The sequence below is a fragment of the Anaplasma ovis str. Haibei genome (assembly GCF_002214625.1).
Lineage (GTDB): Bacteria > Pseudomonadota > Alphaproteobacteria > Rickettsiales > Anaplasmataceae > Anaplasma > Anaplasma ovis.
Map to the genome: position 1 here is coordinate 173,015 of NZ_CP015994.1, position 461,373 is coordinate 634,387.

Sequence of the window (461,373 nt, forward strand, 5' to 3'; positions counted from 1 at the left end):
TTTTTCTCCAACTACCAGCCTCAGTTCTATGTCCGCACCACAGATGTTACTGGCAGCATAAAGCTGCCCAGTGGGGTTGAGATGGTGATGCCTGGTGATAATCTGAGTATTGAGGTAGCTCTGGACAAACCAGTTGCTCTCGATAAGGGATTGAGATTTGCGGTTAGAGAAGGTGGAAGAACCGTGGGCTCCGGTATCATAACTGAGATTTTGGAGTAGCGCGATGTATAGCTGGGAGTGTAGCTCAACGGTAGAGCATCAGTCTCCAAAACTGAGGATATGGGTTCGATTCCTGTCGCTCCTGCCATAGGTGATGAGTGTTTTTGGCTATGATAGGAAGCTTTGCTAGGTTTTTGTGTGATGTAAAGCAGGAAGTGTTGCAGGTCTCCTGGGCTTCCAGGAGGGAGGTGTTTGTGTTCCTGCTTATAGTCTTGCTTACTGTGATTGTTTCGTCCGTTCTGTTTAGTTGCGTGGATTTTGTATTCTTGAGGCTTGTTAAAATAGCGCTAGGGGTTGTTTATGCAGCATGATGATAGTGGGCACGAGTGGTACATAGTTCAGGTGTCTTCTGGCAGCGAGGAAAAGGTTGCCCAGATGATTCTTGAGAGATCTCAGCAGTTGGGTATGTCTGGTGTTTTTAGCGAGGTTTTTATCCCGTACGAGGAGGTTACAAAGGTAAAGTACAACAAGAAGGTTTCGATGCGTAGAAAGCTGTCCCCTGGGTATGTGTTTTTGTACATGAAGCTTAGCGATGACGCCATAAATTTCGTGCGTAGAGTTCCCAAGGTGTCCAATTTTCTCCTAGATGATGTGGGTATGCCCAAAGTTATACCATCATCCGAAATGGAGACGATGCGTAGCAGCATGTGTAAGGCCGTCCCTAACGAGGCTGCTTCTGAGGTTTGTAGTTTTGAAGTAGGTGATGAAGTGGTAATAAATGACGGGCTGTTCCAGGACTTTAACGGCAGAGTGGAGTACGTCAATGAGGATAAAAAGGTCGCAGGAATAAGCGTGATGATATTTGGTAGGCTCACCAAGATTGAATTCAAGTTGAGCAGCATACAAAAGGTGGAGGGGTAGTTTATGAGTAGCGCTGCGTTGCTTTCGCGGATAAATCTGGTAATTGAAGCAGGAAAGGCCGCGCCGGGTCCCAAGGTTGCTTCTGTGCTCGGTCCTCGCGGTATTCCTATGCCAAAGTTTTGCAAGGAGTTTAATGATGCCACAAGTGCACAGGGCGTCCCTTACGAGGTGGGGGACCTGGTTACTGCCAGAATAAGCGTCTATGCTGATGGTAGCTACAGCTTTTCTGTAAGTGATGCACCTGTATCGTTTTTATTGAAGAAAGCTGCTGGGGTTGCCAAGGGGTCCTCCAGCCCCGGTAAGGAGATCTGTACAAGCATCAAGATGTCCGAGATTGTTAAGATTGCTGAGCGGAAGATGGCTGATATGAACGTTGATAGCACGGAGTGTGCGGTTAAGATGGTGGTCGGAACCGCGAAGTCTATGGGCATCACTGTTGAAGAGTGATTTGGAGGTTGTGTCTATGTCTGATGATAGTAGTTGTTCCTACAGTGCCGAGGAGGGGATTCGTGAGCTTTTGCAATCGGCCAAGGCAAAGTTCCGTGAATCCGTAGACGTCGCTATCAAGTTGAGTGTTGCCGACTCTAAGTCTGGAGAGTCAATCCGTGGAGCGGTAGTTTTGCCGAAAGGCCTGGGTCGGGAAGTTAGAGTAGCGGTTTTTGCTAAGGGTGAGCATGCTAAACACGCCTCAAGCGCGGGGGCAGATATCGTGGGGGACGAAGAGCTGATTGAAGAGATAAAGAAGGGGCGCAGGTTGGATGTTGACTGGTGTATTGCCACTCCCGATTTCATGCCACAGATTTCTGCAATTGCGAAGATTCTTGGTCCGAGGGGCTTGATGCCTAATCCCAAGTTTGGTACTGTAACACTTGAGCTCGCGAAGATGGTCGGCGTCATAAAATCTGGTCAGGTGAAGTTCAGATCCGATCGGTACGGCATTGTTCACGTGAAGATTGGGGATGTAAGCTTTACTCCGGGGGATTTGCTTGAAAATTTTAACGCCGTAGTTGCTGCTGTGCAGGGTTTAAAACCAACCACGATTAAGGGGTCTTACGTTAGGGGGGTGTTTGTGAATTCTACTATGGGCAGATCTTTCAGAATAGCTGGTATCGGGTAGGCCGGTTTCGTATATGAGTTGGGTTGAGGTTTAGGGTGAAGCGCGTCAATAAGGAAAAACATCTGGGTAAAATAGAGGGCGTACTTACGCAGTTTGGGAGCCTTGTGCTCGCGAATTTCCGCTCCATGACTGCTGGAGATTTTGCTGCTCTCAGAAAGGAGCTCAAGGCTGGGGGGTGTGGAATTACTGTCGTGAAGAATAGCATTGCTCGGATTGCGTTGAAGCGGGTTGGAAAAATAGACGGGTTAGAGGATAAGTTTCGTGAAGCCGTGTTCATAGCCTACTCCGAGGACATAGTGGCTTTGTCTAAAATTGTGAACAAGTTTGTCAAAGCAGCTGCTGGCAAGGTCACTTTTGTGTGTGCATACGACGGTGGGCAGGTGCTGTCTGCTGATAGAGTGATATTTTTCGCTAGTCTGCCGTCATTACAAGAATTGCAGGTGAGAATAATGGGTCTCGTAGGCTATGGGGTTCCCATGAGGTTGGCTAATTGCCTCAGGGCTATCGGTGGGGGCGTAGCGTCGTGAGGGTTGTTTCGTGGTATTTGGCTCCGTCACGTTGTTAGGTGCGTGTCGTACCAGCTCCGTCGGGCGGGGAGAACGCTTCTCCCTTCCTAGGCTGTTTGGGGTGTAGTTTTGTAGGGGTTTTGTTATGAGTAACGTTGATTTGGATTCTTTAGCAGAGCAGATTTGCGGTCTTGATTTGTGTAGTGCCGCTGCTCTAGTGGAGAAGATAGAAGATAAGCTTGGGTTTCCCAAGGGTGGGTTGCTAACCGCCATGCCTGCTGCTGGGGGCGCGGCTCCAGGTGCAGAAGATTCTGGTGGGACCGAGCAGACAGAGTTCGTTGTGATGTTTGATGGGTATGCACCAGATAAGAAGATTGCTGTTATAAAAGCTGTAAGGGAGTGTACCACCCTGGGCCTGAAGGAAGCGAAGGACTTTGTCGAGCAAGAAGGTTCGAGAGAGCTGATTGAAGGCAAGAAGTACAAAAAGGCCGAAGCTGAAGAGGTGAAGAAGAAGCTTGAAGATGCTGGAGCGACAGTGAGCGTGAAGTAGTCTTGGGTTTTTGTTTGGTGGTTTTTTGAGGGAATTAATGTCTTCTGCGGGTGGTTCTTCTGGTCCCGGGTATGTGCTGAATGATTTTGACGCTGTTCCTAGGCTCTCTTACGCGAAATCCATAGACATTCGCGATTCTTTGACAGATCTCATAAGGATACAGAGGGATTCTTATGACGCGTTTATAGGTGTAGATAGGGGTGGCAGCAGCGGCATACAGAGCATTTTCCAGGCCATGTTTCCCATACGTGATCTTCTGGGCAGAGCGGTACTTGAATTTGTGGGCTACAACATAGGCGAGCCGCAGTACGATGAGTACGAGTGCATTAAGCGCGGGATTACTTTTTCCGTTCCAATACGAATTACCCTGCGTTTTGTTGTATGGAAAGTGCAGGAAGTATCCTTCAAAGAAGTCAAGTACGTGGTTGATGAGGATACCTCAGAGCGCAGCGTGAAATATATGAAAGAGCAGGAAGTTTCCATTGGTGATTTGCCGATGATGACTTCATACGGGACTTTCATAATTAACGGAATAGAGCGAGTAATAGTTTCCCAGATGCACCGTTCCCCCGGGGTCTTTTTCGACAGCGATAAGGGTAAGACTTATAGCTCGGGCAAGCTCATTTACTCCGCGCGCGTTATACCGTACAGGGGCTCCTGGCTCGATTTCGAATTTGATATCAAAGACATAATTTACTTTCGCATAGACAAAAAGAGAAAGCTCCCCGTATCCTACCTGTTAAAAGCTTTGGGGATGTCGAACAACGACATCCTTGACGCGTTTTACGACAAGGTACTTTACGTGAGGTGCGACAAAGGGTGGATAGTGCCCTTTATTGTTGATCGCTTCAAAGGTGTGCGCCTTCCCTATGATCTTATGGATGTTGATGGCAGCGTGCTTGTGAAGGCCAATACCAGAATTACTTTGAGGATTGCGAAAAAGTTGCACGCTGATGGGCTGAGGGAGTACCTGGTTCCTTTCTCTGGCATTACTGGGATGTTTGTTGCAACTGATCTTGTAGATCCAAGTAGTGGCGCAGTTATCATATCTGCTGGTGAGACCATAACACCTGAGCATATAGTGAAGCTAGAACTGTTTGATATCAGTGAAATTGCGTTTTTGAATATCGACTTTCTCACAGTTGGCCCATACGTGTTGAACACGCTGTTTTTGGACAAGAATACGACACAGGAGGATGCGCTGTTCGAGATTTACAGAGTGCTCCGCTCCGGCGAGTCTCCTAACCTTGATGCGGTGAAATCCTTTTTCAAGGGGCTGTTCTTCGAGTCAGAAAGGTATGATCTATCGGTTGTTGGTAGGATCAAGCTGAACAGTCATCTGGGCCTGGATATCGACGAGAACACGACCGTGCTTACCAAAGAGGATATAGTGCAGGTAGTGAAAAAGCTGGTATTGCTGCGTGATGGTGAGGGTGTTGTTGATGATATAGACCACCTAGGCAACAGAAGGGTCAGATCTGTTGGAGAGTTCATTGAAAATCAGTTCAGGATAGGGATTTTGCGGTTGGAGCGCATGATTATGGACTATATGTCCTCAGTGAACTTTGACAACGCAATGCCGTGTGATTTTGTCAATCCTAAAGTGCTGGCTACCGTACTTAAAGACTTTTTCAGCTCATCGCAGCTGTCTCAATTTATGGATCAGACAAATCCCCTGTCCGAAGTTACGCATAAACGCAGGCTATCTGCTCTGGGGCCGGGTGGTCTCACCAGGGAAAGGGCTGGGTTTGAGGTTCGTGACGTGCATCCCACGCACTATGGGAGAATATGCCCGATAGAAACCCCTGAGGGTCAGAATATTGGCCTTATAAGCAGCCTTGCCATATATGCCAAAATTAACAAGTACGGGTTTATCGAGAGCCCCTACCGCAAGGTTGAAAATAGGGTGGTGACGGACAAGGTAGAGTACCTGTTGGCGATGCAGGAGGGCGACTATTACATAGCTGATGCTGGGGCAGCCATAGACGAGAACAATCGTTTTGTGGATGATATGCTCTACTGTAGGCACGGCGGCAACTTTGTTATGGTGAAAAGCGAGGATGTTGACTACGTTGACGTTTCCCCGAAGCAGATAGTGTCTGTAGCGGCCTCTCTAATACCGTTTTTGGAGAACAATGACGCCAACCGTGCTCTGATGGGTTCCAACATGCAGCGTCAAGCTGTGCCGCTGTTAAAGTCGGAAGCTCCGCTGGTTGGAACCGGGATGGAATTCGTGGTTGCTGCTGGGTCTGGTGCAGTGGTGCTGGCGAAGCGCGATGGCATCGTTCACCGTGTCGATGGGTCCTACATAGTAATCCGTGCTCTTGACTCTAACAAAGACGAATGTTTGGGTGTTGATATCTATAGGCTTAGGAAGTTTCAACGCTCTAATCACAACACCTGTATCAATCAACGGCCTGTAGTCAAGCTTGGAGATTATGTGAAGGCCAATGACGTGATTGCGGATGGTTCGGCAATTGATAGGGGAGAGCTAGCGCTTGGGAAGAATGTGCTTGTGGCCTTTATGTCCTGGCAGGGTTACAACTTTGAAGATTCCATAGTGATTTCAAGCGACGTAGTTAGGCGAGATGTGTTTACTTCCATACACATAGAAGAGTTCGAATGCGTTGTGAGGGATACCCCTTTAGGTCCCGAGAAGATAATGCGATCTGTACCTGATGTAAATGAAGAGAGTCTGAGCCACTTAGACGACGTTGGGATTGTGAACATAGGTGCCGAGGTGTCTGCAAGTAGTATCCTGGTGGGCAAGGTTACGCCTAGGCCACCGGTGTCTCTTCCGCCCGAGACCAAGCTGCTCGTCACCATTTTTGGTGAAAAGGTCTTCGACTGTGTAGACTCTTCGCTCTATCTACCACCTGACGTTGAAGGAACGGTTATAGACGTTCATGTGTTCGTAAGGCGGGGGGTGGAAGAGAACGATAGATCGCTGCTAATTAAGCAGAGTGAAATAAATAGCTTTGTGAAGGAGCGGGACTATGAGATCGACGTCGTAAGCGAATACTTCCATGACGAGCTTAGGAAACTCCTCCGCAATGCGGGAGTGAAGGTCAAGGGGTACAGCGACCTTGATAGCTTTTTTGCTGAAGCGTCTGACGATACCCTTTGGAGCACTGGGCTTGCTGATACAAAAGTTGCTGCCAAAGTTAAGGATATGAGGGAGAAGTTTGACTCCATTGTTGGCGAGGCACACCGCAAATTTGAGCAGAAAGTGGACAAACTGAACTACGGCTATGATCTGCCTCAGGGCGTGTTGACAATAGTCAAGGTTTTTGTGGCGGTTAAGCACAATTTACAGCCCGGGGATAAGATGGCCGGTAGGCACGGGAACAAGGGGGTTATATCAAGAATCGTTCCCGCGGAGGACATGCCTCACTTGGAAGACGGAACTCCGGTGGATATCATCCTCAATTCTCTGGGTGTACCTTCCCGTATGAATATCGGGCAGATTCTGGAAACCCATCTAGGATGGGCCGCTGTGAATCTGGGCAAGAAGATAGGCAGAATACTAGATGGGGGCAGCCCGTCTATGATTGCTGACCTGAGAGATTTTCTGGACAAAGTCTATGATGGGCAGAAGCTCAAGAGCGACGTAGCGTCCATGTCAGATGAAGCGTTGCTGATATTTGCCAACAGACTGAGGAAGGGTGTGCCTATGGCTGCTCCAGTGTTCGAGGGCCCGAAAGATGCGCAGATTTCCAAGTTGTTGGAACTGGCTGAGGTTGATCCGTCTGGGCAAGTAGACCTTTATGATGGGCGCCTGGGCAAGAAGTTCGATCGGAAAATCACCGTGGGGTACATATACATGTTGAAGTTGCACCACCTGGTTGATGACAAAATACACGCCAGATCTGTAGGTCCATACGGTTTGGTGACCCAACAACCTCTAGGTGGTAAATCTCACTTTGGGGGGCAGAGGTTTGGTGAGATGGAGTGCTGGGCGCTACAGGCTTATGGTGCGGCGTACACACTGCAGGAAATGCTCACGGTGAAATCCGATGATATTGTGGGTCGGGTGAAGATTTACGAGTCCATAATAAAGGGTGATAGCAACTTTGAGTGTGGTATTCCAGAGTCATTCAATGTTATGGTCAAGGAGCTACGCTCCCTGTGTCTCAATGTTGTGCTGAAGCAGGACAAAGAGTTTACTAGTGGCGAAGTGGAGTAGGGATTGATATTATGAAGATGTTGGATTTGTACGGCTATACCAGCATAGCGCAGTCGTTTGATAAGATTTGCATATCCATTGCCAGCCCTGAGAGCATTAGGGCGATGTCCTACGGCGAGATCAAGGATATCTCCACAACTAACTACCGCACATTCAAGGTTGAAAAGGGCGGTCTTTTCTGTCCGAAAATCTTTGGTCCTGTAAATGATGACGAGTGTCTATGTGGGAAGTATAGGAAGAAACGGTACAGAGGTATAGTATGCGAGAAGTGTGGAGTTGAGGTCACTTCTTCCAAGGTACGGCGGGAGAGGATGGGGCACATAGAACTAGTTTCCCCCGTGGCACACGTGTGGTTTTTGAAGTCCTTGCCCTCCCGTATCGGGGCATTGCTTGATATGCCCATGAAGTCCATTGAAAGCATCCTGTACAGCGGCGACTTCGTAGTTATCGATCCTATGACCACTCCATTCTCTAAGGGGGAGGTTATAAGTGAAAGTGTATACAACCAAGCCCGCGACGCCTACGGAGACGAGGGCTTCGTCGCCTTAACTGGGGCTGAGGCCATACGGGAGTTACTAGTGAGGCTGGATCTTAGGGCCATCAGATCTGGGCTGAGGAGCGAGCTTGAGTCTACCTCATCTGAAATGAAAAGAAAAAAGGTGGTCAAAAGACTGCGAATCATCGAAAACTTCATTGCTTCTGGCAATAAACCAGAGTGGATGATACTAACCGTGATTCCTGTACTGCCGCCGGACCTAAGACCTTTGGTGTCCTTGGAAAATGGTAGACCTGCAGTTTCCGATCTGAACCATCACTATAGGACAATTATTAACCGTAATAACAGGTTGGAGAAGCTGCTTAAGCTCAATCCACCCGCTATTATGATCCGCAATGAAAAGAGGATGCTACAAGAGGCTGTGGATGGGCTTTTTGATAGCAGTAGGCGTAGCTATGTTTCAAGTAGGACTGGCAGCATGGGCTACAAAAAGTCCCTTAGTGACATGCTCAAAGGGAAGCAGGGGCGGTTCAGGCAGAATTTGCTGGGTAAAAGGGTAGACTATTCAGGTAGGTCTGTAATCGTTGTTGGGCCCGGGTTGAAGTTGCACCAGTGTGGCTTGCCCAAGAAGATGGCCCTGGAGCTTTTCAAACCGTTTATTTGTTCTAAGCTTAAGATGTACGGAGTGGCGCCTACGGTGAAGCTTGCAAACAAGATGATCCAGAGCGAAAAGCCTGAGGTCTGGGATGTTTTGGATGAGGTAATAAGGGAGCATCCAATATTGCTAAACAGGGCTCCCACCCTACACAGGCTTGGTCTTCAAGCGTTTGACCCCGTACTTATAGAAGGTAAGGCCATACAGCTGCATCCACTTGTGTGTAGCGCATTTAATGCAGACTTCGACGGGGACCAAATGGCGGTGCATGTTCCTCTGTCGCTCGAAGCGCAGCTTGAAGCTAGGGTGTTGATGATGTCCACAAACAACATTCTTAGCCCTTCAAATGGTAGGCCGATAATCGTCCCGTCCAAGGATATTGTCCTGGGAATATATTACCTCACGCTGCAAAAGGCGCACGCGCCCGACCAGGAGGTTATGTCTTTTGGGGAATTCAGCCATGTGGAATATGCCCTGCATGAAGGGATAGTGCACACATCTTCCAAGATAAAATACAAAATGCAGCGCTGCAATAGCGACGGCACTGTAGTGAGCGAGGTTGTTGAGACTACTCCGGGTAGGCTGATTCTTTGGCAGATTTTTCCCCAGCACAAGAATCTTACGTTCGATCTCGTGAACCAGGTGCTTACCGTGAAGGAGATTACATCCGTAGTTGACCTGGTGTATAGAAGTTGCGGGCAGAGGGAGACGGTAGAGTTTTCCGACAAACTCATGTGTCTGGGTTTTCAATATGCGTCGCAGTCTGGTATCTCTTTTGGCTGTAAAGACATGATAATTCCAGACACCAAAGCAGCGCATGTGGAAAATGCGAGCGAGAAGATCAAAGAGTTTTCTATACAATACCAAGACGGGTTAATTACAAGGAGTGAGCGCTACAACAAGGTTGTGGATGAATGGTCTAAGTGTACAGACTTAATCGCCCGGGACATGATGAAAGCAATATCTTTGTCCGATGAGGAAGGGAAGCTGAATTCCATTTACATGATGGCAAATTCCGGTGCCAGAGGTTCTGCATCTCAGATGAAACAGCTGGCCGGCATGCGTGGGCTTATGGCAAAGCCATCGGGCGAAATTATCGAGACCCCTATCATCTCGAACTTCCGTGAGGGGTTAAGCGTGTTTGAGTATTTTAATTCCACGCATGGGGCGCGCAAGGGGCTTGCTGACACCGCGTTGAAGACCGCAAACTCTGGATACCTGACCCGTAGGCTTGTAGACGTGGCGCAAGACTGCACAGTTGTTGAGTATGATTGTAAAACCAAGGATGGAGTCGTTGCTAGGGCGGTGATTGAGGGCGGTGCCGTAGTGGCGACGCTTGACAGCGTGGTGTTGGGTAGAGTTGCTGCAGTTGACACTTACAATCCCGTGACCGGGGAATTGCTGTTCAGTGCTGGTGAGCTGATAGATGAGGGGAAGGTCGAGAAAATAAGAGTTGCCGGGCTGGATGCGGTGAGGGTGCGGTCCCCACTGACATGTGAATCCAAGAAAGGGATTTGCTCGCTGTGCTACGGTAGAGACCTTGCTGTTGGGGATTTGGTATCGATAGGTGAGGCTGTTGGTGTAATAGCTGCCCAGTCTGTTGGTGAACCTGGTACACAGCTGACCATGCGTACATTCCACGTTGGTGGTACTGCGATGCGCGGTGTGGAGGTGTCTAACCTCATAGCTGTTCTAGATGCCAAGGTGAAATTGGTAAACAGCAACGTGGTAACCGACAAGTACGGCGATCAGATAGTGATGAGTCGGTCATGTGAGGTAGTGCTCCTCGATAGCGTTGGTAATGAAAAAATGCGGCACAGCGTGCCATACGGTGCGAAGCTTTACGTTTCAGATGGGCAGCCGGTCAAAATGATGGACAAAATGGCCGAGTGGGACCCTTACACCATACCTATTATCACTGAGAAGACGGGAACCATAAAGTATGTTGACCTTATCTACGGTGTGTCCATCAACGAGGTTTTGGATGAGTCCACAGGTATATCAAACAGGGTTGTTATAGACTGGAAATTGCATCTCCAGGGGGCCAATTTGAGGCCGAGGTTGGTACTTCTGGATGAGGATGGCAACATTGCGACTTTATCCAATGATCTGGAGGCGAATTACTTCGTGCCCATAGGTGCGGTATTGAACGTCCAAGATGGGCAGAAAGTGCATGCGGGAGACGTCATCACCAGAATACCCAGAGAATCCATCAAGACCAGAGACATTACCGGGGGGTTGCCCAGGGTTATTGAGCTTTTTGAGGCGCGCCGTCCTAAGGAACACGCCATTGTGAGCGACGTTGACGGCTACGTCGAGTTTGGCAAGGACTACTATCGCTCCAAACGCCGGATATTCATACGGCCTGTAGACAAGAGCCTTCCTGTGGTAGAATATTTGGTGCCCAAGGGTAAGCACACCATAGTGAATGAGGGTGACTTTGTGCATAAGGGTGATCTGCTCATGGATGGGGATCCGGACCAGCACGACATACTCAGAGTTTTGGGAGCGGAGGCTCTTGCCAGCTACATGATTTCTGAAATACAACAAGTGTACAGGTTGCAGGGTGTTAGGATAGATAACAAACACATTGAAGTTATCCTCAGGCAGATGTTACAAAAGGTGGAAATCACTGATCCGGGTGACACAATGTACCTGGTAGGTGAGCATGCTGGGCGCGAGGAAGTCATGCGACTCAACCGCAAACTGGAAGAAGCTGGGAAGAAGCCGGTTGCATATGTGCCGATTCTTCAGGGTATCACCAAGGCGAGCCTTGACACCAACTCTTTCATTTCTGCGGCATCATTCCAGGAAACTACTAAGGTTCTGACCGAAGCGGCCTTTTCGGGTAAGGAAGATCCTCTATACGGACTGAAAGAGAATGTAATAGTTGGTAGGCTAATACCTGCGGGTACAGGGTTCATTATGAACAAAGTGAAAAAACTGGCAATGCTTGATCAGAGCGATTATGCAACTTACTACAACAGTGAGCTGCGGGAGATCATGGGCGACCTGGGTAATGAGTTGATTGCGGAAGGCGAGGTCTCTCCAGGCCGTGGCGGCGACGGATATCTGGGGAACGGTGGAGGAGTTGTAGACTACTAGTCGCGCGCGGATACAGCATTCTGTCGGCTGTCTGCATGCACATTGGTACTAGTTGGGTAAGGCAGTTGCAGCTGCTCCGGTGGTGGCGCCTCTTTGTATTCAGGGGATAGTCGCTTCACTGGAGCGAACGTGCTTCTGTGTTGGGTAGTTTTGCCATGCAGCTTTATCGATAGCATGTGTGCTTTTGTGCCGTACCCGCAGTTTTGATTCCAGGCGTATTCCGGATGCTGCTCATGTAGTCTTTTCATAAATCTGTCTCGCGTTACCTTTGCTATTATCGATGCCGCGGCTATTGAGGTGCTGATGCTGTCACCCCTAACTATGGTCTTGACTGCCCAGGGCAGATCTGGAGTCCTGCTGCCATCAACCAACACAAGATCTGCTTTTACACTCAGGTTTTGCAGAGCCCTTCTCATGGATATATGCGATGCCACCAGTATGTTGTGTTGCTCTATTTCACAGACGCGTGCGAACCCCACGCCGTACTTTGCGTGCGATGTAATCTTATAAAACAACTCTTCTCGCTTCTTGGAAGACAGCGCTTTTGAATCTTTAATGTCTTTTATGTAGTCGTGTTCCCGCTCTGGTAAGTACACTGCCGCTGCAACCACTGGGCCTGCTATTGCCCCATATCCAACCTCATCAACTCCTACGATAACCGAGATTGTGTCAGACCTAAGCTGGTCTTCAATCAAAAAACTGGGCATACGACTCATAAACCTGCTCTCGGTGGGTATAGCGGACTAGCGCTGGGACCCGCTGCACTGACTTCAATCTTCGCGACAGAGGCGCTCACAATATAACACAACTAAGGTGTAATACAATACGTCGTGGGCCCGTGAAGGATAAATCCAAATATTATATATAGAGTATCCGGGGGACGGGTGTGTGCACCAGGAGTGGTAGCAGTGCGATAGGGAAAGTCAATTTGATGTTAAATAGATATGCGTATTATGCGCTGTGGTAGAGCAATAAATACTTGTGCAATAATGAATGTTTTTTCTTGATCTTCCATGCAAAGATTGCTACGCTCCGGGCTTATTATGTTAGATTGGGTATACTATGACGCGTGTTGACTAACGACATGCATATTGTGATGTACGATAGTTGGCGCTCTGTATACTAAATACAACGTTGCGGAAAAGCTTGCCCTTAAATGAGAGTTTTTATGGTATTCTGGAATATATACTGATATAACATGAATATGTGTCCTATATACCGAGACAAGTTGTGCCAGGAATTGTGAAAACTTTAGAATTAGATGTGGGTGCCACGAAAACCAAGGGGTTGAGTGCGATAGAGCTGGCCATACGCGATTTGAGAGCAATGTGTGAAGATGGAAGTACCGAGGATATCTGCTTTAGGGCAGTTATAAAATATCTGACTGAAGATACAAATTTCAACAGCAGCATTGCCGGGATTGATAGGGCTTTGAAAGATTATAAAAAATGCCATGGCGTGATTAGTGCGAAAATAAATGAAGCAATAAACGCTAGATTGGATGTATCAGAAAATATTGCCTGCGTTCCTGATAAGATAAATTTGTTCCTAGCCAGCCGGCGCGAAGTACGCAGAACATTGAAGTTTTTTCACGATGCGTATCACATGAAGTGCGCAGACGGTAACACACGTGAAGAAATTATTTCCGCGCTTATGGAGTCTTGCACGAAACTGCGTTACGACGGGTTGTGTTCAGCAAACTCGGGTGACCCCAAGAAAAGCATCACCGAAATTCTAAAAAGATTTTCTGGCATGAAGCACGAGGATATAAACCAGCTGTGCAGGGAAGTGCTCATATGCTTTTCTACAAAGAGGCTTGTTGTTATCGGTGACAACAACCGGGAACAAGTAGCCGATTTTGATAGGGTGTGCGTTTGTTATAACATTCCCCAAGGTACGGAGCTCGCCATTTTGGGCAAGGAATTGTTGGTTCTAGGCGATATTTCCGGTACCGTTACTGCCGAAAGTCACAATTTACTACCGAACCTGCCGCGCCTTTTTGTGCGTGGTATTTCTCGTGGAGGGAAAGCAGTGGGCTTTGGCAGCGTGATTGTTACCGGAGATAATAAGGGCTGCATTCGCGTACGCGAGCAAACGGGTGGTAGTGATGTCACGCTTGGGGGGAGCAACCTAGGAAAAATCTATATGGTGCACCAGGAAAACACTGTTGAGTTAGGTAATGCTGAGTCTAGTGGCGGGGCATCAACTGAAGCAGCGCGATCGGAGACCACTAGCAGTGCGCGAGCATGTGGGAAGTTTTCTCTGAATGTTATGGGAAGCAATGCTGGCATCATACGCGTAGCGGGAAATTCTGCACACAAGTCTGACGCCCTCATTCAGGGCATAAATGTGGGGAAAATATTTTGTGACAACACCAATCTGAAAGTGCGCGGATACTCGGCTATGTGGTTCAAGGGGCGTGGGTCTGGGGCCAAGAGTGCGACAAAGTCACGTGGGATATTTGGCAGTCTTTCTTCCTGGTTTGCCGGGCTTTTCAAGCGTCCTTATGCCAATTCTGCGCAGGGACGCCGCGCCAGTAGCGGTTTGTCAGGTGCACGTCCTTACATTCACGCAGTACGTTGCAATATTGAAATTGCAGTGAACCAACTGTCTGGCCTACTAATGTGTGGAGAGGAAAATACTGTTGAGCTGACGGGTACCGGGGTGCCCGGTATCGCCTACGACGTGAGAAATTGCAGGATGTTTTTGCGTGGTAGCAAGATATGCCAAAATGCGAGTGCGGAAATCGGGCGCATGTGTGAGAGTAGCATAAAACTTGAGGGGGGAGAAATATCCCTACCCAACTCAGAAATTGCACTTAGTATTGTAGACCTTAGTGGGACATCAAGCCTTACCACGCACAAAATGAGCTCCTGTAATGCGGTACTTAAAGATCGTAGTAACATTCGTGTTGACGGTGAAATGCACCTGTGCAGAGTTCTTATGCTAAGGGGCCGAAGTACACATGGTACCAAATGGCGTGCAAGAGGTAGCGGTGCACGCGGGCTTGATGTGCCCGTAATACGGAGAGGCATGGTCTACGTAGAGCAAGGTGAGGTATCCGCGCATTGCATGCATGATGTTCACTTGGTAATAGGGGAATGCGGCAGTGTCAACACTTCGTATTTCAAGAAGGGCAGCGTCCATATAGGAGGGCGTCTCCCTCTGCAACATGACAAAGGGTCCCCCAATAAGCAGGTAAGGTTCGCTGAAACAGTTAGTTGCATACAGGAAATACCAGTTGCTGGAGGTGCCCGCAAGTTTGTATACAATACTCCACTCAGGAAAGACAAAAGCGTTGAGGGCGACATGTGTATAACGCGCTTTGGATGCGTGGAGGACGCGGAGGTTTTTGCTGGAGATGTTCCGCATCGTGATGTATTTCTGCTCACAAAAGAGATGAAGAGGTGCGTTCTGTACATCAGGCAGAAGGGGAGAATAAGTTCTGGTGTTCTTGAAGAGTGTAGTGGCGAAATCATAGGTGACGGGGTGGAACTAGAGGCAGGTACGGTACTCAATAGCACGGTAAAACTGACTGGAAATTCCAAACTTGTAGTACCGGAGAGCATTAAGGGCAGCCTGGTTGGAGTTGGTTCGTCATCTGCGATACTCTGGCTGTGCGACGGGAATGTCACACATGGTTCAGTGATGGGCTCTGCCGGGAATGGACTTGCGTTAGGGGAATTCGCATCTCGCTGTACATCCGGCAAATGGGTGCCAAAAAGCAGCAGGGGCCTGGTAATTGGAAGGGATACCGTGTTAACTGCTGAGAGGGGGGATTTTGTTGGCAGGTCAGATACTGTACGCTTTTATAGTGTGCAACAGAAGCTCACAAGCTGTGGGTCTGCGCCGTCGGATTTTCTCAGAGAAAATGCGTGCATGGAGTCTAAAAAGACTGACCTTGGAGATAGTGCTGCTAACGTGGTGGATATTGTGCAATGCGCGCAGGAGGATATGTTATGCGACGCGAGTAAGCATTGTTGTGAATTGTCAGTGTCTGACCTCGGTATACTTTGTGCACCTCTAAACAATGAGGGTAGATTTTTAGATGTGGCGAGAGTTGCAGCACGCAATGAAGAGCGGAAAACCGCGCCTGACACTCCGCAAAAAGATGAAGGCACTGGTTTTGCTAATAAGGGTGAGGCAGGTACTTCCGGAGTTGCCAAGGGGCAGCGCGGTGAGCGCGCGGGCCGTGCAGCAGCTGAGGTTACTGAGCATCCTAAAGAATGTTATGAAACTGAGCCCACGCGGCAGCAGCCCAATGTGGCAAGCACTTCTGATGCTAACACTTCAAACTGCAGAAGCCCGTCTTTGCGTTGTTCGGGGTCTGATGAACGGGTGAAGGCATCCAGGGCTCACCTTACACTACCAATAGGTGACAGGGCAAATACCGCTGCAGGCATGGGTATGAACATTGGCCGTAAAAGGAGATTGCTGGCACAGTGCATTGCGGATGCGGGCAAAACGCCATCCGCGGGTGGAACCGCAGTCCTACCCGTCATTAGTGCTGACTCCATGGGTGGTATAAGGGAAGTTGGAAGCGTGGAGATACACCATGAGGGCGGTGAAGACAGTAATACGGGCATGTTGGATGCTGTGAATGTGTCTGAGGTAGATGGAAGCAAACTCATCGCATAAACGGATATGACGCGCTGCAGGAGTTTTTCATGGATGTAGGGATTAAACTTACTCTACACTCCAATAATAACTTTTGGACCCACACAAAAAGCATGCTTGCTGTGGCCGCTACCATGGGGAGGGATGAGGTGGAGCCCATGGTGTGAATGTGTGGCTGTTCTCTACCAGAGAGTCAAAAATTTGGTGATTATTGCGTGATATGTGTAATATGCAAAGTAGGATACAGATACGGCGAGACATGTGTAACCCAAGTTTGCTCGCAAATATCCGCAGGATACGTTAATCAGAGAACCCACAATATACGCCCAAGATAACAGCGCCAGTGGTGCCAAGAATGCCAGCTGCAAATAACCATGAAGTCGGACGTATTCAGATTTATGATACCTCATTCGCGCGAGAACTACTAACCTGCCCAGGCACCAATTCACGATGCCTCCCAATAAAGCCCCCAGAGTTGCAACTGATATTGATATTAGCGGATTGTAGCCCCCCAAAACAGCACATAATATCAAACACCGTTGGCCTGCGTATTGGCAGCACCATGGATCCAAGCATGCTGTCTGTGAACAACAAGAGGTACGCCTCCAACGCATGAGAGAGACCCATGGCCACCTTACAATACATACAGATGCAGAAAGTGGGACCGGTGCGATTCGAACGCACGACCCTCAGATTAGGAATCTAATGCTCTATCCTACTGAGCTACGGCCCCAAAACGCAACCCCACCACAACACTGACACTCTACACAATCTTCCGCTTCAGGACAACTAACATTTCTCTGGTATGCCTGCAAAATTACAATGCCATAATGTGCAAGAGTGCGGCGAAGGCGCATTGTGTGCCAAATTAATTATTAAAGCAATTACAATGTATAGTGGCTGTACGAGCGTTTTGGCAGACCCAACTATGGTGGGGTGAGCGGAGAGGCCAGAGCTGTAAGAATGCACTCTTGCCTTAATGCTTCACACAATCTGTGTACGTCTTGTAATGTATGTGCCGCGGTGAACGCGAGTCTGAGTCTGGGAGTGGGCACAGTAGGTGGACGTATGGCTGCCACCAAAAATCCCTTTTGTGCCAGAATTTGTGCTGCATGCACCGCACTGCGCGAGTCTCGCATAATAATAGGCACAATGTGGCTTTTGGGTTCTGGCAGTTCCATGGCCTTGCAAAACTCTCTTGCGAGCGTAATTGGGATTTCGCAACTCTCGCGGGCTATGTCTATAGCAGCGCTTGCCGCTGCAACTATTGCCGGGGGGAGGGCAGTTGTGTACACAAGGCTTCTCGCAGAGTTTTGAAGATACTCTATAACCGTTTTTGAAGAGCAGACGTACCCGCCTAGCGCCCCTGTAGCTTTGGATAAAGTGCCTATGTACATATCAGGCTGCAGTGTGCTTGTCATACCAAAACTGTGTGCTACGTCTACTGCAAGCCACGCACTGTACTCCCTAGCCACTTTTACCAGTTCATCCACAGGGGCCAAATCCCCATCCATGCCGTATATCCCTTCGACCAGTACAAGGCAATGTCTGTGCATTTTGCGATATTTTCTCAGCAGCTCTTCACAATGAGCCAGGTCGTTATGCATGAACCTATAGAGCCTGGCCCCAGATAGCTTAGCTCCATCCACTGCAGAGGCATGTATTAACCTGTCGGCTAGTATCATGTCATGCCGACCGACTATTGCGGATATGCTTCCCACATTTGCCAAGTATCCGCTACTGAACACCAAAGCGGCTTCTGTGTGGTAAATTCTAGCAATTTTTTCTTCTATCTCCTTATATAGCGGGTGGTTGCCTGTAACTAATCTTGACGCTTGTGCTCCCACACCATAAAGCTCTATAGCTTCAATAGCAGCTCTTTTTACCGCGCTGTGGTTGGCTAGGGACATGTAGTCATTACAAGAAAAGGAAATGAGTTGCATCCCCTCTGCGGTTGTTACCCGCCTACTGTCAGGCTGCCTAGTGATGGTGGCCACCTTCCTGAGTAGGCCCTTAGACGCGATAGACTCACACCTTGCCTTTAGTACCCCTTCCAGTGTTGTACTCACTCCGTATACTCAGAATTGTTTTCCTGGCTATTTTACGCCATAGGGCGAGTTAACGCAGCGATTATCGCTACGCTAACACAAACCCACCATACACCGCGATGCTGACGGTGTATTATGCCACCAGTCGGGATCCGTCCCGCAGTTTCCGCTAATGTTCCATATCCTCGCTAATGTCTTGACTTGCACTTTCGACCCGGGAATCACTTTTTTGGATGTCAACCACTGCAATCTTGCCACGGGAACCGAAGTTAGCTAGGTTTTTCATAAAAGCAGCACACGAAAACGCGGCGGCACTTGCCACCATTACGAACCAAATGTGTCTACGCATACACCTGTTAGCAGTAACCCGATTCAACACAATAGCTCATTACGTCATAAATGCTAGGATTATTAGAATTTAATGTTAGTATTTCGTGGCCATGGGTATTTCTGGTTCGTATGAGCATGCTTGGATTGTTTCTGATTCAAATGGTGCTTTGGGTGGTGTTTTCCGGATATTTTGATGCATTTTTCCTGTCCGCCGGTGCAGTAAGCTCGCTGCTGTCGGTCTTTATATGCTACAAGGTGGGTAATAGGAGTAAGTCTGGTTGTAGTGTATATACGTTGTCGCGTAGAGACATGGCAAAGTTTTGCAGGGTTGTTTTTCTGTATTTACCGTGGATATTTGGCCAGGCAATGCTGTCTGCATGGTTTGTGACCAAAAGGGTGTGTGGCGCTGTCGCATCTAGGAACGCACGCGATGGGATAGTGCCCGTGGTGACGCTTATAGACACCCAGCAAGATAGCGAGTTGGGCGCGTTTATGTTGGCCAATTCAATTACCCTTACTCCGGGCACGGTGGGCATGAACGTAACACGGGATTATAAAGTTGAGGTTTTGGCTTTGGAGGAAAGCCTTATTCCCGGAATTGCTGATATAGACGATCGTGTTAACGCTATGTTGAGAAATTGTGTAACTGGGGAATAATGGCCACGTAGCAACACTCAAACTGGAGAGTAGATAAAGTTATGGGCTAGAGCCCGCAAGCGGGCCGGGTGTGGCCTTCAGCCCTGTGTTTTTTCGTAAATTTGAACAATTCCCTTTATCGTAAGCAACTCGTCGATGTGGTTGATGTAATCGCAATTTCTGAAAAGGCTCACTCCTCCTCCAGTGGCCACAACATGTAGGGTCTGGACGCTCTCGCGCATTATTTGTCTTGTCATGCCTTCAACCATTGCTCTATATCCCCAGTAGAGCCCAGTTTCCAGCGATGCGGCTGTAGAATCACATACTATTTTTTCTGATTCTCGCACAGGAGTTTGTGGTAGCAGCGCTGTACACTCCCTCATACTATGTACCAAACAAGACATACCCGGAGCCACAACCTGCCCATACAAGCTGCCATTCCTGTCCAGCAAGTTAAATACGGTGGCCGTGCCCATGTCAATTACCAACAGGTCACTTGTAGGCCACAAAGTTTTTGCAGCGACCAAATCGGCCACCCTATCTGCGCCTATAGTGGGTTGTGCCAGACAAATTCTAAGTCCAAACAAGCCCGCGTGGGAGCTCGTAATGAACACCGGAGAAATGTTAAAAAAGCACTCAAACAGCTCTTCTATATGTTTATTTACGACCGGCGCAACGCTGGAAATTGCGGCCCCACGCACTCCTGCTAGAAGATTTGCAGACTTGCGCGATGCCAGCACGCTGATACACGAAAAGTACTCAGCAGCAGTTCTGTTCCCACAGGTAGATATCCTCCACTTGTCTACAACTGTGCCATTTTCACATAATGCAATCTTTGTGCTAGTATTGCCGACATCGACCGCAACTATCATGCCACTTTACTGCACATCTACGCCCACAGCCTGCTCTACTTTTGAAAACCCCTCTTGCGTAAGAAGCTCGGCCAGTTCTGTGTTGATTTTCTTCACAACCCCGAACCCCTCGTACACTATAGCCGTGTATAGCTGTACCAGCGATGCACCAGCCTTTATCTTTCGCAGAGCCTGTGCACCGTTGCTCACACCCCCACACCCTATTAGTACTGCCTTATCCCGAAGCAAAGAGTACATTTCGGAGAGAACCGTTGTGGACAGGTCAAACAACGGCCTGCCGCTCAACCCGCCCTGCGTGATTGACATGTCTCTCCCTTCCCCCAAAAGGCTGAGGTCAGTGGTGGTGTTGCTCACTATCAGTCCGCTGATTTTATTTTTCACGACCTCCTCAGCTATATCGTGCTTGAGCTCGTCGCTTATGTCCGGGGCTATCTTCAAAAATATTGGAACAGACTCCGCCTGGTCAACGGAGCGCCTAGCATCCCTCACAGAAGCAAGTATCTCACCCAAAGGACCTCTGTTCTGAAGGTCACGCAGCCCCGCCGTGTTGGGCGACGAAACGTTAATGGTGATATAGCTGGAAAGCCCGTACACGCTTCTGACCATCTCGGCATACTCAGCTGGGGGATCAGTGCAAGTTTTATTTATCCCCAGGTTAGCGCCAAACACCAAGTTGTTCAGTTCTTTGCTGTCAATCTTCTTAACAAAGCGCTGTACCCCCTTGTTGTTAAAACCCAGCCGGTTTACCACGGCTTTCTGGTTTACTATCCTGAAAATACGAGGTTTTTTGTTCCCTGCCTGAGGCTTTTTTGTCACAGTGCCGGCCTCTACGAACCCAAAGCCCATGCCTATGAGGGGCTTTATGACTTCGGCGTTCTTATCAAACCCGGCAGCCAGCCCTATAGGCGTTCTAAACCTCAAGTGACATACCTGGATGCTCAAACATTCGGGCATCTGCCCCCGTACTTCTGGGAACAACCCATGCTTTAGTCCAAAAATCACAAGCCCATGGGCGACTTCAGGAGGCACCCAAAAACGCGGGCTATGGCTAAACCTGAAGAACGACACTACTGCACCTAAACCACGTCCCGAAAATAATACCACGCACGGCAGCAAATGCCAAAGCTCCCGTGAGGTGTATTTACCACTATCTGCCATAACTGCAACAACTATCAATACATACTAAGTAACGACGTGGTATACTGACGGTTGTGTGCCCAGATAGGGATTCACGCGCAGCAATCGCAGCTGCGGTCAGAAAACGCACGTTGTCCGTGCGCACCATAGTGCCGTTCTGACATTTTACGGTCTCTGTATTAGAGGATAAGTGATGCGGGTTTTGTCTGTGGACAACACGCGGGAGTTGAAAGTCCTGCAAACTAAATCTTCCCCAATAGAAAAGGTAGATGATGGGGTGCTAGGGCTTGTTGACCAAATGACAAAAGTAATAAACACCAGCGGAACTGTGGGGTTTTCTGCGATCCAGCTGGGTGTTTCCAAGAGGGTTTTTGCGATCAACGTGGCTAGCGGGCTGTTTGATGTTGCACAAGATATCAAAGTGCTATCGGGTTATCACTCACTAAATGGGAACAATCTGATCTGTGTTAACCCCAGAATAGTGAGCTTTTCGGGAGAAACGGTGGTTCTGTTTGAAGGATGTCTCTCGGCCAGCTCCTATGGCTTGATCGGGATAAGCAGGCCCAAACATCTTGACCTGAAATACACAGATCTTATGGGTAATGAATGCGTGATAAGGGCATACAACTGGCTCTCAAGGTGCATACAACACGAGATGGACCACCTCAACGGGGTGTTGCTCGCCAATCTGGTTGATAACATAAGAAATCCAGAAGCAAATAGCGTTTCCGAAGAAGATCTCAATACTATTCACATACTTTTGGTGAATAGAAATCCTGAACCATGCACACGGCACGATAACCAGTAGCCTTTTTCTCGCTCACATACTTGGATTGCTATTATAGATGGCTATTCGCACATTTATAGCGCGTTAGCGTCGGGGGTGATATGCTCAAAGTGGTATACCACGCGGATGCGTGACACAAACAATAGTATGTACAATATTGGCTGGTGCGTGCTGGTATTGCTTGGTACAATGCTGGACCATTTTGTTTATGTGCGGAGGACTGCGTGGCTATATCAATGAACGGCCCTAGTTTCTTTTCTGGAGACTCAGTAAAAAGTTTGGTAGTAATGCTACACGGCAGGGGAGCGAGTGGTGATAACATGATCTCTCTCGCTCCACAGATGTCAAAAGAACTTCCTTCTACTCAATTTTTGGCTCCTCATGCGCACATGAGCTACGGCAGTGGCTACACTTGGTTTTCAGACAGCGTGCGAGACATGGAAGAAAGAACTGCGTTTGTCGAAATCACGCAGGCAGCTGAGGCTGTAAACAAGTTTATAGATGCGCAGCTAGCTAGGTTCTCAATAGGTGATGGTGAACTGTCCTTGGTAGGATTTTCCCAGGGGGCTATGCTTGCCATATACGTTGGGTTGTGTAGGGCAAAAAAGTGCGCCTCTATTATCTGCTACTCCGGGGCTATACCGTTCCCTCACGCTCTGGTGCCCAAAATCCGTTCGAAACCCAACGTTTGTGTTATCCACGGGACTGATGACTATGTAATTCCAATCCACTATTTCTACGAATGCGTGGGTTTTTTACGCGAGCAAGGCGTACCTACTGTTGAGTACAAGATGCAGGGCCTTGACCATACTATCAACAGTGAGGGTGCGAAGATTGGCATGAAATTCATCAAAGACAATTTTGCTGCGTCCTAAGCCATAGCTGATCCCGCCGCCACTCTGCGGCGTTATACAGACAGCTGTGAATAAACCCCTGTGTATTTTAGGTGCTGTGGCGCAGCCAGTTTGTGCTGGATTGCTATGTTGCAGTGGCAAGTATACTCGGGTCAATCACGGCCAAAAGCGCACTACAGCTTGTTTGGCCATGCAGTGAGGGGTTGTGGTTTGTGTGGGGCGGCTATACAAGCATTATATCTGGATTGTGCGGCCCCGTGTGGGATTAATGTGCTTCGTAACCCCGATGCTTTGGTCAATAATTTTTACCTCAAGCTTGCAATAATTGGGGTTGGTATGGCCAGGTACGTTCTTTCTGTTGATGGTGGCGGTATACGGGGAATTATCGCTGCCAAAGTGCTTTGTGAGGTGGAGAAAAGGCTTGGTAAACCCGCAGGCGAAATTTTTGATTTGTTTGTAGGAAGCTCAGTTGGGGCAATTATAGCCGTTGCTCTTGCTCTAAAAGATGGTCAGGGAAGAGTTGAGTATACGGCTTCTGACCTATTGGGATTTTTTCTAAAGTTTGGCCCGCAAATATTTGCCTTTTCGCTGGTGAGGCAAGTGCTGTCCGTAGTTGCAGGTACAAGGTTTTCCCCGACACATTTGGAAAATACGCTCAGCAGCTTTTTTTCTAACCTGAAAATGTGTAACGTCGCAGCTAATGTTATGGTACCAAGCTACGATCTGCACACAGGACACACCTTTATGATGCGCAATTGGGAACCTAAGTTTCAGGACTTGAAACTCGTTGACGTTCTGCTTGCAGCATCGGCAGCTCCCACAATTTTTCCTCCAAGAAATGTTGTTATCCAAAACACAAAATGCAGCATGATAGACAGTGGGCTTATTGCCAACAACCCGTCCATCTGTGGGTACGCTGCGTCCAGTGTATTGTATCCGGGTGAGGAAGTGTATTTCCTATCAGTGGGGTCGGGTGAGCGGTCCAAGCCAGTATCGTGCATACGCGATAGCCTAACATTTTGGGCGCTCAATGCGGCTAACGTATTTCTCGATGCGGGTATGGATGCTGTAGATTACCAGATGACCAGGATGATTGGCAACTATCGGTATACCAGGATAACCGGATTTCTTAATCGGGCTAGCCACAACTTTACCGATGCCTCGCACAAGAACATGCAGGCGCTGCAGAGTGATGCGGATGACATTATAGCGCAAAACTCAGAGCGCATAGACAGATTTGTTGATGCAGTTATTGGCGGGTGAGCGCAGATTGGTCACATAACCGGTTGTTTTTGCACAGGGGTCTTCATATGATACATGGTGCTGTGAAGCGGACTTGATAGATTTTTTTGAAGGTGTATCATGGCGGTAATACCTTTCAGCGGTGTTTACGTGAGGGAAGCCGATAGCCCCATGGATGTGTTTGGTCTATGGTATTCTGAAATGCTGCAGGCCACTGGAGCCTATATACGTGAGCCGTCTGCGATGGTACTTGCTACTTGCGATGCTCAAAACAGGCCGTCAGCCCGGGTGGTATTGCTCAAGAAGTATGGTGAAGCGGGGTTTGAGTTTGTCACCAATTTTAATAGTAGAAAGGGGAAAGAAATTGCCGGCAATCCGCAAGTTGCGCTAGTTTTTGACTGGCGACATGTAGGCAGGCAGGTGCGTGTTGAAGGGCTGGCGACGCTTATGGATGCGGGTGAATCCGATGCATATCACGCTTCCCGGTCCCGCGAGAGTAAAATAAGTGCGTGGTGCTCACAGCAATCAACGGTTTTGGAGAGTAGGGAGCTGTTGCTTGAGCAGTTTGAGCGTACACAGCGCGGGTTTGAAGGACAAGAGGTTCCCAGACCGGGGTACTGGGGGGGAATTAGAGTTGTCCCACATGTAGTGGAGTTTTGGGAGGACGGCGCACACAGGCTACATTTCAGAAAGCAGTACAGCCGCGGGGACGGTGGCTCATGGAGATATGTTGACCTATACCCCTAGTGGCCTATGCGTACTGCATTGCACTCAAGCACTGCCTTACTGTAGCTCCGTCGTTGAATTCTACAGATTTTCCCGCAATTTGTTGGGTGGTCTCGTGCCCCTTGCCCGCTATAAGTAGTACGTGGTCGTTACGGATTGCAAAATTTACTGCATAATGAATTGCGTTCCCCCTATCCGGGATCTCGATTGCTTTTTTACAATGCGACAGAATTTCTTTTCGTATAGTTTCTGGGTTTTCACTTCTCGGATTGTCATCTGTGACTATAACCACATCAGCGTACTTATTGGCCACTATACCCATGGTTTCGCGTTTTTCTCTATCACGGTCGCCCCCACACCCGAACACTAACACTGTTTTTTGAGGGAATCCATGCCACTTCAATGAAGTGAGGGCGTGCTCCAAAGCGTCATATGTGTGCGCATAATCGATAATTATACGATCACCTATCAGCTCCATGCGCCCTCTTGGGGGTACCAACTTGTCAATGGGAACATCTATGTATCCGGACCCTGAGGCTGCCACTATAGCCAATGCGCATAGCAAGTTTGATATTTGGAATTTCCCCAGAACCGGAAATGCCCCTTCGTAAATCACCTTACCGCATATTTCCACTGTTATGTTATGTCCTCGTGTGTTGCTCTCCAGACGAACCAACCTTACGTCACCCGTATCGGCACCGTAGGTGATTACGTTGCGGCCTGCCGCCAACTCCCTTAACTCGGCATACTGTTCCGAGTCCGCGTTTAGTACCGCACATCCCTCACGTGACAGCACTTCGGAGAATAATTTTTGCTTTGTGGCCCAGTATTTTTCCATACTGCCGTGGTAATCCAAGTGATCACTGGAGAGATTAGTGAAGGCCGCGGTGCTGGCTTTTACGCCATACAAGCGCTTTTGTGCCATACCGTGACTCGAGGCTTCCATGCACAGATATTTGACTTGCAAGTTGTGCAGTTCGCTCAACGTTTTATGCAGCTCCACCGCGTCAGGCGTTGTAAACGAGGTGCTGCTGGGCAAAGTTGTACTGCCTACTATAGCGCCCAAAGTGCCCATACTGGCCCCCGTGTGCCCGGTAAGGCACCAAATTTGCCTACAGAAATCTGCCACAGAAGTTTTGCCGTTTGTGCCTGTTACTACTGCAACGAACTCAGGCTGCCTGCTGTGGTAAAACTCGGAAGCGAGCTTGTAGTAAAAATCATACTGCCTGGGGCAAATTATTATCTGCGAACAATCTACTCGCGATAATCCCTCGGCATTATTAGCAACTATAAATTTTGCCCCAGCCTCGACCGCGTCCGGCACGAACCCTTTTGCGGCTTCCGACAGACACACAAAAACAAATCCAGGCTTCACGCTTCTGGAATCGGCCGTAACCCCGGAAGCCTGGCCAACCAGCTTCCTAACAATGTTGTCGATGTTCATAGGGCTTGTGACAGCAATTTTCGGGGGGAGTAAAGCATACAACGTGGTGTATCACAAGCACATTTTGACGTCTGTTACAACATGCTTATGGCCATCGAAGGTGCGGTTTTTGTTGGAAGGCGCATTACTATGCTATCCTACAGCAACAGTGCGGATCGACGGCGGCGAACCCCCAACCACGCGGTTTGCAGCCTCTACCATGATGTGTAATTCCAGTGCGAATTACGGAAGCCTGGACAAGACCATTTCCACCGATGATATTATTTCTTCAGGATCTTCCAAGCCACAGTAGATCCTTAGCCCGTCAATGCCGGCTTGTGGTGCGTTTATCAGCGATCCCTTAGAAACTACGGGAATTACTATGCTTCTACACCCTCCCCACGACAGCCCAATTTTGAAGGTATCGATGCCCTCCAGCGCGCAATCCACCTCTTCAACCGAGTAATTTCTGTCAAACATCAAATTAACGAGGCCTAGGCCATACTTCCCGCGGCAGTACTTTTCCCAAACTTCGCGGTGCGGATATGACGGCAGCCCTGGGTAAATTACCTGAGATATTTTTTTGTGTGCCTGCAGCTTAGAAGCCAGGGTGATCGCGGTACTTTGCACCTGCTGCATGCGCACTTTCATGGTTTTCATCCCACGTTGTACCAGGTAGCAATCGTCGGATGATACGTAAATGCCGTAGTTCCGATGGTCCACGTACAGCCTATCAAAAATCTCCTCGTCGTTCACTATCAGGGCGCCCATCATTACATCTGAATGCCCGCCAAAATACTTCGTTAGGGAGTACATCACGATATCAGCTCCACAGTCAAAGGGGTTGAAAACCGTGGGAATGCAGGAGTTGTCACATAGAACGACTATGCCACGCTTTTTCGCAAATTCGACTATGGGTGACACGTCCTCCATGACTAACCTGGAAGAGCTGAGGGTTTCAATAAGTATCAAGGACGTTTTCTCATTCGCCATCTTTGGCACATCCTCGGCTGACTCGTACACAGAGACACTTCTCCCGAGTCTAGGACAAGACTCCTGTACGAACCTGTGCAGTTTGAAGTATGCCTTTTTTGGAACCATTATGTGCGATCCTGCGTCACAAAATGTTACACAGGCCATGGTCAAACACAAAAGGCCTGACGGGAATAGCAGGGCATATTTTCCCCCATCTATGGCCCGCACATCATCGGCAAGAGACGTGCAAGACGGAGCGGCGATATTCCCATAACTTGCGTCCACACCGACTATTTTACCTGATGCACTGCAATACCCACCATATGCCTTTATGATTTCCCTAATACTGGAAAAAGGGACGGTAGAACGCCTGTAGACCGGGTACGTGGTGACTACCCCACAACTTTTTGCCTCCAACGGGTCCATAGCTGGCTGTTCTTCTGAGCACCTACTCGTCATGTTGGCTATCTTCCCCTCCCCCCGTCTGTTCGTCACTAGTTACCAGAAAAAAGGAAACAGAGTGCACCATTTTTATCTCGTCTGCTAGAACTTCATGCAGCAACCGCCACCTGTCCAGCCTGCTCATGCCCGCAAAGCGGTCTGAAACTACTAGGACCCTTATGTGAGACACAGCGTAACCCTGGCTTCCCATGTGTCCTACATGATGACGTGACTCGTCAGTCACCTCCACGTGTGCTCCAGCCACATGCGCGAGTATTTTTTCCCGCACCAACTCAATGATTTCTGCATGCCCGCAGCCAGATAGTGCACGCGGGACGCCAGAACCAACACCCAAGCCCCCGGCCGGCCCTGTATTTTGAGCTAAACCAAGCTTCACACCGAAGCACCGCATTACAAACCGGGGCAATTGTGGACAACGCGGTGTTAATTGTCAACACAAAACCACGCCCTATTGCCGCATTTAGCTACGCAGTTAGGGAAATGTATGCAATGCACACAAGCAAAATTTGCGTGATGAGTTAATCGCGTGTTAACGCATGGTACGATACAACATAATTGTTTTATGCCTTACAGGAAAATATGTAGGGGTTGTCACGACTCCCAAGTTGTTTTTGGAGATTATTATGAGAGCCAGTAACATAACGACGCTTATTTCTGTATTCTGTGCGTGCGCAGGGGCACACCCTTTTCTTGCCTTGAGTGGTGCTGCAGATAACCCCAGTAGTGGCGACAGGTACACGTTAGGGGAGGATATGCTCGAAAAAGGTAAAGAGGGCGGTAACGCTAATGTTTTGGCTACATTACATGTGAATGATTGCCGTCATGGCAACGCAGGGTTTAACCCCTTCTTCAAGACGGAAGCTGACGACATGTGCAAGTTGCCACACGCTCCACAGATGCGTAAATTCGACGAAGCAATTCTAGGTATGTGCGGAGATTGGGGATACATACCAAGCGAGCGTGATTTTTTGAATGTGCTTGATGGCTCCTACGCTACTGGGGCGGCACAGCGCATCTATGACGAGCTCAACCATGAAGTTTTCACTGCCGATGCCGATTTCGCGCTCTTTAAGGAGGAGCTGGCTGAGCTATGGTTTGGCGGAAATGGAGCTGCAAACGTGTTCTGTGGTGTGCCAAGCAGTGAGGAGCTGCGGGGTATGCACTTTTACGGGAGATATCTAGAGGCTCAGGATAAGCAATGGGCCGGGAGAAACTATGATGGTCTGGAAAATGCCGATGATTGGGATTTTGCCCCATCGATCAGGTTTGTAATTCCAGGTGGCGGTGTGAGCGTTAGCAACAAGGAGGAAGTGGAGGTCGATTTTTCTCATGCTGATGACATAATAATAAGGGCGACTAAGGCCTACAAGGGATTGGCTCCCAACTTACTGTACGATGAAGGAAAGCTCTGCTTTTATAAGAGTGATGATGGACATGTATACGCTTTGGTAGCGGCAAAAGATGCAATTATCACGTTTTATCCTACCATGGCGCCTGACCCAATATGTGCTTCAGGGGCGAACACCGTACAGTGTGATTGCATGAATTACCTGGAGGGTGGTAAACCAACGTTGCGCGGCCATTAATAATAGATCAGTGTGGCACTCATATTATTCGACTCGGTGAGATCCGTTTATGCTTCACTGCCGGTGAATGAACATCCTTCCGCGCGGCGGTTGCCTGACTGACACACGTACACGTGTGTAGTGCTCCGGACCGCAGTGGTCTTGGATGCTGGCGAAATTCTACCAACGTTGTAACACACTATAACATCATAGCGGAAGGTAATATTCCAAACAGCGTGTGACACGCCATGAGCTAAGCTTAAGCAACACATTCGATGTGTTGTGCGGTGCATGTACTGCGCAACTGTTGGTGATAATCGCAGGTTATGTCTTCGGGTCTTTTCACGGCAAGTCTTGCCTGTATAATGTTCCACTAAGTTGGGGTGTTCAGGGGCTTGGTGCATGATTGATGGACTTTTCGTTCATCTTAGAACGCACAGCGATTACTCTCTCCTGGAGGGAATGATCAAGATAGACTCACTGGTAGCGATGTGCGTAGACCAGAACATGCCGGCAGTTGCCCTGACCGATTCTGGTAATCTGTTTGGTTCGCTGGAATTTTCTGACTGTGCCGCAGGTTTGGGTGTGCAACCCATAGTTGGGTGCAACATAATGGTGCACGATGCGGGTGAGGATTTGGGAAGTATTCTAATGCTCACGAAAAACCGCGAAGGCTTCGCGAATTTGATTAGCCTAGTAAGCAACGGATTCAAAGAAAATCAATCAGGAAAGGCCAATAGGATTGATGTTGGTAACTTACTGCGGCAGGGTTCGGGGTTGCTTCTACTGACTGGGGGACACGACGATATACTAGCCCGTGCTCTGCTTGGGAAAAGTGCCGGGATGGGGGCAATAAATGCGGTTTTGGAAACATTTGGCAATGATGTCTACGTAGAGTTGCAACGCCATGGGCTAGAGTCCCAAAAGGAGGTAGAAGGACTGCTAGTTGGTTTTGCATACGAGCGCAACATCCCTCTGGTTGCCACAAACGATGTGTTCTTTGCGCGTAGGGGTGATTTCCAAGCGCACGATGTGCTATCCTGCATTTCGGATGGGACGTATATAGTGCAAGAAGGCCGGCGCAGACTCACAGAGGAGCACTATTTTAAAACTTCCAGGGAGATGTTCGAGCTGTTTTCTGACATTCCAGAAGCTGTGCGCAACACTCCGATAATTGCCCGCAGATGCTCGTTTATTGCGGAAATCAGAAAACCGTCATTGCCGCATTTTCCGTGCTCAGATGGTAGAACTGAGGCTGAAGAATTGACAGAATGCGCGAAAACAGGACTGGAAGCCCGATTGCGAGCTAAAAACATTGATGAAGATAAGAAGGCGCAATACCATGACCGGCTACAGTACGAACTTGGCGTAGTGATATCCATGGACTACTCTGGGTACTTTCTTATAGTGGCCGATTTTATTTGTTGGAGTAAGAAGAACGACATAATGGTAGGCCCAGGAAGAGGATCTGGTGCAGGGTCGTTGATAGCATGGTCCCTCGGAATTACTGACCTGGATCCTATAGAGTTCGGGCTGATTTTTGAGCGGTTTCTGAACCCAGAAAGGGTCTCCATGCCTGATTTTGACATAGACTTCTGTCAGGAAAAAAGAGACAAGGTAATAGAGTATGTCAGAGAAAAGTATGGGTATGTGGCCCATATTATAACATTCGGTAAACTACAGGCTAGGGCCGTGCTCCGCGACGTTGGTAGGGTTATGCAAATACCATATGCGCAGATCGACAAAATATGCAAGATGATTCCACATGATCCCGTAAGCCCGGTGACCCTTTCTGAGGCTATAGAGATGGACCAAAACCTACAGCGGGAGAAGGAGAGTGATAACACGGTCGCCAAACTTTTTGAGATATCACTTAAGCTAGAGGGGTTGTACAGACATGCTTCGGTGCATGCTGCGGGCATTGTGATATGCGACAAGCCGCTTGAAGACTCTGTACCCCTGTATTACGACCAGTCGTGTTCGCTGCCAATCACACAATACAACATGAAGTATGTAGAAAAAGCTGGGCTGGTGAAGTTTGATTTTTTGGGGTTGCGCACCCTTACGGTCCTAGACCAGGTACGTTCTCTAATACAGGATAGAGGGGGTAGCATAGAGCTTTCCGAGCTGCCACTTGATGATGGCAAAACGTATGAGATGCTATCAACAGGAAATTCCGTAGGTGTGTTTCAGCTTGAAAGTGCGGGGATGAGAGAGGCTATCAGCAAGCTTCGCCCCGATGGGATCCAGGACATAATTGCTCTGATATCACTATATCGTCCCGGTCCCATGAACAACATTGCCATATACATAGCCCGTAAACACGGGTTGGAGAGGCCCGACTATATACATCCGATGCTGGAAGGGGTCCTGAAGGAAACCTTCGGGGTGATTATATATCAGGAGCAGGTTATGGAGATAGCTAGGATCCTGGCGGGTTACAGCCTTGGTGGTGCTGACTTGCTCAGGCGTGCGATGGGTAAGAAGATTAAGGAAGAGATGGATAAGCAGCGCCAGGATTTTGTAAATGGTGCGATCAAAAATGGTATAGACCGCGGTAAGGCCAGCTACATATTTGATCTGGTTGCGAAGTTTGCTGGATATGGTTTCAACAAATCGCACGCCGCTGCCTATGCACTCATTAGCTTCCAGACCGCATATCTGAAGGCAAACTATACCAAGGAGTTCTTTACCGCATCAATGAACCTTGATATCGGCGACAAGGACAAGTTAGAGCTTCTATGCCAACAGGCCAAAGCGTGTGGTGTCCGTGTGTTGCCGCCCGATGTGAATTCTTCGGGTGTTTTGTTTACCATATCAGGTGATGCGATAAAATATGGGCTAGGTGCACTGAAAAATGTGGGGCAAACCGCCGCCCGGGAAGTTGTGCCAGAGGCGGGCAAGAAGTACAGCGACATATGGGATTTTGCCCGTAACATGCGGGCAAAATGGGCATGTAAGCGGGTTATGGAGAGCTTGATAAAATCTGGCTCGCTGGACAGCATACACCCCAATAGGAGGCAGCTTTTCGAGTCTTTGGGGACGATACTGGACGTTATTGACGATACCAGAAACAGTGCGGAATCCAGGCAATTTAGCCTATTTGGGATTACAGAAGGACACAAACTTTTGGATGTTGAGGATTGGTCTGAGGAGGAGAAAATTGAGCACGAGTTCTCTACTTTGGGTTTCTATCTGAGATACCACCCCTTGGCCAAGTATGAGGGAGTTTTACGGGGCCTGGGTGTGAAGTTTGTGAGTGAGTGCCAAAATGCTGCGGAGTCAGGCGTTAGAAAGTCTGTTGGTGTAGTCTCCAGCGTGAGGATCAGATCTGCGAACAAAGAGAGATTTGCGGTTCTGAGAATATCCGATCCTTACGGGGTTAATGATGTCGCATTTTACAACAGCAGGGTTATAGAAGCCGGTAGAGACCTATTTCACAGCGGAGTTTCAGTGATGATAGACATGGACTATAACTCTGTAAAATCGCGGCTGATCGGAAAAAATATATACAGCTTTGGTGACGGGCTTACCGCAATGACTCAAAAAATGAAGAATATAGTTATTCACTTTAGTCAGGGTCATTACGAACCCAACATGCTTGGGAAGATCTTACGCAGGGATCGGGGCAAAACAGAGGTGTTTGTCGAAATGCCTTCCAAGGGCAACTTGGTACTGATAAAACTGCCAGGTGTGTTTCAGATTACGGCCGAAGTTTACATGCAAATTTTGGGGCTGAGTTGGGTGCAGAATATCAGCGTCAATCACCGGGGGTTTTGCCAATAGGCGGAAAATGCGCAGTGCCAAATTTTCTCCACAGGCACGCAATTGTAATCAACCCCCTCAGCCATTGGGCTGTGCTTTTCTGTGCTGTATGCAACACTTGTAGCCATTGCTGTCGTGGGGAGAGAGTATAATAGGCGCTGTGCCGGAAGCTTTGCATCACTTGGGGGAATGGTGTAGAATTCGCCCTTTACTTGTTTAAGATATGTCCACATGGAAGGGCATGAGTACGGGCTGATACCTGATGGGTGCACGTGTGTTTACAACTCAGAACTCAAGTGTGCCGTGGTCAGGATTTCCGGGTGTACAGAGGCATCATGCGTCTCACTGCTTGTAGCCGCGCAGGCGGTAGGTATATCAAGAATTTGGGGTGTGCGCAAGTGCGAGGAGGTCCTCGATGTCATAGGAGTGCTGGATGCTTTAGGAGTGAGAGTGACGCACGAAAGGGGTTGCTACGCTGTTGAAGGGGTGGGCATTGGAGGGCTGGCCGAACCCCGCCATGAAGTTAGCGTGGGACGGTCCCCGCTTGTTGCATGTGTAACCATCGGCATGTTGGCTGTGCATCCATTTTCTGCGTTTCTGTTCAATGGGGGTGGCCGTCACGCTGCTTGCAATGCTGCCGAGCATGAATCTGATTATATTAACACAGTGATGGACATGCTTGCGCCTATGGGTGCAAGGTTTGCGCGCAATGGTGCTGCACTTCCTGCATTGGTGGTTGGCACAGACGAGTGTGTACCGGCCTTTCCCGGTGAGGTGATCTCTTCTAACTCAGTAAAGTCTGCAATGTTGCTGTCGTGCGTGGGCGTTAGTGGGAGAAGTGGTATTCGCGCTGCAAGCACCCTAAGCGGGTACACGGAGTTGCTGCTTGGACAGTTAGGTGCCAGAATTTCCGTGGAAAGAACTAGCTGCAACGCAGATACTATAGTTATAGACGGACAACAAGAGTTAACCGCGCGCGAGATTTGCGTCCCCGCTCCCGCGTCTGGGGCATTGTGTGCTGTAGCTGCCGCAGTGATGGTGCGCGGCCTACCCGTCCTAGTTCCCGGGATCTTGGTGGACGATACAGTAAGGGGCGTGCTCAACGTGTTCGTCAGAATGGGCGCTTACATAGCCTTGATTCCCAATAGGGGTTTATGCGATGCAAAGGTTAGGGTAGGGGTGCTACACGGTATAAAAATAGAATGTGCCGAGTTGCGCGTTATATCCAGAGAATTACCCACAATATGCGCTGTGTGCGCGTGTGCCGTCGGGTTGACAACAATTACTGGACTATCTGCACTTGAAGACAACGCGCGCGATAGATTAGACATGGCAGCTACGGAGTTGGCAAAGTGTGGTATAGAACTCAACGCGGGATGTGACTATATTGCAATTTGCGGGTGTGGCGACGAAATTGCTGCGGGTTGTGAGAATAATGACACGACGATTTCGGGCATAGCCGCCCGTATTGCCGCAGCTGTTGGCGAGCACACAGGTCATGGGCTGGTGAAATTTGTAGAGATGTTGAGCAATTTTAGGGAAGAAAACCAATCCCGTGATGCCTTTGTGTGGGATGCCAGCGACGAAAAAAGTTCTTAAAAGTTGTTGACAGGATCTGGGCTATGGTGGATACTCCTACCCGGGGTCGGGTGGCCCTGCTGTTTGATTAGTTGGAAGGGAAACTTTAGAGTAGAAATAGAGGCGGCGGTGCGCGCAGCTAAATATTTTATTTAGTGCACTTAAGCTTATTTTGTTTTTGGTTTTTGCATGAGTCCAGATCATAATTTGCTTTTGTGATTTTAATCAAACTTGAGAGTTTGATCCTGGCTCAGAACGAACGCTGGCGGCAAGCTTAACACATGCAAGTCGAACGGACCGTACGCGCAGCTTGCTGCGTGTATGGTTAGTGGCAGACGGGTGAGTAATGCATAGGAATCTGCCTAGTAGTATAGGATAGCCACTAGAAATGGTGGGTAATACTGTATAATCCCTGCGGGGGAAAGATTTATCGCTATTAGATGAGCCTATGTCAGATTAGCTAGTTGGTGGGGTAATGGCCCACCAAGGCTGTGATCTGTAGCTGGTCTGAGAGGATGATCAGCCACACTGGAACTGAGACACGGTCCAGACTCCTACGGGAGGCAGCAGTGGGGAATATTGGACAATGGGCGCAAGCCTGATCCAGCTATGCCGCGTGAGTGAGGAAGGCCTTAGGGTTGTAAAACTCTTTCAGTAGGGAAGATAATGACGGTACCTACAGAAGAAGTCCCGGCAAACTCCGTGCCAGCAGCCGCGGTAATACGGAGGGGGCAAGCGTTGTTCGGAATTATTGGGCGTAAAGGGCATGTAGGCGGTTTGGTAAGTTAAAGGTGAAATACCAGGGCTTAACCCTGGGGCTGCTTTTAATACTGCAGGACTAGAGTCCGGAAGAGGATAGCGGAATTCCTAGTGTAGAGGTGAAATTCGTAGATATTAGGAGGAACACCAGTGGCGAAGGCGGCTGTCTGGTCCGGTACTGACGCTGAGGTGCGAAAGCGTGGGGAGCAAACAGGATTAGATACCCTGGTAGTCCACGCTGTAAACGATGAGTGCTGAATGTGGGGGCTTTTGCCTCTGTGTTGTAGCTAACGCGTTAAGCACTCCGCCTGGGGACTACGGTCGCAAGACTAAAACTCAAAGGAATTGACGGGGACCCGCACAAGCGGTGGAGCATGTGGTTTAATTCGATGCAACGCGAAAAACCTTACCACTTCTTGACATGGAGGCTAGATCCTTCTTAACGGGAGGGCGCAGTTCGGCTGGGCCTCGCACAGGTGCTGCATGGCTGTCGTCAGCTCGTGTCGTGAGATGTTGGGTTAAGTCCCGCAACGAGCGTAACCCTCATCCTTAGTTACCAGCGGGTAATGCCGGGCACTTTAAGGAAACTGCCAGTGATAAACTGGAGGAAGGTGGGGATGATGTCAAGTCAGCACGGCCCTTATGGGGTGGGCTACACACGTGCTACAATGGCGACTACAATAGGTTGCAACGTCGCAAGGCTGAGCTAATCCGTAAAAGTCGTCTCAGTTCGGATTGTCCTCTGTAACTCGAGGGCATGAAGTCGGAATCGCTAGTAATCGTGGATCAGCATGCCACGGTGAATACGTTCTCGGGTCTTGTACACACTGCCCGTCACGCCATGGGAATTGGCTTAACTCGAAGCTGGTGCGCCAACCGTAAGGAGGCAGCCATTTAAGGTTGGGTCGGTGACTGGGGTGAAGTCGTAACAAGGTAGCTGTAGGTGAACCTGCGGCTGGATTACCTCCTTTAGGCTTTTTGTCTGCTGTTCCGTCTTATGGCAGAGCGTAGGCAAACGTGCCGCCGTCTCTATTTCTGTTTTTGGTTTCGGAGGCTTTGTGGTGTTGAGGTCTAGGCCCTTATCTCCACATTTGCAGGTCTACAAGCTGCCTGTTGCTGCCTTTCTCTCCATAACTCACAGGGCTTCGGGTCTTTTCCTCTTTTTTGGATTGTCGGTGCTGTCGTGGCTTTTCGTTCTGCTGCGCTGTGTGCCGGGTTGCGTTGTGCCCTTTCTGGCTCACCCGTGGGGTTTCTTTCTCGTGAAGTTGCTGCTGTTCTCCTGCTGCGTGACCCTTTGTTATCACTACTTCAACGGGGTGCGCCACTTGCTGTGGGATTGTGGCGTCGGTCTCAGCAAGGCGGTCGTCACGGTTAGCAACATTTTTGTTCTATTGCTCACGGCTGCGTTCTCGGTCGTCGCGTTCTTTCTTGTCTGGTTGTAGTGTTGACGCTTATGGGCGGAAGGTCCGTATATTTTTGGTGGATGCAAAGGATAGCGGGGGTAGTCATGCTGCCTGTGCCGTTTTTGTTTGTATTTCTCTACCGCTCTTCCGATTTCGATGTGCCTGCTTATGCCGCGGACTACGGCTTTTGCACAAGCTTGTTGTGCATTACGCTTCTTGTTGCTGCGTTTTACCACGGGGTTTTGGGTGTGCAGGTAGTTCTGGAGGATTACGTCCACTCTGAAGTTCTGCGCGCCCTCGTGATTACATTTTTTAAGCTTTTTTCCCTGGTAACTGTGTGTGCAGTGGCCTTGGCGATGTTTTTTGTACATGGATGATGGGCTGGTAGCGGCGCGTCTGTTGGCATATCACCCCTCCTCCCGGGTATGGGGTGGGGTTGTTGTGTTGGGGTGTATGTCCCTGTTGTGAAGTTTATTAATTTTTAGAGAATTTTCTCTAGAATGTTCCCCTTGCGTGTAGGGTTATTGAAGCGAGGAGTATGTCCGGAGAGCTTAGAGATTTATGGAAATCGGCGGCACGGGGTGCCGGTGATATTGGGACGAGTATTAGAGAGTCCAGTGTACCAAGGAACGTTTGGAATGCGCTGAAGGTCACTTTTGCTCTTAATGTTAAAAACATTGCCAGGTTGGATCCCCAAGGGGATGGCGAGCAGCAGAAGGTGCGCGTTCCCATGCTCATGTCGCAGCTTGTAGATCGCAGCCAGCCATGTGAATTCCTACCCGCTTCGTGCTTTAGCGGGAAAAGAAGCGGAATGAGAATCGAAAATGGGCAGCTCATAGTTAGGGGTAAGGCGTTCCCGCTAGAACCAATAAAATCAGAGGGTCTGGGGCTGGATAGAGCGGTCACTACAGACGGCAAACTTCTTTACGCGATCAACACCAATCATCAGAAAGAGGCATTGCTAGCCTTGGGTTTAGATTTGGAGCAGTACAAAAACAAAAGGCTGGTAGTAGCTTGTGATGGGGATACATTGGTTCCCACCACTGTGAGTGATGCGGAAGCAAGGGTCATGCGGGCTATTTACAACGCTGAGGTGACGGCTGAGACCAAGCGCATTGTGAACGAAAAAACTGGTGCGACCTCATGGCTTCTTACTATAGCAATGGCTGTACCTTTTAACACGTGCGCGGCTGTACTGAATTTTGCTTGTATGATTCCGCAGGGGGCTTTTGACGTTTGTGCGCGCCTCCTGGGCGCGGGTGCTGCTAGTATGGAGCGCGAGGCGCGGCACCGCGTTGTAGCCAAGCAGAAGGGCACTGTTACGGGCTTGGGTTCGCCCGCGGGGTTTATAATGTCGGGGTTCGCTTTGAGATGTATGCAGAGCATAGCACTACTGGGTGAGGGCATGATTGGGAGTGTAAGAAAGGTTTCTGTGAGTGCTGCGAAAGCCGTTCCGATCGTTGCTAACTCGGCATATAACCTTGACGCTTCCCAACTGCGGGTTAGTAAGCATCTTCTCATTGATTCCGGAGATGCGGCACTCAATTGCTTCATAAGTAGCGTTAAGGATATGGGGGAAGGATTGGGCTTTTACCTAGACGTTAAAGGGGAGAAGTCCCAAAGCGCATCGGCCCATGGTGGGGCTCCTGAGGCAAGTGCAAATATTGGTGATGGTGGTCGAGGTGATGTCCATCAACAGGATAATTTGCCCGGTATGAAGGGTAAAGGGCGGCAGGGTGTAGCTGCGCACGGAGCAAATGACGATGGCCATATTGTTCTGAATACAGAGGACATGCTGAAAGTTGTAGGTGCAGGCGCAGATCTCATGAGTAGTGGAACTACCGTTAGCTATGGCACAAGTACGGAGCTGCGAGACAACTTCATATCTGCTAGGAGCCGTGGTTCCGGTGCTGCTAGATAGTGTGTTTGCGGAGCATTTGCAACATAATTTGTGGTTAGATGGCAAGGTACAAGTTCGGCGCCTGCCAGGCACGCCCCAGCTGTGAAACTATCCGCTGCAGATCTCATGAGCTAGGTGTGTTAGCATCCGGGAACAGTTCGTAATTGTGAAACACGGGATTGTATCCACACCCGATTTTGGGTGCGGCACGCATCGTGTTTGTCAAATAGCCTATAGCTGATTCCACGCTCTCCTCTATCGACAGACCGCACGCAACGAAGCTCGCTATGGCGGACGACAGAGTGCATCCAGTGCCGTGAGCCCTCCCAGGAATTCTGGCGTTTTTAAAACAGAGAACGCCGCTTTCCGTGAGTAGGATATCCTCTACGTATTCTTCTGCGTCTGAGTGTCCGCCCTTCACCAAGACGCCGCTAACTCCCAAAGATTTGATAATCTCTCCAGCTCTGATTACATCCTGCTTCGTGCGTATCGTCACCCCGGACATGTGCTCGGCTTCCGGGATGTTGGGCGTTAGTAAAGATACCTTCTTCAAAAGCGCGCCGGAGCACTTCATAAACTCCGTGGCCCCGACTAACTCAAACCCAGATGTTGCGACCATAACCGGGTCAAGCACCACGGGTGTATCGCCTGGGATCACATTTGCCACAGTTTCCATAAGACGAGGAGGTAGCATGCCTATTTTGATCGAGTCTATTTTTATGTCTGATAATACAGCCATAACCTGCTTCTCAACGGCCTCCGGAGCCAGATTCCAGGTTCCGTAAACTCCCGTGGTATTTTGCGCGGTTACGGATGTTATGCAAGTGGCAGCGTAACACCCCAGCATAGTGATGGTCTTTATATCCGCCTGTATTCCTGCTCCTCCTCCAGAATCGGAACCAGCTATGCTCAGCACCTTCCCTCTATACAGGACCACCCCTCCTAATTACCGACCTAACAAACGGAATGGTAACACCCCTAGCATTGGTTGGCAATTCAGTATCTATTAGGTTTACCACGTCACTAAGTTTTTTGAATGACCGCTCAACATTATTTAGTATGTAATTCACAGTGCGAATATCTGTGTGCATCTGCCGATCAGTAAATAATTTTACCAGCATTATTCGCAGCAGCTCCTCATCTGGATCAGCGAGACTTGCACTCATAGCAGATACTATACGAGATTCTAGGTCCTTTAATTGGTAATTGAGCATGTGTGGTGGCAGTGAAGATGTCATCAAAAGGGGCTTTCCAGCTTCGCGTGCAAAGTTATAGCAGTGCAATATCCACGGTTCATCCCTTAGGTTGTCTATGTCTTCGATGATAACAGCACTGCTCTCTTTTATGGTGCCTATCGCTTCACCTATAACCTGGCCGTGGCATATAAAGCTTGCCTTTCTGAGTTTTTGCCACATATGTGCCAGGTGAGTTTTTCCCGAACCAGATTTTCCGTAGAGCACGAAACAACCCCAACTATCGGTGTTCATTAACAGGTTGTAAGTGTGCCTATTGTGGTCCAGAAGTACGTAGTCAGAACATTGGTACGAGTGCACTTCCTGTGTGTCGAACAGCTTTAGTTGCCTGTACATTCACTTACCAAGGTAGAAATTGCTGTGTTTGTACTTCTCCACAGCAAAATGCGTCAAGACGCTCACAATTGCGGTTACCGGAATGGACACTAACGCCCCCAACAGGCCGGCATGTGCACTGAAAACCACCATTCCAATTACCACCCATCCGGGGCTAAGGTCTAATCTTTTGCTAAGTAGGATTGGAGTGATTATGTTTGATTCCACCACATTTCCAACCACAAATATCAGTACTACAGCCGCAGCGCCGGTCCAACTGAACCCCTGAAGTAGAGCCAGACAAGTGCAGAGTGTGGTACACAGAATTGGTCCTATATACGGTATAAACGTCATAATGCCAGATATGACGCCGAGCACCAAGGAGTATTCCAGCTCCACTACTGCAAAGCATATGCAGTAGTAGATTAACATGATAAGGCACACAATGGTCTGGCCCCTTATGTATGCGGACACTATGCCGTCGATCTTTGACATACAATTTGAGAAACCTTCAAGGTAGTGCCTGGGAACCATAAGAAGGACGTTTTTTACCACGAGCGGCCAACTTCCAAGAATATAAAACAGCAGCAGTAGGGTTATAAAAATCTTTGCTGCTATAGACCCGATCCCGACGCCGGATTGTATCACTCTAACGGCTACCTTGATGAAATTTTTGTACAGGCCGTCAAACAGCTTGATAAACTCCGCATTGTTACCGCTGAAGAGGTTATTGGGGGACAATGCTTCGGAATTCATCGCGCCAATGACCCCATCGTAACGCAACATATCATAAGCCAGTAGAGCGTTTTTTATGCCCTCGATGCCCGCGAAGGGCAACTTGTCAACAAGTAGCTTGGCTAGTTCTAGAGTTTGGGAATATGCTATTGGCGCTAAAAATACCAAAAGAGCCGCAAACACACCGACAAAAGAGAATATTATCGCGAAAGATGAGACAGGCCTAGGGAGACCTATGGACTCCAGCCTATTTACAAGGGGGTTCAGCAAATACGCCAGCACAGCTGCAACGCAGCATAACGGTAGCACGGGTCGCATGACAAACACCAGGACAGCAGCGCAACCTGCCCCCAGCAGGCAGTTCAAGTACTTCACCCCTTCACCCTTAGCAACTTTGTGGGACAGTACGGGCAGCAACCCGCAGGCATTGTATAATATTAGTGCGCTCGGTTCAATAATTATGAGCACGTGATCCTAGCCGGGCTTTGGCGCAGGTATTCCCAACAACATATGTTGGCGGCGGACGTGTTCTTGGCTAACCGCAAAATAAAAGCATATACCGTACGGACTGTGCAGGGAACACGCAGCGGCCTACCAGTGGCCGATAAATTCCGCGCATGCACCAGACTAAATGTGTGGCACCACCGCTTGTTTGCCAGTTCTACCTAATGTAGCTAACCCCGATTTCAAGACTAGCCCAGCACAGCCACTGCAAATGTTCTTCACGGGGTTGAAGGTATGACCAGTACAGCGTGGCCTGTGTTGGAGCGGGATGAGGGGATTATAGGCGTCACTCATCCCTTTCCGCACTCCAAGCCATCTGTATTGCTTCTAAAATCTTTTCATTGCACCCGTTGGTGTCATCGTCAAACTCCGGCAGGCCAACTACCATAGATTTTAACTCGGTAAATCTGAGGGCAAAGATGTCCTGGTCTGGGTAGGCATTTTCCAACGAGCGAGCTATATCTTCCACATCAATCCACTTCACGGATTTCACCCTCACAAACGCATATTTGTAGGATATTATCGTAACCGGCGCCACAGTCCAAGACAAACTATCTATACTGTTGTGTTTAGGTTTCAGTGGTGTTGTTGGTAAAAACTCATCGACCAGGTGTGTTTTGGCCCATGGGCACGCGGGTAATTGTCATTCAATACGGGCGCTACGATGGCCATTTAGGCGGCTCATGGTTGGATACGAAATTGGTTGACACACTTGCTTAAAATGATCATACTTCCTCCCCGTATGGCGTTAATTCGCCTCGCGGAGCTGTGGGAGCATTCCTATTCTCCCTTCGGTTATTTTTGTGCAGGTTATATTGTGGCGGTTGTAGAGAGAAAATACAGGGCGAGTCGTAGGTTGGGGGTAAACCTCTGGGGGAGGTCTAAGGACCCCGTCGCTACCAGGAATTATCCTCCGGGCCAACATGGGAGCATGGGGTATAAGAAGCTCTCAAGTTTTGGTAGGCAGTTCGCGGCGCATCAGAAGTTTAAGTGCTACTACGCGATGTCTAGTAAGCAGCTAAGGAATACGTTCCTCAGGGCCTACAACAGGAAGGGTGATACCGGTGATAATCTGGTTGGCGCTTTGGAATCTCGCCTAGCGGTGGTTGTGTACAGCGCGGGTTTTGTGCCCACTATATTCTCTGCAAGGCAGTTGGTCTCCCACAAGCATGTGACTGTGAACGGCAAAGTGGTGAATATACCCAGTTTTTTAGTGAAGCCTGGTGATGTTGTGCAAATAAGAGAGCGAGCAACAGAGCTTCCTATGGTGCTTGCTGCTATACAGTCGCAGGAGAGACGTGTTCCTGATCACCTAGAGGTTGACACTGCGCAGCGCTCTGCACGCTATATCAGGGTGCCCAAGCATTGCGAGGTTCCTTATCCTTCCAACATGGAAGTGAATTTGGTCGTTGAGTTCTATTCCGGATAGTGGTTGCCCCTTTTGTCCATGTGGCGGAATGGTAGACGCTGCGGACTTAAAATCCGCTGACCTTGCGGTCGTGGGAGTTCAAGTCTCCCCATGGGCACCACCACACGTTGTACTCACTGGTGCTGTTGTGCTTGCGGATGGCGGCCGTGTTGGCTGCCAGAGAGGAGCTAGCCGGGTGAGCTGACCGGCCCGTGCGGGTAAGCGTATGTTCTTTGTTGTAAGGTGGTCTCCCCACTGTTTGGGATATGGCTCTCATAGTTGAGAAGTTGGTTCCATATCACACATTTCACATATAAATCCGGTGACCGTATACTTCTGCTCCGGCTTGTGGTCCCCGTACATCTGCGATTTTTTGTACTCGCTACCCAAAAAGCCCGATCCGCACGGCGCTCGTTATAGCTCCAACGTTGAACCGTGGCGCGGCTACTCGGGTAAGAGCTAATCTTGTGCGCGACTGTAGAGAAACAATAGCTCCTGTTTATGGTTGGGGACCACAGAGATTTCTAGCACGGTACCGTCTTGCAAGGTCAGAGCGTCATGATACGGCTCCGCTAACTTACCAAAGAGCTCATACTGTTGCTTTTTTAGTAGCTCAAAAGACCCGTCATCGACAAACTCCTTTTCGTGTATCTTGTGTATAATCTCTGAGTAGGTCACACCACCTCTCATCCATGATTGGTCCAGTTGCCAGAATTTACTAAAGTGGCTATTGAAGAACAGCAGTCTTCCGTCGCTACCATAGAGAGCCGCTGCACACGGCAAGCTGTCAAGAAGGCTCTTTTGTGCTTTTGAGTGGCCTTTTACTTCTTGTGTGAGCTGCCAGCTTTGTGTGATGTCCTGTCCGTATCCAACAGAGCCCCCATCCGAGGTTTTCACTTCTGTTAGTAAATAGAGTCTTCTCTCGTTGTCGACAATCATGAATGCCTTTTCCTGAAATTCGGTCTCGCTACCCACAACCTTGGAACTGAGCTGTTTAACCAGCGTATCACCCTGGTTGTTTTGTACCAACTTCAAATAAAAAGGATTGTGCATCTCCACTTCGGCGTTTTTGTTTCTCTTCCACACCGGGTAGGGTAGCGTGTCGATTACGCTGCTACAGTTGCTAAGTTCCCGCGCTAGCTTTGTGTTTTTGCGATTGAGGCTCGCAATTAGTGACCTTCCTCCAGTGACATTCTGAATCCACAGCAACACACCGACTATCTTATCCTGATCGTCAACTATGCTTTGGCCGTAGCACGAGCAATAGATTTCTGCATCCTTCCCCTTTAGGTCCATAGTGAAAGACTTGTTGATCTTGCGAGCTTCGGTAAAGTTTTTCCTCAGCTGGTCGGACTCTTCAAAGAAGTTTGCTAGTTCGTTGAAAGAACAGAACACGCTGTTCAGCAGCATCTGCAGGTTGGGGGAAAAGCGTTCTACGCGTTTTTTCTCGTCCCAAAGGTAAAATCCGTCTCCAAGAGACAGTAGCAGACTTGTTAGTAAGTTGTTATTATGCCGAAAGTCGCTTATGCTTAAACTAGCATAAAAACAAAAAACTGCCAGTATTGCTAGGACAAAGACCAATACATAGGCGGCAGCATACGTAAACATTAACTAACTTTCTCTTATACTCCTCCACCGAGCACTAGTCTACCTTTCCCAGCTATGCCTCATGCCATGAGCGAAGCATATAGCGACAAATTTCCAGTCATCCTGAACCCCAATCTGCGGTACAGATCTACGGATTGCCTGACACACTGGGCCACGGCGTACCTGCACCTGTATAACTCCCTGGCCATTTCTAATCTCTGTAGTACCATATCACTAGCTATGCCCATATTTCTATACTCCGGTAGCACCCCGTCGCTATATAGGCCCACTACCTGATTACGGACGTACATTCCACACAGCCCCACAGTAGCACCGTGTAACTTGGCAAGGAAGAACCTGAGGTTCGAGGGCTGATGCCTAACCATCCCCTTCAACAGTATTGCCAGATCGTTCATATTGCAATAGAAAATTTTCGATGCCATACAATCGAGTTCAGTTAGCGCAGAATCCGTGCTGACAGCTTCTAGCACAAGATTTGAACCGTGATTCCTGGTATGGGCATGCATCTGTATCTTCATAAATGCCTTCTTCACCACGGTTGGTGTGGTGAACCCTAATTTATCTACCGTCCTGCCGAACTCCTTAGTATGGGAGTCCACAACCCACGTTGTATCGATTTTTTCTTTTTCCAGATAATCCAGGACATTCCTGGCAGATTGCTCGCACTCCTCATATGTTCCATCTGTGGAGAATACGTAGTTGAAAGAAGAGTTTGGGTGACCATTTATTGTTAGTATCAAATTACCTACTTTGCGGACCATTCCCCCTGACATGCTAATCGCATACGACATATACTCCCTTAGGTTATCTGCGGCTAAAGAAGAAAAATGCATGTTTGGGTTCACCTCACCTTTACCTGAATAGCGACCCGGCTACATAAAGCTTGCGTTCACCATTGCGAGACACACAATAGATGCCGGTATGGCGGCGACTATGTCATCAAGCATAACGCCCAGCGCTCCTCCCACTCGGGCATCTACTATGCACACTGGCCACGGCTTTGCCACGTCGAAAATTCTGAAGCACACAAGCCCGGAACACAGGAAGATTGTCTGATGTAGCGCATCACTAGGCAAGTGTACGCCAAAAACGCCGCGCTGTGTGAGTATGCAGGGTATCGTGAGCACAAGCGTCTGCCCACAGACCTCATCAACAACAACCTCAGCTGGGTCATGCCTTTCCGGATTATCCTCAAGGTAGCGAGCTACGGCCCACAAGCCCAGGGCGAATGTTACAACCACTAGAAGGGCCCCGCAAGCTGCACTGGAAACTACCAAGGGAAAGAACACGAGGGCTGATGCGCTTCCCGCAGTGCCCGGAGCCACAGGCGACCTGCCACACACCCACCACGTGGAAACGCCCTGCGCGAATGCAGACAAGAAAGAACTACGCGGCACGCCAGCGTGGCAAACACACACAACAAGGGTGGAGACGAAACGCCAATGGCCACCGGCGGGGAGACGACATTACCCAAGCCACCACTGGTTCACCGAATGGCGTTCACATGTATGGCCACTGCCAGCCCTAACACAGGGGCTCTTAATCCTGCGCTCTCCCTTAGAAAACAGACCACCGCACCCCTGCAACCCGAATGCAGCGACAAGAAGAAGAAGCACCACCCTAGAAAATCTCATAAAAACCACCACAAAAACCCACCGAGAGGCGAGAGACCCCGCACACCGGGCCACGCGCCATACAAGCCAAAAACAAGCGGTCCGCATTATAAACCAATAAACCTTGCAGTCAAGTCTGCAGTGACGACGATCTTGCTATTGACATACAGTTAGTATGGTAGTATCAAGAACCGCTGAAGCGGTGTAGTGCGATGTCTGTGGTAGCTTGCGTTCCGCTGCTTTAGGGTTCCGTAGCTCAGCGGTAGAGCACCTGACTCTTAATCAGTGTGTCGCGTGTTCGAATCACGCCGGAACCACTCAGCGCTTTTTGCTGGAGCATCCTGTGTCAGAGTTTTTAGGGGGGTGGTGCTGGGACTTGGTAGTTGGGTTGCCGCTGCGGCTATGCCTTTAACGATAGCAGCTCAGTGCGGCAAACCCGGGCTGCTCGTGCGGATATGGCGGAATTGGTAGACGCGCTAGGTTTAGGTCCTAGTGGGCCCGGCCCGTGGGGGGTTCAAGTCCCTCTATCCGCACCCTGTGTGCTCCCTTAATTGTGGTGGAGTGTTTTATGCAGCGGTTCTACGTTGTAAAAGAAATCTTGAGTGATAAGCTGAAGCGTGTGTACGAGTTTACCATCGGTAACGAGTACCTGGAGCAGAAGGTGGATGGCAGGCTGCGCGAAGTTGCGGCAAATGTCAGAATGGATGGGTTCAGGAAGGGCAAAGTTTCGCTGGATCTCGTGCGGCGCAGTTGTGGTGAAGATGTCATAAGGGAGGTGCTGTCCGAGGTTGTTGACGACGCTTCGTCGCAGTTCATGAAGGAAAGCGGATTTGGAGACGTTGTAACCTCAGAGGTTAGGGTTACCTCTCACCCCAAGGTGTGCTCCACAGAGGGAAAAGGCGGGGATCTGGTGTACGAACTGCAGTTTGAGCTCATGCCAGAGATTCCCTCAATCAATCCCGAAGAGATTGCACTCAAAGAAATGGAAGCGGAAGTTGGGCAGGAAGACGTTGATAAGTTTATTGGCGAACTCAGAACCCGGTACCCTAGCTTTGTTGCGTCAGATAGTCCGAAACGACGTGCGTCCGCTGGAGACAAGGTTGTAATTGACTATCACAGTTCGTTCAAGGGCAAGGCACTAAGAGGCGGAAGCGCCAAGGGCTTTGTGGCGGTGCTCGGTGGGAGCCATCTACCCAAGGAGTTTGAAGACGAGATCACCGGGATGAAGGTTGGAGATACAAAGGAGTTTAAGCTTGGGTTTCCGAGCGATTACAGTATGAGGCTCTTCGCGGGCAAGGAGGTTGAGATGTCAGTGAAGCTTGTGGGTATCATGGTGCCGCAGGATATTGGTGATCGCGAGGAGTTGGCAAAAAGCTGCGGGTTTGGTTGTGCTGATGATATGGTCAACTTTGCCACAGAAAGCCTGAAAGGCCGTTTTGCTTTCATGAGTGACGCTCTAATGCGTAAGGAGTTGTTTGATCATATGGAGGCGATTTACCAAGGCCAGGTTCCGGAGTCCGTGGTGTCTCAAGAATCTACTAGGATTAGGCGTGAGTTGGATCCGAGCAAGCTTGAGGCTATGGGAGAAGATGGCGTCCTGAAGGAGGCGGAACGGCGAGTGAGGCTTGGTATGCTACTGATGAAGGTCTCTCAAGATAACAATATCGCTGTAGAAGCGCAAGATATCTCGGCGTTTGTTCGGTCTAACTATCTGAACTATGGGGCCAGCTTAGATGCTGTGCTAAAACTCTTAAGGTCGAATCAGGGGGTTAGAGATCACATAAGGGGGAGGGTGCTTGAGGACAAGGTGGTCAGATATATGGTTGCCAAGGCTAAGAAAGAAAGGCAGAATGTGCCCGCCGGAGATCTGAAGTCGCTTTTCGAGAGTATCTAGGTTTCGCAATTTGGGAGCTGTTGGTCCTGGTGCTGTGTAGGGGTTTGAGAGAGGAATAATTATGAACTTAGTACCGATGGTGGTTGAGCAGACCAGCAGGGGAGAGCGCGCGTATGATATATACTCCAGGTTGCTGAAGGAGCGGATAATATTCATAACCGGCACTGTGGAAGACAATATGGCCAGTCTCATCGTGGCGCAGCTCGTATTCCTTGAGGCCGAAAATCCCGAGAAGGACATATCTCTATACATAAACTCTCCCGGAGGAGTGGTCACCGCTGGTCTATCCATATACGACACTATGCAGTACATAAAGCCTAAGGTGTCTACACTGTGCTTGGGTCAGGCAGCATCTATGGGTGCGCTGCTGTTGGCAGGTGGGGAGCCTGGTATGCGATATGCGCTTCCGAATTCCAGGATAATGGTGCACCAGCCCTCGGGCGGCTTCCGTGGCCAAGCTACTGACATAGAAATACATGCCAGGGAGATATTGGAGATCAAGCGCAGGCTGAACGAAATATACGTAAAGCACACTGGGAAGTCTCTTGAGGAAATAGAGAGCAGCATGGAGCGAGATAACTTCATGGTTGCGGAGAAGGCTAAGGATTTTGGCATAGTTGACAAGGTGATAGACAAGCGAGGAGGGGAGCAGATATAGGAAAGATGGATGTCAGAGGCTAGAAAAGGCACCTATAGCTGCTCGTTTTGTGGAAAGCTTCACAGCGAGGTGAGGAAGCTCATAGCTGGGCCCAGGGTTTACATATGTAACGAGTGTGTGGAGCTCTGTAGTGGCATATTGCAGGAGGAAGGCAGGCCTGCGAAGCAAGGCGGTTTTGACCTCAAGCCTCCAGAAATAAAGCAGGTGTTGGATGAGTATGTCATAGGGCAGGAGCACTCCAAAAAGGTGCTATCGGTTGCCGTCTACAACCACTACAAGCGTTTGCGGAATTCTGGAGTTATCAGCGAGGTTGAGATATCAAAATCCAACGTATTGCTTATAGGCCCAACCGGTTCCGGAAAGACCCTACTCGCGCGTACCCTAGCAAGGGTGCTACAAGTGCCGTTTGCCATGGCAGATGCCACAACGTTGACTGAAGCCGGGTATGTTGGTGAGGATGTAGAAAATATTCTATTGAAGCTACTGCAGGCTGCTAACTTTAACGTGGAGGCCGCACAGCGGGGTATTATATACATTGACGAGGTCGATAAAATCTCAAGAAAGTCAGAGAATGCCTCAATAACCCGCGATGTCTCTGGAGAGGGGGTTCAGCAGGCTTTGTTAAAGGTGATCGAGGGCACTGTCTCTTCTGTCCCACCTCAGGGTGGTAGAAAGCATCCTCACCAGGAATTTATACAGATAAACACCGACAATATCCTATTCATTTTCGGCGGAGCGTTTGACGGCCTTGAGAAGATTATTGAAGCGAGAAATCGTGGCAGCTGCATGGGGTTTGAGGCGAATGTTCAAAAAATAGCTGACAAACGCAAGGACATTTTGTGCTATACTGAACCTGAGGACCTCGTAAAGTTTGGGCTGATACCGGAGTTTGTTGGAAGAATACCGGTTGTCACCTCCCTAGGCAGGCTGGACGAGGAGATGCTCTACCGCATATTAGTGGAACCAAAAAACTCTTTGGTCAAGCAGTATACCAAGCTGTTTGAGATGGATAACCTTGAGCTAAAGTTTGACAATGCGGCCCTTCTGGCTGTTGCAAAGAAGGCCGTTGCTCGGAACACTGGAGCCAGGGGGCTACGAGCCATTATGGAGTCCTTATTACTCGATTTTATGTTTAACCCCTTAGGCTGCGAAGACGGCAAAGTTGTCGTCGATGCCGCCATGGTTGAGGGCGTTATGATGAACAGAAACTGTTTTGAAAGTGGCTAGGTAAGGTGGGGGTTCTTTATGGAAGAAAGTAAGGTTTTGTCGCTGCCTGTTTTGATGCTGCGGGACACCGTGGTTTTCCCCAGAATCGTTATGCCCCTTTCTGTGGGTCGGGGTAAGTCTGTCAGCGCCTTAGAACACGCTGCTAAGAACGATAGCTGCTGTAAAATTCTACTCCTAACGCAGGTGGACGGTTCTGTCGACAATCCTAGTAATGATGATCTATACAAGGTTGGTACTGTTGCGGATGTGGTGCAGCTGCTTAGGCTTCCTGATGGGGTATTAAAGGTTCTGATTAAGGGCGAGAATAGAGCAAAGGTTCTGAATTTTATAGATGGCGATGATTTTCTAAGTGCGGAGGTGGAAGTCATTGAGGATAATGAGAGCGTAGCTGTAGACAGCAAAATAGAAGCACTGAGGCGGTCAGTGCTCAAAGAATTCGATATATGGCACAAACTCAGCAAAAAGACCCAGTCCGAGGTCGTTGCCTCCACATATGAAATCAAAAAATTGGGTCACCTGTCTGACGTTGTGGCGTCTCACCTCGCCATTAGTGTTGAAGATAAGCAGAAGGTAATAGAGGAGTTCTGCGTAGTAAAACGCCTCGACATGGTTTTCGGCCTCATAAAGCTGGAAATTAGTGTACTTAATGCACAAAAGAAGATTGATGATAGAGTCAGGTCACAGGTTGAGTCTACCCACAAAGTGTACTACCTAAACGAGCAGCTAAAAGCGATACAGCGCGAACTGGAAGAAAGCGATGGTGCCTGTTGTGATAGTGATTCTGCAAGTGAATTCGAGAGGAAGATAAACGCTACGCCGCTTTCTGAGGAGGCCAAAGAGCGCGCTCTGAGCGACCTGAAGCGCTACAAGAAGATGAACTTGATGTCACCTGAGGCTAACATCATTTCCAGCTATCTCAAGTGGCTGCTCGATCTCCCTTGGGGTAAGTTCAAGAACACCAGGATAGACATGGAGAATTCGCTGAAAATTCTCAATGGAAACCACTATGGTATGGACAAGGTGAAGGAGCGGGTTTTAGAGTTTCTGGCTGTCCTTAAAAGAGTAAAAAAGCCTAAGGGCCCGATAATATGCTTTGTTGGGCCTCCAGGTGTGGGAAAAACTTCACTCGCGAAGTCTATAGCAGAGGCTACTGGGCGCGAGTTTGTCCGCGTATCCCTTGGCGGTATACACGACGAATCCGAGATACGTGGGCACCGCAGGACGTATGTCGGAGCAATGCCTGGCAAGATCATCAAGCAGCTGAAGCAGGCAAAAACGTGCAATCCTTTGTTTTTGTTGGATGAGATTGACAAAGTAGGTTCCGATTATAGGGGGGATCCAACTGCAGCGCTGCTTGAGGTTTTGGATCCGGATCACAACAAACATTTCGTAGATAACTATCTGGAGGTTGAGTTCGACCTTTCTAATGTGATGTTTGTTGCAACTGCTAACAGCCTGAATATGCAGAAGCCATTGTTGGATCGCATGGAGGCGATCCAACTTTCTGGCTACACAGAGGAAGAGAAGCTGCACATAGCCAAGTCACACCTGATTCCTAACCTTCGCAAGGAGCACGGTTTGCGCGAAAAAGAATGGGAAATCTCTGACGGGGCGATCTACGATCTTATGAGGTTTTATACCAGAGAAAGTGGGGTCAGAAACCTAAAGCGGGAGCTGGCTTCCCTTATGAGAAAGGGGATGAGGGAGATTTTGACCGACAAAACCAAGACCGTGACAAGCCTGTCTATAACCTCAGACAATATTAGCAAGTACGCAGGGGTGCGTAAGTACGATTTTGGCATAATAGAGAAAAACAGCCTGGTTGGTGTAGTTACAGGTCTTGCGTACACCGATACCGGTGGGGACTTGCTTACTATAGAGTCTGTAACCATGCCTGGTAAGGGGGGCGTGAAATATACCGGCAAGCTGGGTGAAGTTATGCAGGAGTCTGTAAAAGCGGCTTATAGTTACGTCCGGTCTAGGTGTGTAGGATTTGGCATCAAGTCTAGGGATTTTCAAGTTAATGACATACACATACACGTTCCCGAAGGGGCTACACCCAAAGATGGGCCATCTGCTGGCATTGCGATGTGTACCTCTATAGTCTCGCTCATGACTGGTATTCCCGTGAAAAATACTGTGGCCATGACCGGCGAGGTTACGCTTAGGGGTAGGGTATTGCCAATAGGTGGTTTAAAAGAAAAGTTGCTTGCTGCGCTGCGCGGAGGGATTACAACTGCCATTATTCCTAGCCAGAACAAGAAGGACATTATCGAGCTTCCGGAGAGCGTCACTCAGTGTATGGAGATAGTGTTAGTGTCTAGCGTTGATGAGGTAATCCAGGGCGCTCTCCTGGGTAAGATTGTGCCCTTGAGCGAGGACGAAGTGTTCGTGGATAAAGTTTCTAGCGTTGGTGAAGGAGGGGATTGTACTCTATTCAACTAGGGAGTGGTGTGCGCCACAGGTAGGGCATATAGCCGGTATGGCGCGCGATGCTGTTGATGCTGACGCATGAGTGACATTTGGTGTCTTGGCCGTCGTGGGGCTGGGGCCCGCGCGCAGCTTGTGTCTGGGTGCAGTAAATATGGTGTTGGTTGTCCCGGGTTGATGCTTGCTGCAAATCGTAAGCCGTTGTGTTGGCTTTGGTTGGCGAGCGCCAGTGCACGGGCCTTTGTGCATTGGTTTAGTGGTTAGTGGCGTTCGTAGCGCAAGCCTAGATAGTGCCTTTGTGCGCGCGGTCCTAAGTTCGTTGACCGGTGTTTTGGTCCTACTGGAGCAGTGGAATACCCATTGTAATTTGTGTGCAGTGTCGTACAATGGGCTAGTGATGGGGCTGTAGCTCAGGGGTTAGAGCAGCTCGCTCATAACGAGTTGGCCGCAGGTTCAAATCCTGCCGGCCCCACGCCCTCACAAACATTGCTCGCTTTTGTTGTGGGTACATCTTCTTCTATTGGGCTGTGGTCCGGGGTTGCGTGTCTTGTCTTAGTTGCGGAGGTGTTGTGAAAGTAATTTTCATGGGATCTTCGGAGTTTTCTGTGCCGACTCTTGAATTTCTTATAAGTTCTCAACACGAAGTCTTAGCTGTTTATACTAAAGCTCCAAAACCCGCGGGTAGAGGGCATGTGTTGACGAAAACACCGGTGCACACCTGCGCAGATGAGCATAACATTCCTGTTAGGTCTCCCGCGTCGCTTGGCTCTGATAGCGAACGAGGCATAATTGAAAAGTACGTGCCTGATGCAATAGTTGTGGCCTCCTACGGGATGATCCTACCGCGGTGGATGCTTGAAGTTCCCCGCTTTGGGTGCATAAACGTCCATCCTTCCCTGCTGCCCAGGTGGAGAGGTGCAGCGCCAATGCAGCACGCAATATTGTCCGGAGACGCGGTGACTGGGGTTACCATAATGCAGTTAAATGAGCGATTGGATGCCGGAAATATCTTCTTGCAGGAAAGCACGCCCATAGGTGGCCGGGAGAATATCGTCACGCTGAGCGAAAGGCTATCAACCATGGGTGGTAGAATGCTCCTTGAAGTGTTAGATAATCTAGATACCATTCAGCCCATCAGCCAGGATGATGCCGAGGCTACCTACGCCGCGAAGCCCTCAGAATTCTGCGTGAATTTCAACGATGCTGCAGATTATATATGTCGGCAGGTTAGGGCATTTTACCCGAGGATGTTTTTCTTTTTAGATAGCAAGCGAATCAAACTCCTGGAAGCCGATAGCTACGAACTCGCTGGAGCGCAGATCGGTGATGTAGTAAACGATGAGTTGCATATACAATGTGGAAATAACACTGTTCTAGCGCCAAAGATTGTGCAACCGGAATCAAAAAAGCCATGTGACATACGCAGCTTCCTACGAGGGTTTCGTGGCTGTGTGTCCAACATGTTGCAGCGGTAACTCAGTGTATTGGCCTGTGCGGCACCTTTTTCGATGGCCATACTACACGGAGGGCGTAGTTCTTAACCATGCGTAAGTTAAGTGGGTATGAGTCATAAGGGGCTAGGAAATTGACAATTTTGCCTTTCTGAAATAGCATGGGCCATTAACGAGTGTTATATCCGTGGCTATGGGTTACGTTATTGCGGCATTTTACCGCTTTGTCCACCTGCACAATTACTATGACATGAAGCCTGTGATTTCAGAGTTTTGCTTGTCACACGGCATAAAGGGAACTGTAATCCTAGCCGAACAGGGCATCAATGCAACCATAGCAGGAAGCCGCCGATCTATAGAGGAATTTTTCTCTTTTTTAGACTCAGATGACCGGCTGCATGGCATGAAATATCATGAGAGCTGTTCCGATAGAGAGCCATTTGCCAAGATGAAAGTGCGGCTGAAGAGTGAGGTGGTGCGCCTGGGTATTGATGGGTTTGACTGTTCAGTTAGAGGGGAATACATCGACCCTTGTGATTGGGATGAGTTTGTGTCCTCGCCCGATGTACACATGATTGACACCAGAAACAACTACGAGGTCAGATTCGGTAGGTTCAAAGGTGCGATAGACCCGGATACTTCTTCGTTCAGAGAATTTCCCGAATGGGCAAGGAGCTGGGCACTAGATAAGAAAAAAGACATTAGCGTCGCCATGTACTGCACTGGGGGCATAAGATGCGAGAAGTCTACTGCCTTTATGCGGAGTTTGGGCTTCCAGAACGTTTATCACCTTAGAGGTGGTATATTGAATTACCTTAAAACTGTGCGCGGTGATAGCAACCTATGGGAGGGAGAGTGCTTTGTTTTCGATGATAGAATAGCCGTCGATCGCAACATAGTGCCCAGTGAGGATATAAAATGTGTCAAGTGTGCGGGTAAGGTAGATGCCGGCGACATCCGCTCTGTCTCAAAGGGGAACATCATGTGTGGGGGCTGCAAATGCGAGGTGGGTTGTGGTTGTGCCGCTCTGTAGTGTGTGGGCTAAGTAGCGAAGTTCCTGCCGGTCTTGCAGCGGTTGTTTGCACACCCTCCATCTGGCCATACGCCAGGGTTTTCTTGCTGTACGTGCAGATGCAGTATCTGCTCTTGCTGGCGTTTGGGGTTTGTGTTACCCTGGGTAAGTACTCTCTCACTCTGCTATGCGTAGTAAGGCTGCTTTAGATTTGCATCTTGTCTCTGATTCCACGTGTGAAACCGTGGTTGCCGTGGCGAGGTCTGCTGTGGAACACTTCAAGTCTTTGGAAGTCAACGAGTTTGTATGGTCACTAATTGGCAGCAAGCGCCAGGTGGATAGGGTTATGCTAAATATCAACCCCGAAAGGTATAACCTAATAATGTATACCATGGTTGATGATAATTTGAGAAAGTACTTAAAAGAAAAAGCGATAGCGCAGGGCGTTCGCTGTATACCGGTTCTTGCGCATGTTATAAGAGAGATTTCCTGCTACCTTCAGGTTACGAAGGACCCAAACGCGCATCCGCACAAGCTTGGTGATGAGTATTTTAACCGCATCGATGCAATAAACTACACAATTTCCCACGATGATGGCCAAAATTTATGGGATATAGACCAGGCTGATATAATCATAGTAGGCGTGTCTAGAACTTCCAAATCTCCCACTAGTATATACCTTGCATATCGTGGATATAGGGTTGTAAACATTCCTTTGGTATGTTCCGTTCAATTGCCAGTAGACCCGGCCATGATTGCGGACAAGCTCGTTGTTGGACTAACCATTGACGCTGACAGGTTAATACAAATTCGCCGGAATAGGCTGATCTCGATGAAGCACCAGGAAAATTGTAACTATGTGAGCTACGAGCAAGTTGTTGAGGAGATTAATGAGATGAAGAAAATATGTGCGAAGAACAGGTGGCCCACAATAGATGTGACCCAAAAATCTGTTGAAGAAATTGCGGCTACAATCATACAGTTTTTTAATAAGAAGAATAACCAAATTGGGGAAGCGATCTACTAGCCGTGCGCGTGATGACTATACGGTTGTTGTGAACAGGGAGAAAGCATAAATCCCCCGGCTAGCTTCGGGTGGTGCGCCTGTAATCTTATATAGCGACATCCACCGAGGGTAATGGACAAAATCTCAGGCAAACCTTTATCGGTGTAAAAATGCATCTGATGTGTGGAAACAGCATGGCTAGCTGCGCGGTTGCGGAAGCCGTGCGTGATACCCACTTGAGTAGTAAGGAGGACGTTTACGCGGTGAATGCGGAATATGCTGACGGCGTTTACGCAGATTATTACTTTAATGGGCATGAGGAAATAAAACTCATATACAAATGCTCCGGGCCCACTGACTGTGATACCTTGGCCCGCTCCCACAGGTACGTGGTAAATCATGCGCTAGGCACGACAAAGTGCAAGGATATGAAAGACGCACTGCTTGATTGTATTGTACTGGCCAGAATGCTAGCTAGCGCGATCATGTCTGGCAACTCACTTGCGGATTGGGACTTGTATGACATCAATGGTGAGTACTTTACTAGGATTGCAAGCGGGTTTGATCGGCAAGACATTGTGCATGGGTTTGATGGGATGGAGAACATAGGTTTGTATCTTATTGTACCTGACGATACCTGGTTTGAGCGTGCCATGCGCTGTGGCGTGAAAACCATACAACTGAGGGCAAAAGGATTACCAATGCGCGAGGTTGGTAGAATGATCCAGCGCTGTGTCCAGCTATCAAAAGACAACGGAGTGCAGCTGATTGTGAACGACCGTTGGGACCTTGCCATAGAATATGGGGCACACGGCGTACACCTAGGCCAGGAAGATATTCAAACTGCAGACCTAGAAAGTATTATAAAATCCGAGATGAAGTTAGGCTTAAGCACGCATTGTTATCATGAACTTGCACGCGCATGCTTTTTTCGCCCTTCCTACATAGCCCTTGGGCCAGTATTTCATACTACTTCAAAAGATATGAGGTTTAAACCTCAGGGGTTACAACTACTCAGGCAGTGGGTGCAATGTTCAGGGCTTCCTGTGGTAGGTATTGGTGGTATAGATGCGTCCAATATAGGTTCTGTTGTGGGTCTTGGCGTATCAGGTGTGGCTGTGATTTCAGCTGTTACCGGAGCTGAAGATCCGGAAGCTGCTGTGCTGGGCCTTCAGCGGGCCTTCGGGGACCAATAGGGCGTACACCTAGGCCAGGAAGATATTCAAACTGCAGACCTAGAAAGTATTATAAAATCCGAGATGAAGTTAGGCTTAAGCACGCATTGTTATCATGAACTTGCACGCGCATGCTTTTTTCGCCCTTCCTACATAGCCCTTGGGCCAGTATTTCATACTACTTCAAAAGATATGAGGTTTAAACCTCAGGGGTTACAACTACTCAGGCAGTGGGTGCAATGTTCAGGGCTTCCTGTGGTAGGTATTGGTGGTATAGATGCGTCCAATATAGGTTCTGTTGTGGGTCTTGGCGTATCAGGTGTGGCTGTGATTTCAGCTGTTACCGGAGCTGAAGATCCGGAAGCTGCTGTGCTGGGCCTTCAGCGGGCCTTCGGGGACCAATAGGGCGTACACCTAGGCCAGGAAGATATTCAAACTGCAGACCTAGAAAGTATTATAAAATCCGAGATGAAGTTAGGCTTAAGCACGCATTGTTATCATGAACTTGCACGCGCATGCTTTTTTCGCCCTTCCTACATAGCCCTTGGGCCAGTATTTCATACTACTTCAAAAGATATGAGGTTTAAACCTCAGGGGTTACAACTACTCAGGCAGTGGGTGCAATGTTCAGGGCTTCCTGTTAGGCCTCTTCCGAGCCATCCAACGGTATGCTTATGCCAATCAACGATATTATGTTCCCGCTCTTTTTTAGAATTTTGAATGAGAATCCGTGCAACTGAAAGTCCTCGTTCTCTTCCGGTATTCGCTCTACTTCATGTAAGATGAGACCGGCCAGTGTGGATGCCTCTTCGGGTAAATTCCAACCCAATTCTCTGTTGACGTCCCTAATCGGTGCCTCGCCGCTGATGTAGTACTCACTATTGCTAATGGCTGTTATGAAACTCTCAGGTACGACATCGTGCTCGTCAGAGATATCTCCCACTATCTCCTCCACAATATCCTCTAACGTTACAGCTCCCTGTAAGGTACCATACTCATCAACAACTAGGGCCAGGTGCCTGCGCTTCTTGCGGAAATTGTGCAGCTGAACACTAAGAGATGTTGTATCGGGTATAAACCAAGGCTTGGTCATTATTCTGCAAATGTCCTCCTTAGTGACGTTGTTGCTTTTCTCTCGCACCAAATCTGTTACATCCCTAACATGCACAACACCAACTATTGACTCTTCACTCTTCTGCCACATTGGGATCCTGCTATGGCTACTTTGTAGAATTTGCTTGACCAGAACGTCTACGTCTTCATCTATATTTAGTGCGAACAAATTCTTTCTGTGAGTCATCACCTGTGATATCTCAGTTTCCGCAAGGTCTAACACGCTGCTCAGCATGTCTAGGTCCTGCTTTAACATGGTGCCACTGCTTCCGTGCATTAATATCAAGCTTCGCATAGCCTCTGCCGCCGAAACTATTTCTCTTTGTCCTTGTACTCCAAGCACGCCCAGTGTGTAATTGACAATACGCGTGATGAGCGAACACAATGGCGAAAGGACGAACGAACAACAGGCTACGAGTCTGGCGGTACGTAGGGATATCTTCTCAGGGTTGTGAATAGCGTACGTTTTTGGGAGAACCTCTGCAAACAGCAGAATTAGTAGGGTGACAGTGACCGTGGATACCACAATTCCCTCTGGGCCCAGAAACCCCAGGAACATAGCGGTTGCGACCGAGGATGAGGATATGTTGACTATTGTATTACCCACAAGCATGGCGCTGATAACCATCTCCTTCTGCTTGCTAAGCGATTCCACGATTTTCGCTCTTTTGTCCCCACTGAGGACCAATCTATGTATGGCGGAGGCACTTACGGAAGTCAGCGCGGTTTCTGCAGCAGAGAAAAAGGCGGAAACCAAAAGCAAAAAAATAAAGACAAGAAACACTACAGGGAACAAAACCCATTCCGGGCCGACTATACACAATAACCGTACATCCTTCAAGATGAATTTTTCTCTGTGGTTTTCAAGTAGTCTTGGAAAACCCCGGATGAGAAGGCATATTTACGGTTTTTTATTGTTTATGATTCTTGTATAATGGCCAACTGTTGTTGGATTCATGGCGTAGTGGAGAGGTTCGTTAATGCACCCAGTAGCCTACCTTGTTGATACATTACTGAGTATATATAATGTGGCGCTCATTACTTGGGTGCTGCTGGGGTGGTTGATCGCTATGGGCATTGTTAACAGGTACAATGAGTTCGTATATAGGGTGTTTTCTGCACTTTCCAGAGTACTAAACCCCGCGGTCTCTGTACTCCGGAGGTATATACCTAGTATCTCCGGTTTTGACTTTTCTCCTCTGATTCTCCTGGTGGCCATAAGCTTTTTCAGGTACGCCCTGCGCTACTATTTTGGATAGGTAATACATGCTGAAGGATTGTATTGCGACTTGGTGCAGGTTTGCTGTTCATTCCCTAGCGGCCGTATTTATTACCCTGTCTGTGCTTACGTACGATCCATCTGATGCGTCACTGAACACGGTTGGTATGTTAAGTGATAGCGCCGTCCAAAATTTGATGGGTGTTCCAGGTGCATACGTAGGGGATATTGTGGTGCAGTTGTTTGGGCTCTCCGGAGCTTTGTGCGGGATGCTTGGCCTTTTTAGATCAAAACGTGCACCCTCCATGGTACGAAAAATACACATGCCGTGTGTCCTGAGTGTTGCCGCCGGGGTGGGTGGTATACTATCGAAGCTATCTCTCAGCGTGACGAGTAAATTCTACCATGGGGGTTTCATAGGGTCCAGGCTCACATCACTGCCCACTTCCGTGCTGGTTGGGTTGATTGTTGTGGGGATAGTTGGCTCTGTCGGTTGGGGGCCTATTGTTGCCCTGTATGATTTCTTTGCGAAGTTTAAATCTCGGATAAGTGGGCTCAACGTTGGTGATTGCAGCGATGACTTATTAGTGATGGAAGGGATGCCCCATTCGGTTGAGTATCCGGCGCTGTTGCCTACGTTGCCGTCATTCGTGCCTGAACTTACTACGTCTCCGCAGCGGGTTCCGCGCGCCGCCGTAGAACAGCAACCGCGGCCCTCACTGCAGACGCGCGCCGATACTGAGGATAACACCACGCGGGCTCGTACCACTATTCCGAAGCAGCCAAAAAAGAGGGCAGAGAAAAAAGAGCCTGTGGTGTTTGTTCTGCCGAAGGTGAAGTTACTGACGGAGCGTGTGCCGTCATCCGAGGTGAACTACAACAACACGCCTGATCTTCACGATGAGACTGACGCACTATATTCGGTGCTAAAAGATTTTGGTGTATACGGTAAAATAATTGATGTGCGCCATGGGCCGGTGGTAACCCTGTACGAGTTTGAACCTTCTGCTGGAACTAAATCCTCCAGGGTGATAGGGTTATCAGACGATATTGCACGTTCTATGAGCGCGCTATCTACCAGAATTTCAGTGATTCCTGGCAGGAATGTTTTGGGTATAGAAATTCCCAATCAGCGCAGAGAAATCGTGATGTTGCGCGGCCTCATAGAAAGCAAGGATTACGCTGATCCCGACTTAAAGCTTCCAATAATTCTCGGTAAAGGCATAGACGGGGAACCGGTGGTTGCCGACTTGACCAAAATGCCGCACCTACTGATTGCTGGGACTACTGGTTCCGGTAAATCTGTGGGCATCAATACCATGATTTTATCACTATTGTATCGGCTCACCCCCGAGCAGTGTAGGATGATCATGATTGATCCAAAAGTATTGGAGCTGTCTATATACGACAACATTCCTCATCTACTTACCCCTGTGGTTACTGAGCCCAAAAAGGCGGTGGCCGTATTAAAATGGGTGGTGTCAGAAATGGAAGAGCGCTATAGGCTCATGTCCGCGGTCGGCGTGCGGAATGTTACCGGCTACAATGCGAGAATCAAAGAGGCAATAAACAGCGGGGCCGTGCTTGAAAGGGTATTGCAGACGGGGTTCGACGCGGATACTGGGGAACCGGTGTTTGAGAGGACGCCTATAGAGAAAGTACAATTTCCTTACATAGTTGTCGTGGTGGATGAAATGGCCGATCTCATGATTGTGTCCGGTAAGGAGATTGAGTCATCCATACAGAGATTGTCTCAGATGGCCCGCGCTGCCGGAATACATATAATAATGGCTACGCAGAGACCTTCAGTTGATGTTATCACAGGTGTTATAAAGGCAAATTTCCCTACCAGAGTTAGCTTTTCGGTGACTTCCAAAATAGACAGCAGGACAATTCTCGGGGAGCAGGGTGCGGAGCAGCTACTTGGCATGGGTGACATGCTGTATATGGTCTCTGGGGGGAGAATAAGACGGGTTCATGGCGCATTTGTTAGCGACAATGAAGTGCAGGACGTCGTAAATCACTTAAAGATGCAGGGAAGGCCAGATTACATAGAGGGTATTGCTAAAGTTCTCGAGTGTGAAGAAAAAGATGGGGAAGATTTCCGATGTTATGATGACAGCCTATACGAAAAAGCTGTGAAAATAGTTCTCCGAGATAGAAAAACGTCTATAAGCTATGTACAGAGGCAGCTAAGAATAGGGTATAACAGGGCAGCAAATCTTGTTGAGCGCATGGAGAGAGAAGGGGTAATAACCTCGGGGCAGCTCGGCAAGCGGGAGATCGTGGAATGATCTGCAGCTAGCGATGCTATCTCCAGTAGGTGCAAGCCGTAGTGCAACAAGTCATGCCCCAACGTATCCACAAAGAATGGGGATATACCTCAGCGTGCAGGGTGTCCACACGGGGAATGTTGCCCAGACATATTCCGCACTCCTTCCGTTGGTGCTGTAATAGAGCTACGCATAAACCATATGCCAGCATCTCCGCAAGGAGGGAGGAGTAAAATTGAGTTCCAGCGCAAAAACAGGAAAAGCACTTGCACATCGTATCGCAGTAGCAAACAGAGCTCATGCGATATCTGGGGTACTGCTGAATATAGGCAAGCTACTATGTGCAGTAGCAGTAATATGTGCAATTGCAAATCCAGCAGGCATGGCTGTGGGGGCTGTAGCTGCTGTTGCTATATCAGCAGTTGCTGCAGTAGCATATTTAGCAGTAACTGGATTATCTATAAGGGATTTATATAGATCTTGTGAGCAAGTTATACAAGTAAAGGAAGAAGGATTAGTTACTGTACAATCATTACAACCTGTTCTTACTCCTATAACTCCTATAGCTGGAAAAATAAATTATGGGAAAATTGCTAGTGCTGCTGAGGGTACAGCTGGTGCTGGTAAGATTGCCGATGCTGGTGTCAAGGTTGCTAAGGATAGTGTCAGGGTCGCTAAGGATACTGCCAAGGCCGGTGTCAAGGTTGCTGGTGTTCTCAGTGGTCAGGGTGGTGAGATTCTGGGACTGGTAACAGGTGCTGCTGGTGGTCTGGTCCTGGGTTCTGTGGCTGGGAATGTTGCTCAGGCTGCTGCTCAGACTCTAGAGGCTCAGGCTGCTGCTGCTGAGGCTGCTAGGGCCGCTGCGCTAGAGGTTTTTAAGGAGGTTGCTAAGGCTGCGGCTGCTGCTAAGGGTGGTCAGGTTAGTGTCAGGGTTACTCATGAGGTTGCTCAGGGTAGTGTTGGTGGTGGTTGGTTGGCCGGGTTGATTGAGGCTCTGGGCGGTGCTGGTGAGGTGGCTAGTGTGACTGGGGCTCTAGGTCCTCAGGGTGCTGAGATTCTGGGACTGCTAACAGGTGCTGCTGGTGGGGCTATCGTTGGTACGGCTGTAAGCTTGCTGGTGGGGGCTGTAGTCGCTGCGGGAGCAGTAATTGCTGGTGGTGTTCTACTCTTTGCTGGGACCGTTGCTGTGATTACTTGTGCCTGTTGTTGCTGTAGGAGTACTGTTGAGATTGGGCCCAGTAAGGTCGTAGCTCAGGTTGCTACCAATTCTGGTGTTGCCAAGGTCATGGTTGAGGTAGATCCCAGTGCCATAAAGGATGCTGCTAAGAATGCTAAGATTCCTGTGATATCCATGAAGGAGATTGTTGTAGCAGGGAGTAAGAAGGATAATACAGAATATGATGTCATAGAAAACTATAAACCACAGCAGGTTAGTAAAATAAAGTGGCTTAATGCTCCACCTGTTGGTGGCCCAACTATGAAACTAGTCATGGCTGTGGTTTGTGTTGCTGTTGCTGTGACTAGTGTAAGTACTGGTGCTGCTGCTCCTGTAATTGCTATAGCTGTAGTCTCTTGTGCGTTCTATGCCAGTGCTGCAGCTGCTGCCTATGTGTGTAGACGTAAAGCTGGTGCAATCAAGGATGCTGTTAAGGCTGGTCAGCTCGCTTATGCACCTGCTGAGATTGGTGAGATTGCTCCAGATGTTGAACCTGAACAGAGTACTTCTAAGCCACCAAAACAGGAAAAGTGTCAGGGTACCACTGAACATAGGTAATGCAAGCTCCCCTTGTCTTTTTCTACTTAGCACTCTCCTCTTGTGTGTTCTATGCCAGTGCTGCAGCATTCAATATGCACTAATAGCATTCTCCATATAGTATCTGGGGTACTCCTGAACATAGGCAAGCTACTATGCACAGTAGCAGTAATATGTGCAGTTGCTCTGGCTGGTGGTGGTCTAGCTATTGCTGTGGCTGGTGCTATATCAGCAGTAGCTGCAGTAGCATATTTAGCAGTAACTGGAGTATCTATAAGGGATTTATATAGATCTTGTAAGCAAGTTATACAAGTAAAGGAAGAAGGATTAGTTACTGTACAATCATTACAACCTGTTCTTACTCCTATAACTCCTATAGCTGGAAAAATAAATTATGGGAAAATTGCTAAGGCTGCTGAGGGTGGTAAGGTTGCTGTTGAAGATGCTGGTACTTCTTGGGGTACTAAGGAGGGTGCTGCTGGTAAGATTGCCAAGGCTGGTGTCAAGGTCGCTAAGGATAGTGTCAGGGTTGGTGTGAAGATCGCTAAGGGTGCTAAGATCGCTAATGCTGTTGAGGTTGGTGGCTTGGCTGTTGGGGCTGGAGCTCTGGCTGCTGCTGGGACTGAAGCTGTGGCTGTGATTGCTGCTGGTACAGCTGCTGCTGCTGGTGTAGCGATTGCCGCTCCTGTAGCTGGAGCTCTGGCCGCTGTTGGTCTGGTTGGTGCTCTGGGTGCAGCAGGGGCTTATGTGTACAAACGTAAGACTGCTCAGAAAGCTGCTCAGAAGGCTGCTACGTTTGGTATAGAGCTTGCTAAGGGTGGTATGGTCACAGGTGCTGCAGCTGGTCAAGTTGCTCAAATTGCTCAAACTACTGCAGCTGCCCAGGCTGCTAGCACAGTTGCTCAAGCTGCTCAGGGTGTTGAGATCGTGGGACTGCTAACAGGTGCTGCTGTAGGTGGGGCTGCTATTGGTGCGGTTGGTCTGGCTGCTAGGGAGGCTGCCCAGATTACTCAGGCTGCTCTGAATGCTCAGGCTGCCACTGTAGCTGCTAAGGCTGGTCTTGCGGCCGCTCAGATTGGTGCTGCTGGTAAGATTGCTGCTGCCCAGCTTGCTACTCAGGCCGCTGGTGTTAAGGCTCAGACTGCTATGATGGCTGCTAAGGTTGGTACGGCTGGGGCTGCGCATGCCGCTAAGGCTGCTGAGGCTGCTGCTGTTACTAAGGCTCTAGGTGCTCTGGATGCTGCTCAGATTGGTGTGGGTGGTGCTGAGAAGGCCGCTGCTTATGCTGCAGCGGCTGCTGGTGTTCAGGCTTGGGGTGCTCAAGCTGGTGCTGGTGAGGTTGCTCAGGCTGTTAAGGCTCAGACTGCTATGATGGCTGCTAAGGTTGGTACGGCTGGGGCTGCGCATGCCGCTAAGGCTGCTGAGGCTGCTGCTGTTACTAAGGCTCTAGGTGCTCTGGATGCTGCTCAGATTGGTGTGGGTGGTGCTGAGAAGGCCGCTGCTTATGCTGCAGCGGCTGCCGGTCAGTTTGGTGGTGATTGGCTGCTGAGGCTGGATACTGGTGCTGCTGGTCAGACTGCTCAGAGTGTTATGATGGCTGCTAAGAAGGTTGGTGAGGTTGTTGGTGCTATAACTCAGGTTGGTCAGGGTGGTCTTTCTAGTGCTACTCAGGCTGAGATCGCTGGTAAGGCTGTTAAGGAGATTGCTGAGGCTTATGCTCAGGTTGCCAAGACTGAGATGGATGCTGTTAAGTTTGGTCTAGATGTTACTAAGGATGTTCTGGAGACTGAACTTGCTGCGGCTAAGGAGGCTTTAGCTGCTGCTCAGGTTGGTCAGATCGCTGCTGAGAAGGTTGGGGATGCTTGGGGTGCTGTTTATGGTCAGATTGCCAAGGGTGTTGTAGAGGTTACTCAGGCTACTCAGAGTGGTATAACTCAGGTTGCTGATGCTGTAGCTGCTGTGGAGACTACCGCTGCTCAGGGTGTTGTAGAAGTTGCTCAGGCTGAGATGGCTGGTTTGGCTAAGGTTGGGGATGCTGTTGTTGCTGTAGGGACCCAGGCTGCTCAGGGTGCTCTAGATGTTACTAAGGCTACTCAGGATGTTGTGACTCAGGCTGGTCAAGGTGCTGCTGAGGTCCTGACTCAGACTGGTAGGGCTGGTGTGGTGGCTGCTACTGCTAGTCTGGAGGCCGCCGAGGCTACTGCTAAGGCTCTAGGTGATGCTGCTGAGGGTTTCACTGTGGCTGCTCAGACTGCTGTGGGTGCTGCTCAGGGTATTGTAGATGCTAAGACTGCTGAGTTTGTTCATGCTACGGCTACTCAGGCTCTTATGGCTCAAACTAGCCCGGCTGGTGTGGTTGGTATAGTTGCTAAGGACGCTGCTAGGGTGGGTGTGATACTAGTGCAAAGCCCTGACCGGTGAGGCGCACACGTTAGATGCCGAGCAACTACGCACCAAAGTTGCCGTGCTGGTGTATTCTGGAGCTTCAGAATTATTATTACCCAAGCTTCTATCTTCTAAGTTGTCTGTAATTACGGGCTGGACCGATCCACTTGCGCTTTTTTCTGTGTGCACCCTAGCAATTTCAAGGAGGATAAATACGCAGGCCAGAAAAACCTGCGTCCCCAAAAGCACTCTGTCTTGTATGTTGTAGAGAAGGTGCGTATTGCCCTGGAGTAGGTACGCCTCGTATACATGGCACAAAAAGTGCGCAAACTCGAACAGTGCAATGGTCAAAAACAAGCCGGATTGGATGCGGTACCAGTTCTTTCTGTGTTTCGACATAGATGCAATGGAGCCAGAGGCAGAATCTCCCCTGAGGGCCATATCTAGCCTTTCCTTCTTGTATGATAAGGAGACCTCGTAGACCCTCAAGAATGCCGAGATGGCACCAATTGCGGGTGCCATTATGGCTAAGCACATAGCCACCAGCTGCATGTGTACGCTTGATGAGAGGGCCATAGTAATTGAGGCCAAGGATATTGTAATCCACATCAATCCCGATGTTATGGTCAGAACCTCTCCGGTGATTTGCACCGACTGCTGTTTAGCGGTTATTTCCTTTCTCTTATATGCCTGCCTTGCCCGCACAGCGGAAAGCACCGCGTTTACCAGGAGAATAAGGGAAAGCACAGTGTATAATGAATAATACGCTATGGCGACTTTAGCCTTAACATGAGCACCTGTACCATAGTCCAGGCAATACATGGTGAAAGAAGAAGAGAGCGCTTCTATTGCCATAAGGGAAAAGGAGGCGATCAGAAAAATATCTGTGCTGTTCGATTGGCGCTTGTCTTCAATTTTTTGAACAAACCGCGATACCTTGTCTATACGGCGCCCCGCAGGACGGGTTTGACTTTCTGGTTCGGGAAGGTCTGACAAAAGCGGTGCGGAGGAGTGCCGGCGCCTAACACGTTTTGAACTGGGAAGCAAAGCACACCTCAAGAAAAGACATACACAACGTTAAAATTGTAACCTTAGTTGATTAAAGAATCAACGAAAGTATTCACGTGATTTTCCATATTAACGCTACACCAAGCGCCATAGTGAGATGGGCACCACAACCTGCTCACGCAACACATATAAACCCAGGATTACCCGAACACCTGCCCGGCCTGCGGGATTGCTGTCAGCCACGTGGCGATACGGTCTGATTCTCTGCGGCAGTGGCCACACTTCTGACTTTGTTCCTGCGTAACTCTGCTCTATAACTCCTCGAGGCAGCGCTCAAATATGTGCAGGGCCTCTTCGATTTCACCTTTGGAAACTATAAGTGGTGGCAGCATCCGAAGCACGTTGCTGCTGTCGGCCGTGGAGAGAAGCAACCCTTGTTCCAAAACCTTGCCAGCAAAGGCCCTGACGTTCACCTTATTGCTCATCTGTAGCCCAACCATAAGGCCAAGCCCCCTAACTTCTTCAATGGTGCCACTAAATTTCCCTGACAACTTTGTGAGTTCACCGACCAGATATTTTCCATTGTTTAGGACATTTTCAAGGAAACCTTCGCGGAGAATTTCGCTCACAGCTGCATACGCCACGGTTGTCGCTAGTGGGTTACAACCAAAGGTGGACCCGTGCATACCCACGGCAACGAACTGTCCAGCATTTTTGGTAGTCAGGCAACTACCTATAGGAAACCCCCCGCCCATGCCTTTTGCAATTGAGCACACATCCGGGTGCACGTCAAAGTGCTCATACGCGAAGAACTTGCCGGTTCTTCCCGCTCCGCACTGCACGCAGTCAAAAAACAACAGCACGTCATGCTCATCACATATGCCGCGCAAGCCCTTAAGAAATTCCTCCCCAAGTACATGCACACCGCTCTGGCCCTGTACTGGCTCTACCAAAACCCCTCCTATGTTGCCCTTACTGACTTCACTGCGTACTGAGTCTATGTCAGGATTAACGCTGACGAACCAGTCTACATATGGGTGAAGCAACCGCATGAAGTGCTGTGGTTCGTTCGCCGAGCAGGCAGCATAGGTTCTGCCGTGAAAAGAGCGCCTCATGGTTAGTATCTTATATCTTTCCGGTCTTCCCTTGCCGTTCTGGTATGATCTGATGATTTTAAATCCGCACTCTACGGCTTCAGCACCGGAGTTGCAAAAAAATGCCAAATCTGCGAAGCTACAGCTTACCAATTTTTCTGCGAGCCGCTCAGCCTCGGCTATGCGATACATGTTTGATACGTGCCAGAGGGTTCTACCTTGGGTCTCTAGCGCGTTGACCAATGCAGGGTGACAATGTCCAAGAGACACGGTAGCAATCCCAGACACGAAGTCTATATACCGCTTACCCTGCGTGTCGTACAAATAAACTCCCTCACCACGCGCAAAGCTTACGTCAAAAGGTGCGTAAAACGGAATTATACAACTACTACCCACAACTGCCCCTCAAATCTCCCGACTACGACTGACGATAACGTGAAAGTCCTCTGTAGGTCAATAAGATTACTCTTACCTAAAGTTTATACAGACGTACAGTTTAGGAAGGTGCGCAATTTAAGTGTTGATGTGAGCGCGTTATACCATTAACCTCACCCATAGCTAGTGGTTGGGTGCGGATACGTGCTTATCAGACACTTAAAAAATCTATCTTTGGTAATACTCGTTGTGCTACTGGCGGGCGCGACTTGGTACGTGCACGCGAGAGTATTAGAACGCACTTTAGATATGTCTTCGGCAGAGGATATTGCCGACATAGGCCATATGTTATCACACACGATATTGGACAAATACACTGGCTTTCTCCGCACTATTCCAACACATGTGAGTGCTGACCCTTACCATGTTAACTTGATGATAAAACTGCGTGCAGAGTTTGTACAAGCACTGCAAGATCTTACAGGGGTGACGGTGGTGTTGCACGGTTCTAGCGGCGTAATATTCACCGTGGGGGAAGGCTCCGTCGAGGGCTCTGTTAGCGGCGAGTCTTTATCAGAGGCGCAACTTGCAACTCTCACAAATGGCGATGTCTTACGGGGAGCAGCTGCTGATGGTCGGATTTTTACCGTGTTTCCTGTTGTGTTACAAGATGACGGCCCTAAAGTTTTTTTGCAGGTGATAAAAGACTACGGAAAACTCGCCAAGGCCCTTAGGAGAACACACGGAATGTTTATCATACCCGTTGGAGTAGCTATACTAAGCTGCGCGTGTTTGGTTGTGCTGTTTTACAGGAAAAGCACGAGACTCCTTAGTAGCCAGTATGACGCGAACCTGGAGCTTCAGGAGCAGAAAGAGACTGCCGAGAGGGAAAGTGTGAGCAAGTCTCAGTTTTTGGCCAACGTCAGCCATGAGTTGCGCACCCCTCTCAATTCTATTATCGGCTTTTCTGAAATCATTCAATCAGAGTCACTGGGCCCAATTGGTAGCGAGGAATACAAGGAGTATATAAACGACATTCACCAGTCGGGTGTGCACCTTCTGAGCCTGATAAACGACATTCTTGATTTTTCAAAAGCGGAGGCTAACAAACTCACTGTAGAGTTCGTCAAATTTGACCTAGGTAAGATTGTAGATTCATCCTTCACAATGGTGCTACCCCGGGCGAAAGATGCCAAGGTGGAGCTCAAGAAGGAAATGCCGGAAGAAACCGTTGTTATGACTGCGGACCCGAAGAGGATGAAGCAGGTTATCATAAATGTGCTGTCAAACTCGGTGAAGTTCACCCCGGAAGGCGGGCTAGTTAAGTTGTGTGCTGAGATCAAGGACGAGCAACTCATAGTGGAAATTAGCGATACTGGCATTGGTATAGCTCAACAAGACTTGTACAAGGTGATGTCTGTCTTCGGGCAGGCGGACAGTACGCACTCTCGCAAGTATGAGGGCACGGGGCTGGGGTTGCCTTTGAGCAAAAAGCTCGTTGAGCTTATGCACGGAACTTTCAGTATAAAAAGCGAGCCAAACCTAGGTACCATAGTGACATTAACGTTCCCGCACAAGCAGGAATGCGCAAGGAAATCCTTTTAGGTCACCGTCCGGTCACAGCTCGGGTTTGGGGTTAAAAGTTAGAACTATCTCGTGCCACAGGTTGTAGTCGCTTCTGCTTAGCCCAGTGAGCGGGCTACACTTGTACACTGCCCTGAGTGCGCTATCCGCCACAGCGCGGAAGAAGGGGTTACTGTTGTACAAGTGAGTATCTGTTATACCGGCTCTAACTACCTTCCCACTGGGAGCCAGCACCACGCCGATTTTCACCACCATATTTTCTACGTCCTTCGCGCCTGCGGGGACAGTCCAGCACTCAACAAACCTACTCCTGATAGAATTTGCTATCCTCACTGCGAGCTCGTGCTTTTCATCGTATCTGGCTTCACCGGCGTCTACCGCATTTTCCGCGCCAGGCCGAATGTTAGCCTCGCTCTGTACTGCCTGCAATATTCCAGACAGCTCCTCCTCTGCGGTTTCTGGGAAATCTTGCGCATCAGCAGCGACGGGGAGCGGTTCCACCACTGGAGGGGAGGCCTTCTGCGCAACCAACCTCTCTTTTTCCATTGCCTTCCTACCAGGAGGCGGAGGTATCCTCTTTATCGGCTCCACAACAACCCGCTCAGCTTTTTCTGTGGGCCTATACCCGGCTTTTCTTTTTTGAAGGACTACGGGCTGCCTGCCCATCCGAACATTATCTGTTTCTGCCACAGGAACGGAGCCGAACACTATTACCGCGTTTCCCGTGTCATGCTGCACCTTGCCTTGTTCCATGACCCAGGTGCCTGCGAAGTAGGCGCCACCAGCGGCCACGTGCAGAAGCACTGACAAAGCAACGTGAATGTTGTTTAAAAGCACACTACGTGCGGCCTGCACTGCTCCCAACATCGGCAACCACGCTATTATCAGCAACCAGAGCCACCTTCCTGAGGCCGTAACCAGATAATAAGTTGACCACCCTCATGATCGTCCCATAGCTTACACCCTCGTCACCACGCAGGAACACCTGGGCCTCCTTGCCTTTGGTTACGGACATAAGGTCAGTCTCCAGATTTGCCTCTCTGGAAAGCTTATCGTTCACATATATAGTACCTTTCTTGGTAATGGTCAAGACAACTGATTGCTCGGAGTCCAAGCCCAGGGCCCTATTTGCGTTAGGAAGGTTTACAAGGAGTGATGGCAGGGCCTTTTCTGTGTGCGAAACCGCGAATATTACCAGGAGTATGAGTACTACATCCACGAAGGGTGTAATGTTTATCTCGGAACGGAACCTACGAACTTCTCTGCACTGCCCTGACAGTCTGCGCGACGCGGACCTATTCCTCATTATCTGCAAACGCCTCGAGCTCGTACACTAAATTGCTTAGACGATTGGACATTCTCGTGATAAGTGCCGTGAACCTGTTATAGAATATGTTGGCGGGTATTGCAACAAGCAGCCCCAAAGCCGTTGCAAACAGGGCCTCGGCCATGCTTGGGCCAACAGACGCAATACCCACGCTTGCTCCAGCCGGGATAGAACGTAAACTGCCTACAACTCCCCATACGGTTCCAAATAGCCCTATAAAAGGGGAAGAGGACCCAATGGTTGCCAGAAGCTCTACGTTGTCCTCAAGCTTGTCTAGGGTTCTACTCAATTCTGCGCTTACAAATTTGTGTAGCCCAAACTGCCTATTCGCGACTAGCTTGGAGTTTTGTATTCCGTAGTTCAATATCTGTGATACGATGCCGGTGTTTTTACCTATAATCTCGGTTAAGTTGGTGAAAGTTCTTCTGGAGCTGAAACGCTCCTCGAGCTCCCGGATCTCCCTAGCCTGTCTTCTGAGCACTAAATACTTCTTCAAAATTACTGACCAAGAAATTACAGAAGACGCAACCAATATGAGCATGGTGGCCTTCACCACAATATCTGCGTTAGAAAATGCACCAAGCATAGACAAGCTGCTCTGGATATCAATGGACGATTCGACTACATCCTTCATAAACAAAAACCACCGAACCACTGCCAATTTCTATACCTTTAATCTTCTGTGGTCAATGATAAAAAAAGAAAGCACTGCTGCTTTGAGTTGTTTGTGCGCGCAAGTGTGCGGCTATGAGGCCTGCTAGCGCCTTGTTTTCTTTCTCTAGTACGGGGTAGTAGTTTTCTTTTTGTGCGCTATAATGACCTGGTGTTGCGCTGGTTGTGTGTGGTAACGTCGTGCCTATAGTTGTGTTAGATGCTAAGACTGTTAATAAAATTGCTGCCGGGGAGGTGATAGATTGCCCCGCTAGTGTGGTAAAAGAACTTGTTGAGAACTCGATAGATGCGGGTGCTACGACCATAAATGTACTAATAGATAAGGGGGGACGTAATCTCATTTCCGTCATTGATGATGGATGCGGCATACCCCGAGATGAAATGGAGAGAGCGTTTATCTGTCATGCCACATCTAAGCTTCCGGATAATGACCTCAGCAACATTAGGTCGATGGGGTTTAGAGGAGAGGGGCTGACCTCCATCGCAGCTGTTGCCAGGACCAAAATGGTTTCAAAATATAGAGGATGTACCGAGGCATGGTCTATAGTACTTGAAGGTGGGGAAAAAACCCGAGATTTATCGCCCGAGGCATTGCCCTGCGGGACCTCTATCGAGGTTAGAGACTTGTTTTTTGCCACTCCAACCAGGCTTAAGTTCCTGCGTACGGAAAAGGCGGAGACCCAAAGCATTGTTGATCTGATGTACAGGTTTGCTACGGCCAAATTCGGTATCGCGTTTTCCCTTACCATAGCTGACAAGCAGATTTTTAAATACCCTGCCAGGGGAGACTTAATGTCGCGTCTGTGGGAGATGAAACCCTTTGGCGATGCGTTCCGGGAGCAATCTCTAGAGGTGCGTTTCAATTCAGATTCGATAAGCATTACCGGGTACATTAGTGTTCCCACGTTTAATCGATCAAGGCCTGACATGATTTACACATTTGTGAACGGTAGGCCGGTACACAGCACTCTTTTTATGGGCGCGATAAAGTCTGCATATAGTGAGTTTATCCCTAAGGATAGGCACCCAGTGGTTGTGATGTGCCTGGAGATCTTGCCGGGTGATGTTGATGTGAATGTGCATCCAAGCAAACTGGAGGTAAGGTTTCGTAACCGCAAGCATGTGTATAGCGTGATTGTTGATGCGCTGGCGACTGCTTTGTCTAGCAATGTGTACAGAGAACTACCTCCCCGCATTCCTGTTGGGGGAGGATTGGACCACTTTGCTGTGGATAGCGCCTCAACTATGCGTACACCCTACAGCAAAGTACACGATTATGGTGTGACAGAAAGCTCAAAGCTTTCCGTACAACAGGTGGGGGGGGGGGAGAACTTCTATCAAGACTCGAGCACGTCGTCGAAAACTCCGCGGACACTGCGGGGTTGTTTGCTTTCAGGGGAAGCAGCAACAGTAGGTGCACGACACGTCCAGTTCTAAATTATGACTCAGAGGCTCATAACGTGCCGCTAATAGAAGAATTACCGCTAGGCAACGCAGTGTGTCAACTTTTCGATAGGTACATAGTATCGAGGGCTGGGGACCATGTGATCATAATAGATCAACACGCAGCGCATGAGAGGCTTACTTATGAGTACATGAAAAAGGTGACAGCCAATGAGGGAATGAAACGCCAGGTGCTACTTATGCCTGAGTTGGTTGAGCTAGACAACGAATACGAATTAGAATTACTGGGTGAGTATAGGGAGAAACTGCTAAAGTTCGGGTTGGTGATAGAGCCTATGGGAAGCATGGTTGTGGCTGTGAGGGAGGTTCCTGCAATTCTTGGGGTGTTTGATGTGAAGGCTATGATTGCCAAAATAGTGGAGAGCATTGTCGAGGTGGGTGAGGCATTGTTCATGAGTGAAAGAATAAAGCACGTGTGCGGAACCATTGCCTGCTATAGCTCAATAAGAAGTGGCAGGATGTTAAAATTGGAAGAGATGAACAGCTTGCTAAGACAAATGGAAGATACCCCGCATTCTGGTCAGTGTAACCACGGCCGGCCGACGTACATCAAGCTTAGCCTATCCGAAATAGATAAGCTATTTGAACGCAGGTGACGGCATTGCTAGTTTTCCAAAGACAAGGCAAATCTGTTACCGGGAAATCTGTGCACCTTCCTCAGTAGCTCTAATTCAACGAGTTCAGCAAGTAATGTGCTCGTGCTAATCTTTGTGCAGGCTGCAAGATCTTCAATGTCTGTAGGAGAAACACTCAGTTGTTGGAGAATTGTGCACCGGATTGCTGCAGAGCCTACCCCATCTGTGGTGGCGCCTTTCTGGGTGTAACATTGCAGACTTTTCGCTGCTATTGGACGCGCACTGGGGTTCAATGCCTGTATAATATCTTCTACGGATTCTACCAACGTGGCACCTTGCTTGATAAGATAATTGCTGCCGGAATATCTGGGATCCAAAGCCGAGCCTGGCACCACAAAAACCTCTCGGCCCTGCAACAAGGCAAAATTTGCTGTGATGAGGGACCCAGATCTGCGAGATGCTTCCACCACAACCGTGCCCCAAGCCATGCCCGATATTATGCGATTGCGTTGAGGGAAAAAGCTCGCCTTCGGTAACGATGAAAAAGGCAGTTCAGTCACAACTGTGCCGCCGTTGTGCACTATCGTGCGGTATAAGTGCAGGTTATCTTTGGGGTACACAACATCAATCCCGCTTGCGGTGACCGCAACAGTAGGCATTTTTTCAAGTGCTACGCTATGCACCGTACTGTCGATTCCCCTCGCCAGACCAGATACCGTAACAAACCCGGCTTTAGATAGGTCAAGCGCTATTCCGTACGCAATGCGTTTCCCATTCGTTGATGCATTGCGACTTCCTACCATTGCAATTTTATTGTTTCTGTTGAGCAAAGCCGTATTACCGAGCACGGTTATGATTGGAGGAGGATCGTATATGTGCAGCAGCATCTGGGGATACTCCCGCTCAAACATACTTATCATCTTAGCGCCCAACTTTTGGCATAGCTCGACTTCCCTTTCCGCATCGTTTTCCGGGCATACGCGCCCCACATTGCCGAACTCTCCATTCACGAGTGCATCAAGCGCCAGTTCAGGAGTTTTATATAACTTTATGAGTTTCTGGAAAGCAATTGGGCCGATTTTTGTAGTGCGCATAATGCGGATACAAGCGACTAGACGGTCGTGAACGACTGCTGTGTTAGTGGTGTTGGTACTGAGGTCCAAAAAAGCCCGTAAAAGTTTCTTTCTTAACTAATATAATAACTGCAAAAAACAATCGTGCAACGGCTCAGGTAATGTATGCACAATTCTATGGTGTATTTTCCGAGTTTTTGCGAGGCATTGTGTGATAAGTTCAGGTGTGATGAAAATTTGCGTGATGGCGCATGCGCGCACGACAGATTTAGGGGCTGCCCTATTTCTGGAATCACACGTACTTCATACATAAGTGGGTGAAACATGCAGAAAGTTCCGGTGCCCCGTGCAATGGTGCATACTGCTGACTGTAGCTGCCAGGTGGTGGCTCAGCCATTGTGGTAAAGCTTTGGTAGAGGCCGGCCTGGCTTGAGGTGGTGTGCAGGGTAAATTCCGGTCAGAGCAAGCACCGGGATTGGTGCAGCATGAGAGTAGGGTGAATTGTTGGGGGATTATAAACCAATAGGCTTGGGACGGCCATGTGGAATTTCCTGATGTGTACAGCGCCGACGCCAAAGGCGTATGTGCACATTTCGGTCACGTGCAACAGCCTACAGGGCGCAATACCACTACCTGGGGCCCGCGGCGAGAGCCAGGTTTACTGCACCCCTTCGTGGCACAGCTTGTTGTATATCCATCCGCCCCCCAGCAGCCTTTCTTTGTCATACAGCACGCATGCCTGCCCAGGTGACACAACGCAGTCCTCTTCCAGTACCACCGTTCCGTAGCCTTCCCCGTCACTCGTTATGGTAGCGCGGGTTGTAGCCCCGGACGATCGCAACCGAGCGTCGACTACCAGTCCTTTTTCTGGAATGTCGTAATCAGGGAGCCAATTCAGATTCTTCACAAACAATGCTCTCTTCATTAGGGCAGACTGTGGCCCAACTACCACGATGTTCTGCTCCGCGTCTAATCTTACTACATATAGTGGATACGGTGCAGAAATGTTCAAACCCCTGCGCTGCCCAACGGTGAAATTTGATATGCCGTCATGCTCGCCAAGCAAGCGCCCATCGACGTGCACAATCTTGCCCTTCTTGACCGATGCGGGGTCCAAATTCCGCAGAACCTCCCTGTAGCTATTTTCAGGTACAAAACATATGTCCTGGCTGTCTGGCTTATCTGCAACTCCCAAGTTGAGTTTTTGTGCCAACTGCCTCACGTCGCTTTTTACCAAATTACCTAGGGGGAATCTCAAGAATTTTAATTGCTCAGAGGTTACGGAGAACAGGAAGTAGCTTTGATCCTTCTGCGGGTCCTTACCGCGCAATATTTGCTGTTCGCCAGCGATCTCAACCCTCCGAACGTAATGTCCGGTTGCGACCACGTCACCACCTATGGTCCTGGCTGCCTTGAGCATGTCTCTGAACTTGACTGTTTGGTTGCATTTTACGCACGGTATGGGAGTTTCCCCCCGCTTGTATGAACTTATGAAATCGTCTATAACTTCCTTCCTGAATACTTCTTCGTAGTCCAGAACATAGTGCGGAAACCCGAGTGCTGATGCAACGCGCTTTGCGTCATATATATCCACGCTGCCGCAACAAGACTTCGCCCCGGATGCCGGCAAGCTGCTGTGCAGTTGCATTGTTGCTCCTATAACCTTATAACCACGCTCGTGCAAAAGCGCGGCGACCACTGAGCTATCCACACCCCCCGACATCGCAACGACCACAGTGGTCTCCTCAGGTGATTTGCCGGGAACCAGTGGGTCCAAATTCAAGCTGCTATCAAACACCATAACGGGGGAAAGTATAAACTGTACCACAGGATTCTATGTGGGATTGTGCTACGTCTCAAGTTGAAAGTACAAGCACGAAAACTTTGCACGTCCACAACTGAGCGAAGTATCTATGCAGTTGCGGGCGTTTGTGCGCTGCAGCCTTTAGATTGTTGTTACCCCTACGGCACGTGGTTTGCTCTGGCCAGGGCGTTTCCGTTAAAATTCATCTTCCACGTTGCTTGCGTATTGCGAGCTTGTGCTGCTAACAAGATGAGCCAGAACGGGCTGAGCATCAGAATGTGTAAGTTTGTTCTCTTCAATTAACTTGCTGATTTTCTCCACGATATCCGAGTTCTCTATTAGTTCTATGTTCCCGCTTCTTATAGTTTCTCTGACCTTGTTATCAAACGTTATAAAGTCGTACACATAAACACATGGCTTCCTTGCAAGTAACACTTGTAGAGTTGCGCCCAATACGTGCGAAGCCAGGAAATTAATTCCTGATTCCATATTCGGAAACATGGATAGCACTCTTTCCAGCATGCATGCAGTCGAGACAGCGTCTATAGCCGCTATAACCAGCATACCTGTGGTAACACAACTATGTGCCACGCTTACCAGATTGCTGTTAAGCTCAGCAAACACCACAATATCCGCCGCTTGCTTTTTGATAAAGTCAAAATTTGCCTGAGATGCGTCATAGGCGCTTATTATGGCGCGATCTGATTTTGGCACAGATTCCGCTTCCATACCAAAAGTCAGTATATGCTTTTTCTGGGCCGTGCCAATTTTGTGCAGCAAGAACTCGATTGTATAATTTTTGTTGTGGTGTGCCGCTCCTCCCAGCAGTATCACTCCCCTAGATACATACGCGGCCGTGCGAACAAGCTCCTGCGGGACATCGTCCTCAGATGGAAGTGCCAACTCCCTAATGAAAATCGTAACCTTTGCTTCAGATTCAAGCCTACTGATGTCTCTTGCTACGTGTATGTTCAAAAAATGCGTCTCGTCAAACTCAAAATTCACGCTAACTTCCCCATCGCTGTCGAACTTGGCTTGAGCCTCTGCGGACAGCACAGCGGACAATATGCTTTTAATATCGCTTTGGTCGATCTTTCTCACTTGTAAAAATTCTATGTGGCCCAACCTCTTGATCGCAGGAGGCTGACCAATGACACAGTAAAGGTGAGATGCGTTGTGTTGTATAGAAGATGCAACTAACTGTTTTAAGTACTCCATTGCCACGTTCTTATATGCCCTGCTGGCGCAATGCTAAGGCATTTTTATTTCACAACTATTAAATGTGGTTCTTGCAGTATATGCTCACTGTCGGGGCCATTTCAAACTTGTGTCACCGTGCATTACCGAGCCCCTCACCGATGGCTGCGGTTGTTGTGAGTAGAATTGGCGCGCACCCGCAGTGGTGTCGCGATAATTGAAAATCACGTTGGCGCGTAATGGAGTGAAGCCCACATATGCTTTATGGGTATGTGCAGGAATTGGTGCAGCGTAAGAAAGCGCGACTAACGGACGGCCACAAATGAAACTCACCCGGCGTGTTACACGGCCTTGAACACCAGCGATGCATTAACCCCTCCAAACCCGAAGGAATTTGACATCGCACTAGGCACTTTGTGTTCCTGCGCGTTTAGAGGCACCAAGTTCAAATTACTGTCTTCCGAAGAATTTTGTAGGTTTAATGTTGGAGGCACAACTCCATTAAGGATAGACAGTATGGAAAAAATGGCTTCCACACCCCCGGCTGCCCCCAATAAATGACCGATAGAGGACTTTGTGGAAGATATAGGCACGCGGTATGCGTGGTCACCAAACACTGATTTTATTGCGGAAATCTCAACACTGTCTCCCACCGGCGTCGAGGTTCCGTGTGCGTTTATATACCCCACACCTTCTGGGGCAATTCCCGACATTTGCAGCGCACGCCTCATTGCGTCTGCTCCCCCACGACCTTCAGGATGCGGGGCCGTCACGTGATAGGCATCAGAAGTTATCCCGTAACCAACGAGCTCCGCGTATATATTTGCACCTCTCATCTTTGCGTGCTCATAACTTTCCAGCACCAGGATGCCGGCACCCTCTCCGATCACAAAGCCGTCCCTGTCTCTGTCCCAAGGACGGGAAGCAAGCACCGGCGTATCATTGAATTTTGTTGATAGAGCCTTTATGATACAGAATCCAGCCACTGCCGCCCTGCACAACGCGCCCTCTGCCCCACCAGCGAGCATAACGTCTGCTTCTCCGGATGCTATGACTCGCGCCGCGTCGGCAATGGCAGTAGCCCCTGTCGCGCAGGCACTTACTGAAGCATTGCAATATCCGGTGAGACCGTACTTCATGGAAATGTAACCCGGAAGCAGGTTAATCAAGCTTCCAGGTATGAAGAACGGGCTAACACGCCTTGGCCCGCGATCGTGCACAGCTATGACGTTTTTTTCTATGTACGGCAGACCACCTACGCCGGACCCTGCCAACACTCCAACCCGGTTTGGATCAAACTCTGTCTCCAGTAGGCCAGAATCGGCCAGCGCCATGTCGGATGCCGCTATTCCAAAAATAATGAAGCGATCTATTTTTTTTACTTCTTTTTCCTCAATCCATTGCGTGGGATCGAGTTCGTACTTTTCCGACTGGCCTTTTACATTTACCTGCCCTCCAACCCTGCAATCAAGGTCATGAGCATCAAACCCACTAATGGCACATATGCCCGACTCTCCATTGACTAGACGGCCCCACACGTCAGAGATCTGAAACCCCAGCGGCGTCACCAGGCCCATACCAGTTACGACAACCCTAGCCCTGTCAGCCATACAAAACCGAAACAACTCCCGAACATTGGAAGCAAACCCCTAGAGAACCAAAAGACCGCGCGACAACGACGTTTGATGAAACTGGGAAGCACAAACACCGCGCCGCAAACGGGTGGATACTACTTAGAATTAGATTTGCCATATATGTACTTGCATATGTCATCTACGGTTTCCAACCCCTGCGCCTCTTCGTCGGTAATCTCTATGGAGAACTTCTCCTCCAGGGACATAATCAGGTCCACAAAGTCTAGACTATCCAGGTTGAAATCTTTGGCCAGGTTAGTGGTCCCGGAAAGAACCTGCCTCTGCTCATCCTTCAATTTTAGACAGCCAATCACGGCCTCCATGACCTTAGATTTGATGTCCTCCAAAACAGCATCGTCAGACTTAAAGTTCCCTACCTCACCACCTTCCATGACGCACCCACAAAACTAAAAAAAGAAACCGCAGACCGTGCCAGAACCGCACAGCACTGGCAATATATACCTCTAAAAATCAAAAAATCAAATAGAATTGCCGAGTAAAATCGTAAAAACAGTTAGAATCCCCACCGGATTTTACTGTGCGTCTTCCAAACTGACACATCCGTAGGGTTGTGCATACATCAGTTAAATGCCACACCACTGCCTTCCTGAGGCCGCTACGGTAGCTTTCAGATCTGCGCGGTATGCTCTATTTGCTGACACGCTAGCACTTTGCGTCAACTGGAATTGCCCATGGTTGTGCTGATTAAGACGACCCCTATCTATAATTATGCTGGTGCCCGGGAACATTTTTATTGGTCCAAGCGCGAGGCAGGGTGCTGTTTTCACCAGAGCATAGTGTGATCCTTATGTGATGCGTTACTCCCGCGGCCGTCACGCTTCGTAACGGGATTTTGCAAAGCGACGGGACTATGAATGGCGCCATTCGAACAAACCGATAACACAGACACTTGCCATACCCGGCAACACCGAAAAAGGAACCGGTACTGGTCCCAAACCAGGATGACATGCCTGCAACAACGCACGTACAGCATTGGTGCATTACACCACATACGTGGGGACGAACGCCCCACTGTGCTATGTCATACAGAAGCAACCGCAGGCTGCGGCCATAACCTACCAGCTTGGCGCGCCAAGCTACACTACCTCAGCTTCTCTTCTTTGAACAGGACGTGCTTTCTAGCGACCGGGTCATACTTGCGGAAAGAGAGCTTCTGGACCAACTTCTTAGGGTCACGCTTCTTGACGTAAAAATAGCCAGTACCCTCGCTGCTGACCAGCTTTACCAATAGACCAGAACCTTTTTTAGCCACAGCGGACCCACAAAACGCAAAACTGCAGAATTCTACATGTCCGGATATTGTCGGTCAAGCTGTTTGGTAAAAACGGTTGACATACCTTGTGGAGTAGGTATGTAGGGGGCTAGCCCCCGCGTTGTTGGAGGTCTGCATTCGTGTTTGTGGCTTCGTGGTATGCTTAGGTCGTTATTCAAGGTTGTAATCAGGCTTGTAGGTTTTCTTATCCCAGTGAGGGTGGTGAGCACCTTCTTGGGCATAGGCCATCTGCCTGCTTGGCAGGAGCACTGGGCCGCCCTAGCCGCACTGTTGATCTCCCACGTGTCTTGTTACCTGGTGTATGGGTTTTTCCCTCCTCTGTATGACGCCGCGTTCGCTACCGGCCTCAAGCTTGCTCCGTTCTTCCTGCAAGTGGCGGTTTTCCTGCTTATTATTGGCATGTTGTCTATTTTTGTGCTACAAAGCAACGACAGAGGCGCGCCTATGGGGCACGACACCATAGTTATTCAGTCAGCATTCGGTCAGTTACTCACTGCAGCTTTGTCAATGCCGGCGTCAGTTACTCTGTACGGTGCTGCAAGTGGTGTCTATAACAAGATTTGTGCCGACATCTTCACATGCCCGCTGTGGGCAAACTATTCTATGCACCTCTTCATATTCTTCATAGTGCCGTTTGTGTTTTACAATCTTATGGTTGTTATCAGGCCTTGGCCTGCATCCCTGCTAAAGTTACGGTACAGCAACTGGTGTTCGGTTATGATGGAAGGAATGACGCTTTCGCTATATGCTATGCTGGTGATGTATCTATTGGCGTTCATTTGTGCGGGATTGCAGGTGTCTTACGCCCTGAAGTACAGTGCCGCGGTTCTGCGTATTGCGTTTGTGCGGTGGGCAGGGTAATGAGAGAGTGCGGCGTCATTTTCTTTGTCGGCAGCGTATTGGCGCTTGTGGCCGCCTATGTTGGAGAGATTGTGTATGACTTGGTTCCGTGCAGGTTGTGCCTATATGAGCGGGTCCCATACTTTGCCGCGCTTTTTTTCTCTGTGGTTGGCATGTTGAGAGGGGATAAGTACTCGCTCTGTTGCACTGCCGTGTGTTACGTAGGCAGTGTGGCTCTTTCAATGTATCATGCCGGCCTGGAGTACGGTTGGTTTACGGATTTCCTGCACTGTGCCGGTGATGTAAACCCTCGCGCAAGTGTTGATGACATAAAGCGCAATCTGCTAAGCAATGACGTTGCTCCGTCATGCGGTGTTCCGAGCTTTGTTTTTCTTGGGCTCTCAATTTCCGGATGGAACGTCGTATACGCAACCGGATGTCTGCTGTTGGCTTTTGCGGTGAAGAAATGCGGCTTCAAGGGAGTATACAGAGCCGTGTTGGATATTGTGATTACTAAGGGAAAATAGCCTGTGGTAGGAGTATTGGCTCTATTTACAATACACACTTTGTGAGCGACTCGCGCCAAGGCCTATCTACGCACTCAAAATATGTGGCTAGGCTTGTGTACCGCTGTTATCAAGGAATCTCGCGTTTGCAACATGGTCCAAGCTGGATTTGGTGGGGGGAGATTAGAGGGAACTTGAGCATGCCTTGTGGGGGCGCTTTTATCGGTGATGACGCGTGGGTACACTTGAGGTGTTGCAATTTGGGGATGTCAGAATGTCCAGCGACCTGTAGATGTTCTGTTGTGGCTAACGAATCTCGATGCATGTGGGAGTGCACATAGTGTGTTGGGGAAATTACCCGAATAAATTACTTGGTACAGTGCTAGGCTACATCTCTGAGTTTGGGGTGGTGTGGCCGTGGTGCGCATATTGTGTGAGTTGTTTTTTGTACGTGAGCTGCTGCGCCACGGCAACAACGTGTGGCGTGAACGCACTAAAACTTGTGTGCACCTTACCCCGCATTTAGATGTATTTCGCTTGTGGTGTGAACACCTTCCCGCATGAGTTGGGTGCACATTGGTGTGGAGTTCACCCACAACTGTCGGCTGTATGGCTTACTTTCGCGCTCATGTAGGGCGTCATGTTGCGGCGCTGCCTGCGTGTATAAGTGCAAAGTTGTCACAGTGCAAGATTTTGGGGGTGTGCGCAAGTTCTTCAATGTGTGGTATGGGGACTATGCCGTGATAAACTTGCAACTAAGGGCTGGTTATTACGTTTTTAATTTTTGCAGTATGTCTGAGGCTTGATCGGGCGAGCTGTACCGCCATATGCACAATAAGGGTTAACAGTTCGGGTTTGGGTTATGCTCCAAGCTGTACGTTCACGGCGCAATGATCGGCTATTGTACGTGTATTTAGGATGTTATACTCTCGAAAAACGGTTGCAATCATACATTATCCATTGACCACTTGCCTCAAAATGTGTATGGTAACCGGAGTTTGTGTGTGATGCCGTGTTTACCCTGCAGGGTAAACACCACGGCTCGCAGTTGGGTTGTGTTTATGGTGGGGTTTGCCTTATGTCTTGGGAGCAGTTTCTAAGTGGTGGTGATTCACCACGCCGTGCTGTTGTCCTGCAGGTGCCGGAGAGTGATTCCGGTCTTGGTGCAGGGGTCGAGTTAATTTTACGGTTGCCGCTATCGCTCGTGTTGCTCGCAACCACGGTGCTTCTTACCACTATCACCTATGTGGCGATGACCATCGCGATGATTGTTGTGCTGCCCGTCAGGTTTCTTGCTGGATTCTTTTCTAAGCGGGGTCGTCAGGCGTCTGCTGGTGGTGAGGAGGAGGGTAGGGAGCCCGTTAATGGGGTGCGTAACTTTTTTATGTCCCTCGTCAAGGTTGTTCCCGTCATAGTCCTGTGGCCCGTTATAGCTCTTTTCACGGCTGTTCCGGCACTGATAGTCTCTACCTTTATGTATGTAAGTTCAGTAGTCAAGAGCTGTGTGGAGTATCTGACGTGTGCGATCACTTTCGGCGATCCTACAAAGGTGGGGTACTTGGGTCGTGCGCTATACGACAACTATGTAAGTACTTCTGGCATCAGGGCTGCTACCGATCTGGCAGTCAGCTTCTTTGATGAAAGCGGTCCCCACGCTGGTGTGACTCATCACTGGAATGAGATGAAGTCTGCCGTCACAGGCCATCCTATGGATATTATGAAGAGCATGCTTGGTGGCGGCCTTGCGGGCAGCTTTGGCGGCATCGCGGGTGGTAGTATTTTCCCGACAAGCCGCCCTGCGACGAGCCTTGCGGATGCGGAGAACGCTGTTCCTGCGACGAGCCTTGCGGGTACGCAGGTGTCAGCAGCGCAGGGTCAGAGTGCTCCTGGGGGCGGACTGGGGGCTTCTTGAGGACGGGCGGCGTAACCCTTTAGCAGCGCGTCTCCAAGATTTGGATTGACTGGTTCGTGCGTTTTTGCCTGCCTGCCTGCCCGCGCGTCGGAGGGGCGGGTTGTCTCCTTCCGCCATGCCGTGGGGGCCTGGTTTTGTCCTGTGGTTGGTAGCTGCTGCTCCCCCGTCCTCGGCTACCTTCTGGCCTGCTGTTGCACGTCGTACTGTCGCCTTAGGCGCTCGTGGAGCTCCGCGAATGATGACCTGCGTGTCGTCGCGCCCTCACCTAGTTTGTGTGGGCTGTCCAACTTTGTGCTCGGAGGTGTAACTGTCGGGGTTCCTGCTTCCTGCTCGCGTCCCTCTCCTTGCGGGTGGGTGCTGCCGCGTTCATCGCTTCGGAGTAGTGTGGGCGTGGCCGTTCCAGGGTCCACTGCGCTGACACCCTGTTGTGCCGGTTGGTGGCTGGTGTGGTGCTGCCTTTCCCTCCCTTCCTGCACGCTTTCTGTGGTGTTGTGTGTGTCGGTTACAGCAATCTCCTCGCTCTCGTCGATGAGAGTGTCGTAGTTAGGATTGTGGCCGCACCTGAAGATGTTCACAATAGCGCGTGCCAGTTGGGCTATGAACGACCCTATAGCTCTGAATACCCCGCACAGGAGGTTCCATGGTGCCATGTACCACGGAGTGCGTCCGGTGTTTTGGCCTTCTTCATCAGCGCCTTGGTGGGTGGTCCGTGGTAACGGCCTGTTCTCCTCCATGAGGGTTGCCCCGCATTCCCTTAGCCTGCCGCGCCACGTTTCTTCCACTGTTGTGGCCCCCTCTGCGTGGTGTCCGGCTGTATCGGCGGTGAGCGCTGGTGTTGCTTCATGCTTCAGGAATGACACAACTTCTTCTTTCCTATCCTGTTTCAGCATTTCTCTCACGCTTATTTTCATGTCCTCCATTTTGTGGACAATCACTATGCCCTCTTCTGGTATGGTATCGGGTATGCTTGTGGTTTCTGGCTGTGCGTACGTGCCTGTTAGCATTTCAAGTGGAGGTAGCTTTGCTTTGCTTCCGGGTAGGGCTACACGTATATACACGTTTTTATAAGATATCGAGTTATCTTCGGGAGAAAAATGCAGGTCATAACTCATGCTTGCTCTTGCCAATCCCGATACCCAGGGTATCGTTGAGTGCATTATGAGAATGCTCACTTTGTTGCTGTCAGTGCAATTGATGGACGTGCTGTGAACTGGTGCTTGATTGTCAGCAGAGGATGCCCTATTTATATGCCCTTCCTCCCTAACCAACACTCCAAAGTCTTGTAGTCCCCAACGTGTTATGATAGCTAGCATGCTGGCTTTAGGCGAAGCGACTGCCCCCGCTTGGTTTAGAGAATTTACCATTTCCTCTATAAGCGCGGGATGTGGCACAGCATAACCGGATTCTGCTGAGTTGTGCACTGATTGCACGAACATATATTTGAGTGCGGCAAACGCCTTCAGTCTCTCACCACCCGGATCAAATCTATGTGCATACTCGCCTCTATATTCCATACCGTGCAATGCCGCCAACTGTTCCGCATCGGCAGTATCGCTATGGTCAGCTCTAAGGGTGCTAGCTAACTCTGTTGCTACGTCCTCGGTGTGTGCGTAAACATCATTTACTCTCAAATCCTCTCTGGGAAAATCTACAGCAGATGAGCGACCGACTTCAGATGGCCCATACGCTTCTAGCCCTGCCCTGATTGTATTACTCACACTAAGTCTGTGTAATGTGTACAATAAGATCTCAGCTGCTACTTGCCTCGCTATAGAGAGCTGGTGTTCGGATGGCTTGGGTTGTCGCGCGAAGCTCGACATGGCGCCCCATTCCGCGGTCCATTGGTCGATGATTCGTTCTACTTCCTCGCTTGACAGGTTCACGTAGTTATGTTCGCATACTTTGTGTAGAGAATACACGTCTGCGGGTGAGCTCTCCGCATCCTCCGCGGCTCCACCTACTGCTCCGATGCTTTCCAGGCTGACACCAGCTTGCGCGCTCAATGTACCCTCATGTGGGCGAGGGTCAGCGCTGTCACTGGCAGTAGCGTGCTGCATCGAAGGTGTATGCTGAGTACCAGCTTCCACAAACTGTTTGGGTTCCTCCTCTTCAGGTGTAAGAGTTGCCTCCTCTCCGCTATCGGCGCTCAAGAAACCGCTACTGCTGCCCGGGTCACTCAGATCTCCAGATGCTTGGATGCTGTCATGTCCGCTACTATTTTGTGTATCACTTAATAATGCTCCATCATCTGTGCTTGAGGAACGGCTAAGTACGGGGTTTCCAATGTTAGTAATGCTTGCATGCGTGATAAGGTCTTCCTCAGCGTTTTCAGCTGGTACAGTTGCGGTAAGCCCCGGATCAGCACCTTCGTTTGTTGTCATATTTTCGTGCTGGCCGCCTTCTTCTTGCGCCGCTACAGCTTCTCCCTCCCGGACAGGCTGCTCATGAGTGCCTGTCTCTGTTGGTTGTTTGCGGAACCAGTTTGTTATAAACGCTTCCTCATGCCTCCAATCAACTGCGTGCGGGAATGTATGGCTAACTATGCCATGCAGTGCATAATTTCCATTTTCCTGAATCAATGCACTATCCACTTCACCCTTTATATCCATTATTCTGAAGTTTGTTGTGGAATCAGACTGGTCCAAAATTGCGGCTTTGCATACGATCCTTTTACTTTTCAGGTTTTGTTGCTGCTCCGGTTTTGGTGTATTCCTTCCCAGGAGATTGCCCATTCTAGCCATTGCGCTTGCAAACAGCGTTTGAGAGGCATAATCAGGTGCTTGCACTCCTTTTTTCGCATGCTGCTGCGTGCCCTCCTCGATGCCATGTTTGTTACCCCTAGCTTTGGCCTCGTCCAGTTTTACTACAAGAGAGACCTCCTCATGCATTTGGTCAAACGGTACTTCGAAGTGTGGGTATCGCATTAATACAACAAGATCGCTATCTCTGGGTTGATAATTGCCTCCAGCGCTCCGCTTCTCGGCTATGTGGTTTAGTATCTCCTTGGCAATCTTAAAACGTATAGTAGTCTCATAACGTACTGCACCCTCTACTACAGAGGCTTCCGTCTCCATAAATGTATAAAATGTTCCTGTGCTTTCTGACTCTGTAGGAGCGGTGTGTTCTTGTAATAGCGATTGAGGGATTATCTTAACGGACAAGTTGTGTTCCAAGAGCACTTTGTTGTCTGAAACCCTGTGAATATGGCGGCTTTCTTCCACTCCGCCAGCTGTCATTTCGTGCTTACTTATGAAGTGGAAAACCGCTGTGCCACAGTTTCCTGATATACATTCGGAATTGAAAGCTTTTACAATTTCAAATATCAGTGCCTGATGCACGTGTGAAGCAGAAAGCGCGTACACGTTCCCGCGTATTCTGCTTATAGTTTCCTCTGGACCCATTACTGAGTACTGCCTATTAAGCAATAGATGGTGCATGACATGCACCCCGACCGCCAGGCCCGGCAGGTGCCTGTTGCACCACCTAGCGGGTGCGCGCATAAAATCTGGCTGAAGCACGAGGGCACCGTCCCCAACCTTGTGTCTTATGCGATCTAGATCTTCTACAGATATTTTAGGAACCTTGCCCCCGTCTACCGTTGTGAGTAGCCCCCTATGGATACAGCCACAGAACTCCTCTCCGGACAACGCCCTCAAATTTGCATGCTGCGTAACGGTCGCTCTGGCCATGTGCGGATCTGCCGCGCGCCCAAGTTCTGCAATATCTTCGCACCAAAACTCTACGCTATTGGCATCCGGTTCGACAGTGGGCATGTTACTACCTCAAGAAATACAATAAGAGTGCTTAAGGTAACAACACACTACGGCCGAGATGGTAGCACAGTTTCAGTGAAAAAGAAATGTTCAGGGTGTGACAGCATGCGCTACTCCCGTACAGCCGTGGAAAATTTGCAAGCACCAGCTTCGATCTGCTTACGTACTGGAAAAAATATTTATCCCCTCAGGTTCCTAAAACCACACAATGCACAAGTGTTGTAAGCCAGCATGGGGTATCACATATGTCGGAAAAATTAGCGTGGCGGATTCGCGCAGGAATGGTTTTCTGTGTGGGCAATATGTGCTATCATGCCCTGCGTTGGGTGTGGTTCTGTGATGCGAAGCAAATCTGTGGAAAGCATGATACGGGTTGACCATGCTGGCGAGTATGCAGCGGTGTGCATATACCACGGGCAGGGCGTTGTGTTTTCGCGCACACGGGATGCTGATAAAATTCAGGAGATGCAAGAGCACGAACGGGTGCATTTCAGATACTTTAATAACTTAATACTCCAGAGAAGGGTGCGCCCCACGCTGTTTTTGCCCGTGTGGCACGTTGCAGGGGTTGCACTTGGTTATGTAACTGCTATGATGGGTAAGAAGGCAGCAATGGCATGTACGGCTGCGGTCGAAGAGGTTATTTGTGATCACTATAGCAATCAAGTTGCGCAGTTAGATGACAGTGAGCGCGATCTAAGCGATAAGATACTACAGTTCTGTGCCGAGGAACGCGAACACATGGAAACTGCCATAAGTTGCGGTGCCGAGGAGGTTTTTGGATATAGGCTGCTGTCTTCCGCAATAAAAATGGCCTGTAGGGCTGGAATTGCAATTTCTAAGGCCCTATAAGATAGTACCAATGGTTGCTAGCTTAACTAAAATTACACGAGGATTGGTGGCTGCTAATTGTAAAATAAGCATAGTCGGGAGTGCCAGGGGAATGTTTGTTGCTGCGCTGATGTCGGCGCTGGTGTTGTGCGAGTTTCTACTTAGCGGAGTGATGCATAAGTTTACTCCCAGATTTGACATGCTTCTCATGGTTTTGGCGTACAGTAGGAACATGTTCCTAGCAAATCTTCCGCTGTTCATTGTTGGAGTATTTAGGGACATAATATACTTTTTTCCTGTTGGGGGTTCCTCAATATTTTACATAGTTGCTAATATTACCCTTTCTGGGGTGTGGAAAAGGCTTTCCGGTAATTTGGGCGTGCTTGTATCTCTGTGTTGCGTTAGTGGAATTCAGTGGATTGTTTGGTATATCACGCTTGGTAGGGCTTCTCAGGCATTTTACCTGGGACTACAGGTGTTTTTGGGTTGGATTGCGTATGCGTTAGTATCCAGAAATTGGAAGAGGAAATACGGCGGGCCACATGCTCGAAGGTTGAGTTAGGGGTTCTGTGGTGGACAAGATTTTTCTAATGAGCCCCGACACGTTATCAGTTCGGTAATCGCGCTCAATGCAGCGGGAGGAGTGGTATTTGTGGTACATCACATGGGGTATAGTACGCTGTGAACCTCAAAAAAGGCATTTTCGATTTTAGGCTCCTGCATGGTTGAGGAAACTTCGTCCTCATCACTCGGGTTTTCCTCCGTATTACTTTCTGTGTTGGTGGGCGCGGTATTGCTCGTTTGCTGGTCGCTCCGCACGTCTTTCCGCTCTGTTGGGCGTTTTGCCCCTTCCTTATCAGGGGCCTTGCCCGGTGTTGGGGTATTTGCAGCGTTCTTGTTGCGTTTCTCCGGCTTTTTCGGTTTAGGAGTATCTGCATCTGTCTCATTGGTTGCGGCAGATGAGTTTTTGGCACGTCGCCGAAGTTGCGCGAAGAAAGAAGTGCTCTCTTTTTGTTTTTCAGTAGCTGATTTTTTGGCAGATTTGTCACTTGCCTCTTCGGGCACATCGGTTGTAGTCGTCGGAGATTGAGCTGCATACTGGGTACACAGTTTGTATATGTAAACCAGGGGGGTTACTATCAGAAACTGAAAGATGAGCAGGATGCTTTTCCATATTGCTAATAAGAACCACAACAACTGCGATTGTAGCTTCTCTTCCGAATGCGGTAGCGGTTTTTTTGTCTTTGATCTGCTCCCGTGAGGTACACTTTTCTCTTGAGTAGGGTGTCGTCCAGATTCCGGTTCCGACTGCGGTTCGGGTTCTTCTATATCATTGACACCAAAAGATTCCTGCGGTGTATCGTAATAAAAGGCTTCTCCAGATCCGCTCGTGTGGCTATCGGCGTTTGGCTGTTTGTGTGCCTCTACGAACCTTGTGATGTGAGACTCAAACGAGTGCTCGTCCGTGTCTGCGTGGTGTGTGGAGGCGGCCTGTGTCACCATTTGGTCAATCCACTGGCGTTGTTTCTCATTTATCCGGTGCTCTGGCTTATCTGATTCCACGTGATCTGTTGTACCATGGACATTAGTGTGCTCACTTACAGCGTAATCTGTACTACGCTCCCCACTCTTGGTTTCTGATTGTGCACCAGGCATCTTTTCCGAAGCCCCTATTGCCCACGGTTTCTGACCTTCGCCTTGTCCCGGTTGTATCACAGGAACTGTGATGTGATGCTCTGCCGGTGCAATGCCTTCTTGTCTGGAGGCCATCTCAACAGCTTTCTTGGGGTATGGGCTTACAATTGCGCGATACTCTTTCGCCTGGTGCCAGCAGGTTGGTAGGGTGCTTGTCACACAGGTGTATGTCAGATCTGGTATGACGAATGTGATGAAGTCCGTTGAGCGATAGCGCACCCAAGCGCAATTGTGCAACTTGAACCCTCTTGGCACATGCCTCACTCCCAACTTTGCCTTGCTTATGACTACCTCAGGTTTGTGTTCACTGCCTGTCGTACGCTTTGTTGTCACTGTGTAGGAGAGCAGTGCGTGTATATTTTGCCCCGATAGGGGTATATGCACGGAACCATGTTCAATTACTTTATACCCCTCTTGCGCGTCTTCGGCATTGAGGGGGATCTTAAAGGATATTTTTTGAAAGTACTCCGGCTTTGTATTCCATCTGTCGGCGCAACTATCAGCTATAACCGTATGCACGAACGCACCCAGCATCTCTTCCGCTTCCTGAAATGTTGATACAAAAATACGTGTGCAGATGTCCTTATTATCTTTCAGGAACTCCGTATCTTTGAACAGAATTTGTTTCTGGGTGCTGCTATTGGTAGACTGAGGCGATATGCGTGCGTTTGTTTCTTTGGCTTGCTTTTGCATCTCCTGTACATCTAGCAACATCTGGAGACGTTGTCTATACGTTAGAGTGGAAGCTTGTTGGGGGCCATTGCCAGACATTACTGAGTTGTCTAATATGTCTACAGCTTCCAACTTGCTTGCGTCCTTAATAAGGTTGAGTTCGGTAGACAAAAACACGCGGGTACAACGTTGCCGCGCCTGCCACACGCACTTGTTGGCGCTGCTATTACCGTGCTGCTCAAATTCTGTAGCTGGAGTAACGCAGAACGATAGACCTCGCAACTCCACATCGTCAGTGCCAGATGATTTGTTGTGTACTGCAACAAGGTCATACTGTATGGTCATTACTACGTCTTCCACAGGTGCGCTGTTGACTACGTCCTTGACTTTGAATTTGATGGTCTCTTCGCAACGCATGCCTATGGGAGGGCGGCTTCTTTGTTCAGGTACAGCCGTTGCCGTGCTTTGCTCTTGCTTGCTACTAAAAAACGAGTGTATCCAAGATTTCTGCTGGGGTTGTTGCGACGCGGTAGGGGTAGGAGAGGGGAGAATGTTGCAAATTTTGATGTCGCTGATAGAGACATCTACCTGTGGATTTTGTGGATAAGCAATGCATGCTCGCAGTATCTCAACAAGGGTCGTTCGTTTTTCTGGAGGGGTGTAGAATGCAGCCCAAGCTGCAACAACATGTTCGGGTACTTTATGAGCGCTTCCGCCAGCTGACCGCAGCATCATATTTGTTAGGGTGCTGATATCGGATGTTGCAAGATTGTTATGGTCTGCAGACGGCCCAATTATGAGATTTTTCTCTTTAATCACATTGACCGCGCCTTCGACACCAGTTGGATCTCGCGTTGTGAACAGCCTTTCTCCCTCTCCATACAGGAAATGTGCCTCCACAGCGCTTTCTAACTCATTTTTGAGCTTTACCTTAGATGTTCCCCCGGTGCTATGTTGTAATTCCTGCTGTCGTTGGGCAACGGACGCCGCCCCCCTGTCTTTACGTTGCTGCCGACTCATTTCATATGTGCGACGAGGTGTGTGTAGACTCTACAGGAAGGCATATGACGTTTTAAGGGAAAAGCACCTCACACGCCTGCCAGGCAGCGGGTATGGTAAAACAACGTTAATGTGTGCAGGTTGACAACCGTGAGCTGTGGCAAGCACGGTTTCTTGTGCGGAGCCCAGCTCCGTGTAGCAGCTCACGCTATAAGTGTGGCGCCACATATGCACAAAGACGTGTTTTGGCGACACATGTTCTAACTACGTCTCAAGAGTTTTACTTGCGGTCACATTCTTGCACGCCTACGCATGTCGCCACCGCGCTGCAGCTGGTCAGCAGTTGCACTGTCTACAATTGTGGTTGGGTTGCTACTGTGATGACGGCCTGATGACCTTGTGCTGGCGGTGCGTGACGTATGCTCACTGCCGTTGGAGACCGATGCCGCCTTCTCGCTGCCGCCGGAATATGATATGTGTGTAGAACCGTATGTGTGTCCCCCTGATTGATGGCGTCCACTCCCAACAACCGAGCTCACGCTGCTGAAGCCAGCCTGTTGCCTTGTCGCAATTCTGGGGTGACCCCTGGCCCGGGAATTACCTCCGTGTGTGCGTAGCTCGTCATATCTGTGCAGCCCATCTGCGCTACCGTGGGTGGGTTGGAAAAGAGCCCACATCCAAGAAAGTACGCTTTTTATGCAGGCCCAAACCGAGAGCAGAATCCGGAAAATGAAACTCAAGATCCTCTCGCACCACGTAGTGTGACCTGCCGGTTCGAAAACTACTGATGGGAAATCATCATCCGGTCGCTGTTGCCTGCGACCAGGCATCCGTGGTTGGTCATCGCCCCTATTATCATAGCTATCATAGGACGTCATAGTGTCATACAACGACGCCCGTGTGGCGGATCCCTCCCTCCTTTTGGTTCTCGGCGCTTGCTTTTTGAGTGAGGTAGAGGAACCACTGCTGCGAGCCGTACCTGGCCTACTCCCCACTTCCTGATTGGCCGCACTCAGACATGCTGCTATGTCCTGTGACAAATCATGCACTGGCCCTGCTGCGCCACCAACGCCTTCCGTTTTGGATACAGCACTGTGCCTCGGGACTGCATGACTCCCCAACTCCGTTTCAGACGTTGCTGCCGGTTCTGCATCCACATCTTTTGATACGAGCACCTCATCTCGGTTTTCATCATCCACTGTCTGATCTTCAGACTCAGAGCCATCATCACGTGCCCCAGATAGCATTACCGCTGCACCAGGCGCTGTGGGTTCGGAGCCCACATCAGCATGGGCTCCATCCTGTTCTTTTTGTTGTGGGGTTGTGTCTTGCAGCTTCCGCACAAACTGCTCTTCTCGGCCGTGTCGGCCCCGAACATTTTGCTCCCTCATGCTTGTGACCGCAATTATCGCCTGCAGTGGCAAGGTGAGCGCATCACTCCGCAAAGACGCACTTCCCAGCTCTCTGCCATCGTTTGTAAACATACTTACTGTTACCGATGGGTCACCCATTGCGAAAAGATTCTTTCCATAATTAGCGCCACGGTATAGCAAGGTATATGATATAGTCACCCTGACATTCAGAGGAGGTGTGCCGGTAACAATACTTTTTGCACTGAACGCCAACTCATGCGTCATGGCAATCCCTCCGCCCGATTGTTGGGGGAGGTGATCTTTGAACACTGAGGTACCAACATCCTCCCATTCAGACTCTCTGTCGTCTATTCTGGTTACACCCAATGCCGTACAGAAGAACCTAACAAATTTATCATAGTTGGCGCGCGACAATACGTTGACGACTTCATCGTAGCATGCCGCTATGCTGCCTTTTGGCTGTTCAATACCCCTCCCACCTAATTTATAATCTTCTGCTAGCACGTCGTACGTGCGATCGGGAGTGGAAATGTATTCACTGCCCAGAAGTTTGTCGATGCCGTGAAGCCCAACAAACTCCATAATGCACGTACGCATTTTTTCAGAGACTGATTGCCTGGGACCATGCGACTCGCTGGCTCCCTGTATAAGATACTTATACCCGGCGAAATTATCTTGTACTGACTGCATTACTGTCAGTGCCTTTACGGGTTCAGGTACACGATTACTAGGTATCCTTACCACTCTGAATTCGCTATCACGCTCCAACTGAAGGGAAGTGTACGGTTTCGCCGTCTTCAGACTTGTATCGCTGCACGATTTCACTGCGGCGACCGGATGTGTAACCCGCAACTGCTTAAGCCCGTTATCTAGTTGTGTTACGCAAACATCGTAACAAACTACCAGGTGCAAATTTTCTGTCTGCCACCATGCCATTGGAGCCACGAGAGCGTGCTGCACAACGCGAATTTTATCTTGCGGCTTTCCGTCCTCAGAAGCAGATTGATCGAACTGCAAAAACAGCTTCTTGTCAACAACGGCAGCCTTGCTCGGGAATCGCGTGTAATCTTGGAATTGGCTGAGCAAAAACTGCGTGAAACCCTCATGTGAAAAGTTGCCACACAGGTTGATTGTGGCTTCAAAAAGCGAGGTATGGGTTTGGTGGCCAATTTCCTTTATCCATGTTTCCAACAGTTCCAGGAGCTCGAGCCTCTTCTGCGCGAGTTCGGACAGATTATTGCTGCGACAAGGCGCAAACCTTACTAAGCTCGCTGCCGATGTGCTTTGCGCCGCCCTGCCGCGGCGACCGCGCCCTACGACGTGTATCGCGTCCGTATCATATAAGCGCAAGAGTCTTCCAACTGCGCTTGAGGCCAATATGCGTGTCTCGGGTATGAGTGGCCCAGTAATGTTGTTTGTTGTAGGCCCCCCATCCTCCCCGCTAGCGGATGCTGCAGCTCCGTAGTATCGAGCCATCTGCTCAAAGACCACTTGCTCCTGGTCTACTACCTTGACTTCCTCCTTACGCTTTCCCCCTGCACCATCCCTGTTTTGGCTTGGGGAGAATAAAGCGCCATCTTTGGCAACGTCAATTTTTCCAATAGCGTCTCTGAACTTGTCACACCGTATATGTGTGTCCCCCTTTAGTGCGATGTCAAACACCTGAAAGCTGCCTGAATCAATGCTGCTGTCGCCTACCTGCAGACACTCATCTAGATTGAACTGCGGGTTTACAAACCGCATACCCAGTTGTGCTTTTGCTCCCAACGACGCCACCCTTCCTCCTTCCTTTGTGACCCAGTCGTATCCATGCACGATGTATGACACAAAAGCGTGTACCTTCAAGCTTGTATTGTTGGGCTTACTGCCCTTTGGATAAAAGATGAAGTGCTCTTCGACTCTGTGCTGGGATCCTGATTCCTTATGCTCCATGTTGATGCTGCTTCCGGATACAAGCCCTCTGTGGGAGACAAAGTGCTTTTCTATCTCCATGGATATAGGATCGACGCTCTGACTAGCCTCGTTGTATACGGCTTGGCTAACAAGGAAGTTCAAGGTGTCATGCTGCACTCCTTCACTCGTGATTATCGGTCTGTCTGGGTGTGCAACCCCGTAACGCTCATAACTATCCTCCAACAGGTCTTCTGTGACGAAGCACCATTGGTCCTGACTACTTGCGCTGTACTGCGCAGGTGTTTGCTTTGTTGCTAAGTTGGTGTAACCGCAACGTTGCGCCGTTGAAGCATCATCCCACGCGGCGTTTGTGGCGAGCTCTGTACTGCTCTTGATTCTTACTTGCTCGAACGTTGAGGTATCCACTTCATCCTTGGTGAGGAATAGCGGGTTTTTGCGTCCGTCCGCCACAATCTCAACATAGAACTTCAGATCTTCTATTCTAGTGGCGCTTTCGCAGGAACCTGGAATCTCGTATCTGTGCACAACGTTGTAGCGGAGCACGGCGTGCATATATTTTCCGTTTTCGGATCTGATGACTGCACGCTTCTCCACATTTGAGGACTGCTCCCTGTTGCCACTGGTGGGGAACGAGCGTTCATGTGCTATCTTGCTCTGTTTTAGAAATGTTGTGTGCTTGACTACGTCAATGTCACTCGGATTTACCTGCAGAGTCGGGCCAAGAAGACCCCGGAAAATACGTGGGGTATACTCCACACCAGCGGCACCGTCGAAAATCCTACAGATGTAATCATCGGCGCTCAAGAGCATTGTTGGGGTATCAGTAATGTTGCGCCGCACGCCTGGTTTGCCATCAGCCGCAGGTGGTGCCAAGTAGACCTTGTATTCTTTTGCTGGGGGTTTGTAGACGCACTTGCAACCCTGTTTCCTGGAGTCTCGACACAAATCATTGGTGATTTGGATTTCTGTTTTACCTACATCCATCACTACCGATGTGTCGCTCGATAGCTTCTTGTTTTGGCTTATGATGCACTTTGTGTGCATCGTAAATACACCTAGATTCTCTCCTCTGGTGTTAGCAACTTTAAACTGTACCCGCTCTTCTATAAGATAAGCAGGCGTAACTTTGCTTCCAAACTTAGAAAGAAGGCCAGAATCTTGGGGGATTGCCGAGATTGTGAAGTGTGAAAACGGACAAATTTCGAACTTTGCGAACCTGATGCACTCAGGCTCAAAGCATTCGGCCAAAAATTTGGGTAGGTGCGTGCGCGCATCGGGAGTTGCTTCGACGAGTGTGATCACAGCCCGCCACGCTTCTTTAGGGATACTAGAGTATGGCGATCCTACGACCTGTGCCAGCTCTATGAATCTATTCGCTAGTAGATCATCACTTGCTGCCTCTGGGCCGTCAAAGTCTATAGGGGTGAAAACCTGCTTGCTATTAAGCCTCTGCGCAAGTTCGTACATGTATTGAAGTAGTGCAAGAGCAGGCTCGTGTTTTTTGCCTTCGATTTCCCCTTTATATAAGCACCCCGGGTCCGCCATGAGCGACTTACCCAAGTCGCTGGGTGCTTTCAGCAGTTTTGGACCCATTGGAACCTCAGTTTACGGCAGCCACCGACCCACGATCGTGCACCAAAACGGCGCCAGAGCCCCGAAAGGGCGACGAGACCGTGCAACACGCACCGCCCGCGCCACTGGCAAGCCACTGACACTGGGGGTGCACAACCCCGCGCCTGCATTGTACCATTTATGTGCCAGTAGTGCAACACCATGCGCATTCTGCCGTATTGTCTGCCCCGATAGTCTTTGAGATCGTAACCATGGTGCATGTGTTATTTGTAAATTGATAACAACGCCTTACAGTTTACGTAATGTGTACTTCGGGAGCGATATATGCTGACGTAAGCATGATTTTTTGGACGTATTACACCTAATGTATGTCATTCCGCATAATTGTTGGCAGCCATACCGCTCAGTAGTAGGGCACAGCACTTGTGACAAAAACCTACAAGAGTACTCCAGATTCACCACCCACATCTAGAGCTATATGGTGCGTCCACGGCCTGAAACTTGCGTTAAGTGGCCACGCGTGCTCTAAGCCGCTACTAACTCTAGGCTCCCACGGCAGCGGAACTATAGTCATATGCCACTGCGTTAGTCACCTCACCTTCGTCCAACACGCTTCCAGGCGCACGGTTTTGTACTTCAGGTGTAACCACTGCTACTGGCGGGGGACCAATATCCTCCTGCATGCGCTCATCTTCCTGCGTTTCATCGGCGTTATCTATAGGACTCTGAAGCAAATGTGCATAGTTCCCAAACTTTTCCGCACCGCTGTCATACGTATTTGGCTTTTGTTTAGTGCGCTGCAGTGTGGTGAAATCGCGCAGGTTTACCGTACTAGCGTTATCCACCTTTTCGAGAGATCTGCAACAACAGCGTATTATAAGGTTGTAGCACCACAACGCCGCCACAACGATGTATGCCCACAGTTGCGCAAGCAGTCCCACAAACCACCAAAACAACAACACGACGAAGCACCGTTTCTTTTTCTTGGAGTCGTCTTGCGAACTTTCTACGACAAACAAAGTTTTCTCGACCCACTTACCTGCTTTTCTTTCGGCTGTAACCTCCTCTTCCCGTGTTCTGGAGGTCAATACGTCATCTTCCTGGTGCTGCTGTACCGGTTCTGCTTCTCTATGTTGCTGTACTGACTCTGCTTCTCGGCGTTTCTGTACCTGTTCTGCACACTCGATTTTTGCATTTTTATACGGGGTGGATACTGACCTAGACTTCGTATTGGGGATTCCAAATGTGGCGGATGTTCGGGCCACTCCGTCTGCGTCCAGCTGCTTGATAGTTAGTTTAGCATTGGTGATTGCGCAAACAGCAGTATAGCTGCTGCCACCCCGTCGTCTACCTTGGCGATGTGTTTTTTTGGATACCTTATACTCTACAGACACACCAAGCACGTCACTAGATCCTGCCACACTTACATCTGCAGTTTTGACCACCTTATACAATCTCTTCTGTGGGTCCTCAAGTTTTGCATTGCTGCTTACGTTCTTTATGATGAGTGATGATGCATTGCTGCAACCCAGGCATATCTCTGCCATACGCGATATGACATGAGAGGTATATTCTTCTGCACTAACCTTTTTCGGGAATAGCACCGCGCGCAGCAAATCACTGTTACTGAGAATGAGTGCAATGTCGTTTTCATTACGAAACTCGCCATTTTGCAGCCACAGGCCGGTACTTTTGGTATCAAGGAGGGTTCTACTAAGCTTGTCTTGCTCGCTGCGTGCTTGTGGGGCAGCGGAAATACTGCTGCCGTTCCTCTTCAGTGTGCCAGCTCCTGTACCATCAGTACCACTTGCATGTACCTCTGTACCATGTTCACTACCCGTACCAGCACCATCTATGCCACTTGTACCTGTGCCAGCTCCTGTACCATCAGTACCATGTTGGTCAGTACCACCAAGAGTTTGGTCTATGCCACTTGTACCTGTGCCACCTACCTCCGGCAAAGCCAGCGCGCCATCATTGAACTTGGGGATTTCTCTGGCCATTGCTGCGGCAACCTCTTGTGACACGGCGCGCTGCGCAGACAAGACTGTCATCATTGGGACCGGGAATTCCATCATGCTGAGACTACCGGCCTGTGATGCAACTGCGCATCCTACCTTCAGATTGCACACTACATAGTCTGTGTTTATGCCCTTCGTCAGTCCCTTTGTGTAGGTAAACTCGCTTTCGACGAGCAGTACATCATATACAACGCGCACAACTATATCTTTTGCATTGCCGTGCATCGACATCTTGTAGTCCTGCTCCACTCTGGCGCCCGCTATTACGCCTTCACCTTCTATCCCGAGGATTTTGTGGGTCTTGTCGTTAGTTTTTGTAACTTCGCACACGGCTACTGCAAGATGCTTAGAGATAGCCGATAAAAGCTTACTTATCTCTAGGGTGTTGTTGCGTGCATCTTTTCGAAATAGCTGTAACCCAAGATTGCGCAGCGCTTGATTGCTTATGGTTCCCAGCGTGGTAGTAGCTCCGGTACTGTTTGAGTAGAACTTCGAGATGCTCTCCTTGGCTGCATTTCTGGTGAGTGAAAACCCGCTGCCTGATCCTGGCAGCAGGAACACGCTTCCGAGTCCGTGCTGGCCTATGCAAGCACTGATTGCCAAAGAAGGCGTGCACCCAGTGGCAGAAAGCTGCGATAAGTCACTCACCACCTCATTTTTGCACCATGAATATGAGAGAGTTGTGGGCGCAACGGGACGAGGCGAGCTGCTCCCCGCCACGGGGGCCGCGGCAGCTTGGATGTTTGCGACCGCTAACTCTGTACGCCCGTCTTCGTGTGTATTCAAAGACAGTTCATATTGCACCTTCACAGACGTTTCAAAAGCGTCACCACCGATTTCATACTTTAGCCGCAGGTCTCTAACAATCTCAGCTTTACTTCCCGGAGTTGCTGAATTATCAGCCTTCAGGTCTAGTACCTGTTGTTTAATCACTGGCTGGATTCTATTTAGTGTTCCATCGCTGTAAACCACAGTGAATCCGTTATATGTCGTATCGCATGTGTTGATTACTGCGCGCAGCAGCAGGTCAGTTGCACCTGATTTCCAATTCAGCGCTCCTCTAAGCGCACTCAACGCACTGCTACCGCCTGCATTTGTAAGTGCACTTCCGTTTACCTTCACACTGTTGTCTTGCAACAATCTATCAAAGCCAGCGTCAGCACGCTTTGAGCCCTCACTGCCGGTAGGAGAAATTCTCACGAGGCTTTCGACGAGTGCTTCGTTCATTTCCTCACTTACCGCGTGCCCTTTTATCACGTTTTTTAGGTACTTTACAACATGTTCCGGAGTGCTGCTGTCAATTGGTTTTAAATCTTGCTCATAGTTGTTCACTACGATAATGGGAAGCGTGTAATCATAGCCTGGTGCGCCAGTTTTACCATCCTCAGTGCCACCTTGTTCGCCAGATTGTGCAGCACCTCCATTACCCTCAGTACCACCTGTGGAGGGCAATTGTGTGGTACTTCCATCATCTTGTTCTGATATGACTTGCAACACGGGTGCAGCGCCGCCATGCATGACGAACTGCTGCTTCTGCCTACTTCTGTGGGTTTTCGCGCTATGCGATGCAGCCAAGAAAAGACTCAGTCTGAATTTGGGGGCGTGTACAAGACGCACTGCGAACGCAAGTTGATCCCTGCGCGCAGCACCATCTTGTTGTGACGCAAGTTTGCCTGACACGAAGGCGTGTATGTTGCAGCATGGCGGCACTTTATTACTTCGATTTGCAATTCTGAACACGTAATGTTGCTCTATGGCAGTATTACCGTTTCCACTACCAGGTTCCATAATTCCGCAGTGCATGATGCTATACTCTGCTAAACGTGTCAGGATAGGCCGTATATCAGGGGTATCTGCATAGTATAAAGTCTCTGCCACAGCATTCATTACTTTATTGTACCGAGCGTCTACGACACTGGTTTGTGTATCTCTATGTAAGATAACCGTGTTCTGGTACACATACGCATCGGTCAGTAGCATGCCGTGTATATCTTCTGCAAGATCGACCTCGGTGAGTTTGCATTCAAGCATCGGATGCTTATTGAATGCATTAATGGGCGCCCTGATGGCGTCATGTGCATATATCTTACTGCTTGCATCTGTTGCGGGTGTGGATCCTGATGTGGTTACTGTTTTGTCTGGCTTCCATACCGTATCGAGCACAAGGCCTCCGCTGGGTGCATCAATACTTACACTGTTGAGGGCTTGTCTGACCTTGAGATGCACATCACGGACCTTGTGCTCCCGTATGCCGGGGCGGGGGAGTTTATATACGAGATGGACGTAAAAATCCTCGGTGGTTCCGTTACTATCAGATGTTACGCGTGCTACATAGCGCTTGTCGATATGCGGGCTACCATCTGACCCTGTGGTGCGGTTGGAGACATGTGCCAAAATTTGTACACGTTCATCATTGCTACTGAGTAACACCTTCACGACATCTTGCACCTTGCCGCTTGAAAAAGCGGTACGCAATTTCTCCTCCTGTGGATTAGCCGTACTTTTGCTGCTGCCAGATTCCGCAGGTACTGCTGTACCCTCTTTTTTTGTGTCATTTGGTGTAAATGTGGCACTGCTACCCGATTCTGCTGCCGCATCTTGGTTGCCCTGTTGTTCGGTACCTCCATCACCCTCAGTACCGGGGGATGGTGATGTAGCAGCTTCATTACCTTCGGTACTGGAGGGTAGCGCAGTACCCGCTGAACCCTGGTCTGCAGATGTGGAGGATAGTGCAGCGCTTGATGGTGCTTGTACTGTGGCGCCCGCTGCAGATGTTGCCCCATGTTCCGATGCAGCACTCTGTGCTGTTTCTGCGCTTGTGATTGTTGCAATTTTAGTAGTCATCTCACCAACGGTCCCCCCCCCCCCTTCTGCATTGCTGCCTGTATAGCTCTGCTGTTCCTGTCGCCCAACTGCTGTGGCACCATGTTGGTCTGTACCTGCACCATCAGTACCACTCGATCCCTGACTTAACCCTGCACCACCAGCTAGGGCTTGACCATTACCAGCATAACCAGCAGCCAGAGTTTGGTCTATGCCACTTGTACCTGTGCCAGCTCCTGTACCATCAGTACCACTTGATCTCTGACTTAACCCTGTACCAGCATAACCAGCAGCCAGAGTTTGGTCTATGCCACTTGTACCTGTGCCAGCTCCTGTACCACCAAGAGTTGAAAAAATACTTGGGCACAAAGTCAGCTCTGGGCCTGTTGGATCTGTGGATTTTATTTTAACGGTTGGGTCGATGACTTTGTACCCGTTGCCCTGCCCAATTGTAGGAGTAACTGTATACTGCACCTCTGCTTCTAGGGTACCAACCTCCTTATTATTAGTACCTCGTATAGTGAAATTATACTTCTCGATAAATGCTATTGATGCGACTTTGTTAGGATCACTGTGTGTAGATCTGGTACATGTGGATACTGTTACATTATTCCATGGGACTACTTTTAAATTGGGAAATAACGCCTTTAAGAGGTTAAGCAGGTCTCTGTAAGTTCCCCTACATAAGTCCGAGTAGCATTCTCGAATGTAACCAGTACGTGCATTTCTACTGTTGTCACGAGTCATCTTACCAACTGTGAACACATCCTGTCGCCCAACTGCTGTGGCACCAGCACTGGAAGCCTGTCCTCCTGGCGTGGAGTGTGCGGCTGCACCACTAAATGTACTCCAGGATGTGTTCACAGTTGGTGAACTAACTTGTCCCACCTGGGGAGCGTCCTCTCCATGTGCAGTGGCTTCCTTCTCATCTGACCCTGTTCCAGATGATGCCGTACCAGTGGTCTGCTGGTCGTGCTCTTCTTCAGCACCTGTAGTGGTATGGGAAACAAGGACGGAATCTTCACCCTGCAGTGTTGCAGAACGTCCTCCCTCATTGCCGGAAGAGCATCCGTCACTGCCTCCAGAATTTTGTTGTCCCTCCTTTGCCGTGATAGCTTCAGGCTTCGGCAAGGAAACTTCAGAGGTATTAGTACTTGTGTATGTCAGCTCTGGGTCTGTTGAATCTGTGGATTTTATTTTAACGGTCAGATCGCTGACTTTGTACTTGTCCTGTTCAATTGTAGTAGTAACCGTATACTGCACCTCTGCTTCTAGAGTACCCACATTCATATTGTTGGTATTTAGTACGACGAAGTCATGCGTCTCGGTAAGCACTACTGATGCGACTTGGCTAGGATCACTGCTTGTGGGTCCGACAACACGTGACGCCTTTATGAAATTAAGCAGGCCTTCACGCTTGTCAGTTCCCCGACATAGGTACTTCGAGCAGAATTCCCGAATGTCGCCAGACTTTGCATTTCTACTGTTGTTACTATGATGTTCTCCAGCATTAATCAGACTCCAAGGGCTTAGAACAGCATCACGCATCGCTTGGTCCGGTGCGCTCTTGAGTTTTAATGTGGCACTTGATCCTGTTGCATGCTGCACACTGCCAGATTGTATAACACTTCCATCACCCTCGGTACTGGGGGATGGTGATGTAGCAGTTTCATTACCCTGGTCTACAGCCGTGGGGGATGGTGCAGCGTTCTGTGGTTCTTGTATATTACCGCTCGCTGAGAGTGCGCGGGTAATATCCTGAGCCTCATCAGCAACGGCCTTGAACTCACTTTCGATACCACTCTGTGCAGTTTCTGTGCTAGCGGATTGTTTAGCACGTGTGGTTGTTACAACGTCAATAGTCATCTCACCAACGGTTCCCCCCCCCCTCTTTTTCTACCTAGGTCTGAATGAAGGGCACACATATGCGAGTGAGGAACGAACAACGGGTGCTTGCACTGCATCTGCACGGCTCTCCCATGCCCCCAGCACATCGATTGTACGTATCAAAGTGCCTCCTCCCGTTTAGCGCCGACGAAAAGCACGTGGCTACCGCCACCCACGAACCCCTTGTATATAGCCTGGAGACCATGCTTCTGCTCCCTATCCCTAAAACTGCTGCACGCACGCGCCAATATAACTTAACTTTTGGTTACTCGCTTACACCCGCAGCTTGTAGATCAAGTCACCTTTTTCTCGCCTGGCAATCAGAGATGCAGCCCGACAAGACCTGACAGTGCTAACTAGACAGAAACACGCCCACTCCCGTTGCCGCGCCCCACTCCACACGCAGGACCGCCGGCGACTTGTCTACACCCCTGGTGCAAGCAACGTTAACGGCTTTGAACGACAGAAACCTCCAACGGTAATCTAGCCACCTGCCACGCATCCCCGGCTCCCCACGAAAACCCGAAGGGTAGCCACAGCCACCAGACCCCGCGATAGACGCGACCGAAGCCGGCAACGCAAGCAGTCCAGCGTAACGCAACAGGGCAAACGAACCCGGAAATTGTACGCGGTACCGGTAGGTAAGTCAATAATTTTTTGCGCTCTAGGCACGAATAGATGAGCTGCCATTTCCCGTAATGCTGTATGACGTTGCTTGCATTGCTCACAGGGTACTATGCTATTTATAAGATGGGCGAACCAGAGGGAGTTCGATTATGTGCGAAGTTCCCGTGGCCGTGATGCCTTAATATAACATGCTTCTAGCGTATGAACGCAAAGGTCGCGGATGCTCAAACTTGGATGAAGAAATCGGAGACGTCTCCCCACAGGTTATGGAGATGGTTTACAAATCTGCACAATTGCAAGCACACCTTGTGTGCCCCTGGAGAACGGTTTGCGCGGCACCAGCGGCGCCGCTGCGCCACATAAAACTATCTCCGACCTTTTCTAGCAGCCGTTGTGCGCACACCTGCTGGATGGACAGTACTATCGCTGACCACTTCAGAAGGGGAGCTGTGTTCGGGGTCGTAGCGGGCAGGGTATTCGTCATCATATTCGTCACGATACGTAGTATCGACTTCTGCCTGTGCGTCATGGTGTACATCACCAATTGTGTGGGATAGACGCGCTGCACGCGAGTCACTGGGTTTGTCCTCAATGAACTCACCGGTGTCTATTTCGTATTTTACAAAGTTGTCACGTGCGGTACTTCGCACTCCAAGGAGATTCTTTAAGAATTTGAATATCTTTCCAAGGAATTTACACACAAAACCCAGTATTTTGCTGAGCCAGCCCCCTTTTTCCGTACTTGTTGGCACGGCGTGCAGCGCATTTTCCTCTGTGAATCCGGGCGTGAACCGTTGCTTCTGTTGAGTGTGCTTTTTCTCTTGCCTGACTTTGCTCTCTTGTGTGCCACCATGGGTCGCTGACGTACCGGTACTGAACATGCCTTTTTGTTTCGCACCATACTCTGCCAGAGCAGCGCGCCATGGCGTGTCAACTACAGAAACTATATCATCTATCGGCAGGACGGTCGTTCCTGAGCCTTCGGCGCGTCCTAGGTGGATGGCAGCGTTTTTTATTACATAGTTGGTTGAATATACAGAAACTTCTCTCGCGATTTGGTATCGTACGGAAATGTAAAATGTTCCATGGATCCCGGCATCTATTGTGGCACCCTTTACAACATCATACTCCTGCTGGGACTCTGAGAAGTCTATCTCGCTTTTTACGATACCTACGATTTGTAGATTTTCGGCCGCTTCATGTCCACCTAGAGGAGCAACACTTGCTTCTGCTATGCGCATGAGGAGGTTTGTTTCAAAGCTAGTATCGTCATCTGTGGGGTAGAAAATTTCTTGACATGATAGGTCATCCCTAAGCGCATTTCTCACTTCATCAACGAAGTTAAACCTTCCGTTATCAGCGAATAATTGTACTTTCTTAATGACAGTGTGCTCTGACCGTTGAGTTCGGTGCCACGCCTCGGATGTGCCGGATACGCGCTCAGCATATTGTGTTCCGCCACTTCGGATGTGGTGTTGTGCCAGCTTGGCAATACGCGCCACCCCACTTTTTTCTCTATTGTCCTCTTCATATTCTTCTAGCAGATCCTGTTCATCGGGGTGTTCTTCATAGTCGTCGTCAGTATCTGGTTCCTCCCCCTCTCCGTCAGTATCATGGGTACCAGACCCTCCTGCGTGCCGCTCTTCCACTTGTAGTGTGGTTGTTGCGCTCCGCTTTGCTTTTGTAGGTCGTCGCTTTGCCTGGGCTGAGCTTGGTTCCTCGCCTTCAGAGTCCGTATCACTGTCTATGGTATCGTCCCGTTTCGCCTGAAGAGTGCTGCTGTCTTCACGTGTAGGTGTTTCCTCATCATCTGGTGCTGTGTGTGTTGATAATAATTGCGCCTTACCGGTAGCTTTGCTCCGCTGGGCGCGTCCTTTCTTGCCTGCGGCGGTATCGACAGCAGGGTGGGCATCATCTTCATCATCCGATGCTTCAGAATATGATTCTCCTTCGGCAAGGTGCCGCTCTGTTTCGTCACTGTCCGCTTTGGACGCTGTGGTGGATGCATACAAGACGGTGCCACCGCCATGCCCTATACCCTCCCCGACATCTTCTGACTGTGTTCCTACTGAAGCACGTCCATGCAATTTCTCAACGACATCTTGCAGCAACTTGCCGGTAATGCGGAACTTGTCTTCCGCGTTTTTAAACTCGATTGTTTGCGCAGCATTTATATCTAGAACGGCTACTACCAGCTTTACATCCGAAATTACGACATAGACATCATTGTTGGTTGTGTTAGTGGACATGGTGTAAGACAAAATGGCGTTCACCTTGCCCAGATCTCGGGCAGTTACGGCTGACCGGAGTACATCACTACTTTTTAAGTTTGCGCTGCCTGACAAATGTTTTGCTATGGCTTCATGCTCTTCTTGAACCAAAATTGCAGAAGAGTCACCTTTGTTTGTATTCTTTACGGTCACTACAGGCACAACATCCTGTGAGGCAACCAATACAACTTCCTGTGTGCCTATGCTATTTTGCAGTGCGTCTAGCAGGCATCCGTTCGTAACATTCGGTGCCGTATCCAGCACTGCGGACAAGAGTAAGTGTTGCGCATCCCTGTCTGAGAAAATATTGCCCACTGTTGGTTTTGCATATTGTGGGTCTTCGCGTTCATCATGCTCAATGAACCACTCTTCACCCAGAACCAGCCTAGAAAGGTTACCCGGGTCATGTATGTCGCTACATTCTGGGTTGGAATGTAGGACGAGCTGGCTAGGTGGTGCACTCACACTACCAGTCTGAGTTGCTATGGATTTTGCGTTAGATGGAGCACTATCTTGCTGTGCCGCCAGTAGTAGCGCTTTAGTTGCCCGTGCGCGAAGCTTTTCCTGATTATCCTGATCATTTTGCTGCGCATTATTTGTGGCACTTAACGCAGGTACGACATACTGGTTGAATTTAGGCTGTTTTTGCCATGACACAGATTGGCTTTTGCTTATCTCATAACTTAACTCCGTGTCAGATGGGCTGTCTCCTTCACGCCCCAGTGATTTAACCACAACGCTCAAGTCGGATAATGAATACTTTCCCTGGGTGTCCGTGCCGCTTACATTGTAACTTACCTTCACTGCCAGAACATCTAGTACCGCTTCTCCTTGCGCATCCTTGACTTGGATGTTGTGTACTTCTTCCACGGTATTGGTGGTGGCATCATCCGAAATTTTTAACGTTATTTTTGGACCATTTGTGGCGTGTGTGCTAAGGCTACCACCGTCGTACATACACGCTTTGGCGAATTCTAACAGGCCTTTACGCCGTTTTGTGGGCTTTAGCAGGAATTTCTTCAGGAAGTCTTGTATATCACTGCTTGTACCTGCTTCAGGTGTTGTGGGCTCATGCTCGCCATAAATCAGACTCCAAGGAGTTGCTGCTGCAGAACGCATTACCTGATCTTCTTTCTTCTTTAGCTCACAAGCGGGTCGAGCGGGCATACTTGCCCCTTTTGTGGACGCTTTGAGCTGTGGAGAAGGTTGTTCATTGATGGTTGGTTGCGACGGCACAGTAGTGGAGTGTTGTGCACTGCCTTGTTTGCTGTCTCTTGCAGTTGTGGTACCTGAAGCCGCTTCTGTACCCGCGCTACTACTGGGTGTTGATATACTGTTTAGATAGTCAGATATATTCGCATCTTGTTGGGGATTAGTGCTAACGCGTGTAGAAGCCAGTGCACTAACCGTATCAGCGACCCGCTGTTCCAGGCTTTTTGTTCCCTCAGGTTTTGTTACCTGATCAAACGGCGTAAGCGGCTTCCTGCTTCTGCTCGTGATAGCTTCAGGCTTCGGCAAGGAAACTTCAGAGGTATTAGTACTTGTGTATGTCAGCTCTGGGTCTGTTGAATCTGTGGATTTTATTTTAACGGTCAGATCGCTGACTTTGTACTTGTCCAGTTCAATTGTAGGAGTAACTGTATACTGCACCTCTGCTTCTAGGGTACCAACCTCCTTATTATTAGTACCTCGTACGATGAAGTCATGCGTCTCGGTAAGCACTACTGATGCGACTTGGCTAGGATCACTGCTTGTGGGTCCGGTAACACGCATGCGTAATTTTGTGTCATTCCCTTTGACTACTCTTAAACCGGGATCGAGGTTATCAATTGACGCCTTTATGAAATTAAGCAGGCCTTCACGCTTGTCAGTTCCCCGACATAGGTACTTCGAGCAGAATTCCCGAATGTCGCCAGACTTTGCATTTCTACTGTTGTTACTATGATGCTTTCCAGCATTAATCAGACTCCAAGGATCTGGAACAGCATCACGCATCGCTTGGTCCGGTGCGCTCTTGAGTTTTAATGTGGCACTTGATCCTGTTGCATGCTGCACACTGCCAGATTGTATAGCACTTCCATCACCCTCGGTACTGGGGGATGGTGCAGCGTTCTGTGGTTCTTGTATATTACCGCTCGCTGAGAGTGCGCGGGTAATATCCCGAGCCTCATCAGCAACGGCCTTGAACTCACTTTCGATACCACTCTGTGCAGTTTCTGTGCTAGCGGATTGTTTAGCACGTGTGGCTGTTGCACTGCGTTGCGTCGCCTGTTTTGTGGCGCGACCACTGGCACGTTTTCCATCCACAGAGTCTATTTCCAGATCTTGTGAGTATCCCTTATCTGGGTCATTGCCTCTTAATTTATCAGCCACGTCTCGTAGCACTTTATTAGAAACCGTGACTGTTGCTGTGCCGTCAAAGCTTATGTCTTGCTCGATGTCTGTTTCCGCAACAGCTACATGCAGCTCCACATCCGACATGATAACATTCTGTGTGGGCTTGCCAGTGGAGATTGTGTAAGACAGCGTAGCATTTACATTGCCTAGATCTTTTGTCTGCTCACCCGCGGCTGAACGACATATTGCCTTGACATTATGTTTTTCTTCAACCCTAACCGCTGGGGCATCTTTACTGTTTACTATATTCCACTTTTTTGTCTTCACCGACCCGGCTTCTAGTGTTACACCTGATGTACTTATGCATTTTGCCAGTGCGCTCAGCAAAAGTGTGTGCGTACCACGTGATTTCGTGTCTAGCACTGTTGATAGGAGGATGAATTGCTCATCAGTACCCAGGTTCTCAAGGTTGGGGGTTGTACCCGAATCATTCATGTGTTTTGCGGTCCAGTCTTCACCCAGAACGAATTCGCACAACCCGCATTCATTGACTAGCTCTTGGCAATCATTAGGGTTAGCTAGGGATATACTATCAGGTTGCACCAATGGAATGCGCTGTTTTGCACCTTCCGCAAGCTCCCGACCGTGCCGTTGTACACCCTCTGAAAGTGCGTCAGTAATATTCCTAGCCCCGCCAGCAATAGTCTTGAACCCATCTTCAATTTTGTTGTGAAGGTTCTCCATGGTACGTTCTACAGGCTTGGTATTCTCTCCAGACTCGGTGTCTTTCTTGGACTTGGCACCCGTCTCGGGTTTGGCAGCTTGCAGCAACTTATCAGAAACTGTAACTATTTCTGTGCCGTCAAAGCTTATGTCTTGCCTGATGTTTGTTCCTTCAACGGCTACATTCAGCTTCACATCCGATATGATGATAACATCCCGTGCGGTTTTGTCAGCGGAGATCAAGTAAGACAGCGTAGCATTTACATTGCCTAGATCTTTTGTCTGCTCACCCGCGGCTGAACGACATATTGCCTTGACATTATGTTTTTCTTCAACCCTAACCGCTGGGGCATCTTCACTGTTTACTATATTCCGCCTTTTTGCCTCCACCGGCCCGGCTTCTAGTGTTACGCCTGATGTACTTATGCATTTTGCCAGTGCGCTCAGCAAAAGTGCGTGCGTATCACGTGGTTTCGTGTCTAGCACTGCCGATAGGAAAGCTAATTGCTCACTTGTATTAGGTGCAGATGCAGAGCTGGGTGTTGTCTGCACATCACCACCCACGTTATTGGCGACCCAGTCTTCACCCAGAACGAATTCGCACAACCCGCATTCATTGACTAGCTCTTGGCAATCATTAGGGTTAGCTAGGGATATACCAGCAGGTCTCCCCCCTGCCACCGCGGCATTTGCTGCTCTCTTTAGTGCCGCTTTGGATTTTTCCCGCAGTTCTGTCTTGGCATCTTCTTGCTCATCCTCATGTTCGGAATCAAGGTGCTTTGTTTTTGCAGCGCTCTTCCGGGGTGTTAATTTCAAGGGCCCAGCCCTTGATATAAGCTCGCTAGCCCCGATGTTGTACTTTAGCTCTTGTTGGGGTGATTCTCGACCATCACTGTCCAGCAACTTGACCCCGACTTTCATATCGGACAGCGTATACACCCCCTCGCTCGCGGTTTCGCTGACCCTGTACTCTACCTGTACCGCGAGGAAACCTAAAACTTCTGCGTTTCTGGAAATTCGGATTTGGTGCTCTTCTTTGACTGCCATGGGTCCGATTGGTGACCCATCTTCATCTTGCTCGACATCCACTTTTATTTTTGGAGTGCGAGTCTCCATATCCAGCTCGCCACCGTTCTGCACGCACGCCCTTACAAACTCTAGCAGGCCTTCACGGTGCTTCGTAGGCTTTAGCAGGTATTCTTTCGTGAACTTTGCGACATTGTCATTGCTAGGTGTAGCTGCGTCAGCATCTGCGTGCTCATCTCCGGCACAAATCAAATCCCAAGGGGTCTTAGCTAAATTGCGCATTTTCTGATCCGGCTGACTCTTGAGCATTACAGCGCGTGTTTCGCTAGCCACACCCGTTCTGCCTCTAGCGGATGATACGCTAACAGTCGGTTGTCCCCTTGCTGTCAGCTCTAGAGCCGCCCCTGCTTTTGCTCGCAGCTCTGCCTTTGCTTGTTCCATGCGATCTTTCTCAAGTGTTTCGTCGTGCTGGTATCTTGCATTAATGTTCACCACCAGTGGGTTTTTTTGCGGACTATTTCCATTTTGGCCCATAGATGTAATCTCGGTGCGCATGTTTTTAATAAGATAATGTGGGGTGTGGTGACTGATTTCGTAAGATAGCTTCACCTGCAACACATCCTGCACAGGTATTCCATCTGGTTTTCCAACAAAAAAATCACCCGCGCGTTGCGACCTACCGCTGATATCTTTCACGTCAACCAAGTGAATTTCTTCAACCTTCACCATGGGAAAAGTGACATCCTCTGTTACGTACGTTAACGTTGCTGTTAGTGACGGCTTGTTGGAAGAGTGGGCAAAAACCCTAAGAGAGGGGTTTGTGGTTTTAATGCATTTTTCCAAGAATTTCAGCAAGCCGGGGCGTATGCTTGTAGGCTGAACTATATTGCGTGCAAATTCCACCATCTGTTCGTCACGTGGAATCGGCCCAATGCTCCTCCCAATATTGTCAAGCAAACACAGCTTGCTGTGGACCCCAGGCTGATTACTAGGTGTACCGTAGGGAATTCCCGTTTTGATCAGATCCCACGGGGTCTTGGTTACGTTACGTATTGCTGTGTCTGCCTTATTCTTGAGTTTTACTCTATTGACAGGCAGTATCCCTGTACGGTTTTTTGGAAGGACAGCATCCTGCGTGTAAGGTACGTGAAACTTATCCTCGCCCAGTCTCGTATGCTCATACGATGCTTCGAGATCAATGGGCAAGGCGCACGTGTATGTGGAGTTGTGTGTGAGCTGCTCACTGGTTGGGCGCCCGGCCGAGTTTATGGGCTTAACCGATACTCTTAGGTCGCCAAGTTTGCACTTTTTAGGGTCGCTTGTAGTAAAAAGTGTGAATTGCACAATCGCTTCTAACGCACCGATGCAATGTGCTTTGCCTGTTATTCTGCTGACTTGCATGACCTTCACACAGTGCGTTTCTATCACTCGCACTGCGGAGACGGAGCGATCGTCCATGACGATAGGGCGTACTATCGTAGCGGGGTTTTTTGTGATTCCAATTGCAGATATTTTGATATAGGAACTGGTGTCTTGTATGACACTGCTTTGTATGCACGATTCGAGAAAATCCAGTAGGCGGCCGCGCTTCGCGGTAGGTTTGAGTACGTATCTAAGAACATTGACCAATTTTGGGTCACATTGCATCCCCCCCAGCAGCGCCACACAGTTCAACTGCATTTCGTCTTCGGGGGCTATCTGCGCGTCTATCACCTGAGCATCACCTTCTTCGACAAAGTCATATTCGACATCTGTACGGATTAGCTCCCACGGGGTTTGGCCACGGTCACGCATAACTGTGTCAGCCTCTTGCTTGAGCTTGCAACTGGGCCTTTTAGGTATGCCACGAATACTGGGAATATTATTTGTTCTTTCGCTCAACAGGTTGGCGCAGTACTTCTCTACGGCGTTGTCGTTTTCCACGACCTGTTTTTCACCTTGTTTTGGCGGCGTGAAAAACTCGTCCTTCTGCGTATGCAGTCTCCGTACTTTGTCGTCTACAGAACTACCGACCTCTAACTTCAGATCGCTGAGCAAATAATGGCCGGGGCTATTTCTTGGAGATGAAACTCTGTATGCTGCGGTGACCCACATTTTGCCTATAGATTGCAGGCTTACAGCTCCCTGTCCGCGTACATTGAAGACGCTCACAGCGTGCTTTTCCGTAACCTTGATAGCGGCATGTTCTTTGGGGAGTGCCTGCGCCGGTTGTATTGTAACCAGTGGTGCGGGAGAGTCTTCCTCTTGCGAGATTACCAGGGTCCGCGAATTTTTGTCGATTGATTCAAGCGCTAGGTCTAGCATCCCAGTACGCTGCGCTGTGGGCTTTGCAATGGTATGCAGCACGTCTACCAAGGTTTTGTCGCAACATAGCGCGCCGTCATTGTGGATTTTTTGGGAATACACGACCGGTATGCGCGATGCCCCCCTAGGGCCTCGTGGTGATGGCTCACCACACTTTAGTACCGCACTCCACAGGTCGCTATCACTACCGTCACTACCGTCTGTTCGCAAGCTGAACGGCTTTTTTTTTCTTTTGAAAATGTTGCTAAAGGCCATGATACAAACTACATGTGTAAGGGCTCTAGATACAATCTCTCATTCGTGCGCACCCTGGTGATCTGCAGGGTGTTGAATTTGAGCGCAAAGAAACACGACGTAACTGACGCGAGTGTGCCAGATTGTACTCTCGCGCAGTGAGAAATGTGTAAACAAAGGAGGAAACTCGCCTCAGACGCTGTTTTATATTATGCCAGTTTTTGGTTGAGCGGTTTAATCTCCGTACATGTCTATTGTGGCCTTGTTAGGAGAAATACCTGTGCTAAATAAACCTGAGCCATTTTCTTCATCACTGGAAGTTGAGTGTGTGATGCGCAAATTACAGATCACCGCGTACTAAGCGCCTCTAGTCTGGTACACCGAGGGAGTGTACCTTATACCACCCATTTCCGTTGGGGGAGTATCGTTGGTATTTTCCCCTTCTATCCGGGCGGCTTGCTCTAATGTGCCGTTCTTCCTTCCCACTCGGAACTTTGTGTTGATAGTTGTCACGTGAGTAACTATGTGTCGTGAACCTGATTTTTCTGTGGTTACCACTGTATTATTTTATGATTTGGCTACCATCCCGCTCGAAGCTAAGACTATAGGCAAGTAAGACAAACTGGTATGTGATGCGCTTCCAGATTGCGCACAAAATTGTTTTGAGAGCTGTGCAGATCCCACAAATTTGACCTTAGGATGCTTCCCCTTGGTAGGTGCTATTGTGCTGACATATCGCAATATTGTAACCCGCATATTACACCTTTGTGGTGTGGCGGTGACATTCATACTGGCGCTGCTACCCCTATTATCGATGCAGGCCTCTATGAACGCGGTCGGGCCGCGCTGGTCTTTAGCATTCTTACATAAATATCATCTGCAAAAATCCCTAACGTTTCCAGACCGTGCTCCTCCTATGTTGTTACAGTGGTGTTTCGGGGAATAGGGCTATAGGGAGTTGTAGCTGCGTGACGCATTTCCTGTACACTTTTGAAAGTGGGTGTGGTAGGCACTGCAGAATGTTAGGCGCTTGCCGCTTCGGGTGTCTCAGACAGTTCTTCAGGTGCACCACCCCCTGGGGGAGTTCGCGACTAGTGCGCCCCTCTCCACCAAGCGACGCACCATCGCTTTTCGTTTGTGTGTGTGTTCCGCCATGCCGTCTGGCACCGGACTTCCGACCCGTGCCAAGTGGCAACCAGGCGTTCCATATGTGCTGATGCGCGTAACGCCGCGGCTCCTGCTAGTGGTGATTTCACCCCGGATGGCACCGCACGCCCCCCGCAACCAGCAGCATACTAGGGTAGCGCCATTGTAGTCATACCCGGCGTGTATGCAAATTACACTTGCAAATTTGTGGTCGTTACGCACATTTTGCGAAAGTATTAGGTAAGTTTCTGGGAGTGCAAGCACCATATGGCCGATCCATGCGGCTTTAGGTCTGTGCCACCCTTATACTCTTTCAGTCAAAGTGCTGCCCAACAGGTCTGTAAGCCAGGGCTTGACTGTCAGTGTTGCTGCATGGAGCCATCCACATTTTTTAGAACCTGCACGTACTCTGCGGGGAGTTCCTTGATGAATCGCGATATCTTCATAGGCTGCCTCCAGTTGTTTACTTCCCTCACAGCAGCGCAGGATATGAACAGCTGCTCTCGTGCTCTGGTCATGCCCACGTACGCCAGGCGGCGTTCTTCTTCCAGGGCATTTCCAGTGGAGTCATGTATAGATTTTTCGTGGGGGAATACTCCTTCCTCCCAGCCGGGCAGGAACACCAGTGGGAATTCAAGGCCTTTAGCCGCGTGAAGAGTCATTAAATACACATGGTTGCTGGATTGCTCGAGCGAGTCTACCTCTGTAACCAGGCTTATATGCTCCAAAAACTTAGTTGCATTCTCAAAACTCCCTACGGCGGCAAACAACTCCCTAATGTTTTCAATTTTTGATATGCCCGCATCCCCCTCACCTTTGAGCATATCCATATAACCAGAACCCTCTGCTATAGACTGCATTGCAACCGTTAGAGAGCCGGTGTCTAAAGCCTCACGCCAGCACTCAAATTTGTTAAACAGCTTTTGTAGGGTGTCAGAGGTCTTTTCCGGCAATAATCCAAAGTTTATCATAGACTCTCCGGATTCGACCAGGGACAATCTGTTGTCTCTGGCGTATGCCCGTATTTTTGCGACTGTAGAGGCGCCAAGCTGCCGCTTTGGCTTATTCACTATCCTTTCAAACGCTATGTCATTTTTAGGATTGGTCACCACCTTTAGGTATGCCACAATGTCTTTTATCTCCTGCCTGTCATAAAACCTGGTGCTACCTATTATTTTGTAGGGAATTCCGCACCTTACTAGATACTCCTCGAACACTCTGGTTTGGAACCCAGCCCTGACGAGTATAGCGGTTTCGTCAAATCTGTACTCACTGGAGCCTTTTATGTATTCGCTGATAAACTGCGCTTCCATCCTGCCATCCCAGAATTTCATGAGGCCAACTTTTTGCCCTGCGTGGTTTGCGGTCCAGAGTTTTTTACCCAGCCTAGACTTGTTGTTGTTGATAATCGCTGAGGCTGCGCGCAATATGTTGGAGGTTGAGCGGTAATTGCACTCCAGCCTAACAACCTTCGCTTCGGGAAAATCGTCAGCGAACCTCAGTATGTTTCCAACTTCGGCTCCGCGCCAGCTATAGATAGATTGGTCATCATCCCCAACGCAGCAGATGTTTTTACGTTTTTGAACAATTAGTCTGAGCCATAGGTATTGTACTGTGTTAATGTCTTGATATTCATCTACCATCACATACTTAAACTGCTCCTGGTAGTAAGAAAGAACATCAGCATGGGTGCTGAACATCGATACATTGTACAACAGAAGATCGCCGAAGTCGGCACAGTTCAGAGCCTTTAGCCGCTCCTGATACTCATAATACACATCGCGCGCCAGATTTGGGTACTTTTGCAATTCCGTATCTGTAACACCTGCGGGTAGCAGCCCCCTTTCTTTCCACCTCTGTATCGCATACATCATTTTCTTGCATTCCTCCGCTGGGTGCCCAGGGTGCGTGTCGTTCACGATAGCTTTTATGAGCTGCAGCTGGTCATCCGGGCCTATGATTGTGAAATCTCTCCTTAAACCGACTCGCTCCGCATTACTGCGGAGTATTCTGGCTGCAATTGCGTGAAATGTTCCCAGCCATATGCCAGTAGTGTCAACAATCTCACTGACCCGGACAAGCATCTCCCGCGCAGCCTTGTTTGTGAATGTTACTGCAAGGATTTGGCTGGGAAACGCCAGCCCGCGCCTGATCATATAACCCATTCTTGAGGTTATAGTACGAGTTTTGCCCGTTCCGGCTCCCGCCAAGATCAGAACGGGCCCATCAACGCACAAAACAGCCTCCTTCTGCTCTTCGTTAAGGGACAGCAAGAAACTTTCTTCGGAGTCGTACTCTGACGCGTGCTGGGCATCATCTATGGGGCAGTTACAATGTTCCATACTGTGTTAAGGCTCCGAGAACACCGGTACAAGCACATGCCCCATTATGAACCCTAAGGGAATGTACAATCAATAAAAACTAAGTACGCGTCCAATACAACGGCGGCGCCGCGCTGGTTGTATATGGTGCCGTGTGCGGTTGACAACATCTACCATTCATGGTACGTGCATGTATTAATTCCTTAAATTGTTTCGGAGTGTGTTATGCCGAGTGGTGATAACCCCGCTGAGTTGGGGGGGGGGACCGTTGGTGAGATGACTACTAAAATTGCAACAGCCACAAGCGCAGACACTGCACTGGCACATGGGGCGACATCTGCAGCGGGCGCTGCAGTACAAGCACCATCGAGCGCTGCACCATCCCCCACAGCTGTAGACCAGGGTAATGAAACTGCTACATCACCATCCCCCAGTACCGAGGGTGATGGAAGTGCTATACAATCTGGCAGTGTGCAGCATGCAACAGGATCAAGTGCCACATTAAAACTCAAGAGCGCACCGGACCAAGCGATGCGTGATGCTGTTCCAGATCCTTGGAGTCTGATTAATGCTGGAAAGCATCATAGTAACAACAGTAGAAATGCACAGGCTGGCAACATTAGGGAATTCTGTTCGAAATACTTATGTAGGGGAACTGATAAGCGTGAAGGCCTGCTTAATTTCATAAAGGCATCAATTGACACCCCAACCAGTATAGAAGCAGTCGCAGGGAATGATGCAAAAGCATCCATGCGTGTTACCGGACCTAAAAGCAGTGATCCTAATCAAGTAACATCAATAGTAGTTACCGAGAACCATAATTTCATCGTACGAGGTACTCATAATAAGGAGGTTGGTACTCTAGAAGCAGAGGTGCAGTATACGGTTACTCCTACAATTGAACAGGACAAGTACACAGTCAGCGATCTGACCGTTAAAATAAAATCCACAGATTCAACAGACCCAGAGCTGACATACACAAGTACTAATACCTCTGAAGTTTCCTTGCCGAAGCCTGAAGCTATCACGGCAAAGGAGGGACAACAAAATTCTGGAGGTAGTGGACATGGTACAGGAGCTGGCACAGGTACAAGTGGCATAGACCTACAATACCCAATGAGCTCAAGGATGCGCTTAAGGCCATTACGGACTACGCTATTTCAGAGCATAACAAAGGCAAGAGTGGCTCAAAATTCACTATTGAGAATTCAGCACTTGAAAAACTACATCTCAATATACTTATTTTTGTCAAGAGTGGTAACGGGAGGTCCGCTGTATCAGGACAGCCCACTACAATACCCGCTAATGTTAAGGATGCGCTTAAGGCCATTACGGACCACAGTGATTCAGGGTGCGGAAGTATTGAGAGTGACGCACTTGAAAAGCTACATACTAATACACTCGTTTTTGTTGAGAATTATATTTGCATTGTTGAGGGGACTAGAAAGCGGTCAACTGGTTCGGGACAGTCCACTGCCGCTACCGGGAGTTCCTCACAGGTACAAGGTGCACCTACGGGAACCACTGGAGGAAGCACAACGGGTGAGGGGGGTACTGCACCTAGCACAGGTGGAGGCGCAGAAAGTACCGCCACCGCATCGACAACACCCGGAGGCGTACTCGATGGCACCTCGATTGGACAAACACAACAAGCGCGAGTTGCTGCGCGTTAGCCAAAAGGCTAGCTAAAGGTAGGGAAGGGGGATTTCGCCTCCTCTTACCAAAATTCTAAATCCAACTACAACAATTACATTCGCTGCAGTAGGGAATTTGGTGTATCGGACGTGCAGTTGCACTATGTAGTTGACAGCATCTACCATTCATGGTACGTGTATGTATTAATTCCTTAAATTGTTTCGGAGTGTGTGTTATGACAAGTGGTACTGATGGTGCAAGTACTTCAACTCTTGGTGGTACAGGAGCTGGCCAGGATCTAACACAGATTCGAGCGCTTAGGGACAGGATACGAACTCGCCTTGGCCAAAATGGTACTGGTTATGCTGGTACAGGGTTAAGTCAGAGATCAAGTGGTACTGATGGTACAGGAGCTGGCACAGGTACAAGTGGCATAGACCAAACTCTGGCTGCTGGTTATGCTGGTACAGGGTTAAGTCAGGGATCGAGTGGTACTGATGGTGCAGGTACAGACCAACATGGTACAGAGGTACATGCAAGTACTTCAACTCTTGATGGTACAGGAGCTGGCACAGGTACAAGTGGCATAGACCAAACTCTGGCTGCTGGTACAGGGTTAAGTCAGGGATCGAGTGGTACTGATGGTGCAAGTACTTCAACTCTTGGTGGTACAGGAGCTGGCACAGGTACAAGTGGCATAGACCAAACTCTGGCTGCTGGTTATGCTGGTACAGGAGCTGGCACAGGTACAAGTGGCATAGACCAAACTCTGGCTGCTGGTTATGCTGGTACAGGGTTAAGTCAGGGATCGAGTGGTACTGATGGTGCAGGTACAGACCAACATGGTACAGAGGTACATGCAAGTACTTCAACTCTTGATGGTACAGGAGCTGGCACAGGTACAAGTGGCATAGACCAAACTCTGGCTGCTGGTACAGGGTTAAGTCAGGGATCGAGTGGTACTGATGGTGCAGGTACAGACCAACATGGTACAGAGGTACATGCAAGTACTTCAACTCTTGGTGGTACAGGAGCTGGCACAGGTACAAGTGGCATAGACCAAACTCTGGCTGCTGGTTATGCTGGTACAGGAGCTGGCACAGGTACAAGTGGCATAGACCAAACTCTGGCTGCTGGTTATGCTGGTACAGGGTTAAGTCAGGGATCGAGTGGTACTGATGGTGCAGGTACAGACCAACATGGTACAGAGGTACATGCAAGTACTTCAACTCTTGATGGTACAGGAGCTGGCACAGGTACAAGTGGCATAGACCAAACTCTGGCTGCTGGTACAGGGTTAAGTCAGGGATCGAGTGGTACTGATGGTGCAGGTACAGACCAACATGGTACAGAGGTACATGCAAGTACTTCAACTCTTGGTGGTACAGGAGCTGGCACAGGTACAAGTGGCATAGACCAAACTCTGGCTGCTGGTTATGCTGGTACAGGAGCTGGCACAGGTACAAGTGGCATAGACCAAACTCTGGCTGCTGGTTATGCTGGTACAGGGTTAAGTCAGGGATCGAGTGGTACTGATGGTGCAGGTACAGACCAACATGGTACAGAGGTACATGCAAGTACTTCAACTCTTGATGGTACAGGAGCTGGCACAGGTACAAGTGGCATAGACCAAACTCTGGCTGCTGGTACAGGGTTAAGTCAGGGATCGAGTGGTACTGATGGTGCAGGTACAGACCAACATGGTACAGAGGTACATGCAAGTACTTCAACTCTTGGTGGTACAGGAGCTGGCACAGGTACAAGTGGCATAGACCAAACTCTGGCTGCTGGTTATGCTGGTACAGGAGCTGGCACAGGTACAAGTGGCATAGACCAAACTCTGGCTGCTGGTTATGCTGGTACAGGGTTAAGTCAGGGATCGAGTGGTACTGATGGTGCAGGTACAGACCAACATGGTACAGAGGTACATGCAAGTACTTCAACTCTTGATGGTACAGGAGCTGGCACAGGTACAAGTGGCATAGACCAAACTCTGGCTGCTGGTACAGGGTTAAGTCAGGGATCGAGTGGTACTGATGGTGCAGGTACAGACCAACATGGTACAGAGGTACATGCAAGTACTTCAACTCTTGGTGGTACAGGAGCTGGCACAGGTACAAGTGGCATAGACCAAACTCTGGCTGCTGGTTATGCTGGTACAGGAGCTGGCACAGGTACAAGTGGCATAGACCAAACTCTGGCTGCTGGTTATGCTGGTACAGGGTTAAGTCAGGGATCGAGTGGTACTGATGGTGCAGGTACAGACCAACATGGTACAGAGGTACATGCAAGTACTTCAACTCTTGATGGTACAGGAGCTGGCACAGGTACAAGTGGCATAGACCAAACTCTGGCTGCTGGTACAGGGTTAAGTCAGGGATCGAGTGGTACTGATGGTGCAGGTACAGACCAACATGGTACAGAGGTACATGCAAGTACTTCAACTCTTGGTGGTACAGGAGCTGGCACAGGTACAAGTGGCATAGACCAAACTCTGGCTGCTGGTTATGCTGGTACAGGAGCTGGCACAGGTACAAGTGGCATAGACCAAACTCTGGCTGCTGGTTATGCTGGTACAGGGTTAAGTCAGGGATCGAGTGGTACTGATGGTGCAGGTACAGACCAACATGGTACAGAGGTACATGCAAGTACTTCAACTCTTGATGGTACAGGAGCTGGCACAGGTACAAGTGGCATAGACCAAACTCTGGCTGCTGGTACAGGGTTAAGTCAGGGATCGAGTGGTACTGATGGTGCAGGTACAGACCAACATGGTACAGAGGTACATGCAAGTACTTCAACTCTTGGTGGTACAGGAGCTGGCACAGGTACAAGTGGCATAGACCAAACTCTGGCTGCTGGTTATGCTGGTACAGGAGCTGGCACAGGTACAAGTGGCATAGACCAAACTCTGGCTGCTGGTTATGCTGGTACAGGGTTAAGTCAGGGATCGAGTGGTACTGATGGTGCAGGTACAGACCAACATGGTACAGAGGTACATGCAAGTACTTCAACTCTTGATGGTACAGGAGCTGGCACAGGTACAAGTGGCATAGACCAAACTCTGGCTGCTGGTACAGGGTTAAGTCAGGGATCGAGTGGTACTGATGGTGCAGGTACAGACCAACATGGTACAGAGGTACATGCAAGTACTTCAACTCTTGGTGGTACAGGAGCTGGCACAGGTACAAGTGGCATAGACCAAACTCTGGCTGCTGGTTATGCTGGTACAGGAGCTGGCACAGGTACAAGTGGCATAGACCAAACTCTGGCTGCTGGTTATGCTGGTACAGGGTTAAGTCAGGGATCGAGTGGTACTGATGGTGCAAGTACTTCAACTCTTGGTGGTACAGGTAGTGGTAATACAGACCAAACTCTTGGTGGTACTGACCAACATGGTACTGATGGCATAGACCAAACTCTGGCTGCGAATAAAGCAGAGCGCGACAGTGCAAAGCAGGCCAGTGCGGAACTACAAGTCGAACTTCGCGAAATTAAAATCGAAGACCAGATTGCAGCGGTTTTTGAGCGTGAGGTACAAGAGGCCAATGTTGCTCTTGGCGCGTTGAGAGACACTGTTGCACGTATCAGTAGATATTACAGTCCGGATAGTGCGCAGACACAGGAGTTTACCCGTAAGGTGCTGAGTGACTTAGGAGGGTTATCCAAGACAGTCGGATGTTTGTTTTTGGATGCGAAGAGTGTTGCTGCCAACGCTAATACCTACCCCTGCAGAGATGTGCTGTCTCCTTCCGGTAATGCCGCAGTTTGGTGGCATGGCACTCCTCCTCGAGGTATGGATTCCTTAGCCAGCTTACCGTGTGTAGTTCCATCGTCTGTACTTGATGGGGTGTCGATTGGACAAACACAACAAGCTCTGGCTGGTACAGGTAGTGGACATGGTACAGAGGTACATGCAAGTGGTACTGATGGTGCAAGTACTCCCTATACGATAATGCCCAATAACGTTGCTGAAGCACTTGCCGTCATTAAAGGCTGGATTGAGTGTGAGTTTGCAGAGCTTGGTAATCTGAAGTCTGTTAATGGTGATAAAATACCTCCTTATGCGCAGCATCGGGATGATACTGAACTTGCTAGGACAGCACTTGGTTCATTGGTGCGGAAGCTGGCTAATATTGCTGCGAATAAAGCAGAGCGCGACAGTGCGGAACTACAAGTCGAACTTCGCGAAATTAAAATCGAAGACCAGATTGCAGTGGTTTTTGAGCGTGAGGTACAAGAGGCCAATGTTGCTCTTGGCGCGTTGAGAGACACTGTTGCACGTATCAGTAGATATTACAGTCCGGATAGTGCGCAGACACAGGAGTTTACCCGTAAGGTGCTGAGTGACTTAGGAGGGTTATCCAAGACAGTCGGATGTTTGTTTTTGGATGCGAAGAGTGTTGCTGGTACAGGGTTAAGTCAGAGATCAAGTGGTACTGATGGTACAGGAGCTGGCACAGGTACAAGTGGCATAGACCAAACTCTGGCTGCTGGTTATGCTGGTACAGGGTTAAGTCAGAGATCAAGTGGTACTGATGGTACAGGAGCTGGCACAGGTACAAGTGGCATAGACCAAACTCTGGCTGCTGGTACGGGTAGTGAACATGGTACAGAGGTACATGCAAGTACTTCAACTCTTGGTGGTACAGGAGCTGGCACAGGTACAAGTGGCATAGACCAAACTCTGGCTGCTGGTTATGCTGGTACAGGGTTAAGTCAGAGATCAAGTGGTACTGATGGTACAGGAGCTGGCACAGGTACAAGTGGCATAGACCAAACTCTGGCTGGTACAGGTAGTGGACATGGTACAGAGGTACATGCAAGTACTTCAACTCTAGCTGGTACAGGTAGTGACCAGGCTCTAACACCGCTTCAAAGGCGTGCTGTGTGTAATTTGGTCAAGCTGTGTAGTAGTAAAGCAGTTGCCGGCCGGCAGAGCACTCATGATGGCGATGACCGAGCTCTTGCTGGTGCAGGTGGTCCACGATCGTTGCTTGATGGTGGCGTCTCGATTGTGGGACAGGTACAGGGTTCCATTCTTCGGTTATAACGCCTAGCGAATGCTCATGGGTGAAAGGGGGAGGTGGATAAAGCCCTCCCCCTTGTTTGGATACCAAGGTTCTTTTGCCGCGTGGCTAGCTCCTATCCGCGACTTTAAACCATGTAGTTTGTTTGGGGGTGTGCTTAAGATGCGCGTTATGGTTGGTGGGTCACCGGGCATTGTTATCCGCACTGCCCCGTCACACCGGTAAGGTGTCGCGCAGCACGGCAACCAGGCCACAAGGTGCTACTCGCTAGGGCTGCCAGGCACATTTCAGACTTGAATTTGGTGCGTGTCTTGCAAACAATTGCCTTGACCTCGGTGATTCGGGGAACTAAGATGGGTGGTCTTGTAGATTGTGGTGTTCCTTGTCCAGATGAGCGGGGGCGTTTTACCGGTTTCCATAGAGAAAGAGCTGGAAAGCTCATACCTTTCTTACGCCATGAGCGTAATTGTAAGCAGGGCGATACCTGATATCCGCGATGGTTTAAAGCCGGTTCATAGAAGAATTTTGTACTCTATGTACAAGTCAGGGTATGACCACAACAAGCCCTACAAAAAAGCTGCCCGCGTTGTGGGTGATGTGATGGGTAGGTATCACCCGCATGCTGACACCGCCATTTATGACGCGCTGGTGAGGATGGCTCAGGATTTTTCTCTCCTGGTTCCGCTTATTGACAGCCAGGGAAACTTTGGTTCTATAGATGGGGATCCTCCCGCTTCCATGAGGTATACGGAAGCCAGGTTGTCTGAGGCCGCGCACTTTCTACTCAGCGATATTGATGAAGACACCGTGGATTTTCGCCCTAACTATGACGAGAATGAGGAAGAGCCAGTAATACTACCTGCTGAGTTCCCGAACTTGCTAGTTAATGGTGCGGGTGGGGTTGCTGTCGGTATGTCCACGAACATTCCATCACACAATCTGGGTGAGGTTGTTGACGCATGTGTGGCGTATATAGAGCGTCCTGACATAACCCTAGACGAATTAATGGCCATAATTCCCGGGCCAGACTTCCCAACCGGTGGGGTTATTATGGGAGATGCCGGGATCCGGTCTGCTTTTGCTTCTGGTAGGGGTACCATAGTCATTCGTGGTAGAACGCATACGGAGGAGCTGCCCTCTGGCAGGCAGGCCATTATTGTTGATGAGATCCCATATCAGGTTAACAAGGCAAAGCTTGTTGAGAGGATTCATGAGCTCATCAAGGAGAAGAAGATAGAGGGTGTTGCCGATCTTCGTGATGAGTCTAACAAATCTGGCGTGCGAGTCGCAATAGAGCTCAAGCGGCAGGTGGATTCCCAAGTTGTACTCAATCAGCTTTTGGGGCTCACGCCCCTTCGCACAAGTTTTAGTATTAATACGCTTGTGCTGGAGAATAACAAGCCCCGGGTTATGTCCTTACCCGAGATTATCGCCACGTTTGTTGACTTCAGAAAAGAAGTTATAGTCCGTAGGACGAGGTTCAGGCTAAGGAAAATTAGAGAAAAAGCACACCTGTACATAGGGATGTATATTGCGGTGTTGAATATTGATGAAGTTGTCTCGATTATCAAATCCTCAAAGGACGGTGCTGAGGCCTCTGCTGCGCTGCGGGAGCGTAGGTGGTCTCCCTCTACAGATATCAAAAACATGATAGAGTTGGTGTCTGACAGCACCGGTGTTGTTGAGGGAGGGATGTACCAGCTGACCGTTCCTCAGGTAAAAGCCATCCTGGAGATGAGGCTACAGCGCCTTACCGGGCTTGAGAAAGACAAGCTAGAGGCAGAACTGGAATCCATGGTTGCCCTGATCACCGAGTATACCAAAATTTTGAGTACGGATTCCTTGCTGATGGATGTAGTCAAGCAAGGGTTGCTGGATGCGAAGGCGAAGCTTGCCAAACCTAGAAGCACGGCCATAGAGCAATCTGTTGATGAGATTGACGCGGAAAGCCTAATCCCGAGGGAGGAAATGGTTGTCACGGTTACCATGAATGGGTTCGTGAAACGCGTGAAACTATCTAACTATAGGGCGCAAAAGCGCGGTGGTAAGGGGCGCGTGGCTCAGGGGGTAAAGGAAGAGGACGTTACCACCAAGCTGTTTGTGGTGGACACCCACACCAGCGTGCTGTTCTTTTCCAACGTGGGTAAGGTATACAAGTTAAAGGTGTACAGACTTCCGCTGGGTGAGCCCAGTTCTCGCGGTAGATCCCTGGTGAATATTTTTCCGCTTTCTGATGGGGAGACTGTTACCAGTGTAATGCCGCTTCCCAGCTGTGATGACGAAGTAGGCATAGCAAACCTTGATGTAGTGTTTGCAACCGCCTCTGGTAACATAAGGCGTAATGCGTTGTCGGACTTTCAGTATGTACCATCGAGTGGGAAAATCGCTATGGTTCTGACTCCTGGTGACCAGTTGATATCCGCACACGTATGCAGGCATGCAGATCATGTGCTGCTTTCCAGTAGGTTGGGTAAAAGCATCAGATTTGCCGTTAGTAATGTTAGGCAGTTCCGTGGTAGGACGTCAGATGGGGTTAGGGCCATCAGGCTTTCTACGGGTGATCAAGTGATTTCCATGTCTGTGTTGCATGGCATAGAGGCGAGCTCTGAGCTCAAGGAATCTTATCTGAGGATCCCGGTGGAAGCCAGAGTTGCCGCATCCCAGAGCGGTGAAGTCAGTGGTGAGGTCGCGCGAATGCTCGAGGAGCAGGCCATCGAGCGGGAGCAATTTTTGGAAATGGCGCGCAGCGAACAGTTTATATTAACAGTCACTGAGAATGGGTTTGGAAAGAGAACATCCGCGTACGAGTATCGTATCACCTCACGGGGCGGAGTAGGGGTTGTCAATATTTTGACGACAGTGCGGAACGGCAATGTGGTTGCCAGCTTTCCCGTTTCCCAGACCGATCAGGTTATGTTGATTACTGACAAAGGCAAGCTGATTCGTATAGCGGTGACTGATATCAGGGTTGTCGGGCGTAGCACTCAGGGTGTCACTCTGTTTAAGACTGAAAAAGGCGAAAGGGTTGTGTCCGTGGCTACCGTAGTTGATGGTAGCAAGGAAGAAGATGAAGAGCGGCCTGCGGGTGATGAAGAACAATGAAAGACGTTGATTTGCTCTTCAGTAGATTTTCAGAGGACAATCCGCACCCACGTATAGAGTTGCGGTACCGGAATGAATTCACCCTGCTGGTCGCCATAGTGCTGTCCGCACGTACCACTGATGTCAGTGTCAATAAAATCACAGATAAGCTGTTTGACGTGGCAGATTCGCCTCAGAAGATGCTGGCCTTGGGGGAGAGTGGGCTGAAGGGTTATATAAACAGTATAGGGCTGTACAACTCCAAGGCAAAGAACATAATACAGCTGAGTGAGATACTTGTGAAAGATCATGGCGGCACGGTACCAAGGGACTTTACCACTTTGACTGACCTCCCCGGGGTTGGCAGAAAAAGCGCAAGTGTGTTTTTGAATTCTGCGTTTGGCATTCCTGCTATTGCGGTTGATACCCACGTTTTTAGGGTTAGCAATAGAATAGGGTTGGTCAAGGAGAGTACTGTCCTAGGAGTGGAGAATTCGCTTAACAGGGTTGTACCAGAGAAGTGGAAGCTGTATGCCCATCACTGGTTAGTGTTACATGGAAGATATGTGTGCAAGGCGCGCGCTCCCCTGTGCAATAAGTGCGTTGTTAGTGACCTGTGCCATAGCCGCGATCAATGGTCGCAAAATTAGCGTTTGGCATTACGAGTCTTATTGCTGGCTGTGCCAGTTCCGGTGTGGTTGTGCGTGGTTAGATCTGCAACGGGGTGCTCCCAATTCTGCTGCACCTGTTCTCCGTACTGTAGCTGGCTATTCCCAAATTGTTGCGGTTTTATTTTCTAAGTTCGCGTAATACTGGCTAGACCCGCGCCTCTTGTAATTTGTTGCTGTGGCGCAAGTGTGGTGGCACGAAGTCCTATATCACCAGGCGGTGAATAGTGTGCCACGGATGCCACCAAAACCTTGACTACGAGAATAGGTGTCACTACAGTACTATCGGCGGGGCATGTGTTTGGTGTAGGTAATGGAAAGGGAAGCTGTCAGGGGGTTTTTCGTCAGGTTTAGGGGTTTAGTGATCGTCCTCGTGCTGCTTGTGCTGGGCGCCTCCGGGGCTGCATTCCTACTTGAGAATCGTCGTGAAGAAATGTTTGAACGAAGTGGTGACGCGGTGTACTTTGCGCTAAAGGGCACTGGTGAGGAGGGTATGAAAAGCCTAGAGGAGGCATCACGTGGTGGAAGTACAGGCGCCCATCTGGCAAAGTTTAGGTTAGCGCATTCCTATGTGAAGGATAAGAAGAACGTGGCTGCCGCGCGCGACGTGTACACGGAACTGGCTGCGGTTAAGGGGCTTACCCGTGAGCTGAGAGAGTTGGCTGAGTATTTGAGCGTTATTTTGTCTATGAGTCTAGGTGAGACTGGTCCTGAGCTTGAGAGCAAGCTTATGCAACTTGCCTCGAGTAAGGATGGGGTATACAAGTCCTCAGCGAAGGAGGCTCTGGTGGTGCTGCAACTTAGGCGCAATGACGTGAACTATGCCGTGAGTATTATGCGAGAGATATTGGGGGACACTGCTTCTAGCCCGGAGGTCAGGAGTAGCGTGGAGAGCCTATTGAGAGTTTATGGCGATTAGATTTTATGTGAGTTAGGGCTTGAAAAATTCGTACCTAGTGGTTAGGTAGAGTAGGATTGTTGGATTGGTTGGAGTAGAGCGGTACTATGGGGACATTGAGGAGTTGAAATTTGGCGCCGAGGTAGGCAAGGTTCTTAGTCTTGTGGTGCATTCCCTGTACACTAATAAGGACATCTTCCTGCGCGAGGTTATTTCGAACGCATCTGATGCCTGTGACAAGCTCAGGTATTTGTTTTTGTCTGACCAAAGCCTTATGGAGGCGGGAGAAGAGCTGAGGATTGTTATCAGTGTAGACAGAGATAGGCGAGAGCTTACTATTCGGGACAACGGCATAGGGATGAGCCGCAAGGAGCTGATAGATAATCTGGGGACGATTGCTAGTTCTGGAACCCAGAGATTCTTGGAGGAATTAAAAGGCGACAAGGCGCAGGGGTGTGACTTGATCGGGAAGTTTGGCGTTGGGTTCTACTCAGTGTTCATGGTTGCTACTAATGTTGTTGTGGAATCGTGCAAAGCTGGAGAGAAGGTAGGCTATAGGTGGCAGTCTTCGGGAGACGGCGTCTTTTCTGTATCGAAGATTGATGGAGATGTAAGCAGGGGCACCAAAGTTATCCTAACACTCAGGGAAAACGAACACGATTTTCTCGATAAGTTCCGCATTGAACACATAGTGACCACATACTCCGACCATGTCGGTTACCCTATATACCTAATAACAAGCGACGGCACTGAGGAAAAACTAAATAGTGGGGTTGCAATATGGACGAAGCCGAAAGATGCGGTTTCTGAAAGCGAACATATGGAGTTTTTTCGCTCCATTTCACACATAGGTAGCAATCCATGGATGGTAATACACAATAAGAATGAGGGAACTATAGAATACATAAATCTGCTGTATGTTCCTTCTGTGAAGCCATTCGATTTGTTTCACCCGGACAGGCGGTGTTCCGTAAAACTGTATGTAAATAGGGTGTTCATCACTGAAGATAACGTGCAGGTTATTCCACAGTATCTACGGTTTCTGAGGGGCGTGATTGATTCGTCCGACTTGCCGCTGAATATTAGCAGGGAGACTTTGCAGAACAGCACGGTAATCGAGAAGATCAAGGCCTCTGTGACCAGAAAGGTGCTTACCTCACTCCGAAAGAAGGCAGACAGTGATCCGGCAAGTTACAAAACATTCTGGGAGAATTTCGGCCCAGTACTCAAGGAGGGTCTGTGTGAGGCAATGGACACCGAATCTAGGGAGGCTATCCTCTCTGTGTGCAGGTTTTACAGCAGTAACAGCAAGGAAGGGGAGCTTATAAGTCTGGGGGATTACATATCCAGGATGAAGCCCGGGCAGGAGCACATTTTTTATCTGTCTGGAAATGACCTTGAATCTGCAATGCGTAGTCCGCAAATAGAGGGAATGGTCAGTAATGGGATTGAGGTGGTACTGCTTGTGGACCCGGTGGATGATTTTTGGACCAGTGTGGTGCTCGAATACAAGGGGGTGCCGTTTAAGTCTGTGACTCGTGTGGACGAGAGTGACCTAGAGAAGTTCACCGAAAGTGATGACCAAGGTAAGAAGAAGAAAAAGGAGAAGAAGGACGCTGACGACGCACAGCAGAAGGAAAATGTGGATGCCTTTATCACTTACATGAAAAAAGTGCTGGGGGATTCTGTTAGTGATATCAAAGTTTCGCGTAAGCTCACTACTAGCCTCGTGTGTCTTGCCGTGCCGGAGCACGCGCTGGACATAAGGATGGAGAGATTCTTGAGGGAGCAAAAGCAGCTTAGTTATAAGGGTAGTAGGATACTTGAGCTCAATATAAAGCATCCCGTTTTAAGTGGGCTGCTCAGGGAATACAAAGACAACGGGGAGAGCGAATTGCTGGAAAACATGGTGCACATCCTGTTCGATCAAGCCTGCATCATAGAGGGTGAAGAGGTCAACAGCGCGGTTGACTTTGCGAATCGCATGAATCAAGTACTGGCCGGGCTGTTCAAGAAGTAGGGACGTACGCTTGTGCGTGTTGGCACCGCGCGGTGTGTGGGCAAGTTTGGCCGCGCGGCTGGTGGCCTACCGAATCCGTTTTTAGTCAGAGTGTTGCGCTGCGCGTGTTGTGAGCATGATGCAGCGCGTTGTCTGCACCGGTGTTTGTGGCTGCGATCCATGCCGCATGCTAGGACAGCGAATGACCCCGTGTGCGTGCAGATCTTGCCACGAGAAAGATCAACCGGCTTACTAGTAGCATTTCGGTATTGCTTTACGCACGCTCGTTGCGGCTTTTTGCAGGAGTTGCCGTAGTGCATTGGAATTTAAAAATGCCTACAGCAGGGAAGTGTGACAGCCTTGATCTCTCCTTAAGTCTACTGTGATCCAGGCTTGTGACGTTATCGCTCTAGGACCCCGAATTGTTGCAGTATTCCAAACATGTTCTAAGACCAGCTTCAAATCGGTTATCACCATCACTTGTTTCGAGACACTCACTGCGTTTGTACTGCTCATCCAGGATTTGGTGCCAAAAGTTAGACAAGTTTCATGCTGCTGCGGAATACATGAACACATGGCTATTATCTGGGCTCGCAACGTCACTGCCCCAGGGCCCCGTGTGCGTGCAGATCTTGCCACGAGAAATGATCAACCGGCTTACTAGTAGCATTTCGATATTACTTACGTACACAGCGCTATTGCGTAACGCATGAACACATAAGTCTGTGCCACCCGTAGGAATGTAGGTGTAAAAACTCCGCTGGTGCAGGGTAGTTGTGAGTAATCTAAGTTTAAAATTTCCGGAGCTGACCCAGGTACGCCGCGCACATTTCTGGGTGAGGCTTTTATAACACAACACCAGCGTGTGAGTAGCCGAAAGGGCACACACCAACAAAAAACACTTGCGATTCCTTGGTGAAGTATGTAGAATTACCACCAAGCGGGGAGCTTAGGTGGCTTTGTTCTACTAAGATAAAGTGTGTGTGTGTTACCTAATGGTTATGCATTGACCGTAGAACAAAGCCCCAGTTGCCCAATTAATTTCTTAATCAGGTTACCCGCATTGTAGCCGGAGTGCTTCCCTTAGTCAATAGGGATGTTTGATTTTTGTGCGGGGGAGCCGGATTTTTTGTTCGTGTACATTTCTTTGTTGCGTGGAACTGCCACCGGTGTTCTGTGCGTGCGCGCTAGTCTTCCCGATGGTTGCGGTTTACGCACCAGAGACAGCCGGGAGCTGTGCGCATTTCCGCCCTATCGGCTTTTCTTGTTGTGTATGGGAGGAATTTTAGATCCGTTGTGTGGCCTAGCGAGCTGCTTCCAGAAAAATACACTAGTAATGCGCGGCGCTACGCTGTCCTAGCCTCCTAGTTATAGCGACAAACTCCGGTTTCCTTCTAACTTCCTGATGCTCACGTGTGGGATCTAACTAACACGTGCCAGTTGGGCGCCACGCACTGGACGAGCACATTCCTTTTTGCTTGTGTTTTAGAGTACATTTGGGAATGCCGTGCCGCTGTAGAGATTCACTGACTGGTAGCCATGCCCCCCATATATGTGGTGCGATCTGCTACTTATGCTTTTTGCCGAACGTTTTGTCGAATATGAAATCAACGTGTTGCGTGTAGTAATCAAGGTTGGAAAGTGAGTCTAAAACTCCTGGCGTGATCTTTTCAAGAAGCTTGTGGGTCCTCACATTATCTATGAAGTTGCTGCCATTGTTCAAGGTATCCATGGCGCTGTCTTGTACTACCTTATACGCACTTTCTCTGCTCATACCCGCATCTACTAACGCTAACAAAACACGCTGCGAAAGCAACACGCCTTTGGAAGAGTTCAGATTTGCCTTGATCCTCTCCTCATCAATTTTCATGTCACGTAAAACACCGGCTAGGCGCACAAGCGCGAAGTTCAGAGTTATGCAGGCATCTGGTGCTATGAACCGCTCAACCGAAGAATGGGAAATGTCGCGCTCATGCCATAATGCAACATTTTCCATAGCGGGAATAACATAGCTGCGCACCATCCTGGATAGGCCAGTCAAATTCTCACCCAGAATGGGATTTTTTTTGTGCGGCATAGCAGAACTGCCTTTTTGCCCGGACGTAAACGGTTCAGCCACCTCCAAAACTTCCGTTTGTTGTAAATGGCGGAGTTCCGTGGCGACTCTTTCTATCGAGGAGGCTATCACACCGAAGATTGCAAAAAGTACCGCATACCGATCCCGCGGTATCACCTGGGATGCTATAGTTTCAGGTACCAACCCCAGTTTCTGTGCTACATATTCTTCCACTGATGGATCAAGGTGGGCAAAATTGCCCATAGCGCCGGAGATCTTGCACACTGATATTTCTTGCTGCGCGCTCACCAAACGTTGGTAATTACGCGCGAATTCGGCATAGAACCTTGCGAGCTTGAGCCCGAATGTTATCGGCTCTGCGTGCACGCCGTGGCTCCTGCCGACGCACAATAGATATTTTGTTGCTTTTGATCTTGCCTCCAACGCGTGCATGACTTCTTCAATATTTTTCAGAAGAATGTCACAGGACCGTTTTAACCTCAGCGAAAGGCATGTATCTAGCACATCAGAACTGGTCATACCATAGTGCAGATATCTTATGTCTGTGTTTGAGGACTCTGCGACGTAGGATAAAAACGCTATAACGTCATGCTTTACTTCCGCCTCTATGGCTTGGATCCTGTGTATGTCGAAGTTGCCCTCAAGGTTGCGCAGACCATCTAGTATGTGGCTAGGGACGACCCCCAACTTAACTTGGGCCTCGCAGGCCAAAACCTCTATAGCCATCCAAATTTCATACTTTGTTTTCTCTTCCCAGATTTCAACCATTTCCGGAAGACTGTAACGCTCTATCACGCCAGGGCCCAAAAGATTAACAGGTTAATAATGCAACAGATCCGCAGCTTTTGCAATAACATACGATATGCCAACATATGCCATTTACACATTCTGCTAGACGTGCAAATAGCGCTATATTGCCCGCTGGTATGGTGTTCAAGCATAGCAGGCTTAGGTAAGATCATGGTATAAACTGCACTGTGTGGCCACACTCAGATTGGTATGGTGCCCCTGGTAAAGCCAAGATGTGGTATTGCACAAAGAGTGTGTAGTGTATATAGAGCCTATGTGCTGTGATACTGCTCGGCGCGGTCTCCCATTCAATGTTTCATCTCTGCCCATGAAGCGCTGAATTTAGTAATTTATTTTCTTGATTCATAATTTGCGCTCATTTATCATTGAGCGCTGCAGTTGCGGGAGTAGCTCAGTGGTAGAGTATAACCTTGCCAAGGTTAGGGCCGAGGGTTCGATCCCCTTCTCCCGCTCATTGCTTTTGTAGGTTTGTCTGCCAGGCTGCATGGTCGCGCATTGCGCAGTTTTTGCGGGAGTAGCTCAGTGGTAGAGTACGACCTTCCCAAGGTTGGGGCCGAGGGTTCGATCCCCTTCTCCCGCTCTTTTGTTGCAGTGCGACGCATCAGCTATAATACAGGGTTGTTCCCATTGCGTGGGTTTGCCATTTCCATAGTGCGGGCTACTGCGGTTTTTCTGTCTATTACATCTATTGCATTAATTGTCACACACGTTATACGTAGCCGATAGCTGTTGTCGCATTATGTTGGGTACAGTGGCGATGCTTTGCACGCATGTCAAGATGTTGCTACCAAACGTGGCATAGTGTCTTGATTTTTGGCGTCGTTAGCGCGAGACTTGACTTCGTGGCTTTGGTAAATTGTGTCTGTGCTGAAAAAAAATCTGGCCGGTAGGCTCCGTATTGCGCGTGATGCGGTAAAGAGAGCCGTCAGTTCAATTCCCTGTGATGTTGCTGGTGTCTACAAGATGCTAGGTGCTAACGGCCTAGTTCTGTATGTGGGCAAGGCTAAGGATTTGCAAAAGCGCCTACGTAGCTACTACAATTTTAATCAGATGTCAGACAGAATTCTGGCGATGGTGGGCCATATAACCGAGCTGGATGTTATAGTAACGCAAAGCGAAGCGGAAGCGCTGCTGCTAGAGGCGCAACTCATCAAAACTCTAAAGCCGAAGTATAATATAATAATGAGGGACGATAAGTTCTACCCGTACATTCTGCTTTCGAAGCACAAATACCCGCGCATTGTCAAGTATAGGGGGAGAAAGGAGGTCGGGCTAGGAAAATGCTACGGTCCTTTTATATCGTCACTAGTGGTAAAGCTGGTTATATCTGCGCTTAGAAGGGCATTCCAACTTCGGTCATGTTCAGACAACTTTTTCGCCTCGCGAGATAGGCCATGCATCGAATATGAAATGCGCAACTGCTCGGCGCCGTGTACCCGCAAGATCTCAGAAGAGGATTATGCGAAATCTGCGCATATGGCGCACAAGGTTTTGACGGGTAAGAGTAAGGAGTTGCAGAGAGAGCTGTTTGATTCTATGCGCAAGTTTAGTGATGATCTGGACTATGAAAGCGCCATGGTCTACCGTGATAGGCTGCAGGCTCTAAAATCCATTCAAGAGTGTGTGTCATTTCAGACGGAGATGTCGTGTGATGCTGATTTTGTATCGATCTACGGGCGCCATGGCACATACTGCTTGCAAGTTATCTCCTTCCGAGGAGGCATAAGCTACGGTAGCCAGCCGTATTTTGTTGATGACGGCAATTATGAAAGTGAATCAGACGTGTTGGGCATGTTCATGCTACAAGTGTACAGCGATCCTCCTGGTAAAGTATATGTGGACTGTGTAAGTGACTATTGTGAGATAATAAATACCGCGTTGGAGGAGCTATTAACGCGTAAAGTTGATGTTCTGACTGCAAAGTCGCATGAGGAATTGAAGTTTTTAAGGCTAGCACGTAATGGCGCGATGGAGGCCCTTAATCGCAGATTACGCGACAAGGCGCTTCCAGCAGAGTTGGAGGAGCTTGCCGAGTTTTTTGGGCTTCAAAATCCCCCGGAGAGGATAGAAGTGTACGACAACAGCCATATTTCTGGCACACACCCGTTTGGAGTTATGGTAGTTTGTGGCAAAGATGGGCTTCTTAGAAAGGAGTATCGCAAGTTTAAAATTCAGACGGTGCTCAACGGGGATGACTATTCAATGATGCACGAAGTGCTCTTCAGAAGGTTCAGAGAGGAGAGCTCATTAGCACTACCAGATTTTGTGCTCATTGATGGGGGTAGGGGGCATATTTCTTCGGCCATTCAGGTGCTGGGTGACTTGGGCATTCCCTTTGCGTGTATGGCTAAAGGTAGTAACCGTAATGCAGGGGAAGAAGTGTTTTACCTACCGGATGGCAGGAAGATATGTCTAGATCCTAATAGTAAACTGATGCTATACATGCGAAAAATACGTGATGAGGCACATAGGTTTGCGATTACCTCCCACAGAAGTAGCAGGGATAAAACCCTTTCATCCGCGATTCTGTGCGCCATACCGGGGGTTGGTGGTGCCAGGCGCGGGGCTCTGATCACATATTTTGGCTCAATAGACGGTGTGAAACGCGCTAGGGCCGACGAAATAAGTAAGGTGCCAGGAATTAGCATGAAGCTTGCACAGAGAATATGCACCTATCTCAAGCAAGGTACACAATCCTGACCGCATACGGGGCGACATTGTGTAACAAGATTGAACACCGTACGGCGAATAGGGTAAGACGAACCCTAGGGCTGGTGTTGGCGAAATGCGCGAATTTGTTGCGTATGTATAGGGGGCCAACCAGAAACTACTACTTTGCTCTACTGCTGCGATCACCAGGCTGCACGGCAGAGGAGCCAGTTATGACTCTACTTGGTCCTGCATCAAAGTCGTAGCTGTCACCCCAAAGCTGGCCGAGGGTCACTTTGCCAGCGGGACGCGCCGCTGTTTTCTGCAGCAATCTTTGAGCTGTCTGTGCAGCGGATGATGGTTGCCGCTCATAAGCTTCTGCTGCTGCAGTGCTGCGGATGGTCGAAGTTTTTGGTCTTGCTCCCGCCGTTGCGCGAGATTTTTGTGGCGCAGAGCTTGCTAAATATTGCGCGAAAACACTCTCACTGTAATCTCCGGTGCTACCTGCGACAAACAACTCTTCGTCCTCCCCGAAGAAAAGCTCGATGCTGTCTTCCCCGTCGCGTACTTTGCTATCTTGTTGTTTCAAGCCCCTTATGGTTGCATCAGCATTGTGCTTGGGGAGATTGTCTATTTCGATCTCAAATTCCTCCACGTGGCCAGCGCTAGACTGTGTTACCATTTGTGGCTTTTTCAGCCCAGTAGCGCCGCTTTTCTGTGAGGGTTTCTGTTGCCCCCCTGTAGGTTGTTGTGAGTTTGAGTATTCAAATACTGTCCCTGCTTGGCTGCTCGACATGCCACCGAGGAAGCTTAGAGCATGCTCCTCGCCCTCTAGCACTTCTATACCAGCACCCCTGCTGCGGTTTGTTGATTGGGCCCCCCGCGCTGCTTCCTGACCGCCACGCTCATTCTTGCCATGCTGATCTAATTGTTGCAGGAGGTACTGTCCAACCTCATCATCGCTCTTGCTCATAATTTCTTTGTGGGGCAAGGTGAGCAGTGTCTTAAACAGACCTTCTATGTCTTCGTCATCATCCGCAACGGTACTGCCTGCAGCAGCCTCACCACCGGGTACAGCACCCTTGCCTATTTTGCCGGATTGTGTGCCAAATAATGGCGCTTGCTGTGCCTGACCTCGGCTACCATGCCCGCTATTAAGACCAAGTAAAAAGCTGTTCAGGTACTGTTCAACCTCAGCATCGCTCTTATTCTTCATTTTTTTTGGCAAGGTGAGCAGTGTCTTAAACAGGCCTTCTATGTCTTCGCCATCATCTGCAACGGTACTGTCTGCAGCAGCCTCACCACCGGGTACAGCACCCTTACCTATTTCGCCGGGTTTCGCGCCAAAGAATAACGACGTCTCTTGCCGCGCCTGCCGGCTACCACGCTCTTTTGCTGCTTGTGGACTCTCACCCTGTGCGGATTGCTGAGGTAATTCTCCCCTCAGCATTGCCCCGATTGCTTCCTCCCTTTCGGCGTCATCGCTTTCCAATATCTTCATGACCAGGTCTCCCCAATCTCCTGGTTTTGCGCTCCCACCACCGCGTCCTGGCTGTTTAGTTGCAGGTGTAGCCTTGCCACTGCCGTCTCCTCTGACTATCTCTCCCGCAACCTCAACGTACTTCTTGCCTCCGGAGCCACATTTCTGGCTCTTGTCCGGCTGTGCCTTACCTACCGTCCTTGGCCCATGGGTTGCACGCTTTTGTGTGGAACCCTGGCCGCCCAGTAGCACATCACACGTTGATGACGAGGCTGCGCTAGTACCGGCAACAAATTGCCTGTCGAATGCTGAGGGGCCGAACGGGTCAAGTACATCTTCATTTGCGCCAAAGAAGTCCAGAAATTCCTGGTTATGCTCAGGTTGTTCCAAAATCTTGTTGAGGTCAGACACATCAAGGTTTGGTGATATGCCCTCCCAAGGGTTCTTGTTACCATCCCAAGCTTTAATGCGGTCCCTAAAACTCCTTACTGACTTCTCTAATTCTGCTTTCTTTTGTGCGTCCAGTGTGTCTGGCAGCTTGATCTCCTTCAACAACTGGTCTACCACTTGAGCCAACATCTCACGCTGACTGTCTGTCATGGTGGCTATGAGCCGGTCATGGTACTCCGCTTCAAAGTCGTCCAACGCTAACTGTATCTTCTTCCGTGTATTCGCGTCAAGCTTGCTTAGTCTATCAGCCGAATCCTTCATAGCCGCTTTCTGCTCCTCAGTGAGGGTCGAGCCCCTCAGTACTGCCAGGAATGGGTGCTGCGATTCTAGTGCGCGCAAAACTTTCTCATCATCTTCAGCTTCGGGATTTGCGCTGCCGGTGTCAGTCGTCTTATAGACGGTTGCAAGCTCTTTTATTAAGTCTTGTATATGTTCCGCACTCAGTTCTTCATCCTCCTCCTCACTGGATGATACCGCGTTTTCTATAACTGTCCTCCACTTGCGTTCTGCCTCTAGGCTCAGATTTCTGGTGCCGTCCTCATCCACTTTGATGTCCAGCCCCAGGTCTTGATATTTATCCTTGCCAAAATGTTTTTCCAGTAAGGTTTGCATGTGTTCCTGAGCCACTGAAGGCTCGTCTTGCATTGCCATAGCAATACTCAGCTCGAGTATCGACTTTTGGCTAAGGGCGGTTCTCATCAATGATTCCAGGGCCACGATTTTACCTGAGGTAACGTTCAGCGCCCCAAGTTTGTTACCGCAAATAATGTCCGGAATTAGTGATATGAGAATGTCCCCAGCTAACACTGCAGTGTTAAAGGCCGGGGATCCGCTCGCGAGTTCGAAAAGTAGCAAAATTGGGGGGGCAGTAAGCGCCTTGAAACCGTCGGTCCAAAAGATTTGCTCAAACTCCCTGGTGTAGACTGTTTTACCATGTTTTCGCGCGTGTATAACCGGCCCAATCCACGCTGCTACCCTCGCTGTTTTTACGAGGAAGTTTAGGGCCATTGATACTTCCGATGGAAGGTGAAAACCCGCAGCGTGAAGCGCAAGCTCGACCACAAGGCCTATTAAACAGCATGCAACGGTAGTTTTGGTGCTGTACGGAAAATTTGATTTTTCTCTCCTAGAAGTTGCAGATACAGCGACCTCATATGCATTACGAACCTTTGATGGTTGTTCAATTAATGAGAGTGGTAGATACAGCCGATACAGACTCCATCCTAACGCGGCAGTAAAGGGCGGATACTTTATGTGAGGGGTAAACCCAAGCAGCGTGTTCATGATTAGTTTTAGCCCCATGGACGCAATAAGGGGGGACCACATGCTTGGAGGTTTAAACTCCCTCTTGCCGCCGTCTGACTCCGTATATTTACGAATCCACTCACCCTCATATCCACTAAACATAACTCTAGGGAACGTTATGTACATTGTTAACGTCATTATGACGGTCGCAGGTAATGCCACTGGGCTTGTAAAAGTGGCTCCAGTAGCTGCCCCTGCTCCAGCTGCTGCCGCGGTTGTGGATTCCACTGCTGTTCCAGCTGCTGCCGTTGCCGCCGCCGCTTCTGCCGATAAAGCTGCAGCTCCCGTAGTGGTGACTCCCAGCGCATTACCCAAAGTTTTTACACCCTGCGCAGCCAGCAGCCCTAGCTGAGGAGCATTAGCCGCCAACATGCCCCCAGCTGCTGTATATCCGAGCACGGTACCTGCTATCGCCCCCGCACCTACGCCTCCGGATGCTGCAGTGGCAATAAGTGATGACAGCATTATTGCTGTATATGCAACCAGCATTTTTCCTGAGTGTTGGGACACCTTCCTACACAGTTTCAGGATTTTTGACACCTTTGGGTTAGCTTTCTCATACGCTGCAATTGCCGCTTGCCTGATTTCCTCCACGTATGTAGAGAGCAGCACGCACCCGTAAAGTAGTGCCGCGCATTTCCTTTCCTGGTGGAACATATCTTCCAGCTCTTCCTGATCGGGGCATCTCTCAGCTACAGGCAGCCCTAGTTCCTTTCTTTTGAGCAGATATGCTATAGCTAATGATCGCATCAGCAACCAGTCGGGGGAGAGAAGCCTATAATCGTTCCCAATTAAGATCTCAACTGCCGAATTTCCTATGTCTTCCCGGCCGCTGCCACCGTTACTACCAAGACGTAGACCCAATTCCTCGGTAGAGGACTTTGCCTTCTTCTGTGTCATTTTTTTGATTTTGCCGCTTACGGAATTGTCCGACACGGCTAGCGCCCTTTCCATAGGGGTTAGTGCTTCTTGTGGGTTTATGACGTCCGCTACGGTATCGACGAACATGCCCTTTTCGTACGTTATTTCGTGGTCAGTGCCCTTTGAGAGCTCAACTATCTTATCGATAAAGTCAGTGAACGTACTAAGATCTGAGAGAGAGCTTGTGATGTATCCATTTTTGAGTGCATTCCTGAACTCTATAAGCATCCGGGCGAACGTCGGCGAACGATTTGCCCGCAGATAGTGCTCCCTAACTTCCTCATCTGCCAGGGACAACACGTTCATGAATGCAGACCCAACGTGCTCACTCTCGTAGGTGTTTGAGATTTTTGAGAGGAAATCTTCAGTTACAAATATGGACAGATTGTGCGCGTCCCGCGGTTTGGGTATAGTGATATCGCGCAATATCCCCACGGCCTTCCCCTTGAGTCCTGTCCAGGGGTTGTGCTGCTTCATCGTTTCCTGGAGCAGCTTTATAAGAGACTGTTCTGTTGCGTCGACAAACCTTTTTGGCATGGTTTACGGTGGCTAGTTTGCTGGCTTGAACACCGGTTAGCTCCCCCCCCCGAAGCCTGGAGGGAGGACCGGAGGTGAGACTGGGTGACTCTACAGTAATACTCAAAACTGCACACGCAGCACCATCAGGCTAACTCGGAATTGTACCACACATGTGGTGTATTGTCAATGTGTAGTACCCCCACACACGTGTCTGCTACCACACGTAGTACCTTAACTAATTACGCGCCCAAACGCGGCACCGGAGGGAAAAATTGTGGGAAAAAGCCTAAGCAGCTGCACACACAACCACCAGCACAAACTAGCCGCAAACCACATCTCTCAGTGTACAGTAATGTAATGATACACGCAACCACGTTGTGCAAGCTTGTGCAGAAAATCGGCCTTCATGGCCAGTTCCTACTCACAAGAGTTGCGCACATTTTTCGGAAAAGTATGACTAAACCATTACCAGATGGTGATACTTACAGGATTTCTCCGTAATCTACTGTAGTAAGGGTTCCACTATCTGACTCTAGCACCATTGCTCCGTGGGTGTTTATGTTCACAAACTTCCCTTCTGTTACCGCGTTATTGTTGGTTATGATGCGGATTCTGTCTCCGGGGGCATGACCTCTGCGCATCCACAGGTTTCGTAGCTGTGGGAACCCCATGTTTTCGAGGACATCCAGGAGTTTGGCGAAATTTTGTAGCACTAGGTCAAGGAGCTCTAAGTTCGATAGCGTCAGTTCTGGGATATGGTCATGCAGCGAAGCCGCATACGGGGGAGGGGCGTACATATTTATTCCTATGCCGCACACGGCCCAATCAATTTCGCCACCGACCACCTTGGTTGTGACCAGTACCCCAGAGATTTTCTTACCACCCACTATTACGTCGTTTGGCCACTTATACCGGATCAAAGCTTTTTGTGCGCTGCAGTTGTGTGCCTCGAAAACCTGTTCTAAAGTTACTCCCACCGCTAGTGACGATAAGAAAGACAGGGCCGCCACCTGTGCACTCCTTCTGGTGATTATACTGCAGTACAGATTGCCTTTGGGGGAGTGCCACTTCCTTCCGCGCCTGCCGGCACCCGAGGTTTGCTCATCAGCTATGACCACCGTGCCGTCCGCAGCACCGCCCTGGGCGAGCTCTATGGCCTCCAAATTGGTGCTGCGTGATACGCTGGTGTGGTGTATAGCAAATTCATGCACGGCCGCACTCAGAAATCCAGCTGTGCGTAGTGCACAGGGGGCGCGAAACCTGGTATTCTGTCTCCCAGAATCTGTGAGAATGACGGCTTAGACTTTATCAAAGAGTACCACTCCTTAAGTGTAGGGCTCAAATCCCAAGGAAAAATGCCCATGTAGTCTAGCAACGAGATGTGTGCAGCCAGTGCAACGTCTGCAAGGGTGAACTCGCGGGATGCAAGCCACCCATTGGTGTCTATGAGGTGCTCCATATATCTGACGTGAGACTGCAGGTTCGACATGGAAGCCCGGATCAAACTAGGGTTCGGTGGGCTGCCGTGCTTGGTATACTGTTTAGCGATTTTTTCGTTGATTACATACCTTGTGACTTCGTGGTAAAACCTACAATCTATCCAGTAGACAAGCCTGCGTACCTTGGCGCGCTCGTAAGGAGACCTGCCCATGCGTGGCTCACCGCCACACACCTCTTCAATGTACTCACATATAGCCTGACTATCAACTATTACGCTCTTGTCATTGACCAACACCGGAACCTGGCACACCGGGTTGATCTCTACAAACTCCTTTCTACGCCTCCAGGGGTTTTCCTCTACCAGGGAAAAATCCAGCCCTTTTTCCCTCATGAACACCCTTACCTTTCTGGAGAAGGGGCAAGGCGGGAAGTAGTATAGAGTATTGGCCATCTGGCAACTGCATGAACAAACCGTGCATCAATACCACACTCAAGCCAGAAGCACAACGCCCTGGCTTGAGTGCATAACCGACTTACCTGTCTTTCCACTCATCAATGAGATCAAGAACGGCGCTATTTTCAAAGCCTTGCTCTGGCACGTTGATGGTGAGAACCCTGCTTTGGGGTACGCAAGATGGGCCACAGGCCGCGAAGCTTACGTTGAGCTTGACATGCCTTACATCTTCGGCAACCTCAAGCTTCATAGGGAATACTACGGTGCCTGAGTACACATTGCTTTTCAAAGTTTTATCTGCTGCCTTATCAACGATTTCAGAATGTTTCGGCCAGTGGACGGTATACTCTTTCACCTCTTCGCTCTCAAATGAGAACACAGTCGGCATACCGGTATCCCCCGGCTCCTTAGCACATATGTGCCACCCCGATTCGACGTCAAACGTCACCGCAGCATGTACGACGTTACCAGAGACTGAGCCAACATCAACCCTGGTGTTCACGTGGTTCAAATATTTGCCATCATCGACAGCATGTGCGGCTGACGCGCAGCACAATATGAAGAAAAATTGCAATGCTGCCAAACGCATAAAAGTACCCATAGGAAGCCTCATATCACACATTAATTAGAGTCGTAGATTATCCCCTTTTTTTATTTTTTGCAATGACCTGTACCTACCTAATTTTCTTGTGCCACACAGCGGGGATTTTTGGCTTTGGCAAGTCCAACACCCCTGTTTTGTAGTAAAAATTTTATAATTCTCGCGTTGTGTGGGAGCCCTTTGTGGTACATTAGGGTAGAGCTCATATGCTGAGAAAAACCATCGCTCCTGCGACATTTTATGCGCAGCTAACCGATTGGCTGGGTATATTTGGGTGACTGGCTGATACAATACTGCTCTCGAATTGCTTGTATTGTCTAAGGCCTGCGCGCACTTGTGAATAGGTGCAGTGAGTGGTACCATGGCTGTGGCAGCGTCAGCGGTAATACTGTTGTGGAAGGACTGAGACTCGATAATGTGTCGCATAAATACAGGAAAACAGATTTCCTGCTGAGCGTTGATCACTTTTCCGGAAACAGGGGGGAGGTTATATGCCTACTTGGCCCGTCTGGGTGCGGGAAATCCACAATCTTAAAATTAATCGCCGGTCTGGAGAGGCTGCGTACAGGCGTCATAATGGTCAATGGAAAGGCACTCAGCGATGCGCAGAATAACACGCACATTCCCACAGAAAAAAGAAACGTCGGGCTAGTATTCCAGCATCCGTCGCTGTTTCATCACCAAACTGTGGAGGAGAATGTCGCATTTGCGGTGAAAGAGCAAGGCAAGGAGAGAAAAATCCAGCGCGCGCTACACATGCTGCACCTGCTAGGTATGGATGGCCACAAGGGTGCATACCCTCACATGCTTTCTGGTGGGCAGCAACAGCTTGTAACAATTGCCAGAACCATGGCCCAGAATCCAGAAATAATCCTGTTGGATGAGCCATTTTCTAATCTGGATATCATTTTACGATCCAAAATCAGGGCCGACGTATTGTCCATAATAAGGCGTGAACGTATAACCACCCTTTTAGTAACGCATGATCCGGAAGAAGCGCTTGAGGTTGCGGACAAGGTCTATGTGATACGCGAGGGTAGGATAGTGCAGTGTGGCACTCCGGGTGAGATATACAATAACCCGAAAGATGCGCAACTAGCACAGTTTTTTGGGAAGTCAAATTACTTCGAATCTGTAGTATGTGATGGAAAAGTTGCAGTAGTGGGAGTTGGGGACATTGACGCAAGCGCGTTTGCGGATGGCAGTAGGGTGGCTGTATGTATGCGGCCTGAGGCGATTTTTTTACAGCAAAGTGGAGGGATCCCTGCTACGGTGAAACTTGTAAGATTTTTCAACAGTATGGTATACATAGAAGTGCAAGGTTGTGCGTATTGGATGAAGTTTGCGGGTTCTGTTTTGCCCGAAGTTGGTGATGTGGTATCTGTATCTTTTGATCTGAGCAAGGTTTTGTTGTTCAGGCTGTGATTGTTGAGGGTTGCGTATATGAGTTTGGGTCCGTGGCAGATTTTTCTTATATTCCTAATCATCCTGGTACTATTCGGTGCTGGTAAGTTGCCTCAGGTTATGAGTGATTTGGGAAAGGGTATTCGCAGTTTGCGGAAGGAGTTGAAGGATGGTAAGCTGGTGCATAACAACGATGAGTCCAACAATTAGCCCGAGTAGCCCCAGGTTTTTTCTAAGGGCAGGCTGCGTGTTGGTGCCAGGTGCCCTAGTAAGTGTCACCTCAGGCAGGTGTTTGCACTAATATGGACATAGCTAAGCTCATAAATCTCTTTGCTAAGCTTCCAAGTTTGGGGCCTGCCTCTTCGCGCCGTATAGTATTGCATTTGCTTAGGCACAGGCAGGACGTAATGATACCTCTTGCCGCTGGAATTAGAGAGTTAGAAATGCACACTAAGGAGTGCACAGTCTGCCATAATTTGGATACTACCTCCCCTTGCTCCATATGTTCCGATACAGGTCGGGATAGGAGCATAATGTGCGTTGTTGAGGAGTTGGGTGATTTGTGGGCTTTTGAACGCGGAAAAATATACTCTGGTGTATATCATGTGCTGGGGGGAGCACTATCTGCGCTTTCTGGCATCGGTCCTGAAGATTTAAATCTGGATGGAATTGTAGAGAGGATCAGCACACATGGGGTGAAGGAAGTAATTGTTGCGACGAGCAACGATATGGACGGACAAGTAACGTGCCATTACATAGCACAACTGGTAAAAGGAACCGACGCCAAAGTGACGAGGCTTGCATGTGGAATTCCACTTGGGGGGGAGATAGATTATCTAGATGAGGGCACACTGCGTGCGGCGCTCTCTTCCAGATACATCATTGCATAGCGTTGGTGCTTGCAGGCTAGTCATCACGTTGCTGCTGAAGGCAGCTTCGGAAACTGTTTGCAATTGTCTCCATCAGCTCAAAGTACCCGTCTGTGCCCTGGATATTGCGCCCAAGCGGATCTAGTGCGCATATTTTTATTTTCTTACTTACAAGTCTGTAACGAGATGCGCTATGCAATGGGTCAGTAAAAATACACCGCACCTCATGCTGCTTGGCAGCCCTTTTTGCGAACGACAGCCCCTTTGCGGTGACACTAACTGTGTGCCCACTACCAGATAGCGCGGCCACGAAGTTCAGCCCAAAGTACCTGTCAAAATATTGGTAAGCATCATGCTCTGCCATATACGGCGTATCCTTTATGGGTGCCAGAACTGCGCTGATTCTACCAACCATGTCTCTTATCTTTGCAAGCGCAGCTTCTGCGTTTTGCCTGTAGATATGGGCATTTTCTGGATCCTCTTCAGAGAGGACCGTGCAAATTTTTTGTACCATTTTGCTGGCGTTATCTGGATCTAGCCATATGTGCAGGTCCTTGTCATGCGTGGAACGGCCATCAACGGCTCTTTCTGTCAGCAACTTTACGTCGTCCGAAAGTTTCACGAGCCTCCTGCCTGCTTTATTATCCAGCCTTCTAACGAAGGACTCTAGCCTGTCGTCTATGTAGAAAACTATATCTGAGGAGTTTAGCTTTGCCATGTCAGAGGGTTTGAGCACACAATCGTGCACGCACGATGCGCCGGTTGTGGGCAACGAGGGCTCTACTACTCCATGCGCTACTGCGCTTATCAGGAAATATACGGGATTTATGGTTGCAGCTACTCTTGGAACGGTATATCCTGCTACCGGCAGCAGCATTGTGAGCGCTACCATGAATGAGATCACATGTCGTCTAATCACCAGCATTTCAGGCAGCCCGCAATAAAAGGAGGAGAATCGAGAGTCTCATCAAAGCGCGCGATACTCACGGCCGATAGTCTAACACTATTTTACGAAGATAAAAAGGTTATAGATAACGTCAGCTTTTCGGTAAAGTTTGGAGAAATCGTAACGATTTTGGGCCCAAATGGGGGCGGCAAGACTTCATTGGTGCGTATCCTTGTGGGGATAAACAAGGCATACAAGGGCACGGTGCGTTATTTTGGTAAATTGGGAATGGGCTATCTGCCTCAGAATATCAAGATCAATCGTCTTATGCCCATGACGGTCGAATATTTTCTTCTGCATACCTACCTGGGGAAACGTGCAGTCTCAGATTTGGAAGACTCAATGAAATACGTTAATGTTGCGCGGTTGTTGAAACGGCAAGTGGCCGAGCTATCCGCCGGCGAAACCCAGTTGGTACTTCTTGCTAGATGTCTGATGATGAAACCTGATCTTATCATTTTGGACGAGCCTGTAAGCTGTATGGACATTGAAGCGAAGCACAATTTCTACAAGTTGATTGCGCGGTTGATTGCGGAGTGCAACATGAGCATCCTAATGACATCGCACGATCTGCACTGCGTGATGTCATGTTCTGACAGGGTTATTTGTGTAAACCACTCAATACGCTGCGAAGGTACGCCTGAGGAAATCACAGAAAACGCAAAATCTCTGAGCGTGTTTCCGAATAATGTTTAGCGTAATAGAGAGCTGTGTAAGGATGCTGGGTATAGTGGCGGCTATTTTGCGCCATGGCGTCCTCCCATATACAGGTTTCTTGTCACTCAGATTGCGTTCAAAGACCCGCGCAGAGAGGATATACTTGCTGCTGCAAAGCCTGGGTCCGACGTTCATAAAATTTGGTCAGTTCCTTGCCTCCAGGGTTGATATAGTGGGGGAAGACGTCGCGAAGAACCTACTCCGTCTGTGTGATGCCCTGCCGCCGTTTTCATTCGATGATGTTGTAAGGACAATTGAGTGTGACTTACGCAGACAGATGGGCGACATATTCCAAGAATTTGATACAGTACCAGTTGCTGCGGCGAGTGTCGCCCAAGTTCATAAGGCAAGAACGCTAGACGGTGAGCTCAAGGCGGTAAAGGTGCTCAGGCCCGGGATAGAAAACGCTTTCCGCAGGGATATCAAACTTATGCGTCTGTTGGCGCGCATTTTTGGCAAATGTCATGGGCTGCAAAGGTTTCAGCTTAGGCAATTGGTTGAGATGTTTGCAAGTATATGCAGGTTGGAACTGGATCTTCGCTTCGAAGCAGCGAATGCTGAGGAGTTGAGAGAGAACACAAAGGCGGAGCGCGGGATGTTTTGTGTGCCAAAGGTAGATTGGAATTGCACCTCCAGACGCGTTCTCACGTTGCAGTGGATAGATGCCGTGCCAATTTATGAGATGGACAAATTGCAAGATCGCGAATCCCTGGCCCGCAATCTAATTTTGTGTTTCTGTAACCAAGTATACAGAGACAGATTTTTTCACGCCGACATGCATCCCGGGAACCTAATGATTGACAGTCAAAACCGGATTGTTGCGGTGGATTTCGGCATCATGGGCCGGCTCAATGAGGAAACCTGCGTGTACATCTCTGAAATATTTATAGGCTTTTTGAATAGGGACTATCGTAGGGTTGCTGAGGCTCATCTTGATGCTGGGTATATCCCTGGACGATGCGATGAGTTTATCACAGCCTGCCGCGCGATATGGGAGCCCATAGCCGATATGAACGCGCAAGGATTTTCCATGGCGGAGCTGCTTGCACAACTTTTCAGGGTTACCAGCGAATTCAACATGAAGGTACAGCCGCAGTTGCTTCTGTTGCAGAAAACCATGGTGTTAGTTGAAGGAATTTGTAGGCAGCTGGCACCGGATATGAACTTGTGGAAAATTGCTGAGCTGTGGGTACAGGAACATGGTGACGACAAGAGATGTGCCGAGAAGTTTAAGAAGTCGCGGGTCTATAGGTCTCTGAGGGGCATGCATATGTTGGCGTCTAAGATCGACCGTAGTCTTGATGCCATAATTTCCCACGATGAGCGTGCGCAACACCAGGGGCAAACCAGGCAACACGGCACCACTCCGTTTTTGATGCTTGTCATAGTTGGGTTGCTAGTCGTACTGGTGATGGTTAAATAAGCTGAGGCAGGTATACGGAATTTTATGATAGGCCAGGTCTGATTATGTCCTCTGGACGCGCAAAATCCTATGTTGGCTGGTTAACTACAGTTATGATGCTAATATCTCTGAGCTGCTCTGAGTGCATGTATTCTGCATTTGGAGGGGTTGTGCTGCATAGTGAGCTGAAAGTAGCCGCGCTCATGTTTGCACGCATGTGTTTCTTTGCCCTGTTTCAACTTTTTTCTGGGGCGCTAATAGACCACTATGGTGGTAAACTCATGCTGCCAATTGCAGCATTGTGTACATGTGTAGGTGTGCTCTTCCAGATGCTCACCTGTAAGTACAGCTTCCTATTTATGGTAATGCTTTCACAGCCGATCCTAACCTTCGGGGCCTCTTTTTGTTTTATCGGTGCCGGATACACAAGCATGCGCTTTTTTACGCCACCCACGTCTGGCATTATGTTTGGCCTTGCCCAGATGGCTCACGGTCTATCATATGCATTGTTTGGCATTCTTTCGTTTTACCATAATTCTTTCCTTGAGGAGCACTTCAGATTTTTGGTATCGTGCTTGATCGCGGTGCAATTTGCGATATTTCTGGTGGCGCTATGCACAGTAGAAAACCCCCAGGGCCATGTTTCTGTGCGTATGAAGTTCGCTGAAGTGGTGGGGAGTATGCGCGACATCCTCGCGACCAAAGATACGCTATACGCCTCTATAATTGGGGGTATGATGTTTGGTATGTTTTTTGCTACGGCGGGTTTTCTGGTATACAAGCTGGATTCCAGGGTTGCATATCTGGTGTCTATGTATGCATGGGTAGGCTTTTCCCTAGGGGCCCCGTTTGCGTGTTGGGTGCTTACTATGCTGCAGGACAAAAAACGCGTTCTTTTCGTGTTCTGCGTGCTGCAAATGTGCAGTCTGCCCATAGTTGCACTGCTTATACAGTGGCTGCTGTCCCCTGAAGATCTTTCATTGGTGGTGTATTTGTGCTATTTTGCGTCATTTTGTTTCGGATTTGCTGCAGGTGGGCACATGATAGCATTTACTTTGGGGCATGGTATGGCGTCCGAAAGGGTTACAACCTTCTGTGCGATCGTAAATGGTGTGATGTGTACCATCGCCGGCTCCGTAATTTTGGTGCTTACTTTTCTGTCGGGATACTATAGCCTGACGACTCTGCTGATATACTCCGGGATTGTGGCCTTTGTGCTGAGTTGTGTTGCACATTTCAGACTTTCTAAAATGCGTGAAGTTAGCTAAAACGGGCGTTGTTTTCCCGAAACCCGCATGCACCTGTACACATCACCCGGACAGCATACCATAAACAAGCCAGTGTGCCGAATAAAAGTGTGGCTCAGGTTTGTGCGTTAGGTGAAGCGTAGGGGGGGTCCACGCCGTTGTAGCCGTCAGCGGTGTTGAATATGACCCCCTCTAGAGAGTTACGCGCCCCTCTTCCCAACACCTTTACGTTGAGTATTTTATTGCAATACTCTGCCGGATCGGTATCCACAAGGATGTGCACTGGCTGCATGTACTCGCTCTTACCAAACGCCTCATTTGCGCCACGCGCGCTTTCTGCACCGTGCACAAGTACTGGTATAACCTTGCCGGTCATACTACTATTGAAAGAACGCTGCTGGTCAAGCAGCAGATGTTGTAGCCTGTGCAGGCGGCTGCTTTTTTCTTCCTCTGGCACCTGGTCTGGATACTCCGCGCTGGGGGTCCCGGGCCTAGGGCTGTACTTAAAACTGTATGATGTTGCGAACCCAACGTGCCTTACCAGGTTCATCGTACCTTCAAAGTCCTCTTCAGTCTCTCCAGGGAAGCCTACGATGAAGTCTGACGAAAATGCGATGTCATTCCTGGCATCTCTGAGGATATCTATTATATCTATATACTCTTTCACCGAGTGTTTGCGGTTCATCCTGCGTAGTACGGAATCTGAGCCGGATTGCACAGGTAAATGGACGCATGGCATCAACTTAGGTTCGTATTTGTGCGCTTCGTATAGCGAGCTATGCATATCCCTAGGGTGGGAAGTTGTGTATCGGATTCTTTTAATGCCATCGACTTCTGCCACTTTTTGTATCAAACGCCCCAAGTCCCACTCATCGCCCTTGTAGGTTCCGTGGTAAGCATTTACATTCTGCCCAAGCAGCACAACCTCCTTTGTGCCTCCGTCTGCGAGCTTTTCCACCTCCACCATGATGTCTTCAACTGACCTAGAATACTCTGGCCCGCGAGTGTAAGGTACTACACAGAAGGTACAGAATTTGTCACATCCCTCTTGGACTGACACAAACGCTGAAACGCCCCGGCCAACCCGCGCATCTGTGGGTATTGAATCAAATTTAGAGATAACCGGGAACTCAATATTCACCTGTTTTGCATCCCGAGTGACTTTCATTATGAGTTCGGGCAACGTATGTATACTCTGTGGCCCCACTACAACGTCAACAAACGGTGCCCGCTCAAGGACTGCTTCCCCCTCAGCCTGTGCAACGCACCCTGCCACCACTATTAGGGCGCCTTTCTTGCGGATCATACGTATTCGCCCGAGCGCAGAATACAACTTCTCAGATGCCTTTTCTCTTATATGGCATGTGTTAATTACTATTATGTCGGCATCTTCCGGATGCGGCACCGAGGAGAACCCCAGTGGTCTGAGGATATCCTCAACCATCAGAGAGTCATAAACATTCATTTGGCATCCGTAGGACTCTATATACAGCCCTTTTTTCATAAACTACATGTAAGGGTAACGTACAATCCTATAACATCTTGTCCACTGGTACAACAGCGAATCTTCGCATCGCGGCATTTCCGTTTACAGCTGCAAGTTTTCGGGGCAACTGTTATATGTAGTAGCGCCCAGTGTAATATTATTCATAGGTACGTGGAATGCAGGAAAGGCTCTCCTGCCTGAAGTGCATTGGAGTGTAAATGAAGCCCCCTAGATGCACCAGTAGGTTTGAAATCTTTACGCTCACAATCTTTATCATATGTTGCATATGTTCGAGCTCTATGCCAATCACATCCCCCACATTTAGGTGGGCATATTTTATGGGTAGAGATATTCTGTAAAAACAATTCTGGTTTGTGATGAGATATTGTAAGTTGTCTACTATGGCCTCTGCCTGTAGATCATCAAGCACTAGTGACGTTTGTAAAATACTCGATTTTGGCCAGTCTGCCTGGCGCGCCTGCGGGTTTCTGAGCCTTGATTGGTAGCCAAGGCTGATATACAGCAGTGCTTGCGCCCCACAGGTGGCCTTAGGTGTGTAGGTTGCCTGGTAGCTATCCGGAATTATGTCCTCTGCCGGTACATGCAGTACAGACTTTGGGTTGGTACCAGAGAAAATCAGTCCCCCTTCCTCTTCCCTCATGTCCAGGCAATATATTGTCGCCAGCTCCCTAACGGCGGCTTCTGCGGATATGTAGTTGCAGATCGAATATCCCAGCACTAGCTCGTCCACTTCCTTTGGGGTTGTGGAGCGCAAACCCATCTCACCGAGTATGCTTTGTAGTGTCGCCGATAATGCCACCGAATCTATTTTCCCATTTACCCAATGGCCGGTTTGCCAGTTTTGGTAGGAATATGATTCCGTTTTAACGTATGGCTCAAGATTCCACGCGTAAAGGAACATTCTCTCCACCATTTCGGAAGAGTGCCACGCATCTAAAGTACCTTCTATAGCAGTTTTTTGTGCGAAAAAATCTACATTGTCTGTTGCTACGCTTCCCGCCACGCTAGCATGCTGTTCGGGCGATAGTTGCCGGTATGTGCAGTCTGTAACACTTCGAAAGCCATATTCTATGAACCACACCTTTTTGCTTTTTGGTTGCCACGCAGTCTTCTTGCTGCTATGGCGGTTTATGTGGTCATGGCTCCACCACTGGTGTATGTTTTTCCATGCAGGGTCCGGATTCTCATGGTAAACCTCAGACTGCTTTGGTGGGAAATTCTCGTGGGGATGGTTATATCCTTCTCCATTGTGCCAAGATCGCGCAACGCTCTGTATACTGAATCTGTGCATAGGATTGGGGGTATCTGCGAGGGGGAAATACGCATTAATGCCGATGACGTCAACGTATTCAGATGCCCACAGCGCGTCCATATTATACGTACCATCGTATGAATGGTATTCATCCCAGTTTGCTGCATACGTCACAACCACTGAGCTCCCCAATGTCTTCTTTGCCAGTTCGGCCAAACGTATAAGCTCCTCTACTGCCGGGAATGATTCTGTGCCATCTTTGATTCTGGTAAGCGATGTAAAACCGCTTCCTATTACGAACGCATCTATAATTCCCCCGGTAAGTAGGCAGTAGTGTTCCATGAATGGACGGTATTGCCGATCAAAAAACTGGCCGATATCTTGAGGGTTTTCGCACACCAATTGTGTGCCTTCTTCAAAATTTACGATCAATTTTGGCAGCAAGAGCACCTTATAACCCCTGGATTTGAGTTCTCGTATATACCGCACCAAAGATACGTCATTGGCGGTTCCTTTGAGTGTGTGCCGGCCATTTTCCGGCCCGAGTTTATAGGCGTTTGTTGCGGTGAAATTACCAACTTTCCAGGTATCTGGTATTATCTTGGTGCCATGTCCGTACATAGTTGCGGGGCGGACCTTGCATTGCCTAATGTTTGGTCCATCAGTGAACCAATAAACCGTTACCGCTACCCATTGCACGTTAGTCAGGGTGCCCTGCATGGCGTCTAGGGCTAGTAATGCATTCGGTCGTGTGTAACCACTTTCCCCATTGATTTTTACGGCAGTGCCGTAGGCAACTTCTTGTGTGCCTATGGAGCCAGTCTGGGTTATTTTTTGGGTTTCAGTATCGTAGGAAAATTCTCTGCTGCCCACGGTATGTATGCCATATATTTTTTGTATAACATGGTCTCGCAAAAAACCTTCTGGGTATGCAGTGACCTCAAACGTAAAACCTGGTACTGTGCCGTTATAGTCTTGAAGGGGCAAGTCCTCTACCACAATGTACGCGATGCCGCGGTACGCCGGGGTAGATTTTTCTGTGGAGGACATGAGCGGGTCAGGCTCTTGGTCTTCGGTACCCTTGTATAGCCTATGCTTTACTGTGGCCAGATCCAGTGGCTTGCCATTTGCCCACATGCGAGAGAGTCTGTGTATCGGTCCCGAGCATATGGCGATTGCCAGCGTTGCGTGGTAACTTGTGGTATGTTTTACAGATTGTGAGTTATGTTTTACATGAACCGCCTTATGTTTTACACGCTTGATTGGTTGCGCCCATATTATGTTGCCTGATACTTTTGCTGTGCCGTAAACTTTGCACAACATTTTGCCGTATGTTGATGTTTGAATTGCGATTTCCTTCAAAGATGTGCGAACCCTTGTTCCGGCTCTGCCGCGCCAGTGGGGTGTTGGCGAACCTTCGGTGATTGTTTGGCTAAGCGCCTCTTCGATAGATTTTGTGACAGATTTCCACACCGTGTTGTTTACTATGCTGGTGATGGTTGACAATATTGATGTTGTTAGCATACTAGACCGAGATAACTGCAAATAGTGCCATGTGAACGCGCAACCACGGCTGTTTGCATAACTGTGCCGTGCTTGTTAGGAAAGAATATTTCAGCACACGAATATTAGCATATCACGCTTCCATGGCTGAGCACGAAGTACCCGTGTAAATTTCTCGCCGCTTACGGATTGCACATTGAGTGCGCCTGCGGGGTTTGTTCACTCTTCCAGAGGTTTGTATATGGAATCTAAATCTGGTACGTGAGGCTCCCCTCGGAAGTTGCTTGTATTATTGAATTTTCTGCTGCAAGTGAGAAAATTTTTGTCACATCCAGCAATTATTGAGTACTCATCTCCTGGTAGTATGGGGTAGGGTGTGCTTCTGGCCAAACGTATCATATAACACTTATGGTTGCGCACTTCCACAGACACTCCACGATTATTCCCGTTCAGAAACGTAACCACTCCGTGCTTATAATAACACTCTGCGTGGGGGAGTTTGGCGTCCTCTAGCGTTAGGTGGTCAACCACCTTGCCAACTGAACTTTGAAATGTAAATTCCTTTCTGTCGAGCTTGCAGTTACCGTCACAAAATTGTGCTCTGCAGTGGGGAGAAAATAATGTGCCGATTCTGCCGTATAGGGTATTCTGTACTCCCTCAATTGAGATTTTTAGTTTGTTATTCTCGGTTGCAATATCACTCACCATCCCAACGAATAGCATTATTTTTTTCTGCGAGACGTCCTCATAGTTAGTTAAAAATATTTCTACTGCAATACCGCCGCATTGCGCACTTACGAGAACTTGCTCTCTTATAATGCTGCTATCTACTATCTCAATTGAGGCCGTGCTGCGGCCACTACTGCGGTATATTGGACCGAAACTTATTCCATGGCCTGCACTGTAGGTGGTATTATCAATTTCAAGGTTTTCATCATGCTCTGTGAGCCTTATGTCGGTATTGTTGGTTGAGATTTTACAACAAAGTACGGTTGTTATTACTGCATGTGAGGCGTGGTATGGTGGTTTTTTTGTTGTGTTTTTCATTGATGTTTGCTATCGAGATTATTAATAAGTTGTTTTTGCGGGAATCATGTATATGCGCACAATTATCCCGTACTATAGGGTATAACCAGGCCTAATTATTGGTAAGCAAAAGTTACCTCTACCGAAATACTAATGTGCGCCGGTGTTGCTCTGGGCGAATGTTAGCTTTTAATGACCGGGAAAGTGTGTTAGAGTGGCTGCGCTTTCTCTACAGTACGTGAGAATTTTGTTGCTGCGCGAAGGTATATGTGGTGTCTTACAGAAACCAGAAGGACTGTCTATTTGGGGATAACGCACTTCTTGTAGAAGAGGTGTATCGCAGGTATGAGCAGGGTGATGCGGAGCTTCCAAACTGCTGGAGGGGCCTTTTTGCCCGTGCGCTGGAGGATAAATACTCTGTAGGATGTGCGCAGACCACTTCTGGTGATGATCTAGCCGTGAACTCTAAGGTGCTGTGCTTATTGAATTTTTTCAGGTCTTATGGGCATCTTGCAGCAGATCTTGATCCCCTGGGTATGGCTGGGAAAGTCACGCTCGATCATGAAAAATATCTTGCCTCCATGATGAAAAATAGTGGGGCTGCTTGGCGCGAGTCTGGAGCTTCGTTATCTTCAGTTTTGCAAACTCTCAAAGAGACCTATTGCGGCAAGATTGGTTATGAGTTCATGCATATACCCTCTAGTGAGGAGCGTGACTGGCTGAGGGACAAAATTGAAAATGCAAACAGAATCATCGCACCTGAGCGCAAGAAGGAGACCTTGCAGTGTTTGCTAGAGACTGAGTTGTTTGAGCAGTTTCTGCACGTAAGGTATCCGGGGTACAAAAGGTTTTCCGTCGAAGGTGGGGATGTTCTTGTCCCCTTGCTTGAGAGAATAATTGCCCTTACTCCAGAGTTTAACTGCAGGGAAGTCGTACTAGGTTTATCACACAGGGGGCGGTTGAGTGTACTTACTAGGGTAATGCGCAAACCGTATGCTGCAGTGCTGTATGAATTTTCTGGAGGTATGGCATACCCAGACGGGTTGTCAGTATCTGGAGATGTGAAGTACCATTTGGGGTACTCGACCGACAAAAAAATTGGAGGCGAAACGGTCCACCTGTCGCTCGCGTATAATTCCTCCAGCCTGGAGTCTGTATGTCCTGTTGTCATGGGTAGGGTGAAGGCTAAAAGTGACGAAAAGCACCAGCCCGTGCTTGGAATTTTAGTACATGGGAATGCCGCTTTTATAGGCCAAGGGGTGGTTGCAGAAGGGTTTACCTTAAGCGGAGTTACGGGCTACTCTCCGGGTGGAATTGTGCATGTGGTAGTGAACAACCAGGTTGGTTTTACTGCAGATCTCGAAAGCTCCATGACGTCGTTCTACTGTTCGGATGTGGCGAAGATGATAGATGCTCCAGTGTTTCATGTTAACGGTGATGATCCAGAGTCAGTGCTGTTAGCGGCGGATCTGGCCATGGAATACAGAAGCAAATTTGGGAAGGATGTGGTGGTTGACGTAGTCTGCTACAGGCGCTTTGGACACAACGAGGGCGACGAGCCTATGTTTACTCAGCCACTGATGTACAAGCGCATTGCCGCGCACAAGACCGTTGCCAGCTTGTATGCAGAACGGCTAATAGGTGAGGGAGTAGTCACCAAGGAGGAGGTTGATAAACTACGTGAAGAGTTCCGTGCGGTGCTGGAGAAGGCATTTGCCGAGTCTGCAAAGTACAAACCAGAAAAGGAGGATTGGTTTCAGGGTAGTTGGAATGGCTTCAGACGGCCGGATCCTGGCAGATTTCATGATTATCTCTCAGAGACTGGGGTTGAGAGAAGTAAATTACTTTCTTTGGCCAACTCCCTATGTACCATACCGGAGGGGTTTAATACGGAAACGAAAATCGCCAGAATGCTGGCTGGTAGGCTAAAAGGTGTGCAAAACGACTCCATAGATTGGGGTATGGGTGAGGCTTTGGCTATTGCCTCGCTATTGGTCGAGAAGTTTAGAGTCCGCCTGTCCGGTGAGGATTCTGCAAGGGGTACGTTCTCTCATAGGCACGCCAGACTGGTAGATCAAGTTACGGGGGAACACTACATACCTCTTAACAATCTCGGTGGAGAGCAAGCCAGGTTTGACGTCATGGATAGCCCACTTTCTGAGTACGCAGTTATGGGCTTTGAGTACGGATATAGCTTAGATTCCCCCAACGTACTAGTCATCTGGGAGGCGCAGTTTGGTGATTTTGCCAACGGTGCGCAGATCATTATTGACCAATATATCGCTGCTGCTGAAACTAAGTGGCTGCGTTCCAGCGGATTGGTGTTACTGCTACCGCATGGGTATGAAGGTCAGGGTCCTGAGCATAGCTCTGCGAGAGTTGAGAGGTATTTGCAACTTTGTGCTGAAGACAATATGCAAGTCGTCAACTGCACAACTCCTGCCAACTTTTTTCACGTGCTGCGTAGGCAACTACATAGAGATTTCAGGAAACCTCTTGTGGTGTTTACCCCTAAGTCTCTCTTGAGGCACAAAATGGCTGTGTCCAAGATCTCAGATTTTGAGGGTCGTTTTAGTCCGGTGATTGGCGAGGTTGCTGATATTAATCCCGATGCAGTACGTCGGGTGGTGGTTTGCAGCGGGAAGGTGTATTACGATCTGTTAGAGGCCAGAGCCAATAAGGCTGATGTCGCACTTTTAAGATTGGAGCAATACTATCCGTTTCCTACTGAGCTGTTGGCTAATGAGCTTGCAAAATATAAAAAGGCTTCGGTTGTATGGTGCCAGGAAGAGCACTTTAATATGGGTGGCTGGAGTTTTGTACGGGATCGGATTGAAGAATCAGTGAGGCACGCCGGCATTGCTGGGTCTGTGTCCTATATAGGCAGACCTGAATCTGCGTCTGCTGCAGCAGGGTACTCGAGCGCACATGCGGCACAGCAGCAGGCCATAATAGACTCTGTATTTACATAGTGGCCTTACTAACGCTTGTGGCAAGTATGTGAGGTTTGCCTAACCCATAACACCTTTACGCTGTAAGCGCAAGTCGGTGCTCACACCATTCGTGCACGAAAACAAGACACAGGTTAAACCTGTATTTGCACAGTGGCCTTACTAGTGTTTGTGATAGGTGTGTGAGGTTTGCCACTGATAGGTGAAGGCACACATAGGTGTGCTATGAACCCGTGCGTGTTAGTGTTCCGGATGCCCTGCAGGTGGTTGGAGTTTTGTGCGGGATCGGATTGAAGAATCAATGCGGCACGCCGGCATTACCTACCAGAGCATATTTTGACCACCCAAAATTGCATTGTGAGCCATGCAAAACTTTGGCATCACACGTTCTCACATGGGCCCGTAGTTGTTGATAATTATGGGTCTGTTATGTATGAAACCCTACATTTTCGGGCCGCTGTCTAGACCGCGCGGTAGGGCAGTTCGCCCCACCGTGCAGCCGCTGTTTATTGTCTAGACTGTAGGTGTGCTTTCTTCAATCTTCAGTAGCTTTATTGCACCGCCGTTTATTATACTTCCGCCTACGCGCTTTGTTGTGTAAAATGCGACGAACGCCTTGCTTGTGAACGGGTCACGCAGGATTTTCATGTCGCGATTTTCCACAATTTTGTACGCGTTTTTAAAATCCCCAAACGCTATTATTGGGAGCGTGGCGTTAGCGATGGCCGGCATATCTGAGGTTTGATACACTGGTGCTCCTAGTAGCGTTTCCTCCCCAGATGGGCCAGGCTGCAGCAAATACTGCCCCGAACTGGACTTTAATGATCGTATTGCCTGCAACACGCTTCTGTGCATTATAAACGCTCCCCTTCCGGCAAAATACTCGTCCAGGGAGTAGTAAAGTGAAATGATCGCGTCGCTGTTTAGCTGCTTTGCCGACACCCTTTCGATTTGTCCTTCGTCTTTGCCATCATCGGATGACAAGATTCCGGATGGTTTTTTATCCCCATCTCCTGAGATGAAAGCCTCATTTTCTTTTCTACTGAATGCGTCTACCAAGTTATCTATGAGCCAGCCTTCCAGGTCTACTAAGGAGTCATCCAAAAGTTTTTTTGCAATCTGCGGTTGTGCATACAGCTCGTACAAGTATATGGTCGTCTTACTCATTTTTGGGGCTGTTGTGTCACTTTGCACTTCTCCTCCCCACCCTACGAAAGTACTCTTGTTGTCGGTGGTGAAATATTCCAAACTGTCGCCCGATATCTTCTCTACTGAGCATAGTTTGCGCATTACAGAGCTTTGAGATAGGCGCTTATCTATGTGCACTGAGATCTCTCTCGGCATCAGGTACGCGAGCGCCGAACTACTATCCAGGCCTTTTTGTTCAAAGCCTGTAACTTGTCCGTTGCGTATGTATTCCGACAGCGATTTGCGCTGTAGTGTTTCTGGGTCCTCACGGAGATTTATGTGCTTTGCGGCGAGTTCCAGCCGGTCTAAGCGGTCACTTTGCTGGTCAAATTTGCGATTAATTTCTTCTATGTGTTTTGCCGTCAAGGAATATTGGCTTTCCTCGTGGGGGCTACTGTCATGTTCTTGGAGCTCGTTGTATGCGGGGACAAGGCTTGTGACGCTATCTTTTACTTCAAAATTGGATACTGTCATGTAATCTTCCGGATTGGTGATGAAAATGGGCAGCGAGAGGATTTCTTGCGAGCATGCTAGCAACGCTTCCTCAAGGATATTATGCGCCCCATCGGCTGCTATGCGTAAGCAGAAAAAGTTATGGGAAGTAACGATATTGGTGGACCATGCGCGCGATGGGTTGCGTGAAGAGTTTGGCGCCGTATTGGCACACGGTTAAGCCAATGCTGAGCACGCTACAACTGGTTGTGTACCGCTTGCAGCAAATCTAGTGTTTCCAACACATTCCGAACCGCAATTTTGCTGTTGCTGGTGAGCTCTATCATGGGTAGGCGTACTTTTGGTCGCATCCTGCCCATCAAACTGAGCGCATATTTGGTAGGTGATGGGCTAGGCTCAATAAACAACACTCTACTTAGCGCTGCCAAATTGCCGCTCACCCGTTTCGCTTTGTCGATCTTCCCTAGAACATGGAGGTTGTACAGTTCTAGAGCCATGCTTGGTGCAACATTAGATACTACAGAAATACACCCAGAACCCCCGTTCATGTAAGAAGCAAGCGCGGTTTCATCGTCTCCAGAAAGAATAGCAACTTTCTCGGGTAGCATTGCCTTTAACGCTACCACTCTCTCTGCTCCGGTGCAGTCTTTTATCCCAATCACTCTGGGCAATTCTGCAATTCTCTTGATTGTGTCATTGGATATGTCAATCGCTGTCCTTTTCGGGACGTTATAAAGCACTATAGGTATGTTAGTTGCGTCATGCACAGCCCGAAAGTGTTGGTACACTCCCTCATCATTCGGTCGGTTGTAGTATGGTACCACAACCAAAGCTGCATCCGCCCCGGTAGATTGAACAAACAGCGTCCTACCTATTGTTTCTGTGGTACAGTTGGACCCCGTACCAGCGATGACCGGCACACGACCTCCTGCAGTTTCTACGCACAGCCTCACTACTGTGCAATACTCCTCAAAGTTCAGGGTGGTAGACTCCCCAGTGGTGCCGCACGGCACGATCCCAGAGATTCCGGAGGAAATCTGCCGATCTACAAACGAAACCAATGCTCTTTCGTCCAAAGACAGATCATCTCGGAAGGGGGTTGCCAATGCGGTAAAGATTCCCTCAAGCTTCATGGCTGGCCTATTCAACACAACGTCGTGTTAGCGATAACACCTTTACGCCACAAGCGCAAGTCGGTGCTCACACCATTCGTGTACGAAAACAAGACACAGGCCAAACCTGCATCCGTGTTTATATAGTGACCTTACTAGCGCTTGCGGTAGGTATGTGAGGTTTGCCTAACCGGTAGGTGAAGGCACACATGGGTGCTCTGTAAAGCCTGTCTAGTGTTCCGGATGCCCACGAGGTGTGCCAAGTATTTATGTATGGTGCCAGGAAGGGCACTTTAACATGGGTGGTTGGAGTTTTGTACGGGATCGGATTGAAGCATCAATGCGGCACGCCGGCATTTCCACTGAGACATATTTGAACCACTTAAAATTGCAGTGTTTGTGAGCCATACAAAACTTTGGTACCACACGTTCTCACATGGACCCGTAGTTGTTGATAATCAGTACCCCACGGCAGACCAGCAATTACGTCAGGGTTTCTTTGCTCCGGGTTCAGGGTAGCCCAGTATGTGGACGTGGAAATGCGGTACCACCTGCCCAGCAGATTTTCCGTGGTTGGTAACCAACCTATACCCCCCACGATGGAGCCCAAGCTCCCTAGCTATTACACCCACCGTCTTGAAAAAACCTGCAATATCGCAGTTGGAACTTATAAAGTCATCGTACGATATGTACCTACCCTTGGGTATAACAAGAACATGTACGGGGGCTTCTGGACGAATATCGTGAAAAGCCAAAACCTGTTCATCCTCATACACCTTCTTACAAGGTGCTTCTCCCCTCAAGATGCGAGCGAACACATTGTCACTGTCATACTCCCCCGTTGCTGTGCCGTTGGTCATGCGTCCCTACCAGCTGAGGTAGTTCGCGCTGCTGCAGCCTGTCCAGAAGCGGGAGGAGTAAATGCTGCCGCTTCTGACTGCTGCATTCCGCTGTGTACCACCCCGTCAAGCCCTGCAGAAGCGCCATGGACCAATGTTTCATCTAGATTAATGCCCGCAACTTTGCTGGTTTCCCGAGAAGCGGCTGCTCCACTACACTTTTCGAGGAACTGAGATTGCAAATCTGCTGTCTCTCTTGCATCAGATTTTGCTCCAATCTGGGACCTGGCATATTGCCCGACTGATGCGGCTAAGGAAAAGCTTTCCGGTGTAATATCACCGGGGTTAGCTCCTGATTGCTGCGCTGCACTTAAACCAAGAACCATATCATCCCCCGCTTCAGATCTACTACTATCTACGCTGTGCTGAGCAGTGCTGTCAACACCTGACTCTATATTATGCCCACGTTGAGCCGTCTGAGAACTCGGGCCAGGTACATCACTGCCGGGACTACCGCTGCGTGCAGACTCGTTATTTTTTATATTGCTAACTTTCTTACCAGTTTGGGAATGCTCCATATCTCTCTTGAACACCATTTCGCGTGCGATACTGTTTGCCAGTGTGGAATTCTTCATCCCGATGCACTCAAAAACGGTTTCAACTTCCTTTTGTATCTGCTCTACGGTTTTGTTTTCAGTATCTAAGGTAACCTTCAGCACCCTCTCAAAGCCATCTCGGGTACGAACAACAGAAATTTCGCCTCCGGCTTGTGCAAGGTGTTCTCGCAGCGTCAACAACTTTTCATAGCCCTGCATGGCTTCTCTGTTCTTCATCAGCCCATTGACGTCAATGAGAGTGCCGCTGGAGAAATTCACTCGAAGTGCTGCACTGTTTGGATCGAGTTGCTTCTTGTTGCTGCTATCAACTGCATCCAATATTTTTAGCGCATCATCATTGAAAACGTAATTTGCGATTGTGAGAGTCAGCTTTCCGGATTGGCCGTAAGACGCGCTTACATCGTTACCTCGAGCCCTCTCGCTGGGTGTGTTCCGTATCTTACCAACCCTGCTTTTAAATGGGCTCCACTCGTCCGAACTTCTAACTTTACTGACTAGGTTTTTGATATTCTGCCAAGTATTGCTGGTGGTTGCGGCATACTTATTTGTTTTTGGTGGGGTAGTGACGAATTCAGCGGTAGCTGCGGCACCAACTCCGGCTTTCTTGAGAGCTTCGCTCGCTTTTTCTTGCAACTTTTTGTCGGTGCTCATACTGACCCCCTAAATCTCATACCTTCCACGCGGTGCCTAACTGGCCTAGACTCGCGGTTGACCGCCACCCAAACGCGCCAGAAACGGTGGCGGCACCCCATTCGGAACTCCTCTACATTGGCTCGGTGCAGGCCTACCAGGCCTTCTGCAACATGTCAAAAGCATCAAGAAAACCACAGGAACCACAGGATTATAGATACTCAGCATACAGCATGCAAAAGTTTAAAACATCAACCCACAAAACGAATGCAAAAATTTTGGTGTACGTACCCGGTATTGTGTATAAAATCGCAACCCAAGCACACGCAATGGTTAGCGCATACTTAAGCACGCAAAGGTTAACACATGGTTAAGGTAGGCGACAATACGGAATATACTCCCATAATCAGGCAGTATAAGTCACTCAAGGACCAGTATGAGGGGTGTTTGCTGTTTTACAGACTTGGAGACTTTTACGAGCTTTTCTTCGACGATGCCATTGTTGTGTCCCGGGCTTTGGATATCGTTTTGACCAAAAGAGGCCCGGGCACTCCGATGTGTGGTGTGCCCACGCATAGCGCGGATAGCTACCTTGGCAAGTTGATAAAACTTGGCCACAAGGTTGCTATATGTGAGCAGCTCGAAACTGTGGAGGAAGCTCGTAAGAGGGGGTACCGGGCTCTGGTTAAACGAGATGTAGTAAGGATAGTAACACCTGGCACTCTACTTGAAGATGGGTTGCTGGAGGCTAGTGAGAACAACTACCTTGCGTGCCTGTCGAATGTTGGAGATAACTACGGCGTGGCGTGGATGGACCTATCTGCTGGAATATTCAACGTGCGCTCAAGCAGGTTGGAGAACCTCGATAGTGAGATACAACGCATACGCCCGAGAGAGTTACTGATCTCCGATCGGCTAAAAGAGCAGGGGGAGATTGAGCTAATTTTGCGCAGACATCGGTGTGCAGTTACCAGCCACAGCGAAAGTTTTTTCGACGTTAAAAGGGCGGAAAAGGTTTTATGTGGGATATACGGTGTGAATACCCTGCGGGGATTGGGCAATTTTACAGATGTGGAGGTGTCTGCGTGTGGCTCCCTGGTTGAGTACGTGCGTACAACGCAGAAGAACAATCTTCCGAAATTGTGCTACCCAAAGGTGTGTGACAACAAGAGCTGTGTACTCATCGATGGTGGGGCACTGCGGAACCTTGAGTTGTTTTGTACCCAATCTGGGGAAAAGGAGGGATCTTTAATATCCGTTATAGATAAAACTGTGACTGCGCTGGGAAGTAGGCTCTTGAAGCGGCATCTATCATTTCCGTCTTCTTGCCCTCACGTAATAAGTAGCAGGCAGGATGCCGTGGAGTTTTTTGTGGAAAATCGGAATGTGTGCGAGAACATCAGGGATATTATGCGTGGGATTCCCGATGTGGAGCGAATTCTGACTAGAGTCAAGATGCTAAGATGTTCACCGAGAGATGTGTGCATGTTAGGAAAGGCTCTTGCGGGGATTCTTCGCCTGCGGCAGGCCATGCTGGTAGTGGACAATCCAATGTTGGTCAGGATTGTTGGTGAGTTTGGTGAGCATGAGAAGTTGCTGAAGTTAATCAGTGGCACCATACTCGAGAATAATGTGTCACATGCCAGAGATGGGGGGTTTATCAATCCTATGTGCAATGCGCGTCTAGCCACAGTTGTGCGTATTGAAAGTGAGAGCGATAAACTCATGCAGAACCTGCGTGATAAGTACCGTAAACTCACTGGTATAGGTAGCCTCAAGATTGCATTCAACAGCGTGCTTGGGTATTACATAGAAACCCCCGCTTCGTATAAACTTAAAGATGCAATCTTTATACACAGACAAAGCCTGGCACATACGATGCGCCATACCACCGCGGAGCTGAGGGAACTCGAAGAGACGATCACCGCTGCCAAAAGTGAGATTATAGAGCTTGAGGCTCAGATTTTTCGCGGGCTTTGCCTGCGAATTTTAGAGGAGGCGCAGAGTATTGAACTCGCGGCCAATGCGGTTGCGGAGTTGGATGTTTTAGTTTCACTTGCCAGGTTGGCAGTGGAAAACAAATATGTCAGACCCATTGTTGATGATAGCAGAGAATTTGCAGTAAAAGGGGGGCGTCATCCCGTAGTTGAGATGGGCGTGCGGTTCATTGCTAATGATGTCAATCTCTCGGAAAATAATAAAATGTGGCTCATTACAGGGCCGAACATGGCTGGTAAGAGCACTTTTCTCAGGCAAAATGCACTGATAGCGATTTTGGCACATATTGGGTCGTTCGTGCCGGCAGAGAGCGCGCATATAGGGGTTATAGATAAAATTTTCAGCAGGGTAGGCGCATCGGACAACATAGCATTGGGGTATTCCACATTTATGGTAGAAATGGCTGAAACTGCGGCGATTCTAAACCAAGCAACTGATAGGTCTTTGGTGATTCTGGACGAGGTTGGTAGAGGTACGGGAATTCACGATGGATTTTCCATTGCTCTTGCGGTCATAGAGCATATTCACGATGTCACTAGAAGCAGGGCTATCTGTGCTACGCATTACCATGAGTTACCAAAGTTTAGTTCCTATCTGAAGAATGTGCAGTGCTTTTACATGAAGATAGAAGAGTGGCAGGGCCAGGTTGTATTTCTGCATGAGCTGGTAACGGGGGTCTCCGGCAAGTCTTATGGGATATACGTTGCGGAGCTTGCTGGGTTTCCCAAAAACGTTCTGGAGAGGGCCAGATTTTTCATGGAAGAACTCGGTGAAAGCGGTGGTCCAAACTTGAATCCTGCGAGCCCTATGGAGCGCACCAACAGCTAAGATTTTGGAAGTAGGGGAACAACGCCGGTTGCGCGCAGTAGTTGGGCCGTTGGCTTGCAGGGGGTTGCAGGATTTTGCGCACCAAGCTGTGCGCCCCGCCCACCTTCTTACTGAGGGCAGGGCGTATGCAGCTATTTTTTGGATGTGTTTTCGCTATATGGACGGCTAATTGCTGGTCCACAGGGAACCTGCTGGAGTTTGAAAGATGACTTTTGCACTAGGTTAACGACTGACTCAACCAAATCTCTACTCAGCCCCGAGCGTATGGCTTCCTCTTGCGTCTGCCCGACATCGACAAGCGCGTGCAACACGCTATCCAGGTCGGAGTATTCGGGCAAAGTATCTTGATCCTTTTGATCTGGCCTCAACTCAGCTGAAGGGGCTTTGCGTATTATCTCTTCCGGTATTACATTCATTTTTTGACAAAGACTACCCCGAGGTATGTTGCTGTTCCTCCATTCTGTGAGTTCGTAAACTCTGGTTTTGTATACGTCTTTGATCGGGGCGAAACCCCCACATGTGTCCCCATATAACGTCATGTATCCCGCTAATGACTCAGACTTGTTTCCAGTAGCGAGGAGCAGCAATCCCATCTTGTTGCTGGCCGCCATCAGAGACATTCCACGTATTCTGGCCTGCATGTTTTCTTCTGCTACGCCTGATGCGCGGCTTCCAGGAAGGGCATGTAAGACTTCGAGCGCAGCACTGTATATTCCCTCTATGGACACTACCGCGTGGTTAGCACCAAGGTTCAGCGCGCACTTTTCGGCATCTTTCACACTTGAAGGAGTAGTATATCTTGTCGGTAGCATGAACGTATGCACATATTGCGGCCCCAATGCATCAGCGGCTATGGCGGCAACCAGTGCGGAATCTATTCCCCCGGACATACCCAAGGTTACGCCAGCAAACCCGTTCTTGTGCGTATAATCCCTAAGTGCAAGCATGAGGTTTTGGTAGTCCCGCTCCTCACTTATAGGAGGCTCTCCAATATCGTTACGTGCAACATGAGGATGCATTACATTCTGCTCCTCTGACCAAAGAGCACACAAGCACACCTTTGCATCATCACAAACCAAGGATCCTCCGGGGAACACTTGGCTTTCATATCCACCCAGCAAGTTAACATATGCCAATTGAGCTCCGAATTTACCAGACAACTTCATACAATATGACAAAACATCTGGCCACCCGTGTATGGATTGCCCCATAAGTATTAACAGATCTACCCCACTTGATATGGTTACGTCCTCTGAATTTCCCTCAATCAGTAGAGCGGCTTCTAAACCATTTACACGGAATGTTGTACAGCTTTGAGTGTCACACAAGTATTTGGGTATATGCATCAAGGTTTGCACTGTACCGTTAGATAGTAGATAAATCACCTCACAAGGTTGAGCATCTTTTTGCTCAACACTACCTATTATGATGCAGGTTTCTTTGTGCAGTGTATGCAGTGCTAAATCTTCTATATACTTACGACACAGTGCCACAAACTCCCCAAGGAGCACTGGGGCCCTGTCCAGATATCCAGACATGGCACATCTGCTGAGCAGCATAACACTGGCCCCGCTACTCGAAGCCTTTTCATACCCTGCTAGTATCTTTTCAAAGTTGCCATGCACGTTCTTCGTGTTGTAGTTAAGTTGTGCAATGAAGATATCAGCCATATATCTCATCTAGCATTTTTGCCATTTCTAGCGCGGCATAAGTGATGATGCACCTAGCTCCTGCTCGCCTCATACTGATTAGTGCTTCATACATGCATTGGCTGTAGTCCAGCCACCCATTTGCTGATGCAGCCTTAATCATCGCATACTCGCCACCAACCTGATAGGCAAAAACCGGCACCTCAAACGTAGCGCTCGCTGCTGCAATAACATCCAGATAGAACATACCCGGTTTTATCATTATGATATCGGCACCTTCGTCGACATCAAGACGTGCCTCCAACAGGGCCTCCCTGGAGTTAGCGACATCCATTTGGTACGTGCTTTTATCCACAGATTGGGACATTGTTCGGGAGCCCACCACTTCGCGAAACGGCTTGTACAGGCATGAACAGAACTTCGCGGCGTAAGAGAGTATACAAACATTACTAAAAGCGCAATTATCCAGAAACTCCCTAATGGCGCCGATTCTACCATCCATCATATCTGAAGGGGCGACAACATCACAACCTGCAGCTGCAAGTACTGCAGCCTGCTTGCAGAGCGCGGTTATTGTGGCATCGTTATCTACCTCATTACCCACTACTATGCCATCGTGTCCGGAGGTTGTATAAGGGTCAAGCGCAACGTCTGCTATGACCCCAATCTCCGGCACATGATCTTTTATTTGACGAATAGCGCTGCAGACTAGATTGTTTGGATTATACGCTTCTTCCGCATTGGTAGACTTCTTGCACCCCGATGGAAACAAGATAACAGCATTGATGCCCATTGTCAGGGCTTCGCGCGCCAGGTGTGCCGCACCCTTAACGGACATATGCCGCATACAGTCCAGACCCTCTACAGGGATACTCTCTACGTCATGCTCATGGACAAATATCGGCAATATCAGGTTGCCAGCACAAAGTGCAGTTTCCCGTACAATATTGCGCATCCAGGCGTGAGCGCGCCTGCGCCGCATTCTTGTGCTTGGAAACTGCATTTGAAACCCGTCCTGCTCTTGGGAGAGAGTTTACTTCCTTTGACTATGTGCATCAACCAATTTATACCCCAAAATGTGCCCCACGCAGTTTTGCGGTGACGGCCATGGAAGCAGCGCACAACGGCCATGGCAACAGTGAGGTAAAAAAGTGAACGACTATAAAGACTTACGCACATAGACTATTGTAATTCTAAAATTAGTTGATGCGGTCAAGCGTAGCGTCTAACCTTCGAAGGTTCTTAGTTGGGAAGTTCGACGTGGACCACGTGGAGCAAATTTTTGACCGCTTTGAGTTGCGGAATGAAACCCTTCGTAGAAGTAAACGGCGGCTTGTATGCGCCGCGATCCCTTTTGTGGCCTTTTTTATTATCATAACATTCAGGCTGATAACGCTCACAGCTGTGCCACACGAGGAGATTAAAACCGCGGTGAGCAATGATGCACAGCCTAAAGGCCGGTTCGCTATACTAGATCGCAATGGTGAAATACTTGCGACAGATATAGCCACAGTGTCGCTTTCTGCCGATACGACTGTGATGTCAAATCCTGAATTGGTGATAGAAAAAGTGTCAACCATCCTGCACGATGATGATAAACGCATACGCAGGCTATTATCACCAAAGAAGAAGTTTATTTGGATTAAGCGTGACATAACTCCTGCGGAAGCGGCAGAGATCAAAGAGGTGCGGCTGAAGGGGCTACACTTAACACAGGAAGTCAAGCGCGTGTATCCACACAACAACTTGCTTTCTCATATACTAGGCTACGTTGACCCCGATGGTAAGGGGATTTCAGGTGTAGAGAGATACGCAGATATTTTTGGTGTTCAAGGTGACGTCAAGCTGTCGGTGGACATTAGAGTGCAGAACATTGTAAGAGAAGAAATACTGCACCAAATGGAAAAATATGACGCTGCGGCTGGGGTTGGGATTGTAATGGATGTTAGGAACGGTGAAATCCTTGCCGCAGTGAGTTTGCCGGATTTTGACCTTAATAACCGCTCACAAGCTGCAAACTATCAGAAGTTTAACCGCGTGACTCTAGGCGTGTATGAAATGGGTTCTGTGTTTAAGTTGTTCACGGTAGCAAGCGCTATAGATTCTGGCAAAGTCTCAGTCGAGGATACGTACGATGTCTCGCAGCCTTTTGTTATTGGTAGGTACAAGGTTAACGACATGTACAAGTCGCGTAGCCCGGTACTGAGTGTGAGGGATATTTTTGCGCAGTCTTCCAATGTAGGTATGGCGAAAATCGCCATGGATCTGGGCAAAGATATTCAGCTGGAGTACTTTGAGAGGATGGATTTGCTCTCAGATTTGGGTCTGGAGATTCCGGAGAGGGGGTTTCCAATTTTTCCCAGAGAATGGGGTAACAGCACCGTTGCTACGGCCTCGTACGGGTACGGAGTTGCGGTTACCCCGGTGCATGTCGTGCAGGCTGCGGCCGGGCTCGTAAACGACGGCATCATGCATGACGCTACGCTTATTTTTGGCAAGGAGACGGAGGGTAGGAGAGTAGTGAGTAGCGAGACGTCGCGCAAAGTTAGGCAGCTACTGAGATTTGCGGTTGAGCGAGGAACTGGCAAGCGGGCAAACGTTAAGGGATATTCGGTTGGGGGTAAAACGGGATCTGCGGAGAAAGTCATAGATGGTAGGTATCGCAAGGATGCAAACTTGGCATCATTTTTGGGCATATTTCCCATTTCTGAGCCAAAATATGCAGTTATGGTGATGATTGACGAACCCAAGGGCTCGAAAATTACGGGTGGCGTCGTGTCCGCGCCAGTCGTAGGGAGAATAATAGGTAGGATAGCCCCCATACTAAGCATAGCTCCAGTGGCTGAGTAGACGGTGCTATTTTGCTGTGCGCAAACATTGTACCCCGGGGTGGTCTAGCGTAATATGTGTGCTACGGTGTGTTTGTGACACTCAAATTTATGAATGCCAAGGTATTTACGGTGCACTGCAGCGAATCGTTTGTAGAAACGGTTTCGCACTATGCAATCTCGCATAAGGCAGATTTAGTGATAGTGCCGAGTATAACAGACGCGCAATCGTTCAGCCACGAAGTGTCTAAACTTGCGATACATGGCGCTGGTCCCGAAGTTCTGGCATTTACGAGCATTAGTGGATGTGCTTCCACTGCCTATGATACCGCTATGGGTGCGGCAGGGCAGCTTTTATTGCTAGCTCAGTTTGTGGAGCAGTGGAACGTCATCCACCGTGCAGATTACCCGCTGCAGCTAGCCAATGAGCTGTCAGTCCTTTTAGATGAGCTGCACGTGAATTGTGTGGAGCCAAACGTGCCGCAAGGTCCCAACAGAGAGGAGTTCTTTGGGCATGGGCGCGTTATTGATCTTCTGTGCGATTTGGTGCCATGGTGGGAGCGAGAGTGCAAAAACCGCGCCATAGCTCCGCCAGGATATGGTATTAGCTCATTGGTAGAGAGTTTAGCGCGATCTGGTAAGAAAGTTATAGTAGCAGGAGTTTTGTTTGGCAAGGTGTTTACACGCTTTCTCCGGCTACTTATGCGCAGTGTTTCCGATGCCATAATTGTGCTGCCGTATGTTGATCTTGGGCTGTCTGTTGATGAATGGCGAGCTCTGAACAGTAGGCACTATCAGTATTATCTCATGCAATTGTTGCGGGATCTTGGTGTGGACAGAAATGAGGTAAAGAATCTGGGTCGCACCAAGGCGAATTACGTGGTTGAACGATTGTTCAATTTTGAACTAGCCAGCTACATGGCCGTGAATAATGGAACCGAGAGTACGGAGGGCATTGAGCTTGTTGTGTGTTCATCTGAAGCTGAGGAAGCTGTTAAAGTTGTGGAAATTCTGAAATTATGCGGAGCAGAGATAAATTGTGGCGTGCAGGCCAACTCTTCCTATATGGGTGAACGGGCTGCAAGTGTAAAGCCCACTCAAACAGTTATTAGCGTTGATAAAGACGCGATTAGATCTCTAGACGGGAAGCACATTACGTTTATCGGGAGTGACTCGCTTGCTGCTAGGGTGGATGCGCTGTCACGCGTTGGTATGAATTATTGCGATTATGATGAGATAATTTCCACGCTGATACTGTGTTCAATTGAGGTAGTGATTTCGTCTGGAAATGCAGTACAGCTGTTGTGTATGCTTAAGCATGCTCTGGTAAGATTTGGATACGACGCTGATGAATATCACAAGCTGCTGACCGAGTTTGAAACCGGAGTGATCAGAGAGCACTCAGCCACAGGTTTTGAGGCCATAGGTAGCGTTATAAAAGAAGACTTCCAGCAGTTAGAAGAGTTTTGGTGCAAAATTATTGGTGCAATATCACCGATGATTGCCGTGTGTGGAGGCTCTACCATTGCTGAAGTGGCCGCTGCGCATATTCAGTGCCTAAAGAGGCTGATGGGTAAACCCGCCACAAGCGAGTGCGCACACGCGCTCAATAGGATGACACAATTTTTCTCCTTGTTTGATAACTACTGCACGGGTGCAGGGGTATTTTCTCTTATGAGCTATAAAGAAGTGTGCACACTGCTAGTGCGTGCCTTTTTTGTGGCAGAGCGCAACAAATTGTTCGAGGTTAATCTCACGACTAGAGATACCGTCATACTTTCGGGGTTTAGCGAAGCCGAGTTCAAACCCCGCTTCAGCTATCTACTTAACGACTGGGTGCGTGAAAGGCTAAGGTTACCTCTTTTGGAAGAGTATTGTGGACGCATGATGTACGTGCTATACAGCTTTTTCTATGCCAAAAAGCTTTGGATTACAAAATCCATCAAGAGCTTTGGCGCGGCGGTGGCGGAACCGATTTGGATGCGATATCTTACGTTTCTACTGAGAGACTGCACCGCACGTTGTGCAACTACCCAAACCGTTAACGGTAGTGTTGCTGCCACCAGCCCATACTGTGCATCATTTCCCAATCCAGGGCTGGACATCAGAAGAAAGGCGATGTCCGTACTTACCGCGAAGGCCGTGGATACCTTAATCAACAATCCGTACGTGTTCTACATACGGTATATTTTAAAAATGTTCCCCATAAAAGCTGTGGATACACAACATCTGGCGCGAGATTTCAATGCAGTTGTGCACCGAATTTTGCGCGAATACCTAGTGAGTGTGAGAGCAGAGGAGGGTGACTACGATCTTCTCTTAGGGATAGCCAGGCGTCAGTTCGACGTTATTGCCGTCACACACCCATATGCAGATGTGTTATGGTGGCCCAAATTCAAAGAAATGGCGCATAGCTTTTTTGAAATAGACAGTGAGCGCAGATCCGTAGCCACTTGTATCGAAACGGGAAAAAATTTCGTATGGCATGTGAGCGAGGGAATGCAAGTAACCACCCGGTGTGATAGGGTAGAACACCTAAGAGACGGCAGTGTCATGGTTGTGTGCCATAAGATTGGCGCCGCCCCCTCTAAAACTGACATACGATGCGGATTTGCGTCAAGAGCCATAGTAGATGCTGTATGCGTTGCGGAGAGCACCGGAGCGGATATAGTCTCTTTTGCATATTGGAAAATAACCCCGGGTGCTGTTGAGGTGGTACAGTTAGAGGATTTTGCTGAGGTTGTAACCACTGCAAAGCGGGGTTTTAAGGAGCTCTTATTGCGATATGCAGAGCAAATGACGCCATTCTCGCCCCGCGATGAAGACTTCTCCGACTTTTCCGCGTATAAGCTGCTGTCGAGGATACGTGGGGGTGTGCTGCACCCAAACGCAGAGGTGTAAATATCCCCCTGCTGTAGGATATTTGATGTGCCACATCTGCGTGTCCTGCTTGCACACGCCTACCTTCTGTGCTAGCTTGAAGGGTCGCCGTGTGGTGTGTGGCTTGTGTATAAACTCTGGAAGAAAATCTCCGGCCTGAACGAGGTTGTGTTTGCTGTACTGCTGTGCACTGCCATAGAAAACTACGACTTTACAGTTTACGGAATACTCAGTTCCGTTATAGCGCAGGTGTTTTTCTCACAAGGTGGTCTACCGCCTGATCAAGGAGACCACGCCACGTATCTATCCACGCTTGTGGGATTTTTAGTTTTTGCGTCTGCTTTTGTTGCCAGGCCGCTGGGCGCAACAATGTTTGGTTATTTGGGTGATAAGAAAGGCAGGAGGCTAGCACTTAACATCTCTGCTGGTATGCTGGTGGGATCGATCTTTTTCATGTCTGTCCTCCCGACCCCTGCGGTATGGAGCTTTGCTCCCATTGCACTTGCCCTACTAAGGGTGGTTCAAGGTTGTGCTTATGGCGCCGAAATAGGTGGTGTTGTGCTAATGGCTGAAAGTGTTAGTAGAGACCAGGTAAAGGTGGTGTGGGTTGTCCGCATCATACTTAGCAACATTGGGATACTTGTAGGCACGTTAGTGTTGCGGGTATGCGAGTCTGCCCTTACGGAGGTTCAGATGTACGCGTGGGGGTGGAGGATTCCACTTTTGGTTGCGGTTGCAGTGAGTTGTTTTCTTCCTTATCTCCGTTCCAGGATTCACGAAAGCCCGGATTATCTGGAATATAAATCTACCGGGCGTAAGGAAAACATCCTCAAATCCTTATACAAAAATGCCGGTGGGGTGCTGCTGGTTTTTGTCATGGGTGCGCTTTCCTCCGGGTTTTTTTATCTATCCATAGTCTATATGGATTTAGGCCACAGGTCGGGCATCTTAGAGTATGCCATTTCACTGTCGCTCTTGATGCTTGCATCCTACGTAAGCCTGCTCATATCTGATGCCAAAAAGAGGAGGAGCTGCTTTCTGGCTATTTTGGCCGTCATAATAGTTGCGATGTATCCCGTCGTGCACTTCATCTACGAAGGGTCCATGGTTGCTCGTATGGCGTTTTTCGTAATGTTCGGCTCATATTGGGGGTGGTACGGGCCGTTTGTTGTGCTAATGTTCCCGGTGGGTGCGAGGCAGACGTGTTTCTCTGCGCCCTACAGCGCGGGGTACCTGTTAGGCGGGTTTTCCCCCGCAATTTGTCTGTGGCTGTCCCGTGCTACCGGGCTCGATACTATTCCAGCATTTTACTTGCTCTCCTTTGCCGTAATAGTCTTCGTGATGGTTGCGCTTTTCTTGCGAGTTGAAGATGGAGCATACAAGTTCATACTTTCCCCGAAGGGGGGGGGGGACCGCAACAGCCAGTAGCTAGACAGCTAAAAGCACATGAACTTTTTTAGGTACGGCTGAGTTCCAGTGCCTGTGTACTTTAGTGTGAACAACCCCAGAGCATGTACCGAAACAGACCTGCTTCCTGTAATAGTTTTGGATGGTTGCCATTCGTGGGACATGGATGTTGCTATCACGGTACGGCGCCCGACTTTGCTTTGTTAGTTCATTATGAAAATTTTCATTTATTTCTTGAACATATTTACCCCCCATGCTAGGTTGTGGAGTGTCTAGCGGTGCGGTGGTTCATGTACAAGCTCTGGAAGAAAATTACCGGTTTGAACGAAGTTGTGCTTGCCGTGTCACTATGTGCTGCCATAGAACACTACGACTTTATCGTTTACGCGGTTCTCAGTTCGACAATTAGCAAAATATTTTTCGCTCAGGGTGCTTTCCTATCCGGGCAGGGAGGTCACTCTACGTATATGTCCACGCTTATGGGGTTTTTAGTTTTTGCGTCTGCTTTTGTTGCTAGGCCGCTGGGCGCAACGATATTTGGTTATTTGGGTGACAAAAAAGGCAGAAGGCTAGCACTTAATGTCTCTGCTGGTATGCTGATAGGGTCAGTTTTCCTCATATCTGTTCTTCCGACTCCCAAAACCTGGAGCTTTGCTCCCATTGCGCTGGTTGTATTGAGAATCATTCAAGGGCTGGCTTATGGCGCCGAAGTTGGTAGCGTCGTGCTGATGGCTGAAAGCGTTACCAAAAGCCAGGTTAAGGCGATATGGGCGGTGAGATTGATATTTTTTAGTGCTGGGATGCTTGTAGGCACATTTGTGTTGCAGGTATGCGAGTCCACCCTTACGGAGGTCCAAATGCAAGAATGGGGGTGGAGGGTTCCATTTTTCGTTGCTACTGTAATTAGCTGTCTGCTTCCTTATCTTCGCTCTAGAATCCAAGAAAGCCCGGATTTTATGGAATACAAGGCAACTGGGCGCAAGGAAAATATCCTCAAATCCTTATATAAAAATGCCGGTGGGGTGCTATTGGTTTTTGTTATGGCCGCGCTTTCTTCCGGGTTTTTTTATTTATCCATGGTGTATATGGACATGGGCCACAGGGCAGGTGTCTGGGGGTATGCAGTCTCGTCATTACTGATGACTCTTGCACCTTGCAGCAGCTTTTTTGTGTCTGACGTGCACAAGAGAAAAAAGTGCTTCCTCGCCATTTTGGCTATTATCATAGTAGCGATGTATCCTGTTGTGCACTTCATCTACAAAGGCCACGCGGTGGCTTGTATGGTGTATATGTTACTGCTCGGAACGTATGGGGGGTGGTACGGGCCGTTTGTTGTGTTAATGTTTCCCGTGGGTGCTAGGCAAACATGTTTCTCAATGCCCTACAGTGCGGGGTACCTGCTAGGCGCGCTTTCCCCAGCCATTTGTCTGTGGTTTTCCCACGTTACAGGGCTAGATAATGTCCCAGCATTTTACCTGCTCTTCTTCGCCGTAATAGTCTTCGTGATGGTTGCGCTTTTCTTGCGAGTTGAAGGTGGAGCATACAAGTTCATACTTTCCGGAGAAGGAAGAGGCTGCGCAACAACCAATAAGTAGGCAGATGAAGGTGTACGGGCTTTAGGTGCGGCTCCAGTATTTGTGCGCAACACGTGCGGCACCTGGGTTATTTGCTTGACGTGCCCGCCTCCCATGTTAACTTGGAGAGTTACCGTGTGGTGTGTGGCTTGTGCATAAACTCTGGAGAAAAGTTACCGGCCTGAACGAGGTTGTGTTTGCAGTGTCACTGTGCACTGCCATAGAACATTACGACTTCACTGTTTATGCAGTGCTCAGCTCAACAATTAGCGAAGTGTTTTTCTCGCAGGGTGCCCTCCTGTCTGGTCAAGGAGACCGCGCCACGTACTTGTCTAAACTTATGGGGTTTTTAACTTTTGCATCTGCTTTTGTTGCAAGACCGCTGGGCGCAACGATATTTGGTTATTTGGGTGACAAAAAAGGCAGAAGACTGGCACTCAATATCTCTGCTGGCATGCTGATAGGGTCAGTTTTCCTGATATCCGTTCTTCCGACTCCTAGTACTTGGAGCTTCGCTCCCATTGTGCTGGTTGTGTTGAGAATCATTCAAGGATTGGCCTACGGAGCCGAAATTGGCGGCGTTGTGCTAATGGCTGAGAGCGTTGAAAAACACCAGGTGAGGACAATATGGGTAACTAGGCTGATATTTTTTAACATCGGAACGCTTTTAGCCGCGCTCGTGTTGCAGGTGTGCGAGGCCGTCCTTACGGAGGCTCAGATGTACGCGTGGGGGTGGAGGATTCCATTTGTGGTCTCCACTGCGGTCAGTTGTGTACTTCCCTACCTACGTTCCAGAATTCAAGAAAGCCCGGATTATGTGGAGTATAAATCTACTGGACGTAGGGAAAACATCCTCAAATCCTTATACAAAAATGCCGGGGGAGTACTGCTCGTTTTTGCTATGGGCGCGCTTTCTGCCGGGTTGTATTATCTGGGCATAGTTTACATGGACTTGGTGCATAGGTCAGGTACGTTAGAATATTCGATTTCTTCCATACTGGTCTCGCTCGGAACCTGTTGCAGTTTGTTTGTATCTGACGCTAACAAGAGGAGGAGCTATTTCCTGGCTGTCTTGGCCGTTATAATGGTTGCGATGTATCCGGTCGTGCACTTCATCTACGAAGGCCACATGATAGCCCGTATGATGTACCTCACAATGCTTGGCGTGTACGGGGGGTGGTACGGGCCGTTTGTTGTGCTAATGTTTCCGGTGGGTGCGAGGCAGACATGTTTTTCTATACCCTACAGTGCGGGGCACCTCCTAGGCGCGCTTGCCCCCGCAATTTGTCTGTGGTTTTCCCACGTTACTGGGTTAGATACTGCCCCCGCATTTTACCTACTCTTCTTCGCTGGCATAGTCTTCATGATGGTTGCGCTTTTCTTGCGAGTTGAAGATGGAGCATACAAGTTCATACTTTCCCCGAAGGGGGGGGGGACCGCAACAACCAATAAGTAGGCAGCTGAGGGTGTACGGGCTTTAGGTGCGGCTCCAGTATTTGTGCGCAACACGTGCGGCACCTGGGTTATTTGCTTGACGTGCCCGCCTCCCATGTTAACTTGGAGAGTTACCGTGTGGTGTGTGGCTTATGTATAAACTCTGGAAGAAAATCTCCGGCCTGAACGAGGGCGTGTTTGCTGTACTGCTGTGCACTGCCATAGAAAGCTACGATTTCATAGTTTACGGCATTCTTAATTCTGTTATAGTCCAGGTGTTTTTCTCACAGGGTGCCTTTCTGTCCGGTCAAGGAGACCGAGCAGCGTACTTGTCCAAACTCATGGGGTTTTTAACTTTTGCAGCCGCTTTTGTCGCGCGGCCGCTGGGCGCAACAATGTTTGGTTATTTGGGTGATAAAAAAGGCAGAAGGCTGGCACTTAACATCTCTGCTGGTATGCTAATGCTGTCAGTTTTCCTCATATCAATTCTTCCAACTCCCAAGACTTGGGGCCTTGCTCCTGTCGCGCTGGTTGTGTTGAGAATTATTCAAGGGTTAGCGTATGGCGCCGAAGTTGGTGGTGTTGTACTGATGGCCGAAAGCGTTAGTAGAAACCAGGTTAAGGTAGTGTGGGTCATTGGGATTGTGTTTGGTAATGTTGGGCTGTTTCTTGGTGCGTCTGTGTTGCGGGTGTGTGAGGCTGCCTTGACGGAGGCTCAAATGCACGAGTGGGGGTGGAGGATTCCATTCCTAGTTGCCACTGCGATTAGCTGTCTGCTTCCTTACCTTCGCTCTAGAATCCAAGAAAGCCCGGATTACGCGAAGTATAAATTAGCCGGGCGCGAGGAAAGCATTTTGAAATCTCTATTGCAGCACGCCGGTGGAGTGCTGCTGGTTTTTGTTATGGCCGCGCTTTCCTCTGGGTTTTTTTATCTATCTATGGTCTATATGGATTTGGGTCATAGAGCAGGTATGTGGGAGTATGCAGTTTTGCTATCGCTGATTACGCTGGCACCTTGCTGTAGTTTGTTTGTATCTGATGCTAACAGAAGCAAGAACTGCTTTCTGGCTGTTTTGGTTATTGCGATAGTTGCGATGTACCCGGTTGTGCACTTCATCTACAAAGGGTCTATGGTTGCACGCATAGTGTTTGTGTTAATATTCAGCGTGTACTGGGGGTTGTGGGGGCCGTTGGTTGTGCTCATTTTCCCAGTAGGTGCGAGGCAGACATGTTTTTCGGTACCATGCAGCACAGGATGCCTGCTAGGCGGGTTGTCACCCGCCATTTGTCTATGGTTCTCACATGCTACAGGGCTAGATAACGCACCAGCGTTTTACCTGGTCTCTTTTGCCGTTATAGTCTTCGTGATGGTTGCGCTTTTCCTGCGAGTTGAAGATGGAGCATACAAGTTCATACTTTCCCTGAAGGGGGGGGGGGACCGCAACAACCAATAAGTAGGCAGCTGAGGGTGTACGGGCTTTAGGTGCGGCTCCAGTATTTGTGCGCAACACGTGCGGCACCTGGGTTATTTGCTTGACAAGCACACCTTTGCATCATCACAAACCAAGGATCCTCCGGGGAACACTTGGCTTTCATATCCACCCAGCAAGTTAACATATGCCAATTGAGCTCCGAATTTACCAGACAACTTCATACAATATGACAAAACATCTGGCCACCCGTGTATGGATTGCCCCATAAGTATTAACAGATCTACCCCACTTGATATGGTTACGTCCTCTGAATTTCCCTCAATCAGTAGAGCGGCTTCTAAACCATTTACACGGAATGTTGTACAGCTTTGAGTGTCACACAAGTATTTGGGTATATGCATCAAGGTTTGCACTGTACCGTTAGATAGTAGATAAATCACCTCACAAGGTTGAGCATCTTTTTGCTCAACACTACCTATTATGATGCAGGTTTCTTTGTGCAGTGTATGCAGTGCTAAATCTTCTATATACTTACGACACAGTGCCACAAACTCCCCAAGGAGCACTGGGGCCCTGTCCAGATATCCAGACATGGCACATCTGCTGAGCAGCATAACACTGGCCCCGCTACTCGAAGCCTTTTCATACCCTGCTAGTATCTTTGTAGGCTTCCTCAGAACGGTATTTCGTCCATGTCCGCATCAGCAAAGCCGGCCTCCTCAACGACGGCTTCTTCAGGAATACCTGCACCCACAGCACACACCTCCTGCTCTTCATGGGGGCCTAGGCCTTGTAGTTCTGGTGCAACTGCTCCACCTTTAGGGTCAAGCAGGCAGAGTGCGGAATTGAACCCCTGCAGCACTACTTCCGTAGTGTATCTGTCGTTGCCATTTTGGTCTGACCACTTCCTTGTGCGTAGCGAGCCCTCTAAGTAGATCTTGCTGCCCTTGCGCGCACAGGTCTTCACTATGCGAACCAACCCCTCGCTGAACACAACTATGCTGTGCCACTCCGTCTTTTCAGTCCGCGCACCAGACGCCTTGTCTAGCCAGCTTTCAGAAGTTGCCAAGGAAAAACTTGCCATCTCCTTGCCATTTTGCATCACCCTAATATCTGGGTCCTTTCCCAGATGCCCAATCAGGATTACCTTATTAACACCAAGCGAGGACATAATAGACGAACCAAAGTACCACAGCGCACAATCTTAACCTTGTAAAGTGTCCAGTTCAAGTTTTTGTTGTGGGTTCCACCCATCTGTTGGAGTCATAAGCGCGGTTAGCACGGATTATGCGCCATAATGGGGTGAAGTATAGGTAGACGGGGTCTGCTAAATGTTATAAAACTGCATGGTTTGTATTAGCCGTTCTAGCTTGTGTGGAAAGCTCGTTACTTAAGATAAAGCACAGAACACTTAGCAGTGTAGCAAGGGTCGTCGGTGAGATGACCGATGTTATTATGTCCTGGGTTGGTAACATCAGTAGTGACCTAGCTAGGAGCCAGGACATGGACAAGCTTTTTGGGAGAATGCAGGAGTGCGTTAGCCCAAAGGGTGGGGAAGTCAAGGCTAGGCACAATACCATGTCACTTGGAAATCTCTACCTGCATTTGTCCGATGTAGGCAAGGCAAGGTTTCTACGCATGCTGAATGACCAGTTCAGCTCCAGTAGGGAGGATGTAAGCCGCAAGATTAGTGAATATGTAAATAACAGTAATGCGGAGCTTGAGGAAAAACTCAAGTCTGAGTTAATTTCCGTTCTACTCTCTCCCAGATTGGCCATTCTTAGGCAGTTCATGTCTCTGTCGGAGGGGGTGAAGTTTCTTGTAGATATGCGGGCTGATGTCGTTACACTCATCAGAAAAGGTGAAGATTTTTTCGCGCTTGAGAGAGATCTGAAAAGCGTACTTTCCTCGCTGTTTGATGTTGGCCTTTTAGATTTGCACCAGATAACCTGGGATTCTCCCGCGTCACTATTGGAAAAGCTAATATTCTACGAAGCGGTGCACGCCATATCTTCTTGGGATGATCTGCACTACAGATTAGATTCTGACCGCCGGTGCTTCGCATTTTTTCACTACAAAATGCCGGGGGAACCGCTAATATTCGTGGAAGTTGCTCTGGTTGATGCTGTGGCAGACAACGTGCAGGCGCTGCTGGATGGTAGCATTCCTAAGAAAGACCCCGCCGATGCCAAAGTTGCGGTTTTCTATTCGATCTCGAACACTCAAGTTGGCCTAAGCGGAATTAACCTGGGAAATTTTCTGATCAAGAGAGTGGTTGAGAGGCTTTCTGACGAGTTTCGCAATATCAAAACCTACGTGACACTCTCTCCCGTGCCCGGGTTTGTGCATTGGCTTAAGAGCCTGACTCGGGATGAGGCGGTTATATTACAAAAATTGGGCATTACTCAAACTCTTAGTGAAGTACAATCACTTGTGGGCAAGGTCAATAAGTATGAGAGCTTTGCTCCACCGGTACAGGAGACGTTCCTAAAGCTGTGTGCACATTACTTGGTCAATGAAAAAAAAGGGAACAGGGTATTGGACCCGGTAGCACACTTTCACCTCAGCAATGGTGCCTCAGTTAAGCGACTAAACTGGATGGCAGATAAGTCAGAAAAGGGATTGACGGGTTCCATGGGCATTATGGTTAATTATTATTACGAGATTGCCAAAATTGATGATAACCACGAATCGTATGTAGTGCATGGCAAAGTTATTGCCTCTAAGGAAGTAGCGGCCTTGCTGAAGAAGAGTTAATGGGGGCTAACATGGCAGCGGATACCGGAATAATTCAAGGCAATACTCATAAGTGGGAAATGGTTATAGGCCTTGAAGTGCATGCTCAAGTTGTTTCAAATAGCAAGCTATTCTCCGGAGCATCTGCAGATTTTTGTTCTGAGCCCAATACACAAGTAGCGTTGTTTGACGTGGCAATGCCAGGAACTTTACCCGTGTTAAACATGCGTTGCGTTGAGCAGGCAGTTAGAACATCACTAGCACTGTCTTGTGAAGTTCACGAGCACTCGGTTTTTGACCGAAAAAATTATTTTTATCCTGATCTTGCGTCTGGCTATCAGATAACGCAGTTTCATTTCCCAATCGCAACTGGTGGGCATATCACACTCGATGAGTGTAGCAATAAGGACGTCAGAATATCCAGGATCCACCTAGAACAGGACGCTGGTAAGAGTATACACGTTGGAGATAAAACCTACATAGACTTTAACAGGGCTGGGGTAGCACTGATGGAAATTGTATCTGAGCCTGACCTGCGATCTCCGGAGGAGGCTGCTGAGTATATCAAGAAGCTGCGTATGATACTGCGCGCTATAGGGACTTGCGATGGTGACATGGAAAGCGGTTCTCTGCGCTGTGACGCGAACGTTTCTGTAAGAAAAGTTGGTGAAAGCAAGTTGGGTGCGAGATCTGAGATCAAAAACCTCAACTCTATCAAGTATCTGACTCAGGCGATAAAATATGAGGCGCGCAGGCAAGTGGAGGTTCTTGAAAATGCCGGGGTAGTCAGCCAGAGCACCATGTTGTTTGATGCTGATACGGGTACCACAAGAACGACACGCGAGAAAGAAGATGCGTGCGATTATCGCTATTTTCCGGACCCGGATTTATTGCCTTTGGAGCTCACTAAAGCATTTATTGACAATATACGCGCGTCACTACCCGAGCTTCCATCAGAGAAGAGGGATAGATACATGCGGGACATTGGCCTATCGCGGTATGACGCCGATATTTTATCTTCAGATAAAGACGTATCCACGTATTTTGAGTGCGTAGTAGCAAAGCACACACCAGATTTGGCCGTACCATGGATAACTGGGGAGCTTTTCGGTGCGCTGAATAAGCGTGGGTTAAGTATTACGGATTCACCCGTAAGCGCGGAACGTCTTGTAGGGTTATTAGATTTGATTGCTGATGGTACAATATCTGGGAAAATAGCCAAGCAGGTTTTTGCGTTAATGTTTGAGACAGAAAAATCTGCTCCCGATATAGTGCGCGAACAAGGCTTGCGCCAAATAACTAGTGAAGAGGCTCTGGCTCCAATAGTAGATAGAATAATCGCAGAAAACCCGGCCGAAGTTGCGGAGTATAGGCAGGGCAAAGGGAAGCTTCTGGGGTATTTTGTTGGGAAGGTTATGAAAGAGACTGGTGGTCAGGCCAATCCAGGGCTTGTGAACGCGTTAATAAAACGCCGGCTTTCTGGGGACTGAGCCGCATACCACCCTTTTCTTTGTGGTTGCAGCGCTTACTGCGTGCCGTTTTGAAGGTTTTGGCGGGCTACCCCGAAGGGCTAGGCGTCCGTGCTCGTATATTTGGTGCCGTGCGAAATTGCCCTGCTGTAGCTCTATACTGATCTGCATGCAGCTGCATTGTAGCTTCACGTGTACACTATCCGCAGTATTTGGTGTGCTGTATGTATGACGTGCTGTCCGTATGCTTGCTAAACACCTGCTTATAACTGGCTACTATGGGCTGCTTGGTGCCGTATCATATTTGCAGTATTTATTACAAGAGGCGCGTGTTGAATAATGTTCCGCAATCCGTGTGCGCGGCAAAACTGTGATTGACAACAGATTTGTAAGACATTAGCATTCTGCTTGGCTTGTGGGGGTGTAGCTCAGTTGGTTAGAGCGCAAGCCTGTCACGTTTGAGGTCGCGAGTTCAAGTCTCGTCACTCCCGCGTCGATATGTTTTTGAGAGTTAGTGGGTTGTCTGTGCATACCGGTGGGCTGATGCGTGGCAAGAGGGGCGTGATTATTGGTGTTGCGAATGACCGATCCCTGGCTTGGGGTATAGCTAAAGTTGTTTGTGAGCATGGCGCTGAAGTGGCGTTCACCTATTTCTCTGATGCTTTAAAGAAAAGGGTAGATCCGCTTGCTGAGTCCGTTGGCTCTAAATTGGTCATACCGTGCGATGTTTCTGACCATGAATCCGTTGACAGCATGTTTTCCGTGCTTGAACGGGAGTGGGGCAGCATAGATTTCATAGTCCACGCAGTCGCTTTTTCTGACCGCAATGAGCTTCAGGGTAGGTATATAGATACCACGCTGGATAACTTTTTGCTATCCATGCATGTCTCCTGCTATTCTTTGACTGCCATTGCCCGCAGGGCTGAGTCCATGATGGGAGGTGGAGGAAGCATTCTAACTCTCTCTTATTATGGCGCTGAGAAGGTAGTTCCCAACTATAACGTGATGGGTGTTTGTAAAGCGGCTCTTGAAGCCAGTGTCAGGTACCTTGCGGTTGATTTGGGTAAGAAGCAGATTAGGGTAAATGCAATATCTGCCGGCCCCGTGCGTACTTTGGCTGCTTCGGGCTTAAGTGGGTTCCATTACATATTGGCTTGGAACAGATACAATGCTCCTCTCAGGCGCAATACCAGTATCGAAGAAGTTGGAGGTGCCGCCATGTACCTGTTGAGTGATTTGGGCAGGGGGACTACCGGGGAGGTCCTGCATGTGGATTCCGGATACCATGTTGTGGGAATCAAAGATGCTGACGCTCCAGACATAACTCGCGTTAAGGATGAAGTCTAGGGTTGGGTGTTGCCCTTTGCATGTCAAAGGGTTCTAGTTTTAGGTGTGTGTTGTTTTCCTGTGTGGTGCCGTGCTGTGCTCTACCGCTGTCAAACTCTTTGTGGGGGTATTGTGATGTTATAATGCTCTGTGCGTTTGCTAAGGCTTGTGTGACACAAGGTAGGTGGTTGTATGATTTGGGTTTGGCTTTATGGTTGATGGTTCCGAAACTACTGAGCGCTGCGTGGTTCACAAAAGGCAAGGGCAAGATGGAGGCGATGCAGCGTGGCGCGGTGTTCAGAAAAAGTTGCGGGATTTTTATGGCAGCGCCATATACGATAGTTGGCTAAGTGCGTTGGTGTATTCTGGCAATGAAAACGGCCGGGTCGTCTTGCTTGTGCCTACCAGGTTTATTAAGGAGTGGATTCTCGTACACTATCTGGAGCGCATCCTCAAATATTGGCAGGAAGAAAGTGATGCCGTCTATTCTGTAGACATATGCGTTAGCGATGGTGCTGGCATGCAGCCGCAAGTGGCCGGACACCCAGATGGGGCGGTGGATGGCTCACCTGTGGTAGTAGTGGGCGGTACTTATGACCACCTGAGTTCTCCTCTGGATCCGAGGTTCACTTTTGACAATTTTGTTGTTGGCAAACCGAATGAGTTGGCGTTTGCCGCTGCCAGGAGAGTTGCAGAGTCTTCTGCCCCCATTCCTGGGAGTAATCCGCTGTTTCTATATGGGGGAGTGGGGTTGGGTAAAACCCACCTGATGCATGCCATAGCGTGGTACATACTTAACTCCTCTGTGAAGCGAAAAATCGCGTATCTCTCTGCCGAGAAATTTATGTACCAATATGTTACCGCGCTGCGAAGCAAAGATATAATGCTGTTCAAGGAGCAGTTTCGCTCGGTCGATATACTTATGGTTGATGATGTGCAATTCATAAGTGGTAAGGATAGCACGCAGGAGGAGTTTTTTCATACTTTCAACGCCCTGATAGACCAGAATAAGCAATTGGTAATTTCTGCGGATAGGTCTCCCAGCGATTTGGACGGCGTTGAAGATAGGATAAAATCCCGTTTGGGGTGGGGGTTGGTTGCCGATATTAACGAGACCACTTTTGAGCTAAGGCTGGGTATACTACAGCTTAAGATTGAGAAAATGGGCGTACACGTGCCCAACGAAGTTCTAGAGTTTTTGGCCAAGAACATAAAGTCCAACATTAGAGAGCTGGAAGGTGCGCTGAACAAGGTTGTAGCCCATTCTTCCCTAGTGGGTAGTAGCGTCACAATTGAGTCTGCGAGCGGCATACTGTCTGATTTGCTAAGGGCCAATCACCGGCTGGTTACTGTTGGTATGATCCAAAAAAAGGTGGCCGAGTTTTTTGGTATTAAGCTTGAGGATATGTATTCTGCAAGGAGGTTGCGGGCCCTAGCTAGACCGAGACAGGTTGCTATGTACCTAGCTAAACGGCTCACTCAGAAAAGTCTGCCTGACATCGGTAAGAGTTTTGGGGGGAGGGATCACGCAACGGTCATCCATGCCGTAAAACAGATAGAAAAATTCATGGAAGATGACGCCAAGCTTGCTGATGATATAAATCTCTTAATTCGAATGCTCAGATAGCGCCGCACCTACACGCATCTTGTGTGTTCCTGGTGTGTATGTACGTGCAAAGTCCTGGTGCCGGCTTTGTCTGGTGTTGATTGAGGGCCCCCTCTTACTAGTTGCTGCGGTTTCTGAACTCTGTGTTAACATCAACCTCAGACTTTTTACGCTCCTCTCTGAGGGCGAACGTCTCTTCTTCTCGCTGCTGGCTCGCCCAGGTTTGTCTTGGCTCATCTTTAGAGAACATTCTCGGAGCGATACCCGCGCCTAATGGGTTGTGTATACCGGCAGTGGTTGCTCTGTCGTCAGCAGTGACAGTTCTCATTGCCCCAACCACGGCAAGAGCGGCTTGTATCGGGAATATCATGGCTGCCATTCCTCCACTGCCAATAATGCACAAGAGGCACACAAGCGCAACTGCGCTCGCTGTACTACCCAAAAGTTCGGTACAAACTACGTCTGAGCTTCTCGGAGGTTTCTTAGTTTTTATCATATTCTGTAAAAACTGCAGTGCACTTTTCGCCACATCCTTTATGTCACCATCACCTCCAGTAATCATCTTCATCTTGTCTGCTATAGACTCCATTGTAGAGGCTTTTTGCTTGGTGTATTGGGTTTCGCGTTTGCGCTGCTCTTCTTGCAACTCGCTTTCGGACAATGTGTTGGCGAGGTTAGACGCTACGTCAACAAAGGCAATAAGCTTTCGAAAATCCGCATCATTTAGAGAACATACGTAATCCGTGGGGGTTTTGAGCTTTGTAAGCTTGTACATCGCCAGCTCAAGATTAAACCTGGACTCGCCGTCATCGTGAGGTAACTCCGAGTCAATATATCTTCTAAGAGTGTCAGCTTTCGCGCTGCCAAATGCACTCTCGATTCCAGGCCTTGCTGTACCGCCTAGAAAGCCATCTTTTGCGCGTTGTATTGCTTCTTGTCCTTCTCTTGAATTTGCAAGATTATGCAAGGCTTCCATATCGCTGATGCTACTGGCTTGTTGTACAACCAGCTTTGCAAGCTCGGCAGATACAGCCCCTTCCACAGCCTTGTCTACCTCACTGGTTACGGCTGTGCACGCCGCAACAATTCCCTCTGCATCCATTAAGGCCCGCATTGGTACACCTCCATATGCTTAACGATTGTGACACCTAAACTTTGCAAGCGCGATACGCAAGCGACCGCTGCCGGAGAGGCCCTGTGACCGCAACCGAAGAGTTGTGCAAACGCCCAAGGCTCCCGCGCGGCACGCAACGAACGCGGCCAACGCAGTGAGTGTAGGGTTAGCACAAATGTATTGCAACCGAATTAATTATGATCTTGAATACCGGCATTCCACCGTTGTGAAAAAGGTGCTTTGTGGTAGTTGGAATACTTGGAGGATCGTTCGATCCCCCGCATGAGGGGCATTTGCATGTTGCAAGCGAGTTGATGAAACTGTTGCAGTTGGATGCTGTATGGTGGATTGTGGCAATTAACCCCCAAAAACTAGAGGGTGCCCACAGCTTGGAGGATAGAGTATCTATGGTCGAAAACGTAATCGCGCGCTATAGGAGCATGAAAGTGATGTGTGCGGATAGCCCGTACAGCTATAAAGTGGTCAGAAACTTACAAGCAAAATATCCACGAGCCAGATTTGTATGGATAGCAGGCTCAGATACCCTATCAACCATGCATAAGTGGTACAGGTGGGAGCAGTTTTGCAAGTTACTGCCAATAGTGCTGCTAGAGCGCCCGGGTTATGTGTATAACGTTTTAAGAATGCCATTTGCGGTTGCCATGGAATGTGAGCGCGTGCCGGATTTAAAATTCCTACTCAACAAGCGACGCAAAGGATGGAATATCGTCAGAGGGAAAATTTGTACCGCATCTTCGACGCAAATAAGAAATGCAATGCCTAAGCGGCGAGGAACTGCTGTTTATTGAGATCCTGATATTGTTGCAACGGACAGCATAACACAGCCAGACCTGTTACATTTGGGGAATGAGAAAGTCATGTCAAGTGCCACTATGGCGTGTAAAATGCGCATACTGTCTTGGCATGCGTTATAACATAATTGTTTAAAATTATGTGGTTTTGTTTTACCATTGCTGCGTGCGGTATTGGGGAGTGTTGTAGTGCAGCTTGGCGTTAATGTCGACCATGTAGCCACCTTGCGCAATCTTAGAGGCACTACCTATCCAGACGTTGTAAAGATTGCAAATGAAGCTGTAGAATGTGGTGCAGATTTTATTACTGTTCACCTCAGAGAAGATCGCAGACACATAAAAGACGGTGACGTCTTTGCGCTGAAGCAGCGTCTGGCAGTTCCTCTGAACCTTGAAATGGCCGCCACGCGCGAGATGTTGGAAATTGCGAAGAAGGTGGTGCCCCAATACGTTTGTCTGGTGCCGGAAAAAAGAGAAGAGGTTACCACGGAGTCTGGTGTTGATGCGAAGGCCATGTTTGACACACTTGCACCGATCATATCAGATCTGCGGCAGAGCGGCATCGGCATCACTCTGTTTATTGAGCCAGAAGAGGAGCAGGTTGATTATGCGAAAAAATTGTGCGCGGATAAAGTAGAGCTGCATGTGGGTGCTTATTGCCTGAGCAAGTCACAGATGGAGCTGGAAAGAATAGCCAAAGCGGCGGCCTATAGCCATGCGCAAGGGATAGAATGCCATGCTGGGCATGGAATAGACTATGGCACCGCAGCTACGATAGCTGCGATTCGGCATGTATCCGCCTTGAATGTTGGGCATTTTTTGATATGCGAGTCTTTGCTTCACGGGGTTGGGAGTGCAGTGCGGAATATGAAAAAAATAATTTCAGAGCGACGCCACAGCATCTAGCGCGCTATGGGTACCACCGCCTGTGTCTGTTATAATTGGTGGTAGGAGCCCAAAACTGCCCCGGAGCGACCGCATGCCGTGAATGCATTCCTACACATTACAAACCGAGGGTGCACCTACGGTAATAACACCCAACAAGCGGGCAGACCAGCCAGGACGTACCACAGCTAAACCGAAACCATGGGAAAGGGACACACACCCCAGCAGCGCAAACCAATTCAAAACCCAGAAAGAAGAAGACACGGCGCACGCAAGCACGACACGCTACACACCAACGCCGCCCACGCAACACCACTCCCCACTGCACCAGCTGCTCGCAATAGGACGCGGCAACCACACAAACACACTCGGCAAAGCACGCTAAGCATGCGAAAAAATTGCGCACACAACGCAGGCCCCGCAAAACGCACGAGCACCGGACAACAGAGAGGACACAAGCCCAACTAAGCGCACACACCAAACCGCCGCCAAGGCAGCCTGGAGGACCATAACAGAACAAACAAGTGACAGCCCTCCACGCACACCCACACACAAGCACCAAACCGGACCCGGACTACGCCGAAGTCCACAACCCAACAAGACGCCACGGGCAGCACAACTCAAAAACAAGCTCAACGAGAAACACACACACAGAGGGAACAGGCCCCCCAAAATTGTTGCCTATACAACAAGCCAAAAGCAAGTGCGGCAGTGTCCCTACACATTTACCGTGTCCAACAACTTTCTACTAGACCTGAACCTCACCCTCCTCTTCGGGGGTAGAGTTTCAAGACGTCCAGTCTTGGGATTGTGATACTTCTTCTCGGCGCACTGAATGACGTGCAACGTGCCAACGTTGTGAAGACGGATGGAATGGTTAGTTTCCAGCGCAGTCTTAACCGCTGACATAACCACATCGTAGGCACTGCTCGAATCCTTCTTCGTGAAGCCCAGATTTGACATCAATGCCCTGACTATGATCTCCTTACTCATAAGTAAAACCCCTAACTTGACATAAGTTAATTGGACCTAGGATATTAGGTTAGCTCGTATAGTCAACTAAATTTGTCGCTATTACCTAACGCATTGTTAAGTGTCGGTGCCTTTATGTAGTAAACGCAGGGCATATACACCGCACTGTCGGTTCTGGTACCGTGCACATACAAGCTTTGGTAGGGTGTTTGGGAATGTATTAATCCTTTTTATCCAATAGGCGCACTGTTTGCCGCTATTTCCAAGGCTCTTAGTATCGTAACGTCTCTTTGGAGATGCATGGTACGTGCCGCACGGAATATTTCCTGAGCCTTGTGATATCTGCTCAGCATGTCTGTTATGGTGCAATCGTCACGCCGCCCATCCTTCGTGCCCGCATCTAGAATATTGCAGACTATGTCTGATATAGCCTTCAGCACGATATATTCTACCTTGTGTAGTGGCAAATCTGTTTCTAATATGCCCCCTATTACTGCAGGGTTCATTTTATGTATTGCTGATATGAGGTTTTCATACAGCAGTATTTCCTTTTCTATATCCTCCGTAACCATGCCCGGAGTTCCAGGATATATGTGTGTTATTTTATCGCTTAGCTGCTGCATATCGGGAAAATTGCGATCAATTACCAATTTTGTTTCCTCATAACTTAGCGCCTGCAGCGGCAGTATCACGCACCTGGATTTTACAACTACCGGGACGCGATGTACGTTATGGCTAATAAGCAGTATCAACGAGTCTATGGGCGGTTCCTCTAGGGTTTTTAGCATTGCGTTGGTGGAGCTTACGCTTAAGTCGTCAATACTGTCTACTATCACCACTTTGCGCTGAGACCTTATGGCGGTCATATGAAGAAAGTGCCTCATCTCCCGGACCTTATCTACGCTTATCTGCTCAGTGATGTTATCAATGAGCATGACGTCTGGGTCTGACTCTAATTCTACAGAACCCGTTACATGCTTGGCGAAGGCACGAGATAGCCTGGACTTTCCTATACCCCGCCTTCCGCATAGCAGCCACGTAACGGCACTGCTATTCGCGAGTAGGGCGCGCTTTTGTGCTGTGTGTCCTATAACTGAATCCATTACGTCCTCTTGCAAGACCTAACCACACCAGCAATTTTGTGCTCGGAAAACATACCGATCCTCAATATCTTACGCGATTGTACATCGAAAACCGTTGAGCACATGCCACCGACTGCGGAATCATCTTCCACCAACTCTGACACACAGTCACGTATTTCCTGTGGGATTTCCGCTGCGCGTCTTGCGCCTGGTGTTCCAGACAGATTTGCGCTGGTAGCGGCCACCGGCCCCCCAAACTCCCTCAATATTGCACGGGCCATTGTATGGTCTGGTACACGCACGCCCACAGTGCTCCTGAAAAACTCGCCTGGCAAACTTCGGGTGCCCTGCAACGGCACCACAAACGTAACCGGCCCAGGCGTTAGGCGCTCGATTATGTTCCAGTCCTCGTCCCTAAGTAAGGCAAATTTCCTGATCATGGCTAAGCTGTTCAGTAGTATGGGTATGGGCTTGTGGTACTGACGTCTCTTGATTTCGTATAGCCGCCGCACCGCACTTGCGCTTAATGCGTTGCACGCCAGGGCGTATAGAGTATCGGTCGGGAAGCAGACTATCTGCTCTTTCCTCAGTGCTTCAACAACCCGCTGCATTTCACAACATTACAAACAAACCTGGCATTGGGGTGAGATGCCATAGCACCGCTTGTCCACGAAAGCCAGCCATAGGTACAGCACTTTAGTGGAAAAATGTGCGCTTTTCAATATGTGATCAAGCCACATCTGCACGCTGCACACATGACCATTGATGACTTTGCTTGTAAATTGTGCAAACGACCCCAAACCGTCTTAGCCGCGAGGGCTGACACCCGATTCGATATATCACGGGCATGCACCGTATTTGACTGTGTGCGATGCATGCCAACTTCATGGAGCCAAGAATTGCTGTGTGCTTTCACCAGGGCAACTAGCGCACGCACCATCGAACCTTGCGGTTATGACAAACTCAGCGCACCCTAAATGCTTGTATTTTCATTGAATTGTCCAAAGTAACATGCTCTATATTGCGTAAAATAGCTGCTTGCATTCCACGTAGTGCAGAGGTAGGAGTTTCTTTGTTTAAACTTGCTTGTCAGAGATTACAAATGCCTCCCAATCAGTGGAATCAGCCTCCCAATCAGTGGAATCAGCCTCCCAATCAGTGGAATCAGCCTCCCAATCCGCGAATTAGCCTCCCAATCAGTGGAATCAGCCTCCCAATCAGTGGAATCAGCCTCCCAATCAGTGGAATCAGCCTCCCAATCCGCGAATTAATTAGCCGTGCTATACACGTTCGGTTGCTGTAACACTCTGCTAACTTTTGTCTCAGGGGTACACCCCGTAATAGATCATTGGACAAAAGATACTTTTGGATTCGTGCGCTGCCACGGCCTGGTGGGGTGCGTTCTACTAGTGTGTTGTACGCCCGCTATGGTATCATTGCTGCTGCAATGCGGAGTGTGTATGATAGTTCTCGGGCTTAGTGGGGGTGCAGGTTCGGGTAAAAGCACGGTGGCTTCTGAGCATAATAGATCATTGGACAAAAGATACTTTTGGATTCGTGCGCTGCCACGGCCTGGTGGGGTGCGTTCTACTAGTGTGTTGTACGCCCGCTATGGTATCATTGCTGCTGCAATGCGGAGTGTGTATGATAGTTCTCGGGCTCAGTGGGGGTGCAGGTTCGGGTAAGAGCACGGTGGCTGCCATGTTTGTGCGATCTTGCTGTGCTGCTGTTTTTGATGCCGACAAAATTGTGCATAGCATGTATTCCGGTGATTCTATGATAATCGGCTTGGTGGCTGAGCATTTCCCAGATTGCATATGCAACGGAGTGGTTTCTCGGGAAAAGCTGTCCAGGCATTTTTTTTCTTATGGCCCGCTATGGCGGAAATTTCAGACCATTGTGCACTCTATTGTGTTGAAGAAACAATGTAAATTCATTCTGGAGCAGAGTAGAATAGGGCGCGATTATGCGGTGTTGGATGTTCCTCTGCTGCTGGAGGCAGGGTTCTGGCGATATTGTGACTTCGTCATAAATGTTGATGTTAGCAAGTCCCTACAATGGTATAGGCTGAGCCAACGCGGCCTTTCTGAGCAGGAGATAGAGTTTCTACTCTCTTTGCAAATGTCGCGCGAAAGCAGGCGTCACTTCGCAGATTTTTATGTAAATTGCGGTGAGCGCAAAGGAGAGGTACTGAAGAGCGTGCTGCGAATCGTGGGAAGCTTAAATGCTGGTCGGCACCGTTGCCAAATTGCTAGGAAGAAACTTGTTTCGGTTCGCAACACGCTGGACCGACGCACGCCTGTAGTGGCTTTAACCAATATTGACTTGTGCTAGTGATTTTCTGATTGTGGACACTGAGCTTCCTGCGTAACTGTAGCCTACCGGTCCACCAGTTCCTTGCTCAGCTTCATTGAGCAAAATTTTGGCCCACACATGGAGCAGAAATTTGCAGTTTTGCCCCCCTTGCCGGGCAAAGATTCATCGTGTAGCGACTTTGCGGTTAGTGGATCTAGCGAGAGATTGAACTGATCGTACCATCTGAAGTCAAACCTTGCCTGGCTCAGCGCGTAATCTCTAGCGTAGGCAGATGGATTGCCTTTTGCCAGATCGGCGGCATGTGCCGCAATTTTGTAAGATATCACCCCCGCTTTTACGTCGTCAATGTTTGGCAGCCCCAAATGTTCCTTTGGAGTGACGTAACACAGCATTGCAGTGCCGTACCACCCTATCATTGCTGCGCCTATGGCGCTGGTAATATGGTCATAACCCGGTGCTATGTCAGTCGTAAGTGGGCCTAGAGTGTAAAATGGTGCCTCGCTACAGAGGTGTAGCTGCTTTTCCATGTTTTCCTTTATGAGATGCATGGGTACATGTCCGGGGCCCTCAACCATTACCTGACAACTGTGGCTCCAAGCAATCTTGACCAACTCTCCAAGAGTTTTCAATTCCAGAAACTGCGCTTCATCGTTTGCGTCGTCTATGGAGCCGGGCCTCAGCCCATCTCCTAGGGAGAAGGCAACATCGTAACTGCCCATGATTTCGCAGATTTCGTCAAAGTGTGTGTACAAAAAGTTTTCCTTGTTGTGCGACAAACACCACTGAGCCATAATAGCGCCGCCTCGGGAAACTATCCCAGTTACCCTGTTGCGAGCGTACTTAATATAATCTTTCAGCACGCCGGCATGGATGGTAAAATAATCCACGCCTTGCTCCGCTTGCTCTATTATCGTCTCTTTAAAAACCTCGAAGCTCAGATTCTCGACAACCCCTTTTACTTTGTTGAGTGCTTGATATATAGGTACCGTCCCTATGGGCACTGGGCTGTTTCTTATTATCCACTCCCTGATGTTGTGTATGTCGCTCCCCGTGGACAAGTCCATAACTGTATCTGCCCCGTATGCGACGGCGAGCGCCATCTTTTTCACCTCTTCTTCAATACCAGAAAGCACGGCTGAGTTTCCGATATTAGCATTTATTTTGACCAGGAAATTTCTCCCAATTACCATGGGCTCAGACTCTGGGTGATTAACGTTTGACGGGATTATCGCCCTTCCCGCGGCTATCTCTTGCCTTACGAACTCCGGAGTTATTGCCTGGTGCGTAACACCCGTTCCCGAAGAATCGCCTTGCATACGCAGTGCGTTTTCGCGGATAGCCACGTATTCCATTTCTGGTGTTATAATGCCATTTTGGGCATAAAACAGCTGTGTGACTGGGCTACCTCCGGCAGTTTTCCGCAGGACATTATCCGCCGCTTTTTGATACCTAGTGCACGAACTTTCGCTAGGAACAAAACTCCTCCGGACGGAAGAAGTATCGCGCCTATTTGCGATCCAAGCCTTCCTTAACTTTTGTATGCCGGACCCAATATCCAACTTAGCCTCACGGTCAGTGTAAGGCCCGCCTGTATCGTATACGAGAAACTCAGATGTTCCATTTTTTATGGCGACCTTACGCATCCCAACACTGATGTCGGAATACAAACTTCCACGCACGTATAATTTAGACGATGATGGATATACTCCGGAATAATCCATAAAAAACCCAGAACTCGGGCGGAGTATATACCCTTTTACATCGATGCACAACACCCCCATGGCAGGGCGCTCATCTTTTTTGGGTTGTGCGAACAGCGATTGGCACTCGCGAATGTATTGCTAGGGTAACGTTGAGCATCTAGCCGGGTTTGAAATAGGGTGCTCTGAGTAGCTATTGATGCTGCACGAGTGTATTGCCAGGGTGTCATGTTTTGGAGATATAGCTGGTTTGGAATAAGGCGCTCTGAATAGCGATTGGTACTTCGCTAGTGTGTGTATCTCCGGGGGTGCCAGATGTTTGTGGCACCTAGCCGGGTTTGGATGAGCACAGCGTCGGGCCTTCTGGGTTGCTGTATGAACAGAAATTGGTGCTGCGCGAATGTATTGCTAGGGTAACGTTGAGCATCTAGCCGGGTTTGAAATAGGGTGCTCTGAGTAGCTATTGATGCTGCACGAGTGTATTGCCAGGGTGTCATGTTTTGGAGATATAGCTGGTTTGGAATAAGGCGCTCTGAATAGCGATTGGTACTTCGCTAGTGTGTGTATCTCCGGGGGTGCCAGATGTTTGTGGCACCTAGCCGGGTTTGGATGAGCACAGCGTCGGGCCTTCTGGGTTGCTGTATGAACAGAAATTGGTGCTGCGCGAATGTATTGCTAGGGTAACGTTGAGCATCTAGCCGGGTTTGAAATAGGGTGCTCTGAGTAGCTATTGATGCTGCACGAGTGTATTGCCAGGGTGTCATGTTTTGGAGATATAGCTGGTTTGGAATAAGGCGCTCTGAATAGCGATTGGTACTTCGCTAGTGTGTGTGTATCTCCGGGGTGCCAGATGTTTGTGGCACCTAGCCGGGTTTGGATGAGCACAGCGTCAAGCTCTGAATAGCGATTGGCACTCGCGTGTGTATTGCAGGCACTAGCTGTTTGGAGCATCTAGTCAGGTTTAGGATGGGACAGGCTTCAGGCATTCTTGTTCGTCCTCAGTAGGATATAAAACGCGCCTTTCCCCCCGTGTGCGGGGATTGCCTGCCTGTAGTAGAGCACCATGTCGACTATGGAGTCTGACTGCAACCATCTATGCAAATTGCTCTTTAGGCTGTTATTACCAGAATTTTTACTTCCCCATCCCGTTATAACACGTATGCATCTGTCTCCAGATTGAAAGCTGCTCTTTACACACTCTATCAGCTCTTCACATGCGGAGGCTTCGCTGTATCCGTGCAGATCTATTACCTTATCTATTGGGTATTTTCCCTTGTCAACTCTGGCCTTGGTTCTGGCGTCTATGCCGGACAGCAACCCCGATTCCTCTGTACAAGCGTACAGGCTCGGTGATGAGCGACGCCCCTGTACCTGAGTCTCAACTACGGCGCAAACACTCCCACGTAGAGTTGAGGCTGAGCTTTCCGTTCTTCGAGCGAACGTCCGCTTCCCATTGCCACCTACGCAGCCAAAAGGCCCGCTAGGCCCGTTCGTATCTGTTAGCTTCCTACCAGCAGCGACCCTTTTCTTACCCTCAGTGATAGGGCGAGCAAGCTTGGCAACGCTCCGCCACCATATATCATCACCTGGCCCGGAATCATCCGACTCACGCTCATCCATAACAGGCACCACACTCTCCGCAAACACCCTGCGCAATTGGCAAATAGGCAGCAACCCAACTGGCCGTACTGGCTGCCAAATATGGCGTTCCCCATTAAAGCCCTACTCACCCCCTCCTGAGAAAAATTTCTCCTGATCAAGAAATGCAGCGGCACTGGGATCTTTCTCCCTAAAGCCCTTGCCCACTTCCTGGCCAGGTGCGCTCCTAGGAGCGGCTTGGCTACTGCGTGCAGCCGCAATTTCCCGTGCGTTAGTAAACTCCTCAAGGTATTTTCTACACCTATTTACTGCCAGCCTAAAGACGGCAGCGAGATCTAACTGTTCGTCCACTATTTCGCGCAACGCAACCACCGTGTTCTTGTCTCCCTTACGTGCAACTGCAGTGCACGCTCCAGAGCTTAGCTCATGCGCCCTCTGGCTGGCCAAGATCACCAGCCTGAATCTGTTACTATCGTAGCAAGAGAAATACCCAGAATCACCTTCCCGCATTCTATACCATAAACTGTAAAAAACCCCGCCAAATTATACGGACCCATAGCATGCATTGCAACACAATACCTTGTCCTATAAGCGCTCGTAGACGGCATGAGAGTGGCAATCGCTGCCATGCGCTGCGTGCCAAGCGTGCCAGAGTAGTACAGCCTCAGGCCGCCCAGCTGTAACCAGTTTAAAACTAACTTGGGGTGTTGTATTTGAGAGTTTTGTGATAATGTGTCTCCGCAACATTAGGTGACATTCGGCATAACACAGCGCACCGCGGCGAGGTGTGGTCTATACGTGCATGGTGTGCAGCTGGGTTTTAGATTCAAAAGATGGTGCAACAACGCCGAGCAAGGGGTGCTCCGCGCGCATTCCCAGATTAGTAGTCGTCTTTTGACAGTACTATAAGATTTATTGCGTCCAAGTTGTCTGCAGCCTGTTCTTCCATGTTTGAGAGCCCGGTCTTTCTCATTGAGACTGAAAGTTCTATTTTGCAGTGTAATCTGAGCAGAAATACCAAAAGCCTTTCTAGTGAAAAACCCGCAGCTTTGCCGTTGATGATTTGAGAGACTTTTGGCTGATCCACACCGAGCACCTTAGCTGCCGCTATCTGGTTCCACTGACTTTTGTGTATTATTTCCTTTATTATGCCCAAGATTTGAGGCTTTATCTTTTGTCCACTGTGTGCATGCTTTTCTGTCATAGAGCTCTCCATCCGGTATATGGAATTTATATCTTTTTGCGACTACATTTTATGCAACGAAAGGCATACCAACAGCCGATCCGATGCTTATCTAATAACGCTGTGATTATAGCTTACGTAGAATGGTATCATATTTATATACAATTGATTAATTTTCTAATAAAGCATAGGTCAAACTTGTTGCGTCAGGCAAATCAGCCTCTGCTTAGGGTTGTGATTCTTATGACAGTTATATACTAACAGTGCACACACTTATGCATGGCAAATATGCATTCCGGTGTAGGGTTTGTATGCTATGGTTGCATATTTTTATGTGTTAGGTTGTGGTGTACTTAGTAGGCATAACGTTTATAATCTGAACGGCATGTTAATTTGTCAGCGGGTTGGAATTTATTTGGTATGAGTTATAACTTCAAGCTTGTAGAGCAAGAAATACAAGGACGGTGGGATTTTAAAATTGCGGGGAATAATGGAATAAACTGCTATGTTTTAGGGATGTTTCCTTACCCCTCTGGAAATATCCATATGGGGCACATACGCAACTACACAATTGGTGATGTAATAGCCAGGTACAAACGTGCGCACGGGTTTAAAGTTCTGCACCCCATAGGATGGGACGCTTTTGGGCTTCCCGCAGAGAATGCTGCGCTGTCATATGGAATTAACCCTGCTGTATGGACTGAGAGCAATATAGAGTCTATGCGCAAACAATTGAAGTCTATTGGAATCTCGTACAATTGGGATAGGGAGATTGCCACCTGCAAGGAAGACTATTACAAGCACGAACAGGCATTTTTTCTCGATTTCTTGCAGCACGGTCTCGCCTACAGGAAAGAATCTTGGGTAAATTGGGATCCTGTAGATAACACAGTGCTAGCTAACGAGCAGGTTGTAGACGGCAGAGGTTGGCGATCTGGTGCCAAAGTCGAGCGTAGGAAATTGTCTCAATGGTTTCTAAAAATTACCGATTTTGCTGACAGCCTGCTCAACGGACTAAAAACTCTTGATGGCTGGCCGGAGAAGGTCAAACTAATGCAAGAGCGGTGGATAGGCAAGACCGAAGGGGTTGTGCTTGAGTTCACAACCAGCTGTGGACAGAAGCTGGAAGTGTTTTCCACCATGCCACATATGCTGTTCGGGGCGTCATTCTGCGCAGTATCGGCCGAGCATCCTATATTGCAGCATATTACTGATAAGGCCTTTTCCGAACGTGTGCGCGGCATTATTGAGCGTTCAGGTGATGATGAAAAACAGAAAATCGGTGTGGATACCGGGCTTTTCGCAATGCACCCACTTTTGGACCGCAAACTGCCAATTTATGCTGCAAACTATGTGCTATCAGAATACGGTACCGGTGCGGTTTTTGGATGTCCTGCGCATGATCAGCGAGATTTTGAATTTGCGGTTGCGCACGGCCTTGGCATATATCAGGTAGTGTTTCCTGATGATGGTGTGCATTATGATTTGCAGAAAGAGGCTTATTCCGGTGATGGCACGTATAAGAACTCTGAATTTCTGAACGGCCTCAGAGTCGGCGAGGCTAGGAGTGCCATGGTACAGAAATTAGAGTCTATGGGTGGCTGTAGGCGGGTTACGAACTACCGTCTGCACGACTGGGGCATATCCAGGCAGCGCTATTGGGGGTGTCCTATTCCGGTGGTGCACTGCGAGCAGTGTGGTATAGTGCCGGTGGATAAGCGGGACCTACCTATATCTTTACCCAAGGAGATAGATTTCTCAAAGGGGGGGAACCCTCTTGATCATCACCCCACATGGAAGCATGTGCAATGTCCGAAATGCCAAGCGGGTGCCCAACGCGAGACGGATACTTTTGATACCTTTTTCGAGTCATCCTGGTACTTTGCAGCGTTTTGTAGCGAGGGGGGAGGGGTCAACGCAGCTGATTGCAACAAGTTGCTACCTGTGGACTATTACATAGGTGGAATAGAGCATGCTGTACTTCATCTTCTTTATGCGAGATTTTTCTGCAGGGCGCTTAAGAAGTGTGGATATCTGGAAGTTGAAGAGCCTTTTCGCAATTTGATTACGCAGGGCATGGTTTGCCACTCTGTGTATAGAGATGCTTCGGGGAATTATCTGTTTCCTGAGGATGCACAACGCATGATCCTCGATGGTGAGACCGTACAGCGCGGGAAAGTTGAAAAGATGAGCAAGTCAAAGAAAAATGTTGTGGATCCCAGCAACATCATAGAGAAGTACGGAGCCGATACTGTAAGACTGTTCATGCTGTCTGACACCCCGCCTGAGCGCGATATTGAGTGGTCAGATGTTGGAGTAGAGGGTGCATGGAGGTATTTAGAGCGGTTATGGAAACTGTTTGAGGACAACAATTCCATAAGTGCGGATTTCGATACTACCGGTGTAGAGGGCAAAGACCGTACCTATCTATCTGGCGTACACAAAATTCTTCGGGGCTTAAGTGCGGATATGGAGTACTGCAGGCTCAACTGTGCGGTTGCCAAATTCAGGGAGATGAGTAACACAATTTTTGAAATGGTAAAATGTGGTGTGAGCCAACCAGTTATTAACGAATCGGCATGCATTTTGCTCAGGGTGATGGAACCATTTATCCCACATATAGCCGAAAAGTTGTGGGAGCGCATAGGAGGTGCGGGCATGTTGTGTAATAGGCAGTGGCCGTCTGTGCGGGAGGATTTGTTGACGGAAGATCTCGTCACGATTGCGGTGCAGGTGAATGGCAAGCTGTGTAGCACACTCAGGGTAAGCACCCAGTGTGACGGTGAGGGGGTAAAAGCGGAGGCGTTGAAGGTTGCGCAGCGCAAGCTTGGTGATAAGGAGGTGCGCAACATTTACTTTGTGCCTGGTAGAGTTGTGAATATTGTAACAAAATAAACGCGCACTAGTTTATGCATGTCAACTCCTCAGCTATGTTTTTGTACAAGGTTTCAAATCATAAAGAGCGGCGTACCCGCACGTGCGGGTGTAACGTGGATGCAGCAAAGGTTGTGCAGCGCAAGCTCGGTGATAAGGAAGTGCGCAACATTTACTTTGTGCCTGGTAGGGTTGTGAATGTTGTAACAAAATAAAAACATACCAAATTTTCCGTATAGCCCATGCACGCCGATCCCAAGCCATATTTGCGGTATGCGGTGTCTACATATGTAAGATCTCCTGTCTCATGTGTTATTCGCGTGCTTGGTGGCTAGTTGCGACATGGCGGCGGTGTGCGGTATTGTGCCTCCAGGGATACGTGTTAGAATGTGACAACTTTTTGGTTGGGTTTTTATGTGATCGTAGATTCACACTGCCATCTCAATTACTTTGATGATTCCACAATACAAGACGTAGTAGACCGGGCGACAGATGCCGGTGTGGCGCTTATGCAGACTGTTTGCACTACGCTGAGTGAATTCCCAACACTGCTGAAGATTTCTAATAACCATAAGCAGGTGTATGCATCAGTGGGGGTGCATCCTTGTAACTCGGTTGAGGGGGAATTGGCTTCAGTTGAGGATTTAATTGAGTTGGCAAAGGGAGAGAAGGTTATTGGGTTGGGGGAAACCGGGCTTGACTTTTACAAGTACAAAGAGGACGGCGCGGACCGCCAGGAGAAAAATTTTGTGGCCCACATTTCCGCGGCGAGGGAGTCAGGTTTGCCGGTAATAATTCATTCTAGAAATGCCGATGCAAAAATGGCGGACATTTGTGCTTCTGAGATGAAGTTGGGGGCATTTAAAGGTGTTATGCATTGCTTTGCCTCGTCTATGGAGCTTGCAAAAAGCTCGTTGGATGTCGGACTATATATATCATTTTCTGGTATACTGACCTTCAAAAACGCTACTTCCCTCAGGGAGATTGCTAAGTTCGTGCCCAGGGACAGGGTCCTGGTGGAGACGGATTCCCCGTTTTTATGTCCCGAGCCCCATCGGGGCAAGACAAATTCTCCAGCGATGACGAAACTTGTTGTAGAATGTCTATCGCAGATTTGGGGGGAGACTGTAGAGGTTGTGAGCGAAATCACCACTAGAAACTTCTTCACACTGTTTGACAAGTGTTCATGTCACTACAATGCGCAGTAGTCCCATAATTTGCGCACTGGATATGATGGATATTGCCCGCGCACTTGAGGTGACCAGGGTAATATCAGGCAAGGTTGCCATGGTAAAACTGGGGCTAGAGTTCTTCACCGCGTACGGTATTGCCGGCGTGCAGAAGGTTATCGAGCTCGGTGTGCCCGTGTTTCTTGACCTGAAGCTTCATGATATTCCAAACACTGTGGTTAGGGCAATACATTCGGTGAGAGGCCTAAACATTGCCATGCTTACCATCCACGTGAGCGGGGGTAGGGACATGATGCGTGCGGCGGCCGATGCCTTGTCCGAGACCAATATACTTCTTGCCGGGGTCACGATTTTGACGAGTATTGGCGGTGATGACTTCACAGATTTTGGGGTACAGGGGTCTTTGGAATCTCACGTCATTAGGCTAGTAGACCTTGCTGTAAGTGCGGGATTACGAGCTGTGGTGTGTTCAGCACATGAAATTGGCGCGATACGCAGTCGGCATCCAGATGTTACACTTGTTGTTCCTGGAATCCGCTTTGATTCTGGAGTTGATGACCAAAAACGCACAAAAACACCCATTGATGCGCTGTCAGATGGGGCAAACTATCTAGTTGTAGGTCGCCCCATAACCCAGAGCCCGGATCCATTGGCTGCGATTGACGAAATTCTCCGCTCCATAAAAATGTACTGATCCCGCTTTGATTGGTACGAATTGCTGTCTCCCGACGTCGTGTACCACGGCTTGCTGCGTGCAAATGGGGAAAAATTTTCCCTTGTGGTTGTGGCCGAATGTTTACTACGGCCTGAAGAGGGCCTTTGGCGCGCCATCATACTTTTTTGGCATATACTTTTCGTCATGCTTTGCTAATACCTCATCTGCCACGAACTTTCCATGGAGCAGTCTTCCCCTTACCACGGCGCCTACGCCTTCTCCGAATAACGGGGGAAGCATTCCAGAGTAGACCACATTGAGCTCAGTGTTAAAATCCGTCAGATCAAACGATATGCCGTCGGTGTTTCTGGTTACGCTGCCCTTAACCACCATACCGCCCACCCTTACCGGTAGGTTAGACTTCCCGTGCGAACCCGACAATAGCTCGCTGGTGGTGTAGAAAAAAGATATACTCTCCCGCAGTTCAGACAGTATGAACAGCAGAGCGCATCCCACAACACAGAATGACGTAAGGACGAAAAGCAACCTTTTATGTTTCCTTTTCATTCTCTGTTGCCAAGACCTTTCTCAGCATCTTTCTAACCCCGCAGTAGTCATTCACCAAAAACGCCGCGAAGAGAAATAATGCGGCAAAGCCAAGCGAATATGCTAAGTATACTGGATGCATCGCTGTGACCCACAATATCTATCCAGGGTGGCATGATCAGTTACGTCGGAGCCGACTGGGGTTACCACGATGTATCCCTGCCCCAGAAGCTGTGTGTCGTACGACCGGCAATTACCATTCGATGACCTAACGTCATGAATTGTATATGACACTTGGTGCACATCGTCGCTTGTGCTCTCATGCCGCTCCACACATGGTTCCCACTTTATGTTACTGCTGTCATGCCCGGTAAATCTGACGCCCTGCACATCCGAGCACGGAATATTCACGCTCATGACGCATTTCCTGTCCCATCTTGTATCACACAGCAGTCGCTTTACCAAGGCCAATGCCGATTTTCTAGAATTCTTCCACAACGCTTCATCATTAACATTGTTCTCACAGCGCTTGCCGTTATACTCCTGGCTAATCGCGATTGCTGTGATGCCCATTCTGGAAGCAGCGCGGGCCGCGGCAATGGTGCCGGAATATGGTACTACAGGGCCCGTATTGGCTCCGTAGTTAATGCCTGATATTACCAAGTCTGGCTGTTTTCCTACCTTGATCATTTCGTGTATTCCAACCACCACACTGTCAACAGGGGTGCCATACACCGCGAATTCTTGAGCGCTCACCGTGCGTACCTTAATAGGAGTCCGTACGCTCAATGACTTGCTTGCTGCACTGCGATCATGCGTGGGTGCTGACACCCAAACCTCAGTGAATGATTCGGAAACAATACCCCTCAAAACACGCATACCCACGGAATCAAAACCGTCATCGTTCGTGAGTAAGACTCTCATCCATACCGCTACATCAAAAAACTCCCCAGTGTAGCACAGATCATTCTCGGGTGCAGTCCTCTTTTTTTTTTTTGCTAAGGCTCCTGGATTACTAAACATTGTGGCGTATCTCTCTGCTTTGTCAGTAAAGCAACAGGGCTTTGGGGTGTTGCGTGCAGGGCACGATGGATGAGGGAAACGCTGGCTCCCTATCACCACAGGGCAGCATGTACACTTTCCCATTGCTGAGACCGCCATAATTGACGTAAGCCAGGGGCGGATGCTATCCACCGCGCTGTGCCGTACTCTGGACTACCACTCCGAAAAGCCGATATGAGCGCGAGCAGGCCGAGGGGGCTGTATTACTTGTCCCCTTTCCACGGAGAAGTGGCGTCAAAATTGCGGAAGTCTTGCTGCAGATTTACCGGCTGATACACTACTTGCTTCTTTTGAATATCATACCTAACCTCATCATAACCGGTCAGGGGGAAGTCTTTTAACATGGGGTGACCAGAAAAACCGTAGTCAGTTAGAATTCTCCGCAGGTCTGGGTGTTTGTCGAACTTGATACCATACATGTCGAACACCTCACGTTCGAACCATCCAGCTGCCCCAAACACCGAAGTAACAGATGGGATGTCACGCCCCTCAACCAGAGGCACCTTACAACACATTCTAGCATTAAATACTACGCTCAGCAGCATGTATACTACATCGAACCTAGCCTCCCGGGCTTGATAGTCTACAGCGAATATGTCGGTCAAAATTTTGAACTTGCTCTTCTCGTTATCCCGCAACGCAGTAAGACGCTCAAGTAAATTTCTAGCTTCCAACTGGCACTCTAACACCCCGTCGCTTCTGACTTCAACCTCCTGTTTCAGAATCTTACTTGCGTTCTTTCTCACAAGTTCTACACTCTTCGTCATGGCCCCTACGCTTCCCCCGTCCCAGAGTGACTCCTAAGTATTTTTTGCTGTAAACACAAAATTCCGTAAAGCAGGGCTTCTGCAGTTGGCGGGCAACCCGGAACATAGATGTCCACAGGCACTATGCGGTCACACCCACGGACGACTGAGTATGAATAGTGATAATACCCACCACCGTTAGCGCAACTTCCCATTGAGATAACATACTTGGGTTCCGCCATTTGGTCGTACACCCTGCGCAGCGCTGGTGCCATCTTGTTTGTTAAAGTTCCGGCTACTATCATAACGTCCGCCTGCCTGGGGCTGGCCCTGAACATTACACCATATCTGTCAAGATCGTATCTGCTGGCCGCTGTGTGCATCATCTCAACCGCGCAGCAGGCGAGGCCGAACGTCATTGGCCATAATGAGCCGCTGCGGGACCATCGTACCACGCTGTCGGCCAAATCAGAGAATTTGGTAACGACAAAGCCCTTGTCCTTGTAGCCCTGCCACAGCTCCTGCTCCAATACCTGGTGTTGCTGGTTCTCCATGGTTTTACTCCCACTCCAGGGCGCCGACGCCCCACTCATAAACAAACCCCACGGTGAGCAGCCCCGTGAAAAACACCATGGACCAGAACCCAAACGCACCAATGGTGCCTAGGCACACAGCCCACGGGAATAAAAATGCAACCTCCACATCAAATACGACGAACAGAATTGCCACGACACAGAATTTTATGTCAAAAGAGGAGGAGTCAGGTGCTTCGCTCTGATCAAACCCGCACTCATACGGAGATAACTTGCCGACGCTGTCTCTCTTCCCAGCCAGAAAGGCGGGGAGCACGGCGAATGCTGAGGATACCATTGCAGCAAGCATGATAAACAACAGAACTGAAGAGTAATCACCGATGCTTGGCATGGGCAACCTACGCCACTTTAAGGACATCCCAGATTCTTGCAAATTTCTCTCTAGGTGTCAATTTCAATGGCTGCAGGTGGGATGTGATCGCTAGTGCCATTTACTGGCCCGTAGTTTGAGTATGTTGTGTGCTGCTACCCCGTTCCAATTCCCTCCCCTTTTGTTTTGCTTTAGAGGCTTGGTGAGGTATGGGGCAGGGGGTACTCGTTGTACCGAGAACTGTTATGCGTGTTGTCGTTTTTAGTTTCCGCTACTCTAACTTTATGTTAGTGATCTCGTTTAACCACGCCCGGTTTAGGGGGAAGCACTGTTTTTGTATGTGATGGGGGATAGTTTTTACCATCCCTGCCGTGGCGTTGTACGATTACGCCTTAGCATTTTGTAAGTATTGTAACAAATACTGCGCCGTTATGCTACTTGGGTATTGTTTAACTAGCTCTGCCGGAGGGCCAAGTGCTACTACACTTCCTCCTCTATCACCGCCTTCTGGGCCTATGTCTATTACGTAATCTGCGGTTTTTACCACGTGCAGGTTGTGCTCTATCACCACAACTGTATTTCCGAGTTTGGCCAGCATGTGCAAAATGCGCAGCAGGTTTTTCACGTCGGAAATGTGCAGGCCGGTTGTTGGCTCGTCAAGAATATACAGAGTCCTTCCGGTGGAGCGCTTAGACAGCTCCTTTGAAAGTTTGACTCTCTGTGATTCACCTCCGGAGAGTGTTGTGGATGGCTGCCCTATTCGCACATAGCCCATACCGACTTCCCGCAGGGAGTTTAGTTTTTCTTTGATTAATGGAATTGCATTGAAACATTCCAGCGCCTCATCCACGGTCATACAAAGCACATCCGCAATGGACTTGCCTTTGTATGTGACATCCAATGTTTCTCGGTTGTATCTGAGGCCGTGACACTCTTCGCACTTCACGTACATGTCTGGCAGGAAGTGCATTTCAATTCTAATGTATCCGTCCCCCCTACACGTTTCGCATCTCCCGCCTTTGGCGTTGAAAGAAAACCTACCCATGGTGTAACCGCGCGACTTTGCCAACGGAAGCCCGGCGAACCACGTTCGTATGTGTGCAAACAATCCAACATAAGTTGCCGGATTCGAAGCAGGAGTTCTACCTATGGGAGACTGGTCAATTTCTATCACCTTGTCTATATTCTCTAAACCCAGTATGGTGTCACACTCTATGTCTGGCCTTATGGGCCCTCCATCAACTCTGTGTAGCGCGTATCTGTAAAGAGTGTCCCAAACCAGGCTCGATTTTCCACTGCCAGAGACTCCTGTAACACAGGTAAAGCTACCAATAGGGATCTTCACATCCACGTTTTGTAGGTTATTCTTCCTAGCCCCCTTTATTTCTATCCAGCTTGTGAAAGACTTTTTCCCTTTGGGAGCGTCTATACGCATCTTACCACTTAAATACTTTCCGGTTACACTTTCGCTACTTGCCGCTATATCCTTGGTTGTACCCTGAGCAACTATCTCTCCACCGTTGGTACCCGCTCCAGGGCCAATGTCCACTATATGATCTGCGTTTAGCATCATCTCGTCATCGTGCTCAATGACTACCACAGTGTTGCCCATATCTCGCAGATTTTTCAGCGTATTGATAAGTAGCGCATTGTCGCGCTGATGCAGCCCTATTGACGGTTCGTCAAGTACGTATAAAACTCCGGTAAGGCCAGAGCCAATTTGCGATGCCAATTTTATTCTTTGGCTTTCTCCCCCCGAAAGAGTTCTAGATTCACGATCCAAAGTTAGGTGGCTGAGCCCGACATTACTGAGGAATTTTAACCGCTTTACCACTTCCTCCAGCAGCTTTGTGCAAACTGCGTTTTCATATTCAGAAAGCTTGCTTGGTAGGCCATAACACCACGTGATTGCCTCATCTACCGAGAATGCACACACTTCGCCAATGTGCTTACCATCTATTTTTACTGATAGAGACTCTGGAGATAGGCGGAAGCCCATACAGTGTGGGCATGTGCTAGAAACAGAGTACCTTTCGGCAATCTTTTCAGCTACTATATTACCACTTTCATTTAGTAGGCCTAATATACCCCTACTGCCTGCTGGTTTGAACTCCGTATTTAATATTCCTTCCTCATTACCGAATAGGATCATGTTGCGAAGCCCCTCATCCATCTTGCACCATGGGACGGATAGATCGATAACGTGCATTTTTGCAATGAGGGCTATCTCATGCGCGCATTGGTGGGCAAAACTGGCTCCGTGATAGGGATGGGCAGGCAGCCTCATCGGCCCCATAGGGTCAATTGCTCCCTCGAGTATTGATAGCTCTGTGTTGGGAACGACCAGATTGATATCTATTGCGTGATTTCTACCCATGCCCAAGCAATGTTTACATGCCCCGCAGACCGTGTTGAAGGAAAATAATCTGGGCTCCACTTCTCCCACGTGAAACCCGCTTTCCGGACAGATAAAATGTTCTGAGAACACCAAAATCTGCCCAGGCTGGTACTCTTGCGTGACACAATCCTGTGGGAGCGATACTATTTCAACATGTATTATTCCCTTGCCGATTAACAGCGCATTTTCCACACTATTTGGTATTCTGTTAGATTTTTCTTGGGTAATCACGATCCTATCAACCACCACGTAAATTTTATGTGCGCTATCTTGCTGTAGTGGCGGTATTTCGTTTATGTCATATACCGTGTCATCAATCTTTAAACGTGTGTAGCCGAGTTTCCGTATTTCAGCTATTGATTTTAAAAATTCCCCACCCCTTGTCTGGGTTATCGGAGCCAGCATATGCAGCTTAGTACCTGTCGGCAGCCCAACAACTTCTTGAGCAATTCTGGATGCGGACAACCTTGATATAGGTTTGCCGGTGGCCGGAGAATGAGGCACACCGATCCTGGCGTACATCAGTCTGAGGTAGTCATGAATTTCTGTTACTGTAGCAACAGTAGATCTCGGATTTTTATGACAGTGTTTTTGGCTTACGGATATTGCAGGTGACAACCCGTCAATATGGTCAACATCGGGTTTGGCGTGCAAATTCAAAAACTGTCTTGCATAGGGGGACAGGCTTTCCACATATCGCCGCTGCCCTTCCGCGTATAAGGTATCAAACGCCAGGCTAGACTTACCAGAACCACTGACTCCGGTGATGACTACCAACTTGCCTTTCGGGAGATCCAAATCCACGTTCTTAAGATTATGCTGCCTGGCCCCTCGGATGCTTATCACTCCACCAGACACTGGTTACACCTGCTTGCTATAGGGACTAAACTAACAACTTTTTGGCAGTAACGCAACCCCGTCGGAAACAAGGTTTTGCACTTCTGTGTCACGCCCAAAACGCACCGTTTTAGCTTTGTTGAGTATGGCGTTAACGAAATCCACCTCCGCGTCCTCCAGCGCGTAAGATGCAATATCTACATACTCGTTTATGACAACACTTTCACTGGTGCTAAAACACAGCAATTCGCATATACCAGCCCTCATTATAGACAGGCTCACCAGGTTTATTCTGTCCATGGACCAGTTCTTGTTAATGTGCTCAGAAATTGTAGCGTCAATTTCAGAACATCTAGCAAGCATAGACCGGAGAATCTTGGTCAACAACTTCTTGTCCACTCTCCCCAATCCAAAAACGCCACGCATCTCGCATAGATGCTCTAATAACCCGTCCAAATCCTCTGTCGCGTAGGAAGAGAACATCATGGAATATGCACCCTGTACGGCAAGAAATCTGGCAGAAGTCTTGCCGGAATACCAGGGAAGATCATCAGATGTGCTGCCTACTTCCATAAACTTACCCGAGAAACCTCTTGTACAATTCTATCATTCTCAATACAGCCGCAGCCGCGTTGCCGCCAACATCCTTGCCGTTTGGGTCTGCCCTTTCCATGGCGAGCTCCATGCTGTCGGAGGTTATAATACCAAACCCCAAAGGTACTGCATGTTGCACTGCAATATCTCCTAAAGAGGCTGACACAGAGGACGAGATAACATTATGGTGGTTGGTTGCTCCTTTGACAATACATCCGAGTGCTATATAGCCATCATAGCGCTCCCGATCACTCATGATTGCGAATGAGATTGCTGCAGGTACCTCGAAAGACCCAGGTACGGCTATGACCTCATGCCAAACGCTAGCCGCGCCGTAAGACTGCAGCCTCGCGACCGCACCAGCTATCATGAGCTTGGATATTTCAGGGTAAAAATCCCCAACGGCGATCAAAACGCTCAAGCTGTTCTGCATGCCCACCCCCATATGCACTTCATACTTCTTTACGCGGAATTGTTGACGAGATCTTTTCTATCGAAAATAAAGCGGCGTACAAACAACTGCTGCAGGATGGTTATCACGTTGCTGCATATCCAATAAAGCACCAACCCGGCTGGGAAGGAAGAAAATATGAATACAAAAACATACGGCAGAAACTTCATGACGCCGTAGGGATCCTGGGCAGCTTGGTCTTGTTGGTTAATCTTCTGCTGTAGCACCATGGTTATGCCAAGTATAACGGGCAATACTCCCACGCATATCGGAGGATCAAACTGCAATAGTCCGAAGAGATTAAAAAGATTTGCTGTATCATGGCTGGATAAGTCTTGTATCCAGGCGAAAAGCGGGGCGTGCCTCATTTCTATGGTAACAAACAAGACCTTATATAGGGCAAAAAACACCGGTATCTGAACCAATATCGGAAGGAAACCAGACATGGGGCTAACGCCGTGCTTCCTAAACAGCGAAGAAATTTCTTTGCTGATTCTGATATCATCAGTCTTATACAGCTCTCTAATTCTGGAAATCTCCGGCTGTAGCTTTTTTAGCTTGAACATAGAGACATACGATTTACTAGAGAGAGGAAAGACCACAAGTTTGATGGCAACAGTGAGCATAACAATCGCCAGGCCAAGGTTCCCGACCACCTTGTGAAAGTACTGTAACAGCCGGAACACCGGCTTTGTAATGAAGTATAACACCCCGAAATCCACGGCCTTATCGAACAACGGTATGCTAAGCTCACTACGGTAATTGTCCAGTGCCGCCAACTCCTTAGCTCCTATGAAAAGCTGTGTTGTAACCTCTGCTTTTCCTCCAACCGGAATTGTGCCATAAGACCTACTGAAATCCACCTGGAAGTGGTCGGCGTCATTTCTGGGAACGTGCTTAGCGCGGAAAGCCAGCTTGCCCTTGTCAGATGAGGGGATCAAGGCTGCAAACCAGTATTTATCTGCCAAACCAATCCAGTGGTTCCCAGTGCCCTCATGCGCCGCGCCAACTTTTACGCCACTACCTTTTTGCAGGTCTTTATAAGTCCATTCCTGCAAGCCGTGGCCAAAACTCCCTATAGCACCCTCATGAGATATCCAGTATGACTTGCCGTCCTGGGTGTGTGCCTTGTTTATCCTGCCATAGTATGACAAATGCAGAGCCTCCCCCGTGGAGTTTTCTACCTCCTGAGATACGCTGAACATGTACGCCCTGTCTAAAGCAAACCTCAGTCTGAAAACCAACCCTTGCCCATTGTCCCAGCGGAGAGTAGCTGAGCTTTCGTTAGTAGCTCCAGAGCCTTGCTCAACCTCCCACAGCGTATTTTTATCCGGCACCTTTGTTTTGTGCTTAGGGTCGATCCACCCGAACTCCACTATAGAGTCTTCCCGAGTACCCTCTGGTGACATAAGAACGACATTTTCGGAGTGTTTGTCTGTGCTTACCCGGTATTTTGTGAGAGAGACGTCATCCACCAGAGCGCCTCTCAGAGATATGGAAGCGCTGACACTGGTGTTGCCCAACCTGACACGTGGCACTGAATTTATCACATCGGCCCTGGGCCTGTATTCTGCAACATCCATTGCTTCTGGAATCAGTGATTCCGAGACCACCTCTTTTTGTTGCTGAGGATATTCCCTAGCCAATACTCTTTCATACACAAACCTCCACCCCACCATAACGGCGATAGAGGCTACTACAGCGAGCACCAAATTACGAGCTTCTGACATATACAAAACAATAACTGGTCGTACCGGTGATTTGCCCACATTCTGCTTAAAGCGCCACAACCGGAGGATTGAGGCTAACATATAAACCACTACAAGGCAATACGGATATATCGGGGTTTGTGCAACAGCGCAACTAAAGTCGCTTACAGGGCGTGCTAATGAGAGAACATCTTACCAGCAACACGCGCCCATGCTGTATAACTAGACCTGATGTGCTGGTATGGCGCACATAAAAACCACAGACCTGCGGATTGTGCCGTACAGACGCCGCGCGTCACCGCAACCCGATCTGCGCGTTATGCCGGGTAAACTACAGATACTATTTTTTACTTGTCTCCACACCACTAACGGCCTTGCGGGTTTTGGACATTTTTGCCGCGGTGCTGCGCGCACTTATGTACGCATAGTAAATACTGCCTATTGGTATGGAGACGAAGTACAATACGCCCATCAGGGGGAGTATGACCCACGGGTTTGTGATCGCAAGCACCATCAGCACGGCAAGAAGTGTGACTAACATATAAAACCACCGCCGGGGAATATTGTGATGCTTGGCTGAGATGGTTGGAATATTACTCACAGACAAAAACGCAACAAATGCCAAGTATGCGGAGACTGTGTTTTTGTTTAAAATTTTGTCTGACACCCACCGCATGTCCCCATCATAGAATGTCAGCATGACTGGAATCAGTGACAACAATGCGCCTATTGGGGCTGGCACTCCGACGAAGAAACATTTCCTCCAATCTTCCTTCTCGTCTTCGTCGTACAGAGAAACATTAAACCGCGCGAGCCTTATAGACATACATACCACGAATATCATAACCAGGACCCACCCCACTACACGCATGCTGTAAAGTAGCCAGAAATACAGCAAAAACGCTGGGGCGACCCCAAAACTAAGAAAGTCAGCAAAGGAATCAAGCTGTGCGCCAAAATTTGTAGCAGAATTTAGCATCCTCGCCACTCTGCCATCTAGGCCATCTATGAGTGCGGCCACGACTATGAAGATCACAGCTGGCTCCCACTGCCCAGCAAACGTATATCTTATGGAAGTGAGCCCGGAACAAAGCCCCAGCATGGTCACCATGCTGGGGAGCAATCTTGTTATCGATGGGGAGCCGTGGCCAGCCCTTTTCTCCCTCGTTTCGTCACTATTCATGAGGTGGTGACCGCAAACTGCAGGTAGCGAGACTAGCACAAATGTGCTCTACGGGCAATCTATACCTTGTCGAAAGTCAGATCCTTATGAACAGCAGCTATATCAGCGTCAAGAGAAGCGACTATGGTCTCTCCACCCACTACTGTGTGACCTTCTGCCACATATATTGGAACCCCCGCGGGGAGGTAAATGTTCATCCTACTCCCGAACCTGATAATCCCCATCCTGGAACCAAGTTTTGCAACTTTTCCGGTTTCTAAGTCACACACTATTCTGCGTGCCAGCACCCCGGCGATCTGCTCTACTACTACGCTGTGGCCACCTACAGATGATTCAATCACCGCTCTTACGCGCTCATTCTCATTTACTGCTCCACCTGAACCTGCAGAGGAAAAACTACCGGGGCGGTGTTCAATACACTTAACCGTTCCAGATACAGGTACGCGATTAACGTGCACGTCAAACAAACTGAGAAAGATGCTTATCCTAGTGACCGTCTTACCGTCGTCCAAAGGGGACTCCACTTCCACAATGGAGGTAACAACCCCGTCTGCCGGACTCACTACCAGTGCATCGTTCATCGGCACGACGCGCATGGGGTCACGAAAGAAATAAGCGCATAGCGCTGTTATCATCGCGAAAATTACGCCCAAACTTGAAGAGAGCGCGAAACCAATGCACGAACAAAGAAACGCCAGGCATATGAACGGATACCCATGCCTGTGAATACTAGGAAAACTCATGTACACTACTACATACCGAAAACAACTCAGATATTAAGGGGTTATTACAAGGATTGCAATTTCTCTGTGCCCAACCATACGTAATTTAAATCTCTAGCTACTAAAACACCGTGTATATAAATCGTGAATATATATTATGCAACTACTTCTAGATGCAATAGCTACCATAGGCAACTATAGCGCATTGTAATAAAGCCTGCAGGCATGTGACTCAATGCTATGCTGCGTGCTTCTTACTCAGGGTGGGGCTGTAGCGGACTAAATTTAACTCCTATGAGCGGTGGTCAACCCACAAAGATGTGCATTTTTCCAGAACACTATTCTGTTTTAGCCTATTGTGTAAGAACTCAAAGTTCACCGTATTGGCGCATTGGTCTTGATTTACGCAGCTGTATACAAAGCTCTCTTTGCCGGTTGATGGATCAACATGATGCTGAATACACTGCCCACATATTCCTCCCATCATGCATTGCATGGGAGAGTTAATCGAGGCCAAAATCTTTATTTGTTCTTTGAAATATGAACGTAGCCTTCCAGCCAACGCACTAGAAATTGCAGACATCATGCCGCTGGATCCCACCATTATTACTCTGTCTATTGATTGTAATTTTATTGTAGAGTTTTTTGAGCTACTGTAGGCCTGGATTGCATCAATAATGTTCCCGTGGTGCGATATGTCCTCCGGCCTTTCGTGCTTGATGATGCCGTCCTCACAACACCATACGGTTATGTGCGATGCGACTTCTATAGAGCGCATTCCAAAAACGCCTTCTAGGCTTCTGTACCCAGCAAAATACAAAACCTCGCATCCACTTGATATCAATGCTTTACCTATTGAAAATAACACCGCGTTTCCTACACCTCCGCCTATAAGCATGACGGTCTCATTACTCGGTATTTCGGTAGGAGTGCCTGCGGGCCCCATCAAGCTCACTAACTGCCCCTCACGCAGTTGGCTACATAACCTTGAAGATCCTCCCACATCAAGTACCACAACGGTTATTGTACCATTTTCCTTATCCATAGAGGCTCCAGTGACCGCCACCCCCTCCATCAGAAGCTGTGTATGTCTGGCGTGCGGATGTGCGCTGCCGAAGTTTTGCAATCTGTAAAACTGCCCAGGTTTGAATTTTCGGGCCGCGATAGGAGAGTGTATTGTCAGCTCTATTATGTTTCGTGCTAAATGGGTGATAGAGGTTATGCGTGATAAAAAATGCCCGCGGACTGACTCCAAAAACGTCTCGCTGCTTTGGTGTGTGGAGTGCCTTTCCAATGCCTCCGTCACAAGTTTATATCCATTTTTTGCACTTGCCAGTGCCTTGACCACACTACCTTTATAATGTGGGTGCAGATCTCCGAAGGCGCTTATTGTTCCATCATGAGAAACAAAAAAGCTCTGTTCATCTGATAGTGCGGTTTCTAAGTGGTTGTGACCTGCTACATCTTTTTTGGGGCTGAAGAAGATGTTACGCTCTTCTAGCATGCGACGTCCCTCGTGCGTGCCCACTGCGATTATGACGCTCTTTGCTGCAATGCACCTTTCTTTACCTGCTGCGTCCTTTACCGCGACGCCGGAGGCGTGGCCGTACTTATCTAGCATTATTTCACTTGGCTCCATGCTTTCGGCAAAATACACCCCTTCGGACATGGCGTGTTCCAGTTCTGCGCTGTTTAATTTGTATGCGATTGAGGCATTCAGGCTCTTGCGGTAGATGATTGTTACTCCCCCCCAAGACTGCAGAAGTGATAGGAGGTCGGGTTTTCTTTTTTCTTGTCGTGCTTTTGTTCTTTCCTCCCTAATTTCGCGTGCGTGGCTTATGAATTCGTGAGCAATCGCCCGTTCTTCCTCGCCCCATGCGTCCTCTACTCCATCCTTGCCCAGCTTTTCTACGAGAGCCTCATACCTTGATAAAAACTGTTCGACATGCACTGGGTAGTATGCAAGCAACTCAGTTGCGGCATCTACTGCAGTTAATCCACCACCAATTACTACCGAAGGAAGCCTGATTTGCAAATTGGTGAGGGAGCTGCAATATGCTGCGTTGCCTAGGTGTAACGACATAAGAAAAGAAGACGCCGTCATTACTCCTTTCGCAAGCATGTTTTTCATTTGTGGAATTTTCGGTGAACCGGCTCCCGTGGCAAGAGCGATATGATGAAAACCCATTGTGAAAGCATCTTCAATGCTTATTGTGCCGCCCAAGCGCACTCCGCCATACATGGCGAAATTTTCTCTCCTTTCAAGAAGCAGCCTTGCAACTTTGAGATAATTCTTATTCCATCGGGCTGTAATTCCATATTCAGATACTCCGCCAAAGCCGTATGATAGCCTATCATCCAGGTTTTCGAATAGCTCGCTTTTGGCATCTTTGACCAGCTCAAAGTCACATTTTTGGTTTGTTGCAGTTGTGCCGGATAAATGCTCTGGCAATGCCTCAATTTTTAGTCCATCAATTGCGACGACGTTATGCCCTTCATTCAGTAAGTAATGGGATACACCGATGCCAGCGGGGCCGAGGCCTACAACCAAGACATTCTTCCCAGTGGACTGTTTAGGCAGTACACTTGTGAAAGAAAGCGGATTCCACCTGGTGAACAGAGAATATATTTCGAATCCGTAGCTGAGGTTCAGTACATTATCTAGTATATGAGTTTCTACGTAGGGAACGTCTACGGGTTGCTGCTTTTGGTATATACATGAGCGCATGCAGTCATTACAAATGCGGTGGCCGGTCAATGCGCACATCGGGTTGTCTACTGCAATAACCGCAAGTGGTGCCACAATGAGCCCTTGTGCCCTTAAAAGTATTGCTTCAGAGACTTTTACCCTAACTGGGCACCCGCCCATAGGGATGCCAAGCTCAGAAGTCTTAACATTTCCCAGCTTGTCCACAATGCCCTTGGAGCAGCTGTCGCGCTTTTGTTTATGACACGTGATGCAATAGTGTACTTCGCTCAGTGCCCGTTCTGATGATGGCGGCTTCGCTATGTTAAAGCCTTCTCTTACCGTGAAAGTCTTCGCCGTAATTAAATTTAGCCCGAATTTCTGTACCGTATCTGTGGGAATTAGGTTGTTAAAATCCGTCTTATTTGGTACGTGAAACAGCGTGGACTCGCTACCCAAGTGTACCATGTATGACGCATATTTTGCTGCGACGTCTAGCTGAAACTCGTATGTTTCTGGCTCTTCCAGCCAAAGATTTACTTGCTGTGCAAAACTGTACTCTTCAATTGGGATGCTGAAAAATTCCGACAGTGTGTCTGCTATTGTGGTTAAGCTCAACCCTTCCGGGCTACTGTATTTTTTGAGAGCGTAGCGGTGCACGAACGTTCTTTTACACTTATGCAGCGCGAGAGATTTTTTGTGCATATCCCAATCACGCTCCATCTCTGCCTCGATGCCGAACAACTTTGCCACAAATTGCTCCAGTACATACGCCAGCTCGATGATTATTTCAGAGTCTCCAACGCCTTTGCTGCGCGCGTCTATTAGCTGCTCAAATAACGTGGTACTATGCCTCTTTACAGCATCGAGGAACAGCCCGTCTAGCCTCTCCAAGCCTGCATGGGAATACAGGCTTTCCCGGCTTACCGCGTCCGTGCACCTGCGGCTGTCTGTCGCCGTATCTGCAGGCCCAGCTACTACATGCATGTGTTTGCTCGTGAAATCATACCCGTACGTTCTGCCACCGCGAAATGTACCTGCGTACTACGAGATTGTACACATCCACAGTGCACTGCATGCCGGCTACTTAGCCAGCAACCGCGCTGGGGTGGACCCACGCACATTAGTAATACACCCGCGGGCAGGTCGCCCAGTATATGCTATTACGTCTAATATTCCAAGTGGTTGCCATTAATGCGGCCGTATCCCGCTAGCTGGCGTTTGTGGCATTCGGGTTTATTTAGATAGGTAATGGGTCTTGCCTCTTACCTTAATTATAAGGGTGGTTATACGTTCACGCCTCATTATGGACAATACGTCAGCTTTGAATGAAATGCAGCGAGCTCAATCTTTGGGATTTTGTCGTGCTAGAGAATGAGCTGTGTGCCGCACAACCAGCACCGTTGCCGGGTGGCTGTGCAGCACCATGTGCCTAGATTAATGTGTAGTGCACACAAGAAGCTCTGCGGTTAACGCGCAGCTCCCTTTACAGGGGTAGTGCTTGAAGACTCAAATCCGCGTATCAAAGAGGAGACATGCTTGCCTTTCTTGGCCTGTGCCTCTCCATCTTTTTGTAAAGAAGCTGATGCGGCTCTGCCTTCCTTTTCCGCTGATGCAGGGGATTTTTTTCCCGCTGCCTCTGGATTGCCCATGCTAGGAGCGCTTTGCCTTTCCGTAGAGATCATATCCGAGTAGGAAATCCCACCGCCAAGAGTTCTCTGTGTGCCGGGATGGCTGCCGACAGTCCGCTCAGCTTGCTGCACCGCTTGTCGCTCTGCCAGCATCCTTTCCAGGGTCGGTATGGCCCCTGCAAAGGCAGGGTTTGCACTGATTTTAGAAACCTTGTGTGCGTTGGCACCGGTTGTTCTAGACTCAGTGGCATCACCATGCTTCTGAATAGGGGCCTGTTTCACCGAGGTTTTTGATGCAGTTGCAGGTTTCTCGATCTGTGATGAGCCAATCTTGCTTGAAAGTACTTTTTGTAACTCATCTACAAATGCGGGATTTTTGCTATTGACGCTCTCGTGCACGGAAACCGATTTCTTTGCCGCTGTACCTGGTGGTGTAACGCTGCTCACGGTTGGTGCTTTCTGCTCGGCTGCCTCGGCGCGTGCCTTTGCTTCCAGTGCGGCGCTAAACTTAGCTGCCTTGTTTTTGAGTTCACTGAAATCTATTTGTGCAGGAGCAGAAGCAGGAGTAGATGGTTTAGATGCGCTAGATCTAACCTTTGGTTTTTCTGCTTTGGAAGCTTCCTGCATAAACGCGTTTCTGTTTGCAAGTAAAGTGTTCAGCCGGCTGGCAAATTCCGCTCTGGACTCACGTGTTTGAGCGGAGCTTGTCCGTATGCCCTGAATTTCACGCGCAGCACTTTCCGACTGGGTAGAGCGTTGAGGGCTCTGCGAGCCAGCTTCAGTCACTTGGCCTGTCTTCTCAGAAAGCATTGCTTTTCTTTGCTGAACACCAGGTATAGCGCTGCCAGTGTTCAATGCAGGGGCAGCTGCTGGTTTTGGTGCAATAGCCGGCTTCGGTGCGACAGCTGGTTTTGCTGCAGGTGTTGTTGTTCTAGTCTCACGCGCAGCACTTTCCGACTGGGTAGAGCGTTGAGGGCTCTGCGAGCCAGCTTCGGTTACTGAGCCAACCTTCTCAGAAAGCATTGCCTTTCTTTGTCGAACGCTAGGCACCACATTTTTGCTGTACTCAGGAACACTGCCCATGTTTTGTAACGCGGTAGGGGAGGATTTTTGCTCTCCCGCGTCAAGGACCCTTCTTGGAGCCGCTACCGGCGGAGTTACTGACTTCAATGTTGCTGCTGCACCTCTAAAGGGTTGTGCAGCCATGAGATTGGCAGAAGTTGCGGCAGCAGTTCTTGGAGTGGGGCTTACCGCTTGGGCAGCTGGTGCAATTGCTGGCTTCGCTGCAGGTGTTGTTGTTCTAGTCTCACGCGCAGCACTTTCCGACTGGGTAGAGCGTTGAGGGCTCTGCGAGCCAGCTTCAGTCACTTGGCCGGTCTTTTCAGCAAGCATAGCTTTCCTTTGTTGAACGCTAGGCATAGCGCTGCCAGTGTTCAATGCAGGAGCAGCTACCGGTTTTGGTGCAATTGCTGGCTTCGGTGCGACAGCTGGCTTCGCTGCAGGTGTTGTTGTTCTAGTCTCACGCGCAGCACTTTCCGACTGGGTAGAGCGTTGAGGGCTCTGCGAGCCAGCTTCAGTCACTTGGCCGGTCTTTTCAGCAAGCATAGCTTTCCTTTGTTGAACGCTAGGCATAGCGCTGCCAGTGTTCAATGCAGGAGCAGCTACCGGTTTTGGTGCAATTGCTGGCTTCGGTGCGACAGCTGGTTTTGCTGCAGGTGTTGTTGTTCTAGTCTCGCGCGCAGCACTTTCCGACTGGGTAGGGCGTTGAGGGCTCTGCGAGCCAGCTTCAGTCACTTGGCCGGTCTTTTCAGTAAGCATAGCTTTCCTTTGTTGAACGCTAGGCATAGCGCTGCCAGTGTTCAATGCAGGAGCAGCTACCGGTTTTGGTGCAATTGCTGGCTTCGGTGCGACAGCTGGCTTCGCTGCAGATGTTGTTGTTCTAGTCTCACGCGCAGCACTTTCCGACTGGGTAGAGCGTTGAGGGCTCTGCGAGCCAGCTTCAGTCACTTGGCCGGTCTTTTCAGTAAGCATAGCTTTCCTTTGTTGAACGCTAGGCATAGCGCTGCCAGTGTTCAATGCAGGAGCAGCTACCGGTTTTGGTGCAATTGCTGGCTTCGGTGCGACAGCTGGCTTCGCTGCAGATGTTGTTGCTCTGGTCTCGCGCGCAGCAGTTCTTGGAGTAGGGCTTACCGCTTGGGCAGCTGGTGCTGGCTGCTGCGCGATAGGTGCACTGCTCACGTTTTGTGGTGCAGGGGAGGATTTTTGTTCTCCCGCATCAAGGACCTTTCTTGGAGCTGCTACCGGCGAAGTTACTGCCCGAGTGTCCCCAGCTGGCTGTTTGCTGGCTGTGGGTCGCTGCTGTGCCAGAATCTGTGAATTTCGTGGGGTATCATATACAGGTTCTGCCTTAGCCGCAGCATTTTGCCCTACTAGCTGTGAATTTCGTGGGGTATCATATACAGGTTCTGCCTTGGTCACATTAGCGTATTCTTGCCACTGTGGGTCCACGGCGTCATATATTAGCTCTACTTTATCTGACTGCCCTACTAGCTGCGAATTTCGCGGAGTATCATATGCCGGTTCCGCTGTAGCCGCAGCATTTTGCCCTACTAGCTGTGAATTTCGTGGGGTATCATATACAGGTTCCGCCTTGGTTGCGGCATTTTGGCTTATTATCTGCGAATTTCGTGGAGTATCATACGCAGGTTCTGGTGCAACATTAGCGCGTTCTCGCCAATGTGGGTCTATGGTCTCATATATTGGTTCTACGACACTGTCTGACTCTCTATCTATAGCGCCGTAGTATTGCTCTCCAGTTCTGAATTCAAAGTCGCTACTTGCTGATGTTGACGATAAACGTGACCTTGCGAAGGCATCGAACTCATCATAGTCCAAAAGGTCTTCAACTGGGGCCCAATGCTTTATCTGACCAGGTTCGCTGTCAGAGTCAGAGACATCCAATGGGTTAACATACCACGTTGCGGATGATGCATCTGACGCTGAGGAAGACTGCTCTGAAGAAGATGCCCGTTCCCTTTTGACGTTCTTGTCAAAGGCGGCGATTGTCTTTTTAATTGCGGACTTAATTCCTTTGCGAACGGAGATTTTGCTCGAGGAGGCGCTAGCACCTACGCCTGAGTCGCTACTCAGGCTGCTGCCTGAAGAAGATCCGACGGCCTTCTTAGCGGGTGCATCATCTTCATTTTTTAGCTTTTCATATGAAATACTGCTCTTAGGAATATTAGGAATCACAGGACTTTTTGTTGCTACTTTAGGACTGGAAGTCTTAAATTCTTGAAAATCGCCTTCATATTCGGAAAGTAAGGGAATAGTGTCCTCAGTAGGCGCACTGCTCTTACTTCTTATTCTCGTATGTAAAAAACCCTTGCTAGGAGTTGTAGGACTTTTCGCCGCCTTTTTAGGATTAAAAGTTTTTGATTCTTCTAAATCACTCTCATGTTCGGAAAGTAACGGAATAGTATCTTCAGGTATACTGGATGTCGATTGTTTAGTTTTCTTTTTCATAAAGATTACCTTTTGTAAAGGATCCGGAAGTTTATTAAGAAATTAATTAAAGTCAATAAATTAATAATTAATATTAATTTCTTTAATAATTTGACGTGAAGTCATATCCCGGTATGGGCGCCAATATCGGTACACGCAGTTTCGTAGTGCATTTGGCGCAAATCATGTAAAATGGTGTGGTTGCCGGTAAGCAAGAGCAGTGGCTGCAGGCATGTAAGGCACGCATATATGAAAAAAATAGTGTTGGTGGCTGGAGGTACAGGTGGGCATATCGTTCCCGCAGCGCTTATTTGTCAAGTTCTTACCAGTAGAGGCTACAAGTGTGTTTTATATACAGACCAGTATTTTTTGCAGTACAGAGCGAGATTTCCTAACATAAAGAGGTATGTACTTCTACCTCTTTGTAAGAGGTCAGGCGGAACTGTGCGGCTTTTAAAGTTTTGCGTTCTTCTCGTATACAGTTGTCTGCTATCGTACGTAAAACTGCGCTCATTAAAGCCGGATTTAGTAATTGGGTTTGGCGCATACGCGTCTTTTCCCGTTTTGCTGTCAGCTTGGTTGATGTCAATAGATGTAGTGTTGCACGAACAAAATTCCATCATGGGGAGGGTGAATCGTGTGTTTGCTAGGTATGCGAGGATTATTGCCTGTGGATTGCCGCTGCGCAACGTAGATAATAAACTCGCACGTAAGGTGGCCTACGTTGGAGTACCTACTGACATTAAAAAGGTGGCAAAGCAGCCCTTGGTGAGCGATTCTGTTAATCTTGTGATATTGGGGGGGAGCCAGGGTCTTTGTACATTTGGAAAGACTTTCGCATTAGCTATTACAGAATTGCCCGCCCATATTAGGAGTAGGGTGTTCGTAACGCAGCAGTGCGGGAAAGGCCAGTTGGAGACGGTAACAGAGCTGTATGCTAGATATAGCATCAAGCATCAGCTGAGCGGGTTTTTTACCGACATGAAAAACATAATAGGCGAGGCTGACCTGATTATTAGCAGGGCTGGTGCAACCACGATAGCAGAAGTTATGGCAGCGGGTAAGCCAGCTATATATGTTCCGTACGAGCGATCTTCCTGTAACCATCAGTTATATAATGCCCAGTTGGTGGAGGGTTTGGGCGCTGGCCTGTGCGTTGAGGAGCAAGCTCTTGATGTTTCAATAGCCAGGAACGTGCTTACAACCTTGCTTGGTAACCCGAGCAAATTGCAAGAGATGTCTCGCAACGCAACCAAGCACGCTACACTCAATGCCGACGCACAATTTTGCGCGGTGGTAGACGGACTGTTGAAGTGTTAAGTTGTTCACATGTGCAATGCGTATAGTCACGGGAAAGTGATAGGTACCTGGGTTGTTCGTCCATTTTGTGGGAAGGTATACAACCTCTTTTTACTTGAGTTGCCGGCTTCTTAAGCCTAGAATGAAGCCTGTTTTTTGGGGTCAGCATGGCTGAGAGGGGTAGTGATATAAGGCCTGGTCAAATTCTTGATCATAACGGTTCTCTTTACCTAGTGGTGAAGACCATGCACACCCAGCCCGGTAAAGGAGGGGCGTATATACAGGCTGAGCTGAAAAACCTTAAGACTGGTGCTAAATATCAGGAAAGGTTCCGCTCTGATGGATATGTAAAACGCGCTATAGTTGAGGAGGTGGAATATCAGTATATCTTTGGTGATGGCGCCTCACTCACGCTCATGAACACTACAACCTATGAGCAGGTCTCTATAAGTGCGGATATGCTCGGAGAGAAGGGTGTTTATCTGAAGGAGGGTGTTATTTTAACCTTATCCTTCTACCAGGGGCAGGTTGTGGCTGCCAGAGTTCCGGATTATGTGGTTCTGGAGGTTGTGGAGACAGAGTCTGTGATCAAAGGCCAAACCGCATCCTCTTCCTATAAATCTGCCGTGTTGGAAAATGGCGAGCGGATAAGTGTTCCTCCTTTTATAAAGGTTGGTGAGCGGGTAGTAGTTTACACCGTGGACGATACATACTACGAAAGGGCGAAGGACTGATATGTCTGCGCTTTTTTCTCCCGTGGTTGGTGTTATGCTCAGGGCTGTGCGCAAGTCCTCCAGGGGGTTGGTGCGGGACTTTAACGAGATAAGATGTTTGCAGCCCTCTCACGTCGCTGCGGGGGAATTTGCTAAGGCTGCTTATATCAGATCCAGCAGGATTATCAGTGAGGAGCTTCATGCCTACAAGCAGGAATGCGGCATACTTTTCGATGATGCTTACATTGGGCAGAATCCGGGCGAGCTGTTTTGGTTTGTTAGCCCTATAGATAGCAGAACTAATTTTACCAACGGGTTGCCATATTTTGCCACTGTGGTTGCTCTCGTGAAAAATGGGGAGGTTACTGCAGCAGTAGTTGATGCTCCTGTACTGAGGGAGACGTTCTACGTTGACAAAGGTCTGGGTGCTTTTGTGGAGAATTATCAATCCAGATATGTCAGGATGCACGTTGCGAAGAGGGAGAGCGTTAAAGCCGCATTGGTTGATGTTTCTGCTGGGTGTCCGGATGTTCTGTCGCTGTCTCAGAACCTGGCGTCACAGCACGCTGTGCTGCGCTCTATGGGGTCTGTTATGCTTGGGTTTGCGTACGCGGCCTCTGCCTGCTATGATATGGTGGTCTATTCCAGAGTTAATGAATACAAAGCCCGTATAGGTAGGCTCTTCATTGAGGGAAGTAAGGGTAGCATGATAAGCAAAGACGGGGTGCTCATCGCGGGTAGCTTCTTTTTGTGTGATTTTGTTGAGCGAAATTTCTTACAGTGAAAAGGGAATATCTCGTAGAAGGAACGTGCTTTGAGGTGCGTGTAGACAGATATTTGCGTGGCCTTCTGCCGGGTGTCACTCAGTCTTTTATAGAGCGGCTGCTACGCAAGGGAGAGATACTACTAAACAACACAAAAGCCAAGTCATCCACGCGGGTTAGCAATGGCGATGTCTTGAGCATAAAGCATGTTGACTGCATTGTGCTGCGCGAGAAGGAAATACGTGCACTCCGGCATGTGCCGCTTTTGGATTTGGTAAATAGCAGCATACTGTACGAAGATCAAAACATTATAGCGATAAATAAACCTGCTGGTGTCAGCGTCCAGGGCGGTAGCAAGGTTAAGGTTAGTATTAGTGATGTACTTGATAAAATAAAGCCGGGCGAATGCTGCCGGATAGTTCACAGGCTGGACAAAGACACGAGCGGTGTGCTCGTGCTGGCACGTAACCTAGACGTGGCAAGGTACCTTGCGTGTGAATTCCGGGAGAGAAGGGTCAAAAAGGAATATACTGCGGTTACCAGAGGTGTTCCGCAGCCGGCATCTGGGGAGGTGAGTACGCCAATATTTTACAAGGTACAGTCCGCCGCTGGGGAGAGAATGATTGAAAAAGAGGCCAAAACTTTCTTCTCGGTGATGCGGATTTTGGGAGATTTTGCAGTGGTATTGCTGCGTCCTGTTACGGGAAGGAAGCACCAATTGCGGATTCATATGTCGCAGATCGGGTGCCCAATAGTTGGGGACGATAAATACTACAAACATGATCTTGCTGAGAAGGGAATGCTGCACCTACACGCCTCATCGCTAACCTTTGAATTGATGGGCCGTACGCTCAGCATTGCTGCTAATATGCCCGGCTATATGGAGGAGAAGATTAACTCACTTGCGTGTTCGTGAAAGGCCGCGCCCATTTTGAATTCGCTGTGCTTTAACGCCCTGCAATAGCCAACCGGAGCAGTTGTTACGTCTGTCGTATGGGTCCGTGCTCGCATTACCAGGGGAGTGTGGTACGGTTCTAGGTTTTCAGCATTGTGGTGAGTTGTGGTGTGGTGCACAGATGCAGTTACCCGGTAGCAAAGTACGGCAGAATTGCTTTGGGAAGAACGGGTCGGAGAAACACGCATATGCTGTTACCTAGTGGTAAGGCGCGGCAGATGTATAAGCGCAGTGCTCACATTACCCAAGGGGTGTGCGACTGCGGTACGGTTCTAGGTTTTCAGCATTGTGGTGAGTTGTGGTGTGGTGCACAGATGCAGTTACCCGGTAGCAAAGTACGGCAGATGACATTGGGGAGAGCGAGCCAGAAACCGCGCACAGTGTTGTCTACAACTGGTCGTGCGATACAGCGTTTCTTGTCTCCTTGGCAGAATATAGGCACTTATCCGCCCTATTTAGGAAGTCCTTGGCCTCCTCAGAGGGACGAAACTCTGCTACCCCGATACTGATAGTCTTGTCGAGCGCGCCTGCGCTTGTGTTGAAGGGTTCTCCAGCAACTTTTTTTCGAAGTCGCTCAGCCGCTATCACGGCTTGATCTATGCCTGTCTCTGGCAAGATAATGACAAATTCCTCGCCTCCAAATCTTGCAAGTAGGTCAGATATTCTAATGTTGTCGAAAATTCTTTTTCTAAGCTGTTGCAGGAGCTCATCCCCGACGGTATGACCAAGAGTGTCATTTACTTGCTTGAAATGATCTACGTCTATTATCATGACAGACAGATCTTTACCCTTGTCACGTGCTTCGTTCACGATATTTTGAAAGTGCATATCGAAGTATCTTCTATTGTAACACCCTGTTAGGGGATCTGTGATCGACATTTCCGCATTATCTTCCAGGTGCATGCGCAGTGCATCCTGATATCTTTTCCTTTTGACTTGTACGTTCGCTCTTGCGAGAAGCTCGTTGCTGTCTATAGGAGCCATGATATAGTCGCTAATGCCGATCTCAAAAGCCCTGCTCAGGATTCCAATATCGTCGCTCTCATCTAGCAGTACCAGTATGGGGGTGTAGCGCGTATTGTTGTTGCTCCTGAAGTTCGAGCAAAGCCTGAGCCCATCGCCACCAAAATTGAGGTCTATTATGAAGAGATCATAGCTTTCCGCATTCTGGAGATTTACATCTTGTGACGGGTTGTCCAACACTGCGGTTTCCTGAAAATACTCCTGTAGCACACTGTTCATGTGTTCTGAGCGTACTTTATCGCTATCTAGGATCATGATTTTGGCGTTGGAAATCTGGTTCGCGTAGTGCATAATGTTCCCATCCACCGAGCTCATTTCCGTGTTGGTTTTGCCTCTGAGTCTCAGCTCGTCTACGAGAATTTTGAACCTGGTGAGCGATCTGATTCTCGAAAAAAGCGCCACGTCGTTTATTGGTTTAGTCAAAAAATCGTCTGCTCCGGAGCTAATCCCATTTACGCGGTTGTCGGTGGTGTTATCCAGTGCTGTTACCATTACGACCGGTATGTAGGTTGTGGCAGGGTCGGCTCTCAGCCTCCTACAAGTCTCGTATCCGTCCATGTCTGGCATCATAACATCAAGTAATATTAAATCTGGATGCTTCTCTCTTGCCAGCTGTATTGCCTCTTCACCACTCATTGCGGTGAGCACATTGTAGTATTCTTTGGTGAGTTTTGCCTGCAACAGCTTGACGTTAGCTATAAGGTCATCTACCACCAGTATTTTCGCTGTCATTACCTTTTTCTCTATATGTTAAATGGTCGTATAACTCGGGTGATGAGAGTGCTATCAGCTGTGGTTGTTGATCAGTTGGGTATTATGCCATATCCACACGTGCGCGCCAACTCCACAGCATGCTGGCATACCGTACACATCCGCCTTCTTTGCGGTGGTAGCACGATTAATGGCTACCAGGTGTTGACTAGTTATCTTTTTTTGTTGTGGCTTGCGCAGAATCATCATCCGCGCTGCCGTGTCCTGTCCCCAAAACATCCAGTGCTTGTTTATCGCGACTATCACACCTTATTACATCGCTGACTTCGTAAGCCTCGTATAGAACCCCATCATCGCCCATTATGCGCTTTTTTGGAACTGCGTAGCCAGTTCCTGTGCTATTATCACACGCTGCGCGCATGGCGTCCCACACCTCTTCCTTAATTTCTATAAACCTTCTGTAGTATGCCCCGGCGGTTTTTAGTAGTCCGGGAAGCTTTTTTGGATCTGTAACAAGGCACCCAACTACCAGAACCAACACCATTTCTGACAGGCCCACATTAAACATGGTAATCCTTCCCTACAGTAAAGACACTTAACACCCTGATTATCAATACTAATTTACTGAGATCCAACTGTGTAGAGTTTATATCTTCCAAAAATCTGTAGTACCCGTCCAGTTGGTTCTTGTATTGAGTGCACCAGGAATCTACATGCTCCTGCGCTACTGTATCCACGCACTTTTTCATATCCACTTTATTGAGTACCATGTGCTTTACTATGTTGCCGGTAATTATGGACTGGTAGTCGCTCAGATCATCGAGTAAATTCCTTATAGCTACACGCTGCCAGTACGGCGAAGCCGCGTCCATCTGCATTGCGAGCTCCCTTATGCGACTGAAGCTTAAAACAGACCTTAGCCTGAAGTACACCTTACCTACTGCAACTATATCTGCTCCTGTGCTCTCTGCCAGATGTATTATATCCATAGCAAAAATAGAGAACTGCAATCCGCCGATCCTCTGTGCTATTTTGGGATCCAAATTTTGTTGCGGAAGGTTGCGCCGTGCGGTGTTGTAGGATTCCAAAAACTCCCCGCACAAGATGTTTTCCATATTTTCTTCGATAAGCAGAGTTTGCGATGACAGGCCCTCTAGCCTTTGTTCCACATCTGGAAACTTGTGCATATGTCGGAGCATCCAGAAAGTTGCCTGCCCAACGAACTTTTGCACCTCCCTGATTATTGTGACATAGTCATTAACGTCTATGGTGCCGTCGGCCCTATCAAGCTCGCTCCAAATATCTTGTAGGTTATATATTCTGGAGACTATCACATACACCCTGGCAATCGTGTCTATGGTAATACCCATGCTTTCTATGTGGCTTACGAAGACACAACCCATCCTGTTTACTATGTCGTTGGATATGCATGTGGCCAGTATTTCATGTTTCAATTTATGCTGCTTTATATACTTCTCAAACCTATTTCTTATAGATTCAGGGAAGTATGAGAGCAGATATTGAGATTCATAGACACTCGCCAGGCCGTGCTGCAGCAAGTTGGACTTCATAATTCCCCCTTTTATGAACGTCCGGGTGTATGCTATGAGCACAGCTATCTGAGGGGCGTCAAGCCCCCTGGATTCAGAAATCATTTTCAGGACTTCATCATCGCCGGGTAGGAATTCCATGCCGCGGTCCAAGGCCTTGATCCTTTCAAGGTACTGCATTATCCTATGGTGCTGCTCTATACGCTTCTTTGCCTGAATGCACTCCAGCATCAACGTTCTGGTCTCGAGTTTGTTATGGCGCTCCATGAGAATGCCAGGTATATCAAGAAGCATATCGTAGAGGATTTTGTTGCGCTCTTCCAAAGAGATAAATTTATCTCTGACGGCCATTTCCAGGCAGATCTTTAGATTGACTTCAAAGTCTGAGCAGATAACACCACCTGCGTTGTCTATAAAGTCAGTATTAATCCTACCGCCCTTACCGGCATATTCTACCCTACCTAGCTGCGTACAGCCAAGGTTGCCCCCTTCTATGACCATAGAAGCGCGTAGGTCCGCCCCATTGACTCTGAGCCGATCGTTGGCCTTATCACCAATAGTAGTGTGAGCTTCCCTGGATGATTTTACGTACGTACCTATACCGCCGTTCCAAATCATGTCTACTGGCGCTTTTAGCATCGCCCTAATCAGGGCAGTGGGGGAGATGCTGCTGTCTTTGGTATCCAGCTGGAAGCACTTCTTCATCTCCGGAGTAAGAGCAATGGATTTTGAACTGCGAAGAAAAACACCCCCGCCTTTCGATATGAGACTCGGTTTGTAATCTTGCCAAGATGACCCTGGAGTTTCAAACAACCGCTTACGTTCCGCGAAACTTTTCGCAGGGTCAGGAGAGGGATCGACGAATATGTGTATATGATTAAAAGCCCCGAGTAGGCACATCTTGTCTGACAACAACATCCCATTACCGAACACGTCACCCGACATATCCCCTATACCAACAGCAGTGAACGTGTCTTTTTGTATATTTTTACCCATGGTCCAGAAGTGCCGCTGAGCAGCAACCCATGCTCCCCTGGCAGTAATGCCTATTTTTTTATGGTCAAACCCAACGGATCCTCCGGATGCAAACGCATCTCCAAGCCAGAAGTTATACTCTGCAGAAATCTGATTTGCGTGGTCAGAAAAAGACGCGGTACCCTTGTCAGCTGCAACTACCAGGTATGGATCGTCGTCATCATACCTTACTACGCGACTGGGAGTGACACACTTGTTGTCTATTACATTGTCAGTAATGTCCAATATACCACGCAAAAAGCTCTTGTAGCACTCAATCGCGCACTCAACCGATCCTAGCTTTCTTGAGTTACCCTTCAGAACAAATCCACCTTTAGACCCAACTGGGACGATCACAGAGTTCTTCGTCATCTGTGCCTTCATCAGCCCTAGGACCTCAGTGCGGAAATCTTCAGTTCTGTCGGACCATCTTATGCCGCCTCGTGCCACCTTTCCACCGCGTAGGTGTATACCCTCGAACGTATTTGAGTAAACATATATTTCCCTGAAGGGAAGGGGGCGAGGAATATCTGGTACTGCACCAGAGTCTAGCTTTAGCGAGAGATAATTTCTGCCATCCTGGTAGTAGTTTGTGCGCAAGACCGCTAATATTAGGTTATATATGCACTTCAGTATGTAGTCGTGAACTATGTCTGATACTTGCGTAAACAATGCGTCAATTGATTTGCGTACGCCCGCCACCTTTGCATCTCTGTCACCAGATATATCTGGGTCAAATCTAGCCTCGAATAACCGAACGAACAAATTGACCATGTCAGAATGCTTCCTGACAACCTTTTGAATGTATGCCTGGCTGTAGTTGAATGAGATTTGCTTTAAGTACCTGCTCAGTGTCCTTACGAGTAAAACTTCTTTCCACCCCAAGTTTGCTAGGATCACCAAGCTGTTGAAGTAGTCATTCTCAGTTTCTCCGGAAAACACCTTTTTCAGCGTTGTTTCAAATTGGCTCTTTACGTTATGATGGTCAAAAGACTTGCTCGTGTTTGCGAGTACAAAGTGGTGTAAACGCACACACTTCTCCCGCACCGTGATATCGTAACTGTGGTGCTGTAGCATCCTTGCACCCATCTTCTTTACGACATCCAAAACCTTCAATAAACGCAGATCTCCATCCAGCAGTACGTATATTTTCAGCTGATAGTAGTTGCAGTTTTCTAATAGGTAGAGATCTACCTCGCCCTCACCCGTGGGGTTTTCCAATACTTTATGAATTTTCAAGATGTCATGGCGCGCATTTTCTGGGGAAAAATGCTCCTGATAGCTAGTTGGGAAAGCGCTGACGTACTCGGAAAAATCACCATCGAGTCTCTGAGACACCACCTGCTGCAGCCTGTCTTCCCACCGCTTTGTGGATTCCACTACCATCTTCTCAACTTCCTGTGCCGATATAGCGCAGGAAGCCGCATCGTTGGTTTTGATTGTAAATTGTAGTCTTACCAAATCAGACTCGTCATACATGTTATAGTGCTGGCCAACAACTTTACCGCCCAGGGCACTTTCCAGCACGGCAGCTATGCGGTCTGCTAACTCTGTACTAGCTAGGTTCTTTGGTATGAAGATAATGCACCAAATGAAGCCGTTTATCGCGTCTTTCAGCATGAACAGCCGGACTTTTGGGCTGCTGGAGAGGAAAAGTATCCCCATTGAGATCTGGAACAGGTCTTCCTCAGAAAAGCGGAAAAGCTCCTCTCTAGAGAACTTCTGCATAATGGCCATCAACGCTTTTCCATTGTGCCCAGTCTTCAAAAAGCCGGATCTTTCTTTTACAAGCTCGACCTTTTTTCTTATCACCGGTATGTGGCATGCGCTCTGAAATTCAACTGAAGAGGTGAAAAACCCGTAGAAACACTTTTCCTGTTCTATATTTCCCGCCTTATCGAATGTGCGCAGGCCTATGCAGATCATATATCCGTACCTGTGCACGTGGGAAACGCAATTTGATTGCACGACGTACAGTGGCTCTTTACTTTGCGCCTGGCAACTTAAAGATTTCTGGGCTTGCGTTCCTATCCTTTGTAATCCCAAGCTGCGCTTCGGATCCAGGACTAGCTCCCCCGACTTTGACTTTGTATACTCACTGTACCCAAGGAACACAAAACTGTCCCCGCGTAACCATTCCAGGAAACGGCAAATCTCCTCACGCGATGGGTCCCCTCTCATACTCGACAGCAGTTCGTCCACTCGGCTAAGCATCGGTTGCCAATCGCCAACGCAGCACACAACCGAGTGCAGGGCTTGTTCAACTTCCATCTTAAGCTTGCTTTGCAGTGCCTCACTTGCAGGCCCCACTACAAAATATGCTACAGACTCGCAAGCGCGATCATCGGTGCAGGATGTAGATAGAGCGTCAACGCCTACAATCCTGCCGCCTTCCCTTTTCAGAAGCAAAACCGCGTTTGTGTAGTGATATATCGGTAGATTATGCTTCTTTAGCGCTATGATTACGGAGTCTATTATAAACGGCAAATTATCATTGGCCGTTTCCACTATTGTGAAGGATTTTTCCGGGCACCCCGGGCGCTCTACCGTGAATACACGCACCATGCTCTCTTTGGGCTTCCTGTTGCCGATGAAATTGTACAGATCCTCCGCAATGTTTAGCAGAAACTGGCTCGTCAATTCTACATCTGTACTGTAAGAGAAGTTGTAAAACTTCTCTATAAAGCTCTTGAGCAGGCCATACTCATTAGTTTGTGATGGGAACTTTTCCCGTAGGGCGTTCAACACAGAGGCGACCACGTGCCCTCCGAAACCACAAGCACTATCTTCTGGGATGCGCATTACTTCACAACGTATCTTAGGAACAAAAATGTATACACAACCTACTGGGGGCTAGAGTAGCATATCCTATACCGATTAAAACACAATTAATTCACCAAACTTAAGCACATGTGCTCTTTGAATACATGGTAACCATATAACCAGCTATCGTACACAGTAATGTTGTATTACGAGTTTGTCATTTTCAAAATGCTGGGCTTTGTTGTAACTCAGAGAATGTTTTAGTACGCATGTACCGAATATTTTCACGTACTGCTCCTGGAGTTGTGCTACACGTGGCAATAATTATGCGGGTTGTGCCAGTATATATGGTAACTGAGGTATATTTCGGAAAAAGTGTTGTAAACAATCCGTTATGATATGTCACACATGTGTTCTGCTTGCCTGGGTTTTTATGTGCAGCACAGCACCCCCCGGTATACACTGAAACTCCTAGGTGCAAGTGCGTACAATGCGCTTGCCGTGTTTGCTGACGTGCATTTTTCCTGTACACGGTTTTGTTATTGTGGTATCGAACACCGCAGGCTCGTGATTTTGTTGTGGATGTGGTTATGGCCGCGCGCAGGGGTGGGAAAGCCGTTTCTGATTTACTGGAAGAGGTGAGCGTACAAGGAGACGCTGATAGAGTTACCCTGTATGAGCTAAAAATGACCCTCCGTGACAGGGGCTTTGGTGTACTCATGCTCTTGTTTGCCCTACCGCTTTCTATACCGATTCCCGTGCCTCCTGGCTACACTACCGTATTGTCTATCCCGCTGCTGCTATTCTCGGCCCAAATGCTTATGGGTTTTTCCACTCCGTGGCTACCTGCTTTTTTGGAGAAAAGGTCGTTCAAGCGGGAGTTTTTAGCAACCGTAATTGAGAGAACATCTCCAATACTAAAGGGAATGGAACGGTGGAGTAAGCCCAGAATGTTTGTGATGTTCAATGATGTAGGAGAGAAGGCCGTGGCTCTGATTTGCCTTTTGTGTGCCATTTCCATTGCAATTCCCCTACCTCTGACGAACTTCATTCCTGCTGGGGGAGTGTCCGCTATGGCGCTCGGCATGCTGAATCGAGACGGTGTGCTGGTCATTTTAGGCGTATTGGTAGGGTTTTTTGGGCTTCTTGTTACTACAGTTGTGCTCATAGCGGGGCCCAAGCTTGTAATTGAAATGTTTTCTTTTCTGTTCAAGTCTTGAGTATGAAACTTCATGACACTCTGTGTGCTGCGAAGAGGGTTTTTTCGCCAAAAAATAGCGAGCGCGTAGGTGTGTATGTTTGCGGTCCTACCGTCTATGATTTAGCACATATAGGCAACGCGCGATCCGTAGTTGTTTATGACGTTTTATTCAGGCTGCTAAAGGCGTTATACCCCGAGGTTGTGTACGTTAGGAATATCACAGACGTGGATGACAAAATCATAAATGCGGCGGAATCTGAAAACAAAAGTGTTACAGCATTAACTACACACTACACCAAGCTGTTTCATGAAGATGTTGAGGCGCTTAACTGCCTGCCTCCAACCTTTGAACCGAGGGCGACCGAAGAAATTGAGACTATGCTGCATATAATCGACAGATTAATCAAGGCAGGGCACGCCTATGTTCTGGGTGGCACGGTATATTTTAGTATAGAGTCCTATAAACATTATGGGGCGCTGTCTGGCAGAAAATTGGGTGATATGATATCCGGCAGCAGAGTGGAAGTTGTTGCTGAGAAACTGCACCCTGGGGATTTTGTCCTTTGGAAACCGGCAACTGATCTGGATATGAAGCTTGGGGCGTGCTGGCCTAGTCCTTGGGGCGTTGGACGACCGGGATGGCATGTGGAGTGCTCTGCTATGAGCTATCGCTATCTAGGTGAGAGCTTCGATATTCACGGAGGTGGTGCAGATTTGATGTTTCCGCATCATGAAAACGAAATATCCCAAAGCTGTTGCGCCTTTCCCGGCAGTGAGTATGCGAGGTACTGGGTGCACAATGGGTTTTTGACGGTCAACGGTGGCGAGAAAATGAGTAAATCTCTGGGCAATGTTATTACTGTTAGGGGTTTGCTTGGCAACGGAGTTGATGGAGAGGTGATTCGGTATGTGTTTCTGAGTACCCACTACCGCAAGCCACTTGATTGGGGGGACAAGGCCGTACTTGATGCTAAAGAGGCGCTGAACAAAATATATCGTTCTTGCGAGGAGTTTTCCGCGCAATTGTTGAACACAGGTCTAGAAGATGTGAATGTGCACAACCCCGTTATGTCGTCATTGCAAGACGATATGAATACACCGGCAGCAATTGCTGCATTACATGAGTTGGTGAAGGAGATAAATAAGACCAGTAACGCTGGGGAGAAGCTGCGGTTGGCAAGGGTGCTGAACAAGAGTGCCATGCTGATGGGTATGTTCCGCAATTTTCCGGAAAGAAAGCTCTCTAACATCCGAAGTTTGGTTGATGAGGATGAAATCAATAGGCTAATCGAAAAAAGAGCAGAGGCCAAAGGGCGTGGGGATTTCGAGCTGGCGGATGAGATCAGAAAGAGTTTATCAGATATGGGTATAGGCATCTCCGACGGGAAAGATGGCGCAACGCGTTGGCATAGAAAAAACTAGCTCGTCACCTATGCGACCAGTGTTTTGTGCAGGTACTCCGTGCAGAAATTTGTGTTGCTATTGCAGTGCTTTCGTCAATTTGTGTAACCTTCTGACAATGCGGTAATATATCCGACCATAGCACTTCTGCAAGTGGTATTAATTTGGTGCGTAGATGCGTGTTGCCACGAAAAAAGAGGTGGTTAGTGATTGACAATTTTTGAGTTATTTGTAAGTTTGAGCCGTGGGTATTTTCGGGGGGAGGACATGTCTTTGTTGGATGCCAGGCCGGTATATAAACCCTTCTACTACCCGTGGGCGTATGACGCTTGGTTATGCCAGCAGAGGATCCATTGGATACCTGAGGAGGTGCCTCTTGCGGACGATGTTCAGGATTGGAAAACTAAGCTATCTGCGCAAGAGAAGAATCTCCTAGTGCAGATTTTCCGCTTCTTTACCCAGGCGGATATAGAGGTGAATAACTGCTATATGAAGCACTATTCGAACATCTTCAAGCCTACGGAAATTTGCATGATGCTCTCGGCTTTTTCCAACATGGAGACTGTGCATATAGCAGCGTACTCATATTTGTTGGACACCATAGGGATGCCCGAGGTCGAATACCAGGCATTCTTGAAGTTTGAGGTGATGAAGAAAAAGTACGACTACATGCAGAGGTTTGAGGAATCCAGGAAGGGTGATAAAAGGCATGTAGCGAAGACATTGGCCGTATTTGGCGCTTTCACCGAGGGCCTACAGCTTTTTGCCTCGTTTGCGATTTTGCTGAATTTCCAGCGTTTTGGTAAGATGAAGGGAATGGGGCAGATTATAGCCTGGTCCGCCAGGGATGAGACGCTGCATACTGAGTCCATCATTAGGTTGTTTAACACCTTCATCCACGAAAACCAGGAGATATGGGATGAGAGTTTACAGGAGGAGCTCTATGGTGCCTGCCGGGTTATTGTTTCGCTCGAAGATGAATTCATCGACCTTGCATTCGCTTTGGGAGATGTTGAAGGGCTTTCTGCGGCTGAGGTTAAGCGGTACATACGCTACATAGCGAACAGAAGGCTAAAGCAGCTTAATCTGGAGCCCATATATGGCGATAATGTCAACCCTCTGCCGTGGCTTGATGAGATTCTTAATGGGGTTGAGCACACAAACTTTTTCGAGAATCGGGTTACGGAATATTCACGTGCTGCAACGGAAGGCACCTGGGATGAGGCGTTTGAGGATGGGTAGAAACTTTATAGCAATGGCCTGCCGGCCTCTCGTTTTTGTGGCTACTTTGGCGTTTGTGCAGGCCATCTGTGTTCCTGCTCTCGCCAACAGTGGTGAGGATGAGGATCTGACCAAGCTTCCTAAGGCATTCATTGCGGGGGAACTTAAGGAAGTTGTTAAAATGCCCGATAGGCCGTTTTTCGATTTAAGTGGAAAGGAGTTTTCCGCGAAGAGCTTTGAAGGGCAGGTGTTGATTGTGGCGTTTTGGGCTCCGTGGAGCCTAGAATCTGTCGCATTGCTCAAGGAGCTGCAGGCAATTTGGGATCATTTGAATCAGAAAGAAGCCAAGGATAAGATAGTCTTTTTGCCGGTTTCTTACGGGGATGCGCATTCTGTGCAGTCCTTCTGTAAGGAGTATGGAATTGCACTTACCGTTTATCTTGACACAAATAGAGCGCTTTTTGACTATTTTGACGTGAGGGCTATACCACTAACCCTGATCGTTGACCGGGGCGGTGTTGTGCTTTACCGCATAGACGGCAACGTAAAATGGGATAGTGTTGACGTGATAGGAAAGCTGCTGTCTATAGCCTCATAGCGGTTGGGGAATGCACTACGGTGCCGTGTGGTGACCGGTAATGTACAAACTGGCAAATCATTTTGCCTCGAAAAGGCTGAGCCACTAACTTTTCCGTTGGCCGCAGGGTAGTAGGTGCAGAGTTGGGATGCCGGGCTAATGCCGGTGGAGCGTTCGTCTCGATAACTGGGACAATATGTATAACCAACTATATAACCAACGCCCCACAAATGTACGGTGTGTGGCTTTGGGTGTCCGCGTGTTCTAAATGTGTACGGCTTTGGCACTAGGCCAGACGGCAATTTCCGGGGTGTCTACAGTGCTGTGTACAAAGCTACTGGCAAATCATTTTGCTTCCGGTATGTGCAACCTGGTGTGCGCATGGATTCATGCTCGAATCGAGCAGGTTGTACGTTAACACCGTGGCATAGCTCAAGTGGCGCACAGAAGCGCGTGCGCGTCCACACTACGCCTACTCGAGATATGAGACTATGCAGCGCCGCTATCGCTGTTGGGTTTATTACGCGAAGCTACGCTCAAGGCGTATACGCACAGGTCAGCAAAGCAAATACCATTTTTTTTGGCTAGTTCATGCAGCTTTTCCAGGCTGTTTCTAACTTTTTCTGGTACTGATCCACCACGCTCTTTTGACAGCCAGGTGTTTTGGTGCTGTACAGGGTGTGAGTCTGGCCTTGGCTCCCCAATATATATGGCAAATGGGGCAATTTTACCGCCAAACTCGCATGGGATAATAAACTTCTTGATTCCAGTCATGATGCTACTCTAGTAATTACAAATTGCGCTTCTGAAGACATTCTACATATCTTGCGGTCTTGTGTGTATCACAAATTTATGGTGGATCATAAAAGAACCAAGATTGGAATGACGGGGTGCGCAGTTGTTTTGGGCGGCAAAACCACTTAAACTTGGGCTGTACCGCGTAGGTTCTCCATAGTATCCGACTCAGGTAATATATACGTTAACACATGGGTTTTTGTTTTAAAAAATTCATTTTTGAAGGTTCTACCTACGTGACGATGGATAGGTTTATGAACCTTGCTCTATATCACGAAGAGCACGGGTATTATATGACCAAGATGCCCTTCGGTCGAACTGGGGATTTCATAACATCGGCGGAAATCAGCCAACTTTTTGGAGAAGTTGTTGCACTATGGGTTCTATCATACCTAGAAAGTACTGGAATTTCGGAAAAATTTTCTCTTCTAGAACTTGGTCCGGGTAGAGGGACGCTGATGCATGACATTCTAAGGGTGTTTGAACAATTCCCCCGATATAATGCCCTGCTTGAGGTCCATTTACTTGAAATCAGCCCATTATTGCGCAACGCTCAGCGCGCTACACTGGAACGCTTCTCGGCGCGCAAAGAAATCTCTTGGCATTGTAAATTAGAAGAATTGCCGGAAAGGCCCACAGTTGTGGTGGCGAATGAGTTTTTTGATGCGCTGCCAGTAAGGCAGTTTGTACGTGCTAGCAATGGGGCATGGAAGGAGCGTTGTGTATGCAATGATGGGGGAAATTTGAGCGTTGTAGCTGTAGACACAGAATATAACCTTGATGAATATGATGATGTACCCGAAGGAGGAATAATAGAGCGCTGTGAGGCCGCAAGTGACGTTTTGGCGTGTTTGGAAAAAATTATTGTGCGCAATGGAGGGGCAGGTGCCATATTTGATTATGGGTATCTACAACCGCCGTACCACAGCACTATACAATCGGTTAAGAACCACCATTATTGTGATTTTCTCGATAACATAGGGGAGTGTGACATCACCGCACACGTTGATTTTAGCTTGTTGCAGAAGCATGCTCAGCGTCTAAATGGTAAGGTTATGACCCAGAGGGAATTTTTGTATCAGTTTGGAATCCGGGAGAGGCTAGCGTGCCTTGAACGCAATGCTACCGAGGCGCAGAGGCTTGAACTTAAAAGCGGGTTTCTGCGCCTTACAGAAAATATGGGCACGATGTTTAAGGTGTTATTGCTGCACTACGAACACCGTTGAACATTGGTAATGCAGATTCTCCTAAACGAGCCTCAGGTCGGCAAGTTTCTCACACAGTTTTGGATTGGGTATATATCGGTGTGACAACAAATTGTTCTGGCGATATAATCTCGCTCTGCAGGTAGCTTGGAGGCGCGGTGCATCATGGGTGGCAGCCATTCGGAGAGTGATCACGTAACCCTGGTCAGGGAAAAAGTTAGGCTCCTTGATGTTGTGTCCAAGAAGATCAAACTCATAAAAAGAGGCAGCAACCATTACGTGGGCCTATGCCCATTTCACTCGGAGAAGACTCCGTCATTTCACGTAAACTGCAGCAATGACATGTTCTATTGCTTCGGGTGCGGCGTTCATGGGGACGTAGTACAATTCGTCTCTGACATTGACGGGTTAAGTTTTAGAGAGGCCATTGAACATTTGGCGCAAGTATACGGCGTTAGTCTACCTGCTAAAACGGGTAGGGGAGAGGCGGATTTCCTGTATGAGTTAATGGACTACGCGGCCCGCTGGTTTGTTGAGCAACTATCAAGGTCACCCACAGCACTTTTGTATCTGAGGAGTAGGGGTATCGATGAGAAGACCGTAAGAAAGTTCAGATTGGGGTACGTTCCCGTGTCCGGGATCAAGACGTGTTTTGCGTCGTCCCAGATTAGTTTCGAGAAGGTGCGGGATGCGGGCCTGTTGACCAAGAACTTTCAGGACTGTTTATACAACAGATTAGTGTTCCCTATATGCAGCGCCACGGGCAGGGTGATTGCGTTTGGTGGTAGGTCTGTCAGTGATAAGCACTCCCCGAAATACTTAAACTCAGCGGAAAATGCGCTATTTAAAAAGCGGGAAAGCCTATACGGCCTGCACCTCGCGCTAGCCCCCGCAAAGAAACTAGGCAGGATCGTTGCGGTTGAGGGGTATATGGATGTACTTATTCTAAGCCAACTCGGGATAAGCAATGTCGTGGGGTTACTAGGCACCGCTATGACTGAGGCACATCTTAGACACATGTGGGACATTGTGCCTGAGGTGGTGGTTTGGATGGATGGTGATGGTGCGGGGATAAACGCATCTATGAAGATAGCCCACCTTGCCCTTTCTATAATAAAATCTGGCCAGAGCATACGGTTTGTCACCTCTCCACAGGGGAAAGACCCGTACGATGTCTGTGTCAATTTGGGTCCTGATACCGCAAAGGATCTTATTGAGCGCGCAAAACTGCTGTCGGAGTTTGTGTGGGATTATGAACTGGCCCGTGCAAACATTGCATCTTCAAGCAAAGTAGTGCCCGAGCAGTGCATGGCACTCGAGCAGAGGATTCGAGAATACACATCAGAGATTCGGGATGTGCACATAGCAAAGTATTACAAGAGTTTTTTTTACCAGCAAATCAAGGCGTTGCAGCGCGAGCAATACAATGGGAGGGGTACGTCATCACATGGAAGTGCGCGTGCCATAGAGCAGGGGCTCAGGTCCAGCAGACTCGGAGGTGTTTCCCTGCAGGAATGTGCAGGAGCAAATTACCAAATGCGGGTCATATACACCATTGTTGAGTGTCCTAAACTTCTCTACGATGGGGCGGTTTTTGAGCAGTTTGCCAGCCTTGACTTTGCTGATGATATGCGGCCGCTCCAACAGCACATAGTAGACATTAGAGAAGCACACGGTGAGGAGCTCTCTAAAGCAGATTTGATCGGGGAGTTGTATTCTAGAAGGGCGGATTTTGAGCCAACATTGCGTTCGATACAAGAAAAAATGTCGGCCACAGGATGTGCCTTCGGAACAAAGGGCTGCTCCGATGCGGACGTGGAGAAACGCGCTAGAAGAGAGTGGGAGAAGCTTATGCTCTCAAAACAACTTAGCGAAATCCAGGAGCAGATAGTAAAACTGAGGCTAGAAGGCCGATATGACATTGCGCTGAACCTTTCTGAACATGCCAAGGAGGTGGACGATAGGCTCAGAAGCTTGTGGCGGTGCTAGATTTTAATCTTCCGTGTAGCAGTGCATGGTTGCCGCACTAACAACATACACTAGAAAAAGCCGCGTAACTTCCTGGCACGACTGGGATGCCGCAGTTTGCGCAGCGCTTTCGCCTCAATCTGTCTGATGCGCTCCCTGGTAACGTTGAAAAGCTTTCCCACTTCCTCCAGTGTGTGATCCTTCCCCCCTTTGCCGATACCAAACCGCATACGGAGAATTCTCTCTTCCTTGGGAGTTAAGGTTGATAGCACCTTTGTGGTTATCTCGCGCAGATCTGCAAGTACCGCGGCATTTTCCGGCTTCACAGCCCGTTTATCTTCTATGCAATCACCGAATGTGCTACTGTCGTCGTCACCTATGGGGCTTTCAAGGCTTACCGGATCCTTTACAATCTTCATCACTTTGCGGATTTTCTCCACGTTCATGCCGAGCCTAGCAGACAACTCTTCTAGTGTTGGCTCTCGGCCGATCTCGTGCAACATCTGCCTTAATGTGCGATTGATCTTATTTACGGTTTCGATCATGTGTACTGGTATCCTGATGGTGCGGGCCTGGTCAGCTATTGCTCTTGTTATGGCCTGCCTGACCCACCAGGTAGCGTATGTGGAGAACTTATACCCACGCTTGTAGTCAAATTTATCCACGGCCTTCATCAACCCTATGTTGCCCTCTTGTACGAGGTCCAAGAACTGCAGGCCGCGGTTGGAGTATTTTTTAGCAATCGATACGACAAGCCTAAGGTTTGCCTTGATCATCTCCTGTTTCGCCTTGTTGGCAGTTCTCTCATGTTTTTGGATTTTCGCGACTAGGGCCTTAAAGCTACCTGGGCTATCCTCGCCCGACAACAAGCGCACCTTGTTTTGTATTTCCGTGAGGGTTTTCTTCTCTTTTTCCAGCAGGTTTTTCCACTCAGGAGAAGTATCGGCCTGCTCAAAGACTGTATTATTGTTATATGCCTCCAAGAAACTTTTGCGGTCCACCCCATAACTCTCTACAAGCGACATGAGCGCCGCTTCCTCTGCTGCTATGGCCTTACTGAGATTATAGATCTGCTGGGTTACAGACAAAACTGCTGGGTCACTGAGCTTCATCTGAGAGATAAGCTCCCAGATATTTTCATGTAGCGCATTATAGGCCTTCTCATCGCATCTTCCTGAATCCCTTTTCCGCTTTTTCATCTCCAGGATTTTCTCTGCGGATTCTATAGTTGCATCCAAAATGGAAATCACCTTTGGCAAGAGCGCGCTTTCCATCTCTAAAATTGAAGCGTTGCCAGCTGAGGAGTCTTCCCCTTCTCCTTCATCTTCATCATCTACTCCTTCACTGCTCACATCACCATCTCCGGGTTCCGCCATCTCTCGTTCCCCGTATTCTTCTCCTTCCTCAAATTCCTGTTGAGGGGCACCCCCCCTATAATTTGCATCCAGATCTATTAGGTCCCTGAGCATTACCTGCTGATTTACCAGGTCATCCCTCCATGACATAAAAGTGCGCAGTACTAGCGGAGCCTCGATCAGAGACCGCAGCATGTTGATTTTTTCTGACTTAATTCTCTTTGCGATTTCTATTTCTCCCTCTCTGGAGAGCAACTCTACCGAGCTCATTTCGCACAGATACATGCGTATGGGATCATCCGTTTGGCCAAAATCTAAAGACCGCATTCCGGACTCATCCTCTTCGTCCTTTGCTGCATTCTCCTCAGAAACCGCAGCGTCGGCTTCTTCTTCATCACTCTGTTCTAGCACGCCTATTCCAGAATCCTGCAGCAGGGATATGGTTTCTTCGATATTTTCAGAAGAAACGACGTCATCATCTGACAGTGCATCGCTTATGTCGTCAAAGGTAATTACTCCACCTTGCTTAATGCCTTTAGTTATGAGATTTTTGACAAGTTCTTTATCCATTACGAATCCCACAAAGGAAAACCAAATAATCAGCGGGCAATCCGAACGCAAGGGACACCCAAAAGAACCGCTAATCAGCGAAATACGGGCCGCGCCCTACACGCAGGGCACCGGTTGAAACACCAGGCCAAGCACAGCACCATTTCACCTCCGGCGAGAGCACAAAGCACGCAATACTCTTGTAACAACGACACCAGCGGAGGTCCCTCCTACCATATATTTAGCACAGTGTCCAACAATTTGCGACCCCACATCACGCATTTCCACTAGCTCCAAAGAACTCCAACAATTTTTCTCTTATCGCCACCGGGTCACTCATTGTATTAATCTGCGCCCTGAAATATGCAGAGCCTGTGTTGGAAGCGCTGTACCATCCAAGATGTTTCCTGAGAATCTTCACGCCTATGTCCTTCCCGTAGTAATCTACCGCACTGTCGTAATGCTTCAGCACTATTCTAAGTTTTTCACTCGCCGAAGGCTCGGGCAACTCCTCCCTTGTTTTCATAAAGTGTAGTGCTTGTTTTATGAGCCAAGGCTTACCGTATGCCCCTCTCCCAATCATAACCCCGTCTGCACCAGAAAGACTTAACGCATTGGTTATGTCTTGAAGAGTGCGTATATCTCCATTTGCTATCACTGGTATCTTAACACAATCTTTCACGCACTTGATAAACTTCCAGTCTGAAGCTCCGCTGAACATTTGGGTCCTGGTTCTCCCGTGCACTGTAACCATCTTTATACCAACATCTTCAGCTATTTTTGCCAACCTAGGTGCATTCAGATCTGTTGCGCTCCAGCCCATGCGCATTTTGACGGTCACAGGAATGGTCACCGCTTTTACCACGCTCTCCATTATTTTTGCAGCTGTCACCTCGTCCTTCATGAGCGCAGAGCCGGCATGGCCGTCTACTATCTTTTTCACCGGGCAGCCAAAATTGATATCTATTGACCTTGCGCCCATATCTTGATTAATTTTTGCTGCTTCTGCCATAATCTCAGGCACACATCCAGCCAACTGTACGGCAGTATTTGCCCCGACGTCTGATTTTTGCAGACTTTGCCGCGTTTTTATTATCATAGCTCGGCTGGCGATCATTTCAGAGACCAAAAGCCCCGCACCGAGCTCCTTGACGATAGACCGAAAAGGCATATCAGTGATGCCTGACATTGGTGCCAAAATTACTGGGCACTCGGATATGAGTTGTCTCATTGGCAGCTTTATGAATTGTGCGAGCCAGATGGTACCACCATAACTATATGTGTAGCAACACTGAATAAAACATCGTACGATGGGTGCTTAAGATTTTAATATTGACTTGCAGTTGTGGCCGTGCTAGAGGTGGGCACCTCCAGGAGTGCAGGGAGTAATGTCTAAGTACCTAATAAACGCTCCGGCGAAGATAAACCTGTTTCTCCATGTGGTGGGCAAGTCTACATCCGGATATCATGTTTTGGAGTCCGTTTTCGCCTTCATTAAGCTGTACGATACGCTCGAGGTTGAAATTGGGTCAAAGAACAGGGGTGTGGAGTTTGTGCAGTTTTCAGGAATAAGCAAGCACGATAACACCGTGCAAAGGGCTATAGGGCACCTAGTAAGAAGATGTGCTCCAGGTGTTGCCAAGAATGTATACGTTAAAGTTACCAAGAACATCCCCGTGTCTGCCGGGCTGGCTGGTGGCTCCGCCGATGCGGCGGCTATTATACGTCTACTTGGCAAGAGTTGGGGTATTAGTGAAGCCGGTATGCACGGCGTTGCAGCATCTGTGGGGAGTGATGTCCCCGTATGCCTACAATCCAAAACGGCATTTGTTTGCGGGGTGGGAGAGAATGTAAAGCTCTTACCATATGCTAGGTTGCCAAACTACGTTGTGTTGGTGAGGCCGAGTGGTGTATGTCTGAGTACTAGAAACGTGTTCGATGCCTATGCCTGCAAGGAATTTTCGAAGAGTGTAGGTAGCCCACCAGAGACCTCCGATGGCTTGCTGAGCCTGGTTATGCGGTCTCGAAACGATCTGGCTGAAACTGCAATATCACTGGTGCCTGAGGTGAAAAAAATCCTGGCAGAATTGCAGTCTTTAGAAGGGTGTATTCTTTCCAGGATGAGCGGCAGCGGGGCCACATGCTTTGCGCTGTTTGAGGACAGCGAGGCTGCAAACAATGGGGTTGAATACCTGAAAGGCCGGTACCCGGAATGGTGGGTACACGGAACAGAGATTTCCCAATAAGGCTGGTACAGCTGCTGCAAAAAGGCCACTGCTGCATGCCTTACATGGTGCCCTACAGACAACCACGCACCCACCGGCCCCGCGCAACGCTCCGGCTTTGCCACATGCCCGGCCTCCTAACCAAGCTCACGGGCAAAACACTTACTCAATTTTAGACTGCTCACCCATCCATTGGGCGAGAGACGATGCCCAATCTACAAACTTGCGGCTGTGGCCTTCAACGTGCTCAACAACATCTGACGGCGAGAGCTCATGCGCCTGGTGCGCAAGGGATGCTACCCAATCTGCAAACTGCTGACTGCGGGTTTCCGCATGCACAAGAGACTTGGATGACAGGGGCTCATACTCTTGCATAGTGTCAAGCGTTGCTTCTTCTCCCAAAGTTTCCTTATCACCAAAAAGTGCGTCGATAACGGCGTTATAATAATCTTCCAATACGGAAAGGGCACACGCGCCTACTTCATAAATGGCATTTAGTATATAATAACAAGAAGAGTCCTGTGGTGGGGCTTCTTGGGCGTGGACACTACCAGTGTCTTGCAAGCCACCTTCCACATCGATTGGGTTACCTTCCATACCGACTCCAAACTAGAATAGCCTTCAGGATTGTACATCCCGTTTCTTTTGCATGCAAGTATTAGCATCAAGGCTCCTGCGGCTGCAACTTAAGGTAGCTATTAAGTATGCGCGAGTTACATCCGCGTGACGGAGCATTTCACATCACGCACTTCAAAACTCAACTGCTCCCGAGCGTTTTGTGCTACGGCAAGGTGTCCCCGGAAGCTGTGCGGCTTGTTTAATGATGCAGAGTTGCCTAGTGCTTTACACATCGGGAATAAACAGCCATCCGGACCCGATGAGCATGCGCACCGTGTGAGTCTAAGGCTTATCAATAGGTATTTCCGGGGGCATAGCCGTACCAGTGCGCAATGCTACCCACTCCAAAAATGCGAGGCTACATCTTTCGGCGTCTATAGAAAATAATGCAGGTACATCGTAAGGGTGTTGCTCCAAGATCCTATTGATCACTTCTTCTCCGAGGCTCTTTACCGTCTTCATAACCGCTACGCACTCTTCGCTGGTATTCATTTCTTCATCCCACATATACATTGCGGTAACATTGGAGAATATGTTCACACACGCCACCACGCCGTCCTGCAGGAGAGATGAGCCGATTTTGTAAGCTGTGTCATAATCAGGGAATGTGGCATAAACGATAGACAATCCGTCTTCCATGCTGAGCCGATAAAACTAACCAGCAGGATTGTGCACCCTTGGCTCATCTATTGCAAGCAAGAGCTTCATTCACCTTTTGTAGCAGCTGTTTCAGTGTGAACGGCTTTGATAAGAAAAACATTTCATCCAGATTGATGTTTTTGTGCTGATGAAATATTTCCTCTGCGTACCCAGATACGAACATCACCTTGACGTTTGGTTGTATTTTTAATATCTCAGCAACGGTCTCTGGCCCACTGGTGCCTGGCATTACAACATCACTTATTACTATATCTATGTGTGTGCTTTTTGCTGTCTCGATAGCTTCCTTACCTGAATTTGTATCTATAACTCGGAATCCTCTCTTTGACAACGCCTTGGACGTGAACGCCCGCACCGGGTCTTCGTCTTCTATCAAGAGGACAGAGGCTGAGTTGCCACACTCTTGGCCCTCTTCAAGCATAAAGTGGCCCGCCTCTGGAAGCTCGCTAGATAGTAAGTGCTCTTCAACTCTCTGACCTTCAGCCAAATACACACGGGGCAGGAGTATCATGAATTTGGTGCCCTCTCCTACCTTGCTGTGGACATAAACATACCCGCCTGTTTGTTTTACTATTCCATATACTGTAGATAATCCCAACCCGGTCCCGTAGGATTCGCTTTTTGTTGAAAAGAACGGGTCAAAAATCTTTTTGATAATTTGCTTATCCATACCATGGCCCGTATCGATAACCTCGAGCACTACGTACTCTCCATGTTCTACCTGGTCTTTGTCTGGAACGAACATGCCTCTGGGTATTGTGGATGCATCAACTTGCAGATTATAAGTGCGCAAAGTCAACACCCCTCCAGAGTTCATTGCTGACTTTGCATTAACTACCATATTCACTATAACCTGCTCCAGCTGGCACATATCCACCTTCACCAGGCCGATGTTGTTATCATAATATATCTTGAGCTCTATATCCTCGCTGATCAGGCGTTTTATCATTTGTGATAGATCAGCAACTATGTTGTTAATATCGAGTATCTTGGGTTGCAACGTTTGCTTCCTAGAGAAGGCCATAAGCTGCTTAATCAGGTTGGTTGCGCGGTTTGCATTTTGCTTGATTTGCATTATATCCCTAAAAGAAGGGTCGGTTGCAGGATGCTGTATAAGCAATAAGTCGCAAAATCCTATGATAGCCGTTAAAATGTTATTGAAATCGTGTGCAATGCCTCCCGCCAATTGGCCAATCGCTTGCAATTTCTGCGATTGTTCCAGCTGTGTTTCCAAACTCTTTCTATCTGCACTATCAGTGATGTAACACACGACCGATATTTCGTTGTTGTGCACCAGTTTGTTCATATATATTTTTACGTAGGTCTTGTTGCACAACTGCCCCTCGATAGACATATTATTAATTGCACTACCCTGCAGGTATTTTTTTATCTTTTTGCTATGTACGGGTGTAACATGCTCAAATATGTACCCTTGGTTCTGCCCATCTGTTAGCGCTTCGAAGGCTTTGTTGTATTTTATAATCTTACCGTCCAAATCACACTGGGCCATAGCAATTGGGGCGTGAATGAAACACGGATTTAACTGATAGTCCGTAAGGCTAAACTTTTTCGGAGTAAGCAACCCACACGTGTAACTATTATTACTTTTGTCGTAGAATACTTCCTGGGTTACATGAGCCCTGAACATGGTGCCGGTAGATGTGATAAACACCGCTTCATCTTCCGCAGCATCAGACTGATTTTTGCTGAGAAAATCAGAGAACAGCGTATTGCGTTTTATAGCTTCTAACTCGAAAATCCTCAAAAAATTCTCGTTTGCGGAGATGATCACTCCATCCTGATTGAGTAGGTACGACCCCACTTTGTGTCTGTGCAATAGCCTCTCGTGCACCTCCTCTTTGGTGATCTTCATTGCCTTTAGGACAAAATAATCCTGCGGCCTCGAGAGCGGGTTCAAGAGCAACCTGAACGTTGCCTCTTGCTCAACATCCACCTGCGGATTGTCTGCGATTGGATCAAGAATTAGAGAAAAATTAGAGACAGAATTTTTCTTGCCGACAGAAAAATAAGTGCGTACTGGCGATTTGTCCTTTAACGCACCGAGAAATCTCGCTATTTCATCCTCGCTCAGGTTACCTAATTTCAATATGCTAAAGAGGTTGAGTGGGCGCCGCCCCAGATTTTTGAATCTTGCATTGAATCTTGCATCTGAGTAAACCACATTTCCGTTGCTTTTTAGTATGAGACAAAACTCGGTGTCATGGTTTAGTGCGTTTGCAAAAATCATGTTTTGATATTCTATAGTGGCGATTATCTTTGGGTATCGATTAAGCTTCTGCAAGATAACCAGCACAGTTGCGCTTGTGAACAAGCAGTTGAATACCATGCTCACGTACCCATTCTCGATGCCGAATAGGTATATGCTAAAAACACACAGCAGAGGCAAGATTACAACCGTTGCGGCCTTGATCTTCGAGATTCCATAATCTCGTTCTACGAAATCAACTTTGTTATTTTGCTCGTTGTCGGTGTATCTCTTTTTCACCTAGAACCCCTACCATGCGCTACGCCGAGGTGAAGATGGTAACGTGTGCGTACATACCGCAATTCAAACCTCCCGGGCCCATACAATAATACGTACCCGCAACAAAGGCAAACTGGATTTCACACCAACTAGAGATTGTTTCACGCACATGGCATTAATAGACCAGATTTATGATCTTGCTACCCAAGCCAATGTACTGCAACTTTTTAGCAGAAATTGTAGTGTGGTACCAAAGCTGTATATACATGCCATATGGCCTTCCCTGGCGTGCATTGCTTACATTCGCTGCGCCTGTGCTGGGCCGTTCAAGACTGACTTGCCAGCGCAAAACCAAGGTGAAGCGCGGGTTTAGTGCCTATACGCGCAATTATACGAGACACTGTTCATCTCAGTTTTAGTGCAACTAACATTCCCTCCTCAGTCGGAATTACGGAGGCGAGATAGTCCCGCTTATTAGATAATCGCTCGTTGAAGTGCCGCATGCTGATATGCGCGCTTGAAGAAACTCCTCCTGACGGCGCGTCATCAAACACTGTGCCGAAGAGAAATACGTTATCGGCAACCAAAAGCCCACCCTTTTTTATGTTTGTCTCGGCCCAATCAAGATAGTCACAGTAGCCAGACTTGTTTGCATCTATGAACATCATGTCAAACGGGGCTGCACTTTCCAAGTCAGTGAGTGTATGTAGCGCGTCTCCGCAAATTACAGTTATCTTGTCTGCCATTCCGCATTTCTCAATGTTTTGCTTCGCGGTGAGTGCAAGCTGGCTATCCTTCTCTATGGTGTATACACGCCCCTCTGGAGGCAGGGCCCTAGCCATACAGAGGGCCGAAAAACCCACACATGTTCCAACCTCCACTACAGATTTAGTACCGGTGGCTTGGATTAGGAATTGCAATAGCTGGCCCTCGGCGACACCCAGCTGTGCCAAACACAACCCATCGGGTGCCGATGCATGGACCGACAGCGCGTCACTATCATCAACCCCAAAAAGCCTACCCATATAGTCTAGCTGTTTGCTAAGCGAAACGCTGCGCATTCGTGCCTCATTACGAAAACTGAGGTCGAGCCTACTGGGTTTTTCGAAAAAATACAACGTTGGAGTGCCAGGTTCATGGAGCAATATGGTGATAAAATTGTCACTACTACAAAAAAATGTGGTATGTGTCCATATTCATATGTTTGTCAAAGCCTATTTTGTGTTACCATGGCGCGTGTGGTTTATGCTGGCGATGAGTTTTAGAATAGGGGTGTTGTCGTAATGAGTGTTTGTGCGCATTGTACAGCTGTAAGATGTCTGAGGGTGTGTGATGTCTAGGGCCGATGCTGGTAGCGATGGGATGTCAGCCTTTGACGATCCTGCGTATAGGGAAAGGTACAGGGAAAAGTTTATCGAGGCCCAGAAGAGGGGCATGGATATGGTTGTGTATCCGGACGGGGCTATAGTGCTCATAGAGAACAAGATGGTGATGTACACCTACGGCTGGCACAAGAGGCGTAGGGATTTTGAGCGTGTCAAGGCCGGGTCTATGTCTGCCGCGGTGTCTAGGAGGAGGAGTAGTGTCGCCGGGGACGTTCCTAATGAGGCCAGCAGCACAGTGCAGTCTGACGAAGACGAGTACGCTTAGCCTTCCCAGTATGGGCCTTGGTTGTGGGCTCTCTGGGTGCCTGCCGTCGGGGGTTCCGTTGCCCCGGCGCCTAGGGGCTGTGTAGGGTGTTGCGGGTTGTCAACACTGTGTTGCTGGGGGGTGTTGGCGTGCTAGCCCTGTTCAGTTCCGGCTCTTCTGTAATTTGAGTAGGGGTTGTGTACGCGCGCGTTCTGCTGTATAGCTCTCCTGCTCCTTCATGAGTTGTGTGATGTCTTTGATACTTTCGGTGGCGCAATTCAGGGTTTTTGAGCAAGGTTCTGATGTGCCCGTTGAGGAGCTGATTCTCAGGGCCGGGGCTGCCGTGGTTGAGGAGATGGTTAGGTATTTTTCCAAAAGACCGGTTCTAGTTTTGTGTGGGCCGGGCAATAACGGCAAAGATGGAGCGGTGGTTGCGGAATTGCTTGAAAAAAGTGGATGGCCCGTTAGAGTACTCAGCTACCGTGGGGGCGTTAAAGGCAAGAATGTGCCTGCCCTGGCTCCAGAGAGCTTCTCCATACACGAAGATGTAGTTGTGGATGCTATTTTTGGTATAGGGCTTTCTCGCCCTATGGATGAGGGTTTGCAAAAAATTGCGTCAAAAATAAATTCAAGTGGTAAATACGTCGTGGCTGTGGATATGCCGAGCGGTATCAATAGCGATACGGGGGAAGTCATGGGGGCCGCGATTAGATCTGATCTTACAGTTACGTTTTCTTGCCTGAAGTTTGGGCATGTGATTTCCCCGGGCCGATACCACTCGGGTGAGGTACGCATTAAGGACATAGGGTTGGCGGTGAATGGGACTCAGGCCTTTCGCAATACTCCAGATTTGTGGAGGGCGCTAATTCCCAAGCCAGATTATAGATCGCACAAGTACAATAGAGGATATGCAGCTGTATGCTCTGTAGGAGTGCGGTCTGTTGGGGCGGTAAAGCTGGCAGCTCTGGCGGCTTTGAGGATAGGATCCGGCGCGGTTGCTGTTGCCTGTGCAGATGAGGAGATTTGTCTATACGCGCATGCTCTGACCGCAGTGATGTATAAGCCATATGAGGAGGTGCTTAGTGACTCTAGAGTCACAACGTTATTGATCGGGCCGGGTGGTGACCTTCTCGACGATGCGCTCAAGTATAAGGTACTTGTTGCGCTTAACTCTGGCAAAAAGTGCGTACTAGATGCTGGGGGCATATCTGTCTTTCAAAGTGACCCTGACATGCTACTATCGCGCGTTGCTGGGGGGAATATTGTGATGACCCCTCACGAAGGGGAGTTTAAGCGAGTATTTCCGGATTTGAAAGGAAATGTTGTTGAGAGGGCTAGGGCCGCTGCGCGAATATCTGGGGCAATAATCGTACTCAAGGGGCATGATACCGTGATTGCTCAGCCAGACGGAAGCGTGGTTGTGAACAACAACGCACCCAGCTCTTTGGCTACCATTGGGAGTGGTGACGTGCTTGCGGGGATTATTACTGGACTTATTGCTGCGGGGATGCCAGAATTTGCTGCCGCGTGTTGTGGTGTGTGGATACACGGTGAATGCGGGAAGCGGTACGGAATTGGGCTTATCGCTGATGACATAATACAGCAGATTCCCAGGGAACTTACTCTTCTGGTTGGTGGAGCGGCTTAGGTTTTCGTACGGGCTGGTGGTTGATACCCCACCTGTAGTCTACGTGTCAAAAATCCTTTCCAAGGACTTTATTTTATAATATTAGGTTGCTAGCTTCTGCGAGGGGCGGTTTTCTCATGTAGGTTTAGTGATGGGCGTGGTTATTGTAGAATCTCCTTCTAAGGCGAAAACTATTTCCAAGTATTTAGGGGGAAAGTACAAGGTAGTAGCTTCTTTTGGCCACGTGAGGGACTTCCCAGCGAAGAGTGGTTCTGTGGATCCCGATGATGACTTTCGTATGATTTACGAAATTATTCCCAAGTCGGAGAAGTATGTTGATAAAATTGTCAAAACCGTAAGTTCGGAAAAGAGCGGCATATATTTGGCGACGGACCCTGATCGTGAAGGTGAGGCTATAGCTTGGCACATAGTTGAGGTATTACGCGAACGCAGCGCGATTGGAGAAGACGTTGCGGTTAATAGAATGGTCTTTAATGAAGTGACCAAAAGGGCAGTTAATGCGGCAATAAATGATTGCCGAAGCATCAACATGGATTTAGTTCACGCGCAACAGGCTCGTAGAGTTTTGGACTATCTGGTGGGCTTTACTCTTTCCCCTTTGCTGTGGAGGAAACTTCCCGGTAGTAAATCGGCCGGGAGGGTTCAGTCGGTGGCGCTGAGGCTGGTTTGCGAACGGGAGCACGAGATAGAGCAGTTTGATTCAAGAGAGTATTGGGATATTGCAGTGCTGCTGAAGAATAAGAGCGGCGAGGAACTTACTGCAACTTTGAAGCACTACAATGGGGAAAAGCTGGGTAAGTTTGCCATCCCTGACGCTGACAGCGCTAATGCTATAGCTGAGCATGTGCGGAAGGGGTCGTATCATGTTGCCTCTGTGGAGGCAAAACAGACCAAGCGCAATCCTTATCCTCCGTTTATTACATCTAGCTTGCAGCAGGAAGCTTCCACTAAGCTCGGCTTCTCGGCAAAAAACACCATGATGGTTGCCCAGAAGCTGTATGAGGGTGTGGATATTGGCGGAGAAACTGTCGGGCTAATAACATACATGCGTACCGATGGATTTTATATTTCCACTGAAGCGATATCTTACATTCGTGACACAATTAAGATGCAGTTTGGCGATAAGTATCTGACCAAATCCCCGCGAAAGTATGTGAAGAAGGTAAAAAATGCCCAGGAAGCCCACGAAGCCATACGCCCCACTGACATCACGATGACTCCTGACAGTCTAGCGAAATACCTTAGTGATGACCAACTGAAGCTGTATGACCTGATATGGAGAAGGACCATGGCTAGCCAGATGGAGTCTGCGGTGATTGACCAGGTTGTTGTAGATATCCAGTCAAGGGATGGCACTGTGGTTCTGCATGCTGTCGGTTCCAGCCTAGGTTTTGATGGGTACCAGAAGGTATATGGCACCGACGATGATGACAAACGTAATATGTTGCCGCAACTTGAGGTAGGGGAGGATTGTAATCTTGTAGAAGTTTCTCCGAACCAACATTTTACCCAGCCTCCTCCCAGGTATAGTGAGGCAAGTTTGGTAAAGAAGATGGAGGAAATTGGGATAGGCAGGCCGTCTACGTATGCAGCGATCATTTCTGTCTTGCAGGAGAGGGGGTATACGCAGTTAGAACAAAAGAAATTTGTTCCTAGCGAGAGGGGGAGAATAGTCAACGCGTTTCTGACCAATTTTTTCAGTCGCTATGTAGAGTATGACTTTACCGCCAATCTTGAGGAAGAACTGGACCTCATCTCAAACGGTAACATGGCCTGGAAGGAGGTGTTGCGGCGATTCTGGCACAAGTTTATTTCTGATGTCAGTACGGTGAAAGGTATTGAGGTCAGCGAGATATTGAAGTCTATTACCAAAGATCTGGAAGGGTACGCATTTTCATCCAGTTCTGGTGAGGTAGTGGATAGATCTTGCCCGGGTTGTGGGAAGGGTGAGCTCATGTTAAACATCGGTAAGTATAAGGCGTTTTTAGGCTGTAATAGATATCCTGAATGCAAATATACCAGGGGGATAGGCGATGAATCTGGTGTCTGCAGAGATGAATTTCCTAAAGTTTTAGGTCTGGATGATGCAACCCAGGAGGAAATTGTTCTCAAGAATGGCCCATATGGCGAATATTTGCAACTTGGGAATAATGCAAAAGGAAAGCGTGTTGCCATTCCACGGGGTATCAAAGAAATTACTTTAGATGTGGCAAAAAAACTCCTGTCTTTACCCATAATTTTGGGTAATTATCCCGATACTGTGCAGGACATAAAGCTTGGAACCGGGAGGTTTGGTCCGTACGTCCTATATGGGGGAACGTATTTTTCCGTAAAGGGCAGAGAGGACTTTTGGAATTTGACTCTTGAAGAGGCGGTGAGTGTTATAGACAGCCAGGCGCAGAAGAAATCTAGGCTTCTGGGGCTGCACGACAACGGTAAGGAAATATACGTATGCAAAGGGAGGTACGGTTTCTACCTGAAATGTGGCGACAGAAACGTTGCTATCAAGGGGAAAGGTGGTGACATCACACTGGAAGATGCCGTGTCTCTGCTGAATCAGAAAGCATAACAGCGTTGTCTCTGTGTGAGAGATGCGGCGGGGGTGGTGTGGCTGGCCCCGCGCGGTTGCCCTGCGGGCCCAAGTTTTTCCTTGGGCTGGGCAGCTTGGAAGATGGGGAAGGCGGCTTCAAGAAGTCCTCTGCTTGATGAACCATGTGCGGCGTTCAGCCACCTATCCGCCCTGGGGTGTTGGCCAGAAGCCAACACGGGCTTAGTGTTTGAGGAATTTGTCTATAAAGATTATGTTATCTCGTACCGTGTGCGCCGTATCTGTTGGTGAACACTCGGCAATGTCGTCATTATCAGAATCAGCATCCATTCCGAACTCTAGGTCGCCATACTGCTCTAAGTCTAGGGAGAAATTGGCTAACATGTCGACATATTTTACCACAGCCTTAAAAGGCACCGTTATGCACTCTTCCTTGCCCTTGAAACTCAAGATGACTCTGAAATAACTATCGCTTACGTATAACTCACGGAATTGATATTGAAGAACGACCGTCATATTTTCTGGATACTGTGCTCTCAGATAGTCGGGTAGCACAACCCCGCTGTACCCAGTGAGGAATGAAATGGTGATGTGCACCTCTCCAGTAGAAGGTAGTTTGGACACAAAGTCCAGTGCCTCCCTTACTACGCTGCACATCGCAGCGTAAACCAGTCTCCGATAATCTACTAGATCACTCATTGAAACCTCGCACCAGAAAGCACCCGCACAGCCAGCTGAACAAAGCGCTGCCTGCCGAGCAGCAGGATACCACAATCGTGCCAGAAAACAAGACGGAGATTAGCTAGGGTGTAGCATGCAAACACATCTCCGCTTAAGAGTTGTTGCACATGCGCATTGCGGGGACTTTTCTGTTGCCCGGTAAGCCCCCAAAACCGCGCTAAAGACAAAACTAGGCAGCAGCTACGAAAGCTGTTTCCACGTTATCATTAGCGGCAACGAAATCATCGTTTGCACTTATAAAAATGACCCACTTATACGGCTGGAATTCCCACCGAGCAAAAGCTGTCTCCTTTATTGCGTCTGTCTATCCTGTTTCATCCCCATACAAAGCAACAGTGGAGATGCCGAGCACTGCCCTCGGGTCCAAAACGCCTATTCCAAGAAGCCTTTATTGCCATAGTGAAACCACGGGCAGATTGTATTACCAATAGGCGTGGAAGTCAAGCACATGCTGCGAAATGCAAGAGGGGATGCTACCAGAAATCGCACGTAAACGTTGTGCCCAAGCTCCCCGGGTTGGATTCGAACCAACGGCACACTGGTTAACAGCCAGCTGCTCTGCCACTGAGCTACCAGGGAACAACATGAAGCGGGACCATAATACATTTTGTCCCCTCTGGTGTGCAACAAAAACTTGTGCCATATAGCCCGCGCATCCTCTATTACTCAAAATTTGTGAGCAATTACCAGGGGTCACCGCGCGCTGCTGTCTGTGACTACTGTGAAGTGCGGAGCAGCACTCTGCCCAGTAGTAGGTACTAAATAGCAAAGCTTACTGCTGTGAGCTGAACTTGAGACCATCACATTAGTAAACCCGGTACTCACTTGGCAACGCTGAACGCCTTTATCCACAAGATTGTGACCATTATAGAGTGGATGGGCAGGCATTGGCTCTGCAATATGTTGGAAATTTGCAGTGATACGAGATTGTAGGCCTCCAGAGCCGGTCTGCGTTCCTAAACTGCCGACCGATGCCCATTACCGCTTCTGTGGGCTAGATAGTGTTGCAGCATCCTCTCTCGGGGTTGGTCACGTTTCCGGATTGCGCCGCTCAGCCAATCTTTTGATCTTTACACATGCAAGACAACAAAAGCTATGGCATACTCGCCGTCATCGCTCAGTGAAAGCTCTATGTTGTGTCCGACATCGCCGCTTACGGCAATTCTTGGCTTTCCTAAAGCATCATTGAATACGGATACGCCTCGCATTTCTATTCCACGTCCGAATCCAAGCCCAACTGCCTTGACATATGCCTCCTTCGCCGCAAATCTTTTGGCAAAGTGCCTTGCCACCGCATGTGCATTTTTGTATTGCAGGGAATCACGTATCTCAATTTCGGAGAATGCCCTGGTAGTGAATCTGTTGCCAAATCTCTCCAGTAATTGCTGCATCCTTCTTACGGATACCAGATCTACCCCTATGCCTACTATCACGCCTGCATCCTTGCAATCAGGGCATCGACGGCACACTTTTCCGTTGTTCCGTTGGCGCGGTTTTTTAATTCCACCACTTTGTCCTTTACAAAAGAATTGCCAATAATAACCTGCCAAGGCATCCCCAATAGGTCCATCCTTGCGAGCTTCACTCCGGGGCTGTCTGTGCTATCATCGTACAACGAGCTATCAGCAAGGGCGGCATATATGGTCTCCGCGGTTGTTTTGCAATCCTCATTTGTGGTCAGCAAGTTCACTATTCCCACTTTGAAAGGGGCTATAGATTCTGGCCATCTTATGCCTACATCATCATGGAATACTTCAATAATCGCTGCCACGAGCCTGGAGATTCCTATTCCATAGCATCCCATCAGAGCGTGAGCGCTATTTCCGTTTTTGTCGTGAAATTTCACGTTCATAGGGGCAGAATACCTATCTCCAAGGTAAAAAACGTGGGCGACCTCTATGCCTTTAGAAACTTGCAGATCGTTCGGGTCCACCCCACAATTTTGCGGATCGTGCGCATCTTCTGTTGCGGCATACACGCTTGCAATCTCCTCGGTAGTGCAGTAATCATTTTTGGAGAGGTCCAAGGCTCTTTTATCATGATACACAGTACTCTCGCCGGTAGGTACGAGCACGTGAAATTCGTGGCTAATGCTGCCCCCAATGGCCCCGCTATCAGCCTTTGCTGCGATGGGTACTAGTCCAAGGCGCCTGAAAATCCTAAAATATGCCGAGAACACGTTTTCGTATGACCTCATTACACCTTCAAAATCAACGTCAAAGCTGTAGGCGTCTTTCATTAGGAATTCCCTTCCGCGCATAATGCCATGTCGGGGACGCAACTCGTCACGAAATTTCCACTGTATTTGGTATAGATTAATTGGCAGATCGCGATAACTTTTCAGCGATGAACGCACTACGTCGGAGATGGCTTCCTCGTGCGTGGGGCCAAACACCATCTCTCTACCGCTGCGATCTTGCATGCGAAGCATCTCTGGCCCGTAAGAATCGTAACGCAGCGACTCACGCCACAGATCTGCGGGCTGCACAGACGGCATGAGGATTTCCAAAAAGCCGCTTGAATCCATTTCCTCCCGTACAATGCGCTCTATCGTCCTTAAGACCTTGAGCCCAAGAGGCAGCCACGTATATAGGCCTGAGGCGTTCTGCCTAACTAAACCGGCTCGTAGTGAGTATTTGTGGGAGGCAACTACGACATCGGAAGACACGTCCTTCATAGTAGGCACGTAGCACTCAGAGAGGCGCATATAATTAATACCAGCTAACTTACCCCCAGTACAATATACAAATGCTACAGTCAAGAAAATTGAGGCTGGTAGTCAGCTGCTAACACCCTCCATGAGCGTTATTTATGGTAGCAACATACAGTTTGTGGTTAACGCTCCGCGATTTGTAGCGGGCTTGTCACGCACGCAAACTGCGCTAGTTACCTTCAATGCGCGTACACAAGCCCCGCAACGGCTTACGCACACCCATGCATGCCGTGCCGCAGCGCGGGTGCTTCGTCATCTCCTAGTTGTGCAAAAAGTCTTCCATTATCAGCAATGCAGCCATAGCAGACCTGTATCTTTCGTAGTCATAAGTGCGGACTTCGGAGCCCTCCTCTATACCGTTGCCATGGGGGGCCGGTGAAGCTAAATTGTTGTCGAGAGCATATATCGCAAGCGCCTCGGGATGATCTTGAAATAGTATGTTGCCATGCATATCCTCCAAGGCTTCTATAATACCATCGTCAGAATACCCAACTATCCTATAGCCCAGGGATTCTAGCTTCTGAATGTTTTTCTGGTCATTACTTACTACCCCACCATGCAAGTCTGGGAAAAACAGATAGGGCCAGCCGTCTCCGTCCAGGGGTGCGTACTTGGAGACTATGCTCGCCAACTTGCTACCGGGTGCCACCCGCAACTTATGTAGGACAGCGCCGCTACTATGTGGGCCATCCCCAGATATGGCATGAGACGCTGCCTGGTTTTTGTGTATCAGGTGCCACACCCTTACAACCTTGATACCCATCGCATGTACGATGCCCTGCAAGCCCCCGCACACAGCCATGAGCCTAATGTTTGAATTTTCACGCACTATCTCAGCAATTGCGGCGGTGACTAGCTGCCGATTAGGGGTAGGGGGGTAAGGTTCCGCGTCCAGGTTGTAGAAGTTGCCAGGTATAAACACTCGCGAAATCCCCTCCTTTTTCAGAAAATCTGCGACCTCACGCTTTATCTTGCCTGCCTCTAGCTCACGAACCTTCGACATATCTCCTGCGGCTTCCTTGAGGGATGCTTCTCTGATGCGTGCAAAGTCCACGATCGTGTTATAATCCACGCGCACAACGCGTGCCCCCATTTTTGTGAACATTTCAGCGATGTTGTGAGAGAAAGTGAGTTCTTCTGGGTAAGTTTCCTTTTCGGTTTGCAAGAACCCTACTGCTACTTTGCCTTCACTTCCCGATGTGGCGGCAGGAAGCGGTGAAATTGGCAGCGTTGCGGCGCAGCACAGCAACGCACAGAACACAATCCTAACAAGCATCGAAACAGTATAACAACGGCTGGGCATTCTCTCTCCCAATAGTACTCCAATGCAACAAAAGCACTAAGGCAGAGAACGGAGAACAGGCGGAGTGTGGCCTGGGCTGGAATTGAACCAGCGCGCAAGGATTTTCAGTCCTCCGCTCTACCACTGAGCTACCAAGCCAGACAATGCTGCAAGCAACGCATTGTGGACAGTACGTAGCCCGCTCCTAACCATGCCATTATATGTGTTAATAATTGACGTTCAAGGAAAATAAACTTTAAAAATGTAGTGGATAATTCCTGTATGAGTCAGATATAATCCCCTCGATCGCCTCTGTTTTGTGGAAGTTGTGGCAATAAGGCTAGGTATATATCCCGGGACTTTCGATCCCATAACATTTGGGCACATAGATATAATCAAGAGGGCCAGCAACCTGGTGGATGAGCTTGTTATTGCTGTTGCGAAAAGCGTGGTAAAGGAGACTATATTCTCTGCAGACATGCGTGCGGCCATGATAGGGCGTGAGATGCAGGATCTTGGAATTAGTGCAAAGGTTGAAGTCTTCGATGGATTGCTGACCTACTTTGCTCAAAGTAGGGGTGCCCAGGTCATCATCCGCGGGTTAAGAGCAGTGTCTGACTTTGATTACGAGTTTCAAATGAGTTGGATAAATTACAAACTTGTTCCTGGAGTGGAGACTGTATTTTTGCCAGCTGCGAAAGATACTCAGTTTATTTCCTCAAGTTTTGTTAAGGAGGTTGCTCGCCTTAACGGGGATGTAAGCACGTTTGTGTCGGAAAACGTGAAAAAATATCTTGTAGAGTTTTACTCCAAAGCTCCATGTGCCACCTGAGGCTATATTCACCGCGGGCAGGCGTAGGCTTCGGCCTTGTTCCGGTTAGGAAGTGATTCCACGCTCGGATAGGAACTTTTCCGCATCTAGCGCCGCCATGCACCCCGTACCTGCGGCTACTACAGCCTGGCGATATACTTTGTCGCGCACGTCTCCGGCTGCAAATATTCCCGGGCAACTCGTTGCTGTGTTGTCAGGGGAGGTGACCACATAACCATCTGGATCTAGCTCTACGTGGCGCCCTGGCATATCGGCCAATACCTGGGTGTTCGGCTTGTGACCTATTGCTATGAACACGCCCGAGGTTTCCAGGATTCTTGTGCTTCCGTCTTGTGTGGATTCCAATAACAGCGCGGCTACTTTCTTGTTTTCCTTGTCACCAAGTATTTCCTTTACTACGCTGTTCCACACGACTTCAATTTTGCTATTCTCAAACAATCTGTTCTGCATGACGGCCTCTGCACGCAGCTTGTCTCTCCTGTGGATTAAAAACACTTTACTTGCGCTCCGTGTTAAATAAATTGCCTCCTCGACCGCTGTGTTCCCACCGCCTATTACCGCCACTACCTCTCCCTTAAAAAACGAGCCATCACAGGTGGCGCAGGCGGATACGCCCTTTCCCATAAAAAATTGCTCGCTATCCATCCCAAGCCACTTAGCCTGTGCCCCGGTCGCGACGATTATGCTATACGCGTAGTATTCCTCCCCAAACATGCTAGTGCACTTGAAAGGGTACACATTGGCATCTATTTGTGTTATCTCATCCATCACCTCGGTAGCACCGCAATGCAGCGCCTGTTGTTTCATATGCTCCATTAGCTCTGGGCCCTGCACCAGCGAGAACCCCGGATAATTTTCAACATCGGTTGTTATCGTCAGTTGGCCCCCAGGTTGCATTCCAGTTACCAGTAGAGGCTCCAAATTTGCTCTTCCAGCATAGATTGCGGCAGTACACCCCGCCGCACCGGAGCCCATTACTAATACCTTTACAGGGGCCTTAGCTTGCGGATGTCGTCCCGTCATTCCTGAGGGCCCAGGCTATCCGCGTGGGACTGTAAATAGTGCTCAACGCCGTGCTGAGTTGCTTCCATGGCTGCCTTTCCCTCGGTCCACCCCGCTGGGCACACTTCACCATGCTTTTTGTGGTGAGCTATTGCATCTACGATTCTGAGCACTTCGTCGATGTTTCTTCCTATCGGTAGGTCATTCACCGAGTGGTGGCGAACTATAAAATTCTCATCAATTATTACAGTTGCCCTTAGAGCAACTTTTCCACCGTATAATACCCCGTAACTCTCCGATATAGTATGTGAATCATCGGCTACCAAGGGGAAGCTTACCATATCTATTCCACCTTTCTCTACGGGGGTGTTGCGCCAGTGGCAATGTGCGAATTCAGAATCTGTACTTATTCCTATAACCTCGGTGTTACGCGCAGTGAACTTGGGTACTCTGCCGTGTAGAGATAATATCTCAGTAGGGCACACAAAAGTAAAATCCCGCGGGTAAAAAAAGAGCACCGCGCACTTACCAGCGATATACTTACTCAGATTTAAATCGCACACCTTACCGTTGGACATAACCGCCCTGGCAGTGAAGTCTATAGCCTCTTTTGTTACTAAACTCATAAAAATTCTCTGCAAAAACAACCTTGTGGGATCATACTACAAATGCCGTGTGCCCAACAACGAGTTTTTAGCAATTGTGTGTGCCTCAAAACAACAGCTTGCAGAGCCGTGTTTGCGTGGTGGATGGGTGTGCGCTCACACACAACTTTCCTATGCCATGATGTGTGGTTCTTGTCAGTTAGGACTGCGGGGCAAGGTGCGTTCGTGCTAAAATCTTGCAGCGTATACGTATTGCTGTAATAATGGCAGGCTTTTTGCCGCTATGGGTCTGCTTTTGGGCTTTAGTGCGTGGTTCCATTTGCGTCAAGGCGGTCTTGCAGTATGTATTGAGGGGCGTATGTTTCTAATTAGTGAGAGGCTCAGATGTGTAAAACCTTCTCCTACCTTGGAGGTCAGTAGGCTTGCTGCGGAGCTTAGGTCTCAGGGGGTAGATATAATATCTCTAGGTGCTGGGGAGCCGGATTTTGATACTCCAGATCACGTAAAAGAGGCGGCAATTGCTGCAATACATGCTGGCAAGACCAAATACGCGCCGGTAGATGGTATACCTGCGCTGAAAGAGGCGGTTGTACAGAGTATTAAGTCGGACTATGGCCTCACTTACTCTACGGATCAGGTTTTAATAGGTTCCGGAGCCAAGCAGTGCATATATAATTTGTTCATGGCTACGTTAGACCCAGGTGATGAAGTTATCATACCCGCGCCATACTGGGTTTCGTATACTGACGTGGTTAGTATATCGGGTGGGAAACCCGTAGTGGTGGATTGTGGGGAGGCTTTTAAGCTCACTGCTGACCTGCTCGAGGGTGCTATAACGCCAAGAACCAAGTGGCTGATAATTAACTCGCCATCTAATCCTACAGGTGTTGTTTACTCCAGGGATGATCTACGCGCCATAGCAGATGTGCTACTGAAGCATCCCACGGTGCATGTAATGGCGGATGATATATACGCAAAGCTGGTCTATGACGTCGAGTTTGTGAATATTTTGCAGGTCGAGAACGCCTTGTATGACCGAGTGTTTATCGTGAACGGGGTTTCAAAATCACACGCGATGACTGGATGGCGGATAGGGTATATAGCGGGCGATGCACGAGTGATCAAGGCAATGTCTACAATACAATCTCAAAGCACGACCACCGCGAATTCAATTGCCCAGGTTGCCGCGGTCACCGCTCTATCAGGCGATAGCGACTTTTTGGACTATCGACGCAAAATATTTTCCAAAAGGCGTGACATGGTAATGCAAGCTGTAGAAGATTCTAAGGTACTGAAAGCGCAGCTCCCCCACGGAGCATTTTACGTTTTTGTGTCATGCAAGAGGGCAGTTGGTAAGAGAGCGGGGGACTTTGTTATCGCTAATGATACGGATTTTGCAAAGTATTTGCTTCAGCATAAGGTTGCTGTCGTGCCAGGCGTAGCGTTTGGTGCACCAAACTTTTTTAGAATTTCATACGCACTGGCGGATGATGAACTGTCCCGAGCTTGTAGCAGAATAGTATCTGCCTGTGCTGCGTTGCTGTAGTGCGTGCTCGTGAGATATGCAGCGCGACTGTCGCAGATTTGCGCACGCGTCCCAGTAGACAGTGTTGGCGTAATTGCCCACCAGCATGCGCACGTAGCGGTTAGGTGGGGGTTTCTATTTACACAAAGATTAGCCACAAGCGCTGCTATACAAACAACATGGCGACGACTCTGCCTGGGGGGCTGCCACGCGGATGCCAAACGCTTGGCTATCCACCCATGGTGAGAAATAATCCCCCTATACTTCTTATATAGCCCGCGCCGCTAAACTCTCTCAAGCAGCTTTTTATTAATCTTGACGCTGTACCTGTTTATGAGGTGACCAAGCAGCTGCCTCCTGATGGATGATATTGCACTGCTGACGAAGTGTGCTTGAAACTCTTTTAGCTCCTTTTCGTTGACCTGGCTTGGGGTCTTGATTTCCTTAAGTGTTGCTATAAAAATCTTGTTTGCGCTTCGATCTACCACCCCCTCGCTCACATCACCAATGCGCATTTCAAACACTTGGTCTACAAGATCCTCAGGATAATTGCTGCCACCGCCCTTTTTCCTGTTTACTCTACTGATATTCTCACCTTTTTTTGTAACGATGCCCACAGCCTTGCTCGGACTTTCGCCCACTTTTAGTTTTGCTATCAAATCGCTAGAAATTTTGAGCATCTCACCAGCAACAAAAGCATCTTTCCACCTGTCTAGCAGCAAAGGTTTGCTCTCATCGAAAGTTCTGGCCCGTGAGGGTATTACACCTGTTACTATGACGCTAAAATACGCATTGCCAATGCTGACGAAATGTGAAGGTTTACCTACCTGAGAGGAAAACGCAAGGGCTGGTAGAGCCCCAACTATGCCCGGAAAGGATGACTCCTCCGCATATGTGTGGCTTTTACCCGCGGGGTCCTGCCCGTTACTGTCAAAGTTCCTCAAAATACCCATAGTGGGCTTTTTGAACACGTCTGCGACTTCGGAGAATGATGTAGCACCATGGCTTATTATCTCATTAGCCTTCCTGACGCCGGCGGAAAACAACTCTCGAGCTTTCTGCTTTTTTATGCTCATTGCAACCTTTTCCTTGAGCTTTTTCAGATCTCCTGCGGAGATAGGATGCTTGTTCAAAATCTTCATGATATGCCATCCCACAACGCTGCGGAAGACCTCGCTTACCCCCCCTTTGTCGAGATTAAACACCGTGTCTCGGACCCCGACCGGCAAAAGCTCCTTGGTGACGTTCCGCAGGGTAACTTCCTCCACTGTTGTGCCTAGGTCTTTAACCACCGCTTCGAAAGTTTTTCCCGCCTTGATAGCTTTATAGGCAGCTCTTGCTTCGTTCTCACTAGGAAACACGAGATTTAAAACATCTCTCTGATCATGAAGTTCGCTGTTTTTGATTTCACTTTCCACCTCGTCATCAGAAGCTGTAACCTCCCTCAGTGCGTCATCCTCACTGATAATCATGTATTCTGCGCTTCTATACTCGGGCATAACCAGCTCGCCATTTTTGGTGCCCTCGCTGTACATTGCCTCTAAATCACTGTCGGTAGGTGTCGGAGTGTTTCCCACGGCGCTTGGTGAGATTTCTACCACGTCTGCCACGCGGGACTGCATAATGCCGCGCAGAACATCTTGCGCAAACCCGTCGTAATACTGTGAGTACACCTCACCGGACCTTGGGAAAATACATTCGGATAATACAAATGCCGGAAGAGAGCCGCGCACCTTTCCTATGTATGAAGCCTCAGTCATTCCTGCATCGGCCAAAAGGTCCCTAAACCTTTGTTCGTCCAACTTTCCGTTTTTGTCTTGGAACATGGGCATGTCCCCTATCAAGTCTCTGATGCTTTTATTACTTACTCGCAGGTTTAGCTCCCTCGCGAACTTTTCCAGCACCATGTCGTCAACCATCCTGCTAAGCGTCATCTCCTTAACGCCGAACCGCTGTATGTCGTCTTCAGAAAGTTTTTGACGCACCAAACTCTCTATGTACGCAAGCTCTCCTTGGTAAGCCGTGCTGTATTCCCTGAGCGATAGGCAGCTCGAACCCACTTTCGCCACACATCTGTCACTTGCGGCATTGCCAAAAGGCAGGACACTACCGAACGTTACGAACACGAAAGCGGACAACACCGCGGCGAGAACCGCGCCCACGAAAACGTTTCTGAGCCTCATAGCAAGCCACCAGCAGACCGACCTGTCTCGAGGAATATAGCAAGCAGCGACAATCTGCAAGTTTTTTCTCGCGGCACGACTGTGAGTTATGGGGCCGTAACAGCGGCGCGCCCGCTTGCAGTTACTATATTGTAGTGGGTGTGGGCTCCCTTTTCAGTACGAGCTGTGTCTAGACCCTAGGTATAAGAACGAGAATAAATCGGAGTAAGCGGAGTTTCCGGCAATTTGTGCGATAGTTTGTACACAAGAAACTCAGCGGCGATTCTGGCATTTGTGCTATCAGGAATGTTGCAACAGCGAAGTGTGGTATAACCGTCTTCAGATATTAAACTGCGTTCAGTTATGGTAGCGTCGGTAATAGGAAGCAATTTGCTGTTAAACACCTGGCTGTACGCGCGGCTGTCGTTGGGCAAATCTACGATGGATAGTATGTTTCCATCTATGGAACCGTGTTTTGATATAAGATATGCCTGGAGCTCAAGCAAGGTCACCGCATGTATGGGAATGTTTGAAACTAGCCTGAACCCCTGTAAGGCGGCGAGAGAAGCCCTCAAGCCGGTAAAGCTGCCCGGTCCAACAGTGGCCACAGTATGGGTAAGGTCAAGGTAAGTAAATCCGGAATCTGCAAGCGCAGAATCAATTAGAGACAGCAAAAACTCGGCATGCCTATTGTGCATAGGGCTAACTGCCTCAGAGAATTTTTGCCTATTTACATCAAACACCGCAACAGCGCACTGAGCGCCGGAGGCGTCCAACGCCATCACCTTCACCTTCGTACTTCCACAGACAACGGCTTTTTAGCGAGCAACAGCCTATGGGCTTTTGTAAATAGTATTGCAAATGCTCCATTTCCAAAAATGTTTACAAGCGTGATTCCCGGGTCACAAAGAACGTACAACGTGGTTATGAGGGATAACATGGTAGGGGAAAAGTGTAGATACTTTTCTATTATGGGCAGCATTACTATCACCCCACCTCCGGGTACTCCCACTATTGCGAACATGGATATCAGGAAACAGAGCATGAACAAAATGGCGTCAGACGCGGTAACGTACTCCATGCTGCCGAAAGTACCTGATATTACTAGTGACATTATTATGGTGAAAAAGCAGTCTCCCAACATATGTATGTTAATCACGGCAGGTACTGCTATGTCTACGATGTCTGGGTTTGCAGAGTCTTTCTTCACCGATTTTATAATCAAAGGTAGGGAGATGAGGCTAGACATGGTAGTGAAGCCAACTAGCGCGGCAGGTACCATATTTTTGAGCATCGACACGGCTTTGCGTATAATGAAGCGCTCACCTACACAGTAAAATAGAACGATGTATGTAGACACAGCAAGTAGCATATAGAACCCCACCTCCGCATTGTCGCGGAGCACTTGTGACAGCTGGTCGCTCTGCATTTTAAACACGAGCCCAACAATAAAAAGAGGAATAATGGGCGTGAAAATTTTCTCCAAGACAAACGCACTAATGCACGACAAAGTAGTGGCGACCTTTTCTGATTTCTGTGGGAAAAACTTTGGTAAAATAACCCCGCACAAGAACCCTGCGATCACGGTCTTGATCGTGCTAACCAAAGGAGGGAGGTGAAACACATATGAAGGCTCTAGCCCGCCGCCTGTTGCCGCACTTTGAAGTATTACGGTTTTGCTGGTAGATGCGATGTACTTACCAACACAATACGCCGAAGATATTGATGCTGCATTCGAGAGCATAACCATGGCAATTAGCAGCACTACTATTTTGACTGCATTGCCGCTTTGTAGCCGGCTTACTGATCGAAAAACGATACCGAACACTATAAATGGCAGTAAGAATACCAATACCTCTTTTATGGACAAACTTACCGCGTACGAAAAAGACCGAACGCCATGCGGCACAAAATCTGCGAACGTGAATGCCAGTAATGATAGTACCAGCAAAAACCCAAACCTCAGGGAGTGTTTATTGAACATATGTATCCAATCGCGCAAAAAGGTCCCGCGTCTGCGTGCAAGCCGATGCCAGCACATACGCTATTGTATGGGACTGAAGTCGCTATGGTATATCTTAAGTTTGTTCATGTAAATAAATTTTTTTAGCCATGAATCTCAATTTAGTAATATGAAAAAAACATTTGTTAGCGTGTGCGACGAGATGCATCATTCCGTTTGGGTTTTGTCTCCTGATGAAAAAGCAGGTTATGCACTCTTGCAAACAGTACTGAGAATGCCCCATTGCCGAACACGTTTACCGCAGTGATGAGAGGATCAAGCAGAATAAAAAGTGTGGTAGCAAGAGAAAGCATGGTAGGCGAAAAATGCAAATACTGCTCGATAATTGGAAACATAAGCACTAATCCCGTCCCAGCGACTGCGGCCTCGGCAAACTTCATCAATACCACATACACCAAGAAGTGTGCGTAGTCAGAGGTTGTAACGACCTCTGTGCCAAGCGTTGCTACCAGCAGCGGCAACAACATTACAGAGACAAAACAGTCTCCAAGTAGGTGTATGTTTACGGAGCCTGGAACGGATATGTCTGCAATATGTGGGTGCTTGATGCTCTTTTTCACGGCGGCGAGCGTTACTGGCATGGTAAGCAGACTGGACATTGTGCCCAGCCCAGTAACAATCGCTGGAAGCATGTTCTTCATCGTTCCAAGGGCTTTCCGTAACGAAAAACCGCTCCCTGCAAAATACAGGAATGCGGAGTACAAAAACGCAGAAGCAAAGATGTATACCACAACTCCCGCATTGTCCTGCAAACTGGTCAGCGCCCCTTCGCTCTCCATCCTAAAGGCAGACCCTAGTATGAATATTGGAAGTACAGGTGCAAATATCCGGTCAAGAATAAAAACGCTCAAGTTGGACAACTTTTCAGATAAGATTATGGACTTTTTGCCCAATACCGCAGGGAGTATTATCCCGCATGTGAAACCGAGCGCCAGTGCCTTTGCGCTGCTGATCAGAGATGGCAAATGGAAAGTGGTATATAGCGGCTCTAGCGCGTGTATGTTCTGTTGTATGCCTGAGATTATTGAGCGGGTTGCTGAAGCTGATAGGTAACTTCCGAGGAAATGTGCCACGGCCACCGATGCGGAATTTGACAGCGCGACCATTGCAATTAGGAGTAGTAATGTCTTTACGGCGCTATCCCCCCGCAACTTACTTGTGGAGTGAAAAACAATGCTGAAAACTACCAGTGGAAGCATGAACACCAAAACCTCTTTGATAGAGAGGCTAGCTGCGTAGCACAGGGACTTTATCGTGTAAGGAACGTAGTCCGCAAAGCAAAATGCAGCCACCAACACCAGCAGGAGGAACACAAGCTTGAGCGACTGAGTAATAGCCATATGCAAAAACAGGAACAATAAACTGGGAGGTGTACCCTAAGCACGCGCCCTGGACGACTCGAACGCCCGACCTTTTGATCCGTAGTCAAATGCTCTATCCATCTGAGCTAAGGGCGCATCTAAGCAACCGGTAGGTTATAGATTAAACGCGCTTGTGTAAACAAAATTCTTTTAGAAACTTACGTTTTTACCGGGCCTTGAATCAGCAAAAAACCAGAGATTATTGTGTAGTTGACAAACGTAGTTACTGCTTGTGGCGCTTCAGCTGCGGTGCCATGGCATGTTGTGTGTGAAGCAAGAACTCCAGAATCGATTTGTCAACAAGTTTAAATGTTTGTGTGATGCACAAAATTGTTGTTAACATTCGACAAGAGTTGCGTCCTGCACTTCACTTTGTAGTGCGTAGAGATAGAATGTGGTGCCGAATTGTTTAAGAATTTGAGGATAAAGGCCATTAAACCCGCAAGGTTTAGGTCAGTACTCTTAATTTTCTGCGGTGTTGTGTTGTACTGCACGTACCCGCTATATGAGATGAAAATTGCGCAACTACGTGCCGAAACGGCAGATTTGTGTGTTTCCGTTGCGCAGAAGGTGCAAGATGTGCTGAAGTGGCATCGCTCTAATACCGTTGTGTGTGACGGTAGCATAGCTCAAGATGAGGCCGTGGATTCCGGTGGAGTGTTGGTTAAGATCCTCGCCAAGGAAAATGACCACTTGAAGCAGATGCTAAACTTCCTTTCCTACCACGCAGATGTCAGTTACATCACAACGCGTGCAGTTGTTGTTTATGATGGTACCCAGGAACATGTCTTTTTACCCATAGGGCGCAGAGAGGGAATTCAGGATCAGCAGGCCGTTGTTACCAGCCAGGGGCTTATAGGCAAAACCACTGATGTAGGAGAACATAGCGCCAGAGTACTACTTATCGAGAGCAAGGATTTTCGCGTTCCGGTGATGGTTGTGGAAAGTGGTGTAAATGCCATACTGGCCGGTTCAGCCGAGGGTCTTGTACTAACCCATTTGTCTTCTAGTAATACTGAGCTTCATGACGGTGATTTGGTAATTACTACCGGGAATGATGAAGGATTTCCTCACGGAATATACGTGGGGCATATACTGGCTCAAAAGAAGGTGGTGACGCCGGTAAACCTGAGGGAAATAGGCGTGGTAAGTGTGGTAAGTGCGAAGCACGTGCACGGCGAGGATATTGACTAGTCCAACGTACGTGGCACGGCTGCGGGCGTCATAAATGTTCAAGAGTGCTCTGCTTGTTACCGTAATTTAGAGAGAAGGCGCTGCATTCCCTTGCATATGGCACAAACCATCAGATAGTCGGGTGTGGAAGCCTCAATCCTGCTTGAACAGTACGTGTGACAGGGCATCCATCTCTTCCAGCACCTTGCCCGTGCCCAATGCTACGCAGCACAGCGGGTTAGACGCAACGGCAACCGGAAGCCCAGTAGTTTCAGCTAGCAATTTATCTAGGTTCTTGAGCATACCACCCCCGCCGGAGACCATAATGCCCTTATCCATGATATCGGAGGACAACTCGGGGGGTGTGCACTCTAGCGCAACCCGAACCGCGGATACTATCTGCCCCACTGGTTCTATCAGGCTCTCCGCAACCTGCCTTTCCGATAGGTGTACCTCCTTTGGTACGCCATCAGTAAGGTCTCTTCCTTTTACAATAACAGTGTCGCCGTCTCCTGATTCTGGTGGGCAGGCAGACCCAATGCTCTTCTTGATTCTCTCCGCGGTCGTCTCACCTACCAAGAGGTTATAATGCTTTCTTATGTAAGACGCTATAGCCTCATCCATTAGGTCTCCACCACTCCGTACCGAGCGAGAATATACTATCCCTCCCAAGGATATGACAGCCACCTCGGTCGTCCCACCACCCACATCAACGATCATCGATGCTTCAGGTTGGGTGACTGGCATTCCAGCGCCAATTGCGGCAGCCATAGGCTCTTCTATCAGAAAAACCTCTCCCGCTCCTGCGCCTTCGGCCGCGTCTTGTATAGCGCGCCTCTCAACGGGGGTGGAGCCAGAGGGGACGCATATCACTACCGTGGGGCTGTTTATGGTTCTGCGCTTGCTGGCGTTTCTAATGAAGAATTTTATCATTTCCTCTGCGCCTTTGAAATCAGCAATGACTCCATCCTTCAACGGACGTATGGCTTCGATGCCACCGGGAGTCTTCCCCAGCATCATTTTCGCCTTGGCCCCGAACGCATACGGGACGTAATTGCCTCTTTCCTTCAGGATAGCCACCACGGACGGCTCATTAAGCACTATACCCCTACCTTTAACGTATACTAGGGTGTTTGCTGTTCCCAGGTCAATTGCCATGTCACTAGCGAAAAGCCCGCTGCAGGACAAAGCATGCACGCACCGATCGAAAAAACTTACCGCCCGCAAGTTCAGGGCATCGGGCAATAGATCTAGACTCACCATAATAATATACCACAGTAGGAAACCAGCACCTACCGCCGTGCAGCCACAACCCAACAGCACACACGCCCGGCGGCGCACACATGCATACACACTTATATAACACATATAGAATCAAAAGCACGTCCTGAGTCCAAATTTTTTATGCCAATAAAGGATATTGTGTTTTTTTGCTGCGGTAAGTTGCAAAGGCTGCTAACGTATAGATCATGAGAGCTTAGCCAGGTGCGGAATAATTGCAGGGTGCGAGGATAAAATATGGGTGGCTGAACGTAGATAAGCCTCTTCATATGAGTTCTGGTGGCGTGGTTGGCAGAATAAGGAGGATTCTTAATTGCAAAGTTGGCCATGCGGGTACGTTAGATCCTCTAGCAACTGGGGTATTGCCCATTGCTGTGGGTGAGGCAACGAAAACCATACCATATGCGGTTGATGGGTTAAAGTCGTACGCAGTTACGGTACAATGGGGGTCCCAACGCTCTACTGATGATGCTGAGGGTAAGGTCATCAAGACAAGTAGCCTGAGGCCGAGTGTAGACAGCATAAAAGAGGCTCTAGGCCAGTTTGTGGGGAATATACAGCAAGTGCCTCCCGCATTTTCCGCGGTTAGGGTGCGGGGAGTGAGGGCGTATCATCTTGCAAGAAGGGGGGAGGCTGTTTCGCTGCCGCCCAAGGAGGTATGCATAATAAGCATAGACTTGCTATCAGTGGATGAAGAAAGAAACACCGCGAATTTCCTGATTATATGCGAAAAGGGAGTGTACATTCGCTCATTCGCGCGCGATCTAGGCATATCCCTCGGGTGTTTGGGATATGTTTCCTCTTTGCGGAGGAAGAGTGTGGGGTTTTTCTCAGAAGAAAATTCCGTAACGTTAGACAGATTAGAGGCATTGGTGAATGCTGATTCTTTGGACGAAGTGCTACTTCCGATATCGTGCGTTATGGGAGATGCCCTTCTAAAGCTATGCGTAGATGCGGAAGTAGCGGAGATTGTGAAAAAGGGACAAAGCGTGAGTCTACGGCGTACAAGCTTAAATGGCTTGTATGCCGCTGAGAATTATGATATGTGTTACCTAAGCCGGGTGGGTGGCGTTCCTGTCGCTGTCTGCAAGGTTGTAAATGGCACCGCTAGGCCGGTGCGTGTTTTTGATGTCTAAAGTTCTTTATGTAGCCGAGAGGAGGACCTTGCGTTTTTATGTCTATTACACCTACTAGAAAATCTGAATTGATCTCCGAGTACAAGGTTAAAGATGGGGATACGGGTTCCGCGTATGTACAATGCGCCATTCTCTCGGAAAGGATACGCAATCTGACTGAGCACTTGAAGGTGCACAAGAAGGATTTTCACTGCAGGCGCGGCCTCATGGTGCTTGTTTGTAAGAGGCGCAAGGGGCTTCAATATATCAGGAACAAATATGGGAATGATGCGTATCTGGACTTAGTCAAGAAGCTTGGCATAAGAGATGTATTTCATTGATGTTGTTGTTTGTGCGCTGTAAGCGCTTTTTAGAGGGTAGGAATTGTTGGTATGTTTGATATAACGAGGAAGTGTGTAGAGTGGGGAGATAGGCCGTTAGTTATTGAGAGTGGTAAGATAGCTCGTCAAGCGGATGGTGCGGTTGTTGTTGATTATGGGGGGACTTCTGTACTGTCGACCGTTGTCTCGCAGAAATCCAAGGAGCCGGTTGATTTTTTGCCGTTGACAGTTCAGTTTCTTGCGAAGAGTTATGCTGTAGGTAGGATTCCAGGTGGGTTCTTCAAACGGGAGGGTAAGCCCTCTGATAGAGAAACTCTGATTTCAAGGTTGGTTGATAGGAGTATCAGGCCGCTGTTTCCCACAGGGTTTTGCGACGAGATTGTTATTGTATGCAATTTGCTGTCTTACGATCAGGCGAGCCCACCGGAAACCGTGGCGCTCATAGGTGCTGCGGCGGCTTTGGCTATATCGGGGATACCGTTTCCTGTGCCCATAGCTGGTGCGAAGATTGGCTATATTAGAGAGGAAGAGCGCTACATATTGAACCCATCGGCTGAGGAGTTGACCAGGAGCGAGCTCGACATGTTTTATTCGGGCACCAGGAGCTCTGTGGTAATGGTGGAGTCGGAGGCATCTGAGCTCTCTGAAGAAGAAATGCTGGGTGCTTTGACATTCGGGCACGGAAATTGCGCTCAGGTATTGGATTTGATAGAGGAATTTGCTGAAGCTGCGGGTCCGAAAAGTGCTGTTGAGTTTGTTCCGCACGACATAGGCAAGGTGGTATCGGATATAAATAGTGATTATTCTGAGAAGTTTTCGGTTGCGTATGGTGACCATAACAAGAAAACCAGAGTGCTCCAGCTTGATGCTGCCAGGGAGGGTTTGTACTCAGATTTGTGCAAGAAACACGTTGACGGGAGCGGTGAGTATACTGAGCAAGAGGTCCTTTTAGCGATAAAAACATTCGAGCGGTCTTTGGTGCGTTCTAGGGTTTTGGACACACTTAAGCGCGTTGATGGCAGAGGCTTCGATCAGATACGCAACATTGAAATAGAAGTCGATTTAATCCCTAGGTCTCACGGCTCCGCGCTGTTTACCAGGGGTGACACTCAGGCGTTGGTGATAACCGCGCTTGGCACTCCGCAGGATGAGCAGGTGGTTGATGGTTTCGATGGAGACCGGAGAGAGAGGTTTTTGTTGCATTATAACTTTCCATCTTATGCGGTTGGTGAGGCTGCAGCGCTTCGTCCTCCAGGTAGGAGGGAGATAGGGCATGGAAAACTCGCTTGGCGGGCTATTCACCCGGTTTTGCCGACAAAGGCGGATTTCCCCTACACCATTAGAGTTGTGTCCGAGATTACTGAGTCTGACGGGTCCTCCTCCATGGCCACAGTGTGCGGTGCATCTCTTGCGCTTATGGATACTGGTGTGCCGCTCAAGTCCTCAGTGGCCGGCATCGCTATGGGCCTTATTAAAGAGGGTGATAGGTACGCAGTACTCTCTGACATTATCGGAGATGAGGATTATCTTGGGGACATGGACTTCAAGGTTGCCGGGACCAAAGAGGGTATTACCGCCCTTCAGATGGATATGAAAATAAGGGGGATAGGTTTTGACATCATTGAAAAATCTCTTCAACAAGCCAGGGACGGCAGGCTGTTCATCATAGGTAAGATGGATAAGGTGATCAAAGAGTCCAGGGATAGGGTGCGAGACCATGTGCCCAGGATGGAGTCTATGGTTATTGATAAGAGCAAGATCAAGAACGTTATAGGTACCGGTGGGAAGAACGTCAGGGAGATTTGTGAAAAGACGGGCGTTAAGATTGAAATATCCCAGGATGGTACCGTGATGATATACGCCGTGAGTAGGGATGCCGTTGAAGAAGCAAAGAACATGATAATGTGCATAGTCTCCGAGCCTGAGGTCGGTAAGGTTTTTAGCGGTGTGATCAGCGAAATCGCCAAGTATGGCGCGTTTGTTAGCTTCTTAGGTGGTAGAAGGGGGCTTGTGCATATTAGCGAGATAAAAAACGAACATATAGGTTCGGTGTCTGATGTACTCGCAGTTGATGATAAGGTAAAAGTCCTTGTCATCGGTATTGATAAGGACCATGTGCAGCTTTCAATGCGTAGGGTTGATCAAGACAGCGGGGATCTTCTGGATCATGAGCCGTATTCTTCTCATAAGAAGAATGGCTCACAGTCTGTAGACACTTGCGGCGCTTCTTCCGGATTTCGGGACTACTCTTCAGGCCTTGCTAGGGAGAGGAGACGGAGCGGCGGCAGTGGTGGTGGCGGTAGACCTGTACGTCGTCGTAGTGCTGGAAGCTCAGGTGGCGGCGGCAGTGGGGGGTATTACAGTGTTCCCCCGCATGTTGGCACTCCCGATCCAGTAAATGGTAACGATAGACGTAGGGGCAGTGGGCCCCAGCATGCTTCTGGTGGCAACAAAAAGCCTAGGTTCTTTTAAGCTTAGGTGTTTGATAGGGGGCTCGTAAGGCGCCGCAGGACCCGTGTAGGCTCTGCCTCGGCGCCGCTTTTTTTCGAGGTAGCCACTCTTATTTGTTATAGGGTGGCTATTCTCTTGCAGAATTGTCCCGTCAGCGTGCTAGTCTTGGGGTGCAGAAACGGCCTCGTGGCAAGTGAGTTGTCGCGCATTTTGCCTGATGGTTCAAGCGTGGTGCAGTGTGATGTTTCGCTCGAGGTGCTTACCGGCGTAAGCGGGGAACTCCTAGTTGTTGCTGACGAAGAAGCGCTACCCTTCAGGGAAGGCAGCTTTGACTTTGTCATCAGCAATCTTTCCCTACACAATATAAATGATGTACCTGGGGTATTCGCCCGGATCTGCTCCATTCTTGCGAAGAACGGGGTTTTCATTGCAGCAACTTTTGGCAGTAGGACTCTATACGGCGTTAAAATAGCCTTGGCTTCTGCCGAGGGAGTGCGTGTTGCGCCTAGAATCCAACCCTTTCACTCCACCCCCTATATGCTTGAATGTCTACAACTTTGTGGCTTTTCCGGGCTTGTCGCAGAAGTTCATGTTATTGAAATGGCTTATAATAGCCTGTATGACCTATTTCATGCCCTCAGAAACATGGGGGAGGGCAACACTCTACACCGAAGTTACGAGCCGCTAGGTAGGGGTGTTATGGAAAAGGCGTGGTGCATATATAAGCAGTCAATGGGTAGGGATGGCGCCGTTCGTGTTCCCGTGCAGTTTGAAATTGTGACGCTAAGGGCCGTAAGCAGAAACTAACTGCCACATATCCTCAGAGGTTGCATGACCAACTACCTGTGGAGCAACAGGGAGGGTCACAGGATCAAGTTAGTTCATCAGGACAAGTTAGCTCATCAGAGCAGGGTAGTTCATCATATGTGATGGATACATCCTGGAGTACATTCAGTGGTGCAGCTACACCAGGAGGACAAGCTTCTAATCAGGAAGCTAGTCAGTCACCTGTGGAGCAACAGGAAGGGTCACAGGGTCAAGTTAGTTCATCAGGACAAGTTAGCTCATCAGAGCAGGGTAGTTCATCATATGTGATGGATACATCCTGGAGTACATTCAGTGGTGCAGCTACACCAGGAGGACAAGCTTCTAATCAGGAAGCTAGTCAGTCACCTGTGGAGCAACAGGAAGGGTCACAGGGTCAAGTTAGTTCATCAGGACAAGTTAGCTCATCAGAGCAGGGTAGTTCATCATATGTGATGGATACGTCCTGGAGTACATTCAGTGGTGCAGCTACACCAGGAGGACAAGCTTCTGGTGGCACAGTTGATTGGCAAAAAGCAATATCTGACAAGATCGGAAGCCAGGAGTACATGGATGCTGCTCGTTCCATCATAGCTGTAGGGATTTATGCTGCACAGACTGCGATAGCGAACAGCTTGGGTAGGCAGTCCCCAGGTGATTGTGAAGATGTTGAAAGGATAGTATTTGATAACCTTACACATAGCCACCTTCATGACAGTGGTCTTTCGCTGGGTTCCATAAGACTCATTTTCAGGAAGATTGAGGATGCACTTGAGTTACGTGATCAGAAAATTTGCGATGACTACGCCGGCCATCTTGCGCAGGCGGTTGTTGACGGCGCGCGGCTTGCGGCTGCCATTGAAAGTGGTTCTGCTGAAGGTAGAAGTCTCGTTGAGTTCATAAAAACAGTTGAGGATTCATATTCCGAGTACGGTGCTCTGGTAAGTAAAGAGTTTGATCGTAATGCCAAGATAAAAGAAGAGGACCTACGCGCTTTTGTTGACTTTGTATTGGGTAGTGTGCCGTACAATACAGGTGATGCAGCTGCGGCTAAAAGCATATTTGATACACTTTCCAGGTATGTTGAACAATACGGTGTATCGTACAGTTGGATAAGTGGTCCTAATGTCAGGTATTTGCGTGTGGCCGTATATGTCGCTGAGTGTGGTAATCTCCAAATAAGCGAGGCAGCGGTTACCGATGCAGTAGCTAGGTTCAGGACACTGCTGTCTGATACTCCCGTTACCAGTGTGCAGCAAGAGGAGACCATAGAGCTTGATCGCGGGACTGGGGCTCCGTCAGTTGATAGCTTTACTTCTGTAGTACGTGACAAGGTTGTTGGTCCCGCAAAGGAAATGGCGACAAAGGCCCATAGAGAAATACGCGAGAGGTATATGGTGACATCTTTCTCTGGCACTGAACGGCTTGTCATGACTATCTCAGCCCTTCTTGCCACAATATTTGCTATCTGCGCGTGTTTGGAGCCAGGGATAATAGGGGCGTCTGGCCCACTGGTTTGGGGTTGTCTTGCACTAGTTGCAGTGTTGCCGCTTCTTGGTATGGCTGTGCACACGGCAATTGATGCCAGGGATAAGAAAAAGACGTCTGGTTATGGGCAACGGGAACGTACTATATGGGAATTATTACGTTGAAAGGGGCGAGATAGTGACTTAAACTCTCTTAGGCGTTATTTTTGGGCTCATGGTGGGCAACGGCACTATACGGAATTTTGCTATTATAGCTCATATAGATCACGGAAAATCTACCCTGGCAGACAGGCTAATAGAGGCTTGTAACGCGTTGTCGGACCGCGATATGAAAGACCAGGTGCTCGATTCTATGGATATCGAACGGGAACGTGGCATAACTATCAAGGCCCAGACTGTGAGATTAACGTATGCTGCTAAAGATGGTGTTGTATACCATCTTAATCTTGTCGACACACCCGGGCATGTTGACTTTTCATATGAGGTCAGCAGAAGCCTAGCGGCATGTGAGGGATCATTACTCGTGATAGATAGCAGCCAGGGGGTTGAGGCTCAAACACTGGCTAACGTATACAAAGCAATAGAGAATGACCATGAAATTGTTACCGTGCTCAACAAGGCTGATCTCGCATCTTCCGATCCTGAAAAGGTAAAATTGCAAGTTGAGGAAATTATCGGCCTTGACGCCAGCGATGCCCTACTGATTTCCGCGAAAACCGGTATGGGTATTAGTGACGTATTAGAGGCGATAGTAAACAGGTTGCCAGCCCCTGTGGGGGATGCAAACGCTCCGCTGAAAGCCATCTTGGTTGATAGTTGGTACGATCCGTATCTTGGCATTGTCATTTTGCTGCGTGTAAAGGATGGGGTTCTAAAGAAGGGTATGAAGGTCACCATGCTGTCTACAGGAGGAGTGTACCAGGTAGACAATGTTGGAGTGTTTACCCCAAACAAACAGATGGTAGACTCTCTTTCTGTAGGTGAAATAGGATTCATCACTGCGGGGATTAAAGAAATAGCAGATTGTAAGGTCGGCGATACCCTGACTGAAGATTCTAGGCGGTGCGACAACCCTTTTCCGGGATTTAGGGCAACATGTCCAGTGGTTTTTTGTAGCCTATTTCCAGTGGATGCAAGCAGTTTTGAACATTTACGTGAAGCACTAGGAAAGTTGCAGTTAAATGATTCAAGCTTCACGTTCGATATGGAAAGCTCTACTGCGCTCGGCTATGGCTTTCGTTGTGGATTTTTGGGCATGCTGCATCTGGAAGTGGTGCAGGAAAGGTTGGAGCGCGAGTTTGATCTCGATCTTACTGCAACCGCACCCAGCGTTGTATATAGGGTTACCGACAAGCACCGCGTTACTAAAGAGGTGCATAATCCGAACGATCTGCCTGAATCTCACGAAATACTTGGGGTAGAGGAACCCTGGATTGCGGCGACAATTATGGTGCCTGATCAGTACCTTGGTTCAATACTCGCGCTTTGTAATGGCAAACGTGGTGAGAAAGTGGATTTGTCTTATACTGGCAACATGGCGCTGCTAAAATACCGTCTTCCTCTGGCAGAGGTGGTGTTTGACTTTTATGACTCGCTGAAATCCATCTCCAAGGGATACGCGAGTTTAGACTGGCACATAGATGGCTATATGCCAACAGAGATATCTAAACTTACTATTTTAATTAACTCCGAGCCTGTTGATGCGCTATCGTGCATAATCCATAAATCCAAAGTTGAGTCTCGAGGACGGGAGATATGTGAGAGGTTGAAAGATTTGATTCCCAGGCAGCAGTACAAAGTTGCGATCCAAGCTGCTGTAGGGGCGAAAATCGTAGCTCGGGAAACTATATCTCCCTACAGAAAGGATGTAACGGCTAAGGTGTATGGGCGCGATGTGACAAGAAAGATGAAACTCTTGGAAAAGCAGAAGAAGGGGAAAAAGAGGTTGCGATCTATTGGTAATGTCAATGTTCCCCAGAGCGCGTTCATCCAGGCTTTGAAGATGAAGGACTAAAATCCCAAGCTGGTGGCTGTATGGGTTTCTACGGTACGACGGCTTGTATGTTTTATTGTGCGTTACAGATCATGCTGGCGCAGACAGCTTTGCGACGCGTTTATCAGTAGCTGACCCGTCTTTTCTGTGAATGAGAGGTGTGGTCACTTAAAACGTATATATACGCTGGCGTACTTATTACTTTTGTCCCAACGCTTGATATCTATGGAGCGCGTGCTGGGTGTACAGCAGCAGAATTGGCACTGGTTGCTCGTTATTGGTATATGGTTAGGTATGCAACACTCAAGCTCCTCTACTTAAGGACTTCTGCCACTCTGTGCCCACTGCATAAATTCTAAGATCGCGTCTATTTTTGTGTCTAAAAAACAGCAAGCCGGGCCTTGCGAGTGTTATACCAACTATGTGCAGTGCTGCAAGTATTACCAAAAGTGCAAATGGCCGCAATAAAGCCGCGCCCAGCTCTCTCGAGATATTTATCCTATTAACAAAGAGCATGTAGCATATAGTGTGCATCAGTAGCGTGTCCAGCAAAGCAACGGCCACACAAGAGGTTAGCATCCTGCTGCCTAGGTACTCTCTGATTATTGACTCTATACCACCGTACTGGTCGTTGCTTTTGTAATTGTTCATGATGCCCCTGAAGCGTCTGTCCAAGACGCGGTATGACCTTTCCCGCAGTGGCGGATGTTACACCTAGCAGTCTACTATTATAGGATTACACATTGGTTAACCTGCCATCGTTTAGTGCCGTGCATCAATCTGTGCTTGGTTACCTACCAACGATGCGACACTTGGGTGATGTTTGTAGCCTATAATAGGCATGTCTACAACATGTGGTGCGGCTGTATCTCACAATTGCTAAAATTTAGTATATTTGTCTTGCAATCACACGTTTCCATGTGCTACAATACCGCCGCGAGTGCCGTAGCGCACGGGGTGTGCGGTTATCTGTTTTCCCGATAGTGGGTTGTTTCTCAATCTCTCGAAAACTTTGCGTCGTGCCCTATGGTAGCCTGAGGTTTATTTTTGTGTGTGTGTTATGTCGGACAATAATCAAGGACAAGTTAGCTCATCAGAGCAGGGTAGTTCATCATATGTGATGGATACATCCTGGAGTACATTCAGTGGTGCAGCTACACCAGGAGGACAAGCTTCTAATCAGGAAGCTAGTCAGTCACCCGTGGAGCAACAGGAAGGGTCACAGGGTCAAGTTAGTTCATCAGGACAAGTTAGCTCATCAGAGCAGGGTAGTTCATCATATGTGATGGATACATCCTGGAGTACATTCAGTGGTGCAGCTACACCAGGAGGACAAGCTTCTAATCAGGAAGCTAGTCAGTCACCTGTGGAGCAACAGGAAGGGTCACAGGGTCAAGTTAGTTCATCAGGACAAGTTAGCTCATCAGAGCAGGGTAGTTCATCATATGTGATGGATACATCCTGGAGTACATTCAGTGGTGCAGCTACACCAGGAGGACAAGCTTCTAATCAGGAAGCTAGTCAGTCACCTGTGGAGCAACAGGAAGGGTCACAGGGTCAAGTTAGTTCATCAGGACAAGTTAGCTCATCAGAGCAGGGTAGTTCATCATATGTGATGGATACGTCCTGGAGTACATTCAGTGGTGCAGCTACACCAGGAGGACAAGCTTCTGGTGGCACAGTTGATTGGCAAAAAGCAATATCTGACAAGATCGGAAGCCAGGAGTACATGGATGCTGCTCGTTCCATCATAGCTGTAGGGATTTATGCTGCACAGACTGCGATAGCGAACAGCTTGGGTAGGCAGTCCCCAGGTGATTGTGAAGATGTTGAAAGGATAGTATTTGATAACCTTACACATAGCCACCTTCATGACAGTGGTCTTTCGCTGGGTTCCATAAGACTCATTTTCAGGAAGATTGAGGATGCACTTGAGTTACGTGATCAGAAAATTTGCGATGACTACGCCGGCCATCTTGCGCAGGCGGTTGTTGACGGCGCGCGGCTTGCGGCTGCCATTGAAAGTGGTTCTGCTGAAGGTAGAAGTCTCGTTGAGTTCATAAAAACAGTTGAGGATTCATATTCCGAGTACGGTGCTCTGGTAAGTAAAGAGTTTGATCGTAATGCCAAGATAAAAGAAGAGGACCTACGCGCTTTTGTTGACTTTGTATTGGGTAGTGTGCCGTACAATACAGGTGATGCAGCTGCGGCTAAAAGCATATTTGATACACTTTCCAGGTATGTTGAACAATACGGTGTATCGTACAGTTGGATAAGTGGTCCTAATGTCAGGTATTTGCGTGTGGCCGTATATGTCGCTGAGTGTGGTAATCTCCAAATAAGCGAGGCAGCGGTTACCGATGCAGTAGCTAGGTTCAGGACACTGCTGTCTGATACTCCCGTTACCAGTGTGCAGCAAGAGGAGACCATAGAGCTTGATCGCGGGACTGGGGCTCCGTCAGTTGATAGCTTTACTTCTGTAGTACGTGACAAGGTTGTTGGTCCCGCAAAGGAAATGGCGACAAAGGCCCATAGAGAAATACGCGAGAGGTATATGGTGACATCTTTCTCTGGCACTGAACGGCTTGTCATGACTATCTCAGCCCTTCTTGCCACAATATTTGCTATCTGCGCGTGTTTGGAGCCAGGGATAATAGGGGCGTCTGGCCCACTGGTTTGGGGTTGTCTTGCACTAGTTGCAGTGTTGCCGCTTCTTGGTATGGCTGTGCACACGGCAATTGATGCCAGGGATAAGAAAAAGACGTCTGGTTATGGGCAACGGGTTGCTGCGCGAGAGGAGAAGAACGGGGGGTCGTTCCGTTCGATGCTGGAGGAGGGTCGGCGCATTCCCAAGGTGGTTACCGGGCTGTGCACGCTTGCGTTTTTTGGCGCCGTCATTGCTTGTATGTGTGTTGATGCGAAACGCGGGACATGGCACGGTACTGCGCTGCTCTTGGCTGCTCTGGTGTTGTTTGCGATTGGTGCTGCCGTTGTAATGAAAACAGCGCGTAGCTACTCGTTGGTGGAAGAGGAGTATGACACTGGGCTTGTTACGAATAGTGCAGATAGAATATTGTCTGCACGTGGTGACCAGCGTGTTGTCGGAAGCATTTTTGGTGAGGACAGAGAAGAAGTCGGTAGGGCTGGTGTTCCTAGCACTTTCGTGTCATCGATTGGGGGGGCTTCTCCTATAACTCCTACTGATGCTGCTGTGCAGGGAGCTAGCGTGCGGTGATAGCGTAGCTTCTCACCCTTGCTGCTGCGGATTCTGGCTTCATAAGCGGTGGTATTAGCGGCTGTGGCAGGGTGGACGGATGTCGTTAGTGGGGGCAGGTGATGAGTCGCCGCAACGTTCTAGGTGGCTAGGGCCTGCAGGGAAGTGCGCGGCAGGTCCATGTCGTCCTTTTCCGGCCTTGTGTAGTTCGTTGTAGCACTAGCGGCCTTGGCGGCCGCGGTGTTTGTGCGCGTACAGAGCCGGCATACGTTTCCGTCGTGCTGAGTCGGGGGTCTTGTAGCACTAGTTTTATTGGTGCCTTTGGTTGTTTGGGCTGTGCGCTCGGCAATTAGGGTGTGTAACGAGGATAGGGGCGCTGTACAAGACTGCGATGTGCGGGAGAAGTGGGTTCTCAAGGCACGCTCGGCGGGCACCGTGGTCTTCATGAGCGCTGTGGTAGCGATGTTCGTGTGCCTGTGCGTGGAGATCAGTGTTTTTGCCATGCACTCTGGTGTGTGGAGTGAGCTATGGACGGCCTTGCTGTTTGTCGTGGCGATGGCGTTCGCACTAGCTGGAGTGTCGGCACTGGCGCTATGGTCTACGGAGAGAATGATTACAGAGGAACTTAACTGCCCGCTGACGAAGCAGTGTGATGCTGAGACCTTGCATACAACGGTTGATGCTGAGTCCACCTCTGATGGTCAAAACTGGGTGCAGCTTTCCGCGACGAGAGCTTTTGGACCAAGTAGAAGTTGGATGGCGCCCTTTCCGGCGCTTATGCGTGCCGGTCAAGTTGAATTTTTAGTCACCTGCGGGAGGTGTGAGGAGATTTCAGGCGGCGGCCTGCGCGATCTTCTGGTGTCTGGAGGGTGGCAGACGTGTTTGATGTATGAGGTGTGTGATGGATGAATTACTGCGACGCTCTGGAGAAGGGTTGGGATCATTTAGAGTTGATCCTGCGAAGGCGACAGTGGCTAGGGCCTGCAAAGAAATGCGCGACAGATCTATGTCGTCTTTTTCTGGTTCTGGGCAGTTCATCGTGACATTGGCGGCCCTTATTGCCGCTGTGATTACTATTTGCGGTGTGTGTATGCAGCCCACGTTCACTGGCAGTGTACTGGGTTGGAGTTGTTTAGCATTTGTGCTGCTACTGTTGCTTGCGGTGGCCATTGGAGTGGTAGCGGCCAACAGCAGAGAAGGTGTTATTGCAGAGGAGGATATAAAAATAGTTCGGTCTTCAGGGAGGGGTTATCGAGGGCCACTTGATGATGGTTGTTCTGAGGCTATGGGCGTGTTGACGTGCATATCCGCACTTGCATTCATTGGCGTCATGATTGCCTGCATGTGTATTGATTATAAGACACGAGGATGGGGTAGTGTCGTGTTTGTGGCTATGTTGGCGCTATTCGCTATGGTTGTTGTTACCGCAGAGCCATTACGTGGCCCCACGATAGTGCAATGCGTTCCTGACGAAGTTTACCACGTAACAGTTGACCCCATGCCCGCTCCTAATACCCAGCAACCGGTTGTAGCTTGCCACGAAGGCACGGGTCAGATGAAAGCCGAAGCTGATGCTTCACCGGGCACCTTTGTAGTGAATATTGGGTTGGACTCTCCCGGTTCCGATTCTGGGACCGTCTTGAGAAGTTTTGTTGTGTCGGGGCTCCTCTCGCCGCAGTCACAGTGTAAAGTTTGAGCAGAGACACCGCGCGTCTTATGATGCTCTGTGTGATCGCGCACTTGTAGCGGCAATTTCTACCCCGTTTAAGGCTTTTCGGGTGGTTTCCCCCACGAGTTTTGCGGAGAGTGGGGTTGTGTTTACGGTTGTACCCACTGTAGGGGTGCATGGGTCTTAAATACGTTTATGAAAGTGTTAGTATGTGCTTGATTCCCCGCGCAAAAGCGGCGGGGTGTGTTATTGGGTAAGTGTAATGAGTGAGAGTAGAGTGCCGTGGCTTATAGAGCAAGCATTTTCGGCCTTTAGGACCAGTTATGAGTTTTCAAAATCGGCAATTGGGAACCATGATGCGAAGAATAATGTGGGTGGTTTAGCACCTTTGATGGCTTTTTTGATCTTCTTCTTGCTGATTTGTTGTTATGCGATTGATGCGGAGCTAGGCTTTTTGTGCAAGTCAGTGTTCTTCTAAGGAAAATATGCGTTATGCAACGTGACTATACACATCGTCAAGACCAGGAGGAGCCAAGGCTGTGCACAGTAGCTGGAGCCATTGGAGGGTTGTTGCCTTTTAGCGGGATTGCAGCGTCCAATATACCTAGAAGCACAAAAGCCCGCAAGATGCGGACTCCAAGTTACATCGATACGACGAAGACCAAAACAAAGCGGCCTAGATTTCATTGCCCCAAAGTGGCTGTTGACGGTAGGGGTGCGGCAGTGCCCGCAGCGCTTGTAGTGATTACCTGCTGTTTTCTGGTAGAGCTCATATGTGCTACTGTTGCGTATTGTGGTGCAGTACCGGCTGCCATTACGCCTTCGGCATGGTTGATTGTGTATCCAACTTTCGGTCTGGCGTTTATTTGTGTTGTGTGTGTTGCGTGGATGCGGCGTAGACGCAACACTTTCGTAAGATTTGCAGATGCGGCATTATCGAAAAAACCATCTGACAATATTCTTACGCTGAAAGCAGTGCTGGTCATATTGTTTGTAACGTGGAGTCTTTGCCTGGTGGCCAGCCTTCCAAATTGGGAAAAATGGGCGGGAATAGCAGATACCACCATATGCTGCCTGCCGGTCGCTGCCCTACTATTGCTACTTTTCGGGTTCTTTTTTGAGGAAGCGTATCCGCAGTGCGAAATGTGGACCATGCCTGCAGATTCTGTGCTAGCGAAAGGCTCGGCGACTTCACCGCAAACAGACAATACAGATTGTAAGATGTTACCACCTAAAGTTGATACGGAGTTGGCGACACCAACTGCGCACTCTGTGGAAGAAGAAAAAGAGCGTGAATCGAGCGAGATCCACACTCTGCGAATGTTATATCCTCTTGAAGGGCATTTATTGAACTCAAATCTGCGGATTTGGCCGTAAGCTCCCTTTTATCTACTTGCTGGCTTAAGGTTCCAGCGTTCCACGATGCATTTGTTGTGGTTATGGGCCTGGTGGACGCGATACATAGGTCTTGTTTAAATTATGAGATTTGTTTCAGTGTAGTTCACAACGACCGGACAAGTGTGGCGCGTCATTAAGTTGCGCGTAGGTGCGGCGGCTCTGGCGCCTTAAAGCCAGAATTTAGGTGAGGGTACTAACTCCCTGCTTTTATGGGATGTGCGTACAGTAGCCACATTTTTCAAATATTTTAAAATTAATGTATTTTATTGCAAGTACACGTGTTCATATGCTAAAATCCCCCGCGAGTGTCGTGGTGCACAAGTTGTACACGTGTTGTGTGGTTGCCTGTTTTCCTGGTCAGAGGGCGTCTGTTCTGTGTTTCGTGGGTGCTGTGCGGTGCTCTAGCGTTCATTTTACGGTGTGTGTGTTGTGTTAAAGAAAAATAATCGGCCTGGCAGTAGCTCGGAAACGTACGAGAAGCAGGGAGGAACTGTCAGGCTTAGCGGTAAGGTTCCGTCAGCCGTCGGTACTTCAGCTGCGCGTACCAGGGTTGGTAATTCTGCTAAGAGAGTAGTGGCCATGACCCGGAGAGAAATACGCAAAAGGTCCATGGAGTCTTTTTTTGGTGTTGGGCAGTTTGTAATAACAGTTTCGGCTCTAATTGCCGCGATATTTGCCGTTTGTGTGTGCCTAAAGACTACACTTGCCGGGCCGTCCGGCGCGCTAATTTTGGGTTGCTTAGCATTGGTCGTATTGCTGCCGTTGCTCGGCACGGCTATGTACGCGGCAATACAGGATGAAAGAGAAGGTGGCGCTGTAGCCAATTATGTGCGGGTTGCGGATGGATCTTTGTGGGAAAGCCGGTCAGCGTTGGATAATCAGCATCCGTCCATGGGCGTGCGCGCACTAGCATGCATGTCTTGTCTTGTGTTTGTTTGTGCGATCATTGCCTGTGTGTGCCTTGATGTCAAGAACGGGACGTGGTATGGCAGTGCGCTGCTTTTAGCTGCAATGGCGCTGTTCACGGTTGCTGCGGTTGCAATTGGAACGCAGCGCTACTCGTCTGTGGTGCCGAATGATGCTGAAGTTTATCGGGTTGATGTAGATGTATTGGCTGCGCCTAGCGGTGATCGACAGCCAGGTGCCGCTGGAGCTACTTTAGATAGTCGCCAGGGAGACGCTACTCCTGGTACCTTTGTGTCATCAGTTGGGTTAGGTTCTGCTGTAGCTTCGGGCGCTGGGGTTTCGGAGCAGCAGGTTGCGTCACATCGTGCCAGGGAACACGGCGCTTCCATTGCCATCTACTAGGTATAGTGGGCAGGAGTAGGGGTTGTTATGGCCTCTGAGCGTACGTTTTCAGTATTCGGGATTGATAGTAGGCCTGCGAGGTCGTCCGTTGGCAGCTATGACATAGGGGAGACGCGCGGTGGCGCAGAGTGCTGCGTGCTTCTAGTGTCCTCTATAATTTTCTTCCTGCTGGTTTACGGCTTGGTTGCTGCACGTGTTGGTTCCTCGGGAAAGCTTGCAGTGGGCATCATGGGATGTGCACTTGTTGCATTTCTCGCTGCCGCGCTCATTCTTCTGCCCATTATGGCATTAAGGGATTTGGGCCGCGGCAGCGACAATCGGTCTTACGATTATCTCGCCTTATGTTACGAAGCCGATGATCAGTATGGTGCGCGCTCTAACGGTAATACCGATCTTTGCGGTAAACGTGTAACATACAGGGTTGTCGTGCTGTGTGCGCTTGTTGCTGCGTTGATCATTGGCGCAATACTTTATGCTCTCTCTAATGCTACTGCTGCGCATTTTGCGGTTGTAGTCATGATTTTTATCATGGCCAGCTTACCTGCTGTTACGATGCTTATGTGTGACGATGTTGTGGAGCATGAAGGCGGGCGACTGCACGCGATATGTACATTAGTGGAGGGTGTTCCCCCAGATATGAGCGCATTCTTTTCACATGATTGTGACCCCGTGCCTACCACTTTAGCGTCAGAATCTGAAGTTGCTGTAAAAGGGGTTGTTGCGTCCAAGTCTGCAGAAAGTCAATCAAAAAGCATTCGGTGACTTTTGTTTAAGTGACAAAAAGTGACTACTACTGACCGAGTCATTTTAGCTATGGCGCAGGTCTGCTCAGCGCGTGCGATATTATGCTGTATGCGTCGCACAACACACGCTAATGTCAGGAAGCCAGAGTTGTTGAAGGCGTTCGACTTCCTTAGAATGGACTGTAAGATAAGCTAATACCAAACATCAGGTATATTCGCAAATATCCTGATTATCTACCAGTAAAGCTGTAGCCATTTAACAAAATCTCTTGCTTTGTGTTGCTGTGTAATACACATGCCAGCCATGTTTGAGGGCGGCAAGGTTGGTCCGGACCATGTTTACTGCAAATGTAAACGCTGCTTGCGTTCGATACTTCTATATACGTAGCTGTTGGTGCTTTGTGTGCAGCATTGTGTTGTGATCTCAATGTTACAGAAGGTGAAGGCCGCGTATCCGTTGGCAGTTTTTCTCTTTATCTCAGATTTCATAATAGCAGAGAAGAGCTGAAGTAGGTGCGGGGAATAAGGCGTTTTCAAGGTAGCCTATTTGTGACATATGCCATTTAAGTATGTAATATTTGTGCAAGAATCCAAGACTGGTAAGATGACATTGGCACATGCAGCACGCCCAGACTCCAATTCACCATTCTCCTTTGGCCAAACATACACACCGCATACACATAGTTGTTGGTTGCATAGCGCGGTGGAACGTCGTTTAAACTTGTACGTGTTCGGTGGAATTCCCTCCTATCTATACGGGTATTACTTCTCATAATACTCCCCGTTTTCCTGCAAATTTGCTGTGAAAGTTTGTTTGTGTAAATGATGATTATGATATTTCCCTAAAATGCCCGTCCTTTCTAGAGTTTACAGATATAAATGATGTTATACACTTGTAATTTTGGATATTTCATGATAAATAGTAAAAATATTCGATATTAAGCGGCATTCTCGTTACCAATACGGAAGATCTTAGGGCTTTTCCCACATGGTGAGACGGATTTATAGCACATTTTACATGAGCTTCACCATGTATCTGGCTGTTCTTCTTCTCTAGTTGTGTTGGCAGCGATAAGTCTGCGCTTCCGAGGATAATTTATTTGTAATTGGTGAAATATATGCCGGATCAAGCTTCTCTGGGCCTGTTGGGTGACGACACAAGCAGTATAGGTTATACGTTGTTGGACTCCGAAACTGATACTCCACGAAGGGGAGTGCGAGAAGCAATTATTCTGGCGCTGTTGCTTATCATTGCGGTTATGAGTACAGTGCTGGCGGTCGTATACTCCGCTAATTCAGAAGCGTTAGCAGTCTTCGTATCCGTTGCAGTTGTTTTTGCTTTAGCATTTGTGGGTGTTGCTATTCGGTATGCTGCTTCACTCAGAGCTAATGCGGTACCTGCTGAGGAGCAACAGCAGGGTGCATCACCAGAAAGATCACACCAACCTGCACAGGAGGTTGCGCAGCAGCCGGGCAGTACACCAGATGAAGCACCACATCGCGGTGAAGCGGCCTCTGATGACGATATTGCACCTCCTCGTTCTGGGAGTGTTTCCCAACCTACAACTACTGCACCATCAGGTATTGAAACTTCACCCAGTGCTGCGGACCTAGATCGCTATAGAAGTACTTCTCAACCTACGGCTCCTTCACCGAGAGATGATATTGCACCTCCTCGTTCTGGGAGTGTTTCCCAACCTACAACTACTGCACCATCAGGTATTGAAACTTCACCCAGTGCTGGTGCGGAACTCACTCGTTCCAGGAGTACTTCCCAGTCTGTAGCCCCTTCATCAAGGGTTGCGAACCCGAATCGCTATAGGAGTACTTCCCAACCCACAGCTCCTTCACCGAGGGATGATATTGCACCTCCTCGTTCTGGGAGTGTTTCCCAACCTACAACTACTGCACCATCAGGTATTGAAACTTCACCCAGTGCTGCGGACCTAGATCGTTATAGAAGTACTTCTCAACCTACGGCTCCTTCACCGAGAGATGATATTGCACCTCCTCGTTCTGGGAGTGTTTCCCAACCTACAACTACTGCACCATCAGGTATTGAAACTTCACCCAGTGCTGGTGCGGAACTCACTCGTTCCAGGAGTACTTCCCAGTCTGTAGCCCCTTCATCAAGGGTTGCGAACCCGAATCGTTATAGAAGTACTTCTCAACCTACGGCTCCTTCACCGAGAGATGATATTGCACCTCCTCGTTCTGGGAGTGTTTCCCAACCTACAACTACTGCACCATCAGGTATTGAAACTTCACCCAGTGCTGGTGCGGAACTCACTCGTTCCAGGAGTACTTCCCAGTCTGTAGCCCCTTCATCAAGGGTTGCGAACCCGAATCGCTATAGGAGTACTTCCCAACCCACAGCTCCTTCACCGAGGGATGATACGGAATTTGTTCGCTATAGGAGTACTTCTTACCCCATGGTTCCTTCACCTGGAGCTAGTGCGGCATCTGCTGAGGGCCTACAACAGGATGCATTACATCGACTTACACAAGAAATTGCGCGACAGCTGCGCAGCACACCGGGGACAGCGTCACGTCGCGATGACATATACGCCCAGGAAGAGGATGTGGCACTTGCTGCGGGTTCTTCAACCGATGCTGACTGCGTGTTTATACGACTCTCCCCGGTCGAGTGGTCTTTGTTGCGAGATAATAGAGAAGTTGCGCATATTCGGGAAATACTTGATGGTGGGCAGGCAATCGAGGCCCCTCGACTTTTTCATTGTGATAACAAGCTTCACGTACTTGCCCGTGATGGCGCAATTTTTAGGATTGATAGCGCAAGTATAGTGCCCGCTGAATACCTGGATTCTGCTGCAACACTTGGGGATGCATGGATGCTGTTACGGCCACAGTTGCCAGAGGGACAACGTATGGTCGGGCTAGCGCGTGAAGTTGATGCTAAATGTGGTGAAGTGCATTTTCCACGCGGTATGCACTATGTCGTAGCCCACTGTGGGACGCTGGCTGGCACTATTAAGAAAGTGATGTTGGACCGCGATTCCACAGCGCTACCTGAGTCTCCAGAAAGTAGGATGCGGCTATTTCACCAGTATGTTGCTCTGCACTATGGCCTCGCAAGTGAATTAACTAAAGCGCAGAAAAGTGGTGGGGTGCCATTAGAAACCGTGCGTCGTTTTATGAGCAGTCCTGCAGGGGCCGAGTTTGCACGCGACCTTCTTGACTATCGGGCAGAGTTTCAGGTTTCTGTAGAGCAAGATGAGCACATACTTCCAGAGCATAGTCTGTTCTTAAGCGATGCGCTGTCTGTTCTTGACTCCCTTGACCAGGAAGAAGTTCTCCAGTCCGATGGGGTATCTCAGGAAGTCATGTGCATGCTTTATTCTCTTTCCGGTGCCACATACCTTGTAAAGAGCGATTATGACGTTGCGCCTGCGGTCATGAATGAACTTACGGAAAGACTGACTGCAAAGTTCCTGGCCGACGCAAATTTCAGAGGTGCACTTATAGACCTTGCTGTACGTGAGGTGGTAGACGTTATACTCAAAGAGCAATTACCGAACCAGACGGCGGAAAGTGATCAACCGAGTGTGCTCGGGCTGGATGGGGTACTAGCTCAGATTTCCAGCAGGCGGGGAATGCCATGGATGTGTCGTGCAATTCCTGGACTTGCCCAGAGTGTTGCTACTGCTGTGCTAGGACTTTGTGGGGCACGTGATACCAATAATCGCAACGTGGTGAGTCCTGGTATAGTGAGCCAACTACACATCATTCCTGGTTTTGATAGAGTAGCTACAGGGGCCCGTTTTGCCGAGGAAGGCACGAAAGTTTCCGCATGTTATGAGCAGCTCTGTTTTGATACTGCATATAATATGGCGCTGCGACCTTTAATTGTGGCCGCTGCCGCGGCAGAGGCTGTGCAGAGGTCCGAAGCTGGGCGGGGAAAAACAGCTACAAGAGAGAAAGAGGATTTTTTTGCATTGGCTGCTGAGAAATACCGCAATGCTTCGGGTGTGGCCAATGCTGCTGAGCGTGCAACGACTATCATGGGTTTAATGCCTGTGCTGACGCGCGATGATGTGGAAGAGATTGTGGCCCATACCACAGCTGCCTGGATTGGGTACGAGTTTGGTGACCTGGCACGGCATTACCTCAGCGCAATAGTGCGGCGCGATGTTGGTGCGAGTGAGTATGTTGCCAGATGGTTGCGGAATGACGCTCTATGCCAAGAATCTCTCTTTTCCTCGGCCTTTAGCACCGAAATTAGAGATTCCCTATTCTACACACGGGGAGTTGATATTATTGCCATGTCGGAAGGGCTGCAACCGGCGTTCGGCGATTTACTAACCCCGCAGCTTTCTGCAGAGGATGCTCAGACAGTTGCTAGAAGAGCTTCATCGAGTAGTGCGGAAACAGAGCGCAGTTTGCCTGGTCGTAGTGAAGGAGCTGTAGGCCGAAAAGCGCTTCTGAGGCGAGCAGGTTCCGTGCTGGCTCTGAATGAGGGCGAGGGCACTTCTGATTTCCCTGCGGTGGGTGGAATAGGTGATGAGAGAAATGTAGTAGATGACACATCATCAGACCGTGTCATATTTTTTCTCCGTCCGGTTGGTAATGAGAGAATAAGGGGGGATGATGCCATTGCCAAATATGTTAATGAAGTGCGGAATAGTGGCGGCGCAAACGTTGCGCCACAAGTTTTTGGTGTGGACAGATCGTTCTATATAGTTGGGTGTGATGGTAGTCTTTTTGAACTTGTGACTGCCGATATTCTGTATGCTGGGCGCAGAGCCAATTCCGTAGCCATTCCTGATGGAGCTTCATGGGTTCTGGCACGTACAGACTGCACTCAGACTGGGAGTGATCTACACATTACGGCCCGCCCACGTTTTACTCTAAGAGTTCAGGACGAATACGACTTTCCTCGTAGTCTACGTTACTCCGTTGCTCACGCTGATAAGCTTGAAGTAGTTCTAAAGAAGCTCATGTTTCAGCTAAACGCCCCAAACATTGAGCCTCTGCATCTGAGGCGAGTATGCCTACTACACTATATTGGGCTTCAACGCGCACTTGTTGCTAGCCTTCCCGGAATAGGAGGGGGAGAAGCAGAAGAACGAGCAGGAGTGCCAACGGAAGAAGCGCTGCGTTGTTTTATGCTTCTTAATGATATAGGAAACGGTTTTGCTCGCGACCTTTTAGACTACCAGGAAGAGCTTGAAGCTATTTCGAACGATGAGTTGAACCTTCCAAAGGCGGAACGTGACTTTTTGGCCTCAGCCCTGACTGTTGCTCGAAGTCACAGCACAGAAATTCTCTCAGATAGCCCCGGTAGTGTTCCATTGGAGACCATGTGTGGGCTATATGCACTTACCGGTGGCAATCTGCTGTTAAAAGATAATGTAGTGCAAGATATACAGGCGAATAGAGGATACTCAGAATTATTCTGCAATTTTCTGGGTGATCCGGGCTTTAGAGACACGCTCATTGCCCTCACTATACGGGGTGTAATGGCAACAATGGAGAGGGTAAAGCGCGAGAGACCAGACCTGGAGGATCCTAGAGCGTTTTCAGATGAAGTACTCCGTATTGCCTATAGTGACACAAAAGGTAGCACGCTTCCAGCGATTTGCAGGTCCATTCCCGGACTTGTCGAAAGTGCAACAGCTGTATTGGCCGGGTTTTATAATCCACAGAGCGCAGAGATTAAAGTAGCTGACCACGGGCTGCTTGCGCACATGCACGCGATTCCCGGCTTTGGCACGGCGGATTTGGGAGGGACAGAGACTGGTAGGGGAAGACAGACTGCGCACCAGTGCGAGGTTCTTCGAGAGCATGGCGCCGGTGCGGAGTATGCGCTGCCCGTAATAGTGGCACGTGCAGTGATGCGCGGTGAGTCTATGGAGAGCCACTTCAGCGAGGTATATGCTGAATATGAACGTGGAGAAGAAAAGATTTCCAGCGTTACTGAGTGTATTACACAACTCAGGCAATACGTGCCCACACTTGAACATTCGACTTTGCGAGAGTTGGTTTATAACGCTTTTGCTACCGGGGTTGGGTCTATGTTTGGTTACAACCCGCAGAGCTATTCTCAGCAGGCGTTCTTGGAGATTGCGCGTAGTGCAGCGGGGCGGGTTAGCGCACTGCTTGCACGCAGAGCGTTAGAGCTTCCCGAAAACCTGTGTTTCTCCCAACTAATGGGGCAGAGGCTCTCAGCGTGCATTGAGGCCGGTTCTGAAGTTTTAGGTGTATCGAGTGACCTATATCCCGCGTTTCGTGGTGTGCTTAGGACCCCATTACCTGGTTATAACGATAGCGAAAGGCAACGAGCTGCCAGCATGACTCCTGAGACGATGCATGAGATTGCAGAACGCGAGTCGGCGCGCGTTACTCGAGCTTTGCAAAATGCTTCTGGTGTAGGTGCACGCCTCAAAGCTGGGGCAAAAGTTCGCGCTCATTATATGCAAAATGCGTACAGCGCTGAAAACTTTGTTGCGGATGAGAGTATCAGTGCCGGTTTACTGTCAACTAGTTTACCGGATTCACTGCCTAGTTTGTCACAAGCTGCACCAATAGTGCAAGATTCACGCAGTGCATCCCCGGTGCGTGGCGATAACACTCCTGTAGCGGAGGCTGGGAGTGACGAAACGGGTATGTTCTTCTCAGCTAATTTTGGACAACCAACTGTTGAGCCAGCTAGTGCTGCACCGGTCCAAGAGGGTTTGGCAGAGCAAGATTCACGCAGTGCATCCCCGGTGCGTGGCGATAACACTCCTGTAGCGGAGGCTGGGAGTGACGAAACGGGTATGTTCTTCTCAGCTAATTTTGGACAACCAACTATTGAGCCAGCTAGTGCTGCACCGGTCCAAGAGGGTTTGGCAGAGCAAGATTCACGCAGTGCATCTCCAGTGGGTGGTGATAGAACTTCACTGTCAGATACTGACAATGCTGGAGCAGAATCGCCTCAACCCGTTGTTGAGGCTGTTGAGCCAATTAATACTGCACAAGTGCGGGAAAGTCTCACAGAAAGAGGTTTTGACGCAGTTGATGCGGTAGGTGGTCCTGCTACTGAGTTACAGCAAGCCACGGCTATTAGAGTTGGCGGCCGTTTACGACGCTCGTCTCTTTTAGGGGAGAGCGATGTGTTGAGGGTGAGTGAGAACGTAGCGTACGTTGGCGAAGAGGCCCTAAGAAGGCATGACAGCGTCGCGGATCCCCGCGTAGTGCTTATTTTGGAGGAATTCGACGTTAATACACTGCCGAACACACATCTGGTAAAGGCGAGGATGTTGGCTGCCATGAGACAGAGCGCTGGTGATGCCGCTATAACGTTCTATCAACAGCATATCGAATTGCCGGAGAATGGCTGCGATGCGCACACTTTTTGTGTGATGAACGGCAAGAGCTTCAAGGTTGCTCCCGATGTACGTGTGGCGCCTCCCGGTAGGAGCATCGATGCTTTGCTGTCCGAAATACCTTCATCACCCACGTCTACCAAGCTTGTAATTAAAATTCCGAATATGACTAGGGGCCTATCACTCAGTGACGGTAAGCTGAATTTTCAACGAGCGGAATTTGATATTAGTGGTTTTGCGTTTCCAGCCGTACGCGAGGTAAATTGTGATGGTTTAATGTCGCTAATGCTCAACAACTACATCGCTCATGCGCGAGGTGGAAATTTACTGGGACACAGGACCCTTGACGTATATGTGGATCTTCAGCGGCAGCTTTTTGATAACTTTGTCGCGTATGGGGGAGGCCGTGACTATGAGCTTGCTGCTCCAGACCAGCGATGGCCGCAGTTTGTTCGTAGTTCTGTAGGCTCTAAATTTGTTGGTGATGTTAAGAGATACATGCGGAGCTTCCGCAATGTGCATGATGTAATGCCCGATGTGGACCATAAGACGCGTTTACACAGCATTATGACGGCAATATCCCACAACATAGTGGATGTAGGTGATGCCGGCACTTCCCTGGAAGCTTTAAAGGCGCTACATGCTCTTTCATCCGCAAGTTATGGTGTTGATTGTACGAATGCGCGGGCGGAAGAGCAAACCAGGGCGATTACTAGGAAATTCCTTGCTGATGAAGAATTTGGTATGGTCCTGATAATGGCGGCTATGGAGTCATGTTTAACTGCTCTTGCAGTGCATTTTGGTAGATCCAGTGGCTCGGGTACTCCAACTGATAACGAGACAATTCATGCCACACTAAACAGCACCGTGCCGGATATATGCCGTCGTATTCCTGGATTAACAACGGGCATTATCGGTTTGTTGCAGAGGGTTTTAGGTGTTAACCGTGGCAGCACTATAGGACAAAGTGGGCAACAATCGGCTATTGTGACGAGCGTCGAGAAATGGGTGGATGGTAGGCAAGAAGCCGCAGAGGAGATATTTTCTGGCTTTTCCCTGAATCAGTATCTCGAGAGTGCAAATGCATCGCATATGCGTAATGCGATTGTTGCATGTGCACAAGCTAAAGCCGCGCAACGCGGAGACGGGTCAAACAGGCATCGCTACTATGGTGAGGCAGTGCAAGAGTTTCTTGGTGACATGGATAACATCCCGAGTGTCGCAGAGTGCGAGGAACGCATTGGAACGGCAATAGCAAGACTTAACGATGATATGCTTGCGGAACTTGTCGTAGATTCCGTCGCGTATAAAGTTTACAAGAATCTAGTCAACTCGCACAACCCTGCATTAGGTTGTGAGGAGAATTTGGTCGATGCCTTTTATGGATACTTCGGAAACCACAGGCATCCCCGGGATGGGGCCGTGCAATTTGCGCGCGATTTAAGTACTCATAGCAAACAGGTTATCAGCAAGTTTCTCGCGGCAGAAGGGGAGATTGTACGCGAATTTTTGCCCAGCGTCATGAGTAGCCACAGTAATGTTTTATTCGTTTCTGCAGCTGCTCCGTGTGAGGTGTCTATTTGTGCGCCCGCGCAAACGCGGAATGCACCACCGCATACGCACGATCACGAGTTGACGGAAGGGGAACGTGGATTAGGTACTGCGCAACACGCGCGGTAGCCACCTTAAAAACACCCAATTTTTTAGTTTCTAATAATTTGAAGGGAGGGCTTTGCCATGAATGACGCAATGAAGCCATCTACTGGAAATGTTACTGCGCCACGGCCCACGCGGCGGCCACCAAGTGTCTTTGAGCTTTTTGGGCTTGCGGAGGTTACTAGCGAGGATGCATCAAATGCACGCATCGTACTTGTATTACAACCGATTAATGTTACCGAAATTCATGGAATTATGGACGTGGCTATTAGAAATGAAATTTTGTATGATATTGCAACGCGTGCTAATTCGCACCAGACGCCCAAGTTCTACCTTTCCACAGATAACGCTGCTGGTGGCGCAATATATTGCAACCTTTCCAGAAACATGTTTCAGGTTATTGGATATAGAGTTTTAAATCGGGGTATTAGCCTCCCTCCCGTACCTCCAGGGTTTATGCACATGATCCTCACACCGTCAATTCTCGATTATATGGTGATATCGAATAGAGGTACGCAACTTAGGGAAATTCTTGGTGCATTTCCAGCAGAGTTTCGCTGTCCAGTTGAGGTAAAACTTGCATCTATTAACCTGTTCAGATTGATGTTTATGCCTTCGCACGATGCGTATAGTGATGACAGCCCCTTTGATCTTTACTTTAGATTACAATGGAGATTGCTGAACGATTATCTGCAGTCGTTTTACAGCACAGAAATTGAGCAGCCAAGCGCACAACATTATGAGGGGGTGTATTCATACATGAGATTTGGGGCAGGGTATAAGGTTTTTAACGATATTATGCGCTGCAGGGAGGTACAACTTATGTATGATCACCCCCGTGCACTGATGCAAGCAAATACCGTAATGGTCGGTATAGCTTTTGTACAATATTGTTTAAATGTGGTCGATACTGTAGGGAATCCAGAGGAAATTGAGTTATGGGGTGGTACGGAACTTCCTGTTATGTCCGCACTGTATGCACTTTCCCGCTCGAATGTGCAGTGCATGAAAGATCTGACCGGGTTAGACAAGCAGAGGGAGATAGTTGCCAGATTATTATGCGATGCGGACCTAAGAACCGCAGTAGTAGCTGGCGCCCTCAAGGCAATTGCAACCGTGCGTGCGTCGGATACCTATAGCGGCCGTATGAGTTACGATACTCTTGTTACGCAGTTTCTTCCTTGTTTAGCGCGGAGAATTACAGGGCTACCGGAGAGTATATACGGACTTGTCCGAGTGTATTTAGATTGCGAGCCTGCGCCCAACGTTGGTATAACCAGAGGTATTGTTACCCAACTATGCTCCATTCCTGGATTTCAAAGAACAGCCGCAATATCGGAGAGCAGCGGTATCGATGCTCGTTCGATATTGTTGAATGGTATCACTCGCAGTGTTATAGCCCGTGATTCCGTGACAGGTTACACAATGATGGCCGAAGCACTTGTTCAGTCTAGAATAGGTGGTCAGGATATCGAGACTCTGTGTAGAGCGTTGGAAGAGGAGTGGGGTACGCAACATTCAAGTACTGTGCCTCCAGAGGATGCACTGAGCTTTTTAAGGCGCTCTGTTTCCCGGCTTGACGAATCTGGCCTGCAAGAACTTGTTGCAGCTATGGTCGCCGATCAAGTAGCTGCATTACTCCCAGTAGGTGCACAGTGCTCGGCTGAGCTGCTAACTAGTCCTCGTATGGGGGAAGTACGTGATGAGGCGATGACAAAGACGTGCGTGAAGGCGGGGGAATATGGTTTACTATCAGACTTTTTCCTCTCACTTATGCAAAACAGGCCAAGCACTGTTTACTCGGCGCCGCAGTTAGGGTGTAAACTGCGTTTGCCTGATAATCCTTTCCCAAGTGCTTCTGTATCTGGTATAGATGCTGCCGAACGTGATTCCGGAGTTGGAAGATAGTCACCACAGCAGGTTCAACATGGTTCACTCCGAGCACTGTATACCTAGAATGGTTTCTGGATTTAAAACTGTAAATGTGTCGATAAATACTGGTATATCCGTAAAAGATTACGTTTTAAAGTAAATTTTTTAGAGAATTTCCTAAATTCGGGTATTTTCATGGTATACTAACAACTGACCTGTTGTTAGTATCGGGCCAAGTGCCGGTGTGAGGTTTTCATACACAACACAACTCTCAGGCCACGTCAAACAATGCGGTACTCGCTCTGTTGCAAGCCAGCGGAGCGCGTATTTAAAAGTTTGCTTGGATAACACCGTGTGTGTTGTATGTGCTTTACGGCTAGGTAATAGGCCAACAGTCCGCCATTTGATACAATCGGAGTACACGCATGAAAAACATAGTTAAAGCTATTCTGTCGATATTAACAGCGGCATTTTTAATTATCTTGAGCATTATTGCGAGTGCTGCGACTATCGCTGTAGCACCTATTTATTTTCTGTGTGTACTAGTTTTCTATTGTGCTGAGTTATGCGCAGAATTGGCCGACGCTGTCGTGGCTTGGACGAAAGATAGTATCGGCGTTGCGCACAGCAAGGAGGTTGTGTTTAGGATTGAGCCAGATAGCCCTGACGGTATCAAGTTAAGTGACATAGCCAACGGTAAAAGTGTTGAATACAATGGTGTTGATCTGCGGGGTGTTTTGCAGTATGCGCGCAGCATTACGGACGAGCATGACTCTTCCTCATGTTATGCTACCCCTGTGCTTTTGGTGTCCAGTTCTGGTCAGCGCTTTTTATGCCATGAACGCACTGTTTACCCAGTGCAACCTCCAATTGAGCGGCCAGCGCACCTGTTCCCGCCACGTAAAAAAACATCGCCCTTGTATTATACATGTATGCAAGATAGGGATGCTCCCGCAAATGATAAGGGTGCCGTTCGGGAGATTGTTTTGAAAACAGGTCTTGTCGTAACCGGGCCGCGAACCAATGATGTTCGCTTGCAATTTACGGAGAACGAGAGATCCGATCTTGCAAGGGTGAGGCTCATCGTTCCTTCAATAGCGGTCAGAAAAACCCCTGGTATGACCCCGATACATTTGGCGCTTTTATCTCCCTGCGTGGTGTCAGACAACTCAGAGTCTGTGTTCTTTAGGCGCTATGTAGCGCTGGCTAGGGCTTGTATGGGTGATGATGGCGAACTGCCTTTGGGGCTAAAATTGGATATACACATGAACATGCAACAATTTGTACATGTTCTTACATACAACAAGGGTACCATATCTCGTATGAATGCGGAATTCCTAATCAACAGCGTGCGGCTAGTAGGTAGAGAGTATAAAGCCGTATCCCCTAAATATAATGTGGACGAACGCGTGCAACATTTACGGAGAGTGTTGCTCTTATTGGGTTTGTCACAGAGCGAAGAAACTATGTTCAGGCCTTTTTCGGCACAAAGCAAACTTTGGGTGGTATCAGAGTTTATACACTCAAAGCAGTTTCAAAATGCTGTGATCTCAGCCGCTATGGCTAGTATGACAAGCAGCATTGATAGGGGTATAACTTCCAAGGAAGCCATTTTAAAGGGTATGCCATACCTGTGTAAGCAAATTCCCGGTCTGTGTGAGGCTGTCTACACTATAGTTAGGGCCGCGAAATATAATAACAGCGCGTGCGATGAGGGTGAGTTGAGCAACTTGGCGCTTTATAACATTGCAAATGTATTACGTACCCAACAAGATAGCAGCGATGCTCTTGACCTGCCTAGCGTAGATGAGAGCAATGCGTTTGAGGGCATGAGCGAAAGAGCAGTAGAGCGTTTTGATGCACTGAAAGACAATGCCTTTCGCGCGTCTCATTCTTCGTATGATGTCAGTAATGTAGACGAAATATATAAAATTGGGCGCAGTGTATTGCGGAACAAGCACTGCTCCGAAATAATCGCATATCTGGTGGCGCATAACATACGGTCAAATGGTATGCGCGCGGGTGGAGTGTTCCATCTACATTCACACGATATGTCAGACAACCTGATTGTGGAGTATGTAAAAACCGACTTGGCGTTCCTTGGGCACGCATTCGCCACACTTGGTGCGAAGTTAGCGTTTGCTGATAGACAGGAGTGCGAGATGTCTTTACGAGTTCGTCAAGCAGATGTACACACATTTCCGGAGCTTAAATACCCTACACCTGCATCAGAGACGTCGCTTGATAGCTCTAAAGTTACTGCAGTTGGAGCAGAATCCGGAGCCGCCGGGCGACCAGCAACTAGGGCGGCAAATGCATGACGCCTAATGTTAGAGTTGCAGGTATTAGGAAGCCGCGGTTGTGTGCGGCTTCTACGTGATGTGAGAACGGAAAATAAACCCACCCGGTGGCTCTCAGTTAATTTGTGGCCGTGTTTGCTTGATCGCGCTGCTTGTAAGATTCTGCTGAACGTAATTTTAGAATGAGAAAGACAATCAACGCAGCGAATCGCACATAGTGCACTAATAGGTGCCACAGCTACCTAAGACGATTTCCAAATCTAAAATTATAAATATATTTACATACGTCTATGTATCCACGAATTTCGTGTTATAAAGGTAGAAGCTTCAGAAAATTCCTAAATCAGGTATTTTTGTGGTATGATGCAACTCGCTTGTTGTTGGTATCAGACCAGGTGCTGGTGTGAGGTTTTTGCATACATAGCACGCTACCCAAGTTGACTGTGAACACACCCACTTGGTGGCAAAGCTTACGTTGATAATAGGGCACAGAAGCGGTCTATGTTACAACTTGTTACCGATGCACTGAAATAGCCAATCAGCTCGACGGACGATAAATGAAATTGGAGTGACACGCATGAAAAAGGTAGCTAAAGTTATTTTGTCGGTATTAACCGTTGCACTTTTGCTTGCCCTGTGCCTTGTTATAGGCGCTATGTCTGCAGCTACGGTACATATCCACCTTCTGTGTTCGCTGATTTTATACAGCTTTGGGTGGTGTGTAACGCTGACCAAAAATGCTATAGCTTGGGCGAAAGATAATATCGGCTTTGCACACAACAAGGAGGTTGTGTTCAGGATTGAGCCAGATAGCCCTAACGGCATCAAATTAAGTGATATAGCCGATGGTCAGTGCAGTGAATACAACGGAGTCAATCTGCAGGGTGTATTACAATACGCGATCTGTAATAATGGGACAGGGGCACGTGCCTTTCCAAACAACACCCCCATGTGCTTTGTTTCCTCTGGTCGGCACTTTTTGGGTTGTGGAAACATTATTTACCCAGTACAACCCCCAATAAAGCGACCGGCGCGCCTATCTCTGTACTGGAAGAAATTCAAGCTTGCTGATTACACTTGGCCGCAAGATGGGGATAATCCTGCAGATGATGGGGATGCCATTCGGGAGATCGTTTTGAAAACAAATTTTGCAGTAACTGGGCCGCGCACCAACGATGTGCGTCTTCAATACAAGGATAATAGGGGATCCAATATTTCAAGAGTGAGACTCATTGCTCCCTCGGTGGTGTTAAGTAAAACTGGGGATATGACTCCAATCCGCGTGGCACTCCTGTCTCCCTATGTAGTGCGAGATGACTCGAAGTCTGTGTTCCTGAGGCGCTACATTGCACTTGCCAGAGTTTATGGGGGCGAAGATGGGAGAAGAGTTGCTCATGGATTTCAAAAAGATATACGCGCGAATATGCAACAATTTACGCATATTTGTGCGTATGAGAGGGGCGCCTTGTCTCAGGTGGATGCGACATTTATGCGCGTAAGTATGGATACGCTTCGGGCTGCTGCGAATAGGTTTTCTAAATGTAGTGTGGCTGAACTTGAACGGCACTCAAGGCATGTGTTGCTCTTATTGGGTTTGTCGCAGAGCGAAGATGAGATGTTCAAGCCTCTTACAGAAGCAAGTAAAGTGTGGCTAATGTCAGAGTTTATACACTTACAGTCATTTCAGGATGCCGTGATCTCAGCTGCTATGGCTAGTATGGCAAGTAGCGTAGACGGAGGTGTAGTTTCTAGAGAAGATATTTTGAAAGGCATGCCATACCTGTGCAAGCAGATTCCTGGTTTGTGTGAGGCTGTCTACGCTATAGTCAGGGCTGCGAAATATGGTAACAGTGTGTGCGAGGAAGGTAATCTAAGCAATATAGCACTTTATAGTATGGCGAATATGCTCTATAGATACGGTGTGCAACTGCCCAGTATGGATGAGGATAGTGCGTTTGAGGGTATGAATGACAGGGCGAGAAGGGATTTTGACACGTTCGTAGAGCAAATTTTGCGTGCATGCCGTCTCTTACCACACTCCGGCGATACGAGCAGCATGTGTGGCACCGCATGGCAAGTATTACGGGATGGGCGCTGTTCTAATGTAATTGCATGTTTGGTAGCTTATAGGGTGTCGTCTTTGTTGGGTTTCAGTGGAAAATCAGTGAACGATTTATGCATTCCCGCGGCATCGGACGAGTTTATAATAGATCACATAAAAGCCAACTCGGCACCACGGAGCTGCGCACCTGAACGTTGGATCGAATTGGAACTTGCTGATAAGCAAGAGTTGGAGATATCTTCTGACACTAGCACAAAGGTGTACGAATTTCCAGGGTTTGTATATCCTCCCGCGTCAGATACATCGCTTGATAGCTCTGAAGTTGCTGCAGTTAGAGCAGAGTCTAGAACCACTAGGCTGGCAACTGGGGCAGTAAGTATGTAACACCTAGTGTTAGAGTGGTATGTATTCGAAGCTGTGGTCATGCGCAGTTTCGGCAAGCATGGGAATTATAAATCCGCCAGTAGCTTTCAGTTGATGTGCGGGCTGCGGTTGCCTGATTGCGGCCCCTTTCTAGGTATATTGAGTTTATAAAGATGATTACCACAGCGTACTGAACATTGCTTGCTCCAGATACTGTAAATTTAAAGCGGCCGCTAAATCCAAAATAAATACACCCACACGCGTTGATATATCTGCAAATTATATGTTATAAAAGTAAAAGCTTTAGAAAAATCCTAAATTCAGGTATTTTATTACTATGGCACAGCTACCTCCCATGGTGTGCTGTTCATTGCATTGTGAGTTAGTGTGAGCACGCCTACTTGGTAAAGAAGCTTACATGGCACAAGGCATAAGGAACGGTCCGTCGTAGCTTTTTGACTGTGAAATAATAGGTTGATGGGCCCGGCGACATATAAACAAAATTTGGAGTCACACGCATGAAAAACACAATTAGTGCCGTCTTTCTACTAATACTAGCCTCTATGTTTTTACTCGTGCTGTGCTGTATCGTAGGTATTATGTCCGCAATCGTGATGCCTATCTATTTCCTATCCAAACTGGCTTGCTATTTGTTTACGTCGTTTGTCACACCGATAGCTAAGCAGGGCATAACTGTGGTTAAGATGTTAACCGGTCTTCCTTATCCCAAGGAAGTTGTGTTTGAAATCGATCAAGACCTTCCTGACGGCATCAAATTAAGTGATATAGCTAATGAGCAGTGCAGTGAGTACAAGGGTGTCGATCTGCGAGATGTACTCCAGTACACGATTTATAATCGGGAGACAAAGATGCGCACCTTCCCAGAAAACACCCCCACGTGCCTGGTATCCAGTTCTGGTCAGTACTTTTTCGGCCACGGAGACACCCTTTATTCGGTGCGATATCATCCAATTGTGCTACCGTCTGCTTCTCTCTTTTATAGAGTGCTTTTACCTTGTAACAGGGAAGGTAATAACGTGATTGTTTTGAAAACACGTTTCGCAGTAACTGGGCTGCGTACTAACGATATAGCTTTTGGATATGCTATACCGCAAAATGGCATTACCAAGATGAAGCTTATTGCTCCCTCAGTAGTGCTAAACAAAACCAGAGGTATGACTCCAACTCGTTTAGCGCTCCTATCCCCTTACGTAGTGTCGAATAGTTACGAGTCTGTGTTCTTGAGGCGATACATTGCACTTGCTAGGGCCCGTGTGGGTGGGTCTGGTGGAGAGTTTCCAGCCGCGGTGGCGTGGGACATACGCGCAAATATGCAACAATTCATGCATATTCTTACATACGCGAGGGGTGCTTTGTCCTTGCAGGATGCAGGGTTTCTACGTGATGGTGTTAAGTTCATCCAATCCGCTAGGAATGAGGTTATAAAGTGTAGTGCAGCCGCACGTGCTAAGCATGAAAGTGATGTATTGCTATTACTAGGGCTATCGCAAAGTGATGAGGCAATATTCAAGCCTCTTACGGAAAGAGGGAAACTTTGGTTGGTATCGGAATTTATATGCTTACAGCAATTTCAAAATGCCGTAATCTCGGCTGCTATGGTTAGTGTGAAGGATAGTATAAGCAGAGGCATAGTTGCCAGAGATGATATTTGGGAAGGTATGCCATACCTATGCAAGCAAATTCCCGGTTTATGTGAAATTGTTTATGTGCTGGTAAAGGCTGCAGTATACAGCACGTACGAAGAGGGGCTTTTGAACAATCTGGTTCTCCGCAACATTAGGGGCACAATGCGCTTCATGGATAGAGTAATGCCAGAAGTAGGCGAGGGGCCTGAATTCGGGGGTGTAGACGGAGGAATAATTGGGAGATTCAACGCACTCAAAGAAGATATCTTGCGGGCATCTAGCCTCTCACATGGGGACAATGTTCGCAACATGCATACTATTGGGCGCCGCGTGCTGCAGAGTGAGCGCTGTTCCGATGTAATTGCATGTTTGGTAGCTCACAGAGTATCATCTTTATGGGATTCTAACGGGCAGTCGGTGCACGACCTATGTACGTGTGAGACATCAGATGAACTGATTACAAATTATGTGCAAATCGACTCAGCGCTGCGGAACCGCGCATTTAAACACCGCGGTGCCAGCTTAGAACTTGCTAATAGGCAAGAGTGCGAGATATCCTCCGATGTTGAGATAAAGGTGTGTAAACTTCCTATGCCTGAACACCCCGCTCCTGCGTCAGATACATCACTTGATAATCCCGAAGTTGCTGCCGCAATTAGACCAGAACCTGTGGCGACTACACCGCCGATTGGGGCAGTGGGCGCATTGTGCGCCAGTATTTAGGGATATAGCTTAGTGCATAATCGGGCCGCTGAGAAGGCTAGTAATTCCCAGAGTTCAAAGTTATACACAACCCAGCTTCTGCGAGTGTGGGAAGTGTTTTGCTGCCGTTGATGCTGAGTGGGAGCATTTGCCGAAACACGCGATAATCGGCCTGCGGCTAAAACCATGTGCAATTTAGTAGGATATTCTAGTAAGAATTTGAAGTTGCTAAGCAAGTGCGTGTACTGCAAACATGTGAAGCTGCGCTGAGAAGATTAAACATTGTTCATAATTCATATTAGCATTTACAAAGTTAGGGATCGTGGACGATAAATTCCCAGGCTTTGTCACGGTATGCAGTTATACTCAAAATGCCCAGATACTCCGATTAGATATTGCCTGCGCAGCTGGCACAGTCGTAGTACGCTGGCAGTGATTGCCTGTATCTGCTGTACGCACACATTACCTAAATCAGCCGTGGATAGGACATTGTAAGCACACTTATGGCTGATGTATATACAACTGTTAGGTTATAAAGTAAAAATTTTGGAAAATTCCTAAAATTCAGGTTCTATCGTGCTATAATATAACCAACTTGTCGTGAATACTGTGCTTAGTGTTAGTTCGGTGTTTTCTGTGCATAATGCACACCACTAGCGTTTAGCCGGAATAGTCCGGTATTCACCTTATCACAGGCCAATTATTAAACTCGCCCGGCAGTAGCAAAAGTTTACTAAAATAATCTTATTTGAAAGTGCGTACAAACGACGCTTCTTATGAGATGGCAGGTCGGATGAGCCGATAAATGAAAGAATTGGAGTATATGCATGAAAAACAATTAGAGCTGTTGCGTACGCATTTGTTTTGGTGCCTTTATGCATACTATACTGCATTGTAGGTGTAGTAACGTTGGTCTCATTAGTAATTTTTGCCATCCACTATATGGCCAATAGTTTCATATATTCACTTCTCACTCCTACAATCCAGAGTACTGCTGCCAGGGTTAAAGAGAATTTTTGCATTCCTCGTCGTAAGTTGGTAGCGTTTAAAATTGACAAGGATAGCCCCAATGGTATCAAATTACGTGATATATCCAGCGGTGCATGTAGTACGTATGAGGGTACAGATCTGCGAGGTATACTCCAGCATGCGACCTATGATGAAGGGGCGGGAGAGCATTTTTTTCCAGGGGACGCGCTGGCGTGTTTCGAGTCTTCTCACTCCGAGAGACTTTTTTACGGCCATAACGATACTCTTTACCCCGTGCAACACCTGAAGCTGTCCGGATACGCCGCCTTGTTCCTACATAGAGCACTTTCGGTTTTACACAGGGAATATAGTCGCGTGATTGTCCTGAAGACAGATTTTATAGTGGGTGGATCACATGCTGATGAAGTAATTTTTGAAGGTAGTGCGCCAAGTAGGGGCATGCGTAGATTAAGGCTGTTTGTTCCTGACGTGGAGACACGCGATACTAAGGACATGAACCCGATTCGTGTAGCACTTCTCTCTCCACGCGTTGTGCCATATGACTCCAAGTCCCTGTTTTTGAGGCGCTATGTTGCGTTGATTGTGGCTAGCATCTCTAAGTACGAGAGAATAATTCCCGCGCTGTTGTGGGATATATATAAAAATGCGGAACAGTTAACGTATATTACTGCGCACAAAAGAGGTATTTTGTCCGATCCGGATGCGGAGTTCTTATCACGTATAGTGGGTTTTGCTCAGAATACTGTATGTGACTCGCAATTCCAGTGCGATCGGACTGCACGCTCGGCATGTGATGGGTACATATCATTGCTGCTTGGTTTGTCGCAAAGTGAGGAGGCAATGTTTAGGCCTATGACAGAACGGGGTAGGCTTTGGCTAATATCGGAGTTTATACGTTCAGATAGATTTCAAAGCGCTGTAACGGCGTTAGCGCTCGCTAGTGTGGGACACAGCCTAAATACAGGTGTTACTTTTAAGGATAGAATTATGGCAAATATGCCATATTTATGTAGGCAGATTCCCGGTTTATGCGAAGCCGTATATGCAATGGTAAAGATTGCAACTAATGGTGCGTACGAGCAAGGATCCTTGAGCAATTTAGTGTTATATAGGGCCCGCCGAGCAAATAGGGAGTTGAGTGTACTGCCCAATGTTGATGCGGAACTTGCATTTGAGGGTATGAGCGGTGAAGCAGAAATTCAGCGCTTCGAATCACTCGTCAACAGCGCTATGTCTGCACTACTTACCGATATGCGGGGTAATACTACTGATACCGAACATGCTTTCATACGTGGTCTAGCACGTAATGTGTTACGCAGCAGTCGCAGTGCTGACATAATTGCTACGCTGACAATCTGTAATATACAAAGGCTACGCACAGATACCACACTGCTGTTGGATGCCGTATCGACCGACATAGTGGCGGGTGACATGATAGCAGAATATGTGCTAGAAGAAGCGCAGCACGACCCCGAAATTGCTAGCGGTGCCGTGTTGAAGCTTGCTAACAGGCAAAAGTGCGAGATATTTTGTGATGCTGAGACGTGCATATATCCGGGAGGTATACGTTGTGAGCGTGCCAGATCGGCATCAGGAACTTTGCTGCAAAGTCCTGTAATCGCCGCAGTGGTGGAATCAACGGCTACTGGGCTAGTGCGCGAGGCCTATTAGGCCCTCAAACCTGAGTCAAGGTCTTAGCGTGGATCGCAGATCTGTATATTGCTGATGGCGCGAGCTGCACAGCGATGGGTGCACTGCATAGGAGATGGTAAACTCTGAGTATCATCCTCCTTGTGACAGAGCTTTATATTTGAGTTATACGTAAATAAGTTATGATAGGGGATTATTGCAACAATACATCACGCACTGTGGCTGATAATGTATCAGCGTCCAAGATAGGGGATGCTGGTTTTAGCGGGTCTAATCGCTCTCGTTTCGGAACTTATAGGGTGAGGCCTGCCTATAGAAGCCGTTATGCTGACAATAACGCAGCGTGCCCAAGAATTGCCATAGTGCGCTATGCATTGGTTATAATATTGGCCACTATACAGCTAATTTCCGTAATACTGGTAACTTATGATCTGATAACAAAAGGTCATCTGTCAGTCCGGAGTATGGCCCTTACGGCTGTATGTGGCATCATGTTGGGGGCTTTACTATGCTTTATTGGCTTTAGATTAGTACATTCATTTTTACGGCAAAGAACTAACGTTACAAGGGTGCCTGATGCTCAGCTCTCAACGACTCCTCCCGTCAGTGTGCCCTTATCTACTGCAACTGCAGGGCGTGCGATTGAAAGCCCAACTGACTACTTATCTGAAGTGCAAAATAATCTGCATGATTTCGGAGCGCAGTGGGTTCCCGATACGCCTTTATCTACTACAACTGCAGGACGTGTAGTCGAAAGCTCTGCTGACCGCTTATCTGCGGTGCGGAATAATCTATGTGGAGTACGGATGGTTTCTGATATTCAGCCTGCTGGTCACGTAATTTTGACCGCACGCTACTTAGGAAAGTCTGAAGATCATCTCTCGCCCTCGGTTGTGCCTGGAGTGAGCGCATCCCGTGTTGCGTTTTACTCATGCAGACGAGGGGAAATCTTATGCGCTATAGGGCGTGAAGTTTTTAGAGTTCGCTCGTGGACTATCGGGTGTGTAGACCCAATAGTACCCGGGTATGTCCAAATTATTTTACGCCCTATGTTTCCCAAAGACATGAGCATTGCAAAATGCAGAATGTATTTTAAACGTGACGGAGCGGCAGAGGCCACACCGATGCATTTGTTGAAGGTAAAGGTTACAACGGAAAGTTTGCTGTCGCTTATGTTTGAATCCGGCATTTACACTGATTGTGTAGGAAGCTCAGAATCCCTAAGACACTACATGGAATTTTACTCGCGCCTGTCGCTATGTTGCTCGCCTGGAAGCTCTAGAGATGGAGCGATATGCAGGAGTAGGGAAGAGGCTTTGAGGCGCGCTGGGCAAGACTTATTGTATATGGCTGGTAACCATGCCGAGATTCAGCAGTTCACGCACGATATTATTACTTATAGAAGGGTATTTGAACGGCTTTTAAGTTTCGGGTCTATTACAAGGCTAGAAAAGGCATTTATAGATTCCTGTCTAAACTCTACTTCAGAATGCAATGCGGAAGCTTTAGGTGGCGATGGAATGGGTACTTCTCGCGAATTCATATCTGCGCTTTATGCAATAACGTGCACATACGAGCAATTCTTCAAAAATTTAGATGACACTCACCGTACACTATTGATAATCTCAAAGTTTCTTACTGACAGAGATTTTAGGGTAGTGATGGTAGCGAAAGCTATGAACGCAGTACACAATGCAATTCACATCATCAAGGGGAGAAAAGCTCAGATAACACTTGATGCGATAATTAGCCATGGACGCATAGAAGAGTCTCTATCATACCTATGCAGATGGATGCTGGCATTATTTGAAAGTGTTAGTGCAGTTTTGCTTATAAGCTCGTGTGGACTTACGCACATGCAAGACCTTGATACATCAATTGTCAGGTGGTTAGCTGTCATTCCTGGGTTTGAAGTAATAGGCGCGAGTGGTGTGGCAGAGGCATTAGCCACGTCCGCACAGTGGGGTAGGGGGATTACTCCAAATTCAGAAGTGGATGCACGCTTTTTAGCGGCAATTGATATCATGGGTAAGACAGCCGAATTTTGTGCTTCTGTCCCGGGGGCCACCCAGGCATTATGTACTGATACCGAAGATATCGGCGTGACTGGACCCATGAAAACACTGCAGACCCCACTTGCAAGGCTAAATCGAGAAGGCCTGAGAGCAATAATAGCCTTTGCAGTTGCCTGTGAAATCGCAGATTTACTTCCTGATGGACAAAGATGTTCACTTGATGCATTACGCGAGATCATTGGGCCAGAAATAGGCTCCGGAGCGATGTTGAGGATACTAGAAAATGCCGGGCGAGAACAATACGGATTTTTTGCATCGCTAATATCAGACATTGTGTACGTACGCTACCCATCTTTGGATAGAGAGCTAGTTGGTGTGCGATTTCCTGCAGTTGAGGAGACTTCTTTCGTTAATGTGACAACAGAAACCGGTGTTCAAACTCCATGCAGGCTGGCACTTCAGAACCTATGACGATATCCGTGGTGGGTTAAGCGTATAATACTACCCTTGCTGTCATATACTCTAACGCCGGGTTGTGCGACTATTGTGCCCACCTTGGTAACTTTTACTCCAAGATCTGCTGCTATGAGCATTATTTGTGTATGGTTTTCTGCTGCAGAGGTGAAAGCAAGCTCGTAATCATCTCCTCCGCTACAAATGCGCTCTATAAGTTCTGGATTATGCCTAAGTACGTCTCGTGCTTCATCGGAAATTGGGATCTGGTCTAGGTGAACTCTCGCGCCCACATTTGATAGCCTACATATGTGCCCTATATCCTGAACTAACCCGTCTGAGATGTCTATGCAGGCCGAAGCTATGCTGCATATTTTACTCCCAAGTGTAATCCTGGGTTCTGGCAGATCATACCTATACTTTAAAGTGAGGTACTCTCCCTCGATAAGGCCCTGATACACCATTAGTCCCAAAGTAGCGTCTCCTATATTACCGCTTACATACAGTAAATCTCCAATTTTTGCTTGTGACCTTGTCATACTTTGTATACCGGGAACCCCCATGGCTGTGATGCTTATGGTAATGGTACCCGTGTTGTTAGATGTCGTGTCCCCGCCCATCAAGTTAACATTGTAGTGTGTGTTATCTTCCCTCAGACCATTGCTGAATTCCTTCCACCAATCTTCGGTCACTCCCTGCGGTAATGACATACCAAGTACGTACCCGTGAGGTTGAGCCCCCATCGCTGCGAGATCGGAGAGATTCACTCTCAGCGCCTTTTTTGCCAGTAACGCCGGATTGCTGTTGGGGAGAAAGTGAATTCCTTCTACCAGAATATCTTGTGTAACGATAAAAGACCCGTTGGGGGAAGAAATTTTTCCCGCATCGTCATTCTCAGTGCCAAATCCGCTGCGCATAAGGGGGCGTATGTACCTCTCTATACATGCAAATTCATCCATATTTGACGTCTCGGTAGTGATTGGGTAGGTGTGCACGCTGGTGGATGAGTGTTGCATATCGTTTGGAACTTTAAGTTTTTCCACCTCTACCTCCCGCATGCTTCGTGTTAGTAGCGCACTTCCCAGCGCTTTACCTCATTATGCAAAATCTCGCTGTTTGCCGTCTACGCTGGTTAAAATTGTTATAGCTTTTATTTCTTAGTCAAGAAACAAGGTTGTTTTCTTGGAAAATACGCTAAATAATGTATTAGGTTCTGTTTTGTCGACTGTGGTGTCTTTGTGTGTGTATGGGTTCTGTGCAACAATTCTTGAAAGGGCAGGTGCATTTTTAAGGTGTGCGGGTCTTGCAGTTGCGGATTTCCGCAGGCATGACGGGCTCGTATACTCCGGGTATTTGTCATTCATTTTCCTCCTAGCCACCTTTCCCTTTTTGGTATTTTTTACCGCTATGACTTCCACAGCACTAAACGTGCTGGACAAGCACGAAGACTTTCTTCACGGGCTTGTTACCTCGTTGCTCAGCGAACTACCGCATGAGACTATTGCTGCGCTTTTACCTAGAATCAACGAGATATTATCCGGACCTCCGCAGAGCTTGTTGACTGTGGCCATAGTGGGTATTGTTTGGACTGCATCTTCAGCCATAGAAGGTATGCGTACAGTACTAAATAAGGCGTTTAGAGTTTCAGCGCCACCTCCATATATTCTCGGTAGGATGCTGAGTATCTTGCAGTTTTTGGCAATAGTTTTAGTGATGATGTTCAGTGTATTGTTCATAGTCCTGGTACCCATAATCCTCGATGTACTTGATCAGAAATGGGGCTACTTGGGCTATGTAAAATACACCTTGAGCGAAGTAATATTGTGCCTTTCCGTTGCACTTCTGTATTTTATGGTGCCAAATACGAGGCAACGTATGGGGGTTGTGCTGCCTGGTGCGGTTGTGGTGACAGTATTATGGACTGTATCTTCGTTTACCTTCTCCTGGTACTTGTCAAATTTTCGGGTACTGCACACAATGTACGGTAACCTTTCAGGTATTGTTGCGTCCATGCTCTTTTTCTACATCCTTAGCATATTTTTTATATACGGAGCGGAGTTGAGTTATAGGCTGTCTAAACAGTTCTGATATATTGGCGGGCCCGTATGCCTTGTAGAGCGGAAAGTGGTTAAGGTTTTGGAGTGGGGAAGCTTGAGTTTTGATTAAAAGTTTTCCAAAAGGCCTTTCCAGATGTTGTATATGTTATTAGAATACCAGCCTGCACTGGTGTTCAGTTGTAGAATTGTTTGGAGTAGGGAAGATCTTCAGCTGCGTGGCAAGTTGCATGTTCGATTCTGAAAATCTTTGGTTGCCGTACAATAGTGCTAGGTCGCCAGCCAATGCCATGAAGGTTGTGTCTGGTAGTGGATGTTACCTTCAGTTAGAAGATGGCAGAAGGCTTTTAGACGGCATATCCAGCTGGTGGAGTGTCTGCCATGGATACTCCCATCCGTATATAGTGACAAAAATGCGTGAGCAGGTGGAGAGGCTTTCCCATGTAATGCTCTGTTCCGGGATGATTCACGAAGGGGCATGCGAACTGGCTTCAAGGCTTATATCTTTGGCGCCACAAGGATTGCACAAGGTCTTCTTTTCCGACTCCGGATCTATGGCTGTGGAAGTTGCAATGAAAATTGCAGTGCAGTACTGGCACGCTGTTGGTAGGCCGCAGAAAACGAATTTTATCGCATTCAAAAACGCATATCATGGCGACAGCATGGGGTGTATGTCGGTTTCTGATCCGACGGCCATACATGGTACGCGGTTTTGCAATTACTACCCGGCACAACACCTATTTGAATTACCAACGGATGAGCAAAGTTTTGCGCTGCTGAGGAGTGCAGTAGAACGGATTGTGCATAGAACCGCTGCGATCATAATAGAGCCAATTCTCCAGGCTGCTGGGGGGATGCACATTTACTCTCCAGATATACTTGCATTGCTACTTAAGTTGGCCAGAGAAGCCGATATTCTTCTTATTGTTGATGAAGTGGCAACCGGCTTTGGTAGAATTGGTACCATGTTTGCGTGCGAGCAGGCCAACATTTCTCCCGACATCATGGTCCTAGGTAAAGCTATAACTGGCGGAATGTGCCCGTTGTCAGCAACGTTGGTATCTTCAAAAGTTTGTGAGCCGTTTGAGTTGCGCAGTGGAAAGCTAATGCATGGTAACACCTTTGCGGCAAATCCCCTGGCATGCGCCGCCGCGAACGCTTCGCTTGATTTATTTGAGGATGGGACGTTGATAGGTAGAGTGCAAGCCATTGAAGAGCGTCTGAAACGTGGGTTAGAACCGCTTAAAGGCCTAAAATACGTTTACAACACCAGAGTGAAGGGGGCCGTTGCCGCCATGGAGATAGCAACGGATCACTTCGATTATCTTCGGGAGAGCTTCTTGCGCAAGCTCTTGGATTTTGAAATCTGGATAAGGCCGATCGGGAATACTGTGTACCTTATGCCCCCTCTCATAATCTCTGATGTAGAGCTCGAGCATCTGCTCACCTCAGTATGTGCTCTTGTACACTCTTGCAAAGATCGCCTAGAGGCTGTGATCTAGCACCGCGAGTTGCTTGTCATGCCACGAGGTGCGGCTATAGGCTCTGCATTTTGGTGCGCGTACGTTGGTGCGTTGCATGCGTACACAACACAAATTGCTAGGGTTAGGGGTGGCTGTATGCGTGCACTATGCCCCTGGTGGCTTAGATGCCGCTTTTTACAGGCACTGTATGAACGCGGGTGCTTACGGATAATTACTGTTGATATTTTGTGGGAAATGGAGAATAATCCTCCGATTCCCGGTTGGAGAGGTGGCCGAGAGGCTGAAGGCGGCGGTTTGCTAAACCGTTATACAAGTAACATTGTATCGAGGGTTCGAATCCCTCTCTCTCCGCTCAGGGGTGCTGCTTGATTTTAGTCCTCTGCTGCTGAGCAGTAGGGGGCAGGTTGGTGTCTACTTATGGGTTACAGTTGGGGGTATGTACCTTCTTGCGAAAAGGCGTGGGTGTAGGAATATAAGATCTGTAGTCGAGAGTTTTGTGCTGCAAAAGTGCGAGGCATGGCGGCTGAGCAGGACGGAAATTCGAATCATGCTCAACTGGAGAGATATAGTTGGGGTGCGGATTGCAGAGCTTGCGCGGCCTGATAGAGTGGTTTTTTCTAAAGATAACTCTGGGACACTGCATCTACGCGTTGCTAACGGTGGGCACGCGATGTTTATTCAATACGCAATACCCGGCATCATTGAGAAAATTTCCGTGTATTTCGGGTTTAAGGCTATATCATCGGTTAAAATTCAGCAATAAAAGACACTGTTTGTTGGTTGGCGGTTATAGCATTCCGGTGTTGTCGGTGTTCTGAGAACCTGAAATTGCGCGTCTTGCTGTGGTGTGTTACGCTTTCAGTCCGAGATTTAACTCACTGCAAAAGCTTGCGGCTAAGGTTGACCCGTAGAGAATTGATATTGCCGTGACTGCAGGAAGTTTGACACCATGCAGAGTTGCTCCACGGAAAGATTCTCGGCCCTGGTAGATGGCGGTATTTCGCACGCTGCGAGCAATGCATCAAATTCTTGGCGAGAGAGCCCCAAAGCATTCCGCATGGTCTTTCTCTTGCAGCCGAATGCTTTTTTTAGCATCTTGAGCATGTATTGATAATCCACTGGGAATCTTAGAGCGCCCAAGGGTGTGATGTTGACTATTGATGAACAAACCTTTGGAGGGGGAGAAAAGACGCAAGGTTGCAGGTCTTTCACTTTTTCTACGTCGCACAACAGTTGTACCAGAACAGAAAGCGTAGAGTAGCTTTTGGTGCCCGGTTTGGCCACTAATCTTTCTGCCACTTCTTTTTGGAACATTAGGGTTAGTTTCTCAAAATTGTGTATATAACTTAACATTTTGAGTAGTAAGATTACTGATATGTTATACGGCAAGTTAGCGATCATTTTGCTTGGCGTTGAGACCATCGCCTCCAAATTTATCTCTAAAACGTCATGCTCTATGTACCTATAGTTTGGGTGTTTCTTCATCAAACTCTGATGTATAGGTGATAGTCTGCGATCTTTCTCAACTGCCAGTAGACTTGCAACTTTACCCCTTAGAATTACTTCGGTCATGGTTCCAAACCCGGGACCAACCTCTATTACGTGATATCCCTCTATTCTTCCAGCGTAGGAGACTATCTCTTCCGCTATCAAGGGATCTAAAATGAAGTTCTGTCCAAGCGATTTGTACGCTTTATGTCTCATGGTGTGCACTGTGCAACTATCTAGGAATTGTCAATAGCATAGCTGAAAATTAACCTTTTGACTTTTATCCTAACATGTATATCATTCTGTCACTAGCTTTTGCGGCTTGGTTTCTCGCGTCGCTGGCCGGCTTAGCTTTAATTGGTAGAGCACCTGACTTGTAATCAGGGGGTTGTCGGTTCGAGTCCGGCAGCCGGCTCTCTTATACCTCTTGTGGAGCCTATGTCCTTTTTTGTTGTGGCCAATTGGAAGATGAATGGGGATGTCGCTTTAGTGAGGGATTTTCTTACTGCGATTGACACCAACTTCGCGCCGAAGCTTCTTAACAATAGCCCCATTGAGTTGGTGATATGCCCTCCGTTCACTTTGATGTCGGCGTTTAACTCTAGGTGTCCGTCGGTAAAGCTTGGGGCACAGAACTGCTTCTCTGGGATAAATAAGGGCTGCACTGGTGAGATAAGCGCTGCAATGTTAAGAGAGTGTGGTTGTGACTACGTCATTCTTGGGCACTCTGACAGGCGCAGTGCATTCGCTGAAGAAAATGCGGATATCAGATTGAAGGCTGAATCCGCCATGGAAGAGGGGATTACACCTATAATATGCGTTGGTGAAACACTTCAGGAGAGAAATGGTGGTATATCCAGTGATATACTAATAGAGCAATGCAATAAATGTTGCCCGAAATGTGGGGAATTTATAGTTGCGTATGAACCGGTTTGGGCCATAGGAGGTTCAACTATTCCTGATTTAGAGATAATAAAAGAGTCTCTTGATACAATCAGGTCTCATAGTTCTGTGCGCACCATACTTTACGGCGGGTCCGTAAATCAGGATAACATATGCGCTCTAAAGTCACGGATTGATGGCTTATCTGGGGTGCTGGTTGGAAGTGCAGGGACGAAAGTCAATGAGTTTTGCGGAATGATAAGCAGTGTGTTGGAATTATAGGTTTTTTATGCTCCGAGCAATAGTTGCCGGATTCATCACGATTTGTAGTTGCTCATTTTTGTTATTTGGTAGGCCGGCGCTTTCTGAGTCCCAAAAAAGCTTTGTGCTTATTGGGTCAGGGTCCATGACCAATGTGTATTATTCCATAGGTGGTGGACTGTGCAAGTTTGTTGTACTTAGTTACGGTGAGGGAGGTAGGCCAGGACAGCTAATTTGTTCTACTTCCACGACTGCCGGCAGTGTTTATAATTTAAATTCCATGCGTAGGGGTACCATGGATATTGGTGTGGCTCAATCCGACATAGGATACCACGCGTATACGGGTGATGACATATATTCAGGAATCCCTCCTATGGATAATTTGAGGCTGCTTGCCTCTATGCATAAAGAGTATCTAACCATAGTTGTCAGAAAGGACTCCGGTATTAAGTCCATCGATGACATAAAAGGCAAGAGGATAAATGTGGGTGCTCCCGGTACTGGGGTCAGGACGGCTATTCTCAGTCTGTTAAAAACCAAAGGTTGGACTGTAAAGGACTTTCTTGTGGCTTCTGACCTCAAATCTTCAGAGCAGGTTCAAGCGTTGTGTGACGGGAAAATAGATGTGATAACAGATTTTGTAGGGCACCCTAATGCTGGAATGCAGGAGGCCTCGGCTACTTGTGACGCTGTTGCACTTTCTCTGGGTGATGCTTTAGTAGCAGAGCTTGTGGAGAAATACCCGTACTATACCGCAGGTTTGATACCCGGAAATACGTATAACAACAATCCTCAAGATATTAAGACAATATCGGTGCGGGCGTCCGTATACGCTACAACTGCGCTATCAGACGAGATGGCGTATGCGATAGTAAAATCCATTGCATCTAATATTAGCAGGTTTCATGAGCTTAGTGGTGCTCTGCGGAAGCTCACACTCAGGGATCTGGTGACTAGTGGAAGTGCAGTTCCGCTGCATGATGGTGCAGAACGCTTTTACAGAGAAACTGGCATGTTGAAATAGCTCCGTAGAATGGTTGCAATTTTGGGGATAGAAACCAGTTGTGACGAGACCGCGGTTGCAGTCTTAGATGGACGTAGTGTACTATCGCATGAAGTATTATCTCAGAAGGAGCACTCGTCTTTTGGTGGTGTAGTACCAGAAATTGCAGCAAGAGCCCATTCTGATTTTCTACATGTTCTGGTCTCCAAGGCTATGGGCAGTGCAGGTCTAGAGTTTAGTGACTTAAGTGCAATTGCAGTAACATCTGGTCCCGGATTAGTGGGTTCACTTATAGTTGGTGTGATGCTTGCCAAAGCAATTGCATATGTGACACGTAAACCCATTATTGCTGTGAATCACCTTGAGGCGCATGCACTGGTGGCACGTATGATCTATACCGACCTTGAATTTCCATTCTTGATACTAATAATATCCGGAGGACACTGCCAATTCTTAATTGCACATGATGTCGGTAGGTATACAAAACTTGGTGAATCAGTTGACGACTCACTGGGAGAGACCTTTGATAAGGTGGCCAGAATGCTTGGCCTGGGATATCCAGGGGGGCCTGAGGTAGAAAATTGTGCACTGAAGGGAGATGCGCACAGATTTCCGTTTCCTAGAGCCCTAAAAAGTAAACCCGGGTGCAATTTTTCGTTTTCTGGCCTCAAAACTGCGGTGCGCTATGCCATTGCTAGGGAGGGAAGGTTAGATAATCAGGCTGTATATGATGTTTGTGCGTCATTTCAGCAATGCGTTAGTGAAATCTTGGTTAGCAGAATTGCAAACGCGATGGCAGCAGCAAAGGCTTCAGATAGTAGCATCAGTAAAATAGTTGTAAGTGGGGGCGTGGCTGCCAACAATTTTCTGCGCGGCAGCATACATAAGTGTGCCAACACACTGGGATTTGATGCAGTGTTTCCCCCCCAAGAGTTGTGCACGGATAACGGCATCATGGTGGGATGGGCCGGGCTCGAAAACCTGCGCAGTGGCAATTTCTCGTCTCTAGGGCTCATTCCCAGAGCTCGATGGCCCCTGGGTTGCTTGTAACTCCTTGCAGCGTTTAAGGCTTTTGTTGGTCACAACTACGGTCTTCGCGATCATATCGTGCCATGCCCTCTTACGCGAATCAAAGTTTGACCACACAATTCCAAGCCCTAATGGTATGCCAGATAGTGCAGTGCTGAAGAACCTTTTTGTTGCTTGGCCCAGGCTCATAGCTTCTAATGTGTTCTCATCTATTACTCTAAGTCCTACTAATAACTTGCCCACAGTACCTTTAAAATTTATCCACATATACACGTGATAGACAAACACGATAACCAATTGTACGACTTGTAGCGCAACCGCCTTATATATCTGTTTGTTTCTCAGAATCCTCTCATCCTTAGTCAGGGAAGCGCCCATCCTGTGCTTTTCAATCGCTTTGAAGGTGGTCTCACTTTTTGGAAAGGTGAGAAAGAAAACTGCGTGTACCAACTGCAGCATAAACACTATAATGGCAAGGTCTATCATGGTGCTTATGCACCTTCTTGCACCCGAAACGTAGCATAGCTCCCCGTCTTTGGGTGCTTTGGTCCGCCCAAAAGGGAAAAGGAGCTTATCTGAAACCCAAGAAAACACTTTCTGTAAACGCTGCATTGCAAACTCCCTGGACAAGTCGGTTAGTCTATTATAGAACCGTGAATACTTTTTTCATCGGGAATTTTTGTGGTCTTTCGGTTGAGCATAGCTGGATTATCGGTTTATACGCGAATAGGGGTGTATGACTGGGAGAAGGCACTGAAGCAGAAAGTTTTAGTGGATGTAAGCCTCTCTTACTCCGCAAAGTCCGATATAATATGCTACTCACGCTTGAAAAAGCTGGTGGCAGGAGCATTTGAAGCACATGGGCGTGAGCTGTTAGAGGATGCAGCCAAGGATCTTATTGGCTGTATAGTACGGGAGTACCCAGTTGTTAGCGAATGTATAGTAGAGTTATCTAAACCAGCAACTTCGTCAATGCAAGACAGAGGAACCTCTGTCGCGGTTATTTGGAGAGCGGGAGATCTGCTTGGAACTTGACAAATCCTAGCAATTTGTTAGGGTGTGGTAGGTTCAGGTTTGCTTTTTCTTATGCGTAATTCCCGGTCTGCAAGAGTGTCGCTCATTGGTGCTGGTAACATTGGAGGGGCGCTAGCACATATGCTTGGTACATCACAGGTGGTGAAGGAGTTAGTGCTTGTTGATGTTGCAGGCGGTATGACGGAGGGTAAAGTTCTTGATGTAGGGCAAGCATTGGCCTTACTGGGTTCTGATGTTGCTATTACAGGTGGCTCAGATTATGCCGCGATAGGACACTCTGACGCTGTGATAGTTACTGCTGGGGTTCCCAGGAAAGAGGGGATGAGCCGCGAGGATTTGCTGAACACGAATGCTGCAATTGTGAAGAATATTGCCGAGAATATCGCCAGGTATTCTCCCGAGGCTTTAGTGATCGTCGTCACCAATCCGCTCGATGCTATGGTATGGTGCATGTACAAATACTCCGGTCTGCCGCCAAGCAGGGTAGTAGGCATGGCTGGGGTCTTGGATTCTGCCCGCTTTTCCTTCTTCTTAGCCCGGCACATGAACGTTTCGGTAAGCAGTGTTTCTTCGATGGTTTTGGGTGGCCATGGAGACCTTATGCTGCCGTTGCTTAGGTATTCCACCGTGGGTGGGGTACCGATCGATAGCTTAATAGAAAGCGGTCGCTTGAATCGGGATGACATCACTGCAATTGTGGAGAGGACTCGCAAAGGTGGAGAGGAGATCGTTAAACTTATGAAAACCGGCTCTGCATACTGCGCGCCTGCGGCTTCGTGTGCGCATATGCTCGAGTCTTACATTCGCGATAAGCGCTCAATTATGCCGTGTTCTGCGTATCTAGATGGCCAATATGGGGTACGCGATTTGTTTGTTGGTGTTCCAGTGGTTATAGGCGAAAAAGGGGTGGAAGAGGTAATAGAGTTTCCCTTAACCGCGGGGGAACAGGCCGTATTCGACCAGTCTGTAGAGCTTATACGCAGTTCTGTTGCTGCAATATCTTGTTGACTGCTACCACCATGGATACACCTGCAGCCTTAACGTGATTTATGGATTCCACAGTTTGGGGCGTAACTCCATCATCAGCAGCTACCACTAATATAACTATGTCGGTGACGTTAGTACCCCGGGCACGCATATCAGAAAACGCCTCGTGCCCAGGTGTATCAAGGAAGGTTATCTTTTTACCATCAACATCTATCTGATAAGCACCTATGTGCTGCGTAATACCCCTGAACTCCTTTTCTGCAACGTTAGACTTGCGCAAAATGTCGAGTAGCGAGGTCTTACCATGATCCACGTGACCCATTACAGTGACAACCGGCGGCCTCGGCTCTAGTGTAAGACCACTGTCACCAATGTCAGATAACTCCCTCTCCATCTGGATCTTACTCACAACCTTGGGTCGATGATTGAATGCGGTGTGGGTGCGTTACAATAAGGGTTATGGCCGCGGGAGGGCACACACCGTGACGTGAGTGATCTGGATCGCTGTGAACTCCAACATCTGACCGGGGCTGGCTTTATCTATACCTACATCGTACATGGTAAGCTTGTTATACACTCAAGAGGCCTCTGGGTTGTGGTGGGGCTCCTCATAACCTCCGGTACTACGTACGCCACTGGCCAGCCCTTTTCTCCTCATTGCCACTACATTCCTGCCAAGCTATGCACGTGAACTGATGCGTACCTATCGCTGGTGACAAACGTGCAGTCAGCTACATAGTTACGTGCATCAAATGTAGCAGTCAACAAGATAGACAGGAGCGATGCCAATGTTGATAAGATTACTAATGATCTGCTGCAGCACGGTGTGGTACCAGAGAAGCTTGGGGGAGACGTCATAATTGTACCGGTCTCTGCGAAGACTGGAGAGAATTTAGATAAGCTGAAATCAAGTGTCTTGCTTTTGGCCGAGATGTTAGAGTTACGGGCCCCAGTTGAGGGTAGGGCGCAAGGTGTGGTAATAGAGTCGAAGATAGAGAGGAATTGTGGCGTAGTTGCGACTGTAATAGTACAGAGGGGTACGCTAAGGAAGGGGAACGTAATAGTAGCTGGGGATGGTTCGTACGGGAAAGTGCGCAACATGTTTGATGACGGCGATAATAGTGTTGAGGAAGCATTTCCATCCATGCCCGTTAGGGTTTTAGGGCTTGATAAAGTACCTAAAGCGGGTGACATCTTTTTGGTGATGCCTTCCGAGAAACATGCCAGGGATTTGCTTGAGCACAGGGCAGGGATTAACTTCTCCCGTGAGCGTGAGTCCAGTAAGAATGGCGGCGTTTTCGCGGGGCCGGTGTTCTCCATGAGTAGGCCCGAGGAAGGAGTCAACATGATACTCAAGGCTGATGTAGCCGGCTCTCTCGAGGCTATTTCCCGCTCCGTAGCGCAGATTGAGCACGAAGAGGTCACAGAACCGAAAACAAAGAGAAATTGTGGCATCGTTTTTGGTGATGGCGACAACAGCACCAGGCAGCACAAAAACCAAGCTCGCAACCAACGCTGCACGCACCCAGCCACCACGGCGAGAGAGACAACCCGCTTGCAACAGCCGGGGCACAGGAAGCGCGCACCGGGCGAACAGGTGGGAGACAATAGGAGGCTTCTGCTACTTTACCGCCGCGGAATAAGCGTCCCTGATGCTGACGAATATGCTCTCGTACAGGTCTATCTGGTTCAAGAACTTCTCGACCCGCTCCTTCATATACCGAAACTGCACCTCAGGAATCGCGCTAGACTTAAAGGCACTTACTATGTCGCCCCTAAAAGCCTCCGCATACTCCCTGGTAGCACTCAAATGGTTCAGCGTGGACTCTATTATCGCACCGGGATCTTCGCTTATCTCAGGCATTTATATATACTATAGGTATAACATCACAGGCGGTAATACACTTTAAAAGTTTAGTTGTAAAGAAAAATATAGCGAAAAATAGGGGGTAGGGAGAGACATTCTCATAATTATTTTGACTTTATTGGATATATGAGTGAGACTACCAACCGGGAGTCGCCCTCATGTGTATTGGTTCTCAGCCTGAGTGCGTGCTGTGTTAGTGGTGGATAGGGTTTTTGTTTCTTCAGATCATGCAGGTGTGCAGCTCCGACTTCTTCTCGGTACGTACCTGGAGGGTCTTGGGTGTAAGGTTGCTGACTGCGGCTGTGATGTTAGCGATGATGCCGTGGATTATCCTGATTATGTGCCGGGCGTGGTTGATTGCGTGTCTGACACAAGCTTTGGGGTGTTGATTTGTGGCACGGGAATAGGGATGAGTATAGCAGCCAACAGGAGTAGGTGGATCAGGGCCGCGCTGTGCCATGATTCAGTGTTCGCTAGGCTAGCTAGGGAGCATAATGACGCAAATGTTTTGTGCTTTGGCTCCAGATACATAGAGCCTGATGTGGCTAAGTCTGTGCTGTACACCTTTCTCACTACCAGGTTCCTGGGCGGTAGGCACGCGGCCAGAGTGAAAAAATTGGGGGAGGTTGGAAGTTGCAGTGGGTAGCTGCTGTAATACCGTTGTCCATGAGTTAATATGCCTGTTTCTGTGCCGCAATGGAAACTCAGGCTGTTTTCGGTCTTAGCGCATGTGCTGTAGTGTTGACAATGCGGAAGTCCGCAAGTTTTCCGGCTTGGCCTCTGAGTGGTGGGATGGGAATAGCTTTTCCGTTTTGCATAAAGTGAATCCTGCAAGGGTAAAATACGTACTTTCACAGTTGGATAGCAGCTTCTCCAAAAGTTCTGTATTAGATATAGGATGCGGCGGGGGCATATTTGCGGAATCTATGGCACGGCTAGGTTTTTCCGTTACCGGAGTAGATCCCAGTCAAGAAAGCATAGAGGTTGCTGCTGCGCACGCGCGTGCGGTGGGGCTGGATATTCGGTACCATTGCGCACATCTAGACCAATTCTGTGCGAATCATCCGGAAGTTTACGATATAGTCACGCTGATGGAAGTTGTTGAACATGTTATGGATCTAGAATCTTGCCTGGAAAATGCCTGTAGGTTGCTCAAAAAGGGGGGTACGCTGTTTCTTTCTACGCTGAATAGAACATTAAAGTCTATGATGTTGGCAATAGTGGCTGCGGAGCATATTTTGCGGTGGGTGCCTAGGGGAACGCACAGCTGGAACAAATTTGTCAAACCAAGTGAGGTGTGTTCCATACTGCGGGCTAAAGGGGTTATGGTGCAGAATATTAGCGGTATGAAGTATAGGGTGTTACAGAACGATTGGTGTGTAACGAGTGATAATGTGGATGTGAACTATTTTCTCACTTCAAAGAAGCTCTGAGCTCATACCCGATACATTTTCCTGTTCCGCATGTGGGTGGCGGTATTATGTAGTAGGGGAGAGCCACCTTATCAAAGGTCTCTCCCAGTGAGTCGTCAACTGATTCACCAAGTTTTGTATACCTACCGACATCATGTGCAATTAAGAATTGGCAGTGTCCTCCGGATATTATTAGTATCAAGAATGGAAATTCAAGGTCGGTATAGATCATACGTGCCACCAGTGCATGCGCCTCAAGGTGATTCACAGCAATAATGGGTTTACGTGTCACATATGCAATTGCTTTGGCAAGCATCACACCAACTATAAGTGAACCCACTAATCCGGGACCAGATGTTACTGCAATTGCACTTAAGTCACTAAACTCTAGACCTGCACTGCCCATAGCCTTGGAGACCAGAACATGTAGAAAATCAGAATGGGCTCTTGCTGCAATTTCTGGTACTACACCACCAAAAGACGAGTGCTCCTTCTGAGATAATACTTCATGCGATAGTACACTACGTCCATCTAAGACTGCAACCGCGGTCTCGTCACAACTGGTTTCTATCCCCAAAATTGCAACCATTCTACGGAGCTATTTCAACATGCCAGTTTCTCTGTAAAAGCGTTCTGCACCATCATGCAGCGGAACTGCACTTCCACTAGTCACCAGATCCCTGAGTGTGAGCTTCCGCAGAGCACCACTAAGCTCATGAAACCTGCTAATATTAGATGCAATGGATTTTACTATCGCATACGCCATCTCGTCTGATAGCGCAGTTGTAGCGTATACGGATTCTAATTTCAGAGTTAATGCACGGGCTCATACAAACAAGTTTGCGACCGCTGGCCAACTGTAGTAATGACGTGTTGTTTTGTTGTTGCGGAATTTATTATTACAACATATATGCTTAGCTTCTATCCGCGATTTTAATTTATTTTCCATAATATATATTATGTATTCAAGCTAATTAGGCAAATTTCCACCAATTTCTGCCCCGAAGCCCTGAAAAAGTCCTGAAAGTTCTACATACTTCTTCAAGCTCCATGCTGCAACAGGAGCAGGTGTACACCCCTTCCCTATCGCTAAATTACTCTAATTTGCGGGCACCCCTCCTCTGCTGGCATTGTGTCACGAACCCATAATAAGAACTGTGTCATGCTGTCAACTTGGTCATCGTGTTTATAGTACGGGAATGAACATACCTCCTGCTCGAAATCACCTAACCATGAAGCTTCGTGTGGGAGAAATACATGGCCTGACTCTATCATTGGGATAATCTTGAAAACTCTAATGTCTTTCGCACCCATGGGAACAACCGATATGATTGGTAGGTGGCTCAATTCTTGAGTAAGCTGAATACCACTTGACTTGCCCTCAATAAGCACGGCATTTGGCTTCCAAAGGCTTTCTAAGTGCAAAACTAATCTCTTGAGCGCGACGTATTTGAGTTTAACTCTGTATACTTCCAGTAGGAAGTGGTCTCTACCCTTGTGTGCCCAGATGGTGCATACGCTGAAATTACTACTGCGGGCCTCGGTGCCTGCGGTGTCCCAACTTTGCACTATAACACACTCTTCGTGCGGTATCTGATCAACATAACGCTTGAACCATTGGCGCTTTATGATTCCTTTGCCCAGATTGTCTATAGGATCTTGTTGGTATTGCGAGGAAAACGCATATGTTCCAACGTCCTGCTTCAAGCGCGCTATGTATTGAGCGCTCATGCTTCTGCGTAAAGGCTCGTTATCTTGCCTAACATGCAGTACCCTCCTCGATTTTCGGCCGCTGCTCTGTAGTATGCTTGGCAAGGCAAAGGAGTACACCTTGGTTTTTCTAGTAGACACCAACGGCAGAGATAAATGGTGCCACCTGTTACCGTAACCCTTTTTTGCTAGTAAATGCCCGGTCAGATCTTCTGTGTGTAGCCTATGCATGACTACAACCACAACCCCGTTTCTCCTATCGTTCAATCTTGTCAACAGGCTTTGATTGAACCAATTGCATACTTTTTGTCTATATGTTCTACTTTCAGATTGTAAAGGATTCATTGGATCATCGACTATCAGGAAATTGCCACCCTCCCCGGTGATTGTTCCCCCAACTGAGGTGGCAAATCTATACCCGAGCTGCGTAGTTTGGAACCTATGCTTTGTGTTTTGATCCTTGATGATTTTTACTTCTGGAAACAGCTCCTGATACCAATTAGCCTGCAATATATACCTGGTGTCTAATGATAACCTTTCGCTTAAAATTTGTGAGTAACTTGCAGCTATAATCCTAGCTTTTGGGTTCAAACCTAAAATCCATGCAGGCCATGCAATGCTCACGCATATAGACTTCATAGATCTTGGTGGTACGTTTATTATGAGGCGCTTAATTTTTCCGGCCAAAACGGCCTCTAATCTGTCTGATATCGCTCTTATGTGCCAATTGTCAACATATCGACTATCAGTAGCTATAGTTCCAAAGACAAGCTTCAGAAATTTAATGAATTTCATACCATAACTGCCGGTTTATTTCATATTTTTTGTATATGCCTGTGGTTTACAGTTTACCGTGCAATACACGCATAACCATGTCGGCGACCCGAATCTTTTTCCTTTTCCTTCTGTTGGTACTCAAGTCCCTTGAGAATGTATTGCACCATGGTATCTCCCTTGAACATTAGTGGAAAAATTAGTGCGAATAGCAGATTTATTAAAAGCTTAAAGATAAATGATATACCTCTCTTATTCTGCGGTTTTTTCAATGCTCGGCCGTACATTGCAGCTTCACGTATGTTGGATTCTGTGGTTTGTCCTGCCCTCTGTATTGGATCCATACCGTGTGCAACTTTTACTTTTAGCATAGTCTTGAACACAGATTTGGCTGAATATGCTGCTCTGTGTTGCCACTGTTTGTGTATACATGTGGCTGCCTTTTCCGCTTTAAGTGCGCGTATAATATCCTCTATGCTTTGGGAAGATTGTTTACAATGCAACGGCTTTCTCGACGCGATATGAGCCCTCGCTACCCACCTATCGCATGTGCGTACTTTATATCTCTCAAGAAGGTGCAAATGCGCCTTTTGAGGCCCCCTTATATCCATTACTTTTGTGGGACATGAGCGCGCATGGGAGTGGGTTTTTAGTATCCCACGCATTATCATGGCTTGTCCGGGTGTGCCATGCCTTAATACAAGCCCTATATAGCGCTTTGCTTCCGGAGAGTACTTGCGTGCTATTCGGCTGTGGGATACTACCTTTTCCATGTATGAAAATGTGCGATGTATGCGCAATCTTATATGTTTGAGATAAACTTATAGTTAATTTATTCACATATTGAGAATTAGTCGTCTTTCGCGTTCTGATTGTAGTGAACCAGTCCGCTGCTAATCAGCACCACATTGAAACTCCCCAAATTTCCAACCTCGTAATACCACTCATACAGCTCAACAAAGCACTTCATGGTTACTTTTGTCCTACTACCAAGCAGTAATGTGCAATTCAGAGCGCGGTTTTCGAATGAGCCCTCCAGCAATACGCTTTCTGCCGCCGAGTGTTCGGCAATTCCTGTGATGCGCACCGCAACATTCTTATCTCCTGTGCCGTTGAGAGAGTTTTTCCACCCTCCTGAGAGGACACCTTTAACTTCAGAATTTTTGTTACGTAACGTTAATCGAATGTTCTGAATGCCACTTAAAGTGACGCAGTCGCCGCTGTCATTTCTGAATTTTAATACTATCATCTATTAACACCTCAAAGCCTAGGGTGGATTGAAAGATCTCTCCTCTCCGCACTACCTTATATCCCCTACCGATAAATGTGAGTTCCAGCTCCTGAAACAGCTGCTGTAATGCATTTTTTGCGTGTTTCGCAATTTTTATGGTTTCTAGAATGCTGTAACTGAAGATGTAGCATGCCATGTGCGCTTTGAGAGCTACTTTGTCAAATGTTGCTATATCTTCAATATGACGTACGTGCAGGTGAGCGTACGGTATGCTTGCCACGGTGGGGGCTTGCTCATATATGCAGCTCACTAAATTTCTTATGATATGGTCCGATCGCAGGCGCTCTAATACCAATGCATATAGGTCCACAACGTTCATTACAGCACCAGCCTTACTTCCCTGAAAGGCGCGTATATCTCCTTGATAAATGCCAGATGTTCGACGGTCATGGAATCTCGCTTTTTATAGGCAACTGCTACATGATGCAATATTCCATGCTTGATTTGCGTGGGAATATCGCGCGTGTCCGCATAACCAGCCTCGTATACTATCTCTATTTTTGTGGCGCCGATTGCCGCGTATACCACTACGCTAGACTGCAGACTATCGACGGAATATTCTTTTTTTGTAACGGTACGTAGGGCAGCATTTTGTGTTGCCACTCTCACAGATACCACAGAAACAATAGGTCCAAACGGTAAAAATATTTTTTTGGGAATATTACCTCCGCTGCGGGATAGTACCCAGGTTTGCCTGCTTAGTGACTGTTCTATATACCATTGGGCGTACTCTGAAGACATCGATATGATATTTGTCAGTAAGCCATCCTCGCTGTTGTTGTTGATTCCTAAAAAGGACTTTACCTCTGTCAGTGTGACGGGAAAACTCGTTGGTGGCGCTTTACGCACTACGTGAAAGGCAGGATTTGCTAGCATGTAAGCCCCTAAACCGCAGTAAAATTTTTGAGAGTTTCTTGTATAATTTCTAGCATTATCTTGCTCATAATCTCTAAGTTTTTTTGGTACAAATGTGAGATAGTTACTGTTTGACTGATATTATCGGAGGTGGTTTCTGCAAATAGCTTTGTGTACTCCTTCTGTGATAGTTGTACTAGCTCTTCCTCCAGCATATCTCTAAATTGCTCCAAAAATGCATGAAGAGCACTATCTAACATACTTTGTAGCTGCTTTTCTTTCTTTTCAAAGAGCTCGTCAATTTCTCCTAGGACTGTATTCAAAAGGCTATGTTTGCTGTCTGTCGCACAGCTGCTTTTATGATTCATATGGGGAAAATTGCGCGGAACATAGTGGGATTTTAGAGTGAGATGCCTTTGACCGGGAAGCAATTTTCCAGGAATTGGCTCATACGTACCGCATTGTAAAAGTCAGTGCAAGGCCTCGCGTATGTGCCTTTCCCCGCAGATCGACCCCATATCAGTGTACATAATTACTGCGTTTTCGGTGATCTTTGCTCAGCCTTCTTAATGCAAAGCTTCAAGCAAGAAGCCCTACCAAATGCGTTGCAATGCTGCACTGTAGAAGTCTGGATATGCCGCCCACATTATACTAAGAACCCCCGGCTGTACTACATAGCCGCCAAGGTGGGGATGCCTGTGATATGGATTAACGATTCCGGTGGTGCCCCGTATACAGGAGGGAGTGGATTCTCTGGCTAGCTACGGCAAGATCTTTCTGCAGGAATACAGTTGATGCGATGGTATTGACCATATACACGTTTTTTCAGCCCCTTCTAGTGGGTCACATTGACCCATACTTTAGTGCCTATTCTATTTTCTGTCTTTTTGGCGTGCCTCGCTCTAGGATTTTTGTAAGGGTACACAACTTCTACCACTAAGCCTTGCCACAATACTCTCACTATAATGTTGAAATGTCTGGGGTGGTCCCGCAAATATCTCTAATCATGGGTTCATGTGCAGGTGGTGCGGTGTATTCCCCCGCATTGACTGACTTTGTATTCATGGTGCGTGGCAGCTCATGCATGTTTGTTACCGGACCGGATGTTATTCGGAAGGTTACCTTTGAAGAAGTTACCCAGGAAGATTTGGGCGGCTCTGCCATACACACGAAGAAGACCGGAGTTGCCGATCGCGCTTTTAGCGATGAAATTGATGCGCTGCGTCAGGTAAGGAAGTTTTTCTCGTTTATGCCTGCAAATAATAAGAGCACTGCCAGATTCAGAGAGACAAGAGATACTGTGGACAGAGAAAGCGAGTCCTTAAACACTCTGGTCCCCCATAGTAGCAGCATTCCGTATGATATGTACGAGCTTATACACAAAGTGTGTGACGAGGGGGTGTTTTTCGAGTTAAAACCGGATTTTGCGAAAAACATTATAACAGGCTTTGGCAGGATAGGCGGCCACACTGTGGGGTTTGTAGCGAACCAGCCGCTGCATCTGGCTGGGTGTTTGGATATTGATGCATCAAGAAAGGCTGCCAGGTTCGTAAGGTTTTGTGATGCCTTTAACATACCAATTGTCACGCTTATTGACGTTCCTGGGTTCATGCCGGGTGTGTCTCAAGAATATTCTGTAACCAGAAATCTTCATGACGTCAATGATACAGGAGTGCTTGCGTACGATTTCCATCACGTTTGCTTAACGCTAAGCCAAACCCGCCTACGCACGTACACTACCACCAAAAGGGTGTTGGTACAAGCCAGCCCTATCATTTGCCGGTTTATGTGTGCTGGTACATATCACGTACCATTCATCTTCCGAGCAAGCCAAGGACACGCCCCCGGTGTAGCGGCATTAACTGCGACGGCTTCTTCCTTTAAAAATCCCGGGGGAGGCGGGCAAACTACGCCCACTCATCTTCTAAACATACTAAGGACACGCTGCCCCCGAGCGCAGCGGCATTAACTGTAACGGTTTTCTCTGTCAAAAATCTATGCAAATAGTGCGGACCTCCAGCCTTGGGACCAGTTCCTGATAGCCCTCGACCCCCAAAAGGCTGTACTCCCACCACAGCGCCGACTTGATTCCTGTTTACGTACACATTACCCGCTCCTATCCTGTCAGTTATATCGTCGATGCTGCTCTGTATCCTGCTCTGTATAGCAAAAGTAAGCCCATATCCGGTACTATTTATATCGTCAAGCATGCCTAGTAGGTCAGGCTTTTTATATCTTATGACGTGGAGTACAGGTCCAAATACTTCTCGGCTGAGCTGGGATACCGACTCCAGCTCAAAGATATGTGGAGGGAAGAAATACCCCTCCTCTTCACCGGATAGATAGCTGATATCTGCCCTGCACAGCAGCTTGATCTTCTTTTTCCGCATCTCCTCTGCATAAGAAGTTAGCATATCAAAGCTCTGCTGGTCGATGACTGGGCCTATGTCAGTGCTAAGCGCCATGGGATTACCCAACCTCAGCTCTGCCACGGCACCTAAAAGCATCTCTATTGTCTTGTCCGCAACCTCTTCCTGTAGGAACAGCACCCTTAAGGAAGAGCAGCGCTGCCCAGCGCTCTTAAACGCAGAGGTGATAACGTCTTCAACAACCTGCTCTGGCAATGCTGAGCTGTCAACTATCATGGCATTAATGCCTCCAGTTTCGGCAATCAGCGGGATTATATCCCGGCCCCGCCCAGCTACCACTTGGTTGATTATATTTGCAGTTTCGGTGGAACCAGTAAATACGACCCCTGCAATGCTTGCGCTGCTAAGCAAGGCATTACCCAACACCTCTCCTCGTCCCGGCACAAAACACAGCACATCCGTCGGGACACCAGCCTCGTATAGTAGCTTCACTGCCTCATAAGCTACCAAAGAGGTTTGTTCAGCGGGCTTGGCTATAACCGTGTTACCAGTGACAAGAGCTGCCGCAATAGGACCCAAGAAAATAGCTAGGGGAAAGTTCCAAGGTGATATACAAACGAAAACCCCCCTACTTTCAAAGTAGAGATAATTCTCCTCTCCAGCTGGTCCAGGGAGTTTTATCGGATTGGTCAGCTGATCTCTAGCAAGCATCGCGTAGTACCGCAGGAAATCCACTGCTTCTCGGATTTCTGCGACAGCGTCAGAGATTACCTTACCACCCTCTCTTATTAGTAAGGAAAAGAACTTACCACGCCCTTTCTCAAGTAAATCCGCGGCACGCTCTAGGATGGCGGCACGCTCCTCCACAGGGGTGTTGCTCCACCTGTAGAACGAGCTGCGCGCAACCTCTATACTCTGCAAAGCATGTTCAGGAGTGGCAGCCAAAACCTCTCCCACTTTGGTGCTGAGGCTTGCAGGGAAAAATACCTCGTAAAGCTCTCCCTCTTCAATATCCTGGCCACCGATTATTGGACAGGCTTTCCAACAAGTGTCGTCGAATGCGCTAACTTCTTCACTTAACGCAAGCATAGAAAGCGAGTCAGAGGTGTTTACCCCGGCAGAGTTTATCCTACCATCCGGGAACATCTCCGAAGGCAATGGGATGCAAGGGTGCGGAGCATACTCGAAGGATGTTGCCCTTTCTAATGGATCAGCGCACAAGCATTCCGCGGGAATGTCAGCATCGTTGATCATGTTAACGAAAGAAACGTTGGCCCCGTTTTCGATCAACCGCCTAATCAAATAAGGTAACAATTCCTGATGTTGCCCTATGGGGGCATACACTCGGCAGCGAACATTTGGCGCAACCTCTTTGGTGACATAGTCGTACAAGCCTTGTCCCATGCCATATAAGCGTTGGAACTCAAACCCTGGATGGTCCTTATCAGCCATTTCCAAAACAAAAGACAAGGTGTAAGCGTTATGGGTTGCAAAGCATGGATAGAAGGTCCCAGGCTTGCTTAAGAGCTTCTGCACACATGCAAGATAGGAAACATCCGTGTATGCCCTCCTAGTAAACACTGGATACCCATCCAATCCCATCTCTTGGGCATTTCTGATCTCATAATCCCAATAAGCACCCTTCACTAGCCTGACGATCATCTTGCGATTCGCCCTTATAGCTATATCTTCTACAAAATCAAGAGCGGCCAGCGCCCTTTTTTGATAAGCCTGTATGACGCAACCAAGCCCCTCCCAACCGTTGAGAGAGCTGTCAGAAAACACTGTGTCTAACACCATAAGGTACAGCTCCAACCTGCGCGCCTCTTCGGCGTCTATTGTCAGCCCAACGTTGTACTTCTTTGCAACCTGACACAGCTCTAATAACTTAGATGATATGTCCTTTAGTATGTAATCTGCCTGACTGAATTCATATCTTGGATGCAGGGATGAAAGCTTAACCGATATTCCATGCCTTGATTCCAGATCGTCCCCCGCTTTTGAATCCGACCCCAACGCTTCTAGGATATTCATGTAGGAGGTAAAATATCTGTCAGCATCTGCGCGAGTTTTTGCAGCCTCTCCTAAAGCATCAAAGGAGCATAAACGCCCGGCCTCATGGCTTCTTGCAATTGCCTCCTCTATTGTGTGCCCACACACGTAGTGCTTGCCCAATACCTGCATAGCCTGCAGGGCAGCTTTTCTTATAACAGGCTCACCCATATCTTTGAGTAGATTGCCCAATATGCCGTACCATCGGGAGTCATCAACCTCCCTGAGCATATGTGCACCGATACTGAGCGCCAAAGTGGAAACATTAACGAATATCGATGCAGAACGCCCTATATGCTTGTTCCAAGTTGTACGGGTAATTTTGTCTCTTATAATGTCGTCTATGGTGCAGTCGTCAGGGATTCTGAGCAGAGACTCTGCCAGACACATAAGCGCAACACCCTCCTCGGTCGACAGCCCATATTGCTGCATGAATGCGTCTATCATTGTGGTGTTTTTGTTTGCGCGTACCTTCTCTATTACCTGCTTCGCCAAGCTATATATCCGCACCTTTGATTCTTGAGACACTTCAGTGCGCTCGGTTAAATATCTTATGTAGCTTTTCTCATCAGCACCATACAACCCCTGCATGCGCTTGCGCAGCTCATCAGGCGATTGTAAAGGACTTATCATCATGTATCGTTACCTGCATAAAAACCAACAAAGGGCCAAACACGAGCCCAGGAAGACCTACAACTTGATAGGCTGTACTCGAAGTGTCTGCAAAATACGGTAGCAAAACACAAACGCGCCGCAATTGTACAGAATGGCATTGTAACTGTCCAGCAAATTCGTTACCCTGAGCGGGTACTGGCTTGGGACTGTGTGAGGGATAGGATGTTTGATGTATCTGGAAAAAGATTTTTGGTTGTGGGAGCATCTGGGGGTATAGGTTCTGCCATATCCATTGCTCTATCTAGAGCAAATGCCGAGCTATGTATATCGGGAACCCGCGTTGATGCATTGCAGAGTGTTGCATCGCAGTGCGTGGCCGGCGTACATGTTATGCAGTGTGACCTTTTGAATAGTGCGGAGGTGGACACCTTAGTGGATAGAGCTGCAGAGCTTATGTCAGGAATTGACGGAGTGGTCTGTAGTGCGGGCATAGTGCTTGATAAGCTATCGCTCCGCATTACTGATGAAGATTGGGATAAAGTCATAGCAATTAATCTGAGTGCCGTATTCAGAATCAACAAAAGTGCATGCCGTGCCATGCTGAAAAATGCAGGTGGTAGAATAATAAACATCTCATCGATCGTAGGCGTTACCGGTAATGTCGGCCAGGCGAATTATTCAGCATCTAAGGCTGGCATAATAGGGATGAGTAAGTCTTTGGCCCTAGAGTTCGCATCTCGTGGGATCACAGTAAATTGTGTCGCTCCAGGATTCATAGATACACCTATGACGGCCCAACTATCGGAAAAACAAAAGGAGCATATCTTGAATAACATACCAATGGGTCACATGGGTACTCCCGAAGACATATCCTCGGTAGTTCTATTTTTGGCTAGTGATGCCAGCAGCTATATAACTGGGCAGACCATACATGTGAATGGCGGCATGTTGATGTGCTGAACGGGTAATAGGTGCTTGAACGCAATTTACGCACAGAAGCCTGCTTACACACGATACCAAGAGTGGCATTACTAGTACTTCTCGGTTGACTTGCAGACAAACCCTAACATAGCGGATGATCAGTGCAGGTGCGCTGATGACACTTTCAGCTTAGATAGCATTTAAGACATGTTTCCAGACAAGACACCTTAAGCAGTTGTTGGGTCATGAAAATCAGTCAATGTAATGGCTTTTCTGTCTTGTTGTAGGTAAACGCGCTCCTCCTTCACAGACGTTTCTTATAATTTATTAAACTAAAAGATGAGATTGGAAAGGTAACTACCTAATTTTCACTCAATACTCATCGCGCTTTTTCGTGTTCTGGATATTACGCAACAAGGCGTCATGATAGTTACACCGGTATCAAGCTGGCAGGCTACCGGGATGAGCGCGTTTACTAATTAATACGCCCAACACAATTACGCGGACAGATCTGTAAGGACTCGGGCCGCCAGTGCGGGCCATACGCAACAAGGATGCCCACCCGGCAATTGTTGTGGCTAAGGAGGGATTCGAACCCCCGACCCGGAGATTATGATGCTCCTGCTCTACCCCTGAGCTACCTAGCCCGACGACAACGGGATATCACATCTTGTGCCATGTTGCAACCTGCATATTCATACACGGCTGCCCGTGGGGAAGGAGGATGATTTTGATATGCAAATTGTTAATGGTTTTCATTTACCATGTTGGGGTGTTTTTATCTCTATAAACCTGGCCCTACTCCGGAAGAATACGCGTTATTGTGAGGTTTAACTTCGGGCAGGGATGCATGCGCCGTTGCGTCATGCTTGTCAGAGCCGTATCCGATCTAGAAGCACGATGAGTCACAGAAATTGAAGTACACTTTGAACTATGCCACATATTCACGGTAAGGATACGACATTTACTATGCTCATTCAGAAGGAAGAGTGTACATCCCCTTCCAACCAGTTAGCGGTTGTTCCACAAAAAAGAAGAATTATATTATTTCGGCAAGGCACGCTGCGTACCACCGCGCGTATGGTATTTATAATCTATTGGATATGTTTGTGTCTAGCTTACTCTTTTGCGTTGGCCGCAAGTGCTGTGCCCAAGGAGGCCGCAATTGCACTTTTTGCCACAGCTTCCGCATTGGCAATGTGTGGATACGCTATGGCTTTATACCTCAAAACACGCAGCTACCGCAAGAATGAGCATATACAGGAACTTTCCCGTCTTGAGAAGATTGATACATTTGCGACATGCGCAGAGGCAATAATCGTCATTGGTCTCTCAGCCGCATCTATAGGGTTCTTGATTTCCGGAACCGCTACCCCGCGCTACTTCTCTGTTATCGGATGCTTTGCATCAATGTGCGCAATTTTATCCAGGATTGCCTCTATGACGGCTGATCACAAACAGCTGCAATTGACTGGTCAATACATGGATAAAGAGGAGTACGATTCAAGGGTCAAAACTATAAGGAGTCAAAAAGCGCTTGGTTACTTAGCCATAGCATTGGGGGTTGTGAGCATTTCCATGAACATTGCATCACTTAGCAGTAATAACGTCCATGTTGGCGGATTGGCTTGGAACATAGCAAAGGCTATAGCAAGTTGTGGGTGGTTAACCACTTGTGTTGGGTCCTTCGTCCTGGTACGTATGTCCCAGCGCAATCGTTGCTATCACAGACTTCTTTCAGAATGTGAAGTTTCAGCTGTTGCTGAAACACTTGCGCAAGATCGGCGGAAGTCTGTGAAAAATGCGCTGATAGCCCTAGGCAATAGTGCCAGATAGTTCCCTCAGGTCTTATTATGTTCACCTAGAACATTTTTATGGAGGTTGCGCACAAGCCTATTGCACGTACGTCGGTCTTGAGTAGTATCGCAGAGTCTCTCAGTCGGTTAAGACTCGCAGATAATCTTCAATGTACATAATCAGTGCATATGCACTTGGTACTCCCCAGCCTTAAATAGTACTCTTACTCCTTGAATGCCCTGTCTTCTCAATTCAGATGCAACCCTCTTTGCGTGCGCTGCTTCAGTAACTTTCAAAACATAACCAACACTGGTTTTGGCTGCAATTAGGTCTTTCCTGTGACGCTCTTCCAGTTTTGCATACCTAGCTTTATTAGAGAGTTGTTCATGCAGCATTTTTCTGGACATTTTTCCCAGATAGAGCACTTTGACTTTTGCAGTACCTTTGTCACGGAAACCAAGCAACGTAGCGGCTTTTTCTGAGAGGTCTATTATCCTATTCTCAACAAATGGGCCACGATCATTTACTTTTACCGTAACCTTTCTACCATTTTCCAGATTTGTAATTTCAACAAAGCTGGGCATAGGCAGAGTCTTGTGTGCAGCTGTGAGTAAAAACTTGCTGAAAATATCACCATTAGCGGTAGGTTTATTGTGAAAATCGCCGCCGTACCAGGAGGCAATACCGATTTCCTCGTAGTAATCGTAGTACTGTGGCTTATAGGCTATACCATTTATAGCATAGCTCGTGCCAATTTTATAATGAGCACCATTACGGCCGGGCTTGGTGGCAGAAGTTGCACACCCTTGTAAAAGTCCCAGAGCGAGACACGTCAAAGATAGAAAGATAGAATATGGCACTAAAACATGGGTCAATATAACTCACTAGAAGGTTGCAAAAAACGCGTACATGGTCAATACCATCGCATCAGCTTTTAAAATACAATCAAAATCGTTTTAAGCAATTCTGCAGTTTTCGCGCAAGCGTTGCAGAGGCACTCCTCGTACCGTTATGTGCTGGTGCTAAACATTGTGTCTTAATGAATTCCCCAGCCAACAAAATGTACAGTGAACTACACAAGTTTGCGCAATACACACATCACGGGGGCATGATCCGATGGTGACTCTAGCCCTCTAACACTAGAGAGAATACTGCACTCAACAAGCTTATCTACCGCGTGCGGAGAAAGCAGTAAGTGATCTATCCGCATGCCTCTGTTCCTCTGCCACGCCCCTTCCCTATAATTCCACCAGCTGAACTCCTGCTTGCCCTCATGCAAAACTCGAAAAGCATCTGTGAAGCCCAAGTGCAGCATTTCACGCAACCCCGCGCGCTCTTTCGGATGGAAGCACAACTTCCCATCAAGCGCTTGCGCATCGTATACATCTATGTCGTCAGGAGCCACATTATAGTCCCCACCTATAACTAACCAATCCTCCCTTGCGAGTAGTTTTAGCATCTTTGCTTTTAGGCACTGCAGAAAATTGAGCTTATAAGCAAAGGTTTCTGTATCAACTTCCTGCCCATTCGGTACATAAACACTCGCAACCCTTACCTTAACATCTTGACAATCTACTAAACATTCCAAATACCTAGCCTCCGCCATAGAGTAACTACCCGTATCCTGAACTGCACCAATACCTTCTTCTGCATCAAATATGGTATCACACACCTTACCTACCACCGGGTACTTGCTCAATATAGCTACTCCATTTCTTGATTTCTGCCCATGTATGTAGCACCTATACCCTAGATCCTCCAGCTCCGCCAGGGGAAATTGGTCATCAGTGCACTTGGTCTCCTGCAGTAACGCGATATCCACACGGTGTTCAGTCAATACACTGCATAAGTGAGCTACCCTTTTTCTTATGGAGTTTACGTTCCACGTCAATATTCTGATCATGCTCCCTAAGATATCTGAAACCGTTAGGGGAATTAACACTTCAATAAGTTGGTGTGTCAAGTTACAAATATGCGGAGAGGTATATACATAAGCGGAGCTAGGGACAACAAAGTTCACCCACGCCGCCTAAGTGGTAGTTTTATTGTGGTGTACTACCGAGAACTTTAGCCCTAACTCTATTCCATGCGAATTGAATGCAAAGTCTTGAAAATCATAAAGTACGCTGTTGCCGTCTTCGTCATATATTGTGTCGGTTTTATACTTCCAATGGTGTTTGCGGTAATTATACCCTACATATGCCTCTAAACCTGGAACGATTGGGTAAGAGAGGCCGATTTTGGATTGTGTAACCATCCCGTATAGATCTTCAGAGTACTGCCGCAGCCCTTGATACCGCAATACCTTAGCCATACCCACACTGGAACCGGCATATAAGCTGATTTCTCCGCCCAATGGGTAGTAGCCATATAGTCCGTAGGATACAGACAACCTTCTGACTGAAAGAACACCCTCAGCCTCACGCGCTGTAACGGTTTCATCATAAAGCACTCGCCTAATCAAATGGAGAGCGCTACCCCTACCCTCTTCTAATACTGGAGCGGCCATAGAGGTGCGAAATTCGAATTCATGATATAGCCTATCAGTGGCAGATGGCCAAATAGAAGACGCATAAAGGTCCCAGCTGCTGCCAATACGTGTAGAGTATTGTAAGTTCAGTGAGTTATCGTAGACTACATTGTGCACGTAACCAATTCTGCATTGCGGCGCTTTTAAGAACAACCTGCTCAACTGTGTAGTGATAAATCCCGTCTCCATAGATGAGGCTCCCAAGACCAAGCCTAACACTGATAGAGCTGTCATACGTGCTTTGATAGAGGTGTAAATCGTATTTCAACTTGTATATTAATATTTTAATATTATCAATACAAATCTTCCCAAAGCGGCAAAATAGTTTAAGTATAGAATCAGAGGCCGTGCTGCCATATTTAAACATGTTTCTACCTATCTGCCGCCTTTATTAAACAGCGGACTGTGCAGCGGGCGATGCGCCTCATCATATGTATGCACTAGGTGCCTTACACCATGCGTACCACATACGGAAGTAGGAAGGTTTTACTTGACTGAATACGGTAAATATAGAAATATCTCCATATATGTGGCACTGGTAGGGAAGAAGGCCGTGAAGGTTATGGGGTCTTTAAAGTCAGCGAAAAGTCGCGACAGGGACTGTAAGATAGTACGCAGGAAGGGGCGTATATACGTTATAAATAAGAAAAAGCCCAGATTTAAAGCAAGGCAAGGATATTAGTTGAGCTGGTCGCTTTGTTGTGGTTGGCATGCATCGCTTTGGCCGCCGTTTAGGTATGGTTGGTGCTCCTCCGCGTGTGGGGCTTGCAGTCAGCACCTCCAAGGTTAGGCTGTGTGTTATACTGGTTACGTGTATAGTAACGTGCTACCTAGGTGCGAGCGCGATGTTTGGGGAGCGGGGCCTGCTCGCCATGCTAAGGCTGCGTCAAGAGTTGCGCAGGTGCGAAAGTGACTTGAGCAGAATGGTGCGATTGAAAGAAGAGATGCAGCGTAGGAACGCGTTGTTGTATGAGGACTCGCTGAGTCTGGATCTACTCGACGAACGTAGCAGGAGTGTGCTTGGTCATGTGGAGCCGGATGAGCTCGTTGTAATACTAAAACCACAATGAAAAGAGGGAGACGCGTTACTCACGTGCTCGCATCTTAACTCCCGTTGTATCATCACCTAGTTCTGCGCTTCCTATGTTGGTAGGTGGCAGTTCTTCATTGCTACCTGCCGCTGCTTCGTGGTCCATGCCTTGCAACGCTACTTGGTCACTTTGTGCTAGCCCCCTGCGGCGCATTCGTGCTAGAGCGACAGAGTTCCAGATCAGGGCCGCAATGGCTATAATTCCGATAAACCCCCCGATGTTCATTATGAAAAAAAGCGTCGAGCCTTCCTGGATGCTTGTTACCGCGCCGTGCATCAATAAGGAACCCAGGACTATACCAAGAAAAACCATGCACCCTACTACCACCCGCTCCTTGTGTGACATATGGAAGTGGATGCGTGCCGCTGGTACACCAGGCTCCTCCCTACTCTCACGTTCTTGGTTGCCAACATCGACGCCTTGTTCATCTTCAGCGACGCCCAATTCAGGATGCAAAATCTTTTCCACAGAGAAGAAAAAAGCAGCCGCAAGAACGTGCAAGCCGCCACTCCCAATTCTACGAGAAGCGGTACCGCCATCAATGAAAAACGACGCACTGCCCTACAGCGGCTGAGAAACGCCGTGCTGTGCAGCCAAACGGTGGGCCTGGGAAGAATCGAACTTCCGTCCTCACGCTTATCAGGCGTGCGCTCCAACCGCTGAGCTACAGACCCTGTAATCTATACTGATAAGCAAGACTGAGGAACAACATCCACAAAAACCTTGTCGCCTACCCTCTTACGAAAACAGACAACTCCAGCAATCTTAGAAAATATGGTATGGTCCTTACCTATGCCCACATTTCTCCCCGGATGATACCTCGTGCCACGCTGGCGAATTATTATGTTGCCGGGAACGACAAGCTCACTCCCAAACTTCTTAACCCCGAGTCTTCTACCTCTCGAGTCTCTACCATTAGAAGAACTACCACCGGACTTTTTAGTAGCCACAACCTACCCCACCTTAAGTACACGTAAAACGACCAAATCCTGCCTATGGCCGACTTTTCTCCTGTAATTCTTGCGGCGCCTTTTCTTGAATACAACGATTTTATCATTCCTGCAGCGCGCAACAACCTCCGCAGTAACCGCAGAGCTCTTTCTCTGGAGGACGACACCCTTCTTCTTTCCCCCGAAGGTAGCGAGACTGTCAAGCTTGACCTTCTCACCCACGCCGACATCCATCAATTCTACTTTGATTACGTCACTCTCCTTAACTTTGTACTGCTTTCCGCCAGCCTCAACCACAGCGAACATACTCAAAGCCTCTAACCGATATACCGCAAGCGTCCGGATTTTGGTCCATACGAGCCCCCATGTCAATAAAATCTGACACTGTGTGCCTGTTTCACAACGAACGCACCGGAATTATACTGGAAAAATTACCCAAGTCCATACCCAAGTTAGCGTCCAAACCCCCAGTACGTCACAATTAATGTAAAGGACCTTAAAATATCGGGATAGCCCGCACACTGCGAGAAAGTATAGGAGCAACGCGAAAGACCTTAAGTCGTGGTAACAGCGCACACCGAGAGAAAGTATTAGAGGCACTGATCGCTAGAGCATTTTGAGACCAGCACGTAGGCTGCATGTCAGTACTAAGCGCTATAGTATTACCCAACCTCAGCTCTGCCACATCACCCGTAAGCATCTCCATTGCCCCATCCGCAACTTCTTCCTGTGGGAACAGCACTCTGAAAGTGTTTGACATTGCCCATAGTTGGCCAAATGCTTTACTTTTCGGGATTTTTGCTTTGTTTACTTTTTCGTAAAGATTGTTTATCCTGTCCACCATTGGGTGTGAGGGCCATTGTGCTAAGTATTAGATCAGTTGCCAGAATTAATAGAGTTTTTGCGCGACAAATCCTAGATAGTAGGGGCCGTCCTACGGTCGAGGTCGAAGTTTTGCTGTCAGATGGTGCTGTAGGTAGAGTTTCAGTGCCGTCTGGGGCTTCAGTTGGGAAGTTTGAGGCTTTGGAGCTTAGGGATGGTGACCAGGCCAAGTATGCCGGGCATGGGGTGCTCAGGCCTGTTCAGAACATCAATACAACAGTTGCCGATGCATTAGCTGGAGTTTCCCCCTTCGATCAGAAAGCGGTTGATGAAATTCTGCTCTCACTGGATGGGACGAAAAACAAGTCTAAATTGGGTGCAAACGCCACTATAGGGGTTTCATTGGCTGCGGCAAAAGCCGCTGCGGACAGCGTTGGCATGCCGCTATACAAGTACCTAGGGGGAGCAGTTGCAAGGGAGATGCCGCTGCCCTTGGTAAACGTGATCAACGGGGGCCTGCATGCGGATAACTCCCTTGATTTTCAGGAATTTATGATAATACCCGTGGGGGCCAAAACGTTCGCTGATGCGGCACAGATGTGTGCGGAAGTGTTCTATAAGCTAAAGGAGGTACTCAAGCAAATGGGGCACTCCACTAATACCGGCGATGAAGGAGGTTTTGCTCCAAGTTTGGAGAATAATATAGACGTACTTAACATCTTGATAGAGGCAATTGAAAAGTCTGGATATCGCGCCCCTTCTGACATCGCCTTAGCTATGGATGTCGCTGCTTCAACATTTTACGACGGCACCTCATACAAATTTTCCGGCAAATACCTAACTAGCGATGAGTTAATTGCATACTATGAAGACATAGTTTCTCGGTACCCTATAGTCTCCATAGAAGATGCCATGGCAGAAAATGACATAGAAGGGTGGAAGGCGATCACCAAACGTCTGGGAGACAAAGTCCAGTTGGTGGGGGATGACCTATTTGTGACCAATCCCGCCCTCATTAATGACGGAGTGAAAAACAAGTTGGCTAATGCGGTTCTAATCAAACCCAACCAAATTGGCACTCTAACAGAAACTATAGATGCAATAAGGTCTGCTCAGCGGAATCACTATAACGTTATAATTTCACACAGGTCTGGTGAGACGGAGGATGTTACAATCGCTCATATAGCTGTCGCAGTAAATTGCGGGCAGATTAAGTCGGGCTCGTTTTCAAGGTCAGAGCGTTTGGCAAAGTATAACGAGCTCCTGCGTATAGAAGAAGACCTGGGCAAAAGTGCGCTTCTTTGCAACGTAATCTAACATGAGTTTTGTGGACGAAGCAAAAATCTATGTGAGAGGTGGAAAAGGGGGCGATGGATGCGTGAGTTTCAGGCGGGAAAAATTCGTAGAGTTTGGTGGCCCCGATGGTGGAAACGGAGGAAACGGCGGCTCGGTAATATTCGTCGCCAGTAGTGCTGTAAACACTCTATTATATTTCAGATATAACCAACACATAAGGGCAGAGAATGGCAAAGCAGGATCTGGCAAAGGAAAATTCGGGGCTGCTGGCCGCAATCGTGTTGTAGAGGTGCCAGTAGGAACCCAGTTGTACGATGAAAACGGAAACACCCTAATAGCGGATTTACACGACATAGGGCAGCAATGCATAGTAGCTACAGGAGGGAGGGGTGGGGTTGGCAACGCCCAGTACAAGAGTTCGACTAATCGTGCGCCCACATATTTCACCTATGGGACATTAGGGGAAGAGCACTGTGTTCTGTTAAAGCTCAAGATAATTTCAGATATTGGGATAATAGGCATGCCCAATGCTGGGAAGTCTAGTCTATTATCACGTTGTACAGCATCGAAGACTAAGGTTTCTGACTATCCCTTTACAACCCTAGAACCACACCTTGGGGTTGCATATGCAAATGGGTGTGGGCTGGTATTGGCAGATATTCCTGGTCTTATAGAAAATGCCAGTTCTGGTGCAGGGTTAGGGCACAAGTTTCTCAAGCATATTGAGAGGTGCGTCATACTCCTACACCTTGTAGATTGCTCACTTCCAGATATAGTAGGTGCCTATGAGCTAGTCAGGCAGGAACTTAAGTTGCATAGTGAGGAGCTTGCTTGTAAGCAAGAGGTGGTCATACTAAACAAGTGTGATCTACTCTCAGAAGGGGAAGTTAGGGAGAAGCAGCAACTTCTGGCGAGTTCTATCAAGAAAGAAGTGATTACCCTATCAATTGGTGATGAACTAAACTCCTTGATTGTCTTTTTACATTCACAGGTAAAGAAGGTAGTTGTAGAGCCATCAGATGCATCATTTGACCCATTCCTGTACGTACACTACAACAAGAAGTAGTCAGGGATTCATTGATACGATGTGGTTTCTTTCCGGTCCTGTAGACACCAAGCTTACTGGTACTCCAACCAACTCCTCCAGTCTACTGATATATGACATTGCATTTTCTGGAAGGTCACTACGAGAGACAGCTCCCAATGTGCTAGTGCGCCATCCCGGTAAAGTCTCGTATACAGGCTCTAACTTGTTTTGTATATGGGATGCACACGGCTCCTGGGAACTGCAGACCTGATTATTGTTGCTAAATCTCCAGTATTTCTAATCTTGCACTTCCTACGCGCATCCACTATCGCTCTGGCAACTCTCCTAGAGTACCTCTCCCCTCCATATTGGTAAATTATATCTGCCATTTCCTTTTCAGGTACTGTGTTTACAAACATTGCCGCATCTCTTGAAGAAGAAGAGCACATTCGCATATCCAAGAGGCCACTGTTCAATATTTAACGTGCAGGTCAGGACGCTTCTCCTTGTCCTCATAGGAGGGTATACCCTTTTTGATCTGCTTTGAAAGAACTATGTAGTTGTTACGTCGTAGATACTTTGCGGCAAGCATTGTCAGCCTTTCTGGGTTATTTAGAGCAGTCCACTCAGCCCTCAATGCACTTATTTCATCATTCACTTTGACTATCTCCTTCTGCACCTGCACCAGTGACTTCTGCATGTCTCTAACATAGAATTTTACCCTAAACACTCCTATAGTAAACGCACAGACTGCACAGAAGCACGGTATGTATGCGCCTTTCATAGCCTATTCCACCCTAACAATGGCTCTTAACTTACCCGATCTGGACCTGGGATTATTTTTTATTTCTTCATCTGTTGGTGTTATTACCTTTTTATTCACCAAGCTAAAACCCATATCGCATAGAGATCTAAACTTATGTTTGACAACCCGGTCTTCCAGAGAATGAAAAGATGTCACTAAAACTTTACCACCTATCTTTAAAATCTCAGCTGCTGCTTCAAGACCAGCTTGCAGTTCTTCCAGTTCGTTATTTACCCATATTCTAATTGCTTGAAACGTTCGTGTTGCCGGATCTATAGGATGCACACGGCTCCTGGGAACTGCAGACCTGATTATTGTTGCTAAATCTCCAGTATTTCTAATCTTGCACTTCCTACGCGCATCCACTATCGCTCTGGCAACTCTCCTAGAGTACCTCTCCCCTCCATATTGGTAAATTATATCTGCCATTTCCTTTTCGGGTACTGTGTTTACAAACATTGCCGCATCTCTTGAAGAAGAAGAGCACATTCGCATATCCAAGAGGCCACTGTTCATAAATGAAAACCCCCTGCTAGAATCAGCAAGCTGCATAGCTGATGTGCCTAAATCAAAGACTACACCATCTACTTCATCAATACCGAAAGAAATCATTACCTCCCTCAGTTTGCTGAATCTGCTAATCGAGAGATTAAGCCTACCCGGAAAGCTCTGCAATAACTCGTCGAAGTACTGCTTGACGACTGCATCCTGGTCAATAGCATATACAGCACAACGTGCTGTTTCTAATATCCTTCTACTGTATCCGCCACCACCAAAAGTTGCGTCAACATATGTTCTTCCATCTTCTGGAGATAAGGCTTCTACAACTTCGTTCAACAGTACAGGTTTGTGTACCATGCCACCTAACAGTTCGTTCTCGCGATACAATAATCGTCGTTTGCCCACCACTATTCAAATCTTTTTTGGGATACTGCCTACCGGGGCCTTTTAAGTTATATTCATAAGGTGATACCCCCAGTAACTTGAACCGCGGCTTAGCAGCGAGAAAGCATGTTAGTATTGGGTCTCACCACATATAATCTGTTTCGCCGTTTCCGTATACGTTGCTTTCCGTGATTATGAGATCTAGCTTCTGATCATGCTCGGCAACGGGAATTTTGTGGTGAAGCTGCGCATCATACGCAACTCCTATGCATAAGCATCGAAAACTACGCCTAAAGAATGCTATTGTATAGTCATAATATCCCCCACCAAAGCCTAGCCTGTTCAAGTTTTGGTCAAACGCCACAAGTGGCACAAACAATACCTCGGGAATTATAGTTTCTTCGTCTGAGGCATTACAATCCCAGCGCTTGAAAGCCAAAAGCTTACTTCCCTGTTGCACGACTGGTACGAGCACGCTATTACCCTCCCCTTTTGCGAACTGCATGAGCGGTAACACATCTATCTCCCCATCACGGGGTATATATCCCGCTACTGTTCCACCATTACGTAGTTTCACATTGCGTATACAATTCTCTTTTAGCATTTCTGCCGCCCTGTGTGCATCGGGAATACTCTTGCGTAAGTCGCGATAATGGCTCCTCAGGAGCGATTTTTCTTCCATAAACGTGAGGTCCTTTCACACAACCAAAAACCGTAAGTTATGGTAACCATGTTTGTCGGTTGTACAAAAACTTATTACCAAAGCATCGGCTAATTGTAATTAAAAATCGTAATAGTACCGCGGCAATTCCCGTTAGTGTTGTAATAATAGCACTTTTTTTAAAAAAAATCTTTATTACTTAAATATGTGTTATATTTTCCTCAGCGAGATACGTAAACACAGGTTTTAGTGCTGCAAATTGCAAGTTAAATTTCCCATTTAATCAACAAAAGACAGGTCAAATGTGTCTGTTATGCAACAGCACATACGATTCAAGCTTGGGCTACGTATTTCTCAAAACATATATTTAGAAATGGCAGCAACAAATGATTGGAGAAGACATCGCATCCGTAACCAACCCAGCTCAATATGAAGGTTTCAGCGAAGAGCAAGAAGATATATCGCAATCACGGGGTAGTACGCAGCTCCGTACAACTACGCACTCAAAAAAGACAAAGATTGTGCTGGCAGTTGTCTCCGCTGTGTTGGTTATCTACCTAAGTGCATCATTCTACGTGGCGGCAACTCAACTCGCCGCAGAAGGACTTGCCGTAGTTGGAGCAGTAAACATTCTAGTGGCAGTATGCACCGCCATTTGCATGTGCATTTATGTAGAAAGAAGAAAGGGCATGGGCCCGATGCACACTACTCAAGATCCGAATCTGATTTTGTCTACTGAAGAAGTATCATTGGGTGGCACAGAGCATGACGGCCCTACAGTAGCGGAAAACGTGCCACATCAAGACTTACATGATGGAAACACCAGGCCATTTCCGGCAGCAAGTGCGTCTGATACGGCACCTACACTGGCGCTGCAGCTCGGCCCGTTTGCCCCAACTGGAGATACTGGCAAGAGAACGCCCATTATACGTCCTGTAATTATAACTACCAAGGCCGAGATTGCACCCCCACCGTCACCACAGTCCGGTTCAACCATTCTGGATGCCAACAAGCAAACGCCCACCACACAGCCTGTAACCATAACTAGTGCTGACTCACCCTCTAGCACTACACCTTCACTGGTGCCGCGATCTGGTCCGCTGGCATCTACTAGCAAGCAAATGCCTACCACAAAGCCTGTAACTGCAACTAATGCACTTGATACAGTATCTCCATTGGTACCAAAACGCTCAGAATCCACTAGAAGTGCGGGCTTAGATTCATTACTAAAGCCCCTATTGGCGCCGCAACGCTCAAAACCCATTAGGAACGCGAGCTTGGATCCATTGCCAAAGCCTCCGCTACCACCGAAACACCTAGGCGGTTCTCAACAGAAATCCGCCATATCAACTACTCCAGTTGAGGGTGTCAGCAGACAGGTAACTGCTACGAAGTCTGCATCTACGGCTGGTGCTAGCTCACCCTCTAGCACTAAATCTTCACTGGTGCCGCGATCTGGTCCGCTGGCATCTACTAGCAAGCAAATGCCTACCACAAAGCCTGTAACTGCAACTAATGCACTTGATACAGTATCTCCATTGGTACCAAAACGCTCAGAATCCACTAGAAGTGCGGGCTTAGATTCATTACTAAAGCCCCTATTGGCGCCGCAACGCTCAAAACCCATTAGGAACGCGAGCTTGGATCCATTGCCAAAGCCTCCGCTACCACCGAAACACCTAGGCGGTTCTCAACAGAAATCCGCCATATCAACTACTCCAGTTGAGGGTGTCAGCAGACAGGTAACTGCTACGAAGTCTGCATCTACGGCTGGTGCTAGCCCACCCTCTAGCACTAAATCTTCACTGGTGCCGCGATCTGGTCCGCTGGCATCTACCAAGAAGCAGACGCCTGCCACAAAGCCTGTAACCACAACTAATGCGCTTGATACAGCGCCTCCATTGGCACCGCAACGTTCAAAATCTGCTAGGAGTGCGGGCTTAGATTCATCACCAAAGCCTCCATTGGCACCGCAACGTTCAAAATCTGCTAGGAGTGCGGGCTTAGATTCATCACCAAAGCCTCCATTGGCACCAAAACACATGGGTGTAGGTTCATTATCAAAACACCTGGGCGATTCTCAACAGAAATCCGCCATATCAACTACTCCAGTTGAGGGTGCCAGCAGACAGGTAACTGCTACGAAGTCTGCATCTACGGCTGGTGCTAGCTCACCCTCTAGCACTAAACCTCCACTGGTGCTGCGATCTAGTCCGCTAACATCTACCAGCAAGCAGACGCCTGCCACACAGCCTGTAACCACAACTAATGCGCTTGATACAGCGCCTCCATTGGCACCGCAACGTTCAAAATCTGCTAGGAGTGCGGGCTTAGATTCATCACCAAAGCCTCCATTGGCACCACAACGCTCAAAACCCATTATGAATGCGGGCCTAGGTTCGTCACCAAAACCTCCACTAGCGCCAAAACACATGGGTGTAGGTTCATTATCAAAACACCTGGGCGATTCTCAACAGAAATCCGCCATACCGACTGTTCCAAGCAAACCAAAAATAGACGATCTATTGGGAATTGACGACCCGTTCGCCAACGCTCTACAACAACCGTCACCACAGTTCGGTTCAACCATTCTGGATGCCAACAAGCAAACGCCCACCACACAGCCTGTAACCATAATTAGTGCTGACTCACCTTCCAGTACTAAGCCTCCATTGGCGCCGCGGCGTTTCGGATCTCCTAAATACATGGGTGTAGGTTCATTACCAAAACACCTAGGCGATTCTCAACAGAAATCCGCCATACCGACTGTTCCAAGCAACCCAAAAATAGACGATCTATTGGGAATTGACGACCCGTTCACCAACGCTCTACAACAACCGTCACCACAACAAATCGGTACTGGGCTGTCTCTTGACGCTACACCTCCACTGGTGCTGCGATCTAGTCCGCTAACATCTACCAGCAAGCAGACACCTGCCACACAGCCCGTAACCATGATTAGTGCTGACTTACCTTCTGGCACTAAACCTCCACTGGTGCTGCGATCTAGTCCGCTAACATCTACCAGCAAGCAGACGCCTGCCACACAGCCCGTAACCATGATTAGTGCTGACTTACCTTCTGGCACTAAACCTCCACTGGTGCTGCGATCTAGTCCGCTAACATCTACCAGCAAGCAGACGCCTGCCACACAGCCCGTAACCATGATTAGTGCTGACTTACCTTCTGGCACTAAACCTCCATTGGTACCAAGGTGTTTCGGATCTCCTAAATACATGGGTGTAGGTTCATCAGCACAACTGCACTTACCACCCTTGCCAGAAGGAGTGCAACTCTTGTCAAGTAGTGCGCAGCAGCATGGTGCTTCGCAGACACACAATGAACCAAAAATAGACGATCTGTTAGGTATTGATGAACTGTTCGCTGCCGCTCTACAACAAACGAGCGATATGAAATCCAGTGCAAAGGAACCTGAGCATGAATCGGCACTGGTTGATCAGTCACAATCATTACCCACAACCACGGGTTACACCGTGCAGCCCGGCATCAGTGCATCAAAACCCCATATATCAAATACTCACGCGCACCAGCCGGCGCTGTCATTTAGAGCTGTGGCCAGTGCTGTAAAACACGGAACGACAGGTAATTTAAAGACGAAGTTGCAATCTGGCGTACGTAAAGTGCAGCACGGTTTGTTGAAGAAGGTCGCACACGCGACAGGCACTCCTGCTAAACGGGCTTTCACTGGGGTTTCTTGTTATGGCCGTTCATCTGTAATTGAACAACCATATTTTCCTACACATGCTGATGTTACAACCTTAGACGCTGATCCCGATACTGGAGTTATTACTCATTACAAGAGCAATCAACCCCACACTGCAGAAAGGAATAGTACCCTAGTGTATGACCTATGTCCTGCAAATTGGGAAGCATGTAGCACAGTTACCGGAGTAGATGAGGGAAAGAAAGAAGTTGACGCTCAATACCAAAAAGCTCGGGTAGCTGAGGCTTCTTATGGCTTAGAGACACCATCGGCGGCGAAGCCCACCACCACTTTAAAGAGAATCAAGAAAAAGGCAGCAAGTCTGAGTAAGGCCGTGACGCGCGCCGCACATGTTGCCTACATAGGTGCAGAACTAGCGTTCGGAATATACGATGCTGTGCCTTCCAAGGCTTATGGCTTCCAGTTGGCACCGGAAATTGCCCCAGGCGGACCCCAGGACGTCTATTTGCTAATCCGCGGTAAAAATACACATCTTTGCGCCCTGGCCGCAATCTCAGATGTTAAGACCCGCACCCTGTGGTTATGTACGGGTGATCTTCACACCAAGCGCGGGCATATTCCTATATCAAATTTGGAATTTCGCATAATGTCCGCGGGTGATGAGCGCAGCTTTGAGTATAAGTCACAGTATCAAATAGCGCTAAAACTTATAATGCCTGCTTTCGGCGCTGTACCTCGCCTACTAACCAGTGCGCAACACGAGTTTTCAATTTCTCATAGTGGCAAAAGCAGAGATCTTTTCTTGACTACACGGGTTAGCACAAACAGCAGGACAAACATAATAAAGTTGGTTGCTACAAGTGCCACCTTTAAAAGTTACAGAAAGGCCTTCTTCTACATATACACCGAATCTGTAATCCACGCCATGGTCAAGCACATGAATGTCATAATGCGTAGGGAGTTCGCACATCTAGATCAGCAATCACTCACGGTTTGTGCAGCGCTTGATATGTACGCTAACCAAAATTACATGAGCATGATGCGCGCAATTACCGATTTCTTTCTTCGCGATCCGCTGGGTATCGCAGTGTATTCTGACACAGCATTGTGCATCAAGTATATAGGAGAACTCATTAGGTTTTACACCAGTTCGGGCGATTATCCTGCATACCACGCACTGTTTTGGAAACTTGTGGTACAAGAGGTATGGGGTTGTGGCAGATGTGGGCCCACCGGAACCCCAAGGTATGACTGGCATGCGTCTGAGTACGACAGAGAATTTGTCATAGATTTGCATGTTATCTGCGCGCTGATATGTAAAAAACAGGCAATGACCGACAGAGAAGAAGTATACTCTTTCATAGAAAAAATTATGCAAATATATGAGTCTACATCAGACTCGCCCGGAACACGATTGGCGCACTACCTCGCACTCGCAACTGTTGCAAGCCCTAGATTGCACAAAGGGATCAAAGCTTTGGATATACAGCATGAAAGGTGGAAAAAGCTATTGCGTACTGCGGAACATACGTTAAAACTGTACCAGCTCGACGCAGAAGCTTCTGCTATAAAGGCACTAAGTAAGACAAGCGGAGCAAAACACCCATGCCGTATTAATACCCTGCTATTAAGTGATTTTACCGAAACGACAGCATACAAAATTGCTCTGCAGAACGACCAAAAACTACAGCAACTACGCAATATACTGGGCCCAGACTACGCGCCGCATCAGTTGGCACTTGCATCAGACAGTGTCGTTCACATAGTGGACAAACACACCCATACAAAAGGAGGCGAAGCTATTCCTTACGCAGTGTTTGTCTCGCACTTGCAGGATGTGTACTTACGAGTTGAGGGTAAGTACTACTCACAAAATATCATTCCGAAACTACTACATCACTGGGCAGATATACGTACACGAAATCCTAACATGGTAAATAGGCCCGCGTGCGAAGATGCTCAGGCAGTGATAAGATTGCTCGAAGCCAAGGTATCTACCACCAGATTGCACACACTTGATGACGCGCCGTCATCCTCATTACCTGGTACCAGATTAGCCTCCTGCACCACAAGCTATCCTTTTTCGGGTAGAACGCTTGAACGGATTGGGGATGCAGCCCTTACCGGATTTTTATCCGTAGTTAGTGTCTCCCCAGCAATGCGGGAACTGAGCCTATTGCAGCCGGAGTGTAGCATCCACCTCGACGTAGCCCGCGCAATTACTTGAGATGCGTCTCCAGCTGCATAGCTGGGCATGGTGATAACAAAGGCACTTCCTGGTATTGTGTAGTGGGGGTCAGAGCTAAATTCTATTATGATAAATCATAGATTAATTATGATTTCATGTAATCTTCTTATGAAATTACATAAAATCAGATATGTCATTTAACACATAATTCAGAATTAGCCATTAGTGTACTCAGCTAAATGGCTTATAGGCAACAAATATGAATTTGCTCGATAAAAGAGGAGCTCCTCAAAGCGCGTCACCGGTCCGCGAATTACTGCTCGCAGCAGTTGCAGCAGCGGCCACCATAAGCATGATGAAAGTACATAGCGATGAGAAACGCGCTTTATGTGTTTGTATCTCTTTTATGGCCGCAGCATGCCTCATACAACAAAAGAGAAAATTTTTCCGTGATAACATACAAATCTTTTTTACTGAAAATGCAAAAAGAGGAGTTGTCACATTCGCAGAAGCATCAATCACAAAAATCTCTATAACTCCCAAAAGTGAGCGAGGCGAAGACGGACAATATTCAATGGTCGCCGAATTAAGCAAGCCTACAATTAGCATTCAAGGTGAGAAGAGCCGCGCCATAAGGGAAATAGATATACAAAGCTACGGGCATAGCTGGGAACATGCCACCAACTCTGGCACTCCTCAAATGACAGTGTGCATATCTGGAAATAATAAAAAAAGCTCTGTGGAAGCCGACTTTACCTGTTTGAGGGGTAAAAACAGCCTACTCTTGGATATCAAGTCTAAAAGATACGAGGAGTATATACCGCTCTGCCGAGTTCGCAACACCCATGACTATATCAGAAGAGCTCTTGAGATGAAGCTTAGGAAGCAATCTTTTCTCCAGATACTATTGACAAGATACCTATCTGAGGAGAATTTTCTCGCAAATAAGGAAAAGGTCCTGTATTTGATGCATAACTTTGGCAGCGTGTTACAAAAGAGCTCGGCCATGGCTATTAATAGATCCCTAGAAAGGTTAGCACGCATTAATTTTGAAATAACAAAATCTAAAACGGAACTTTCGGGTGAATCATCAAGTACAACAAAGTACCCATCTATCAGGCTTGACTACCTAGGGGAAGAGCAATTTAAATCGCTGGAGTCGGATATTCTCGCGCTTGTGAAAGCAAGAACATGCGAGTATGAAAATTTGCATGAGGCCCTAAGCCATAGCGCGTATAAATCTGCCATAAGCCTAGGCATAGAAGATATAATCGCGTGCTATCCGGACAGGGTAAATCAAGCAACAAATACTTTTCTTAAAACACATATTGCATCCTATAGGACCCTGGCACCAAGGATGAAAGCAATACACAGGTACATAGAAACTTGCAGAAAATATCACAATAAACAGCTGAAACGCACTGCAGATTGTGATAATCCCAAAACCACAGATAGTTACGCCTACCAAGCTATCTACAACTTTACCAAGCAAGAGGGTATCTCCCCAGATGATTTGCATGCCATAATCGAGCATGCGCGAGACAAGCTATGTAGGAAGTACAGGGGGCTGTTTGTGGACGACATAACCGGTATAACGCAGAAAGTTACCGCACGACTCTGCAAAATCAGGATAAAACTCGGGAAATTTGAGTCTCACGATGCTGACGCAGAAGATTATGAGTTATACTATGAGATTGATGAACCGGATGAAGCATGCGATCGAACAATAGAGGCCCCACTATCGGATTACACAAAATACCCACTACGGGGCTTCAGATAATGCAACAATTAGAACGTCCCGAGTTATTGGCTTTTGTCGCTACTATCGCTCACCGCTCCGCTTCACGGACACACTCTACCCTTAGGGCCCTGTTGCCAGAGCGATAGTGGATGCGCGTAGGAAGTGCAAGATTAGAAATACTGGAGATTTAGCAACAATAATCAGGTCTGCAGTTCCCAGGAGCCGTGTGCATCCCATATACAAAACAAGTTAGAGCCTGTATACGAGACTTTACCGGGATGGCGCACTAGCACATTGGGAGCTGTCTCTCGTAGTGACCTTCCAGAAAATGCAATGTCATATATCAGTAGACTGGAGGAGTTGGTTGGAGTACCAGTAAGCTTGGTGTCTACAGGACCGGAAAGAAACCACATCGTATCAATGAATCCCTGACTACTTCTTGTTGTAGTGTACGACTGTCTCCCGTAGTGACCTTCCAGAAAATGCAATGTCAATCACTCTATCCACAGAGACGTCGTAGGCGGGGTAAATCTTTTCCGTCCAATTCATGGGTAGGTGATTTCCAGATTATCATCCCCCTTTGCCACTTGATTCACTACTGGAATAGCGCTCTTGACTCACCGCAGGTGTGGTACTGATCACTGTAACTTTTCGCTCACTCTCCTTCTTTGCTTGACATGTCTTGGTCGTGGCGGTTGGGAAATTGTCCGCAACAAGTGGGCTTTGCTCATTCACGGTGCGAGTACGTGCCTGCTCTAAGGAAGAATCCTGAGAAGAAGGGCATCGTAAAAAAGAAGAAGAGTCTGAAGCAGATTTAAAAATGCTTTCCATGCTGCTACAAGAAGAATCACTATTTTCGTGCCAGCAGTACTTATCGCAGGCTCTAGAAACAATGGTAGTGAGCGTGGTGAGGCATGCAACTAATGCACATAACCCTGCAGCGGCGGCAAAAGCTATAATGCATAACTTGGTAACGTCATGAGAAACCTCACTGTAAAACAGCGCAGCAGATATTGTCATACCGATAAAAAATACACAACCTAGTGCAAGTGAGACTTCGCGTACTATTGGAAGCATCTCTGGCATAGGAATGCAACAATCCGCCTCATACATGTCCTCATAGTATCGCCCACGCATATATCCTCCACAACTCCCATATCGATGTATACCGCAGCGTTTATATAGCTGCATTATTACAACATATCAGATATATAAATTATGTATACATAATATAGTGTCATAATTACAATTTTATCTGGACATGCACACTACCTACTAGCGCTGCCGTCCGGAGTTTTGGCCGTAGAGAGTGCTTGCTCTTGAATCTGAAACTTGTGTGATGACGAAGTGAGCCCTGCAAGAACTTCGTACTGATGCCCAGCTATCATGCTTGCATGGTGCCGGTTATACAATGCCGGAACCTCTGCTTGGCAATTATATTCACGCAAAACTTCCCCCATACGGGCGTTTTCCAGTGTGTCTCCGTAAAGGCGTAGCACCGATGTTGCAATCACTGCTGATAATGCATCGTGAGTTAAAAACCGAAACCCCAACGCATTACACATGTGGTATAGCATAGAAGCGGCTCTTCTTGCCACTCCGCCATCGCGCTCATGGTCTAGCCTGAGAGTATTGTGTGCGCGTACAGCGTCTTGCAAATCCACTCCCGTCTCTCCCGTAAACCGCCGCGCCATAAATGAGTATGCAGCACAATGCATGAGCATCGGAAAGTCATAAAACGCCGCCATACATATTTCTAGATCATCTTCATATAGTTTTGCCATCTGCTGGGTTGTAGTAGAAGAGTGAAACAGCAACCCAAAAATTCGAAAACACCTGCTATGGGTGTATCCAGCATCTTGAAACCTCTCGCATAACATGCCACCAATAGTATAATCCATACATGCTGCAACATATTTTATCTCTGGACGCTTTTTCAAAAAATCACCGAGTCGCCCCCTTAGGATGGCCCCATCTACCGCTCCATCGACAAAGCATCTGCTTCTTTCGGGTAACAATGCATATATTAAGGCAAGCAGGTTCAAATTATCCTTCAAGTGGTTATTTTCCCCAATCGAACCTAATTTGTTGTGTAGCCTCGTGCTCGCTGTCAGCTTTAGTAAATCTTTAAGCGTCTTTACTTCATCAGAGCCACAGTGGCTGGAGTTTTTATCCCAAAATTTTGATACAGTGAGAAACAACCCCTTGTTGTATGCAACATCCGTGAGCACATTAACAATCTCCCTATGAGAAAGTGATCGCATGTCCTGAGATACTGTCAATATTTTACAGCAACGGCTATCTGCCTGCTCTGCAGAAGAAGCAAGAAGTAGATGTTTATATATGCACACGTAATTGGCAAAAAACGTACTCCCAAAACCGCTTGATAACGCGCTACAGCCAGACATAACCCTGAGTACGTCTGCCCTGGTGCCGATATGAAATCTGAACATCAGAACTGGAGGCGCAAATTTGTGCTTTGGAAAGACAATCGCCACACTTTCGGCTCTTTTCACGACATCTTTGAATTGCTGGTGGCTACCAAACCTATTCGTTATATAGCCTCCAGAAAGCCTAATTGCCGCAGTTGTATCATCGTTGGGTACCATACACACCGCGTGCGGGAACACTCCTTTTTTAATAACGTACCATGAATAGTTCTGAGACATAAAAGTCAGCTTGGTACCACTTCTGAGCATACCTTGCCAACGTTTCGGGGAAAAAATATCTCGAAAGCGTGATATTGACCTATCACCAACTGAAGAATCTATCTTCAAGAGCAAGACCGGATCGCAGCAGCCAATCATGCGGTATACCATAAATACCATCATGGAAATTCCGAGCGCCATACCGCACACAAGCGCGGCTGTGCCTCGAATGACCGCGGGAGCACGCCATTGAGCAATACCCACACACGCTGCACTTATCACCGCACAAACCGCAAATAGCGTGAGTAAAGCATTAGTGGCGCATAATATCTTCTCTCTCCACGAAGAGGATAGGCTGCCACGTCTTACCTCTTCAGAGTTTACCAACGAATTTGAATTTGCTATTTGTCCTTCCATATTAATCCCTCGCATACACCAGCCGAGATAGCGCTTCTCCTTACAGATTGTGCGGGCACTATCGTGCTACTCGCTAGGGTATGGAAAATCCGTCGGGCGTCTATATACTTAAAAAAGAAAACATATGCTAACTTTGGTCTTAAGTAATAATTATTTAATTATTTCAAAGGTGTGCCACATCTCCTCCGGCAATTACTACTCGTTTGCCATGAAATCTTGATACGTCGCTCACATGATAAAAAATAGACTTATCTTCATATTCCGTAATGCCGTCTAAAGGGGGGCGATTAGGGCCAAACCCCCCGGAACCGGCAGCAATTATAATCGCTCCGCAGCGTACCCCCACTTCTTTGTCTGTTACAACAACAAAATATTCCCCTTCCTCTAGCAACTACTACTCGTTTGCCGTGGCAGCAGTGGTAGTGCTAACAAGGCATTTTCTTTGAAGTTGAGTATTGGAAGTTCAGTGGAGTATCGGGGAACAGTACCTTGTATATATCGTGGCACGCAAGTGCAGATTCAGAAAACCCTACCAATATCAGCTTCAACTTGCCTTGGTAGTGTGCCACGTCCCCCACAGCGTATATCCTTGCGCGTGCAGTTCTGCATGTAGACTGGTCTATCGGTATGTAAAAACTCTCAACTCCAAGGCCCCAGTTGGCAATTGGCCCGAGTTTTGCTGAAATTCCAAAGAATGGTAACAGAAAATCCGCATCTATGCGGATTTCTTCTTTAGAAACTATATTCCTAATGATAACCCCATTCAGTATTCCATCATTACCCTCAAGCCCCGCAAGTTGGTATGGTACCAATAACTTGATCTGGCCGCGCTCAGCAAGACCTTCTAAGTTACGTAGAGTGTTCGGAGCACAGCGAAATGAATGTCTACGGTGTATGACATGTACTGAATCCGCAACTTCAGATAGGCTCACTGCCCAATCTGCTGCAGAGTCCCCTCCTCCGGCAATTACTACTCGTTTGCCATGAAATCTTGATACGTCGCTCACATGATAAAAAATAGACTTATCTTCATATTCCGTAATGCCGTCTAAAGGGGGGGCGGTTAGGGCCACCCCCCCCGGAACCGGCAGCAATTATAATCGCTCCGCAGCGTACCCCCACTTCTTTGTCTGTTACAACAACAAAATATTCCCCTTCCTCTAGCAACTACTACTCGTTTGCCGTGGCAGCAGTGGTAGTGCTAACAAGGCATTTTCTTTGAAGTTGAGTATTGGAAGTTCAGTGGAGTATCGGGGAACAGCACCTTGTATATATCGTGGCACGCAAGTGCAGATTCAGAAAACCCTACCAATATCAGCTTCAACTTGCCTTGGTAGTGTGCCACGTCCCCCACAGCGTATATCCTTGCGCGTGCAGTTCTGCATGTAGACTGGTCTATCGGTATGTAAAAACTCTCAACTCCAAGGCCCCAGTTGGCAATTGGCCCGAGTTTTGCTGAAATTCCAAAGAATGGTAACAGAAAATCCGCATCTATGCGGATTTCTTCTTTAGAAACTATATTCCTAATGATAACCCCATTCAGTATTCCATCATTACCCTCAAGCCCCGCAAGTTGGTATGGTACCAATAACTTGATCTGGCCGCGCTCAGCAAGACCTTCTAAGTTACGTAGAGTGTTCGGAGCACAGCGAAATGAATGTCTACGGTGTATGACATGTACTGAATCCGCAACTTCAGATAGGCTCACTGCCCAATCTGCTGCAGAGTCCCCTCCTCCGGCAATTACTACTCGTTTGCCATGAAATCTTGATACGTCGCTCACATGATAAAAAATAGACTTATCTTCATATTCCGTAATGCCGTCTAAAGGGGGGCGGTTAGGGCCACCCCCCCCGGAACCGGCAGCAATTATAATCGCTCCGCAGCGTACCCCCACTTCTTTGTCTGTTACAACAACAAAATATTCCCCTTCCTCTAGCACTTGTTCAGCGGTATGCCTCAACAAATAGGTAGGTTTAAATGGGTCAGCCTGCCGCTTCAGATTGCTCACCAAATCCCTAGCTAAGGTTACGGGATACGCCGGTATGTCATAAATCGGCTTTTCTGGGTACAACACCGCACACTGCCCCCCTACTTCACCTAAGGCATCGATGACGCAAGTACTCATCCCAAGCATTCCCGCCTGAAAAACGGTGAAAAGCCCAACCGGACCGGCCCCAACAACGGCTATGTCACTGGTAGCGTGTATTTTCACGCCAATCACCTCCTCAAACCTACCTGCCAAACGTACTATTGCTGAAGTACTGGGTAATACGCTTCCGAAGATGGGTAAGGTGCGGCATTAACTCACCCCGGAAACTACCATATCATCAAACCTCAAAGTTGGGGAATTGACAGATCGCAAAAACGACAAGTCATTCGCTGCGTGCATGCCAGCAAACATATCTCGCAAATTTCCGGCCACTGTTATGCCATGCACCGGGTGCGTCACTTTGCCATTTTCAATCATAAAGCCAAAAGCGCCTTGGCTGTAATCTCCCGTTGTTAAATTGACCCCAGAACCAAAAAGGTCGGTTATGTACACGCCCTCTTTGATGTCAGACATCAGCAACTCAGGAGAGGTGCCACTACTCTTTATATAGAAGTTACTAACCCCCGGGCTAATCGAGGCGTTACTGCATCTTACTGCACTACCTGTAGTATGCAACCCCAGTTGTTTTGCAGTACGCATGTCCAGCAGCCAACTTTTTAGGACTCCACCCTCAACTACGTTATTCCTACGACTGCAAATACCTTCCCCATCAAACGGCCTTGTGGAGATCCCCCCAGGCATTAGAGGATCATCAACAATGTGAATATCACCGCGAAAAATACTGCTGCCAATGCTATCGACAAGGAATGATGTTTTATCGGCTATTGCACCGCCATTGATTGCCGCGGCAAAGCTTCTTAAAAAGGCAGATGCCACTCGATTTTCGAACAATACGGGAACCTTACAGGTTTGCATCTCACGTGCGTTAAGCCTCCTGAACGCTCTAGCGGCTGCGTCTTTACCCAAAACTTCCGGCTTCTCCAGATCAGCAAAGCGATTTTTCACAGAAAAGCTATAGTCCACTTCCATCTTTCCGCCATCAGAGGATACGACAGACACGGAAGTGGAAAAGCAAGACCGCTTGTACGAGCCCATAAACCCGTTGGAAGTAGCAAGCACCATCTCACTGTTCGAATGAGAAAAAGATGCACCTTCGGAATTTACTATCTTGCCGTCATAAGAAAGCGCCACATCCTCCATAATATTAAGTATTTCGCAAATTCTTGAGACTTCAACTACTGAGTCATCGAACAGCAGCATATCGCTTATGTCTTCGCTATACTCACCGCTTACATCACTAATAGAAATGTACGGATCTTCAGGCATGGACGATGCTATTGCAATTGCAGCATCCACCAAGTCAGAAATTTTATTTGGGTCATTAAAGGAGATGCAGGAACACCGTTTACCGTCAATTATGACTCGCAAACCTATCTGGCAGTTTTTAGAGTACACTGTTTCTTCGTGTTTGAGCAAACGCTGAGAAACAGCTGTGGACTCACCCGCACAGACGACTATCTCCCACGCTACACCCCTAGACCGGACAGCTCTAATGACCTTATCGGTAATCTCCCGGGTATTCAAAGCACGCTCCTAAGAAAACTTACACCCTATTCTACAGAAAAACTCGCTGCGCATATCCTGATTGTTCTGAAATTCACCTAACATGCAACTAGTCTGCAATTTAAGACCATTTGCAGCCTCTCCTCCTGAGTATTTTGCACACCAGTGCTCTGCCTCAATTAGCACCGCAACACCCGCAGGTTTTAGGAGAGCACCTAAAAATTGTGCAATTTGGACAGTCATACGCTCTTGTACCTGCAAACGCTTAGCAAATATGTCTACCACCCTGACTATGGCACCAACTCCAATCACAGTGGCCTTCGGAATGTATGAAACATTCACCACCCCGGTCATCGGAGACATATGATGCTCGCAAGTAGAAGAAAAATTCACCCCCCGCAGCAGTATCATATCGGAATAACCCTCATTAGCAAATACAGAATTGCGGAAGTCATGCGATGATTCAAGCGCATATCCCTGAAAAGACTCCTTATAGGCGCTTAAAACCCTGCCAGCCGTTAAAGATAGACCTTCTCTGCCGGGAGAATCATCAGCCCATCTAATAAGGACTTCAATCGCCTCTTCGGCGTCTTTATCAGAAGGCTTACGACCCAAATCCTTATACATGGCAGGCTAGCCCAAAGCTTCACACCCACTGACGATCTCTATCAAGTCAGTGGTAATCGCGGCTTGCCTTGAACGGTTGTAGTCTAACAAGAGACGATTCAACATGCTCTTCGTGTTAGAGTTAGCAGATTCCATAGCAATCATACGAGAGCAATGCTCGCACACCAAGCTTTCGCACATTGCAAGGTATAGCTTACCCATGAAGCTGTTTATATACAACTTCTTGCGTACGGACAAAAGGTCGGGATCGTAATTGCATATAACCTCTTCCGTGCTTACGCCACGGCCCTCAGTGCCTTCTTCCGGGTTATCAACTATTAAAACATCTTCAGCTGCCGGCTCCTGCCGCGTAGAACTGTAAAATTTGCTATAAAGCGCAACTACCCGGCTGTAAGCAGAAAAATCCACACCCAGACCATACAGCACATTCTTAAAATCCAGAAAGCCTATGCCCCTCGGCTGAGGTATAACCCCCACAACTTCACCAAAAGCCTGCACGTGCGCGCAGCCAACCAGCTCGTGCGCCTTTTTCCCTATAAACAGGAAACTCACCTTCTCTCCAACGTTGGAAGATATCGATGAAACGTATTCGCGCAGAAACTTCGCAGCCGAGTGGTTGAACCCTCCGCAGAGCCCCTTATCAGACGAAAACACCAGCAGCAGAACTCCTGATGCCCCACCAGCTTCCGCAAGGTATCGATGCTCGCCATCCTCCTTGGCTATGGTGCTGCAGTAGTCGCGAGCGTGAATAAGGCGCTCCCTAGCCACGCGGAACTTAGAGGCAGAAATCATCTGCATAACCTTGGTTGTCTTTTGTATAGACCTCACGCTCCTTATCCTCAGCGCAAGAGCTTTGAGATTGGCCATAGACACACCAAACTGTTACGCCACAAGTATATTGTTTTTTGGCTGCCGTACAAGCTCTAAAAGCGATTCCAAAACAAAACGGTGCAATGCCTGAAAACTCCGGCCAAATCCCTTTCATACAAGTTTAAGTATCTGAGCCAGTAGCAGCCTTGTTACAGACAGTAATTACCCATGTTGTATTACGCATGGCGAGATGCACGCTATAAAAGCCAAGCACTCCGGTTTATGGGTCGCTTAACATGAAGAATTTGGGCTTGACATCCGCATGGATTGATAGATACTTGCCCTTGTTCTTTGCTTGCTCTCGATGTCTGATACCCGCAGCAGCCAAATCAAGCCGATGACCTTAAACTTTGGGCCGCAGCATCCGGCTGCCCATGGAGTTATGCGTCTGGTCTTAGAAATGAGCGGCGAAGTGATCGAGAGGATTGATCCGCACATAGGCTTGCTCCATAGGGGCACTGAGAAGCTCATAGAGTATAAAACATATCTGCAGGCACTTCCGTATTTTGATCGCCTAGATTATGTCTCCCCAATGTCACAAGAGCACGCCTATTCTTTGTGCGTAGAGAAGTTGCTACAGTGCACCGTTCCGCCAAGGGCAAAATACATTAGGGTTATTTTTTGCGAACTCACAAGAATTCTCAACCACCTGCTAAACGTCTCCAGCCAAGCACTCGATACGGGCGCCACCACTCCACTCTTGTGGATGTTTGAGGAACGGGAGAAAATGCTCTCCTTCTATGAGAGAGCCTCTGGAGCCAGGTTTCATGCTGCATACATAAGGCCAGGGGGAATTGCGGCAGACGTGCCTGATGGCCTACTAGATGACATACACGCGTTTACGGAGAGTTTTCCCAAGCTTCTTGACGACGTAGATGGTTTATTGACCGAAAATAGCATATGGAAGCAGCGCAATGTTGACATAGGCACAGTTTCAAAAGCACAAGCATTAGATTGGGGGTTTTCGGGCCCTATGTTAAGGGCATGTGGGATACCTTGGGATCTGAGAAAGAGCCAGCCATACGAGATATACGAGACTTTAGATTTCAAAATACCCGTGGGCAGTAATGGTGACTGTTACGATAGGTACCTGGTGCGAATGGCCGAAATGCGTGAGTCTATATCAATTATCAGGCAGTGTCTTAACAGTGTGCCCGAAGGGCCCGTGAAGACCGACGATCGCAAAATCGCGCCACCTAGGAGGGAGGAGCTAAAATACTCTATGGAAGCGCTTATTCACCACTTTAAGCTGTTTTCTGAGGGGTACAAAGTCCCCAAAGGCGAAGCATATGTGGCGGTGGAGGCGCCTAAGGGCGAGTTTGGGGTCTATATAGTATCAGATGGCACCAATAAGCCTTACAGATGTAGAATAAGGGCACCGGGTTTTGCCCATTTACAAGCAATAGATGCAATGGCTAGGGGGCATATGTTGGCGGATCTTACCGCAATCATAGGCTCACTAGACATCGTATTTGGAGAGATAGACAGGTAGGGTTATGGATCAAAATCCGGAGAAATTTGAATTTACACCCAGTAACTTGGAAGAGGCCCGTAAGCATATTAGCCATTATCCTGATGATCGTAAGTCTAGCGCAGTTATGCCGCTTTTGCATCTAGTGCAGAACCAAGCTGGGGGGTTTATACCACAGTCAGCCATAGGCTATATAGCCGATCTTCTTGATATGCGTCCGGTTCATGTGCGGGAAGTCGTTGAGTTTTACTCTATGTACAACACTGCTCCGGTGGGGAAATACTTAGTGCAAGTCTGTCGCACAACCCCTTGCTGGCTGCGCGGGGGGAATGATGTACTAAACACCTGCAAGAAGGTGCTTAAAATTGATGTTGGTGAGACCACCAAGGACAACCTCTTCACTCTCAGGGAGGTTGAGTGTTTAGGGGCTTGCGTAAATGCCCCTGTTGTGCAAATAAATGACGACTATTACGAGGAATTAGATTCCGAAAAGATGGGGGAGATTCTACACAAACTTAGGCAAAGTGGCAACTAGAGAGATAGTCTTAGATACTGAAACCACGGGTTTGGACGCAGCCACAGGCGACAGAATAATAGAGATTGGTTGCGTGGAGCTGGTTGACTTTGTAATGACGGGCCAGGTTTTTCACAAGTACATAAACCCGGAGCGTGATATCCCTATCGCAGCGACAAAAATTCATGGCATCACCACCGATATGGTAAGAGATATGCCAAGGTTTGCCGAGATAGCGGACCAGTTTCTGAGTTTTGTGCAAGATAGTGTGCTAGTGATACACAACGCCGGGTTCGATCTCAAGTTTATTGAGATGGAAATGGAGCGCGTAGGCAAGACGAGGCCAGATAATCCTATTGTAGACACGCTCGAGGTGGCCCGCAGAAAATTCCCTGGTATGCCAGCCAGCTTGGATGCCTTATGTAAGAGATTCGACATTTCGACCAGCAGTCGTAAATTTCACGGAGCGCTAAAAGACGCGATTCTGCTAGCGCGAGTTTATGTTGAGTTGTGTGGTGGGATACAACGGTCTCTGGGCTTCGCAATTGGAGAACCAGACCGGGCAGCAAAGGAGAACAGCGTCTCAAAGCCGACGTTGCAAGCCCCGCGCGAGTTTGCCATAAGCGACCTAGAGCACGAGCTACACATGAAGTCCATTAGTAAGATGAAAGATCCAATATGGAATATGTACCTAAAGAATGAGTGACTGACCACCCGTGCTACATATCGGCCAATTACAACTCGGGAACGCTCACTCTCTGTGGCGATAATCAGAAAAGCTTGCAGCCTCCGCCACATGATCTTCCGCAACCTCACCGTGCCCTGCTAGATCCGCAATCGTTCTAGCAACCTTCAGGATCTTTGAGGCATCTCTGTTTGACAGACACCCAACGTCGAGAACCTTAGTCAAAAGCTTACTGGCTGAGTTGGTCATCCCGCGCATTATAAATTTCTCAACTTCACCCGCGGCCAGCGTTGCATTATTCTTTCGCATGTTACCATATCTAGCTGTCTGCATAAGCCTAGCCTCAACCACTCGCACCTTTATTGATGCAGAACTTATAGAGTTGTCATAAGCTTTATTAGCAAACATACTAACATTTTCTACTTCCACTTTTATGTCTATCCTACTCATAATCGGCCCAGAAATTCTTCCTTGATATTCTGCGCCACACCTAGGTGCCCTCGCACATTTTCTGCCCAAATCATTAATATACCCACATCGGCATGGATTCATCGCAGCTACAAGTTGAAAGTTTGCTGGATAAGTTATGTGGGCATTGGCCCTTGAGATCACCACTTGCTTATCCTCCATAGGCTGCCTCAAGGATTCTAAAACGGATTTAGAGAATTCAGGAAGCTCATCTAGAAATAACACGCCATTGTGGGCCAAAGTTATTTCCCCAGGTAAGGCCTGCCTACCCCCACCAACCATCGAGGCAAGCGACGCAGAACTGTGTGGTTCACGAAATGGTCTGGAAGTTACAAGGTGGCGCATACCCTTTTGCACTATGCTATAAATAACATTAATTTCCAGTATCTCTTGTGCATCTAAATCTGGAAGTATACCTATTAACCTCTTGGCCATCATTGATTTACCAGAGCCCGGCGGACCAATCATTAAAATGTTATGGCCCCCAGCGGCTGCAATCTCCATTGCACGTTTTGCCACACTGTGTCCTTTTACATCTTGCATGTCAGGCATAACTTGGGTGGGTTGGCTATCATCACGCTGGCGCTCTTGGCTAGGCAAACCAGAGTGCGTCAATAACTCCGCCGTATCTTCAACCTCATTGAGATAATCAACCAGCGACAGGAGGTGTCTTGGACCCAATATTGGAATATCATGAATAAATTTGGCCTCCGTCATGTTCCCACATGGGCATATAACCCCTTTGTGCAAGCTCTTCGCATGCACTACAGCCGCTAAAACTCCAGACACAGGCGTGATTCTACCATCCAATGCAAGCTCGCCAAGCACAATGTGTGAAGCAAGTTTTTCAGGCTGCCTCAGCACTCCTGTGGCACTTAATATACCCAGGGCTATTGGTAAATCATAGTGGCTCCCTTCCTTAGAAAATCCTGCTGGTGATAAATTAACAGTAATCCTCTTGGGCGGCATTGGGGCTTTCACCGAAGACAATGCTGCACGTATTCTATCTCGCGACTCCGCAACAACTTTATCAGGCATGCCCACAATGTTAAATGCCGGAAGGCCTTGCGCCACATGTACTTGTACCACAACATCTACTGTGCATACCCCGATAAACGCCACTGTGTGTACATCAGCAAACATCGCGATAAAGGCCCAATAAACTCACCATTGTAGCAAAGATGCTTGAAGTTACTAGCAAAAATCTTAATATCTTAAGACTTTTTACATGCTATACACCCAACAACGTAATTTCTGACCTCAATTGTGTAATGCACGAGGTAACCACTACCTTCCCCACTAGTCAAATCAGCACATTGAATTATGACATATTATGTATAATGGCTATCATCGCAGGTATGGTTATAATAATACGGGCATTTTTTGGCATACAAGGCTGCATTCTCCGCGTAAAAATATGAAAATATTTTTACTACTCTGGTTAAATAATTACACTTTGCAAAATTGTTAGTAGTACTTTGTATGAATAAGCATTTAAAATCACCGCTTACGTTTTACAGCGTACCCTTTTTCGAGAGTATATCTATGACATCTTACATAACAAGGCGAGCGCGGCTCTTCTGCTGTGCTGCGCTCACGACGATAGCACTAACGAGCATGCCCGCATTTGCTATAGAGGGCGGTGAAGGACCTGCAACCGCGGATTTAGGCATACGCTTAGGCATGTATCATGAGGGAGATAGACTTCCCTTACAACCCCAGAAAGACGGCGGTGTCGCTACACAAGGCACCAAAAACTACAGCGCACTGGCTGGAGTAAGGTATGTCGTTACTACAAAGAAGCTTGGTAATTTCTCAGTAGAGGTCGGATATGCATACCGCTCCGAACAGCTTGTGCATAATTACAACTTTGCGGAGATGAAGAAGCGCATAGGTGACTACTCATCTTTGTATACAGAGGCGCGATGGGGAACCAATGGCCTGCTTTTGGTACAAAACCTGGGGTTTAGCCTGGGCGCCAGTATCGGCGGCGAAAAGGTTGACCAAGGCACCATGCCGGTACGTTTTATGGGTGGGTTTACATACAAAGTCGGTGGAATCACTAGCATATATGCCGGACTGCAGTATGTTACACACTTACAGTCAATATCACCTGTAAGTCTTTCCCTAGAAGACTACAAGGGAGTTCCAAAGTACGTGGTGGGAGTAGAATTTGCCGTATAGGAAATATACACCTTCTACACCAATAACCCAAAACTGCCATATGAGGATATACGGCGCACTGGCTAGCAGAAATGCTGGCTGCATCACACCCGCTGTGAAGTGTAAAGTGCGCCTATTCTACATTTTAAGGAGATTAAACTAATCTCTAGACATCTATGACTCACTGGGAATTTTCAAAACAATATTTGTAGTTAGCACAGCTAAATATCTAAAACAGGCATATACTTTATTTGCCCTATGAAAGGAAGTACTTTTGCTATTTAAACTGATAGTCTTATAGCATGTAAACACCATATATAGTATCTATGCTTTGACTAGTAGGCAGTTTTATGCTAGAATGTAGCGTGTGTGTGCTCTACCCGTAGCTTGTCGTAGAGTCAAATTACGTCAGCCATAGGCACATACCCGTAGTATGCGGGTGACCTGTCCTACTAACTACCCTACTAACTATGAAAAGTATTATCAAAAGCATCGCAGAGGAGGCAATAGGCCCTGAGGCAGATTGTCGTATTGTAAACGAAGCCGTAGTGAGATCCATATTGTTCGCGCTACTTCGGGGACGAGCTCATAGGTACCGACTAAAGACACAAAGGAGAGCCAGGGGCTTCCGGTACCTGTATTCCGTAAGTACGACAGGTAAAACCGTCAGCTATGAAAAATTGCGGGACACGTGCGCCCGTAACACAGTAACAAAAAACGTGCAGAGCGAAGAAGGGCTCGAGTCATTATGCAGGTACACCTTCTCGATTGTTGCGTTTATGCCTGAACACGTTAACGACCTGCTTTTCTCATTAGGTGCAGGCTCTGGCAACTGTTCGGCAGTTGTTGAGGCTGTAGAGAAGCTGCACTGTGCAGTTGCAAACCTTAAGAAAAAGAAAAAGAGTGCGGGCGATGGATGCGCCGTACGGTGGGATAAGATATATGCGATATTTCGCAACTCCTTCCTGTCTGCGGTTCAGGCATCGACACCTGCTGAGCTGGAATGCTTTGCGTATAAGGTGTTTTCAAGTAAAGCATGCGATGTGGTCTCTGAAAAGTTGAGTAACCTAACTCACATACTCGACCAAGAATCCATAATAGACAACGCGGCCGAGATTGCCCAATTGCTGGGTTTCTTATCCAACTTTGACTCAAGGCTTTCGTCACATCATAAGTTTAGTAACACTGGAGAATCTAGTAGGGAGTTTACTCTTGCAATTGATGTGGATGCAGTGCGCGATTCCGTTTCAGATTGCAACTTGTGGCACCACCTTGTAAACCTGGTGACCGGTGCGCGAATACACAAGCGTGCCGCAGTCAACCAAAATACGCTCGCCGCTATATCAATGCTGTTCAACATGCACTTGAAGATATCTTCGTGTAATATGGAAGCGATTCTCTTTGAAGATGGAAGCATTGCCTACACATTTGCGCGCAGCTTTTCATTCCCTCTCATGAAGGCGGTAAGCTGTGGAAATGTAGGCGAGGGAATTCTTGCAAGCCCTGCAGGAAGAAGCTTAGTGGACTTGATGATTAAGAATCACAACGCACGTGAATCCTGCAAGTTCCCACTGTCCTATAGTGAAATCGCTGTAGTCATCAAGCGCCTGAACACGATAATGCAGGATATCAGGACGCGCGAGAGCATAGCGTACTACATAAACGATGCGGTGTGTAGGAACCCTGATGGCAACGCAAATGTTTATAGCATGGCTATGGGAATAGCTGCAGATATAGATACACGCCTTAAGTTCCTACAAAAGTTTGTTGAGAGTCCTGATTATAAGTACTTGGCTGACTTCCTGATGCAGTCAAAGTTTTCAGACACTCACGAACGTTTCCGCAAATTCTTAATTGCAAAGCGGGGGTATGATGTAGCCCATTCTGTGGCTGAAGAGAGAGTGAAGAGCGCATCTAGGACAGTTGGTACCGCGCTAATATACGCGGGCTATATGGCTTCCTTGTTGGCAGTCGCGGGCGGCATTGGTGCGATATGTTACCATTCGCTGTACGTCACCACCGGGCCTACAGCAAACTACAGCTTCCTCATTGGGGGCATTGGGCTGCTTGTAATAAGCATAGTGATAGGGTGCACAGCAAGGTTTACCCATTGCAAGAGGAAACGCGTTGCGGGAGGGCACGCAGCAGCAGAGGAAGAGTCTGGGTTCGTATGCCATCCTAAAGATGCAGAAGGTGAGGCAGCGGATGTGGACAATCTGGATGAGCACGAAAACAGCACAAAAGGGATTGCAGGAAAAAACGACTATATAATACCAGTCACCATAGAGTGCGGCACCAGCGTAGGCAACAACTCAATTGGCGCGTAGAGACAGCACGTAGCAGCTCAGTTAGCACCGGGAAATAAAGAGTTTCCCCTCCTCCTCATCCCAGCAGTAACCGAGCTTTATACAAACCCGGGAGGAGAGGCTTTCACCACAGCGGCACGCCCTAGCAGAGGGAAGACTGCAGGCTAGTTTCCACCGCCGCAGACCTTCTTCATCCTCTCATAGGATTTACTGAACCCCCTCAGGGAGTACACACTCTCGATTTTCCTGCCATCTTCGGCGTATCCTACAGCTGACATGCTCAGGCCACGTTTAAACGCGTCTATCAACGCAGAGTCAATATCGGCGTTTTCAGCCCACGCGACCTGATCATCAATTATAGACACCGAATAAGATTTTTTCTGATCGACAGTGAGTACCACAGGCTTGTTACCATATTTGATGCCAAACGTGACGCTGACCTCATCAAAAACGTCGCTCACCCTCGTAACCATTATTGCAGCATCACCACGGGGTTCACCATCACCATGCTTTACAGGAAACGACAACAAATAGCAGAACCTCTGGCCCTCCTGAACTGCGGTGTATATGCTCCAATCTCTGTTTTTCTCAACCAGATACACGTTGCCTATACCCGCAAGTAGAGCATTGGAAGACCATCCGTAAAAAGGTAGACAGCAGAGGATACCACAATATGCCAAAAATCTCATAATTAACATCCCACGTTCACCCTGTTAGCTTCAATAAATGATTTGATTTTGCAAAGTGCCTGCAATTCTATTTGCCTCACCCTCTCCTTCGATACTCCATACTCTTCACTCAGTTTTTCTAGAGTATCCGGACGTTCCTGTAACCTACGCCTGGTGAAAATGTCGCGGTGTCTATCATCCAGAGTGGAGAGGGCCGAATCAAACATAGACTTCTTAATAGCACTTTCCTCGTCTGCAAGATACATAACCTCCTGGCTGGGCAACAAGGAGGGTACAAGATCTTGCAGCTCGACAGAACCCTCCCCCTGCACCTGTTCATTAAGCGAAACATCCCGATTAGCAAAAAACCGGTCCATCCGCTCGACCTCTTCCTCTGAAGTAGCACACTCCTCCGCAATGGCTTTTATCTCCTGCTTGGTCATAGAAGTACCGCAGCCCAGCAGCCGCTTTTTAATCTTTCTAAGGCTGAAAAACAGCTTCTTCTGTGCCTGCGTCGTGCCTACACGTATGCAAGACCACGAGCGCAAGATATAGTCCTTAATAGACGCCTTTATCCACCATACAGCGTATGTCGCAAGCCTGAAGCCAAGGTCCGGGTTGAACCTTTTCACCGCCTGCATTAAGCCTATATTCCCCTCCATTATCAGCTCCATAATGGGGAGCCCATAGCTCTTGAACCCCATGGCTATTTTCACTACCAACCTTAAGTGGCTAGTAACCAACCTATGGGCATCAGCAACCGACCCTCTCCGGTACCAATTTTCCGCCAGGCGCCTTTCCTCTTCTTCAGAAAGAATGGGAAATGTGCGCACCTGGGCAACGTACGAAACTAGGTCGTCAGACCCCATGTAAGAAAACACCGACGCCGTGAGCATACCAGAAGCACCCTCCATCACAACCACCTGCTAGCAATACAGGTGCCATATAGGTAGAGTATAGTGAATTTTCAAGACTTTGCTAGTATAATGGTCACTGGTGTACGAGAGATGTTGTAATGAACGTAATTATCGCATGCAGAGGGTACAAGGCAACAGCAAGTATAAAATCTTATGTTGAAAATAGCATTGTCTCCCACTTAGGCAAGTACTTGCAGGATAGTCCGGAAATTAATGCAAGAGTTGTTATGGCAAAAGATGCACATATGTTTACCGCGTGTGTTTCAATATGTGAAGATCATCACGAATTTGTAAAGGCGTCGAAAAGTGCTGACACAGTATACAGAGCCGTAGATGATGCAGTCGCGCACATGGCCAGTAAGCTGCGTAAATACAAAAAAGAAAAAATAGATCGACACCGCAAATTGAGAGTCACAAAGGACGGGGCGAAGTGTAAAGGATATTCATTCAGCAGCGAGGAAGCTGGCAGTCCTGACATTGAAAACTCGCGCCTCATAATAGAGGAGGAGATATCGCTTAAGAAGATGTCTGTAGGAGAGGCAGCTATGGAAATGGAGTTATTGTCAATACCTGCGCTACTGTTTATAAACGCACAAACCGGTAAGGTGAATATGGTATATACCAAAGGAGATGCCATAGTTTGGGTTGACCCTGCAAATACGGTAATGGAAGAACTGAAATAGCGGCGCATGATGGCGGTGGGCGTGCTTGGGTGCTGTGGCACCCCCTTCGCACTGCGTGCGCTGGCAGGTGCGTCCGCATTGGTGCACACTTTTAGGTAGAGCTAGGTAGTATATAGTCCTTCTTAATATTGCTATCGCATGATATTAGTACTCGATGTTAGAACGTCTGTGGTATGCGGTAGTATGTCGATCGAAACCAATACATACAGCATCACTCCCGTTTCGCGGCTTCGAGAGGGGGTCAGTCTTTAGTTATTCTGTTTTTTGTACATATAATCGCTAATGTCCAAGCTTCCGCGTTATCACAGTAATTCTAGAACACAGTTAATATTGTAGTAATCCGTTAGCATGTAATGTCTGCATAAATCAAAATGATCGGAGAAAAATAACAAATGCAAGGGGGGATCTGGCGACATCCGCAGTGAGTTGTTGGATGCAATACGCACCAACAATGCTGAGGGTGTCCGGAAGGTGTTAAAAGCGCTCCCGGCGGAGGAGAAAGCCGTCGCGATGTGTCGTCCAATTTTTGACGACAAACCATTGTTGCAATACGCGCTCGCGGAGGGCAAAACCACTCCGAGTCCGGATGCATTCAAGGCAATTCTGGAATTTTGTACTCCAGATATCCTCAATACGGCCGATCCTAGCGGCAACCAGCCAGTATTTATGGTACTCGAAGCCCCTATAGAGTACCTGCGTGCCATGTTAGATACAAAAGGTGTCAACTGGGGCATTAGCAATGCCAGGGGTGACACTCCCCTTGCTCACGCGTTGAAAACTAGACCAGACCAGGAATTCGACATGCAGTCTCTCACCAAGCTGGCGAGGCTGCATCCGCATGCTTTGTACCGAGTAAATAAATCTGGCAATAACATTTTGCATTCTGCCTGTGAATCCGGCGAGTGGAACAATATCGCATTCGCCATGAATCTGCACGACACGGTGTCAGATACCCCACTTGGGCGCAATGCGGGCGGGAGCGCTGCAGATTTGCTAAACCACAAGAACGGCTTGGGTGAAACTCCGCTACACATAGCTTATAGGAAGCTTTCTGCGGAAGACTCCAAGTTATTTGATCTATATTTTCAGGACGGCATAAAGGCAGACCTCCTAGCTAAGGACAGAGAAGGCAAATCGGTAATCTACAGGGCAGTAGAAGCCAATAATGAGCACATATATGATTTGTGCGATGGCAATGTTAGCTACACCCGAGAGCTGGCCATGTGTGCGCTGGAGAGCGATAATCAATCTATAATCAACAGGCTTATTGGTCCTCAACCCACAACGGATGGCCCGCCAGCCTTACTTAAAGAGTGTGTTCGTGAGTTGCTCAAAGACCCAGAGAGGCTGGTTAGGTGTTTAAACTCTGGAGATTCAAAAACCGATCTGTGGGAGGCCCTATATAACACACTGGATACACCTGAGGACAAAGCAACCTTCATGTGTTGTGCTGCTGCATCAGCGCACTACCAACTTAATTGGAGACTGAACAACTTAGTATCACAACCAGAAAATCTACGCGCCCTTAATGATGAGACGAGCCTAGCCCTAGAGGATAGCCATAGTCTTGAAAACCCAGATCTACTAGGCAGTGTGGTATCTAGGTTTCCCGATTCTAGTTGCGTTAGCGTAGATAAAATAGCTGAACTTGCTCTCAAAAACCCAACTGCAGACGCCTTATTGAGTATGCTCCAGCGCGCTACAGAAAATAACACGACTGGCGTGATACTAAAAGCAATATCACAGCGCAACTGTTCCGGTGTCTCAGCAGTGAGCAAGATGATAGGCTCATCTGACGGGGAGAAAATATTCGAATTCCTTGATGGTGTGTCACGGCGCTCCGCCTTGTTGAACCAAGTTTTAGCAAATGATGGCCCTCTCGTGGCGGGTATGCAGTCATTGCGGGAAGAAGTACTAAAGGCCACACTAAGCCTCGCCAGTACGGGAGACATAGACAAAATGCGCGCCATATTCAGGGCAATACCGGACGCGGTGTATGCGGAAGATCCCATATCAGGCAAAAGCGTATTGGAAATAGCTTCTGACGCTGGTCAACTACAGACTACACACTTCCTGATTGAATTCCATAAGAAGATCGCCAGAAATGCTGAGATAAGCACCGACGCCGAGGACCTGCAGCGTGCTATAGAGAGCATAGTCCAGGTCGCCAGGGTTGCTCCGGATACCGCTAGCAGTATGGTTGACGGTATACTGCAGAGCGGCAAAAACATTCCGTCACCCGATGCTAATAGAATACTGCAAAACGCAGCTCCAGAAAATGCGCACAGACTGGCAGCTGTTCTTGAGAGAAAATATCCAGGGCTTACGGAGCAAGTGTCGCAGCAACGTGCTGCGCCGCCACAGCGGCGAAAAGGTCTGGCTGAGCTATATGTACCTAGACAGAGTGACCTGGGCCCAGCAAGAGCTGCTGATAGCCCAAGTGCACGCGTTGACAATGACAATGAAGAGTTGCAAAACTACGGGTTGCTGCGCAAGTACGTCGCCATACTTCAAACGTCAGCGGATGATCCGCACAAATTTAAAACGACCCTCAAAGAGGATTTTGAAACTTTTGAATCCATAAAGCAGGCGGCTCACGCGGACAACACTGGACATAGCATCTTCACGCTAGTGGCAATGCGTGGTACGCCAACACAAATGGACCTGCTTGTGTCCAAGTTTGGTGAAATACGGAACAGCAATCTGGCTTTCAGGGCCAACTATGAAAGCTTCTCTTCCCTGGGCTCCCCCCTACAATGCGCGATCAGGGGTGGTAATCTTACCATGGCACATCACTTATTGGGGAAGATGGATCATGGTAAAATATGCGTGCAATACGGCACAAGCAAAGACAACCTACTGCACACCCTGATAAAAACTGGAAGGTTGGATATCCTTTTCTCTTTACCACACGCCACACAACCTCCTAACAGTAATACATCGTCATTTGTGACACAAGCAATCTTACAAATGAACGCCGATGGGAAAACCCCCATGGATATAGCACTATCCATGGGTGAGGAGCCACGCAGCGCATTATGTGCATTCATCACGGGTGCAGTACAAGACAAAGATATGGAACGCCTTCTGGGCAGCGGCGCGATGACTCAGCTGGCGTTAAACCACAACAGCCCTTCTATGATGAGGTGGGTGTTTGATCTAGCTGCAAAATTTAACACTAGACAGGAAGCAAACGGAGCCCGCACGCGTATTGACGTGTTGGGCAATATGGACAATACCAAAACCCTGATGGCTCGGGCCTCCCGGAGTAGCAACCCTGAAGTACACCAGGTCCTCCTAGAGAAGATACGGGAAAAATATTCCAACGAGTTTCCGGAAGTGTCTAAACAGCTTCTGATGCACCTGGCTGAAAATAATCTATACAATCCCGCTCTATTTAGCGACTTGGAAGAGTCAGCGCGCAGCTCTCAAGACGCAGTAACACGCGATTATTTAATAAAACAGGCGATAAAACACGATAATCCAGATCTGATCAGGCACATACGCACGGCAGATGCATGTGGGCGCCTGTCGGAAATGTTGCAGGAGCTGCACTCCGCGAACGCAACACCACCATATGCCGTGCTGAAAGATAATATGTTGGCATTCTTCATGGCGAACCTAGATCAGGAAAGCTTTAACAGATTTGCGAACGAGAATTTATCACACATCGTAGAACAGAACATGCCAAAAGCATGTGAAGTATTCATACAACGCTCTCCCGACAATACACCACTATTAGAAGCTGCTATCCACTCAGGCAACATACAAATAGTAGAGGCAGTACTCAACAGAAATCCCAACACCCTGCTGCGCACTTATGACGCGCAAGACTATACTGTGCACAACTCTCTGTATGACTTTGCCACTTCAGTATGCCCTAAAAACGAGGCCGGAAGGGCTATGTTGCGGTACTTGGCACATCGAACTGTAAATGCTGTTCTGGAAAAAGACAGGGTAGCAAGTACAACTACGCGGCCCGACGAGGCGTCCACACAGCACGGACCGGAATCTGAGCCGTTTTCCCAAAGCAGTGAATTTGCTAACACTTTGAAGAGCATACTGCTACGACATAACTTGGGTTTAAACACCGAAAATCGCCGAACCATTGACAGATACGCGTCAACCGCAAACGCTGATGCATTTCAGCAAGCAGGAAGCGAAAATCTGCTGCGGATAGCGCTGGAATCCCGAGACTGCCAGGCGGCAGAAAAATTACTCGAAGACTATATAAATCGCAATGGGAGGGAACCCAACGCTAACACTACAGAGATCATTAATCAGAGTATAGATGGTCGCTCCATATTACACCTAGCAGCTTCGAATGGTAATTACAAGATTCTCGCAAATCTCATAGCGCTCGGTGGTGACCCAGCTCTTGCCACAGATAGCGGAGAAAACGTGGCGCATTTGTGCGCACAAAGTGGCATGAAGAAGGAAGACGGTACGTATGCCTTCGCCTCCCTCATTCGTGGTGCTAGTGCAAACAATGTTTCCCTGAACACGGCTGACAGGAATGGTAAGGGGGTCCTTGAGCATGCTGCCAACTGCAACGACAAAGCAAGCACAGTAGAAATGCTGGAGCTGATACGCAATAATCCGGAACTCGACTCTCGGTTGAGCAGCCGCAAAGAGGGTAAGAAGAGAGACGACTTCTTTCGTGACACTATCGCAGGGGCATGCTTACAACGGCAAGATGACGCCATCGATACTTTCCTGGATAACAATCCTCAATTAAAAACTGACGCAAAGCGAGATCTATCGCTTGAACTTCTAGCGAAGAGCAAGAATCCGGATGATGATACTTTGGCAAATCTGCTTACAAGTACGTCCTTGCACTCATTTAATGAGATATATCCTCTAGAGCGTGCAAGCCCGATTGTGGGACAGCCCAGAAACACATTTATTGGGCATCAGATGGATCTACTTTCTATAGTCAACTCAAGAACGGTCAAACCGCATGACCTAGAACGTATGAGTCGCATGCCCATGGAAGCGTTTTCGGCTAGAGATTATAGAACTGGAGTCTCCCCCATAGAACACGCAATTGCCGTGAAGAATCTCGACTTCATCAAGTATGTGCTGGAACACAGAATCAGCGAGCTCAGGCCCAACATATGCGATGCCGCAGGGGATAACTTACCAGTGCAGCTGTCAAGGTTTATTGCCGAAAATCCTGAAACGCTGCAGCAGGACCAGCACTTTGCCAAATTGTACACAAACTTACTTGAACGGTGCCACTGCACTGCACAATCTCCGAGCCGGACCTCTGTAAGGGGAATATTAGAGAACAATGCGCGGCTCATATCTTTACGCGACAAAGCCGCAGACTCCGCCAGGAGGGAGTCACTCCTTAAGGATCAACTATCCTTAATTGAGCACAGGCTACGGGAGAACTACGAACCACAGGCAGTGAGCCAGCTTACAGCGTTTGTAAAGGACAATCCTGAGTTCAGTAGAAATTCGGCCAATACGTTCCGCACCCTATTTTTGCATGCTATATCAGACGCTGTGTCTTCGCATCAGGGTCTGAGCGACCACCACAAACGGTATATCAAAGAGCTCATTAAAAATGGCGATACCAGGAAGTTGCTGACCAATGTAGACCATGAGGGAAATAACGCCATACAGAGCGTATTAAATGAGCTATCAAAGAGCAAAATTGGCATAGGTATAGCCAAGGCTGACGCGTTGCAGGAAGTATTCTCAGAGCTTTTGGAAAATCTGAGTAACGAAGACCCCGAGCTGCTCAAGGAAGTACTCTTGAAACACAGAAATGCACGCGGAGAAAACTGCCTCGAGACACTTGCTTCTGTTAAGCCCGCGTATGGCGTATTCAGAGCAATCGAAACTAAGCTTGGAGCCAAGACTATAGCCGAATTTTGCGATCTTAACACAATATTGGTAAGGGCATCCAACCAGGCGGCCCTTCAGCGTCATATTTACGAAAACTACGCCGTGTTCCCAGTCGGTGGATGTGATGCTGAGCAAAATGTTCGCGTGCACATAGCAGCCACTTCTGGAGATCACAGTGCTTTCATCGCCGCAATGCAGACCGGGAGTAATATAAATCAGCTAGATAAAGACGGTAACACCCCATTGCAGAGCCTGCTCATCTACTTGGTGCAGAACCGGGGGAACATTACAGATGGGCACATAAAAATCTTAGAAACTTTGGTTTCCCATGGAGCAGCCCTACACCACAAAAACAACAATGGGCTATCCGCGTGCGACATGGCAAAAGAGCTCAAGGGGTCACTATTCGGCCAAGAAAGCAGCTGTCTACAATTCCTCGCTCGGCATAGGCTACAGTACGACAAACTCAAGCAAGAGGCGCAAGATGAGACAGACAAACGCTTTGTCAAGAGCAAGGAGCAAGGTCAGTCCACACACTGCGACATATCTGGCGCAACCATAGCGATAAAACTGGACGGTGGTACACTATTGACCAGTAAGCTGCTCTATAGTGATTTGTGCAGCAGAAATAACTTGAGTAGGGCTACATTCGACTTTAACCAAGGCCAAGACAAAGGTTACGTAGAAAAAGTAGGCAACAAGCGCAACTATGTGGCTACTGAAGGCGTCGTGAAGCTGACTTTATCTTGGAAGCCAGCACAAGGCCCAGAACAAAAAGTAGTCGTAATGGTTCATGCGGATGGAAAGATAAGCGTAGCGCCTGATTCCATAAGCAAATGTGGCAGCAAAGGGGAAAAGCTAAACTTCAACAACTGTAGGGTATACGTAGGAGGATTCTCTCTGGAAGACGCGCTAAGAAACGGTGTCTGGAAAACTCGACTAGCACAAGTTGCAACGGATCGTGAACGAAGCCCAGATGTTACGCAAGAAACGGGGCAATCACCCGATATGGGCGAACAGCGCTCAGGAGAACGAGGGCCTGAACGTGATGGAGATGCGGCAACACTCGCTATGCAAGACGCAAGGAGTGAGCCAAGCATCGACGCACAAGAGCGGAGTGATACAGAGCATCGTAGGCAGCGGAGTGCGTCTTACCCTGATTTGAGACTGGGAGAATCAAACTCTGAACTACCCCAACTACAGAACTACATCACCGGTGTCTCCGACTCTGAACCGCACCCTGCACCGCGCAGCAGTATCGCTAATCGAGGGAATGACCCCAGCGGCGGTGCGTCTCTCCAAGCAGAGACTGGTCAGCCACATACAGAAGGGTTACAGTCACCCGGTGGGGAGGTTCAGAGCCCAGGGGGCCACGGACACGACGGAGATATGCCATCACACACCACACGGAACGCTGACACTGGGCAAAAAGAGCCAGGTGATGCAACGCATGGTAGGCAACGGCGCGCGTCTTATCCTGATTTGAGGCCTGAAGCAGCGGATTCTCAGCCACCACGCCCTGCGCCGCGCAGCAGTATCGCTAATCGAGGGAATGACCCCAGCGGCGGTGCGTCTCTTCAGGCAGGAACTGACCTACCGCACACGGAAACAACGCAAATGTATGATGGGGTTGAACGTGGAGATGGAATGGAGTCATCCCCTATTACACCTCACCCAGTTACACAAGCACACGGTGGGGAGGTGGCAAATGACGCGGGAGGGTCCCCGTCCGACTCCGAGCTACACAGTGCAACTGATGGGCGGTATCCTAGCGCCGCTGAAGCGCATGGCAGCACTCCTGATATAGCAAGCATGGGTGGTGACAGCACCAGCAATTCAGAGCAACGCTCCGGCCAGAGCAGTGAAGTTATACCACAACCAACGGCTAGCGCGCTGCAGTACCATGAACTCGTCAACAATACAGCTGCTGCAACCGAGCAGGGCGCATCGACTGTTAGCGTACCCGAAAATATGCAACTTGCGCAGCAGGGGGTTCAGGAATGGGCTCGCATAACGGGTGTATGCAACGATATTGATAACTATTACGCTTTTAATACCAACGAAAATAGCGATGTGGCCTCGGCTTCTGCAGCTATTAAAGCGCTTCGTGATAAACATATGACAAATGGGCACACTGATGATGCTGTACAAGCACTGAGGAAGGAAATTCCCGAGGAGCTAAAAAAGTATGATATTGATTCTAAGGATTTGGGCACAGACCCAACGGTCATCATGCTCAACGGTGTAGTGCAACACCCAGGAATTAGTATACCAGACAACTGGACCTCTCCTTATGGGTTTGGAAACAATCTTGACGCCGAAATAAAATCGGAGCTACAGTTCATAACAAGCGTTTGCGATCGGTCCTCAATGGACTGCACGATCAAAATGCCTCTGCGACATCTTCCCATGTTGGCGATAGCCGCGCAGAAAATCAGTAATAATCCTCCTATAGGAGTTGATCTGAATGCCCCTAATATTAGCCAGGCAGATGGAGAAAGGATATTGAAGGACATTGCGAACACCTGCATGTTGTGTGAGGAAATTACCGTGGGATCAAGACAGGCCAGCGTTGCGTATGCGATGCCAAGCGCGCGGCAATCCGACGATACACTCCATGCTATGCGCGGCAACGACAGCTCGAATCAAGAAGCCAGCAGGGCAGCAAGCCCCGTGTCATATTCAAGCGATGACGAGGGCGTTGCGAGCGAAGGGGATGACGATTACCATGCGCTAGATGCACCAGAAGACCCCTCTTCACTTTCATGGGATCACAGTTATGACATTGGACCGCACACAGGTGAGCAGGCGGGCAGCGAATCTGAGGTATTGGATAGCATGGAGCTAGACGGTATTGAGAGTGCGCAACTACCTCCCTCATCACAGCTCTCACAGGAAACTGCCGATATCTTACGCGACCTGGGAGTGCAAGACAGCAGCAATAAATTGGCTCCAGATCAAAGCCATGAAGGCCAGGATGCTGCACAAGGCGAGGACGTCGCATCCCCAATGACTGCTTGGCAAAGTATAATGCGTGTGTGTAAGCAGACCGGCTCTTACTATGCATTTGACATACCAGATACCTGCAATATTGAGAATGTTGCATCACAGCTATCATTACGATACAAAGCCATAGCGGACGATTCTACGCTAGGCAAAAGTGAGCGCACACAAGCAACAGTACAGGCAATAAACGAAGTTATGGGTGAACACGGCGTGAGATGCGCTGTGCTTGGTACCCCGATGCTACAGGTAACTCATGATAATATACAAATAGTGGATAGTGGCGAAACACTTTCTGAGGAGTACAGCTCACCCTATGGATTTGGAGCGGAAGTTGATGGCAAAATAAAGTCCGCACTGTCGTCGGTCCGGGAAATTGCACACAGATCTTCTAACGACCTCACAATGAAAATCCCTCTGGAATATCTGCCAAGGATCATAGAAGCAGTGGAACGAGAAAAGGCTAGGCCGCCATCAGGTATAGCGTGGCCGCAATTGGGAGTTGGGGAGAGTTCGGCTATTGACAAGGCTGATGGAGAGAGGCTCCTTAAAGACATAACCAATATCTGTTTGCATGCTACAGCGGAGCTCAGCAGTCCACAGGAGATTTTCTCTGGCTCAGTGCGAGAAATTGCGGAACAGTGGGAACAAATGGAAGAGAGACAGCGCAGTGGCAGTATGTCTAGCGCTTTCTCGACCCGCAGTAGGTCTTCTACAGCTTCTTCCATGAGTTCAGAGCCAGCGCAGGTATTATCACGGTTATCCGCTAGCAGCCAACAACAGCTGGAAAGTGCGATAGAAGGGCTGACTCAAGGTTTGTACAACACTCAACCTAATCCTAACAACGGGGAGGCGGAGAGGCCTGAACAGGAAACAGCACAACAACACTCTGAAGAGGATACATCCTCCAGCGTAGGCGCACAAATACTTCGTGCTGAAAATTGGGCAGGCTTAAGCCAATCCTCCTCTCCAGAGAGCGCAATAACACTTGAAGAATGTGCAGAGCATGATGGTGCGCATTTGCCTGAAGCACCTACCCCCACCCCAGATGTGAAACAGAAAGAAGGGGGAATGGAGCGACAGTAGAGCTACATGTTGTGTAACCCACCCATGCTGAGCATTGCTAAGAGGCCGTCACGGGAGCAGGTCTGCACCACTTGACGCACAAAGGAGATTTTAGGCCGTATTCTACTTCGGTAGCTTGTCTAGGTATAGAAGCACTCCGGAAACTACCATCACCCACGCAAAAGAAAACGGTAGAAATATCTTCCATCCCAGCCTCATTAGCTGATCATACCTATAGCGGGGTATTGTTGCCCTGACCCATATAAAGCAAAACAACAATAGCAATATTTTCAAGCAGAACCACACAAAACCGGGCACTAAGTACAAAATCTGGATATTCAACGGGGGATACCACCCACCGAGGAAGAATATCACCATCATAGCACTAACGAGGATCATGTTTGCGTACTCGCCCAGAAAAAACATGGCAAACGGCATGGAAGAATATTCAACATTATACCCGGATACCAACTCTGACTCGGCTTCAGGTAGATCAAAAGGATGACGATTTGTCTCGGCAAGTATTGAAATAAAAAACACAAGCGCCATAGGCAAAAGCAGCAAGTCCACCCAGTATGGCATAGTGTGACGCATCACAACAATGTCAACTAACCTTAAAGATCCTGTTGCTACAGACACCGACAGGACAACCAGCCCCATGGACACCTCGTACGAAATCATCTGGGAGGCAGATCTGATTGCGCCTAGGAATGCATACTTTGAACCACTGGACCACCCCGCCATTATGATTCCGTAAACTTCTAGAGAAGACACGGCAAAGATGTACAAAACCCCCAGATTGATATTCGCAATAGCTGCGGGAATAGAGGTTTCGACGCCATTGATCACATACGTACTGACTCCAAAGGGTATGACCGCCCACCCAGATAATGCAAGGGTAAACGTGATGACGGGAGCGATGAAGAAAGCAAAATTCCTTGATCGTAGCGGAATAATACTCTCCTTGGTTACCAGCTTTAGCGCGTCGGCAAACGGTTGAAGTAGGCCAAGTGGCCCAACAACGCTTGGGCCGTGCCTGAGCTGCATAAAGGCTATGACTTTGCGCTCCATATATACAAGATACGCAACAGACACCATGACCCCTACCATGGCGGACAGCATGACAAAAATCAACGGTCCGACCGAAGATAGATAAGTGAGTAAGCTCTGAAGAACACCCATATCAACAAGCTTTATCCGCAAAAAATTTGGTACACTTTGCCATGGTCACAGATGCCCTGCTTATGGGATCAGTCATGTAAAAATTTCTTCGCTCAGCGGTAAACTCCCCCTTCAATGCGGATGGCTGCAACTTCATGCTTTTGTCAGGCAAGGACCATTCCGAAGCAACAAGGCCCCCTATATTTTCTGCTTTAAACTGAGCACCAATATTTGCAAGCCCATCCCAAACGTCAAACACTGAATCATAACGGAACTTGCACCCAATCCGCCCCGCCAGCATATTTAGTATCACCCAATCCTCTATAGAGTCCCCAGGTGGGCGAACCGCAATTTCCGTCCTCTGCACCCTCCCCTCAGTGTTAACGTAAGTAGCCCTTTTTTCTGTATACGCAGCACCAGGTAGCACAACATCCGCAATATGTGCACCACGGTCCGCATGATGGCCTTGATACACTACAAATAGGGAAGGATTGGCAGACTTAACGGGACCAAGGTCTATTTCATCCGCACCCAAAAGATATAACACCTGGAAATCACCATTGGAAGCCCCGTGCAAAATCTCACGCACTCCAACTTTGCTCGGATCTTTGGGCAGAAAACCTATATCCAACCCTCCAACCCTCGCTGCCGCCCTGTGAAGTACGTTGAATCCGTTCCAATCACCCTGCACCATGTTAAACTTCTCTGCAATACAAGCGGCCAGTTTTAGGACCTTATCGCCTACATCCGAAGCAAGGGCATCCTGTCCAAGCACAATCATCGGCCTTTTTGAGGCTTTCAGAGCTTTGCAAAATTCATGGCACCCATCACAAATATCCCGCAATACACTCAGCTCTCGCCCTAAGTTTTTCACCGAGTAGGTGTAGTCAAAATCACACCCCACAGCAGCAATAACCATGCCGCCGCTCAGGTACCGCTTGCGTAGTCTGGCATTTATTACGGGCGCATCAAACCTCAGGTTCGCATTCACCAACAAACACAAGTCCGCTTCTTCTATGCCCGCGATTGACGTATTAAACAGGTACATACTTCTGGGATTCGGAAGTAGCTTAGCTCCATCTTGCCTACACTCCATAGTCTCGCTGCCATGGTGGCACATTAGTTCTTTCAACAAAAACATGGATTCGCAATCTGCCAGGTCACCAGAAATCGCAGCCATCCCACCAGGCGGTGTATTACTAAAACGCTCAGCAACCAGACTAAGTGCTTCATCCCAACTCGCGGCCACAAGCTTGTTACGCTTCCTAATGTAGGTCCTATCTAGACGTTGAATGCTCAGGCCATCGTATGAGAACCTTGTTTTGTCTGAAATCCATTCCTCATTTATATCTTCATTCAGCCTTGGTAGAACGCGCATGACCTCCAAACCGCGAGAGTCAACCCTTATGTTGCTGCATACAGCATCTAAAACGTCTATTGTATCACAATGAGAGAGCTCCCACGGCCTGGCTTTGAATGAATACGGCTTTGAGGTAAGAGCACCCACAGGGCATAGATCTATTATGTTGCCAGACAGCTCTGACAGCACACCTTGCTTTATGCAAGAATCTATTTCAATGTTTTCTCCCCTACCAAAGGTGCCAAATTCGTACGTACCCGCAACGTCAGACAGAAATCTTACACACCTAGTGCAGTGGATGCACCGGTTCATCGAGTTCTCTATAAGGGGACCAAACGCCTTTTTTGATACGGCCCTCTTATATTCGTCATACCTACCAATACCGCGCCCGTAGCCCATAACCTGATCTTGCAAGTCACACTCTCCCCCCTGATCACAGATTGGGCAATCTAAAGGATGATTTATCAGCAGTAGCTCAAGCACGCCCTCCCTGGCCTTTCGCACCCTTTCACTGCTAGTGCTTATCTCCATACCCTCAGACACAGGCATGGCACAAGAAGCAACAAGCTTGGGTTGCCCAGTGACTTCCACCAGACACATCCTGCAATTCCCAGCTATAGCCAGACGCTCGTGATAGCAAAACCTCGGGACTTCTACCCCAGCGCTCTCACACGCCTGAAGGATAGTAACCCCCTCTTCGACTTCTATCTCCGCAGAGTTTACTACCACCTTGACCACGGCACTCCTATATGCTTGACCACTGCACCGGAACCCCGTCAGAACCTTCGACGAGATTACCATCGTCAAACTGGGCTGCCATGAATACGTGCCCTTTATCTCTATCAACGTACTTTACAGGCCTGACTGCCTTCCCTGCATACACCTTAGCAGAGGTGCCTTTTTTGCGTTGGTTAGGATTATTCTTGCTAGCGGTTTTAGCAACCTTACCACCTTTTGCCATCGTAACCTCCTAAAAACAGGGCTAATTCTATCAGGTGACACTACCCCGTCAACAACAATAACCAAGATAGCTCCAGAACGGCGCAGAAGTAAAACTCAAAAAACACCTAACTAACGCGACCGGAAATAGCCCAGCGGAACCCAGGCCATAGACGCGGCAACCACACCTGAGAAGAAAACCCTATGAGTCAATATTTTCAACCCTGAGCGCATTGTCGTTAATGAAGTCTCTCCTAGGTTCGACAAGATCCCCCATTAGCACCGAGAAGATAGAATCAGCTGCGGCATAGTCGGATATTTTAACCTTAAGCAATGTCCTAGTCTCAGGGTTAAGCGTGGTATCCCATAATTGGTCTGCATTCATCTCACCAAGGCCTTTAAACCTCTGAAGAGCCATGTCCTTGCGACCAAACTCCACAACACTGCTGGCCAGCGCACACGGAGAACGCACCTTCACTTGATAGTCCTTTGCAGACAACATAGTGCCCTCCCCAAATATGTCTTCTATCCCGTCCAAAGCGCCAATAATACTCTGAACATCTCTGGAATTCACAAAATCGGTACCTATGGAGTATTTGTCAACCATACCCTGAGATAACCTGAAAATCGTGAGCACTCCATCGTCAGATACCTCAACATTCCACTGATACTCCGAGAATACGCGATTCAGATGGGCCGTCATATCTGCAGGCGATCCCCAGCCACACTTTTTGTATTGCACAATGAGAGATTCGAAAACTTCTTGCGGGATCGTCCTGGCATACGCTTTAGTAACGTTAGCGATGCGCATACACTTGCGCAGTATGGACTGCAATTCCGCACCGGAGTGCTCCGCCCCTCCACTGAGCACCAGGCTCCGAGTTGCATTGCCCACGATATAATCACTCAACGCCTCGTCATTCTTGATGTACGTGTCTTTCCTATGCCTAGTAAGCTTGTATAAAGGGGGCTGGGCTATGTACAAATACCCCTCGCTTATTATGTCTTTCATGTATCTGAAAAAGAAAGTAAGTAGCAAGGTGCGTATGTGTGAACCGTCAACATCAGCGTCAGTCATTATGATGATCTTGTGGTACCTCACCTTAGACACGTCAAAACTACCTATACCTATGCTGCTTCCTATCGCCGTGATGAGCGAGGCAATTTCGCTCGAAGAAAGCATCCTATCCAGACCAACGCGCTCCACATTGAGGATTTTACCCCTGAGCGAAAGAACCGCCTGGTATCTACGGTCCCTACCCTGTTTAGCAGAACCACCAGCAGAATTACCCTCAACTATAAAAAGCTCGGATAACTCCGGGGATTTCTCCTGACAGTCAGCCAATTTCCCCGGCAACGCTGTAAAGTCAAGCCCACCTTTGTTTTTGATGACCTCACGCGCCTTCCTCGCTGCTTCTCTACCCTTTGCCGACCTGATAACCCTTTCCACAACGCTCATGGCAAGCTTAGGATTGGTTTCGAAAATAGAAGAAAGCTTTTCGAAAACTATACTCTCAACAACCAGCCTGGCCTCTGAGCTCACCAGCTTATCTTTAGTTTGCGATGAAAATCTGGGGTCAGGCATCTTGATTGATAGAACGCAGGTCAACCCCTCTCGCACATCTTCCCCTATGATAGCAATCTTGGCTTTCTTCAGGCAGCCCTCGCTAGTAGCGTAATTGTTGACACATCTGGTAAGCGCCGAGCGGAACCCGGCAAGATGCGTACCCCCATCTTTTTGGCGAATGTTATTGGTGAAGCACAGCATATTCTCGTAGTAAGAGTCATTCCAGCACATGGAGAGCTCTACAGAAATCTCGTAACCACTCATCATACCCTTAAGGGAAATAACCTTAGTTACAGGAGTTTTATTTCTATCAAGATATTCGACAAACGCCGCAGTGCCGCTACTGCCCTCCTCCAAGGTGTTGCCAAAGTTTGACTCCACAGCCGGAGATTCCCGCATATCCCTCAGTGTGATAACCACGTTAGAATTCAGCAAAGAAAGCTCGCGCACTCTGTTCTCTAGGGTAGAGTAGCTGAAATCTGTATGAGAAAATACATTACTGGAGGGCATGAAACTCACCCTAGTGCCTTTTTTGCTTCCACACTCCCCCACCATCTTCAACGGAGAAATAGCAGCTCCGTCTTCAAACCGCATGAAGTATTCCCGACCCTCTTTCCAAATTGTGAGTTCCAGCCAACTAGACAGTGCATTCACCACAGACACCCCAACACCGTGTAGCCCACCAGAAACCTTATAACTGTTATGGTCAAATTTACCGCCCGCATGCAGCTGGGTCATAATCACTTCCGCAGCTGAGACCCCCTCCTCTTCGTGAATGTCTATAGGGATGCCACGACCGTTGTCTGTAACGGCAACAGAACCATCGCTTGCGATAACAATATCTATCTTATTACAAAACCCCGCCAGGGCTTCATCAATGGCGTTATCAATAACCTCATATGCCATATGATGGAGTCCAGAGCCGTCATCCGTATCCCCAATATACATACCAGGACGCTTCTTAACCGCATCCAGGCCCCTTAAAACGGTAATCGCGCTCGCGTTATAGCTACCCATTCTGACACATTTGTAAAGAACCACCGCCCCATAATACAAAAAATCCAATAAATGTAAAACTGCAATCGACTGTAGAGAACATTGTAGTGCATATTTATGCTTAAAACATCCACCTGACTATGACAATGCAGGTTGCAGAAATGAACACATTAGACACCAAATAAGCGAGCGGCAGCCAGATACACAACCATGCGCCAGTGCCCCTGAACGCAATCAGGATTTTACTCCAGTAAATTGGAAGGCATTTACGACGCGTGCCCTATGGCAGGCAAATTTTCTACACCCCGAAATCCATACGTTAGAAAAACGCGTTGTGCTCCCAGATGTGAGGCCCTAGAATGGACCATATCACACCACACAAACTTGATCATGGCAAAGAGAATAATTGTGGGAATTAGTGGCGCGTCTGGCGCGTTATATGCCATACGGATGCTGCAAAAGCTGCGCAAATCCAAATACGAAGTCCACCTTGTGGTAAGCGATGCAGCAAAGATAACCATATCACACGAGTGCGGTCATTTACTCACAATGGAGCAGTTATACACAGATTATTGCACACACTACCATGATGTGCGCAGCGTAGGCGCTTCAATAGCAAGCGGGTCTTTCAAAACTATAGGTATGGTCGTAGTTCCATGCTCGGTGCGCACTATGTCTGAAATCGCCGCCGGTGTAACCTCTAATTTACTAACTAGGGCCGCGGATGTGGTACTGAAAGAGAGGGGAAAATTGGTGCTAATGCTCAGAGAAACCCCACTACATCTGGGGTACTTGCGCACCATGGTATCATTGGCAGAAATGGGAGCAATCATCGCCCCACCCATACCATCGTTTTATCACCACCCCAAGTCACTAGATGACGTGGTGAGTAATTCAGTGGACAGAGTGCTAGGCATGTTTGATATACAGCAAGAGTTACGTGAGTGGCAAGGAATCTAGTCCACATCACCCAACAACCAAACCAGTGCGAAAGCTGCATACCTGCGTGCGCGCAGCGCGGCTACACCTGCCTTGACCCAACGTGCACGAGTTTCACGAACATCAGCGCACCAAGCACCACAGGAGCTAGAAGCGGTAAAACCCATAGGAGCCGAGTGTACCCCTCGTAGGGTGTAACACTTAGTATTTGCTGCCCGTACCTATCTCTAAGACCAGCTAATATCTCGTCATCCGTACGACCATTGAGAATTTCACCCCTTATTAGCTCTCGCATATTAACCGCAAACTGGGCCTGCGAATCACGCAGCGATTCTCCAGAGCACACTAGGCACTTAGTCAGCCTGAAAATCCTATCAGCGCGGGACTCCATGCCCTTAGACAGCAGCCTATCATCGACCGCAAAGGAGGCAGCATAGCAAGGAAGGGGCATACACAGAAAAAAGAACAGAAACAGCCGGGCCACAGACAAACCATATACACGCACGATAGTGTCTACAACAAAACCACAAGGCATGCAAGCAGCACACCACAAAAAACATCGCAGAAGGGACCATCATCGTGCACTGTACAGCGTGAAAACTGCGGTGGTGCGTAGAGCCACGGTTGCATACGAACTACCAATGGCCTGATTTATATTCCATTTTAGGGTCGTTATCGATTTTGCCTAAGTTACTAAATCGATAACAACCCTTATATACAAAGCACGGCGTAACATCCGGCAAATTTTATAATTTACTACCCAGATTCTTGCCGCTACACTGAGCAGTCGTCACACTGATGCGTCTGCTGCACGTTGCTTAGAACTTAATATATAAGTCATAACATGCCTTGTATCATTCTGAAAATTTCTAACTTTTGCCTCACAAATCCCGCCATATTAGCAGTCAAGCCAACATATAGACAAGGTGGGCACTGGTAACCTTGGCATCATTCCTACACACATATCGGGACTACCCGCCAAGTATAAGCTTTGTGCGATTAGAGCCCAGGAATCTTGGCCTCCCTCACCTTATTCATGACCAACTCTGAAAACTCCAGAAATGACATGGTGCCTATGGTGAGTTTGTTGCCATTAGATTTAATGGTAAAAGTTATGGTATCGGCGTCATCTTTAGCGACAATGGAAGCACTCTTTATCGCGTCGATGATGACCTCAAAAAGTGCCATATAGTTGACTTCGCTCACCACCTCGCTTATTGCCTCATGCTCCTTTCCAAGACGCGTTTGTTGAACGATATCAGCCACAAACTTCGAAAATTCAGCAAAGCCTCTAAGTTCGAAATGTAGGTCTGACTTACACCTTGCAGGCGAGATTAACATACAACTCTCCGACAAGGATGTATTGCCGTGCACCAGCAGGCTAAATCCATCGCTACGAAGCTCAATATGTTGAATATCCGCATACAAAGCCCTTTCGGCCTCTGCAGACCCACGTGACTGTGATAGAGAAAGACCTTTTGCTTGGAGGAATAGGCCTCCAGACCCGTCGGCACCCTCGTTCCTTACAACCTCCGAATTAAGAGTAACGGCAAACTCCTGCTCACCACCCTTGGAAGCTAGCTCATCGTCTTCTACAGACAAATGCGCCCTATCATACACAGAAACATACCCGCCGGAGGCCGCGTCAAAGCAGGCAACTCCACCCTCATCAGAATACGTAAACTTCACCACTTCATTCTTCTTGGCCGCATTTCCGAGCACAAGTTTCCTAAGCACGTGCATTAGCAGGCTATCTTCAAACACTGCGCTGTAGCTGGCGCTGGTCTTGCATTCTACTGCGCCTGATTCATCTTCTGCATCTTGTGGTAACCCAAATATCTGTACGCTCCCACCTGGTAATGCGATATTGAACATGTTATCCGAAACACTATAAGACAGTGATAGGGACTCCGCTACAATAGACACACCGGCGCCGACGTCCACTTTAAAATTCCGCAGTAGGACTTCGCGTGGAATGACCCCCTGTATTTCGATATCTTCATAGTCGATTGACTGCACCGGGAAAATGCCACGTCCAGCACCACGCATGGCATCTATAACAGACAGAGAAGCCTGCTTGGCAAGCCACCTGGAAGCCGGATAAGCCCCCGCAAGGAGGCCGAAAGCCAGAACCAACAAGACCGCACCAACCGACTTTAATTTAGTCATAGCACCACCGCCAATAGAACACGTACAAACCGCTTACTCATCCTTTCCGGAAAAGGATACATTCCTGGTCTCGCTAGGTAAAATGACACGCAACCCATCGAGTTCTTTGGTCACAATAATTTGGCACCCCAATCTTGATGTCTCAGTCAACCCAAATGCTAGATCAAGCATATCATTTTCCTCATCCGACAGCTCATTGTGCGATTCTACCTTGTCGTACCACTCGGGATCAATTATTAAATGGCATGTGGAGCAGGCCAACGAACCCTCGCATGCACCCTCCAAATCAACCTTATTCCTGTGCGCCAACGTAAGGAGAGTTTCCCCTTCGTGGGCCTCATACGTTTTCTCAACTCCATTATGAGATACAAAAGTTACCGACGGCATTTATAAACTCCGAAAATCCTAGCCACTATTCCTCATGCAATTTTCCACAATCAACAAGCCTCTCCCGAAGCTTTTTTGCTGCGTCACGCATTTTCTCTACATCTGACCCAGCCATAGCGATCTTAGCTCCAGAAAGCGCATCGTTGGCCTCCTGCAATGCAACCCCAGACAACCGCCCACTAGCTAGCTCCCCCTCTAGCAACTCAGCAATGCGCGCGCATTCTACCCTACCTGCGCTAAGTTCTCTAGAGGCCATGTCCTCATCAAAATTCTCCACCGCACCGAGTACATGCCGTTTTACATCTTCTGAAGTAATACCTTCAAGCTGATGCACCTCTACACATTTCTCCAAACCAGTAGACTTTTCGCGGACAGAAACAACCAACAGGCCGTCCATGTCGACTCTGAATTCCACTTTCACCCTAGCCTCACCCGCAGGTAAGGGGGGCACTTTAATATCGAACCTTGCCAAAGACCTGTTCGCGTCGGCCATCTCTCGTTCCCCCTGACACACGTGTATGTGTATAGCAGTCTGGCCGTCAGTATACGTGGTAAATTCCTGTGTCACAAGAGCCGGCACCGGGGTATTGCGAGATATTATGGTTTCGACTGCTCCTCCCATCACCTCAAGGGATAGAGAAAGGGGTACAACATCCACTAGCACTTTCTTACCCGTAGCAGCGGGATTTGAGAGGTAATACGCCTGGAGTGCGGCTCCAACAGCCACAGCTTTCTCGGGATCAACGCTATCGAACACCCGCCCACAAAACATAGAGTCCAGCGCGGCTTTTACACGAGGGATTTTAGAGGATCCTCCAACCAAAATGACTCTAGAAACATCGCGTGGCTCGATCCCAGCATCAGAGATTGTCTGTTTCAAAATCTTCATGGTTCTGGAAACCACTTTATCTACAACTTCGGTAAACTCAGCATCGGTTATGCTACATTGAAAAACATCACCACATATCCTGAACTCAAAGGCGCCACCGTTGCCTCCACTCAGGGCCTTCTTAGCATTACAGGCGTCAAGCACCAAGCCGTCAGCGTACGGATCGCCACAAACCTGCTCGCGTTTCCAACTTTCGTACTTTGCCACAACCAGTTCTGCAAGCAACTGGTCTATGTCATCCCCTCCTAGGTGGGTATCCCCACCTGTAGCCAATACTTGAAACACCCCATCGTAGAGCCTTAGAACGGAAACATCGAAGGTGCCACCCCCAAAATCATAAACAGCACATATTTCCACGCCACCGGCCTGCTCAACTTTGTATGATAGCGCAGAAGCGGTTGGTTCGCTCAGCAACCGCAACACCCCAATACCGGCCATCATAGCGGCATCTCTGGTTGCCTTTCGCGCAACCTCGTCAAAATATGCAGGGACTGTGATAACGGCATGCGTAACGTCCTGGCCGGTGCTATTCTTGACCAACTTGACAAGGCACTTGAGCACCTCAGCAGCAGCCTCGACCGGTGTTATCGCCTTATCTTGATCAACACTAAGCGCTGCACTGCCATTTTTATCTACAACCTTTGTACCGCAAAATGAGCCGCTGTGCACATCTTTGGCAAGCTTGCCCATTAGGCGCTTTGTGGAGCGCAAAGCGCACAAGGGATTTGCATCATGTCCCACATTTACCGTCCCATTGCGGGTATATTCAACAATTGAAGGGATTAGAGATCGCCCAGCTGGGTCCTCAAAAACCTTAACGCTGCCATCATGCTCTACAACGGCGATCAGGGAGTTGGTTGTACCTAAATCTATTCCAAATGCAACGTCCCATTCCGTCGTTGCAGGCTCGGTTATATCTAACAGCTGCATGCGGCCCCGCTTTTGTTCAGCTTTTTCAGGTATTTCAGCTTCTCAACCTGTAGCGCAGCCTGGTATATATCACCTATTTCGAAGAACTTCCCCATAAGTTCTTGACACTTTGACATTTCTGACGTGATCGCGGATTCTGCGTCATGGGCATCGCACACGTCAAATACCTCAGATACCAGGTTGTTCCGGTCTTCATTTTGCAGCTTTATACCATTAAGTTCTAGAATATACTCCGCCCGTGTCAATGGGGATTTAAGCACGGAATACGCCTCATTCACCTTTGCAATATTCGCAACAGCGGATTCTTTTTTCGTGAGATCAGAAAAGCAATCCGGATGCATGCTACTTTGCATGGCTACATAGTTCCTCTCCATGGTTTCAAGATCTATGAAAAAACTGACCTCTAAACCAAGCAGGGTAAAGTAGTTCTCAGACATAAAAACTATCCCCACAGCCGCATCTTCCCTTTTCGTTGGGGTTTTTAAAAACGAAACCAGACGACAACCTATCGCTATAATAGTCAACCGTGGTGCCACGGATGAACATCATGGCCTTTGGCTCTATCAGTATCACAACCTTAAACCCATCGAACACCTTTTCAACTTTCACTTCAAGCGGCCTGATATCGTACGCGTATTCTATGTGATACTTAAATCCATAGCACCCTTTCTGCTTCACAAGGATCCTAATCGCAACACCAGGATTCCCCTTGTTCACCAGTAGCTCCTTCATTCTGCGCCACGCTGCATCCGTCACGATGATGGGGGAATCACCACACCAATTGCCTTTCTCAACACTCAGCCCCATAGGTACCTCAATGTTCACCACCCCCTTTGGCATTCTGCTGCTTGCTCTTATAATCGTGCACCGCGGCCTTCACAGCGTCTTCAGCTAACAAAGAGCAGTGTATCTTTACTGGAGGTAGGGACAGCTCCTTAGCAAGAACGGTATTCTTTAGCATGCACGCCTCCTCTATCGTTTTGCCCTTTATGCGTTCCGTAGCGAGCGAGCTCGCAGCAATCGCGGCCCCGCACCCAAACGTCTTAAACTTGGCATCAACTATTGTGCCATGTTCATCCACTTTTATTTGTAGTTTCATTACGTCTCCGCAACTCGGAGCCCCAACTAACCCAGTCCCAACACTTAGATCATCTTTAGGCAGAGAACCAACATTTTGCGGATTCTTGCAGCGATCCAACACAGCGTCACTATAACTCATATATCCTCCTATGCATCCCACTTAATAGTCTTCAAATCGGTACCTTCCTGTACCATTTCCCATAGAGGGCTCATCTCACGAAGTTTGCGCACACTCCGTATCACCAAGTCCGCTGCGTATTCAACTTCCTCCAAGGTAGTAAATCTTCCTATTCCGAACCTTATGGATGAGTGCTCAAGATCCTGCTCTACATTGAGGGCACGCAACACATAAGACGGCTCCAAAGAGGCAGAAGTACATGCAGAACCCGAACTCACTGCCAAGTCATTAATTGCCATGATGACAGACTCCCCTTCCACATAAGAGAAGCTCAAATTCAGGTTTCCCGGTATCCTTTGGGAGTAGCTCCCATTTAGAACCACATGGGAAAGCTCCCCTCTGATCTTATTATACAGCACATCACGCAACATGCGGATTCTTTCATTCTCGGTTTCCATCTCCTCAACGGCTATCTTGGCCGCCTCACCGAGGCCAACTACCAGAGGTGTCGGCACAGTGCCAGACCTCATACCACGTTCTTGCCCTCCCCCACTGAGCAGCGGTACCAGACGCACTCTTGGGTTGCGGCGGCGCACGTATAACGCACCAACCCCCATTGGGCCATATATTTTGTGCCCAGAAATACTCAGCAGATCCACGTTCATGTCGTTAACACTTATAGCCACCTTGCCAAGCGCCTGGGCTGCGTCAGTATGGAAAAACACACCCCTACTTCTGCATATCTTGCCTATATCGCTGATGGGTTGAATGACCCCTATCTCGTTGTTGACTGCCATGACGGACACAAGTATTGTGTCATCCCTTATTGCACTTTCGAGTTTATCCACCTCTAATATGCCATCCCCCCGAACATCGAGGTAAGTTACTTCAAAGCCTTCGGTTTCAAGATGTCGGCACGAATCTAGCACACATTTGTGCTCGGTCTTGAGGGTTATTATGTGGTTCCCTTTGTTCTTATAAAAGCGCGCTAGCCCCTTGATAGCCAAATTATTAGATTCCGTGGCACCAGAGGTGAATATAACCTCCTTAGGATCTGCACCTATCGCCCCAGCAATTTGCTCTCTAGCAACCTCCACTGCAGACTCAGCCTTCCACCCAAAAGAATGGCTGCGTGAATGTGGGTTGGAAAACTGTCGAAAATACGGGATCATGGCCTCAAGCACCCTATCATCTACCCTAGTGGTAGCCTGATAGTCAAAAAACATAGGAGGTTGCACTCCCTTGCTTCCCGTCATACTTATAACCCCCCATCAATCACTTCAAAGCCTTAGTTAACCGCCGCGTGAAAGTTGCTATAAATCCCATACCAACAATCAGCAATCTTACAAATCTGGTCATCTGTCACTCCAGGCCCCAGACTTATCCTGATAGCACTCTGAGCACACTCATCACTGGCCCCAAGCGCAGACAACACGTGTGATGCGCCGGGTTTGCCCGAAGAGCAGGCGGATCCCACGCCTATCGCCACCTTATGGCTATCAAAGCCCATAACCTGTAGTTCTTTACTCACACCAGGCATGGAAACACATGTGGTGTTGGGCAGCCTGTCTACATCGCGTCCAAAAATCACACATTCGGGCACAAATTCGCTTATTTTCCTTTCCAATAGATCGCGCATCTGCCTAACAGCCGCCATTTCACCTACGCAAGTTTGTATACCATCCAAAGCTATAGACAAAGAACAAATCGCCGCTACGTTTTCTGTACCAGCACGTAACCCTTTTTCCTGTAGCCCACCGAATATCATGGGTTCTACTCCAACATTTTTGCTGTTAAAGAGCAGTGCACCGGCACCCGGTATTCCGCCGATCTTGTGCGAAGAGATAGTAACAAAATCTGCACCAAGCTCGAGCACGCTCACCGGAATCTTCCCACAGGCCTGCACAACATCAGTGTGCACGGTAGCCCCGTATTTACGCGCAAGTCTCACAACTTCCTGAACCGGTTGTATTGTTCCCACTTCGTTGTTAGCTAACATGACAGAAACTAAAGCCTTTTCCCCGTTAAGCGAGCTCAATATGCCATCTAGAGCATCGAGAGATATCACGCCAGAACCGCTTACTGGAATTATTGTGGGATTTACCGCAGCATTCATTACAGAAGGATGCTCGATGGCAGAGATAATATGCTTACAATCGGCACTACTCCTGAAAACCAAATTGTTTGCTTCGGTGCCGGAAGAAGTAAATACTACATCATATCCTGCAGCGTCGAGCCTGTTTATAACCGTTCCTCGTGCATCTTCAATGACTCCCCTAGCCTTCTGGCCCAACTTGTGAACGGAAGACGGATTATAAAAACCCCCGAACAGAAGCTCATTACCTAACTTGTGCCTTACCGGCGCACTCACAGCAGCGGTCGCGTTGTAATCTGCATATATATAGCCGTCATCGCCGTTTACAACCCTGAGGTTGTTGTTGAATACATCCAAAATGGAAGTATTCTTCAGATAGTGCATGACATATTTCTCAATGCCATCCCATAAATTATGGCTATTACACTTGACGCCGGGAAACGGCAGACAGCCCACGTGCCCACTCTCACACCTAACCATCCTAATCTTATCTCCAACAGAGTCCAGTAGCAAATCCAGCGTTATGTGCTCAGGAGGCATTCCAAGAGAATACCCTCCGCCCGGTCCCCTAGTTGATTTCACCAGCCCCTTGCTCTTCAAAGACGTTATAACCCTCTCTAAATAACCCTCAGAGAGAGATTGTTTGTCCGCTATGGAGGAGGCCCTCTTTGGTTTGAATGCACCACCCGGCTGCCCCTGGTTGAGCAACCCTACCATGAACATCACGGCGTAACGTAACCTCGTGGTCATCAACATGGCGTCCTCACTCTAAACGCGTACAGTGGCAGAAGCAACAACCGGGGCTAGGTAAAAGATAAAAAAAACCCTTGGTAAGAAGGAACTTTTTAGTTAGCATCTTCACGGTGTATAGTGATAGTGGATAATATACCCCGTGTCAAGTGGGTTTTTTCCTGCAAGATGGCTGTGGCGGTATGGCAGATGTCTGGTAAGTGTTAATGCGAGAGGTTTTTTTTAATGGGCCTGCGGGCAAAATAGAGGGAAGATACACGGGTAGTAGGGATGCTGACGCCCCTCTGGTGCTAATACTTCACCCTCACCCCCAGTATGGTGGGAGTATGGACAACAAAATAGTATACAACCTCTACCGGGTATTTGCCGTTAATGGCTTTTCCGTCCTTCGGATAAACTTTCGGGGTATTGGCAAGTCTGCGGGTGTTTTCGACAAGGGTGTAGGGGAGCTGAGTGACGCAGCAACTGCCGCGGATTGGCTCCAAAACAATAGCCCTTCGGTTTCGTCGTTCTGGGTTGCAGGTTTTTCCTTTGGGGCATGGGTAGCGATGCAACTTATGATGCGCAGGCCAGAGGTTGACGGGTTTGTCGCGGTATCTCCACCGGCAAATAGGTACGATTTCTCGTTCTTATCGCCCTGCCCTGTACCTGGCCTGATAATTCAGGGAGACAACGACAGCATCGCCGAGGAGGCTGCAGTTTCCCAGCTTGCCTCAAGGCTGAGCGCCTCAATCAAGAGTGAACACATGCAATATTACGTCGTAGAAAGGGCAGACCACTTTTTCCGTGATCATATCAGCCAACTTAACGAGGTGGTTGATGCGTATATAAAGTCCAGGATGTCGGCTGGGAGCGAGCAGGCGTTTTCTGCTAAGAGGCTCAAGGGCAAGCACCCAGTGTATGCTGGGTAGTGCGCAGGGTTTGGCTGCCACGCACGGGAGTTGTGATGAATGTGGGTGGCCGTTCCGTTGGTCGTCGCGTTGCTTTAGCCGGGTTTAGCAGTTCTCCAGTTGTCTATGCACATAGAGCGCCCGTCTGGTGGTGTGTAGTCTCAGAGTCTTTAGGGGTAAAAGTAGGTCCACAAGGGCCTCTTGTGATGTCCGGGAGGGGCAAAGTCCATATGTGACAAATAATCGCGCGTATCCCAGCGCATAGGTTTTTCTCAGCTTGGTCCCAAGGCGGTGGTTGAAGGCGGTGGTTTTGTATTGTACAATCCCGATATTATTTCACGAGAAACAGCGGTGCACAGTTCCTGGCCCTTCAAAGAAGCAGAAAGAATCCTACAAGCGTTTGGTGAAGAACGAGAAGTGGTCTTGTCTGTCGGGTACGGGCCCTCCGGGTTGCCGCACATTGGAACTCTGGGCGAGGCTGTGCGAACAACATTTGTGGCCAACGCATTGCGTGAGATTTCGCCAAACACTTCAACTAAGATCCTAGCGTTTTCGGACGACATGGATGGATTGCGCAAGGTCCCAGAAAACATTCCGCAACACGAAATGGTCGCTGAATGTTTGGGTAGACCCTTAACATCTATTCCTGATCCATTCGGCACCCATCAGAGCTATGGGCACCATATGAACCACATATTTTGTGAGTTCCTCGACAGGTTTGGAGTTGAATACGAATTTAAAAGCGCTACCGAGTGTTATAAGTCTGGAGTGTATGATTCCGTATTACTCAAGCTATTGCAAAATTATGATAGGGCAGCCAAGGTGCTGCTTGCCACTGTTGGGGAAGAGCGCCAAAAAACCTACAGTCCATTCTTGCCTATCTGTCCTGAAACGCTGAAGGTTTTGCAGGTTCCTGTAGTAAAAACAGATGTCGCCAGCGGAACGATTTTTTATGAAGATAGTAATGGGAATCTTGTCGAAACACCTGTAACTGGCGGGCGCTGCAAGCTGCAATGGAAGGCAGACTGGGGCATGAGATGGGCGGCGTTTGATGTACGTTATGAGGCACATGGGAAAGATCTAACTCCCTCAGTGAAGCCATCCTCTGAAGTGTGTAAAATTTTAGGTAAAACCCCTCCAGTTTTGTTCCCGTATGAGCTGTTCCTCGATAGAGACGGCAAGAAGATTTCCAAATCCAAGGGGAACGGGCTTTCCGTCGAGGAATGGCTAGCCTGCGCCCCTTACGAGAGCCTGGCGCTATATGTGTTCCAAAACCCAAAAAGGGCGAAGCGCTTGTGCTTTGATGTAGTCCCAAAGTTTGTTGACGATTACTTATCCCTGGTTCAGGAATATAACCGCGCTCCCACCGCGGATAATCCCGTCTGGCACATACACAACGGCAAGGTTCCGAACATCGAGCTATGTGAATTGACGTTCTGTCTACTAATAAACATAGCCTCTGCGTGTAACGCAGAAGATGAGCAAATGTTGTGGAAGTTAATAAGACGCTATAGAGGCGATATTGATTCTAGAGCCGATACTGTTACTCTCAGTAAGTTGGTGAGTTGTGCCGTGGTTTACTACCGCACGTTTGTAATGCCAAATAGATCATACAGGGTCCCTAATGAAAATGAGCGGGGCATGCTTTTGGACTTAGCAAAAACTCTAGCAACGGTGGGGGATGCTGACACTTCTGCTGACATACAAAACCATGTGTTCGCCGTTGGTAAAAAATATTTGCCAGATAACCTGAGAGAGTGGTTCAAAATGCTATACGAGGTGTTGCTTGGGCAAAGTGACGGTCCAAGATTTGGGTCATTCGTGAAGCTTTACGGAGTTGGCAACACAATAGAGCTCATCGAAAGGGCCACTTCTGCGGATAGTAGCAATTGACACGGCAAAATGTGGGTGCTATTCTGGCGGTCTGTTCTCCGGAGTTTGTTGTGATGTTGAGGTTTTTCACTATATGCTGCGCTGCGCTTTCCCTGAGCGGATGTTTTTTTTCGTCTGTACAATATCATGGATACCCAAATGCGGGCGTGCAGTTCTGGGATGAAGTCAAAGTAGGTGAACAGAAGCAAGGGGTCGTAAGGCTGCTCGGGTCGCCTGTAATAATCGATGGAGGCGCGTGGCTATACCCTTCCTGCGAGGTTCGCGGGGTTGCTGCATCTGTTGTCAGAAAGTACAGCTGCACTGTTTTGAAGATATCTTTCGACGGAGACAACGGAACAGTTTCTGACATTGAGCGGCTTAACACGCCTATGGAGCATTTACCACAGATTGAGAGTGCAGGCACACCAATCACCGGAGTGAATGACGGGGCTTGGCGTAGGATCGAGGGTGTGTTTAGCAAGTTTCCGTTTAACAGCAAGAAGAAATAGCCCATAAGCGAGTTTCGCACTTTTGGTGCAGGCTATCGGTTGGGGGTACGTTTTAGTATTCCACCAATACCAGATATAGTCCGTGTGGGGGCGCGGTCGCCCCAGCTGCTGCCCTGCTCTTGCGCTCTAGTATCTCCAAAACGTAAGATGGGGGAAATGCCCCGCTCCCACATTGAACCAGCGTGCCCACGATAATTCTGACTTGCTTATGTAGAAAAGACTTTGCAGATACATGCACGAGTATGTTGCTCCCGTCCTTAACGCACTCGATTCTATCTACCGTGCGCACAGAAGATTTGGATTGGCATTCCTTCGCGCGAAAACTCGCAAAGTCCTTTTTTTCGCCAACCATGTAGCTTGCAGCCTCTTGCATACAGGATACGTCTAACCGCTTGGGTATGTGCCATACTCGAAGACGATCCAGGCACGGAGGCGCATCTCTATTCACAATCTTGTACATATAGTGCCGCTTTTTGGCCGAAAACCTGGCATGAAAACTCTCTTCAGCCGCTTCCAGCGAGAGAATAGAGACCATATCAGATCGCAAATAGTGATTAAGTGCATTTTTTATTACATAATCTTGCAGCGAGGTGTTCAGGTCAAAATGTATAACTTGGCCAAGAGCGTGCACACCGGCATCCGTCCTTCCTGCGGCAAAAACCGTCACATATTGCTGGGAGAGACGATATATAGCACCCTCAACCGATTCCTGTACTGACTTTCCTACCGCACTCTTTTGGCGCTGCCACCCTATAAAAGCGGTGCCGTCATACTCAACAACAGCTCGGTACCTCATCCCAACATGTAGTGCAGAATAGCCTTGCGTACGGCCGCCCCCATTTTAACCTGAAGCAGCACAGACGAGTGGTTATCAGCCACCTCGTCAGAAATCTCAACACCCCTGTTCATCGGACCCGGGTGCATGACGATCACGTCATCCTTTGCCAGAGACAATCGTTTCTTGTCCAACATGTAAAGACGAGAGTATTCTTTATCGAGCATAAAATCCCCACTAGTCATGCGCTCTCTCTGTATTCTCAGAAGCATTATGACATCCGCCCCTTCAATGCCCTCTTCCAAGCTGTGCGTCACCAATGACACCCCATCCGGCACATGAGCCACAAACGTTGGGGTCACTACCCTGATGTTCGCACCATACCTGGACAGCAACCTTATGTTTGACCGCGCAACTCTACTGTGAAACACATCTCCGCATATAGCAATCTCCAACCCGCGAACCTTACCACCTTTCAGGGAGCATATCGTGGCATAGTCAGTAACGGCTTGAGTGGGGTGCTCGTGATGGCCGTCACCAGCGTTAATGACGCAACAGTCACCCGCCCTTTTGGCAATTTCATCAACTAGGCAACTCTGATCACAGCGCACAACTACCAAGTCAGTCCCCATAGCGACCATGGTGGATATGGTGTCTGATATGCTTTCACCCTTGCACATTGAGGACATGGCAACGTTTAGCGTTACAGATATGGCACCCAAAGCCTTTTCCGCAATCTCAAATGCAAGTAGGGTGCGAGTGGAACCCTCAAAGAAAAGATTCACTATAACCTTTCCCCGCAATACCTCATCACTGGCCTCCTGCGCCATATATTTGTTCGCTAAGAGGAGCAGATTTTCCACATCCTTATCACTCAAGTCCGAAACCCGTAGCAGCTTCTTCAAGCTTCCCATAAAACAACACGTATTCAGTCGTGACGGGTGAATTTAACATCATTTGAAAGCGAAAATAAAGAAATTATCGAGGGCCCGGCCGGCCCTTTTTAGCGCTCACAGCCAGAACCGGGCAACATCAACAATTCTCAGACCGAAATACAGACACACGGTTGGCCGCTGTTAAGCGAGATAACTCTTGCCGGAATCACCCCACGCTTTCAAAAAGTCTTCCAAACCCGATCAGTGAGCGGATGCAAAAAAAGCTGCTTGAATACTGCCACGGGGACGGTAACTATATCTGCTCCGGCCTTGGCAGCTTCAACCACATGCATTGGGCTCCTCACAGACGCGGCCAAAATCTGAGTGGCAAAGCCATACTGTGAATACACACAGCTTATATCCTCAATCAAAGAGGCTCCGCTGCCGCCTAGATCGTCAATCCTACCCATAAAGGGAGAAACAAAGTACGCACCGGCCTTGGCCGCCAATATTGCTTGGGTGACTGAAAAGCATAGGGTAACGTTCACCTTCACCTTATGAACGCTGGATAAAGTTTTGCAGGCGCATATGCCGTCAAAAGTCATGGGTAATTTCACCACAACATTTTCCGCAATCTTAGCCAACTGCAGACCTTCATTGACCATACCATCGGCGTCAGTAGCAATTACTTCGACACTCACAGGCCCGGTTACCAGCCGGCATATCTCCGTCAACAACTCTCTACTAGGCTTCTCAACCCGAGACAGCAACAAAGGGTTGGTGGTTACGCCATCAACAATACCAGTCTTGCATAGAACAGACATGGACCCCGTATCCACAGTGTCCAAAAATATCTTCACCCTTCCAATACCTTATTAATAAACTCCAAGTCAACCCGGGCAAGCTCGCCAAGAAGCCCGCCATCGAGCGCTGCCTTTTCTATAGCATCCTTCACGCTCCGAAGCTTTTCCTCAGCACAATCTTTAGACAGCACGATCATATCGGCCATTATATTGCAGACATTGTCTCTAATGCTCATTACAGCATTGGATACCACTATAATATCAACAACGCTACTTACGTCTCTTAGTACAACCCCGCCCGGCAGCAAATCCATAACGGCCCGCTCGTGATGCGCCATTACCATCAGCGCCCCGGTGGGAGTGCGCGCAGACAAGGAGCACACATCCACAAAAGTGAGCTTGCGCTCCGGAGAAACAAACTCAACACCAAAACATTCCATGGCAACTCAACAACTAGCGCACAACACTTACGAAACCATACCACAAAGCTCGCACACCGCAAGCCCAGCCGGCCGTCATTTCAGAGATGCAGCTTTCTTCACCGCATCGTCTATACCACCAACCATGTAAAAGGCCGCCTCCGGCAGATCATCGTACTTTCCTTCCACCAACCCCTTGAAGCTACGCACTGTATCCTCAAGTGATACAAAGCTCCCTGGATGCCCAGTAAACACCTCCGCCACGTGAAATGGCTGGGACAAAAACCGCTGAATCTTCCTTGCTCTTGCAACCAGCAGTTTATCCTCCTGAGACAACTCGTCCATACCAAGAATGGCAATAATATCCTGCAGAGACTTGTACGTTTGTAATATACGCTTGACCTCCTGAGCAACTTCATAATGCTCATTACCAACGACCTCCGGCGCCAAGGCCTGAGAGGTAGACTCAAGCGGGTCCACTGCGGGGTATATACCCAACTCTGAAATCTGCCTAGACAATACCGTGGTTGAATCCAGGTGCGCAAAGGATGTGGCAGGCGCGGGGTCTGTCAGATCATCCGCAGGGACATATATAGCCTGAACCGAGGTAATAGACCCGATATTGGTAGAGGTAATCCGCTCCTGCATAGCACCCATTTCAGCAGCAAGAGTGGGCTGGTAGCCAACCGCAGAGGGAATACGGCCCAAAAGCGCAGACACTTCCGAACCGGATTGCGTAAACCTAAACACGTTATCTACGAAGAACAGAACATCCTGCCCTTCAGCATCACGGAAATATTCCGCCATCGTCAAAGCGGTAAGGGCTACTCTCATTCTGGCCCCAGGAGGTTCATTCATCTGTCCATAAACCAAAACAGCCTGAGATTTTCCTGGCTCGTCCCTGCTAATAACTCCAGATTCTACCATTTCACGGTATAAGTCGTTACCCTCACGGGTACGTTCACCAACACCCGCAAAAACTGAAAATCCCTTGTGGGCCCTTGCAACATTGCTGATCAGTTCCATAATCAGCACAGTCTTCCCAACGCCGGCCCCCCCAAACAGCCCAACTTTACCACCCTTCAGGTAGGGGGCCAGCAAGTCTACAACCTTAATACCCGTAACGAGCACTTCTGCAGCGACTCGCTGTTCAGACAGGCTGGGAGCCTTCGCGTGAATAGGGCGGAACTCTACATCGGAACTAACACTCCCCAAACCATCTATTGGCCTGCCCAAAACATCAAAAACCCTGCCCAGAGTACCTCTGCCAACCGGAGCCATCATCTGGTTCCCAGTGCTGATAAACTTGTCTCCCCTTGACAGGCCATCGGTGCTTCCCATGGCCACACATCTGACCACACTATCACCTAAGTGCTGAGCAACTTCTAGCACCAGTTTTTCACCAGTATATTCTAGCTCACTCTCCAGGGCACCTAAGACCTCCGGCACACCACCATGAGGGAACTCAACATCAACTACAGCGGGCATCACCCTGACAACTTCGCCAACACCAGACATACCGGCAGCCGCACGTTTCTGAGCAACCTTTCCTTTCATTAGTACCCCAACAACCCATCCAGAAGCAGCACCCCAGCCAGGCCAGCACGCCGCGGATCACCAAGGAGCCTTACGTGCCCTTAGCCGGACTCGAACCAGCACACCCTCACGGGCAGTAGATTTTGAGTCTACCGCGTCTACCATTCCGCCATAAGGGCCGCATCACCGAACTAGATACTACAATCTATTTTACGCAAGTCAATCCTTAATAGAGAGTCATCTACAAACCAATCTGCAGGTACTATCTGGCACTTTATTCTCCCACCGTGACCAAGATTATACTTTACATGCAGCTTGTAGATGTGCAATATCCGCATTGTGCGCGGCTCAAAGTGCCTAAATGCAATCAACTTGTCTAATCTGTGGCCCTTCTACAAAATGAATTGCAAAAACAATTTCAAGATATACAAGACGGTAAAAATATGCTAGGAGTACGCCTGCGTTGTTTCTTGTCAGTCAGTTGAAGTTGTCGCGCGCGTTATGTCTTACCATCTGCTGGATAAACAAACTAGCGACTTTCTTATCAGCGCGGTAGAGGAAGGTAGGTCCTCGGACATCAAGGAAGTCATAGACCGGGTAGATGGAGTACAGCTTGCCTATTTCCTGTTGACGTCAACCCCAAATCACCGCAGAGAGTTACTAGGATACGTTAGAGACGGCCTTATACCAGAGATCTTGCTACATCTCGTGCCGGGGTTGCGCAAGGAAGTGATCAAAACTCTGGGAACGGAAAAGACCGCACTCCTGGTGAGTGGACTAGAGAGTGGGGATATTGTCGAAATTATCGAAGACTTAGACGAAGAATACCAGAACGCGATTATAGATCTACTACCAGAATCCCAAGGTACGCTGATAAGAGAGCTGCTTTCATACCCAGAAAAGAGTGCTGGTAGGCTTATCTATAAAGACATAACTGTTGTACCCGAATATTGGAATGTGGAACAATTGGTCGATTTTTTGTGCAACCATGCCAGACCTAACAAGAAGTTTCACGAGATTTTCGTGATAAACCCTCAGCTGCAGCCTGTAGGAATATTGGCTCTAGACGACATAATACGTGCCAAAAGGAATAGCATGGTAAGGCAGCTGATGAACACTGATATTAAAATCATCAGGCCGGGAGCGAAGCAAGAGGAGGTATCTGAAATATTTCGCCAGTATTCGCTGCTGTCCGCACCCGTAGTCAACAAAGACGGGCGCATCATTGGCTCGATCTTGGTGTATGACATAATTAATGTAGTGCATCAAGAAGCGGAAGAGGACGTCCTACACATGGGTATGGTATCAAGATGGTGATGTTACCTCTTCCACTATAAGCACAGTGGTGAAAAGATTGCCGTGGTTGCTAGTCAATTTATTGACTTCATCTGCCAGTTCCATAGTTATAGGCTGGTTCAGCGAGACGATAAGGAGTTTTATCGCGCTATCTATTATAATGCCGATGATAGCGTCTATGAGTGGAAACTCGGGGTTACAAGCCTTGACCGTAACCATACGCGCTTTGGCGACAAAGCAGTTGACATATAGAAACTCACGCAGGCTGCTCTTCAAGGAACTGTGTGTGGGCTTTGTCAATGGAGCAATACTGGCTGCCATAGCCTCTGTTGCCATTATAATAAGGTTTCACAATACATCGATAGAGGTATTATTTGTCGCCTCAATGATTATAACCTTCTCCATTGCCACCTTTTCCGGGGCGGCGGTTCCTATGCTGTTGCACTTCTTTGGTGCAGATCCAGCAGTGTCATCATCAATAATAGTATGTGCAGCGAGCGACATAATAGCGTTTCTCATATTCCTGGGCCTCGCTACAGTCTTCCTAATGTAGCTATACAGAAGCACGCACGTGCCAGCCTGTTTGCCAACCGCAACTGTCCACTAAAAGCGCCGGTCACCTGCACTGAACTAGAGTATAGGAATCTTGAAGCGCCATGCAGCGTCGGGGTGGAGAGATTCGAACTCCCGACCCCTTGGCCCCAAACCAAGTGCGCTACCAGGCTGCGCCACACCCGAGAGATCCGGCTAGGGTACAGTATATTGCAGTTAGTGTCAATATGCCCGATAACGGGGATATAGATAGCCCAAAGCTCGTGTTGGTTAGGACATATCCGTCAGGATAAACACTTCACCAGCGTGAAGTCTAAGATATTTCTTCACCACTGTATGTAAATTTCTTATTATCTCAAGTACACAGTGTTTGTTAGCCCAAGGTTATTGATATAGTTAACGTTAAAACTGCAAAGGGTCGGAAGATTTCTTCTACAAGCTGGATACGTAGGCAAATTAACGACCCGTACGTTATGTTGGCAAAAAGGCACGGTTATAGGTCTCGTTCGGCATATAAGCTTATAGACATCGATGGCAAGTTTAAACTCTTGCGGCGCGGCAGACGTGTGTTAGACCTCGGTGCATACCCTGGAGGTTGGTCTCAGGTTGCAGCGGAACGGGTTGCGGAAGGTGGCAAGGCGCATGTAGTAGCCGTAGACATGGCTCCCATGGAGCGCATTCCTAATGTTGACTTTGTGCAGTGTGATATAGAACACTCACCAGAGTTACTGCGCGAGGCGCTACAGGATAGGAGGTTTGATGTTGTGCTATCAGACATGTCTCCAAAATCCTGCGGACATCGGCAAGTTGACCATGCCAACATCATAAATCTGTGCGAAACGGCTCTGGATCTGGCAGTGGAGTTCTTGCGCCCGGGCGGGAGTTTTGTGACTAAAATCCTGCAAGGGGAATACGAACAGGAATTTCGCAGGTCGCTGCAGTATTATTTTGAGTCAGTAACATATTTCAAACCAAAATCCAGCAGAAGCGAATCTTCTGAAATATACTTAGTGGGAACGAAGTTCAAAAACCCGGGGTACCCTTACGGTGACCTCGAAGATGCGCCATCCGAACGTTAGATGACGAACTACCGAATCAAAACCGCAGTACAATAGCACGCCGCACAGATGCCAACACCGTACATGTGCACAGTGGGGCTGGCTTTCAGCATTTTTCATCGCCTTTACCTCTCGTAGATGAACACGTATAAGCAGGTTATGCGCACCTATATGTATAGCATCACTCAAGCTGACCTAGCCCCCATCGCAACTCCAGTACCGATAACGTATAAAGGGGACAACTGCACACCTCACCTGTAGATAGCATCTCCCCTCCCTAACCCCAAACAACCATGATGCCTACACTTCCAGTCACGTCGCACTTTACAAAGCACAGTTTATAATCGCACTGACACTATATTGTTGTGTACGGAATCGGCTTTGCACCGGAAAATTTGCCTCACTTTTCAACCCAGCGTTTGCGTGAACGTTGTGTTTATGATACAACGTATGCGACGCGTACGTGCGTGTAGTGGGTCTGGTGTGCTTTCCATTGAATTGTAGTACTTTGTGCGTGCCTTGTTGGCGTGGCACACATCCCCCCCCCCCCACGCAGCGCTGTTATCAAGAAAGTGTATGGGGAAATTGGGAGGTGATGGATATGTTGGTGGGTCTATTATACTTTATAGCCGCTAGCGTGAGTATTGGAATTGGAGTGCTGTTAGAGTCGGCGTTTTCTGCCGCTTGGGAGGATAAGCAAGAGGCTGAGCGCGGTACTGAAAGTAAAGAAAAGGATCGCGAAGAGGAAAGCGCCGAAGTAGAAAGGGAACAGGGAAAGCTCTCATCACCCGAGCAACCAGCCAGTGCCCCAGCACTACTAAGCGGCGTAAAAGGAATTATTGATACCAGTAGCATCGCCGATGCAGTAAAAAAAAGGCTGAAAGACGTGGGTGTTTGTCTGCCGAACAACGCAAGTACCAACGAACTTGTAAGAAAAGCCGTGGATGCCATGGTTGAAGAGATGGTGCAACGACTGCAGCAATCGGCTGAAGCCTTGTCACAGGTTAGCACCGGTGAAATGGACGCGGCAACGTTGCAGCAGCAGCACCCTAAGACGTCAGCTGTTCTAGAAAGTGTGAAACAAGGTTTGACCGCACGAGGTCTAACTGCAAGCAGTAGCGTGCTAGATGTTGTCAATAGTATAACGCAGGGTACATCCGCCATAGGACAGCAACGTCAGCAGGCCACTATTTGTGGCGGCACGGGGGCTGATGTAATTTCTAAAGCAGCCAGCACTGCGGAGGGAGCTACTGGGGCCGCTGAAGGTGCCACCGCCGGCGTTGTTAACGAAGCTGTGGGTTTGACTACTAATGAAACCGGTACCACTACTGCAGAGACTGGTACTAGTGTGACTAATGGCACAACCACTACACTTACTGCCTCTAGCGAAGCGGCAACTTGCCACACGTTTGACGATGAAGACCAGCAACACACTGGGACATGCCCTGCTAATGTGGTGGATAACTCCTCACCAGGAAGCGGAGGACCCTCTACATATGTAGAAGAAGCTCAACCCCTCGGGGGGGGGAGGACATGGCACCTATCGCCTAGCTAGTCATTATTAGAACACACGCTGGGGCTCGCGAACAGCGGTGTAGCCCGTAGTGCCATGCTGTACTGAGTATAGAGTGAGAACCCGTTCTGAGCACGCAACAAAGTTCGAAATAAGGTGCTAATGGTCAGACTGCTGGTACGGTGATGGTAGTGGTTACCCAGCCCAGCAATCCAAGAACTGAGATTGGTGCGATCAAGGATGCTCTGGCTGGTAGTGCTGGTGTCGCGCTCAAGGATGCGGCTACCCCGCCTCACTTTTCGTGATACTTTGATACAAACCTATTGAGCAGCATCACACCAAACCCAGTTGCCCCTTTAGCGCACACAGCAGACCCATCGTCATCCCAAGCAACACCGGCAATGTCCAAATGTGCCCAAGGTACCTCATTTACAAAGCGCTGCAAGAACTGCGCGGCAGTTATGCTGTCAGCCCCACGTCCCTTGGTGGAAATATTTTGCACATCCGCTGCTGGGGAATCTATCATCTTGTCGTAAGCATCTCCCATGGGCATGCGCCAAAGCTTCTCATTAACTTCCTCACCAGCTTTTGTAAGCTGCTCAGCCAGGGAATCATTGTTGGAAAAGAGTCCTGCATACTGGTTCTCCCCCAACGCAACGGTTATTGCTCCAGTCAAAGTCGCTAGGTCAACAATGAACTTCGGAGAGAACACCTTCTGCGTGTACCACAGAGCATCGGCCAAGACTAGCCTGCCCTCCGCGTCTGTATTTAAAACCTCTATGGTCTGTCCAGACATGGAAGTGACAATGTCACCAGGACGCTGGGCATTTCCACCAACAGCATTCTCAACCAGCCCTACCACACCAACTGCGTTTACCTTCGCTTTTCTTGCGGCTAAAGTCCTCATCAACCCGACAACAACAGCAGAGCCGCCCATGTCATACTTCATGCTCCACATACCCTTTGCAGGCTTGAGCGATACGCCCCCAGTGTCAAAAGTCACGCCCTTGCCCACAAACGCCAGCGGAGCCCCACCACCAGGTGCCCCAGTGTATTTCATCACGACCAATCTTGACTCTTTAGTGCTGCCCTGCCCAACTCCGAGAAGGGCCATCATGCCCTCGTCTTCCATGCGCTTCTCGTCAAGCACTTCTACCTCAACCCCGAGCGGAGTTAGCTCCTTCTGAATTCGTGCCGCATATTCTTCTGGGTACAAAATATTTGCAGGCTCTGACACAAGCGAGCGCACGAAAAATACTGACTCTCCTTCCGCTTTCCTAAGCGCATCAAAAGATTTCTTTGCAGACTCCGCGTCCCCGGAAACCAACACGTTGATCTCCTGAACCGTGGACACATGGTCAGACCTCTTGCTGTGAAAATATTGGTCAAACTTGAAACTGCGTAAGAAAGCCCCGTAAGCCACTCCGAGCTCTGAGCCGCTAGGTGAGATATAACCACATTACGTAGCGTGTTGTTGCTGTAACTAGTGTTGGTGTGGTTGCCAGTGAAGATAAAGACTGGTGCTGTGACTCAAGTGCTATACTGAGTAGTAGGCGGGCTTGCCTCAGACTGAGGTGATGCTAAGGGTGGTAACACCCATATGCACTATACTCATGCAATGTTCTACCCCTGCACTCTTGTGATTGCTAAACCACCCTACCCAAAAACCTAAAAGTCCTCCCACCAGCGCTACATGGGATAAAAAGGTAATCATTAAAAGCGTCTACAACAAGGAGAAAAGTTAAGGTTGCAGTGGGTGCTATGTGCGCCTCCCAACCATTGCACGCACAGACTCCTTAATATATTCATATTATTAATAAGTTGTTATGTAGTGTCATTGTACACTAGGACTGGGGAGGTAGACCCTACTTACACGTGAAATACCCCGCGTTATAGGCCTTAGCGGGATAATTATCCCGCTAAGGCCTATAAACACCCAGCAAACAGAGCTACGCATAAACCATATGCCAGCATCTCCGCAAGGAGGAGTAAAATTGAGTTCCAGCGCAAAAACAGGAAAAGCACTTGCACATCGTATCGCAGTAGCAAACAGAGCTCATGCGATATCTGGGGTACTGCTGAATATAGGCAAGCTACTATGTGCAGTAGCAGTAATATGTGCAATTGCTCTGGCTGGTGGTGGTCTGCTATTGCTGTGGCTGGTGCTATATCAGCAGTAGCTGCAGTAGCATATTTAGCAGTAACTGGAGTATCTATAAGGGATTTATATAGATCTTGTAAGCAAGTTATACAAGTAAAGGAAGAAGGATTAGTCACTGTACAATCATTACAACCTGTTCTTACTCCTATAACTCCTATAGCTGGAAAAATAAATTATGGGAAAATTGCTAGTGCTGCTGAGGGTGGTAAGGTTGCTGTTGAGATGCTGGTAACTAAGGAGGGTGCTGCTGCGAAGGCTGGTGTCAAGGTTGCTAAGGATAGTGTCAGGGTCGCTAAGGATAGTGCCAAGGCTGGTGTCAAGGTTGCTGGTGCTCAGTGGTCAGGGTGGTGAGATTCTACTGGTAACAGGTGCTGTGGTGGTCTGTCCTGGGTTCTGTGGCTGGGAATGTCGCTCAGGCTGCCGCTCAGACTCTAGAGGCTCAGGCTGCTGCTGCTGAGGCTGCTCAGCTGCTGCACTGTAGTGGCCTGGTAGTGTTGGTGGCCGGGTGATTGTAGGCTCTAGGTGCTGATTGGGTGGCTAGTGTGGCTGGGCTCTAGGTCCTCAGGTGCTGAGATTCTGGGACTGCTAACAGGTGCTGCTGGTGTATCGGGGCTATGTTGTCTGCTCTGGTGCTGTGGTTGCTGTGGTGCTCTACTCTTTGCTGGGACCGTTGCTGTGATTACTTGTGCCTGTTGTTGCTGTAGGAGTACTGTTGAGATTGGGCCCAGTAAGGTCGTAGCTCAGGTTGCTACCAATTCTGGTGTTGCCAAGGTCATGGTTGAGGTAGATCCCAGTGCCATAAAGGATGCTGCTAAGAATGCTAAGATTCCTGTGATATCCATGAAGGAGATTGTTGTAGCAGGGAGTAAGAAGGATAATACAGAATATGATGTCATAGAAAACTATAAACCACAGCAGGTTAGTAAAATAAAGTGGCTTAATGCTCCACCTGTTGGTGGCCCAACTATGAAACTAGTCATGGCTGTGGTTTGTGTTGCTGTTGCTGTGACTAGTGTAAGTACTGGTGCTGCTGCTCCTGTAATTGCTATAGCTGTAGTCTCTTGTGCGTTCTATGCCAGTGCTGCAGCTGCCTATGTGTGTAGACGTAAAGCTGGTGCAATCAAGGATGCTGTTAAGGCTGGTCAGCTCGCTTATGCACCTGCTGAGATTGGTGAGATTGCTCCAGATGTTGAACCTGAACAGAGTACTTCTAAGCCACCAAAACAGGAAAAGTGTCAGGGTGTTGGGATTGCTAATGAGGAAGATTGGGTGCCTGTTGCTAAGGCTGCGGCTGTAACTATTGGTACCGGTGCTAAGGATAGTGTCAGGGTCGGGGCTAAGGAGGGTGCTGCTGCTAAAATTGCCAAGGCTAGTACTTCCAACTCTGATGTGATGAAGTCTCTTGCGGGAGAAAAAGATTTCCTCGAGGCTGGTGCTGATCTTTACCAGGCTATTGCTAGTGCTCAAGATTGGGAGCCTGTTGTTGGTAATGTTGCTACCGTGGCGCAACAGTCAAGAGCAAGATAGGGGGGCAACTATGAAATACTGGCGGGAAAAAGAAACAACTTACTGCCGTCGTTTGCCTCAACTACGTCATCGCTGCCTAGCCTTATTTTGCCTAGAGATATAAGCCGTACTGCCTCAGGGTAGCACACATGCTCCGCAGCCAGTATCCTGTTCGCAAGGCTTTCTACGCTGTCGTTGCTCAAAACTGGTACTGCCGCCTGCATTATTATCGGTCCGGCATCCAGCTCCGGATAAACATAATGCACAGTACACCCAGTAACTTTAACCCCGGCTCTCAAGGCCTGTTCTTGTGCCCGCATACCTTTGAATGCTGGCAGCAGAGATGGGTGTATGTTTATCATTTTGCGATGCCATTTTTGAACGAATCCCCCCTCTAGTATGCTCATAAAACCTGCCAAGCACACCAAGTCTACCTTGTGATCCGTCAAAACTTGATCAATTCGCTCAACATCTAGAGGCTTCCTCTCGACGACGAACGAGCGTAGCCCGTAGTTGTTGGCAATAGAGAGCCCCGCAGCTTTGGGGTTGTTTGATATAACACACTCCACAACTGCAGGGAACCCGTCATCTAGACATGCCCGAGCTAAGACTGCCATGTTTGACCCCCTGCCGGAGATCAACACGCCAAGCTTAAGACGGTCTGCCCCTGCCATGCGGCTACCCCGCCTCACTTTTCGTGATACTTTGATACAAACCTATTGAGCAGCATCACACCAAACCCAGTTGCCCCTTTAGCGCACACAGCAGACCCATCGTCATCCCAAGCAACACCGGCAATGTCCAAATGTGCCCAAGGTACCTCATTTACAAAGCGCTGCAAGAACTGCGCGGCAGTTATGCTGTCAGCCCCACGTCCCTTGGTGGAAATATTTTGCACATCCGCTGCTGGGGAATCTATCATCTTGTCGTAAGCATCTCCCATGGGCATGCGCCAAAGCTTCTCATTAACTTCCTCACCAGCTTTTGTAAGCTGCTCAGCCAGGGAATCATTGTTGGAAAAGAGTCCTGCATACTGGTTCTCCCCCAACGCAACGGTTATTGCTCCAGTCAAAGTCGCTAGGTCAACAATGAACTTCGGAGAGAACACCTTCTGCGTGTACCACAGAGCATCGGCCAAGACTAGCCTGCCCTCCGCGTCTGTATTTAAAACCTCTATGGTCTGTCCAGACATGGAAGTGACAATGTCACCAGGACGCTGGGCATTTCCAAATTATTACCCAAGCTTCTATCTTCTAAGTCCTGGGTGGTCCTGACTCACATTATATTGTATCAGGTGCCCATGGGAGATATAACCACATTACGTGACTGTTGTAGGGTGGAGATTGCCGAAACTGTTGCCAGCGAAGATAAGGACTGGGGTTGGGATACCTCAGGGGCTACGTCCTGAGTAGTAGGCGGCTGCTCAGGCTGAGGTATTGCTAAGGTCAGTTTGGTAACACCCATAGGCAAGTTGCTCAAGCAATGTTCTACCCCTGCACTCTTGTGGAGGCTAAACCACCCTACCCAAAAACCTAAAAGTCCTCCCACCAGCGCTACATAGGGTATAAATACATAGGGTGGTGTGTATCGGACAAGAAATACTCCTGAACATATTGATGCAAAACAGAAGGCCATAATAAACATGTTGGCTTCCATGACGCGCTTTATACGTTGGGCGATTGATCTCCGCGATGCGGTTTTTACAATGGCGCATCTTTGCCGTTCCGAAAGCTGCTTTGGCCTGTAGTGCAGGGTTGGATCTCTACTAAACTCGTCCTCAAGGTTGCGCTCCACTACACTTTCTCTATCATCAAACTGAAATCTGCTCAGGGTGCGTCCCGCATACTCGTCAATTGCCGCCTTTAGTGGTTGCTCACAGCCCCTAAGTGATTGGGGTGTGCCAGACTCCTGATCGCCAATGAAGTAGGGAGTAAGGCTGGTGGTGTTGTAGAGGTTACTCAGGCTACTCAGAGTGGTATAACTCAGGTTGCTGTTATAGTCGGGTAGGCCACAAATCCTGAGTAAAAGCCTACTTAACTCTCCGGATGTAGCGCTGGGACCAGGCAAAAAGCCTATGAGGTTCGCAGCAGATTCTGTAAGTTGTGCGTTACGCAAAAAGTCTCGTATGCATAGCACTCTCGGCAAAAAAGACTCATATACCACCTGTCCTATGCGATCATCAAGCTGCCTTAAGTGGTTAATGCCTGTAAGCTCCCTTAATATACGGGATTGTGCAGCCTCCGCAAACTGGCTGGTGATCATAGTTTCACAGAGTTCGTTGAGTTCCAGTAAAAACTCCTTCCATTTCAACGGGCCAGCCGACAGTCTGAAGCCCCAAAAGAGCATCTGTAGCTCTGAGAGGAGTATGTCTGGCCGCTGGACTATACGCGAGACTTCTTCCTCATTAAAAAAGTCATGAGAGGTGCGTATCTTGCCCTCCCCTACATTCAATAATTTTAGCCCGTCTCTACCCAGTACTATATCCGATCCGTCAAAGTTACAGCCAGGATAAAATATGAATATAGCAGCGGCAATTTTCTCCAGATTTTCCTGATTATAGCGTGTATGAACTTCCAGCGGGGGCATGACCTTTCTTAAAGTTGCTGCTACGTCTCCAACTAGCGTACTCCTAAAGCTGTGGCTCTCCATAATAAACCGGGCACTATCCGCGCTCATGGCATGGACCAAGTCTTCCTTGTTGGTGGCATTGTACAGTTGGGCTGCCACACTTGTAAGTGCAGTAGAAAAGCATAACAGCGGCATAAGGTGTTGGAGTGTATTCCTGCCGATCTTTTCAAGCATGTCTCGGGTTTCTGGGCCACTGGGGCAGCCAGCTTTCACGCACTGATACGCTATAATGTTGCTCAGCAATGCGTTATAATGCTCGGCCATGTACCCCGCTGCCTTGTGTCCTGCACTCAGTAGTAGGGAGTTCGCCCTGCCCGCATCTCTGGCAACGAGGTGCTTCATGTATTGGTAGAAGCCTTGATAATCTTCCGTATGTAATATGTTATGAATGTTAGTATGCTCGTCATCCAGATACTCTAGTATCGAGAGCACAGTAGCGTCCGCTTCCTCTTCTTCCTGCGGAGTAGAACGTCTGAGCGATTCGAGATGCACTAAATACGAAAATATAAATCTCAAAACCGTATTCGCTACATTCTTGGAGGCTATACTCTCTGGACTGACGGGAGTGTAGCGTGTGGATAGTAAATCCTGAAATACTTGGGCGTTAAGCTGCATTCTCGACGCTACATCTATACCATATGTGTAACTGCCTACAGATATGGCACCTGCGGCATAGCGGTTGACGGTTATCAACCTAACGCTGCGAACCTCATCAACTACCACCCGCCCCCGCTGGAAGTCTACAGAGCGCGCAAACTTGCATACCGTGCGGGTCACCTTCGGCCTCAGAACACCGGGTATGTAACTGTCACCTATTAGCTCCGAAAGTAAGGGGTTACAAAACAATGAGTAGACGGTACTGGGGCTAACGTCTACTCTTGAGCACTCTTGTATGTTATCAGCCAGTACCGCCGCAAGTTTGTAGGGATTACCAAACGGCTCGGTTTCCAGTAGTTTATTACAGTAGCTGCCATCAAGGGTCACGCGCGCTTCTGGTGAGGCAGAACCTTCTGGTGGGGGATTCGAGTCACCGCCGCTTCCACTTTGAACATTCCTCGCAGAAGTATCCAGTGCTGCATTTTGCTCACCAGATTCAGCATCTGGCACCCTGGAAAGTTGACCATTCTGCTTTGAAGCTTGCTCTGGAGCTGGCGTAGAAACTTTACCATTCGCCTGAGTAGGCTCAAGGCTCCCCAAAACATCCAGGGCGCGCTCACCACCCTGCTCTGCTGGGGATGCTGGCACCCTGGAAAGTTGACCATTCTGCTTTGAAGCTTGCTCTGGAGCTGGCGTAGAAACTTTACCATTCGCCTGAGTAGGCTCAGGGCTCCCCAAAACATCTGGGGCACGTTCACCACCCTGCTCTGCCGGTTTGGCTGATGACACCCTCAAAAGTTGACCATTCTGCTTTGAAGCTTGCCCTGGGGTTGGCGTAGAAACTTTGGAAGGTTTACCTGATCTTACAACAGGTTTTGCAATTTTAGCCTCCATCCTAGCACTACGAATCTCACATAACCTCATACCGCGTATTCCAGTACTTCCAGCGCTATTAGCCGAAATACCATTAGTAGATGCTACAGACCGTTTTGCAGAATTCACAGACGCGCTACGCGCCGCCGTACCCCGTGGTGACTGCGCTCGGTTCCTTGATGCACCTCCAATATCATCATTTGAAAAGCATCGACGCGCCATGTTGTGTGCATGTACACCATTGTTACCTTGCGGTGATCGACTCTTAGGAGGCTCAATAACATCACTTTTTAGCGGTTTTCCACGATACATACTATTTTAAGAAGTTTAGCAATTTACTTATTAATCTTAACATTTCTTAAAATAATATGCACATTATTTAACCTATGTTAAAGAATTATACTAACATCAGCGCAGATATTCTTAACATTTTAGGGAAAAATTCTTAACAACTTAAAATATGGCTCCACCACCACAGCTTTACGTCTACACACATAGGCAGCCCCTGCAGCACTGGCATAGAACGCACAAGAGACTACAGCTATAGCAATTACAGGAGGAGCAGCAGTACTTACAGTAGTCACAGCAATCACTGCAAAAGCCACAGCCATGACTAGTTTCATAGTTGGGCCACCAACAGGTGGAGCATTAAGCCACTTTATTTTACTAACCTGCTGTGGTTTATAGTTTTCTATGACATCATATTCTGTATTATCCTTCTTACTCCCTGCTACAACAATCTCCTTCATGGATATCACAGGAATCTTAGCAGTCTTGACAGCATCCTTTATGGCACTGGGATCCATCTCAACCATGACCTTGGCAACACCAGAATTGGTAGCAACCTGAGCTACGACCTTACTGGGCCCAATCTCAACAGTACTTCTACAGCAACAACAGGCACAAGTAATCACAGCAACGGTCCCAGCAAAGAGTAGAGCACCGACAGCAACCAGAGCACCAGCAGCCAGAGCAACACTAGCCCCCACAACAGCACCTGTTAGCAGTCCCACGATCTCAGCACCTTGAGGACCTAGAGTCCCAGCCACACTAGCCACCCAATCAGCACCTAGAGCCTGAACAATCGACCCGGCCAACCCACCACCAACACTACCCTTAGGAAGCTTTACAGTAACCCTGACACTACCCGTTGCAACCTGACCACCCTTAGCAGCAGCCTCCCTAGCAGCGGCCTTAAAAGCCTCTAGCGCAGCGGCCTGAGTAGCAAGCTGAGCAGCCAGAGCCCTAGCAGCCTCAGCAGCAGCAGCCTGAGCCTCTAGAGTCTGAGCGGCAGCCTGAGCGACATTCCCAGCCACAGAACCCAGGACAAGACCACCAGCAGCACCTGTTACCAGTCCCAGAATCTCACCACCCTGACCACTGAGAACACCAGCAACCTTGACACCAGCCTTGGCACTATCCTTAGCGACCCTGACACTATCCTTAGCAACCTTGACACCAGCATCGGCAATCTTACCAGCTGTACCCTCAGCAGCACTAGCAATTTTCCCATAATTTATTTTTCCAGCTATAGGAGTTATAGGAGTAAGAACAGGTTGTAATGATTGTACAGTGACTAATCCTTCTTCCTTTACTTGTATAACTTGCTTCCAAGATCTATATAAATCCCTTATAGATACTCCAGTTACTGCTAAATATGCTACTGCAGCTACTGCTGATATAGCACCAGCCACAGCAATAGCTAGACCACCACCAGCCAGAGCAACCGCCCATATTACTGCTACTGCACATAGTAGCTTGCCTATGTTCAGGAGTACCCCAGATACTATATGGAGAATGCTATTAGTGCATATTGGGATGAATGATAGCGCTGAGCACTGAAAGTAAAGGGAGCTTGCATTACCTATGTTCAGTGGTACCCTGACACTTTTCCTGTTTTGGTGGCTTAGAAGTACTCTGTTCAGGTTCCCAATCTGGAGCAATCTCACCTCTAGAGCACTCACATTCAGGAGTACCCCAGATATCGCATGAGCTCTGTTTGCTACTGCATATGGGATTGCTGCACACAGTGCTGGGGTACAGAAGTAGGCACTCCCCTATCTTGCTCTTGACTGTTGCGCGACGGTGCTTTTTCCCGATTAATAGGATGAGCAAGAGGCTGCACTGAAAGTAAAGGATGGCGAAGGGGAGTAGAGGACAATAGAAGTTTGCATTGCTGGGGTAAAAGCAATTATTGGTGCTGAAGGCATTGCCAACGCAGTTATAAAAGGACTGAAAGACAGGAGCACTGGTATATGCTTAAGGCCGTTTGCGCTAACGCATCTCCTCCATAGGAGTTATGGAAAATATGGAGAGGCCTAAAGAAATCACCAGCGCGACAACCTTGACAAGGTAGATCCTGGCCGAAGTTGTGGCAACGTCTCCTTCAACAATAAATCGCATATCAACACTACGGCTTCCGTGCCCCCAGAGCACGTGGAACGCTTCGGCAACTTCCAATAAATAGAACGCTATCCTGTGCGGTTCATGGCTTACAGCAGAAGATTCTACTACGCTCGGCCATCTAACCAGAAGCTTTATGAGCGCAATTTCTGGAGCGGAAGACACTCGCGAAAAATCCACATCCTCAATGGGTAAAAGGTCGGGTGCATTGCGTATCAAGGAGCATGCCCTTGCATGAGCATATTGAATGTAGAAAATTTGACTATCCTTTGACTGCTCTTTCGCCTTTGCGAAGTCAAAGTCAAGCACCACATCATTCTTTCTGGTCATCATAATAAATCTGGCAATATCCTTGCCGACCTCTTCTACCACATCTCTCGCAGTCAAAAACTCACCGCGCCGTTTTGACATTTTAACCGGCACCCCATTTTCTAAGAAGTTGACCATATTATGGAGCTTAACGTCTATTGTAGCCTTGCCATCACTCAGTGCGTGCACCGCGGCTGTGAGCCTTGATACGTAGCCTTTGTGATCAAAGCCTAAACCTAAGATCATGTCATTAAAACCCCTGGAGATTTTATCGAAATGGTAGGCGATATCCCCAGCAAAATAGGTCCAAGACCCGTCTTCTTTCTGCAGCGCCCTGTCGGAATCGTCACCAAAATCAGTAGACCTGAATAGTAGCTGCTCCCTGGCTTGCCAAGCCACGTCTTCCTCTACACCTCTAGGGCGCTCAAGTGTTCCGTAGTAGAGCATCCCCTTTCGTTGTAAAAATTCTACGCACTTTTCAATGGTGCGGTTACGCTGCAAATCCGCTTCATACGTGAACACGTCGTGTTTCACACCCAAAAGCGCCATATCCTCCCGTATCAGATCTAGGATGCTCTTCAGTGCAAATTCTCGGATAACCGACGCCCTGTCTTCAGACGAAAGCAGCTTATCTCCGTGCCTTTTAACTAGGGCTTCGGCTATAGGTTTTAGGTACTCTCCAGGATAAAGACCCTCCCCTATCGTGACCTTCTCTCCTAATGCTTCTTTGTATCTCAAATATACTGACTCAACCAGCGTATTGATCTGCCCGCCGGCGTCATTTACATAATACTCCCTGGTAACATCATAGCCAACCCATGCCAGTAAATTTGACAGCACATCTCCAAAAACTGCGCCGCGCGCATGCCCTATGTGTAGTGGACCTGTGGGGTTTGCTGAGACGAACTCTACATTCACCTTTTGCCCACGGCCTAGATTTATTGCTCCATAGTCTTTACCCGCATTGTTTATGTCTCTGATGGCTGAGTACCAAACTTCGCTTTTGCATTTTAAGTTCACAAACCCAGGAGGTACTACATCCACACTCTCTACCCCCTCCACTCCCTCAAGGGCTTGTCGCAGATGTTCCGCAATTTCCATCGGGTTCTTTTTCTTGAGCTTACCAACAACCAGCGCAGCATTGGTATACACGTCGCCATGTCTATCCTCAGTGGGGGGAGCAACTATGAGCTTTTGTAATGAAGAATCCGCAACCTCAGCACCCCAAAGCTCACCAATCTTCTGGATTACTACACGCCTAAAGTTGCCAAACAAATTAATTGCACTACCAGCCGAAACCATGGATAACCCTGCATTCTATGGCTTCAGTATATAAGCAATCTCCAGTACATAAAAGTCTTATATGGCAACACAAGCTATTCTCACCAACTCCGAAAACACATTCTCAGCTGCAAAGCCAAGCATCAGCACGCAACCGGCGTATGCCGTTCCAACAGCGGAGAAGTTTCTGATGTACTTGATACCAAATGTGCTATAGTGCTATGCTGTCTCACCCTAATGGTTACATTCGTATATGCAGTGGAGAGAAAGGGGAGTGGTGATAGGGGCACGCCCGTACGGGGACGAGCACTTACTACTTTCCATACTCACGCGTAACAGAGGGTTGCGTAGAGGGCTAACGAGGTTCATAAGAAGGCGTCCTCCGCAGATAGGGGATCTTGTTGATGCAACCTGGCGGGCAAAACTTCCAAGCAATTTAGGGCATTTTACCTATGAGGTGATTACTTCTACCTTTTACAACTATTTCCGCGACAGGGTTAAGCTCATGTGCCTATCATCAGTTACCCACATCATGAGTGTTGCGCTTCCAGAAAATGAACCACACCCAATATTATATGACTCATTCCAAGATTTTGCCGCCGCGGCTGAGGCCGAAGCGCCATGGTATAACCATTATCTGAGATTAGAACTGTCAGTGCTATCTCAGCTGGGGTTCGCATTAGATCTGTCAAGGTGTGCCATAAGCAACACCACAGACAACTTGCTATTCATCTCCCCAAAAACTGGCAGAGCATTGTCTGCAGTTGTCGGGCATGCATACCGTGACAGGCTTTTACCCCTGCCAAAAGTCCTGCGCAGCATATCATGTGGGTTAGAGACCGAGTGTTGCTCAGCAAGTGAATTTGCACTAAGCCTAAAAATTTTAGGTTTTTTCTTGCGCAGACACCTCCTACAAGAGAACCACACGTTTAAGGAGTCCAGAAAGATACTAACTGAGCTACTGGAGTAGAATTCTTGCATTTTTAAAGAATATTCACTATTAAATGATAAAAGCAAGTAGTTCAAGTACCAACCAGGGGGTTGTTATGGCCGCAGCACAAACTGCTCAAGAGCAGAACATGGGACCGAACTTGGCGGCAGTGCAGTCTTTGCTCAATGCAACTCGAGATATGTCCGGCGGTGGCGAGTCAGAAGATGACAAGTCTGCTTTGGCAATAGCATGCGCAGTCATGGCCACTCCAACCCAAGCGTTGAAGAGCGATGTAGTGGCAAGCCTTTTAGGTAATGTAGACAGGGCCGTGGTCTCTCTGGGAGCAAACATCACTCCGCAAGTTAGTATTTTTAGTCCTACAAGGGGCACTTCAGTATTTTTTGGATTCCCAATACTCTTCGATAGCATATCTAATGGGGACGCCGGAGGAGATGAGGGGGGAGATGTGTCGGGAGGAGGCGGCGAAGGAGAAATCGCCTCTGGAGACGGCGACGAGGGGCATCATCTAGACGCAAGGGATGATCCGAGTCTTTTTGACCCCTGGCGCTTTAATGAATATCCCTACGCAGATGAAGCAATATCGCACGCCTCCCACGGCATGGATGGCGTTTCGCACGCAATGGGTGTGGATATGTATCATGACCTATCTCCTTCCGCATCTCCAGATGTGCGTCCTGAACACTCTGAAGGTCGGGGAATGTAGCCCTTGTGGCCTATCCGACCATATCAGTACAAAGGGGCGATACATTATTGCAGTAGCGATGCCGAGATACACACTTCCGATGGCGGGCAGGCTTTGAAGATTGACCCGTATTACTACAACACACATGCCTATCCAGAAGGGATGGGTGTCGTAGCTTTTTCACCCTAACCTCTCAAGAAATTGCACATACCCTGACGGCCGAAATACAAGCGCTACATCACGTGGATACACATGCGCTCAACCCCGTACAGGAGATTGTGCACCGGCCACAGCTTGTAACTCCACAAAGGTCTGAGCCAACGTAGAAGGCTCAGAGCGCCCTGCCCTTTCAGCTGCACTCCGCTCGTTACATTGATTGCCGGGTTCATATACCCATCCGGGTCCCAAGATGGGCGAGTGTACTTCATGGCAGTGCCCAGAAAAGATGAGCCAGCATCCCAACGCCATTATAGATATTGCAATCAGAGCTTCGGCAAGAATTGTAATCACATCTCTGGCGCCCCCCACAGGGATGTGTTCGTGCAGTAAGGGTACTAGCAGCAAGAGCACAAATAAGCTAACAAATAGTAGAATACAAAGTGCGTTGAAGGCCCTAGACCTGGTTATAGTATACTGCGGTACGGTGCATACAGTTTGTACACCAGACTGTCTTAAGTTAGGATGCTGTATCTCAGATTGAACAGTAGCATGTTCCGCTGTAGGCGGATTTGTTACGGACCTTTGCTGCAGTTGTTGACTAGTACCGGAGTTGTGCAATTCCACCGGCTGATGGCGCTCCTGAAATCCACGTGCCACGATTGTACTGCGCAGGTACGAGCGCAGATAAGTCTTGCTACTTGCACCTTCCAACAGGTTTGCCATTTTCTGATCATACACCCGATCGAGGCGATGTACGAACAGCAGCTCCCTAACTGCGGGGATTATTATGTCTTTTCTGCTGTCTACATACGATTGCATGTCTTGATGCGGAGTCGTCCTATTAAAAAAGACCCCAGTCCTGGGAACGTACTGAGAAAAAAGAATTTCCAGTAAGGTATCAACATCTTCGAGGTACACGGCCCTCCGTTCTGACACGTCACCGCTTCTGGCTAACTCAGCTCTGAGAGTTTTTATCCCAGTCATGAACGTGTCAACCTCGCACGCTAGCTCTTGCTTCCTCTCAAAGTCTGACTTTAAGTTCAAAAATTCAGATACTGCCTTCTTTCCTTGGGACCATCTATCCATGAATCCCTCGGCAATTGTGCCCGACATATCTGCGAGCGCACCTTCCCCAAGCTGCCCATCTTCATTCTCCTCTTGGCTATTGCACTCCCCAGACGTGCTGCTGGTACGCCGTATTTGCTCTGCTAGTTTTACAGGCGAGCGGATCAGGAGCGCAATATCCCGAAAGGCCTGTATGGAATCCACTAGCTCTTCAGCCATTGATGGGGCATCTGCCCCATATTGCACCTGTAATGCCGAAGCCACAAATTTTACTAGCGGTACTCTGTATGCCTTGCCTTCTTCTGACCCAAAGAAATCCTGCGCGGGGCTATCCGGCGCGATATCCTCAAACGCAGCAAACGCCCTAAGTAACTGTCCTTTGCCCCCTAATGGCATACGCACCCCGCTATGGCCGCACTACACCACCAGGTAACGCTAGAATACCTCAAGCAAAAAAGCAAGCCGTACAGGGACGACTTCCACCCACACCGACAACTATACCAAACTTAGCAAGCTTGGTACACCGTTGATATATATGTCGTTCCGCAGAAAAGGTCCAGGGAATAATGTTCCTAGCGCAAAATTCAGCGGGTGGAAGGGGATTTACACTAATAAAGTTTGGTATTGTGGTGACCGTGCAAAACGTGAGCCTCAGCATGCCCAATTGAGCATATAACTGTGCGGAGTACCTTCAGGAGCACAGGGCTGACTTGCATAAGAATACGTCAAAGCCCTTACCGGAAATTTTTGTGTACTTGCTGTAATTCTCCACCACAGCCTGCGCAGGCTTATGTTCCAGCGTATGAGAAAAGGTCTGCTGCTTTATAAAGTCACACCAAATGCTTACTGCCTCTGTTATCTCAGCTGCATCAGTGTTTATAATAACCTCCGCATAATCGAGCATATCCAGACCACAATCTTTACGGGCCTGCTGTATAAGCCGCATGATGTCCCGCGCGATCCCTTCGAGTAGAAGCTCCCTGGTGAGTTCATGGTCTATGTGTAGCACTCCTACTGGGACGCCACCAGAAACTATCTGGCATGCATACTCACTGTGCGCCTTAAGATTTAAAGAGAACTCATCCTTTTGGATTATGCATTGCTCACCGCTCGGAGCGCCGAGTAGCAGGCTACCGTCGCTCTGAACTTCCCATACACCACCCTTCATAAGAGCAATTATCTGCTTAACTTTCTCAGGTACTCTCTGGCCAAGTAGCGCAAAGTTTAGTTTTAGCTCAAAGGACGCCATATCCTTTATGGTGCCTGACATCTGCAGGCTTTTAACGTTAATCTCGTTGAGTATTATATCTCTATACTCCTGGGGCATGTTCAGCAGACTTTCGCAGTTATACGGGTATATAACCATGCACCGTAGCGGCTGCCTTACCCGTATGTTGTGTGCGTTTCTAAGGGAAAGTGCGTGACTACAAACATCCATAGCTAGTTGCATGTATTCCGCGTTCTTTTTATATTGGCTGACAGCGCCAAAATTGCTTGCATCGGGAAAATCTGCAAGGTGAACTGACTTTTCACGCTGAAAACCCAACCCTAGCCATATAGACTCTGCAACGAATGGAAGAAATGGCGCGATGACCCGCACCAGGTAGTACAGCACGGTGTATAACGTGTCATAGGCGTTAGTTTTGTCAGCAGTCTTGTCCCGCATCCAAAACCTTCCCCGGCACCCGCGTATGTACCAGTTGTTTAGCTTATCAGAGAATTGCACTATGGCGGCACACGCAAGCCTTATGTTATAAGGGTCCTTCACCCCAACTGAACTGGATTCCATGGCCTCCGATACCTTCACCACCATACACGCACACTCGTACAGTATGTATTGGTCCATGATATTCGTAATGCATTCCAAGCTCTCCAGAATGCGCCCTTGCATCTGGTCTGAGTTTGCGTATACGGTAAAGAAGCTATAACTGTTCCATATGGGTTTTACCACATTCTTCAACGTATCACGAACGACGTCACCATCTTGGTCAAGAAGCAAATCCCCACCGACTGATACCGCGTGTGAGAGCATGGTAAACCGTACGGAGTCAGCCCCGTACTTTTCAAACATTTCCATGGGGTCCGGATAGTTGTTTAGCCGCTTTGAGAGCTTCTGACCTTTAATATCCAGCACCACACCATGGCATATGCAATTATTGAAAGGGTGCCTATCAAACAACCCGGTGGATAGAACAAACAGCGTATAAAACCAACCCCTGGTTTGCGCAATATACTCGGTGATAAAGTCTGCGGGAAAGTGGGAGTCAAAAAACTCCTTGTTCTCAAACGGGTAATGCATCTGCGCGTACGGCATGGAACCAGATTCAAACCAGCAGTCTAGAACATCTGGAACTCTTCGCATCATAGACTTACCCGTGGGGTCATCCGGGTTGGGGCGAACTAAACTGTCAATGTATGGGCGATGCAGATCCTCCACCGGACCGAAATCTTCCTCTAGCGCCTTAACATCTGGCAGTACCTTCTTGATGGAGCCATATACATCCGTTCTAGGATATTTAGGGTCATCAGATTGCCATACCGGCACCGGAGCCCCCCAGAACCTGTGTCTGGATACCGACCAATCTTTCGCGCCATCAAGCCACTTACCGAATTGGCCACTCTGCACGTGCTCTGGCACCCAATTAACCTCTTTGTTAAGCGCAATCATACGTGCTTTTAGCTTAGTTACCTCCACGTACCACGATGACATTGCTCTGTATATTAGCGGGGTATCCGTGCGCCAGCAGTGAGGGTAGCTATGGGTGCACTGCTCCGTTGCAAACCATAATCCCTTGCCTTTCAATTGTTGAATCACAGCATCAACTGTGTCAAACACGTGCTGCCCAGCGAAATCGTCAACAACCGATGTGAACCTTCCTGCGTCATCCACGGGGCATATTACAGAGAGCATTCCAGGGGATTCCTCGCCCAAATCGGGAATTCCGTGCTGTTTGCACAGTAGGAAGTCATCCTCACCGAAACCAGGAGCCAAATGCACTACCCCGGTGCCGGACCCCTCAGCCACAAACTCCGCATCCAATACAATAAACGCATTTTTACTGTCTGCAAAATATGGAAATGGTGGAACATACTTTACTGTCAGCAGCTCCTTGGCCGGTATTTGTATGACTTGAGCACACTCAAGACTGCGCCTCTCACAGTAACGCATGAAGTGGTCTAGATAACCCGCGGAAAATACCAGCATTTCCGCACCGACAACTGCCCCAACGTAATCCATGTTCGCATTTATGGCTAGGGCGAAATTTGACACCAAAGTCCAGGGAGTTGTGGTCCACGCAAGGATGCTGCAAGATTCAACCCCTTGTGGAACAAAACCCGCCTTCTCAGAGAGTTTGAACCTGACCGTGACTGATTTACTAACCTTGTCCCTGTAGGCATTATCCATTTTTGTTTCGAAGTTCGACAAGGGTGTTTGGCACGCCCAACTGTACGGAACTACTCTCACAGATTCATAAACCAGCCCCTTACGCCAAAGCTCATAGAACGCCCACATTACAGACTCCATGAAGTTTTTGTCCATGGTTCTGTAGCCGTTTTCAAAGTCTACCCATCTTGCCTGTCGCTCTACATACTCCCTCCACTGCTGGGTAAACCTCATGATAGAGCTGCGGCAGTAGTCATTAAACTTACCGATACCAAAGCTTTCTATGTTGGTCTTGCCTGACACACCTAGCTCTTTCTCCGCTAGCATCTCTGCCGGCAGCCCGTGGCAATCCCACCCGAATTTCCGCTCCACTCTAAATCCGCGCATGGTCTTGTATCTGGCAACGGCATCTTTTATGAACCCTGTTAGTAGGTGCCCATAGTGGGGCAGCCCATTTGCAAACGGTGGGCCGTCGTAAAATACGAAGCTTTTGTCCTTAGAGCGAGTGTTTACAGACTCCTCAAAAATCTTCTCGCCGTTCCAGTATTGCAGTATCTCTTTTTCTATAACAGAAAACTCTGGATTGCCTTTAACCTCCGGATAGTAATTCACATCACCCTAAGCATCGAATAACGAGCACAAAATATACACACTCCTTTGCGCGTTGGGAAGCCCCATGCACAGCCCCAACAATGCCGTAGTGCAGTGGAGATCTTCATAAAGTATTGTCGCAGCGCAAATGATTGAATCAAGCCAGGCAACATGCGAGCCGGAGCGAGATATGAGTTAGCCGAACGGCACACAGATCGAGTACGTATTTACCAATCAACACTGCCCCAATGGGAGGCCTAAAAGGCTGAATACTCTGGAATCAGAATCGGTCATAGCCCTGTTTTAGTTTTGTACAATATCTACGAGTAGGTGTATCATTCGCCCTGTAACGTGACTGAGGTGGTTCTATGGACATAATTGAAGGAGAAGCGGCCCCGGAATTTACTATAAAGCTTGAAGACGGCACTGTGGCACCCTCCTCCTCGTATATCGGTAAGAAGAATATAGTCCTGTACTTTTACCCAAAAGATGATACACCAGGGTGTACAAGAGAGGCAGAAGGTTTCAGAGATGCTCATGCGGAGTTTGCGCGCCTAGACACAATAATTGTGGGTGTGTCAGGTGATGGTGCGTCCTCGCACGCGGGCTTCAGGAAGAAATATCAGCTACCGTTCGAACTAATTTCTGACGAAGACTCTAGCCTTTCCAAGCTATACGGCACCTGGGTTGAAAAGCATATGTTCAGCAAGTCCTATATGGGTATAGAACGATCAACCTTTCTCATAGATAAGCATGGTAAGATACGGAAAATCTGGCATAAAGTGAAAGTTGACGGGCATGTAGATGCCGTTTTAGATGCAGTAAAACGCCTGGAGACGGTGTAGGCACATTAAGAAGAACCGTGGTGTATTCCAGGAAAAAACCCATAAAAATCAGGCTGTATCACGAAGAAGACGGCATTAGGGCTGGTGGCATGGTCACGCTAAACATTACCCAGGCTCACTACGTGCGGGATGTCATGCGGGCGGGGCACGGCGATGCTGTATTGCTGTTTGATGGAACACACGGAGAGTGGCTGTGTAGGATTGCGTACATCTCGAAGAAAACTGTCGAGGTAGAAGCCGAAAAACTCCTCAGAAAACACGTCCGCACCAGGACCTTAGTCTTGTGTTTTGCGCTAGTAAAGGGTGACACCATGCGTAATGTTGTGAGACAGGCTACAGAAATGGGTGTAACTCTTTTCCAGCCCATGCGTACCGAATACTCCTCCGTGCACGATATTGATCCAAGAAAATGCCGCTTATGGGCTGTTGAAGCCTCTGAGCAGTGCGGCAGGCAGGATGTGCCTGAGGTCGCACCTGTGGTGGATTTCCGCACGCTGTGCGAGTTTCATAACTCGGATAGGCAGTTTGTGTTGTGTGATGAAACTGGCGGTGGCAAACCGCCGCGTGAGGTTCTGCGCAACAACCGAGACGTTTGGGTGATAGTGGGGCCGGAGGGAGGGTTCTCCAACGAGGAGTTACGCTCCTGTGAAGATTTCTGCAATAAAATATCCCTGGGCCCTAGGATACTTAGGGTTGATACCGCAGTGGTGTGTGCCCTTGCACATGTTAATGAGTGTTACGCCTACGAATAAGCCCTACCAGTTCCCACAGAGTTGTGCATCAGCAGCCAGCGGCGCTACTTACACATCTATAACCTACACAGCATACTGTGCGGACTCCCAACACAGCCCTATAGACAACTAACGAGTATATCGGCATTACAAGCTGGAGAGTAGTTAAACACACTTGGCATGCATTGCCTAATAACATGTGTAGTACAAATATTCGCAATGGAGGGGTATATACACTACCTACGGTGGCAAAAATCCGCCATAGATGTTACAATATACCGTACAGCTTCTAGCTACACTTGTTGGATAGGTCAGATTGTGTCCGAACTGTTTCTCAGCTTTTGTAGTAGTCCAAGCGAAACAGGCAGGCGTAAACTGCGGGATGTGCTCGCTGCCAATCCGGGGCTGCAGCGTAATTTGCTTGCTGTCATCAGCCTAACGGAAAATGGGGTACTGAAAATAGGGCATAACCACGAGTTTTCTGGATGCAGAGTCCGATTTACGCCTCCTGACAGTGACCCCAAAAACGCGGAAGAGCCGTTTTTCATACTTGATACCGATCTGGATAGTGAGCTGAGTGAGTCACTGGCGCGGCTAACGCCAGACAGCGTGCTCTTAACTGGGGCAAACATAGAAGAGGCGCGGCTCAAGGCCGGAGTTAGCGTCATTGTGAGCAACGCTGAATCCGTACAAAGTCTGTTTTCCTTTATTGTGCATATCATAGACAGCGGGATGGTGCTCAATAAAGGGGAGGACTGCGAGGAACAACGCGTCAGCAGTTCTGGTAAAAATGTCAAAAAGCGCATAGGCAGCCTCATGCGGAGCCTATTCAAAGGCGGTTCCGAGCACGATGATAACGAGCATAGTGTGCTCACCTCTGTTTTCGAGTGCTACCTAGACTATTATCTCGAGCGCGCATTGGGCCACATCCATGCCGGCGGTTATGACAGCAATGGTGACAGTGCTTGGGAACTGGACCCACGTTTTCTGCACGCCACATTAAACGGGCGCGCCTTGTTACATGATGAAATCACCACCGGCATACTGTCTAGTCTGCACCGCGGCCAGGCATTTATTTCATCCACGTGGAGTTCTCAAGCAAGGCACAGAGTGATGCTGCTCTCGGCGGTGCTACGCGCCATCAATGAGCTACCTAAAAATGTGAAAGATGAGGTACGCCGTGATAGTTCGACCAGGCAGCGTTCCAGCATAAATTTCCTGTGCGCGTGTGGTATTGCAATATATGCTTCGGAAGGGCGCTACGTAAGCTTGCAAAACTCTGACATAAGAATACGCAGCTTGCTGCAGGCTATGCTTGCTGACAACCCAGCACGGTACGACGAGGCCGCGGGTATGCTTGCCATTTCGCATCTGGCATCTGACAAGAAGTACAACAAGAAGCTTATACAGGAGCTGATGAATGATGCGCGTTTTGCCAGCGTGTATCACAAGCACGATATACGCTGCTCAGAGGCGCAGGATTTACTGCTTAGGCTGCAGAGCAGGTACAGAAGGGTTTGTGACCTTGTGCAGTCGTGCGGTGGCCAGCCACTACTTTTTCCCAAGTTCTGTATTTACAGCTTCTTTGAAAGCCTACTTCCGGCACTAGAGCGTTGTGGTGGGTTTCAGCTTACCTTGCCGATTCAAATAGACAGCCACATTGACCGCGTGCGCCAGGGTGCCGCATTTGGGCAGTACGCTCCCACCATTTCAGACCTGGGACGTGGGGGTGCTAACGCTGAGCTGCTATACCAGGGCCGGGATGCTGATGTTGAAAGCACACCCAAATTTGACGATGTTCGCGTGAGGAAAGCTCTAATAAGAGCTGTAGCAGTATTTGTCATCTCCGCAGTTATATTGGGTATTACGGCTATACTGTATCTCTCGGGCGCCATCAGCGCACAGGTGATGATGGCCGTGGGAATCATCATTGGGGTGGTTTTCGTGCTATCTATGGTGGGTTTGGCATTCTCTTATGCAAAAGGCAGATGCGGGCTTGATATTGCCAGACATCGCAGTGCCCCCATGCTTACCCTATGCGTGAGCGTACGTGACAGGGATCTGTTTAATGATGCTCGCGAACAAGAATCCATATCTGGGTTTGGTATAGCGAACGGGAAGCTGTGTATGGAAGGCCGCCCCTTACCCAGAGATAAATATGTAGCACACGTTTTGGGTTCGGAAGATGAAGTCCCACATGGCATGTGTATCCTGTTTGGTATGCGTGCAACGCGGGATGACGGCGATCTTGAGCTTATCAGAACTGTCTCAAGCAGAACTGCGTGGCCGGAGGGGAGTACCACAAGCATATCGTTTACTGAATGCCCGTACATGGGTATGGATGATTGTAATGTACGTTGCAGTGCGAGCGGACAATGGTCATCCAGGGCTGGACACATAGTACTTATGAAGACCCTTGCCAGAGCCGGGAGGGTGAATCTGCTGCTTTCGTACTTAGACGCTTATGTAGACCTGATGTGTTCGGACGACGGCCGAAATGCTATAGATCCAAAATTCCGTACCTCAAAGCAATGGAAGCTTCTGTGCAGAGACCACGCAGAGCATGGCGTAATAACTGCCATATATGAATGTTGCGGCATGTATATTGACGAAAGAAGGAGAGCGTGCCTAGAATACGTAACCGCGCTGTTACAGGTGCATGATGTCTCGAAAATTCCCGGGAAAAAGTCACACTCAGGCATCCTGTCTACACTGCAGCACAAGTATGTAGATAAGTATGCAAGCAATCTGCACCGGCTGGTAAACGGCCCGGAATTCCCGTTCTCGGACGATGCATACAAGTTCGCTTTGGAGAAAGAAAGTGGGATCACGTTTGACTCAGCCAACTGGTTTTTCTCTCAAATCGTGCCAGTGCAGTTCACTAGGTTTATGTGCGCGGATGATCGCACATTAATATATCCTCAGGGTAATTCCAGCGCTGCTGCAGGAGCTGGGCGACAGCGTGACGACGAGCAGCCCATAATGAGCGAAGACAAAGCGTATGAAGAGCCACAAGATTCGCATTTGGATGTGAAACGCAGTGCAGCAGGAAATCGTCCACAAACAATGGACTCCGAACCCGGTGATGACGATATCTTGAGCCATAGCGGGGCTGGTGCAACCACATATGATGACTTGTCATACTACGAAGAAGAGGAAACCGAAATATGCCCAAATTTTGCACCTGACTCGGACGAGGAGGACTTTACAGCAAGAGGAGTGGCACCTCGACAGAAAAAGGGAGGTGGTGCACATGGCAATACACCTACAAATTGCGGCGCGGAATACACTACAACAAGCAAAATGCGTGTTAATAGCTATAAGCAACACGGTGGTGGGGCGCAGGGATTGTGCGCCGGAGGAGGAGGCCAGTAAAGGATAGTGGGTACCACACCACGGACGCCGGGAGTAGGAATGGCGCGGCCACCCCTAGGAAGTCAACATTACCGCTGAGCTTGGGATAGTTTGTAAGTCAGAGTTGCGGTGATAAACTTATCCAAATCTCCATTGAGCACGGAGTCCACGTCTCCGGTCTCGCACCCAGTTCTCAAATCTTTAACCATGCGGTACGGGTGCATCACATATGACCTAATCTGGTGTCCCCACCCTATGTCGCATCTGCTATCATGTTCTTGGGCCATTTTTTTCTCCTTTTCCTGAAGCTCCATCTCGTAAAGGCGGCTGCGCAGCAAACTGTAGGCTTCCGCCCGGTTCTGGTGCTGGGACCTACTGGTTTGACATTGCACTACTATACCTGACGGTATGTGAGTTATGCGCACTGCGCTTTCAGTCTTATTCACATGCTGGCCGCCCGCCCCAGAGGCCCTGTACGTGTCGATACGCAGGTCCTTCTCAAGTATTTCTATGTTAATTGTATCGTCAGCTATTGGCGATACTTCTACACTGGCAAAGCTTGTATGGCGCCTTGATGAAGAGTCAAACGGTGATATCCTCACCAGCCTGTGTACACCACTTTCGGTCTTCATCCAACCGTAGGCCCCTCTCCCGGACATTTTGACCGTAACTGACTTCAACCCCGCAGCTTCACCATCAATTTTATCTATAATTTCTGTGGTAAACCCATGATAAGTCTCGGCCCACCTCACATACATACGCAGGAGCATGGCAGCCCAATCACTACTCTCCGTACCGCCAGCACCTGGACGAATAACTAGGAAGCACCCGCTATTATCGGCTTCCCCAGAAAACATGCACTCGGCCTTTTTCCGACCAACACGGCGTTCCAGCTGAGTTAACGTCTCCCACAGGCCACCGAGAAACTCGCCATCGCCCTCGTCCGCCATGTCAAACAACTCGACACAGTCAGCATGCTCCCTCTCCAAGGTGCGGAACGAAGCTAAAACCTCCTCTACCCTTGCTCTCTCGCTAAGTAATTTTTTTGCGTTCTCTTGATCGTCCCACAGAGAGGTGGATGAACAACGGGAATTTAGCGCTTCTAAAGAATCTGCCAGGCCATTAACGTCAAAGACACCTCGCAATAGACTCCAGGTCCACCCCAAGCCTATGTATAAATTCCGAAACCGCAGACCTACTATGCACCTACACCCCCAAAGCTATTATACCTCACCTCTATCTTTAGACGCCAACCTATTGAATACCAAATAAAACAAGAACACACACAATAACAGCTTTAACATAAACCCCGTATCTAGGCGACTGCGCCGATGCTAGCAGATAGGCCTAGAAAAGGCAAGTTGCGAAAACATCGCGCAACGAGTAACCCCCTGTTTACGTTCTACTAACCCACAATTGCGAAGTCCCCCTCAACATACTGTACATCGTCATTATCTTCAAGGTCATTCAGAAAGCTGACAAGCTTTGCACAAAGCTCGGGAGAGTCCACCTGTACCTTTTGTTTCGGCCTCCAAGACAGCTTAGCCAGTTCGCCGTCAGAATACTGCGCATATAGCCCGTCTCGCACTTTACCAAAGTCCTCCACGCTGCAAATTATGGTATACACCTTGTCTTCACCTTCGCCGCCTTCCTCTAGATCTATTGCCCCCAGGCTGGTTGCGAGATTAAAAAGGGCATCGAAACTTTCAATGCTCTCGGCTTTGTATACCACCAACCCTACATGATCAAAAAGATATGCTATGCTGCCCTTCTCCCCTAATTTACCACCGTGTTTGGAAAAAATATGCCTAAGCTCGCCAGCAGTACGATTGCGATTGTTACTCAGCGCGTGTACGACAATGGCCGTGCTGCCGGGGCCGTATCCTTCATACGTAATCTCCTCATAGCTATCATCCGCCGCGTTTCCCTGCGCGCTCTTTATAGCGGCCTCTATTCTGTCTTTAGGTAGATTTTCCGCCTTAGCAGAGGCTATTGCCGCCCTTAACCTTGGGTTTAGATCCGGAGTCGGCGGGCCGCTTCTGGCAGCAATGATTATTTCCTTTCTGAGCTTGGTAAACACCTTCGAGCGCTTAGCGTCCTGAGCCCCTTTACGATGTTTAATATTTGCAAACTGCGAATGACCAGCCATACAATACCCCCAAATATCGCAAACCACGCGCGGATGACTTAAGCCTCACACAGTCTAAGCTCTACAGGACAAATATGCAATCCTATTACCATACAATGCCGAAACATGACCATGAGAAAATATGCAACGGTCCGCACTCCTTTTCGAACTTGTCGACACACAACCCGTGCGACTAATAGCAACCCGCCACCGTGGTATAAACCGCCTACAAGCCATGGAGATGCCGTAGCACCCCACCAGTGCACTCGTAAATTACAGCTGCTAGGTTAAACACTCCGCACTCATCATAGTGTTTACCTATAACCTGTAGTGCCATGGGCAGTTTACACTCTGACAATCCAGAGGGAACAGAAATCGCCGGCAACCCAGCCAAACTGGCAGGAACCGTGAAAACATCACCGAAGTACCTGTCCATCACATCAATCGGCTCTTCAATGCCAGTTGCCTCTACCGGGGTAGTCAGCGCAAGTATGTAATCAACCTTCTTGAACGCTTCCTCGAAATCTTGTATCACGAGGCGCCGCACTCTTTGGGCCTTGTCGTAGTAGGCGTCATAGTATCCGGAGGACAGCGTGTAGGCCCCAAGCAGCATCCTGCGCTTTACCTCCTCACCAAAGTTAAGGCTCCTAGTAAGCTCATACATTTCATCCATAGTTTTGCCCTCTACCCTCGTACCGTACCTGATCCCGTCGTAACGAGCCAAATTTGACGACGCTTCAGATGAGACAAGTATGTAATACACAGGCAAGGCATAAGCCGTGTGGGGAAGACTGATCTCCACAACTTCCGCGCCGCAGTCTAACAGATGCTTGATATTCCGATCCCACATCGCCACTACATCTCCCCGGTTTTTCGGGAGTTCATATTCCTTCGGGATACCAATGCGCGTTCCGCGCACATCACGGCTTATATGCCCCAAAAAGTCTGGCACAGGCTCTTGTGAGGAGGTAGAGTCTTTTTTGTCATAACCGCACACTGTTTGCAGCATCACCGCTGCATCTTCCACTGTGCGGGCAAGCACTCCAGCCTGATCTAGAGAGCTCGCAAATGCTATCATACCCCAGCGTGAGCACCTGCCATAGGTCGGCTTTGCACCGACAATGCCGCACAAAGCGGCCGGCTGCCGGACGGACCCGCCCGTATCACTTCCTAGGGCCCCCGCACACAATAGCCCAGCCACCGCCGCGCTGGACCCACCTGATGACCCTCCAGGTATTAAATCTTTGCCCCCAGTTCCTTTCCACGGGTTTTTAACCGGCCCAAAGCAGCTATAGGTGTTAGCAGACCCCATAGCAAACTCGTCCATGTTGAGTTTGCCCAGCATCACCGCACCGCTGTCCCACAACTTCTGGGAAACCGTGGATTCATAAGTTGGAACAAAATTTTTTAATATGTTGGAGCATGCCGTAGTGCGTACCCCCTTGGTACAAAAAAGGTCCTTAACCCCTACCGGTATACCAGACATCGGGTTAATGGGCTCCCCACGCTGTAACAGGTCATCCGCCCTATCCGCGGCCGCTAATGCCAGTTCAGGAGTGGTTGTGACAAACGCATTGAGTTTATCCTGCTCTACCGCGCTAATATATGCCTCAGTGAGCTCTCGCGCAGAAAAGTCCTTGTTCTTAAGGCAACGATGCGCCTCCAAGATTGATAGCTTTAAGAGCTCATACTTCATATCAAACGGCCAAAGTCCACCAGCGTGATGGAGGTTATCACACTTTGTAGGCGAGGCAACTGAATTTACACTGTGCCATGCTGTCAACTTGGTCATCGTAATTGCAGTACGGAAACGAACATGCCTCCTGTTCAGAGTCACCAACCATGAAACTTCGTGTGGGAAAAGATATGCGATGGGAAACAGGAGTTCGCACCTACCACACCGCAACCATGGCACTGCAAGGCCTCAAGGCGGCATGTACGCGCAACACTAGGCTCCGCAGATTGCTGGAATACTGCGCCACCTGCACAACACTCGTGATGGAGAAGAGGGTTGAGGCTTCCAGCGCCATCCATTATACTTGTCATGTAGCTCATGCACGTAGACTTGTCTGTACTAATACCATGGTATACATGCCGCGCTGGCCCAGAGTTCTAGAATGCCGTGTTCCAGACTTCCAACTTGATAGAATCACCAAAATGCTGGAAAGGTTGGGTAACCCTGAAAAGCACATGCCCCCAGTTGTGCACGTCGCTGGTACCAACGGGAAGGGCTCCACAATCGCGTTCCTAGCCCATATTCTCCGCGCTGCCGGAGTTAGAGCCCATGTTTACACGTCACCACACCTAGTGGAGTTTAATGAGAGGATAGTGCTCAGCGGAGAGCAAATCTCCGATGCCTATTTGGATGAGATTTTGGAAGAGTGTGAATCAGCAAGTAATGGCATACAAACTACATTTTTCGAAGCAACAACAGCTGCCGCTTTCCTAGCATTCTCCAAAGTGGAAGCCGATATCACGCTCGTAGAGGTTGGCATGGGTGGCAGGCTTGACGCCACGAATGTTGTCACACCCATTCTGTCAATCATAACCTCCATATCTTTAGACCACACAAGTTCCCTTGGCACAACAGTAGAGCTCATTGCGGGGGAAAAGTCTGGGATTATCAAGCGAGGCACAAGTTGCGTTGTTGCCCCACAGAATAGTGAATCTATTATGCGCACCATTGAATATTATGCGATGCGCGACCAGGCATTTTTATATCGTGGGGGCATTGAATGGTCTTGCAAAAAAAGTGGCAGTGGGATGTCCTTTTCTAGCGGAGAAATCTCGTATGAGTTTCCACTTCCATCACTGCCCGGTAATCACCAAATTGTCAATGCCGGCAACGCCATAGCCGCATGCAGCATTTTATCTGGTAAATTTGGCTACAAAATTGACTACGAAGACGTGGTTGATGGGCTTACCAACACCCGGTGGCCTGCAAGGCTTGAGAGAATAACTAGCGGGTTCATATCCAAACTTTTACCTGAGGGTTGGAAGCTGTTTCTAGACGGGGCACATAACCCAGCAGGAGCACAGGTCCTAAGTGATTGGATTGCGCAGAACGCGAGTAGCGGCTTGTATATTATAGTAGGCATGACTAGAGGCAAGGATTGCAAAACGTTTTTATCATGCTTAAAGCGGCACATTAAATTCCTGTGTGCAGTCTGCGTAAAGTCTGAGCCAAGAGCCAAACTAGCGGAAGAAATCGCGCAAGACGCCACAGAGCTGGGCATTCCCTCCTCGGCAGAAAGTGATATACAGTCTTCTGTTAAGAAAATCCTCAGCATTGGAGATCCTGGCCCAGAGCCCATAATTTTGGTATGTGGATCGTTATTCCTCGCAGGTGACCTACTTAAAGAGAGCGTCGTATGCTGATGTCATATGTTTACCACGACCGGGAAGCGCAAGGCGAGATCACTCCACAGCATTGCTTAGACTTCGTGTTTGACGCTATATAGAGCAAGTGGCAAGTATAACTTACAATCGGGGACCGCGGTGGGTGCTCCCGTTGTAATTATGAGGGTCTATGAACGCTTCTGTGATCAGACTGGGAACAAGAGGGAGTATGCTGGCACTGGTGCAAGCGGAGGAGGTCGAAACCGCAATTGCAGCTCACTTTCCTGAGGTCCGAGTGGACATCATCAAGATAAAAACATCCGGAGACGTGAAGGTCGACAGGCCACTGTGTGACATTGGCGGTAAGGGCCTGTTTATCAAAGAAATAGAAGAGGCCCTATTAGCCGATAAAATAGACATTGCAGTACACTCGGCCAAGGATGTTCCCGGCTTTTACTCTGAAAACTTAGACATGCCGTGCGTACTCAAAAGAAGATCTCCCATGGACGTTTTTATATCTGTAAAGTATAAAAGCCTAAGCACTCTGCCTGTTGGAGCAAAAATCTGCACCTCATCAATAAGAAGGAAGGTGCAGCTTCTCGCCTTTAGACCAGATTTGGAAATAACACCCATGCGAGGCAATGTTGACACTAGAATCGCCAAGGTACAAGCTGGTGAGTGCGACGGTATAGTATTGGCTGAGGCCGGAGTGGAAAGAATATCTGCACGTGTTGCGATCACTGAGATACTACACACCGATGTAATGTTGGGAGCCGTAGGCCAGGGAGCAATATGTGTTCAGTGTAGAAAAAGCGATGAAGAGATAGGGCACATGCTGGCAAAGTTGAACGATCATAAGTCATTCATGGCCGTGCTGGCTGAGCGGAGCTTTATGAAGGCAGTGAACGGCTCCTGCCACACACCCTTGGCTGCAATGGCCAAGTATGTAGACAACGACTTAATGTCAATGAAGTGCATGCTAGCGCGCGACTCTCGCGCCATGGTATTCGCGGAGCGCACCTTCCCTGAAATTGATGCGGAAAAGGTGGGTTTTGAAATGGGGATGATGCTCAAAGATGAGTTACAGCTTCGTGACATATAACCTACCCAAAGTGCAGGGAACATACCGCATGGGCGTCAAAATGCACAATGCAACCTGGTTTAACGTTGGTGGCATGGCCGAAGTTATGTTCAAACCCTCAAGTATAGAGGACCTAGCCGCTTTTGTGCGAGAAGCAGACCTACCAATATCTGTAGTAGGTGTTGCATCAAACCTTATCATAAGAGATGGAATAGTAGAGGGAGCGGTAATAAAGCTCGGAAGGGAGTTTTCATATGTCAATTGCAAAGGTAACGTCATAACTGCTGGGTGCGCCACACTATTGGGCAACCTTGCCATGGTAGCCCAGGAGAGTGGGATCTCAGGGCTTGAGTTTTTTGTTGGCATACCCGGCACTGTCGGCGGGGCTGTTGAAATGAACGCAGGTGCATACGGCAGCGATGTTGCTTCAGTATTGCGTTCAGTCCGGGCAGTGAACGAACGTGGAGAGGTTTGCACACTTTCTAATGATGATATGCGATATTCATACCGAGAACACGGGCTAGTGGGCAAATGGATTTTCGTAGACGCAACTTTTGTGGGAACCTATAGCGATCGCCATGCCATAAAAAGTACTATGAACGAGTTCATCGCACAACGCAACGATTCGCAGCCTGTGAGGGGAAGGACCGGTGGATCTACTTTTAAGAATCCCGAAGGGCAGCAAGCGTGGAAGTTAATAGACAAAGCTGGATGCAGAGGGCTCAAAATTGGAGGAGCGCAGGTCTCCGAAAAGCACTGTAATTTTTTACTGAACCAAGGCGGGGCAACCGCAAAGGATCTAGAGGATCTTGGGAATGAAGTCCGTCGCAGAGTGTATAGTATGTTTGGCATAAATCTTGAGTGGGAGATCAGATTTCTGGGGTGCGGGCTGTAGACCCTATGGTGGCGCACATTAGCCAGTACGCTCCACGGCCTAATTCTAACTTGGTACCAGTCTTGACCACGTAATGACAACCCACGCATGCACCTCACCTAGCGGTGGTGGAATACATCATGTCGTATATAAATCGGTGTCTTGGATACATTTTAGCAGATCATTAATACTTTAACTATACCATAGACAGTGCGACTCGCTCGCTTAGCGTGATTGTGACACAAACAATAGCTTGGAGCTCAACGTTTAAGTAAACGTATGCAGCACCAGGCGCAATTTCGGTACGTTAATTATGCCTTCCGAGTACCCCATCGTTCCTAAATATCAGGAGCAAAACATCAACGCAGCCAAAGAAAGAGATGAGGGCAGCAGGACCTCTGTACCTGTGGCAGAGGGCTACCCCATGCCGGGCGTTTTGCAACATGAGGAGCGAGAGCACAACCTCGACGCAGCTAAAGAAAAAGATGAGGGCGACGGGGTCTCAGCACCGGAACAAAAGCATCCCATGCAGGGAGTTCCTACACTGTCTCCGAGAGAACAAGCTAGGCGTGCCCTGACCAGCGCATTGGACAGCATGCAACACGACGATTACGCGGAATTTGTAGCACACCTTGCGAACGTACCTGAGGAACACAAAGATACTCGGCTGTTTGAAACGGATCTCAAGACAATACTGCACCATGCATGCTCCATGGGGGATCCAAAATATGCCAGCTACTTGCTGGAGCACAAATACAACATGTCGGCTGTCGACGTTCAGGCGAATACACCCCTACATTGTGCTGCCACTGCAATAGATAATCAGTCCGCAGAGAGACTGCAACTGATTTTGCACTCTATTGGAATGACGCATCCTAGTGCGCGCGCGACCAATCTCAAGGGCGAAGCACCCATACACTCTGCGGTTGCCTGTGAGAATTTTGAGAACGTGAAGGCGTTAGTCAACCTTAGTGACCACTGCGTACTTGATCTAGAATCACGAACATTTCTGCACCGTGCCGCGCGGAACCAAAGTGACGATTTCGTATCAAACGTTCTGAGACATGTTCTGGAACGAGCCGCTGAGGCACCACCTGAAAAGGCAGGCCCCTATGAAAAACTGCTGTGCTCTGAGGACTTAAGCGGCTATATGCCAGTTCACTATGCAGCTAAACGCGGACTGCAGTACGCCGGTGTTACAATGCTTGAGGCAACTGTTGCACAGGCAGAGCGGCGCAGAGGTGAGGACGGTATCCGCGATATCCTGGGCCACATGGGCGGCGCCGGCAATACAATTCTGAACTGCGCAGCAAAGGGTAAGTGTGAGCCCGTGCTGCAGGCGGCAATTTCGGCTTACAAGCAGCACCACATGGCTGGGTTCTCAATCCAGGATGACGAAAATAGGGCACCCATCCACAACGCAGCTAGTTACGTGAGTGCAGACCTCTTCTCACAAATGCTCGAAAACACAGACGTTTTGGCTTACGGTAAGCATACAAAAGACGGTTCAAACCTGCTAACCCTTGTAATGCAGGATAAAACAGACCGCTCCAGGCGGCAGGAGAAGATAAAGCTGTGTCTGGGCGTTCCCGAAATTGCATCGTGGATAAACACTCCGGGACCGAATGGCATGGTCCCACTGTGTGAGATGTACCTGGAGGGAAACAGCACAGAACATATATATATACAAGACTTGCTAAAGAGCGAGAGCGTCGACGTAGATAGCCGATGCACAGATGGCAGGTCTGTGATACACCTTGCAGCAGAAAAAGGCGATGTCAGAGCCCTAGAAATGCTGCTATCAAGCAGGCAAGCAGCAAAGGGGGATGCAAAATTCCCTACATCTGATGGCCACTATACTCCTGCAATTCACGTGCTAAAAACTAGGGGCGATGATGCCACCACCCTTGAAGTTCTCAAGCGTTTGATTCCTCAGGAGCCCTCTTTGGAAGACATAGCATTCCATGCCGCACGTTCCGGGAATTATCGTGTACTGAAATATATAACTGACAGTAGCCAAAATCACAGGATTGATGTCAACTGCAGGCTCAGAGACGCCGAAGGAAACGCCGTTAGCATCTGCGGTGAGCTACTGAGAAACGGGCATCTTAATATAGCAAACGAATTGGTAAGAACCCAGGGCGCAAAACTCGAAGGGATTGACAGCCAGTGTGCTTTGTCCTCTGCGATTCAGGGGAAGTGTTTTGCGGGCAATGGAGGAAATATCGCCGGCACAACCTGGCTTGAGCGTACCTTGGCCCAGCTGAAGATGATTTTCGCAGAACTCTCAGATGCGTTCGTCCAGGCTTTCTCCAAGGGTATCACCGTCGAACGTGGCATAAAATCTCTCCTGAAAAACGGCGCTGAGATTCATGGTTACGAAGTAGATTCAACTACGCTTGGAGATGATGATACACCGCTGATTTTCGCAATAAAGCACGCGCAACAGCTAGATTCAACCTTGATTCCTCGGTTCCTGATTAGAAATGGGGCCAATGTAAATTGCCGCGATAGAGCAGGGAATACTGCGCTGCATGCTGCGGTTGAACTGTTGAGATTCCCTGATAAGCAGGCATACGCTCAAGAGTGTGTAGACCTGCTTTGCGACCGTGGTGCTTCCGCTCGCCAGCGCAACGCTCAGGGCTATACTCCGCTACACATGGCAGCTGCGTACAAGAATGTACACGCATTTGAGAGTATATTGAAAAGTAACAAGCTTAGTGCATTAGACCGCTCCAGCACGAATGGGTCTTCGGCACTACATATTGCCATGAATAGCGGCGTGGGTGAGAGCGAAATTGTAAAAATGCTGAAGAGTTGTAAGAAAGTTTTAGCTCCGGTTGAGCTTGAGCATATGCTGAGCGCGTACGATTCAAGCGGTAACACCCTGATGCATGTTGCCGCAAAACTGGATTTCAAAAACGTCGTGGCGTTTGGCCTGGCAAATGGCGCGCTGATGTCTATTCAAAACGCAGCGGGTAAACTCGCTCACGAGCTAGCTCCACCATCAGGCAATATAGCGTCTGGCAGAACCGCGCTCGTAGGCAGCACAGTAGCCAGCAAGATGATAGCACAGGTTGCTAGCGAGGGAGGGGGGCGTAGCTACACCACAATTAAAGTGGATCCTGAATTTTTGATGAGCACCAGCCGTATAAGGCGCGGTATGCGCGCACCTACTAACAAAGCTGGTAGCGTCGCAAATAAGGTGCCTGCTGCAGCAATGGGCAGTGTGGCAAACGATGATAACAGAAGAAATACTGAACCTTTGGGCCCCGGTAGCACCGGCGATCCGTCACAGGGTGGTAGCGGCATGCCTGCGGTTCACGGCCCTGACAAGAGAACAGATGCGCGGGCGCCGGAACAAAGCATGCAGAAACCTAGCGCTCCCGAGCTTAGCACTCCTGGCGATGAGGTAGAACAGGATGATATAGGTCCTCACAGCCACAGCAGCACAGCTGGACCAGGAGCTGGTGCTACAGCACCCACCACATCACCAACCCCACCGTCATTTGCCTGGAATAGGGGACCCCGTGACTACAGCGCGCCTCCTCCATATTCGTCCGTTGTTGCAAATGATTCCTCTACAACCCCAGCGGGTACTACCGTAGAACAAGATGGTACTACCCCAACGGTAGCTGGTGCGGAGCGGGATACTGCTGATCTGCAAAGTGGTATGGTAGCAGAAGCGCCTGAAGCTGCTCGAGATACTACCGTAGAACAAGATGGTACTACCCCGACGGTAGCTGGTGCGGAGCGGGATACTGCTGATCTGCAAAGTGGTATGGTAGCAGAAGCACCTGAAGCTGCATCTGGTGACGGAGAGGCAGAACAACAATCAGAATATGGATACAATAGGGCACGCTACGAGGCTGAGGAGGTTATAGAGCTGGCCATGGATTCTCTTGGCACTAATCTATCAGGGCTGGCAAGCATGCTTACCCAAACAATGCGGCAGGATGATAAGTCACCATCCCGAACCGCTGCAGATAAGGGTGGTACACCTACTCCAGAGCCGGGCAAGGCGGAGGAAATTGAGAGCACACAAGTTGTTCAAGACACCCTAAAGAAGCTGAAAGAAACGGCAACATCATTCTTACATACCAGCAGCAAAGCAACATCAGAGAGGGATGGTACTCAGGCTGTAGGTACTACCGTAGAACAAGATGATACACCTACCCCAACAGTAGCTGGTGCGGAGCGGGATACTGCTGATCTGCAAAGTGATATGGTAGCAACATCAGAGAGGGATGGTACTCAGGCTGTAGGTACTACCGTAGAACAAGATGATACACCTACCCCAACAGTAGCTGGTGCGGAGCGGGATACTGCTGATCTGCAAAGTGATATGGTAGCAGAAGCGCCTGAAGCTGCTCGAGATACTACCGTAGAACAAGATGGTACTACCCCAACGGTAGCTGGCGTTGCAGAAGGTAGTAGGAGTACACCTACAACCGCACAGCCAGCAGAAGCTATACAAAAGCCCACTGGTGCCACCAAGCAGGCAAAGAGCGGTGGTATGGCGGGTGCCCCACTACAACAAACACGTAGCGCCTCATCACAGCCTGCAGCAGAGCAGACACAGAAGGAAGAGTTCAGCGCTGAGATTGAAGGAGCGGCACAGGAACTTAGTGATGCCATCAATCGGGCACGCTACGAGGCTGGGGCAGCTGCAGAGCTGGTCATGGATTCTCTTGGCACTAATCTATCAGGGCTGGCAAGCATGCTTACCTCAACAACGCAACTGTCACAGCAGCAGGATGACAAGTCACTATCCCGAACCGCTGCAGATAAGGGTGGTACACCTACTCCAGAGCCGGGCAAGGCGGAGGAAATTGAGAGCACACAAGTTGTTCAAGACGCCCTAAAGAAGCTGAAAGAAACGGCAACATCATTCTTACATACCAGCAGCAAAGCAACATCAGAGAGGGATGGTACTCAGGCTGTAGGTACTACCGTAGAACAAGATGATACACCTACCCCAACGGTAGCTGGTGCGGAGCGGGATACTACTGATCTGCAAAGTGGTATGGTAGCAGAAGCGCCTGAAGCTGCTCGAGATACTACCGTAGAACAAGATGATACACCTACCCCAACAGTAGCTGGTGCGGAGCGGGATACTGCTGATCTGCAAAGTGATATGGTAGCAGAAGCACCTGAAGCTGCTCGAGATACTACCGTAGAACAAGATGGTACTACCCCAACGGTAGCTGGTGCGGAGCGGGATACTGCTGATCTGCAAAGTGGTATGGTAGCAGAAGCGCCTGAAGCTGCATCTGGTGACGGAGAGGCAGAACAACAATCAGAATATGGATACAATAGGGCACGCTACGAGGCTGAGGCAGCTGCAGAGCTGGTCATGGATTCTCTTGGCACTAATCTATCAGGGCTGGCAAGCATGCTTACCTCAACAACGCAACTGTCACAGCAGCAGGATGACAAGTCACTATCCCGAACCGCTGCAGATAAGGGTGGTACACCTACTCCAGAGCCGGGCAAGGCGGAGGAAATTGAGAGCACACAAGTTGTTCAAGACGCCCTAAAGAAGCTGAAAGAAACGGCAACATCATTCTTACATACCAGCAGCAAAGCAACATCAGAGAGGGATGGTACTCAGGCTGTAGGTACTACCGTAGAACAAGATGATACACCTACCCCAACGGTAGCTGGTGCGGAGCGGGATACTGCTGATCTGCAAAGTGGTATGGTAGCAGAAGCGCCTGAAGCTGCATCTGGTGACGGAGAGGCAGAACAACAATCAGAATATGGATACAATAGGGCACGCTACGAGGCTGAGGCAGCTGCAGAGCTGGTCATGGATTCTCTTGGCACTAATCTATCAGGGCTGGCAAGCATGCTTACCTCAACAACGCAACTGTCACAGCAGCAGGATGACAAGTCACCATCCCGAACCGCTGCAGATAAGGGTGGTACACCTACTCCAGAGCCGGGCAAGGCGGAGGAAATTGAGAGCACACAAGTTGTTCAAGACGCCCTAAAGAAGCTGAAAGAAACGGCAACATCATTCTTACATACCAGCAGCAAAGCAACATCAGAGAGGGATGGTACTCAGGCTGTAGGTACTACCGTAGAACAAGATGGTACTACCCCAACAGTAGCTGGCGTTGCAGAAGGTAGTAGGAGTACACCTACAACCGCACAGCCAGCAGAAGCTATACAAAAGCCCACTGGTGCCACCAAGCAGGCAAAGAGCGGTGGTATGGTAGCAGAAGCGCCTGAAGCTGCTCGAGATACTACCGTAGAACAAGATGATACAGCTACCCCAACGGTAGCTGGTGCGGAGCGGGATACTGCTGATCTGCAAAGTGGTATGGTAGCAGAAGCGCCTGAAGCTGCTCGAGATACTACCGTAGAACAAGATGATACACCTACCCCAACAGTAGCTGGCGTTGCAGAAGGTAGTAGGAGTACACCTACAACCGCACAGCCAGCAGAAGCTATACAAAAGCCCACTGGTGCCACCAAGCAGGCAAAGAGCGGTGGTATGGCGGGTGCCCCACTACAACAAACACGTAGCGCCTCATCACAGCCTGCAGCAGAGCAGACACAGAAGGAAGAGTTCAGCGCTGAGATTGAAGGAGCGGCACAGGAACTTAGTGATGCCATCAATCGGGCAAAAAGCGCGGGAAGGAACGGCACTGCCTCACAACAAACACGTAAACCACCAGAACCCACAAAATACCTACCTAGGGGCTGGTAGTTCCTTGCGGGTCTATTCGCCAATCTTTGTGGATGAGATTTACTTTTCTCAGCAGCCCCCACAGGTACACTGTGGAATACACTCCATGTTGATACTCCAGCAACTAGTAAGAATCTAAGCAACATCACCACTCTCCCAAAACATCACTAAAGCACCTATCTCTAACTTGTACCACCAAGTCTGGCATTACCATCCTTACACTCAAAACTACTGGCCATAGTCGCTAACCTCAGGAACCTCATCTCCCAACGCTACTTACCCTTGCCCAATGTGGCATTACCAATCTCACTGCTTGGCACCCAATGTGGCATTACCACCATCAACACAGTTGCTAGCCTCATCTTCCAACGCTACTTACCCTTGGCACCCAATGTGGCATTACCAATCTCACTGCTTGGTGCCACCAAGGCTGGCATTACCACCATCAACACAGTTGAAGCTCTCTGCATTGCCCACACCATTAATCCCAGCAGCGAACTTAGCCATGAGCTTACCAGCACCAAAGAATATGGCAGTAAATACAACCAACATAACAATGGCAGGCCATGCGAGTTTACCGAATATAGCCATGATACTAGAACCTAGTATTACTCCAGTCATGATGGGTAATCCAAGTTTCTGCACAAACCCTATAACATTACATATAACCTTAGTAGCTGTATCGTCAGCAGTATCAGCAGCAGGAGAAGCAGCCCCCACAGGTACACCATGGAAGATACCCCATGCTAACACTCCAGCAACTAGTAAGAATCTAAGCAACATCACCACTCTCCCAAAACCTCTCAATTAGTCGTCCCAGTCTGCCCTCCACCCTTGCACTCAAATGTACTAGCATTACCAATCTCACTACCTAGCCCAGCAGCGAACTTAGCCATGAGCTTACCAGCACCAAAGAATATGGCAGTAAATACAACCAACATAACAATGGCAGGCCATGCAAGTCTGCCGAAGATGGCCATAATACTGGAACCCAATATCACTCCAGTCATGATAGGAAGCCCAAGCTTCTGCACGAAGACAATGACATTACATATAACCTTAGTAGCTGTATCATCAGCAGCAGTAGCATTACTAGCAGTATTAGCATAAGTAGAACCTGCAGTGATGAATAACCATATCAAGGCTACCACTGCTGTAGCCAGATGTCTCGGTGCAACATCGCTCTCTACTGTAAGTGCTGCGCTTGGTACGGACGTTGCAGGAGGCTATCTCCTCAATGAGCATCAGCCAGAAGGTGTGTGGTAATGGTAGTGGCAACAACTGTGGTACCACCGGTGACCAAAACACCACAAGATTAGTGCAGTGTTTGACGATAATACAACATTGCTCTCTGCTGCAGATACCAGCAACATCAGTACGTCAGGAATGGCGGCGATTGGTAGTGTATATAGTAACTTATGGGAAGAATTAGTGTGATGACCTACTCCAAATACTTGAACCACAACCCTACTTACCAAATGTGGTTCATTCTCAACCACACTTCCCTCTAAACATCACTCAGGTGCCTATCTTCCTATCTCTAATCCTCAGCCCATAGCCACAGCAGTGGTAGCCTTGATATGGTTATTCATCACTGCAGGTTCTACTTATGCTAATACTGCCAGTACTGCTACTGCTGATGATACAGCTACTAAGGTCATATGTAATGTCATTGCTACCATCAGCGCCAATCATCGCCTCACTCTTGTACTCAAAACTCTTAGCAAGGATGGCGGTCATTGGTGGATAACATAAGTAACTGCAAAGTCACAGTCGCAATAGTTACTGCGGTGTTCAGTAACTATTGGTGCACACAGTAACTGGGAGGAATGAGTATGGGAGAGGGACCATGCTGGGTAGATGGGGGCATGGATGGATATCCGTGTGTAGTGCGGGCTAGGGTTAGGAGATAGGGTGAATAACACAAGTCACTGCAAAGTCACACGCAACAGTTGCTGCGTTGTCCGGTTACTATTGGTGCACATAGTGACTGGGAGGAATAGGTATGGGTTTGAGGTTCCTGAGTAACGCCAATAACTTCAAGTGTGTTGGGACAGGCCACACATTGGGCGCCGCCAAGGGTAAGTAGCGTTGGAAGATGGGATACCGGTAGAAGTTAGGGACTGGAATCTATAAGGAGCTGGAGAAGATAAAGACTGGGAGGAAGTTAGGAGCTGGGAGAACATCTGACTAAGTGGCTGTTGCACAAATTCGGAGTTGAAGGCAAGTAGAGTTGGAGATGGGGACCGTAGGTTAGCAGTCGATACAGAGAGCTTCAATGATTGGTGCCACATCGGGTAAGTAGAGTTGGTATATGAAGTGTGGGTATAAGTTACGGGCTTGAGGCACCTGAGTGATGCCAAGAACTTCAAGTGTGTTGGGACAGGCCTCACGTGGTGGCCTTTGTGGGTGCAAGCTAGGGAAAATTAGTGTGATGGCTAATGTGGCAGGGATGGCGGTTAGTGAGTAACACGAGTAACTGCAACATCACAGAGGCGCGACAGTTGTTACTGTATTGTTCTATAGATGGAATGGAGGAGTACTGAGGTGTGTTGCTGTGTTGTAAATTACTGCGATAAGGTATTGCTCCTAGGCTAGGGATGGTAAATATTGGTGGATAACAAATGTGGCTAGAACACTGACAATGGCGAACTAAGCGCCACACTCAACACTAAAGCAATACTGCTCTCTGCTGCAGATACCAGCAACATCAATATGGCAGGGATGGCGAGTAGTGGATAACACAAGCAACTGCAAAGCCACAGGTGAGAGCAACAGTTGTTACTACGTTGTCTGGTAACTATACGGAGAGACCTGAGAGGTAGCGGCCGATAAGTATGTAGGTTAGTAGTATGGCCTGTTATTCCTGATCCTAAAGTCTAGGGCCTCTTCCCAAACATCCCCGTTACAGAGTAGCTTTTCCTTGTTGTACATCAACTCCTCTCTAGTTTCTGTAGCATACTCAAAGTTGGGACCCTCAACTATTGCGTCGACTGGGCAGGCCTCCTGGCAGAAACCACAGTATATGCACTTGGTCATGTCTATGTCGTACTTTACAGTTCTGCGACTACCATCTTCTCGCTCTGCCGCCTCTATAGTGATTGCCTGTGCGGGACATATAGCTTCACACAATTTGCAGGCTATGCAGCGCTCTTCCCCATCATCATACCTGCGCAAGGCATGCTCTCCACGAAACCTGGTACTCAATGGACCCTTTTCAGAGGGATAGCGAAGCGTAACCTTGGGCCTAAACATGCTGACCAACGTTAGCATGAACCCCTTAATGCCCGCAATAGCAACCCTGAATAGAACCATAACTTGCCGCATCCACCACACCCCGTTTAACTACCTTACAGCGCGAAACACCCTATCAAGCCTCAACTCAAAGGGAAGCCAACCCTTGCTCCTCTTGAATGAGAGCACAATCACCAAAGCTTTGCCCACAATGTTTTCTATCGGTATGTTACCAACTTCTGTAACAAAGCGACTATCTCTGGAATCATCCCGGTTGTCTCCCAGCACAAAAACATGCCCTTGGGGCACTACATAAACCGGAGTATTGTCCAATGAGCTGTTTTCGAGCTCGTCTAGTATCTCGTAAGATTTGCCATTGTATAGAGTCTCAACGTACTGCCTAAAGGATTTGTTGCCATCGAAAAAATCCTCCACGCGCTTATAGCCCATCTTCTTACCGTTTATGTGTAGGCGACCACCAATTATCTGCACCCTATCACCCGGAAGGCCGATGACCCTCTTAACATAGTTTGTGCTGGGGCTTGATGGAAGACGAAACACGACAACATCACCGGCCTGAGGAGGGGTGTACAGAACCCTACCCTTGAAAATAGGTGGAGACAGCATGATCGAGTAGCGGCTGTACCCATAGCTGTACTTACTGACAAATATGCAGTCTCCCGCGAGCAACCCGCTTTTCATCGAACCAGAAGGTATGTGAAATGGCTCCATCACAAAACTACGGAAAACAACCGCAGTCAGCAACGCGGCTGCAACTACACCCAAAGCTCTGATTAGGGAAGGACCTCTCTCCCTGGGAACAGAAGACAAGCAACTCCTCCTACAATGAAAAACTGTTCCCGCAACCGCAGCCAGATTTGGCAGCAGGGTTGTTAACCACGAATCTGGAGCCGTTAATATCCTCCACGTAGTCTATGGTAGAATCTTGCAAGAATTTCCTGGAGCAACGGTCTACAAACAGTATCGGCCTACCAGAAGCATCGGAAAGTATCAGGTCTGACCCCCCTTCAACCTCATCGCTATCTTCTTCATCTTCATCACCATCCATATCGTCAAACCCCGAATCATCCTCTTCCGGATATTCGTCATCTGCATCATCTCCATACGGACCAGTAGCAAACTCATACCTAAACCCGGCGCAACCGCCACTTTGCACAGACACCCTGAGCAGCGAGGAATCGCCCTCCTCTCGCAAAACAGCCATGATCTTATTAACTGCACCCTCGGTCAGGGTAAGCCCACAACTCTCTAGACCGGACATAGAAACAACCGCGCTAACAAAAACCCCGGCGAGTGTATCATGAACTTTTTTAGAATGTCAAACAGATTGCGGAATCACCACATACACGGTACACGAGCTATACAGGCGCGGGAGAAAGTGACGTTATAACTAAACTCACAGGCTCCTATGCACTTAAACCAACACTTACGAACAAGTTCCTGTGGTGGCACATCTACCGAATAGGCCAAGGCTGTCTTACAGACGTGCTGCAACCAATACTAAAAATTGACATACTCTGCTAGGCAACGCTAAGCCACCCCCCTCCAACCACCAACGCAATATATGGCCAATCTAACAGCCACTTTGACTCAGCTACAAATACGACAAACATGCACTCATAGTGCCGCGCGTGTGGGGCACCAGGTTATATGTTTACCATATGTTAACATAACTACAGGTAGCATTTTTATAGGCTAAACACAATCTTGAAGAGCGGCTGGATGGCCAGGGCGCGATCCCAGCACTTTGCAGTCCCAGGATGAGTTTGCTCCAAACCCAACTCCAACGTCCAACCCAGGAAAATCATATGACTGAAGCAACACAGGGCAGCCCTGCTGCGGCAACCAGTAATGGTGCGGCTCACCATCCGAGTATTGCTAGCACACAATCTACGTCAAGTGCCTACACCACATATTGTAGTGGGGGTGCCAGTAAACTTCAGCAGTATCTAAGCGAGCTTGATGAAGCCCAAAGTTTGAAGGAGCTGGGCTTTGGCACCGGTTACTGCATACTAGAAAAGGCGGTAGAGAATGGAGACAAGCAGACAGTAGAGCTGCTGTGCGATCGCTTCTCTGCTTCGGTACTGCAGAGAACTCTACACCTAAACAGCGCAGAGAAGTCTCTACTGGAGCAGGTAATTGAGTGCAACGCTGCACAAAACCCAACGATTGCTTTGGAGATACTGAGGAAGTTGTGCGGTACTTGTGCCAACGAGTGTGCAAAATCTGGTCAGAAATTTGGCGTCGTTGCCAGAGATCTTATTGGATCATTGCTAGACGTGACTTCAAGCTCACAAGACAGCACAATTGCGAGCTATAGCGCGGACTCGTCCTGGGATTACCAAGCTATTAGCGATAACACCGAGCTGCAGCGTGCACAGAAAGCTCGGAAGGAGCAGTCGGAGCAGTATCGGAAAGATGCGCAGAGTGCCTACGAGGAAGCACTTGATACATCAAGAACTGGTACAGGCCACACTCACTCAGCAGCCAGCCATGCTCAACACTCATCACTTGACACCAAACACAGTGCTCATACGCACGACTCAGGTTCTGGTCATGTAATCAAGGCGGAGGCGAGTGGTGACGAGGAGACAACGCCAGAGGCGCGGGGTGTAAGCGACAGTCGCGAACACAAAACGCAGCAAGGTAGAGGGGCTGCCGCTGATACCGATAAGACAACACGTAGCAGCACTGATGATGCGGACGCACGACAAGTCGCACAGGAGCCGAGTGGCGCTTTTGTTGCCGTATCGGGACGACATAACAATCAAGATACCACCACAAAAAATAGCGAAAAAGTCAACGATGGGCAGAGTAGCGACACAATGAAACGCGAAAAGCTCTCCACTGAGGATGCACATCACACTAGTGATGATAACAGCCAAGGCGTTAGTGAGTTAATGGAGGAAGAAGAGGAGCACCAGACCGCCAGTAGCACAAACTACTATACTGCGGCGGAAACACGCGATGGTTTATCGCATGATGAAGCCGAACAGTTGCGGACTTCTGTCGAAATTGATATCGATGGTGACGCAGTACCAGGAGGTGCGTCAACAGAGCGCAAAGCGGTGTCAGCGAGGAGTGGTGCAGCAGCACGCCCGCAGCAGGCAACGCCTAGAAAGGCAAAAGCGCCGCGGCGAAATAGTAACGGAGGTCGATTCGCACGCACCACACATCATGACTCCCAAACGAGAAGTGCTGAGGAGCAGCATGATAAGCATGACAAACTTGGCGATTTATTGCAATTTGCAGAGCAGACAAAAAGTAATGTCGAAACTGTAGTGGTAGAGCTTAAGTCTCAGACCATTCCGCGCGGCGCATCGACAGTACTGAAAAAAATTTCTACAATTTTGAAGAAAATCGGTGAGGAAGTTAGGTATGCAAGAGACAAAGTTGGCAGCACCATCGCCGACGCTGCTACGCAAAACGCTCTGCTAGCAAAAATCGTAGGCCTTCTAAAAAGGCTTGCTGATGCTATACGCGATCTACTAACTAAACTCGTCAGCACTGCACAGCAGCAGGCGCAGAAGTTGACCACAATCTTGAGTCAAGTCACAAACAAAGTGCGGGAGTTTGGAGCTGAAATATCTCCCATCAAAAGAGCCAGAATACCAAGTAGTCATGATGACATGGCACCAACAGCCAAAAGGGGTAGAGCGGCTACAACTGTTCCCACTGCGTTGCTCAATGAAATACTTGCGGCCGCAGAACAAGGCAAGTTAGCAGACGCCCTGAAACGGCATATTGGTGTTTTGAGTGACCCTGAAATGCTGCACGAAGTGCTGTCATGTAGAAATGCAGCATCGCTTGACGCATTGGATCTGTGTGTAGCCAAGCCGCACAACATTGAAGACATAACCTCCGCAATCAGAGCGCTGATAAACCAAGACAACTCAGCACTGGGCACAGTGCTCGCCTACCACCTAACGCGGGGAAGAGGGCAGCATGGTCAGTCCATCATTCGGAGAATAATTGGTGCAGCAGTCGGGCGTGCCGATCCATCAGTAGTGAATAGTACAAAGGCACTAGTTACGAGGCTCATAGGCGAGTTGTGCCCGAACTCTAGCGACATAGGGCAAAGACTATTAGCGGGACATGTCGCACTTTCAGCTTTGCAGGCCGGCTCTGAGGATATTCTCTCACATGCAATGACAGTTGCAGCAATACCCGGAAGCAACCTTGTGCACAACCCAACACAGGATGCCATAGTCGCAAGCGTAATAACCTGGATTGAAAATCGAGAGTGCAAAATAGACAGTGTTGAGGACAGAGGTGCTGTAAAAGCGGTAATGTCGCTACTCAAGTCATCTGGTAAGGTATCACCAAGCGCCGTACAGGAAATGGTTGCTAGGTGCTCTGTCCCATCAACTGCCGCACTAGTTTACGAGGCGGCATGCGAGTGTGATGTCATAGACCCAAGTGCAAAGTGCAGCACAGGAACTCAAGCTTATGTAACACGGTACGAACTAGCACGCGCCATGGGCGCGCTACATTCCACTGCCTCCAGCATCAGTGGCCCCGAGAGCGCTGATCTGCATACAAACATTGCGCAGTTGCTCGGACATATTGACACCATTCTCACAGACGTGTCTACGCTAACAGGCAAGCAGTGGGTACGCGTTGCCGTACAGCTTGTACCACGCACCCAGGCTCTAACCACAAAGGTACAACACATCTGTGATGGTATCACCGCGGACACTGCGGCTTCCAACACAGCAGACATCGTTGCTCTAACGTTGTATGATGCACAGCAAATATCACAGATGATTCGCGATGTGGTCACGAATCACCCAGCAAAACGCATTAAGCACACACCCGGGATATTCGATACAGAAGGTGCAGCATCATCAAAAGACCAGAACCTCTTGGCAGCATCTGAGCGGCTACATTCGGCTTTGGAAAGTGCGCGCAGCGCGTACAAGGGGCCGTTCCGTGAAATCAGCATTGAGAATTTCGCTAACAGTTTGAGCGATGCCGAAAGAGACGTAGTGAGTGCTATTATGGGTCCCGCAGACGACCCTACTGATACGCTTAGATTAGAGCTGAAAAACGCAACACGCAAGATAGTTGATGCTATTTCTGACAACCCACACCTGGTTTTCTGCGACCAAAAAGTTACAGAAGAGATGATGCATGCAGCTACCTTGCTAGAGCTAGCTGCCAAACATGAAGCGTTGGGCAAGCGTAGGAGTTTTGCTAAAGATCGCACTTCAAATGAGCTTGTTAACAGTTTCAGAGAGAAGGCCGCCAACGCATATTATCACATAGCACAGGCTTATCGCCTAGTTGAAGAGCACAGCACAACCGCGTTGCGAGAACGTGGAGGTGAAAGCGTGGCCCTGGTGCGTGAAAAGTTGCTAAATGCGGGCAATTACGTGAAGCGGGCCGTAAAGTCTGTTCACAATAGCATTCGCGTCACCAACGTACTGGAAGCAGAGGCATGGCTACAGTATGGCAAAAATGAGCTATCGCACCTTGGTACAAGGCTTAGGAATAGCGAAACACTGCTACACTTTCAGAGAGCGGCACGTAGCGCGGCTGAGCATGTTGCGCATGCGCTCGTTTTTCTTCGTCTAGCAGTTCAAATTCTGAAAGATATAGTAGTTCACACAGTAAAGGTAGCTTCTGGCAGCGCACGGGTTACTGACATCCTAAATAACCCAGAGAGCAACCTGTTGGATATAATGCCCGCTATGCGCACTAGGATAAGAGATGCGGATACAGCGCTTTCTCGTGGCAATCAGGGCGCCGACTATGATAAGCTGAGGGAAGCACTGCATTCTGCAGATTCTATACTCTCGGAAATAGATAGTGCCCTGTCATCAGGAAACCGCGGCTTCCTGGATGGTAACGCACCGCATTTGGTCCTGCACGCATGCGCACGGGAGATCTCGCAGCGTGATTTCTCCGCTACACCGCAGCTTAGCAGCAAAATGAGCGCCGTGCTAACGGACCTGGAAAGCGTAGTTGGTAGGCTGGTAGACATAAAAGTATTAAATACCTTGGAACAATCTCCAGCTGTAGAAGTCCCTAAGGAGTTTGTTCGCAGCTCACTAAAAACGCTTGCATATACGCTACAAGTACGTTCCGCTGTGGCGGGGGTACGCGCTTTGGTTCCGAGTAATCGGTTGGCAGAGATAGCGAGGCTACTGCCAGTATCTGACGGTAAAGTTGTTATCACCAGCGGAGCCGATTTTGCGGTAGTACTCAGAGCATTGATAGAAGAGCATAACATTACCCACGTCAGGAATGCAGCCAATAGAGACGACCCAATCGTGGTGCTGAGCGAGATGTCAAGAGCAGTCGAGGGGAGCACACGTGGTGCGCAAGCAGCAGGCACCGAGACAGATAGTGTCCATACTGCAGCAGTTCCGGTGCAATTTGTTTATAACGCTTTAGTGGCGTGCTCCAACGCGATGCAGCTTAGCACAGCCATAGATGGAATACAGGCACAAATATCGGGTGACATGCTGAATGAAATCATAGTCGCAGGTTTACCAAACGATGCTAGACACAGCCGCATGGTTTCTGATGCAAGCGTCATTTCCGCCATGATAGACAACTTAATCCGGTTACACAGGGGTCTCATGCATCAAGATGCGGTATACACCGCACACAATGCCTCCGGCAGGGGTTGTTTGGATCTTGTGAGAGAAGTCATAAACCAGAAAAGCAAGTTTGACCTAGGCAGGGCAGTTCCAGCATCTATCTACTCGACTGAGCCCCGCGCAGCATTCATAGGTGGAGTTGTAGAGCAAGCGCTGATAATGCATGACGGCGGGTTTTTAGGCACACAGGCCGGAAGTAGGGACAGCGAGAGTGGTGGACGAACCGTCACTGTCAGTACAGATGTCGCGCGCAGCGTAGTTGTGGCAGCAATGCATGCAATACAGGAAGCTGTTGTTAGTGACCGCAGGGGACGTACTATTCCGCCCAGCCTGCCAAGCGATGCCATAGAGCGCATAGTGTCAGACAGGGCCGCTTCCCCCAGTAGTGATACGGTGACCCTGTCCGCGCAGGTAGTCTCTGGTGCATTTAAGCACTTTGAAGACGAAATGTTGGCAATAGGTGCACTTGCACCAAACTCAAAAATTGGGGACGAGTTGGTAAACCGGGTCGTAAGTGTAGTACTGCATATTGCCGCTCGGTACACCGGAGTCAACGCCTCCCCATGTAACCGTGGCGCACTATCCCGACACGTGGAGAAGATGGTCACCTCCCTATACATAGAAACTCAAAAGGGGTGCTGTCGCGACGCAATACGCTCCGCACTGCAGGAAGTGCAAGGCGTAGACCAAAATGTGGTCAAAGAAGCAGCGAAGTACGCGACTACGCTGGTAACCTCCGGCAGTAGCGCAGGTGCGGTTCATGTTTCAAGCTGTGTCTCACTGGCGAAGGAGATTGCCAGTACTCTGTCAGTAGGAAACATAACAACGCAAAGTGCAGTGGAGAAAAGTCTGTTTAGCTTTTTCGCAAATTCCCGGAAGCAAGGCGTGGTTGCAGTCTCAGAAAGGTTTTTTGCAAACCTATTCACGGCAATTCGTGATTCCGTAAAAAGTGCGCATGCAGCAGTCAGCGCAGAAGCGGTGAAGGCTCCTCTCGCTTTGGCCTTTGCCGCACTGACAGATGAGATGATACAGAACCTGGCACAAGGAGTTACTAAGGTCCATGACGTCGCTCTAGACTTTTGGGAAAATGGCACAGTAATTGAAGAGAGTAGTAGGGTCTCCGCGAAAGAAGCCGAACAGCGCGCAACTACCGCAGCAAGCAGTGTTGATAATGTTCCACTTGATCTCGCGCGCACAGTACTAATCACAACCATCAGTGCTGTGAGAGAATCTATCGCCAGGGCGGAACACTTAGGAACAACTCATGCTATTACTGAGCAGCAGATCGCAACACTTGTAGATTCAAAGCTTGGCAGCCAGCAAGAAGCATCGCAGGACGGAACCACCACAGTGAGGGTAACTAGCGACCTAGTGTCAGGCATTCTTACTGAACTTAATGGCGCTATACAACAGACGCAGAGCACTACCGGGATGAGCAACAGAGTTCAAATCTCAGAAGATCTGCATCCAGCAATAGCGAGGATCGCCGTGTCCGCAATTAAGGCAGGTAAGACGGCGGGTAATAGCATCTCTGCAAAACTGTTGGATAGCATGCAGCATGACGTCCATGCAGCATGTGGCACTGCCATCACTGCACCAACGACAGACTCGCAACTCTCAATGGGTAAAGCGGCGGGTAGTACCCCAGCACCGGTGCTAGATTTGGCCACAGTATTTGCCGGACTGAACGACGCAAAAGGCGTAATGGAAGAGGTGATCGCTGGCAGCAATCTAAATGAGGGACAGAAGGAGCGCATAAAATTTGCTATCGGCGAAGCAGAGAGTCTTATGGAGCACATCAGCACGAGCAGCATGAGCACCGTGGCTGAGCGCCTACAGGACAGCATTAGACTGGTTGTCAGCACCATTGCTGGCATACACCGCGATGGAAACTTAGCCCCCGGTGACCAATGTGCAATGAGCACTGTATATGGTATTCTCGTCACCCAACTCGGGTTGGTAGAAGCGGCGAGTATATCCGAAAACGCAAGGATAGTGCAGGGCCATGACTATAAAAGGCTTGCCCCCAGCGTGGTCGAGGTCGGTCACTCCGTGGTGACTCCGGAGCAGCAGGAAGCACATTCATTTTCCGACATCGAAAGTGGTGATGCTGCACAGTCTGATAGGACAGTCATAGGCCTGTGTAGGGCTACTAGACTGCTTAGAAGCATAAGTCAGTTTCTTGCCCACAACGGAACATACAACACGCTGCAAGGCGGGAAGCTCATGCGCCATCTGGGAAGTGCCGGACACAGTCTGGAGCGTGCGCAGCAAGCAGCCCTGCATCTGCTGCTCGCTAGAATTGCGGGTGGAGGCAATGGAGAATTAGTACCGCACGAGCAAGCACTTCAGCAAGCAATTATACAGTGCCAGGCGTTCTTGTTGAATGCCAAGCTTGTAGCAGCTCCACTACCCGGAGATGCAGTTTCTATGCTCAGCGGGTTATCTGACGCGGTGACATTGTTGCAGGAAACATCACAACAAGAGGAGCATACTAGCCGGCCTCAAAGGATATCGAAGGAAGATCAAGCGCTGACACAGATCTTCAGAATGGTTTCTCTCGCCAGAAGCGCGGCAGATGACGCACAGAAGGAAAAAGTTGCTGCACCTTATGTATGCCATGATGAAATAGCGGCACGCGACAGGGCACTGATGAGCCTAGGTGCTGTAGAGAACCTGGTAGGGTTTCTTTACGATGCACGCACACAGCGAGATGCGGAAGTGGTAGAGCAAATCTTGTCACATCTTGAGCAATGCAGGAACAATTTACAGGCACAGCTCATTCACAGGCGTAATGCTGCCTCCCAGGCGGAAGGTGTACAGCGGGACACTGTACAACACTACAGCACCTTTGTACAAGTTGCTATGCACGCCGTACACATTGCGCACGACCTTATACGTGAGCATGTACACGACGGAGCTGGCAACATTTTGGACAACATTTTGAGTGGGTGGGAAGTCACTGCTAACAGTCTTAGCAGTGCACAGTCAAACCCACAGGAGGTGCGCCTGCGTGCGGCTGCACTTATAGACGTGTATGAGGCCGTACGTGACGCAAGTACACTGGTTTCTGAGGTGTGCGTGAAGACCGAGCACGACGTTTTCGTGCCCCGTAAGAGCGCGTCTCAGGTACTGTGCGAATCAGTCTACGCATCAGGGCCAAGAATCACAAATGCCCCACAACACCAGGAAGTCGAGCGCGAACTTACTGTGCTAGTTGGCGACGCATTGAGCGCAAAGACCTTACTGAACCAGGTTTGCACTAAGCTTGCAGGCCATGAGGACAGCGGTATAGCGCAACTCATGGGGAACATAGAATACGCTACTGACACAATGCTAAACCGTAACCGCGGCATCGTAGCATCTAAAGAAGTGACGCAGCTATCCGATAGAATCGCAGTACTGACCAAATCCGGGCTTAGAAAATTGGCTGCAGCTGCAGGGGTGGGGAGCTCATCTGTTGCAAGCACAACAACAGACTTGGTGCAGGTCAGTGGAAGTGCTACAACCCAGACTCCGGCAAGTCCGGCTTCTGCACGTAGGGCACTAACAGCCGCACAGTGGTTCGGAACAATTGTGGATGTGTCGTCATGCACACCCGGAGCTGTTGGTGTACAGACAACAGCACCCGTACAGCTGCAGGAGATACAGGACATTTCACAGAGTTTGGCAGAGGCCGTGCAGTTGTTGTACGGGTACGGACTTGGTACGCAGCTAGACGCCGTACAGAAAGATATTGTTAACTCTCTAAAAAGCGCTGTTGGCCTATTGCCCCTGTTCACAGGAACAGGAGGCCATAGTACCCCCGAGAGTCTGCACCCTAACACCGTCAACGTGGTATACCGGTTGGGAGGTAGCGATATCCCGCAAGGCAATATTGGTGCCTTAGCAGCAAAGTTCGAGGTTATTACCCATAAGCTGTCGCTGCTGACATCGCTCGGAGACTTGCGGAACGTTGCTGTAAAACTTAAAGCTACACATGAGCAGGGTTCCGATGCCAAAGCGCGGCAAGCAGCGACACAGTTTGACGGCATAGTGAAAAAAGTAACAGAGCTTGTAAAATCAGTCGTGCAGCAAATTGACAACGCGGCTCCGGTACGGGGCTTAGAAGCACCAAACGCCGAGGGCAATCGCATTGTACTGCAGGAATTGAGAAACGTCGCAGTAGGTGCACTCACCCGCGGTTACGAGAAAAGGGGTTTGCGAGGGATGCGCGAGTCAATCGAAAGTGTACGCAAGTCAATAGGACAGAAATTCGTTGTTGTGGACTCTACACTCTTACGGAACATGTTTAGCTTGGGAGATGTAGATTCTGCTGAAGCGCTGTGCAGTACCGCTGCGCTCCCACCAGAGCACAGCTGCGTGGAGAAGGTGATAGCAACTATTGCCGATGCACTGCGCACCAACCGGGTAGACTCAGTACGTGCCTTATCCTGCTTAGATGGGGTTCTGAAGAATTCTATTGCCCTAGGAACCCTGTATACAAGCGAGACAGGTGCATACGCGCTGCGTGAGGCTGACATTACAGACATGTTGATAGCCTTCTATGAGCGCAATGATGAAAATGGTATTAGTTTCCTACACGGAAGATGCAGTTCATATACCATAGATAGCAGCAGGATAGAAAGCGCCGTGTTGGCTAGGTTGAGCAACAATACATCTCTCAACGCAGCTGATACGCTACTGCTAGACTTGTACAATCGAGACATATTTACCGACCCTGACGTGTCTATAAGGCAATGCCAGGATGCAGAAGCTAGTTTCTTAGAAATACACCTTAGCAGAGCATACGGCT

324 protein-coding genes, 18 tRNA genes, 1 rRNA gene, 1 other RNA gene and 11 pseudogenes (2 of these 355 only partly in view) are annotated in these 461,373 nt (G+C 48.5%); 179 read left to right on the forward strand and 176 right to left on the reverse strand.

Annotated elements, in window-relative coordinates; all coding sequences use genetic code 11:
- From tuf to rpoC, 10 genes are all read left to right on the forward strand, one after another.
- Positions 1-219, forward strand: partial view of an elongation factor Tu gene (gene tuf / locus AOV_RS00755; RefSeq protein ID WP_011114180.1) — the 3' portion only. Its footprint begins 963 nt before the window's first position; the window shows 219 of its 1,182 coding nt (coding positions 964-1,182); its start codon lies beyond the left edge, outside the window; the stop codon is at positions 217-219.
- 14 nt (positions 220-233) lie between these two features.
- Positions 234-307: transfer RNA gene (locus tag AOV_RS00760), tRNA-Trp, on the forward strand.
- A 22-nt stretch (positions 308-329) separates the two neighbouring features.
- The gene (secE, locus tag AOV_RS00765; protein ID WP_075138744.1) at positions 330-530 is read left to right on the forward strand and encodes a preprotein translocase subunit SecE; all 201 of its coding nucleotides are present in this window, start codon (positions 330-332) and stop codon (positions 528-530) included.
- The gene (gene nusG, locus AOV_RS00770) at positions 520-1,080 is read left to right on the forward strand and encodes a transcription termination/antitermination protein NusG (RefSeq protein WP_075138745.1); all 561 of its coding nucleotides are present in this window, start codon (positions 520-522) and stop codon (positions 1,078-1,080) included. Before secE ends, nusG begins: the two co-directional genes overlap by 11 nt.
- Positions 1,081-1,083: 3 nt before the next feature.
- Entirely contained in the window at positions 1,084-1,527 is a 444-nt protein-coding gene (gene rplK / locus AOV_RS00775) for a 50S ribosomal protein L11 (protein ID WP_075138746.1), read from the forward strand.
- Between the two features lie 16 nt (positions 1,528-1,543).
- The gene (gene rplA, locus AOV_RS00780; protein ID WP_075139436.1) at positions 1,544-2,197 is read left to right on the forward strand and encodes a 50S ribosomal protein L1; all 654 of its coding nucleotides are present in this window, start codon (positions 1,544-1,546) and stop codon (positions 2,195-2,197) included.
- 35 nt (positions 2,198-2,232) lie between these two features.
- Positions 2,233-2,724, forward strand: a complete 492-nt coding sequence (gene rplJ, locus AOV_RS00785; protein WP_075138747.1) for a 50S ribosomal protein L10 — start codon at positions 2,233-2,235, stop codon at positions 2,722-2,724.
- A 124-nt stretch (positions 2,725-2,848) separates the two neighbouring features.
- On the forward strand, positions 2,849-3,253 hold the full coding sequence (gene rplL, locus AOV_RS00790; RefSeq protein WP_075138748.1) for a 50S ribosomal protein L7/L12: 405 nt from the start codon (positions 2,849-2,851) through the stop codon (positions 3,251-3,253).
- A gap of 37 nt (positions 3,254-3,290) precedes the next feature.
- Positions 3,291-7,439, forward strand: a complete 4,149-nt coding sequence (gene rpoB, locus AOV_RS00795) for a DNA-directed RNA polymerase subunit beta (RefSeq protein ID WP_075138749.1) — start codon at positions 3,291-3,293, stop codon at positions 7,437-7,439.
- 11 nt (positions 7,440-7,450) lie between these two features.
- On the forward strand, positions 7,451-11,695 hold the full coding sequence (gene rpoC, locus AOV_RS00800; RefSeq protein ID WP_075138750.1) for a DNA-directed RNA polymerase subunit beta': 4,245 nt from the start codon (positions 7,451-7,453) through the stop codon (positions 11,693-11,695).
- Here the strand turns inward: rpoC and AOV_RS00805 are convergent.
- Positions 11,692-12,411 (reverse strand): ribonuclease HII, encoded by a 720-nt coding sequence (locus AOV_RS00805; protein ID WP_075138751.1) that lies wholly within the window; start codon positions 12,409-12,411, stop codon positions 11,692-11,694. The two genes, rpoC and AOV_RS00805, sit on opposite strands and share 4 nt — an antisense overlap.
- Positions 12,412-12,925: 514 nt before the next feature.
- On the opposite strand from AOV_RS00805, the gene AOV_RS00810 reads away from it, so the two are divergent.
- The gene (locus AOV_RS00810; protein ID WP_075139437.1) at positions 12,926-16,333 is read left to right on the forward strand and encodes a hypothetical protein; all 3,408 of its coding nucleotides are present in this window, start codon (positions 12,926-12,928) and stop codon (positions 16,331-16,333) included.
- Between the two features lie 638 nt (positions 16,334-16,971).
- On the opposite strand, the gene AOV_RS00820 is transcribed toward AOV_RS00810, so the two are convergent.
- Positions 16,972-17,045, reverse strand: a tRNA-Arg gene (locus tag AOV_RS00820).
- A 193-nt stretch (positions 17,046-17,238) separates the two neighbouring features.
- On the reverse strand, positions 17,239-18,381 hold the full coding sequence (locus AOV_RS00825) for an aminotransferase class I/II-fold pyridoxal phosphate-dependent enzyme (RefSeq protein ID WP_117374380.1): 1,143 nt from the start codon (positions 18,379-18,381) through the stop codon (positions 17,239-17,241).
- Positions 18,382-18,759: 378 nt separating this feature from the next.
- On the opposite strand from AOV_RS00825, the gene AOV_RS00830 reads away from it, so the two are divergent.
- Positions 18,760-19,347 carry a Na+/H+ antiporter subunit E gene (locus tag AOV_RS00830; RefSeq protein WP_233497182.1) on the forward strand — a complete coding sequence of 196 codons (588 nt, stop codon included), beginning with the start codon at positions 18,760-18,762 and terminating at the stop codon, positions 19,345-19,347.
- Positions 19,348-19,424: 77 nt separating this feature from the next.
- On the opposite strand, the gene AOV_RS00835 is transcribed toward AOV_RS00830, so the two are convergent.
- Both AOV_RS00835 and AOV_RS00840 read right to left on the reverse strand, forming a co-directional pair.
- The gene (locus AOV_RS00835) at positions 19,425-20,198 is read right to left on the reverse strand and encodes a type III pantothenate kinase (RefSeq protein WP_075138753.1); all 774 of its coding nucleotides are present in this window, start codon (positions 20,196-20,198) and stop codon (positions 19,425-19,427) included.
- Positions 20,199-20,204: 6 nt separating this feature from the next.
- Complete coding sequence (locus AOV_RS00840; protein WP_117374381.1) at positions 20,205-21,356, reverse strand: quinone-dependent dihydroorotate dehydrogenase; 1,152 nt, start codon at positions 21,354-21,356, stop codon at positions 20,205-20,207.
- 172 nt (positions 21,357-21,528) lie between these two features.
- Here AOV_RS00840 and AOV_RS00845 point away from each other — a divergent pair, with 172 nt between their 5' ends.
- The 4 genes from AOV_RS00845 to pdxH all read left to right on the forward strand — a co-directional run bounded on the left by AOV_RS00845 (position 21,529) and on the right by pdxH (position 24,965).
- Positions 21,529-22,143, forward strand: coding sequence for a peptide deformylase (locus AOV_RS00845; RefSeq protein WP_075138754.1), 615 nt, complete (start codon positions 21,529-21,531; stop codon positions 22,141-22,143).
- Between the two features lie 203 nt (positions 22,144-22,346).
- Positions 22,347-22,997 (forward strand): alpha/beta hydrolase, encoded by a 651-nt coding sequence (locus AOV_RS00850; RefSeq protein WP_199463070.1) that lies wholly within the window; start codon positions 22,347-22,349, stop codon positions 22,995-22,997.
- A gap of 249 nt (positions 22,998-23,246) precedes the next feature.
- A complete protein-coding gene (locus AOV_RS00855; protein WP_233497183.1) occupies positions 23,247-24,239 on the forward strand; it encodes a patatin-like phospholipase family protein in 993 nt (330 codons plus the stop codon).
- Positions 24,240-24,338: 99 nt separating this feature from the next.
- On the forward strand, positions 24,339-24,965 hold the full coding sequence (gene pdxH, locus AOV_RS00860) for a pyridoxamine 5'-phosphate oxidase (RefSeq protein WP_075138756.1): 627 nt from the start codon (positions 24,339-24,341) through the stop codon (positions 24,963-24,965).
- 4 nt (positions 24,966-24,969) lie between these two features.
- Here the strand turns inward: pdxH and AOV_RS00865 are convergent, their stop codons facing one another.
- From AOV_RS00865 to AOV_RS00875, 3 genes are all read right to left on the reverse strand, one after another.
- Positions 24,970-26,430 (reverse strand): UDP-N-acetylmuramoyl-L-alanyl-D-glutamate--2,6-diaminopimelate ligase, encoded by a 1,461-nt coding sequence (locus AOV_RS00865; protein ID WP_233497184.1) that lies wholly within the window; start codon positions 26,428-26,430, stop codon positions 24,970-24,972.
- A gap of 180 nt (positions 26,431-26,610) precedes the next feature.
- A complete protein-coding gene (locus tag AOV_RS00870; protein ID WP_233497185.1) occupies positions 26,611-27,801 on the reverse strand; it encodes a trans-sulfuration enzyme family protein in 1,191 nt (396 codons plus the stop codon).
- Positions 27,791-28,180, reverse strand: a complete 390-nt coding sequence (locus tag AOV_RS00875; RefSeq protein WP_117374506.1) for a BolA family protein — start codon at positions 28,178-28,180, stop codon at positions 27,791-27,793. The genes AOV_RS00870 and AOV_RS00875 overlap by 11 nt, the downstream gene beginning before the upstream one ends.
- A 160-nt stretch (positions 28,181-28,340) precedes the next feature.
- Between AOV_RS00875 and AOV_RS00880 the strand changes: the two genes are divergently transcribed.
- The 7 genes from AOV_RS00880 to AOV_RS00915 all read left to right on the forward strand — a co-directional run bounded on the left by AOV_RS00880 (position 28,341) and on the right by AOV_RS00915 (position 38,795).
- Positions 28,341-29,390: an EndoU domain-containing protein gene (locus AOV_RS00880; RefSeq protein ID WP_233497186.1), complete on the forward strand. Its 1,050-nt coding sequence runs from the start codon at positions 28,341-28,343 to the stop codon at positions 29,388-29,390.
- Between the two features lie 381 nt (positions 29,391-29,771).
- The gene (gene dnaE / locus AOV_RS00885) at positions 29,772-33,155 is read left to right on the forward strand and encodes a DNA polymerase III subunit alpha (protein ID WP_075138759.1); all 3,384 of its coding nucleotides are present in this window, start codon (positions 29,772-29,774) and stop codon (positions 33,153-33,155) included.
- Positions 33,156-33,365: 210 nt separating this feature from the next.
- Positions 33,366-34,733: a 3-phosphoshikimate 1-carboxyvinyltransferase gene (locus AOV_RS00895; protein WP_117374382.1), complete on the forward strand. Its 1,368-nt coding sequence runs from the start codon at positions 33,366-33,368 to the stop codon at positions 34,731-34,733.
- 206 nt (positions 34,734-34,939) lie between these two features.
- Positions 34,940-36,442: ribosomal RNA gene (locus tag AOV_RS00900) — 16S ribosomal RNA — on the forward strand.
- 87 nt (positions 36,443-36,529) lie between these two features.
- Positions 36,530-36,913, forward strand: coding sequence for a succinate dehydrogenase, cytochrome b556 subunit (gene sdhC, locus AOV_RS00905; RefSeq protein WP_075138761.1), 384 nt, complete (start codon positions 36,530-36,532; stop codon positions 36,911-36,913).
- Positions 36,914-36,924: 11 nt separating this feature from the next.
- Positions 36,925-37,251: a succinate dehydrogenase, hydrophobic membrane anchor protein gene (gene sdhD, locus AOV_RS00910; protein WP_075139443.1), complete on the forward strand. Its 327-nt coding sequence runs from the start codon at positions 36,925-36,927 to the stop codon at positions 37,249-37,251.
- A gap of 161 nt (positions 37,252-37,412) precedes the next feature.
- Positions 37,413-38,795 (forward strand): hypothetical protein, encoded by a 1,383-nt coding sequence (locus AOV_RS00915; RefSeq protein ID WP_075138762.1) that lies wholly within the window; start codon positions 37,413-37,415, stop codon positions 38,793-38,795.
- Between the two features lie 103 nt (positions 38,796-38,898).
- Here the strand turns inward: AOV_RS00915 and thiD are convergent, their stop codons facing one another.
- The 4 genes from thiD to iscX all read right to left on the reverse strand — a co-directional run bounded on the left by thiD (position 38,899) and on the right by iscX (position 42,065).
- Positions 38,899-39,690 (reverse strand): bifunctional hydroxymethylpyrimidine kinase/phosphomethylpyrimidine kinase, encoded by a 792-nt coding sequence (gene thiD, locus AOV_RS00920; RefSeq protein ID WP_075139444.1) that lies wholly within the window; start codon positions 39,688-39,690, stop codon positions 38,899-38,901.
- Positions 39,691-39,697: 7 nt separating this feature from the next.
- Positions 39,698-40,363 carry an HdaA/DnaA family protein gene (locus AOV_RS00925; protein WP_075138763.1) on the reverse strand — a complete coding sequence of 222 codons (666 nt, stop codon included), beginning with the start codon at positions 40,361-40,363 and terminating at the stop codon, positions 39,698-39,700.
- Positions 40,364-41,545, reverse strand: a complete 1,182-nt coding sequence (locus AOV_RS00930; protein WP_233497187.1) for an AI-2E family transporter — start codon at positions 41,543-41,545, stop codon at positions 40,364-40,366.
- Between the two features lie 322 nt (positions 41,546-41,867).
- A complete protein-coding gene (iscX, locus tag AOV_RS00935) occupies positions 41,868-42,065 on the reverse strand; it encodes a Fe-S cluster assembly protein IscX (protein WP_075139446.1) in 198 nt (65 codons plus the stop codon).
- Between the two features lie 330 nt (positions 42,066-42,395).
- Here iscX and rpsD point away from each other — a divergent pair, with 330 nt between their 5' ends.
- Together rpsD and AOV_RS00945 are read left to right on the forward strand one after the other, a co-directional pair.
- Positions 42,396-43,010, forward strand: a complete 615-nt coding sequence (gene rpsD / locus AOV_RS00940; RefSeq protein ID WP_117374507.1) for a 30S ribosomal protein S4 — start codon at positions 42,396-42,398, stop codon at positions 43,008-43,010.
- 14 nt (positions 43,011-43,024) lie between these two features.
- Positions 43,025-43,110, forward strand: a tRNA-Leu gene (locus AOV_RS00945).
- A gap of 338 nt (positions 43,111-43,448) precedes the next feature.
- On the opposite strand, the gene AOV_RS00950 is transcribed toward AOV_RS00945, so the two are convergent.
- From AOV_RS00950 to AOV_RS00960, 3 genes are read right to left on the reverse strand one after another with little or no spacing between them, the layout of a single operon-like run.
- The gene (locus AOV_RS00950) at positions 43,449-44,597 is read right to left on the reverse strand and encodes a hypothetical protein (RefSeq protein ID WP_075138764.1); all 1,149 of its coding nucleotides are present in this window, start codon (positions 44,595-44,597) and stop codon (positions 43,449-43,451) included.
- A gap of 59 nt (positions 44,598-44,656) precedes the next feature.
- A complete protein-coding gene (locus AOV_RS00955; protein ID WP_075139448.1) occupies positions 44,657-45,430 on the reverse strand; it encodes a GNAT family N-acetyltransferase in 774 nt (257 codons plus the stop codon).
- A 39-nt stretch (positions 45,431-45,469) separates the two neighbouring features.
- The gene (locus AOV_RS00960) at positions 45,470-45,976 is read right to left on the reverse strand and encodes a phosphatidylglycerophosphatase A family protein (RefSeq protein WP_233497188.1); all 507 of its coding nucleotides are present in this window, start codon (positions 45,974-45,976) and stop codon (positions 45,470-45,472) included.
- A 479-nt stretch (positions 45,977-46,455) separates the two neighbouring features.
- Between AOV_RS00960 and AOV_RS00970 the strand changes: the two genes are divergently transcribed.
- The 13 genes and pseudogenes from AOV_RS00970 to AOV_RS01030 form a co-directional block, all read left to right on the forward strand.
- Positions 46,456-46,527, forward strand: a tRNA-Lys gene (locus AOV_RS00970).
- A 132-nt stretch (positions 46,528-46,659) separates the two neighbouring features.
- Positions 46,660-46,743, forward strand: a tRNA-Leu gene (locus AOV_RS00975).
- A 35-nt stretch (positions 46,744-46,778) separates the two neighbouring features.
- Entirely contained in the window at positions 46,779-48,104 is a 1,326-nt protein-coding gene (gene tig, locus AOV_RS00980) for a trigger factor (RefSeq protein WP_075138767.1), read from the forward strand.
- Positions 48,105-48,165: 61 nt separating this feature from the next.
- Complete coding sequence (gene clpP / locus AOV_RS00985) at positions 48,166-48,762, forward strand: ATP-dependent Clp endopeptidase proteolytic subunit ClpP (protein ID WP_010267227.1); 597 nt, start codon at positions 48,166-48,168, stop codon at positions 48,760-48,762.
- A gap of 9 nt (positions 48,763-48,771) precedes the next feature.
- Positions 48,772-49,989, forward strand: coding sequence for an ATP-dependent Clp protease ATP-binding subunit ClpX (clpX, locus tag AOV_RS00990; protein ID WP_075138768.1), 1,218 nt, complete (start codon positions 48,772-48,774; stop codon positions 49,987-49,989).
- An 18-nt stretch (positions 49,990-50,007) separates the two neighbouring features.
- The gene (gene lon / locus AOV_RS00995) at positions 50,008-52,434 is read left to right on the forward strand and encodes an endopeptidase La (RefSeq protein WP_075138769.1); all 2,427 of its coding nucleotides are present in this window, start codon (positions 50,008-50,010) and stop codon (positions 52,432-52,434) included.
- A gap of 384 nt (positions 52,435-52,818) precedes the next feature.
- Positions 52,819-52,891, forward strand: a tRNA-Ile gene (locus tag AOV_RS01000).
- A gap of 97 nt (positions 52,892-52,988) precedes the next feature.
- The gene (gene fmt, locus AOV_RS01005) at positions 52,989-53,894 is read left to right on the forward strand and encodes a methionyl-tRNA formyltransferase (protein ID WP_075138771.1); all 906 of its coding nucleotides are present in this window, start codon (positions 52,989-52,991) and stop codon (positions 53,892-53,894) included.
- A 169-nt stretch (positions 53,895-54,063) separates the two neighbouring features.
- Positions 54,064-54,903, forward strand: coding sequence for an oxygen-dependent tRNA uridine(34) hydroxylase TrhO (gene trhO / locus AOV_RS01010; RefSeq protein WP_075139449.1), 840 nt, complete (start codon positions 54,064-54,066; stop codon positions 54,901-54,903).
- Between the two features lie 166 nt (positions 54,904-55,069).
- Positions 55,070-55,909, forward strand: coding sequence for a pyruvate, water dikinase regulatory protein (locus tag AOV_RS01015; RefSeq protein WP_075138772.1), 840 nt, complete (start codon positions 55,070-55,072; stop codon positions 55,907-55,909).
- Between the two features lie 173 nt (positions 55,910-56,082).
- Positions 56,083-57,084 carry a thiamine phosphate synthase gene (gene thiE, locus AOV_RS01020; RefSeq protein ID WP_233497189.1) on the forward strand — a complete coding sequence of 334 codons (1,002 nt, stop codon included), beginning with the start codon at positions 56,083-56,085 and terminating at the stop codon, positions 57,082-57,084.
- Positions 57,085-57,096: 12 nt separating this feature from the next.
- A pseudogene (locus AOV_RS01025) lies at positions 57,097-57,468 on the forward strand (thiamine phosphate synthase); the annotation flags it as partial.
- Between the two features lie 12 nt (positions 57,469-57,480).
- A pseudogene (locus AOV_RS01030) lies at positions 57,481-57,783 on the forward strand (thiamine phosphate synthase); the annotation flags it as partial.
- On the opposite strand, the gene AOV_RS01035 reads toward AOV_RS01030, so the two are convergent.
- Positions 57,704-58,960: an HlyC/CorC family transporter gene (locus tag AOV_RS01035; protein WP_075138775.1), complete on the reverse strand. Its 1,257-nt coding sequence runs from the start codon at positions 58,958-58,960 to the stop codon at positions 57,704-57,706. The pseudogene AOV_RS01030 and the gene AOV_RS01035 overlap by 80 nt on opposite strands.
- Positions 58,961-59,156: 196 nt before the next feature.
- On the opposite strand from AOV_RS01035, the gene AOV_RS01040 reads away from it, so the two are divergent.
- The 4 genes from AOV_RS01040 to AOV_RS01055 all read left to right on the forward strand — a co-directional run bounded on the left by AOV_RS01040 (position 59,157) and on the right by AOV_RS01055 (position 65,842).
- Positions 59,157-59,435 (forward strand): YggT family protein, encoded by a 279-nt coding sequence (locus AOV_RS01040; protein ID WP_075138776.1) that lies wholly within the window; start codon positions 59,157-59,159, stop codon positions 59,433-59,435.
- A gap of 7 nt (positions 59,436-59,442) precedes the next feature.
- Positions 59,443-61,689: an FtsK/SpoIIIE family DNA translocase gene (locus AOV_RS01045; RefSeq protein ID WP_075138777.1), complete on the forward strand. Its 2,247-nt coding sequence runs from the start codon at positions 59,443-59,445 to the stop codon at positions 61,687-61,689.
- Positions 61,690-61,903: 214 nt separating this feature from the next.
- Positions 61,904-63,442: a hypothetical protein gene (locus tag AOV_RS01050; protein WP_117374383.1), complete on the forward strand. Its 1,539-nt coding sequence runs from the start codon at positions 61,904-61,906 to the stop codon at positions 63,440-63,442.
- Positions 63,443-63,493: 51 nt separating this feature from the next.
- Positions 63,494-65,842, forward strand: coding sequence for a hypothetical protein (locus AOV_RS01055; RefSeq protein ID WP_117374384.1), 2,349 nt, complete (start codon positions 63,494-63,496; stop codon positions 65,840-65,842).
- Here AOV_RS01055 and AOV_RS01060 read toward each other — a convergent pair.
- Positions 65,819-66,853 (reverse strand): hypothetical protein, encoded by a 1,035-nt coding sequence (locus AOV_RS01060; RefSeq protein WP_075138782.1) that lies wholly within the window; start codon positions 66,851-66,853, stop codon positions 65,819-65,821. The genes AOV_RS01055 and AOV_RS01060 overlap by 24 nt on opposite strands.
- 272 nt (positions 66,854-67,125) lie before the next feature.
- The gene (locus tag AOV_RS01065; RefSeq protein WP_075138783.1) at positions 67,126-68,304 is read right to left on the reverse strand and encodes an aspartate aminotransferase family protein; all 1,179 of its coding nucleotides are present in this window, start codon (positions 68,302-68,304) and stop codon (positions 67,126-67,128) included.
- A gap of 183 nt (positions 68,305-68,487) precedes the next feature.
- Here AOV_RS01065 and AOV_RS01070 point away from each other — a divergent pair, with 183 nt between their 5' ends.
- Positions 68,488-69,888, forward strand: a complete 1,401-nt coding sequence (locus tag AOV_RS01070) for a sensor histidine kinase (protein ID WP_117374386.1) — start codon at positions 68,488-68,490, stop codon at positions 69,886-69,888.
- A 12-nt stretch (positions 69,889-69,900) separates the two neighbouring features.
- On the opposite strand, the gene AOV_RS01075 is transcribed toward AOV_RS01070, so the two are convergent.
- Genes AOV_RS01075 through AOV_RS01085 form a run of 3 tightly spaced genes read right to left on the reverse strand, consistent with a single transcriptional unit; the run spans position 69,901 to position 71,828 of the window.
- A complete protein-coding gene (locus tag AOV_RS01075; protein WP_075138785.1) occupies positions 69,901-70,734 on the reverse strand; it encodes a cell envelope integrity TolA family protein in 834 nt (277 codons plus the stop codon).
- Positions 70,706-71,173 carry an ExbD/TolR family protein gene (locus AOV_RS01080; RefSeq protein ID WP_199463071.1) on the reverse strand — a complete coding sequence of 156 codons (468 nt, stop codon included), beginning with the start codon at positions 71,171-71,173 and terminating at the stop codon, positions 70,706-70,708. Before AOV_RS01080 ends, AOV_RS01075 begins: the two co-directional genes overlap by 29 nt.
- Entirely contained in the window at positions 71,163-71,828 is a 666-nt protein-coding gene (locus AOV_RS01085) for a MotA/TolQ/ExbB proton channel family protein (RefSeq protein ID WP_075138787.1), read from the reverse strand. The genes AOV_RS01080 and AOV_RS01085 overlap by 11 nt, the downstream gene beginning before the upstream one ends.
- A gap of 218 nt (positions 71,829-72,046) precedes the next feature.
- Between AOV_RS01085 and mutL the strand changes: the two genes are divergently transcribed.
- Entirely contained in the window at positions 72,047-73,303 is a 1,257-nt protein-coding gene (gene mutL / locus AOV_RS01090; RefSeq protein ID WP_117374387.1) for a DNA mismatch repair endonuclease MutL, read from the forward strand.
- A gap of 107 nt (positions 73,304-73,410) precedes the next feature.
- The gene (locus tag AOV_RS01095; protein ID WP_338024201.1) at positions 73,411-73,926 is read left to right on the forward strand and encodes a DNA mismatch repair MutL family protein; all 516 of its coding nucleotides are present in this window, start codon (positions 73,411-73,413) and stop codon (positions 73,924-73,926) included.
- Positions 73,927-73,934: 8 nt separating this feature from the next.
- Here AOV_RS01095 and dprA read toward each other — a convergent pair whose 3' ends face one another.
- Positions 73,935-75,068 carry a DNA-processing protein DprA gene (gene dprA / locus AOV_RS01100; protein ID WP_117374389.1) on the reverse strand — a complete coding sequence of 378 codons (1,134 nt, stop codon included), beginning with the start codon at positions 75,066-75,068 and terminating at the stop codon, positions 73,935-73,937.
- Between the two features lie 75 nt (positions 75,069-75,143).
- Between dprA and AOV_RS05295 the strand changes: the two genes are divergently transcribed.
- Positions 75,144-75,299, forward strand: a complete 156-nt coding sequence (locus tag AOV_RS05295) for a hypothetical protein (protein ID WP_158543027.1) — start codon at positions 75,144-75,146, stop codon at positions 75,297-75,299.
- A gap of 337 nt (positions 75,300-75,636) precedes the next feature.
- Here AOV_RS05295 and mnmA read toward each other — a convergent pair whose 3' ends face one another.
- The 5 genes from mnmA to rpmG form a co-directional block, all read right to left on the reverse strand.
- On the reverse strand, positions 75,637-76,779 hold the full coding sequence (gene mnmA / locus AOV_RS01105) for a tRNA 2-thiouridine(34) synthase MnmA (RefSeq protein ID WP_075138789.1): 1,143 nt from the start codon (positions 76,777-76,779) through the stop codon (positions 75,637-75,639).
- 198 nt (positions 76,780-76,977) lie between these two features.
- Positions 76,978-78,000 carry a twitching motility protein (pilT) gene (locus AOV_RS01110; protein ID WP_075138790.1) on the reverse strand — a complete coding sequence of 341 codons (1,023 nt, stop codon included), beginning with the start codon at positions 77,998-78,000 and terminating at the stop codon, positions 76,978-76,980.
- A gap of 320 nt (positions 78,001-78,320) precedes the next feature.
- Entirely contained in the window at positions 78,321-79,589 is a 1,269-nt protein-coding gene (gene fabF, locus AOV_RS01115; RefSeq protein ID WP_075138791.1) for a beta-ketoacyl-ACP synthase II, read from the reverse strand.
- A gap of 119 nt (positions 79,590-79,708) precedes the next feature.
- A complete protein-coding gene (locus tag AOV_RS01120) occupies positions 79,709-80,005 on the reverse strand; it encodes an acyl carrier protein (RefSeq protein WP_075138792.1) in 297 nt (98 codons plus the stop codon).
- 710 nt (positions 80,006-80,715) lie between these two features.
- Positions 80,716-80,886, reverse strand: coding sequence for a 50S ribosomal protein L33 (gene rpmG, locus AOV_RS01125; protein ID WP_075138793.1), 171 nt, complete (start codon positions 80,884-80,886; stop codon positions 80,716-80,718).
- A 159-nt stretch (positions 80,887-81,045) separates the two neighbouring features.
- On the opposite strand from rpmG, the gene AOV_RS01130 reads away from it, so the two are divergent.
- From AOV_RS01130 to AOV_RS01145, 3 genes are all read left to right on the forward strand, one after another.
- Positions 81,046-81,768 carry a phosphatidylglycerophosphatase gene (locus AOV_RS01130; protein WP_075138794.1) on the forward strand — a complete coding sequence of 241 codons (723 nt, stop codon included), beginning with the start codon at positions 81,046-81,048 and terminating at the stop codon, positions 81,766-81,768.
- Positions 81,768-82,274: a disulfide bond formation protein B gene (locus tag AOV_RS01135; protein WP_075138795.1), complete on the forward strand. Its 507-nt coding sequence runs from the start codon at positions 81,768-81,770 to the stop codon at positions 82,272-82,274. The genes AOV_RS01130 and AOV_RS01135 overlap by 1 nt, the downstream gene beginning before the upstream one ends.
- A gap of 1,057 nt (positions 82,275-83,331) precedes the next feature.
- Positions 83,332-84,165, forward strand: a complete 834-nt coding sequence (locus tag AOV_RS01145) for a hypothetical protein (RefSeq protein WP_233497191.1) — start codon at positions 83,332-83,334, stop codon at positions 84,163-84,165.
- A gap of 173 nt (positions 84,166-84,338) precedes the next feature.
- Here AOV_RS01145 and AOV_RS01150 read toward each other — a convergent pair whose 3' ends face one another.
- The gene (locus AOV_RS01150) at positions 84,339-87,938 is read right to left on the reverse strand and encodes a hypothetical protein (RefSeq protein WP_075138797.1); all 3,600 of its coding nucleotides are present in this window, start codon (positions 87,936-87,938) and stop codon (positions 84,339-84,341) included.
- A gap of 339 nt (positions 87,939-88,277) precedes the next feature.
- Here AOV_RS01150 and AOV_RS01155 point away from each other — a divergent pair, with 339 nt between their 5' ends.
- Complete coding sequence (locus AOV_RS01155; RefSeq protein WP_075138798.1) at positions 88,278-88,790, forward strand: demethoxyubiquinone hydroxylase family protein; 513 nt, start codon at positions 88,278-88,280, stop codon at positions 88,788-88,790.
- A 10-nt stretch (positions 88,791-88,800) separates the two neighbouring features.
- The gene (locus AOV_RS01160) at positions 88,801-89,331 is read left to right on the forward strand and encodes a hypothetical protein (RefSeq protein ID WP_233497192.1); all 531 of its coding nucleotides are present in this window, start codon (positions 88,801-88,803) and stop codon (positions 89,329-89,331) included.
- Positions 89,332-89,429: 98 nt separating this feature from the next.
- Here AOV_RS01160 and AOV_RS01165 read toward each other — a convergent pair whose 3' ends face one another.
- The 5 genes from AOV_RS01165 to AOV_RS01200 all read right to left on the reverse strand — a co-directional run bounded on the left by AOV_RS01165 (position 89,430) and on the right by AOV_RS01200 (position 116,734).
- Positions 89,430-92,156 (reverse strand): hypothetical protein, encoded by a 2,727-nt coding sequence (locus AOV_RS01165; protein ID WP_233497193.1) that lies wholly within the window; start codon positions 92,154-92,156, stop codon positions 89,430-89,432.
- A 269-nt stretch (positions 92,157-92,425) separates the two neighbouring features.
- Positions 92,426-97,015: a hypothetical protein gene (locus tag AOV_RS01170; RefSeq protein ID WP_075138799.1), complete on the reverse strand. Its 4,590-nt coding sequence runs from the start codon at positions 97,013-97,015 to the stop codon at positions 92,426-92,428.
- Between the two features lie 521 nt (positions 97,016-97,536).
- Entirely contained in the window at positions 97,537-103,704 is a 6,168-nt protein-coding gene (locus AOV_RS01180; protein ID WP_199463072.1) for a hypothetical protein, read from the reverse strand.
- 1,013 nt (positions 103,705-104,717) lie between these two features.
- Entirely contained in the window at positions 104,718-113,267 is an 8,550-nt protein-coding gene (locus AOV_RS01185) for a hypothetical protein (protein WP_075138801.1), read from the reverse strand.
- Between the two features lie 1,484 nt (positions 113,268-114,751).
- Positions 114,752-116,734: an ATP-dependent helicase gene (locus AOV_RS01200; protein WP_075138804.1), complete on the reverse strand. Its 1,983-nt coding sequence runs from the start codon at positions 116,732-116,734 to the stop codon at positions 114,752-114,754.
- A 204-nt stretch (positions 116,735-116,938) separates the two neighbouring features.
- Here AOV_RS01200 and AOV_RS01205 point away from each other — a divergent pair, with 204 nt between their 5' ends.
- The 6 genes from AOV_RS01205 to htpG all read left to right on the forward strand — a co-directional run bounded on the left by AOV_RS01205 (position 116,939) and on the right by htpG (position 130,045).
- Positions 116,939-118,402: a hypothetical protein gene (locus AOV_RS01205; RefSeq protein ID WP_117374390.1), complete on the forward strand. Its 1,464-nt coding sequence runs from the start codon at positions 116,939-116,941 to the stop codon at positions 118,400-118,402.
- Between the two features lie 181 nt (positions 118,403-118,583).
- Positions 118,584-123,401: a beta strand repeat-containing protein gene (locus tag AOV_RS01210; RefSeq protein ID WP_117374391.1), complete on the forward strand. Its 4,818-nt coding sequence runs from the start codon at positions 118,584-118,586 to the stop codon at positions 123,399-123,401.
- 367 nt (positions 123,402-123,768) lie between these two features.
- A complete protein-coding gene (gene gyrA / locus AOV_RS01220) occupies positions 123,769-126,480 on the forward strand; it encodes a DNA gyrase subunit A (protein ID WP_075138807.1) in 2,712 nt (903 codons plus the stop codon).
- Positions 126,477-127,109 carry an endonuclease III gene (gene nth / locus AOV_RS01225; protein WP_075138808.1) on the forward strand — a complete coding sequence of 211 codons (633 nt, stop codon included), beginning with the start codon at positions 126,477-126,479 and terminating at the stop codon, positions 127,107-127,109. Before gyrA ends, nth begins: the two co-directional genes overlap by 4 nt.
- Positions 127,110-127,440: 331 nt before the next feature.
- Positions 127,441-128,046, forward strand: coding sequence for a hypothetical protein (locus AOV_RS01230; RefSeq protein WP_075138809.1), 606 nt, complete (start codon positions 127,441-127,443; stop codon positions 128,044-128,046).
- A 64-nt stretch (positions 128,047-128,110) separates the two neighbouring features.
- Complete coding sequence (gene htpG / locus AOV_RS01235) at positions 128,111-130,045, forward strand: molecular chaperone HtpG (protein WP_117374393.1); 1,935 nt, start codon at positions 128,111-128,113, stop codon at positions 130,043-130,045.
- Between the two features lie 1,546 nt (positions 130,046-131,591).
- On the opposite strand, the gene purB is transcribed toward htpG, so the two are convergent.
- Positions 131,592-132,896: an adenylosuccinate lyase gene (gene purB / locus AOV_RS01245; RefSeq protein ID WP_075138812.1), complete on the reverse strand. Its 1,305-nt coding sequence runs from the start codon at positions 132,894-132,896 to the stop codon at positions 131,592-131,594.
- 395 nt (positions 132,897-133,291) lie between these two features.
- On the opposite strand from purB, the gene AOV_RS01250 reads away from it, so the two are divergent.
- The 3 genes from AOV_RS01250 to uvrC all read left to right on the forward strand — a co-directional run bounded on the left by AOV_RS01250 (position 133,292) and on the right by uvrC (position 135,611).
- A tRNA-Gly gene (locus AOV_RS01250) sits at positions 133,292-133,363 on the forward strand.
- Positions 133,364-133,419: 56 nt separating this feature from the next.
- A tRNA-Gly gene (locus tag AOV_RS01255) sits at positions 133,420-133,491 on the forward strand.
- 278 nt (positions 133,492-133,769) lie between these two features.
- Positions 133,770-135,611 (forward strand): excinuclease ABC subunit UvrC, encoded by a 1,842-nt coding sequence (gene uvrC, locus AOV_RS01260; RefSeq protein ID WP_075138813.1) that lies wholly within the window; start codon positions 133,770-133,772, stop codon positions 135,609-135,611.
- A 130-nt stretch (positions 135,612-135,741) separates the two neighbouring features.
- Here uvrC and cpg1 read toward each other — a convergent pair whose 3' ends face one another.
- The 4 genes from cpg1 to AOV_RS01295 all read right to left on the reverse strand — a co-directional run bounded on the left by cpg1 (position 135,742) and on the right by AOV_RS01295 (position 142,742).
- Complete coding sequence (gene cpg1, locus AOV_RS01265) at positions 135,742-140,253, reverse strand: Cpg1 family polymorphic protein (protein ID WP_199463074.1); 4,512 nt, start codon at positions 140,251-140,253, stop codon at positions 135,742-135,744.
- Between the two features lie 464 nt (positions 140,254-140,717).
- Complete coding sequence (locus AOV_RS01285) at positions 140,718-141,446, reverse strand: biotin--[acetyl-CoA-carboxylase] ligase (RefSeq protein WP_075138818.1); 729 nt, start codon at positions 141,444-141,446, stop codon at positions 140,718-140,720.
- A gap of 8 nt (positions 141,447-141,454) precedes the next feature.
- The gene (locus AOV_RS01290) at positions 141,455-142,126 is read right to left on the reverse strand and encodes a glutathione S-transferase family protein (RefSeq protein WP_075138819.1); all 672 of its coding nucleotides are present in this window, start codon (positions 142,124-142,126) and stop codon (positions 141,455-141,457) included.
- Between the two features lie 82 nt (positions 142,127-142,208).
- Complete coding sequence (locus tag AOV_RS01295) at positions 142,209-142,742, reverse strand: protein-disulfide reductase DsbD domain-containing protein (RefSeq protein WP_233497194.1); 534 nt, start codon at positions 142,740-142,742, stop codon at positions 142,209-142,211.
- Positions 142,743-143,123: 381 nt separating this feature from the next.
- On the opposite strand from AOV_RS01295, the gene AOV_RS01300 reads away from it, so the two are divergent.
- The 3 genes from AOV_RS01300 (at position 143,124) to recR (ending at position 145,024) form a co-directional block, all read left to right on the forward strand.
- Positions 143,124-144,155: an ABC transporter ATP-binding protein gene (locus tag AOV_RS01300; protein ID WP_075139451.1), complete on the forward strand. Its 1,032-nt coding sequence runs from the start codon at positions 143,124-143,126 to the stop codon at positions 144,153-144,155.
- An 18-nt stretch (positions 144,156-144,173) separates the two neighbouring features.
- Positions 144,174-144,344, forward strand: coding sequence for a twin-arginine translocase TatA (gene tatA / locus AOV_RS01305; RefSeq protein ID WP_075139452.1), 171 nt, complete (start codon positions 144,174-144,176; stop codon positions 144,342-144,344).
- A 92-nt stretch (positions 144,345-144,436) separates the two neighbouring features.
- Positions 144,437-145,024: a recombination mediator RecR gene (recR, locus tag AOV_RS01310; RefSeq protein WP_075138821.1), complete on the forward strand. Its 588-nt coding sequence runs from the start codon at positions 144,437-144,439 to the stop codon at positions 145,022-145,024.
- A 16-nt stretch (positions 145,025-145,040) separates the two neighbouring features.
- On the opposite strand, the gene AOV_RS01315 is transcribed toward recR, so the two are convergent.
- Positions 145,041-145,928: a metal ABC transporter substrate-binding protein gene (locus AOV_RS01315; RefSeq protein ID WP_075138822.1), complete on the reverse strand. Its 888-nt coding sequence runs from the start codon at positions 145,926-145,928 to the stop codon at positions 145,041-145,043.
- On the opposite strand from AOV_RS01315, the gene AOV_RS01320 reads away from it, so the two are divergent.
- The 3 genes from AOV_RS01320 to AOV_RS01330 all read left to right on the forward strand — a co-directional run bounded on the left by AOV_RS01320 (position 145,908) and on the right by AOV_RS01330 (position 149,336).
- The gene (locus tag AOV_RS01320) at positions 145,908-146,645 is read left to right on the forward strand and encodes a metal ABC transporter ATP-binding protein (protein WP_075138823.1); all 738 of its coding nucleotides are present in this window, start codon (positions 145,908-145,910) and stop codon (positions 146,643-146,645) included. The genes AOV_RS01315 and AOV_RS01320 overlap by 21 nt on opposite strands.
- Complete coding sequence (gene ubiB, locus AOV_RS01325; protein WP_075138824.1) at positions 146,638-148,089, forward strand: 2-polyprenylphenol 6-hydroxylase; 1,452 nt, start codon at positions 146,638-146,640, stop codon at positions 148,087-148,089. The genes AOV_RS01320 and ubiB overlap by 8 nt, the downstream gene beginning before the upstream one ends.
- A 149-nt stretch (positions 148,090-148,238) precedes the next feature.
- Positions 148,239-149,336 carry an MFS transporter gene (locus AOV_RS01330; protein WP_233497195.1) on the forward strand — a complete coding sequence of 366 codons (1,098 nt, stop codon included), beginning with the start codon at positions 148,239-148,241 and terminating at the stop codon, positions 149,334-149,336.
- 94 nt (positions 149,337-149,430) lie between these two features.
- On the opposite strand, the gene miaB is transcribed toward AOV_RS01330, so the two are convergent.
- From miaB to AOV_RS01345, 3 genes are all read right to left on the reverse strand, one after another.
- The gene (miaB, locus tag AOV_RS01335; protein ID WP_075138826.1) at positions 149,431-150,819 is read right to left on the reverse strand and encodes a tRNA (N6-isopentenyl adenosine(37)-C2)-methylthiotransferase MiaB; all 1,389 of its coding nucleotides are present in this window, start codon (positions 150,817-150,819) and stop codon (positions 149,431-149,433) included.
- Between the two features lie 139 nt (positions 150,820-150,958).
- Entirely contained in the window at positions 150,959-153,211 is a 2,253-nt protein-coding gene (locus AOV_RS01340) for a glycoside hydrolase/phage tail family protein (protein ID WP_233497196.1), read from the reverse strand.
- A gap of 585 nt (positions 153,212-153,796) precedes the next feature.
- Positions 153,797-154,624 carry a DUF2163 domain-containing protein gene (locus AOV_RS01345; RefSeq protein WP_075138828.1) on the reverse strand — a complete coding sequence of 276 codons (828 nt, stop codon included), beginning with the start codon at positions 154,622-154,624 and terminating at the stop codon, positions 153,797-153,799.
- A 251-nt stretch (positions 154,625-154,875) separates the two neighbouring features.
- Between AOV_RS01345 and AOV_RS01350 the strand changes: the two genes are divergently transcribed.
- Positions 154,876-157,575, forward strand: coding sequence for a 2-oxoglutarate dehydrogenase E1 component (locus AOV_RS01350; RefSeq protein ID WP_075139453.1), 2,700 nt, complete (start codon positions 154,876-154,878; stop codon positions 157,573-157,575).
- Between the two features lie 492 nt (positions 157,576-158,067).
- On the opposite strand, the gene AOV_RS01355 is transcribed toward AOV_RS01350, so the two are convergent.
- Positions 158,068-159,216, reverse strand: coding sequence for a phage major capsid protein (locus AOV_RS01355; protein WP_075138829.1), 1,149 nt, complete (start codon positions 159,214-159,216; stop codon positions 158,068-158,070).
- Between the two features lie 25 nt (positions 159,217-159,241).
- Here AOV_RS01355 and AOV_RS05300 point away from each other — a divergent pair, with 25 nt between their 5' ends.
- Positions 159,242-159,415 (forward strand): hypothetical protein, encoded by a 174-nt coding sequence (locus AOV_RS05300; RefSeq protein WP_158543029.1) that lies wholly within the window; start codon positions 159,242-159,244, stop codon positions 159,413-159,415.
- A gap of 16 nt (positions 159,416-159,431) precedes the next feature.
- Here AOV_RS05300 and dapA read toward each other — a convergent pair whose 3' ends face one another.
- Positions 159,432-160,328: a 4-hydroxy-tetrahydrodipicolinate synthase gene (dapA, locus tag AOV_RS01365; protein WP_075139454.1), complete on the reverse strand. Its 897-nt coding sequence runs from the start codon at positions 160,326-160,328 to the stop codon at positions 159,432-159,434.
- Positions 160,329-160,563: 235 nt separating this feature from the next.
- On the opposite strand from dapA, the gene AOV_RS05555 reads away from it, so the two are divergent.
- Positions 160,564-160,710, forward strand: a complete 147-nt coding sequence (locus AOV_RS05555) for a hypothetical protein (protein WP_117374396.1) — start codon at positions 160,564-160,566, stop codon at positions 160,708-160,710.
- Positions 160,711-160,795: 85 nt separating this feature from the next.
- Here AOV_RS05555 and AOV_RS01375 read toward each other — a convergent pair whose 3' ends face one another.
- On the reverse strand, positions 160,796-161,167 hold the full coding sequence (locus tag AOV_RS01375) for a histidine triad nucleotide-binding protein (RefSeq protein WP_075138830.1): 372 nt from the start codon (positions 161,165-161,167) through the stop codon (positions 160,796-160,798).
- Positions 161,164-162,414: an AM410 family tick-upregulated protein gene (locus AOV_RS01380; protein WP_075138831.1), complete on the reverse strand. Its 1,251-nt coding sequence runs from the start codon at positions 162,412-162,414 to the stop codon at positions 161,164-161,166. The genes AOV_RS01375 and AOV_RS01380 overlap by 4 nt, the downstream gene beginning before the upstream one ends.
- Before the next feature lie 345 nt (positions 162,415-162,759).
- Between AOV_RS01380 and mutS the strand changes: the two genes are divergently transcribed.
- Complete coding sequence (gene mutS, locus AOV_RS01385; RefSeq protein ID WP_075138832.1) at positions 162,760-165,219, forward strand: DNA mismatch repair protein MutS; 2,460 nt, start codon at positions 162,760-162,762, stop codon at positions 165,217-165,219.
- 131 nt (positions 165,220-165,350) lie between these two features.
- Here the strand turns inward: mutS and nadE are convergent, their stop codons facing one another.
- The gene (gene nadE, locus AOV_RS01390; RefSeq protein WP_075138833.1) at positions 165,351-166,889 is read right to left on the reverse strand and encodes an NAD(+) synthase; all 1,539 of its coding nucleotides are present in this window, start codon (positions 166,887-166,889) and stop codon (positions 165,351-165,353) included.
- The gene (gene hemB / locus AOV_RS01395) at positions 166,882-167,871 is read right to left on the reverse strand and encodes a porphobilinogen synthase (RefSeq protein ID WP_075138834.1); all 990 of its coding nucleotides are present in this window, start codon (positions 167,869-167,871) and stop codon (positions 166,882-166,884) included. The genes nadE and hemB overlap by 8 nt, the downstream gene beginning before the upstream one ends.
- Positions 167,872-168,074: 203 nt before the next feature.
- Here hemB and AOV_RS01400 point away from each other — a divergent pair, with 203 nt between their 5' ends.
- The 6 genes from AOV_RS01400 to AOV_RS01425 all read left to right on the forward strand — a co-directional run bounded on the left by AOV_RS01400 (position 168,075) and on the right by AOV_RS01425 (position 178,445).
- Positions 168,075-169,718: a peptidoglycan D,D-transpeptidase FtsI family protein gene (locus AOV_RS01400; RefSeq protein ID WP_233497198.1), complete on the forward strand. Its 1,644-nt coding sequence runs from the start codon at positions 168,075-168,077 to the stop codon at positions 169,716-169,718.
- A gap of 74 nt (positions 169,719-169,792) precedes the next feature.
- Positions 169,793-172,597: a PD-(D/E)XK nuclease family protein gene (locus tag AOV_RS01405; RefSeq protein WP_233497199.1), complete on the forward strand. Its 2,805-nt coding sequence runs from the start codon at positions 169,793-169,795 to the stop codon at positions 172,595-172,597.
- A gap of 105 nt (positions 172,598-172,702) precedes the next feature.
- Positions 172,703-174,004, forward strand: coding sequence for an MFS transporter (locus tag AOV_RS01410; protein WP_117374397.1), 1,302 nt, complete (start codon positions 172,703-172,705; stop codon positions 174,002-174,004).
- A gap of 269 nt (positions 174,005-174,273) precedes the next feature.
- Positions 174,274-175,578, forward strand: a complete 1,305-nt coding sequence (locus tag AOV_RS01415; protein WP_075138837.1) for an MFS transporter — start codon at positions 174,274-174,276, stop codon at positions 175,576-175,578.
- A 130-nt stretch (positions 175,579-175,708) separates the two neighbouring features.
- Positions 175,709-177,013 carry an MFS transporter gene (locus AOV_RS01420; RefSeq protein WP_117374398.1) on the forward strand — a complete coding sequence of 435 codons (1,305 nt, stop codon included), beginning with the start codon at positions 175,709-175,711 and terminating at the stop codon, positions 177,011-177,013.
- A gap of 130 nt (positions 177,014-177,143) precedes the next feature.
- The gene (locus AOV_RS01425) at positions 177,144-178,445 is read left to right on the forward strand and encodes an MFS transporter (RefSeq protein ID WP_117374399.1); all 1,302 of its coding nucleotides are present in this window, start codon (positions 177,144-177,146) and stop codon (positions 178,443-178,445) included.
- Between the two features lie 71 nt (positions 178,446-178,516).
- Here AOV_RS01425 and AOV_RS01430 read toward each other — a convergent pair whose 3' ends face one another.
- Positions 178,517-179,038 carry an NAD(+) synthetase gene (locus tag AOV_RS01430; RefSeq protein WP_075138839.1) on the reverse strand — a complete coding sequence of 174 codons (522 nt, stop codon included), beginning with the start codon at positions 179,036-179,038 and terminating at the stop codon, positions 178,517-178,519.
- A gap of 59 nt (positions 179,039-179,097) precedes the next feature.
- Entirely contained in the window at positions 179,098-179,595 is a 498-nt protein-coding gene (gene ssb / locus AOV_RS01435) for a single-stranded DNA-binding protein (protein WP_075138840.1), read from the reverse strand.
- 203 nt (positions 179,596-179,798) lie between these two features.
- Here ssb and AOV_RS01440 point away from each other — a divergent pair, with 203 nt between their 5' ends.
- The 5 genes from AOV_RS01440 to dnaA all read left to right on the forward strand — a co-directional run bounded on the left by AOV_RS01440 (position 179,799) and on the right by dnaA (position 185,582).
- Positions 179,799-181,181 carry a malonyl-CoA decarboxylase gene (locus AOV_RS01440; protein ID WP_075138841.1) on the forward strand — a complete coding sequence of 461 codons (1,383 nt, stop codon included), beginning with the start codon at positions 179,799-179,801 and terminating at the stop codon, positions 181,179-181,181.
- Positions 181,182-181,192: 11 nt separating this feature from the next.
- A complete protein-coding gene (gene gatB, locus AOV_RS01445) occupies positions 181,193-182,650 on the forward strand; it encodes an Asp-tRNA(Asn)/Glu-tRNA(Gln) amidotransferase subunit GatB (protein WP_075139455.1) in 1,458 nt (485 codons plus the stop codon).
- 396 nt (positions 182,651-183,046) lie between these two features.
- Positions 183,047-183,120: transfer RNA gene (locus AOV_RS01450), tRNA-Asp, on the forward strand.
- Positions 183,121-183,127: 7 nt separating this feature from the next.
- Entirely contained in the window at positions 183,128-183,976 is an 849-nt protein-coding gene (gene fabI, locus AOV_RS01455; RefSeq protein WP_075138842.1) for an enoyl-ACP reductase FabI, read from the forward strand.
- 190 nt (positions 183,977-184,166) lie between these two features.
- Positions 184,167-185,582: a chromosomal replication initiator protein DnaA gene (dnaA, locus tag AOV_RS01460; protein ID WP_075138843.1), complete on the forward strand. Its 1,416-nt coding sequence runs from the start codon at positions 184,167-184,169 to the stop codon at positions 185,580-185,582.
- 97 nt (positions 185,583-185,679) lie between these two features.
- Here the strand turns inward: dnaA and AOV_RS01465 are convergent, their stop codons facing one another.
- Positions 185,680-186,675, reverse strand: a complete 996-nt coding sequence (locus tag AOV_RS01465) for a hypothetical protein (RefSeq protein WP_075138844.1) — start codon at positions 186,673-186,675, stop codon at positions 185,680-185,682.
- Between the two features lie 242 nt (positions 186,676-186,917).
- On the opposite strand from AOV_RS01465, the gene nadD reads away from it, so the two are divergent.
- Both nadD and AOV_RS01475 read left to right on the forward strand, forming a co-directional pair.
- Positions 186,918-187,484, forward strand: coding sequence for a nicotinate (nicotinamide) nucleotide adenylyltransferase (gene nadD, locus AOV_RS01470; RefSeq protein ID WP_075138845.1), 567 nt, complete (start codon positions 186,918-186,920; stop codon positions 187,482-187,484).
- A 192-nt stretch (positions 187,485-187,676) separates the two neighbouring features.
- The gene (locus tag AOV_RS01475; protein ID WP_075139456.1) at positions 187,677-188,393 is read left to right on the forward strand and encodes a pyridoxine 5'-phosphate synthase; all 717 of its coding nucleotides are present in this window, start codon (positions 187,677-187,679) and stop codon (positions 188,391-188,393) included.
- A 696-nt stretch (positions 188,394-189,089) separates the two neighbouring features.
- Here the strand turns inward: AOV_RS01475 and AOV_RS01480 are convergent.
- From AOV_RS01480 to AOV_RS01490, 3 genes are all read right to left on the reverse strand, one after another.
- Complete coding sequence (locus tag AOV_RS01480; RefSeq protein WP_010263991.1) at positions 189,090-189,365, reverse strand: HU family DNA-binding protein; 276 nt, start codon at positions 189,363-189,365, stop codon at positions 189,090-189,092.
- 209 nt (positions 189,366-189,574) lie between these two features.
- Positions 189,575-190,447: an AAA family ATPase gene (locus AOV_RS01485; RefSeq protein WP_075138846.1), complete on the reverse strand. Its 873-nt coding sequence runs from the start codon at positions 190,445-190,447 to the stop codon at positions 189,575-189,577.
- A complete protein-coding gene (locus AOV_RS01490; RefSeq protein ID WP_075138847.1) occupies positions 190,447-191,037 on the reverse strand; it encodes an L-threonylcarbamoyladenylate synthase in 591 nt (196 codons plus the stop codon). Before AOV_RS01490 ends, AOV_RS01485 begins: the two co-directional genes overlap by 1 nt.
- Before the next feature lie 1,033 nt (positions 191,038-192,070).
- Between AOV_RS01490 and coaE the strand changes: the two genes are divergently transcribed.
- Complete coding sequence (coaE, locus tag AOV_RS01495) at positions 192,071-192,760, forward strand: dephospho-CoA kinase (RefSeq protein ID WP_233497201.1); 690 nt, start codon at positions 192,071-192,073, stop codon at positions 192,758-192,760.
- Positions 192,761-192,804: 44 nt separating this feature from the next.
- Here coaE and thiC read toward each other — a convergent pair whose 3' ends face one another.
- The 4 genes from thiC to AOV_RS01515 all read right to left on the reverse strand — a co-directional run bounded on the left by thiC (position 192,805) and on the right by AOV_RS01515 (position 197,245).
- Entirely contained in the window at positions 192,805-194,523 is a 1,719-nt protein-coding gene (gene thiC, locus AOV_RS01500) for a phosphomethylpyrimidine synthase ThiC (RefSeq protein WP_458693046.1), read from the reverse strand.
- 897 nt (positions 194,524-195,420) lie between these two features.
- Positions 195,421-196,062: a Smr/MutS family protein gene (locus AOV_RS01505; RefSeq protein WP_075139458.1), complete on the reverse strand. Its 642-nt coding sequence runs from the start codon at positions 196,060-196,062 to the stop codon at positions 195,421-195,423.
- Positions 196,063-196,164: 102 nt separating this feature from the next.
- Positions 196,165-196,551 (reverse strand): DNA-directed RNA polymerase subunit omega, encoded by a 387-nt coding sequence (rpoZ, locus tag AOV_RS01510; protein WP_075138850.1) that lies wholly within the window; start codon positions 196,549-196,551, stop codon positions 196,165-196,167.
- 370 nt (positions 196,552-196,921) lie between these two features.
- Positions 196,922-197,245, reverse strand: a complete 324-nt coding sequence (locus AOV_RS01515) for a helix-turn-helix domain-containing protein (RefSeq protein WP_117374508.1) — start codon at positions 197,243-197,245, stop codon at positions 196,922-196,924.
- Between the two features lie 399 nt (positions 197,246-197,644).
- Between AOV_RS01515 and leuS the strand changes: the two genes are divergently transcribed.
- The 3 genes from leuS to pyrF all read left to right on the forward strand — a co-directional run bounded on the left by leuS (position 197,645) and on the right by pyrF (position 201,982).
- Positions 197,645-200,119, forward strand: a complete 2,475-nt coding sequence (leuS, locus tag AOV_RS01520; protein ID WP_075138852.1) for a leucine--tRNA ligase — start codon at positions 197,645-197,647, stop codon at positions 200,117-200,119.
- A gap of 395 nt (positions 200,120-200,514) precedes the next feature.
- Positions 200,515-201,306 (forward strand): TatD family hydrolase, encoded by a 792-nt coding sequence (locus AOV_RS01530; RefSeq protein ID WP_075138854.1) that lies wholly within the window; start codon positions 200,515-200,517, stop codon positions 201,304-201,306.
- Positions 201,296-201,982: an orotidine-5'-phosphate decarboxylase gene (pyrF, locus tag AOV_RS01535; protein ID WP_075138855.1), complete on the forward strand. Its 687-nt coding sequence runs from the start codon at positions 201,296-201,298 to the stop codon at positions 201,980-201,982. The genes AOV_RS01530 and pyrF overlap by 11 nt, the downstream gene beginning before the upstream one ends.
- A gap of 105 nt (positions 201,983-202,087) precedes the next feature.
- Here pyrF and ccmE read toward each other — a convergent pair whose 3' ends face one another.
- The 13 genes from ccmE to AOV_RS01600 all read right to left on the reverse strand — a co-directional run bounded on the left by ccmE (position 202,088) and on the right by AOV_RS01600 (position 220,936).
- Positions 202,088-202,510: a cytochrome c maturation protein CcmE gene (gene ccmE, locus AOV_RS01540; protein ID WP_075138856.1), complete on the reverse strand. Its 423-nt coding sequence runs from the start codon at positions 202,508-202,510 to the stop codon at positions 202,088-202,090.
- 102 nt (positions 202,511-202,612) lie between these two features.
- The gene (surE, locus tag AOV_RS01545; RefSeq protein ID WP_075139459.1) at positions 202,613-203,413 is read right to left on the reverse strand and encodes a 5'/3'-nucleotidase SurE; all 801 of its coding nucleotides are present in this window, start codon (positions 203,411-203,413) and stop codon (positions 202,613-202,615) included.
- A 341-nt stretch (positions 203,414-203,754) separates the two neighbouring features.
- A complete protein-coding gene (locus AOV_RS01550) occupies positions 203,755-204,318 on the reverse strand; it encodes an NADH-quinone oxidoreductase subunit C (protein ID WP_075138857.1) in 564 nt (187 codons plus the stop codon).
- Positions 204,319-204,323: 5 nt separating this feature from the next.
- Positions 204,324-204,851 (reverse strand): NuoB/complex I 20 kDa subunit family protein, encoded by a 528-nt coding sequence (locus AOV_RS01555; RefSeq protein WP_075138858.1) that lies wholly within the window; start codon positions 204,849-204,851, stop codon positions 204,324-204,326.
- Positions 204,852-204,855: 4 nt separating this feature from the next.
- Entirely contained in the window at positions 204,856-205,221 is a 366-nt protein-coding gene (gene ndhC / locus AOV_RS01560; RefSeq protein WP_117374401.1) for an NADH-quinone oxidoreductase subunit A, read from the reverse strand.
- Between the two features lie 364 nt (positions 205,222-205,585).
- On the reverse strand, positions 205,586-208,456 hold the full coding sequence (gene uvrA, locus AOV_RS01565; protein ID WP_117374402.1) for an excinuclease ABC subunit UvrA: 2,871 nt from the start codon (positions 208,454-208,456) through the stop codon (positions 205,586-205,588).
- 30 nt (positions 208,457-208,486) lie between these two features.
- Positions 208,487-209,008 carry a transcription antitermination factor NusB gene (nusB, locus tag AOV_RS01570; RefSeq protein ID WP_075138860.1) on the reverse strand — a complete coding sequence of 174 codons (522 nt, stop codon included), beginning with the start codon at positions 209,006-209,008 and terminating at the stop codon, positions 208,487-208,489.
- A gap of 4 nt (positions 209,009-209,012) precedes the next feature.
- Positions 209,013-209,462 carry a 6,7-dimethyl-8-ribityllumazine synthase gene (locus AOV_RS01575; RefSeq protein WP_233497202.1) on the reverse strand — a complete coding sequence of 150 codons (450 nt, stop codon included), beginning with the start codon at positions 209,460-209,462 and terminating at the stop codon, positions 209,013-209,015.
- Positions 209,463-209,491: 29 nt separating this feature from the next.
- Positions 209,492-211,210 (reverse strand): membrane protein insertase YidC, encoded by a 1,719-nt coding sequence (yidC, locus tag AOV_RS01580; protein WP_075138862.1) that lies wholly within the window; start codon positions 211,208-211,210, stop codon positions 209,492-209,494.
- Between the two features lie 319 nt (positions 211,211-211,529).
- A complete protein-coding gene (pssA, locus tag AOV_RS01585; RefSeq protein ID WP_075138863.1) occupies positions 211,530-212,372 on the reverse strand; it encodes a CDP-diacylglycerol--serine O-phosphatidyltransferase in 843 nt (280 codons plus the stop codon).
- A 59-nt stretch (positions 212,373-212,431) separates the two neighbouring features.
- Positions 212,432-213,115 carry a phosphatidylserine decarboxylase gene (locus AOV_RS01590; RefSeq protein ID WP_075138864.1) on the reverse strand — a complete coding sequence of 228 codons (684 nt, stop codon included), beginning with the start codon at positions 213,113-213,115 and terminating at the stop codon, positions 212,432-212,434.
- A 271-nt stretch (positions 213,116-213,386) separates the two neighbouring features.
- Positions 213,387-216,767 (reverse strand): FAD-dependent oxidoreductase, encoded by a 3,381-nt coding sequence (locus AOV_RS01595; protein WP_075138865.1) that lies wholly within the window; start codon positions 216,765-216,767, stop codon positions 213,387-213,389.
- Positions 216,768-217,249: 482 nt separating this feature from the next.
- Complete coding sequence (locus AOV_RS01600; RefSeq protein WP_117374403.1) at positions 217,250-220,936, reverse strand: hypothetical protein; 3,687 nt, start codon at positions 220,934-220,936, stop codon at positions 217,250-217,252.
- A gap of 228 nt (positions 220,937-221,164) precedes the next feature.
- Between AOV_RS01600 and AOV_RS01605 the strand changes: the two genes are divergently transcribed.
- From AOV_RS01605 to AOV_RS01620, 4 genes are all read left to right on the forward strand, one after another.
- Entirely contained in the window at positions 221,165-222,235 is a 1,071-nt protein-coding gene (locus AOV_RS01605; RefSeq protein ID WP_075139461.1) for a UDP-N-acetylglucosamine--N-acetylmuramyl-(pentapeptide) pyrophosphoryl-undecaprenol N-acetylglucosamine transferase, read from the forward strand.
- A gap of 146 nt (positions 222,236-222,381) precedes the next feature.
- On the forward strand, positions 222,382-222,948 hold the full coding sequence (efp, locus tag AOV_RS01610; RefSeq protein WP_075138867.1) for an elongation factor P: 567 nt from the start codon (positions 222,382-222,384) through the stop codon (positions 222,946-222,948).
- 1 nt (position 222,949) lies between these two features.
- Positions 222,950-223,711: an inositol monophosphatase family protein gene (locus tag AOV_RS01615; RefSeq protein WP_075138868.1), complete on the forward strand. Its 762-nt coding sequence runs from the start codon at positions 222,950-222,952 to the stop codon at positions 223,709-223,711.
- Positions 223,708-224,607, forward strand: a complete 900-nt coding sequence (locus AOV_RS01620) for an RluA family pseudouridine synthase (RefSeq protein ID WP_075138869.1) — start codon at positions 223,708-223,710, stop codon at positions 224,605-224,607. The genes AOV_RS01615 and AOV_RS01620 overlap by 4 nt, the downstream gene beginning before the upstream one ends.
- 426 nt (positions 224,608-225,033) lie before the next feature.
- Here the strand turns inward: AOV_RS01620 and AOV_RS01625 are convergent, their stop codons facing one another.
- The 3 genes from AOV_RS01625 to AOV_RS01635 form a co-directional block, all read right to left on the reverse strand.
- Positions 225,034-226,401 carry a PleD family two-component system response regulator gene (locus AOV_RS01625; protein WP_075138870.1) on the reverse strand — a complete coding sequence of 456 codons (1,368 nt, stop codon included), beginning with the start codon at positions 226,399-226,401 and terminating at the stop codon, positions 225,034-225,036.
- Between the two features lie 187 nt (positions 226,402-226,588).
- The gene (tatB, locus tag AOV_RS01630; protein WP_075138871.1) at positions 226,589-226,948 is read right to left on the reverse strand and encodes a Sec-independent protein translocase subunit TatB; all 360 of its coding nucleotides are present in this window, start codon (positions 226,946-226,948) and stop codon (positions 226,589-226,591) included.
- Positions 226,941-231,746, reverse strand: coding sequence for an NAD-glutamate dehydrogenase (locus AOV_RS01635; RefSeq protein ID WP_075138872.1), 4,806 nt, complete (start codon positions 231,744-231,746; stop codon positions 226,941-226,943). The genes tatB and AOV_RS01635 overlap by 8 nt, the downstream gene beginning before the upstream one ends.
- A gap of 551 nt (positions 231,747-232,297) precedes the next feature.
- Between AOV_RS01635 and AOV_RS01640 the strand changes: the two genes are divergently transcribed.
- The 4 genes from AOV_RS01640 (at position 232,298) to AOV_RS01655 (ending at position 236,128) form a co-directional block, all read left to right on the forward strand.
- A complete protein-coding gene (locus tag AOV_RS01640; RefSeq protein ID WP_075139462.1) occupies positions 232,298-232,927 on the forward strand; it encodes an exopolysaccharide biosynthesis protein in 630 nt (209 codons plus the stop codon).
- 2 nt (positions 232,928-232,929) lie between these two features.
- Complete coding sequence (cysS, locus tag AOV_RS01645; protein ID WP_075138873.1) at positions 232,930-234,330, forward strand: cysteine--tRNA ligase; 1,401 nt, start codon at positions 232,930-232,932, stop codon at positions 234,328-234,330.
- Between the two features lie 246 nt (positions 234,331-234,576).
- Positions 234,577-235,551 carry a ribonucleotide-diphosphate reductase subunit beta gene (locus AOV_RS01650; protein WP_075138874.1) on the forward strand — a complete coding sequence of 325 codons (975 nt, stop codon included), beginning with the start codon at positions 234,577-234,579 and terminating at the stop codon, positions 235,549-235,551.
- Positions 235,544-236,128 carry a TlpA family protein disulfide reductase gene (locus AOV_RS01655; RefSeq protein ID WP_233497204.1) on the forward strand — a complete coding sequence of 195 codons (585 nt, stop codon included), beginning with the start codon at positions 235,544-235,546 and terminating at the stop codon, positions 236,126-236,128. The genes AOV_RS01650 and AOV_RS01655 overlap by 8 nt, the downstream gene beginning before the upstream one ends.
- Before the next feature lie 468 nt (positions 236,129-236,596).
- On the opposite strand, the gene AOV_RS01660 is transcribed toward AOV_RS01655, so the two are convergent.
- Positions 236,597-236,881 carry a DUF2610 domain-containing protein gene (locus tag AOV_RS01660; protein WP_075138876.1) on the reverse strand — a complete coding sequence of 95 codons (285 nt, stop codon included), beginning with the start codon at positions 236,879-236,881 and terminating at the stop codon, positions 236,597-236,599.
- Positions 236,882-237,093: 212 nt separating this feature from the next.
- Here AOV_RS01660 and AOV_RS01665 point away from each other — a divergent pair, with 212 nt between their 5' ends.
- Both AOV_RS01665 and dnaG read left to right on the forward strand, forming a co-directional pair.
- Positions 237,094-238,128, forward strand: a complete 1,035-nt coding sequence (locus tag AOV_RS01665) for a class I SAM-dependent methyltransferase (protein WP_075138877.1) — start codon at positions 237,094-237,096, stop codon at positions 238,126-238,128.
- Positions 238,129-238,272: 144 nt separating this feature from the next.
- Positions 238,273-240,096: a DNA primase gene (gene dnaG / locus AOV_RS01670; protein ID WP_075138878.1), complete on the forward strand. Its 1,824-nt coding sequence runs from the start codon at positions 238,273-238,275 to the stop codon at positions 240,094-240,096.
- 50 nt (positions 240,097-240,146) lie between these two features.
- On the opposite strand, the gene rpoD is transcribed toward dnaG, so the two are convergent.
- Positions 240,147-242,000, reverse strand: a complete 1,854-nt coding sequence (gene rpoD / locus AOV_RS01675) for an RNA polymerase sigma factor RpoD (protein WP_075138879.1) — start codon at positions 241,998-242,000, stop codon at positions 240,147-240,149.
- 253 nt (positions 242,001-242,253) lie between these two features.
- Positions 242,254-243,210, reverse strand: coding sequence for a tRNA dihydrouridine synthase DusB (gene dusB, locus AOV_RS01680; RefSeq protein ID WP_199463079.1), 957 nt, complete (start codon positions 243,208-243,210; stop codon positions 242,254-242,256).
- A 145-nt stretch (positions 243,211-243,355) separates the two neighbouring features.
- Here dusB and AOV_RS01685 point away from each other — a divergent pair, with 145 nt between their 5' ends.
- Entirely contained in the window at positions 243,356-244,225 is an 870-nt protein-coding gene (locus AOV_RS01685; protein WP_199463081.1) for a 4-(cytidine 5'-diphospho)-2-C-methyl-D-erythritol kinase, read from the forward strand.
- Positions 244,226-244,366: 141 nt separating this feature from the next.
- Here AOV_RS01685 and AOV_RS01690 read toward each other — a convergent pair whose 3' ends face one another.
- The 4 genes from AOV_RS01690 to AOV_RS01710 all read right to left on the reverse strand — a co-directional run bounded on the left by AOV_RS01690 (position 244,367) and on the right by AOV_RS01710 (position 249,112).
- Complete coding sequence (locus AOV_RS01690) at positions 244,367-244,801, reverse strand: hypothetical protein (protein WP_075138882.1); 435 nt, start codon at positions 244,799-244,801, stop codon at positions 244,367-244,369.
- A 303-nt stretch (positions 244,802-245,104) separates the two neighbouring features.
- Positions 245,105-245,461, reverse strand: a complete 357-nt coding sequence (gene cutA, locus AOV_RS01695; protein WP_075138883.1) for a divalent-cation tolerance protein CutA — start codon at positions 245,459-245,461, stop codon at positions 245,105-245,107.
- A 43-nt stretch (positions 245,462-245,504) separates the two neighbouring features.
- Positions 245,505-247,988, reverse strand: a complete 2,484-nt coding sequence (locus AOV_RS01700) for a response regulator (RefSeq protein WP_075138884.1) — start codon at positions 247,986-247,988, stop codon at positions 245,505-245,507.
- 383 nt (positions 247,989-248,371) lie between these two features.
- Complete coding sequence (locus AOV_RS01710) at positions 248,372-249,112, reverse strand: O-methyltransferase (protein WP_233497206.1); 741 nt, start codon at positions 249,110-249,112, stop codon at positions 248,372-248,374.
- 187 nt (positions 249,113-249,299) lie between these two features.
- On the opposite strand from AOV_RS01710, the gene AOV_RS01715 reads away from it, so the two are divergent.
- The 3 genes from AOV_RS01715 to topA all read left to right on the forward strand — a co-directional run bounded on the left by AOV_RS01715 (position 249,300) and on the right by topA (position 253,813).
- Positions 249,300-249,617, forward strand: coding sequence for a DUF2671 domain-containing protein (locus tag AOV_RS01715; RefSeq protein ID WP_075138887.1), 318 nt, complete (start codon positions 249,300-249,302; stop codon positions 249,615-249,617).
- 229 nt (positions 249,618-249,846) lie between these two features.
- Positions 249,847-251,244: a bifunctional ADP-dependent NAD(P)H-hydrate dehydratase/NAD(P)H-hydrate epimerase gene (locus AOV_RS01720; protein ID WP_075138888.1), complete on the forward strand. Its 1,398-nt coding sequence runs from the start codon at positions 249,847-249,849 to the stop codon at positions 251,242-251,244.
- 130 nt (positions 251,245-251,374) lie between these two features.
- Positions 251,375-253,813 carry a type I DNA topoisomerase gene (gene topA / locus AOV_RS01725; protein ID WP_075138889.1) on the forward strand — a complete coding sequence of 813 codons (2,439 nt, stop codon included), beginning with the start codon at positions 251,375-251,377 and terminating at the stop codon, positions 253,811-253,813.
- A gap of 201 nt (positions 253,814-254,014) precedes the next feature.
- Here the strand turns inward: topA and AOV_RS01730 are convergent, their stop codons facing one another.
- The 7 genes from AOV_RS01730 to AOV_RS01760 all read right to left on the reverse strand — a co-directional run bounded on the left by AOV_RS01730 (position 254,015) and on the right by AOV_RS01760 (position 258,687).
- Entirely contained in the window at positions 254,015-254,491 is a 477-nt protein-coding gene (locus AOV_RS01730) for a ClpXP protease specificity-enhancing factor SspB (protein WP_075138890.1), read from the reverse strand.
- 159 nt (positions 254,492-254,650) lie between these two features.
- Positions 254,651-254,981: a transfer-messenger RNA gene (gene ssrA / locus AOV_RS01735) on the reverse strand.
- A 59-nt stretch (positions 254,982-255,040) separates the two neighbouring features.
- Positions 255,041-255,112: transfer RNA gene (locus tag AOV_RS01740), tRNA-Asn, on the reverse strand.
- 491 nt (positions 255,113-255,603) lie between these two features.
- Positions 255,604-255,966 carry a holo-[acyl-carrier-protein] synthase gene (locus AOV_RS01745; protein WP_075138891.1) on the reverse strand — a complete coding sequence of 121 codons (363 nt, stop codon included), beginning with the start codon at positions 255,964-255,966 and terminating at the stop codon, positions 255,604-255,606.
- The gene (proS, locus tag AOV_RS01750; RefSeq protein WP_075139463.1) at positions 255,963-257,240 is read right to left on the reverse strand and encodes a proline--tRNA ligase; all 1,278 of its coding nucleotides are present in this window, start codon (positions 257,238-257,240) and stop codon (positions 255,963-255,965) included. Before proS ends, AOV_RS01745 begins: the two co-directional genes overlap by 4 nt.
- Before the next feature lie 265 nt (positions 257,241-257,505).
- Complete coding sequence (locus AOV_RS01755) at positions 257,506-258,522, reverse strand: gamma-glutamyl-gamma-aminobutyrate hydrolase family protein (protein ID WP_075138892.1); 1,017 nt, start codon at positions 258,520-258,522, stop codon at positions 257,506-257,508.
- A 94-nt stretch (positions 258,523-258,616) separates the two neighbouring features.
- Positions 258,617-258,687: transfer RNA gene (locus AOV_RS01760), tRNA-Phe, on the reverse strand.
- Between the two features lie 160 nt (positions 258,688-258,847).
- Here AOV_RS01760 and coaD point away from each other — a divergent pair.
- Complete coding sequence (coaD, locus tag AOV_RS01765) at positions 258,848-259,360, forward strand: pantetheine-phosphate adenylyltransferase (RefSeq protein ID WP_117374405.1); 513 nt, start codon at positions 258,848-258,850, stop codon at positions 259,358-259,360.
- Between the two features lie 45 nt (positions 259,361-259,405).
- Here the strand turns inward: coaD and trxB are convergent, their stop codons facing one another.
- Both trxB and AOV_RS01775 read right to left on the reverse strand, forming a co-directional pair.
- Positions 259,406-260,335, reverse strand: coding sequence for a thioredoxin-disulfide reductase (gene trxB, locus AOV_RS01770; RefSeq protein WP_117374406.1), 930 nt, complete (start codon positions 260,333-260,335; stop codon positions 259,406-259,408).
- A gap of 44 nt (positions 260,336-260,379) precedes the next feature.
- Entirely contained in the window at positions 260,380-260,988 is a 609-nt protein-coding gene (locus tag AOV_RS01775) for a peroxiredoxin (RefSeq protein WP_075138894.1), read from the reverse strand.
- Positions 260,989-261,325: 337 nt separating this feature from the next.
- Between AOV_RS01775 and AOV_RS01780 the strand changes: the two genes are divergently transcribed.
- Entirely contained in the window at positions 261,326-262,513 is a 1,188-nt protein-coding gene (locus tag AOV_RS01780) for a pyridoxal phosphate-dependent aminotransferase (RefSeq protein ID WP_075139465.1), read from the forward strand.
- 263 nt (positions 262,514-262,776) lie between these two features.
- Here AOV_RS01780 and AOV_RS01785 read toward each other — a convergent pair whose 3' ends face one another.
- From AOV_RS01785 to AOV_RS01805, 5 genes are all read right to left on the reverse strand, one after another.
- A complete protein-coding gene (locus AOV_RS01785) occupies positions 262,777-264,675 on the reverse strand; it encodes a peptidylprolyl isomerase (protein ID WP_075138895.1) in 1,899 nt (632 codons plus the stop codon).
- A 176-nt stretch (positions 264,676-264,851) separates the two neighbouring features.
- Positions 264,852-265,436, reverse strand: coding sequence for a tRNA (adenosine(37)-N6)-threonylcarbamoyltransferase complex dimerization subunit type 1 TsaB (gene tsaB, locus AOV_RS01790; RefSeq protein ID WP_233497207.1), 585 nt, complete (start codon positions 265,434-265,436; stop codon positions 264,852-264,854).
- A 5-nt stretch (positions 265,437-265,441) separates the two neighbouring features.
- Positions 265,442-266,638, reverse strand: coding sequence for a cation:dicarboxylate symporter family transporter (locus AOV_RS01795; RefSeq protein WP_075138897.1), 1,197 nt, complete (start codon positions 266,636-266,638; stop codon positions 265,442-265,444).
- Positions 266,639-266,802: 164 nt separating this feature from the next.
- Positions 266,803-268,017 (reverse strand): cation:dicarboxylate symporter family transporter, encoded by a 1,215-nt coding sequence (locus AOV_RS01800; RefSeq protein ID WP_075138898.1) that lies wholly within the window; start codon positions 268,015-268,017, stop codon positions 266,803-266,805.
- Between the two features lie 43 nt (positions 268,018-268,060).
- Positions 268,061-268,134, reverse strand: a tRNA-Arg gene (locus AOV_RS01805).
- A gap of 291 nt (positions 268,135-268,425) precedes the next feature.
- Here AOV_RS01805 and mreC point away from each other — a divergent pair.
- Complete coding sequence (gene mreC / locus AOV_RS01810) at positions 268,426-269,232, forward strand: rod shape-determining protein MreC (protein WP_267896389.1); 807 nt, start codon at positions 268,426-268,428, stop codon at positions 269,230-269,232.
- A 132-nt stretch (positions 269,233-269,364) separates the two neighbouring features.
- Here mreC and AOV_RS01815 read toward each other — a convergent pair whose 3' ends face one another.
- On the reverse strand, positions 269,365-270,474 hold the full coding sequence (locus tag AOV_RS01815) for a rod shape-determining protein (protein WP_075139466.1): 1,110 nt from the start codon (positions 270,472-270,474) through the stop codon (positions 269,365-269,367).
- A 233-nt stretch (positions 270,475-270,707) separates the two neighbouring features.
- Between AOV_RS01815 and truB the strand changes: the two genes are divergently transcribed.
- The 6 genes from truB (at position 270,708) to lepA (ending at position 278,704) form a co-directional block, all read left to right on the forward strand.
- On the forward strand, positions 270,708-271,628 hold the full coding sequence (gene truB, locus AOV_RS01820) for a tRNA pseudouridine(55) synthase TruB (RefSeq protein WP_075138899.1): 921 nt from the start codon (positions 270,708-270,710) through the stop codon (positions 271,626-271,628).
- 38 nt (positions 271,629-271,666) lie between these two features.
- Positions 271,667-271,948, forward strand: coding sequence for a 30S ribosomal protein S15 (gene rpsO, locus AOV_RS01825; protein ID WP_075138900.1), 282 nt, complete (start codon positions 271,667-271,669; stop codon positions 271,946-271,948).
- Positions 271,949-271,999: 51 nt separating this feature from the next.
- The gene (gene pnp / locus AOV_RS01830; RefSeq protein WP_075138901.1) at positions 272,000-274,420 is read left to right on the forward strand and encodes a polyribonucleotide nucleotidyltransferase; all 2,421 of its coding nucleotides are present in this window, start codon (positions 272,000-272,002) and stop codon (positions 274,418-274,420) included.
- Between the two features lie 114 nt (positions 274,421-274,534).
- Positions 274,535-275,206, forward strand: a complete 672-nt coding sequence (locus AOV_RS01835; RefSeq protein ID WP_233497210.1) for a class I SAM-dependent methyltransferase — start codon at positions 274,535-274,537, stop codon at positions 275,204-275,206.
- A gap of 20 nt (positions 275,207-275,226) precedes the next feature.
- Positions 275,227-276,855 carry a major surface protein MSP1 subunit alpha gene (gene msp1a / locus AOV_RS01840; protein ID WP_147314692.1) on the forward strand — a complete coding sequence of 543 codons (1,629 nt, stop codon included), beginning with the start codon at positions 275,227-275,229 and terminating at the stop codon, positions 276,853-276,855.
- A gap of 49 nt (positions 276,856-276,904) precedes the next feature.
- Positions 276,905-278,704, forward strand: coding sequence for a translation elongation factor 4 (gene lepA / locus AOV_RS01845; RefSeq protein WP_075138904.1), 1,800 nt, complete (start codon positions 276,905-276,907; stop codon positions 278,702-278,704).
- Positions 278,705-278,986: 282 nt separating this feature from the next.
- Here the strand turns inward: lepA and AOV_RS01850 are convergent, their stop codons facing one another.
- Positions 278,987-279,334, reverse strand: coding sequence for a hypothetical protein (locus tag AOV_RS01850; protein WP_075138905.1), 348 nt, complete (start codon positions 279,332-279,334; stop codon positions 278,987-278,989).
- A gap of 409 nt (positions 279,335-279,743) precedes the next feature.
- Between AOV_RS01850 and msp1a (AOV_RS01855) the strand changes: the two genes are divergently transcribed.
- The 14 genes from msp1a (AOV_RS01855) (at position 279,744) to AOV_RS01920 (ending at position 310,070) form a co-directional block, all read left to right on the forward strand.
- The gene (msp1a, locus tag AOV_RS01855) at positions 279,744-281,918 is read left to right on the forward strand and encodes a major surface protein MSP1 subunit alpha (protein ID WP_117374408.1); all 2,175 of its coding nucleotides are present in this window, start codon (positions 279,744-279,746) and stop codon (positions 281,916-281,918) included.
- Between the two features lie 315 nt (positions 281,919-282,233).
- A complete protein-coding gene (locus AOV_RS01860; RefSeq protein ID WP_147314693.1) occupies positions 282,234-282,806 on the forward strand; it encodes a hypothetical protein in 573 nt (190 codons plus the stop codon).
- Positions 282,799-283,593 (forward strand): major surface protein MSP1 subunit alpha, encoded by a 795-nt coding sequence (msp1a, locus tag AOV_RS01865; RefSeq protein ID WP_117374409.1) that lies wholly within the window; start codon positions 282,799-282,801, stop codon positions 283,591-283,593. Before AOV_RS01860 ends, msp1a (AOV_RS01865) begins: the two co-directional genes overlap by 8 nt.
- Positions 283,594-283,828: 235 nt before the next feature.
- The gene (locus AOV_RS01870) at positions 283,829-284,044 is read left to right on the forward strand and encodes a hypothetical protein (protein ID WP_075138909.1); all 216 of its coding nucleotides are present in this window, start codon (positions 283,829-283,831) and stop codon (positions 284,042-284,044) included.
- Complete coding sequence (locus AOV_RS05305; protein ID WP_158543031.1) at positions 284,023-284,943, forward strand: cell surface protein; 921 nt, start codon at positions 284,023-284,025, stop codon at positions 284,941-284,943. The genes AOV_RS01870 and AOV_RS05305 overlap by 22 nt, the downstream gene beginning before the upstream one ends.
- Before the next feature lie 450 nt (positions 284,944-285,393).
- On the forward strand, positions 285,394-286,272 hold the full coding sequence (gene msp1a / locus AOV_RS01880) for a major surface protein MSP1 subunit alpha (RefSeq protein WP_233497211.1): 879 nt from the start codon (positions 285,394-285,396) through the stop codon (positions 286,270-286,272).
- A 27-nt stretch (positions 286,273-286,299) separates the two neighbouring features.
- A complete protein-coding gene (locus AOV_RS01885; RefSeq protein WP_075138910.1) occupies positions 286,300-287,034 on the forward strand; it encodes a hypothetical protein in 735 nt (244 codons plus the stop codon).
- Positions 287,035-288,133: 1,099 nt separating this feature from the next.
- On the forward strand, positions 288,134-296,023 hold the full coding sequence (locus tag AOV_RS01890; RefSeq protein WP_117374410.1) for a hypothetical protein: 7,890 nt from the start codon (positions 288,134-288,136) through the stop codon (positions 296,021-296,023).
- A 57-nt stretch (positions 296,024-296,080) separates the two neighbouring features.
- Positions 296,081-297,907 carry a hypothetical protein gene (locus tag AOV_RS01895; RefSeq protein WP_075138912.1) on the forward strand — a complete coding sequence of 609 codons (1,827 nt, stop codon included), beginning with the start codon at positions 296,081-296,083 and terminating at the stop codon, positions 297,905-297,907.
- A gap of 389 nt (positions 297,908-298,296) precedes the next feature.
- Entirely contained in the window at positions 298,297-300,192 is a 1,896-nt protein-coding gene (locus tag AOV_RS01900) for a hypothetical protein (protein WP_075138913.1), read from the forward strand.
- 556 nt (positions 300,193-300,748) lie between these two features.
- Positions 300,749-302,617 carry a hypothetical protein gene (locus AOV_RS01905; protein WP_075138914.1) on the forward strand — a complete coding sequence of 623 codons (1,869 nt, stop codon included), beginning with the start codon at positions 300,749-300,751 and terminating at the stop codon, positions 302,615-302,617.
- Between the two features lie 497 nt (positions 302,618-303,114).
- Positions 303,115-304,965, forward strand: a complete 1,851-nt coding sequence (locus AOV_RS01910) for a hypothetical protein (protein WP_075138915.1) — start codon at positions 303,115-303,117, stop codon at positions 304,963-304,965.
- Positions 304,966-305,886: 921 nt separating this feature from the next.
- The gene (locus AOV_RS01915; RefSeq protein WP_147314694.1) at positions 305,887-307,605 is read left to right on the forward strand and encodes a hypothetical protein; all 1,719 of its coding nucleotides are present in this window, start codon (positions 305,887-305,889) and stop codon (positions 307,603-307,605) included.
- 161 nt (positions 307,606-307,766) lie between these two features.
- Positions 307,767-310,070 (forward strand): hypothetical protein, encoded by a 2,304-nt coding sequence (locus AOV_RS01920; protein WP_233497212.1) that lies wholly within the window; start codon positions 307,767-307,769, stop codon positions 310,068-310,070.
- Here the strand turns inward: AOV_RS01920 and thiL are convergent.
- Positions 310,058-311,068, reverse strand: coding sequence for a thiamine-phosphate kinase (thiL, locus tag AOV_RS01925; RefSeq protein WP_410518150.1), 1,011 nt, complete (start codon positions 311,066-311,068; stop codon positions 310,058-310,060). The two genes, AOV_RS01920 and thiL, sit on opposite strands and share 13 nt — an antisense overlap.
- A 211-nt stretch (positions 311,069-311,279) precedes the next feature.
- Between thiL and AOV_RS01930 the strand changes: the two genes are divergently transcribed.
- From AOV_RS01930 to AOV_RS01945, 4 genes are all read left to right on the forward strand, one after another.
- The gene (locus tag AOV_RS01930; RefSeq protein ID WP_117374510.1) at positions 311,280-312,140 is read left to right on the forward strand and encodes a YihY/virulence factor BrkB family protein; all 861 of its coding nucleotides are present in this window, start codon (positions 311,280-311,282) and stop codon (positions 312,138-312,140) included.
- Positions 312,141-312,336: 196 nt separating this feature from the next.
- Positions 312,337-313,608, forward strand: coding sequence for an adenosylmethionine--8-amino-7-oxononanoate transaminase (bioA, locus tag AOV_RS01935; RefSeq protein WP_075139470.1), 1,272 nt, complete (start codon positions 312,337-312,339; stop codon positions 313,606-313,608).
- A 244-nt stretch (positions 313,609-313,852) separates the two neighbouring features.
- Positions 313,853-313,941 (forward strand) — tRNA-Ser (locus AOV_RS01940).
- A complete protein-coding gene (locus AOV_RS01945) occupies positions 313,910-314,353 on the forward strand; it encodes a DciA family protein (RefSeq protein ID WP_233497214.1) in 444 nt (147 codons plus the stop codon). The genes AOV_RS01940 and AOV_RS01945 overlap by 32 nt, the downstream gene beginning before the upstream one ends.
- A gap of 131 nt (positions 314,354-314,484) precedes the next feature.
- On the opposite strand, the gene rsmA is transcribed toward AOV_RS01945, so the two are convergent.
- On the reverse strand, positions 314,485-315,303 hold the full coding sequence (rsmA, locus tag AOV_RS01950) for a 16S rRNA (adenine(1518)-N(6)/adenine(1519)-N(6))-dimethyltransferase RsmA (RefSeq protein ID WP_117374414.1): 819 nt from the start codon (positions 315,301-315,303) through the stop codon (positions 314,485-314,487).
- A 116-nt stretch (positions 315,304-315,419) separates the two neighbouring features.
- Between rsmA and AOV_RS01955 the strand changes: the two genes are divergently transcribed.
- The 4 genes from AOV_RS01955 (at position 315,420) to tsaD (ending at position 318,274) form a co-directional block, all read left to right on the forward strand.
- Positions 315,420-315,493 (forward strand) — tRNA-Thr (locus AOV_RS01955).
- Between the two features lie 23 nt (positions 315,494-315,516).
- Positions 315,517-316,242: a triosephosphate isomerase gene (locus AOV_RS01960; protein ID WP_075138918.1), complete on the forward strand. Its 726-nt coding sequence runs from the start codon at positions 315,517-315,519 to the stop codon at positions 316,240-316,242.
- Positions 316,243-316,249: 7 nt separating this feature from the next.
- A complete protein-coding gene (locus tag AOV_RS01965) occupies positions 316,250-317,245 on the forward strand; it encodes a TAXI family TRAP transporter solute-binding subunit (protein WP_075138919.1) in 996 nt (331 codons plus the stop codon).
- Between the two features lie 9 nt (positions 317,246-317,254).
- On the forward strand, positions 317,255-318,274 hold the full coding sequence (gene tsaD, locus AOV_RS01970) for a tRNA (adenosine(37)-N6)-threonylcarbamoyltransferase complex transferase subunit TsaD (protein ID WP_075138920.1): 1,020 nt from the start codon (positions 317,255-317,257) through the stop codon (positions 318,272-318,274).
- Here tsaD and AOV_RS01975 read toward each other — a convergent pair.
- Positions 318,230-318,865 carry an RDD family protein gene (locus AOV_RS01975; RefSeq protein WP_075138921.1) on the reverse strand — a complete coding sequence of 212 codons (636 nt, stop codon included), beginning with the start codon at positions 318,863-318,865 and terminating at the stop codon, positions 318,230-318,232. The two genes, tsaD and AOV_RS01975, sit on opposite strands and share 45 nt — an antisense overlap.
- A 69-nt stretch (positions 318,866-318,934) precedes the next feature.
- On the opposite strand from AOV_RS01975, the gene AOV_RS01980 reads away from it, so the two are divergent.
- Both AOV_RS01980 and mdh read left to right on the forward strand, forming a co-directional pair.
- Entirely contained in the window at positions 318,935-319,288 is a 354-nt protein-coding gene (locus AOV_RS01980; RefSeq protein WP_075138922.1) for a dihydroneopterin aldolase, read from the forward strand.
- A gap of 51 nt (positions 319,289-319,339) precedes the next feature.
- A complete protein-coding gene (gene mdh, locus AOV_RS01985) occupies positions 319,340-320,296 on the forward strand; it encodes a malate dehydrogenase (protein WP_075138923.1) in 957 nt (318 codons plus the stop codon).
- Here the strand turns inward: mdh and AOV_RS01990 are convergent.
- Positions 320,286-320,708, reverse strand: a pseudogene (locus AOV_RS01990) (GTP-binding protein); the annotation flags it as partial. The gene mdh and the pseudogene AOV_RS01990 sit on opposite strands and share 11 nt — an antisense overlap.
- Before the next feature lie 321 nt (positions 320,709-321,029).
- Between AOV_RS01990 and AOV_RS05560 the strand changes: the two are divergent.
- The 3 genes and pseudogenes from AOV_RS05560 to ubiG all read left to right on the forward strand — a co-directional run.
- A pseudogene (locus AOV_RS05560) lies at positions 321,030-321,521 on the forward strand (translation initiation factor IF-2); the annotation flags it as partial.
- Between the two features lie 811 nt (positions 321,522-322,332).
- Positions 322,333-322,788, forward strand: a complete 456-nt coding sequence (gene rpiB, locus AOV_RS02005; RefSeq protein WP_075139473.1) for a ribose 5-phosphate isomerase B — start codon at positions 322,333-322,335, stop codon at positions 322,786-322,788.
- Positions 322,789-322,870: 82 nt separating this feature from the next.
- Positions 322,871-323,575, forward strand: coding sequence for a bifunctional 2-polyprenyl-6-hydroxyphenol methylase/3-demethylubiquinol 3-O-methyltransferase UbiG (gene ubiG / locus AOV_RS02010; protein WP_075138925.1), 705 nt, complete (start codon positions 322,871-322,873; stop codon positions 323,573-323,575).
- A 61-nt stretch (positions 323,576-323,636) separates the two neighbouring features.
- Here ubiG and AOV_RS02015 read toward each other — a convergent pair.
- The 8 genes and pseudogenes from AOV_RS02015 to AOV_RS02050 all read right to left on the reverse strand — a co-directional run.
- Positions 323,637-324,143: pseudogene (locus AOV_RS02015) on the reverse strand (tRNA (adenosine(37)-N6)-threonylcarbamoyltransferase complex transferase subunit TsaD); the annotation flags it as partial.
- Positions 324,144-324,152: 9 nt separating this feature from the next.
- Positions 324,153-324,365: a TAXI family TRAP transporter solute-binding subunit gene (locus tag AOV_RS02020; protein WP_267896390.1), complete on the reverse strand. Its 213-nt coding sequence runs from the start codon at positions 324,363-324,365 to the stop codon at positions 324,153-324,155.
- Between the two features lie 278 nt (positions 324,366-324,643).
- Positions 324,644-326,059 (reverse strand): phage terminase large subunit, encoded by a 1,416-nt coding sequence (terL, locus tag AOV_RS02025; protein ID WP_075138927.1) that lies wholly within the window; start codon positions 326,057-326,059, stop codon positions 324,644-324,646.
- 53 nt (positions 326,060-326,112) lie between these two features.
- Positions 326,113-326,811 (reverse strand): hypothetical protein, encoded by a 699-nt coding sequence (locus tag AOV_RS02030; RefSeq protein ID WP_075138928.1) that lies wholly within the window; start codon positions 326,809-326,811, stop codon positions 326,113-326,115.
- 77 nt (positions 326,812-326,888) lie between these two features.
- The gene (locus tag AOV_RS02035) at positions 326,889-327,287 is read right to left on the reverse strand and encodes a phage tail tube protein (protein WP_075138929.1); all 399 of its coding nucleotides are present in this window, start codon (positions 327,285-327,287) and stop codon (positions 326,889-326,891) included.
- Positions 327,262-327,648, reverse strand: coding sequence for a DUF3168 domain-containing protein (locus tag AOV_RS02040; RefSeq protein ID WP_075138930.1), 387 nt, complete (start codon positions 327,646-327,648; stop codon positions 327,262-327,264). The genes AOV_RS02035 and AOV_RS02040 overlap by 26 nt, the downstream gene beginning before the upstream one ends.
- Positions 327,648-328,205, reverse strand: a complete 558-nt coding sequence (locus AOV_RS02045; RefSeq protein ID WP_075138931.1) for a head-tail connector protein — start codon at positions 328,203-328,205, stop codon at positions 327,648-327,650. Before AOV_RS02045 ends, AOV_RS02040 begins: the two co-directional genes overlap by 1 nt.
- Positions 328,206-328,213: 8 nt before the next feature.
- Positions 328,214-328,552 (reverse strand): hypothetical protein, encoded by a 339-nt coding sequence (locus AOV_RS02050; protein WP_075138932.1) that lies wholly within the window; start codon positions 328,550-328,552, stop codon positions 328,214-328,216.
- Positions 328,553-329,148: 596 nt separating this feature from the next.
- Between AOV_RS02050 and AOV_RS02055 the strand changes: the two are divergent.
- Positions 329,149-329,820, forward strand: a pseudogene (locus tag AOV_RS02055) (acyl-CoA carboxylase subunit beta); the annotation flags it as partial.
- A gap of 271 nt (positions 329,821-330,091) precedes the next feature.
- On the opposite strand, the gene putA reads toward AOV_RS02055, so the two are convergent.
- Positions 330,092-333,238, reverse strand: a complete 3,147-nt coding sequence (gene putA, locus AOV_RS02060) for a bifunctional proline dehydrogenase/L-glutamate gamma-semialdehyde dehydrogenase PutA (protein WP_075139474.1) — start codon at positions 333,236-333,238, stop codon at positions 330,092-330,094.
- A 204-nt stretch (positions 333,239-333,442) separates the two neighbouring features.
- Here putA and AOV_RS02065 point away from each other — a divergent pair, with 204 nt between their 5' ends.
- On the forward strand, positions 333,443-334,180 hold the full coding sequence (locus tag AOV_RS02065) for a beta-ketoacyl-ACP reductase (protein WP_075139475.1): 738 nt from the start codon (positions 333,443-333,445) through the stop codon (positions 334,178-334,180).
- A gap of 536 nt (positions 334,181-334,716) precedes the next feature.
- Here the strand turns inward: AOV_RS02065 and AOV_RS02070 are convergent.
- Positions 334,717-334,788 (reverse strand) — tRNA-Met (locus AOV_RS02070).
- A gap of 565 nt (positions 334,789-335,353) precedes the next feature.
- Here AOV_RS02070 and AOV_RS02075 point away from each other — a divergent pair.
- Entirely contained in the window at positions 335,354-335,977 is a 624-nt protein-coding gene (locus AOV_RS02075) for a hypothetical protein (protein ID WP_233497216.1), read from the forward strand.
- 140 nt (positions 335,978-336,117) lie between these two features.
- Here AOV_RS02075 and AOV_RS02080 read toward each other — a convergent pair whose 3' ends face one another.
- The 3 genes from AOV_RS02080 to AOV_RS02090 all read right to left on the reverse strand — a co-directional run bounded on the left by AOV_RS02080 (position 336,118) and on the right by AOV_RS02090 (position 338,657).
- On the reverse strand, positions 336,118-336,813 hold the full coding sequence (locus tag AOV_RS02080; RefSeq protein WP_117374417.1) for a septal ring lytic transglycosylase RlpA family protein: 696 nt from the start codon (positions 336,811-336,813) through the stop codon (positions 336,118-336,120).
- A gap of 197 nt (positions 336,814-337,010) precedes the next feature.
- A complete protein-coding gene (gene xth / locus AOV_RS02085) occupies positions 337,011-337,841 on the reverse strand; it encodes an exodeoxyribonuclease III (protein WP_075138934.1) in 831 nt (276 codons plus the stop codon).
- Positions 337,842-337,967: 126 nt separating this feature from the next.
- Entirely contained in the window at positions 337,968-338,657 is a 690-nt protein-coding gene (locus AOV_RS02090; RefSeq protein ID WP_075138935.1) for a hypothetical protein, read from the reverse strand.
- Positions 338,658-339,021: 364 nt separating this feature from the next.
- Between AOV_RS02090 and ykgO the strand changes: the two genes are divergently transcribed.
- Positions 339,022-339,150, forward strand: a complete 129-nt coding sequence (ykgO, locus tag AOV_RS02095; RefSeq protein ID WP_010264484.1) for a type B 50S ribosomal protein L36 — start codon at positions 339,022-339,024, stop codon at positions 339,148-339,150.
- Between the two features lie 55 nt (positions 339,151-339,205).
- Positions 339,206-339,538, forward strand: coding sequence for an FtsB family cell division protein (locus AOV_RS02100; RefSeq protein ID WP_233497217.1), 333 nt, complete (start codon positions 339,206-339,208; stop codon positions 339,536-339,538).
- Between the two features lie 15 nt (positions 339,539-339,553).
- Here AOV_RS02100 and AOV_RS02105 read toward each other — a convergent pair whose 3' ends face one another.
- The 5 genes from AOV_RS02105 to AOV_RS02125 form a co-directional block, all read right to left on the reverse strand.
- Entirely contained in the window at positions 339,554-340,060 is a 507-nt protein-coding gene (locus AOV_RS02105; protein ID WP_075138937.1) for a hypothetical protein, read from the reverse strand.
- A gap of 100 nt (positions 340,061-340,160) precedes the next feature.
- Positions 340,161-340,233, reverse strand: a tRNA-Ile gene (locus tag AOV_RS02110).
- A gap of 6 nt (positions 340,234-340,239) precedes the next feature.
- Positions 340,240-340,509, reverse strand: coding sequence for a 50S ribosomal protein L27 (gene rpmA, locus AOV_RS02115; protein WP_075138938.1), 270 nt, complete (start codon positions 340,507-340,509; stop codon positions 340,240-340,242).
- Positions 340,510-340,512: 3 nt separating this feature from the next.
- Entirely contained in the window at positions 340,513-340,815 is a 303-nt protein-coding gene (rplU, locus tag AOV_RS02120; protein ID WP_075138939.1) for a 50S ribosomal protein L21, read from the reverse strand.
- A gap of 190 nt (positions 340,816-341,005) precedes the next feature.
- Positions 341,006-341,353: a hypothetical protein gene (locus tag AOV_RS02125; protein WP_199463083.1), complete on the reverse strand. Its 348-nt coding sequence runs from the start codon at positions 341,351-341,353 to the stop codon at positions 341,006-341,008.
- A gap of 17 nt (positions 341,354-341,370) precedes the next feature.
- On the opposite strand from AOV_RS02125, the gene eno reads away from it, so the two are divergent.
- Both eno and obgE read left to right on the forward strand, forming a co-directional pair.
- Positions 341,371-342,648 (forward strand): phosphopyruvate hydratase, encoded by a 1,278-nt coding sequence (gene eno, locus AOV_RS02130; RefSeq protein WP_410518148.1) that lies wholly within the window; start codon positions 341,371-341,373, stop codon positions 342,646-342,648.
- Between the two features lies 1 nt (position 342,649).
- The gene (obgE, locus tag AOV_RS02135) at positions 342,650-343,693 is read left to right on the forward strand and encodes a GTPase ObgE (protein WP_117374419.1); all 1,044 of its coding nucleotides are present in this window, start codon (positions 342,650-342,652) and stop codon (positions 343,691-343,693) included.
- Here the strand turns inward: obgE and AOV_RS02140 are convergent, their stop codons facing one another.
- The 10 genes and pseudogenes from AOV_RS02140 to AOV_RS05265 all read right to left on the reverse strand — a co-directional run bounded on the left by AOV_RS02140 (position 343,694) and on the right by AOV_RS05265 (position 349,198).
- Positions 343,694-343,888, reverse strand: coding sequence for an adenylosuccinate synthetase (locus AOV_RS02140; RefSeq protein ID WP_075138942.1), 195 nt, complete (start codon positions 343,886-343,888; stop codon positions 343,694-343,696).
- A pseudogene (gene mraW / locus AOV_RS02145) lies at positions 343,888-344,124 on the reverse strand (16S rRNA (cytosine(1402)-N(4))-methyltransferase); the annotation flags it as partial. The gene AOV_RS02140 and the pseudogene mraW, both read right to left, overlap by 1 nt.
- Before the next feature lie 2 nt (positions 344,125-344,126).
- A complete protein-coding gene (ftsL, locus tag AOV_RS02150) occupies positions 344,127-344,438 on the reverse strand; it encodes a cell division protein FtsL (protein WP_075138944.1) in 312 nt (103 codons plus the stop codon).
- 3 nt (positions 344,439-344,441) lie between these two features.
- Positions 344,442-345,317 (reverse strand): 16S rRNA (cytosine(1402)-N(4))-methyltransferase RsmH, encoded by an 876-nt coding sequence (gene rsmH / locus AOV_RS02155; RefSeq protein ID WP_075138945.1) that lies wholly within the window; start codon positions 345,315-345,317, stop codon positions 344,442-344,444.
- Positions 345,318-345,486: 169 nt separating this feature from the next.
- Positions 345,487-346,026, reverse strand: a complete 540-nt coding sequence (locus AOV_RS02160; RefSeq protein ID WP_075138946.1) for a 5-formyltetrahydrofolate cyclo-ligase — start codon at positions 346,024-346,026, stop codon at positions 345,487-345,489.
- Positions 346,027-346,804: 778 nt separating this feature from the next.
- On the reverse strand, positions 346,805-347,269 hold the full coding sequence (locus AOV_RS02165) for a hypothetical protein (protein WP_075138947.1): 465 nt from the start codon (positions 347,267-347,269) through the stop codon (positions 346,805-346,807).
- 63 nt (positions 347,270-347,332) lie between these two features.
- Positions 347,333-347,632 carry a hypothetical protein gene (locus tag AOV_RS02170; protein WP_075138948.1) on the reverse strand — a complete coding sequence of 100 codons (300 nt, stop codon included), beginning with the start codon at positions 347,630-347,632 and terminating at the stop codon, positions 347,333-347,335.
- 63 nt (positions 347,633-347,695) lie between these two features.
- Positions 347,696-348,049, reverse strand: a complete 354-nt coding sequence (locus AOV_RS02175; protein WP_117374420.1) for a hypothetical protein — start codon at positions 348,047-348,049, stop codon at positions 347,696-347,698.
- A gap of 36 nt (positions 348,050-348,085) precedes the next feature.
- Positions 348,086-348,439, reverse strand: a complete 354-nt coding sequence (locus AOV_RS02180) for a hypothetical protein (RefSeq protein ID WP_117374421.1) — start codon at positions 348,437-348,439, stop codon at positions 348,086-348,088.
- 309 nt (positions 348,440-348,748) lie between these two features.
- Positions 348,749-349,198 carry a hypothetical protein gene (locus AOV_RS05265; protein WP_147314696.1) on the reverse strand — a complete coding sequence of 150 codons (450 nt, stop codon included), beginning with the start codon at positions 349,196-349,198 and terminating at the stop codon, positions 348,749-348,751.
- Positions 349,199-349,292: 94 nt separating this feature from the next.
- On the opposite strand from AOV_RS05265, the gene AOV_RS02185 reads away from it, so the two are divergent.
- The 4 genes and pseudogenes from AOV_RS02185 to AOV_RS02200 all read left to right on the forward strand — a co-directional run bounded on the left by AOV_RS02185 (position 349,293) and on the right by AOV_RS02200 (position 354,051).
- Positions 349,293-351,917, forward strand: a complete 2,625-nt coding sequence (locus AOV_RS02185; RefSeq protein ID WP_233497235.1) for a hypothetical protein — start codon at positions 349,293-349,295, stop codon at positions 351,915-351,917.
- Between the two features lie 220 nt (positions 351,918-352,137).
- Positions 352,138-353,658: a hypothetical protein gene (locus AOV_RS02190; protein ID WP_075138952.1), complete on the forward strand. Its 1,521-nt coding sequence runs from the start codon at positions 352,138-352,140 to the stop codon at positions 353,656-353,658.
- 91 nt (positions 353,659-353,749) lie between these two features.
- A pseudogene (locus tag AOV_RS05395) lies at positions 353,750-353,857 on the forward strand (16S rRNA (cytosine(1402)-N(4))-methyltransferase RsmH); the annotation flags it as partial.
- Positions 353,857-354,051: an adenylosuccinate synthetase gene (locus AOV_RS02200; RefSeq protein ID WP_075138942.1), complete on the forward strand. Its 195-nt coding sequence runs from the start codon at positions 353,857-353,859 to the stop codon at positions 354,049-354,051. The pseudogene AOV_RS05395 and the gene AOV_RS02200, both read left to right, overlap by 1 nt.
- 138 nt (positions 354,052-354,189) lie before the next feature.
- Here AOV_RS02200 and AOV_RS02205 read toward each other — a convergent pair whose 3' ends face one another.
- The 8 genes from AOV_RS02205 to AOV_RS02240 form a co-directional block, all read right to left on the reverse strand.
- A complete protein-coding gene (locus AOV_RS02205) occupies positions 354,190-354,756 on the reverse strand; it encodes a hypothetical protein (protein ID WP_075138953.1) in 567 nt (188 codons plus the stop codon).
- A gap of 131 nt (positions 354,757-354,887) precedes the next feature.
- Complete coding sequence (locus AOV_RS02210) at positions 354,888-356,699, reverse strand: hypothetical protein (RefSeq protein WP_075138954.1); 1,812 nt, start codon at positions 356,697-356,699, stop codon at positions 354,888-354,890.
- A gap of 148 nt (positions 356,700-356,847) precedes the next feature.
- On the reverse strand, positions 356,848-357,075 hold the full coding sequence (locus AOV_RS02215; protein ID WP_075138955.1) for an NAD(P)/FAD-dependent oxidoreductase: 228 nt from the start codon (positions 357,073-357,075) through the stop codon (positions 356,848-356,850).
- 34 nt (positions 357,076-357,109) lie between these two features.
- The gene (locus tag AOV_RS05360) at positions 357,110-357,757 is read right to left on the reverse strand and encodes an NAD(P)/FAD-dependent oxidoreductase (RefSeq protein WP_410518151.1); all 648 of its coding nucleotides are present in this window, start codon (positions 357,755-357,757) and stop codon (positions 357,110-357,112) included.
- Positions 357,758-357,885: 128 nt separating this feature from the next.
- Positions 357,886-358,893, reverse strand: coding sequence for an NAD(P)/FAD-dependent oxidoreductase (locus AOV_RS02225; RefSeq protein ID WP_410518152.1), 1,008 nt, complete (start codon positions 358,891-358,893; stop codon positions 357,886-357,888).
- A gap of 93 nt (positions 358,894-358,986) precedes the next feature.
- A complete protein-coding gene (locus AOV_RS02230) occupies positions 358,987-360,321 on the reverse strand; it encodes a TldD/PmbA family protein (protein WP_075138957.1) in 1,335 nt (444 codons plus the stop codon).
- Positions 360,322-360,330: 9 nt separating this feature from the next.
- Positions 360,331-360,915: a GTP cyclohydrolase I gene (gene folE / locus AOV_RS02235; RefSeq protein ID WP_233497219.1), complete on the reverse strand. Its 585-nt coding sequence runs from the start codon at positions 360,913-360,915 to the stop codon at positions 360,331-360,333.
- Between the two features lie 18 nt (positions 360,916-360,933).
- Positions 360,934-361,794: a F0F1 ATP synthase subunit gamma gene (locus AOV_RS02240; RefSeq protein WP_075138959.1), complete on the reverse strand. Its 861-nt coding sequence runs from the start codon at positions 361,792-361,794 to the stop codon at positions 360,934-360,936.
- A 307-nt stretch (positions 361,795-362,101) separates the two neighbouring features.
- On the opposite strand from AOV_RS02240, the gene AOV_RS02245 reads away from it, so the two are divergent.
- From AOV_RS02245 to dnaQ, 3 genes are read left to right on the forward strand one after another with little or no spacing between them, the layout of a single operon-like run.
- Entirely contained in the window at positions 362,102-363,289 is a 1,188-nt protein-coding gene (locus AOV_RS02245; protein WP_075138960.1) for an NADH-quinone oxidoreductase subunit D, read from the forward strand.
- Positions 363,290-363,293: 4 nt separating this feature from the next.
- The gene (gene nuoE / locus AOV_RS02250) at positions 363,294-363,803 is read left to right on the forward strand and encodes an NADH-quinone oxidoreductase subunit NuoE (RefSeq protein WP_075138961.1); all 510 of its coding nucleotides are present in this window, start codon (positions 363,294-363,296) and stop codon (positions 363,801-363,803) included.
- Entirely contained in the window at positions 363,793-364,488 is a 696-nt protein-coding gene (gene dnaQ / locus AOV_RS02255) for a DNA polymerase III subunit epsilon (RefSeq protein WP_075138962.1), read from the forward strand. The genes nuoE and dnaQ overlap by 11 nt, the downstream gene beginning before the upstream one ends.
- Positions 364,489-364,533: 45 nt before the next feature.
- On the opposite strand, the gene AOV_RS02260 is transcribed toward dnaQ, so the two are convergent.
- The gene (locus AOV_RS02260) at positions 364,534-366,078 is read right to left on the reverse strand and encodes a YifB family Mg chelatase-like AAA ATPase (RefSeq protein ID WP_075138963.1); all 1,545 of its coding nucleotides are present in this window, start codon (positions 366,076-366,078) and stop codon (positions 364,534-364,536) included.
- Between the two features lie 339 nt (positions 366,079-366,417).
- Between AOV_RS02260 and AOV_RS02265 the strand changes: the two genes are divergently transcribed.
- Positions 366,418-367,119 carry a hypothetical protein gene (locus AOV_RS02265; RefSeq protein WP_233497220.1) on the forward strand — a complete coding sequence of 234 codons (702 nt, stop codon included), beginning with the start codon at positions 366,418-366,420 and terminating at the stop codon, positions 367,117-367,119.
- A gap of 449 nt (positions 367,120-367,568) precedes the next feature.
- The gene (locus tag AOV_RS02270; protein WP_075138964.1) at positions 367,569-369,425 is read left to right on the forward strand and encodes a hypothetical protein; all 1,857 of its coding nucleotides are present in this window, start codon (positions 367,569-367,571) and stop codon (positions 369,423-369,425) included.
- Positions 369,426-369,568: 143 nt separating this feature from the next.
- Here the strand turns inward: AOV_RS02270 and AOV_RS02275 are convergent, their stop codons facing one another.
- Together AOV_RS02275 and AOV_RS02280 are read right to left on the reverse strand one after the other, a co-directional pair.
- The gene (locus tag AOV_RS02275; RefSeq protein WP_233497221.1) at positions 369,569-370,093 is read right to left on the reverse strand and encodes an invasion associated locus B family protein; all 525 of its coding nucleotides are present in this window, start codon (positions 370,091-370,093) and stop codon (positions 369,569-369,571) included.
- Positions 370,094-370,095: 2 nt separating this feature from the next.
- Positions 370,096-370,986, reverse strand: a complete 891-nt coding sequence (locus AOV_RS02280; protein ID WP_075138965.1) for an RNA polymerase factor sigma-32 — start codon at positions 370,984-370,986, stop codon at positions 370,096-370,098.
- A gap of 101 nt (positions 370,987-371,087) precedes the next feature.
- Here AOV_RS02280 and AOV_RS05310 point away from each other — a divergent pair, with 101 nt between their 5' ends.
- The gene (locus AOV_RS05310; protein ID WP_075138966.1) at positions 371,088-371,672 is read left to right on the forward strand and encodes a ribosome hibernation promotion factor; all 585 of its coding nucleotides are present in this window, start codon (positions 371,088-371,090) and stop codon (positions 371,670-371,672) included.
- 471 nt (positions 371,673-372,143) lie between these two features.
- Positions 372,144-381,617, forward strand: a complete 9,474-nt coding sequence (gene ankC / locus AOV_RS02290; RefSeq protein ID WP_233497222.1) for an ankyrin repeat domain-containing protein AnkC — start codon at positions 372,144-372,146, stop codon at positions 381,615-381,617.
- A 102-nt stretch (positions 381,618-381,719) separates the two neighbouring features.
- Here the strand turns inward: ankC and nuoH are convergent, their stop codons facing one another.
- The 4 genes from nuoH to gyrB all read right to left on the reverse strand — a co-directional run bounded on the left by nuoH (position 381,720) and on the right by gyrB (position 387,640).
- Complete coding sequence (nuoH, locus tag AOV_RS02295; protein ID WP_075138968.1) at positions 381,720-382,778, reverse strand: NADH-quinone oxidoreductase subunit NuoH; 1,059 nt, start codon at positions 382,776-382,778, stop codon at positions 381,720-381,722.
- A gap of 1 nt (position 382,779) precedes the next feature.
- Positions 382,780-384,855 carry an NADH-quinone oxidoreductase subunit NuoG gene (gene nuoG, locus AOV_RS02300; protein ID WP_075138969.1) on the reverse strand — a complete coding sequence of 692 codons (2,076 nt, stop codon included), beginning with the start codon at positions 384,853-384,855 and terminating at the stop codon, positions 382,780-382,782.
- Between the two features lie 7 nt (positions 384,856-384,862).
- Positions 384,863-385,078, reverse strand: coding sequence for a hypothetical protein (locus tag AOV_RS02305; RefSeq protein WP_075138970.1), 216 nt, complete (start codon positions 385,076-385,078; stop codon positions 384,863-384,865).
- 180 nt (positions 385,079-385,258) lie between these two features.
- The gene (gene gyrB, locus AOV_RS02310; RefSeq protein WP_075139481.1) at positions 385,259-387,640 is read right to left on the reverse strand and encodes a DNA topoisomerase (ATP-hydrolyzing) subunit B; all 2,382 of its coding nucleotides are present in this window, start codon (positions 387,638-387,640) and stop codon (positions 385,259-385,261) included.
- Positions 387,641-388,009: 369 nt separating this feature from the next.
- On the opposite strand from gyrB, the gene AOV_RS02315 reads away from it, so the two are divergent.
- Positions 388,010-388,579: a UbiX family flavin prenyltransferase gene (locus AOV_RS02315; RefSeq protein WP_075139482.1), complete on the forward strand. Its 570-nt coding sequence runs from the start codon at positions 388,010-388,012 to the stop codon at positions 388,577-388,579.
- Between the two features lie 61 nt (positions 388,580-388,640).
- On the opposite strand, the gene AOV_RS02320 is transcribed toward AOV_RS02315, so the two are convergent.
- From AOV_RS02320 to AOV_RS02360, 9 genes are all read right to left on the reverse strand, one after another.
- Positions 388,641-389,042: a cytochrome c-type biogenesis protein gene (locus AOV_RS02320; protein WP_233497223.1), complete on the reverse strand. Its 402-nt coding sequence runs from the start codon at positions 389,040-389,042 to the stop codon at positions 388,641-388,643.
- Between the two features lie 515 nt (positions 389,043-389,557).
- A complete protein-coding gene (locus tag AOV_RS02325; protein ID WP_075138972.1) occupies positions 389,558-390,727 on the reverse strand; it encodes a hypothetical protein in 1,170 nt (389 codons plus the stop codon).
- A 33-nt stretch (positions 390,728-390,760) separates the two neighbouring features.
- A complete protein-coding gene (locus AOV_RS02330) occupies positions 390,761-391,114 on the reverse strand; it encodes a ferredoxin family 2Fe-2S iron-sulfur cluster binding protein (protein WP_075138973.1) in 354 nt (117 codons plus the stop codon).
- Between the two features lie 25 nt (positions 391,115-391,139).
- Positions 391,140-392,933, reverse strand: coding sequence for an Hsp70 family protein (locus AOV_RS02335; RefSeq protein WP_075138974.1), 1,794 nt, complete (start codon positions 392,931-392,933; stop codon positions 391,140-391,142).
- The gene (hscB, locus tag AOV_RS02340) at positions 392,921-393,370 is read right to left on the reverse strand and encodes a Fe-S protein assembly co-chaperone HscB (RefSeq protein ID WP_075138975.1); all 450 of its coding nucleotides are present in this window, start codon (positions 393,368-393,370) and stop codon (positions 392,921-392,923) included. Before hscB ends, AOV_RS02335 begins: the two co-directional genes overlap by 13 nt.
- Positions 393,363-393,740 (reverse strand): HesB/IscA family protein, encoded by a 378-nt coding sequence (locus AOV_RS02345; protein ID WP_199463087.1) that lies wholly within the window; start codon positions 393,738-393,740, stop codon positions 393,363-393,365. The genes hscB and AOV_RS02345 overlap by 8 nt, the downstream gene beginning before the upstream one ends.
- Before the next feature lie 7 nt (positions 393,741-393,747).
- Positions 393,748-394,152 carry a Fe-S cluster assembly scaffold IscU gene (gene iscU / locus AOV_RS02350; RefSeq protein WP_075138977.1) on the reverse strand — a complete coding sequence of 135 codons (405 nt, stop codon included), beginning with the start codon at positions 394,150-394,152 and terminating at the stop codon, positions 393,748-393,750.
- Positions 394,153-394,160: 8 nt separating this feature from the next.
- The gene (locus tag AOV_RS02355) at positions 394,161-395,387 is read right to left on the reverse strand and encodes an IscS subfamily cysteine desulfurase (RefSeq protein WP_075138978.1); all 1,227 of its coding nucleotides are present in this window, start codon (positions 395,385-395,387) and stop codon (positions 394,161-394,163) included.
- A gap of 32 nt (positions 395,388-395,419) precedes the next feature.
- Positions 395,420-396,982: an aminotransferase class V-fold PLP-dependent enzyme gene (locus AOV_RS02360; RefSeq protein ID WP_075138979.1), complete on the reverse strand. Its 1,563-nt coding sequence runs from the start codon at positions 396,980-396,982 to the stop codon at positions 395,420-395,422.
- Between the two features lie 200 nt (positions 396,983-397,182).
- Between AOV_RS02360 and AOV_RS02365 the strand changes: the two genes are divergently transcribed.
- From AOV_RS02365 to AOV_RS02375, 3 genes are all read left to right on the forward strand, one after another.
- Positions 397,183-397,887: an alpha/beta hydrolase gene (locus AOV_RS02365; RefSeq protein ID WP_075138980.1), complete on the forward strand. Its 705-nt coding sequence runs from the start codon at positions 397,183-397,185 to the stop codon at positions 397,885-397,887.
- 330 nt (positions 397,888-398,217) lie between these two features.
- Positions 398,218-399,759: a lysine--tRNA ligase gene (locus tag AOV_RS02370; RefSeq protein ID WP_233497224.1), complete on the forward strand. Its 1,542-nt coding sequence runs from the start codon at positions 398,218-398,220 to the stop codon at positions 399,757-399,759.
- 53 nt (positions 399,760-399,812) lie between these two features.
- Complete coding sequence (locus AOV_RS02375) at positions 399,813-400,247, forward strand: hypothetical protein (RefSeq protein ID WP_075138981.1); 435 nt, start codon at positions 399,813-399,815, stop codon at positions 400,245-400,247.
- A gap of 52 nt (positions 400,248-400,299) precedes the next feature.
- Here AOV_RS02375 and truA read toward each other — a convergent pair whose 3' ends face one another.
- The 6 genes and pseudogenes from truA to AOV_RS02405 all read right to left on the reverse strand — a co-directional run bounded on the left by truA (position 400,300) and on the right by AOV_RS02405 (position 404,834).
- Positions 400,300-401,043, reverse strand: a complete 744-nt coding sequence (gene truA / locus AOV_RS02380; RefSeq protein ID WP_075138982.1) for a tRNA pseudouridine(38-40) synthase TruA — start codon at positions 401,041-401,043, stop codon at positions 400,300-400,302.
- Entirely contained in the window at positions 401,040-401,936 is an 897-nt protein-coding gene (locus AOV_RS02385) for an aspartate carbamoyltransferase catalytic subunit (protein WP_075138983.1), read from the reverse strand. Before AOV_RS02385 ends, truA begins: the two co-directional genes overlap by 4 nt.
- A gap of 162 nt (positions 401,937-402,098) precedes the next feature.
- Positions 402,099-402,757 (reverse strand): annotated as a pseudogene (fsa, locus tag AOV_RS02390) (fructose-6-phosphate aldolase).
- Positions 402,754-403,140, reverse strand: coding sequence for a hypothetical protein (locus AOV_RS02395; protein WP_075138985.1), 387 nt, complete (start codon positions 403,138-403,140; stop codon positions 402,754-402,756). The pseudogene fsa and the gene AOV_RS02395 overlap by 4 nt, the downstream one beginning before the upstream one ends.
- Before the next feature lie 75 nt (positions 403,141-403,215).
- The gene (gene atpD / locus AOV_RS02400) at positions 403,216-404,637 is read right to left on the reverse strand and encodes a F0F1 ATP synthase subunit beta (RefSeq protein ID WP_410518153.1); all 1,422 of its coding nucleotides are present in this window, start codon (positions 404,635-404,637) and stop codon (positions 403,216-403,218) included.
- A gap of 114 nt (positions 404,638-404,751) precedes the next feature.
- A tRNA-Leu gene (locus tag AOV_RS02405) sits at positions 404,752-404,834 on the reverse strand.
- Between the two features lie 322 nt (positions 404,835-405,156).
- Between AOV_RS02405 and AOV_RS05400 the strand changes: the two genes are divergently transcribed.
- Complete coding sequence (locus AOV_RS05400; protein ID WP_233497225.1) at positions 405,157-405,972, forward strand: magnesium transporter MgtE N-terminal domain-containing protein; 816 nt, start codon at positions 405,157-405,159, stop codon at positions 405,970-405,972.
- Positions 405,973-406,009: 37 nt separating this feature from the next.
- Positions 406,010-406,504 carry a magnesium transporter gene (locus tag AOV_RS05405; protein ID WP_233497226.1) on the forward strand — a complete coding sequence of 165 codons (495 nt, stop codon included), beginning with the start codon at positions 406,010-406,012 and terminating at the stop codon, positions 406,502-406,504.
- 110 nt (positions 406,505-406,614) lie between these two features.
- On the opposite strand, the gene AOV_RS02420 is transcribed toward AOV_RS05405, so the two are convergent.
- Positions 406,615-406,689: transfer RNA gene (locus AOV_RS02420), tRNA-Pro, on the reverse strand.
- Between the two features lie 287 nt (positions 406,690-406,976).
- Here AOV_RS02420 and AOV_RS02425 point away from each other — a divergent pair.
- The 3 genes from AOV_RS02425 to AOV_RS05490 all read left to right on the forward strand — a co-directional run bounded on the left by AOV_RS02425 (position 406,977) and on the right by AOV_RS05490 (position 409,379).
- Complete coding sequence (locus tag AOV_RS02425; RefSeq protein WP_075138989.1) at positions 406,977-407,582, forward strand: RlmE family RNA methyltransferase; 606 nt, start codon at positions 406,977-406,979, stop codon at positions 407,580-407,582.
- Positions 407,583-408,162: 580 nt separating this feature from the next.
- Positions 408,163-409,116 (forward strand): hypothetical protein, encoded by a 954-nt coding sequence (locus AOV_RS02430; RefSeq protein WP_147314697.1) that lies wholly within the window; start codon positions 408,163-408,165, stop codon positions 409,114-409,116.
- Positions 409,117-409,256: 140 nt separating this feature from the next.
- Positions 409,257-409,379 (forward strand): hypothetical protein, encoded by a 123-nt coding sequence (locus AOV_RS05490; protein WP_267896387.1) that lies wholly within the window; start codon positions 409,257-409,259, stop codon positions 409,377-409,379.
- On the opposite strand, the pseudogene AOV_RS02435 reads toward AOV_RS05490, so the two are convergent.
- Positions 409,367-410,500 (reverse strand): annotated as a pseudogene (locus tag AOV_RS02435) (leucyl aminopeptidase); the annotation flags it as partial. The gene AOV_RS05490 and the pseudogene AOV_RS02435 overlap by 13 nt on opposite strands.
- A 568-nt stretch (positions 410,501-411,068) precedes the next feature.
- Between AOV_RS02435 and AOV_RS05270 the strand changes: the two are divergent.
- Genes AOV_RS05270 through AOV_RS02445 form a run of 4 tightly spaced genes read left to right on the forward strand, consistent with a single transcriptional unit; the run spans position 411,069 to position 412,762 of the window.
- Entirely contained in the window at positions 411,069-411,254 is a 186-nt protein-coding gene (locus tag AOV_RS05270) for a hypothetical protein (RefSeq protein WP_147314698.1), read from the forward strand.
- Positions 411,230-411,586 carry a hypothetical protein gene (locus AOV_RS02440; protein ID WP_147314699.1) on the forward strand — a complete coding sequence of 119 codons (357 nt, stop codon included), beginning with the start codon at positions 411,230-411,232 and terminating at the stop codon, positions 411,584-411,586. The genes AOV_RS05270 and AOV_RS02440 overlap by 25 nt, the downstream gene beginning before the upstream one ends.
- A 17-nt stretch (positions 411,587-411,603) precedes the next feature.
- The gene (locus AOV_RS05315) at positions 411,604-411,744 is read left to right on the forward strand and encodes a hypothetical protein (protein WP_158543032.1); all 141 of its coding nucleotides are present in this window, start codon (positions 411,604-411,606) and stop codon (positions 411,742-411,744) included.
- Positions 411,745-411,757: 13 nt separating this feature from the next.
- Positions 411,758-412,762, forward strand: a complete 1,005-nt coding sequence (locus AOV_RS02445; protein ID WP_117374428.1) for a hypothetical protein — start codon at positions 411,758-411,760, stop codon at positions 412,760-412,762.
- Between the two features lie 8 nt (positions 412,763-412,770).
- Here AOV_RS02445 and purN read toward each other — a convergent pair whose 3' ends face one another.
- The 5 genes and pseudogenes from purN to argS form a co-directional block, all read right to left on the reverse strand.
- Positions 412,771-413,415: a phosphoribosylglycinamide formyltransferase gene (gene purN, locus AOV_RS02450; RefSeq protein ID WP_075139484.1), complete on the reverse strand. Its 645-nt coding sequence runs from the start codon at positions 413,413-413,415 to the stop codon at positions 412,771-412,773.
- Between the two features lie 14 nt (positions 413,416-413,429).
- Positions 413,430-413,969 (reverse strand): annotated as a pseudogene (locus tag AOV_RS02455) (leucyl aminopeptidase); the annotation flags it as partial.
- A gap of 62 nt (positions 413,970-414,031) precedes the next feature.
- On the reverse strand, positions 414,032-416,968 hold the full coding sequence (locus AOV_RS02460) for a hypothetical protein (RefSeq protein ID WP_233497227.1): 2,937 nt from the start codon (positions 416,966-416,968) through the stop codon (positions 414,032-414,034).
- A gap of 302 nt (positions 416,969-417,270) precedes the next feature.
- A complete protein-coding gene (locus tag AOV_RS02465) occupies positions 417,271-418,803 on the reverse strand; it encodes a hypothetical protein (protein WP_117374429.1) in 1,533 nt (510 codons plus the stop codon).
- 310 nt (positions 418,804-419,113) lie between these two features.
- On the reverse strand, positions 419,114-420,853 hold the full coding sequence (argS, locus tag AOV_RS02470) for an arginine--tRNA ligase (RefSeq protein ID WP_117374430.1): 1,740 nt from the start codon (positions 420,851-420,853) through the stop codon (positions 419,114-419,116).
- Positions 420,854-421,085: 232 nt separating this feature from the next.
- Between argS and recO the strand changes: the two genes are divergently transcribed.
- A complete protein-coding gene (recO, locus tag AOV_RS02475; protein ID WP_075138995.1) occupies positions 421,086-421,802 on the forward strand; it encodes a DNA repair protein RecO in 717 nt (238 codons plus the stop codon).
- A 76-nt stretch (positions 421,803-421,878) separates the two neighbouring features.
- On the forward strand, positions 421,879-422,487 hold the full coding sequence (locus AOV_RS02480; protein ID WP_075139486.1) for a hypothetical protein: 609 nt from the start codon (positions 421,879-421,881) through the stop codon (positions 422,485-422,487).
- 237 nt (positions 422,488-422,724) lie between these two features.
- Here the strand turns inward: AOV_RS02480 and AOV_RS02485 are convergent, their stop codons facing one another.
- Complete coding sequence (locus AOV_RS02485; protein WP_075138996.1) at positions 422,725-424,086, reverse strand: hypothetical protein; 1,362 nt, start codon at positions 424,084-424,086, stop codon at positions 422,725-422,727.
- Positions 424,087-424,381: 295 nt separating this feature from the next.
- Positions 424,382-427,687 (reverse strand): isoleucine--tRNA ligase, encoded by a 3,306-nt coding sequence (gene ileS / locus AOV_RS02490; protein WP_075138997.1) that lies wholly within the window; start codon positions 427,685-427,687, stop codon positions 424,382-424,384.
- Between the two features lie 347 nt (positions 427,688-428,034).
- On the opposite strand from ileS, the gene AOV_RS02495 reads away from it, so the two are divergent.
- From AOV_RS02495 to AOV_RS02505, 3 genes are all read left to right on the forward strand, one after another.
- Positions 428,035-428,511, forward strand: coding sequence for a peroxiredoxin (locus AOV_RS02495; RefSeq protein ID WP_075138998.1), 477 nt, complete (start codon positions 428,035-428,037; stop codon positions 428,509-428,511).
- A gap of 17 nt (positions 428,512-428,528) precedes the next feature.
- Positions 428,529-429,263, forward strand: coding sequence for a 16S rRNA (uracil(1498)-N(3))-methyltransferase (locus tag AOV_RS02500; RefSeq protein ID WP_075138999.1), 735 nt, complete (start codon positions 428,529-428,531; stop codon positions 429,261-429,263).
- Positions 429,264-429,560: 297 nt separating this feature from the next.
- Positions 429,561-432,617 (forward strand): hypothetical protein, encoded by a 3,057-nt coding sequence (locus tag AOV_RS02505; protein ID WP_075139487.1) that lies wholly within the window; start codon positions 429,561-429,563, stop codon positions 432,615-432,617.
- A 68-nt stretch (positions 432,618-432,685) separates the two neighbouring features.
- Here AOV_RS02505 and prfB read toward each other — a convergent pair whose 3' ends face one another.
- From prfB to gatA, 3 genes are all read right to left on the reverse strand, one after another.
- On the reverse strand, positions 432,686-433,789 hold the full coding sequence (prfB, locus tag AOV_RS02510; protein ID WP_410518154.1) for a peptide chain release factor 2: 1,104 nt from the start codon (positions 433,787-433,789) through the stop codon (positions 432,686-432,688).
- A 212-nt stretch (positions 433,790-434,001) separates the two neighbouring features.
- Positions 434,002-434,745 carry a YebC/PmpR family DNA-binding transcriptional regulator gene (locus AOV_RS02515; protein WP_075139001.1) on the reverse strand — a complete coding sequence of 248 codons (744 nt, stop codon included), beginning with the start codon at positions 434,743-434,745 and terminating at the stop codon, positions 434,002-434,004.
- 205 nt (positions 434,746-434,950) lie between these two features.
- Positions 434,951-436,420, reverse strand: coding sequence for an Asp-tRNA(Asn)/Glu-tRNA(Gln) amidotransferase subunit GatA (gene gatA / locus AOV_RS02520; RefSeq protein WP_075139002.1), 1,470 nt, complete (start codon positions 436,418-436,420; stop codon positions 434,951-434,953).
- 386 nt (positions 436,421-436,806) lie between these two features.
- On the opposite strand from gatA, the gene AOV_RS02525 reads away from it, so the two are divergent.
- The 4 genes from AOV_RS02525 to AOV_RS02540 all read left to right on the forward strand — a co-directional run bounded on the left by AOV_RS02525 (position 436,807) and on the right by AOV_RS02540 (position 446,736).
- Complete coding sequence (locus tag AOV_RS02525) at positions 436,807-438,102, forward strand: bifunctional folylpolyglutamate synthase/dihydrofolate synthase (protein WP_075139488.1); 1,296 nt, start codon at positions 436,807-436,809, stop codon at positions 438,100-438,102.
- A gap of 151 nt (positions 438,103-438,253) precedes the next feature.
- Complete coding sequence (gene hemC, locus AOV_RS02530) at positions 438,254-439,165, forward strand: hydroxymethylbilane synthase (RefSeq protein WP_075139003.1); 912 nt, start codon at positions 438,254-438,256, stop codon at positions 439,163-439,165.
- Positions 439,140-440,039 carry a UDP-N-acetylmuramate dehydrogenase gene (gene murB / locus AOV_RS02535; protein WP_075139004.1) on the forward strand — a complete coding sequence of 300 codons (900 nt, stop codon included), beginning with the start codon at positions 439,140-439,142 and terminating at the stop codon, positions 440,037-440,039. Before hemC ends, murB begins: the two co-directional genes overlap by 26 nt.
- A gap of 292 nt (positions 440,040-440,331) precedes the next feature.
- Positions 440,332-446,736 carry an ankyrin repeat domain-containing protein gene (locus AOV_RS02540; protein ID WP_233497094.1) on the forward strand — a complete coding sequence of 2,135 codons (6,405 nt, stop codon included), beginning with the start codon at positions 440,332-440,334 and terminating at the stop codon, positions 446,734-446,736.
- Between the two features lie 387 nt (positions 446,737-447,123).
- Here the strand turns inward: AOV_RS02540 and AOV_RS02545 are convergent, their stop codons facing one another.
- Both AOV_RS02545 and AOV_RS02550 read right to left on the reverse strand, forming a co-directional pair.
- Positions 447,124-447,504, reverse strand: coding sequence for a TrbC/VirB2 family protein (locus AOV_RS02545; protein ID WP_075139007.1), 381 nt, complete (start codon positions 447,502-447,504; stop codon positions 447,124-447,126).
- A 14-nt stretch (positions 447,505-447,518) separates the two neighbouring features.
- Positions 447,519-447,878, reverse strand: a complete 360-nt coding sequence (locus AOV_RS02550; protein WP_075139008.1) for a TrbC/VirB2 family protein — start codon at positions 447,876-447,878, stop codon at positions 447,519-447,521.
- 403 nt (positions 447,879-448,281) lie between these two features.
- On the opposite strand from AOV_RS02550, the gene AOV_RS02555 reads away from it, so the two are divergent.
- Positions 448,282-448,470, forward strand: a complete 189-nt coding sequence (locus AOV_RS02555; protein ID WP_117374432.1) for a hypothetical protein — start codon at positions 448,282-448,284, stop codon at positions 448,468-448,470.
- Positions 448,471-449,559: 1,089 nt separating this feature from the next.
- Here the strand turns inward: AOV_RS02555 and nuoI are convergent.
- From nuoI to AOV_RS02570, 3 genes are read right to left on the reverse strand one after another with little or no spacing between them, the layout of a single operon-like run.
- Complete coding sequence (gene nuoI, locus AOV_RS02560) at positions 449,560-450,042, reverse strand: NADH-quinone oxidoreductase subunit NuoI (RefSeq protein WP_075139009.1); 483 nt, start codon at positions 450,040-450,042, stop codon at positions 449,560-449,562.
- Between the two features lie 18 nt (positions 450,043-450,060).
- Complete coding sequence (gene lepB, locus AOV_RS02565) at positions 450,061-450,780, reverse strand: signal peptidase I (protein ID WP_117374433.1); 720 nt, start codon at positions 450,778-450,780, stop codon at positions 450,061-450,063.
- A gap of 10 nt (positions 450,781-450,790) precedes the next feature.
- Positions 450,791-451,231, reverse strand: a complete 441-nt coding sequence (locus tag AOV_RS02570) for a HesB/IscA family protein (RefSeq protein ID WP_075139010.1) — start codon at positions 451,229-451,231, stop codon at positions 450,791-450,793.
- A gap of 547 nt (positions 451,232-451,778) precedes the next feature.
- Here AOV_RS02570 and AOV_RS02575 point away from each other — a divergent pair.
- Positions 451,779-461,373, forward strand: the 5' portion of a protein-coding gene (locus AOV_RS02575; RefSeq protein WP_075139011.1) for a hypothetical protein. Its footprint extends 929 nt past the window's final position; only the first 9,595 of its 10,524 coding nucleotides appear in the window; its start codon is at positions 451,779-451,781; its stop codon lies beyond the right edge, outside the window.

Excerpts from the sequence above, each read along its gene's own strand:
- secE (WP_075138744.1), top strand. The coding sequence starts at position 330 with ATGATAGGAAGCTTTGCTAGGTTTTTGTGTGATGTAAAGCAGGAAGTG.
- nusG (WP_075138745.1), top strand. The coding sequence starts at position 520 with ATGCAGCATGATGATAGTGGGCACGAGTGGTACATAGTTCAGGTGTCT.
- rplK (WP_075138746.1), top strand. The coding sequence starts at position 1,084 with ATGAGTAGCGCTGCGTTGCTTTCGCGGATAAATCTGGTAATTGAAGCA.
- rplA (WP_075139436.1), top strand. The coding sequence starts at position 1,544 with ATGTCTGATGATAGTAGTTGTTCCTACAGTGCCGAGGAGGGGATTCGT.
- rplL (WP_075138748.1), top strand. The coding sequence starts at position 2,849 with ATGAGTAACGTTGATTTGGATTCTTTAGCAGAGCAGATTTGCGGTCTT.
- rpoB (WP_075138749.1), top strand. The coding sequence starts at position 3,291 with ATGTCTTCTGCGGGTGGTTCTTCTGGTCCCGGGTATGTGCTGAATGAT.
- rpoC (WP_075138750.1), top strand. The coding sequence starts at position 7,451 with ATGAAGATGTTGGATTTGTACGGCTATACCAGCATAGCGCAGTCGTTT.
- AOV_RS00805 (WP_075138751.1), bottom strand. The coding sequence starts at position 12,411 with ATGAGTCGTATGCCCAGTTTTTTGATTGAAGACCAGCTTAGGTCTGAC.
- AOV_RS00830 (WP_233497182.1), top strand. The coding sequence starts at position 18,760 with ATGCTAGGATTATTAGAATTTAATGTTAGTATTTCGTGGCCATGGGTA.
- AOV_RS00835 (WP_075138753.1), bottom strand. The coding sequence starts at position 20,198 with ATGATAGTTGCGGTCGATGTCGGCAATACTAGCACAAAGATTGCATTA.
- AOV_RS00840 (WP_117374381.1), bottom strand. The coding sequence starts at position 21,356 with ATGGCAGATAGTGGTAAATACACCTCACGGGAGCTTTGGCATTTGCTG.
- AOV_RS00845 (WP_075138754.1), top strand. The coding sequence starts at position 21,529 with ATGCGGGTTTTGTCTGTGGACAACACGCGGGAGTTGAAAGTCCTGCAA.
- pdxH (WP_075138756.1), top strand. The coding sequence starts at position 24,339 with ATGGCGGTAATACCTTTCAGCGGTGTTTACGTGAGGGAAGCCGATAGC.
- AOV_RS00870 (WP_233497185.1), bottom strand. The coding sequence starts at position 27,801 with ATGACGAGTAGGTGCTCAGAAGAACAGCCAGCTATGGACCCGTTGGAG.
- AOV_RS00880 (WP_233497186.1), top strand. The coding sequence starts at position 28,341 with ATGGTACGATACAACATAATTGTTTTATGCCTTACAGGAAAATATGTA.
- dnaE (WP_075138759.1), top strand. The coding sequence starts at position 29,772 with ATGATTGATGGACTTTTCGTTCATCTTAGAACGCACAGCGATTACTCT.
- AOV_RS00895 (WP_117374382.1), top strand. The coding sequence starts at position 33,366 with ATGGAAGGGCATGAGTACGGGCTGATACCTGATGGGTGCACGTGTGTT.
- sdhD (WP_075139443.1), top strand. The coding sequence starts at position 36,925 with ATGGGCGGAAGGTCCGTATATTTTTGGTGGATGCAAAGGATAGCGGGG.
- AOV_RS00915 (WP_075138762.1), top strand. The coding sequence starts at position 37,413 with ATGTCCGGAGAGCTTAGAGATTTATGGAAATCGGCGGCACGGGGTGCC.
- AOV_RS00925 (WP_075138763.1), bottom strand. The coding sequence starts at position 40,363 with ATGTACAGGCAACTAAAGCTGTTCGACACACAGGAAGTGCACTCGTAC.
- AOV_RS00950 (WP_075138764.1), bottom strand. The coding sequence starts at position 44,597 with ATGTTTACGTATGCTGCCGCCTATGTATTGGTCTTTGTCCTAGCAATA.
- AOV_RS00955 (WP_075139448.1), bottom strand. The coding sequence starts at position 45,430 with ATGCATTTTTCTTCTTTAGCCGCAGATAACCTAAGGGAGTATATGTCG.
- tig (WP_075138767.1), top strand. The coding sequence starts at position 46,779 with ATGCAGCGGTTCTACGTTGTAAAAGAAATCTTGAGTGATAAGCTGAAG.
- clpP (WP_010267227.1), top strand. The coding sequence starts at position 48,166 with ATGAACTTAGTACCGATGGTGGTTGAGCAGACCAGCAGGGGAGAGCGC.
- clpX (WP_075138768.1), top strand. The coding sequence starts at position 48,772 with ATGTCAGAGGCTAGAAAAGGCACCTATAGCTGCTCGTTTTGTGGAAAG.
- lon (WP_075138769.1), top strand. The coding sequence starts at position 50,008 with ATGGAAGAAAGTAAGGTTTTGTCGCTGCCTGTTTTGATGCTGCGGGAC.
- trhO (WP_075139449.1), top strand. The coding sequence starts at position 54,064 with ATGGGTTACGTTATTGCGGCATTTTACCGCTTTGTCCACCTGCACAAT.
- AOV_RS01015 (WP_075138772.1), top strand. The coding sequence starts at position 55,070 with ATGCGTAGTAAGGCTGCTTTAGATTTGCATCTTGTCTCTGATTCCACG.
- thiE (WP_233497189.1), top strand. The coding sequence starts at position 56,083 with ATGGCTAGCTGCGCGGTTGCGGAAGCCGTGCGTGATACCCACTTGAGT.
- AOV_RS01040 (WP_075138776.1), top strand. The coding sequence starts at position 59,157 with ATGCACCCAGTAGCCTACCTTGTTGATACATTACTGAGTATATATAAT.
- AOV_RS01045 (WP_075138777.1), top strand. The coding sequence starts at position 59,443 with ATGCTGAAGGATTGTATTGCGACTTGGTGCAGGTTTGCTGTTCATTCC.
- AOV_RS01055 (WP_117374384.1), top strand. The coding sequence starts at position 63,494 with ATGCCAGTGCTGCAGCATTCAATATGCACTAATAGCATTCTCCATATA.
- AOV_RS01075 (WP_075138785.1), bottom strand. The coding sequence starts at position 70,734 with ATGTTGGGAGCAGTGCAGGCCGCACGTAGTGTGCTTTTAAACAACATT.
- AOV_RS01080 (WP_199463071.1), bottom strand. The coding sequence starts at position 71,173 with ATGAGGAATAGGTCCGCGTCGCGCAGACTGTCAGGGCAGTGCAGAGAA.
- AOV_RS01085 (WP_075138787.1), bottom strand. The coding sequence starts at position 71,828 with ATGAAGGATGTAGTCGAATCGTCCATTGATATCCAGAGCAGCTTGTCT.
- AOV_RS05295 (WP_158543027.1), top strand. The coding sequence starts at position 75,144 with ATGCACAATTCTATGGTGTATTTTCCGAGTTTTTGCGAGGCATTGTGT.
- mnmA (WP_075138789.1), bottom strand. The coding sequence starts at position 76,779 with ATGGTGTTTGATAGCAGCTTGAATTTGGACCCACTGGTTCCCGGCAAA.
- AOV_RS01110 (WP_075138790.1), bottom strand. The coding sequence starts at position 78,000 with ATGGAGTACTTAAAACAGTTAGTTGCATCTTCTATACAACACAACGCA.
- fabF (WP_075138791.1), bottom strand. The coding sequence starts at position 79,589 with ATGGCTGACAGGGCTAGGGTTGTCGTAACTGGTATGGGCCTGGTGACG.
- AOV_RS01120 (WP_075138792.1), bottom strand. The coding sequence starts at position 80,005 with ATGGAAGGTGGTGAGGTAGGGAACTTTAAGTCTGACGATGCTGTTTTG.
- AOV_RS01130 (WP_075138794.1), top strand. The coding sequence starts at position 81,046 with ATGCTTAGGTCGTTATTCAAGGTTGTAATCAGGCTTGTAGGTTTTCTT.
- AOV_RS01135 (WP_075138795.1), top strand. The coding sequence starts at position 81,768 with ATGAGAGAGTGCGGCGTCATTTTCTTTGTCGGCAGCGTATTGGCGCTT.
- AOV_RS01145 (WP_233497191.1), top strand. The coding sequence starts at position 83,332 with ATGTCTTGGGAGCAGTTTCTAAGTGGTGGTGATTCACCACGCCGTGCT.
- AOV_RS01150 (WP_075138797.1), bottom strand. The coding sequence starts at position 87,938 with ATGCCCACTGTCGAACCGGATGCCAATAGCGTAGAGTTTTGGTGCGAA.
- AOV_RS01155 (WP_075138798.1), top strand. The coding sequence starts at position 88,278 with ATGCGAAGCAAATCTGTGGAAAGCATGATACGGGTTGACCATGCTGGC.
- AOV_RS01160 (WP_233497192.1), top strand. The coding sequence starts at position 88,801 with ATGGTTGCTAGCTTAACTAAAATTACACGAGGATTGGTGGCTGCTAAT.
- AOV_RS01165 (WP_233497193.1), bottom strand. The coding sequence starts at position 92,156 with ATGAGTCGGCAGCAACGTAAAGACAGGGGGGCGGCGTCCGTTGCCCAA.
- AOV_RS01170 (WP_075138799.1), bottom strand. The coding sequence starts at position 97,015 with ATGGGTCCAAAACTGCTGAAAGCACCCAGCGACTTGGGTAAGTCGCTC.
- AOV_RS01180 (WP_199463072.1), bottom strand. The coding sequence starts at position 103,704 with ATGACTATTGACGTTGTAACAACCACACGTGCTAAACAATCCGCTAGC.
- AOV_RS01185 (WP_075138801.1), bottom strand. The coding sequence starts at position 113,267 with ATGGCCTTTAGCAACATTTTCAAAAGAAAAAAAAAGCCGTTCAGCTTG.
- AOV_RS01200 (WP_075138804.1), bottom strand. The coding sequence starts at position 116,734 with ATGGAACATTGTAACTGCCCCATAGATGATGCCCAGCACGCGTCAGAG.
- AOV_RS01205 (WP_117374390.1), top strand. The coding sequence starts at position 116,939 with ATGCCGAGTGGTGATAACCCCGCTGAGTTGGGGGGGGGGACCGTTGGT.
- AOV_RS01210 (WP_117374391.1), top strand. The coding sequence starts at position 118,584 with ATGACAAGTGGTACTGATGGTGCAAGTACTTCAACTCTTGGTGGTACA.
- gyrA (WP_075138807.1), top strand. The coding sequence starts at position 123,769 with ATGAGCGGGGGCGTTTTACCGGTTTCCATAGAGAAAGAGCTGGAAAGC.
- nth (WP_075138808.1), top strand. The coding sequence starts at position 126,477 with ATGAAAGACGTTGATTTGCTCTTCAGTAGATTTTCAGAGGACAATCCG.
- AOV_RS01230 (WP_075138809.1), top strand. The coding sequence starts at position 127,441 with ATGGAAAGGGAAGCTGTCAGGGGGTTTTTCGTCAGGTTTAGGGGTTTA.
- cpg1 (WP_199463074.1), bottom strand. The coding sequence starts at position 140,253 with ATGCCAAAAAGGTTTGTCGACGCAACAGAACAGTCTCTTATAAAGCTG.
- AOV_RS01290 (WP_075138819.1), bottom strand. The coding sequence starts at position 142,126 with ATGGCCAATACTCTATACTACTTCCCGCCTTGCCCCTTCTCCAGAAAG.
- AOV_RS01295 (WP_233497194.1), bottom strand. The coding sequence starts at position 142,742 with ATGAGGCTTCCTATGGGTACTTTTATGCGTTTGGCAGCATTGCAATTT.
- tatA (WP_075139452.1), top strand. The coding sequence starts at position 144,174 with ATGAGTTTGGGTCCGTGGCAGATTTTTCTTATATTCCTAATCATCCTG.
- recR (WP_075138821.1), top strand. The coding sequence starts at position 144,437 with ATGGACATAGCTAAGCTCATAAATCTCTTTGCTAAGCTTCCAAGTTTG.
- AOV_RS01320 (WP_075138823.1), top strand. The coding sequence starts at position 145,908 with ATGTCGTCTAATCACCAGCATTTCAGGCAGCCCGCAATAAAAGGAGGA.
- AOV_RS01315 (WP_075138822.1), bottom strand. The coding sequence starts at position 145,928 with ATGCTGGTGATTAGACGACATGTGATCTCATTCATGGTAGCGCTCACA.
- ubiB (WP_075138824.1), top strand. The coding sequence starts at position 146,638 with ATGTTTAGCGTAATAGAGAGCTGTGTAAGGATGCTGGGTATAGTGGCG.
- miaB (WP_075138826.1), bottom strand. The coding sequence starts at position 150,819 with ATGAAAAAAGGGCTGTATATAGAGTCCTACGGATGCCAAATGAATGTT.
- AOV_RS01340 (WP_233497196.1), bottom strand. The coding sequence starts at position 153,211 with ATGTGGGCAAATGGCAAGCCACTGGATCTGGCCACAGTAAAGCATAGG.
- AOV_RS01345 (WP_075138828.1), bottom strand. The coding sequence starts at position 154,624 with ATGAAAAACACAACAAAAAAACCACCATACCACGCCTCACATGCAGTA.
- AOV_RS01355 (WP_075138829.1), bottom strand. The coding sequence starts at position 159,216 with ATGACAGTATCCAATTTTGAAGTAAAAGATAGCGTCACAAGCCTTGTC.
- AOV_RS05300 (WP_158543029.1), top strand. The coding sequence starts at position 159,242 with ATGGGCAGCGAGAGGATTTCTTGCGAGCATGCTAGCAACGCTTCCTCA.
- dapA (WP_075139454.1), bottom strand. The coding sequence starts at position 160,328 with ATGAAGCTTGAGGGAATCTTTACCGCATTGGCAACCCCCTTCCGAGAT.
- AOV_RS01375 (WP_075138830.1), bottom strand. The coding sequence starts at position 161,167 with ATGACCAACGGCACAGCAACGGGGGAGTATGACAGTGACAATGTGTTC.
- AOV_RS01380 (WP_075138831.1), bottom strand. The coding sequence starts at position 162,414 with ATGAGCACCGACAAAAAGTTGCAAGAAAAAGCGAGCGAAGCTCTCAAG.
- mutS (WP_075138832.1), top strand. The coding sequence starts at position 162,760 with ATGGTTAAGGTAGGCGACAATACGGAATATACTCCCATAATCAGGCAG.
- nadE (WP_075138833.1), bottom strand. The coding sequence starts at position 166,889 with ATGGCTGATATCTTCATTGCACAACTTAACTACAACACGAAGAACGTG.
- hemB (WP_075138834.1), bottom strand. The coding sequence starts at position 167,871 with ATGCAGTTTCCAAGCACAAGAATGCGGCGCAGGCGCGCTCACGCCTGG.
- AOV_RS01400 (WP_233497198.1), top strand. The coding sequence starts at position 168,075 with ATGCGGTCAAGCGTAGCGTCTAACCTTCGAAGGTTCTTAGTTGGGAAG.
- AOV_RS01415 (WP_075138837.1), top strand. The coding sequence starts at position 174,274 with ATGTACAAGCTCTGGAAGAAAATTACCGGTTTGAACGAAGTTGTGCTT.
- AOV_RS01425 (WP_117374399.1), top strand. The coding sequence starts at position 177,144 with ATGTATAAACTCTGGAAGAAAATCTCCGGCCTGAACGAGGGCGTGTTT.
- AOV_RS01430 (WP_075138839.1), bottom strand. The coding sequence starts at position 179,038 with ATGCTGCTCAGCAGATGTGCCATGTCTGGATATCTGGACAGGGCCCCA.
- ssb (WP_075138840.1), bottom strand. The coding sequence starts at position 179,595 with ATGTCCTCGCTTGGTGTTAATAAGGTAATCCTGATTGGGCATCTGGGA.
- gatB (WP_075139455.1), top strand. The coding sequence starts at position 181,193 with ATGGCAGCGGATACCGGAATAATTCAAGGCAATACTCATAAGTGGGAA.
- fabI (WP_075138842.1), top strand. The coding sequence starts at position 183,128 with ATGTTTTTGAGAGTTAGTGGGTTGTCTGTGCATACCGGTGGGCTGATG.
- dnaA (WP_075138843.1), top strand. The coding sequence starts at position 184,167 with ATGGTTGATGGTTCCGAAACTACTGAGCGCTGCGTGGTTCACAAAAGG.
- AOV_RS01465 (WP_075138844.1), bottom strand. The coding sequence starts at position 186,675 with ATGCGGGCCTTAATGGATGCAGAGGGAATTGTTGCGGCGTGCACAGCC.
- AOV_RS01480 (WP_010263991.1), bottom strand. The coding sequence starts at position 189,365 with ATGAGTAAGGAGATCATAGTCAGGGCATTGATGTCAAATCTGGGCTTC.
- AOV_RS01485 (WP_075138846.1), bottom strand. The coding sequence starts at position 190,447 with ATGGATTCAGTTATAGGACACACAGCACAAAAGCGCGCCCTACTCGCG.
- AOV_RS01490 (WP_075138847.1), bottom strand. The coding sequence starts at position 191,037 with ATGCAGCGGGTTGTTGAAGCACTGAGGAAAGAGCAGATAGTCTGCTTC.
- coaE (WP_233497201.1), top strand. The coding sequence starts at position 192,071 with ATGATAGTTCTCGGGCTCAGTGGGGGTGCAGGTTCGGGTAAGAGCACG.
- thiC (WP_458693046.1), bottom strand. The coding sequence starts at position 194,523 with ATGGGGGTGTTGTGCATCGATGTAAAAGGGTATATACTCCGCCCGAGT.
- AOV_RS01505 (WP_075139458.1), bottom strand. The coding sequence starts at position 196,062 with ATGGATGAGCGTGAGTCGGATGATTCCGGGCCAGGTGATGATATATGG.
- rpoZ (WP_075138850.1), bottom strand. The coding sequence starts at position 196,551 with ATGCGGGAAGGTGATTCTGGGTATTTCTCTTGCTACGATAGTAACAGA.
- AOV_RS01515 (WP_117374508.1), bottom strand. The coding sequence starts at position 197,245 with ATGACAGAAAAGCATGCACACAGTGGACAAAAGATAAAGCCTCAAATC.
- leuS (WP_075138852.1), top strand. The coding sequence starts at position 197,645 with ATGAGTTATAACTTCAAGCTTGTAGAGCAAGAAATACAAGGACGGTGG.
- pyrF (WP_075138855.1), top strand. The coding sequence starts at position 201,296 with ATGCGCAGTAGTCCCATAATTTGCGCACTGGATATGATGGATATTGCC.
- ccmE (WP_075138856.1), bottom strand. The coding sequence starts at position 202,510 with ATGAAAAGGAAACATAAAAGGTTGCTTTTCGTCCTTACGTCATTCTGT.
- surE (WP_075139459.1), bottom strand. The coding sequence starts at position 203,413 with ATGAGAGTCTTACTCACGAACGATGACGGTTTTGATTCCGTGGGTATG.
- AOV_RS01550 (WP_075138857.1), bottom strand. The coding sequence starts at position 204,318 with ATGACGAAGAGTGTAGAACTTGTGAGAAAGAACGCAAGTAAGATTCTG.
- AOV_RS01555 (WP_075138858.1), bottom strand. The coding sequence starts at position 204,851 with ATGGAGAACCAGCAACACCAGGTATTGGAGCAGGAGCTGTGGCAGGGC.
- ndhC (WP_117374401.1), bottom strand. The coding sequence starts at position 205,221 with ATGCCAAGCATCGGTGATTACTCTTCAGTTCTGTTGTTTATCATGCTT.
- nusB (WP_075138860.1), bottom strand. The coding sequence starts at position 209,008 with ATGGAAGTAGGCAGCACATCTGATGATCTTCCCTGGTATTCCGGCAAG.
- AOV_RS01575 (WP_233497202.1), bottom strand. The coding sequence starts at position 209,462 with ATGCAGAACAGCTTGAGCGTTTTGATCGCCGTTGGGGATTTTTACCCT.
- yidC (WP_075138862.1), bottom strand. The coding sequence starts at position 211,210 with ATGTCAGAAGCTCGTAATTTGGTGCTCGCTGTAGTAGCCTCTATCGCC.
- pssA (WP_075138863.1), bottom strand. The coding sequence starts at position 212,372 with ATGAATAGTGACGAAACGAGGGAGAAAAGGGCTGGCCACGGCTCCCCA.
- AOV_RS01590 (WP_075138864.1), bottom strand. The coding sequence starts at position 213,115 with ATGAGTTTTCCTAGTATTCACAGGCATGGGTATCCGTTCATATGCCTG.
- AOV_RS01595 (WP_075138865.1), bottom strand. The coding sequence starts at position 216,767 with ATGCATGTAGTAGCTGGGCCTGCAGATACGGCGACAGACAGCCGCAGG.
- AOV_RS01600 (WP_117374403.1), bottom strand. The coding sequence starts at position 220,936 with ATGAAAAAGAAAACTAAACAATCGACATCCAGTATACCTGAAGATACT.
- AOV_RS01605 (WP_075139461.1), top strand. The coding sequence starts at position 221,165 with ATGAAAAAAATAGTGTTGGTGGCTGGAGGTACAGGTGGGCATATCGTT.
- efp (WP_075138867.1), top strand. The coding sequence starts at position 222,382 with ATGGCTGAGAGGGGTAGTGATATAAGGCCTGGTCAAATTCTTGATCAT.
- AOV_RS01615 (WP_075138868.1), top strand. The coding sequence starts at position 222,950 with ATGTCTGCGCTTTTTTCTCCCGTGGTTGGTGTTATGCTCAGGGCTGTG.
- AOV_RS01625 (WP_075138870.1), bottom strand. The coding sequence starts at position 226,401 with ATGACAGCGAAAATACTGGTGGTAGATGACCTTATAGCTAACGTCAAG.
- tatB (WP_075138871.1), bottom strand. The coding sequence starts at position 226,948 with ATGTTTAATGTGGGCCTGTCAGAAATGGTGTTGGTTCTGGTAGTTGGG.
- AOV_RS01635 (WP_075138872.1), bottom strand. The coding sequence starts at position 231,746 with ATGCGCATCCCAGAAGATAGTGCTTGTGGTTTCGGAGGGCACGTGGTC.
- AOV_RS01640 (WP_075139462.1), top strand. The coding sequence starts at position 232,298 with ATGGCCGCGCGCAGGGGTGGGAAAGCCGTTTCTGATTTACTGGAAGAG.
- cysS (WP_075138873.1), top strand. The coding sequence starts at position 232,930 with ATGAAACTTCATGACACTCTGTGTGCTGCGAAGAGGGTTTTTTCGCCA.
- AOV_RS01650 (WP_075138874.1), top strand. The coding sequence starts at position 234,577 with ATGTCTTTGTTGGATGCCAGGCCGGTATATAAACCCTTCTACTACCCG.
- AOV_RS01655 (WP_233497204.1), top strand. The coding sequence starts at position 235,544 with ATGGGTAGAAACTTTATAGCAATGGCCTGCCGGCCTCTCGTTTTTGTG.
- AOV_RS01660 (WP_075138876.1), bottom strand. The coding sequence starts at position 236,881 with ATGACTGGAATCAAGAAGTTTATTATCCCATGCGAGTTTGGCGGTAAA.
- AOV_RS01665 (WP_075138877.1), top strand. The coding sequence starts at position 237,094 with ATGGGTTTTTGTTTTAAAAAATTCATTTTTGAAGGTTCTACCTACGTG.
- dnaG (WP_075138878.1), top strand. The coding sequence starts at position 238,273 with ATGGGTGGCAGCCATTCGGAGAGTGATCACGTAACCCTGGTCAGGGAA.
- rpoD (WP_075138879.1), bottom strand. The coding sequence starts at position 242,000 with ATGGATAAAGAACTTGTCAAAAATCTCATAACTAAAGGCATTAAGCAA.
- dusB (WP_199463079.1), bottom strand. The coding sequence starts at position 243,210 with ATGAGACAACTCATATCCGAGTGCCCAGTAATTTTGGCACCAATGTCA.
- AOV_RS01690 (WP_075138882.1), bottom strand. The coding sequence starts at position 244,801 with ATGGAAGGTAACCCAATCGATGTGGAAGGTGGCTTGCAAGACACTGGT.
- cutA (WP_075138883.1), bottom strand. The coding sequence starts at position 245,461 with ATGGAAGACGGATTGTCTATCGTTTATGCCACATTCCCTGATTATGAC.
- AOV_RS01715 (WP_075138887.1), top strand. The coding sequence starts at position 249,300 with ATGTCTAGGGCCGATGCTGGTAGCGATGGGATGTCAGCCTTTGACGAT.
- AOV_RS01720 (WP_075138888.1), top strand. The coding sequence starts at position 249,847 with ATGTCTTTGATACTTTCGGTGGCGCAATTCAGGGTTTTTGAGCAAGGT.
- topA (WP_075138889.1), top strand. The coding sequence starts at position 251,375 with ATGGGCGTGGTTATTGTAGAATCTCCTTCTAAGGCGAAAACTATTTCC.
- AOV_RS01730 (WP_075138890.1), bottom strand. The coding sequence starts at position 254,491 with ATGAGTGATCTAGTAGATTATCGGAGACTGGTTTACGCTGCGATGTGC.
- proS (WP_075139463.1), bottom strand. The coding sequence starts at position 257,240 with ATGCGCCTCTCTGAGTGCTACGTGCCTACTATGAAGGACGTGTCTTCC.
- AOV_RS01755 (WP_075138892.1), bottom strand. The coding sequence starts at position 258,522 with ATGCTTGTTAGGATTGTGTTCTGTGCGTTGCTGTGCTGCGCCGCAACG.
- trxB (WP_117374406.1), bottom strand. The coding sequence starts at position 260,335 with ATGGGCTCCGGTGCGGCGGGGTGTACTGCCGCAATCTATGCTGGAAGA.
- AOV_RS01775 (WP_075138894.1), bottom strand. The coding sequence starts at position 260,988 with ATGAGTTTAGTAACAAAAGAGGCTATAGACTTCACTGCCAGGGCGGTT.
- AOV_RS01780 (WP_075139465.1), top strand. The coding sequence starts at position 261,326 with ATGTTTCTAATTAGTGAGAGGCTCAGATGTGTAAAACCTTCTCCTACC.
- AOV_RS01785 (WP_075138895.1), bottom strand. The coding sequence starts at position 264,675 with ATGAGGCTCAGAAACGTTTTCGTGGGCGCGGTTCTCGCCGCGGTGTTG.
- tsaB (WP_233497207.1), bottom strand. The coding sequence starts at position 265,436 with ATGGCGTTGGACGCCTCCGGCGCTCAGTGCGCTGTTGCGGTGTTTGAT.
- AOV_RS01795 (WP_075138897.1), bottom strand. The coding sequence starts at position 266,638 with ATGTTCAATAAACACTCCCTGAGGTTTGGGTTTTTGCTGGTACTATCA.
- AOV_RS01800 (WP_075138898.1), bottom strand. The coding sequence starts at position 268,017 with ATGGCTATTACTCAGTCGCTCAAGCTTGTGTTCCTCCTGCTGGTGTTG.
- AOV_RS01815 (WP_075139466.1), bottom strand. The coding sequence starts at position 270,474 with ATGGTGAGTCTAGATCTATTGCCCGATGCCCTGAACTTGCGGGCGGTA.
- rpsO (WP_075138900.1), top strand. The coding sequence starts at position 271,667 with ATGTCTATTACACCTACTAGAAAATCTGAATTGATCTCCGAGTACAAG.
- pnp (WP_075138901.1), top strand. The coding sequence starts at position 272,000 with ATGTTTGATATAACGAGGAAGTGTGTAGAGTGGGGAGATAGGCCGTTA.
- lepA (WP_075138904.1), top strand. The coding sequence starts at position 276,905 with ATGGTGGGCAACGGCACTATACGGAATTTTGCTATTATAGCTCATATA.
- AOV_RS01850 (WP_075138905.1), bottom strand. The coding sequence starts at position 279,334 with ATGAACAATTACAAAAGCAACGACCAGTACGGTGGTATAGAGTCAATA.
- msp1a (WP_117374408.1), top strand. The coding sequence starts at position 279,744 with ATGTCGGACAATAATCAAGGACAAGTTAGCTCATCAGAGCAGGGTAGT.
- msp1a (WP_117374409.1), top strand. The coding sequence starts at position 282,799 with ATGGATGAATTACTGCGACGCTCTGGAGAAGGGTTGGGATCATTTAGA.
- AOV_RS01870 (WP_075138909.1), top strand. The coding sequence starts at position 283,829 with ATGAGTGAGAGTAGAGTGCCGTGGCTTATAGAGCAAGCATTTTCGGCC.
- AOV_RS01885 (WP_075138910.1), top strand. The coding sequence starts at position 286,300 with ATGGCCTCTGAGCGTACGTTTTCAGTATTCGGGATTGATAGTAGGCCT.
- AOV_RS01890 (WP_117374410.1), top strand. The coding sequence starts at position 288,134 with ATGCCGGATCAAGCTTCTCTGGGCCTGTTGGGTGACGACACAAGCAGT.
- AOV_RS01895 (WP_075138912.1), top strand. The coding sequence starts at position 296,081 with ATGAATGACGCAATGAAGCCATCTACTGGAAATGTTACTGCGCCACGG.
- AOV_RS01900 (WP_075138913.1), top strand. The coding sequence starts at position 298,297 with ATGAAAAACATAGTTAAAGCTATTCTGTCGATATTAACAGCGGCATTT.
- AOV_RS01905 (WP_075138914.1), top strand. The coding sequence starts at position 300,749 with ATGAAAAAGGTAGCTAAAGTTATTTTGTCGGTATTAACCGTTGCACTT.
- AOV_RS01910 (WP_075138915.1), top strand. The coding sequence starts at position 303,115 with ATGAAAAACACAATTAGTGCCGTCTTTCTACTAATACTAGCCTCTATG.
- AOV_RS01915 (WP_147314694.1), top strand. The coding sequence starts at position 305,887 with ATGGCCAATAGTTTCATATATTCACTTCTCACTCCTACAATCCAGAGT.
- AOV_RS01920 (WP_233497212.1), top strand. The coding sequence starts at position 307,767 with ATGATAGGGGATTATTGCAACAATACATCACGCACTGTGGCTGATAAT.
- thiL (WP_410518150.1), bottom strand. The coding sequence starts at position 311,068 with ATGCAACACTCATCCACCAGCGTGCACACCTACCCAATCACTACCGAG.
- bioA (WP_075139470.1), top strand. The coding sequence starts at position 312,337 with ATGTTCGATTCTGAAAATCTTTGGTTGCCGTACAATAGTGCTAGGTCG.
- AOV_RS01960 (WP_075138918.1), top strand. The coding sequence starts at position 315,517 with ATGTCCTTTTTTGTTGTGGCCAATTGGAAGATGAATGGGGATGTCGCT.
- AOV_RS01965 (WP_075138919.1), top strand. The coding sequence starts at position 316,250 with ATGCTCCGAGCAATAGTTGCCGGATTCATCACGATTTGTAGTTGCTCA.
- tsaD (WP_075138920.1), top strand. The coding sequence starts at position 317,255 with ATGGTTGCAATTTTGGGGATAGAAACCAGTTGTGACGAGACCGCGGTT.
- AOV_RS01975 (WP_075138921.1), bottom strand. The coding sequence starts at position 318,865 with ATGCAGCGTTTACAGAAAGTGTTTTCTTGGGTTTCAGATAAGCTCCTT.
- mdh (WP_075138923.1), top strand. The coding sequence starts at position 319,340 with ATGCGTAATTCCCGGTCTGCAAGAGTGTCGCTCATTGGTGCTGGTAAC.
- ubiG (WP_075138925.1), top strand. The coding sequence starts at position 322,871 with ATGTGCTGTAGTGTTGACAATGCGGAAGTCCGCAAGTTTTCCGGCTTG.
- terL (WP_075138927.1), bottom strand. The coding sequence starts at position 326,059 with ATGAAATTCATTAAATTTCTGAAGCTTGTCTTTGGAACTATAGCTACT.
- AOV_RS02030 (WP_075138928.1), bottom strand. The coding sequence starts at position 326,811 with ATGGAAAAGGTAGTATCCCACAGCCGAATAGCACGCAAGTACTCTCCG.
- AOV_RS02035 (WP_075138929.1), bottom strand. The coding sequence starts at position 327,287 with ATGATAGTATTAAAATTCAGAAATGACAGCGGCGACTGCGTCACTTTA.
- AOV_RS02040 (WP_075138930.1), bottom strand. The coding sequence starts at position 327,648 with ATGAACGTTGTGGACCTATATGCATTGGTATTAGAGCGCCTGCGATCG.
- AOV_RS02045 (WP_075138931.1), bottom strand. The coding sequence starts at position 328,205 with ATGCTAGCAAATCCTGCCTTTCACGTAGTGCGTAAAGCGCCACCAACG.
- AOV_RS02050 (WP_075138932.1), bottom strand. The coding sequence starts at position 328,552 with ATGAATCATAAAAGCAGCTGTGCGACAGACAGCAAACATAGCCTTTTG.
- putA (WP_075139474.1), bottom strand. The coding sequence starts at position 333,238 with ATGATAAGTCCTTTACAATCGCCTGATGAGCTGCGCAAGCGCATGCAG.
- AOV_RS02065 (WP_075139475.1), top strand. The coding sequence starts at position 333,443 with ATGTTTGATGTATCTGGAAAAAGATTTTTGGTTGTGGGAGCATCTGGG.
- AOV_RS02075 (WP_233497216.1), top strand. The coding sequence starts at position 335,354 with ATGGCTTTATACCTCAAAACACGCAGCTACCGCAAGAATGAGCATATA.
- xth (WP_075138934.1), bottom strand. The coding sequence starts at position 337,841 with ATGATCAGAATATTGACGTGGAACGTAAACTCCATAAGAAAAAGGGTA.
- AOV_RS02090 (WP_075138935.1), bottom strand. The coding sequence starts at position 338,657 with ATGGAGACGGGATTTATCACTACACAGTTGAGCAGGTTGTTCTTAAAA.
- AOV_RS02100 (WP_233497217.1), top strand. The coding sequence starts at position 339,206 with ATGGTTGGTGCTCCTCCGCGTGTGGGGCTTGCAGTCAGCACCTCCAAG.
- rplU (WP_075138939.1), bottom strand. The coding sequence starts at position 340,815 with ATGTTCGCTGTGGTTGAGGCTGGCGGAAAGCAGTACAAAGTTAAGGAG.
- AOV_RS02125 (WP_199463083.1), bottom strand. The coding sequence starts at position 341,353 with ATGGTGGACAGGATAAACAATCTTTACGAAAAAGTAAACAAAGCAAAA.
- obgE (WP_117374419.1), top strand. The coding sequence starts at position 342,650 with ATGAGTTTTGTGGACGAAGCAAAAATCTATGTGAGAGGTGGAAAAGGG.
- ftsL (WP_075138944.1), bottom strand. The coding sequence starts at position 344,438 with ATGAAAGGCGCATACATACCGTGCTTCTGTGCAGTCTGTGCGTTTACT.
- rsmH (WP_075138945.1), bottom strand. The coding sequence starts at position 345,317 with ATGGTACACAAACCTGTACTGTTGAACGAAGTTGTAGAAGCCTTATCT.
- AOV_RS02160 (WP_075138946.1), bottom strand. The coding sequence starts at position 346,026 with ATGGAAGAAAAATCGCTCCTGAGGAGCCATTATCGCGACTTACGCAAG.
- AOV_RS02165 (WP_075138947.1), bottom strand. The coding sequence starts at position 347,269 with ATGGGTTTTGAGCGTTGCGGCGCCAATAGGGGCTTTAGTAATGAATCT.
- AOV_RS02170 (WP_075138948.1), bottom strand. The coding sequence starts at position 347,632 with ATGGGTTTTGAGCGTTGCGGCGCCAATAGGGGCTTTAGTAATGAATCT.
- AOV_RS02175 (WP_117374420.1), bottom strand. The coding sequence starts at position 348,049 with ATGTGTTTTGGTGCCAATGGAGGCTTTGGTGATGAATCTAAGCCCGCA.
- AOV_RS02180 (WP_117374421.1), bottom strand. The coding sequence starts at position 348,439 with ATGTGTTTTGGCGCTAGTGGAGGTTTTGGTGACGAACCTAGGCCCGCA.
- AOV_RS02190 (WP_075138952.1), top strand. The coding sequence starts at position 352,138 with ATGAATTTGCTCGATAAAAGAGGAGCTCCTCAAAGCGCGTCACCGGTC.
- AOV_RS02205 (WP_075138953.1), bottom strand. The coding sequence starts at position 354,756 with ATGCGTGGGCGATACTATGAGGACATGTATGAGGCGGATTGTTGCATT.
- AOV_RS02210 (WP_075138954.1), bottom strand. The coding sequence starts at position 356,699 with ATGCGAGGGATTAATATGGAAGGACAAATAGCAAATTCAAATTCGTTG.
- AOV_RS02240 (WP_075138959.1), bottom strand. The coding sequence starts at position 361,794 with ATGGCCAATCTCAAAGCTCTTGCGCTGAGGATAAGGAGCGTGAGGTCT.
- AOV_RS02245 (WP_075138960.1), top strand. The coding sequence starts at position 362,102 with ATGTCTGATACCCGCAGCAGCCAAATCAAGCCGATGACCTTAAACTTT.
- nuoE (WP_075138961.1), top strand. The coding sequence starts at position 363,294 with ATGGATCAAAATCCGGAGAAATTTGAATTTACACCCAGTAACTTGGAA.
- AOV_RS02260 (WP_075138963.1), bottom strand. The coding sequence starts at position 366,078 with ATGTTTGCTGATGTACACACAGTGGCGTTTATCGGGGTATGCACAGTA.
- AOV_RS02265 (WP_233497220.1), top strand. The coding sequence starts at position 366,418 with ATGAATAAGCATTTAAAATCACCGCTTACGTTTTACAGCGTACCCTTT.
- AOV_RS02270 (WP_075138964.1), top strand. The coding sequence starts at position 367,569 with ATGAAAAGTATTATCAAAAGCATCGCAGAGGAGGCAATAGGCCCTGAG.
- AOV_RS02275 (WP_233497221.1), bottom strand. The coding sequence starts at position 370,093 with ATGAGATTTTTGGCATATTGTGGTATCCTCTGCTGTCTACCTTTTTAC.
- AOV_RS02280 (WP_075138965.1), bottom strand. The coding sequence starts at position 370,986 with ATGGAGGGTGCTTCTGGTATGCTCACGGCGTCGGTGTTTTCTTACATG.
- AOV_RS05310 (WP_075138966.1), top strand. The coding sequence starts at position 371,088 with ATGAACGTAATTATCGCATGCAGAGGGTACAAGGCAACAGCAAGTATA.
- nuoH (WP_075138968.1), bottom strand. The coding sequence starts at position 382,778 with ATGGGTGTTCTTCAGAGCTTACTCACTTATCTATCTTCGGTCGGACCG.
- AOV_RS02305 (WP_075138970.1), bottom strand. The coding sequence starts at position 385,078 with ATGGCAAAAGGTGGTAAGGTTGCTAAAACCGCTAGCAAGAATAATCCT.
- gyrB (WP_075139481.1), bottom strand. The coding sequence starts at position 387,640 with ATGGGTAGCTATAACGCGAGCGCGATTACCGTTTTAAGGGGCCTGGAT.
- AOV_RS02315 (WP_075139482.1), top strand. The coding sequence starts at position 388,010 with ATGGCAAAGAGAATAATTGTGGGAATTAGTGGCGCGTCTGGCGCGTTA.
- AOV_RS02325 (WP_075138972.1), bottom strand. The coding sequence starts at position 390,727 with ATGACTAAATTAAAGTCGGTTGGTGCGGTCTTGTTGGTTCTGGCTTTC.
- AOV_RS02330 (WP_075138973.1), bottom strand. The coding sequence starts at position 391,114 with ATGCCGTCGGTAACTTTTGTATCTCATAATGGAGTTGAGAAAACGTAT.
- AOV_RS02335 (WP_075138974.1), bottom strand. The coding sequence starts at position 392,933 with ATGCAGCTGTTAGATATAACCGAGCCTGCAACGACGGAATGGGACGTT.
- hscB (WP_075138975.1), bottom strand. The coding sequence starts at position 393,370 with ATGTCTGAGAACTACTTTACCCTGCTTGGTTTAGAGGTCAGTTTTTTC.
- AOV_RS02345 (WP_199463087.1), bottom strand. The coding sequence starts at position 393,740 with ATGGGGCTGAGTGTTGAGAAAGGCAATTGGTGTGGTGATTCCCCCATC.
- iscU (WP_075138977.1), bottom strand. The coding sequence starts at position 394,152 with ATGAGTTATAGTGACGCTGTGTTGGATCGCTGCAAGAATCCGCAAAAT.
- AOV_RS02355 (WP_075138978.1), bottom strand. The coding sequence starts at position 395,387 with ATGACGGGAAGCAAGGGAGTGCAACCTCCTATGTTTTTTGACTATCAG.
- AOV_RS02360 (WP_075138979.1), bottom strand. The coding sequence starts at position 396,982 with ATGTTGATGACCACGAGGTTACGTTACGCCGTGATGTTCATGGTAGGG.
- AOV_RS02365 (WP_075138980.1), top strand. The coding sequence starts at position 397,183 with ATGCGAGAGGTTTTTTTTAATGGGCCTGCGGGCAAAATAGAGGGAAGA.
- AOV_RS02375 (WP_075138981.1), top strand. The coding sequence starts at position 399,813 with ATGTTGAGGTTTTTCACTATATGCTGCGCTGCGCTTTCCCTGAGCGGA.
- truA (WP_075138982.1), bottom strand. The coding sequence starts at position 401,043 with ATGAGGTACCGAGCTGTTGTTGAGTATGACGGCACCGCTTTTATAGGG.
- AOV_RS02385 (WP_075138983.1), bottom strand. The coding sequence starts at position 401,936 with ATGGGAAGCTTGAAGAAGCTGCTACGGGTTTCGGACTTGAGTGATAAG.
- AOV_RS02395 (WP_075138985.1), bottom strand. The coding sequence starts at position 403,140 with ATGGAATGTTTTGGTGTTGAGTTTGTTTCTCCGGAGCGCAAGCTCACT.
- atpD (WP_410518153.1), bottom strand. The coding sequence starts at position 404,637 with ATGTCTGGTGTTGGCGAAGTTGTCAGGGTGATGCCCGCTGTAGTTGAT.
- AOV_RS05400 (WP_233497225.1), top strand. The coding sequence starts at position 405,157 with ATGTCTTACCATCTGCTGGATAAACAAACTAGCGACTTTCTTATCAGC.
- AOV_RS02425 (WP_075138989.1), top strand. The coding sequence starts at position 406,977 with ATGTTGGCAAAAAGGCACGGTTATAGGTCTCGTTCGGCATATAAGCTT.
- AOV_RS02430 (WP_147314697.1), top strand. The coding sequence starts at position 408,163 with ATGTTGGTGGGTCTATTATACTTTATAGCCGCTAGCGTGAGTATTGGA.
- purN (WP_075139484.1), bottom strand. The coding sequence starts at position 413,415 with ATGGCAGGGGCAGACCGTCTTAAGCTTGGCGTGTTGATCTCCGGCAGG.
- argS (WP_117374430.1), bottom strand. The coding sequence starts at position 420,853 with ATGGTTTCGGCTGGTAGTGCAATTAATTTGTTTGGCAACTTTAGGCGT.
- recO (WP_075138995.1), top strand. The coding sequence starts at position 421,086 with ATGCAGTGGAGAGAAAGGGGAGTGGTGATAGGGGCACGCCCGTACGGG.
- AOV_RS02480 (WP_075139486.1), top strand. The coding sequence starts at position 421,879 with ATGGCCGCAGCACAAACTGCTCAAGAGCAGAACATGGGACCGAACTTG.
- AOV_RS02485 (WP_075138996.1), bottom strand. The coding sequence starts at position 424,086 with ATGCCATTAGGGGGCAAAGGACAGTTACTTAGGGCGTTTGCTGCGTTT.
- AOV_RS02495 (WP_075138998.1), top strand. The coding sequence starts at position 428,035 with ATGGACATAATTGAAGGAGAAGCGGCCCCGGAATTTACTATAAAGCTT.
- AOV_RS02515 (WP_075139001.1), bottom strand. The coding sequence starts at position 434,745 with ATGGCTGGTCATTCGCAGTTTGCAAATATTAAACATCGTAAAGGGGCT.
- gatA (WP_075139002.1), bottom strand. The coding sequence starts at position 436,420 with ATGAAGTATGAGCTCTTAAAGCTATCAATCTTGGAGGCGCATCGTTGC.
- AOV_RS02525 (WP_075139488.1), top strand. The coding sequence starts at position 436,807 with ATGGTATACATGCCGCGCTGGCCCAGAGTTCTAGAATGCCGTGTTCCA.
- hemC (WP_075139003.1), top strand. The coding sequence starts at position 438,254 with ATGAACGCTTCTGTGATCAGACTGGGAACAAGAGGGAGTATGCTGGCA.
- murB (WP_075139004.1), top strand. The coding sequence starts at position 439,140 with ATGAGTTACAGCTTCGTGACATATAACCTACCCAAAGTGCAGGGAACA.
- AOV_RS02540 (WP_233497094.1), top strand. The coding sequence starts at position 440,332 with ATGCCTTCCGAGTACCCCATCGTTCCTAAATATCAGGAGCAAAACATC.
- nuoI (WP_075139009.1), bottom strand. The coding sequence starts at position 450,042 with ATGCGGCAAGTTATGGTTCTATTCAGGGTTGCTATTGCGGGCATTAAG.
- AOV_RS02570 (WP_075139010.1), bottom strand. The coding sequence starts at position 451,231 with ATGTCCGGTCTAGAGAGTTGTGGGCTTACCCTGACCGAGGGTGCAGTT.